Origin of the sequence: Bacillus sp. LJBV19, assembly GCF_017797845.1 — a bacterium.
GTDB lineage: Bacteria > Bacillota > Bacilli > Bacillales > Bacillaceae > Bacillus > Bacillus velezensis.
The window spans coordinates 2329382-2790754 of record NZ_CP072563.1 but is presented as its reverse complement, the minus strand read 5'-3'; the positions used below and the strand labels follow the sequence as shown (position 1 = coordinate 2790754).

428 protein-coding genes, 3 tRNA genes, 1 other RNA gene, 7 pseudogenes, 2 riboswitches and 6 other annotated features (2 of these 447 only partly in view) are annotated in these 461373 nt (G+C 47.0%); of the genes and pseudogenes, 358 read left to right on the top strand and 81 right to left on the bottom strand.

What is annotated here, in order from left to right; translation table 11 throughout:
* The 15 genes from J6600_RS13440 to coaE form a co-directional block, all read left to right on the top strand.
* Nucleotides 1-193: the final stretch of a DUF441 domain-containing protein gene (locus J6600_RS13440; RefSeq protein ID WP_025649717.1), read on the top strand. The gene continues 272 nt to the left of window position 1, outside the view; only the last 193 of its 465 coding nucleotides appear in the window; its start codon lies off the left edge, out of view; the stop codon is at nucleotides 191-193.
* Between the two features lie 421 nt (nucleotides 194-614).
* Complete coding sequence (locus J6600_RS13435) at nucleotides 615-1025, top strand: YjdF family protein (protein ID WP_017418345.1); 411 nt, start codon at nucleotides 615-617, stop codon at nucleotides 1023-1025.
* Between the two features lie 83 nt (nucleotides 1026-1108).
* Nucleotides 1109-1345 carry a peptidoglycan-binding domain-containing protein gene (locus J6600_RS19825; protein ID WP_209388357.1) on the top strand — a complete coding sequence of 79 codons (237 nt, stop codon included), beginning with the start codon at nucleotides 1109-1111 and terminating at the stop codon, nucleotides 1343-1345.
* Between the two features lie 156 nt (nucleotides 1346-1501).
* Nucleotides 1502-1939 (top strand): hypothetical protein, encoded by a 438-nt coding sequence (locus J6600_RS13425; RefSeq protein ID WP_014418618.1) that lies wholly within the window; start codon nucleotides 1502-1504, stop codon nucleotides 1937-1939.
* Between the two features lie 292 nt (nucleotides 1940-2231).
* Complete coding sequence (locus tag J6600_RS13420; protein ID WP_014418617.1) at nucleotides 2232-3365, top strand: Rap family tetratricopeptide repeat protein; 1134 nt, start codon at nucleotides 2232-2234, stop codon at nucleotides 3363-3365.
* On the top strand, nucleotides 3355-3507 hold the full coding sequence (locus tag J6600_RS13415) for a hypothetical protein (protein ID WP_017418344.1): 153 nt from the start codon (nucleotides 3355-3357) through the stop codon (nucleotides 3505-3507). The genes J6600_RS13420 and J6600_RS13415 overlap by 11 nt, the downstream gene beginning before the upstream one ends.
* A gap of 717 nt (nucleotides 3508-4224) precedes the next feature.
* Complete coding sequence (gene citZ / locus J6600_RS13410) at nucleotides 4225-5343, top strand: citrate synthase (RefSeq protein WP_003152453.1); 1119 nt, start codon at nucleotides 4225-4227, stop codon at nucleotides 5341-5343.
* A 160-nt stretch (nucleotides 5344-5503) separates the two neighbouring features.
* A complete protein-coding gene (gene icd / locus J6600_RS13405) occupies nucleotides 5504-6775 on the top strand; it encodes an NADP-dependent isocitrate dehydrogenase (RefSeq protein WP_007408075.1) in 1272 nt (423 codons plus the stop codon).
* Nucleotides 6776-6820: 45 nt separating this feature from the next.
* On the top strand, nucleotides 6821-7759 hold the full coding sequence (mdh, locus tag J6600_RS13400; protein ID WP_003152455.1) for a malate dehydrogenase: 939 nt from the start codon (nucleotides 6821-6823) through the stop codon (nucleotides 7757-7759).
* Between the two features lie 215 nt (nucleotides 7760-7974).
* A complete protein-coding gene (locus J6600_RS13395; protein ID WP_014418615.1) occupies nucleotides 7975-8694 on the top strand; it encodes a response regulator transcription factor in 720 nt (239 codons plus the stop codon).
* Nucleotides 8687-10426: a two-component system histidine kinase PnpS gene (gene pnpS, locus J6600_RS13390; RefSeq protein ID WP_022552838.1), complete on the top strand. Its 1740-nt coding sequence runs from the start codon at nucleotides 8687-8689 to the stop codon at nucleotides 10424-10426. The genes J6600_RS13395 and pnpS overlap by 8 nt, the downstream gene beginning before the upstream one ends.
* A 246-nt stretch (nucleotides 10427-10672) precedes the next feature.
* The gene (gene polA / locus J6600_RS13385; RefSeq protein ID WP_209387497.1) at nucleotides 10673-13312 is read left to right on the top strand and encodes a DNA polymerase I; all 2640 of its coding nucleotides are present in this window, start codon (nucleotides 10673-10675) and stop codon (nucleotides 13310-13312) included.
* A gap of 24 nt (nucleotides 13313-13336) precedes the next feature.
* Nucleotides 13337-14167 (top strand): DNA-formamidopyrimidine glycosylase, encoded by an 831-nt coding sequence (gene mutM / locus J6600_RS13380; RefSeq protein ID WP_029973341.1) that lies wholly within the window; start codon nucleotides 13337-13339, stop codon nucleotides 14165-14167.
* Nucleotides 14168-14303: 136 nt separating this feature from the next.
* A complete protein-coding gene (gene ytaF / locus J6600_RS13375) occupies nucleotides 14304-14936 on the top strand; it encodes a sporulation membrane protein YtaF (protein ID WP_003152461.1) in 633 nt (210 codons plus the stop codon).
* Between the two features lie 15 nt (nucleotides 14937-14951).
* Nucleotides 14952-15545: a dephospho-CoA kinase gene (coaE, locus tag J6600_RS13370; RefSeq protein WP_209387496.1), complete on the top strand. Its 594-nt coding sequence runs from the start codon at nucleotides 14952-14954 to the stop codon at nucleotides 15543-15545.
* Between the two features lie 38 nt (nucleotides 15546-15583).
* Here the strand turns inward: coaE and J6600_RS13365 are convergent, their stop codons facing one another.
* Together J6600_RS13365 and J6600_RS13360 are read right to left on the bottom strand one after the other, a co-directional pair.
* Nucleotides 15584-16426: an aldo/keto reductase gene (locus J6600_RS13365; protein WP_209387495.1), complete on the bottom strand. Its 843-nt coding sequence runs from the start codon at nucleotides 16424-16426 to the stop codon at nucleotides 15584-15586.
* A gap of 58 nt (nucleotides 16427-16484) precedes the next feature.
* Entirely contained in the window at nucleotides 16485-17684 is a 1200-nt protein-coding gene (locus J6600_RS13360) for an MFS transporter (RefSeq protein WP_209387494.1), read from the bottom strand.
* A 183-nt stretch (nucleotides 17685-17867) separates the two neighbouring features.
* Between J6600_RS13360 and J6600_RS13355 the strand changes: the two genes are divergently transcribed.
* From J6600_RS13355 to thrS, 9 genes are all read left to right on the top strand, one after another.
* Nucleotides 17868-18254, top strand: coding sequence for a winged helix-turn-helix transcriptional regulator (locus J6600_RS13355; RefSeq protein ID WP_003152469.1), 387 nt, complete (start codon nucleotides 17868-17870; stop codon nucleotides 18252-18254).
* Nucleotides 18255-18461: 207 nt separating this feature from the next.
* A complete protein-coding gene (locus J6600_RS13350) occupies nucleotides 18462-19484 on the top strand; it encodes a glyceraldehyde-3-phosphate dehydrogenase (RefSeq protein WP_209387493.1) in 1023 nt (340 codons plus the stop codon).
* Nucleotides 19485-19722: 238 nt separating this feature from the next.
* Nucleotides 19723-20103 (top strand): adenosylmethionine decarboxylase, encoded by a 381-nt coding sequence (gene speD / locus J6600_RS13345; RefSeq protein WP_003152471.1) that lies wholly within the window; start codon nucleotides 19723-19725, stop codon nucleotides 20101-20103.
* 248 nt (nucleotides 20104-20351) lie between these two features.
* Nucleotides 20352-20810: a transcriptional regulator NrdR gene (gene nrdR / locus J6600_RS13340; protein WP_003152473.1), complete on the top strand. Its 459-nt coding sequence runs from the start codon at nucleotides 20352-20354 to the stop codon at nucleotides 20808-20810.
* A gap of 111 nt (nucleotides 20811-20921) precedes the next feature.
* Complete coding sequence (dnaB, locus tag J6600_RS13335; protein ID WP_014418608.1) at nucleotides 20922-22331, top strand: replicative helicase loading/DNA remodeling protein DnaB; 1410 nt, start codon at nucleotides 20922-20924, stop codon at nucleotides 22329-22331.
* A gap of 24 nt (nucleotides 22332-22355) precedes the next feature.
* Complete coding sequence (gene dnaI / locus J6600_RS13330; protein WP_012118157.1) at nucleotides 22356-23291, top strand: primosomal protein DnaI; 936 nt, start codon at nucleotides 22356-22358, stop codon at nucleotides 23289-23291.
* A 31-nt stretch (nucleotides 23292-23322) separates the two neighbouring features.
* Complete coding sequence (locus J6600_RS13325; protein ID WP_007408086.1) at nucleotides 23323-23964, top strand: TVP38/TMEM64 family protein; 642 nt, start codon at nucleotides 23323-23325, stop codon at nucleotides 23962-23964.
* Between the two features lie 65 nt (nucleotides 23965-24029).
* Entirely contained in the window at nucleotides 24030-24860 is an 831-nt protein-coding gene (gene ytxC / locus J6600_RS13320) for a putative sporulation protein YtxC (RefSeq protein ID WP_017418333.1), read from the top strand.
* A 409-nt stretch (nucleotides 24861-25269) separates the two neighbouring features.
* Entirely contained in the window at nucleotides 25270-27201 is a 1932-nt protein-coding gene (gene thrS, locus J6600_RS13315; protein ID WP_007613029.1) for a threonine--tRNA ligase, read from the top strand.
* A 54-nt stretch (nucleotides 27202-27255) separates the two neighbouring features.
* Here thrS and J6600_RS13310 read toward each other — a convergent pair whose 3' ends face one another.
* On the bottom strand, nucleotides 27256-28050 hold the full coding sequence (locus J6600_RS13310; RefSeq protein ID WP_014418604.1) for an HAD family hydrolase: 795 nt from the start codon (nucleotides 28048-28050) through the stop codon (nucleotides 27256-27258).
* Nucleotides 28051-28236: 186 nt separating this feature from the next.
* Between J6600_RS13310 and J6600_RS13305 the strand changes: the two genes are divergently transcribed.
* From J6600_RS13305 to J6600_RS13270, 8 genes are all read left to right on the top strand, one after another.
* Nucleotides 28237-30018, top strand: a complete 1782-nt coding sequence (locus tag J6600_RS13305; RefSeq protein WP_209387492.1) for a sensor histidine kinase — start codon at nucleotides 28237-28239, stop codon at nucleotides 30016-30018.
* On the top strand, nucleotides 29996-30730 hold the full coding sequence (locus J6600_RS13300) for a LytR/AlgR family response regulator transcription factor (protein WP_014418602.1): 735 nt from the start codon (nucleotides 29996-29998) through the stop codon (nucleotides 30728-30730). The genes J6600_RS13305 and J6600_RS13300 overlap by 23 nt, the downstream gene beginning before the upstream one ends.
* A 129-nt stretch (nucleotides 30731-30859) precedes the next feature.
* Nucleotides 30860-31297: an antiholin-like murein hydrolase modulator LrgA gene (gene lrgA, locus J6600_RS13295; RefSeq protein WP_007613022.1), complete on the top strand. Its 438-nt coding sequence runs from the start codon at nucleotides 30860-30862 to the stop codon at nucleotides 31295-31297.
* A gap of 12 nt (nucleotides 31298-31309) precedes the next feature.
* A complete protein-coding gene (gene lrgB / locus J6600_RS13290; protein WP_007408093.1) occupies nucleotides 31310-31993 on the top strand; it encodes an antiholin-like protein LrgB in 684 nt (227 codons plus the stop codon).
* A 181-nt stretch (nucleotides 31994-32174) separates the two neighbouring features.
* Nucleotides 32175-32305: a sequence feature (ribosomal protein L20 leader region), on the top strand.
* 58 nt (nucleotides 32306-32363) lie between these two features.
* On the top strand, nucleotides 32364-32885 hold the full coding sequence (gene infC / locus J6600_RS13285) for a translation initiation factor IF-3 (protein ID WP_071543361.1): 522 nt from the start codon (nucleotides 32364-32366) through the stop codon (nucleotides 32883-32885).
* Between the two features lie 12 nt (nucleotides 32886-32897).
* A complete protein-coding gene (gene rpmI, locus J6600_RS13280; protein ID WP_003152493.1) occupies nucleotides 32898-33098 on the top strand; it encodes a 50S ribosomal protein L35 in 201 nt (66 codons plus the stop codon).
* A gap of 31 nt (nucleotides 33099-33129) precedes the next feature.
* Nucleotides 33130-33489, top strand: coding sequence for a 50S ribosomal protein L20 (rplT, locus tag J6600_RS13275; protein WP_007613019.1), 360 nt, complete (start codon nucleotides 33130-33132; stop codon nucleotides 33487-33489).
* Between the two features lie 57 nt (nucleotides 33490-33546).
* Nucleotides 33547-33813 carry a DUF1294 domain-containing protein gene (locus J6600_RS13270; RefSeq protein WP_007613018.1) on the top strand — a complete coding sequence of 89 codons (267 nt, stop codon included), beginning with the start codon at nucleotides 33547-33549 and terminating at the stop codon, nucleotides 33811-33813.
* Between the two features lie 13 nt (nucleotides 33814-33826).
* On the opposite strand, the gene J6600_RS13265 is transcribed toward J6600_RS13270, so the two are convergent.
* A complete protein-coding gene (locus tag J6600_RS13265) occupies nucleotides 33827-34219 on the bottom strand; it encodes a hypothetical protein (RefSeq protein ID WP_003152498.1) in 393 nt (130 codons plus the stop codon).
* 183 nt (nucleotides 34220-34402) lie between these two features.
* Here J6600_RS13265 and J6600_RS13260 point away from each other — a divergent pair, with 183 nt between their 5' ends.
* The 12 genes from J6600_RS13260 to cstA all read left to right on the top strand — a co-directional run bounded on the left by J6600_RS13260 (nucleotide 34403) and on the right by cstA (nucleotide 49189).
* Entirely contained in the window at nucleotides 34403-35488 is a 1086-nt protein-coding gene (locus J6600_RS13260) for a M42 family metallopeptidase (protein WP_209387491.1), read from the top strand.
* Nucleotides 35489-35630: 142 nt separating this feature from the next.
* On the top strand, nucleotides 35631-36596 hold the full coding sequence (gene abnA, locus J6600_RS13255; protein ID WP_072177268.1) for an arabinan endo-1,5-alpha-L-arabinosidase AbnA: 966 nt from the start codon (nucleotides 35631-35633) through the stop codon (nucleotides 36594-36596).
* Nucleotides 36597-36779: 183 nt separating this feature from the next.
* Nucleotides 36780-38273, top strand: a complete 1494-nt coding sequence (araA, locus tag J6600_RS13250) for an L-arabinose isomerase (RefSeq protein ID WP_022552845.1) — start codon at nucleotides 36780-36782, stop codon at nucleotides 38271-38273.
* A 1-nt stretch (nucleotide 38274) separates the two neighbouring features.
* Complete coding sequence (gene araB, locus J6600_RS13245) at nucleotides 38275-39960, top strand: ribulokinase (RefSeq protein ID WP_209387490.1); 1686 nt, start codon at nucleotides 38275-38277, stop codon at nucleotides 39958-39960.
* Nucleotides 39953-40642, top strand: coding sequence for an L-ribulose-5-phosphate 4-epimerase (gene araD / locus J6600_RS13240; RefSeq protein ID WP_003152509.1), 690 nt, complete (start codon nucleotides 39953-39955; stop codon nucleotides 40640-40642). Before araB ends, araD begins: the two co-directional genes overlap by 8 nt.
* Nucleotides 40620-41426, top strand: coding sequence for a sugar-phosphatase AraL (locus J6600_RS13235; RefSeq protein ID WP_481748179.1), 807 nt, complete (start codon nucleotides 40620-40622; stop codon nucleotides 41424-41426). The genes araD and J6600_RS13235 overlap by 23 nt, the downstream gene beginning before the upstream one ends.
* Nucleotides 41423-42607 (top strand): sn-glycerol-1-phosphate dehydrogenase, encoded by a 1185-nt coding sequence (locus J6600_RS13230; protein WP_209387488.1) that lies wholly within the window; start codon nucleotides 41423-41425, stop codon nucleotides 42605-42607. The genes J6600_RS13235 and J6600_RS13230 overlap by 4 nt, the downstream gene beginning before the upstream one ends.
* Nucleotides 42608-42638: 31 nt before the next feature.
* Nucleotides 42639-43934 (top strand): arabinooligosaccharides ABC transporter substrate-binding protein AraN, encoded by a 1296-nt coding sequence (gene araN / locus J6600_RS13225; protein WP_014418595.1) that lies wholly within the window; start codon nucleotides 42639-42641, stop codon nucleotides 43932-43934.
* Nucleotides 43935-43975: 41 nt separating this feature from the next.
* Nucleotides 43976-44917 carry an arabinooligosaccharides ABC transporter permease AraP gene (araP, locus tag J6600_RS13220; RefSeq protein WP_007408105.1) on the top strand — a complete coding sequence of 314 codons (942 nt, stop codon included), beginning with the start codon at nucleotides 43976-43978 and terminating at the stop codon, nucleotides 44915-44917.
* 18 nt (nucleotides 44918-44935) lie between these two features.
* Nucleotides 44936-45763, top strand: a complete 828-nt coding sequence (gene araQ, locus J6600_RS13215) for an arabinooligosaccharides ABC transporter permease AraQ (RefSeq protein WP_007612991.1) — start codon at nucleotides 44936-44938, stop codon at nucleotides 45761-45763.
* Nucleotides 45764-45781: 18 nt separating this feature from the next.
* A complete protein-coding gene (gene arfA, locus J6600_RS13210; RefSeq protein ID WP_017418319.1) occupies nucleotides 45782-47281 on the top strand; it encodes an arabinosylfuranosidase ArfA in 1500 nt (499 codons plus the stop codon).
* Between the two features lie 111 nt (nucleotides 47282-47392).
* Entirely contained in the window at nucleotides 47393-49189 is a 1797-nt protein-coding gene (cstA, locus tag J6600_RS13205; protein WP_209387487.1) for a carbon starvation protein CstA, read from the top strand.
* On the opposite strand, the gene J6600_RS13200 is transcribed toward cstA, so the two are convergent.
* The 4 genes from J6600_RS13200 to sspI form a co-directional block, all read right to left on the bottom strand.
* Nucleotides 49175-50509 (bottom strand): (Fe-S)-binding protein, encoded by a 1335-nt coding sequence (locus J6600_RS13200; RefSeq protein ID WP_209387486.1) that lies wholly within the window; start codon nucleotides 50507-50509, stop codon nucleotides 49175-49177. The two genes, cstA and J6600_RS13200, sit on opposite strands and share 15 nt — an antisense overlap.
* Nucleotides 50506-51918 (bottom strand): glycolate oxidase subunit GlcD, encoded by a 1413-nt coding sequence (gene glcD, locus J6600_RS13195; RefSeq protein ID WP_014418590.1) that lies wholly within the window; start codon nucleotides 51916-51918, stop codon nucleotides 50506-50508. Before glcD ends, J6600_RS13200 begins: the two co-directional genes overlap by 4 nt.
* Nucleotides 51919-52017: 99 nt before the next feature.
* A complete protein-coding gene (locus J6600_RS13190) occupies nucleotides 52018-53103 on the bottom strand; it encodes a CdaR family transcriptional regulator (RefSeq protein ID WP_209387485.1) in 1086 nt (361 codons plus the stop codon).
* 61 nt (nucleotides 53104-53164) lie between these two features.
* Nucleotides 53165-53380: a small acid-soluble spore protein SspI gene (gene sspI, locus J6600_RS13185; protein ID WP_003152527.1), complete on the bottom strand. Its 216-nt coding sequence runs from the start codon at nucleotides 53378-53380 to the stop codon at nucleotides 53165-53167.
* A gap of 119 nt (nucleotides 53381-53499) precedes the next feature.
* Here sspI and J6600_RS13180 point away from each other — a divergent pair, with 119 nt between their 5' ends.
* The 3 genes from J6600_RS13180 to pheT all read left to right on the top strand — a co-directional run bounded on the left by J6600_RS13180 (nucleotide 53500) and on the right by pheT (nucleotide 58070).
* Entirely contained in the window at nucleotides 53500-54246 is a 747-nt protein-coding gene (locus tag J6600_RS13180) for a TrmH family RNA methyltransferase (RefSeq protein ID WP_007408111.1), read from the top strand.
* Between the two features lie 361 nt (nucleotides 54247-54607).
* Nucleotides 54608-55642, top strand: a complete 1035-nt coding sequence (gene pheS, locus J6600_RS13175) for a phenylalanine--tRNA ligase subunit alpha (protein ID WP_003152530.1) — start codon at nucleotides 54608-54610, stop codon at nucleotides 55640-55642.
* A 13-nt stretch (nucleotides 55643-55655) separates the two neighbouring features.
* On the top strand, nucleotides 55656-58070 hold the full coding sequence (gene pheT, locus J6600_RS13170) for a phenylalanine--tRNA ligase subunit beta (RefSeq protein WP_103526713.1): 2415 nt from the start codon (nucleotides 55656-55658) through the stop codon (nucleotides 58068-58070).
* A 36-nt stretch (nucleotides 58071-58106) separates the two neighbouring features.
* On the opposite strand, the gene rnhC is transcribed toward pheT, so the two are convergent.
* Nucleotides 58107-59048, bottom strand: a complete 942-nt coding sequence (rnhC, locus tag J6600_RS13165; protein ID WP_007408113.1) for a ribonuclease HIII — start codon at nucleotides 59046-59048, stop codon at nucleotides 58107-58109.
* A 133-nt stretch (nucleotides 59049-59181) separates the two neighbouring features.
* Between rnhC and zapA the strand changes: the two genes are divergently transcribed.
* From zapA to J6600_RS13140, 5 genes are all read left to right on the top strand, one after another.
* Nucleotides 59182-59439, top strand: coding sequence for a cell division protein ZapA (gene zapA, locus J6600_RS13160; RefSeq protein ID WP_007408114.1), 258 nt, complete (start codon nucleotides 59182-59184; stop codon nucleotides 59437-59439).
* 7 nt (nucleotides 59440-59446) lie between these two features.
* Nucleotides 59447-59980, top strand: coding sequence for a CvpA family protein (locus tag J6600_RS13155; RefSeq protein WP_209387484.1), 534 nt, complete (start codon nucleotides 59447-59449; stop codon nucleotides 59978-59980).
* A 105-nt stretch (nucleotides 59981-60085) separates the two neighbouring features.
* Nucleotides 60086-61798 carry a DNA polymerase/3'-5' exonuclease PolX gene (gene polX / locus J6600_RS13150; protein ID WP_209387483.1) on the top strand — a complete coding sequence of 571 codons (1713 nt, stop codon included), beginning with the start codon at nucleotides 60086-60088 and terminating at the stop codon, nucleotides 61796-61798.
* A gap of 20 nt (nucleotides 61799-61818) precedes the next feature.
* A complete protein-coding gene (locus tag J6600_RS13145) occupies nucleotides 61819-64176 on the top strand; it encodes an endonuclease MutS2 (RefSeq protein ID WP_015417955.1) in 2358 nt (785 codons plus the stop codon).
* 16 nt (nucleotides 64177-64192) lie between these two features.
* The gene (locus tag J6600_RS13140; RefSeq protein ID WP_003152541.1) at nucleotides 64193-64597 is read left to right on the top strand and encodes a DUF350 domain-containing protein; all 405 of its coding nucleotides are present in this window, start codon (nucleotides 64193-64195) and stop codon (nucleotides 64595-64597) included.
* Between the two features lie 138 nt (nucleotides 64598-64735).
* Here J6600_RS13140 and J6600_RS13135 read toward each other — a convergent pair whose 3' ends face one another.
* Nucleotides 64736-65410, bottom strand: a complete 675-nt coding sequence (locus J6600_RS13135; protein WP_209387482.1) for a DUF2711 family protein — start codon at nucleotides 65408-65410, stop codon at nucleotides 64736-64738.
* 105 nt (nucleotides 65411-65515) lie between these two features.
* Between J6600_RS13135 and J6600_RS13130 the strand changes: the two genes are divergently transcribed.
* The 9 genes from J6600_RS13130 (at nucleotide 65516) to J6600_RS13090 (ending at nucleotide 76148) form a co-directional block, all read left to right on the top strand.
* Nucleotides 65516-67204: an AMP-binding protein gene (locus tag J6600_RS13130; RefSeq protein ID WP_209387481.1), complete on the top strand. Its 1689-nt coding sequence runs from the start codon at nucleotides 65516-65518 to the stop codon at nucleotides 67202-67204.
* 88 nt (nucleotides 67205-67292) lie between these two features.
* Complete coding sequence (locus tag J6600_RS13125) at nucleotides 67293-67877, top strand: fatty acid metabolism transcriptional regulator FadR (RefSeq protein WP_007408119.1); 585 nt, start codon at nucleotides 67293-67295, stop codon at nucleotides 67875-67877.
* A 13-nt stretch (nucleotides 67878-67890) separates the two neighbouring features.
* Nucleotides 67891-68670, top strand: a complete 780-nt coding sequence (locus tag J6600_RS13120) for an enoyl-CoA hydratase (RefSeq protein WP_015417952.1) — start codon at nucleotides 67891-67893, stop codon at nucleotides 68668-68670.
* A gap of 13 nt (nucleotides 68671-68683) precedes the next feature.
* Entirely contained in the window at nucleotides 68684-69457 is a 774-nt protein-coding gene (locus J6600_RS13115) for an electron transfer flavoprotein subunit beta/FixA family protein (RefSeq protein WP_007408121.1), read from the top strand.
* Nucleotides 69458-69488: 31 nt separating this feature from the next.
* Nucleotides 69489-70466 carry an electron transfer flavoprotein subunit alpha/FixB family protein gene (locus J6600_RS13110; RefSeq protein ID WP_021494410.1) on the top strand — a complete coding sequence of 326 codons (978 nt, stop codon included), beginning with the start codon at nucleotides 69489-69491 and terminating at the stop codon, nucleotides 70464-70466.
* 213 nt (nucleotides 70467-70679) lie between these two features.
* A complete protein-coding gene (locus J6600_RS13105) occupies nucleotides 70680-72170 on the top strand; it encodes an alpha-N-arabinofuranosidase (protein WP_209387480.1) in 1491 nt (496 codons plus the stop codon).
* Nucleotides 72171-72322: 152 nt separating this feature from the next.
* Nucleotides 72323-72637 (top strand): thioredoxin, encoded by a 315-nt coding sequence (trxA, locus tag J6600_RS13100; RefSeq protein ID WP_003152560.1) that lies wholly within the window; start codon nucleotides 72323-72325, stop codon nucleotides 72635-72637.
* Nucleotides 72638-72779: 142 nt separating this feature from the next.
* Entirely contained in the window at nucleotides 72780-74552 is a 1773-nt protein-coding gene (uvrC, locus tag J6600_RS13095; RefSeq protein WP_209387479.1) for an excinuclease ABC subunit UvrC, read from the top strand.
* 61 nt (nucleotides 74553-74613) lie between these two features.
* Nucleotides 74614-74793: riboswitch (Lysine riboswitch) on the top strand.
* Between the two features lie 125 nt (nucleotides 74794-74918).
* Entirely contained in the window at nucleotides 74919-76148 is a 1230-nt protein-coding gene (locus J6600_RS13090) for an aspartate kinase (RefSeq protein ID WP_038459408.1), read from the top strand.
* Between the two features lie 46 nt (nucleotides 76149-76194).
* Here J6600_RS13090 and J6600_RS13085 read toward each other — a convergent pair whose 3' ends face one another.
* Entirely contained in the window at nucleotides 76195-76641 is a 447-nt protein-coding gene (locus J6600_RS13085; RefSeq protein WP_007612940.1) for a YslB family protein, read from the bottom strand.
* A 296-nt stretch (nucleotides 76642-76937) separates the two neighbouring features.
* Between J6600_RS13085 and sdhC the strand changes: the two genes are divergently transcribed.
* The 14 genes from sdhC (at nucleotide 76938) to J6600_RS13015 (ending at nucleotide 86387) form a co-directional block, all read left to right on the top strand.
* Nucleotides 76938-77546: a succinate dehydrogenase cytochrome B558 gene (sdhC, locus tag J6600_RS13080; protein ID WP_003152571.1), complete on the top strand. Its 609-nt coding sequence runs from the start codon at nucleotides 76938-76940 to the stop codon at nucleotides 77544-77546.
* 33 nt (nucleotides 77547-77579) lie between these two features.
* A complete protein-coding gene (gene sdhA, locus J6600_RS13075) occupies nucleotides 77580-79340 on the top strand; it encodes a succinate dehydrogenase flavoprotein subunit (protein WP_003152573.1) in 1761 nt (586 codons plus the stop codon).
* Between the two features lie 2 nt (nucleotides 79341-79342).
* A complete protein-coding gene (gene sdhB, locus J6600_RS13070) occupies nucleotides 79343-80101 on the top strand; it encodes a succinate dehydrogenase iron-sulfur subunit (protein WP_003152575.1) in 759 nt (252 codons plus the stop codon).
* A gap of 58 nt (nucleotides 80102-80159) precedes the next feature.
* Entirely contained in the window at nucleotides 80160-80597 is a 438-nt protein-coding gene (locus tag J6600_RS13065; protein ID WP_012118126.1) for an acyl-CoA thioesterase, read from the top strand.
* A gap of 120 nt (nucleotides 80598-80717) precedes the next feature.
* Nucleotides 80718-80942: a spore germination transcription factor GerE gene (gene gerE, locus J6600_RS13060; RefSeq protein WP_003152579.1), complete on the top strand. Its 225-nt coding sequence runs from the start codon at nucleotides 80718-80720 to the stop codon at nucleotides 80940-80942.
* Nucleotides 80943-81128: 186 nt separating this feature from the next.
* Complete coding sequence (locus tag J6600_RS13055; RefSeq protein ID WP_014418574.1) at nucleotides 81129-81569, top strand: MarR family winged helix-turn-helix transcriptional regulator; 441 nt, start codon at nucleotides 81129-81131, stop codon at nucleotides 81567-81569.
* Nucleotides 81570-81576: 7 nt separating this feature from the next.
* On the top strand, nucleotides 81577-82395 hold the full coding sequence (gene racE, locus J6600_RS13050) for a glutamate racemase (RefSeq protein WP_012118125.1): 819 nt from the start codon (nucleotides 81577-81579) through the stop codon (nucleotides 82393-82395).
* A 105-nt stretch (nucleotides 82396-82500) separates the two neighbouring features.
* Nucleotides 82501-83586: a GerMN domain-containing protein gene (locus J6600_RS13045; RefSeq protein WP_014418573.1), complete on the top strand. Its 1086-nt coding sequence runs from the start codon at nucleotides 82501-82503 to the stop codon at nucleotides 83584-83586.
* 109 nt (nucleotides 83587-83695) lie between these two features.
* Nucleotides 83696-84433: a ribonuclease PH gene (rph, locus tag J6600_RS13040; protein WP_007612934.1), complete on the top strand. Its 738-nt coding sequence runs from the start codon at nucleotides 83696-83698 to the stop codon at nucleotides 84431-84433.
* Between the two features lie 11 nt (nucleotides 84434-84444).
* Entirely contained in the window at nucleotides 84445-85041 is a 597-nt protein-coding gene (locus tag J6600_RS13035; protein WP_087920775.1) for an XTP/dITP diphosphatase, read from the top strand.
* 15 nt (nucleotides 85042-85056) lie between these two features.
* On the top strand, nucleotides 85057-85566 hold the full coding sequence (locus tag J6600_RS13030; protein WP_014418571.1) for a YfcE family phosphodiesterase: 510 nt from the start codon (nucleotides 85057-85059) through the stop codon (nucleotides 85564-85566).
* Between the two features lie 113 nt (nucleotides 85567-85679).
* A tRNA-Arg gene (locus J6600_RS13025) sits at nucleotides 85680-85753 on the top strand.
* 124 nt (nucleotides 85754-85877) lie between these two features.
* A tRNA-Arg gene (locus tag J6600_RS13020) sits at nucleotides 85878-85951 on the top strand.
* A gap of 250 nt (nucleotides 85952-86201) precedes the next feature.
* Nucleotides 86202-86387 (top strand): hypothetical protein, encoded by a 186-nt coding sequence (locus tag J6600_RS13015; RefSeq protein ID WP_007408136.1) that lies wholly within the window; start codon nucleotides 86202-86204, stop codon nucleotides 86385-86387.
* 39 nt (nucleotides 86388-86426) lie between these two features.
* Here J6600_RS13015 and J6600_RS13010 read toward each other — a convergent pair whose 3' ends face one another.
* Complete coding sequence (locus J6600_RS13010; protein ID WP_176464754.1) at nucleotides 86427-86777, bottom strand: DNA helicase; 351 nt, start codon at nucleotides 86775-86777, stop codon at nucleotides 86427-86429.
* Between the two features lie 422 nt (nucleotides 86778-87199).
* Nucleotides 87200-87451 (top strand) — a binding site (T-box leader).
* Between the two features lie 119 nt (nucleotides 87452-87570).
* On the opposite strand from J6600_RS13010, the gene ilvB reads away from it, so the two are divergent.
* From ilvB to yihA, 13 genes are all read left to right on the top strand, one after another.
* The gene (gene ilvB / locus J6600_RS13005; protein ID WP_209387478.1) at nucleotides 87571-89295 is read left to right on the top strand and encodes an acetolactate synthase large subunit; all 1725 of its coding nucleotides are present in this window, start codon (nucleotides 87571-87573) and stop codon (nucleotides 89293-89295) included.
* Nucleotides 89292-89810, top strand: coding sequence for an acetolactate synthase small subunit (gene ilvN / locus J6600_RS13000; RefSeq protein ID WP_003152598.1), 519 nt, complete (start codon nucleotides 89292-89294; stop codon nucleotides 89808-89810). Before ilvB ends, ilvN begins: the two co-directional genes overlap by 4 nt.
* 22 nt (nucleotides 89811-89832) lie before the next feature.
* Complete coding sequence (gene ilvC / locus J6600_RS12995; protein ID WP_003152600.1) at nucleotides 89833-90861, top strand: ketol-acid reductoisomerase; 1029 nt, start codon at nucleotides 89833-89835, stop codon at nucleotides 90859-90861.
* Nucleotides 90848-92404 (top strand): 2-isopropylmalate synthase, encoded by a 1557-nt coding sequence (locus tag J6600_RS12990; RefSeq protein ID WP_021494398.1) that lies wholly within the window; start codon nucleotides 90848-90850, stop codon nucleotides 92402-92404. The genes ilvC and J6600_RS12990 overlap by 14 nt, the downstream gene beginning before the upstream one ends.
* Nucleotides 92405-92424: 20 nt before the next feature.
* Nucleotides 92425-93522, top strand: coding sequence for a 3-isopropylmalate dehydrogenase (gene leuB, locus J6600_RS12985; protein ID WP_209387477.1), 1098 nt, complete (start codon nucleotides 92425-92427; stop codon nucleotides 93520-93522).
* A 49-nt stretch (nucleotides 93523-93571) separates the two neighbouring features.
* Entirely contained in the window at nucleotides 93572-94990 is a 1419-nt protein-coding gene (leuC, locus tag J6600_RS12980; RefSeq protein WP_003152606.1) for a 3-isopropylmalate dehydratase large subunit, read from the top strand.
* Nucleotides 94991-95005: 15 nt separating this feature from the next.
* Nucleotides 95006-95605, top strand: a complete 600-nt coding sequence (gene leuD / locus J6600_RS12975; RefSeq protein WP_007408146.1) for a 3-isopropylmalate dehydratase small subunit — start codon at nucleotides 95006-95008, stop codon at nucleotides 95603-95605.
* A 117-nt stretch (nucleotides 95606-95722) separates the two neighbouring features.
* Nucleotides 95723-96727, top strand: a complete 1005-nt coding sequence (gene ddcA / locus J6600_RS12970) for a DNA damage checkpoint antagonist DdcA (RefSeq protein WP_209387476.1) — start codon at nucleotides 95723-95725, stop codon at nucleotides 96725-96727.
* A gap of 216 nt (nucleotides 96728-96943) precedes the next feature.
* A complete protein-coding gene (tig, locus tag J6600_RS12965; protein WP_003152618.1) occupies nucleotides 96944-98218 on the top strand; it encodes a trigger factor in 1275 nt (424 codons plus the stop codon).
* 271 nt (nucleotides 98219-98489) lie between these two features.
* Nucleotides 98490-99752 (top strand): ATP-dependent protease ATP-binding subunit ClpX, encoded by a 1263-nt coding sequence (clpX, locus tag J6600_RS12960; RefSeq protein WP_007408149.1) that lies wholly within the window; start codon nucleotides 98490-98492, stop codon nucleotides 99750-99752.
* Between the two features lie 150 nt (nucleotides 99753-99902).
* On the top strand, nucleotides 99903-101561 hold the full coding sequence (lonB, locus tag J6600_RS12955; protein WP_014418557.1) for an ATP-dependent protease LonB: 1659 nt from the start codon (nucleotides 99903-99905) through the stop codon (nucleotides 101559-101561).
* A gap of 198 nt (nucleotides 101562-101759) precedes the next feature.
* Nucleotides 101760-104084: an endopeptidase La gene (gene lon / locus J6600_RS12950; protein WP_007612896.1), complete on the top strand. Its 2325-nt coding sequence runs from the start codon at nucleotides 101760-101762 to the stop codon at nucleotides 104082-104084.
* A complete protein-coding gene (gene yihA / locus J6600_RS12945; RefSeq protein ID WP_003152626.1) occupies nucleotides 104081-104668 on the top strand; it encodes a ribosome biogenesis GTP-binding protein YihA/YsxC in 588 nt (195 codons plus the stop codon). The genes lon and yihA overlap by 4 nt, the downstream gene beginning before the upstream one ends.
* 32 nt (nucleotides 104669-104700) lie before the next feature.
* On the opposite strand, the gene J6600_RS12940 is transcribed toward yihA, so the two are convergent.
* On the bottom strand, nucleotides 104701-105192 hold the full coding sequence (locus tag J6600_RS12940; protein WP_015240316.1) for a hypothetical protein: 492 nt from the start codon (nucleotides 105190-105192) through the stop codon (nucleotides 104701-104703).
* A gap of 193 nt (nucleotides 105193-105385) precedes the next feature.
* On the opposite strand from J6600_RS12940, the gene hemA reads away from it, so the two are divergent.
* The 8 genes from hemA to ysxE all read left to right on the top strand — a co-directional run bounded on the left by hemA (nucleotide 105386) and on the right by ysxE (nucleotide 114709).
* The gene (hemA, locus tag J6600_RS12935) at nucleotides 105386-106753 is read left to right on the top strand and encodes a glutamyl-tRNA reductase (RefSeq protein WP_209388356.1); all 1368 of its coding nucleotides are present in this window, start codon (nucleotides 105386-105388) and stop codon (nucleotides 106751-106753) included.
* A 7-nt stretch (nucleotides 106754-106760) separates the two neighbouring features.
* Nucleotides 106761-107591 carry a cytochrome c biogenesis protein gene (locus J6600_RS12930; RefSeq protein WP_007408154.1) on the top strand — a complete coding sequence of 277 codons (831 nt, stop codon included), beginning with the start codon at nucleotides 106761-106763 and terminating at the stop codon, nucleotides 107589-107591.
* 34 nt (nucleotides 107592-107625) lie between these two features.
* Nucleotides 107626-108567 carry a hydroxymethylbilane synthase gene (gene hemC, locus J6600_RS12925; protein ID WP_012118114.1) on the top strand — a complete coding sequence of 314 codons (942 nt, stop codon included), beginning with the start codon at nucleotides 107626-107628 and terminating at the stop codon, nucleotides 108565-108567.
* Nucleotides 108557-109336 (top strand): uroporphyrinogen-III synthase, encoded by a 780-nt coding sequence (locus J6600_RS12920; RefSeq protein WP_014418554.1) that lies wholly within the window; start codon nucleotides 108557-108559, stop codon nucleotides 109334-109336. Before hemC ends, J6600_RS12920 begins: the two co-directional genes overlap by 11 nt.
* Nucleotides 109337-109341: 5 nt before the next feature.
* Nucleotides 109342-110316, top strand: coding sequence for a porphobilinogen synthase (gene hemB / locus J6600_RS12915; protein WP_015240312.1), 975 nt, complete (start codon nucleotides 109342-109344; stop codon nucleotides 110314-110316).
* Nucleotides 110317-110344: 28 nt separating this feature from the next.
* The gene (gene hemL, locus J6600_RS12910; protein ID WP_014418553.1) at nucleotides 110345-111634 is read left to right on the top strand and encodes a glutamate-1-semialdehyde 2,1-aminomutase; all 1290 of its coding nucleotides are present in this window, start codon (nucleotides 110345-110347) and stop codon (nucleotides 111632-111634) included.
* Nucleotides 111635-111766: 132 nt separating this feature from the next.
* Nucleotides 111767-113653 carry a LysM peptidoglycan-binding domain-containing protein gene (locus J6600_RS12905; protein WP_209387475.1) on the top strand — a complete coding sequence of 629 codons (1887 nt, stop codon included), beginning with the start codon at nucleotides 111767-111769 and terminating at the stop codon, nucleotides 113651-113653.
* Between the two features lie 33 nt (nucleotides 113654-113686).
* Entirely contained in the window at nucleotides 113687-114709 is a 1023-nt protein-coding gene (gene ysxE, locus J6600_RS12900) for a spore coat protein YsxE (RefSeq protein WP_029973368.1), read from the top strand.
* Nucleotides 114710-114723: 14 nt separating this feature from the next.
* Here the strand turns inward: ysxE and J6600_RS12895 are convergent, their stop codons facing one another.
* A complete protein-coding gene (locus J6600_RS12895) occupies nucleotides 114724-114915 on the bottom strand; it encodes a hypothetical protein (protein WP_003152639.1) in 192 nt (63 codons plus the stop codon).
* 172 nt (nucleotides 114916-115087) lie between these two features.
* Nucleotides 115088-115309: a binding site (T-box leader), on the top strand.
* Between the two features lie 58 nt (nucleotides 115310-115367).
* On the opposite strand from J6600_RS12895, the gene J6600_RS12890 reads away from it, so the two are divergent.
* The 20 genes from J6600_RS12890 to pheA all read left to right on the top strand — a co-directional run bounded on the left by J6600_RS12890 (nucleotide 115368) and on the right by pheA (nucleotide 133340).
* Nucleotides 115368-118010, top strand: coding sequence for a valine--tRNA ligase (locus tag J6600_RS12890; RefSeq protein ID WP_014418550.1), 2643 nt, complete (start codon nucleotides 115368-115370; stop codon nucleotides 118008-118010).
* Nucleotides 118011-118068: 58 nt separating this feature from the next.
* Complete coding sequence (locus tag J6600_RS12885; protein ID WP_014418549.1) at nucleotides 118069-119361, top strand: bifunctional folylpolyglutamate synthase/dihydrofolate synthase; 1293 nt, start codon at nucleotides 118069-118071, stop codon at nucleotides 119359-119361.
* A 139-nt stretch (nucleotides 119362-119500) separates the two neighbouring features.
* Nucleotides 119501-120253, top strand: coding sequence for a prepilin peptidase (locus J6600_RS12880; RefSeq protein WP_095284152.1), 753 nt, complete (start codon nucleotides 119501-119503; stop codon nucleotides 120251-120253).
* A gap of 126 nt (nucleotides 120254-120379) precedes the next feature.
* The gene (locus tag J6600_RS12875) at nucleotides 120380-121381 is read left to right on the top strand and encodes an SPOR domain-containing protein (RefSeq protein WP_209387474.1); all 1002 of its coding nucleotides are present in this window, start codon (nucleotides 120380-120382) and stop codon (nucleotides 121379-121381) included.
* A 140-nt stretch (nucleotides 121382-121521) separates the two neighbouring features.
* A complete protein-coding gene (locus J6600_RS12870) occupies nucleotides 121522-122091 on the top strand; it encodes a Maf family protein (protein ID WP_012118105.1) in 570 nt (189 codons plus the stop codon).
* A 31-nt stretch (nucleotides 122092-122122) separates the two neighbouring features.
* Nucleotides 122123-122818 carry a RadC family protein gene (gene radC / locus J6600_RS12865; RefSeq protein ID WP_007408165.1) on the top strand — a complete coding sequence of 232 codons (696 nt, stop codon included), beginning with the start codon at nucleotides 122123-122125 and terminating at the stop codon, nucleotides 122816-122818.
* Between the two features lie 91 nt (nucleotides 122819-122909).
* The gene (mreB, locus tag J6600_RS12860) at nucleotides 122910-123923 is read left to right on the top strand and encodes a cell shape-determining protein MreB (RefSeq protein WP_003152647.1); all 1014 of its coding nucleotides are present in this window, start codon (nucleotides 122910-122912) and stop codon (nucleotides 123921-123923) included.
* 30 nt (nucleotides 123924-123953) lie between these two features.
* The gene (gene mreC, locus J6600_RS12855) at nucleotides 123954-124817 is read left to right on the top strand and encodes a rod shape-determining protein MreC (protein WP_007408166.1); all 864 of its coding nucleotides are present in this window, start codon (nucleotides 123954-123956) and stop codon (nucleotides 124815-124817) included.
* Nucleotides 124814-125332, top strand: coding sequence for a rod shape-determining protein MreD (gene mreD, locus J6600_RS12850; protein ID WP_003152650.1), 519 nt, complete (start codon nucleotides 124814-124816; stop codon nucleotides 125330-125332). The genes mreC and mreD overlap by 4 nt, the downstream gene beginning before the upstream one ends.
* 53 nt (nucleotides 125333-125385) lie before the next feature.
* A complete protein-coding gene (gene minC, locus J6600_RS12845; protein WP_003152653.1) occupies nucleotides 125386-126066 on the top strand; it encodes a septum site-determining protein MinC in 681 nt (226 codons plus the stop codon).
* Nucleotides 126067-126068: 2 nt separating this feature from the next.
* Nucleotides 126069-126872, top strand: a complete 804-nt coding sequence (gene minD, locus J6600_RS12840) for a septum site-determining protein MinD (RefSeq protein ID WP_003152655.1) — start codon at nucleotides 126069-126071, stop codon at nucleotides 126870-126872.
* Between the two features lie 128 nt (nucleotides 126873-127000).
* Nucleotides 127001-127804 (top strand): M23 family metallopeptidase, encoded by an 804-nt coding sequence (locus J6600_RS12835; RefSeq protein ID WP_209387473.1) that lies wholly within the window; start codon nucleotides 127001-127003, stop codon nucleotides 127802-127804.
* The gene (locus J6600_RS12830; RefSeq protein ID WP_103526720.1) at nucleotides 127797-128663 is read left to right on the top strand and encodes a M50 family metallopeptidase; all 867 of its coding nucleotides are present in this window, start codon (nucleotides 127797-127799) and stop codon (nucleotides 128661-128663) included. The genes J6600_RS12835 and J6600_RS12830 overlap by 8 nt, the downstream gene beginning before the upstream one ends.
* 58 nt (nucleotides 128664-128721) lie before the next feature.
* Nucleotides 128722-128795 (top strand) — a sequence feature (ribosomal protein L21 leader region).
* A gap of 13 nt (nucleotides 128796-128808) precedes the next feature.
* On the top strand, nucleotides 128809-129117 hold the full coding sequence (rplU, locus tag J6600_RS12825) for a 50S ribosomal protein L21 (RefSeq protein ID WP_003152660.1): 309 nt from the start codon (nucleotides 128809-128811) through the stop codon (nucleotides 129115-129117).
* Nucleotides 129118-129119: 2 nt separating this feature from the next.
* Nucleotides 129120-129461: a ribosomal-processing cysteine protease Prp gene (locus tag J6600_RS12820; RefSeq protein ID WP_012118103.1), complete on the top strand. Its 342-nt coding sequence runs from the start codon at nucleotides 129120-129122 to the stop codon at nucleotides 129459-129461.
* A 12-nt stretch (nucleotides 129462-129473) separates the two neighbouring features.
* Entirely contained in the window at nucleotides 129474-129758 is a 285-nt protein-coding gene (gene rpmA / locus J6600_RS12815; protein ID WP_003152662.1) for a 50S ribosomal protein L27, read from the top strand.
* A gap of 317 nt (nucleotides 129759-130075) precedes the next feature.
* Nucleotides 130076-130654 (top strand): sporulation initiation phosphotransferase B, encoded by a 579-nt coding sequence (locus J6600_RS12810; protein ID WP_014418543.1) that lies wholly within the window; start codon nucleotides 130076-130078, stop codon nucleotides 130652-130654.
* A gap of 31 nt (nucleotides 130655-130685) precedes the next feature.
* The gene (gene obgE, locus J6600_RS12805) at nucleotides 130686-131972 is read left to right on the top strand and encodes a GTPase ObgE (protein ID WP_007408172.1); all 1287 of its coding nucleotides are present in this window, start codon (nucleotides 130686-130688) and stop codon (nucleotides 131970-131972) included.
* Nucleotides 131973-132025: 53 nt separating this feature from the next.
* Complete coding sequence (thrR, locus tag J6600_RS12800; RefSeq protein ID WP_007408173.1) at nucleotides 132026-132469, top strand: transcriptional regulator ThrR; 444 nt, start codon at nucleotides 132026-132028, stop codon at nucleotides 132467-132469.
* Between the two features lie 13 nt (nucleotides 132470-132482).
* Nucleotides 132483-133340: a prephenate dehydratase gene (gene pheA / locus J6600_RS12795; RefSeq protein ID WP_003152668.1), complete on the top strand. Its 858-nt coding sequence runs from the start codon at nucleotides 132483-132485 to the stop codon at nucleotides 133338-133340.
* Between the two features lie 25 nt (nucleotides 133341-133365).
* Here pheA and J6600_RS12790 read toward each other — a convergent pair whose 3' ends face one another.
* Nucleotides 133366-133908, bottom strand: a complete 543-nt coding sequence (locus J6600_RS12790) for a transcription repressor NadR (RefSeq protein WP_014418541.1) — start codon at nucleotides 133906-133908, stop codon at nucleotides 133366-133368.
* Nucleotides 133905-135056 (bottom strand): IscS subfamily cysteine desulfurase, encoded by a 1152-nt coding sequence (locus J6600_RS12785; RefSeq protein ID WP_209387472.1) that lies wholly within the window; start codon nucleotides 135054-135056, stop codon nucleotides 133905-133907. Before J6600_RS12785 ends, J6600_RS12790 begins: the two co-directional genes overlap by 4 nt.
* Nucleotides 135057-135160: 104 nt before the next feature.
* Here J6600_RS12785 and nadB point away from each other — a divergent pair, with 104 nt between their 5' ends.
* The 13 genes from nadB to yajC all read left to right on the top strand — a co-directional run bounded on the left by nadB (nucleotide 135161) and on the right by yajC (nucleotide 146094).
* Nucleotides 135161-136726, top strand: coding sequence for an L-aspartate oxidase (gene nadB / locus J6600_RS12780; RefSeq protein WP_209387471.1), 1566 nt, complete (start codon nucleotides 135161-135163; stop codon nucleotides 136724-136726).
* Nucleotides 136708-137556 (top strand): carboxylating nicotinate-nucleotide diphosphorylase, encoded by an 849-nt coding sequence (nadC, locus tag J6600_RS12775; protein ID WP_071181877.1) that lies wholly within the window; start codon nucleotides 136708-136710, stop codon nucleotides 137554-137556. The genes nadB and nadC overlap by 19 nt, the downstream gene beginning before the upstream one ends.
* Nucleotide 137557: 1 nt before the next feature.
* Nucleotides 137558-138661, top strand: coding sequence for a quinolinate synthase NadA (nadA, locus tag J6600_RS12770; protein WP_209387470.1), 1104 nt, complete (start codon nucleotides 137558-137560; stop codon nucleotides 138659-138661).
* Nucleotides 138662-138787: 126 nt separating this feature from the next.
* The gene (gene safA, locus J6600_RS12765) at nucleotides 138788-139993 is read left to right on the top strand and encodes a SafA/ExsA family spore coat assembly protein (protein WP_209387469.1); all 1206 of its coding nucleotides are present in this window, start codon (nucleotides 138788-138790) and stop codon (nucleotides 139991-139993) included.
* Nucleotides 139994-140140: 147 nt separating this feature from the next.
* Nucleotides 140141-140734, top strand: a complete 594-nt coding sequence (locus J6600_RS12760; protein ID WP_014721606.1) for a YhcN/YlaJ family sporulation lipoprotein — start codon at nucleotides 140141-140143, stop codon at nucleotides 140732-140734.
* A 132-nt stretch (nucleotides 140735-140866) separates the two neighbouring features.
* Nucleotides 140867-140986, top strand: coding sequence for a hypothetical protein (locus tag J6600_RS19820; RefSeq protein ID WP_370531142.1), 120 nt, complete (start codon nucleotides 140867-140869; stop codon nucleotides 140984-140986).
* Nucleotides 140987-141118: 132 nt separating this feature from the next.
* Complete coding sequence (locus tag J6600_RS12755; RefSeq protein WP_012118093.1) at nucleotides 141119-141628, top strand: intercompartmental signaling factor BofC; 510 nt, start codon at nucleotides 141119-141121, stop codon at nucleotides 141626-141628.
* A 134-nt stretch (nucleotides 141629-141762) separates the two neighbouring features.
* Complete coding sequence (gene ruvA, locus J6600_RS12750; protein WP_209387468.1) at nucleotides 141763-142368, top strand: Holliday junction branch migration protein RuvA; 606 nt, start codon at nucleotides 141763-141765, stop codon at nucleotides 142366-142368.
* A 10-nt stretch (nucleotides 142369-142378) separates the two neighbouring features.
* Nucleotides 142379-143383 carry a Holliday junction branch migration DNA helicase RuvB gene (gene ruvB / locus J6600_RS12745; RefSeq protein ID WP_003152685.1) on the top strand — a complete coding sequence of 335 codons (1005 nt, stop codon included), beginning with the start codon at nucleotides 142379-142381 and terminating at the stop codon, nucleotides 143381-143383.
* Nucleotides 143376-143576 (top strand): DUF2905 domain-containing protein, encoded by a 201-nt coding sequence (locus J6600_RS12740; RefSeq protein ID WP_209387467.1) that lies wholly within the window; start codon nucleotides 143376-143378, stop codon nucleotides 143574-143576. Before ruvB ends, J6600_RS12740 begins: the two co-directional genes overlap by 8 nt.
* Before the next feature lie 25 nt (nucleotides 143577-143601).
* Nucleotides 143602-144630 (top strand): tRNA preQ1(34) S-adenosylmethionine ribosyltransferase-isomerase QueA, encoded by a 1029-nt coding sequence (gene queA / locus J6600_RS12735; RefSeq protein WP_003152692.1) that lies wholly within the window; start codon nucleotides 143602-143604, stop codon nucleotides 144628-144630.
* Between the two features lie 27 nt (nucleotides 144631-144657).
* On the top strand, nucleotides 144658-145803 hold the full coding sequence (gene tgt, locus J6600_RS12730) for a tRNA guanosine(34) transglycosylase Tgt (protein ID WP_014305500.1): 1146 nt from the start codon (nucleotides 144658-144660) through the stop codon (nucleotides 145801-145803).
* A gap of 30 nt (nucleotides 145804-145833) precedes the next feature.
* Complete coding sequence (gene yajC, locus J6600_RS12725; RefSeq protein ID WP_007408187.1) at nucleotides 145834-146094, top strand: preprotein translocase subunit YajC; 261 nt, start codon at nucleotides 145834-145836, stop codon at nucleotides 146092-146094.
* 52 nt (nucleotides 146095-146146) lie between these two features.
* Here yajC and J6600_RS12720 read toward each other — a convergent pair whose 3' ends face one another.
* Nucleotides 146147-146533 (bottom strand): TIGR04086 family membrane protein, encoded by a 387-nt coding sequence (locus J6600_RS12720; protein WP_003152697.1) that lies wholly within the window; start codon nucleotides 146531-146533, stop codon nucleotides 146147-146149.
* A gap of 167 nt (nucleotides 146534-146700) precedes the next feature.
* Here J6600_RS12720 and J6600_RS12715 point away from each other — a divergent pair, with 167 nt between their 5' ends.
* A complete protein-coding gene (locus J6600_RS12715; protein ID WP_209387466.1) occupies nucleotides 146701-147357 on the top strand; it encodes a DUF421 domain-containing protein in 657 nt (218 codons plus the stop codon).
* Between the two features lie 7 nt (nucleotides 147358-147364).
* On the opposite strand, the gene spoVB is transcribed toward J6600_RS12715, so the two are convergent.
* A complete protein-coding gene (spoVB, locus tag J6600_RS12710; RefSeq protein WP_007408188.1) occupies nucleotides 147365-148921 on the bottom strand; it encodes a stage V sporulation protein B in 1557 nt (518 codons plus the stop codon).
* 115 nt (nucleotides 148922-149036) lie between these two features.
* On the opposite strand from spoVB, the gene J6600_RS12705 reads away from it, so the two are divergent.
* From J6600_RS12705 to dtd, 8 genes are all read left to right on the top strand, one after another.
* Entirely contained in the window at nucleotides 149037-149333 is a 297-nt protein-coding gene (locus tag J6600_RS12705) for a post-transcriptional regulator (protein ID WP_014418531.1), read from the top strand.
* A 36-nt stretch (nucleotides 149334-149369) separates the two neighbouring features.
* Nucleotides 149370-151589 (top strand): protein translocase subunit SecDF, encoded by a 2220-nt coding sequence (secDF, locus tag J6600_RS12700; protein WP_209387465.1) that lies wholly within the window; start codon nucleotides 149370-149372, stop codon nucleotides 151587-151589.
* Nucleotides 151590-151720: 131 nt separating this feature from the next.
* Nucleotides 151721-152218: a cation:proton antiporter regulatory subunit gene (locus tag J6600_RS12695; RefSeq protein WP_209387464.1), complete on the top strand. Its 498-nt coding sequence runs from the start codon at nucleotides 151721-151723 to the stop codon at nucleotides 152216-152218.
* Nucleotides 152219-152281: 63 nt separating this feature from the next.
* A complete protein-coding gene (locus tag J6600_RS12690; RefSeq protein ID WP_014418528.1) occupies nucleotides 152282-152608 on the top strand; it encodes a LapA family protein in 327 nt (108 codons plus the stop codon).
* Between the two features lie 55 nt (nucleotides 152609-152663).
* A complete protein-coding gene (gene recJ / locus J6600_RS12685; RefSeq protein ID WP_007612834.1) occupies nucleotides 152664-155024 on the top strand; it encodes a single-stranded-DNA-specific exonuclease RecJ in 2361 nt (786 codons plus the stop codon).
* A gap of 5 nt (nucleotides 155025-155029) precedes the next feature.
* Nucleotides 155030-155542, top strand: coding sequence for an adenine phosphoribosyltransferase (locus tag J6600_RS12680; RefSeq protein WP_003152714.1), 513 nt, complete (start codon nucleotides 155030-155032; stop codon nucleotides 155540-155542).
* Between the two features lie 157 nt (nucleotides 155543-155699).
* Nucleotides 155700-157904, top strand: a complete 2205-nt coding sequence (gene relA / locus J6600_RS12675; protein ID WP_003152716.1) for a GTP diphosphokinase — start codon at nucleotides 155700-155702, stop codon at nucleotides 157902-157904.
* Nucleotides 157905-157916: 12 nt separating this feature from the next.
* The gene (gene dtd / locus J6600_RS12670) at nucleotides 157917-158360 is read left to right on the top strand and encodes a D-aminoacyl-tRNA deacylase (protein WP_007408194.1); all 444 of its coding nucleotides are present in this window, start codon (nucleotides 157917-157919) and stop codon (nucleotides 158358-158360) included.
* A gap of 27 nt (nucleotides 158361-158387) precedes the next feature.
* On the opposite strand, the gene J6600_RS12665 is transcribed toward dtd, so the two are convergent.
* Nucleotides 158388-159950: an N-acetylmuramoyl-L-alanine amidase family protein gene (locus J6600_RS12665; protein WP_209387463.1), complete on the bottom strand. Its 1563-nt coding sequence runs from the start codon at nucleotides 159948-159950 to the stop codon at nucleotides 158388-158390.
* A gap of 130 nt (nucleotides 159951-160080) precedes the next feature.
* Here J6600_RS12665 and J6600_RS12660 point away from each other — a divergent pair, with 130 nt between their 5' ends.
* The 5 genes from J6600_RS12660 to J6600_RS12640 all read left to right on the top strand — a co-directional run bounded on the left by J6600_RS12660 (nucleotide 160081) and on the right by J6600_RS12640 (nucleotide 164765).
* A complete protein-coding gene (locus J6600_RS12660; protein ID WP_003152722.1) occupies nucleotides 160081-160251 on the top strand; it encodes a YrzK family protein in 171 nt (56 codons plus the stop codon).
* Nucleotides 160252-160311: 60 nt separating this feature from the next.
* Nucleotides 160312-160544: a binding site (T-box leader), on the top strand.
* A 63-nt stretch (nucleotides 160545-160607) separates the two neighbouring features.
* Nucleotides 160608-161882, top strand: coding sequence for a histidine--tRNA ligase (gene hisS / locus J6600_RS12655; protein WP_088056443.1), 1275 nt, complete (start codon nucleotides 160608-160610; stop codon nucleotides 161880-161882).
* Nucleotides 161883-161896: 14 nt separating this feature from the next.
* A complete protein-coding gene (gene aspS, locus J6600_RS12650; RefSeq protein WP_007408199.1) occupies nucleotides 161897-163675 on the top strand; it encodes an aspartate--tRNA ligase in 1779 nt (592 codons plus the stop codon).
* Nucleotides 163676-163737: 62 nt separating this feature from the next.
* A non-coding RNA gene (gene ssrS, locus J6600_RS12645) (6S RNA) lies at nucleotides 163738-163929 on the top strand.
* Between the two features lie 71 nt (nucleotides 163930-164000).
* Complete coding sequence (locus J6600_RS12640) at nucleotides 164001-164765, top strand: tRNA threonylcarbamoyladenosine dehydratase (protein WP_022552891.1); 765 nt, start codon at nucleotides 164001-164003, stop codon at nucleotides 164763-164765.
* A 113-nt stretch (nucleotides 164766-164878) separates the two neighbouring features.
* Here the strand turns inward: J6600_RS12640 and J6600_RS12635 are convergent, their stop codons facing one another.
* A complete protein-coding gene (locus tag J6600_RS12635) occupies nucleotides 164879-166147 on the bottom strand; it encodes a replication-associated recombination protein A (RefSeq protein WP_094296063.1) in 1269 nt (422 codons plus the stop codon).
* Between the two features lie 194 nt (nucleotides 166148-166341).
* Here J6600_RS12635 and cymR point away from each other — a divergent pair, with 194 nt between their 5' ends.
* The 8 genes from cymR (at nucleotide 166342) to J6600_RS12595 (ending at nucleotide 173107) form a co-directional block, all read left to right on the top strand.
* Entirely contained in the window at nucleotides 166342-166758 is a 417-nt protein-coding gene (gene cymR, locus J6600_RS12630) for a cysteine metabolism transcriptional regulator CymR (protein ID WP_003152730.1), read from the top strand.
* 18 nt (nucleotides 166759-166776) lie between these two features.
* Nucleotides 166777-167916: a cysteine desulfurase family protein gene (locus J6600_RS12625; RefSeq protein WP_061862428.1), complete on the top strand. Its 1140-nt coding sequence runs from the start codon at nucleotides 166777-166779 to the stop codon at nucleotides 167914-167916.
* A 36-nt stretch (nucleotides 167917-167952) separates the two neighbouring features.
* Nucleotides 167953-169068, top strand: coding sequence for a tRNA 2-thiouridine(34) synthase MnmA (mnmA, locus tag J6600_RS12620; protein ID WP_012118077.1), 1116 nt, complete (start codon nucleotides 167953-167955; stop codon nucleotides 169066-169068).
* Nucleotides 169069-169155: 87 nt separating this feature from the next.
* A complete protein-coding gene (locus J6600_RS12615; protein ID WP_088461189.1) occupies nucleotides 169156-169776 on the top strand; it encodes a tetratricopeptide repeat protein in 621 nt (206 codons plus the stop codon).
* An 18-nt stretch (nucleotides 169777-169794) separates the two neighbouring features.
* A complete protein-coding gene (gene recD2, locus J6600_RS12610; protein ID WP_017418224.1) occupies nucleotides 169795-172173 on the top strand; it encodes an SF1B family DNA helicase RecD2 in 2379 nt (792 codons plus the stop codon).
* A gap of 118 nt (nucleotides 172174-172291) precedes the next feature.
* Complete coding sequence (locus tag J6600_RS12605) at nucleotides 172292-172750, top strand: PRC-barrel domain-containing protein (RefSeq protein ID WP_209387462.1); 459 nt, start codon at nucleotides 172292-172294, stop codon at nucleotides 172748-172750.
* Nucleotides 172751-172762: 12 nt separating this feature from the next.
* Complete coding sequence (locus J6600_RS12600) at nucleotides 172763-172954, top strand: hypothetical protein (RefSeq protein WP_003152738.1); 192 nt, start codon at nucleotides 172763-172765, stop codon at nucleotides 172952-172954.
* 21 nt (nucleotides 172955-172975) lie between these two features.
* On the top strand, nucleotides 172976-173107 hold the full coding sequence (locus J6600_RS12595; RefSeq protein WP_003152741.1) for a YrzQ family protein: 132 nt from the start codon (nucleotides 172976-172978) through the stop codon (nucleotides 173105-173107).
* A 35-nt stretch (nucleotides 173108-173142) separates the two neighbouring features.
* Here the strand turns inward: J6600_RS12595 and J6600_RS12590 are convergent, their stop codons facing one another.
* From J6600_RS12590 to J6600_RS12575, 4 genes are read right to left on the bottom strand one after another with little or no spacing between them, the layout of a single operon-like run.
* Nucleotides 173143-173799, bottom strand: a complete 657-nt coding sequence (locus tag J6600_RS12590) for an amino acid ABC transporter permease (RefSeq protein ID WP_015417903.1) — start codon at nucleotides 173797-173799, stop codon at nucleotides 173143-173145.
* An 18-nt stretch (nucleotides 173800-173817) separates the two neighbouring features.
* On the bottom strand, nucleotides 173818-174468 hold the full coding sequence (locus J6600_RS12585) for an amino acid ABC transporter permease (protein ID WP_174738414.1): 651 nt from the start codon (nucleotides 174466-174468) through the stop codon (nucleotides 173818-173820).
* A gap of 56 nt (nucleotides 174469-174524) precedes the next feature.
* On the bottom strand, nucleotides 174525-175352 hold the full coding sequence (locus J6600_RS12580) for a transporter substrate-binding domain-containing protein (RefSeq protein WP_007408208.1): 828 nt from the start codon (nucleotides 175350-175352) through the stop codon (nucleotides 174525-174527).
* Between the two features lie 20 nt (nucleotides 175353-175372).
* Nucleotides 175373-176101, bottom strand: a complete 729-nt coding sequence (locus J6600_RS12575) for an amino acid ABC transporter ATP-binding protein (RefSeq protein ID WP_007408209.1) — start codon at nucleotides 176099-176101, stop codon at nucleotides 175373-175375.
* Between the two features lie 220 nt (nucleotides 176102-176321).
* On the opposite strand from J6600_RS12575, the gene J6600_RS12570 reads away from it, so the two are divergent.
* The 13 genes from J6600_RS12570 to J6600_RS12510 all read left to right on the top strand — a co-directional run bounded on the left by J6600_RS12570 (nucleotide 176322) and on the right by J6600_RS12510 (nucleotide 189606).
* Nucleotides 176322-177383 carry an AI-2E family transporter gene (locus J6600_RS12570; RefSeq protein WP_021494373.1) on the top strand — a complete coding sequence of 354 codons (1062 nt, stop codon included), beginning with the start codon at nucleotides 176322-176324 and terminating at the stop codon, nucleotides 177381-177383.
* Between the two features lie 43 nt (nucleotides 177384-177426).
* Nucleotides 177427-177634, top strand: a binding site (T-box leader).
* Between the two features lie 80 nt (nucleotides 177635-177714).
* Complete coding sequence (gene alaS, locus J6600_RS12565; protein WP_209387461.1) at nucleotides 177715-180351, top strand: alanine--tRNA ligase; 2637 nt, start codon at nucleotides 177715-177717, stop codon at nucleotides 180349-180351.
* 84 nt (nucleotides 180352-180435) lie between these two features.
* Complete coding sequence (locus tag J6600_RS12560; RefSeq protein ID WP_012118070.1) at nucleotides 180436-180702, top strand: IreB family regulatory phosphoprotein; 267 nt, start codon at nucleotides 180436-180438, stop codon at nucleotides 180700-180702.
* A gap of 8 nt (nucleotides 180703-180710) precedes the next feature.
* On the top strand, nucleotides 180711-181127 hold the full coding sequence (gene ruvX / locus J6600_RS12555) for a Holliday junction resolvase RuvX (RefSeq protein WP_003152750.1): 417 nt from the start codon (nucleotides 180711-180713) through the stop codon (nucleotides 181125-181127).
* Between the two features lie 12 nt (nucleotides 181128-181139).
* Nucleotides 181140-181421, top strand: a complete 282-nt coding sequence (locus J6600_RS12550; protein WP_003152751.1) for a DUF1292 domain-containing protein — start codon at nucleotides 181140-181142, stop codon at nucleotides 181419-181421.
* A 110-nt stretch (nucleotides 181422-181531) separates the two neighbouring features.
* The gene (gene mltG / locus J6600_RS12545) at nucleotides 181532-182623 is read left to right on the top strand and encodes an endolytic transglycosylase MltG (RefSeq protein ID WP_160216532.1); all 1092 of its coding nucleotides are present in this window, start codon (nucleotides 181532-181534) and stop codon (nucleotides 182621-182623) included.
* Between the two features lie 151 nt (nucleotides 182624-182774).
* Nucleotides 182775-183428, top strand: a complete 654-nt coding sequence (locus J6600_RS12540; RefSeq protein WP_014418515.1) for an O-methyltransferase — start codon at nucleotides 182775-182777, stop codon at nucleotides 183426-183428.
* Nucleotides 183429-183434: 6 nt separating this feature from the next.
* Nucleotides 183435-184364: a peptidase U32 family protein gene (locus J6600_RS12535; RefSeq protein WP_007408214.1), complete on the top strand. Its 930-nt coding sequence runs from the start codon at nucleotides 183435-183437 to the stop codon at nucleotides 184362-184364.
* A 17-nt stretch (nucleotides 184365-184381) separates the two neighbouring features.
* Nucleotides 184382-185650, top strand: a complete 1269-nt coding sequence (locus J6600_RS12530; RefSeq protein WP_017418217.1) for a peptidase U32 family protein — start codon at nucleotides 184382-184384, stop codon at nucleotides 185648-185650.
* 6 nt (nucleotides 185651-185656) lie between these two features.
* Complete coding sequence (gene udk / locus J6600_RS12525; RefSeq protein ID WP_003152763.1) at nucleotides 185657-186292, top strand: uridine kinase; 636 nt, start codon at nucleotides 185657-185659, stop codon at nucleotides 186290-186292.
* Nucleotides 186293-186545: 253 nt separating this feature from the next.
* Entirely contained in the window at nucleotides 186546-187019 is a 474-nt protein-coding gene (gene greA / locus J6600_RS12520; protein WP_003152766.1) for a transcription elongation factor GreA, read from the top strand.
* A gap of 52 nt (nucleotides 187020-187071) precedes the next feature.
* Nucleotides 187072-188826 (top strand): peptidoglycan D,D-transpeptidase FtsI family protein, encoded by a 1755-nt coding sequence (locus tag J6600_RS12515; protein WP_209387460.1) that lies wholly within the window; start codon nucleotides 187072-187074, stop codon nucleotides 188824-188826.
* Nucleotides 188827-188889: 63 nt separating this feature from the next.
* Nucleotides 188890-189606 carry a YrrS family protein gene (locus J6600_RS12510; protein ID WP_021494371.1) on the top strand — a complete coding sequence of 239 codons (717 nt, stop codon included), beginning with the start codon at nucleotides 188890-188892 and terminating at the stop codon, nucleotides 189604-189606.
* A gap of 39 nt (nucleotides 189607-189645) precedes the next feature.
* Here the strand turns inward: J6600_RS12510 and J6600_RS12505 are convergent, their stop codons facing one another.
* Nucleotides 189646-189849 (bottom strand): YrzA family protein, encoded by a 204-nt coding sequence (locus J6600_RS12505; protein ID WP_003152771.1) that lies wholly within the window; start codon nucleotides 189847-189849, stop codon nucleotides 189646-189648.
* 183 nt (nucleotides 189850-190032) lie between these two features.
* On the opposite strand from J6600_RS12505, the gene J6600_RS12500 reads away from it, so the two are divergent.
* The 5 genes from J6600_RS12500 to J6600_RS12480 all read left to right on the top strand — a co-directional run bounded on the left by J6600_RS12500 (nucleotide 190033) and on the right by J6600_RS12480 (nucleotide 193819).
* Nucleotides 190033-190674 (top strand): class I SAM-dependent methyltransferase, encoded by a 642-nt coding sequence (locus tag J6600_RS12500; RefSeq protein ID WP_032873890.1) that lies wholly within the window; start codon nucleotides 190033-190035, stop codon nucleotides 190672-190674.
* 20 nt (nucleotides 190675-190694) lie between these two features.
* Entirely contained in the window at nucleotides 190695-191390 is a 696-nt protein-coding gene (gene mtnN / locus J6600_RS12495; RefSeq protein WP_003152774.1) for a 5'-methylthioadenosine/S-adenosylhomocysteine nucleosidase, read from the top strand.
* Between the two features lie 47 nt (nucleotides 191391-191437).
* Nucleotides 191438-192361, top strand: coding sequence for an O-acetylserine dependent cystathionine beta-synthase (locus J6600_RS12490; RefSeq protein WP_032873891.1), 924 nt, complete (start codon nucleotides 191438-191440; stop codon nucleotides 192359-192361).
* Between the two features lies 1 nt (nucleotide 192362).
* Nucleotides 192363-193505 (top strand): bifunctional cystathionine gamma-lyase/homocysteine desulfhydrase, encoded by a 1143-nt coding sequence (locus tag J6600_RS12485; protein ID WP_021494369.1) that lies wholly within the window; start codon nucleotides 192363-192365, stop codon nucleotides 193503-193505.
* A gap of 83 nt (nucleotides 193506-193588) precedes the next feature.
* Nucleotides 193589-193819 (top strand): YrhC family protein, encoded by a 231-nt coding sequence (locus tag J6600_RS12480; RefSeq protein WP_012118061.1) that lies wholly within the window; start codon nucleotides 193589-193591, stop codon nucleotides 193817-193819.
* 39 nt (nucleotides 193820-193858) lie between these two features.
* On the opposite strand, the gene J6600_RS12475 is transcribed toward J6600_RS12480, so the two are convergent.
* The gene (locus J6600_RS12475; protein ID WP_007612765.1) at nucleotides 193859-194350 is read right to left on the bottom strand and encodes a helical membrane plugin domain-containing protein; all 492 of its coding nucleotides are present in this window, start codon (nucleotides 194348-194350) and stop codon (nucleotides 193859-193861) included.
* Nucleotides 194351-194367: 17 nt separating this feature from the next.
* Entirely contained in the window at nucleotides 194368-197310 is a 2943-nt protein-coding gene (gene fdhF / locus J6600_RS12470; protein ID WP_209388355.1) for a formate dehydrogenase subunit alpha, read from the bottom strand.
* A 306-nt stretch (nucleotides 197311-197616) separates the two neighbouring features.
* On the opposite strand from fdhF, the gene J6600_RS12465 reads away from it, so the two are divergent.
* The 7 genes from J6600_RS12465 (at nucleotide 197617) to J6600_RS12435 (ending at nucleotide 204588) form a co-directional block, all read left to right on the top strand.
* The gene (locus J6600_RS12465) at nucleotides 197617-197985 is read left to right on the top strand and encodes a Na-translocating system protein MpsC family protein (protein ID WP_007408224.1); all 369 of its coding nucleotides are present in this window, start codon (nucleotides 197617-197619) and stop codon (nucleotides 197983-197985) included.
* Between the two features lie 267 nt (nucleotides 197986-198252).
* Nucleotides 198253-199053, top strand: a complete 801-nt coding sequence (locus J6600_RS12460; RefSeq protein WP_007408225.1) for a formate/nitrite transporter family protein — start codon at nucleotides 198253-198255, stop codon at nucleotides 199051-199053.
* 389 nt (nucleotides 199054-199442) lie between these two features.
* Nucleotides 199443-199583 (top strand): YrzI family small protein, encoded by a 141-nt coding sequence (locus J6600_RS12455; RefSeq protein ID WP_003152787.1) that lies wholly within the window; start codon nucleotides 199443-199445, stop codon nucleotides 199581-199583.
* A 172-nt stretch (nucleotides 199584-199755) separates the two neighbouring features.
* Nucleotides 199756-199911: a hypothetical protein gene (locus J6600_RS12450; RefSeq protein ID WP_007408227.1), complete on the top strand. Its 156-nt coding sequence runs from the start codon at nucleotides 199756-199758 to the stop codon at nucleotides 199909-199911.
* A 172-nt stretch (nucleotides 199912-200083) separates the two neighbouring features.
* Nucleotides 200084-200623, top strand: coding sequence for a class I SAM-dependent methyltransferase (locus J6600_RS12445; protein WP_007408228.1), 540 nt, complete (start codon nucleotides 200084-200086; stop codon nucleotides 200621-200623).
* Nucleotides 200624-200832: 209 nt separating this feature from the next.
* Complete coding sequence (locus J6600_RS12440) at nucleotides 200833-201399, top strand: TetR/AcrR family transcriptional regulator (protein ID WP_072177473.1); 567 nt, start codon at nucleotides 200833-200835, stop codon at nucleotides 201397-201399.
* A 27-nt stretch (nucleotides 201400-201426) separates the two neighbouring features.
* Nucleotides 201427-204588, top strand: coding sequence for a bifunctional cytochrome P450/NADPH--P450 reductase (locus J6600_RS12435; protein ID WP_209387459.1), 3162 nt, complete (start codon nucleotides 201427-201429; stop codon nucleotides 204586-204588).
* A gap of 149 nt (nucleotides 204589-204737) precedes the next feature.
* Here the strand turns inward: J6600_RS12435 and J6600_RS12430 are convergent, their stop codons facing one another.
* Nucleotides 204738-205946 (bottom strand): MFS transporter, encoded by a 1209-nt coding sequence (locus J6600_RS12430; protein WP_104842705.1) that lies wholly within the window; start codon nucleotides 205944-205946, stop codon nucleotides 204738-204740.
* A gap of 124 nt (nucleotides 205947-206070) precedes the next feature.
* Here J6600_RS12430 and J6600_RS12425 point away from each other — a divergent pair, with 124 nt between their 5' ends.
* The 6 genes and pseudogenes from J6600_RS12425 (at nucleotide 206071) to manA (ending at nucleotide 213717) form a co-directional block, all read left to right on the top strand.
* Nucleotides 206071-206955, top strand: a complete 885-nt coding sequence (locus tag J6600_RS12425) for a LysR family transcriptional regulator (protein WP_007408231.1) — start codon at nucleotides 206071-206073, stop codon at nucleotides 206953-206955.
* A 67-nt stretch (nucleotides 206956-207022) separates the two neighbouring features.
* Nucleotides 207023-207505, top strand: a pseudogene (gene ybaK, locus J6600_RS12420) (Cys-tRNA(Pro) deacylase).
* Between the two features lie 46 nt (nucleotides 207506-207551).
* Nucleotides 207552-208469 (top strand): MBL fold metallo-hydrolase, encoded by a 918-nt coding sequence (locus J6600_RS12415; protein ID WP_209387458.1) that lies wholly within the window; start codon nucleotides 207552-207554, stop codon nucleotides 208467-208469.
* 222 nt (nucleotides 208470-208691) lie between these two features.
* Nucleotides 208692-210644 carry a mannose transport/utilization transcriptional regulator ManR gene (gene manR, locus J6600_RS12410; RefSeq protein ID WP_209387457.1) on the top strand — a complete coding sequence of 651 codons (1953 nt, stop codon included), beginning with the start codon at nucleotides 208692-208694 and terminating at the stop codon, nucleotides 210642-210644.
* Nucleotides 210645-210796: 152 nt separating this feature from the next.
* Nucleotides 210797-212755, top strand: coding sequence for a fructose-specific PTS transporter subunit EIIC (locus J6600_RS12405; RefSeq protein WP_061862415.1), 1959 nt, complete (start codon nucleotides 210797-210799; stop codon nucleotides 212753-212755).
* Between the two features lie 14 nt (nucleotides 212756-212769).
* Complete coding sequence (manA, locus tag J6600_RS12400; protein ID WP_209387456.1) at nucleotides 212770-213717, top strand: mannose-6-phosphate isomerase, class I; 948 nt, start codon at nucleotides 212770-212772, stop codon at nucleotides 213715-213717.
* A 94-nt stretch (nucleotides 213718-213811) separates the two neighbouring features.
* Here the strand turns inward: manA and J6600_RS12395 are convergent, their stop codons facing one another.
* Nucleotides 213812-214537 (bottom strand): MurR/RpiR family transcriptional regulator, encoded by a 726-nt coding sequence (locus J6600_RS12395; RefSeq protein WP_007612737.1) that lies wholly within the window; start codon nucleotides 214535-214537, stop codon nucleotides 213812-213814.
* 236 nt (nucleotides 214538-214773) lie between these two features.
* Here J6600_RS12395 and J6600_RS12390 point away from each other — a divergent pair.
* The 8 genes and pseudogenes from J6600_RS12390 (at nucleotide 214774) to J6600_RS12355 (ending at nucleotide 220165) form a co-directional block, all read left to right on the top strand.
* Nucleotides 214774-215563, top strand: a pseudogene (locus J6600_RS12390) (Cof-type HAD-IIB family hydrolase).
* Between the two features lie 32 nt (nucleotides 215564-215595).
* Entirely contained in the window at nucleotides 215596-216399 is an 804-nt protein-coding gene (locus J6600_RS12385; protein WP_014418447.1) for an HAD-IIB family hydrolase, read from the top strand.
* 131 nt (nucleotides 216400-216530) lie between these two features.
* The gene (locus J6600_RS12380) at nucleotides 216531-216863 is read left to right on the top strand and encodes a DUF2651 family protein (protein ID WP_209387455.1); all 333 of its coding nucleotides are present in this window, start codon (nucleotides 216531-216533) and stop codon (nucleotides 216861-216863) included.
* 218 nt (nucleotides 216864-217081) lie between these two features.
* Nucleotides 217082-217582, top strand: a complete 501-nt coding sequence (locus J6600_RS12375) for a DinB family protein (protein ID WP_003152812.1) — start codon at nucleotides 217082-217084, stop codon at nucleotides 217580-217582.
* A 159-nt stretch (nucleotides 217583-217741) separates the two neighbouring features.
* Nucleotides 217742-218263, top strand: coding sequence for a streptothricin N-acetyltransferase SatA (satA, locus tag J6600_RS12370; RefSeq protein WP_209388354.1), 522 nt, complete (start codon nucleotides 217742-217744; stop codon nucleotides 218261-218263).
* A gap of 112 nt (nucleotides 218264-218375) precedes the next feature.
* Nucleotides 218376-218438, top strand: coding sequence for a tetracycline resistance efflux system leader peptide (locus tag J6600_RS19815; RefSeq protein WP_134816631.1), 63 nt, complete (start codon nucleotides 218376-218378; stop codon nucleotides 218436-218438).
* 33 nt (nucleotides 218439-218471) lie between these two features.
* On the top strand, nucleotides 218472-219848 hold the full coding sequence (gene tet / locus J6600_RS12360; protein ID WP_209387454.1) for a Tet(L)/Tet(K)/Tet(45) family tetracycline efflux MFS transporter: 1377 nt from the start codon (nucleotides 218472-218474) through the stop codon (nucleotides 219846-219848).
* A 98-nt stretch (nucleotides 219849-219946) separates the two neighbouring features.
* The gene (locus tag J6600_RS12355) at nucleotides 219947-220165 is read left to right on the top strand and encodes a hypothetical protein (protein WP_209387453.1); all 219 of its coding nucleotides are present in this window, start codon (nucleotides 219947-219949) and stop codon (nucleotides 220163-220165) included.
* Nucleotides 220166-220468: 303 nt separating this feature from the next.
* Here the strand turns inward: J6600_RS12355 and J6600_RS12350 are convergent, their stop codons facing one another.
* Nucleotides 220469-221737, bottom strand: coding sequence for an APC family permease (locus tag J6600_RS12350; protein WP_209387452.1), 1269 nt, complete (start codon nucleotides 221735-221737; stop codon nucleotides 220469-220471).
* A gap of 129 nt (nucleotides 221738-221866) precedes the next feature.
* Between J6600_RS12350 and J6600_RS12345 the strand changes: the two genes are divergently transcribed.
* Complete coding sequence (locus J6600_RS12345; RefSeq protein WP_209388353.1) at nucleotides 221867-222766, top strand: LysR family transcriptional regulator; 900 nt, start codon at nucleotides 221867-221869, stop codon at nucleotides 222764-222766.
* Between the two features lie 98 nt (nucleotides 222767-222864).
* Here the strand turns inward: J6600_RS12345 and J6600_RS12340 are convergent, their stop codons facing one another.
* The 5 genes and pseudogenes from J6600_RS12340 to J6600_RS12320 all read right to left on the bottom strand — a co-directional run.
* Complete coding sequence (locus tag J6600_RS12340; protein ID WP_007612715.1) at nucleotides 222865-223737, bottom strand: AraC family transcriptional regulator; 873 nt, start codon at nucleotides 223735-223737, stop codon at nucleotides 222865-222867.
* 653 nt (nucleotides 223738-224390) lie between these two features.
* Entirely contained in the window at nucleotides 224391-224918 is a 528-nt protein-coding gene (locus tag J6600_RS12335; protein WP_021494341.1) for a PadR family transcriptional regulator, read from the bottom strand.
* On the bottom strand, nucleotides 224915-225757 hold the full coding sequence (locus tag J6600_RS12330; protein ID WP_209387451.1) for a sialate O-acetylesterase: 843 nt from the start codon (nucleotides 225755-225757) through the stop codon (nucleotides 224915-224917). The genes J6600_RS12335 and J6600_RS12330 overlap by 4 nt, the downstream gene beginning before the upstream one ends.
* Nucleotides 225758-226231: 474 nt before the next feature.
* Nucleotides 226232-226612, bottom strand: a pseudogene (locus J6600_RS12325) (sigma-70 family RNA polymerase sigma factor); the annotation flags it as partial.
* A 3-nt stretch (nucleotides 226613-226615) separates the two neighbouring features.
* Nucleotides 226616-226771: pseudogene (locus J6600_RS12320) on the bottom strand (ImmA/IrrE family metallo-endopeptidase); the annotation flags it as partial.
* A gap of 307 nt (nucleotides 226772-227078) precedes the next feature.
* Between J6600_RS12320 and J6600_RS12315 the strand changes: the two are divergent.
* A complete protein-coding gene (locus J6600_RS12315; protein WP_209387450.1) occupies nucleotides 227079-227531 on the top strand; it encodes an AraC family transcriptional regulator in 453 nt (150 codons plus the stop codon).
* A 195-nt stretch (nucleotides 227532-227726) separates the two neighbouring features.
* Here the strand turns inward: J6600_RS12315 and sigK are convergent, their stop codons facing one another.
* Nucleotides 227727-228452, bottom strand: coding sequence for an RNA polymerase sporulation sigma factor SigK (sigK, locus tag J6600_RS12310; RefSeq protein ID WP_014418430.1), 726 nt, complete (start codon nucleotides 228450-228452; stop codon nucleotides 227727-227729).
* A gap of 458 nt (nucleotides 228453-228910) precedes the next feature.
* Between sigK and J6600_RS12305 the strand changes: the two genes are divergently transcribed.
* Complete coding sequence (locus J6600_RS12305) at nucleotides 228911-230167, top strand: MFS transporter (RefSeq protein WP_209387449.1); 1257 nt, start codon at nucleotides 228911-228913, stop codon at nucleotides 230165-230167.
* A gap of 212 nt (nucleotides 230168-230379) precedes the next feature.
* On the opposite strand, the gene J6600_RS12300 is transcribed toward J6600_RS12305, so the two are convergent.
* Entirely contained in the window at nucleotides 230380-231006 is a 627-nt protein-coding gene (locus J6600_RS12300) for a TVP38/TMEM64 family protein (RefSeq protein ID WP_209388351.1), read from the bottom strand.
* A 234-nt stretch (nucleotides 231007-231240) separates the two neighbouring features.
* On the opposite strand from J6600_RS12300, the gene J6600_RS12295 reads away from it, so the two are divergent.
* The 3 genes from J6600_RS12295 (at nucleotide 231241) to J6600_RS19695 (ending at nucleotide 232986) form a co-directional block, all read left to right on the top strand.
* Nucleotides 231241-231975, top strand: a complete 735-nt coding sequence (locus J6600_RS12295; RefSeq protein WP_007612700.1) for a polysaccharide deacetylase family protein — start codon at nucleotides 231241-231243, stop codon at nucleotides 231973-231975.
* 69 nt (nucleotides 231976-232044) lie between these two features.
* The gene (locus J6600_RS12290) at nucleotides 232045-232776 is read left to right on the top strand and encodes an SGNH/GDSL hydrolase family protein (RefSeq protein ID WP_209387448.1); all 732 of its coding nucleotides are present in this window, start codon (nucleotides 232045-232047) and stop codon (nucleotides 232774-232776) included.
* Nucleotides 232777-232851: 75 nt separating this feature from the next.
* On the top strand, nucleotides 232852-232986 hold the full coding sequence (locus J6600_RS19695; protein WP_003152848.1) for a hypothetical protein: 135 nt from the start codon (nucleotides 232852-232854) through the stop codon (nucleotides 232984-232986).
* Between the two features lie 132 nt (nucleotides 232987-233118).
* Here J6600_RS19695 and sda read toward each other — a convergent pair whose 3' ends face one another.
* Nucleotides 233119-233259, bottom strand: coding sequence for a sporulation histidine kinase inhibitor Sda (gene sda, locus J6600_RS12285; protein ID WP_014418425.1), 141 nt, complete (start codon nucleotides 233257-233259; stop codon nucleotides 233119-233121).
* 357 nt (nucleotides 233260-233616) lie between these two features.
* Between sda and J6600_RS12280 the strand changes: the two genes are divergently transcribed.
* Genes J6600_RS12280 through J6600_RS12245 form a run of 8 tightly spaced genes read left to right on the top strand, consistent with a single transcriptional unit; the run spans nucleotide 233617 to nucleotide 238622 of the window.
* A complete protein-coding gene (locus J6600_RS12280) occupies nucleotides 233617-234135 on the top strand; it encodes a YqeG family HAD IIIA-type phosphatase (RefSeq protein ID WP_007408254.1) in 519 nt (172 codons plus the stop codon).
* A 2-nt stretch (nucleotides 234136-234137) separates the two neighbouring features.
* Complete coding sequence (gene yqeH, locus J6600_RS12275) at nucleotides 234138-235238, top strand: ribosome biogenesis GTPase YqeH (protein ID WP_014418423.1); 1101 nt, start codon at nucleotides 234138-234140, stop codon at nucleotides 235236-235238.
* A 19-nt stretch (nucleotides 235239-235257) separates the two neighbouring features.
* Nucleotides 235258-236100: a shikimate dehydrogenase gene (aroE, locus tag J6600_RS12270; protein WP_003152856.1), complete on the top strand. Its 843-nt coding sequence runs from the start codon at nucleotides 235258-235260 to the stop codon at nucleotides 236098-236100.
* Nucleotides 236094-236384 (top strand): ribosome assembly RNA-binding protein YhbY, encoded by a 291-nt coding sequence (gene yhbY / locus J6600_RS12265; protein ID WP_209387447.1) that lies wholly within the window; start codon nucleotides 236094-236096, stop codon nucleotides 236382-236384. The genes aroE and yhbY overlap by 7 nt, the downstream gene beginning before the upstream one ends.
* A 10-nt stretch (nucleotides 236385-236394) precedes the next feature.
* A complete protein-coding gene (locus J6600_RS12260; protein WP_007408258.1) occupies nucleotides 236395-236964 on the top strand; it encodes a nicotinate-nucleotide adenylyltransferase in 570 nt (189 codons plus the stop codon).
* Nucleotides 236954-237514: a bis(5'-nucleosyl)-tetraphosphatase (symmetrical) YqeK gene (gene yqeK, locus J6600_RS12255; protein ID WP_014418422.1), complete on the top strand. Its 561-nt coding sequence runs from the start codon at nucleotides 236954-236956 to the stop codon at nucleotides 237512-237514. The genes J6600_RS12260 and yqeK overlap by 11 nt, the downstream gene beginning before the upstream one ends.
* A gap of 17 nt (nucleotides 237515-237531) precedes the next feature.
* Nucleotides 237532-237888 carry a ribosome silencing factor gene (gene rsfS, locus J6600_RS12250; protein ID WP_007408260.1) on the top strand — a complete coding sequence of 119 codons (357 nt, stop codon included), beginning with the start codon at nucleotides 237532-237534 and terminating at the stop codon, nucleotides 237886-237888.
* Nucleotides 237885-238622, top strand: coding sequence for a class I SAM-dependent DNA methyltransferase (locus J6600_RS12245; protein ID WP_015417856.1), 738 nt, complete (start codon nucleotides 237885-237887; stop codon nucleotides 238620-238622). The genes rsfS and J6600_RS12245 overlap by 4 nt, the downstream gene beginning before the upstream one ends.
* 68 nt (nucleotides 238623-238690) lie before the next feature.
* Here the strand turns inward: J6600_RS12245 and comER are convergent, their stop codons facing one another.
* Nucleotides 238691-239512 carry a late competence protein ComER gene (comER, locus tag J6600_RS12240; RefSeq protein WP_012118027.1) on the bottom strand — a complete coding sequence of 274 codons (822 nt, stop codon included), beginning with the start codon at nucleotides 239510-239512 and terminating at the stop codon, nucleotides 238691-238693.
* Nucleotides 239513-239570: 58 nt separating this feature from the next.
* Between comER and J6600_RS12235 the strand changes: the two genes are divergently transcribed.
* The 3 genes from J6600_RS12235 to J6600_RS12225 all read left to right on the top strand — a co-directional run bounded on the left by J6600_RS12235 (nucleotide 239571) and on the right by J6600_RS12225 (nucleotide 243173).
* Nucleotides 239571-240185 carry a helix-hairpin-helix domain-containing protein gene (locus J6600_RS12235; protein ID WP_121984384.1) on the top strand — a complete coding sequence of 205 codons (615 nt, stop codon included), beginning with the start codon at nucleotides 239571-239573 and terminating at the stop codon, nucleotides 240183-240185.
* A gap of 66 nt (nucleotides 240186-240251) precedes the next feature.
* Entirely contained in the window at nucleotides 240252-240821 is a 570-nt protein-coding gene (locus tag J6600_RS12230) for a ComE operon protein 2 (RefSeq protein WP_003152868.1), read from the top strand.
* The gene (locus J6600_RS12225; protein ID WP_209387446.1) at nucleotides 240822-243173 is read left to right on the top strand and encodes a DNA internalization-related competence protein ComEC/Rec2; all 2352 of its coding nucleotides are present in this window, start codon (nucleotides 240822-240824) and stop codon (nucleotides 243171-243173) included.
* A gap of 18 nt (nucleotides 243174-243191) precedes the next feature.
* Here J6600_RS12225 and J6600_RS12220 read toward each other — a convergent pair whose 3' ends face one another.
* The gene (locus tag J6600_RS12220) at nucleotides 243192-243326 is read right to left on the bottom strand and encodes a YqzM family protein (RefSeq protein WP_003152870.1); all 135 of its coding nucleotides are present in this window, start codon (nucleotides 243324-243326) and stop codon (nucleotides 243192-243194) included.
* Nucleotides 243327-243366: 40 nt separating this feature from the next.
* On the opposite strand from J6600_RS12220, the pseudogene J6600_RS12215 reads away from it, so the two are divergent.
* Together J6600_RS12215 and holA are read left to right on the top strand one after the other, a co-directional pair.
* A pseudogene (locus J6600_RS12215) lies at nucleotides 243367-243518 on the top strand (hypothetical protein).
* A gap of 39 nt (nucleotides 243519-243557) precedes the next feature.
* Nucleotides 243558-244599, top strand: a pseudogene (gene holA / locus J6600_RS12210) (DNA polymerase III subunit delta).
* Nucleotides 244600-244615: 16 nt separating this feature from the next.
* On the opposite strand, the gene rpsT reads toward holA, so the two are convergent.
* Nucleotides 244616-244882, bottom strand: a complete 267-nt coding sequence (gene rpsT / locus J6600_RS12205; protein WP_003152876.1) for a 30S ribosomal protein S20 — start codon at nucleotides 244880-244882, stop codon at nucleotides 244616-244618.
* A gap of 202 nt (nucleotides 244883-245084) precedes the next feature.
* On the opposite strand from rpsT, the gene gpr reads away from it, so the two are divergent.
* The 12 genes from gpr (at nucleotide 245085) to mtaB (ending at nucleotide 259004) form a co-directional block, all read left to right on the top strand.
* Entirely contained in the window at nucleotides 245085-246191 is a 1107-nt protein-coding gene (gene gpr, locus J6600_RS12200) for a GPR endopeptidase (protein ID WP_072176720.1), read from the top strand.
* Between the two features lie 67 nt (nucleotides 246192-246258).
* A complete protein-coding gene (gene spoIIP / locus J6600_RS12195; RefSeq protein WP_007612673.1) occupies nucleotides 246259-247452 on the top strand; it encodes a stage II sporulation protein P in 1194 nt (397 codons plus the stop codon).
* A 16-nt stretch (nucleotides 247453-247468) separates the two neighbouring features.
* Nucleotides 247469-247807, top strand: coding sequence for a YqxA family protein (locus J6600_RS12190; RefSeq protein WP_007408270.1), 339 nt, complete (start codon nucleotides 247469-247471; stop codon nucleotides 247805-247807).
* Nucleotides 247808-247939: 132 nt separating this feature from the next.
* Entirely contained in the window at nucleotides 247940-249775 is a 1836-nt protein-coding gene (gene lepA / locus J6600_RS12185) for a translation elongation factor 4 (protein WP_014418416.1), read from the top strand.
* Nucleotides 249776-249834: 59 nt separating this feature from the next.
* Nucleotides 249835-250974, top strand: a complete 1140-nt coding sequence (gene hemW, locus J6600_RS12180) for a radical SAM family heme chaperone HemW (protein ID WP_022552937.1) — start codon at nucleotides 249835-249837, stop codon at nucleotides 250972-250974.
* An 80-nt stretch (nucleotides 250975-251054) separates the two neighbouring features.
* Nucleotides 251055-252086, top strand: coding sequence for a heat-inducible transcriptional repressor HrcA (gene hrcA / locus J6600_RS12175; RefSeq protein ID WP_003152889.1), 1032 nt, complete (start codon nucleotides 251055-251057; stop codon nucleotides 252084-252086).
* A gap of 59 nt (nucleotides 252087-252145) precedes the next feature.
* On the top strand, nucleotides 252146-252721 hold the full coding sequence (grpE, locus tag J6600_RS12170; protein ID WP_003152892.1) for a nucleotide exchange factor GrpE: 576 nt from the start codon (nucleotides 252146-252148) through the stop codon (nucleotides 252719-252721).
* A gap of 24 nt (nucleotides 252722-252745) precedes the next feature.
* Nucleotides 252746-254584, top strand: coding sequence for a molecular chaperone DnaK (gene dnaK, locus J6600_RS12165; RefSeq protein ID WP_007408273.1), 1839 nt, complete (start codon nucleotides 252746-252748; stop codon nucleotides 254582-254584).
* A 185-nt stretch (nucleotides 254585-254769) separates the two neighbouring features.
* On the top strand, nucleotides 254770-255897 hold the full coding sequence (gene dnaJ, locus J6600_RS12160) for a molecular chaperone DnaJ (protein WP_003152895.1): 1128 nt from the start codon (nucleotides 254770-254772) through the stop codon (nucleotides 255895-255897).
* Nucleotides 255898-255920: 23 nt separating this feature from the next.
* Complete coding sequence (gene prmA, locus J6600_RS12155; protein WP_014418413.1) at nucleotides 255921-256856, top strand: 50S ribosomal protein L11 methyltransferase; 936 nt, start codon at nucleotides 255921-255923, stop codon at nucleotides 256854-256856.
* A gap of 22 nt (nucleotides 256857-256878) precedes the next feature.
* Complete coding sequence (locus J6600_RS12150) at nucleotides 256879-257649, top strand: 16S rRNA (uracil(1498)-N(3))-methyltransferase (RefSeq protein WP_095272432.1); 771 nt, start codon at nucleotides 256879-256881, stop codon at nucleotides 257647-257649.
* Nucleotides 257649-259004, top strand: a complete 1356-nt coding sequence (gene mtaB / locus J6600_RS12145) for a tRNA (N(6)-L-threonylcarbamoyladenosine(37)-C(2))-methylthiotransferase MtaB (protein WP_014305444.1) — start codon at nucleotides 257649-257651, stop codon at nucleotides 259002-259004. Before J6600_RS12150 ends, mtaB begins: the two co-directional genes overlap by 1 nt.
* Before the next feature lie 37 nt (nucleotides 259005-259041).
* Here mtaB and J6600_RS12140 read toward each other — a convergent pair whose 3' ends face one another.
* Complete coding sequence (locus J6600_RS12140) at nucleotides 259042-259968, bottom strand: Na/Pi symporter (RefSeq protein WP_209387445.1); 927 nt, start codon at nucleotides 259966-259968, stop codon at nucleotides 259042-259044.
* Nucleotides 259969-260139: 171 nt separating this feature from the next.
* On the opposite strand from J6600_RS12140, the gene rpsU reads away from it, so the two are divergent.
* The 25 genes and pseudogenes from rpsU (at nucleotide 260140) to J6600_RS12015 (ending at nucleotide 283124) form a co-directional block, all read left to right on the top strand.
* Entirely contained in the window at nucleotides 260140-260313 is a 174-nt protein-coding gene (gene rpsU / locus J6600_RS12135; RefSeq protein ID WP_003152957.1) for a 30S ribosomal protein S21, read from the top strand.
* Between the two features lie 14 nt (nucleotides 260314-260327).
* Nucleotides 260328-260774, top strand: coding sequence for a GatB/YqeY domain-containing protein (locus tag J6600_RS12130; protein WP_209387444.1), 447 nt, complete (start codon nucleotides 260328-260330; stop codon nucleotides 260772-260774).
* A 122-nt stretch (nucleotides 260775-260896) separates the two neighbouring features.
* A complete protein-coding gene (locus tag J6600_RS12125) occupies nucleotides 260897-262213 on the top strand; it encodes an NfeD family protein (protein ID WP_022552942.1) in 1317 nt (438 codons plus the stop codon).
* 24 nt (nucleotides 262214-262237) lie between these two features.
* A complete protein-coding gene (gene floA, locus J6600_RS12120) occupies nucleotides 262238-263230 on the top strand; it encodes a flotillin-like protein FloA (protein WP_014418409.1) in 993 nt (330 codons plus the stop codon).
* A 27-nt stretch (nucleotides 263231-263257) separates the two neighbouring features.
* A complete protein-coding gene (locus tag J6600_RS12115) occupies nucleotides 263258-263692 on the top strand; it encodes a hypothetical protein (RefSeq protein ID WP_014418408.1) in 435 nt (144 codons plus the stop codon).
* A 56-nt stretch (nucleotides 263693-263748) separates the two neighbouring features.
* Complete coding sequence (gene yqfC / locus J6600_RS12110) at nucleotides 263749-264030, top strand: sporulation protein YqfC (protein ID WP_003152966.1); 282 nt, start codon at nucleotides 263749-263751, stop codon at nucleotides 264028-264030.
* Nucleotides 264031-264047: 17 nt separating this feature from the next.
* Nucleotides 264048-265272 (top strand): annotated as a pseudogene (yqfD, locus tag J6600_RS12105) (sporulation protein YqfD).
* The gene (locus J6600_RS12100) at nucleotides 265236-266195 is read left to right on the top strand and encodes a PhoH family protein (protein ID WP_007408283.1); all 960 of its coding nucleotides are present in this window, start codon (nucleotides 265236-265238) and stop codon (nucleotides 266193-266195) included. Before yqfD ends, J6600_RS12100 begins: the two are co-directional and overlap by 37 nt.
* 80 nt (nucleotides 266196-266275) lie before the next feature.
* Complete coding sequence (locus tag J6600_RS12095; RefSeq protein ID WP_014418406.1) at nucleotides 266276-268408, top strand: HD family phosphohydrolase; 2133 nt, start codon at nucleotides 266276-266278, stop codon at nucleotides 268406-268408.
* Complete coding sequence (gene ybeY, locus J6600_RS12090; protein ID WP_209387443.1) at nucleotides 268409-268882, top strand: rRNA maturation RNase YbeY; 474 nt, start codon at nucleotides 268409-268411, stop codon at nucleotides 268880-268882.
* Nucleotides 268863-269237, top strand: coding sequence for a diacylglycerol kinase family protein (locus J6600_RS12085; protein ID WP_209388350.1), 375 nt, complete (start codon nucleotides 268863-268865; stop codon nucleotides 269235-269237). The genes ybeY and J6600_RS12085 overlap by 20 nt, the downstream gene beginning before the upstream one ends.
* A 123-nt stretch (nucleotides 269238-269360) precedes the next feature.
* The gene (locus J6600_RS12080) at nucleotides 269361-269771 is read left to right on the top strand and encodes a cytidine deaminase (protein ID WP_017418172.1); all 411 of its coding nucleotides are present in this window, start codon (nucleotides 269361-269363) and stop codon (nucleotides 269769-269771) included.
* Nucleotides 269752-270657: a GTPase Era gene (gene era / locus J6600_RS12075; RefSeq protein ID WP_007408285.1), complete on the top strand. Its 906-nt coding sequence runs from the start codon at nucleotides 269752-269754 to the stop codon at nucleotides 270655-270657. Before J6600_RS12080 ends, era begins: the two co-directional genes overlap by 20 nt.
* A 155-nt stretch (nucleotides 270658-270812) precedes the next feature.
* Nucleotides 270813-270956: a YqzL family protein gene (locus J6600_RS12070; protein WP_007408286.1), complete on the top strand. Its 144-nt coding sequence runs from the start codon at nucleotides 270813-270815 to the stop codon at nucleotides 270954-270956.
* Nucleotides 270957-270992: 36 nt separating this feature from the next.
* Entirely contained in the window at nucleotides 270993-271760 is a 768-nt protein-coding gene (recO, locus tag J6600_RS12065) for a DNA repair protein RecO (protein WP_007408287.1), read from the top strand.
* 301 nt (nucleotides 271761-272061) lie between these two features.
* Nucleotides 272062-272949: a glycine--tRNA ligase subunit alpha gene (gene glyQ / locus J6600_RS12060; RefSeq protein ID WP_003152984.1), complete on the top strand. Its 888-nt coding sequence runs from the start codon at nucleotides 272062-272064 to the stop codon at nucleotides 272947-272949.
* The gene (gene glyS, locus J6600_RS12055; protein WP_209387442.1) at nucleotides 272942-274981 is read left to right on the top strand and encodes a glycine--tRNA ligase subunit beta; all 2040 of its coding nucleotides are present in this window, start codon (nucleotides 272942-272944) and stop codon (nucleotides 274979-274981) included. Before glyQ ends, glyS begins: the two co-directional genes overlap by 8 nt.
* 100 nt (nucleotides 274982-275081) lie before the next feature.
* Nucleotides 275082-275720 (top strand): transcriptional regulator CcpN, encoded by a 639-nt coding sequence (gene ccpN / locus J6600_RS12050; protein WP_003152989.1) that lies wholly within the window; start codon nucleotides 275082-275084, stop codon nucleotides 275718-275720.
* A gap of 25 nt (nucleotides 275721-275745) precedes the next feature.
* Nucleotides 275746-276558 (top strand): pyruvate, water dikinase regulatory protein, encoded by an 813-nt coding sequence (locus J6600_RS12045; protein WP_017418169.1) that lies wholly within the window; start codon nucleotides 275746-275748, stop codon nucleotides 276556-276558.
* Between the two features lie 255 nt (nucleotides 276559-276813).
* Nucleotides 276814-277320 carry a YaiI/YqxD family protein gene (locus J6600_RS12040; protein ID WP_014418404.1) on the top strand — a complete coding sequence of 169 codons (507 nt, stop codon included), beginning with the start codon at nucleotides 276814-276816 and terminating at the stop codon, nucleotides 277318-277320.
* Between the two features lie 21 nt (nucleotides 277321-277341).
* Nucleotides 277342-279153, top strand: coding sequence for a DNA primase (gene dnaG / locus J6600_RS12035; protein ID WP_007408290.1), 1812 nt, complete (start codon nucleotides 277342-277344; stop codon nucleotides 279151-279153).
* A 192-nt stretch (nucleotides 279154-279345) separates the two neighbouring features.
* Nucleotides 279346-280467, top strand: coding sequence for an RNA polymerase sigma factor RpoD (gene rpoD / locus J6600_RS12030; protein WP_003152998.1), 1122 nt, complete (start codon nucleotides 279346-279348; stop codon nucleotides 280465-280467).
* Between the two features lie 350 nt (nucleotides 280468-280817).
* A complete protein-coding gene (gene cccA / locus J6600_RS12025; RefSeq protein WP_003152999.1) occupies nucleotides 280818-281180 on the top strand; it encodes a cytochrome c550 in 363 nt (120 codons plus the stop codon).
* Between the two features lie 125 nt (nucleotides 281181-281305).
* Nucleotides 281306-282010, top strand: coding sequence for a tRNA (adenine(22)-N(1))-methyltransferase (locus J6600_RS12020; protein ID WP_032860295.1), 705 nt, complete (start codon nucleotides 281306-281308; stop codon nucleotides 282008-282010).
* Nucleotides 282003-283124: a Nif3-like dinuclear metal center hexameric protein gene (locus tag J6600_RS12015; RefSeq protein WP_095272426.1), complete on the top strand. Its 1122-nt coding sequence runs from the start codon at nucleotides 282003-282005 to the stop codon at nucleotides 283122-283124. Before J6600_RS12020 ends, J6600_RS12015 begins: the two co-directional genes overlap by 8 nt.
* A gap of 20 nt (nucleotides 283125-283144) precedes the next feature.
* Here the strand turns inward: J6600_RS12015 and J6600_RS12010 are convergent, their stop codons facing one another.
* Nucleotides 283145-284089: a 4-hydroxy-3-methylbut-2-enyl diphosphate reductase gene (locus J6600_RS12010; protein WP_029973409.1), complete on the bottom strand. Its 945-nt coding sequence runs from the start codon at nucleotides 284087-284089 to the stop codon at nucleotides 283145-283147.
* A 122-nt stretch (nucleotides 284090-284211) separates the two neighbouring features.
* On the bottom strand, nucleotides 284212-284907 hold the full coding sequence (gene vrrA / locus J6600_RS12005; RefSeq protein WP_209387441.1) for a VrrA/YqfQ family protein: 696 nt from the start codon (nucleotides 284905-284907) through the stop codon (nucleotides 284212-284214).
* A 165-nt stretch (nucleotides 284908-285072) separates the two neighbouring features.
* On the opposite strand from vrrA, the gene J6600_RS12000 reads away from it, so the two are divergent.
* Together J6600_RS12000 and J6600_RS11995 are read left to right on the top strand one after the other, a co-directional pair.
* Nucleotides 285073-286389, top strand: a complete 1317-nt coding sequence (locus J6600_RS12000) for a DEAD/DEAH box helicase (protein WP_015417834.1) — start codon at nucleotides 285073-285075, stop codon at nucleotides 286387-286389.
* 10 nt (nucleotides 286390-286399) lie between these two features.
* Nucleotides 286400-287293 carry a deoxyribonuclease IV gene (locus J6600_RS11995; RefSeq protein ID WP_014418398.1) on the top strand — a complete coding sequence of 298 codons (894 nt, stop codon included), beginning with the start codon at nucleotides 286400-286402 and terminating at the stop codon, nucleotides 287291-287293.
* A gap of 32 nt (nucleotides 287294-287325) precedes the next feature.
* On the opposite strand, the gene J6600_RS11990 is transcribed toward J6600_RS11995, so the two are convergent.
* Nucleotides 287326-287580 carry a DUF2624 domain-containing protein gene (locus tag J6600_RS11990; protein WP_014418397.1) on the bottom strand — a complete coding sequence of 85 codons (255 nt, stop codon included), beginning with the start codon at nucleotides 287578-287580 and terminating at the stop codon, nucleotides 287326-287328.
* Nucleotides 287581-287698: 118 nt separating this feature from the next.
* Between J6600_RS11990 and J6600_RS11985 the strand changes: the two genes are divergently transcribed.
* Both J6600_RS11985 and zur read left to right on the top strand, forming a co-directional pair.
* Nucleotides 287699-288580 carry a YitT family protein gene (locus tag J6600_RS11985; RefSeq protein ID WP_007408296.1) on the top strand — a complete coding sequence of 294 codons (882 nt, stop codon included), beginning with the start codon at nucleotides 287699-287701 and terminating at the stop codon, nucleotides 288578-288580.
* A gap of 123 nt (nucleotides 288581-288703) precedes the next feature.
* The gene (gene zur, locus J6600_RS11980) at nucleotides 288704-289114 is read left to right on the top strand and encodes a zinc uptake transcriptional repressor Zur (RefSeq protein ID WP_003153018.1); all 411 of its coding nucleotides are present in this window, start codon (nucleotides 288704-288706) and stop codon (nucleotides 289112-289114) included.
* Nucleotides 289115-289143: 29 nt separating this feature from the next.
* Here zur and J6600_RS11975 read toward each other — a convergent pair whose 3' ends face one another.
* Nucleotides 289144-289725: a nucleotidase gene (locus tag J6600_RS11975; RefSeq protein ID WP_007408297.1), complete on the bottom strand. Its 582-nt coding sequence runs from the start codon at nucleotides 289723-289725 to the stop codon at nucleotides 289144-289146.
* Between the two features lie 133 nt (nucleotides 289726-289858).
* On the opposite strand from J6600_RS11975, the gene J6600_RS11970 reads away from it, so the two are divergent.
* Nucleotides 289859-290236 carry a DUF308 domain-containing protein gene (locus J6600_RS11970; RefSeq protein ID WP_087920773.1) on the top strand — a complete coding sequence of 126 codons (378 nt, stop codon included), beginning with the start codon at nucleotides 289859-289861 and terminating at the stop codon, nucleotides 290234-290236.
* A 34-nt stretch (nucleotides 290237-290270) separates the two neighbouring features.
* Here J6600_RS11970 and ispG read toward each other — a convergent pair whose 3' ends face one another.
* The 3 genes from ispG to J6600_RS11955 form a co-directional block, all read right to left on the bottom strand.
* Nucleotides 290271-291389, bottom strand: coding sequence for a flavodoxin-dependent (E)-4-hydroxy-3-methylbut-2-enyl-diphosphate synthase (ispG, locus tag J6600_RS11965; RefSeq protein WP_170616544.1), 1119 nt, complete (start codon nucleotides 291387-291389; stop codon nucleotides 290271-290273).
* Between the two features lie 132 nt (nucleotides 291390-291521).
* Nucleotides 291522-291824, bottom strand: coding sequence for a LysM peptidoglycan-binding domain-containing protein (locus J6600_RS11960; protein ID WP_003153022.1), 303 nt, complete (start codon nucleotides 291822-291824; stop codon nucleotides 291522-291524).
* A gap of 91 nt (nucleotides 291825-291915) precedes the next feature.
* A complete protein-coding gene (locus tag J6600_RS11955) occupies nucleotides 291916-292680 on the bottom strand; it encodes a DUF1189 domain-containing protein (RefSeq protein WP_014418394.1) in 765 nt (254 codons plus the stop codon).
* 158 nt (nucleotides 292681-292838) lie between these two features.
* On the opposite strand from J6600_RS11955, the gene J6600_RS11950 reads away from it, so the two are divergent.
* The 9 genes from J6600_RS11950 to pstB (J6600_RS11910) all read left to right on the top strand — a co-directional run bounded on the left by J6600_RS11950 (nucleotide 292839) and on the right by pstB (J6600_RS11910) (nucleotide 302287).
* Nucleotides 292839-293321: a DUF456 domain-containing protein gene (locus J6600_RS11950; RefSeq protein WP_014418393.1), complete on the top strand. Its 483-nt coding sequence runs from the start codon at nucleotides 292839-292841 to the stop codon at nucleotides 293319-293321.
* A 165-nt stretch (nucleotides 293322-293486) separates the two neighbouring features.
* Nucleotides 293487-294092 carry a superoxide dismutase SodA gene (sodA, locus tag J6600_RS11945; protein WP_003153025.1) on the top strand — a complete coding sequence of 202 codons (606 nt, stop codon included), beginning with the start codon at nucleotides 293487-293489 and terminating at the stop codon, nucleotides 294090-294092.
* A 117-nt stretch (nucleotides 294093-294209) separates the two neighbouring features.
* Nucleotides 294210-295499 (top strand): MFS transporter, encoded by a 1290-nt coding sequence (locus J6600_RS11940; RefSeq protein WP_012118002.1) that lies wholly within the window; start codon nucleotides 294210-294212, stop codon nucleotides 295497-295499.
* 101 nt (nucleotides 295500-295600) lie between these two features.
* Nucleotides 295601-297748: a penicillin-binding protein 2A gene (gene pbpA, locus J6600_RS11935; RefSeq protein ID WP_095272412.1), complete on the top strand. Its 2148-nt coding sequence runs from the start codon at nucleotides 295601-295603 to the stop codon at nucleotides 297746-297748.
* Between the two features lie 155 nt (nucleotides 297749-297903).
* On the top strand, nucleotides 297904-298806 hold the full coding sequence (locus J6600_RS11930; protein ID WP_007408304.1) for a phosphate ABC transporter substrate-binding protein: 903 nt from the start codon (nucleotides 297904-297906) through the stop codon (nucleotides 298804-298806).
* A 48-nt stretch (nucleotides 298807-298854) separates the two neighbouring features.
* Nucleotides 298855-299784, top strand: a complete 930-nt coding sequence (gene pstC / locus J6600_RS11925) for a phosphate ABC transporter permease subunit PstC (RefSeq protein WP_209387440.1) — start codon at nucleotides 298855-298857, stop codon at nucleotides 299782-299784.
* Complete coding sequence (pstA, locus tag J6600_RS11920; protein WP_209387439.1) at nucleotides 299784-300668, top strand: phosphate ABC transporter permease PstA; 885 nt, start codon at nucleotides 299784-299786, stop codon at nucleotides 300666-300668. The genes pstC and pstA overlap by 1 nt, the downstream gene beginning before the upstream one ends.
* Before the next feature lie 18 nt (nucleotides 300669-300686).
* The gene (gene pstB / locus J6600_RS11915) at nucleotides 300687-301493 is read left to right on the top strand and encodes a phosphate ABC transporter ATP-binding protein PstB (RefSeq protein ID WP_095272408.1); all 807 of its coding nucleotides are present in this window, start codon (nucleotides 300687-300689) and stop codon (nucleotides 301491-301493) included.
* An 11-nt stretch (nucleotides 301494-301504) separates the two neighbouring features.
* Nucleotides 301505-302287 (top strand): phosphate ABC transporter ATP-binding protein PstB, encoded by a 783-nt coding sequence (gene pstB, locus J6600_RS11910; RefSeq protein WP_209387438.1) that lies wholly within the window; start codon nucleotides 301505-301507, stop codon nucleotides 302285-302287.
* 99 nt (nucleotides 302288-302386) lie between these two features.
* Here pstB (J6600_RS11910) and J6600_RS11905 read toward each other — a convergent pair whose 3' ends face one another.
* On the bottom strand, nucleotides 302387-302851 hold the full coding sequence (locus J6600_RS11905; RefSeq protein WP_022552954.1) for an endolytic transglycosylase MltG: 465 nt from the start codon (nucleotides 302849-302851) through the stop codon (nucleotides 302387-302389).
* Entirely contained in the window at nucleotides 302848-303201 is a 354-nt protein-coding gene (locus J6600_RS11900) for a hypothetical protein (protein ID WP_003153047.1), read from the bottom strand. The genes J6600_RS11905 and J6600_RS11900 overlap by 4 nt, the downstream gene beginning before the upstream one ends.
* A 345-nt stretch (nucleotides 303202-303546) precedes the next feature.
* Between J6600_RS11900 and rpmG (J6600_RS11895) the strand changes: the two genes are divergently transcribed.
* The 3 genes from rpmG (J6600_RS11895) (at nucleotide 303547) to J6600_RS11885 (ending at nucleotide 304573) form a co-directional block, all read left to right on the top strand.
* Nucleotides 303547-303696, top strand: a complete 150-nt coding sequence (rpmG, locus tag J6600_RS11895; RefSeq protein ID WP_003153056.1) for a 50S ribosomal protein L33 — start codon at nucleotides 303547-303549, stop codon at nucleotides 303694-303696.
* A gap of 78 nt (nucleotides 303697-303774) precedes the next feature.
* On the top strand, nucleotides 303775-304329 hold the full coding sequence (locus tag J6600_RS11890) for a 5-formyltetrahydrofolate cyclo-ligase (RefSeq protein WP_017418150.1): 555 nt from the start codon (nucleotides 303775-303777) through the stop codon (nucleotides 304327-304329).
* Nucleotides 304330-304399: 70 nt separating this feature from the next.
* Complete coding sequence (locus tag J6600_RS11885; protein ID WP_007408311.1) at nucleotides 304400-304573, top strand: hypothetical protein; 174 nt, start codon at nucleotides 304400-304402, stop codon at nucleotides 304571-304573.
* Between the two features lie 75 nt (nucleotides 304574-304648).
* Here J6600_RS11885 and nhaC read toward each other — a convergent pair whose 3' ends face one another.
* Nucleotides 304649-306013, bottom strand: coding sequence for a Na+/H+ antiporter NhaC (gene nhaC / locus J6600_RS11880; protein ID WP_209387437.1), 1365 nt, complete (start codon nucleotides 306011-306013; stop codon nucleotides 304649-304651).
* A gap of 197 nt (nucleotides 306014-306210) precedes the next feature.
* On the opposite strand from nhaC, the gene J6600_RS11875 reads away from it, so the two are divergent.
* From J6600_RS11875 to J6600_RS11855, 5 genes are all read left to right on the top strand, one after another.
* On the top strand, nucleotides 306211-306420 hold the full coding sequence (locus J6600_RS11875; protein WP_007408313.1) for a YqgQ family protein: 210 nt from the start codon (nucleotides 306211-306213) through the stop codon (nucleotides 306418-306420).
* A 34-nt stretch (nucleotides 306421-306454) separates the two neighbouring features.
* Entirely contained in the window at nucleotides 306455-307417 is a 963-nt protein-coding gene (gene glcK / locus J6600_RS11870) for a glucose kinase GlcK (RefSeq protein ID WP_014418385.1), read from the top strand.
* A gap of 82 nt (nucleotides 307418-307499) precedes the next feature.
* A complete protein-coding gene (locus J6600_RS11865) occupies nucleotides 307500-308627 on the top strand; it encodes a M14 family metallopeptidase (RefSeq protein ID WP_209387436.1) in 1128 nt (375 codons plus the stop codon).
* 72 nt (nucleotides 308628-308699) lie between these two features.
* The gene (locus J6600_RS11860) at nucleotides 308700-309737 is read left to right on the top strand and encodes a YqgU-like beta propeller domain-containing protein (protein WP_209387435.1); all 1038 of its coding nucleotides are present in this window, start codon (nucleotides 308700-308702) and stop codon (nucleotides 309735-309737) included.
* A gap of 5 nt (nucleotides 309738-309742) precedes the next feature.
* Complete coding sequence (locus J6600_RS11855) at nucleotides 309743-310057, top strand: MTH1187 family thiamine-binding protein (RefSeq protein ID WP_003153073.1); 315 nt, start codon at nucleotides 309743-309745, stop codon at nucleotides 310055-310057.
* 32 nt (nucleotides 310058-310089) lie between these two features.
* Here the strand turns inward: J6600_RS11855 and J6600_RS11850 are convergent, their stop codons facing one another.
* Nucleotides 310090-310263: a DUF2759 domain-containing protein gene (locus tag J6600_RS11850; protein ID WP_003153076.1), complete on the bottom strand. Its 174-nt coding sequence runs from the start codon at nucleotides 310261-310263 to the stop codon at nucleotides 310090-310092.
* Between the two features lie 154 nt (nucleotides 310264-310417).
* Here J6600_RS11850 and J6600_RS11845 point away from each other — a divergent pair, with 154 nt between their 5' ends.
* Nucleotides 310418-311056, top strand: a complete 639-nt coding sequence (locus J6600_RS11845; RefSeq protein ID WP_017418145.1) for an MBL fold metallo-hydrolase — start codon at nucleotides 310418-310420, stop codon at nucleotides 311054-311056.
* Between the two features lie 38 nt (nucleotides 311057-311094).
* Here J6600_RS11845 and J6600_RS11840 read toward each other — a convergent pair whose 3' ends face one another.
* Nucleotides 311095-311340, bottom strand: a complete 246-nt coding sequence (locus J6600_RS11840; RefSeq protein WP_003153078.1) for a DUF2626 domain-containing protein — start codon at nucleotides 311338-311340, stop codon at nucleotides 311095-311097.
* Between the two features lie 235 nt (nucleotides 311341-311575).
* Here J6600_RS11840 and J6600_RS11835 point away from each other — a divergent pair, with 235 nt between their 5' ends.
* Nucleotides 311576-311956, top strand: coding sequence for a Spx/MgsR family RNA polymerase-binding regulatory protein (locus J6600_RS11835; protein WP_003153079.1), 381 nt, complete (start codon nucleotides 311576-311578; stop codon nucleotides 311954-311956).
* Between the two features lie 64 nt (nucleotides 311957-312020).
* Here the strand turns inward: J6600_RS11835 and J6600_RS11830 are convergent.
* Nucleotides 312021-312091: transfer RNA gene (locus tag J6600_RS11830), tRNA-Gln, on the bottom strand.
* A 71-nt stretch (nucleotides 312092-312162) separates the two neighbouring features.
* Here J6600_RS11830 and J6600_RS11825 point away from each other — a divergent pair.
* On the top strand, nucleotides 312163-312993 hold the full coding sequence (locus tag J6600_RS11825; protein WP_209387434.1) for an STAS domain-containing protein: 831 nt from the start codon (nucleotides 312163-312165) through the stop codon (nucleotides 312991-312993).
* A gap of 37 nt (nucleotides 312994-313030) precedes the next feature.
* On the opposite strand, the gene J6600_RS11820 is transcribed toward J6600_RS11825, so the two are convergent.
* On the bottom strand, nucleotides 313031-314332 hold the full coding sequence (locus tag J6600_RS11820) for a hemolysin family protein (protein ID WP_209387433.1): 1302 nt from the start codon (nucleotides 314330-314332) through the stop codon (nucleotides 313031-313033).
* A 145-nt stretch (nucleotides 314333-314477) separates the two neighbouring features.
* Between J6600_RS11820 and J6600_RS11815 the strand changes: the two genes are divergently transcribed.
* The 9 genes from J6600_RS11815 to J6600_RS11775 all read left to right on the top strand — a co-directional run bounded on the left by J6600_RS11815 (nucleotide 314478) and on the right by J6600_RS11775 (nucleotide 319776).
* Nucleotides 314478-315428 (top strand): magnesium transporter CorA family protein, encoded by a 951-nt coding sequence (locus tag J6600_RS11815; protein ID WP_014418379.1) that lies wholly within the window; start codon nucleotides 314478-314480, stop codon nucleotides 315426-315428.
* Between the two features lie 192 nt (nucleotides 315429-315620).
* Entirely contained in the window at nucleotides 315621-316691 is a 1071-nt protein-coding gene (comGA, locus tag J6600_RS11810; RefSeq protein WP_209387432.1) for a competence type IV pilus ATPase ComGA, read from the top strand.
* On the top strand, nucleotides 316678-317715 hold the full coding sequence (gene comGB / locus J6600_RS11805; RefSeq protein ID WP_014418377.1) for a competence type IV pilus assembly protein ComGB: 1038 nt from the start codon (nucleotides 316678-316680) through the stop codon (nucleotides 317713-317715). Before comGA ends, comGB begins: the two co-directional genes overlap by 14 nt.
* 4 nt (nucleotides 317716-317719) lie before the next feature.
* Complete coding sequence (comGC, locus tag J6600_RS11800; RefSeq protein ID WP_014418376.1) at nucleotides 317720-318028, top strand: competence type IV pilus major pilin ComGC; 309 nt, start codon at nucleotides 317720-317722, stop codon at nucleotides 318026-318028.
* Nucleotides 318018-318455, top strand: coding sequence for a competence type IV pilus minor pilin ComGD (gene comGD, locus J6600_RS11795; protein WP_209387431.1), 438 nt, complete (start codon nucleotides 318018-318020; stop codon nucleotides 318453-318455). Before comGC ends, comGD begins: the two co-directional genes overlap by 11 nt.
* Nucleotides 318439-318753, top strand: coding sequence for a competence type IV pilus minor pilin ComGE (gene comGE / locus J6600_RS11790; protein ID WP_017418140.1), 315 nt, complete (start codon nucleotides 318439-318441; stop codon nucleotides 318751-318753). Before comGD ends, comGE begins: the two co-directional genes overlap by 17 nt.
* 13 nt (nucleotides 318754-318766) lie before the next feature.
* On the top strand, nucleotides 318767-319162 hold the full coding sequence (gene comGF / locus J6600_RS11785; protein ID WP_021494311.1) for a competence type IV pilus minor pilin ComGF: 396 nt from the start codon (nucleotides 318767-318769) through the stop codon (nucleotides 319160-319162).
* Nucleotides 319163-319540, top strand: a complete 378-nt coding sequence (gene comGG / locus J6600_RS11780) for a competence type IV pilus minor pilin ComGG (RefSeq protein WP_095272391.1) — start codon at nucleotides 319163-319165, stop codon at nucleotides 319538-319540.
* Between the two features lie 56 nt (nucleotides 319541-319596).
* A complete protein-coding gene (locus J6600_RS11775; RefSeq protein WP_003153093.1) occupies nucleotides 319597-319776 on the top strand; it encodes a YqzE family protein in 180 nt (59 codons plus the stop codon).
* Between the two features lie 40 nt (nucleotides 319777-319816).
* On the opposite strand, the gene J6600_RS11770 is transcribed toward J6600_RS11775, so the two are convergent.
* Complete coding sequence (locus J6600_RS11770) at nucleotides 319817-320146, bottom strand: DUF3889 domain-containing protein (protein ID WP_012117979.1); 330 nt, start codon at nucleotides 320144-320146, stop codon at nucleotides 319817-319819.
* Between the two features lie 258 nt (nucleotides 320147-320404).
* Between J6600_RS11770 and tapA the strand changes: the two genes are divergently transcribed.
* The 3 genes from tapA to tasA all read left to right on the top strand — a co-directional run bounded on the left by tapA (nucleotide 320405) and on the right by tasA (nucleotide 322483).
* Nucleotides 320405-321076 (top strand): amyloid fiber anchoring/assembly protein TapA, encoded by a 672-nt coding sequence (gene tapA, locus J6600_RS11765; protein WP_209387430.1) that lies wholly within the window; start codon nucleotides 320405-320407, stop codon nucleotides 321074-321076.
* Nucleotides 321048-321632 carry a signal peptidase I SipW gene (gene sipW / locus J6600_RS11760; protein WP_003153100.1) on the top strand — a complete coding sequence of 195 codons (585 nt, stop codon included), beginning with the start codon at nucleotides 321048-321050 and terminating at the stop codon, nucleotides 321630-321632. Before tapA ends, sipW begins: the two co-directional genes overlap by 29 nt.
* Nucleotides 321633-321697: 65 nt before the next feature.
* Nucleotides 321698-322483: a biofilm matrix protein TasA gene (gene tasA / locus J6600_RS11755; RefSeq protein ID WP_007408329.1), complete on the top strand. Its 786-nt coding sequence runs from the start codon at nucleotides 321698-321700 to the stop codon at nucleotides 322481-322483.
* 47 nt (nucleotides 322484-322530) lie between these two features.
* Here the strand turns inward: tasA and sinR are convergent, their stop codons facing one another.
* The 4 genes from sinR to J6600_RS11735 form a co-directional block, all read right to left on the bottom strand.
* Nucleotides 322531-322866: a transcriptional regulator SinR gene (gene sinR, locus J6600_RS11750; RefSeq protein WP_003153104.1), complete on the bottom strand. Its 336-nt coding sequence runs from the start codon at nucleotides 322864-322866 to the stop codon at nucleotides 322531-322533.
* A gap of 33 nt (nucleotides 322867-322899) precedes the next feature.
* On the bottom strand, nucleotides 322900-323073 hold the full coding sequence (gene sinI, locus J6600_RS11745) for an anti-repressor SinI (RefSeq protein WP_014418369.1): 174 nt from the start codon (nucleotides 323071-323073) through the stop codon (nucleotides 322900-322902).
* Nucleotides 323074-323249: 176 nt separating this feature from the next.
* Nucleotides 323250-324044 carry a YqhG family protein gene (locus tag J6600_RS11740; protein WP_014418368.1) on the bottom strand — a complete coding sequence of 265 codons (795 nt, stop codon included), beginning with the start codon at nucleotides 324042-324044 and terminating at the stop codon, nucleotides 323250-323252.
* 21 nt (nucleotides 324045-324065) lie between these two features.
* The gene (locus J6600_RS11735) at nucleotides 324066-325736 is read right to left on the bottom strand and encodes a DEAD/DEAH box helicase (protein ID WP_209387429.1); all 1671 of its coding nucleotides are present in this window, start codon (nucleotides 325734-325736) and stop codon (nucleotides 324066-324068) included.
* A gap of 144 nt (nucleotides 325737-325880) precedes the next feature.
* A riboswitch (glycine riboswitch) is annotated at nucleotides 325881-325981 on the top strand.
* Between the two features lie 178 nt (nucleotides 325982-326159).
* On the opposite strand from J6600_RS11735, the gene gcvT reads away from it, so the two are divergent.
* Genes gcvT through gcvPB form a run of 3 tightly spaced genes read left to right on the top strand, consistent with a single transcriptional unit; the run spans nucleotide 326160 to nucleotide 330089 of the window.
* Complete coding sequence (gene gcvT / locus J6600_RS11730) at nucleotides 326160-327260, top strand: glycine cleavage system aminomethyltransferase GcvT (protein ID WP_209388349.1); 1101 nt, start codon at nucleotides 326160-326162, stop codon at nucleotides 327258-327260.
* 14 nt (nucleotides 327261-327274) lie between these two features.
* Nucleotides 327275-328621 carry an aminomethyl-transferring glycine dehydrogenase subunit GcvPA gene (gene gcvPA / locus J6600_RS11725; protein ID WP_209387428.1) on the top strand — a complete coding sequence of 449 codons (1347 nt, stop codon included), beginning with the start codon at nucleotides 327275-327277 and terminating at the stop codon, nucleotides 328619-328621.
* Entirely contained in the window at nucleotides 328614-330089 is a 1476-nt protein-coding gene (gene gcvPB, locus J6600_RS11720; protein ID WP_022552970.1) for an aminomethyl-transferring glycine dehydrogenase subunit GcvPB, read from the top strand. Before gcvPA ends, gcvPB begins: the two co-directional genes overlap by 8 nt.
* A gap of 52 nt (nucleotides 330090-330141) precedes the next feature.
* On the opposite strand, the gene J6600_RS11715 is transcribed toward gcvPB, so the two are convergent.
* Nucleotides 330142-330522: a rhodanese-like domain-containing protein gene (locus J6600_RS11715; protein ID WP_007408335.1), complete on the bottom strand. Its 381-nt coding sequence runs from the start codon at nucleotides 330520-330522 to the stop codon at nucleotides 330142-330144.
* 192 nt (nucleotides 330523-330714) lie between these two features.
* On the opposite strand from J6600_RS11715, the gene J6600_RS11710 reads away from it, so the two are divergent.
* The 3 genes from J6600_RS11710 to J6600_RS11700 all read left to right on the top strand — a co-directional run bounded on the left by J6600_RS11710 (nucleotide 330715) and on the right by J6600_RS11700 (nucleotide 333069).
* On the top strand, nucleotides 330715-331551 hold the full coding sequence (locus J6600_RS11710; protein WP_003153114.1) for a lipoate--protein ligase family protein: 837 nt from the start codon (nucleotides 330715-330717) through the stop codon (nucleotides 331549-331551).
* 99 nt (nucleotides 331552-331650) lie between these two features.
* On the top strand, nucleotides 331651-332079 hold the full coding sequence (gene mntR / locus J6600_RS11705) for a transcriptional regulator MntR (protein ID WP_007408338.1): 429 nt from the start codon (nucleotides 331651-331653) through the stop codon (nucleotides 332077-332079).
* A gap of 114 nt (nucleotides 332080-332193) precedes the next feature.
* On the top strand, nucleotides 332194-333069 hold the full coding sequence (locus tag J6600_RS11700) for a patatin-like phospholipase family protein (protein ID WP_003153118.1): 876 nt from the start codon (nucleotides 332194-332196) through the stop codon (nucleotides 333067-333069).
* Here the strand turns inward: J6600_RS11700 and J6600_RS11695 are convergent.
* Nucleotides 333066-333461 (bottom strand): SA1362 family protein, encoded by a 396-nt coding sequence (locus J6600_RS11695; protein ID WP_007408340.1) that lies wholly within the window; start codon nucleotides 333459-333461, stop codon nucleotides 333066-333068. The two genes, J6600_RS11700 and J6600_RS11695, sit on opposite strands and share 4 nt — an antisense overlap.
* Before the next feature lie 34 nt (nucleotides 333462-333495).
* Entirely contained in the window at nucleotides 333496-334452 is a 957-nt protein-coding gene (locus tag J6600_RS11690) for a DUF1385 domain-containing protein (RefSeq protein ID WP_209387427.1), read from the bottom strand.
* 221 nt (nucleotides 334453-334673) lie between these two features.
* Here J6600_RS11690 and J6600_RS11685 point away from each other — a divergent pair, with 221 nt between their 5' ends.
* From J6600_RS11685 to spo0A, 26 genes are all read left to right on the top strand, one after another.
* Entirely contained in the window at nucleotides 334674-335204 is a 531-nt protein-coding gene (locus J6600_RS11685; protein ID WP_014418362.1) for a YqhR family membrane protein, read from the top strand.
* 131 nt (nucleotides 335205-335335) lie between these two features.
* Entirely contained in the window at nucleotides 335336-336397 is a 1062-nt protein-coding gene (locus J6600_RS11680) for a M24 family metallopeptidase (protein WP_209387426.1), read from the top strand.
* 24 nt (nucleotides 336398-336421) lie between these two features.
* On the top strand, nucleotides 336422-336979 hold the full coding sequence (efp, locus tag J6600_RS11675) for an elongation factor P (protein ID WP_003153123.1): 558 nt from the start codon (nucleotides 336422-336424) through the stop codon (nucleotides 336977-336979).
* A gap of 146 nt (nucleotides 336980-337125) precedes the next feature.
* The gene (locus tag J6600_RS11670) at nucleotides 337126-337407 is read left to right on the top strand and encodes a YqhV family protein (protein WP_003153124.1); all 282 of its coding nucleotides are present in this window, start codon (nucleotides 337126-337128) and stop codon (nucleotides 337405-337407) included.
* Nucleotides 337408-337484: 77 nt separating this feature from the next.
* Nucleotides 337485-338408, top strand: a complete 924-nt coding sequence (gene spoIIIAA / locus J6600_RS11665) for a stage III sporulation protein AA (RefSeq protein ID WP_209387425.1) — start codon at nucleotides 337485-337487, stop codon at nucleotides 338406-338408.
* Complete coding sequence (gene spoIIIAB, locus J6600_RS11660) at nucleotides 338402-338917, top strand: stage III sporulation protein SpoIIIAB (protein ID WP_007408343.1); 516 nt, start codon at nucleotides 338402-338404, stop codon at nucleotides 338915-338917. Before spoIIIAA ends, spoIIIAB begins: the two co-directional genes overlap by 7 nt.
* A gap of 22 nt (nucleotides 338918-338939) precedes the next feature.
* The gene (gene spoIIIAC / locus J6600_RS11655) at nucleotides 338940-339146 is read left to right on the top strand and encodes a stage III sporulation protein AC (protein WP_003153142.1); all 207 of its coding nucleotides are present in this window, start codon (nucleotides 338940-338942) and stop codon (nucleotides 339144-339146) included.
* Between the two features lie 12 nt (nucleotides 339147-339158).
* A complete protein-coding gene (gene spoIIIAD, locus J6600_RS11650) occupies nucleotides 339159-339548 on the top strand; it encodes a stage III sporulation protein AD (RefSeq protein ID WP_071392571.1) in 390 nt (129 codons plus the stop codon).
* Between the two features lie 32 nt (nucleotides 339549-339580).
* A complete protein-coding gene (gene spoIIIAE / locus J6600_RS11645) occupies nucleotides 339581-340789 on the top strand; it encodes a stage III sporulation protein AE (protein WP_003153145.1) in 1209 nt (402 codons plus the stop codon).
* A gap of 16 nt (nucleotides 340790-340805) precedes the next feature.
* On the top strand, nucleotides 340806-341426 hold the full coding sequence (gene spoIIIAF, locus J6600_RS11640; RefSeq protein WP_003153146.1) for a stage III sporulation protein AF: 621 nt from the start codon (nucleotides 340806-340808) through the stop codon (nucleotides 341424-341426).
* A complete protein-coding gene (gene spoIIIAG, locus J6600_RS11635) occupies nucleotides 341419-342111 on the top strand; it encodes a stage III sporulation protein AG (protein WP_014418358.1) in 693 nt (230 codons plus the stop codon). The genes spoIIIAF and spoIIIAG overlap by 8 nt, the downstream gene beginning before the upstream one ends.
* Before the next feature lie 3 nt (nucleotides 342112-342114).
* Nucleotides 342115-342765: a SpoIIIAH-like family protein gene (locus tag J6600_RS11630; RefSeq protein WP_007408346.1), complete on the top strand. Its 651-nt coding sequence runs from the start codon at nucleotides 342115-342117 to the stop codon at nucleotides 342763-342765.
* Nucleotides 342766-342918: 153 nt separating this feature from the next.
* On the top strand, nucleotides 342919-343398 hold the full coding sequence (accB, locus tag J6600_RS11625) for an acetyl-CoA carboxylase biotin carboxyl carrier protein (protein ID WP_007612510.1): 480 nt from the start codon (nucleotides 342919-342921) through the stop codon (nucleotides 343396-343398).
* 14 nt (nucleotides 343399-343412) lie between these two features.
* Nucleotides 343413-344765, top strand: coding sequence for an acetyl-CoA carboxylase biotin carboxylase subunit (gene accC, locus J6600_RS11620; RefSeq protein WP_007408348.1), 1353 nt, complete (start codon nucleotides 343413-343415; stop codon nucleotides 344763-344765).
* A 21-nt stretch (nucleotides 344766-344786) separates the two neighbouring features.
* Nucleotides 344787-345194 carry an Asp23/Gls24 family envelope stress response protein gene (locus J6600_RS11615; RefSeq protein WP_003153156.1) on the top strand — a complete coding sequence of 136 codons (408 nt, stop codon included), beginning with the start codon at nucleotides 344787-344789 and terminating at the stop codon, nucleotides 345192-345194.
* A 264-nt stretch (nucleotides 345195-345458) separates the two neighbouring features.
* Entirely contained in the window at nucleotides 345459-345851 is a 393-nt protein-coding gene (gene nusB / locus J6600_RS11610; protein ID WP_007408349.1) for a transcription antitermination factor NusB, read from the top strand.
* A gap of 11 nt (nucleotides 345852-345862) precedes the next feature.
* Nucleotides 345863-346714, top strand: a complete 852-nt coding sequence (folD, locus tag J6600_RS11605) for a bifunctional methylenetetrahydrofolate dehydrogenase/methenyltetrahydrofolate cyclohydrolase FolD (protein WP_007408350.1) — start codon at nucleotides 345863-345865, stop codon at nucleotides 346712-346714.
* A 123-nt stretch (nucleotides 346715-346837) separates the two neighbouring features.
* The gene (xseA, locus tag J6600_RS11600; protein WP_007408351.1) at nucleotides 346838-348181 is read left to right on the top strand and encodes an exodeoxyribonuclease VII large subunit; all 1344 of its coding nucleotides are present in this window, start codon (nucleotides 346838-346840) and stop codon (nucleotides 348179-348181) included.
* Nucleotides 348181-348435: an exodeoxyribonuclease VII small subunit gene (locus tag J6600_RS11595; RefSeq protein ID WP_007408352.1), complete on the top strand. Its 255-nt coding sequence runs from the start codon at nucleotides 348181-348183 to the stop codon at nucleotides 348433-348435. Before xseA ends, J6600_RS11595 begins: the two co-directional genes overlap by 1 nt.
* The gene (locus J6600_RS11590; protein ID WP_007408353.1) at nucleotides 348425-349315 is read left to right on the top strand and encodes a polyprenyl synthetase family protein; all 891 of its coding nucleotides are present in this window, start codon (nucleotides 348425-348427) and stop codon (nucleotides 349313-349315) included. Before J6600_RS11595 ends, J6600_RS11590 begins: the two co-directional genes overlap by 11 nt.
* A gap of 143 nt (nucleotides 349316-349458) precedes the next feature.
* Entirely contained in the window at nucleotides 349459-351360 is a 1902-nt protein-coding gene (gene dxs, locus J6600_RS11585; protein ID WP_022552977.1) for a 1-deoxy-D-xylulose-5-phosphate synthase, read from the top strand.
* Entirely contained in the window at nucleotides 351357-352202 is an 846-nt protein-coding gene (locus J6600_RS11580) for a TlyA family RNA methyltransferase (protein WP_209387424.1), read from the top strand. The genes dxs and J6600_RS11580 overlap by 4 nt, the downstream gene beginning before the upstream one ends.
* A gap of 96 nt (nucleotides 352203-352298) precedes the next feature.
* Nucleotides 352299-352748 (top strand): transcriptional regulator AhrC/ArgR, encoded by a 450-nt coding sequence (gene ahrC / locus J6600_RS11575; protein ID WP_003153173.1) that lies wholly within the window; start codon nucleotides 352299-352301, stop codon nucleotides 352746-352748.
* Between the two features lie 31 nt (nucleotides 352749-352779).
* Nucleotides 352780-354510, top strand: coding sequence for a DNA repair protein RecN (gene recN / locus J6600_RS11570; RefSeq protein ID WP_007408359.1), 1731 nt, complete (start codon nucleotides 352780-352782; stop codon nucleotides 354508-354510).
* Between the two features lie 163 nt (nucleotides 354511-354673).
* Nucleotides 354674-355954 carry a SpoIVB peptidase gene (spoIVB, locus tag J6600_RS11565; protein ID WP_209387423.1) on the top strand — a complete coding sequence of 427 codons (1281 nt, stop codon included), beginning with the start codon at nucleotides 354674-354676 and terminating at the stop codon, nucleotides 355952-355954.
* A gap of 280 nt (nucleotides 355955-356234) precedes the next feature.
* Complete coding sequence (gene spo0A / locus J6600_RS11560; protein ID WP_003153177.1) at nucleotides 356235-357035, top strand: sporulation transcription factor Spo0A; 801 nt, start codon at nucleotides 356235-356237, stop codon at nucleotides 357033-357035.
* Nucleotides 357036-357182: 147 nt separating this feature from the next.
* Here spo0A and alr read toward each other — a convergent pair whose 3' ends face one another.
* From alr to J6600_RS11530, 6 genes are all read right to left on the bottom strand, one after another.
* Entirely contained in the window at nucleotides 357183-358364 is a 1182-nt protein-coding gene (gene alr / locus J6600_RS11555; RefSeq protein WP_017418123.1) for an alanine racemase, read from the bottom strand.
* Between the two features lie 176 nt (nucleotides 358365-358540).
* A complete protein-coding gene (locus J6600_RS11550; RefSeq protein WP_014418351.1) occupies nucleotides 358541-358753 on the bottom strand; it encodes a spore germination protein in 213 nt (70 codons plus the stop codon).
* A 125-nt stretch (nucleotides 358754-358878) separates the two neighbouring features.
* Nucleotides 358879-359091 (bottom strand): spore germination protein, encoded by a 213-nt coding sequence (locus J6600_RS11545; RefSeq protein WP_029973891.1) that lies wholly within the window; start codon nucleotides 359089-359091, stop codon nucleotides 358879-358881.
* 126 nt (nucleotides 359092-359217) lie between these two features.
* Entirely contained in the window at nucleotides 359218-360336 is a 1119-nt protein-coding gene (locus tag J6600_RS11540) for an NADH-dependent flavin oxidoreductase (protein WP_032863662.1), read from the bottom strand.
* A gap of 93 nt (nucleotides 360337-360429) precedes the next feature.
* Nucleotides 360430-360567: a hypothetical protein gene (locus J6600_RS11535; RefSeq protein ID WP_014470646.1), complete on the bottom strand. Its 138-nt coding sequence runs from the start codon at nucleotides 360565-360567 to the stop codon at nucleotides 360430-360432.
* Nucleotides 360568-360863: 296 nt separating this feature from the next.
* A complete protein-coding gene (locus tag J6600_RS11530; protein ID WP_014418348.1) occupies nucleotides 360864-361496 on the bottom strand; it encodes a helix-turn-helix domain-containing protein in 633 nt (210 codons plus the stop codon).
* Between the two features lie 146 nt (nucleotides 361497-361642).
* Between J6600_RS11530 and ytaF (J6600_RS11525) the strand changes: the two genes are divergently transcribed.
* The 10 genes from ytaF (J6600_RS11525) to prpB all read left to right on the top strand — a co-directional run bounded on the left by ytaF (J6600_RS11525) (nucleotide 361643) and on the right by prpB (nucleotide 371218).
* Nucleotides 361643-362266 (top strand): sporulation membrane protein YtaF, encoded by a 624-nt coding sequence (ytaF, locus tag J6600_RS11525; RefSeq protein ID WP_209387422.1) that lies wholly within the window; start codon nucleotides 361643-361645, stop codon nucleotides 362264-362266.
* 309 nt (nucleotides 362267-362575) lie between these two features.
* Nucleotides 362576-362893, top strand: a complete 318-nt coding sequence (locus J6600_RS11520) for a hypothetical protein (protein WP_014721488.1) — start codon at nucleotides 362576-362578, stop codon at nucleotides 362891-362893.
* Nucleotides 362894-362912: 19 nt separating this feature from the next.
* Nucleotides 362913-363539 (top strand): N-acetylmuramoyl-L-alanine amidase family protein, encoded by a 627-nt coding sequence (locus J6600_RS11515; RefSeq protein WP_017418119.1) that lies wholly within the window; start codon nucleotides 362913-362915, stop codon nucleotides 363537-363539.
* 87 nt (nucleotides 363540-363626) lie between these two features.
* Nucleotides 363627-364364: a glycerophosphodiester phosphodiesterase gene (locus J6600_RS11510; RefSeq protein ID WP_015240188.1), complete on the top strand. Its 738-nt coding sequence runs from the start codon at nucleotides 363627-363629 to the stop codon at nucleotides 364362-364364.
* A 140-nt stretch (nucleotides 364365-364504) separates the two neighbouring features.
* On the top strand, nucleotides 364505-365686 hold the full coding sequence (locus J6600_RS11505; RefSeq protein WP_209387421.1) for an acetyl-CoA C-acetyltransferase: 1182 nt from the start codon (nucleotides 364505-364507) through the stop codon (nucleotides 365684-365686).
* 19 nt (nucleotides 365687-365705) lie between these two features.
* Nucleotides 365706-366557 (top strand): 3-hydroxybutyryl-CoA dehydrogenase, encoded by an 852-nt coding sequence (locus J6600_RS11500; RefSeq protein WP_061862380.1) that lies wholly within the window; start codon nucleotides 365706-365708, stop codon nucleotides 366555-366557.
* Nucleotides 366558-366586: 29 nt separating this feature from the next.
* Nucleotides 366587-367720: an acyl-CoA dehydrogenase gene (locus J6600_RS11495; RefSeq protein ID WP_014418343.1), complete on the top strand. Its 1134-nt coding sequence runs from the start codon at nucleotides 366587-366589 to the stop codon at nucleotides 367718-367720.
* Nucleotides 367721-367743: 23 nt separating this feature from the next.
* Nucleotides 367744-368841 carry a citrate synthase gene (gene mmgD / locus J6600_RS11490; protein ID WP_209387420.1) on the top strand — a complete coding sequence of 366 codons (1098 nt, stop codon included), beginning with the start codon at nucleotides 367744-367746 and terminating at the stop codon, nucleotides 368839-368841.
* Between the two features lie 25 nt (nucleotides 368842-368866).
* The gene (locus tag J6600_RS11485; protein WP_162495990.1) at nucleotides 368867-370294 is read left to right on the top strand and encodes a bifunctional 2-methylcitrate dehydratase/aconitate hydratase; all 1428 of its coding nucleotides are present in this window, start codon (nucleotides 368867-368869) and stop codon (nucleotides 370292-370294) included.
* A gap of 18 nt (nucleotides 370295-370312) precedes the next feature.
* Nucleotides 370313-371218, top strand: coding sequence for a methylisocitrate lyase (gene prpB, locus J6600_RS11480; protein ID WP_022552985.1), 906 nt, complete (start codon nucleotides 370313-370315; stop codon nucleotides 371216-371218).
* A 29-nt stretch (nucleotides 371219-371247) separates the two neighbouring features.
* On the opposite strand, the gene J6600_RS11475 is transcribed toward prpB, so the two are convergent.
* On the bottom strand, nucleotides 371248-371490 hold the full coding sequence (locus J6600_RS11475) for a DUF2627 domain-containing protein (protein WP_014418340.1): 243 nt from the start codon (nucleotides 371488-371490) through the stop codon (nucleotides 371248-371250).
* A 153-nt stretch (nucleotides 371491-371643) separates the two neighbouring features.
* On the opposite strand from J6600_RS11475, the gene J6600_RS11470 reads away from it, so the two are divergent.
* The 8 genes from J6600_RS11470 to J6600_RS11435 all read left to right on the top strand — a co-directional run bounded on the left by J6600_RS11470 (nucleotide 371644) and on the right by J6600_RS11435 (nucleotide 381677).
* On the top strand, nucleotides 371644-373713 hold the full coding sequence (locus J6600_RS11470) for a sigma-54 interaction domain-containing protein (RefSeq protein WP_021494294.1): 2070 nt from the start codon (nucleotides 371644-371646) through the stop codon (nucleotides 373711-373713).
* Between the two features lie 122 nt (nucleotides 373714-373835).
* On the top strand, nucleotides 373836-374729 hold the full coding sequence (gene yqiS, locus J6600_RS11465; RefSeq protein WP_014418338.1) for a phosphate butyryltransferase: 894 nt from the start codon (nucleotides 373836-373838) through the stop codon (nucleotides 374727-374729).
* Between the two features lie 13 nt (nucleotides 374730-374742).
* On the top strand, nucleotides 374743-375837 hold the full coding sequence (bcd, locus tag J6600_RS11460) for a branched-chain amino acid dehydrogenase (protein ID WP_007612452.1): 1095 nt from the start codon (nucleotides 374743-374745) through the stop codon (nucleotides 375835-375837).
* Nucleotides 375838-375854: 17 nt separating this feature from the next.
* Nucleotides 375855-376970: a butyrate kinase gene (gene buk / locus J6600_RS11455; protein ID WP_095061001.1), complete on the top strand. Its 1116-nt coding sequence runs from the start codon at nucleotides 375855-375857 to the stop codon at nucleotides 376968-376970.
* Nucleotides 376960-378381, top strand: coding sequence for a dihydrolipoyl dehydrogenase (lpdA, locus tag J6600_RS11450; RefSeq protein WP_014418337.1), 1422 nt, complete (start codon nucleotides 376960-376962; stop codon nucleotides 378379-378381). Before buk ends, lpdA begins: the two co-directional genes overlap by 11 nt.
* Nucleotides 378382-378403: 22 nt before the next feature.
* Nucleotides 378404-379396 carry a thiamine pyrophosphate-dependent dehydrogenase E1 component subunit alpha gene (locus tag J6600_RS11445; RefSeq protein ID WP_209387419.1) on the top strand — a complete coding sequence of 331 codons (993 nt, stop codon included), beginning with the start codon at nucleotides 378404-378406 and terminating at the stop codon, nucleotides 379394-379396.
* A 12-nt stretch (nucleotides 379397-379408) separates the two neighbouring features.
* Nucleotides 379409-380392, top strand: a complete 984-nt coding sequence (gene bfmBAB / locus J6600_RS11440; protein WP_209387418.1) for a 3-methyl-2-oxobutanoate dehydrogenase subunit beta — start codon at nucleotides 379409-379411, stop codon at nucleotides 380390-380392.
* A gap of 22 nt (nucleotides 380393-380414) precedes the next feature.
* The gene (locus J6600_RS11435; RefSeq protein ID WP_209387417.1) at nucleotides 380415-381677 is read left to right on the top strand and encodes a dihydrolipoamide acetyltransferase family protein; all 1263 of its coding nucleotides are present in this window, start codon (nucleotides 380415-380417) and stop codon (nucleotides 381675-381677) included.
* Between the two features lie 43 nt (nucleotides 381678-381720).
* Here J6600_RS11435 and J6600_RS11430 read toward each other — a convergent pair whose 3' ends face one another.
* Complete coding sequence (locus J6600_RS11430; protein ID WP_022552989.1) at nucleotides 381721-382617, bottom strand: YegS/Rv2252/BmrU family lipid kinase; 897 nt, start codon at nucleotides 382615-382617, stop codon at nucleotides 381721-381723.
* 178 nt (nucleotides 382618-382795) lie between these two features.
* Between J6600_RS11430 and brxB the strand changes: the two genes are divergently transcribed.
* From brxB to J6600_RS11400, 6 genes are all read left to right on the top strand, one after another.
* Nucleotides 382796-383233, top strand: a complete 438-nt coding sequence (gene brxB, locus J6600_RS11425; protein ID WP_015417784.1) for a bacilliredoxin BrxB — start codon at nucleotides 382796-382798, stop codon at nucleotides 383231-383233.
* Between the two features lie 244 nt (nucleotides 383234-383477).
* Entirely contained in the window at nucleotides 383478-384245 is a 768-nt protein-coding gene (gene artP, locus J6600_RS11420; protein ID WP_015240174.1) for an arginine ABC transporter substrate-binding protein ArtP, read from the top strand.
* Nucleotides 384246-384306: 61 nt separating this feature from the next.
* Nucleotides 384307-384966 (top strand): arginine ABC transporter permease ArtQ, encoded by a 660-nt coding sequence (gene artQ, locus J6600_RS11415; RefSeq protein ID WP_003153227.1) that lies wholly within the window; start codon nucleotides 384307-384309, stop codon nucleotides 384964-384966.
* On the top strand, nucleotides 384959-385681 hold the full coding sequence (gene artM, locus J6600_RS11410; protein ID WP_003153229.1) for an arginine ABC transporter ATP-binding protein ArtM: 723 nt from the start codon (nucleotides 384959-384961) through the stop codon (nucleotides 385679-385681). The genes artQ and artM overlap by 8 nt, the downstream gene beginning before the upstream one ends.
* A 76-nt stretch (nucleotides 385682-385757) precedes the next feature.
* On the top strand, nucleotides 385758-386711 hold the full coding sequence (locus tag J6600_RS11405) for an aromatic acid exporter family protein (RefSeq protein WP_007408388.1): 954 nt from the start codon (nucleotides 385758-385760) through the stop codon (nucleotides 386709-386711).
* A 69-nt stretch (nucleotides 386712-386780) separates the two neighbouring features.
* The gene (locus J6600_RS11400; RefSeq protein ID WP_014418329.1) at nucleotides 386781-387311 is read left to right on the top strand and encodes a L,D-transpeptidase; all 531 of its coding nucleotides are present in this window, start codon (nucleotides 386781-386783) and stop codon (nucleotides 387309-387311) included.
* Nucleotides 387312-387324: 13 nt separating this feature from the next.
* On the opposite strand, the gene prli42 is transcribed toward J6600_RS11400, so the two are convergent.
* Nucleotides 387325-387420 (bottom strand): stressosome-associated protein Prli42, encoded by a 96-nt coding sequence (gene prli42 / locus J6600_RS11395; RefSeq protein ID WP_007408390.1) that lies wholly within the window; start codon nucleotides 387418-387420, stop codon nucleotides 387325-387327.
* Nucleotides 387421-387513: 93 nt separating this feature from the next.
* Between prli42 and mce the strand changes: the two genes are divergently transcribed.
* The 3 genes from mce to J6600_RS11380 are packed head-to-tail and all read left to right on the top strand — an operon-like array spanning nucleotide 387514 to nucleotide 390584.
* Nucleotides 387514-387942, top strand: a complete 429-nt coding sequence (mce, locus tag J6600_RS11390) for a methylmalonyl-CoA epimerase (protein ID WP_100261891.1) — start codon at nucleotides 387514-387516, stop codon at nucleotides 387940-387942.
* Nucleotides 387929-389452: an acyl-CoA carboxylase subunit beta gene (locus J6600_RS11385; RefSeq protein ID WP_481748174.1), complete on the top strand. Its 1524-nt coding sequence runs from the start codon at nucleotides 387929-387931 to the stop codon at nucleotides 389450-389452. The genes mce and J6600_RS11385 overlap by 14 nt, the downstream gene beginning before the upstream one ends.
* 16 nt (nucleotides 389453-389468) lie before the next feature.
* Entirely contained in the window at nucleotides 389469-390584 is a 1116-nt protein-coding gene (locus J6600_RS11380; protein ID WP_003153237.1) for a tripeptidase T, read from the top strand.
* Between the two features lie 114 nt (nucleotides 390585-390698).
* On the opposite strand, the gene J6600_RS11375 is transcribed toward J6600_RS11380, so the two are convergent.
* Both J6600_RS11375 and J6600_RS11370 read right to left on the bottom strand, forming a co-directional pair.
* Complete coding sequence (locus tag J6600_RS11375; RefSeq protein ID WP_007408393.1) at nucleotides 390699-391535, bottom strand: membrane protein insertase YidC; 837 nt, start codon at nucleotides 391533-391535, stop codon at nucleotides 390699-390701.
* A gap of 32 nt (nucleotides 391536-391567) precedes the next feature.
* Nucleotides 391568-391849, bottom strand: coding sequence for a hypothetical protein (locus tag J6600_RS11370; RefSeq protein WP_014418326.1), 282 nt, complete (start codon nucleotides 391847-391849; stop codon nucleotides 391568-391570).
* Between the two features lie 75 nt (nucleotides 391850-391924).
* On the opposite strand from J6600_RS11370, the gene J6600_RS11365 reads away from it, so the two are divergent.
* Nucleotides 391925-393169, top strand: a complete 1245-nt coding sequence (locus J6600_RS11365) for a DNA polymerase IV (RefSeq protein ID WP_029973901.1) — start codon at nucleotides 391925-391927, stop codon at nucleotides 393167-393169.
* A 108-nt stretch (nucleotides 393170-393277) separates the two neighbouring features.
* Nucleotides 393278-394687 (top strand): NADP-dependent phosphogluconate dehydrogenase, encoded by a 1410-nt coding sequence (gene gndA, locus J6600_RS11360; protein WP_003153241.1) that lies wholly within the window; start codon nucleotides 393278-393280, stop codon nucleotides 394685-394687.
* Between the two features lie 90 nt (nucleotides 394688-394777).
* Here gndA and zwf read toward each other — a convergent pair whose 3' ends face one another.
* Nucleotides 394778-396247, bottom strand: coding sequence for a glucose-6-phosphate dehydrogenase (gene zwf / locus J6600_RS11355; RefSeq protein ID WP_012117935.1), 1470 nt, complete (start codon nucleotides 396245-396247; stop codon nucleotides 394778-394780).
* 208 nt (nucleotides 396248-396455) lie between these two features.
* Between zwf and rnz the strand changes: the two genes are divergently transcribed.
* The gene (gene rnz, locus J6600_RS11350; RefSeq protein WP_209387416.1) at nucleotides 396456-397382 is read left to right on the top strand and encodes a ribonuclease Z; all 927 of its coding nucleotides are present in this window, start codon (nucleotides 396456-396458) and stop codon (nucleotides 397380-397382) included.
* Nucleotides 397383-397460: 78 nt separating this feature from the next.
* Nucleotides 397461-397610, top strand: coding sequence for a 50S ribosomal protein L33 (gene rpmG, locus J6600_RS11345; RefSeq protein ID WP_003153246.1), 150 nt, complete (start codon nucleotides 397461-397463; stop codon nucleotides 397608-397610).
* 49 nt (nucleotides 397611-397659) lie between these two features.
* Here the strand turns inward: rpmG (J6600_RS11345) and J6600_RS11340 are convergent, their stop codons facing one another.
* From J6600_RS11340 to J6600_RS11330, 3 genes are all read right to left on the bottom strand, one after another.
* Nucleotides 397660-398433 (bottom strand): alpha/beta fold hydrolase, encoded by a 774-nt coding sequence (locus J6600_RS11340; protein ID WP_014418323.1) that lies wholly within the window; start codon nucleotides 398431-398433, stop codon nucleotides 397660-397662.
* Between the two features lie 113 nt (nucleotides 398434-398546).
* Nucleotides 398547-399563, bottom strand: a complete 1017-nt coding sequence (namA, locus tag J6600_RS11335; protein ID WP_003153250.1) for an NADPH dehydrogenase NamA — start codon at nucleotides 399561-399563, stop codon at nucleotides 398547-398549.
* Nucleotides 399564-399701: 138 nt separating this feature from the next.
* The gene (locus J6600_RS11330) at nucleotides 399702-400025 is read right to left on the bottom strand and encodes a GlpM family protein (protein ID WP_071181835.1); all 324 of its coding nucleotides are present in this window, start codon (nucleotides 400023-400025) and stop codon (nucleotides 399702-399704) included.
* A 138-nt stretch (nucleotides 400026-400163) separates the two neighbouring features.
* Here J6600_RS11330 and J6600_RS11325 point away from each other — a divergent pair, with 138 nt between their 5' ends.
* Nucleotides 400164-401042, top strand: coding sequence for a LysR family transcriptional regulator (locus J6600_RS11325; RefSeq protein ID WP_012117931.1), 879 nt, complete (start codon nucleotides 400164-400166; stop codon nucleotides 401040-401042).
* Between the two features lie 17 nt (nucleotides 401043-401059).
* On the opposite strand, the gene J6600_RS19600 is transcribed toward J6600_RS11325, so the two are convergent.
* Together J6600_RS19600 and loaP are read right to left on the bottom strand one after the other, a co-directional pair.
* Nucleotides 401060-401251, bottom strand: coding sequence for a cupin domain-containing protein (locus J6600_RS19600; protein ID WP_233499541.1), 192 nt, complete (start codon nucleotides 401249-401251; stop codon nucleotides 401060-401062).
* Nucleotides 401252-401365: 114 nt separating this feature from the next.
* Nucleotides 401366-401896: an antiterminator LoaP gene (loaP, locus tag J6600_RS11315; protein ID WP_022552995.1), complete on the bottom strand. Its 531-nt coding sequence runs from the start codon at nucleotides 401894-401896 to the stop codon at nucleotides 401366-401368.
* Between the two features lie 734 nt (nucleotides 401897-402630).
* Here loaP and fabD point away from each other — a divergent pair.
* The 11 genes in view from fabD to J6600_RS11260 are tightly spaced (at most 51 nt apart) and all read left to right on the top strand, a layout consistent with a single transcriptional unit that may run on beyond the window.
* A complete protein-coding gene (gene fabD, locus J6600_RS11310) occupies nucleotides 402631-404889 on the top strand; it encodes an ACP S-malonyltransferase (RefSeq protein ID WP_209387415.1) in 2259 nt (752 codons plus the stop codon).
* A gap of 40 nt (nucleotides 404890-404929) precedes the next feature.
* On the top strand, nucleotides 404930-405910 hold the full coding sequence (locus J6600_RS11305) for an LnmK family bifunctional acyltransferase/decarboxylase (protein WP_209387414.1): 981 nt from the start codon (nucleotides 404930-404932) through the stop codon (nucleotides 405908-405910).
* Between the two features lie 24 nt (nucleotides 405911-405934).
* A complete protein-coding gene (locus J6600_RS11300; protein WP_003153264.1) occupies nucleotides 405935-406207 on the top strand; it encodes an acyl carrier protein in 273 nt (90 codons plus the stop codon).
* Entirely contained in the window at nucleotides 406204-407568 is a 1365-nt protein-coding gene (locus tag J6600_RS11295; RefSeq protein WP_209387413.1) for a long-chain fatty acid--CoA ligase, read from the top strand. Before J6600_RS11300 ends, J6600_RS11295 begins: the two co-directional genes overlap by 4 nt.
* Nucleotides 407569-407582: 14 nt before the next feature.
* Complete coding sequence (locus J6600_RS11290; protein WP_014418315.1) at nucleotides 407583-408320, top strand: SDR family oxidoreductase; 738 nt, start codon at nucleotides 407583-407585, stop codon at nucleotides 408318-408320.
* Between the two features lie 39 nt (nucleotides 408321-408359).
* Nucleotides 408360-420953, top strand: coding sequence for a type I polyketide synthase (locus tag J6600_RS11285; RefSeq protein WP_209387412.1), 12594 nt, complete (start codon nucleotides 408360-408362; stop codon nucleotides 420951-420953).
* Between the two features lie 18 nt (nucleotides 420954-420971).
* On the top strand, nucleotides 420972-427268 hold the full coding sequence (locus J6600_RS11280; protein WP_209387411.1) for a type I polyketide synthase: 6297 nt from the start codon (nucleotides 420972-420974) through the stop codon (nucleotides 427266-427268).
* 39 nt (nucleotides 427269-427307) lie between these two features.
* Complete coding sequence (locus J6600_RS11275; RefSeq protein WP_209387410.1) at nucleotides 427308-433034, top strand: type I polyketide synthase; 5727 nt, start codon at nucleotides 427308-427310, stop codon at nucleotides 433032-433034.
* A gap of 51 nt (nucleotides 433035-433085) precedes the next feature.
* Nucleotides 433086-448697 (top strand): SDR family NAD(P)-dependent oxidoreductase, encoded by a 15612-nt coding sequence (locus tag J6600_RS11270; RefSeq protein WP_209387409.1) that lies wholly within the window; start codon nucleotides 433086-433088, stop codon nucleotides 448695-448697.
* 4 nt (nucleotides 448698-448701) lie between these two features.
* A complete protein-coding gene (locus J6600_RS11265; protein ID WP_209387408.1) occupies nucleotides 448702-456420 on the top strand; it encodes a type I polyketide synthase in 7719 nt (2572 codons plus the stop codon).
* A 22-nt stretch (nucleotides 456421-456442) separates the two neighbouring features.
* Nucleotides 456443-461373, top strand: the 5' portion of a protein-coding gene (locus tag J6600_RS11260) for a type I polyketide synthase (protein WP_209387407.1). 1225 nt of this gene lie beyond the right edge of the window; only the first 4931 of its 6156 coding nucleotides appear in the window; it begins with the start codon at nucleotides 456443-456445; the stop codon falls past the right edge of the window.

The following is a 461373-nucleotide window of genomic DNA, read 5'->3' as shown; positions in this document are numbered from 1 at the left end:
TGCCGGGATCGCGGTTGCCTTAATCGCCAAAAACGGTCTCACCTTATTGGAAAACGACCCTCATATTACAACGGCGCTGGTCATCGGCACGATACTTGCCGTCGCGCTTTTCGGAGGCGTCGCCGTCGGCCCGTTAATCGGCGCCGGAATCGCCTACTTGGCCATGCAAATCGTTAAAATATTCACTTCGTAAAGTAAAAAAGCGGCGTAAAGCTGCTTTTTTTTGTGGAGAAAATTAGAGTTTGCACTTGCGCATTTTGTAGTTCAGACAAATGCCATTTACATTATTCCGATGAATGAAGTGGCTTACCATGTAACAAAGAACTTCGGGATTGACGGCGCACATGGAGCGAATACAGCGATTGCAGTAATTCCAATTGATGAATGGATTAAAAGCTGATGGAATTTATGCGCTGATACCAAAGCAAAGCTTGAAGTGTTGTTCAAAATAAGCGGAGACCCTTTCCTTCAATTTGAAAGTTTGTTAAATTTATAATGAGAATGAAAAAACACAATTCGGTTGGTAGTCCGGATGCATGATTTAAAATGTCAGTAACCTTCCCCTCCTCGGGATGTCCATCATTCTTCAGTAAATTTAGGAGGAGGGAATCGTTATGAAATTAACGGTTTACTACGATGGTCAGTTTTGGGTAGGAGTCATTGAAGTTGTGAATGATGGGAAATTAAGAGCAATTCGTCATTTGTTTGGACAAGAGCCAAAGGATTCAGAAATAATGCATTTTGTTAATAATCAACTTTTACCGACTCTCTCCCACACTGAACAAGAAGGGGTTTGTGTTAAAGCAAAATCTAAGAAATTAAACCCAAAAAGATTGCAACGACAAGCTTCTAAAGAGATGAAAAATATCGGGATATCAACTAAGGCACAAAAAGCGATAAAACAGGAGCTTGAAGCAAGAAAAGAAAAGAAAAAACAACTGAATAGAAAACAAAGAGAAAAAATAAAGGAACAAAAATATTTAATCAGAAAACAAAAAGCAAAAGAAAAGCATAGGGGCAAATAGTCGGAGAACCCGATAAAGCCCTCCGATTAAAAAGTTGAGCGGCATCAGTTAGTTTCTTCGGACTGATTTAGAGAAAAAGAAGTATAAGTCAGAGCCCTTCTCGAGATGAGGAGGGTTTTTCTGCAATTTATTTAAATTCACTTACATCAGTAAATGAGTCAGTTTCAATTGATGAACGGCTTGATGAAGATATTTACGGCCCGAAATCAGCAAATGCAGTCAAACGATTCCAGTCCATGTACGGCGTGACTGCTGACGGCATTCATGGGCCAAAGACAAAGATGAAAATCAGCGTTAAAGAAATAGGGAAAATTAGATAAAGAACGAAAAAAATTTCTAAATATAGTTGGATTGATATATTATTGAACCCTGCATATGTGATAACAATAGCAGCTTTAAATAGGTGTAACAGGAGGTAGATTACTAAAGAATCTAAGGTTAGTATTTGGGTTTTAATATTTGATTAGGGGGAAAGAATGCTATCACTTAATAGAGCTTTAAAATTACGTGATTTAGAAGTTTTTCGTGTGCTGAAAGATGGTAACATTTTATCTTACGTAATAATTGAAGATACTCGAAAGCCATTTACAGAAGAAGACAAAAAATTAGAACCATTATGTTATATGGACGAAGAAGATATTAATGCGATTTTAAATGTTTTTAAGATTTCAATTGTTAATGATGAAAAATTAAATGAAGATAATTCAATTTTTATAAGATCTTACTTTTCTGAATTTGTTAATCATACAAATTTAACGAATTTTATTATTAAAGAATATGTTCAAAAGGATTTATATAATTACGATGATGAAGATGACATCATTTTCTTTAATAGAATTTTACGTAGTATAGGATCAGATTATGTTATCAAAGAATTTGACGATATAAATTGGATTTATTTATCTCAAGATTGATTTCTTATTTAGATTTTAAAGGAGTACAGAAGATAATTTCTGTACTCCTTTTTAAGGCAAAAAATAGACTTCTAGTTTCTCTTTATAGCATAAATACAATTGACGAAAATCGTAAGTTCAGCACCCGCAAGGGGTGTATACAAGTGCTTTATTATCATGGATGTTCTATTTCCAAAATCGCTATCATTTTTTGTTATTTTCGGTTAATTAGGAAAATTGCGGTATTTTTTCGTTTACAGAAAATAAGAAATTAGTGGAAAATAAATCAAAAGAGGAGGAGGGGAATGAATGCATGGACCAGGTATTACCGTCTTCACATGTAGGCGTTAAAATTAACGAGTGGTACAAGATGATTCGTCAATTTAGTGTGCCAGACGCGGAAATTTTAAAAGCCGAAGTGGAACACGAAATAAAAGAAATGGAAGAAGACGAATATTTACTTATTTATTACTCTCTCATGACTTTTCGTCATCAACTTATGCTAGATTATTTAAACCCAGAAATAAAGTATAGGACTGATAGGCCAACCACCACAGAACTACTTGAGAAGATTGAGAAACCACAAAAAACACTTACCGGCCTCTTAAAATATTACTCACATTTTTTTCGCGGAATGTACGAATTTGATCAGAAGCAGTATGTAGAAGCAATTAATTTTTATCGTAAAGCAGAGATGGAAATTCATCATGTCTCTGATGAAATAGAACAAGCTGAGTTTCATTTTAAGTTGGCAGAGGCTTATTATAATATGAAACAAACGCACGTATCCATGCATCATATTCTAAAAGCGTTAGAAATTTATGATCGAAACCCGCTTTATACCGTCCGAAAAATTCAAAGTTTATTTGTAATTGTGGGTAATTATCTTGATTTTAAACATTACGAAAAAGGATTACAGCATCTTGAGGAAGCCTTGAAGCTTTCGCAAGAATTTGGTCATAAAAGGTTGATTTCCTCTGCTCTTTATAATTTGGGTGAAAGTTATCACTACATGGGACAAGAAGAAAAGGCCGAAGCGTATTTGAGACAAGCAATTGTGATTGGTGAAGAAATGAAATTGAGAACTCTGCCCCATTCATATTATTCACTTTCCATAGTATTATTTAAGCAAAAGAAAACAGCCGCGGCAGGCCAAGCTTTAAAAGAAGGTTTAAAAACAGCAGTAAAATATGACGACAATTTGTTTTGCTTATTAACAGAGTTTTTATATGTTTTATTTGCTGAACCGATTAACAAAGACAGCCTTGTAGAAATTTTAAGTAAGCTTGAAAATATTCATATGTATTCGTATGTCGAAGAGTTGACACTTTTAACAGCAAACTTTTTCAAAGGAATGAAGGACTTTGAAATGGCTACAATTTTTTATGATAAGATGGTGGAGTCTCAACTTCAAATACAGCGGGGGGATTGTTTGTATGAATATTAAAAAAGCAATTTGTTTCTCTGTCTCTGCTTTCGCTATTACGTTCGGTGTAATTGCTTTTGTAGGAAACACGACTCATCTTCATCATAATGCAGCTAAAACTGATAATGAGGTAATACAACTAGCTGCGCGACTGCAAACATGATTTAAAAGATGTGGCCTTTTTAGGGCTGCATCTTTTTTTGTCATGCATTTTCGATTTTTCTCTTTTTAGGCGGGGCTGCGGCTGCTGCATTACAAGCATGGTAACAGGTTATGTTACAAGGGTGATATTCGTTTGAAGTCCGCATAAAAATACAAAAGGATCGTTATATACACAAAAGCGAAATACGAAGTAACAACAAAGATATATATAAGAAAATTTGAGCCAACTAAAACCAAGACATGGATTTCTGAAGCTGATCCGAACATTGATTCAGTCGAGTAAACAAATTAACCCCCTTCTCCGGTAAAGAAGGGGGTTAAACTTGCGGTGAAGTTGTCGCGCCTGTCCTTTTAAAGTCTCCTCCAAAACTCCCCCAATTGAAAACATGAGAATACATGGTTTTACAAAGCGCCTGAAAGCAAACGATTAAATTTATCAACGAAAAGCCTTGATATATAAGGCTTTTAAAACATTTTTAGTTAAAAGTCTACAAATTAATCAGATTATTGTTTATAATAAGAATAGGCTTAAACTTAAATAAGCTTATAAGAATTTGTTATGTTCCTCTATAAGCATACTGGTTATGTAATCGCAATCATTGAAATGTAAGCATTTTCTTAAAGGGGAAAGGGATTGTTTGCATGACTCATTTTAAGTAAGCCGTATGTTTTATATACTCTTTAAAGGGGAATTTTGATTGAAAAGGAGAGGTTGAATATGACAGCAACACGCGGTCTTGAAGGGGTTGTAGCAACAACATCATCTGTAAGCTCTATTATCGACGATACCCTTACATATGTAGGGTACGATATTGACGACTTGACAGAGAATGCAAGTTTTGAAGAAATCATTTATTTGCTGTGGCATCTGCGCCTGCCGAATAAAACGGAACTTGCTGAACTGAAAAAACAGCTTGCGAAAGAAGCTGCCGTTCCACAAGAAATCATTGAGCACTTCAAATCCTATCCCCTCAATAACGTACATCCAATGGCTGCGCTCCGGACGGCGATTTCATTACTCGGTCTGACTGACAGTGAAGCCGATGTCATGAATCCGGAAGCGAACTACAGAAAAGCCATCCGTCTGCAGGCGAAAGTGCCGGGCATTGTCGCCGCTTTCTCAAGAATCCGCAAAGGACTTGATCCTGTTGAACCGAAGGAAGAGTATGGAATCGCGGAGAACTTCCTGTACACCTTAAACGGTGAAGAGCCTTCTCCGATCGAAGTGGAAGCGTTTAACAAAGCGCTCATTCTTCATGCGGATCATGAGCTGAATGCATCAACATTTACGGCGAGAGTATGTGTCGCCACCTTATCTGATATTTACTCAGGCATCACTGCCGCCATCGGCGCTTTAAAAGGACCGCTTCACGGCGGAGCCAATGAAGCCGTCATGAAAATGCTGACAGAAATCGGCGAAGTGGAAAACGCCGAGCCTTATATCCGCAGCAAAATGGAGAAAAAGGAAAAAGTAATGGGCTTCGGACACCGTGTGTATAAGCATGGAGACCCGCGCGCCAAACACTTAAAAGAAATGAGCAAACGCCTGACGAATCTGACGGGTGAAAGCAAATGGTACGAGATGTCAATCCGTGTCGAAGAAATCGTAACGTCGGAGAAAAAACTCCCGCCTAACGTTGATTTCTATTCCGCATCTGTATACCACAGTCTCGGCATTGATCACGATCTGTTCACGCCGATCTTTGCGGTCAGCAGAATGTCAGGATGGATCGCCCATATTCTTGAACAGTACGATAACAACCGCCTCATCCGCCCGCGCGCTGATTACACGGGTCCGGATAAGCAGACTTTTGTTCCGATTGATGAAAGAGCCTGATCAAACGGGAGGCTGGTGATTTTCATGTCGTTAGCCTCTTGTTAATCAAGCCCGGATTGGTTTACAATTTTGATAGAATCTTGAGAAAAGTCATTTTATTTTCTATACAAGAAAAATAAAATGTTTTCTAAATATGAATTACATACTGGGAGGTAATATTGTGTCACAAGGTGAAAAAATTACAGTCTCTAATGGAGTATTAAACGTACCAAATAATCCGATTATCCCGTTTATTGAAGGCGACGGCACAGGCCCTGATATTTGGAACGCCGCTTCTAAAGTATTGGAAGCCGCTGTTGAAAAAGCATATAAAGGCGAGAAAAAAATCACGTGGAAAGAAGTTTATGCCGGTGAAAAGGCTTATAATAAAACAGGTGAGTGGCTTCCTGCCGAAACGCTGGAAGACATCAGAGAGTACTTCATCGCCATCAAAGGTCCTCTGACGACACCGGTCGGCGGCGGTATCCGTTCTCTGAACGTGGCGCTGAGACAGGAGCTTGATTTGTTTACATGCCTGCGCCCTGTCAGATATTTCACGGGAGTGCCTTCTCCGGTCAAACGACCTGAAGATACGGATATGGTCATTTTCCGCGAGAATACGGAAGATATTTACGCCGGAATTGAGTATGCGAAAGGTTCTGAAGAGGTTGAAAAGCTGATCAGCTTCCTGCAAAATGAAATGGGCGTTAACAAAATCCGTTTCCCTGAAACGTCAGGAATCGGCATCAAACCTGTTTCTGAAGAAGGCACAAGCCGCTTAGTCAGAGCTGCCATTGAGTATGCGATCGAAAACGGCCGTAAGTCTGTCACGCTTGTCCACAAAGGAAACATCATGAAGTTCACTGAAGGGGCATTTAAAAACTGGGGCTACGAGCTTGCCGAAAGAGAATACGGAGATAAAGTATTCACTTGGGCTGAATATGACCGCATTGTCGAAAAAGACGGAAAAGAAGCGGCTGATAAAGCGCAGAGCGACGCGGAAGCGGCAGGGAAAATCATCGTCAAAGACAGCATCGCTGATATTTTCCTTCAGCAGATCTTAACCCGTCCGAGCGAATTCGACGTCGTGGCGACAATGAACTTAAACGGAGACTATATCTCTGATGCGCTTGCCGCTCAGGTAGGCGGAATCGGAATTGCGCCGGGAGCGAACATCAACTATGAAACAGGGCATGCGATTTTCGAAGCGACTCACGGAACGGCTCCTAAATATGCCGGCCTTGACAAAGTCAACCCGTCATCCGTCATCCTTTCAGGAGTGCTTCTTCTTGAACACCTGAACTGGAATGAGGCTGCTGACTTGATCATTAAATCTATGGAAAAAACGATTGCTTCAAAAGTAGTAACGTACGATTTTGCTAGATTAATGGACGGTGCAACTGAAGTGAAATGTTCAGAGTTTGGTGAAGAGCTAATCAAAAACATGGACTGAACCTAAAGCAGACTTCTAATGAAGCCAAAAAAGGAGAAGAGAATCATGGGAAAAACACGCAGTAAAGTTTCTGTTATCGGAGCAGGATTTACGGGAGCGACAACAGCCTTTCTTACAGCTCAAAAAGAGCTTGCAGACGTTGTGCTCGTTGATATTCCGCAATTAGAAAACCCGACAAAAGGAAAAGCGCTAGACATGCTCGAAGCAAGTCCGGTTCAAGGATTTGACGCGAAAATCACAGGCACGTCCAACTACGAGGACACAGCCGGTTCTGATATCGTCGTCATCACAGCCGGAATTGCGAGAAAACCGGGCATGAGCCGTGATGATCTCGTATCTACAAACGAAAAAATCATGAGAAGCGTCACACGTGAGATCGTGAAATATTCTCCTGACTGCATTATCGTTGTATTGACAAACCCTGTTGATGCGATGACATATGCGGTGTACAAAGAATCAGGCTTCCCGAAAGAACGCGTCATCGGACAATCCGGAGTGCTTGACACTGCGCGATTCAGAACATTCGTCGCTGAAGAATTAAACCTGTCTGTAAAAGATGTGACCGGTTTTGTTCTTGGCGGACACGGTGACGACATGGTTCCTCTCGTCCGTTATTCCTATGCGGGCGGCATTCCGCTTGAAACGCTTATCCCGAAAGACCGTCTTGATGCGATTGTAGAACGCACAAGAAAAGGCGGCGGGGAAATCGTCAACCTTCTCGGCAACGGAAGCGCCTACTACGCGCCTGCTGCATCACTGACTGAAATGGTAGAAGCCATTTTGAAAGATCAGCGCCGCGTGCTTCCGACTATCGCTTACTTAGAAGGCGAATACGGTCATGAAGGCATTTACTTAGGCGTACCGACGATTATCGGAGGAAACGGCCTAGAGCAAATCATCGAGCTTGAACTGACAGACTATGAAAAAGCGCAGCTGAGTAAATCAGTTGAATCTGTCAAAAACGTGATGAAAGTATTGTCATAAGAAAAAAGGGAAGGCTTCCGAATCAGAAGCCTTCCTCTTTTTACAATTAATGAAAGCGTTTTCTTTTTCCCTGAGCGATCCTTTCTCTGAAAATGATCAAAAAGGCGAATTGTCTGAACGGGCAGTATTGGATAAAATGAAATCATAAAGTGATAAGCAGCACATAAAATAGAGAAAATTGGATGTCGGGGAAAATAGACAGCGGAGGGCGCAGCATGAACAAAAAAATTTTAGTTGTAGATGATGAACAATCTATCGTTACTCTTTTACAGTATAATCTGGAACGGTCCGGCTATGATGTCATTACCGCATCAGACGGCGAAGAGGCTCTGGAGCAGGCAGAGAATGAAAATCCGGATTTAATCGTACTGGATGTCATGCTGCCGAAAGTGGACGGAATCGACGTCTGTAAACAGCTCAGACAGCAGAAAATGATGGTTCCGATCTTGATGCTGACAGCAAAAGATGAGGAGTTTGATAAAGTGCTGGGACTGGAGCTCGGAGCGGATGATTACATGACAAAGCCGTTCAGTCCGCGGGAAGTCACTGCGCGGGTGAAAGCCATTTTAAGAAGGGCTGACATTTCTTCGCTGTCACAAGGCAGAGAAGAGGAAAAGGACGGGCAGATCCTCATCGGCGAGCTGAAAATTCTTCCGGAGCATTACGAAGCGTACTTTAAGTCAGAACAGCTGGAACTGACGCCTAAAGAATTTGAACTGCTTCTGTATTTGGGAAAACATAAGGGAAGAGTGCTGACGAGAGATCTTCTGCTGAGCGCGGTCTGGAACTATGATTTTGCCGGGGATACCCGGATTGTTGACGTTCATATCAGCCATCTGCGCGACAAAATCGAATCAAATACCAAAAAACCCATCTATATTAAAACAATCAGAGGTTTGGGGTATAAACTGGAGGAGCCAAAAATGAATGAATAAAGTCCGTGTGCGTCTGTTCGCTTTACTCGTTGTATGTATCATATTGGTTTTCAGTGTTCTCGGCCTTTTTTTACAGCAGCTTATTTCTTCATCCGCTGAAGAAAGAACGGCGGATCAGCTGAAAAAGGAATCGGTATACATAGCGGGCCTTCTTGACACCGGCCGAATCGGCAATAAAAGCAATGAAACGGTAATCCGTGATGCCGGCCGCACCCTCGGTATAAACGTCGCCGTGCTCAACGAGAAGGGTGACGCCGTATATCATTCCGGCAGTCATGCTGATGATTCAGCCGTAAAGGAGTTCATTTCTCACAATAAAAGTGAGGAAGCCGTACAGTCGAAAAGCAAAGTCATCCGCGGCACTGCCGTAAAAAATGACGCCGGGAAAATTGCGGGGTATGTACTTGTTTCCTCTGAGATCAACGGCGGTTCAAGCGTTACCGGAGAAATGTGGGGCATGCTGGCAGCAAGTCTTTGTACCGCTTTTATCATTATCGTTTTCTTTTATACAAACATGACGTCCCGTTACAAAAAATCCATCGACGCCGCGACAAAGGTGGCGACGGAGCTGTCCAAAGGGAATTATGACGCCCGCTCCTACAGCGGTTACGCAAGGCGGTCGGACCGTCTCGGGCGTGCGATGAACAGCCTGGCGGTCGATTTAATGGAAATGACGAGAACGCAGGATATGCAGCGCGATCGTCTGTTAACCGTCATTGAAAATATCGGATCCGGTTTGATTTTAATAGACGGGCGAGGTTTTATCAATCTCGTGAACCGGTCATACACGAAGCAGTTTCATACAAAGCCTGAACGTCTGCTTCGGCGCCTTTACCATGATGCGTTTGAACATGAGGAGATCATTCGGCTTGTCGAAGACATTTTTATGACGGAGACGAAAAAATGCCAGCTGCTCAGACTTCCCATCAATATTGAGCGGCGCTACTTTGAAGTTGACGGCGTTCCGATCATGGGCCCTGACGATGAATGGAAGGGCATCGTCCTCGTCTTTCACGATATGACGGAAATTAAAAAATTGGAGCAGATGAGAAAGGACTTCGTCGCCAATGTCTCCCATGAACTGAAAACACCGATCACCTCGATTAAAGGATTTACGGAAACACTGTTAGACGGAGCGATGAAAGACGAAAAGGCGCTTTCAGACTTTCTGTCTATCATTCTGAAAGAAAGTGAGCGGCTCCAATCTCTCGTGCAGGATTTACTGGATTTATCCAAGATGGAGCAGCAAAACTTTACGATGCGCGTAGAGTCCTTTGACGCCGCAAAAATTCTGCATGAAATTGAGGCGCTTTTGCGGCATAAGGCTGCGGAAAAAGGCATCAGCTTTCAGCTCGATCTCCCGGAAGAGCCGATTTTTGTGACGGGTGATGCGCACAGGCTGAAGCAGGTATTTTTGAATCTGGCAAACAATGCCCTGACCTACACGCCTGAAAAAGGGACGGTGGGGATTTCGGTACATGTGAAAGAAACCGTTGTCGATATCAAAGTGTCCGATACGGGAATCGGCATTCAGAAGGAAGAGATCCCGCGGATATTTGAGAGATTCTACCGCGTGGATAAAGACAGAAGCCGCAACTCGGGAGGAACCGGGCTCGGCCTCGCCATCGTGAAGCACTTAATAGAAGCCCATGAAGGTAAAATCGAGGTCACAAGCGAGCCGGGACAGGGGACTGTATTTACCGTGACGCTGAAGCGGCAGCCGGAAGCGTGATCAGCTTTACAAAGGATTAACAATTTCTTCATGGCCTGTTAAACCTATCTTGTTAGGATGTAACAGAACCCCTTCATCCAAGGAGCCAATTTTGACGGCGGGAACGTATTTTCTTGTTCCCGTCCTTTTTTGCGTTTTCACGGGGTTCGCTCATTTTCCTTTCAAATTGAACTTTGTTAAAATAAGAGAAGCTGTGAGATTAAAAAATAGAGGAATGACGAGCTTTTGCTCTTAGGAGGATATTGAATGACGGAACGAAAAAAACTAGTGCTTGTCGACGGAAACAGTCTGGCGTACCGGGCGTTTTTTGCATTGCCGCTTTTAAGCAATGAAAAAGGCATCCATACAAATGCCGTATACGGGTTTGCGATGATTTTAATGAAGATGCTGGAAGATGAAAAGCCGACCCACATGCTGGTGGCTTTTGATGCGGGAAAAACCACTTTCCGCCACAGCACGTTTAAAGAATATAAAGGCGGAAGACAAAAAACGCCGCCGGAGCTTTCAGAACAGATGCCGTTCATCCGCGAGCTCCTTGATGCCTATAACATCAGCCGCTACGAGCTTCCTGAATATGAAGCGGACGATATTATCGGCACCCTTGCCGTATCTGCTGAAAAAGACGGCTTCGAAGTAAAGGTAGTTTCGGGGGACAAGGACTTAACCCAGCTTGCAACCGGGAAAACGACCGTTGCCATTACGAGAAAAGGCATTACCGACGTGGAGGATTACACGCCGGAGCACGTGCAAGAAAAGTACGGTCTGACCCCTTTGCAAATCATTGATATGAAGGGATTAATGGGGGATTCATCCGATAATATACCGGGCGTCCCCGGCGTCGGAGAAAAAACCGCGATTAAGCTCTTAAAGCAGTTCCATTCGGTTGAGAAACTGCTTGATTCCATTGATGAAGTCAGCGGAAAAAAATTAAAAGAAAAGCTTGAAGAATATAAGGAACAAGCCTTGATGAGCAAAGAGCTGGCGACGATTATGACAAATGCGCCGATTGAAGTCAAGCCCGAAGATTTAGATTACCAAGGGTTTGACCGTGAACAAGTTGTTGCCATTTTTAAAGACCTCGGTTTTAATACGCTTCTTGAGCGGCTTGGTGAAGAAAGCGGCGAAACGGCGGAAGAAAATTTTGAAGACATCAATGTTGAAACGGCAGAAGAAATCACCGAAGATATGCTCGTTTCGCCGTCCGCTTTGGTCGTCGAACAAATCGGTGATAACTATCACGAAGAACCGATCCTCGGCTTTTCCATCGTGAATGAAACAGGTCTTTATTATATTCCGAAAGAAATCGCCATTCAGTCTCAAGCTTTTAAATCTTGGGCTGAAGATGAATCGATGAAAAAGTGGGTGTTCGACAGCAAACGTTCCGTCGTCGCTTTGCGCTGGCAGGGAATTGAGCTGAAGGGAACGGAATTTGACGCGCTTCTTGCTGCCTACATTATAAACCCGGGCAATTCGTACGACGATGTCGCGAGCGTAGCGAAAGAATACGGGCTGAATATCGTTTCAAAAGATGAAGCGGTATACGGAAAAGGCGCAAAGCGCGCCGTTCCCGCTGAAAAAGAGCTTGCCGATCATCTCGCGCGGAAAGCGTCTGCCGTTAACAGCCTCCGTGACAAACTGCTTGACGCTTTGGAAGAAAATAATCAGCTTGAGCTTTATCAAGATCTTGAACTCCCGCTTGCGCTAATTCTCGGAGAAATGGAATCAATGGGCGTCAAAGTGGATGTTGAAAGACTGAAGCGAATGGGAGAAGAGCTCAAGGCAAAACTGAAAGAATATGAAGAAAAAATCCATGACATCGCCGGTGAGCCGTTTAACATCAATTCACCAAAACAGCTCGGCGTCATTCTGTTTGAAAAACTCGGCCTGCCGCCAGTAAAGAAAACAAAAACAGGCTATTCCACTTCAGCTGATGTGCTTGAGAAGCTCGCAGACAAACATGATATCGTCGCATATATCCTGCAATACAGACAAATCGGCAAACTCCAATCGACTTATATAGAAGGGCTGCTGAAGGTCACGCGCAAGGATTCTCATAAGGTGCATACACGATTCAATCAGGCGTTGACTCAAACCGGACGCCTCAGCTCAACGGATCCGAACCTGCAAAATATTCCGATCCGGCTGGAGGAAGGGCGGAAAATCCGTCAGGCTTTCGTACCGTCCGAACCGGACTGGCTTATTTTCGCCGCCGATTATTCACAAATTGAATTAAGGGTGCTTGCGCATATTTCAAAAGATGAAAATCTGATCGAAGCGTTTACGAATGACATGGACATTCACACAAAAACCGCCATGGACGTGTTTCATGTCAGTGAAGATGAAGTGACACAAGCGATGCGCCGCCAGGCAAAGGCCGTCAATTTCGGCATTGTTTACGGCATCAGTGATTACGGGCTGTCACAAAACCTCGGCATCACCCGGAAAGAAGCGGGCGCTTTTATTGACCGCTATTTGGAGAGCTTCCCGGGCGTCAAGGCATATATGGAAGAGTCGGTGCAGGAAGCGAAGCAAAAAGGATATGTCACGACACTTATGCAGCGCCGCCGCTATATTCCTGAGCTGACCAGCCGCAACTTCAACCTGCGGAGCTTTGCGGAACGGACGGCCATGAATACGCCGATTCAGGGAAGCGCCGCCGATATTATTAAAAAAGCCATGATTGACATGGCAGCTGAGCTGAAAGAAAAAAACCTGAAGGCGCGATTGCTGCTTCAGGTGCACGATGAATTGATTTTTGAAGCGCCTAAGGAAGAAATTGAAATATTAGAGAAGCTGGTTCCTGAAGTGATGGAGCATGCTTTGGCATTAGATGTGCCTCTGAAGGCGGATTATGCTTCAGGGCCGTCTTGGTACGATGCAAAATAAACAGAGAAAAAGGAAGTGATGATTGTGCCGGAATTACCAGAAGTTGAAACGGTCCGGCGCACTCTGACCGGTCTTGTGAAGGGGAAAACGATTGAATCGGCGCATATCAGATGGCCGAATATCATCAAAAAACCCGCCGAGCCGGAGGAATTCGCGCGGCAGATTGCAGGAGAAACGATCCGATCCATCGGAAGAAGAGGAAAGTTTTTGCTTTTCCATCTGGATCATTATGTCATGGTGTCCCACCTTCGGATGGAGGGGAAATACGGTCTTCATCAGGCCGATGAGCCTGACGATAAACATGTGCACGTCGTGTTTCACATGACGGACGGAACACAGCTCCGCTACCGGGATGTCCGGAAATTCGGCACGATGCATTTGTTTGCGCCGGGAGAGGAACAGAATGCATTACCGCTTTCACAGCTCGGGCCCGAACCCGATGATGAAGCATTTACCGCTGCTTATTTAAAAGAGCGGCTTGCAAAAACGAACCGCGCGGTGAAAACAGCCCTGCTCGACCAAAAAGCGGTCGTCGGCCTCGGCAATATTTATGTCGATGAAGCTTTATTCCGGGCGCGTATTCATCCTGAGACAAAAGCGAACAGTCTGTCAGACGGGCAGATAAAAACGCTTCATACAGAAATTAAAGACACCCTTCAGGAAGCGATTGACGCGGGCGGGAGCACCGTCCGGTCTTATATCAATTCTCAAGGGGAGATCGGAATGTTTCAGCTCAAACATTACGTATACGGCAAAAAGGATGAACCGTGCAAAACGTGCGGCACGATGATTTCTAAAATCGTGGTCGGCGGAAGAGGGACGCATTTTTGCGCCCGCTGCCAAAAAAAATCATAAACTGAAGCGATTCAAGCAAGCGGCAGCAGAATGACTTTTTTCTAACACAGTTGATGACCTTTCTCCATATATATATTGTGATTCACCCAATAGGCATATGTCACAATTGCCGATCAAGAGAAAGGGAGAAACGGATATGGAGATTGTTTCTTTGCTGCTTTTGGCTTTTGCTGTCAGCTTGGACAGTTTTTCAGTCGGGTTTACGTATGGTTTGAGAAAAATGAAAATCCCGTTCAAAGCGATTGCCGTGATCGCTTGCTGTTCAGCCTCTGTGATGTTTATATCCATGCTGATCGGCCATTTTCTGACAAAGATTTTTCCCGTATCCGTCACGGAAAAACTGGGCGGGCTGATCTTAATCGGAATCGGGGCATGGGTCATCTGGCAATTTTTCAAACCGGCTAAAGAGCCGGATTACTTATTGCATGAAAAAACGTTACTTAATCTTGAAGTGAAATCGCTCGGCATCGTGATTCACATTTTAAAAAAACCGACGAGCGCCGATATTGATCAATCCGGAACCATTAACGGAGTCGAGGCGCTTCTGCTCGGTATCGCCTTATCCATTGACGCGTTTGGCGCCGGGCTGGGAGCGGCCATTCTCGGCTTTTCTCCGGTTATGATGAGCGTGACTGTCGGGCTGATGAGCTCGCTGTTTGTTTCACTCGGCATAAACGCGGGGCATTTGCTCTCAAGATGGAATTGGATAGATAAAATGACATTTTTGCCGGGAGTCCTGCTGATTATCATCGGGATTTGGAAAATGTAAGAAGGAGTGGGCTTTTTGAGCTTGGTCATCGGTTTAACGGGAGGCATCGCAAGCGGCAAAAGCACGGTAGCGCGTATGCTGATCGACAAAAAAATAACAGTCATTGATGCGGATGTCATCGCAAAACAGGCGGTGGACAAAGGAATGCCGGCTTACGGACAAATTGTGGAGGCATTCGGAAAAGACATCCTGCTGGAAAATGGCGATATTGACAGAAAAAAACTCGGTTCTATCGTTTTTACTGACGAACAGAAGCGTCTGAAGCTGAATCAGATCGTTCATCCGGCGGTGCGTGCGGAAATGCTGAAACAGCGGGATGAAGCCGTTGCACGAAAAGAGCAGTTCGTCGTTTTGGATATACCGCTTTTGTATGAAAGCGGGCTTGATTATCTTGTCGGCAAGGTGCTCGTCGTCACCGTACCGGCAGACATTCAGCTCAAACGGCTGATGGAGCGGAATTCCCTTACAGAAGAAGAAGCGATGAGCCGGATAACGTCGCAAATGCCTTTAGCGGACAAAACAAAAAAAGCTGACGCCGTCATTGATAACAGCGGCAGTCTTGAACATACAAAGCACCAGCTTGAGGAAGTATTGAGCGGCTGGGCATAAACAAACACCGTTCGGAAAGCCGAACGGTGTTTTTCTGATTAAAAATCAAAATTGTCAGGATCAGGACCGACACGGAGATTTTCGTTCAGATCATCAATCCGCTTCATATCGTCAGCTGACAGTTCGAAATCAAAGACATTTGCATTTTCTTCAATACGGTGTTTTTTAGTTGATTTCGGAATGGTGATGACACCGTTTTGCAAATCCCAGCGCAAAATCACTTGAGCGGCTGATTTGCCGTACTTCTCAGCGATCTCTTGTAAGACGGGGTGATCAAGCAGCTGCCCTTGCATCAATGGCGACCACGCTTCAAGCTGAATGCCTTGTTCAGTGCAGAAAGCAAGCAGTTCTTTCTGTGTCAGACGCGGATGGTACTCCACCTGGTTGATCATCGGCTTGATTTCCGTTTCTTTCATGAGATGTTTCAGATGGTGAATTTGGAAATTGCTGACCCCGATCGCCTTAATGCGTCCATCTCGGTAGAGGGTTTCGAGCGCCCGCCATGCATCGATGTACTTTCCCTCGACAGGCCAATGGATCAAATATAAATCCAAATAATCTAAACCGAGTTTTTCTAAGCTTGTGTCAAACGCTTTTAACGTTTCTTCATATCCTAAATCGGCATTCCATACTTTTGACGTGACAAAAATGTCTTCACGTTTTAATCCCGCTTCTTGCAGTCCTTGGCGGATGCCTTCGCCGACACCTTCTTCATTTCCGTAAATCGCGGCGGTATCGACGCTGCGATAGCCGTGCACCAATGCCGCTTTCACCGCATTGACGAGTTCCGCGCCTTCCTCTACTTTGAAAACTCCGATGCCGAACCAAGGCATCTCTACTCCGTTATGCAATGTTGCTTTTGCTTGTAAATGTGTTGTCATATATATATTCCTCCTATTAGTTGTCTGTTGAAACAATCAAAATGCGCTGAAGAAAAACTCACCTCCTTTCAAGGGCAGTGCGATCCCGCTTTTCAAGCTTCCTGCTCCATCCGGTTAATACGACCGCGCTGAGCACCATCAGCGCCCCGATCCAAGCGGTATGAATGATTCCGATTGAGTCTGTAATGATTCCGCCGGCAAACGAGCCGATCGCGATTCCGGCATTGAATGCCGCGATATTTAAGGCTGATGCTGTATCAACGGCGCTTGGCGCAAAACGTTCACTCAGCATCACGACATATACCTGAAGCCCCGGCACATTCATAAACGCCAACAGTCCCATGAAAATAATGGTGATCAGCCCGGCTGTTTTAAACGGCGCGGTAAAAGTCAGAACAAACAGCACAGCAGCCTGGACAATGAACATATAAAACAAGGCTTTCAGCGGATTCCGGTTTGATAAACGGCCGCCAATCATGTTTCCGATGGCAATCGCAATTCCGTAAATGAGCAGGATGGCCGCGACGGTTCCTTTCTGAAAACCGGTTACCTCCTGAAGAAGCGGAGATAAATACGTAAACACGACAAACGTTCCGCCGTAGCCTAACGCGGTAATAATAAATAAAAGCAATAATCGGCCGTTTGTGACGAGTTTGACCTGCTCGGAAAATGCGGTTTTCGTCCCTTTGCGCAAATGTGACGGAACGAGAAGCGCGTTTGTGAGGAATGCAATGATTCCTACCGCCACAATGACGGCAAATGCGATTCTCCATCCGAATTGCTGGCCGAGATAGGTGCCGAACGGAACGCCGGTCACCGTAGCCACCGTCAGCCCCGTAAACATAATGGAAATCGCGCTTGCTCTTTTATGCTCCGGCACGATATTGGCGGCGATTGTTGCCCCGATTGACATGAAAATGCCGTGGGAAAACGCCGAAATGACCCGTGCCGCCAGTAAGACGCCGATTGAGGAAGCACTCGCTGCGAGCGTATTTCCGGCGATGAAAATTAACATCACCCAGAGCAGCAGCGTTTTCCGCGACATGCCGGATGTGAGAGACGTTAAAACCGGCGCGCCGAATGTCACGCCCAGAGCATACATGGAAACGGTAAGTCCCGCCGTTGTGACAGGTATATGCAGATCTTGAGATATAAGCGGCAGCAGCCCGACGCTGATAAATTCGGTTGTGCCGATCGCAAAAGCGCTGACGGCTAATGCCAGCAGCGCTGGTAAATAGCTTTGGCGATGTGAAGACATCTGTTTTCCTCCTTGAACGATAATGTATGGTTGAAATGATGCCGGGTAAACGATATAAGTATAAGAGTACATTCCTTTTCAGCCGGCAAGTGTCATTATGATCGATAGAAGTGTCATTGAAAAGAACGTACTTTTAAGTGCCATAGGCACTTTTTAGTTCCTATAGATGAGGAGGAATTACCGTTGCTGAAGAAAAAATACAATATATCCGTAGAAGCGGCGCTTGAAGTGATCGGCGGAAAATGGAAGTGTGTGATCCTCTGCCACCTCATGCGCGGGAAAAAACGGACAAGCGAATTGAAGCGGCTTATGCCGGACATCACCCAGAAGATGCTGACACAGCAATTGCGGGAGCTGGAAGCTGACGGCGTCATCAACCGGATCGTGTACAATCAGGTGCCGCCGAAAGTGGAATACGAGCTGAGTGAATACGGGCACAGTCTGGAAAGAATTTTAAACGCGCTGTGCGACTGGGGCGCGATGCATATTGCTAAACGGTACGGCGAGGTGTCTTCCGTTTTAGAGGACAGCATTTTAAATGACAAATTTAAAGAACCGGGACAAATATAAGAAAAAAGCAGGCAGCCTGAGACGCTGATCCTGCTTTTTTTATGGAAGAAAGATCATTTTATATGCAAAAAAACCGATTGAACAACATATTGATCGGTATAAGGGTGGATTTTTATCAAGTTGTACTGGCGGATTTCTTTTAATGTGTTATACTATATATAAATAAAGGTAAATTAGAGTGGCATATTAAAAAGGGGTGACCTGAGCATGAAGGTAAAAGTAGCAATCAACGGGTTTGGAAGAATCGGAAGAATGGTGTTCAGAAAAGCAATGGAAGATGATCAAATTCAAATAACAGCCATTAATGCAAGCTATCCCCCGGAAACGCTTGCTCATTTGATAAAGTATGACACAATTCACGGCAAATACGATCAAGAAGTTGAGACCTCCGACGACAGTCTGATCGTCAACGGAAAACATATTATGCTGTTCAATCGCCGGGACCCGAGAGAGCTTCCGTGGAAAGAATGCGGAATAGACATCGTCGTAGAGGCAACGGGGAAATTTAATTCAAAAGAAAAAGCAATGAGCCATATTGAAGCAGGGGCGAAAAAAGTTATTTTAACGGCTCCGGGCAAAAATGAAGACGTTACCATTGTCATGGGAGTAAATGAAGAGCATTTCAATCCCGATGAACATGTCATTATTTCAAATGCATCCTGCACGACAAACTGTCTTGCGCCGGTCGTCAAAGTGCTTGATCAGGAATTCGGGATTGAAAGCGGCCTGATGACGACTGTTCACGCTTACACGAATGATCAAAAAAATATCGACAATCCGCATAAAGATCTGCGGAGGGCGAGAGCGTGCGGAGAATCCATCATTCCGACTTCTACAGGCGCCGCCAAAGCGCTGTCGCTCGTGCTGCCTCATTTGAAAGGAAAACTTCACGGTCTCGCTTTGCGTGTTCCCGTTCCGAATGTGTCATTAGTGGACCTTGTCTGCGATCTGAAAACAGATGTGTCGGCCGAGCAAGTGAACGCCGCTTTCCAAAGAGCCGCAAAAACGTCGATGTACGGAATTCTTGATTATTCGGATGAGCCGCTCGTTTCTTCGGATTATAATACGAATTCACACTCTGCGATCATCGACGGACTGACAACGATAGTGATGGAAGACCGAAAAGTAAAGGTGCTCGCCTGGTATGACAATGAATGGGGATATTCCTGCCGGGTCGTTGATCTTATCCGTCACGTCGCCGCGCGAATGAAACACCCGTCAGCTGTGTAGACTAAAGATCATGGACATTTGTTAGAAAAAAACCCTTAACGGCATATTCGCAAAAAACACACCTTGCAAAATAAACTTAAACACAGTATACTATCTTTCGTGAACTTCTTGCTCGTGACTGCTTCGGAATTACTTAAAGGGTTAGGACCTCTCCGGACTAACTTTCCCCCGTGGTAAATGGCCGGGTCAGTTCTCGGAAATTCACTTTTTTAATTCTTGTTAAGGGGGGTCCATGATTATGGAAACAATGGGGCGTCACGTCATCTCCGAGCTTTGGGGATGCGATTTTGATAAGCTCAATGACATGGATTTTATTGAAAAAACGTTTGTAAATGCTGCTTTGAAATCAGGAGCTGAGGTGCGCGAGGTCGCATTTCACAAATTTGCACCGCAAGGCGTAAGCGGAGTCGTTATTATCTCTGAGTCACATTTAACGATTCACAGTTTTCCTGAACACGGATATGCAAGCATTGATGTTTATACTTGTGGAGACCTGGATCCTAATGTGGCTGCGGATTACATTGCGGACGCATTACATGCAGATACAAGAGAAAACATTGAAATACCGAGAGGAATGGGGCCTGTACAGATTAAACAGGCACAAGCGAAAGTACTGTAATTTTCAAAACGCAAACACAAGGGAGCTAAGCTGAAAAAGCCATTACGCGCTTTGAAGCTGATGCTCCTTTTCTAATGTAAAAAAACAGCATTGCTTTTTCTTTAAGCATTTTTTTTGTAAAATAGAAAAGATAAGGCCGGTCTATCGGCTCTCCCAACAAATAGGCTCATCCTAGAAACGTTGGCGGGCATTTACCGGAAGCTTGCGAACCGCATTACAGCAACGAAACAGATGGGAGCTGATCCAATTTGAAATGTCCTTCATGCCAGCATAACGGTTCCCGCGTACTTGATTCACGGCCTGCGGACGAAGGGAAATCAATCCGCAGAAGGCGGGAATGCGAAGCCTGCCATTACCGCTTCACTACATTTGAGAAGTTTGAAGAGATGCCTCTGATCGTCGTGAAAAAAGAAGGCGTCCGGGAAGAATTCAGCCGTGAAAAAATGCTGCGCGGGTTAATTAAAGCTTGTGAAAAAAGGCCCGTTCCTTTAAAAACATTGGAAGACATGTGCTTTGACATTGAAAAAGAGCTGAGAAACCAAGGTGTATCTGAAGTCAAAAGCGAACTTGTCGGAGAAATGGTAATGGACCGTCTGGCGAAAATCGATGAGGTGTCTTATGTCCGCTTTGCCTCCGTCTACCGGCAGTTTAAGGATATAAACGTGTTTATCGATGAATTGAAAGATTTAATAAAGAAAGAACGCTGAGAGAGCTAAGAGATTGTGTCTGGCTCTTTTCTCATGAGCAAAATTGGCATTTGATAGATCGCAGAAACGGTGTAAAATGAGAGTAGAAACATATCGGAAGGTTTGAGAATCATGGCTGACTATTGGAATGACGTATTGCCTGTAGATCCTTATACGGTCAAAAGCCGTTCGCTTCTTCAGGATGTCGACAGACAGGTTTTGACACATCTGTACCAGCCGCTGATCGGTTCTTTTGCATTCTCCCTTTATATGACCTTATGGGGGGAGCTTGAGCAGAACCGCTTGTGGGGAGCGGAATCCACGCACAGGCAGCTGATGGGCATGATGCAGTCAAATTTAAAAAAGATTCATCATGAACAGGGAAAGCTTGAAGGAATCGGGCTGCTGAAAGTGTATATCCGGGAGTCCGAGCAAAAAGAGCGGATGTTTATTTATGAGCTGCTGCCCCCGCTCAGACCGAATGATTTTTTTGAAGACGGCATGCTGAATGTCTTTCTTTATAACAGAGTCGGTAAAACGAAATACCAGCAGCTGAGACAATTTTACACGCATCCTTCCGTCGGCGCGGACGCAAGGGAAATTACCCGTCCGTTTAATCACGCTTTTGCCTCTTTTCAGCCGAGTGAATGGAAAATGACGCCTGATATGGAAGAGGCGATGAAGCTACCCGAGGACTATGAGACGGCGTCTGTCGGACAAGCGCCTTCCTATACGGTGACGGAGGAAGTGTTTGATTTTGAGCTTTTCATGGCGGGACTGTCAGAAACGATGATACCGCGCAAATCAATCACGCAGGACGTGCGGGAGAGCATTAAAAAGCTTTCATATTTATACGGAATAGATCCTATCTCCATGCAGCACGTCGTCATGACCGCAATTAATGAACAGGATACGATAACGGCCGAAGCGCTGAGGAAAGCGGCCAGCGACTGGTACCAAATTGAAAGAAGCGGGAAGCTTCCGGAACTGATTGATAAAACACAGCCTGTCACCTTGAGAGAAAACCGGACGGAAAAGGACGATTCATTGAACGGCGAACTCATCGCACAGCTTGAGACCATATCACCGAGAAAGCTTCTTCAGGACATTGCGGACGGGACCGAGCCGTCAAAAGCCGACTTGCAGATTATCGCCGATATTATGTTCGAACAAAAGCTTGAGCCCGGCGTCACCAATGTGCTGATTTATTATGTCATGCTGAAAACGGATATGAAGCTGTCCAAAAACTATATCCAAAAAATCGCCGCCCACTGGGCCAGAAAGAAAGTCAAAACGGTACGGGAAGCAATGAAGCTCGCAATAGAAGAGCACAGGCAATACCTTGATTGGGCGGACGGCAAAACAAACGGCGCGGCGCGCGGCAAAAAAACCGTCCGGGAAGAAAAGCGCCCTGATTGGATGAAAGAAGAAGAAACCGGGAAGAAACAAGAACAGCCGGCTCTTTCCGCGCAGGATCTTGAAGAACAGAAGAAAAAAATGATGGAAGAAATGAAAAAACTGAAAAAATACTCTGCCTATTGAGACAGAGAAGCGGGGTGATATTGAATGGAACCGATCAGCCGATCCTTAGAAGGCGTGACGAAAAGACCTGACTTTCAAAAACGCCTGGAACGAATGCAGCAGCAAGTCATGGCCGACGAAGACGTCCAGGCTTTTTTGAAGGAACAGAAAGATGTAATCAATCAAAGCATGATTGACAGAGGGTTAAATAAACTGTACGAATTCGTTCAGCAAAGCAAACAGTGCGCCTTCTGCTCGAAAGACAGCCGGACGAACAGCCTGCTTGAAGGCTATCATCCGAAGCTTGTGATCAACGGGCGTTCCATTGATATTGAATATTACGAATGTCCGGAAAAGAGAAAGCTCGACCGCCAGAAAAGGCAAAAGTCCCTGATGAAGAGCATGTATATCCAGCAGGATCTTCTCGGCGCGACGTTTCAGCAGATCGACATTACCGATCCGAGCAGAGTCGGCATCTTCCAGCATGTGACGGATTTTCTGAAGAGCTATAATGAAACGGGAAAAGGCAAAGGGCTGTATCTGTACGGAAAATTCGGAATCGGAAAGACATTTATTTTAGCCGCCATTGCCAACGAGCTGGCGGAAAAAGAGTATTCATCAATGATCGTATATGTTCCCGAATTTGTCAGAGAGCTGAAAAACTCGCTCCAGGATCAGTCGTTGGAGGCGAAACTGAATATGGTGAAAACGACGCCCGTACTGATGCTTGATGATATCGGAGCGGAGTCAATGACAAGCTGGGTCAGGGATGAGGTCATCGGCACCGTGCTTCAGCACAGAATGAGCCAGCAGCTTCCCACTTTCTTCTCGTCTAATTTTTCACCAGACGAGCTGAAGCATCATTTTACGTATTCACAGCGGGGAGAAAAGGAAGAAGTAAAAGCGGCAAGACTGATGGAGCGGATTTTATATTTGGCTTCGCCCGTCCGTCTTGACGGGGAAAACCGCCGCCGTTCATGATGCCGGCGTCCAATGGGAAGGATTTGAGGGAATGAGGAATAAGAAGGCTGTCACTTGGGCTGCGGCTGCGGCGGGAGCGGGCCTTTTGCTGTGGGCAAACCGCAAATATCTGAATCTGTCGCCTAAGGAGATCCGGCTGTGGGTGTTATCGTTCGGTGTTTTTGCGCCGCTTGTGTTTATCGGAATTTCCATTGTCAGGCCTTTTGTGCTGTTTCCCGTATCAATCGTTTCCGTCGCCGGAGGATTGGCGTTCGGCCCGTTTTTCGGCACCGTGTATACGCTGGCGGGCTCAATGGGCGCTGCCGCCGCGTCTTTTTTTGCGGCGGGGCTGTTTGCCTTTAATGAGAAAAGCCGTCATGGAAAAATGGAAGCCATTCAAAAGCAGATGAAAACCAATGGCTTCTTTTATATTTTTATCCTGCGCATTCTGCCTGTTAACTTTGATGTGATCAGCTATGCCGCGGGCCTATCGAAAGTCAGGCCGATGACGTATTTTTTGGCGACCGCTGCGGGCATTATTCCGGGGACGATCGTCCTGAATGTGCTCGGCGCGAGCTTTATGTCCGGCAATGTGCTGACCGTACTCGGCGTGATCTGTCTTTACATCGTATTTTTATCGCTTCCCGTTATATTTAAAAAGAAGGTGCGCCATTTGTTCGGCGGTGAAAGCTAACCTTTACGTCTATTTTAAAAACATCCCCCATATACTTGTAACAGATGCCGTAAGGGGGGACAAATATGCTTGAAGTGATCTTTGAAGATGACCACGATACCGCCGCTTTTTTACATCTCATTCAGCAATCGGACGACCGGAGACATTTTATTGTCCGTGAAGGCATAAAAAAAGTCGGAATCGCAAGGTCTGAAACGGCTTTTTGCGTTCAGCGCTTTATTGAGCCGATACTTGTCAGGTTTTTTTTGGAATGCAAAGAAGACGAGCATATGCTTTCGCTTATTGAGGACGCATACTGCTTCACCGATCAGGATGAACAGCAGCAAATCCTTCAGCTTGCACACAGCATTATGGAAGGAGAGCTTGAGGATCATCCGTTCGAGCCGAAGAAAGAGCCGCGCACACAGTTTATTTCAGATGCGCTCCGGACGATTTCACTTGATGCGGGTGTTTTTTCCGTGCGTTCGTTTCAGACGTTCCGGCTCGGCAGGTATTATGAGCGGCTCAGAGAATACGCGGAGGCTGCGATAGATGAATATCGGATGGAACAGGAATATCAAAACTTTATCCAGTCTCTGAGAGATTATGTGACATCCAATCCGCCGCGGATGAAGAAAGTCCGCATCGTACATGACCGGGCTTTTACGCTGTGGGAGCTGCGCTATTTGTCAGAACGGGAACAGAAAAAATACATAGACAGACGGTTTGTGCGGGAGCACCCGATGTATATAGATTCCCATCTCCTTGCGCCGCTGATCTCCATTGCGCCTGAGATGGTAGAACTGTATACGGACAAACCGGAGCATATGATGTCCAGAACGATTCAAAACGTGTTTCAGGAGAGGGTGCGCCTTTTTCCGCTGGGCGCGTTTGCAGCCGAGAAGACGGAAGGATAGCCGCACGGACGGCCTTGTGTAAGCGGCAGGGCTGTCTGTGCGAAATCAGACGGAAAACCGAGTTGCATTTTTCTCGCAGACATTTTATAATACATAAAAGATTAATGATTGCTACACGTATTGATAAGGACATGAAGCATTGATACCGGCTTTATAAGAGAGGAGAGCCCAGGCTGAAAGCTTTCCAGCTATGGATCATTGTCTTTACCGCCTTTGAACTTCAGCTGTGAACGCCGGAAGAAGCGCCAGTAATAGCTGACGGGAACTCCCGTTACAGAGTTTAGAGCCGCAGGTGCCGAAACAATCGGCCGTGCGGAAAAAAGGGTGGAACCACGATTCCGTTTATTTAACCTCGTCCCTTTCATAGGGGGCGGGGTTTTTGATTTGCATAAAAAAAGGAGTGACGAAGATGTCAGATATGATCAACATCACATTTCCGGACGGAGCGGTAAAGGAATTTCCGAAAGGAACAACAACAGAAGATATCGCGGCATCCATCAGTCCGGGATTAAAGAAAAAGTCTTTAGCCGGAAAACTGAACGGACAGGAAATTGATTTAAGAACGCCGATTCAAGAGGATGGTGCCGTAGAAATCATTACAGAAGGCACAGAAGAAGGCTTGAACATCATGCGGCACAGCACGGCGCATTTATTGGCCCAGGCGATTAAACGCATTTATAAAGATGTGAAATTCGGTGTCGGCCCCGTCATTGAAAACGGGTTCTATTATGACGTTGAAATGGAGCAGGCGCTGACGCCGGATGACCTTCCGAAGATTGAAAAAGAAATGAAACGCATCGTCGGTGAAAATCTGCCGATTATCCGAAAAGAAGTGAGCCGTGATGAAGCAAAAGCCATGTTTGCGGAAATCGGCGATAATCTGAAGCTTGAACTGCTGGATGCCATCCCGGAAGACGAAACGGTCTCCATTTATGAGCAGGGCGAATTTTTTGACCTGTGCCGCGGCGTGCACGTGCCGTCTACAGGCAAAATTAAAGAATTTAAGCTGCTGAGCCTTGCGGGCGCATACTGGCGCGGCGACAGCAAAAACCAAATGCTTCAGCGCATTTACGGCACGGCCTTCTTTAAAAAGGATGACCTGAAAGAGCATTTGCGGATGCTTGAAGAAGCGAAAGAGCGCGACCACCGAAAACTTGGCAAAGAATTAAAATTGTTCGCCAACTCTCAAAAAGTCGGACAAGGCCTGCCGCTCTGGCTGCCGAAAGGCGCAACCATCCGCCGCGTGATCGAGCGCTACATTGTGGATAAAGAGCTGAGCCTCGGTTATGAGCACGTCTATACGCCTGTTCTCGGAAGCAAAGACCTGTACGAAACATCAGGGCACTGGGAACATTATCAGGAGGGCATGTTCCCGCCGATGGAAATGGACAATGAAACACTCGTGCTCCGTCCGATGAACTGTCCTCACCATATGATGATTTACAAACAGGACATTCACAGCTACCGCGAGCTTCCGATCCGCATCGCAGAGCTCGGAACGATGCATCGATATGAAATGTCCGGGGCGCTTTCAGGTCTTCAGCGCGTACGCGGCATGACGTTAAATGACGCGCACATTTTCGTCCGCCCTGACCAGATTAAAGAAGAATTCATCCGCACGGTCCGTTTGATTCAAGACGTATACGAAGACTTCGGCCTGAGTGATTACACATTCCGCCTGTCTTACCGCGATCCTGAAGACACGGAAAAATATTTTGATGATGATGAGATGTGGAACAAAGCGCAATCCATGCTGAAGGCGGCAATGGACGAAATCGGCCATGACTATTATGAAGCGGAAGGCGAAGCGGCGTTTTACGGCCCTAAGCTTGACGTGCAGGTGAAAACGGCGATCGGCAAAGAAGAGACATTGTCAACTGTACAGCTTGACTTCCTTCTTCCGGAACGCTTTGATCTCACTTACGTCGGAGAAGACGGCAAACAGCACCGTCCTGTCGTTATTCACCGCGGCGTCGTGTCAACGATGGAGCGTTTCGTTGCTTTCTTAATCGAAGAGCACAAAGGCGCCCTTCCGACATGGCTTGCGCCGGTGCAATTCCAAGTCATTCCTGTATCACCGTCCGTGCATCTTGACTATGCGAAAAAAGTGCAGGAGCGCCTGCAGCGTGAAGGTCTGCGTGTCGAGCTTGACAGCCGGGACGAAAAAATCGGCTATAAAATCCGTGAAGCGCAAATGCAAAAAATCCCGTACATGCTTGTGGTCGGTGACCAAGAAGCGGAAAACGGCGCGGTAAACGTCCGGAAATACGGTGAGCAGAAATCAGAAACCGTCTCATTGGACGATTTTGTGAAAAAGGCTGTAGCCGAAGCGAAAAAATAACCGGAAATACAAAAAACCCCGTTCATTCAGAATGGGGTTTTTTTGCGTATAACATTATCTTTCTTTTTGTTTCTCTATAATCGCAAACAGCTCGTGAAGATCGCTGATCACGTAATCAGGGGCAATGTCCGTATCATTTTTCTTTTGCGTCCGGTTTACCCAGACTGTCGTAATGCCTGCCCGTTTCGCTCCCAATATATCAGTATTGAGGTTATCTCCGACCATAATGGCGTCTTCTTTTTTCAGGTTCAGGAGGCCGAGGCAATGTTCGAATATGGAGGCGTCGGGTTTCCCTTTTCCGAAAGCGCCTGAGATGACGATTTCATTAAAATAAGGCGCGAGCTCAGGAACGCCGGCGAGTTTTTCTTTCTGCAGGCTGGGGTCGCCGTTTGTCAGCAGAAGCAATTCATAAACACCTTTCAGCTTATCAAGCACTGCAAACGTTTCATCATACACGTACGGACGCTGTCTGCGTTCCGCCGCGAAAAACTCCGCCAAATATTCGCCGTAAGCCGCATCGTCTATACCGACGCTTTTTAAGCCGTTCGTCCAGGCGTTTCGTCTGTATTCCGGCGCAATCCGATTCAGCTGTTTAAATCCTTCGCTGACCGGCTCGGAAAAATTCGCCCACAATCCTTCAAACGGATTAATGCCGATCATGACCGTATAAGGATAGGTTTCGTATGACATATACAATTCCCGTGCCGCTTTCCGAACCGCCTCTTCAAATGTATGCGGGTCAAGGCCATATTTTTTTTCCGCTTGTAAACATGTTTCCCTGAATGTTGTTCTGACGCTTTTTTCATCCCATAACAGTGTATCGTCCAAATCAAAAAATACGGCTTTCATGATCTTCTCCTCTTTGTTATATTCTGAAACTCTCTGCCGCAAGGCTCCCGTTTATTCTACAATAGATATATAGACTGTGAAAGATTTGTTTTCAGATGATTTGAAAAAAACAGGCAGGTTTGTGTCAGATTCTGTCTCAGGCTCTGAAACGTGATAAAATAAAATTTGAAAGAACAGGTGAAAAGTATGCTGCATTTGATCATCATGATGCTGGAAAGAGTCGGAATTATCGTCATATTGGGATTTGTTCTGGCTCATACCAGATTGTTCAGACAGGCGCTCCAGCAGCCTGAGAGCTATAAAGGCAAAGCGGTGCTGATTTCAATTTTCTCGCTGTTCAGTATCATCAGCAACTATACGGGAATAGAAATTCAGCGGAATACAATCATGAATAATGACTGGGTGTTTCAAATTAATCCGTCCGGTTCAATTGCCAATACAAGAATTATGGGCGTTGAAATCGGCGGACTCTTAGGCGGCCCGTATGTGGGAATCGGCGTCGGCATACTGGCCGGTCTGCATCGTTTATCACTCGGCGGCGCGACCGCAGTCAGCTGTGCCGTCTCATCCGTTTTAGCGGGCATTTTGTCCGGCTGGATCGGACGGTATTTCAGAAAACGCTATGCGATGCCGACACCGCGGGTGGCCGCGCTTGTCGGACTCGGGATGGAATCGCTGCAAATGCTGCTCATCCTCTTGATGGCCAAGCCGTTTTCTGATGCTTGGACGCTTGTGAGCATCATCGGCATCCCGATGATATTGGTAAACGGGTCAGGGACTTTTATTTTTCTTTCGATCATTCAGTCGATTATCCGGAAGGAAGAACGGGCGAGAGCCCTTGAAACCCACAGGGTGCTGATGATTGCCGATCAGACGCTTCCGTTTTTCCGCCAGGGGCTGAATGAAAGCTCATGCAAAAGCGTCGCCGCCATCATTCACAGGCAAACGGGAACGGACGCGGTATCGCTTACGGATAACGAAAAGATTTTGGCGCACGTCGGCGCGGGTGCCGACCATCATATTCCGTCTGAAAGCCTGATCACCGGATTGTCAAAACGCGTCATTAAAACGGGTCATATTATGAAAGCGACATCAAAGGCAGAAATTGAATGCACGCACGATCCCTGTTCGCTGCATGCGGCGATTGTATTGCCGCTGACGTCAAACGGCAAAACGATCGGGACGCTGAAAATGTACTTTAAAAGCCCGTCAGGTTTAAGCCGGGTTGAAGAAGAGCTTGCAGAAGGACTCGCCATGCTGTTTTCCACCCAGCTTGAACTCGGCGAGGCGGAACTGCAGAGCAAATTGCTGAAAGACGCAGAAATAAAGGCGCTTCAAGCACAGGTCAATCCGCATTTTCTGTTTAATGCGATCAATACGATTTCTGCTCTTTGCCGTACGGATGTGGAAAAAACCCGAAAGCTTCTGCTGCAGCTCAGCGTCTATTTCCGTTCCAATCTGCAGGGGGCAAGGCAGCTGCTCATCCCGCTTTCTAAAGAACTGAACCATCTGCAGGCATATTTATCATTGGAGCAGGCCCGTTTTCCCGGGAAATATAAAATCAGCCTTGAGATCGAACGCGGTTTGGAGGACATCGAAATTCCTCCTTTTGTGCTGCAGATCCTCGTCGAAAATGCGCTCCGCCATGCATTTTCAAGAAAGCAGGACAGCTGTGCCGTCAATGTCAGCGTGGTATCCGCCGGTCAGTCGGTTTTAATGCGGGTTGGAGATAACGGGCGGGGAATTGATCCGGAATTGCTGTCCGTGCTCGGAAACCGTCCGCTCCCGTCTAAAGAAGGGACGGGAACCGCGCTTTACAATTTAAATCAGCGGCTGATCGGGCTGTTCGGCCCCAAAGCAGCCCTGCGATTGGAAAGTGAGGCCGGCAAAGGTACGGACGTATCATTTGAGCTGCCTTTGAAACTGATGACTAAAGGAGAAGAACATGCTGAAGGTGTTAATCGTTGATGATGAAATGCTGGCAAGAGATGAATTAGCTTATTTGCTGAAACGGACGAATGAAGTAAGTGACATAAACGAAGCTGAAAATATTGAATCCGCTTTTGACAGTATGATGGATCAAAAACCGGATCTGCTGTTTTTGGACGTTGATTTGTCAGGAGAAAACGGATTTGACATTGCCAAACGGCTGAAAAACATGAAAAATCCGCCGGCCGTCGTTTTTGCAACGGCGTATGACCAATTTGCTTTAAAAGCCTTTGAAGTCGACGCGCTCGATTATTTAACGAAGCCTTTTGATGAAGAAAGAGTGCGCCAGACGATCAGAAAGTTTAAAAGAGTGAAGCAGGACAGGGCAGGAGCCGTCTCAGAGCAGCCGTCCGCAGCCGGAGCGCATAAACTGGCTGTATCAGCCGGTGAATCTATTGTCATTTTAGATACGAAGGACATTATTTTCGCCGGCATGGAGGACGGACACGTTTCTGTCAAAACGTTTGCCGCGTCTTATTCCGTTCATGAAACTTTGGCGGTCATTGAGAAAAAACTGCCCGATACGGGTTTCTTGAGAGTGCACCGTGCGTTCATCGTGAATACGGAGCATATTACGGAAATTCATCCGTGGTTTAATTCGACGTACAATCTTATCTTAAAAGACGGCTCTAAAATTCCCGTCAGCCGTACATACGCCAAGGACTTAAAAAAGCTGCTTCATATTATATGAGGCGGCTTTTGCATTTCAGCAGCCGTTTTTTGCATTTCAGAATGAATATTCAGCCGTTTGTTATGAAAGCGCTTTAAAAGGCGATTTCTCTTTTATAATGGACCTAACAAAGAGAAAGAGGTGAAGAAAATGAGTGCGAAAAAAGTGTACGGATTTCTGACACAAGCATTTATTTTTGCCGTAATTATGCTCATATCTAATGGGATTGCAGCGATTGTCCCCATTCCTATACCCGCTTCCGTAGTAGGTTTGGTGTTATTATTTGTCCTCTTATGCCTGAAAGTGATTAAGCTTGAACAAGTAGAAACGCTGGGAACATCATTAACGTCACTGATCGGATTTTTATTTGTCCCGTCGGGCATCTCCGTGATGAATTCACTTGGCGTCATGCAGCAGTACGGCGTGCAGATCGCACTCGTCATCTTACTCGCCACCATCATTCTGTTAGGGGCCACGGGCCTTTTTTCTCAGCTGATCTTGTCTGTCAGCCAAAAACGTCAGAAGACTGCTCCTGAAAAACAAACGGTGCGCCGTTCCAATCAGGAAAAAGAACTTGTGCAGCATTAGGAGGGAAATCGGATGAGTCCATATTTCGGTATTGTCGTTTCACTTGCGGCCTTTGGCATCGGCACGTATTTATTTAAAAAAACGAGAGGCTTTTTCCTCTTCACCCCGCTGTTTGTCGCGATGGTGCTTGGAATCCTTTTTCTGAAGCTCGGCGGTTTTTCATATGAAGATTATAAAAGCGGGGGAGACATTATTAAATTCTTCCTGGAGCCCGCGACGATCGCTTTTGCCATCCCTTTATACAAACAGCGTGACAAACTGAAAAAATACTGGTGGCAGATCATGTCTTCTATCATTGTCGGCTCTATCTGCTCAGTGACGATTGTCTATTTGATCGCAAAAGGCATTCATCTTGACGCGGCCGTTATGAAAAGCATGCTTCCGCAGGCGGCGACAACGGCAATTGCCCTTCCGCTGTCAAAAGGAATCGGCGGCATCACCGATATCACCGCTTTCGCCGTTATTTTCAACGCCGTTATCGTCTATGCTCTGGGCGCTCTATTCTTAAAACTGTTTAAAGTAAAGCACCCAATCTCTAAAGGACTGGCTCTCGGCACATCAGGACACGCACTCGGTGTTGCGGTCGGTATTGAGATGGGGGAAGTAGAAGCGGCAATGGCGAGTATCGCGGTTGTCGTCGTGGGAGTGGTGACGGTGCTGGTCATTCCGGTATTCGTTCAGCTCATCGGAGGATAAACCCGGGTCATAGACCCGGGTTTTTTATTGTCCGGCAGCATCCGCGTGCGGCAAAGAACGAAATTTCACATTTTTCCTTGCGCTCGCCCCGGCATCGTGTTAAAATGAAAAAGTTGATCCGGAGAAGTCATTCTTGACTAATGATCCGGTATTGTGTAGAATAGTTATTGAATTGAATATAAATCACAAGCAGAGGCACCCGCTTCTCACCTGATTGACACATTCATGTAGTTGGCAGGTTGACCGTACATTTTTATTTATGCAGATGTTCGTAGTGTGGGTGTGTTGTCATGCCCGCACTTTTTGTTTGCCTGCAGAATGCAGTCAAAAAGCGTTGTGAATCAATTCGAAGAAACTATGGAGGTGGCTCATTATTAGCAAAGATCAATTGGTTAATGAGGGTATCCGTGCACGTGAAGTTCGTCTGATCGGACAAAATGGCGATCAGCTCGGCATCAAGTCCCGTCAGGAAGCACTTGAAATCGCCGGCCGCGCAAATCTTGACCTTGTGTTAGTTGCAGCAAATGCAAAACCGCCTGTCTGCCGCATCATGGACTACGGTAAGTTCAGATTCGAGCAGCAGAAAAAGGACAAAGAAGCACGCAAAAATCAAAAAATCATTAACTTAAAAGAAGTTAGATTAAGTCCGACGATCGATGAGCATGACTTTAACACGAAATTGCGCAATGCGATTAAATTCCTTGAAAAAGGCGATAAAGTGAAAGCTTCTATCCGCTTTAAAGGGCGCGCAATCACTCATAAAGAAATCGGCCAGCGCGTATTGGACCGTTTCTCTGAAGCATGTGCGGAAGTTGCGACAGTCGAAACAAAACCAAAAATGGACGGCCGCAGCATGTTCTTAATGCTCGCGCCGAAAAACGAAAAGCAATAAGGAGGAAATCCCATGCCAAAAATGAAAACTCACCGCGGATCTGCTAAACGTTTTAAAAAGACAGGTTCTGGGAAGTTAAAACGTTCTCATGCATATACAAGTCACTTATTCGCCAACAAATCCCAAAAGCAAAAGCGTAAGCTTCGCAAGGGTGCTATTGTAAGTGCAGGAGACTTCAAACGCATCAAACAACAGCTTGCTAACATCAAGTAATCGGACAAGGAACAATTAGGAGGGAAATATAATGCCAAGAGTAAAAGGCGGAACTGTGTCGCGTCAGCGTCGTAAAAAGGTTCTTAAATTAGCAAAAGGTTATTTCGGTTCAAAACATAGATTATACAAAGTAGCAAACCAGCAGGTCATGAAATCAGGAAACTATGCATTCCGTGACCGCCGTCAGAAAAAACGTGATTTCCGTAAGCTTTGGATCACTCGTATCAACGCTGCTGCACGTATGAACGGTCTTTCTTACAGCCGTTTAATGCACGGTCTTAAGCTTTCAGGCATCGAAGTAAACCGCAAAATGCTTGCTGATCTTGCTGTAAACGATCTTACTGCTTTCAATCAGCTTGCTGATGCTGCTAAAGCTCAGTTAGACAAGTAAGTTGAAAAAGCCGCTCTCTTTCCGGGAGCGGTTTTTTTACGTAAAGGGTGACAATCAATGGCTCTCTTCATTTACGCCGTATTGATAAACGGATACGGCTTTTGGATCATGGGCGCTGATAAAAGAAGAGCAAAGGCGCACCGGTGGAGAATATCAGAGAAACGAATATGGCTCACAGCCGCCATGTTCGGCTCACTCGGCGTATGGATCGGCATGCGCACCTTCAGGCATAAGACGAAACACAAATCCTTTTTATACGGGGTGCCGCTGCTTTTTCTCACTGAAGCCGCCCTTGTGCTGATGTATTTGATGTATAAAACATAAAAAGCAGGAGAGCTTATCGCTCGCCTGCTTTTTTCGCTTTTTTGATGGGCTGGTCCCAATCAATCTTACAATTCGGGTACCGCTCCAATACCTTTTTTTCGACTTCTTCAAAATCACCTGCAGAAAAGCGGTTCAGCTTTTCCGGATTTTCGGTCCATACAAATATCGTATGAATAAACAGCGGATGATCTTTGGAAGGGATATGCTTTTCTCCTTCAAAGAGCACTCCTTTATAAGTAAGCTGGAGATTTTTTCGCGTGTTTTTCTGTTCGTCAATAAAATAAAAATTCTCTTTTGATTGCGCCAGTCTGAGCCTTCTTTTCGGGTTTGCGTAAAATTTGACGCACATGTAAATAAAATAAATAAGAAGTGCAAGCAAGACAATCCTCAATACTGTAATGGCCATATGTGTGAAGGCACCTCCTCACCTTTGTCATGATCTGATGTAATACGAAAAACAAAACAAAAGGTTTCATTTTTTTAAAAGAAATAGATAAAAACATTTACCCGTTTTTCAGGCGAATTAATCGTATGCTTCAGCATTGGTTTTGTATAATAAGAAGGGTAGTGAAAAAAAGGAGGTTTATTGATGACAAAATTAGATGAAACGCTCACCATGCTGAAAGCGTTAACGGATGCAAAAGGGATACCGGGAAATGAGAGAGAAGTAAGACAAGTGATGAAATCATACATAGAACCATTTGCCGATGACGTCACAACAGACCGGCTGGGAAGCTTAATCGCCAAAAAAACCGGCAAAGAAAACGGTCCGAAAATCATGATCTCAGGGCATTTAGACGAAGTCGGTTTTATGGTGACGCAAATCACTGATAAAGGCTTTCTCCGCTTTCAAACCGTCGGCGGCTGGTGGTCTCAGGTCATGCTGGCCCAGCGCGTCACCGTCGTGACAAAAAAAGGGGACATCACGGGGATCATCGGTTCGAAACCGCCTCACATTCTGCCTCCTGACGCCAGAAAAAAAGCCGCCGATATTAAAGAGATGTTCGTCGATATCGGGGCGTCCAGCCGTGAAGAAGCAATGGAATGGGGCGTTCTTCCGGGTGACCAGATTGTGCCGTATTTTGAATTTACAGTGATGAACAATGAAAAGCATTTATTGGCGAAAGCATGGGACAACCGTATCGGCTGTGCGATTGCCATCGATGTATTAAAAAATCTGAAAAACAGTGATCACCCCAATGAAGTATACGGGGTCGGAACGGTTCAAGAAGAAGTCGGGCTGCGCGGGGCGAAAACAGCGGCACATACGATCCAGCCTGATATCGCGTTCGGTGTGGATGTCGGAATTGCCGGAGATACACCGGGAATTTCTGAAAAAGAGGCGCAAAGCAAAATCGGCGAAGGGCCGCAAATTATTCTGTATGACGCGTCAATGGTATCTCACAAAGGGCTGCGCGACCTTGTCGTGAACACGGCGGAAGAAGCGGGAATTCCGTATCAATTCGATTCTATTGCCGGAGGGGGCACGGATTCAGGTTCCATTCATTTAACCGCAAACGGAGTGCCGGCGCTGTCCATTACGATCGCGACGCGCTACATTCACACTCATGCCGCTATTTTGCATCGGGATGATTATGAGAATACGGTAAAATTGATTACAGAAGTGATTAAAAAATTAGACCGGGAAACAGTTGACCGTATTACTTACCAATAAAGATACGGAAGAATCTGCTTTTTTAAGCAGATTCTTTTTTTTGTCTGTACAAATATGAGCCCTGCGTCTACAATAAGAGAAGACATAGAAAAATCTGACAACATGTTTTTGAAAGCGCTTTAAAAAAGGGGAGGGTTTACAAATGAAAAACAGATTCAGACGCATGATCCGTTTCTCGTGCGCAGCCGTTACAGCCGGGCTGCTGCTGATGTCTTCATCTCCGGCATCTGCCGCGTTTTGGGGGGCATCAAATGAATTGCTTCACGATCCGACAATGGCGAAGGAAGGAAACACGTGGTACGCTTTCGGAACCGGTTTGGAAGGGGAGAGGGGGCTTCGCGTCTTAAAGGCGGGCAGCGGCGGCGTATGGACCGTTCAGAAATCAATCTTTACTTCCCCGCTGTCATGGTGGGGCAATTATGTGCCGAATTACGGGCTGAATCAATGGGCCCCCGATGTTCAATATTATAACGGAAAGTATTGGCTGTATTATGCCGTTTCTTCATTCGGCAAAAATACCTCCGCGATCGGTCTTGCATCATCTGCAAGCCTCAGTTCGGGAAACTGGAAGGACGAAGGGCTCGTCATCCGTTCAACAAGCGCCAATAACTACAATGCAATTGATCCGGAGCTGACAATTGATAAAGACGGAAACCCTTGGCTTGCCTTCGGTTCTTTTTGGAGCGGCATTAAGCTGACAAAGCTTGATAAAAATACAATGAAACCGACGGGATCACTTTATTCCATCGCTGCCAGACCGAATAACGGCGGAGCTTTGGAAGCGCCGGCCATCACCTACCAGAACGGCTACTATTACTTAATGGTGTCGTTTGATAAATGCTGTTCAGGCGTGAATAGTACGTACAAAATCGCTTATGGAAGATCCAAAAGCATCACCGGCCCATATCTCGATAAAAGCGGGAAAAGCATGTCAGAAGGCGGAGGGACGATTCTTGACTCCGGCAATGACCGCTGGAAAGGCCCGGGCGGTCAAGACATTGTGAACGGGAATATTTTAGTGCGTCATGCGTATGACGCCGAAAACAGCGGAATTCCGAAGATGCTCATCAATGATATCGACTGGAGTTCAGGCTGGCCTTCCTATTAATTGATCAGCCGGGCATGTGTGTCCGGCTTTTTTACTTGCAATAAAAGATTGACAGGTTGATTCCTCCTTAACTATAATAAAGTTGTTCGTACAAATAAAAGGATAAAAGTTTTATAGTTTATATTCATACGTATATTTTTTAAAAATGCAAGCGCTTTATTTTGATGGAAAGGGGAAATGAATGTGCTTCAGAACAAAGAATATGAATTTTGGTTTGTAACGGGAAGCCAGCACTTATACGGAGAGGAAACGCTGCAGCTTGTCGATAAACACGCAAAGGGAATATGTGACGGCCTCAGCGGGGTGTCATCAAGATACAAGATCAGGCATAAACCGGTTGTCACGTCATCTGAAACGATCAGAGAGGTTTTGCGGGAAGCGCAGTATCAAGAAAACTGTGCCGGGGTCGTGACGTGGATGCATACATTTTCCCCTGCGAAAATGTGGATTGAAGGTCTTTCCGCATTTCAAAAGCCGATGCTTCATCTGCATACCCAGTATCATCGCGATATCCCGTGGGAAACGATTGATATGGATTTTATGAACAGCAACCAATCCGCTCACGGAGACCGGGAATACGGATATATCCAGTCAAGAATGGGGCAGACGAGAAAAGTCATCGCAGGCTATTGGGATGATGAGGAAGTCAAACATGACATTTCGCAATGGATGAACACTGCTGCCGCTTGGAATGAAAGCAGGAATATTAAAGTAGCCCGGTTCGGCGACAATATGCGGAATGTGGCGGTTACTGACGGAGACAAAGTCGGCGCCCACATCCAATTCGGCTGGCAGGTTGACGGGTACGGAATCGGCGATCTTACCGAGGTGATGAACAACGTCACCGACGCAGAAATTGAGGCGCTTTATGAGGAATACGACAAATTGTATGTCATCAGCGACGAAACAAAACGGGATGAGGCAAAAGTTGCTTCCATTAAAGAACAGGCGAAAATTGAACTCGGATTAACGGCCTTTCTCGAACGGGGCGGATATACAGCGTTTTCGACCTCCTTTGAAGTTTTGCACGGAATGAAGCAGCTTCCGGGACTTGCCGTTCAGCGTCTCATGGAAAAAGGGTACGGATTTGCCGGCGAAGGCGATTGGAAAACGGCTGCCCTTGTGCGAATGATGAAAATAATGGCGGACGGAGAACAAACCTCCTTCATGGAAGATTATACGTACCATTTTGAACCGGGGCGTGCGATGATTCTCGGATCACATATGCTTGAAGTATGTCCGACGATCGCCCTTGATCAGCCGAAAATCGAAGTTCACCCTCTCTCAATCGGAGGGAAGGAAGATCCGGCCCGGTTGGTCTTTAACGGAATCGGCGGTTCAGCCATCATCGCCAGCATCATTGATATCGGCGGGCGATTCCGTCTCATTCTGAATGAAGCGGAAGGCAGGGAAATTGATCATGATATGCCGAATCTCCCTGTGGCGCGGGTGCTGTGGAAGCCGGAGCCATCGCTGAAAACAGCTGCGGAAGCATGGATTTTGGCGGGAGGCGCCCACCATACCTGTATGTCCTTCCGGCTTACGGCTGAACAGATGCTTGACTGGGCTGAGATGGCAGGCATTGAAAGCATCTTTATTTCCCGCAATACCGAAATACATGAGCTGAAAAAAGAGCTGAAATGGAATGACGTATTATACCGGCTGGGAGGGAATTGATATGGCGTATACGATTGGTGTTGATTTCGGCACATTGTCCGGCCGGGCGGTGCTTGTCAATGTCCGCACGGGCGAAGAAATCGCGTCTGCGGTAAAAGAATACACTCATGCCGTCATCGACCGCACGCTGCCGAAGACGGGTGAAAAACTCCCTCGGGACTGGGCGCTTCAGCATCCTGCCGATTATATCGAAGTTCTGGAAACGGCGATTCCGAACCTGCTTGAGCAGGCGGGCGCTGATCCAAAAGACGTGATCGGCATAGGAATTGATTTTACCGCCTGCACGATTTTGCCGATAGACGGCGCGGGGCAGCCGCTTTGTATGCTGCCGGAATTTGAACGGGAGCCCCACAGTTATGTGAAGCTGTGGAAGCATCATGCGGCTCAAAAACATGCAGACCGTTTGAACACGATTGCCGAAGACACAAAAGAAACATTCCTTAAAAGATACGGCGGTAAAATTTCTTCTGAATGGATGATCCCGAAAATCATGCAAATCGCGGAAGAAGCGCCGCATATATACGAGGCGGCAGATCGGATTGTGGAAGCGGCAGACTGGATCGTCTATCAATTATGCGGTTCATTGAAGCGAAGCAACTGCACGGCCGGCTACAAAGCAATCTGGAATGAGGAGACGGGGTATCCGCCGGATCATTTTTTCGAAAAGCTCAACCCGTTAATGAAAACGATTACAAAGGATAAATTAAGCGGCACCATTTATTCAGTCGGGGAAAAAGCAGGAGGTTTGACCGAAAAAATGGCGGAGCTGACCGGGCTTCTGCCGGGGACGGCCGTTGCCGTCGCCAATGTCGACGCTCACGTGTCAGTGCCCGCGGTCGGTATTACAGAGCCGGGGAAAATGCTGATGATCATGGGAACGTCTACCTGCCATGTGCTGCTCGGCGAGGAAGAACATATCGTTCCCGGTATGTGCGGGGTCGTCAATAACGGCATCTTGCCCGGATATGCGGGATATGAAGCGGGGCAGTCCTGTGTCGGCGACCACTTTGAATGGTTCGTCAAAACGTGTGTTCCGAGAGACTATGAGAAGGAAGCTGAGGATAAACACATAGACATTCACGAGCTGCTCAGCAAAAAAGCAGCTGAACTTGTTCCGGGGGAAAGCGGCCTTCTCGCGCTTGACTGGTGGAACGGAAACCGGTCAACCTTGGTGGACGCCGATTTGACGGGCATGATGCTTGGCATGACGCTGCACACGAAGCCGGAAGAAATCTACAGGGCATTGATTGAAGCGACGGCGTTCGGAACGAGGATGATTATCGAAACGTTCCGGGAAAACGGCGTTCCGGTCGAAGAGCTTTACGCAGCCGGAGGAATCGCCGAAAAAAATCCGTTTGTCATGCAGATTTATGCAGACGTCACAAATATGGATATTAAATTATCCGGGTCTCCGCAGGCGCCTGCACTGGGCTCCGCGATTTTCGGAGCGCTCGCCGCGGGACGGGAAAACGGGGGATTCTCCAATATTGCTGAAGCTTGCGCGCATATGGGGAAATTAAAAGACGGCTTTTATGCCCCGAACCCGGAAAGAGCTGAGATTTATGACAATTTATATGCGGAATATAAAGAGCTCGTACACTACTTCGGCAAAGAAAACAATGTCATGAAACGCCTGAAAGCCATTAAAAACCGTGATTTTGCGAAAGGAGGGAGCCGCCATGCTTGAAGCGTTAAAAGAAGAAGTGCTCGCCGCCAACCTGAAGCTTGAGGAACATAACCTTGTCACGTTTACATGGGGGAATGTCAGCGGCATTGACAGAGAGAGCGGGAGAATCGTCATTAAACCGAGCGGTGTCGATTACAGTGAGCTGACCGCTGACAAACTGGTCGTCCTGAATGAGGACGGAGACATTCTCGAAGGCTCGCTGAAACCGTCTTCTGACACGCCGACCCATCTTTATCTGTATAAAGCGTTTCCGGCTATCGGCGGAATCGTTCATACTCATTCCCGCTGGGCAACGAGCTGGGCACAGTCCGGAAGAGACATACCCGCTCTCGGAACGACTCACGCGGATTACTTTGAAAGCGCTATACCCTGCACGAGGGAAATGTATGAAGAAGAAATTGTGAAAGATTACGAATATCATACAGGCAAAGTCATAGCCGAAACCTTTCAAAACGAACCGTATGAACAAAATCCGGGTGTCCTCGTCCACAGCCACGGCCCGTTCTGCTGGGGAACGGACGCGCTGAATGCCCTGCATAACGCCGTTGTGCTCGAAACGGTAGCGGAAATGGCCTACCATTCGCTTATGCTGAACAAACAGCTCAGTCCGATCGACAGAGTGCTGCATGATAAGCATTTTTACAGAAAACACGGGGCGAATGCTTATTATGGCCAAACTTGACGCAGCCGGGTTTCTGATTGATTTAGATGGAACCGTATTCAGGGGGCGGGAGCTGATTGACGGCGCAAAAGAAGCCGTTCATACCCTTCAGTCACTGGGCAAAGCCGTTGTCTTTTTAAGCAACCGCGGCAATCTATCAAGAGCAATGTGCCGAAAGAAACTGCTGGGTGCCGGTATCCGCACGGATGAACGGAGCATCGTGCTGTCCTCCAGTGTGACGGCATCATTTTTAAAGAAGCATTATCCTTTGTCAAAGGTGTGGGTGTTAGGAGAGAAAGGGCTGACTGATGAACTCGCTTTAGCGGGTGTCGCCATGGCGCAAAACCCGCAGGCGGCAGACTGGCTTGTCATCTCCCTGCATGAAACCGTCACCTATGAGGATCTGAATCTCGCTTTTAAGGCGGCTTCCTCCGGCGCGCGCATCATCGCCACGAACCGGGACCGCTCCTTTCCGAATGAAGGCGGCCATGCCATGGACGTCGCGGGAATGATCGGGGCCATTGAAGCATCCGCCGGAGCAAAAACGGAGCTTGTCATCGGCAAACCGTCTTGGCTGATGGCTGAGGCGGCATGTGAAGCGCTCGGACTTCCCCCTGAGGAATGCGCCATTATCGGAGACAGCCTCGAATCTGATATCGCAATGGGCAGACTGTACGGAATGAAAAGCGTATTGGTTCTGACGGGGTCGGCCAAACTTGGGGAGCCCCGTCTATATGAACCTGACATCGTCCTTGATTCTATTAAAGACCTGACAGAATTAGCGAAGGAGGGAATCCTTTTATGAAACGTTCTCCTGAGGACATTCAATCCGAGTTTGACAAGGAAGGGGCCAGCCGCTCACCGATTCAAATAGAAGATATCGTGATCGGGTCGAATGCAAAAGAAGAGCTTCTCAGATTTCTGCAAAAAAAATGCTGGAATCATCCGGTGATCGTCTGTGACCGGAACACGTACGAGGCGGCGGGACGTCTGCTTGCGGAAGAATTGAGGGCAGGCGGGATCAAAGCGTCAAAAGTCATCATTCCGGAGCATGAAGCCGGGACCGCCGCGGCTGATGAGAGGACATTGGTCTATACGCTGATCAATCTCGCGGAAGAGACGGAAGTCATCATTGCGGCCGGTGCAGGAACGATTCACGACATTACACGGTTTGCCGCCTGCCAGCGCGGATTGCCGTTTATCTCATTCCCCACCGCTCCGTCAGTCGACGGTTTTACATCGGCGGGAGCGCCGCTCATATTAAACGGAATCAAAACGACGATTCAAACGAAAGCGCCGATCGCCTTATTTGCGGATACGAATGTATTAAAAGAAGCGCCCCGTTCAATGACAGCCGCGGGCTTCGGAGACATGCTCGGAAAAATAACATCGCTGGCAGATTGGGAGATTTCCCGCAGGCTAGCGGGTGAGCCGTACTCAGAAGCGGGGGCGAAGCTTGTGAAAGACGCGCTTTGGCAGTGCATTGATCACCGTGCTGACATTGCCATGGGAACGGAGGCCGGCATTCAGATACTGATGGAAGCGCTGATCGTTTCGGGTCTTGTCATGCTTGCGCTTGACCACTCCCGCCCCGCCTCAGGAGGAGAACATCACATCTCGCATTGGATTGAGATGGAAATGCTGAAGGCAAAACAGCCTGCGATTCTCCACGGTGCGAAGGTCGGCTGTGCGTGCGCGGTGCTGAGTGATGTTTACAAAGAACTGGCTTGTCACGAAAAGCTTGCCGAACTGCCGCCGCACTTTCGCGAGGCGATTCAATCTGCATATGAAGGGCTTCCCGACGGCAAAACAATTGCCGGGTGGCTCACATCTGCGGGGGGTCCCGCCTGTTTCGATGAGATCGGTGTAAAACAGGACCTTGTCAGCGATGCGCTTAAGCATGCGCACACACTGAGAGACCGTTATACCGGTTTAACTATCATAAATGAAAATGCAGCGCTCTTTGCACATCATTTGCATCAATAGCCGCACGGCCTAAAGTGGAAGGGGTAATGACATGAAAAAAACGACCGCTGTATGTTTGGTGCTGATGATGCTCTTCTTGTTTACCGCCGGCTGTTCACAAGAACGGACTGCCGGCCGGCCGGGAGAAACGGAGCTGACGTTTTGGACGTTTAACGGTCTGCACGAACAGTTTTATCAGGAAATGGTCAAAGAATGGAATCAGAAATTTCCGGAGCGCAAAATCAAGCTGAATACCGTTGTTTATCCTTATGGACAAATGCATGATAATTTATCGGTTTCGCTGATCGCGGGTGAGGGGCTTCCCGATATAGCCGACGTGGAATTAAGCCGGTTCTCGAACTTTCTGAAGGGGAAGGATATCCCGCTTGCCGATCTGACGCCGCTGATTGAAAAAGACCGCGATAAGTTTGTGGAAGCGCGTCTGGCATTGTACAGCAAAAACGGAAAATTGTACGGTCTTGATACACATGTGGGGACGACCGTCATGTTTTACAACATGGATATTATGAAAAAAGCGGGCGTTGATCCCGCCTCCATTAAGACATGGGAAGATTATCGGCGGGCAGGGAAAAAAGTGCGTGAAGCATCTGGGAAACCGATGGGAACGGTTGAAACAAACGACTCCGCCACATTCCTATCCATGATTTCGCAGCAAGGGTCAGGCTACTACAGCAAAAACGGAAAATTGATTCTGAACAGCAAGACGAATACAGACACACTGAATTACGTAAAGGACATGGTAAATGATAAAACCCTTCTGCCGGCTCCCGGCGGCGGCCATCACAGCGAAGAATACTACGGTTTTATGAATCAGGGCGGGGCAGCCTCAGTGCTGATGCCCATTTGGTACATGGGACGGTTTATCGATTATATGCCTGATTTAAAAGGAAAAATGGCGATTTACCCTATGCCGGCCTGGAAAGAAGGTGGTGACAGATCAGCGGGTTTAGGCGGAACAGCCACCGTCGTGCCGAAGCAGGCTGAACATCTGAAGCTCGCGAAAGAATTTCTCGGTTTTGCGAAAGGTTCAAAGGAAGGGAACATAAAGCTTTGGACGGTGCTCGGCTTTGACCCGCTCCGCTGGGACGTGTGGGATTCAAAAGAATTGAAGGAGAAAAACAAGTACACGGATTTCTTCCGGAACGGTACGTCAATTTTTTCCTCGCTCCTTGAAATAAAAGATGAGATCAATCCGATTTATCTGCATGAAGACTTCTCTAAAGCGGCTGATCTCGTTGTCAGACAGGTGCTGTTCGATGCGCTGAAGACGCAGGAAAAAACACCTAAGGAAGCCTTGGACGAGGCGGCAGAGCAATTAGAGAAATAGGAGAAGCCGCCCTATTTAACAGTGAAAGCGGGGGAGCTTTTATGAGACCTGTAAAGACAGAGACAGCGCAAACCGTTTCTGCAGTCCGGAAGAAGCCGCGCCGGCGCAATGTGCTGTATTCAAAAAAAGCGGCGCCTTATCTTTTTACGGCGCCATTTATCATTTCGTTTCTCGTTTTCTTTTTGTATCCGATCATCAGCGTGTTTATCATGAGCTTTCAGCGGATACTGCCGGGAGAAATTACATTTGTCGGGTTTTCCAATTATACCGCTCTTCTTAATCCAACCTTTTATACGGCATTATTTAACACATTGGAATATACCTTCTGGACGCTGATCGTGCTGATTCCGGTGCCGCTTCTTTTGGCGGTGATTCTGAATTCGAAGCTCGTCAGGTTCAGAAATGTGTTTAAATCGGCTCTGTTTGTACCGGCTTTAACATCGACGATCGTAGCGGGGATTATTTTCCGTCTGATGTTCGGAGAAATGAATACGTCGCTTGCAAACGAGCTGATGATGAAGCTTGGCGCATCACCCCAAAACTGGCTCAACAACAAAGGTACCGGCATGTTTTTAATGGTGCTGCTTGCGTCATGGAGGTGGATGGGCATTAACATTCTTTACTTTCTGGCGGGATTGCAAAACGTGCCGAAAGAATTGTATGAAGCGGCTGAAATTGACGGGGCGAGTACGTGGAAAAAGTTCCGGCATATTACCCTTCCATTTTTAAAGCCGGTGTCCGTTTATGTGTTAACGATCAGTATTATCGGCGGTTTCAGAATGTTTGAGGAAAGCTATGTGCTTTGGCAGAATAATTCCCCGGGCAATATCGGCCTCACACTTGTCGGTTATTTATATCAGCAGGGGCTTGCATACAACGAAATGGGGTACGGGGCCGCAATCGGAATTGTCCTTTTGCTTGTCATCTTACTAGTCAGCCTTGTTTCACTGAAACTTTCCGGTTCGTTTAAAGGGGAGGGATAAGCGTTGCGTAACAATTACATGTTTTCCGTGTACAGAGTCGCGTTTACCTTGTTTTTTATCATGCTGAGCCTGTTGTATATCTTTCCGATGATCTGTCTATTGCTCGGTTCTTTAAAGCCGTCATCTGAGCTGATGCGCATCGGGCTGAATCTGCGTCTTGATCCGGATGTAATGAGCCTTGATAACTACACCTATTTGTTCAACGGGGGGAGCATTTATTTCAAATGGTTTTTTAACAGCCTGCTGCTCGGCGTTCTCACCACGGTTCTCACGCTGTTTTTTTCCTCTTTGATCGGCTATGGACTCGGTGTCTACGAATTTAAAGGCAGAAATATTATTTTCGTTCTTGTGCTGATCATTATGATGGTGCCTCTTGAAGTGATGATGCTTCCGTTGTTCAAATTGACGGTGGGTCTTCATTTGATCGATTCTTATACGGGAGTGATTCTGCCGTTTATTGTGTCGCCTGTCGCCGTGTTCTTTTTCCGGCAATATGCGCTCGGACTTCCGAAGGATCTGCTTGATTCAGCGAGAATGGACGGCTGCACCGAATTCGGCATTTTTTTCAGAATTATGGCACCCCTCATGAAACCGGCATTCGGGGCAATGATCATTCTTCAATCTTTAAACAGCTGGAATAACTTTTTATGGCCGCTGATCGTGCTTCGGTCGAAAGAAATGTTTACGCTTCCAATCGGACTTTCAGGGCTGCTGAGTCCGTACGGCAACAACTATGACATGCTGATTTCCGGGTCCGTTTTTGCGATACTGCCGGTGATCATCATATTCTTGTTTTTCCAAAAATACTTCATTTCCGGCCTCACAGTAGGCGGAGTGAAGGGATAGAGAGAGGGAGGAAATATAATGAAAAAAGCGGGGATTACAGCAGATAAAGAATATATCATTGGTGAAGTGGACAAACGGATGTACGGATCATTTATAGAACATATGGGCCGGGCGGTGTATGAAGGCATTTATGAGCCCGGCCACCCGAAAGCCGACAAGGACGGCTTCAGAACAGACGTGCAGGAGTTAATCAAAGAATTGCAAGTGCCGTTCATCCGCTATCCGGGAGGGAATTTTCTCTCAGGCTACAATTGGGAAGACGGCGTCGGGCCGGTGAAGGACCGCCCGCGGAGGCTTGATTTGGCATGGCAGACGACAGAAACGAACGAAGTGGGGACGAATGAATTTTTAACGTGGGCGAAAAAAGTGAACGCCGAAGTGAATATGGCGGTCAATCTCGGGACGAGAGGGATCGATGCCGCCCGGAACCTCGTCGAATACTGCAACCATCCTGAAGGATCATACTGGAGCGACTTACGAAAATCGCACGGATATGAAAAACCTTACGGCATCAAAACATGGTGCTTAGGAAATGAGATGGACGGCCCTTGGCAGATCGGTCATAAAACGGCGCATGAATACGGACGGCTCGCCGCTGAAACGGCAAAGGTGATGAAATGGACGGACCCGACGATCGAATTGGTGGCTTGCGGAAGCTCAAACAGCGGCATGCCGTCCTTCATTGAGTGGGAGGCCGAGGTGCTTGAGCATACGTACGAGCATGTGGATTACATCTCACTGCATACGTATTACGGCAACCATGAAAATGATCTTGAGAACTATTTGGCGAAGTCGATGGATTTAGACCATTTTATTAAATCCGTCACAGCCGTATGTGATTATATGAAAGCGAAAAAACGCAGCAAAAAAACGATTCACCTTTCTTTAGATGAATGGAATGTGTGGTATCACTCAAATGAAGCGGATAAAAAAGTGGAGCCATGGATTACGGCCCGGCCGATTCTTGAAGACATCTACAATTTTGAAGATGCGCTGTTGATCGGTTCACTGCTGATTACGATGCTGCAGCATGCGGACAGACTGAAGATCGCCTGTCTCGCCCAGCTTGTCAACGTAATTGCGCCTATCATGACTGAAAAGGGCGGAGAAGCATGGAGACAGCCGATCTTTTATCCTTACATGCACGCCTCTGTCTACGGGAGAGGGACTTCAATGAAGCTGCTGATCACCTCCCCGAAATACGACTCAGCGGATTTTACGGATGTACCGTATGTTGATGCCGCGGCCGTTTACCATGAAGAGGATGAAGCACTGACCATTTTTGCCGTCAACAAAAGCAAGGAACTGATGGAAACGGAGATAAGGCTGAGGGGGTTTGAAGATTACCGCATCATTGAGCATATCGTGCTGGAGCATCAGGATATGAAAGCGACCAATCAAAAAAACAGAAAAGAAGTCATTCCGCACTCCAACGGAACGTCTTCGGCAAATGCTGAAGGGATAACGGCTCATTTTACTCCGCTGTCCTGGAATGTCATCCGTTTATCAGGAAAATAATGTTCCGAAAAGCCGGGCTGCGCTGCCGGCTTTTTTTTTACGCAAAAATCATCTCCTGTTATCTGATAATTGTGATAATATTTAGAAAAAGAGAAAAGGGGCTGGGATTAAATGAATGCGATTACAATCGTCATAGCGTCTATATGTATTTTGGCGATCGCCTATCGGCTTTACGGTACCTTTATGATGGTCAAAGTATTAAAAATCAATGATCAGACACCGACTCCGGCCCATGTGCTTGAGGATGGGAAAGATTATGTGCCGACGAATAAGTGGGTGTCATTCGGCCACCACTTCGCGGCAATCGCCGCTGCCGGCCCGCTTGTCGGACCGATTCTGGCAGCTCAGTTCGGCTATCTGCCCGGGCTGTTATGGCTGTTAATCGGGGCGGTGATCGGAGGAGCCGTGCACGATATTGTCGTATTGTTTGCATCAATGCGGAAAAATGGGAAAACGCTTTCTGAAGTTGCCAAAGAAGAGCTCGGCCCGGTGGCGGGTTTTTGCACGGGTCTCTCGATGCTGTTTATCATTACGATCACGATGGCGGGACTGTCCATGGTTGTGCTGCACGCGCTTGAGAAAAACCCGTGGGGAACGTTTGCGGTGGGGATTACGATTCCGATCGCGATGGGGGTCGGCCTCTACTATAAAAAAACAGGCAATCTCAAACTCGCATCAACTGTCGGGTTTCTTTTGTTAATGGCCGGTGTTGTCATCGGGCCGTGGCTGCAGGCAACGGCTCTCGGGGACATGCTGACACTGGATGCGAAAACGCTCGCAGTGGCGCTTCCTGTCTATGCGTTTTTCGCCGCGGCGCTTCCGGTTTGGCTTTTACTGGCTCCGCGTGACTATTTAAGCAGTTTTATGAAAATCGGGGTTTTTGCCGCTTTGATTGCAGGCGTCTTTTTCGTCAATCCCGCCATTAAATTTCCGGCCGTAACGGAGTTTATTCACGGCGGAGGGCCGGTGATCGCGGGTCCTGTCTGGCCGTTTATTTCAATAACGATTGCCTGCGGCGCCATTTCAGGCTTTCATGCATTTGTCGGTTCCGGCACAACGCCGAAAATGCTGGATAAATGGAGTGATATAAAGCCGGTTGCTTTCGGAGCGATGCTTGTGGAATGTCTCGTCGGAATTATGGCGCTCATTGCAGCTGCCGCTCTGGAGCCCGCCGACTATTTTGCCATTAACAGCACGCCTGAAATATTCCGCACCCTCGGGATGAATGTCGTCCATCTGCCTGAATTGAGCAAAGAAATCGGGCTCAGTCTGGAAGGAAGAACGGGCGGAGCCGTTACGCTTGCCGTCGGAATGACGTATATCTTTACGGAGATTCCGTTTTTCAGTCATTTGGCTTCATACTTTTTTCAATTCGTCATTATGTTTGAAGCGGTGTTTATTTTAACGGCGATTGATGCGGGAACCCGTGTCGCCCGGTACTTGATTCAAGAGTTTTTCGGAGAGGTCTATAAGCCGCTGAAAAAAACAGACTGGCTGCCGGGCTCGATTTTCTCAAGCGCGCTCGCCTGCCTGCTGTGGGGCTATCTTCTGTATTCAGGCGACATCAGCTCCATTTGGGCGCTGTTCGGCGTATCCAATCAGCTTATGGCGTCTGTCGGCTTAATTATCGGTGCGACCGTCGTATTAAAAATAGCGGATAAGCGGCGCCATATGCTGACATGCCTGATTCCTCTCGCTTATTTGTACGTGACCGTCAACTATGCGGGTTATTGGATGGTGCGGTATGTGTATTTGAACCCCGAAGCGGCGGGATACAACGTGCTGAATGGCGTTTTATCCATTATCATGCTCATTCTCGGGCTTGTGATTATCATTGCGGCTGTGAAAAAATGGGCAAATGTATGGCGTGATCCGAGTGCCAGACTGGAAGCTTCAATACCCGGATAAATCCGCGGCTTCCAAAAGGTAATCCGCCAAATGAACCGCGCGGACACGGCCTGTTAATCCTTCGCGTAAAATGCCGAGCTGCATTTGCAGAAGGCATCCGGGATTGGCTGTCACGATGACGGCCGCCTCCGTTTTTCCGGCGGCTTTCATCTTGCTGTCTAATATTTTCATAGACATCTCTGACTCTGTTATATTATAAATTCCCGCCGACCCGCAGCAGCTGTCGGCCTTTTCCATTTCTCTGTACTCAGCCCCTTTAATGCTTTTCAAAAGCGTGCGCGGTTCCTCTGACGTATGCATCACATTGCGGAGATGGCAGGAGTCCTGATATGTGACGATATGAGGAGACTGTGCCCGCAGGTTTTTTTGATGGAACTTCAGATCAACCAGTACGGATGAAAAGTCTTTGAGCTTCCGGACGAATTGTTCGGCACGTTCCGCCCATCCAGGTTCATCTTTCAGTAAATGCGGATATTCCTGAAGAAAGGCGCCGCATCCGCCGGCGTTTGTAATGATATAATCAGCGTCAAGCGCTTCAAAAGCCGCGATATTCCGCTTGGCCAGTTCTTTTCCCATCTCTTTTTCTCCGCTGTGCCCGTGAAGCGCGCCGCAGCACGCCTGGCCGTCCGGAACCGCGATTTCACACCCGGCCGCCTGTAAAAGCGCCGTTGTCGCATGATTTGTCGCTAAAAACATCGTATCCATTAAGCAGCCCGAGAAAAAAGCGGCCCGTTTTTGGACGGGACCCGCGGAAGGAAGAAAACGCGGCCTTTCCTTCATGTCTTTCCGTTTCGGGGCGGGCGGGAGCACTTGTTCCATTGTGCGCAGATGTTCAGGCAAAACGCGCAGCATACCGGTTTTTCTGACGGCGGTCTGCAGTCCCGATCTTTGGTATATTCCGAGAAGATTCACGGCTGTCTGCATGCGGTTTTGATGAGGGAAAAGCCCGGTGAAGGCGGCTTTCCGCAAGAGGCGCACGCCCGGCTTATGTTTTTTATTTTGATGAATGATATCCCTCGCTTCTTCAAGCAGCTGTCCGTAATTGACCCCTGCCGGACAAACGGGCTCGCATGCCCGGCACCCGAGACACAGCGAAAGTGAGCGCTCGACATCTTCATCCGGCTCGATCAGTCCGTCAGTGACGGCTTTCATCAGGGCGATCCGGCCGCGCGGCGAATGGGATTCTTGAAATCCTGATTCGATATAGGTCGGACAGGAAGGAAGGCAGAAGCCGCAGCGCATACAGTTCAGCAATTCACCTTCATCCATGCGGTTTTTGAATTCTGTTTGAATTTGTTGCTGCTCTTTAGCCGTGGTCATTTCATCACCACCACGCGTTTCCTTGATGAATTGGCGAATATTTTTCCCGGATTCAGCAGATTTTGGGGATCAAGCGCTTGTTTGATCGCTTTCATGGCGGTGATGCCTTCTGTTTTCAGCTTCATTTCTAAATACGGCGCTTTTACGATGCCGACCCCGTGTTCACCCGTTATCGTCCCGCCCAGTTCAATCGCTTTTTCAAAAATGGCGGCAAAAGCTTTTTCGACACGTTCCATCTCCTCTGTATTTCGGATATCGGTGGTGCACGTCGGATGGAGGTTGCCGTCTCCGGCATGACCGAATGTGCAGATGGACAAGCCGTATGTTTCTGCAATCTCGTTAATGGCTTTGACCATGCTGGCAATTTGTGATCTCGGCACGGTCGCATCTTCCAGAATCGTTGTCGGTTTCAGCCGGGCAAGGGCTGATAATGCCGACCTTCTGGCCTCTGTAAGCGAGAATGCCTCTTCCTCGGTTTCAGCCGTTTGGACGGATACGGCTGCTCCGTTTTTACAGATGGCTTCGATTTTTTCCATATCTCGTCTGACCGTTTCGATGTCACCGTCCTGTTCGATCAGCAGCACCGCTTTTGCGTCGGTCGGAAGACCGATCTTGGCGTAATCTTCAATGACCTGCAGTGTCGGCTGATCCAGAAATTCGAGTGTCGCCGGAATGATTTTTTCAGCGATGATGGCAGAAACCGATTCCGCAGCCGCTTCAATATGTTCATAGAGTGCAAGCAGCGTTTTTTTCGTTTCCGGCTTCGGAACCAGCTTTAAAGTCGCTTCCGTCACAACGCCGAGCGTCCCTTCTGATCCGACGAAAAGCCGGGTCAGATCATAACCGGCGACATCCTTTGTCAGCTTTCCTCCTGTGCGGATGATATCGCCTGAAGCCAAGACGGCTTCAAGGCCGAGGACATAATCCCGGGTGACGCCGTACTTCAAACCGCGCAGCCCGCCGGAATTTTCATTAATATTCCCGCCGATTGTCGATATTTTCATGCTGCTCGGATCAGGCGGATAAAATAAACCTTTTTGTTCAACCGCACGGATCATATCTTGCGTGATTACGCCCGGCTGGACGGTTGCCGTCAAATTTTCTTCATCGATTTCTAGAATGCGGTTCATATGTTTGAATAAAAGCACAAGCCCGCCTTCAGACGGACATGTGCCGCCGCATAAGTTTGTGCCTGAACCCCTCGGCACGATCGGAATGTCATGCCTGCTGCAAATCGTTAGTATACGCGACACGTCATCCGCGCTGCGGGGGGCGATTACCGCATCCGGCATGGCTTGCAGCTGAGGAGCCGCATCATAAGAATACACAAGACGGCCCGCCGCCGAATCATCATAATTCTCCTTCCCGACCGTCCGGATGAACGCTTCTTTTGCCTCTCGTGAAATCATGTTCTCCCAACCTCCCTGATAAGAAAAGCGTTTTCATTTAATTGTAAAGAAAAACGATTCCGCACACTATGGAGAAACATATGAAAAATGATGATATGATTACGTGCTTTTTGTATGTTGATCTAAAAAGCGCAGCGCCAAATAAAAAGCCGTTATGTCTTCGGGGCGGTCAAGTTTCATATTTGTCAGTGATTCCAGTTTGGAAAGACGGTAGCGCAATGTATTGATATGAATATGCATGTCGTCGGCGGTGCGCTTTAACGATAATTGCCGGTCGAAAAAGGCGCGCAGCGTATCCAGAAGTTCTTCCCGGTCCAGTACATGCTCGAAAACCCGCCGTGAAAATTCCGACCTCGTGCCGGGTGCGATATCGGCAAGACACATATCCAGTTTTAAATCTTCTTCAAAGACGGCCTGCTTGTCACCGATACCGGCTGAAAGTGCTTTATCCGCCTGTTCGTATGATTCCGTGAGGCGCTCTCCCGGAACGATCCGTCCGATGCCGGCGGTGACAGGCTGCCCGAAAACGGCGCCGATCTTTTTAATGAGCTGTGTTTTGGAAGCCGAATTTGCTTCATGATTAATGAGAATGCGTTCATTTCCCCAGCGGACAAACAGGTCTTCAGGGCATTCGTACTGCCAGAGCCGCCCGAGCTCCTCCGCTTTATATTGCTCATAACGGCCTTGAATGAGTATGATCCGGCGGTATGCGTGAAGGTCTGCGCCGATGAGCTTTGCTTTTTCTAAAAAGCCCGGAGACCATTCTTTCAGCTGCAGCCAATCAACCATAAAGGATTCAAGCATTCTCGCACGCCACTGCGCTTCTTCCATATGGCGCGTTTCTTTAATAAACAGCTCCGTCATTTTTCTGAGCAATTCTCCGAAAGGAAGGATATCGTCAGGGTCTCCTGTCAGACCGAATACTCCGATCACTTCATGACCTGAAAAAACGGGGAGGTTCAGTCCTGCTTTTACGCCCTCGAGCCGTTTTTCATCTTCTTTCGTAATGATGACATTCCGTTTTTCGCGCGCGCAGATCAGTGCGCCTTCATGAAACCATCCGGCGCGCGCCTCGTTGGTGCCCGCGATGATCATTCCTTTTGTATCGGCAATAATCACTTCGCGGCTGTACATATGTTTGACTTCGGCAATCAATTTCTTTGCCAGTTCCGGCTGTAACTGCATGGCGATCCCCCTCGCCATTATTATACAAAAAAAACCGGGTGTCTCATCACCCGGTTCATGCTTATTGCGCAGGTTTTAATCCGCCTTCAAGTGTTTTGAGCATTTCATTTTTTTCTGAGTCCGACGCATGCTGCCAAAGAACTTCGAATAAGACGCCGAGGCCCGGAAGCATTTTTTCTTCACCGCTTTGGATGGCGTCAACGATAGTATGCTCCAGCTGATCTTGGTTATTGCCGGTTACATTGGCAATAACGGCGTTGCGTAAATTAAGATCCATTACAACCGCTCCTTTTTCTGAATGTGATACGCATATTCTTACCGCGCACGCGGTTTATTATGTGCTGTTCTTAAGATATAATAACAACATGCATGAAAAAAGGAGAGCACAGACATAAAGTGAAACGAATCGACTCTGCAAAAAACCAAAAAGTGAAGGACTGGAAAAAACTTCACACAAAAAAAGAGAGACTTAAAACGAATACATTTCTGATAGAAGGAGAGCATCTGGCAGAAGAAGCGCTCAAATCAAAGGGAACGGTAAAAGAAATTCTCGTAAACGATGAGAGCGCCATCCCGGCCGATCTGGACATGAGCATCCCGTGCTACGTGCTGAGCGAAGACGCGTTTTCAGCCGTGACGGAAACAGAAACGCCGCAGCGGATCGCCGCGGTCTGCCATATGCCGGATAAGCAGCCTGATCAGCTGAAACGGCTGCTTCTGATTGATGCCGTGCAGGACCCGGGGAATTTAGGAACAATGATCAGAACGGCAGATGCGGCGGGGATCGACGCCGTTGTCCTTGGTGAGGGAACAGCAGACCCGTACAATGGAAAAACGCTGCGTTCAGCACAAGGATCTCATTTTCATATTCCCATTTTGAAACGTCCGCTTGATGAGTTTACCGCTGAGCTGAAATCACAAGGCGTCGCGATCTACGGCACGGCGCTTGAAAACGGTGCGGCTTATCAAAGCGTGAAGCCTGAAGAATCGTTCGCGTTAATCGTCGGGAACGAGGGGGCGGGAGTGGACGCCGGCCTTCTGCAAAAAACGGATCTCAACTTGTACGTTCCGCTGTACGGACAGGCGGAATCGCTGAATGTGGCGGTAGCGGCCGCCATCCTCGTTTATCATCTCAGAGGATAGGTTGCGAAAAGCCTTGGATTTCACTATAATAGATAGCAATAATGTAAAAACCGTGACAGAGGACGTCAATTTTTGCACACACTGCCTTCCAGGGAGAAAATGCCGCTGACTGAGAGCATTTTTATCGCAGCACAAAAATTGATTTTCACCTCTCGAGTTGTCACCGGGACCGCGCCAAACGCGCGTAAAGGTGAACCGGAACGATCGTTTCCGTTATGTCAATGAAGCTGTCGGCAGATGAAGTCTGCCTTAAAAAGGGTGGTACCGCGGCCACAACTCGTCCCTTCTCTCAAGGGGCGGGTTTTTTTGTTTTCTGAAAAAGGCATAGAACGGTTTGGTTTACATAAAAGGAGGATGCATGATGGAAGAGAAGCTTAAACAGCTCGAACTGGAAGCTGCAGAAAAAGTAGAAGCGGCGGGTTCATTAAAAGAAGTTAACGACATTCGGGTGCAATATCTCGGAAAAAAAGGGCCGATTACAGAAGTTCTCCGCGGCATGGGCAAACTGTCCGCCGAAGAGCGCCCGAAAATGGGAGCGCTCGCCAATGAAGTGAGAGAGCGCATTGCAGCAGCCATTACGGCGAAAAATGAACAGCTTGAACAAGAAGAGATGAATAAAAAACTCAGCAGCCAGACGATTGACGTCACATTGCCGGGCAGTCAGGTAAACATCGGCGGACGCCATCCGCTGACGGTCGTTATTGAAGAAATTGAAGATTTATTTATCGGCATGGGATATACCGTCGAAGAAGGCCCTGAAGTGGAAACGGATTATTACAACTTTGAGGCGCTGAACCTGCCGAAGGAACATCCGGCCCGCGACATGCAGGACAGCTTTTACATTACAGAAGAAATGCTGATGAGAACGCAGACGTCACCGGTGCAGACGCGCACGATGGAAAAGCATAAAGGAAAAGGCCCCGTCAAAATCATTTGTCCCGGTAAAGTGTATCGCCGCGACAACGATGACGCGACACATTCCCATCAGTTCATGCAGATTGAGGGTCTCGTCGTCGACCGCAAAATCAGCATGAGCGACCTGAAAGGCACGCTTGAATTGGTCGCCAAAAAAATGTTCGGCCAAGACCGTGAAATCAGGCTCCGTCCGAGCTTTTTCCCATTCACAGAGCCTTCTGTCGAGGTGGATGTGACCTGCTTTAAGTGCGGCGGACAAGGCTGCTCCGTCTGCAAAAAAACAGGCTGGATTGAAATTCTCGGCGCCGGCATGGTTCACCCGAACGTGCTGAAGATGGCCGGATTCAATCCTGAGGAATACCAGGGTTTTGCTTTCGGAATGGGTGTGGAACGTATCGCGATGCTGAAATACGGCATTGAAGATATCCGCCATTTCTATACCAATGATGTCAGATTCATTTCGCAGTTTAAACAGGCGTAAGAGGAGGATACACATGTTTGTTTCTTATAAATGGTTAGAAGATTACGTTGACTTGCAGGGAATCGACCCGGCCGTGCTTGCAGAAAAAATTACGAGAGCCGGTATTGAAGTTGAGGGTATCGAGTATAAAGGGGAGGGCGTAAAAGGCGTTGTCATCGGACACGTGCTTGAGCGCGAACAGCACCCGAATGCCGACAAACTCAACAAATGCCTTGTTGATATCGGTGCGGAGGAACCCGTGCAGATTATCTGCGGCGCCCCGAATGTTGATAAAGGACAGAAGGTTGCCGTTGCAACGGTCGGAGCCGTACTTCCCGGCAATTTCAAAATTAAAAAAGCCAAGCTGCGCGGCGAAGCGTCTCACGGCATGATCTGTTCCCTTCAGGAGCTCGGCATTGAAAGCAAGCTCGTGGCGAAAGAATATGCGGAAGGCATTTTCGTTTTTCCGAATGATGCTGAAACGGGAGCTGACGCAATGGCGGCCCTTCAGCTTGATGATGCGATTTTAGAATTGGGCTTAACGCCGAACCGCGCCGACGCGATGAACATGCTTGGCGTGGCTTATGAAGTTGCGGCTATCCTCGGCGCAGAGGTAAAACTTCCGGAGGCTTCATATGAAAAAGCGGCAGAAAAAGCGGCGGATGCTGTTTCCGTTAAGGTTGAAGATACGCAGGCCAATCCGCATTATGCCGCAAAAATCATTAAAAACGTCAAAATCGGCCCGTCACCGCTTTGGATGCAGACGAAGCTGATGAATGCAGGCATCCGCCCGCATAATAACGTCGTGGACATTACAAACTTCGTCCTCCTTGAGTACGGACAGCCGCTTCACGCTTTCGATTACGACCGGTTCGGTTCAAAAGAGGTCGTCGTCAGAAAAGCGGCGGAAAATGAAACCATCGTGACGCTGGATGAACAAGAGCGCAAGCTGTCAAGCAGCCATTTGGTCATCACAAACGGAAAAAAAGCGCAAGCCGTTGCGGGAGTCATGGGCGGAGCTGAGTCTGAAGTCCGTGAAGACACCACTGCGATTTTACTGGAAGCCGCTTATTTCGACGGACAGACCGTCCGCAAAGCGTCGAGAGACCTCGGGCTGAGAAGCGAAGCGAGCGCCAGATATGAAAAAGGCATTGATCCGGCACGCGTTCTGCTGGCGGCTGAACGGGCCTGCAGTCTCATTCAGGCATATGCCGGCGGAGAAGTGCTCTCAGGCACGGTTGAAGAAAACCATCTGACAATCGAAGCAAACAATATTCACGTGTCTGTTGAAAAAGTGAACGCCGTGCTCGGCATGACAATCGCTAAAGAAGAAATCATCAGCATTTACAAGCGCCTCGGGTTTGCAGTCGGTGAAGCTGAAGGCGTTCTCGTCGTAACGGTGCCGTCGCGCCGCGGAGATATTAGAATAGAAGAAGACCTGATTGAAGAAGCGGCGAGATTGTACGGGTATGACAATATTCCGTCCACGCTTCCGGAAACGGCCGGCACGACAGGCGGCTTGACACCGTATCAGGCAAAACGCCGGAAAGTGAGACGTTTCCTTGAAGGAGCGGGTCTTTCACAAGCGACCACTTATTCATTAACGAATGATAAAAAAGCGGCCGCTTTTGCGATCGAAAAATCATTCAACACGATGCTTGCTCTGCCGATGAGCGAAGAAAGGAGCATTCTCAGACACAGCCTTGTGCCGAATCTTCTTGAAGCCGTTTCATACAATCTGGCCAGACAGACTGATTCCGTTGCTTTATATGAAACGGGTTCTGTATTTCTGACGAAAGAAGAAAACACAAAACCGGTTGAAAAAGAACGGGTTGCCGGAGCTGTAACCGGATTGTGGCGCAAAAATTTATGGCAGGGTGAGAAAAAGCCGGTTGATTTCTTCGTCGCCAAAGGAATCGTTGAAGGCCTGCTGCATCAATTGAATGTGTCAGACCGGGTTGAATTTGTCCAGTCAGAACGCAAAAACATGCATCCCGGCCGGACGGCAAACATTCTATTGAACGGTTCGCTTGCCGGATTTATCGGCCAGGTGCATCCGGCAATGGAAAAAGAGCTGGATATCAAAGAAACGTATGTGTTCGAGCTTGATCTGCACGCGCTTCTGACCGAGGAAACAGAACCTGTCGTGTATACGCCGATTCCGAAGTACCCGTCCGTCACGCGCGACATTGCGCTTGTGGCAGATAAAACCGTTACAAGCGGACAGCTCGAAGCCGTGATCAAAGAAGCCGGCGGCGCGCTGCTGAAAGAAGTCACCGTATTTGATGTGTACGAAGGTGAGCATATGGAAGAGGGCAAAAAATCCGTCGCCTTCTCGCTCCAATATGTTAACCCTGAACAAACATTGACAGAAGAAGAAGTGACAAAAGTACATGAAAACGTGCTGAAAGCGCTGGAAGAAACGTATCAGGCCGTATTAAGAGGATAAAGAAAAAGCTTGCAGATCACTCTGCAAGCTTTTTTACTATGACCGCTTCCGTTCAACAAGGCGTTTCGCTTTTTGCGTATTGGCAAAATGAAGTTTAGTGAACGTTCTGAGCGCACCTTCTCCCTTATTGATGATCAGCTTGGCGGCAGCTTCATCGACGTGCGGCCCCGCGCCTTTTGGAATCGTCATCCCAGCCTCACGGGAAAGCTTATCCATTTCAATTAAGAAAGAATATCGCGCAATGATAGAGGCTGCGGCGACGGAAAGGTGTATGCTTTCCGCTTTCGTGCTGAAAAACGTTTTTTCTTTTACGATATCCCGTCCGGAAAGATGCTTAAAATAAATGCCGGGCTCTGCGAATTGGTCAATCAGAATCGCTTCCGGTTTAACGCCGTTCATTTTTCTCAGCAGATTGGAAATCGCCTGATTATGAAGGAGCGCCTTCATTTTTCCTTGGCTCATGCCTTTTTCCTGCATCTGATTGTATTTTTCGTTTTTTAACACAAGCAGGCTGTAAGGAATGGTTTTAATTAACAGTTTGGCGATTTCAATAATCTGCGGATCTTTTAAATCCTTCGAATCCTTCACACCGAGTTCTTTCATTAAAGAGAGCTTTGATTTGTCGGCGTAGGCGCAGGCAACTGTTATCGGCCCGAAGTAATCGCCTGTTCCGACTTCATCAGAGCCGATCACTGACATGGAGGCAATGCCCGCCGGGGGAGCGTAAAGCGGGTCGGCCGCTTTTTTGACGGTTTTCTTTGCTTTCGGCGCCTCAGCCGTTCCCCAGCGGGCCGCTTCTGTGCCGGCGTTTTTTCCTTGAAAGAGAACCTTGCCCGAGCGGTAGGCTGTAATGGTACAGCCCGGAGGCTTAGCCTGGAAGACGGCGCCCTGCGGAACGGCGGGAGTAAGGGAGCCGGCATAGGATTGTTTCATTTGTTCCATAGCGGAAGCGGATACTTTTATAACAGAATGGGACACGATATAATCTCCTTTTTTGGCACTTTTCACTGTATATACCAGTGTATCATAACAGCCCGAGGCTCGTCTTTCCATTCAAACGATAATCGTGGTATGATAGGAACTAGGATTCTCGCGGAATGGAGGAGAAACGTTGTCTGACGGCAAAAAAACCAAAACGACAGTAAACATTTACGGCCAGCACTTCACCATTATCGGGGAAGAAAGCAAAGCGCACATGCGCCATGTGGCCGGAGTGGTTGATGATAAAATGAGAGAAATCAACGAGAAAAATCCATATCTTGATATAAATAAGCTCGCTGTATTGACTGCGGTCAATGTCGTGCATGATTATATGAAACTGCAAGAAAAATATGAAATACTGGAGCGGCAGCTTAAAGAAAAGGAATGAACACCATATGATAGATATCATCATCTTAGTTTTGCTCTTACTGGGCACATTGCTTGGATTAAAAAGAGGATTTATCCTCCAATTTATATATTTAACGAGTTTCATCCTCTCGATTGCGTTTGCGGCGCTTTTTTACAAAAACCTGGCCCCGCATCTGAGCTTTATACCCGCGCCTGATTTTTCCGGCGGGCAGGCGGCTCTGTCTTTTATTAAAGGAAACGTAGAGACGGCTTATTACAACGCGATCGCGTTTGTCATTTTGTTTATCATCGCAAAGATTCTGCTCCGGATTATCGGAGCGGCGCTTAATATCATCGCCAGCATTCCGGTTATTAAACAGATCAACAAACTGCTGGGCGGGGTGCTTGGGTTTCTGGAAGTCTATTTATTTGCGTTTATCCTGTTATACGTCGCATCCGTACTGCCGGTAAGCGCGCTTCAGGATATGCTCGCACAATCGACGCTTGCAAATATCATCACACATCATACGCCGTATCTGTCAGGGCTCCTGCAAGAACTGTGGGCCCAGTACGGGGCATAAAAAACTTCTCTTGACCGGAGAAGTTTTTTTCAAGCTCTGCGTCAGTTGTGCCGGAGGAGAAAAATTTGTATGATGAAAAGCAGGAAACGACTGGGGGTTAACAGTATGCATAAAAAAGATATCATCAGGCTGCTTGAAACGATTGCGGTCTATATGGAACTGAAAGGGGACAACCCGTTTAAAATATCAGCCTTCCGAAAAGCGGCAGCGGCGCTTGAGCAGGATGACCGCAGCCTGTCGGAAATCGACGACATGATGTCTATATCCGGCATCGGAAAAGGCACTTACGGCGTCATTCGTGAATATATGCAGGAAGGTGTGTCCGGCACGCTTCTCCAATTGCAGAAAGAAGTTCCGGAAGGCTTGGTTCCTCTTTTGAAGCTTCCGGGCCTCGGCGGCAAAAAAATTGCCAAGCTGTATCAGGAACTGGGCGTTCATGACGCGGAATCGCTGAAAGAAGCGTGCGAGCAGCAAAAAGTACAGGGGCTCGCCGGTTTCGGCAAAAAAACGGAGGAGAAAATCCTCCAGGCTCTCGGAGAAGCCGGAAAACAGCCGGAACGGTTTCCGATCGGCTATGCGCTCAGCATTGCTTCAGTAATTGAAGAACATTTGGCCCGGCTGACGGATATTCAGAAATATTCCCGGGCCGGCAGTCTCAGAAGAGCGCGGGAAACCGTAAAAGATCTGGATTACATTATCGCTACAGATCATCCGGAGGCTGTCAGAGAACAGCTTCTTTCCCTCCCGAACGTAAAAGACGTGATAGCGAGCGGGGATACAAAAGTATCAGTCATCCTGACCTTTGAATATGAGACGAGTGTGGATTTCCGGCTTGTGACAGAGGAACAGTTTGCCACCACACTGCATCATTTTACCGGTTCTAAAGATCACAACATTAAAATGCGCCAGCTGGCGAAAGAGCGCGGTGAACGGATCAGTGAATACGGAGTAGAAACTATAGAAACGGGAGACGTCAAAACATTCCCGAGCGAAGAAGCGTTTTACGCCCACTTCGGTCTGCCGTTTATTCCTCCTGAGCTCAGAGAAAGCGGGCAGGAGGTCGACACGTACCGGGAAGAAACGGACCTTGTGGAGCATAAAGCGATAAAAGGCGATCTCCACATGCACTCAGCCTGGAGTGACGGCGCTTTTTCCATCAGAGAAATGGCAGAAGCTTGTATGGCAAAAGGCTATCAGTACATGGCGATTACCGACCATTCCCAATATTTAAAGGTAGCCAACGGGTTAACGGCCGAACGGCTCAAAAAACAGGCGGAAGAAATTGACGCGTTAAATGCTGAATTTGAAAATTTTCATATTTTTAAAGGCGTAGAAATGGACATTCTCCCCGACGGTTCGCTTGATTATGATGACAGTGTTCTGTCTGAAATGGATCTTGTCATCGCATCTATTCATTCAAGCTTCAGCCAGCCGGAACATGTCATTATGAAACGGCTTGAACAGGCGCTGACGAATAAGCACGTGGACATTATCGCCCACCCGACGGGCCGCCTGATCGGCAGACGGGCCGGCTATGAAGTCGACATCGACATGCTGATTGAACTCGCCGCCAAAACAAATACGGCGCTTGAACTGAATGCAAACCCCGCGCGCCTCGATTTACGGACTGAGCATCTGATCAAAGCAAATGAAAAAGGTGTGACTTTGGTCATTAATACCGATGCCCATAATATCGAGATGCTCGATGATATGAAAACGGGCGTGACCGCTGCGCGCAAAGGGTGGACGGAGACAAAACATGTGTTAAACGCCCGGCCGCTACACGAGGTCAAAGCATTTCTGACGCGCAATGATTAAGTAAGGAGGATCACAAAACCGTGCAGCAAAAAGTGTTATCATCACTTGAATTTCATAAAGTAAAAGAACAGATTACCGCACATGCCGCCTCATCGCTCGGCCGGGAGAAGCTTCTGCAGCTGAAACCTTTGACGGATCTCTCAGACATCCAAAAACAGCTGGATGAAGTCGAAGAAGCATCCGCGGTCATGCGCTTGAGAGGCCATGCTCCGTTCGGCGGCCTGACCGACATAAGATCCGCTTTACGGCGGGCGGAAATCGGCAGTGTGCTGACGCCGGCGGAATTCACCGAATTGTCCGGGCTGCTGTATGCCGTTAAACAAATGAAGCATTTTATCAGCCAAATGACAGAAGACGGCGTCGGCATTCCGCTGATACAGGCCCATGCAGAAGAGCTGATTACATTAGGCGATTTGGAAAGGGAGATTAATTCCTGCATTGATGACCATGGTGAAGTGCTTGATCATGCGTCTCCCGCTTTAAGGGGAATCCGCACGCAGCTCAGGACGCTTGAATCAAGAGTCAGAGACCGGCTTGAATCGATGCTGCGTTCATCTTCCGCTTCTAAAATGCTGTCTGACACCATCGTTACGATTCGGAATGACCGCTTTGTCATCCCGGTCAAACAGGAATACAGATCAAGCTACGGCGGAATTGTCCACGATACATCTTCATCCGGTGCGACACTGTTTATTGAACCGCAGGCGATCGTAGATATGAACAACTCGCTTCAGCAGGCGAAAGTAAAAGAAAAACAGGAAATCGAACGGATTCTCCGGATGCTGACGGAGCATACGGCTGAACACACACAAGAAATCGCTCAAAATGTGGAAGTGCTGCAGACACTGGATTTCATTTTCGCCAAAGCGAGATACGCAAAAGCGATGAAGGCGACAAAACCACTCATGAACGGAGACGGCTTTATCCGGCTAAAAAAAGCGCGCCATCCGCTGCTGCCCCAAGATCAAGTCGTGGCCAACGATATTGAACTGGGCGGAGATTATTCAACGATCGTTATCACGGGACCGAATACGGGCGGTAAAACCGTTACGTTAAAAACACTCGGGCTGCTGACGATAATGGCGCAGGCCGGATTGCACATACCGGCTGATGAGGGATCGGAAGCAGCCGTATTTGACAATGTGTTTGCCGATATCGGCGATGAACAGTCGATCGAACAAAGTCTGAGTACGTTCTCATCCCACATGGTCAATATCGTCAATATTTTAAAAGACGTGTCTGAAAACAGTCTTGTGCTGTTTGATGAACTCGGTGCCGGAACAGATCCGCAGGAAGGGGCGGCGCTTGCCATGAGCATCCTTGACGAAGTTCACCGGACAAACGCCAGAGTGCTTGCGACAACCCATTATCCGGAACTGAAAGCATACGGATATAACAGACAAGGCGTCATGAATGCCAGCGTTGAATTTGACATTGAAACGCTTTCGCCTACCTATAAGCTTCTGATCGGAGTGCCGGGCCGAAGCAACGCATTTGAAATCTCAAGACGCCTTGGGCTTCCGGAGCATATCATCGGCCAGGCGAAGTCAGAAATGACCGCCGAACATAACGAAGTCGATCTGATGATCGCATCGCTTGAAAAAAGCAAAAAAAGAGCGGATGAAGAGCTTTCTGAAACCGAATCAATCAGAAAAGAAGCAGAAAAACTGCACAAAGAGCTTCAGCAGCAAATCATTGAGCTGAACGCCCAAAAAGATAAAATGATGGAAGAAGCCGAGCAGAAAGCTGCGGAAAAACTGGAAGCCGCCGCAAAAGAAGCCGAACAGATCATCCGCGAACTCCGGTCCATCAAGCAAGAACACAGATCCTTTAAGGAACACGAGCTGATTGACGCCAAAAAACGCCTCGGAGACGCGATGCCGGCTTTTGAAAAATCAAAGCAGCCGGAAAGAAAAACAGAGAAAAAACGCGAGCTGAAGCCGGGCGACGAAGTAAAGGTGCTCACATTCGGACAAAAAGGGGCGCTGCTTGAAAAAACCGGCGAGAAAGAATGGAACGTTCAAATCGGCATCCTCAAAATGAAGGTGAAGGAAAAAGATCTTGAGTTTCTCAAATCGGCTCCTGAACCGAAAAAAGAAAAAGCAATCACCGCCGTAAAAGGGAAGGATTATCACGTATCGCTTGAACTTGACCTCAGGGGAGAGCGTTACGAAAACGCCCTCAGCCGCGTCGAAAAATATTTAGATGACGCGGTGCTTGCCGGCTATCCGAGAGTGTCCATCATTCACGGAAAAGGCACGGGCGCCCTCCGAAAAGGGGTGCAGGATCTTCTGAAAAACCACCGCAGTGTGAAAAGCTCGCGGTTCGGGGAAGCGGGAGAAGGAGGATCAGGCGTAACGATTGTCGAACTAAAATAAAAAGGGAGTAAACGTCATGAATGCTTTTTGGGAAAATGAGCTTGTTGAAATCGCGGCTTATTACAGTGTAGCCGTCTTGTGTCTCGTCATTTTTCTGACCGTGTTTGAATTGGTGACATCCTATAAAAACTGGGTGGAAATCCAAAAAGGCAATCTTGCGGTGGCAATGGCGACCGGAGGGAAAATTCTCGGTATCGCAAATGTCTTTCAGCACAGCATCGCCCAGCATAATTCGCTTTTGCAAATGATCGGCTGGGGCGTATACGGATTTATTATGCTTTTAATCAGCTATTTTATCTTTGAATTTCTGACGCCCCGGTTTAAAATTGATAAAGAAATTGAAAAAGATAACAGAGCTGTCGGCTTTATTTCATTTGTCATCTCAGTCGGCCTGTCATTTGTGGTGGCCGCCGGGATTTAAGGGGACGGGGAAAAATGGAGAAGCTTGCGAAAGTGCTGCTGTCGGCAGCGGGAATTTTTCTGTTCATCGGACTTATTTATCTGGTCATGACATCTTAATACTGAAAAAAGGCTGCCGAACTAGAATCGGCGGCCTTTTTTATTGAGAATACCAGTTTATGCAGGCCGTATCAGAGCAAATGACGGCTTCCCAATTCATGGCGCGGATGACAGACGGCATGTTTTGATCTTCCATGAGAAAGAGTGTCGTAAAAGAATCATATATGCTCATAAAAGCGGCGCGCCGTTTTTCGTCGGCAATGATCATGTCAGCCCGCAGCAATCCGCATACATCCGAAGCCGCCGTTTGATTGAGTGAAAATATGCCTTTCTCTTCGACCGGCTCATAATAAGTGCAGCGCTTTATGCCTTTTGAACGGAACACATCCAAAAGTCCCGGAATTAAAAATGGTGAAGTGACATCATCGCTCGGCAAGTACAGATCGGGATGAAGCCGATTAAACAGCCTGGCGGATTCAGGAAGTGCATATTCCTCCCGCAGTGCCGTGACAGCGCTCATAAGCGCAAGCGCCGTCTCTTTTTCAGAGCGCAATCCGCAAACGGTCATGACGGTCTGCCAGGAAACGGGGCTGCCCATCGCGATGATCTCCTCATCACTCGGATACATATGTTCATAAGGCCGTTTGCGCTTTTGCTCTTCCCACCCATCCGGCATCCGGACAAAGGGATGAAGCAAAAAGGCGGCCGACGTAAACGGCTTCGGCAGCTGGCGCAGGATAGGAACTCCCTCTTCAAAATGCAGCGTTTCCAGCAAACTCAACACCTCCTGAGACTCGAAATTTCACATGAAACGCTTTCCAATTCCAATCACCCTTCTGCTATAATAATAGCGTATAGGAAAACAGAAGGGAGAGGTATTATGCAGTCTGAAAAGCCATGGCTTTCTCAATATCCCGAAGAGATTCCGCATGAGCTTGAATTTACCGATCAAACCCTGCCATCCAATCTGACAAACTCCGCAGCTCAATTCCCGAACCATACCGCCATTTATTTTCTCGGAAAAAAACTCACATTCCAAGACGTTCTCACAGATTCGTTAAAGCTGGCCGCTTTTTTACGTAAAACAGGCCTGAAAAAAGGTGACAGAGCCGCCATTATGCTGCCCAATTGTCCGCAGTCGGTCATCGCTTTTTACGGCGTATTGTTTGCCGGCGGCATTGTCGTTCAGACCAACCCTCTTTACACGGAACACGAGCTTGAGTATCAGCTGAAAGACAGTGCGCCGCGCGTGATCATCACCCTCGATATGCTGTTTCCGAAGGTGATGAAAATGAAAACGTTATCAATCGTCGAACGCATTATTACAACAAGTATGAAGGATTTTTTGCCGTTTCCGAAAAATATGCTGTATACGCTCACACAAAAACAACAGGTGCATATTGATTATGACGGCTGCGAACAAATTCACAAATTAGCGGATATTTTAAAAAACGAAAGAGCGGAGGAAGCGGAGCGATTTGATATTGACCCTGCGCATGACATCGCCGTGCTTCAATACACGGGCGGAACAACCGGCTATCCGAAAGGCGTCATGCTCACACACCGGAACATTCAGGCCAATACAGAAATGTGCGCCGCCTGGATGTACAAAATGAAAAAGGGAGCCGAAAAGGTGCTCGGCATCGTGCCTTTTTTTCATGTGTACGGATTGACCGCCGTGCTCAATTTTTCCATTATGCAGGGATGTGAAATGATCCTTCTTCCCAAATTCAATCCTTTGGATACCCTGAAAACAATCGACAGGCTGAAGCCGACGGTTTTTCCCGGGGCACCGACGATTTACATCGGGCTGTTGCATCACCCGGAGCTGAACAAGTATGATTTGTCCTCCATTGAAAGCTGTCCGAGCGGTTCAGCGGCGCTTCCGGTTGAGGTCAAACAGAAATTTGAAAAAGTGACCGGAGGAAAGCTTGTGGAAGGCTACGGATTATCCGAAGCATCACCGGTTACCCATTCAAACTTCATTTGGGGAAAAAATAAACCAGGCAGCATCGGCTGTCCCTGGCCCAATACCGACGCCGGAATCTATTCAGAAGAAAAAGGCGGGCTTGCGGGGCCGTATGAACACGGCGAGCTGATCGTAAAAGGTCCTCAGGTCATGAAAGGATACTGGAATAAGCAGGAGGAGACGGCGCGTGTCATCAGAGACGGCTGGCTGTTTACCGGAGATATGGGATATATGGATGAGGAAGGATTTTTCTACATCGCCGACAGAAAAAAAGACATCATCATTGCCGGCGGATACAACATTTACCCCCGGGAGGTGGAAGAGGCGCTTTATGAGCATGAAGCCGTTCAGGAAATCGTCGTAGCGGGCGTTCCTGATTCCTACAGGGGGGAAACGGTGAAAGCATTTATCGTTTTGAAAAAAGGCGCCGAGGCAGATGCCGATGAGCTTGATGCGTTTGCAAGAGAGCGGCTTGCGCCGTACAAAGTCCCGAAGCTTTACGAATTCAGAAAAGAGCTTCCGAAAACGGCCGTCGGAAAAATATTAAGAAGGCGTTTAGTCGAAGAGGAAGATGCTTCCCGTGAAAACAAGGTGCCTTAAAAGAAAAACTTGACAAAATCCGGATTCCTTTTTATCATGAAGTTATGAATGAATAGTCATTCATTTATCGAAGGAAGGAACGATGACATTGAACCAAAAACGGCCAAAGTATATGCAGATTATTGATGCAGCAGTAGAAGTTATAGCGGAAAACGGCTATCACCAATCACAGGTGTCCAAAATCGCCAAGCAGGCCGGCGTTGCGGACGGCACCATCTATTTATATTTCAAAAACAAAGAGGATATACTCATTTCTCTTTTTAAAGAAAAGATGGGCCAGTTCATTGAACGCATGGAAGAAGAAGTGAAAGAAAAAACGACGGCAAAAGAAAAACTCGCCCTCGTTATTAAGCAGCATTTCACACTGCTCGGCAATGACCGCCACCTCGCGATTGTGACCCAGCTTGAGCTCAGACAGTCGAATATCAAGTTGCGCCTGAAAATCAATGATATTTTAAAAGGTTATTTAAACATGCTGGACACCATTTTGACCGAAGGAATCAAGTCGGGGGAATGGAAAGACAATCTCGACGTCCGCCTCGCCCGGCAGATGATATTCGGGACGATAGATGAAACAGTGACAACATGGGTGATGAACGATCAGAAATATGATCTTCCGGATTTGTCAGACAAGGTATTGGAGCTGTTGGTGTCAGGGATTCATCAAAACTAAAGGGGGTTGACGGATGAACAGCCTTTCGATGGCGGTAGAACAATCTGTTGCGGTGATCACCATTAATCATCAGCCGGCCAACGCGCTGTCCGGTGCGGTTTTAGATGAGTTGTCCGGTCTGTTCGACCGGTGTGAAACAGATGACAGCGTCAGAAGTATCATTATTCGCGGTGAGGGAAAATTTTTCTCGGCGGGCGCCGATATAAAGGAATTTACGTCGCTTGAAAATCTTGAGCAATCTTCTGCCATGGCGGATAAAGGCCAGCAGCTGATGGAAAGAATTGAAGGGTTTCCGAAGCCCGTTATCGCAGCGATTCACGGCGCTGCGCTCGGAGGCGGTCTTGAGCTAGCCATGGCCTGCCATATCAGAATCGCTACATTGGATGCAAAGCTCGGGCTGCCCGAGCTGAATCTAGGCATTATTCCGGGCTTTGCCGGGACGCAGCGGCTTCCCCGGTACGTCGGTACGGCGAAAGCGCTTGAAATGATCGGCACTTCAGAACCTGTGACCGGAGAAGAAGCGCTCAGCCTCGGCCTTGTCACGATAGGCGCCGAACATGAGGAAGAGCTGCTGAAAAAGGCGAAAACGCTCGCGGGCAAGTTTGCGGAAAAAAGCCCGCAGTCAATGGCTTATCTGCTTGAGCTCCTTTATTCAAACAAGATCTATTCTTATGACGGCGGCTTAAAGCTTGAAGCAAAGCGCTTTGGGGAAGCATTTGCATCAGATGACGCAAAAGAAGGCATTCAGGCATTTCTCGAAAAAAGAAAGCCTCAATTCGGTGGGCGAAGATAAAGGGGATAAGATTATGAATCTATTTGTACTGATGAAACGGACGTTTGACACAGAAGAGAAAATCGTCATTGAAGCAGGAAAGATTCAGGAGGACGGGGCCGAATTTATCATTAATCCGTATGATGAATACGCCATTGAAGAAGCCATTCAGCTGAAAGAAGAGCACGGCGGAACCGTTACCGCTGTAACCGTCGGCGGAGAAGATGCGGAGAAAGAACTGAGAACCGCCCTTGCGATGGGCTGTGACCAGGCGGTGTTAATCAATATTGAAGATGATCTGAGCGATCCTGACCAATACTCCATTTCAACTATCTTATATCATTATTTCAAGGATCGCGAATATGATCTGATTCTCGGAGGAAATGTCGCGATTGACGGCGGTTCCGGCCAAGTGGCTCCAAGGCTTGCCGAACTGCTGAACATTCCTTGCGTCACAACGATTACAAAACTGACAATCAGCGGCGATGAAGCTGTGGCAGAGAAAGACAACGAAGGGGATACCGAAATCATTAAAACCTCACTTCCTTTAGTCATCACGGCACAGCAAGGCTTAAACGAGCCGCGCTATCCGTCGCTTCCGGGCATTATGAAGGCGAAGAAAAAACCGCTGGAAGAACTTGAGCTCGATGACCTCGACATTGATGAAGATGATGCCGCACCGAAGCTCAAAACGATCGAACGTTTTCTGCCGCCGCAAAAAGAAGCGGGCAGACTGATCGAAGGAGAAGCCGCTGAGCAGGCGAAAGAGCTTGTGTCACTGCTGAGAAAAGAAGCCAAAGTCGTATAAACCGATATTAAAGAAACTGGGGGATGTCAGAATGGGAAAAAAAGTGATCGTACTCGGAGAAATTCGTGACGGCGCCTTACGGAACGTCACCTTTGAAGCCATAGCCGCAGGCAAAACCATTTCGGGCGGAGGAGATGTCATCGGCGTGCTGATGGGAAAAGGCGCGGCTGATGCAGCATCAGAACTCATTCAGTACGGCGCCGACAAAGTATTTACGGCCGATGCGCCGGGGCTTTCTCAGTATACGGCGGACGGATATGCCGCGGTTCTCGGGGATTTGATCGAAAATGAAAAGCCTGATGCGGTCATTTTCGGCCACACTTCTATGGGAAAAGATTTGTCACCTAAGCTTGCGGCCCGGTTTGAAACGGGGCTGATTTCAGACAGCACGGATGTAAGCGTTACCGGAGACAACATCGTTTTTACAAGACCGATCTATTCCGGCAAAGCCTTTGAACAGGTGATTTCAACCGATCCTTTCATTTTGGCGACAATTCGGCCGAATAATATTCAGGCATTAGAAAAAGACGCGAACCGGACGGGTGATATTGAAGAGCTTGCGGCGCCTCCGGCAGATTTGCGGACAGTCATTGAAGAAGTAGTCAAAAAAACGGCAGACGGCGTGGATTTATCAGAAGCGAAAATTATCGTAGCAGGCGGCCGCGGTGTAAAAAGCAAAGATGGGTTTGAACCGTTAAAAGAACTTGCCGAGGTGCTCGGAGCAGCGGTGGGCGCTTCACGCGGCGCGTGTGACGCGGACTATTGCGATTATTCTCTTCAAATCGGCCAGACGGGAAAAGTCGTCACGCCGGATTTGTATATCGCCTGCGGCATTTCCGGAGCGATTCAGCACTTGGCGGGCATGTCAAACAGTAAGGTCATTGTTGCCATTAACAAAGACCCGGAAGCGGAAATATTTAAAATAGCGGACTACGGAATTGTCGGCGATTTGTTCGAAGTGGTTCCGCTTCTGACCCAGGAATTTAAAAATGCCAATATTCATTCATAATCAAAACCCTCTGGCTTAATTTGTCAGAGGGTTTTGATTTGTGTTAATTGGTTCGTACAAATTATAGATTAATAAAACAATAGATTGACATGTACGAACCAATGTAATAAGCTTTTGTAAAGCGCTTACAAACTTATCCATTCAGCATACATTCCAGATACATAGATCGGCTGTAGTGCTTTCATTCTTATTAAGGGAAAGGAATGATCAAGTTTGTCTCACAATACGGCAGTCATTCAAACCGATATCACACGGGGAACCATTAATAAAAACATATACGGACATTTCGCGGAACACCTGGGAAGAGGCATATATGAGGGCATCTGGGTCGGAAAAGATTCCGATATTCCGAATACCGGCGGGGTCAGGACGGATGTTGCCGCCGCCCTCAAACAGCTTCAGATTCCCGTCCTCAGATGGCCGGGCGGCTGTTTTGCTGATGAATACCATTGGGCAAACGGCGTAGGGAAACGCAAAACCATGCTGAATACCCATTGGGGCGGGACGATTGATTCCAATGAATTCGGCACGCACGAGTTTATGATGCTTTGTGAACTGCTCGGCTGCGAACCGTACATCGCCGGAAACGTCGGCAGCGGAACGGTTAAAGAAATGGCTGATTGGATTGAATACATGACGTTTGAAGCGGGCACGCCGATGTCCGACTGGAGGAAAGAAAACGGGCGGGAAAAACCGTGGAAGCTGAAATATTTCGGAATAGGAAATGAGAACTGGGGCTGCGGCGGAAACATGCATCCTGACTATTATGCCGACCTTTACAGAAACTTTCAAACCTATGTCCGTAATTACAGCGGCAATGAAATCTATAAAATTGCCGGCGGCGCGAATGTCGACGATTACCGCTGGACTGAAACTTTAATGAAAAAAGCCGCTGATCTCATGGACGGGCTGAGCCTTCATTATTACACAATACCGGGCGACTTCTGGAAGGGGAAAGGATCAGCGACGGAGTTTACGGAAGATGAATGGTTCATCACGATGAAAAAAGCGGCGCATATGGATGAATTGATCACAAGGCACAGTGCCATCATGGATCAGTACGATCCCGAAAAAAGAGTCGGGCTGATCATTGATGAATGGGGCACGTGGCTTGATCCTGAGCCGGGCACGAATCCGGGCTTTCTGTATCAGCAGAATACGATCCGCGACGCCCTTGTCGCCGCCACGCATTTTCATATTTTTCATCAGCACGCAGACCGCGTACAGATGGCCAATATCGCGCAAACCGTCAACGTGCTTCAGGCAATGATCCTGACAAAAGGGAAAGAAATGCTGTTGACGCCGACGTATCATGTGTTTGATATGTTTAAGGTGCATCAGGACGCATCTCTTTTGGCGACAGAAACAAAAGCAGCCGGGTACGAATGGAATGACGGCCGGCTCCCGCAAGTCAGCATTTCAGCGTCCAAACAGCAAAACGGAGACATACATATCAGCATTTGCAATATCGATCATCTGCAAAAAGCTGATGTGAAGATTGAACTGCGGGGCATGAAAAAGACAGGGAAGCCTTCGGGAACGATTCTGCACGCGGAAAAAATGAATGCCCATAATACATTCAGCAGTCCGGAAAACGTCAAACCGAAGCCGTTTTCCGGGTTTGCTCAAAAGAGCGGAAAACTTGAGGCGGAGCTTCCTCCGATGGCGATTGTATTAATCACGCTGCCTGCGGGCCCATCTTAAGTTTTGAACGCCCGCCGCCCGGTTATAATACACTGTATAAAAAAGATTATTTCCGGCGGGTTCGGGAGAAAATAATATAAGCATTAAATTAGCATGAACGAATGGGAGATGCTATACTAAAAATCATCATTTGACAATTGGAGGAATAACAAATGGCTATCGTAAAAGCAACTGATCAATCGTTCTCAGCTGAAACAAGTGAAGGTGTCGTATTGGCTGATTTCTGGGCTCCTTGGTGCGGACCTTGTAAAATGATCGCGCCCGTTCTTGAAGAGCTCGATCAAGAAATGGGAGACAAACTGAAAATCGTCAAAATCGACGTGGATGAAAACCAAGAAACTGCCGGTAAATACGGCGTCATGAGCATCCCGACACTTCTCGTATTAAAAGACGGAGAAGTCGTTGAAACATCTGTCGGTTTCAAACCGAAAGAAGCTCTTGAAGAGCTTGTAAACAAACATCTGTAAGCCGAAAGCTTCCGTTACGGCAGGGCGATTCCTTTGAAAGGGAATCGCCTTTTTTGATCTTCCAAAAGCTGAGAATGGAGAAAAACAAATGTTCGTGATACACTGAATGGACACGAGAAATGAATGTAAGGAAGGGTAACGTATGAATAAACAACTGAAAGAAAAGCTGGCCCTCCTTCCCGATCAGCCGGGCTGTTATTTAATGAAAGACCGTCAAAAAACAGTCATCTACGTGGGGAAAGCGAAAGTCTTGAAAAACAGGGTGCGGTCTTATTTCACCGGTTCTCACGACGCAAAAACCCAACGGCTTGTGACGGAGATTGAGGACTTTGAATATATCGTGACTTCCTCCAATCTTGAAGCGCTTATTTTGGAAATGAATCTAATTAAAAAATACGATCCGAAATACAATGTCATGCTGAAAGATGATAAAACCTATCCCTTTATTAAAATCACCCATGAACGCCATCCGCGGCTGATTGTCACCCGGAATGTCAAAAAAGACAAAGGACGCTATTTCGGCCCGTATCCGAATGTGCAGGCGGCGCGGGAAACGAAAAAACTGCTGGACCGCCTTTACCCGCTCAGGAAATGCTCAAAGCTTCCGGACCGCGTCTGTCTTTATTATCATCTCGGACAATGCCTCGCCCCATGTGTAAAGGATATATCTGGGGAGACAAACCGCGAGATTGTTGAAGACATCACCCGTTTTTTAAAGGGAGGGCATAACGAAATCAAAAAAGAGCTCGAAGCGAAAATGGCAGAAGCGGCGGAAAAGCTTGAATTTGAACGGGCTAAAGAATTCCGCGACCAGCTTGTTCACATCGAATCGACGATGGAGAAGCAAAAAATGACCATGAATGACCTTCTGGACCGCGATGTGTTTGCATATGCCTACGATAAAGGCTGGATGTGCGTCCAAGTCTTTTTCATTCGCCAAGGAAAACTGATCGAACGCGACGTCAGCATGTTTCCGATGTATCAGGAAGCGGATGAAGAATTCCTGACCTTCATCGGCCAGTTCTATTCCAAAAACAATCACTTTCTGCCTAAGGAAATTCTGGTGCCTGACAGCGTTGACAGGGACATGATCAGCGAGCTGTTGGAAACCGCCGTGCATCAGCCGAAAAAAGGCCCGAAAAAAGAGCTGCTTTTGCTTGCGCACAAAAATGCGAAAATTGCTCTGCGGGAAAAATTCTCGTTAATCGAGCGGGATGAGGAACGGTCAATCGGTGCAGCCGAACGGCTCGGTGAAGCGCTGAATATTTATACGCCGCATCGGATTGAAGCGTTTGACAACTCCAATATTCAAGGCACAAACCCCGTATCGGCCATGATTGTCTTTATTGACGGAAAACCGAATAAAAAGGAATACCGCAAATATAAAATTAAAACCGTAACAGGGCCGGATGATTACGGCTCAATGAGGGAAGTCGTCAGAAGAAGATACACGAGGGTGCTCCGCGAAAACCTTCCGCTGCCGGATTTAATCATCATTGACGGCGGAAAAGGGCAGATTAACGCGGCGCGCGATGTGCTCGAGAATGAGCTCGGCCTTGATGTCCCGGTAGCGGGATTGGCGAAAGATGATAAACACCGAACATCCAACCTTTTGATCGGCGACCCGCTTGAACCGGTGTTTCTGGAGCGGAACAGCCAAGAGTTTTACCTGCTTCAGCGTATTCAGGACGAAGTTCACCGTTTTGCGATCAGCTTTCACAGACAGATCCGGGGAAAAAGCGTCTTTCAATCCGTTCTGGATGATATCCCCGGAATCGGCGAAAAACGCAAAAAAATGCTCTTAAAACATTTCGGATCTGTCAAAAAGATGAAGGAAGCAAGCCTTGACGATATCAAAAAAGCCGGTGTGCCGGCCGCGGCGGCCCAGCTGCTGTTTGAAAAATTAAAAAAATAGTATTGTGCTTTTCTGAAAAATCTGCTAGAATGTGAACTAATTTCATAAGATCGTGTTATATGGTGAAGATAGAGGTGCGAACTTCAATAGTAAGCCTTTGGAGAATGATGGATTCTGCGAAAAAGGCTGAAAGGGGAGCGTCGCCGAAGTGTATCACATCCCATCGGTGTGATTTGCTGGCCTTGCATTAAATAAATGTAAGGCTGTCAAGAATTCATTTTCTTGGAGGGCTATCTCGTTGTTCATAATCAATCGTAATGATATGAAAAAGCAATGAGAGCTATTCCTCTCATTGCTTTTTTTATTGTGGACAAAACGCTCTTTTCTCCTCACCCGCACGAACCAAAATATAAAGGGTGGTCTAGTATGGGTCTTATCGTACAAAAATTCGGAGGCACTTCCGTCGGCTCTGCCGAAAAAATTCAAAATGCTGCAAATCGCGCCATTGCTGAAAAGCAAAAAGGCCATGATGTCGTAGTCGTCGTTTCGGCAATGGGAAAATCAACCGACGCGCTCGTTAACCTCGCGGCTGAAATCACATCTGAACCAAGCAGACGCGAGATGGATATGCTTTTGTCTACGGGAGAGCAGGTCACGATTTCGCTTTTGGCCATGGCGCTTCAGGAAAAAGGATATGACGCCGTCTCTTATACGGGCTGGCAGGCGGGTGTCCGCACGGAAGCCGTTCACGGCAATGCGAGAATTACGGATATTGATATCACGGCGATTCGTTCACAGCTTGCAGAAGGCAAAATCACAGTCGTTGCCGGTTTTCAGGGCGTAACGGAAGACGGCGGCATCACGACGCTCGGACGCGGCGGTTCCGATACGACGGCGGTCGCTCTTGCCGCAGCGCTGGAAGCGGATAAATGCGACATTTATACAGATGTTCAGGGCGTATTTACGACAGATCCGCGGTATGTCCGGTCAGCGAGAAAACTGGCGGGAATTTCTTATGATGAAATGCTGGAGCTTGCAAATCTAGGAGCGGGTGTTCTTCACCCGCGGGCGGTTGAGTTCGCGAAAAACTACCAAGTGCCTTTGGAAGTGCGGTCAAGCACGGAACATGAAGCTGGAACATTAATTGAGGAGGAATCATCAATGGAGCAGAATTTAATCGTCAGAGGAATTGCATTTGAAGACCAGATCACAAGGGTGTCCGTTACGGGTCTTGCAAGCGGACTGACAACACTTTCAACAATCTTCACCGCGCTGGCAAAACGAAACATCAACGTTGACATTATTATTCAGACACAGTCGGACGATGGGGAAGCGGATATTTCTTTCTCAGTGAAAACGGAAGATGCCGCGCAAACGGTCGCCGTGCTTGAAGAATATAAAAACGCGCTTGACTATGAAAAAATTGAAACCGAAAGAAAACTGGCGAAAGTCTCTATTGTCGGGTCGGGCATGGTTTCAAATCCCGGCGTCGCCGCGGACATGTTTGCCGTACTGGCGGAAAAAAATGTACAAGTCAAAATGGTGAGCACATCTGAAATAAAAGTATCAGCGGTTGTTAGTGAAAATGATATGGTGAAAGCGGTCGAAGCGCTTCATGATGCGTTTGAGCTTTCTAAACAGCCGTCTGCCGTATAAACGGGCAGGCAAAAAGGCGGGACTTGGAGTCACCGCCTTTTTTCAATTATACAGGGTCCTTCATATCCCATTTTACGGTCAGGACGACTTTATCCGCTCTCTTTTTTACCTGTTCATAAGATTCTGCAATCTGATCGTTCATCAATTGAATCTGTTCGGCTATAAAACCGGCTTCAAGCTGAAAACAAGGCTCTTTCTGATGTTTGAGCCTGCTGGATACGAGCGGTCCTTCCAGTTCAAATTCCAGTTCTTGTTTTTTTGATCCTGCGTTTGTCAAAGTTCCCCAGCCGGCTTTTTCAAAAAAGGCGGGGATTTCTTCCCACGATTGAAGAGGAAATTTGCGGGCGAGGCGTTTTCCCGCCCAATACATCATCGATGAATGTTCCGGGCCGAGGATATCCGGAAGCACGATTTCCCGGATTAATTCGTAGCCGTATGCGCTGACGTCGAGTTCAGTTAAAGGTTCTAAAGCTGCTTCATAATTATTCTTCATATTATGTATTCCCCTCTCTCCTTCGTTTATTATAGCTTAAACAGGGGGGAGGATTACAGGATGATCCTATAAAACAAGCGAAAAAATGTGAGAAAGATATCGCAGGAAAATAAAATTTTCCCTCCAGATAATCAATTCCGAAAATTATAATTTATGTACACGTTTTCTTGACGCCCTTTTGAGGGAGGAGTAAAATGAAATTGTCAATAAATTTTAATAAAGTGCTTACAATTGAAACGAAGTGGGGGCAGAGATTTTAGTACATTTCGCACTTAAATCAAACAGGGGGTAAAGTAATGTCTGGGAACAGAGAGTTTTATTTTCGAAGATTGCATTCCTTGCTCGGTGTTATTCCGGTCGGCATCTTTTTGATCCAGCATTTAGTCGTCAACCAATTTGCCGCAAGGGGAGCGGATGCGTTTAACAAGGCGGCCGGCTTTATGGACAGTCTGCCGTTCAGGTATGCGTTAGAAATTTTTATTATTTTCTTACCTTTAATTTATCATGCGGTTTACGGTGTGTACATAGCATTTACTGCGAAAAACAACGCTGGCCACTACAGTTATTTCAGAAACTGGATGTTTGTGCTTCAGCGTGTCACTGGTATTCTCACCCTTATTTTCGTCAGCTGGCATGTGTGGCAGACGCGGATTGCCGCGCAGATGGGCGCTGAAGTCAACTTCGATATGATGGCGAATATTCTGAGCTCGCCGTTTATGCTCGGCTTTTACATTGTAGGCGTTTTATCGGTCATTTTTCACTTTTCAAACGGCTTATGGTCTTTTGCGGTCACATGGGGGATCACGGTCACGCCGCGTTCTCAAAGAATTTCGACTTACGTGACGCTGATTATATTTTTAGCGCTTTCATATGTAGGTTTAAAAGCGATTTTTGCGTTTGTGTAAGAGAACTAGATTACTAGAGGGAGAGGGGCTATCATGAGTCAATCAAGCATTATCGTAGTCGGCGGGGGTCTTGCCGGCCTCATGGCGACAATTAAAGCAGCGGAATCAGGCACGGCCGTTAAATTGTTTTCCATCGTTCCGGTCAAACGCTCTCACTCGGTCTGCGCGCAGGGCGGGATAAACGGAGCTGTCAACACAAAAGGGGAAGGAGACTCTCCGTTTGAGCATTTTGATGACACGGTATACGGAGGCGACTTTTTGGCAAACCAGCCTCCTGTAAAAGCGATGTGTGAAGCGGCGCCGTCCATTATCCACTTATTGGACCGCATGGGGGTTATGTTTAACAGAACGCCGGAAGGGCTTTTGGACTTCCGCCGTTTCGGGGGTACACAGCATCACAGAACCGCATACGCGGGAGCGACGACGGGTCAGCAGCTTCTTTACGCACTGGACGAGCAGGTGCGCAGATATGAAGTGGCGGGTCTCGTCACAAAATATGAAGGCTGGGAATTCCTCGGCGCCGTTCTTGACGATGAGCGCACGTGCCGCGGTATCGTAGCCCAAAATCTGACCAATATGCAAATCGAGTCATTCCGTTCTGACGCCGTTATTATGGCGACGGGAGGACCCGGAATCGTATTCGGAAAATCAACAAACAGCATGATCAACACGGGATCTGCCGCATCAATCGTTTATCAGCAGGGCGCTTATTATGCAAACGGCGAATTTATCCAAATTCACCCGACAGCAATCCCGGGGGACGATAAACTGCGTCTGATGAGTGAATCGGCGCGCGGCGAGGGCGGAAGAGTCTGGACGTACAAAGACGGAAAACCTTGGTACTTCCTTGAGGAAAAATATCCGGCTTACGGAAACCTCGTACCGCGGGATATTGCGACACGTGAAATCTTTGACGTGTGCGTGAATCAGAAACTCGGCATCAACGGAGAAAACATGGTGTATCTCGATCTGTCGCACAAAGATCCGAAAGAGCTTGACGTTAAGCTTGGCGGCATTATCGAAATCTATGAAAAATTCATGGGCGATGACCCGCGCAAGCTTCCGATGAAAATTTTCCCTGCCGTTCACTATTCAATGGGCGGACTGTGGGTTGATTATGATCAGATGACAAGCATCCGCGGACTGTTCGCAGCGGGTGAATGTGATTATTCAATGCACGGAGGAAACCGTTTAGGGGCGAACTCTCTGCTTTCCGCCATCTACGGAGGAATGGTGGCCGGACCGAATGCGGTGAAATATGTTTCCGGACTTGAAACTTCAGCGGAAGACCTGTCTTCTTCATTATTTGATTCCTATGTGAAAAAAGAAGAAGAAAAATGGGCCGATATCATGAAGATGGACGGCGACGAAAATGCCTACGTGCTTCACCGTGAGCTCGGAGAATGGATGACGGCCAACGTCACGGTGGTCCGCCACAACGACAAGCTTTTGAAAACGGATGACAAAATCCAAGAGCTGATGGAACGCTTTAAGAAAATCAATATCAACGATACGACAAAATGGAGCAACCAAGGCGCGATGTTCACCCGCCAGTTCTCCAATATGCTTCAGCTTGCCAGAGTCATCACGCTCGGCGCATATAACCGAAATGAAAGCCGGGGAGCGCACTATAAACCGGATTTCCCTGAAAGAAATGACGATGAGTGGCTCAAAACGACGATGGCTAAACATGCCGGTCCGTTTGAAGCTCCGGAATTTGAATATCAGGATGTCGATGTATCACTGATTGCGCCCCGTAAACGCGACTACTCGAAGAAGAAGGTGGCGAAATAATCATGAGTGAGAAAAAGATACGGTTTATCATTACACGTCAGGATACGCCCGAAAGCGCGCCATACGATGAAGAATTCGAAATCAATTACCGCCCGAATCTGAACGTGATTTCCGCCCTGATGGAAATCCGCAGAAATCCCGTGAATGCAAAAGGAGAGAAAACCACTCCGGTCGCATGGGACATGAACTGTCTTGAAGAAGTATGCGGCGCCTGCTCCATGGTCATCAACGGGAGACCGCGCCAGTCATGTACGGCGCTGATTGATAAGCTGGAACAGCCGATCCGTCTGAAGCCGATGAAAACATTCCCGGTTGTCCGTGACCTTCAGGTTGACCGCAGCAGAATGTTTGATTCACTGAAAAAAGTGAAAGCATGGGTGCCGATTGACGGGACTTATGATTTGGGGCCGGGGCCGAGAATGCCGGAAAAACGCCGCCAGTGGGCATATGAATTGTCTAAATGCATGACATGCGGCGTCTGCCTCGAAGCCTGCCCGAACGTCAACAGCAAGTCGAAATTCATGGGGCCTGCCCCGATGTCGCAAGTGCGTCTGTTTAACGCCCATCCGACGGGCGCGATGAACAAAGCAGAACGTTTAGAAGCGTTAATGACAGACGGCGGCCTTGGAGATTGCGGGAATTCACAAAACTGTGTGCAATCCTGCCCGAAAGGCATTCCGCTTACGACTTCAATCGCCGCTTTGAACAGAGATACCAATTTACAAGCATTCCGTAATTTCTTCGGAAGCGACAGAGTATAAGAAAGAGAAAAAGAGCCTCTTCCGCACGGGAGAGGTTTTTTATAAGGAGCTGAAGATGATGAAACAACCGCAATATATTGATATCCCGTTTGAAGAATGGAGACAGTCGTTTTCTTTCTTTACTGAAGTATCGGTTCGTTTTTCAGAAACGGATATGTTCGGCCATATGAATAATGTAACCCCTTTCATTTATTTTGAAGAAGCACGGATCGCTTATTTTAAACAGCGAGGCATAACGGCGCAAAACTCGGAAACGATGACGGTCGTCGCAAGCCAGCAGTGCGACTATATGCGTCAGGTGATGCCGTATGAAAATCTGCGGATTTATGTGAAAGCAAGCGCTGCCGGAAATGCGTCCGTCACCCTTCATTACCTTGGAGAAAATGAGTCGGGCCTGCCGTGCTTTACAGGTTCCGTCGTTATGGTTCAAGTGTCGAAGAAAAGCGGCAAAGCGGTCAGCTGGACGGAGCGGGAGAAAGGCATTCTGCTCGCCTGAACGGATAACTATTTCTCTAAGAGACGTCACCTCCGAAGCGCCCTTTACATATGATATCTTGACTATATAAACCCATTCGTTTCAGATTCGCTCTCACCTTAGCAAGGAGGGTTACAATACTTGAAGGAGAAAGATTTTCAATCAAAGCCGCTGCTGACCAAAAGAGAAAGAGAAGTATTCGAATTGCTCGTTCAAGACAAGACAACAAAGGAAATTGCAAGCGAGCTATTTATCAGTGAAAAAACTGTACGGAATCACATTTCAAATGCCATGCAGAAGTTAGGTGTGAAAGGGCGTTCGCAAGCTGTTGTCGAGCTTCTTAGAATGGGTGAGCTAGAGCTCTGATTCTTGCCGGTTTTCCTTCTTTTCGAGAAGGAGCCGGTTATTTGCGTTGGCGCCCGGGCTGATGGGCATGCGGTGAAAATCCCGGTTTTTCCTTTTTCTCCGTCAGTCTTGCATTTTCTTAAAAAAAGAAGGAAAATAGACACGGAGCGCATAGCCCAGAAAGATCCTTGAGTGAGGGATGGACAAATGACATCAAAATCTGTAGAGCATGTTGCGGATATCGAAAAATCACTCCGCCATATCGCTGCGATCATTAAACAAAAAGGAAGAGAAATCCTTAACCAATATGCAATTACACCGCCGCAATTCGTGGGGCTTCAATGGCTTTATGAATTGGGGGATATGACAATAGGCGAATTATCAGCCAAAATGTATTTGGCTTGCAGCACGACGACGGATCTGATAGACCGCATGGAAAAAAATAAGCTTGTCGAGCGGGTCAAAGACCCGGCTGACAGACGGGTCGTCAGAATTCATCTTCTCGCTGAAGGAGAGCGCATTATCCAAGAAGTGATTTTGAAAAGACAGGCTTATTTGCGGGATATGTTTGCGACATTTTCCGAAGAAGAAACAGCCGCTTTCGAAAAATCATTATTGAAACTGCAGCATGAAATGAAAAGAAAATGAGGCGATTTTGTTGGAACAGCCGATAGGAGTCATTGATTCCGGGGTTGGCGGGTTAACCGTTGCTAAGGAAATCATGAGACAGCTACCGAAGGAAAATATCATCTATGTGGGAGATACAAAACGCTGCCCGTACGGCCCGCGTCCTGAAGAAGAAGTTCTTCAATACACGTGGGAAATGACCGATTACCTGCTGGAAAACCACCATATCAAAATGCTCGTGATCGCCTGTAATACGGCCACGGCCATTGCCTTGGAGGATATTCAGCGCAAAACGGATATTCCGGTTGTCGGAGTCATTCAGCCGGGTGCGAGAACGGCGATAAAGGTCACGAAAAACCAGCATATCGGCGTCATCGGCACGGTCAATACCATTAAAAGCAGAGCATATGAGCAGGCGCTGCTCGGATTAAACGCAGAACTTCAAGTTGAGAACACGGCTTGTCCGCTGCTCGTGCCGTTTGTGGAAAGCGGACGGTTTCTTCAGGAATCAGCGGAGGAAGCGGTTGAAGCATCGCTTGAGCCTTTAAAAGGTACATCAATTGACACCTTGATTTTAGGATGTACGCATTATCCGATTTTAAAAGATCCGATTCAGAACTATATGGGGGAGCATGTGAAAATCATTTCCTCCGGAGACGAGACGGCGAGAGAAGTGAGCACCATCTTGTCTTATAAAGGTTTGTTAAACCAATCGAAACATGCACCGGAGCATCAATTTCTTACAACGGGAGAGCGGAACGGCTTCGCAAAAATTGCCGAAGACTGGTTCGGCCACGAAATCGGCCATGTCGAGTGCATCTCCCTTCAAGAGCCGGTCAGAAAATAAATCAAAAAACCCGCTGTTTACGGCGGGTTTTTTTGCGCTTCGCGGTCTATTTCCCGGACAGGGCTCGTATACATCATAGTACAAACAGCCTTAGGAGGGAAAAGTATGCTGAAAAAAGGACCTGCAGTCATTGCTGCAACATGTCTTACTTCGGCTTTTGTGTTATCTGGATGCGGTTTGTTTCAATCCGATAAAACAGCCGGGGAAATTGACCCGCCTCAAGACATTTCATATGTAAAGGATGAAGCGGGAATTCAGGCAAAACCAAAGCAGTCAGAGAAAAACGGCACTTCTAAAGCCGACCAGCCGGCCAATACAGTCATGCGAGAGCTGTATCTGATTGATAAAAACGGCTATGTCGCAGCACAGACACTGCCTCTTCCGAACAGTGAGGGAACCGCAAAGCAGGCCCTTGAGTATTTGGTTCAGGGAGGGCCTGTGTCAGAAATCCTGCCGAACGGCTTCAGAGCGGTGCTCCCTGCGGATACGACGGTAAATGTCGATATTAAAAAAGACGGCACTGCCGTCGCTGATTTTTCGAAGGAATTTAAAAACTATAAAAAAGAAGACGAACAAAAAATCCTGCAATCGATTACATGGACGCTTACCCAATTCAGCTCAATAGATAAAGTCAAAATCAGAATCAACGGGCACGAGCTGAAAGAAATGCCTGTGGGCGGCACGCCGATTACGGGCGACTTAAGCAGAAAAGACGGGATTAATATTGAAACGGCCGGAGTGAATGATCTGACAGACACCCATCCGCTGACTGTATATTATCTGGCGGAAACAGAGACAAGCGAATACTACGTACCTGTCACAAAGCGGATTGACAATTCGGAAACAAATGACATCACCGCTGCCGTTGAACAGCTCGCCGACGGACCGGGCAAAGCAAGCGGGCTTTTGACGGACTTTAATAACGATGTTAAGCTTCTCAGCAAGCCGAAAGTGAAAGACGGCCAGGTTACACTGGACTTTAACAGCTCTATTTACGGAAGCGCCGACGAAAAAACAAAAATGGTATCATCGGGCGTACTGGACAGCATCGTTCTCACGTTAACCGAACAGCCGTCGATCAAAAGTGTTTCTATAAAAGTAAATGGAAAATCAGAACTGGTGAATGAAAAAGGAGAATCCCTTTCAAAACCTGTTTCGAGGCCGTCACAAGTGAATACGGGTAGTTTTTAATTTGCGATTTTTGATATACTAGTAAAAAAGAGGTTAGCGTTCCGGCTGCCTCTTTCTTTATTCACAATCCGGAACAAAAGGTTTATGTACATATAATCGGAGGTAAAATATGAGACACGACGGAAGACAGCACGATGAGCTGCGCCCTATCACATTTGATTTGGATTTTATCACTCACCCGGAAGGCTCTGTTTTAATTACAGCGGGAAATACGAAGGTCATCTGTAATGCATCTGTGGAAGACCGGGTGCCGCCATTTTTACGCGGCGGAGGAAAAGGCTGGATCACAGCGGAATACAGCATGCTTCCCCGCGCGACGAATCAAAGAACGATAAGAGAATCTTCAAAAGGAAAGGTCTCCGGCAGAACGATGGAAATTCAGCGGCTGATCGGGCGCGCGCTCCGGGCCGTCGTTGATTTGGAGAAGCTCGGCGAACGCACGATTTGGATCGACTGTGACGTCATTCAAGCTGACGGCGGAACAAGAACGGCTTCCATTACGGGCGCCTTCTTGGCAATGGCCATTGCGATCGGCAAACTCGTAAAAAGCGGCGTTATCAAAACCTCTCCTGTGACAGATTATCTCGCGGCCATTTCTGTCGGGATGGATAAAGAAGAAGGCCTTCTTTTGGATCTGAATTATGAAGAGGATTCGGCGGCTGAAGTCGACATGAATATTATCATGACGGGAAGCGGACGTTTTGTAGAGCTTCAAGGGACGGGCGAAGAAGCCACATTCTCCCGCGAAGATTTAAACGGACTGTTAAGCCTTGCCGAAAAAGGAATCCAGACGCTTATTCAAAAGCAAAAAGAAGTGCTGGGAGAAACATTGCCTGAACTGAAATAAGAAAGAGAGGCCTGATCACCGTGAAAGAAGCCATTATTGCGACACACAATCAGGGAAAAGTGAAAGAATTCAAGGAAATACTCGAACCGAAAGGCTACAGCGTCTCTTCTTTGGCGGAAATCGGATTTACGGAAGAAATTGAGGAAACCGGACATACCTTTGAAGAAAACGCCATCTTAAAAGCGGAAGCCGTGGCAAAAGCCGTAAACAAAATGGTCATTGCAGACGACTCCGGTTTATCGGTGGACAACCTTGGAGGCAGACCGGGCGTTTATTCAGCCCGTTATGCCGGAGAAGCAAAAGATGATAAGGCGAATATGGACAAGGTGCTGTCAGAATTAAAAGGCATCGAAAAAGAGCAGCGCACGGCCCGTTTCCGCTGCGCCCTTGCCGTCAGCATGCCGGGGCAGGAAACAAAAACGGTCGAAGGTCATGTTGAAGGGTATATTGCGGAAGGACCCGAGGGGGATAACGGGTTCGGCTATGATCCCATTTTTATTGTAAAAGACAAAGATAAAACCATGGCCCAGCTGACAAGCGCTGAGAAAAACAAAATCAGCCACAGGGCTGAGGCGCTCAAGAAACTGTCAAAGCTGCTTGATTCATAAGGGGGAGCGTATGCAATGAAAGTGCTGATAATAAGTGACAGTCACGGCCTTGAAGACGAGCTGGAGACGATTGCAAAGCGGCACGAAGACGAAGCGGATCTGATGATTCATTGCGGTGATTCAGAGCTTGACGCCGCACATCCGGCGCTCACGCCGTATCACACGGTAAAAGGCAATTGCGACTTTGGCGGCGGGTTTCAGGATGAACTCCTTCTGGACGCCGGTTCAAAGAAAATTCTGGCCGTTCACGGGCATCTTCACGGCATTAAACAGTCACTTTTAACTGTTTTTTACCGGGCGGAAGAGCTTGGGGCGGATATCGTCTGCTTCGGCCATTCACATATTGCCGGGAGTGAAGAGCTTCGGGGCAAGCTTTTGATTAATCCGGGCAGCATCCGTCTTCCGAGAGTCCGCAATGTGAAAAGCTATGCCATTCTTACTCTTACAGAAAGAGAAGGCGCCGTGACATTTTACGACGAAACGGGTCGGGAATTGAAGGACTTGGGGACTACAATCAGTTTTTAACAAGTGATGGGGGAGATTTCATTCTTCCCCATCAAAAGTTTTTAAAAAAATATTGACTTATGATTTGAACCTGTATATAATAAATCTTGTCGCTGATACATAAAGCAAAAGCTGTCCCAGTAGCTCAGCTGGATAGAGCAACGGCCTTCTAAGCCGTCGGTCGGGAGTTCGAATCTCTCCTGGGACGTACAAAAAAAGAGCTGGTGACATCAGAGTGAAAACTGATGCCGCTGGCCTTTTTTATCGGATGACTATATTGTCAATTCGCTGATATCATGGTAAAATGATCAGCAGAACAATTTGATTTTCATGTCCCAGTAGCTCAGCCGGATAGAGCAACGGCCTTCTAAGCCGTCGGTCGGGAGTTCGAATCTCTCCTGGGACGTATAAAAAACCTCAAGCCCTGACAATGGGTTTGAGGTTTTTTTGTATTTTATTTTTAATTTTACGAAACAAAAGTTCCGTATTTGATGAGAATTGTAAAGTAATTTTAATATAAATGAAACTTAATGTAATATTTACCGTAATAAATATATGTATAAAGATACTTAAGGCGCCCTTGAGTGATAAATTATCTAATTTCTATCATGCGTTTTGTCAATAATTGATAGAAAGACAGCAGGAGGAATTAGCTTTTGAAGTACGCATTTGCATATAAAAATCACAATATAGAAACGATCTTTTGCGGAAAAGACGAGCTGTTTGAGGAACTGAAGCAATTTTTAATCACTCAATGCGGTTTAATCATTGTTGAGGTTTCAAGGGCTGATTACTATACGGAGCAGGAAATGAATCAATGGAATGACCGTTATACTCTGTGAATAAGAAAAGAAACCGGCCGTGTGAGACCGGTTTTTGTATCATCTGAATCCGCTCGGAGCGCTGAAGCCCCCGGCATGGCCGCTGAAACCGCCCCCGAGCGCGCCGGGATGAGACCCGGCGCCGAGACTTCCGCCGACGTCACTGAAGGATTGGCCGTAGTACCCGGATGTATAAGGGTACGGAACGAATTGCTGCCCGGCGAATGACAGCGTGCTTTGCGGGGTCTGCTGTCCGTATCCGGATGACGGGAATCCCTGCTGAAAAGAAGGGCCGCCTTGATATGGTGCTGTATGCATCGGGGCCGGAGGATAATAAGACTGCGGCGGTAAGACCGGTAAAGGCGGAAATCCAGGAGGCAGGCCCTGCATGCCTGATAACATCTTATTCATGACATCACTCATTTCTTACGAGATAAGAACAGTGTATGCGTATGTCTGTATAAAGAGCCTGTTCAATCGAACGGAATATCTGACAAGCATGCCAGAAGGACAGAGAAAAATTGTGTAATAAAATGTGACATATTCGTATATGAACGGAAAAATTTCATGTAATCTTGAGAGATTAATAAAAAAATGATAAAAACTTTTAATATTTACAGATCCCTTTGTACCAGTAATGAAAGCGTATACAAAATAGATTGATTAATCTAAATTGTCTAATAATTATAAAAATGCTGTTGACACTGTCTGCAAACGGGCGTAATATGAGTTCAAACAAAAATAAATAAATGATTCACGCTAAAAAGAAAAATCATAAAACACTAAAAAAACAAACAAATGAAGGTTCTTTTTTAATAAAAGAGCTGCCATAATAAAAAGCGCAGAAGAGGATAAGTAGCTTTGCTGAAGTTTTTCACAGAGAGCCGGTAACGCTGAGAGCCGGTAAAACAAATCAAAGTGAACTCCCCTCAGAGTGCCGGTCTGAAATGTAAAGAGTAGGACTCGGCCGAGTGAACACAATGTTTACTCGTTATCAAAACGGATAATCATTATCCATGAGACGGTCTGCATATGACCGTAAACAAGGGTGGTACCGCGGAGAGCAAAGCCTTTTCGCCCCTTTTGGCTATCGCATGAAATGCTTGGCTGAATGTGGGTGGGAAGGCTTTTTTATTTGCGTCAGCCGGCGCTGCGTTTTATGAATTGGATTTTAGAAGGGAACATTGAAAAGGAGGAACTGAAAATGGGCACAAATGTACAGGCGGATTCTTTGTCTGCTGAATGTACAAAAACAATGAACGGGGCTCTGATGCTGATTGAATCATTAAAGAAAGAAAATGTCGAGATGATCTTCGGCTATCCGGGGGGAGCCGTCCTTCCGATTTACGATAAACTGTATCAATCAGGGCTGGTTCACATCCTGCCCCGCCACGAGCAAGGCGCGATTCATGCGGCAGAAGGGTATGCGAGAGTCTCCGGAAAGCCGGGGGTTGTGATTGCTACCTCCGGACCCGGAGCGACAAATTTAGTTACCGGTCTTGCAGATGCGATGATTGATTCATTGCCGCTCGTAGTGTTTACCGGTCAGGTGGCCACTTCGGTCATCGGCAGCGACGCTTTCCAGGAAGCCGACATTTTAGGAATTACGATGCCGATTACGAAACACAGCTACCAAGTCCGCCGTCCGGAAGATCTCCCCCGTGTGATTAAAGAGGCTTTCCATATTGCCACGACGGGAAGACCGGGCCCGGTATTAATTGATATACCGAAGGATGTCGCAGCATTTGAAGGAGAGTTCAGATATGATCACGAGATCAGCCTTCCGGGTTATCAGCCGGTAAAAGAGCCTAACTATCTGCAGATCCGAAAGCTCGTGGAAGCTGTCAGCAGTGCGAAAAAGCCGGTTATTTTAGCCGGAGCGGGTGTTTTGCACGGAAAAGCTTCAGAAGATTTAAAAAATTATGCCGAACAGCAGCAAATACCGGTAGCCCACACGCTTCTCGGTCTGGGCGGTTTCCCGGCAGACCATCCTCTTTTTCTGGGAATGGCGGGGATGCACGGCACATACACAGCGAATATGGCGCTTTACCACTGTGACTTGTTGATCAGCATCGGAGCGCGGTTCGATGATCGCGTGACCGGAAATCTGAAGCATTTTGCAAAATCGGCCAAAGTAGCGCATATCGATATTGATCCTGCTGAAATCGGAAAAATTATCGAAACGCAGATTCCGGTGGTCGGCGACAGTAAAATCGTCCTTCAGGAATTATTGAAGCAAAACGGAAAACAGGGACAAACAGAGGAATGGAAACAGCAGCTTTCAGAATGGAAAGAAGAATATCCGCTTTGGTATACAGACAACAGAGAAGAGGGCTTGAAACCCCAAAAGCTGATTGAGTATATTCACCGATTCACAAACGGTGAGGCGATTGTGGCGACGGATGTCGGCCAGCACCAGATGTGGGCGGCTCAGTTTTATCCTTTCCGAAAGGCTGATAAGTGGGTGACCTCGGGGGGGCTCGGCACAATGGGCTTCGGCCTTCCGGCGGCTATCGGAGCGCAGCTGGCCGATCGTAACGCCACGGTCGTTGCCATCCTCGGAGACGGCGGTTTTCAGATGACCCTTCAGGAATTAGATGTCATCCGGCAGCTGAATCTTCCTGTCAAAGTGGTTATCTTGAACAACGAATGTCTGGGCATGGTCAGACAGTGGCAGGAAATCTTCTATGAAGAACGCTATTCTGAATCCAAATTCTCGGCGCAGCCTGACTTTGTCAAATTGTCAGAAGCCTACGGCATTAAAGGCGTCCGGATTTCATCGGAAGAAGAGGCGGAAGAAGAGCTTAAAAAGGCGCTTTCATCAAAAGAACCGGCCGTTATTGACGTCCGGGTCGCCAAAAGCGAGAAAGTATTCCCGATGATTGCGCCGGGTAAAGGACTTCATGAAATGGTGGGGGTGAAACCTTGAAACGCATTATCACATTAACGGTGGTCAACCGCTCGGGAGTATTAAACCGGATCACCGGCCTGTTTACAAAAAGACACTATAATATCGAAAGCATCACTGTAGGCCACACGGAAACAAGCGGTGTTTCAAGGATTACATTTGTCGTCCATGTGGAAGGCGAAAATGACGTAGAGCAGCTGACAAAGCAGCTTAACAAACAAATTGACGTCCTGAAAGTGACGGATATTACAAACCAATCAATTGTACAGCGTGAGCTGGCATTAATCAAAGTTGTTTCCGCACCGTCGGCCAGAACGGAAATCAATGGAATCATTGAGCCGTTCAGAGCTTCCGTCGTTGATGTCTCAAGAGACAGCATCGTCGTTCAGGTTACCGGCGAATCTAATAAAATCGAAGCGCTCATAGAGCTTCTGAAACCTTACGGAATTAAAGAAATCGCGAGAACAGGCACAACGGCTTTTGCGAGGGGAACCCAGCAGAAGGCGTCATCCAATAAAACAATTTCAATTGTATAACACAAAAAAGGGAGAGATTAAAATGGTAAAAGTATATTATAACGGTGATATCAAAGAGAACGTATTGGCGGGTAAAAAAGTAGCGATTATCGGTTACGGTTCACAAGGTCATGCACACGCGCTGAACTTAAAAGAAAGCGGAATTGATGTCATTGTCGGCGTCAGACAAGGCAAATCATTTACACAGGCCCAAGAAGACGGTCATAAAGTCTTTTCGGTAAGAGAAGCGGCTGCCCAGGCTGATATCATTATGGTTCTTCTTCCGGATGAACAGCAGCAAAAAGTATATGAAGCTGAAATCAAAGATGAATTGACGGCGGGCAAGTCATTGGTTTTCGCACACGGATTTAACGTCCATTTCCATCAGATCGTGCCTCCTGCTGATGTGGATGTATTCCTTGTCGCCCCTAAAGGACCTGGACACCTTGTCAGAAGAACATATGAACAAGGCGCGGGCGTACCGGCATTGTTTGCCATCTACCAGGATGTATCAGGCGAAGCGAAAGATACGGCTCTTGCTTATGCAAAAGGAATCGGCGGAGCGCGTGCGGGCGTTCTTGAAACAACATTTAAGGAAGAAACGGAAACGGATTTGTTCGGTGAGCAGGCTGTTCTGTGCGGAGGTTTAACGGCGCTTGTCAAAGCGGGTTTTGAAACGCTGACAGAAGCCGGCTACCAGCCTGAACTCGCATACTTCGAGTGTCTGCACGAACTGAAGTTGATCGTAGACTTGATGTATGAAGAAGGATTGGCGGGCATGAGATACTCTATCTCCGATACGGCTCAATGGGGAGACTTTGTATCAGGACCGCGCGTAGTCGATGCGAAGGTAAAAGAATCTATGAAACAAGTATTAACGGATATTCAAAACGGTACATTCGCAAAAGAATGGATCGTGGAAAACCAAGTGAACCGTCCTCGTTTCAATGCGATCAATGCAAGTGAAAACGAGCATCAGATTGAAAAGGTCGGCAGACAGCTTCGTGAAATGATGCCGTTTGTCAAACAAGGCAAAAAGAAGGAAGCGGTGGTCTCCGTTGCGCAAAATTAATGTTTTCGACACGACCCTTCGTGACGGTGAACAATCCCCCGGGGTCAACCTCAATTCCCGGGAGAAACTGGCGATAGCCAAGCAGCTTGAAAGACTCGGGGTGGACATTATTGAAGCGGGATTTCCCGCTTCATCCCGAGGTGATTTTTTAGCCGTGCAGGAAATCGCAAGAACGATTAAAAATTGTTCGGTAACAGGGCTTGCCCGATCTGTCAAAGGTGACATCGACGCAGCCTGGGAAGCGCTGAAAGACGGGGCCAGCCCGCGGATTCACATCTTTATCGCCACCTCTGACATTCATCTGAAGCATAAGCTGAAAATGACGCGGGAAGAGGTTAAGGAAAAAGCGGTTGAAATGGTGAAGTATGCAAAAGAACGCTTTCCGATCGTTCAATGGTCAGCAGAAGACGCATGCCGCACCGAACTTCCGTTTCTGGCTGAAATCGTAGAAAAAGTGATTGATGCCGGCGCGAGCGTCATCAACCTGCCGGACACTGTAGGTTACCTGACGCCGGCTGAATACGGAAACATCTTTAAATATATGAAGGAACACGTTCCGAATATCGGCCGGGTAAAGCTTTCAGCCCATTGCCACGATGATCTCGGAATGGCGGTTGCCAACTCACTTTCGGCAATTGAGAACGGCGCTGATCAAATTGAATGCGCCATTAACGGCATAGGAGAAAGAGCCGGGAACGCCGCGCTAGAGGAAATCGCCGTTGCGCTTCATGTCAGAAATGACGCGCATCAAGCCGATTCATCCCTCAATCTTCATGAATTGAAGCGGACGAGTGATCTTGTCAGCAAACTGACGGGCATGGCCGTTCCCCGCAATAAAGCAATCGTCGGAGATAACGCTTTCGCACATGAGTCCGGCATTCACCAAGACGGTTTCCTGAAAGAAAAATCAACATATGAAATCATTTCACCGGAACTTGTCGGCGTGACTGCTGATGCGCTCGTACTCGGAAAGCATTCCGGACGCCATGCGTTCAAAGACCGCCTGAATGCGCTTGGATTCCAGTTTGATAGTGAGGAAATCAATAAATTTTTTACGATGTTTAAAGAACTGACCGAAAAGAAAAAAGAAATCACCGATGATGACTTGATTTCTCTTATTTTAGAAGAAAAAGTGACGGACAAAAAAATCGGCTATGAATTTTTGTCTCTGCAAGTGCATTACGGGACGTCTCAGGTGCCGACTGCAACAGTCTCTTTGAAAAATCAGGAAAACGAACAGCTGATTCAAGAGGCGGCAACGGGGGCGGGCAGCGTAGAAGCCGTTTATAATACGCTCGGGCGCTGCATCGATAAAAATATTGAACTGACAGACTACCGCATCCAATCCAACCGGAAAGGCGAAGACGCGCTGGCTCAAGTTTTTGTCAGAGTGACCGTGAACGGAAAAGAAACATCAGGGCGGGGAATCGCGCAGGATGTTCTGGAAGCTTCTGCTAAAGCTTATCTGAACGCCGTGAACCGGCAGTTGGTGCTGGATTGCAATTTAGACGGATTAAAGAGACAGACTGCGGTCGGCTCGTAATAGAAAGGAGAACGTTTGATTTGAAAAAACGCATTGCTTTGCTGCCCGGTGACGGAATCGGACCGGAAGTGGCGGAATCAGCGGCAGATGTATTGAAAAGCGTTGCCGAACAATTCGGACATGAATTTGAATTTGAAAACGGGCTGATCGGGGGAGCAGCTATTGACGCCCATCAAAACCCCCTTCCTGAGGAGACGGTGGCTCTTTGTGAAAGATCCGACGGCATCCTGCTCGGGGCAGTCGGCGGGCCGAAATGGGACCAAAATCCTCCAGAGCTCAGACCGGAAAAAGGCCTGCTCGGCATCAGAAAAAAACTCGGCCTGTTTGCCAATCTGCGTCCCGTGACCGTATTTGAAAGCCTGTCTGAGGCTTCTCCGCTGAAAAAAGAATATATCAGCGGCGTCGACTTTGTAATCGTCAGGGAACTGACGGGCGGCCTCTACTTCGGAGAACCGAGCAGACAGTATGTCAATGAAGCGGGAGAAAAGGAAGCGGTCGATACCCTTTTTTATAAGAAAGAAGAAATCGAACGCGTTGTCAGAGAAGCCTTTAAGATGGCTGCCGGCAGAAAAGGAAAAGTGACGTCCGTTGATAAGGCGAATGTGCTTTCTTCAAGCAGGCTGTGGCGTGAAACAGCGGATGAAATCGCAAAAGAATTTCCTGATGTGACGCTTGAACATATGCTTGTCGATAATGCCGCGATGCAGCTCATCTACGCTCCGAGCCAGTTTGACGTCATCGTAACTGAGAATATGTTCGGCGATATTTTAAGCGATGAAGCCTCCATGCTGACAGGCTCGCTCGGCATGCTGCCGTCAGCCAGTTTATCAAGTTCAGGTCTTCACTTGTTTGAACCCGTGCATGGATCTGCGCCTGACATCGCCGGTAAAGGGATGGCCAATCCGTTTGCGGCGATTTTATCAGCGGCGATGCTTTTGAGAACATCTTTCGGACTTGAAAACGAAGCTCAGGCGGTGGAAAAGGCGGTCGCAAAGGTGCTTGCAGACGGCAGCCGTACACGTGATATCGCCCGGGACGGCCAATATGCCGGAACGCATGACATTACTGAAAAAGTAAAAGCCGCATTAGCTGGCTCGAATACAAAATCTATAGTGTGACGCTTTAAAGAAAGCGGTCTTAGTTCATAGGTAGAGGGAGGAAACAAAGATGATGCCTCGAACAATCATCGAAAAGATTTGGGATCGGCATGTTGTAAAAAGCGGTGAAGGAAAACCCGACCTTCTCTATATTGATCTGCACTTAATTCATGAGGTGACGTCTCCTCAGGCGTTTGAAGGGTTAAGGCAGAAGGGGAGAAAGGTCAGACGGCCGCAGAATACATTCGCGACGATGGACCACAATATTCCGACCGTCAACCGTTTTGACATTAAAGATGAAGTCGCAAAGCGCCAAGTAACCGCGCTTGAACGGAATTGCGAGGAGTTCGGCGTCCGTCTTGCGGATCTTCACAGCGCAGACCAGGGAATCGTTCACGTGGTCGGGCCTGAGCTTGGTCTGACACTTCCGGGAAAAACGATCGTTTGCGGAGACAGCCATACATCGACTCACGGCGCGTTCGGAGCGCTTGCCTTCGGTATCGGCACAAGTGAGGTGGAACATGTTCTTTCCACACAGACATTATGGCAGCAGCGGCCGAAAACGCTTGAAATCCGCGTTGACGGAACGCTCCAAAAAGGAGTGACCGCGAAGGATGTCATCTTGTCGGTCATCGGAAAATACGGGGTGAAATTCGGTACCGGATATGTCATTGAATACACCGGGGAAGTATTCAGAAACATGTCTATGGACGAACGCATGACGGTCTGCAATATGTCAATAGAAGCGGGAGCACGGGCGGGACTGATCGCTCCAGATGACACGACGATTGAATATTGTAAAAACCGTAAATACGCGCCAAAAGGCGAGGAATTTGAAAAAGCCGCCGCAGAATGGAAAGCGTTAAAAACCGATCCGGGCGCCGTATACGATCATTCCATCGTGTTAGACGGCAGCGAGATTTCTCCAATGGTAACATGGGGCGTCAATCCCGGCATGGTTCTTCCGGTCGATGCCCAAATACCGGCGCCGGAAACCATTGATTCTGAAGACGGTAAAAAAGAAGCCATCCGCGCGTACGAATACATGGGAATCGCACCGAATCAAAAAATTGAAGATATTAAAGTCGAGCATGTGTTTATCGGCTCCTGTACAAATTCGCGGATGACCGATCTTCGCCAGGCTGCGGATATGATCAAAGGCCGAAAAGTCGCTGACAGCGTCAGGGCCATTGTGGTGCCGGGTTCTCAAAGCGTGAAACAGCAGGCCGAGGAAGAAGGGCTGCACCGCGTGTTTCTCGAGGCCGGATTTGAATGGAGAGAATCAGGCTGCAGCATGTGCCTCAGTATGAACAATGATGTCGTGCCTGAAGGGGAACGATGCGCTTCCACCTCCAACCGCAACTTCGAAGGCAGACAGGGAAAAGGCGCGAGAACACACCTTGTCAGTCCGGCGATGGCGGCAATGGCAGCCATTCACGGGCATTTCGTCGATGTAAGAAAGTTTTATCAAGAAAAAACAGTTGTGTAAGGAGTGCGCGAAAAGATGGAACCTTTAAAAACGCATACGGGAAAAGCGGCCGTCTTAAACCGGATCAACGTCGATACGGACCAGATTATTCCGAAACAGTTTTTGAAAAGAATTGAAAGAACCGGATACGGCAGATTCGCGTTTTTTGATTGGAGATACCTTGAGAACGGTGAGCCTGATCCTGAATTTGAATTAAACCGCAAAGTCTATGAAGGCGCGTCCATATTAATTGCCGGAGAGAATTTCGGCTGCGGATCATCCCGTGAGCACGCTCCTTGGGCGCTGGATGATTACGGCTTCAAAATCATCATTGCTCCGTCATTTGCCGATATTTTTCATCAAAACTGTTTTAAAAACGGTATGCTTCCCATCCGTATGCCGTATGATCAGTGGAAAAAACTCGCCGGTCAATATGAAAATCAGTCTCTTAACATGACGGTTGATTTGGAAAACCAGCTCATTCACGACAGTGAAGGAAAAGAGATTTCATTTGAAGTCGATCCGCACTGGAAGGAAATGCTGATAAACGGTTATGATGAAATTTCATTAACGCTTCTGCTGGAGGACGACATTCAGCAGTTTGAATCGAAAAGAAGTTCATGGCTTCAAGCCTGAAAAAAGCCGCCCGGCATCTGTCCGGCGGCTTTTTTTACCGTGCGCACCATCCTTTCTTGTGTTTCATGACGCATGTTGATACACTTGAACAAAATAGCGCCTGAAAGGAAATAAAGTATGACGCATGACAAGAAAAAAGCTGATATCATTCCTTTCCCCCGTCTGAAAGAACGCTTGGTTGATAAAGGGATGGCCGCCATGAAGGATAAACAGTATCAGGAGGCTCTCGAACTGTTCTCAGAGGCGGTAAGCCACGGTGATACCGAGTCCGACGTACATTTAGGCATGGCGATTTGTTTTCTGGAACTCGGGGAATTGGAAGAAGCAAAACAAGTTTGCGAGAAAATGCTGAATGAAGGATACGGCCATTATTTTACCGTACTGCAGGTGTACATGACCATTTTAATTCAGCTGAAACAATATGAAGAAGTCAAAAGCACAATTGAAGCTGTGCTGGAAGAAAATCAGCTGCCCGCAGAAAGTGCGGAGCAATTCTACCGGCTGCTCGAATTCAGCCGCAAAATGACCGATCCCGACCAGCAGGATGAAGCGTGGGAGGAGGAATACGAGGACATTCTTGATGCGGAAAAAGTGCTGAACAGCCCCGCTGAACAAATGAATCTGATTCATTCTCTTAAAGACCGCAATATTGCAAAATACACGGGTCTCTTAAAAACGATTCTTCAAGATCCGGCCGCGCATCCGCTTATCAAGACGATGATTTTGACGCTGATGGCGGAGCATGACTACAGCAAGCCGGTCCATATTACAAAATTCGGCGATTCAATGACCGCGGTTCCGAGTGAAACGGTTCAGCCTGATGCGGCTCCGATTTTGCATCGCGTTCTCCGGGTGCTTGATGAAACGCTCGGCAATGAAAACCCTACATTATACGCTGCCGTCGAGGAGCTGTGGAGAAGGCATCTGTACGTCCTGCACCCTTTTATGCCGAAGTTTTTGAACGCAGATTTATGGGCGGCGGCGCTTCATAAGGTCGGTTACGAGATGCACGGCATTGACATTGAGCCGGAGGAACTTCATATGATGTACGAGTTTGACAGCCTCGAACTCGAAGAAGCCTGCACGATGATTAAGGATATTGAAGAAATTTCTTATTTGTAAATCACGCCATATAGTTGAAAGCGGTAGGCGTTATGTTATAATATAGTGGTTGTATTTATGTATAGCGGTTTAACTGAAATGAGAATTACGGTTGGACAGGCTGCCAGTTCATTACATAATGATTCTGATTCAAAGCGGTTTTTTCTTTGACAAAGCCGCGGATTGCTTTAGAATGGAAGACCGACACAACCTGAATAGATTTTTGGAGGGAAACACATGTCTGTAAAATGGGAAAAACAAGAAGGCAACGAAGGCGTATTAACGGTTGAAGTTGATGCGGATACGTTCAAAACAGCTCTTGATGATGCATTTAAAAAAGTAGTAAAACAGGTTTCTATTCCTGGATTCCGCAAAGGGAAAGTTCCCCGCGGTTTATTCGAACAGCGTTTCGGCGTTGAAGCTCTTTACCAGGATGCTTTAGATATTTTACTTCCTGTAGAATACCCTAAAGCGGTTGAAGAAGCCGGCATTGAGCCTGTAGACCGCCCTGAAATCGATGTTGAAAAAATCGAAAAAGGCGAAAGCTTGATTTTCACTGCAAAAGTGACTGTAAAACCGGAAGTGAAACTTGGCGACTACAAAGGCTTAGGAATCGAAAAAGATGACACTGCCGTTACTGACGAAGATGTACAAAACGAACTTAAAGCGCTTCAAGAGCGTCAGGCTGAGCTTGTCGTGAAAGAAGAAGGCGCTGTTGAAAACGGCGATACAGTCGTTCTTGACTTCGAAGGTTTCGTTGACGGCGAAGCGTTTGAAGGCGGAAAAGCTGAGAACTACTCACTTGAAGTAGGATCAGGTTCATTCATCCCGGGCTTCGAAGAGCAGTTAACAGGCCTTGAAGCAGGCGCTGAAAAGGATGTTGAAGTAACATTCCCTGAAGAGTACCACGCTGAAGAGCTTGCCGGAAAACCAGCTGTTTTCAAAGTGAAAATTCATGAAATCAAAGCGAAAGAGCTTCCTGAGCTTAACGACGAATTCGCAAAAGACATTGACGAAGAAGTTGAAACGCTTGCTGAATTAACTGAGAAAACAAAAAAACGCCTTGAAGAAGCAAAAGAAAACGAAGCTGACGCTAAATTGCGTGAAGAGCTTGTTCTGAAAGCATCTGAAAACGCTGAAGCTGATGTTCCTCAAGCGATGATCGACACTGAGCTTGACCGCATGCTGAAAGAATTCGAACAGCGTCTGCAAATGCAAGGCATGAACCTTGAGCTTTACACTCAATTCTCAGGCCAAGACGAAAACGCGTTAAAAGAGCAAATGAAAGAAGATGCCGCAAAACGCGTAAAATCAAACCTGACTCTTGAAGCGATCGCTCAAGCAGAAAACCTTGAAGTAACGGACGAAGAAGTTGAAGCTGAGCTGACTAAAATGGCTGAAGCTTACAACATGCCGGTTGAAAACATCAAGCAGGCAATCGGTTCAACTGACGCGATGAAAGAAGATTTAAAAGTTCGAAAAGCAATTGATTTTCTTGTAGAAAACCGTTAATATGGTTCATAATAATAGACATAATAAAACAGGGCGCGATTAATTCGTGCCTTGTTTTGTACAATTATGATATAACTCTTTTTCTTGGGGCAAGATAGTCATTGCCGGGCTGTTTTTCGTCATACATATAGAATGTGCAAGTGCGAAACACATTGTTACCGTCTTACTGGAAAGTATGGTAAAATGCAATACATACTCGATCGTAGCAAGAACCGTTTTCTTTTGCCCTTCAGGTAAAAGAAAAAGTGAGACAAGATTAAGGGGTGAAAGAATGTTTAAATTCAACGAGGAAAAAGGACAATTGAAATGCTCGTTCTGCGGAAAAACGCAAGATCAGGTTCGTAAGCTGGTTGCAGGACCGGGTGTATATATATGCGACGAATGTATCGAGCTCTGTACAGAAATCGTAGAGGAAGAGCTTGGTACAGAAGAAGAAGTCGAATTTAAAGACGTTCCGAAGCCGCAGGAAATCCGTGAGATTCTGAATGAATATGTCATCGGACAGGATCAGGCGAAGAAATCACTTGCGGTTGCGGTATACAACCATTACAAACGCATCAATTCCAACAGTAAAGTGGATGATGTCGAGCTTTCTAAAAGTAATATTTCTTTAATCGGGCCGACTGGAAGCGGGAAAACACTTCTTGCCCAGACGCTTGCGCGTATTCTGAACGTGCCGTTTGCGATCGCGGACGCTACATCTCTGACTGAAGCCGGATATGTCGGTGAGGACGTAGAAAACATCCTCCTCAAGCTGATTCAGGCAGCAGACTATGATGTGGAAAAAGCAGAAAAAGGCATTATTTATATCGATGAAATTGATAAAGTAGCGCGAAAATCTGAAAATCCGTCCATTACACGCGACGTATCAGGCGAAGGTGTTCAGCAGGCGCTGCTGAAAATTCTTGAAGGAACGGTTGCAAGCGTGCCGCCTCAAGGAGGACGCAAACATCCTCATCAGGAATTCATCCAGATCGATACGACGAACATTCTGTTCATTTGCGGCGGTGCATTTGACGGCATCGAACAAATCATCAAACGCCGTCTCGGACAAAAAGTCATCGGTTTCGGCTCAGATAATAAAGCGGCAGACCTGGAAAAAGAAGAACTGCTTTCTAAAGTTCTTCCGGAAGACTTGCTCCGTTTCGGGCTGATTCCTGAATTCATCGGCCGTCTTCCTGTCATTGCAAGCCTTGAGCAGCTTGACGAAACGGCACTGGTTGAAATTCTGACTAAACCGAAAAACGCACTCGTCAAACAATACAAGAAAATGTTAGAACTTGATGATGTCGAGCTTGAATTTGAAGACGAGGCATTATCTGAAATTGCGAAAAAAGCGATCGAGCGTAAAACAGGCGCACGCGGCCTGCGTTCTATCATTGAAGGCATCATGCTTGACGTTATGTTTGATCTGCCGTCCCGCGATGATATTGAAAAATGTGTCATTACCGGAGCGACAGTCGCAGACGGTGAAGCACCGCGTCTTGTATTAAAAGACGGCACAGTTGTCGGCCAAGATAAAACATCAGCATAACATGACAAAACCTCCTGACCCGAATTGATCAGGAGGTTTTTTTTCTTGTCCTGACCCTTCTGAAAATGTTTATTCCGGGCTTTGCTGGGAGATACTAGCGGACAGAGGAATGAATTGGATACATAAATCGTTTTTTCAGGAGGGACCAGCATGAGTTGGACAGGGATCGCATTATTTGTACAGCTGTTTTTCGGGATAGTCATCGGATTATATTTTTGGAATCTGCTCAAAAACCAGCGTACACAAAAAGTGACGATAGATAAAGAATCAAAAAAAGAAATGGAACAGCTGCGCAAAATGCGCGCCATCAGTTTATCAGAACCTTTATCAGAAAAGGTGCGGCCGAAAAGCTTTCAGGACATTGTCGGCCAGGAAGACGGAATTAAAGCGTTAAAAGCAGCGCTTTGCGGACCGAACCCGCAGCATGTCATTATTTACGGTCCTCCGGGAGTCGGTAAAACGGCTGCGGCGCGGCTGGTATTGGAAGAAGCGAAAAAACATAAACAGTCACCGTTTCAAAAGCAGGCTGTATTTGTTGAACTTGATGCGACGACCGCGCGGTTTGATGAACGGGGGATTGCCGATCCGCTTATCGGTTCAGTGCATGATCCGATTTATCAGGGAGCGGGAGCGATGGGCCAAGCAGGCATTCCGCAGCCGAAACAGGGGGCTGTGACCCATGCTCACGGCGGGGTATTGTTTATTGATGAAATCGGCGAGCTTCATCCGATTCAGATGAATAAAATGCTGAAGGTGCTTGAAGATCGAAAAGTATTTTTAGACAGTGCGTATTACAGTGAAGAAAATACGCAAATACCGAATCACATTCATGATATTTTTCAAAATGGGCTTCCGGCAGATTTCCGTTTGATCGGAGCGACAACGAGAATGCCGAATGAAATTCCGCCGGCCATCCGTTCGCGCTGTCTTGAAGTATTTTTCCGCGAGCTGGAAAAGGATGAACTTAAAATCGTTGCGAAAAAAGCAGCCGACAAAATTCAGAAAGAGATTTCTGACGAAGCTCTCAGTGTGCTGACCGCATATACGAGAAACGGACGTGAAGCCGTCAATATGATCCAGATCGCCGCCGGCATGGCGGTGACTGAGGACAGACAAGAAATTACGACAGAAGATATAGAATGGGTTGTTCATTCCAGTCAGCTTACACCTAAAAATGAGCAGAAAATCGCCGATGAACCGCAAGTCGGCATCGTGAACGGACTTGCCGTCTACGGGCCGAACAGCGGCGCATTGCTGGAAATCGAAGTGAATGTCACACCTGCGCAGGACAAAGGAAGCCTGAATATCACGGGAATTGCAGAGGAAGAAAGCATCGGCAGCCAATCGAAGTCGATCCGCCGCAAAAGCATGGCGAAGGGATCTGTGGAAAATGTTCTGACGGTTCTGCGCACAATGGGCATCAAACCTTCAGACTATGACATTCACGTCAATTTTCCGGGCGGAGGCCCGATTGACGGACCTTCAGCAGGTATCGCGATGGCCGCGGGGATTTTTTCCGCGATTCACCGCATCCCGATCGACCATACGGTGGCGATGACGGGAGAAATCAGCCTGACGGGGCTTGTCAAACCGATCGGCGGCGTCATTCCGAAAATTAAAGCCGCAAAACAGGCCGGAGCAAAAACGGTCATTATCCCATATGAAAATCAGCAGTCCATTCTGAAACGAATAGACGGAATCACCATTAAAGCGGTAAAAACGTTCCAGGAAGTGCTGGACGTCATATTGGTTGACCCTCCTTCAGAACAAAAACCGTTTGATATCCAAATGAATAAAGAATCCGTATAAACCCCATTTTTATAATGGGGTTTTTTTATGGAGGACATCTTTTCCTTTTTCAGAACAGAAAGAAAGGGTATACTACGAAGAGACTGTTTTATATACAGGGCAGGCGGATAAGCCGATTTTGCCCGATCCCGGAATTGTACAACGATGAAAAAGTTGTATTATAATGGTTCATACTAAAGTCACGGAGGTGTCAGTCACATGGCAGAAGATACAAAACGCAGCATCCCGCTCCTCCCTTTAAGAGGCTTATTGGTATACCCGACAATGGTTTTACATTTAGATGTAGGCCGTGACAAGTCGGTTCAGGCTCTTGAACAGGCAATGATGCATGATCATATGATTTTTTTAGCCACTCAGCAGGATATTTCGATAGACGAACCGGGTGAAGAGGATATTTTCGCCGTCGGCACTTATACAAAAATTAAACAGATGCTGAAGCTGCCCAACGGTACGATCAGAGTGCTTGTAGAAGGAATTCAGCGGGCGCAGATCCTTGAATACACCGAGCTCGAAGATTATACTTCGGTCGATATACAGCTGATGCATGAGGATGATTCAAAAGACGTGGAAGACGAAGCGCTTATGCGGACGCTGCTGGACCATTTTGACCAGTACATAAAAATTTCTAAAAAAATCTCCGCAGAAACGTATGCGGCTGTGACTGATATTGAAGAGCCCGGCAGAATGGCGGATATCGTCGCTTCTCATCTCCCGCTGAAATTAAAGGACAAGCAGGACATTTTAGAAACGGCGGATATTAAAGAACGTCTGAATAAGGTCATCCGTTCCATTCATAATGAAAAAGAAGTGCTGGAGATTGAGAAAAAAATCGGTCAGCGCGTCAAACGTTCGATGGAACGCACTCAAAAGGAATACTACTTGCGTGAACAGATGAAAGCCATTCAGAAGGAGCTTGGCGACAAAGAAGGAAAAACCGGCGAAGTTCAGTCGCTCACGGAAAAGATAGAAGAAGCAGGCATGCCTGAGCGTGTCAAAGAAACGGCGCTTAAGGAATTAAGCCGTTACGAAAAAGTGCCGTCAAGCTCAGCGGAAAGCTCTGTTATCCGCAACTATATTGACTGGCTCATCGCCCTTCCGTGGTCGGATGAAACAGAAGATAAACTTGACATTAAAAAAGCCGGGGAAATCTTAGATAAAGAGCACCACGGCTTAGAGAAAGTGAAAGAGCGGATTTTGGAGTATTTGGCCGTGAAACAGCTGACGAAAACGCTGAAAGGGCCGATTCTTTGTCTGGCCGGACCTCCGGGAGTCGGTAAAACATCTCTTGCAAAATCAATCAGTACGAGCATGGGGCGCCGTTTTGTGAGAATTTCACTGGGCGGAGTGCGCGATGAGTCTGAAATCCGCGGGCACCGGCGTACATACGTCGGAGCGATGCCGGGCCGTATTATACAGGGGATGAAAAAAGCCGGTAAACAAAATCCCGTCTTTCTCCTGGATGAGATCGACAAAATGTCGTCTGATTTCAGAGGCGATCCGTCTTCGGCGATGCTTGAGGTGCTGGATCCGGAACAAAACAGCACATTCAGCGACCACTATATTGAAGAGACGTTCGATTTATCGAAAGTGCTGTTTATCGCGACTGCGAATAACCTTGCTTCCATACCGGGCCCTCTCAGAGACAGAATGGAGATTATCAGCCTGTCTGGCTACACTGAAAACGAAAAGCTGGAGATCGTGAAAGACCATCTGCTTCCGAAACAAATCAAAGAGCACGGGCTCACAAAGAGCAACCTGCAGATTCGGGATCAGGCGATTACGGACATCATCCGCTACTACACGAGGGAAGCCGGCGTGAGAACGCTTGAACGCCAGATTGCCGCCATTTGCCGAAAGGCTGCGAAAGCCATTGTGTCTGAGGAGAGAAAACGCATTACCGTTACAGAGAAAAATCTGGCCGACTATCTCGGAAAACGGATATTCAGATACGGACAGGCGGAAACCGAAGATCAAATCGGGGTTGTCACGGGGCTCGCGTATACGACGGTCGGCGGAGATACGCTGTCAATCGAAGTGTCATTGTCACCGGGAAAAGGAAAGCTGATTCTGACCGGGAAGCTTGGAGATGTCATGCGGGAATCAGCGCAGGCCGCTTTCAGTTATGTCCGCTCGAAAGCGGAACAGTTCGGAATCGACCCGAAATTCCATGAGAAGTATGACATTCATATCCATGTCCCTGAAGGAGCGGTGCCGAAAGACGGCCCTTCTGCCGGAATTACGATGGCCACGGCGCTCGTTTCAGCATTAACGGACCGTGCGGTAAAACGCGAAGTCGGTATGACGGGAGAAATCACGCTGCGGGGCCGCGTGCTTCCGATCGGCGGACTGAAAGAAAAGGCGCTCGGCGCGCACAGAGCGGGCCTGACTACTATTATTGCGCCTAAAGATAACGAAAAAGATATAGAGGATATTCCAGAAAGCGTCAGAGAAGGATTGAAGTTTATATTCGTTTCTCACCTGGATGACGTTTTGGAACATGCCTTAGTAGGAGAGAAGAAATGAAAGTCACAAAGTCAGAAATCGTGATCAGCGCGGTCAAACCCGAACAGTACCCTGATGGGGGGCTTCCGGAAATCGCGCTGGCGGGAAGATCAAATGTAGGAAAGTCATCTTTTATCAATTCATTAATCAATCGGAAAAACTTGGCCAGAACGTCATCAAAACCGGGGAAAACACAGACCCTAAACTTTTACATCATCAATGATGAATTGCATTTTGTGGACGTTCCCGGGTACGGATTTGCGAAAGTTTCCAAAAGCGAGCGGGAAGCATGGGGGAGAATGATTGAAACCTATATGACGACCCGCGAAGAGCTGAAAGCCTGCGTGCAGATTGTCGACCTCAGGCACGCGCCGTCTGCTGAAGACGTGAACATGTATGAATTCCTGAAGTATTACGGCATTCCCGTAATCGTTATCGCGACAAAAGCGGATAAAATTCCAAAAGGAAAATGGGACAAGCACTTAAAGGTTGTCAAACAGACGCTTGATATGGATCCTGAAGATGAGCTGATTTTATTTTCCTCTGAAACGAAAAAAGGCAAAGATGAAGCATGGGGAGCCATTAAAAAAATGATCAGCCGGTAATGAAAAACCCAAAACGCAGTGCGTTTTGGGTTTTATCGTATAGTTTTGTTCCGCTTGATAAACAATAATAAAAGGCTGATTCCGATGAAAACATACGGCCAGTATGTTTTGAAGTGTTCCGTCGGAATATGGACGGACTCCAGCCACGCCGTAATTTGTTTAAAGAAGTATAAAAAGAGGGAAAAACCAATCATGGCAACCGCTTCGTATACATATTCTTTTCTGGCTGCCGCAAATAAGGAGAATCCGAAGACGAAGAGAATCATTTCAAAATCTCCCGGCCACCATGAGAGCTCAGGTTTGGCGAAAAAGTGTAAACCTATGCCGAAAAGAAGCATGCCGATCAGGACGTGAGGCCCGGCCGCTTCCTTTTTGCCCTGATACAAGAGCACGGCGCCCAAGAGCATAAGGAGCACCGGCCATTCCCCCTGATTCGCAAACAGGTGAACCTGTCCGCTCTGAAGCCATGCGAATAATGAAGCGGCAAGCAGAAGTCCCGGTAATAAAATTGATGTTTTTTTCATCCTGTCACCTACCCGCAGTAAAGGATTTTTAGTATGATGATTAAGTGGAAACGAGCTTTTTATACTATAGCATAACATTTTTGAAATCTGTTCACATTTTCCCGAAGAAACTATGTTATAATTATTATAAATAATAAATTCTATGTTAGAATGATTATAAATAAATTGCGATGTACGGGGGTGCATGAAAGCGATGCATATTCTTGTTGTGGGAGTAGATTATAAATCCGCCCCTATTGAAATACGCGAAAAAATAAGTTTTCAGCCGGATGAGCTTGCAGAAGCGATGCTCCGTTTAAAAGAAGAAAAAAGTGTTCTTGAAAACATTATCGTGTCAACCTGCAACCGCACCGAAATATATGCGGTGGTCGACCAGCTTCATACCGGCCGTTATTATATAAAGACATTTTTATCCGAATGGTTCTCGCTGCCGAAAGAAGAGCTGTCTCCGTTTCTGAAATTTTATGAGAGCGACGCGGCGATCGAGCATTTATTCCGTGTGGCGTGCGGCTTGGATTCCATGGTCATCGGAGAAACGCAAATACTCGGCCAGGTCCGCTCGAGCTTTAAAACGGCGCAGGCAGAAAAGACGATCGGCACCATTTTCAATGAGCTGTTTAAACAGGCGGTGACCGTCGGCAAACGCACGCATGCCGAAACCGATATCGGCGCCAATGCCGTTTCCGTCAGTTACGCCGCCGTTGAACTCGCGAAAAAAATCTTCGGCTCATTGTCAAATAAGCACATTTTGATTCTCGGTGCGGGAAAAATGGGCGAGCTCGCCGCAGAAAACCTGCACGGTCACGGCATCGGCAAAGTAACGGTCATCAACAGAACGTTTTTGAAGGCAAAAGCGCTTGCTGACCGTTTCTCCGGAGAAGCGCGCAGCTTAAACCAGCTTGAACATGCACTTGCTGAAGCTGATATTTTAATCAGTTCGACAGGCGCAAGTGATTTCGTCGTGTCCAAAGAAATGATGGAGAGAGCGGGCAGACAGCGGAAAGGCCGTCCGTTATTTATGGTGGATATCGCTGTGCCGCGAGACCTCGATCCGGCGCTTAACGATCTTGAAGGTGTTTTTCTGTACGATATTGATGACCTTGAAGGAATCGTTGAAGCTAACTTACAAGAACGCCGTGAAACCGCTGAAAAAGTCGAGCTGTTTATTGAAGCGGCAATTGTTGAGTTTAAGCAGTGGCTTAATACGCTCGGCGTCGTGCCGATCATTTCGGCGCTGCGTGAAAAGGCGCTGTCCATCCAGTCCGATACGATGCAGAGCATTGAGCGCAAGCTGCCTCATCTGACGGTAAGAGAGAAAAAACTTCTCAGCAAACATACGAAAAGCATCATTAACCAAATGCTGCGCGACCCGATTCTGAAAGCGAAAGAGCTTGCGGCTGAAGCGGATTCAGATGAAAAGCTGAAGCTGTTTATGCAGATATTCGATATTGAGGAAGAGGCCGGCCGCCAGCTGGACAAAAGCCTGGATAACCGCCAGACGGTTCATTCGTTTCAAAAGGCAGAAGCAAAAACGGGCTTACGTCCGCTTGTAAGTGAGTGAGGGCTGTATGATTGATACAGCAATGGCAAGACTTAATGAAGCGACAATTGTTATTTATGCAGTAAGCGTCCTTTTTTACTTTATAGATTTTCTTCAACACAACCGGAAGGCTGGGAAAATGGCCTTCTGGTTGCTTTCTATTGTCTGGACTCTGCAAACCGTCTATCTTTCTTATTTCATGTGGCAGACGGGCAGATTTCCGGTCTTGAATATTACAGAGGCCCTTTACTTTTATGCGTGGGTGCTTGTCACGCTCTCACTTGTGGTCACGCAGATTCTGCGCGTTGATTTTATCGTGTTTTTCACGAATGTCATCGGTTTCTCGATGATTGCGATCCATACGTTTTCACCGACGGATCAGCATTCGGCCGCTTTTTCCGGCCAGCTGGTCTCAGAGCTTTTGGTCATTCATATTACAATGGCGATTCTGTCTTACGGCGCTTTTTCCCTTTCTTTTGTCTTTTCGCTTCTTTATCAGTTTCAATATTCTTTATTAAAGAAGAAAAAGTGGGGAAAATGGCTGTTGAGAATTGAAGATTTGTCAAAACTTGATTATATGGCTTACGTTTTAAATGTCATCGGGGTTCCGATGCTGCTGTTGAGCCTGATATTAGGCGTGATCTGGGCGTATGTGTCGCTGGAAACGCTGTACTGGTTTGATTCAAAAGTGCTCGGTTCGTTTATTGTGCTGCTTTTATACAGCTACTATTTATATATCAGAATGATTAAGGAACTGCAGGGAAAAGTGGCGGCGTTATGGAATTCAGCATGTTTTCTCGTGCTGATGATTAATTACTTCCTGCTCGGAAGCCTGTCGCAATTCCATTGGTTCAGTTAACGCACGCGCCCAAACAGATTCGGGAGGAAAGAAAATGAGAACGATTAAGGTAGGTTCCAGACGGAGCAAACTGGCTATGACCCAGACAAAATGGGTGATTAACAAACTGAAGGAATTGAACCCTTCCTATAACTTTGAAATCCGGGAGATTGTCACAAAAGGCGACCGCATCCTTGATGTTACACTGTCAAAAGTGGGCGGCAAAGGTTTGTTTGTCAAAGAGATTGAACAGGCGCTGCTGCATCAGGAGATTGATATGGCGGTTCACAGCATGAAAGACATGCCCGCCGTTTTGCCTGAGGGTCTTGTCATAGGCTGCATACCGAAACGTGAGGACCCGCGTGATGCGCTGATTTCAAAAGGGCATCAAAAGCTGGACGGCATAAAAGAAGGGGGCATCATCGGCACAAGCAGTTTAAGAAGAAGCGCCCAGATTCTTGCTGAACGCCCTGATCTTACAATTAAGTGGATCAGAGGCAATATCGATACGAGACTTCAAAAGCTTGAAACGGAAGATTACGATGCTATTATTTTAGCGGCTGCGGGACTTTCGAGAATGGGCTGGAAAGATGATGTCGTATCTGAATTTCTCGAACCGGACCGCTGTCTGCCTGCGGTCGGCCAAGGCGCTCTTGCCATTGAATGCAGAGAGTCGGATGAGGAGCTCTTGAAGCTGTTTGCGCAATTTACCGATGAGTATACGCAGCGCACGGTGGCAGCCGAACGGGCTTTCTTACACGCGATGGAAGGCGGCTGCCAAGTGCCGATAGCCGGGTATGCGTCCGTCAATGACCGGGATGAGGTTGAATTGGTCGGTCTTGTCGCGTCTCCGGACGGAAAGACGATTTATAAAGAAACAGCGGCAGGACATGATCCGGAAGAAATCGGGAAACGCTGTGCGGCGATGATGTCTGAAAAAGGAGCCAAAGCACTAATCGACAGCGTGAAACAGGAGCTAGATCAGGATGGCAAATGACCTTCCTTTACAAGGAAAGACCGTGCTCGTCACCCGGAACAAAAGACAGGCCGCACCGTTCCGAAAAAAAGTGGAGGCGCTCGGCGGAACGGCTGTTTCGGCTTCGCTGATCGCTTTTCAGGAAGCGCTCCCGGATGAATGTGCGGACAGTCTCCGGGAAGACCTTTCTGAGCCGGGATGGCTTGTGTTTACAAGCGTAAACGGTGTCCGGTTCTTTTTTTCCTATCTTGATCGGCACGGTCTTGCGCTTTCGGGACGGAAAAAAATCGCAGCCGTCGGTGAAAAGACTGCGCGCGCCCTGAAAGAGCGGGGAGCCCGGACGGATGCGATGCCTGACGAGTATGTGGCGGAATGTCTGGCTGATACTTTAAAACGGCACGCATCAGCTGCCGAACCCATTTCAGTGATAAAGGGCAATTTATCACGCGATGTCATAAAAGCGGAGCTTGAGCCGCTTGGCTATCAAATAAGGGAATGGGTGTTATACAATACCATTCAGGATGAAAAAGGCATGGACGAGCTGAGACGGGCTGCATCCCGCTCTCATTTTGATTTTATTACGTTTACCAGCTCATCGGCGGTGCATACGTTTATGCACGCGGTCGGAGACGGAGAAAAAGCGTGGGAAAACAGCGGTGCGAGCTATATCAGCATCGGCCCTTTGACAGAGAAAGCGCTCTTGGAATACGGGATCTCGTCCCATGTGCCTGACATTTATACGATTGAAGGCATGCTGGACGTCATGTGCAGCATGTCGGGAAAGGATTGATAATGATGAATCAAACATTTAACAGACACCGCCGTTTGCGCGCGAACGCTGCGATGAGAGATTTAGTAAAAGAAACACGTCTTCACCCCTCAGATTTTATTTACCCGTTATTTGTCGTTGAAGGGCTCGAAGGAAAAAAAGAAGTTCCTTCCATGCCGGGGGTTTATCATGTATCACTCGATTTGTTAAAGGATGAAATGGCTGAGCTGATATCGCTCGGCATTAAGTCGGTCATCGTTTTCGGCGTGCCGGAAGAAAAAGACGCCTGCGGAACCCAGGCTTTTCATGATCACGGCATTGTGCAGAAAGGGATTGCTGAAATTAAAAAGCATTATCCTGAAATGATCGTAATCGCTGATACGTGTCTCTGTGAATACACGGATCACGGCCATTGCGGCGTCGTGAAAGACGGAGAAATCCTCAATGACGAGTCGCTTGAACTGCTGGCGCAGACAGCCGTCAGCCAGGCCAAAGCAGGCGCTGACATCATCGCTCCTTCAAATATGATGGACGGTTTTGTCACAGTGATCAGAGAAGCGCTCGACAAAGAAGGATTCACGAATATTCCGATCATGTCTTATGCCGTGAAATATTCAAGTGAATTTTACGGTCCGTTCCGCGACGCGGCTGACAGCACGCCGCAGTTCGGAGACCGAAAAACATATCAGATGGATCCGGCCAACCGCTTGGAAGCGCTCCGTGAGGCTGAATCAGACGCGGCAGAAGGCGCTGACTTTTTAATCGTCAAACCGTCTATGTCATACTTAGATATTATGCGTGATGTGAAAAACCGCCATCACCTGCCGCTGGTCGCATATAATGTGAGCGGGGAGTATTCCATGGTGAAAGCGGCAGCCCAAAACGGCTGGATTAAAGAAAAAGAAATGGTGCTGGAAATTTTAACGAGCATGAAACGTGCAGGAGCCGATCTGATTATGACGTATCATGCAAAAGACGCAGCAAAATGGCTTGCTGAGTAACGATTTCATTTGACGGGAGCTGAGGCAGATGAGAAGCTATGAAAAATCAAAAGCCGCTTTTAAAGAAGCGCAGAAACTGATGCCGGGCGGAGTGAACAGCCCGGTGCGCGCGTTTAAATCAGTTGATATGGACCCGATCTTTATGCAGCGCGGAAAAGGATCGAAAATTTTTGATATTGACGGCAATGAATATATCGACTACGTCCTGAGCTGGGGGCCGCTCATTTTGGGCCACACAAATGACCGGGTTGTTGAAAGCCTGAAAAAAGTAGCCGAGAACGGGACAAGTTTCGGGGCATCTACTGAGGTGGAAAACGAACTGGCCAAATTGGTCATTGACCGTGTGCCGTCTGTTGAAATCGTGCGGATGGTCAGCTCCGGCACAGAGGCGACAATGAGCGCCCTGCGTCTGGCAAGAGGATATACCGGCCGCAACAAAATTTTGAAATTCGAAGGCTGTTACCACGGCCATGGCGATTCGCTGCTGATCAAAGCGGGATCCGGAGTGGCGACACTCGGCCTTCCGGACAGCCCGGGCGTGCCGGAAGGAATAGCAATGAATACGATTACCGTTCCATACAACGACTTGGAAAGCGTTGCACTCGCATTCCGGGAGTACGGTGAAGATATTGCCGGGGTCATTGTTGAACCGGTAGCAGGCAATATGGGCGTTGTTCCGCCGCAGGAAGGCTTTTTACAAGGACTTCGCGACATTACGGAACAGTATGGCGCGCTGCTCATTTTTGATGAGGTCATGACCGGTTTTCGCGTGGATTATAACTGTGCGCAAGGGTATTTCGGCGTGACGCCTGACTTAACGTGTCTCGGCAAAGTCATCGGCGGCGGTCTTCCTGTCGGTGCGTATGGCGGAAAAGCTGACATTATGGAACGAATCGCGCCGAGCGGTCCGATCTACCAGGCGGGAACATTGTCAGGAAATCCGCTTGCCATGACAGCGGGACTTGAGACGTTACAGCAGCTCACACCTGAATCTTACCAAGAATTTGTGAAAAAAGGCGATATGCTTGAAGAAGGCATTTCAAAAGCAGCTGCAGCACATGGCATTCCGCACACGTTTAACCGGGCGGGTTCCATGATCGGCTTCTTTTTCACAAATGAGCCTGTCATTAACTATGAAGCAGCCAAATCTTCTGATTTAAAGCTGTTCGCCAAATATTATAAAGGGATGGCCGACGCAGGCGTATTTCTGCCGCCGTCTCAATTTGAAGGATTGTTTCTCTCCACTGCGCATACAATGGAGGATATTGAAAAAACCATTCAAGCCGCTGAGAAAGTGTTCCAGGCGATCAGCCGCTGATACAGAAAAGCCGATGCAAGCAAGACTTGTATCGGCTTTTTTCAATGCCTCCATTATCATATTTTCCCGGATTGCGGCATACACCTTTAGTGACATCTAATTGTATGGATTAGATGAAAGGAGGATATGAACTTGCCGCATAATCACCGATTGCAATTTTCTGTTGAAGAATCAATCTGTTTCCAAAAAGGACAGGAAGTTTCTGAATTACTTTCGATTTCATTAGACCCTGACATCAGGGTGCAGGAAGTAAATGATTATGTCTCAATTAAAGGATCATTAGAACTTACTGGCGAGTACAACATAGATCACAGCAGTCATTTTGAAGAGCTTGATAGGGAGCTGAGGCATGTAGAGGAAGTGAGGGCGAGGGAGGATGGCACGGCCGAGCTCATTCATTGTTTCCCGGTGGACATCACGATTCCGAAAAATAAAGTGAGCCACCTCAATGATGTTTTCGTATTTATTGATGCCTTTGATTATCAGCTGACGGATTCAAGGATCTTAACCATTCAAGCTGATTTGGCAATTGAAGGGCTGCTTGAGGAATCCGAGCCAAAAGAGCCGGAGATCCCTTTGTACGTGGCGCCTGAATTTGCCAGAGAAGAAATGATCAATCTTGCCGGACATTATTCTGAGGACGAAAACGAACCAGAATTAATGATACGCCATGAGCCTGAAATACCTTTGACTGTATCAGAAGAAGCAGCACAAGAAACCGAGAAGAACGAGGAAGAAACTCCGCCTTTACTCAGGCAGGAGGAAGAAGAGCCGGAGACTGCCCCGATTCTGAGGGAGCGGGAAGAAGAAGAGCAGGAAGCAGCCCCGATTTTGAGGGAGCAAGAAGAAGAAGAGCCGGAGACTGCCCCGATTTTGAGGGAGCGGGAAGAAGAAGAACAGGAGACTGCCCCGATTCTGAGGGAGCGGGAAGAAGAAGAGCAGGAAGCAGCCCCGATTTTGAGGGAGCAAGAAGAAGAAGAGCAGGAAGCAGCCCCGATTTTGAGGGAGCAAGAAGAAGAAGAGCAGGAAGCAGCCCCGATTCTGAGGGAGCGGGAAGAAGAAGAGCAGGAAGCAGCCCCGATTCTGAGGGAGCGGGAAGAAGAGCAGGAAGCAGCTGCCCCGATTCTGAGGGAGCGGGAAGAAGAAGAGCAGGAGACTGCCCCGATTCTGAGGGAGCAGGAAGAGGTGCCGAAACCTGCTTCCTTTATTGAGCCTCCTCCTCCCGTTTCCTTCCAACACGAAGAAGAGCCGGAAGAAGCTGAGGAGCCTGCAATCATGTCGGCTGTGAGGAATGAACCTGTATTTGAGGATGATTCAGCAGAAGTGCAGGAAGAGTCAAAAGATGATAACGAGCCGGTTTTCCCTGCGTTCACTCTGACTCCGCATGCGGAAAAACCAAAAATTGCGGAACAGACCTTCCTTCAAAAAGAAGAACAGCCAGAGGCCGAGCCGCTTCTCCGTCAGAGTGATCATGAGGCGGCAGAAGACGATGATGAGCCTGCGGTTTTTCAAGAAGAGCAGGCGCCCGTTTATCGCGAGTTCGTTCCGGAACGGCAGGAAGAGGAGTTTTACAGCGCTCCTAAGCTGCTTGAAGAAGAGGCTCATGATGAAGAAGGGTTTGAAATTGAGGTAAGGAAGATGGCGCAGCCGGAGGAGGAAACCGGGAAGCCTCTCGATTTGTCTTTTCAGTTTTCCAAACTGCCGCCTGAGGAGCCGGCGCAAGCTGAACAGCCTGAGCCGCTTAAGTCTGAAAGAAAGAATGAAGAAGCGGCACCGGGAACCGAGCAGAAGGAAAATGACAACTCTCATTACTTGACAAAATTATTTACAAGGGAAGAAGAAAAGTTTTCAAGAATGAAAATTTGTATCGTACAGCAGCAAGATACTATCGACCGGGTGTGTGAACGATATGACATAACATCCCAGCAGCTCATCAGAACGAATGCTTTATCGTTTGATGACGAGCTTGAAGAAGGTCAGCTTCTGTATATACCTGAATATAATAACAGCCATGCGTAAGCACAAAGAGGCCGTAAAAATGTGGTGAATGGAATGGAAGCAGTCCAATCAGTGCTTCAGGAATACGGGCTGGCGGCAGAGTATATTGAGCCTGTCAGCCCGCATGTTTGGAAGGTCTACTCAAACTACGGCATTTTTGCTTTGAAACAGCTCAAGCCGGCCCGCAGCAGTGAATTTACGGATCTTATGATTGAGATTGAGGAGAAGGGCTACCGATCATTTGTGCCGATCTGCCGCACGTATGCCGGCGATTTTTTTGCCGGAAGACAGACGGAGAATTCTTATTATTTAATGCCTTGGCTTCAGTACGATCAGGAAGAGGAACGGGATCAAAAACATGTTTACCTTTTTAAAGAGGTCGCGAAGCTCCATTCTGCGACTGTGCGGGACATCCAAATCCGGACTGAAGATATCAGCGGCTTTTATGAAGCAACGAAAAGAGATTGGGAAAATGATAAGCTTGTCTATGAACAATTCGCCGACCGGGCGGAAAAAGAGTGGTACCTTTCACCTTTTGAACTGCAGGCTGTTACGTATCTTACAGAAACGGTGTCCGCCGTCAATTTTGCTCTGGAACGTCTGGAAGAATGGTTTGAGGCGGCAAAGGACCATGACAAGACGAGAGCGGTGATCAACCACGGCAGCTTATCGAGCCGCCACTTTCTGTATAATGATGCGGGATCGGGCTTTTTCACGAATTTCGAGAAAGCTGCGCTGGGCCCTCCGCAAAACGACCTGCTCGGCTTTTACTCCAGAATGTTCAGAAGCTATCCGAAAGCATGCCCGGAGTGTCTGGACTGGTTTTATACGTATCACAAATCATTCCCGCTCCGTGAAGCGGAAATCAGCCTGTTTCTCAGCTATATGGCTTATCCGTCCGCCATGTACAAAGTGCTGAAACGGTATCAGACCGGCCAAAGGGGCTCTGAAAAAGAAGAGTGCACGCAATTATTAAGAGCGTTTTGGCAGATGAAAAATGTTGAGCCTTTTCTCATGAAGGTTCATCAGATTGAGCGGGAGAAAAAAATAAAAGCGGAAAACGAGTCCTCTTCATAACGGGACTCGTTTTTTTATATCCATTCCAAATGCAGGGCGCACGCTAAAAACAGCAGGATGGCAAGCAGCAGGACATCAAAAGTCGTCGGAAAGAAAATCGTCCTGATCCCCTGAAAGATCGTAATCGGGATAATGACTTGCACGGATACAAGGCGGACCTGTCTGGCCCACTGGGGGAGCGAATAAGAATTGAATTTTTTTCTCACGGGCAATTCCTCCTCACATTCGCCTTTCTATGTATCGTATGTAAGGGAAAGGGCGGGGTGCATGCCCATTTATGTATGACGGCAGCGGTTTTTGGAAAAGATGATTGACGAATCAAAAACACTTTTACTATAATAAAGAACATAATAAATAAGATCATGAGCTGATATAAATACACCTGCTTTGAACGGGAAGAGTACAAGAAAGACGCATGAAGAGAGAGAAGCTACTGTGCTGAAAGGCTTCTTATGCCGTCTCATTGGAAGGTCGCCCGGGAGCATAATTTCTTGAACATACAGTAGAGAAATTCGGGCCGCACCCGTTATCCGTTTAAGTGCATGAACAAATCTGTTCATGAAAAAAGGTGGTACCGCGAAAGAGCTTTTCGTCCTTTATCAGGATGAAGGCTCTTTTTTAGTTGCTCAGCCATTTCTAAACATGCTGGAGGGTTATCATGGATACAAACGAACAAACAATGCCGACAAAATATGATCCGTCTGCGATTGAAAAAGGCCGCTATGATTTTTGGCTGAAAGGAAAATATTTTGAAGCGGGCGGCGATCAAACGAAACAGCCGTATTCTGTCGTCATTCCGCCGCCGAACGTGACGGGCAGGCTGCACCTCGGACATGCGTGGGATACGACGCTGCAAGATATCGTTACGCGTATGAAACGCATGCAGGGCTATGACGTGCTCTGGCTTCCGGGCATGGATCACGCCGGCATCGCCACTCAGGCAAAAGTCGAAGCGAAACTCCGCGAACAGGGCACAAGCCGTTATGACCTCGGCCGTGAAAAGTTTTTAGAAGAAACGTGGAAGTGGAAAGAAGAGTATGCTGATTTCATCCGCAGCCAATGGGCCAAGATGGGACTCGGACTCGATTATTCACGCGAACGTTTCACTCTTGATGAAGGGCTGAACAAAGCCGTGCGGGAAGTATTCGTCAAGTTGTACGAGAAAGGCTTGATTTACAGAGGCGAATATATCATCAACTGGGACCCTGCCACAAAAACGGCTTTATCCGATATTGAAGTGATTTACAAAGACGTACAGGGCGCGTTTTATCATTTGCGCTACCCGTTAGCAGACGGTTCAGGCTCAATTGAAATCGCGACCACCCGTCCGGAAACGATGCTTGGCGACACGGCTGTCGCGGTTCATCCTGAAGATGAGCGCTACAAGCACTTAATCGGCAAAACGGTGATTCTGCCGATTACAAACCGCGAAATTCCGATCGTCGGCGATGATTATGTTGATATGGAATTCGGATCAGGCGCTGTTAAAATCACGCCTGCCCATGACCCGAATGACTTTGAACTCGGAAACCGCCACAATTTAGAGCGGATTCTCGTCATGAATGAAGACGGAACAATGAATGAAAAAGCGCTGCAATATAACGGTATGGACCGGTTTGAATGCCGTAAAAAACTCGTCAAAGATCTTCAGGAATCCGGCGTTCTCTTTAAAATCGAAGACCATATGCATTCCGTCGGCCACAGTGAAAGAAGCGGCGCCGTTGTTGAGCCGTACCTGTCCACACAATGGTTTGTCAAAATGCAGCCGCTGGCCGATGCTGCGGTTGACCTTCAGTCAAAAGAAGAGAAAGTTCACTTCGTTCCTGACCGGTTCGAGAAAACGTACCTGCACTGGATGGAAAATATCCGTGATTGGTGTATTTCCCGTCAGCTATGGTGGGGCCACCGCATCCCGGCTTGGTATCATAAAGAAACAAAAGAAGTGTACGTCGGCCTTGAGGCGCCTGAGGACAGTGAAAATTGGGAACAGGATTCAGACGTGCTTGATACATGGTTCAGCTCCGCGCTTTGGCCGTTTTCTACAATGGGCTGGCCTGATGAAAACGCTGAAGACTTTAAGCGGTATTACTCAACCGATGTTCTTGTAACGGGATATGACATCATTTTCTTCTGGGTATCCCGGATGATTTTCCAAGGTCTTGAGTTTACCGGCGAGCGTCCGTTCAAAGACGTGCTGATTCACGGCTTAATCCGTGACGAGCAGGGCAGAAAAATGAGTAAATCCCTTGGGAACGGCGTGGACCCGATGGATGTCATCGACAAGTACGGAGCGGATTCCCTGCGCTATTTCCTGGCAACCGGAAGTTCACCGGGACAGGATCTCCGTTTCAGCTATGAAAAAGTGGAATCCACATGGAATTTCGCAAATAAAATTTGGAACGCCTCCCGTTTTGCATTAATGAACATGGACGGCATGACGTATGACGAGCTTGATCTGTCCGGTGAAAAATCAGTTGCTGATAAGTGGATCCTCACAAGACTGAATGAAACGATAGAAGACGTAACACAGCTTGCGGATCGTTATGAATTCGGTGAAGTCGGACGCCACCTGTACAACTTTATCTGGGACGATGTGTGCGACTGGTATATCGAAATGGCGAAGCTTCCGCTGTACGGGGAAGATGAAGCGGCGAAGAAAACAACCCGTTCTGTTCTGGCATACGTGCTTGACCAGACGATGCGTCTTCTTCACCCGTTTATGCCATTCTTAACGGAAGAAATCTGGCAGCACCTTCCTCATGAAGGCGAGTCAATCACGATCAGCTCTTGGCCGGTTCCGGTGCCGGAACATACGGATAAAGAGGCAGCGGCGGATATGAAACTGCTCGTCGAATTAATCCGTTCTGTCCGCAATATCCGGAGCGAAGTCAACACGCCGATGAGCAAGCAGGTTGAGCTTTACATTAAAACATCTACCGAAGACATTGCCGGCCGCCTTGAGAAGAACCGTTCTTACGTTGAACGCTTTACGAATCCGAGCACGCTGAAAATCGGGACGGATATCACTGCGGCAGACAAAGCGATGACAGCGGTCGTCACCGGAGCGGAAGTCATTCTGCCGCTTGAAGGGCTGATTAACATTGATGAGGAGATCGCCCGTCTGCAAAAAGAATTCGACAAGCTGACAAAAGAAGTCGAACGCGTTCAGAAAAAACTCGGCAACGAAGGATTCATTAAAAAAGCTCCTGAACATGTCATTGAAGAAGAACGCGGAAAAGAGAAAGACTACACGGCAAAACGCGAAGCTGTCCGGCAGCGGATTGCAGAGCTGAAAGGCTGATAAAACAGCGGGGCGGTTTCCTAAGAAACCGCCTTGTCGTATAAAAGAGGGGATTTCATTGTTTAATACGTACAAAGAAGCGATCAGCTGGATTCACGGCAGACTCAAGTTCGGCGTTAAGCCGGGCCTTCTCCGTATGGAAAAGCTGATGGAAAAACTGGAACACCCGGAAAAGAACATTCGCGCCATTCATGTGGCGGGCACAAACGGCAAAGGATCGACCGTCGCTTTTATCCGTTCCGTGCTTCAAGAAGCCGGTTATACGGTCGGCACGTTCACATCGCCTTACATTATTACGTTTAATGAGCGTATCAGCGTCAACGGCACGCCGATTTCTGATGAGGAATGGAGAACGCTCGTTAATGACATAAAACCGATAGTCGATGAGCTTGATAAGACCGATGCCGGAACGGTGACAGAATTTGAAATCATTACAGCATGTGCATTTTTATATTTTGCGAAGCGGGCTGATATCGATTTTGTCATTTTTGAAGCGGGGCTCGGCGGCACATTTGATTCAACCAATATTGTGAAACCGCTCCTGTCGGTCATTACAAGTATCGGACATGACCATATGGCCATTTTAGGCAATACCATCGAGGAGATCGCCGGGCAGAAAGCCGGTATCATTAAAAATTCCATTCCGGTCATTACGGGCGTCAATCAGCCGGAAGCACTCGGCGTTATTGAAGCGGAAGCCGAAAAAAAGCAGGCTCCGTATCAGTCACTATATAAAACGTGCAGACTGTTTAATGAAGCGGCGCTTCCGTCCGGTGAAAGCTTTTCGCTGGAAACGGAAACGAAATGCTATGAAAACATTCAAACGTCGCTGATCGGCATTCACCAAAGGCAGAATGCGGCATTGGCGATATTGGCCGCTGAATGGATGAATCGTCTGGGAGCCGCAGTCATTTCTGAAGAAGCAATGCGAAACGGTCTGGAAAAAGCTTCATGGCCGGGCCGGTTTGAACGTCTTCAAAGCCGCCCTTTAGTGTTTGCGGACGGCGCGCATAACGAAGAGGGCGTTGAAACGCTGACAGAAACGATCAGGCAGCGCTTTTCCGATAAAAACGTTCATGTCGTATTCAGCGCATTAAAAGACAAACCGTATCAGGAAATGATTAAAAAGCTTGAAACCGAAGCGGACTCTATTCACTTTGTATCATTTGACTTTCCGCGTGCTTCAAGCGCCGAAGCCCTTTACAATGCAAGCAGTCTTGCGGCTAAGAGCTTCGATGAGAACCCGGACAGTGTGAAAGAATGGATAGAACAAAAAGACGGGGCGGATGATGTCATCATCATTACCGGCTCCTTATATTTTATTTCAGAAATGAGAAAGCGGCTTATCTGACAGCCCCTCGGATGCCCGGCAGACCCTTTTCCGGTTTTGCCGGGTGTTTTTATGCTGAAAATATATTTTCAGCCATTTCAGTCATGGTGTTTTTCTTTGCTATAATCTGAGCCAGATTGATAGTAAAGGTGTGGTCTGAGTGCTTTTGTTTCTGTTTTTTCTCGGCTTGATTTTCGGTTCTTTTTTTTATACAGCAGCGTGCCGTATCCCGCTTCGAATCTCGGTTATTTCGCCGCGTTCAGCCTGTTCGTTTTGCCGCTTGCCGCTCTCCTGGGGGGAACTTGTGCCCGTCGTTTCCTATATTCTGCAAAGAGGCAGATGCAGAAACTGCCGTGCGAAGCTGTCGGTTATGTATCCGGCGGCGGAATGCTGGACGGCGTGTTTATTCACGGCAGCAGGCATTCATTTCGGTTTCTCGAAAGAACTGTTAGTCGCGCTGTTATTTCTGTCTCTGCTCATGATTGTTACCGTGACGGATCTGCAATATATGCTGATTCCTGACAAGGTTCTGCTGTTTTTTCTTCCGCTTTTCATTGCCGGCCGTATGTTTTCTCCGCTGGATTCATGGTATGCAGGGTTTGCCGGAGCCGTTTGCGGATTTTTTCTGCTTGTTTTTATCATGTTTGTCAGTAAAGGAGGCATCGGCGCAGGTGATGTGAAACTGTTTGGGGTGATCGGCCTGACGCTCGGCGTGAAGCTCGTGCTCATTGCATTCTTTCTTTCCGTTATGATCGGAACCGTATACGGTATGTGCGCCGCAGCCCGGGGCAGGCTTGGTAAAAAGCAGCCATTTCCGTTTGCGCCGGCCATCTCAGCCGGGAGCGCTTTGAGTTATTTATACGGTGAAGAGCTGTTTTCGTTTTACATCAAGCTCGCTTCAGGCGGGGCTTGAAAAATTTGGCGAACGTTTTTTGGACAAGACGACAAAAGTCTTGTTCTTTTTTTTTACGCCTATGCTAAAGTGTGAACCATGATCAGTTCAAGGTACGGCCAAGACGAATGCAAGGGGGAAGAGACGTTGAAAAAAAGGAAGAGCAAAAAGCACAGCAAAGCTAAAAACAATGCCCTTAAAGTAACCATTAACGGACAAGAAGAAACGATGTATGGAGAAGAAGATGTGAAAGAAGGCGGGGAGAAAACCGTCACATTTTCAAATTGGGAGGAAACAAAAAAGGCGGAGCAGGAGACCGCCGCATCCCATGAAGATCCGAAAGAAGAAGATTTCAATTGGGATCATGAGAAGAATTCTGAGGTATTTGAAGATGACCCGAAAGTCGTTCCGCCATACCAGAAGAAAAAAACAGGCCCTCATTTTCCGAAAAAAAAGCAGCCGTCTTCTCCAGTTAAAAAAGCGGTCACGACAATTGCCGTTGCGGCTGTTTTAGGCACCGGGCTCGGCCTTGTCGCCTTAAATATGTCGGGAAGTAAAGAAGCCTCCGCTCCTGCATCAGCTGACAAAGGTTCACAAGGGCAGACGGCGAAAGCGGGAGATGTTTCTAAAGACAATTCTGAAACAGCCGGCACAGGAGATGCGGAAACTTCAGAGGGAAACTATAAAACATATGCGGTGCAGGCCGGAAAATTTTCATCAGAAAAAGGAGCGCAAACGCTTGTTGACCAGCTGACTGAAAAAGGATACTCGGCCGTCTCTCTGGCTAAAGAAGACGGATACACATACGTGATCGCCGGGCTTGCAGCGGAAAAAAGCTTATCACAGCAATTGGGTCAGACACTGATAGACCATGATTTTGAGGCTTGGGGCGGAAAAGAGCTCAGCTTTGCGGTCGATTCAGGGCTGGAAGACTCTTTTAAACAGGCATCTGAGCTCTCCGCCAAAGCGATTACCGGCAAAGATCTTTCAAAAACGGAAGTGGCTGAAGCGGCAAAAGCGGCATCCAGCGCAGACGCCGCTGACAAAAAGCAGAAAGAGGCCGTGCTTCAAGCGCTGAAAGAACTGGAAACGTCGGGTTCGGAATCCGGCTGGAAAGCCCAAAAAGAGCTTTTAAGTGTTGTAAAATAGTATCTCATTTCCCGTCATCCGGCGGGATTTTTTATTTTGTCATCAAAAAGTTATTTTTCTGAAATTGTGGTTGCCCGTTTGATTTGGTAGGATAGACAAGTATCTTTTTTTCTTAAGCAAACCCTGAAAGGATGACAATCATGACAAAACGCTTAATACTCGCATCACAATCTCCGCGAAGAAAAGAACTCCTTAATCTTCTTCAGATTCCTTACAGCATTATTGCAAGCCGCACAGAAGAAAAATTAAATCGAAACCTTTCGCCGGAAGAAAACGTCCAATGTTTGGCCGAGCAAAAAGCCGGTGCTGTATTGGCCGAAAATCCCGATGCAGTCGTTATCGGGGCTGACACGATGGTGTGCATAGACGGCGAATGCCTCGGCAAACCGCATGACAGAGAAGAAGCGGCACACATGCTGCGGAGGCTTTCCGGCCGAAGCCATCAAGTCATTACGGCGGTCAGCATTCAGACGCATGACCGGAAAGAAACGTTCTGTGACACGACGGAAGTGACGTTTTGGCCGCTCAGTGAAGACGACATACAGCTCTACATTGAAACAAAAGAACCGATGGATAAAGCAGGTGCATACGGCATCCAAGGAAAAGGCGCGCTTTTAGTGAAAAAAATAGACGGTGATTTTTATTCTGTCGTCGGGCTTCCTGTCGCTAAAACAATGAGAGCCTTGAAAGAATTTAATATAAAAGCTTGATGTTCAAACCGGGAAGGGGAACAAGGAGGGGTTGATCATCCGTGATCTGCCGTTAAAATTAAGAGATTTCCCCGAAAAAGAAAAACCGAGAGAGCGGCTTCTGCACTTCGGAGCCGAACATCTCTCTAACAATGAATTGCTCGCCATCCTGCTGCGGACGGGAACGAAACATGAGTCCGTCATGAACCTCGCTCACCGGCTGCTGCGGACGTTTGACGGGCTGCGACTGTTAAAAGGCGCCTCTGCCCAGGAGCTTTCCAGCATTCCGGGAATCGGCACGGTGAAAGCCGTTCAGATTCTTGCCGCAATTGAGCTGGGGAGCCGCATTCATAAGACATCCGCCGGGGAGCATTGCGTCATCCGCTCTCCGGAAGACGGGGCGAAGTATGTGATGGAGGATATGCGCTTTTTATCCCAGGAGCATTTTGTCTGTTTATATTTAAATACCAAAAATCAAGTCATTCATAAACGCACCGTTTTTATCGGAAGTCTGAATTCATCTATTGTCCACCCGCGGGAGGTGTTTAAAGAAGCTTTCAAACGATCCGCCGCGTCCTTCATTTGCGTTCACAATCATCCTTCAGGAGATCCTACACCGAGCAGGGAAGATATAGAGGTAACCAGGCGGCTTTTTGAGTGCGGAAATTTAATCGGCATCGAGCTGCTGGATCATTTGGTCATTGGTGACAAAAAATTTGTGAGTTTAAAGGAAAAAGGATATTTGTAACACTTTTTTTTTCGTTGATTTAAGATATAATAGATTTTATGAGTTTTTCCCTTTAGGGTATTTTTGCTTTAAGAAAGGAAGATACATACATATGTTCGGAATTGGTACAAGAGACCTTGGTATAGATTTGGGAACCGCGAATACGCTTGTGTTTGTTAAAGGTAAAGGAATCGTAGTGAGAGAGCCGTCTGTCGTTGCTCTGCAAACGGATACGAAGTCCATCGTTGCGGTCGGTAACGATGCGAAAAACATGATCGGAAGAACTCCGGGCAACGTGGTTGCGCTCCGTCCGATGAAAGACGGCGTTATCGCTGACTATGAAACAACTGCGACAATGATGAAATACTACATTAATCAGGCTGTGAAAAATAAAGGATTGTTTGCGAGAAAGCCTTACGTTATGGTATGTGTGCCGTCAGGTATTACGGCCGTTGAAGAACGGGCGGTCATCGACGCGACAAGACAAGCGGGCGCACGTGACGCTTATCCGATTGAAGAACCGTTTGCGGCAGCAATCGGCGCGAATCTTCCGGTATGGGAGCCGACGGGCAGCATGGTCGTTGATATCGGCGGCGGAACAACTGAAGTGGCGATCATTTCTTTAGGCGGCATTGTCACGTCTCAGTCAATCCGCGTAGCCGGTGACGAAATGGATGACTCAATCATCAGCTATATCAGAAAAACATATAATCTGATGATCGGTGACCGTACGGCGGAAGCTATTAAAATGGAAATCGGTTCAGCAGAAACCGGTGAAGAAAATGCGTCAATGGAAATCCGCGGCCGCGATCTTCTGACAGGTCTGCCGAAAACGATCGAAATCACGGGAACGGAAATTGCAAATGCACTGCGTGATACAGTTCTCTCAATCGTTGACGCGGTGAAGAGCACGCTTGAAAAAACACCGCCTGAGCTGGCCGCTGACATTATGGACAGAGGTATTGTATTAACAGGGGGAGGCGCCCTGCTCCGCAATCTCGACAAAGTCATCAGCGACGAAACGAAAATGCCTGTTCTTATCGCTGAAGATCCGCTGGATTGTGTTGCGATCGGCACTGGAAAAGCACTGGAGCATATCCATCTTTTCAAAGGAAAAACAAGATAATCAGGAGTTAAATAGAAGAGGTGTATCACGATGCCGAACAAACGGTTAATGCTATTACTTCTGTGTATTATCATATTGGTGGCTATGATTGGATTCTCGCTGAAGAACGGCCGTAATACCACCTGGCCTGAAAAGCTGATCGGTGATACGACGGGAGTATTTCAAAACATTTTTCACACGCCTGCCGAATATTTTGCAGGGTTCTTCGGGGACATAAAAGACCTGAAAAACACGTACAAGGAAAACGAACGCTTAAGACAAAAGCTGGACGGACAGACACAATATGAAGCGAAGCTCCAAGAACTCAAAGATGAAAACAAGAAGCTGCGTGATGAACTCGGGCATGTCAAATCAATTTCCGACTATGATCCGATTTTAGCGACCGTTATCGCCAGAAACCCTGATCAATGGTACAAGCAGATCATGATCAATAAGGGAACGAAGCAGAAAGTGGCCAAAGACATGGCTGTCACGAACGAAAAGGGTGCGCTGGTCGGGAAGATCAAAAGCAGCGGACTCAACAGTTTCACATCCGCCGTTCAGCTGCTGAGCGATGTTGACCGCAATAACAGAGTGGCCACCAAAATCTCCGGCAAAAAGGGAAGCAAAGGCTACGGTTTAATTGAAGGGTATGATAAAAAGAAACAGACTCTGAAAATGACTATCCTTGAGCCGGATGAAAAACGTGAAGTGAAAAAAGGCGACCTCGTGGAGACATCCGGAACGGGCGGCGTATTTCCTCAAGGGCTGACGGTCGGGGAAGTGACCGATGTAGAATCAGATGCTTACGGCCTGACGAAAATCGCTTACGTGAAACCGGCTGCCGACTTGTACGATCTTGACCATGTCATCGTCGTGAACCGAAGCGTAGCAACAGGGGAGGAAGGATCGTGAAACGTTTCCTTCTCCCTTTGATTATGATTTTGGTCTTTTGTGCGGAAAGCATCTATACCGATCTGGTGCGTTTTCCTTTCGTTTCCGTCGAGCAGCAGGTCGTTCCGCATTTTCTTTTGCTTGCGCTGATTTTTATGTCCGCTTATATCAACCAAAAGCATGCGGTGATCTACGGTTTCATTTTCGGATTTCTTTATGACATCAATTATACGGGTGTTTTAGGCGTTTATATGTTTGGTTTTGCCGGTTTATGCTATCTGGCGGCCAAAGCGTTTAAAGTGCTGCAGACAAACGCCCTGATGGTCATTCTGGTCGCGGTGCTGAGCGTATGTGTGCTTGAATTTTACGTCTACGGCATTCAGACGTTAATCCGCAGCGGCACAATGACGTTTAACGATTTTGTCATTCAGCGGTTCTTGCCGACTGCTTTGCTGAATATTGCGGGGGCCGTTATATTAGTCCTGCCCTTCAGGCTGTTTTATATAAGTCTGAAGAAAGAATTAAGAGATGAGTAAAAAGGATTTTATCTTTTTTTGACGAAAAGAGTATGTTGTTGAGGTGAACATTGATGAAGACCAAAAAGCAGCAATATGTAACAATAAAAGGAACAAAAAACGGCTTAACATTGCATCTGGATGATGCGTGTTCTTTTGATGAGCTTCTCGATGGTCTTCAAAACATGCTGTCGATTGAACAATATACTGATGGCAAAGGCCAAAAAATCAGTGTTCATATTAAACTCGGGCATCGGTATCTGTATCAGGAACAGGCAGAGCAGCTGACTGATCTGATCGCGTCAAAGAAAGATTTAGTCGTGCATTCAATTGACAGTGAAGTCATCGCCAAAGAAGAAGCGCAGCGGATGAAAGAGGAGCAGGAAATTGTTTCTGTTTCCAAAATCGTCCGTTCGGGCCAGGTGCTTCACGTGACGGGAGATTTGCTTTTAATCGGAGATGTGAATCCCGGCGGTACGATCAGAGCCGGAGGAAATATATTTGTTCTCGGTTCATTAAAAGGGATTGCCCACGCGGGTTATAACGGAAATAACCGGGCTGTGATCGCCGCATCCGAAATGATGCCGACACAATTGAGGATCAATCACGTGTTAAATCGCTCCCCAGACCACATTCAAAAAGGGAACGACATGGAATGTGCTTATTTAGATACTGACGGAAATATGGTCATTGAACGCCTTCAGCAATTGGCTCATTTAAGACCTGATCTAACAAGGCTTGAGGGAGGAATGTGAAATTGGGTGAGGCTATCGTAATAACTTCGGGAAAAGGCGGAGTAGGTAAAACAACAACATCTGCAAACCTCGGTACCGCCTTAGCCATTTTAGGGAAGCGCGTCTGTTTGGTAGACACAGATATCGGACTGCGCAACCTTGATGTCGTAATGGGTCTTGAAAACAGAATTATTTACGACTTAGTAGATGTAATTGAAGGCAGATGCAAGACGCATCAAGCGCTTGTCAAAGACAAACGTTTTGATGATCTGCTTCATTTAATGCCGGCTGCCCAGACAAGCGACAAGACGGCTGTTGTCCCTGAGCAGATCAAATCGCTTGTGCAGGAGCTTAAGCAGGAATTTGATTATGTCATTATTGATTGTCCGGCCGGAATTGAACAAGGCTATAAAAATGCCGTCTCCGGAGCTGATAAGGCGATTGTTGTGACGACGCCGGAAATATCAGCGGTGCGGGACGCTGACCGCATTATCGGACTTTTGGAGCAGGAAGATATTGAACCGCCGCGCCTTATCGTGAACCGCATCAGAAATCACCTGGTGAAAAACGGTGACACGATGGATGTGGATGAAGTTGTTCATCATCTGTCTATTGATCTCCTCGGAATCGTTGCTGACGATGATGAAGTGATCAGGGCTTCAAATATCGGCGAACCGATTGCCATGAATTCCAAAAACCGCGCCAGCATTGCGTACCGCAATATCGCCCGGCGCATTTTAGGAGAATCCGTTCCTTTGCAGGTGCTTGAAGAGCAGCAAAAAGGGATGATGGCGAAAATCAAGTCATTTTTCGGCGTGCGTTCATAATATATACCAGAATACAAAGATCTGATGAAGCCCAGCTTATCAGGTCTTTTTTTGTTTTTCTAGAGCGCATATTTGCAATGGACAAGACATAGGATGTACAAACCCAACGATTGCAAAGGATGATGGCGATGAGTCACAGAGCTGATGAAATTAGAAAAAGACTGGCCAAAAGAAGAAAACAGCGGCCTGAATCAAAACGGACTTTCGTTCAAAACGCCCGAACTCAGGATTTTCCCGCGTGGCAGACGGTCAAGGAGCAGGAAAAGCACAAGTTTCTTCCGGACTACGAATATCAAACGGAACACCCGCCCGAATTTAACGGACGGCATCCATTGATCAGCGCTCATTCTATTATTTTAAAATGCCTGCTGGCCGCCTGTCTCGTACTGATCTCCGCTATTGCCTATAAAACTGACAAACAGCCGCTGAGTCAGATCAAACCGGCGATCGCACAAACCTTTCAAAAAGAATTTCAGTTTGCTGCCGTAAGCAATTGGTTCGTATCTTCCTTCGGAAACCCGCTCGCTTTTCTTACGCCGGGAACGAAAAAGAAGGACGGTCAGGTGGCGGTCAGTCAGGATATGGTCGTTCCTGCCGCGGGGAAAATCCAGCAAGACTTTCAAAATAACGGAGAGGGCGTCGTCGTCGAAACCGCCAGCGAAGCCATTGACAGCGTAAAAGAAGGCTACATTATGGAAGTGAGCAAAGATAAAAAAACAGGACTGACGGTGAAGGTGCAGCATGCCGACAATACCAGCAGCATTTACGGCCGGCTAAAAGATGTTAACGTTTCATTGTACGACTTTGTCGATAAAGGGAAAAAGATCGGTTCGATCAAGCTTAACGATAAAAGTAAAGGCCAGTACTATTTCGCGATCCAGGATGGCGATAAATTCATAGATCCGATCCAGGTGATCACTTTTGATGAATAAATGGCTCAGCCTCCTTTTCAAAGTTCATGTCCATCCTTTTCTTTGGATTATCATGGGGCTTGGTCTTATGACGGGGCACATCAAAGCGCTGCTGTGTCTTTTGCTGGTCGTATCCGTTCATGAGCTGGGGCATGCTGCTCTGGCTGTGTTTTTTTCGTGGCGCATAAAACGAATCTTTCTGCTCCCTTTCGGCGGGACGGTTGAGGTGGAGGAGCACGGAAACCGGCCGCTTAAAGAGGAATTCGCGGTCATCCTGGCGGGCCCGCTTCAGCATGTGTGGCTTCAGGCGGCAGCCTGGCTCTTTTTCATGTCAGGTTTTGCAAGTGAGCAGACATTTGAGATGTTTACCTTTTATAATCTCTCCATTCTTTTCATCAATCTTTTGCCGATCTGGCCGCTTGACGGCGGAAAGTTTGTGTTTTTATACTTCTCCAAACAAATGGCTTTTCAAAAAGCGCATCTCCTCAGCCTGCAGACATCGGCCGTTTCCGCGCTTTTGCTCTGCTGCTGGATTGTGCTGGCCGTTCCCCTTCAGGTCAGCGCATGGGTGCTGTTCGTCTTTCTCGCCGCTTCTTTATGGGATGAATACCGGAAGCGGCACTATATTCAGCTGAGGTTTCTTTTGGAGAGATACTACGGCAAAAACCGCGATGTTGCCATGCTGCATCCTTTGACGGTCGCGGCCGATGCCAAAGTAAAGCATGTCATGGCCGAATTCAAACGGGGATGCAAGCACCCCATTATCATTGAAAAAGCCGGCGAAAAGCTCAGCCAGCTCGATGAAAATGAAGTCCTTCATGCGTATTTTGCCGATAAACGGACAGATTCCTCTATGGAAGACCTGCTGCTGCCTTACTAGAAATAGATTGACATATCCTTTTGGTTCTGATATATTTTTTAATGTTATGGATGTAGCACCAATGCTACAACCGCTCGGGACAGGTGATAAGAGCTTTAAAGCCCCCTGTTGCTGGCGAGTCTTAGTCTAATAGGAGGTGCAGAGAATGTACGCAATCATTAAAACAGGCGGAAAACAAATCAAAGTTGAAGAAGGTCAAACTGTTTACATCGAAAAACTTGCTGCTGAAGCAGGTGAAACAGTGACGTTTGAAGACGTATTGTTTGTTGGCGGAGACAGCGTGAAAGTCGGCAACCCAACAGTTGCAGGCGCGACAGTTACAGCTAAAGTTGAAAAACAAGGCCGTGCGAAAAAAATCACTGTTTTCCGTTACAAGCCAAAGAAAAATGTTCATAAAAAACAAGGTCATCGTCAGCCTTATACTAAATTGACAATCGAAAAAATCAACGCGTAAGCATGATTGAGGCAACAATTCGAAGATCCCGGAATGACGGGGGCATTTTGTCCTTTGAAATGACGGGACATGCCGATTTTGCTGAACATGGACGAGATCTCGTATGCGCCGGGGTCACGGCTGTCGTTTTCGGAGCGGTCAATGCGGTTATCGCGCTGGCTCCTCTCGAACCGATTCTTGATATAGGCGAGGACGGGGGTTATTTCTACTTTGAATTCCCTGAAGCCGCTGATCAGGAAGCTTTGCAAAAAGCGCAGCTGCTGATTGAAGGCATGATTGTTTCTCTTGAAACGATCGAGCGGGATTACAGTGAACACTTACGGTTGACTGCAAACCAAATATAGGAGGTGAGTTACATGCTTAGATTAGATCTTCAGTTTTTCGCTTCTAAAAAAGGTGTAGGTTCTACAAAGAACGGACGTGACTCTGAATCTAAACGTTTAGGCGCTAAACGTGCAGACGGTCAATTCGTAACAGGCGGATCTATCCTTTACCGTCAACGCGGAACGAAAATCTACCCAGGTGAAAACGTGGGCCGCGGAGGAGATGACACTCTTTTTGCTAAAATCGACGGAACTGTTAAATTCGAACGTTTCGGCCGTGACCGCAAAAAAGTGAGCGTATATCCTGTAGCTCAATAATGACACAAAAAACTCCGGTCGTTGACTGGAGTTTTTTTTGCAGTAAGCGGAGTAACATCAAGAATGAAAAGCAGAGGATGCGTGAGTGAACCCCGCCTTGAATGAGGACATCAGCTTCCCATACCCACTGGATATGTTCCCCAAGCAGTGATACCAAAAATGTTTCTGCCTGGCATCCGCATTGTATGCGATCCGAAAAAGGAACATGATGAACCAGGAAAAACAAGTGTTTTTTTAACAAAGCCTTCTCTGTTATAATTCATAGTACACACTTATCAAGACTCCTAAAAAGAAATTAAACGATTGGGAGTGCGAAAATGAAGGATGTATCGAAGAAACAAGAAGAACCTGTAAGCGATGCAGCTCTGATCAATGAGCTGATCCAATTAATGGGCCATTTCCGTCATGATTGGATGAATAAGCTGCAGCTGATAAAAGGAAACTTAAGTTTGCAGAAGTATGACAGGGTCGTTGAAATTATTGACGAAATGGTCATAGATGCAAAGCACGAATCAAAGCTCTCAAACCTGAAAACCCCGCACTTGGCGTTTGACTTTCTTACATTTAATTGGAAGTCCCGTTATATGAGGCTCGAATACGAAGTGCTCGGAGAAATTAAAGATTTATCGGCATATGATCAAAAGCTGTCGAACCTGATGAGAAAACTGTTTCATCTGTTCGGTCTGGCGGTAAACAATGAAAGTGAAAATCATCTGACCGTATCGCTGCAGACGGATCACCCTGACAGACAGCTTATTGTATATCTCGATTTTCATGGAACGATTGCAAATGCAGATGTGTTTGATGAATTTCGCAAATCCCGGTATGAGGACTTTGATGTCATGCAATTTGAGCTGACCGGCCATGAATGTGTGGCCGAAATTGGAATGAACTAGCGGTTTTTTACGGTTTAGAACGGAGGATATTATGTTTGTAGATCAGGTGAAAGTATATGTAAAAGGCGGCGACGGCGGTAACGGAATGGTTGCGTTCCGCCGTGAAAAATATGTGCCGAAAGGCGGGCCTGCCGGCGGTGACGGAGGTAATGGAGGCGACGTCGTTTTTGAGGTTGATGAAGGACTGCGCACGCTCATGGACTTCCGGTACCAGCGGCATTTCAAAGCGATACGCGGCGAGCACGGCATGTCTAAAAACCAGCACGGCAGAAATGCGGACGATATGGTTGTTAAAGTTCCGCCCGGCACAGTCGTAACGGATGACGATACAAAACAGGTCATTGCCGATCTGACTGAGCACGGGCAGCGCGCCGTCATCGCAAAAGGCGGACGCGGCGGACGCGGAAATACCCGCTTTGCGACACCGGCCAACCCGGCACCGCAGCTGTCAGAGCACGGAGAGCCCGGAAAAGAGCGCTATATCGTGCTTGAACTGAAAGTGCTTGCAGACGTAGGTCTCGTCGGCTTCCCGAGCGTCGGAAAATCTACGCTTCTGTCTGTCGTTTCATCGGCAAAGCCGAAAATTGCCGATTATCATTTTACAACGCTTGTTCCGAATCTGGGCATGGTGGAAACGGATGACGGAAGAAGCTTCGTCATGGCGGATCTGCCCGGTTTGATTGAAGGAGCGCACGAAGGAGTCGGCTTAGGCCACCAATTTCTCCGCCATATCGAACGGACGCGCGTCATCGTTCACGTCATTGACATGTCAGCGATGGAAGGCCGTGATCCGTATGAGGATTATGTGACCATTAATCAGGAGCTCAGTGAATATAATCTGCGGCTGACGGAGCGTCCGCAAATTATCGTTGCGAATAAAATGGACATGCCCGAAGCGGCTGAAAATCTTAAAGCGTTTAAAGAAAAGCTTCAGGATGATCACCCTGTCTTCCCGATCAGCGCGGTGACGAGAGAAGGGCTCCGCGATCTTCTGTTTGAAGTCGCCAACCAGCTGGAAACAACGCCTGAATTCCCGCTGTATGATGAAGAAGAACTGGCGGAAAACCGCGTAATGTACACGATGGAAGATGAAGAAATTCCATTTAACATTACCCGTGATCCGGACGGTGCGTTTGTGCTTTCAGGTGACAGCCTGGAACGCCTCTTTAAAATGACTGACTTCTCCCGTGACGAATCCGTCAAGCGTTTTGCAAGACAGATGCGCGGTATGGGCGTTGATGAAGCGCTCAGAGAACGCGGTGCTAAAGACGGCGATATCATCCGGCTTCTGGAATTTGAATTTGAATTTATTGATTAAAAAAACGGAGAGCTTGCAATGCAGGCTCTCTGATGTAAAAGGGAGGGGTGCAGGTGAAAGAAGAGACATTTTATTTAGTGCGTGAAGACGTTCTGCCTGATGCGATGCGGAAAACCCTTGAAGTCAAAAAGCTGCTCGACAGAAAAAAGGCTGAATCGGTTGCAGATGCCGTGCAGAAAGTTGATTTAAGCAGAAGCGCTTTTTACAAATACCGAGATGCGGTTTTCCCTTTTTACACGATGGTTAAAGAACAAATAATCACACTTTTCTTTCATTTGGAGGATCGGTCAGGCGCGTTATCCCAGCTTTTGCAGGCGGTGGCTGACTCAGGAAGCAACGTGCTTTCCATTCACCAGACGATTCCGCTTCAGGGCAGGGCGAATGTCACGCTCTCAATCAGTACGTCCGCAATGGAAGAAAACATTCATACGTTAATGAATAAACTGAGAAAATTTGATTTTATAGAAAAAGTTGAGATCTTAGGGTCAGGCGCGTAAGGAGAGAAGAGACATGAAAGTCGGTTATTTAGGGCCAGAAGCCACATTTACACATCTAGCAGTCAGTTCCTGCTTTCAAAACAGCGTGACACAAGCACCTTATCAAACAATACCGGCATGCATGGATGCGGCGGTTGCGGGAGAAGTTGATCTTGCATTTGTTCCTTTGGAAAACGCGCTGGAGGGCTCGGTTAACTTAACGATTGACTACTTGATTCATGAGCAGCCTCTTGCGATCGTGGGGGAAATGACGCTGCCGATTCACCAGCATCTGCTCGTTCACCCTTCGAGAGAAAATGAGTGGAAAAAGCTTGAGAAAATTTATTCTCATTCCCATGCGATTGCGCAATGCCACAAATTTCTTCACCGGCATTTTTCGTCCGTTCCTTATGAGTATGCGAAGTCAACAGGTGCGGCTGCCAAGTATGTCAGTGAGCATTCGGACCTTCCGATCGGCGTGATTGCAAATGAAATGGCCGCCGCTACATACGGATTGAGCATCGTGAAGCGGGATATTCAGGATTATCAGGACAACCACACGAGATTTGTCATTCTTTCGCCTGAAAAAGACGTCTCATTCGAAGTGAATGCGAAACTGTCTTCACGGCCGAAAACGACGATGATGGTAACGCTTCCCCAAGATGACCAATCAGGTGCGCTGCACAGGGTGCTGTCCGCTTTTTCATGGAGAAACCTGAATTTATCAAAGATCGAATCGCGCCCGACAAAAACGGGTCTCGGCAACTATTTCTTTATTATTGATATTGAACAGGCGATGGATCAGGTTCTCATTCCCGGTGCCGTTCAAGAGATGGAAGCCCTCGGCTGCCGGGTCAAGCTTCTGGGAACATATCAATCCTATTCGATATAAAAAAAGCCCTTCAGGGGGCTTTTTTTTAATCTTTTATTAAAATACCCGCGTCGTCCAGCGCTTGGCAGGCTTGGTCAATCCGCTCTTTTGTCGGGGCGCTTAACGTATGGAGGTGCACGCCTCCGGTCAGCTGTGAAAGGTAAGCGGCATTTGTCGAGTTAATGTGATCCATGAATTGTTTGACTTCTTTCCGTGTGCTGACTCTTATGGCGGCGGTTAAATCGCCGTATACGGGGTGTTCAATAATGACGTCCTTTATGGTGACGCCTTCATCGACAATGAGTTCAAGCTCTTCTTCCGTCCGCTCCGGGCCGTGCAGACAGGCGACAATCCGTTCGGCGTTTTTTTCGCCGCCGGCATTCATGCTGATGTATAAGTAGCCTTGGCTCGTCGCGATGATCGGCTCGTTTTTTGCTTTCAAGAGTGATATGTCCTGCACGATCACCTGTCTTGAGACATTTGCTTTTTTGGCCAATTCGCCTCCTGTTAATGGCGAGCCGGCTTCTTTCAGCCAATGAAGCAGCATGTCGCGTCTTTTCTCCCCAGTAAGCTTCGTTCCTTCTGTCAAATTGCTGATTCTCCTTTCTTTTGCTCCCACAGCGCCGTAAATGTATGTATCAGCATATCGAGCTGTTCACATGTTGTTTCGTTTCCGAATGAGATTCGGAAAAACTGCCGCGCTTCCCGTTCGGTTTTTTTCAGCGCCTTCATAGCTGAAGAAGGGCCGTGGCTGCCGGCGGAACATGCGCTCCCGGTTGAGATGCAAATATCGTTACGATTACATTCTAACATAATATATTGTCCTTCAAAGGAGTGAAAAAAACACCCGACAATGTGGGGCAGGCATTCACCGCCGGTTTCTTCCTCTGAAAATGAAATGGGGAGGCCTTGACGCCGAATTTGGTCATACAAATAATTCCTCAGCCTGTCAGCATGCTCACGGTGTTCCTCCATATGTTTCACTGCATACTCCGCAGCAGCGGTAAAAGCGCCGATGGCCGGCACATTCACCGTACCGGGCCTGAACCCGTTTTCATGCACGGTATGCGGATAAACCGGGTTCCAGCTGACACCGGGCCGAATGTAAACAGCCCCGGTGCCTTTCGGGCCGTATACTTTATGACCGGAGACGGAAAGGGCGTCGATTCCCGCCTGATCCGCATCAATCGGCAGTTTGCCGAAACTTTGAACACAATCGCAATGCAGCAAAATGTTTCTCTGGTGAAGAAAAGCGGCCAGACGATTCACAGGCTGGATGAGGCCGGTTTCTGAATTGGCGTGCTGTATGGAAACGAGCCCCGTGTCAGGACGGATATGAGCCGCCAGTATGTCCTCGGTTATAAGTCCGTTCTCGTCGGGATATATGATGGTGACATCAATTCCCCGATCAGCTAAAAACGCCGCAGCATTATGGATCGAATGGTGTTCCATTGCGGTCGTAATAAAATGTTTTTTGTGATCGGGCAGACCGTGCAGCAATGATTGGACGGCCAGGATGTTCGCTTCCGTTCCGCCGCTTGTAAAGTAAATGCCGTCTGCCGCTCCGCCGATCAATTTTCCTGCAGAATGTCTGCAATATTCCAGCATGTCCGCCGCTCTTCCTCCGGCGTCATGAAGGCTGCTTGCATTGCCGTATACCTCTGTGCTGAGATGCTGAAAGACTTTCGCGGCTTCTTTGCTTAAAGGCGCTCCCGCCGCGTAATCAAGATAAATCATACAGCCCGCTCCTATCCGTTTATGTTAAAAAAAGCTTGAGTTTATTTTATCGCTGTGTAAATATAGGTGTCAAGACAGGTGTAAATATAACAGGAGGGTGATGTATGTCTGAAAAAACAATTATCGTCATTGGTTCGGGGACGGCGGCCCTTGCCTGTGCTTCCTCATTTCCTCCGTCATACCAAGTGACCGTCATCACAAAGAGAAACGTAACGAACAGCAATTCGCATTATGCTCAAGGCGGGATTGCTGTTTCATACGCAAAAGATGACTCGATAGAATCCCATGTAAACGATACACTGTATGCGGGATGCGGACACAATGACGTGACAGCCGTGCGGCATTTGCTGAAAAGCGGACAGAGCATGATAAACAGGCTGATAGAAGGCCATTTCCCTTTTGATACGAAGTCGGACGGAACGTTTTGTCTCGGCAGGGAAGGCGCTCATTCCAAAAGGAGGATTCTGCACGCCGGGGGAGATGCGACCGGACGGATGTTGGTTGAGTTTCTGGTTCAGCAGCTGAGGGACGGCATTCGGATCATTGAACACGAGACGGTTGTTGATCTGCTGATTGAACACGGGCGATGCGCAGGCGTTGCCGTAAAGGATGCTTCAGGCGCCGTTTCTTACAGAAGAGCGGATTGTGTAGTGCTTGCATCAGGCGGCTGCGGCAGTCTGTACCAATATCACACAAATGATTCCGCCATAACGGGAGACGGCATCGCTCTTGCCTTCCGCGCTGGAGCTGAGATCACGGATATGGAGTTCACCCAGTTCCACCCGACCCTCCTTGTGAAAAACGGGACTGTTTACGGTCTGATTTCTGAAGCAGTGAGAGGAGAAGGCGGATATTTAGCGGATCGCTTCGGGCGCAGGATCATGGCTGGCAGACACGCGCTAGAAGATTTGGCGCCCCGGGATGTGGTTTCACGGGCGATTTATGAAGAAGTGATGAAAGAAAATCCTGTTTTTATAAATTGCAGCCGAATAGCCGATTTTAAGAAACGTTTTCCGACCATAACAGAAATTTGTCAAACAGCCGGTGTTGATCTTGAAAGCGGAATTCCCGTAGCACCCGGAATGCATTTTTTAATGGGCGGAGTAAAAGCCGATACATGGGGGAAAACGTCCGTGCCTGATTTGTACGCTATAGGCGAGACCGCCTGCACAGGCTTGCACGGGGCGAACCGCCTTGCGAGCAACTCACTGCTGGAAGCGCTGGCAAGCGGGCAACGATGTGCTAAACATATCATTCAAACACCGTTAAACGGAAGATATAAAAAAACCCCGAAGAAATTTGACGTCATCTTAGAAGTGCCGGACACAACGCTTCATGTGCTCCAAGCCAAAATGACAACCGGAGCGGGCATCGTCAGGGAAAAAGAAAACATGCAGGCGCTGGCATCCTGGCTTAACAACGTATCTGTGCGTCATATAAATGTGAAGGAAATCACAATAGAACAAGCCGAGCTATCCTGCCTATGGAAGACTGCGCAACTTGTTGTGACCTCCGCCCTTATTCGGGAAGAAAGCAGGGGAGCTCATTTTCGCGCTGATTTTCCCGGGACGGAGAAAGGGTGGCACGGAAAACAAATCATTCATTCAACATCTGGAACAGTTATCAGAAAAAACGAAAGGATTGGGGAACTATGGACATTCTGCAGCTGAAACAAATGCTGACTCATTTTTTTCAGGAAGATATCGGAACGGGTGATGCGACGTCACAAGCGATTTTTTCTGATCAGCAATGTAAAGCGCGAATCATCGCAAAAACAGATGGCGTGTTTGCCGGAGAAGCCGTTATCCGTGAAGGATGGAAGCTTTTACACGATGATATCCGCATCCGCTCCCTGAAAAAAGACGGAGAACGGATGAAAAAAGGAGACGTGCTCGCTGAAATGGAAGGCCAGGCGGCGGCTCTTCTTACGGGGGAGCGGGTCATTCTGAATCTCTTACAAAGAATGTCAGGCATTGCGACAATGACGGATGAGGCCAAAAGGCGTCTTGATGATCCGTCCATTAAGATTTGTGATACGAGAAAAACGACACCCGGGCTCAGAATGCTGGAAAAATACGCCGTTCGGGTCGGAGGCGGCTTTAATCATCGCTTCGGCTTATATGACGGCATCATGATAAAAGATAATCATATTGCCGCCTGCGGATCGATAAAAGCGGCCGTGGAGCGCGCAAGAAAAACGGCGGGACAGATGCTTGCGGTGGAAGTCGAAATCGAATCGGAACAGCAGCTGCTCGAGGCAATAGAAGCGGGCGCAGATGTTATTATGTTTGACAACTGTCCGCCTGAGTCCGTCCGGCGTTTTGCAGGCATGACACCGGGCCATATCAAAACGGAAGCATCCGGAGGCATAACGCTCGACACATTGCCCGCTTATAAAGGAACGGGCGTCCAATATATTTCACTCGGATTTCTGACTCATTCAGTAAAAAGCGCCGACATCAGTATGGATGTTGAGGCTGCGGAACAGGGGGATTTTTAAGATGTCTATTTTTGACGTGTTAACTGCATCAGCCGAAATGATGCCGAGCTATTATAAAGACATGAGCACCGGAGAAATGGAGAAGCGGGTCGCCGCCATTAAACGGGATTTCGGAAAGCGCCTGTTCATTCCGGGCCATCACTATCAAAAAGACGAAGTGATACAATTCGCCGATACGGCAGGTGACTCCCTGCAGCTTGCTCAAGTGGCAGAAAAAAATAAAGAGGCGGAATATATTGTGTTTTGCGGCGTGCATTTTATGGCGGAAACCGCTGATATGCTGACTGATGATAACCAAACCGTCATTTTGCCCGACATGCGCGCCGGATGCTCGATGGCTGATATGGCAGATATTCAGCAGACGGACAAAGCATGGCAAGAGCTTCAAGAACTGTACGGTAACACCATCATTCCGTTAACATATGTTAACTCGACGGCGGAAATTAAAGCATTCGTCGGACGGCACGGGGGAGCGACCGTCACCTCTTCGAATGCCCGGAGTGTGCTGAAATGGGCTTTTAAACAAAAAGAGAGAATTTTATTTTTGCCGGATCAGCATTTAGGCAGAAATACGGCCTATGACCTCGGCATTCCGCTGACAGAAATGGCTGTATGGGACCCGGTGCAGAACCGATTGCTTACTGACCATCCGGAAAACATTAAGGTTATCCTTTGGAAAGGGCATTGCTCCGTACACGAAAAGTTTACAGCGGAAAATATTTCTCAGCTGCGGCAGCGGGATTCCGGCATCCGCATTATTGTTCATCCGGAATGTTCGCGGGAAGTGGTCTCGCTCAGTGACGACAGCGGGTCTACCAAATACATTATTGATACGATCGAACAGGCTGAACCGGGAAGCAAATGGGCGATCGGAACGGAAATGAATCTTGTTCAGCGCCTCATTCAATCGCATCCGGATAAACAGATTGAATCATTGAATCCCGATATGTGTCCGTGTCTGACAATGAACAGAATCGATCTGCCGCATTTATTGTGGTCGCTTGAGCAGCTTGAAAAAGGCGAGCTGAAGGGTGTCATTAAAGTTCCGGAAGCGGTTCGGACAGAAGCGCTTCGTGCTTTGAACAGAATGCTGAGTCATACGTAATTATAAAAATTTCCCCTCCTTCCCAAATTTTTTATCATCATGCCCAGTCCATCGGCATATAGTGTGAAGAAACGTATTGTAATGACAAATGTACCGTTCACGTTTTGTGCATAGGAGGGGAAAACGTTGAAAATTCATATCGTTCAAAAAGGCGATTCGCTCTGGAAAATAGCTGAAAAATACGGAGTTGATCTTGAAGAGTTAAAAAAACTGAATCATCAGCTTAGCAATCCAGACTTAATTATGCCTGGAATGAAGATAAAGGTGCCTTCAGAAGCCGTTCCGGTCAGAAAAGAACCTAAGGCCGGCTTCGGAACGTCTGCGCATAAGCATGAGCATCCATATGCCAAAGAAAAACCGAAATCAGTTGTGGACATTGAAGACACCATATCGGAAGAACCAAAGCCGTCGATTCCGTATGTGCCGCCAATCCCTGAAAAGCATGAAAATGTGCTGCCGGAAGCTGATATGAACCAATATTACCCGTCCAATCAGCTGTTTCAGCCGTGGTCGCCTCCTAAGCCGGAGGAACCGGTGACACATTTTGTCGAGCCGAAAGAAAAAGAGCATGACAATAACATTCCACAACAGGAGGAAATGATCAACATGGAAAACGCGAATTACCCGAATATGCCAAAGGCGCCTGAAGCCGGAAAGATGGAAGAAGAAAACGCCGCTTATCATCTGCCGAACATGCCAAACATTCCGAATGTCCCGTTTCCGAATATGCCGGCCGTTGAACCGCCTTTTATGCATTACCCGATGCCGTGCATGCCTTGTCCTTGTCCGGTTCCGGTGACACCGATGCTGCCGGGTTCGGGACTATGCCACCCTTGCTTCCCGGTAGGCGGAGGTTTCGGCGGTTTTGGAGGAGGTTTTGGAGGCTTTCCGGTCATGCCGATGCCGTTACCGTACGGATTCCATCATCCGGGATTTGGGCCGCATGCGGGTTACGGTGAATATGAAAATCAGGCCCATGAAAATGCAGAGCATTATGATGGTTCTGCATCTGGTTTCGGCGGTGCTCCTTACGGTCAAATGCCGTATTACGGCGGATATTCGTCACATTACGCACACGCCCCTCATCATGATGGAAAATATAAGGATGATGATTGCGGCTGCCATGATTCACATCACCACCACCATCATCACCACGGTTCACATCATCATGGTTCACATCACCATCACGCAAATATGCCTGTGCAGCCATATCCGAATATGGGTGCAAACGCAGGACATTTTATGCCTTACGGCGGAGCAAATCCCAATGTCGCGCCGAATCAGCCGAGTCCAAATCAAGTATTCGGACGGCCGGAGGAAGAAGAAGATTAATGTTTCGGGACGATGTATGTCGTTCCTTTTTTTATGTCCAACTGAGGAATGGACATAACTGACAAGCTTAAACCCGCCGCCCGCCGCACATCCTAAACATGAGCGGAAAACGCTCAAACAGCGATGAATCCACGGGGGGTTTTTCCATTGGGTAAAAAACTGATGACGATCGCGGGCGTTTTAGCCGTGACGGCAAGCTTAACGGCATGCGGAGCAAATAATGCCATGAATGACGGACGCTACAATCAGTCAACACGTCCGGTCGGATATTATTCGAATGATAATGGTAATGGCAGAGGCCAGTACGGAATGGACCATCAAGGACCAGTTTCTGAAATGATGGAAAACCGAAACGGCCGTCATAATACGACAAATGTGTCCGACCAGTACGCCCCTAATGACGGGGTTCCGTTAACGACGGACGGCACATATAACGGCCGAAATGTCAATACGCCGCCGGCAGCAATGTCTTATAATGGGTATGACAACGCCGAAAACATCAGGTTGGCGGCAAAAGTTGCAAACCGCGTGAAAAAAGTAAAAGGCGTACAGGATAGTCAGGTCATCGTGACTGACACGAGAGTCGTCATTGCCGTCAGAACAAATCATCCTTTTACGAAAAATGATGATAAACATGTCAAACATGCGGCCAAAAAATTCGCGGACGGCCGTACAATTCAAGTGTTTACCGACAACGCTACTTTTACAAAGCTGCAAGACATGAACAGAAACAGCCGTTAAACGGACTGCCGGATGATTTCATCCGGCAGTATTTTTATGGATAAAGCTTCATCATTTCTTTACATATTCTTAAAACGCTCTTTATATTGCGGTGTTAACATAAAAGTAATAAAACGTAACGGAGGGGCCGGGATGAAAAAAACGGAGCATGACAAAAGCCGCGGAACAAAAACTGTGTATCTGACCGTAAGGGGATACCGGCTCAAACTGACGCCCGGACAAATGAAACTGATTTCAGCCGGCCGGGCATAATCATCGGGGCAGCCCTCATTTAGAGAGCTGCTTTTTTTCGGCTGAAACAGACAAATGAAAGAAAACGATTAAGCACCGGCATCTTTGGTCAAACTAGCATCAAGAGTTTGATTGAATAAAGAGGTGTTATTGGTGAAACGAATTTGCGGTGCTCGTCTATTGTTTATGCTTATCTTATCAGCTGCAGTCCTGATTTGCGGAGGAAAAGGCGCATACGGGGCGGAGGTCGAGCATTACGGGCCGCTTCGGGTGCATGTCCAGCTGGAAAAGGTCTATCTTGACGGTGATGTCGGCATTGAACATACGGATGAAACCGTTTTAGCGATGGAGGATTTTTGGGCCGCATATGCCGGCTGGACGCTCGTTGAGCAGAAAAAAGGCTTCGTCCTTTTCCGTAAGCATGTTGATGATATTTCTCCGCTCAGTAAGGTTAACGGTTATATCGGCGTCACGGACGGAGGCGTCATCTCCACTTTTCACGGCCGTCCCGGATCGCTGGCCGAGCCGATTCAGTCTTTCTTCCAGATTGATATAGAAAGGCTGGAAAGCCGATTGCAAAAGCACTTGGAACACGGCATACCGTACAGAACAAAAGCGGAGTTTGAGAGCGTGATCGATCATATTAAGACTTACAGCGGCTGACTTTGACGCAAGACATGTGACACATGTCTTTTTTTTCTGAATGGAAGGTGTCAAAGCGAACATACGTTAACTTTTCTATAAGACTTTGGCTGTTTTTGTGTTACAATGATAAGCAGTCAAAGAGGTGAATAGGTGTGATTGAATTCTTGAAGGGGACGATTGATTACGTATCTCCCCAATACATCGTGATTGAAAACGGCGGAATCGGCTATCAGGTCTTCACTCCGAATCCGTTTATTTATAAGGTAAGCAATCAAGAGACCATTTTTACGTATCATCATATAAAAGAAGACGCCTTTTCTTTGTACGGTTTTTCAACCCGGGAAGAAAAAGCGCTTTTCACAAAGCTGCTGAACGTCACCGGCATCGGGCCTAAAGGGGCGCTCGCCATCCTCGGTTCCGGTGATCCCGGAGCCGTCATCGAAGCGATCGAACAGGAAGACGAAGCCTTTTTGGTGAAATTTCCGGGTGTGGGCAAAAAAACGGCGCGGCAGATTATTCTTGATTTGAAAGGCAAACTGGCCGACGTCGTTCCTGAAATGATTGACAACCTGTTCAATCATGAAGCGCGCATTGAAAAACAAGAGGCTGAAACGGCGCTTGACGAGGCGCTTGAAGCGCTCCGGGTTCTCGGCTACGCCGAAAAAGAAATTAAAAAAGTGCTTCCTCACTTAAAAGAGGAAACGGCGCTTTCAACAGATCAATATGTGAAAAAAGCATTGCAAAAATTATTAAAGTAAGGTGATGTTCATGGATGAACGGCTCGTTTCAAGTGAAGCAGACAGCCATGAATCAATAATCGAGCAAAGCCTCAGGCCGCAGAATCTCGCCCAGTATATCGGCCAAAAGAAGGTGAAAGAAAATCTGCGCGTGTTTATCGATGCGGCGAAAATGAGGCAGGAAACGCTGGACCACGTTCTTTTATACGGGCCTCCGGGTCTCGGGAAAACAACGCTTGCGTCTATCGTGGCCAATGAGATGGGTGTGGAGATGCGGACGACGTCAGGCCCCGCCATCGAAAGACCGGGAGATTTGGCAGCCATTTTGACGGCGCTCGAACCAGGGGATGTGCTGTTTATTGACGAAATTCACAGGCTGAACCGCTCAATTGAGGAAGTGCTGTACCCGGCGATGGAGGATTTCTGCCTTGATATCGTCATCGGAAAAGGCCCGTCCGCCCGCTCCGTCCGTCTCGACCTTCCCCCTTTTACGCTTGTAGGAGCGACGACAAGGGTCGGATTATTGACCGCACCGCTCAGAGACCGGTTCGGGGTGCTGTCGCGCCTTGAATACTATACGCAGGAAGAGCTGACAGATATCGTGTCAAGAACGGCTGACGTTTTTGAAGTGGATATCGAAGAAGCCCCGGCTCTGGAAATCGCCAGACGGTCAAGGGGAACGCCGCGGGTTGCAAACCGGCTTCTCAGAAGGGTGAGGGATTTTGCCCAGGTGCTCGGCGACAGCCGCATCACGGAAGAAATCGCTCACGACGCGCTCGAACGTCTTCAAGTCGATGCGCTCGGCCTTGACCATATCGACCATAAGCTGCTGATGGGCATGATCGAAAAATTCAGCGGCGGTCCCGTCGGCCTTGATACGATTTCCGCGACAATCGGCGAAGAACCGCATACAATAGAGGATGTGTACGAACCGTATCTGCTGCAGATCGGATTTCTCCAGAGGACGCCGAGGGGACGGGTCGTGACTCCGGCTGTGTATGAACATTTTCGATTGGAGGCGCCCGCCCGTGACTGACTTTCCGAAGGTTCTCATGGTTCTCGGTGCCGTTTTGCTTATTGCCGGCGCAGTCTGGCACTTTGTCGGAAGGCTGCCCGGAGATATTTTCGTTAAGAAGGGAAATGTTACATTTTTCTTTCCCGTTGCCACTTGTATTGTGATCAGTGTGATACTATCCATTCTGCTTAATTTTTTCGGCAGAATGAAATAACAATAGACAGAATAAAGGTGAAATGATGAAAGTCGATTTATTTGATTTTGAACTGCCTGAACGCCTCATTGCCCAAGTGCCGCTGAAAGAGCGTGACGCATCGCGGCTGATGGTGCTCGACAAACAGACGGGCGGGCTGACGGACAGTTCATTTAAAGAGATTGTAAGCTTTTTTAATGAAGGGGATTGCCTCGTCTTGAACAATACCCGTGTGCTGCCTGCAAGATTATTCGGCACAAAAGAAGATACGGGGGCGAAAGTGGAGCTTCTGTTATTAAAACAGGAAGAAAATGATACATGGGAAACGCTCGTAAAGCCGGCGAAACGCGTAAAAAAAGGAACGGTCCTGACATTCGGCGACGGCCGGCTGACAGCGGTCTGCACGGAGGAGCTTGATCACGGAGGCAGAAAAATAGAATTCCGGTATGACGGGATTTTTTACGAAGTGCTTGAATCACTCGGTGAAATGCCGCTGCCTCCTTATATTAAAGAGCAGCTTGATGATAAAGAACGGTATCAGACCGTCTTTTCAAAAGAAATCGGATCTGCCGCAGCTCCGACGGCCGGACTTCATTTTACGGAAGAGATTCTGGACGAGCTGAAGCAAAAGGGTGTGCGGATTGAATTTATCACACTTCATGTGGGACTCGGCACATTCCGCCCGGTCAGTGCGGATGATGTGGAAGAGCATAACATGCACGCGGAATTTTATGAAATGACGGAAGAAACCGCCGCCTCTTTAAACGAGGTCAGAAAGGCGGGAGGGCGCATCGTGTCGGTCGGGACGACATCAACGCGCACCCTGGAAACCATTGCCGGCGAGCATGACGGCGTATTTACAGCTTCAAGCGGCTGGACGTCCATCTTCATTTATCCGGGATATGAATTTAAAGCGATTGACGGCATGATCACCAATTTTCATCTGCCGAAATCTTCCCTTATCATGCTCGTTTCTGCGCTTGCCGGCAGAGAGCATGTTCTTTCCGCCTACCGTCATGCGGTAGAAGAGGAATATCGTTTCTTCAGCTTTGGCGACGCCATGCTGATTATCTAATTTGAATGACAGGAGGCCTCATACAAAGTGGCTGAACAACCGATACGTTATGAATTTATAAAGGAATGCAAACAAACGGGAGCGCGCCTGGGCAGAGTCCATACGCCCCACGGCTCCTTTGAGACGCCTGTATTTATGCCGGTCGGCACGCTTGCTACGGTAAAGACGATGTCTCCGGACGAGCTGAAATCTATGGATGCGGGCATTATTTTAAGCAATACGTACCATTTATGGCTCCGTCCGGGACACGACATTGTAAAAGAAGCGGGCGGGCTTCATAAGTTTATGAACTGGGACCGCGCGATTTTAACGGATTCCGGCGGTTTTCAGGTCTTTTCATTGAGCAAGTTTCGTAATATAGAAGAAGAAGGCGTTCATTTCCGCAATCACTTAAACGGAGACAAACTGTTTTTATCTCCGGAAAAAGCGATGGAAATTCAAAACGCCCTCGGCTCTGATATCATGATGGCGTTTGATGAGTGTCCGCCGTATCCGGCAGAGTATGATTACATGAAACGCTCTGTGGAACGCACCAGCCGCTGGGCGGAACGCTGCCTGGAGGCGCACGGGCGCTCAGATGAGCAGGGGCTGTTCGGAATCGTACAGGGCGGAGAATACGAAGATCTGCGGACACAAAGTGCAAAAGACTTGGTTTCGCTTGATTTTCCGGGTTATGCCATAGGCGGATTATCTGTCGGCGAGCCGAAGCACGTCATGAACCGAGTGCTTGAGTTTACAACTCCGCTTTTACCGAAGGACAAGCCGAGATATTTAATGGGTGTGGGTTCACCGGATGCCTTAATTGACGGCGCCATCCGCGGCGTGGATATGTTTGACTGCGTACTGCCGACCCGGATTGCCCGAAACGGCACGGTGTTTACGAATGAAGGGCGTCTGAACATGAAAAACGCCAAATATGAGCGTGATTTCCGTCCGATTGACGAAGAGTGCAGCTGCCATACATGCCAAAATTACTCCCGCGCTTACATCAGACATTTGATCCGCTGTAATGAAACGTTTGGAATTCGATTAACAACTTACCATAACCTTCATTTTCTGTTACACTTAATGGAGCAGGTCAGACAAGCCATCCGGGAGGATCGTCTTGGTGATTTCCGAGAAGAGTTCTTTGAGCGTTACGGCTATAATAAGCCAAATGCGAAAAGCTTCTAAATAAAACCATTCTTGAAAGGAGGGAAACAGATGGGTACTTTAGGCACAATCGTTCCTATTATTTTAATGTTTGCAGTGCTTTATTTCCTGCTCATCCGTCCGCAGCAAAAGCAGCAGAAGGCCGTACGCCAGATGCAGGAAGAGCTGAAAAAAGGGGATACAGTGGTGACAATCGGAGGATTGCACGGCACTGTTGATTCAATTGATGAAAGCAAGGTCGTCATTAAAACAGGTGATAACACCCGTTTAACATTTGACCGCCGTGCAATCAGAGAAGCTTCCGCTGAATAACAGCGAAGCTCATACATACAAAAAAAAGAGCGGAGAATCCGCTCTTTTTTTATTACGCTGATCTGCTTCCTTTCAAATTCACTCCGAAAATGCCGCCCAGCATGCTGACTCCCAAAAAGCCGAGATGAAACAAAAGCTGACCGGATGTAAACGTTTTTCCGAACCCTAAATATTGAAACAGCAAGATGATTAATGAAAAACAGACGGCGGTTAAAGCCCCGATCATCCAGCCTTTTTCCTTCGCTTTGCCGCCCGATATAAAACCGCCCGCAAATAAAGAAAGAAAGGAAAGCGCGGTGATCAGCCAGCTGAAAGATGATTCTTCCATTGAGGTAACCGTCAGTAAAAGCGAAATCGCCAAACTCGTAAGAAGCATCACCGCAAAGATAGCCACTAAGCCATACAAGACGCCTCTTCCCACTTGTTTCGTTTCTTCCATTTTTATCTCCTCTCCGCCCCTGCGGCCTGATATATGACAAGCCGGAGCCCGTCTTTTTCTAAATGTATTCTCTGAATGTTCGAATTAGACGTAAATGCATGATGTTCAGCCCGTTTCTTACATAATTCAGAGCCGATGGCAAATGCTATGACCGTTGGAGGTGCGATATGGAAGATATTATCATTATTACGTTTCGTACGATTGTGCTTTATTTTATCATTCTTGTGATTTTCAGACTGATGGGAAAACGGGAAATCGGAGAACTGAGCATTTTAGACCTTGTCGTCTCCATTATGATTGCCGAGATTGCCGTATTGGCAATTGAAAATGTAAAAGATAAGCTTTTGCATACAATTGTGCCGATTGTCGTTTTAATGATTATTCAAGTAAGCCTTGCTTTTATTTCGCTCAAAAGCCAAAAAATACGGCAGCTGCTTGACGGAAAACCCACCATTATTATAAAACAGGGAAAAATTGATGAACGGGCGATGAGATCGCAGCGCTACAATTTTGACGATCTTCTTATGCAGCTGAGGGAGAATAACATCGATAGAATCTCTGACGTGTCATACGCCATTTTGGAGTCTTCGGGCAAACTGTCGATCGTCAAAAAGAAAACTAATAAGGATAAGCAGATGGAAACATCGCTTATCGTTGACGGGGTCATTCAGAACGAGCATCTGGACAGAATCGGGAAAGATAAACACTGGCTCGAAAAAAGTTTAGCAAAAAGAGGATATCGCGATCTTTCGGTTATATCATTCTGCACGTTTACGGACGGCGCTTTTTTTATTGATCTTAAAGATGAAAAAGGGGAGCCATAAATCGGTTTTACCGCGTCACGAACTTGCCGATGACCGGAATCCGGATCAGCTCTTCCCTTTTAATCAGCCTGAATAACAGAAGAAGCGCAATGTACAAAATCGCGGTCATTGCAATCCAGCCTGTGAGATTAACAGCCTCTGACCCTGAAAAATGAACGGCGTGCTTGATGATGCGGCTGACATAACCGCAAATGAATATAACGGCAAAACAGAGCGCGTATTCTTTTATTTTAATGCTGATCGGAAGCACCTTGCTTACGGTGGCCGCATGCAGCAGGGTGACAAGGACCATCCCCGTTACAATCGCAAGTGCGGCGCCCATGATGCCCAATGAAGGCCTGGTCGCCAAAACAAAAATCAGGCCGGTTTTGACAGCGGCGCCGATAAAACTGTTCATCATGGCGGCCCCGGCTAAATTGAGAGCCTGCAGCACCGCCTGAAGGGGCCCCTGAAAATAGTAAAGCAGAAAAAACGGCGCCATCACTTTAACAAATACCGCTGCATTAGTTGATCCGTACATGACGGACATCAGTTCATCAGCGAAAGAGAATAAAATAACCACCGAAATGCCTCCGCTTAAAAGACACAGCCTCATCGCCTGTTCCAGACGGTATTCGACAACTTGCAGCTTTTTTTGCTCCATTCCTTCACTGATCGCAGGAACAAGCGCCGTTGACAGAGAATAGGTTATAAAGCTGGGCAGCGTCAAAACCGTCATGGCAAATCCGGTCAGCTCCCCGTACTGGCTGGTGGCGGCAGCGGTGGCCACTCCTGCAATCGCAAGGCTTTGCGCGACGACAATAGGTTCAAAAAACCAAGATAAATTTCCGATGAAGCGGCTTCCGGTTGTCGGGAGCGACACGCTCATCAGCTGGCGGAAGGTTTCTTTTCCATTTGCAATCGACTTGAAAAATTGTTTTCTGATTCTGATTGTTTTATTTGCTTTAAAACAAATGAATAAATAAATAAGAGAGGCAAGCTCCCCGATGACAGACGAAATCATAGCTCCGGCTGCGGCATATTCAATCCCATACGGCAGAAACACCGTCGTGCAGACTGCGACAAGTGAAATCCGCACGATCTGCTCAAGCACTTGGGAAAACGCCAGCGGGTTCATATTCTGCCTGCCCTGAAAGTAACCGCGCAGCACGCTGGAGATCGCGATAATCGGCACGACGGGCGTAATCGCCAGAAGCGGGTAAACCGTGCGCTGATCCGTCAGCATCGTTTCGGACATAATCGGCGCAAAGCATAAAAACAGCGGCGTGAAGATGAGACTTAATATCCCGGTGACGGTAAGCGACATCACTAAAATGTGTTTCATTTTCTGCCGGTCCCCCCGCGCGCTTGCTTCAGCGACAAGTTTGCTGATGGCAACGGGGAGGCCGAATTGAGTCAAAGTGGTGGCCAAAAAAAATGTCGGGGCAGCCATCATGTATAAACCGACCCCTTCTTCACCGATAAACCGGGCGATAACCACCCGGTTGACAAAGCCGAGCATTCTCGTAATCATCCCGGCTGCGATGAGAATAAGAGTGCCTCTTAAAAAAGTCTGTTTTGCCATTTTATAAACCCCTGCCTTCTCAAACTACCTGGAATCATATACAATAAAGATATGCGCCGATGTCGTCCGAGCATGACAAGTCTTCGAGAAAAATGGAAAAAGGAGCGAGCGCCCAGTGGAGAAACATCCCGCCGAAATATACAAAGATCATTTGCGGCCTTTTTTGTACAGTAAACTTGAAGAGTTCAAAATCCTCGGATACGATGATGTTGAGCACGAGAGTTTATGGTCATACTTAATACATAAAAAGTGGAAACAGAAAAAGGAACTGCCGCTGCATGAATTGGCCGGTCATATTTTATCAGTTAAAATTGGCGATTTTATGAACTATGCAACCGTTGAAGCTTTTAAGTCGTCTAATTGGCTGGAAAGCGATGAGGGTCAGGAAGCTTTAGATGAACTGCTGAGATAATGATTTGACGGCATAGGTTTAAGGAGGAAATACATAATGAAAAAAGGACGCTTGATTGCGTTTTTCCTGATCGTATTATTGATCGGCACAGGGCTGGGGTATTTTACAAAACCGGCTGCCAATAATATTACGTTAGGATTGGATTTACGCGGCGGGTTTGAAGTTCTGTACGATGTGCAGCCCGTCAAAAAAGGCGATAAAATCACAAAAGACGTGCTCGTCAGCACGGTGCAGGCGCTGAACCGCCGGGCTAACGTTCTCGGCGTAAGCGAGCCGAACATTCAGATTGAAGGAAATAACCGCATCCGCGTTCAGCTGGCGGGCGTCACGAATCAGAACAGGGCGCGCGAAATTCTGTCAACGGAAGCGCAGCTCTCGTTCAGGGATACGAATGATAAAGAGCTGTTAAACGGCTCTGATCTCGTGGAAAACGGCGCGAAGCAAACCTTTGATCCGACGACGAACGAACCGATTGTCAGCGTTAAGCTGAAGGATGCGGATAAGTTCGGAGAAGTGACGAAAAAAGTCAAGAAAATGGCGCCTAATAATCAGCTTGTGATCTGGCTTGATTACCAAAAAGGCGATTCATTTAAAAAAGAAGTCGGCAAAAAACATCCGAAATATGTATCCGCTCCGAATGTGAGCCAGGAACTAAATACAAAGGATGTCACGATTGAAGGCCAGTTCACCGTTCAAAAAGCGAAGGACTTGGCCAATATTTTAAACGCGGGCGCGCTGCCTGTGAAACTGACCGAAAAATACTCTACTTCCGTAGGGGCGCAATTTGGACAGCAGGCTTTGCATGATACGGTAGAGGCCGGCATCATCGGTATTGCAATTGTTTTCTTATTTATGCTGCTTTATTACAGACTGCCTGGACTCATAGCGGTAATTACGCTTTCTGTATACGTGTATATTACGCTTCAAGTGTTTGACTGGATGCAGGCGGTGCTGACGCTTCCGGGTATTGCGGCGCTCATTTTGGGTGTCGGGATGGCGGTTGACGCCAACATCATCACCTATGAACGGATAAAAGAAGAACTGAAACTCGGCAAATCCGTCCGCTCAGCTTTCCGTTCAGGGAACAGACGGTCATTCGCGACGATTTTCGATGCGAACATCACAACGATCATCGCAGCGGTCGTGCTCTTTATTTTCGGGACAAGCTCTGTAAAAGGGTTTGCGACGATGCTGATTCTGTCAATTCTGACAAGCTTTATTACAGCTGTCTTCCTTTCAAGATTCCTGCTCTCTCTTCTCGTGGAAAGCAGATGGCTTGACCGGAAAAAAGGCTGGTTCGGCGTCAAGAAAAAACATATTATGGACATTCAAAAAACGGATGAAAATACTGAACCGCATACGGCATTCCAAAAATGGGATTTCACGAGCAAGCGAAAATATTTCTTTATTTTCTCAAGCGCTGTAACCATTGCGGGAATTATCATCTTACTGGTCTTTAAACTCAACCTGGGAATTGATTTTGCAAGCGGCGCACGGATTGACGTGCAGAGCAATCATTCTTTGACGGCGCAGCAGGTTGAAAAAGATTTTGATTCTCTCGGCATGGAGCCGGAAAACATCGTGCTTTCTGGTAAAGAGAACCATGTTGCCGCGGCCCGGTTTGTCGGAGAGCCGTCTAAAGAAAAAATCGCTGAAATCAAAACGTACTTTAAGGACAAATACGGATCTGAACCGAACGTCAGCACGGTATCGCCGACAGTCGGAAAAGAACTGGCCCGTAATGCTTTATATGCTGTCGCCATTGCATCAATCGGCATCATTATTTACGTGTCAATCCGTTTCGAGTACAGAATGGCAATCGCCGCAATTGTATCCCTGCTGTATGACGCTTTCTTTATCGTCGCGTTTTTCAGCATTACCAGGCTGGAGGTCGATGTCACCTTTATCGCCGCTGTACTCACCATAATCGGTTACTCGATAAATGATACGATCGTTACATTTGACCGGATACGTGAGCAGATGAAAAAACGTAAGCCGAAGTCATTTGCCGATCTGGAACATATCGTGAATCTGAGCTTGCAGCAAACCTTTACACGTTCGATCAATACGGTCTTGACCGTTGTGATTGTTGTCATCGTGCTGCTCATTTTGGGCTCATCGTCAATTACAAACTTCTCCGTCGCTTTATTAGTCGGTTTATTGACGGGCGTTTATTCCTCTCTTTACATCGCCGCGCAGCTGTGGCTTGTATGGAAAGGAAAAGAATTTAAAGGGAAAAAATCAATCGAAGAGTAAAATGGGAACAGGCTGTCTTGCAGAAGGCAGCCTGTTTTTTCAGGCCGCATTGAACTTAAAACCTGCATTTGCTATAATGACATACGCTTACATAATCAATCATCATTGTAAAAACATGTAGGAGGGTTCTTATGAACGTTCGTGAGTCGGAGCTTCCGGGCATCGGCCAGAAAGTAGAAGTCATTACGAAAAATCACGATAAAATCAGTATTATTCTTCATGATGACGGCAGAAAAGAGCTCTATTACTTCGATGAGAATGATCATGACGAATGCTTGGCATCCGTTGAATTTAACGACGAAGAGGCGAGGCAGATTTCCGCTATTTTAGGCGGGATGACGTATAAGCCGAAAGCGCTGGAATCTGTGGAAGTCGCGCTTGATGGCCTCGTCATTGAGTGGTTTAAAGCCGAATCTCATGCACCGGCTGTCAGCCGTACAATCGGAGATTTGGATATCAAGAAACATTACAACGTCCAGATTATTGCGATCGTAAAGAAAAATCGGCAAAAACAGCTGAGCCCCGGCATTGATACCGTAATTGAAGAAGGGGACACCCTCGTCATATCGGGAGAAAGAAGCGGACTGAAAAAGCTGGTCCGCGAGCAGTTAACGGCCCGGATTTCCTGAGACCGGGGTTTACTCCCGGGAAAATGGGGGAAAAGATAAGAGTGAACGATTGGGGGCAGACGCATGAATAAACAATGGACTATTATATTCGCATTACTATTTACTCTGATTGTCGCCATTTTTGCTGTCATTAACGTGCGGGCGGTTGAGGTTGATTATCTGTTCGGAACCGCTGAATGGCCGCTGATTTTAGTCATTTTAGGTTCTGTGTTAATGGGAGCGCTGATCGTGTTTTCGGCCGGCATATTTCAAGTGATGAAGCTGAAGCGCGAAATTAAAATGCTGCGGAAAGAAAACAGATCCGCAGGTGAATTGACGGCTGATTCGGACGGCCAAAAAACAGCCGCGCCGCCGGAAGAAATGCTTGAAGAGAAAAAAGGATCAGAATAACATTTGAAACCCCTCAGTCCGCTCTAGTATAATAGGGTGGTTGAGGGGTGAATTTATGTTAGCGTCAAAAATGCGCTGGGAAATCCAGCAGCCGGATCAGGAAAAAGTCAAATCACTCACAGAACAATTGGACATAACACCTCTTGTGGCATCACTGCTTGTAAAAAGAGGTTTTGATACTGCCGAAAGCGCAAGGCTGTTTTTACATACAAAGGATGCAGACTTTTATGACCCGTATGAATTAAAGGGAATGCGGGAAGCAGTTGATCGGATAAAACTGGCGGTTTCTCAAGGGGAACCGATTATGATTTACGGAGATTACGATGCAGACGGCGTTACAAGCACGTCAGTGATGCTGACGGCACTCAGACAGCTGTCGGCGGACGTTGACTTTTATATTCCCGACCGTTTCACAGAAGGCTACGGCCCGAATGAACAAGCTTTCCGTTCCATAAAAGAGCGGGGATTTTCGCTTATCATCACAGTGGATACGGGAATCGCCGCCGTCCATGAAGCTGAAGTCGCAAAAGAGCTGGGCTTAGACGTCATTATTACCGACCACCATGAGCCGGGACCCGAGCTTCCTGACGTATTTGCGATCATCCATCCGAAGCAGCCGGGATGCGGCTATCCGTTTAAAGAATTGGCCGGCGTCGGTGTGGCGTTTAAGCTTGCCCACGCGCTTACGGGTTCTTTGCCGGAAGCTATGCTGGACTTGGCGGCAATCGGTACGGTTGCAGATCTGGTGCCTCTTCATGATGAAAACAGATTAATTGCGTCACTCGGGATCGAAAGGCTTCGGACGACAAATCGGCCGGGCCTCAAAGCTCTGATTAAGCTTTCCGGCGGAGATATCGGACAAGCTGATGAGGAAACGATCGGATTTCAGGTCGCGCCGAGGCTCAATGCCGTCGGAAGAATAGAACAGGCCGATCCCGCCGTGCATCTGCTGATGACCGAAGATCAGTTTGAAGCGGAGGAACTGGCTTCGGATATTGACCGGCTGAATAAAGAGCGGCAGAAAATGGTGAAAACCATGACCGAAGAGGCTGTTGAAATGGTTCAGCAGCAAGGCGGAAACCCGTCTGCCATTGTAGTGGCAAAAGCCGGCTGGAATCCGGGAGTCGTCGGTATTGTCGCATCGAAGCTGGCTGAACGTTTTTACCGGCCCGCTGTTGTGCTTGGGATAGATGAGGAGCAGGGCATCGCTAAAGGGTCGGCGCGAAGCATCAGAGGCTTCAACCTTTTTACGAGCCTTTCACAGTGCAGAGACATTCTTCCTCATTTCGGCGGGCATCCGATGGCAGCAGGAATGACGTTGAAGGCTGAAGATGTGGCGGAATTAAGGGACAGGCTGAATCAAATGGCTGAAGAAACCCTTACGGAAGAGGATTTTATTCCCGTTCAGGAGGTTGATCTTGTCTGCGGCGTTGAAGACATAACCGTTGAAAGCATTACAGAATTGAATATGCTGTCGCCGTTCGGCATGCTTAACCCTAAACCGCATGTGATGGTGAAAAATGCCGTGCTTGATGATGTGCGCCTGATCGGAGCGAATAAAAATCACGTGAAAATGACGGTGAAAAGTGATTCCGCCGTCCTTGACTGCGTCGGCTTTAACAAAGGGGAGCTTGAAGCCGGAGTTGTCCCCGGATCAACGATTTCCATTGTCGGCGAGATGTCCATTAATGAATGGAACAACAGAAAGAAACCCCAGCTGATGATTAAAGATGCTGCGGTGCCGGAATGGCAGCTTTTTGATATCAGGGGCAAGCGGACGTGGGAAGACACGGTCACCGCGCTGCCGAAGGAAAAACGGGTGCTCATCAGCTTTAACGAAAAAACCGCTCAGAAGCTTCGTGAAAAAGAGCTGTCGGGCGAGCTGGCCGGGATCACTTCGGAATCCGAGGCGGAAGCTCTCCAGCTTGACGGAAAATATGCCGTTTTTCTGGATGTGCCGCCGTCAGCGGATCGCCTGCAGCATTTGCTTGACGGAAAGAAGCCGGAACGGATTTATTTTGTTTTTATCAATCATGAAGAACATTTCCTGTCCTCATTTCCATCGCGGAATGATTTCAAGTGGTTTTACGCATTTCTCTTGAAAAGGGGCGCTTTTGACTTCGGCAAGCATGGTTCAGAGCTTGCGAGACACAGAGGATGGTCAATTGACACAATCAATTTCATGACAAAGGTGTTTTTTGATCTAGGTTTTGTTAAAATAGAAGATGGTGTGCTGTCTGTCGTGAGCGGCGCGAAAAAACGCGACCTGGCAGATTCGCAAACCTATCAGGTAAAACAGCAGCTGATGGAATTAGACCAGAAGCTCAATTATTCCGCAGCCCATGAGCTGAAGGAATGGCTGAATAAGCTGATGAACCAAGGTTCAGAAGCTTATGAAAGTACGAGGAGGACATAGAACAGATGGATCTTAAAAAATACGTAACAATTGTGCCCGATTACCCGAAAGAAGGCGTACAATTTAAAGATATTACGACATTGATGGACAAAGGCGACGTATACCGTTACGCTACTGACCAAATTGTTGAATATGCAAAAGAAAAAGAAATTGATTTAGTTGTCGGGCCTGAAGCGCGCGGCTTTATTATCGGCTGTCCGGTTGCATACGCTCTCGGAGTCGGCTTTGCGCCGGTTCGGAAAGAAGGAAAACTTCCGCGTGAGGTCATTAAAGTCGATTACGGTTTGGAGTACGGAAAAGACGTACTGACGATTCATAAAGATGCGATTCTGCCGGGACAGCGCGTGCTGATTACTGATGACTTGCTTGCAACAGGCGGCACGATCGAAGCAACGATTAAGCTAGTCGAAGAACTGGGCGGCGTCGTAGCCGGTATTGCGTTCTTAATCGAGCTTTCTTACCTTGACGGCAGAGACAAGCTTGACGATTACGATATTTTAACATTAATGAAATATTAACCGCATATGGAAAAAAGCACTCGTGTCAGGGTGCTTTTTTCCTATTATTTCATCATCATGACAGATTCTTTAGGTGTTTTGAACTTCTGCCCTTTACATCTCTCGTTTTTTTCTTGATAATAAACTAATACAGTTTACATTTAAAAAAGGTGATTCCATGGCGAACGAACAAGTATTGACTGCCGAGCAAGTAATAGATAAAGCGCGCACTTATCTGCCGGAGGAGCAGATTGCGTTTGTTGAGAAAGCTTACCTGTATGCGCAAAACGCGCATCGCGAACAGTACCGCAAATCAGGTGAGCCGTACATCATTCATCCGATTCAGGTGGCGGGGATTCTCGTCGATTTGGAAATGGACCCTTCCACAATTGCGGGCGGATTTCTGCATGACGTGGTAGAGGACACGGATGTCACCCTCGACGACCTGAAGGAAGCATTTTCTGAAGAAGTGGCGATGCTTGTCGACGGCGTGACGAAGCTCGGTAAAATTAAGTATAAATCTCAAGAGGAGCAGCAGGCGGAAAACCATCGAAAAATGTTTGTCGCTATGGCTCAGGATATCAGAGTCATATTGATCAAGCTGGCGGATCGCCTTCACAATATGCGGACGTTAAAGCATCTTCCGCAGGAAAAGCAGCGGAGAATTTCAAATGAGACGCTGGAAATTTTCGCTCCGCTGGCCCATCGGCTCGGGATTTCTAAAATCAAATGGGAGCTTGAAGACACCGCTCTCCGTTATTTGAATCCTCAGCAATATTACAGAATCGTCAACCTCATGAAGAAAAAGCGCGCGGAACGCGAACTTTATGTCGAAGAGGTTGTCAATGAAGTGAAAAAACGGGTCGAAGAAGTAAATATCAAAGCGGACTTTTCAGGACGCCCGAAGCACATCTACAGCATTTACCGCAAGATGGCGCTGCAAAATAAACAGTTCAATGAAATATATGATCTGCTCGCCGTCCGTATTCTTGTCGGAAGCATTAAAGACTGCTACGCCGTACTCGGCATTATTCATACGTGCTGGAAGCCGATGCCGGGCAGATTCAAAGATTATATTGCGATGCCTAAGCCGAATATGTATCAGTCGCTGCATACGACCGTAATCGGGCCTAAAGGCGATCCGCTGGAAGTGCAGATCAGAACGTTTGAGATGCATGAGATCGCTGAATACGGGGTGGCCGCACACTGGGCATATAAAGAAGGCAAGGCTGCAAACGAAGAAGCGACATTTGAGAAAAAACTGTCCTGGTTCCGTGAAATTCTGGAATTTCAAAACGAGTCTACCGATGCGGAAGAATTTATGGAATCGCTGAAAATCGATCTGTTTTCTGACATGGTATACGTATTTACGCCAAAAGGCGATGTCATTGAACTGCCGTCAGGCTCTGTGCCGATTGATTTTTCCTACAGGATACACTCGGAGATCGGCAACAAAACAATCGGGGCGAAAGTGAACGGAAAAATGGTGACGCTTGACCATAAGCTCCGGACGGGCGACATCGTCGAGATTCTGACGTCCAAGCATTCATACGGCCCGAGCCAAGACTGGGTAAAACTGGCGCAGACGTCCCAGGCGAAACACAAAATCCGCCAATTCTTTAAGAAACAGCGCCGTGAAGAAAACGTCGAAAAAGGCCGTGAGCTTGTCGAGAAAGAAATTAAAAATCTTGATTTTGAAGTGAAAGATGTTTTAACACTCGAAAATCTTCAAAAAGTTGCCGACAAGTTCAATTTCTCAAATGAAGAGGATATGTACGCGGCGGTCGGGTATAACGGCATTACCGCTCTTCAGGTGGCCAACAGGCTCACCGAAAAAGAACGGAAGCTGCGTGACCAGGAAGAGCAGGAAAAAATCGTTCAGGAAGTCACTTCCGAGCCGAAACATTATCCGCAAGGGAGAAAACGGGAAGCGGGTGTGCGCGTAAAAGGCATTGACAACCTTCTCGTCCGCTTGTCGAAATGCTGCAACCCGGTGCCGGGCGACCATATCGTCGGTTTTATTACAAAAGGGCGCGGTGTATCCGTTCACCGGGATGACTGTCCGAACGTCAAAACGAATGAAGCGCAGGAACGTCTGATCCCCGTTGAATGGGAGCATGAATCACAGGTTCAAAGACGCAAAGAATATAACGTTGAGATTGAGATTTTGGGGTATGACCGTCTCGGGCTTTTAAATGAGGTGCTCCAAGCCGTAAATGAGACGAAAACCAACATCTCCTCTGTCTCCGGCAAATCCGACCGCAATAAAGTCGCTACGATTCATATGGCGATTTTTATCCAAAACATCAATCATCTGCACAAAGTGGTCGAGCGGATTAAGCAGATCAGAGACATCTATTCAGTCCGGCGGGTAATGAACTAAAAGGAGCTTGCTATGAAATTAGTTGTTCAGCGTGTAACAGAAGCAAGTGTGACGGTTGACGGCGCTGTCGCCGGCCGGATCGGACCCGGCATTATGGCGCTTGTCGGCATCACTCATGAAGATACAGAAGAAGATGCCGCTTACTTGGCGGATAAAATCGTGAATCTTCGGATTTTTGATGATGAAAGCGGCAAGATGAATTTATCGCTTTTGGATACGGGCGGGGAGATTTTATCCGTTTCCCAGTTTACGCTTTACGGCGAAACGAAGAAAGGGAGACGCCCGAATTTTATGAATGCGGCTAAACCGGATCAGGCTGTGCTCCTTTATGAAAAGTGGAACGAACTCCTTCGGGAAAAAGGAGTCAAAGTGGAAACCGGAATATTCGGAGCCATGATGGATGTTCAGCTGACGAATTCCGGGCCGATTACATTGATTATGGATTCTAAACAATAAAAAAAAGCTGCCGTTCGGCAGCTTTTTTTATGATTGAAAATAATGTTCCAATCCGCTTTCAATTCCGTCTGTCACTTTTTCCTGATAAGAGCCGCTATGTATGATTGTTTCTTCTTGCGGTTGACTGAGATAGCCGAGCTCATACAGCATGGCAGGCCGTTTATTTTCCCTCAGGACGTAATAATCGCCAAACAGAACGCCGCGATCCGGGATAGGGGAACGCTTCACTACTTCAGAATGGACGTCTGAGGCAAGCTGGCGATCCTTAGACGGACTGTAATAATAAGCCGTGCTTCCCCGTGTTGACGTATCGGCATAGCTGTCATAGTGAATGCTGATAAAGGCATCCGCATTCCGGTAATGAGAGGTTGAAACCCTGGCCTGCAGGCTGATAAAAGTATCATCCTGTCTGGTGATATACACGTTTGCACCGGATGCCCGCAATTTTTGGGCCAGCAGCTTAGCGGTTTTAATCGTTACGTTTTTTTCAAACTTTCCGGAGTAGCCGATCGTTCCGCTGTCTTTTCCTCCGTGTCCGGGATCAACGACGATCGTTTTGTTTTTAAGTGAGCCGCTGCCGCCTGACGTGTCGGGAGAAGGTGCTTCGCCTGTTTCCTCACCGCTTTTTGACGTTTGTACGACCCAGTTTGCCACATATGCGGTTTGTCCGTTTTCAAGCCGGACTTCATACCATTTGCCGCTTGAGCCGACAATCGGGTAGGCTGCGCCTTTATCTGCTCTTTTTACGATAGAAGCGGAAGTCGAGGCCGAGCTCCTTAAGTTGGTGCCGCCGTAAACAATATACGCTTTTTTCGAGGAGCCTGAGCCCGCAGAACCGTCTCCCGAGCCGGATGCGCTGTCCGATGAGTCAGAATCCTTTATGATGTAGTGGCTTGCTGCCCAGCCTTTTTGCCCGTTTGCTTCAATTTTCAGCCAGCCGTGGTCTTCACTTAAGATGGAAACCTTTGTTCCGCGTGATAATTTAGTCATAATCGCTGAATCATGTGATGCTGCACTTCTGACATTCAATGAAGAAACGCCGACCGTTCCGTTTTTTGACCCGCTTCGGGCGGAAGTTGCTTTCGTATCCGATTCGCCGCTGTCCGCGGTGACGTATTCGGAAGAAACCCATCCGGTTGTGCCTTGATAAGAAATGTTCACCCATCCGCTGTTCTTGTCCAGCACGGATGCATGTGCGTCTTGCGGAAGTTTGCCGATGACTTCATATGATGTCCCCGGGCCTTTTCTGATGCGGAGGTCAGGATCGGTGGAAGTGACCGTTCCGCTTGTTGCGGATGAATTGTCTGCTCCCCCGGCTGTTTTTGATATCAGCCAGGAAACGACCCATCCGGTTTTACCGGGGCTCAGCTGAAGCTGCACCCAGTCTCCCTCTTCTTTAGCGATCGGGTATCTTTCCCCTTTTTTTACTTCAGCCTTAATTCCATAGCTCAGGCCGGGACCGCCTCTGACATTGATCTTGTCTGTCGCGATGACCGCTTCTCCCTCTGCGGCGATTGCGGTGTGGAATGACGGAAGAAGCGCTGTGATGATGACGCCGCATAAAATAAGAGCAAGAGTTCTCTTCTTCATGGCTGTCCTCCTTTCTGAACTAACTAAAATACATTCTTGTATAATATCGTATTTTCCTTGCTGAATGTTAAATAAAAATAAAATGGTTTGTTTATACTAGTCATAAATACAGCGAAAAGGTGTGCAAATCATGAAATATCAACCAAAAATGGGACGCGCGCTGCACGATGCGGAAGGAAATCTGCACTTCAGTGATCAGAGCGATAGAGAAAAGGCGGGTTTTCTTGAAGAGACGGCGACGGAGTTCGGTCTCTTATCGAAAGAAGCGGTCGCAAGGAAAAACAGACGGAATAAAACTTGACAGGGGAGTGCAATCCCATTATTATAATAGAAATTGATGTACATAAGTCATGATAACGATTTTGAACCGATAATGGAGAAGAGTAGGTCAGAATGCATGGAGAAGAGAGGAACCGTCCCGGGCTGAAAGCGGATCCGCACTGCATCTTTCTCGAAACAACACTCCGGAGGTTCCCTGCTGAACGCTTTTTCAAGTCATTAGGCAGCGGACGTGAACCTGCGTTAAAGGTCAGAGCGGGGATGCTTCGGCATTCCAACTAGGGTGGCACCACGGGTATAACTCTCGTCCCTACTATACATGTATAGTAGGAGCGGGAGTTTTTTTATTTGAAGAAAGACATTAAGGAGGCCTGTAACATGGCATATCACATTCCAAGAGGCACACAGGACATACTGCCGGGTGAATCAGACAGATGGCAGTTCGTCGAACAAATTATGAGGGAGACGTGCCGCACTTATCAATATAAAGAAATCCGCACGCCGATTTTCGAGCATACGGAACTGTTCGCAAGAGGCGTCGGTGAGTCTACAGATATCGTGCAGAAAGAAATGTACACGTTTGAAGACCGTAAAGGGAGAAGCCTGACGCTTCGGCCGGAAGGAACAGCCGCCGCAGTCCGCGCGTTCAATGAAAATAAATTATTTGCGAACCCGGTGCAGCCGACGAAGCTTTATTATGTCGGACCGATGTTCCGTTACGAACGTCCGCAGACGGGGCGTTTCCGCCAATTCTATCAATTCGGAATTGAAGCGATCGGCTCCAAAGATCCGGCCGTGGATGCAGAAGTCATTGCACTTGCGATGAGTATTTACCGTAAAGCCGGTTTGAAACATGTCAAGCTTGTGCTGAACAGCCTTGGTGACCAGGAGAGCCGCAAATCCTACCGGGAAGCGCTCGTCAAACATTTTGAACCGCGCATCGGAGAATTTTGCTCAGACTGCCAGTCGCGTCTGCACACAAACCCGCTCAGAATTCTTGACTGCAAGAAAGACAGAGAGCATGACCTGATGAAAACGGCTCCGTCCATTCTTGATTACTTAAATGAAGAATCAGCCGCTTATTTTGAGAAAGTAAAACAATACTTAAACGATCTCGGCATCCCGTTCGAAATAGATCCGAACCTTGTCAGAGGGCTTGATTATTATAACCATACCGCTTTTGAAATTATGAGCAATGCCGAAGGATTCGGAGCGATTACAACCCTTGCCGGCGGGGGCCGCTATGACGGGCTTGTTGAACAGATCGGCGGACCTGAAGCGCCGGGTATCGGATTTGCGATGAGCATCGAACGTCTGCTGGCAGCCATTGACGCTGAGAAAACAGAGCTTCCCGTCAATCAGGGGATTGACTGCTACATCGTGACGCTCGGAGAAAAAGCGAAGGATTATTCCGTTTCCCTCGTGTACAAACTGAGAGAAGCGGGCATCTCAAGTGAAATCGATTATGAAAATAAAAAGATGAAGGGCCAATTCAAAACGGCTGACCGTCTCGGCGCACGTTTTATTGCGATTTTAGGGGAAGATGAGCTTGCCCAGAATAAAATCAATGTAAAAGATGCGGAAACAGGAGAGCAGCGTGAAGTGGTGTTAGACGAGCTGATACAAGTGTTAAAGGCAGATCAAAAGCAGTGAAGGAGAGGAACGCTATGTTTGGAAGAACATATTATTGTGGCGAGATAACTGAAAAAGCGATTGGCGAAACCGTCAAACTGAAAGGGTGGGTGCAGAAGCGGCGCGATCTCGGCGGCTTGATTTTCATTGATTTGCGTGACCGCTCGGGTATTGTGCAAGTCGTGTTCAACCCTGACGTATCGAAGGAAGCCCTTGCCGCAGCGGAAGCAATCAGAAACGAATATGTGCTTGATATCGAAGGCACGGTTTCTGCCCGTGAAGAAGGCACGGTGAATCCCAACCTGAAAACCGGTAAAATTGAAATCAAAGCTGAAGCGGTGACGGTGCTCAGCACGGCGAAAACGCCTCCGTTTCCGATCAGTGACCAGGCGGCTGACGTTTCTGAAGACGTCCGGTTAAAACACCGTTATTTGGATTTGCGCCGCCCGGCGATGTTTCAAACATTGCAAATGCGCCATCAAGTCACAAAATCCATCCGCCATTTCTTGGATGAAAACGGATTTCTTGATATTGAAACACCGATTTTAACAAAAAGCTCTCCCGAAGGCGCCCGTGATTACTTAGTGCCGAGCCGGGTGCATGAAGGAGAATTTTACGCCCTTCCGCAATCGCCGCAGATTTTTAAACAGCTTCTGATGGTGTCGGGCTTTGAACGGTATTATCAAGTGGCCCGCTGCTTCCGCGATGAAGACTTGCGTGCCGACCGCCAGCCGGAATTTACGCAGATTGATATCGAAATGTCCTTTATGAGTCAAGAGGACATCATGGCTCTGGCGGAAGAGATGATGGCGAAAGTCATGCTCGAAACAAAAGGTGTTGAAGTACCGCTTCCGCTTCCGAGAATGACATATGAAGAAGCGATGAACAGCTACGGTTCTGACAAGCCCGACACCCGCTTCGGCATGCTGCTGACGGACGTGTCAGACATAGTGAAAGATACTGAATTTAAGGTGTTCTCATCAGCCGTGGCAAACGGCGGTGTTGTAAAAGCGATCAATGTCAAAGGCGCTGCCGGCGACTATTCCAGAAAAGATATCGATGCGCTCGGCGTATTTGCCGGAAATTACGGCGCGAAAGGTCTCGCTTGGGTGAAAGTTGAAGCTGACGGCGTAAAAGGCCCGATTGCGAAATTCTTTGATGAAGAGAAGCAGGCAAAACTGGCTGAAGCGCTTGATGCTTCTGAAGGCGATCTGCTCCTGTTCGGCGCTGATAAGTTTGAGGTTGTGGCTCAATCCCTCGGCGCGCTTCGCTTAAAGCTCGGCAAAGAACGCGGCCTGATTGACGAAAGCCTCTTCAACTTCCTGTGGGTTGTGGACTGGCCGTTACTGGAGCATGACGAGGAAGAAGGCCGTTTCTATGCGGCTCACCACCCGTTTACAATGCCTGTCCGTGAAGATCTTGACCTGATTGAAACGGCGCCTGAAGATATGAAAGCGCAGGCTTACGACCTTGTCTTAAACGGCTATGAACTCGGCGGAGGCTCAATCCGTATTTTTGAAAAAGACGTTCAGGAAAAAATGTTCGGGCTTCTCGGCTTTACAAAAGAAGAAGCGGAGGAGGAGTTCGGATACCTGCTTGAAGCCTTTGAATACGGCGCCCCTCCGCACGGCGGAATCGCGCTCGGCTTAGACCGGTTGGTTATGCTTCTTGCAGGCCGCACAAACTTAAGAGATACGATCGCTTTCCCGAAAACGGCAAGCGCAAGCTGCCTTCTTACGGAAGCGCCCGGCGAAGTGAGCGACGCCCAGCTTGAAGAACTTCACCTTTCTGTCAAAAGAAAAGTGAAACAGTAAAGATCAGCAGTTTGTTTCTTGAAAATCAAAATCTGCTGTGATATGATTTTGACAAGTTAAATAAAGTCCTGATGTGTTAGTTGTACACCTAGTTTTGACCGAACATTTTTTTGATTTGGGAGCCCGCATTTTTAAATGGCGTACATGCCTCTTTTCATTCGTTAAGAGGACTTACAAGATTTAAAAAAGGGCACCCACCTGCTGAGAGCGGGTTCAAAACGAAGGAAAGCTGCAACGGCACAATTGGGACTTTATTTTTTGTGCGCTAAAACCAGCGGCTTTTTGACAAGCCGAGTTTATAAAACCAGAATGTGGAGTGAGGTTCTTGTTACATCAGTTTTCCAGAAATGAGCTAGCGATTGGAAAAGAAGGGCTGGACACGTTAAAAAACAGCACGGTGGCCGTTCTCGGCGTCGGCGGAGTCGGTTCATTCGCAGCCGAAGCATTGGCGAGGTCCGGAGTGGGGCGGATCGTTCTCGTCGATAAAGATGATGTTGACATTACAAACGTAAACCGCCAGCTGCATGCGCTCTTGTCGACGGTGGGACAGCCGAAAACAGACTTGATGAAAGAGCGGATCGCGGATATTAATCCGGATTGTGACGTCGTCGCCTTAAAAATGTTTTATACAGAAGAGACATATGAGCAGTTCTTTGAGTATCCGCTTGATTACGTCATTGACGCGTCGGATACGATTCATTATAAAATTCATCTGATGAAAGAATGTCTGAAACGGAATGTTCCGCTGATTTCAAGCATGGGAGCAGCGAATAAAACAGACCCGACACGCTTTCAGATTGCTGATATTTCAAAAACCCATACCGATCCGATTGCCAAAGTCGTCCGCACAAGGCTTCGCAAAGAGGGCATTAAAAAAGGCGTACAGGTCATTTTTTCTGATGAAAGCCCGATCGTCATCCGTGAAGACGTCAGAAAAGAAGTCGGGAATGATGAAGCGAAAATCCGCAAAGCGCAAATGCCGCCGTCTTCCAACGCCTGGGTTCCGTCAGTGGCCGGTCTGATTATGGGCGGACATGTTGTCATGGAGCTCTTAAAGGACATCGACATTAAACGGGTTAAAGATAAATAAAAAGAAAAACAGCCTTCTTCAGGAAAGGCTGTTTTTTATTTGAATCCGCCGTTTACACGAAAGATTTTGGCCGGTATCAAAAAAGACAAGAACACATAGGTGTCCTTGTCCGGTTATTTTTTCTGCTTCATCAGTTTTTCATACACTTGCTTTATGGCGGCTTCAAATTTCCCCGTTTGTTTCGGTTTATAGTATTGCTTGTTTTTTAACGGATCAGGCAAATATTGCTGTTCGACCCATCCGTTCTCGAAATCGTGAGGATATTGATAGCCGATCCCGCGTCCGAGCTCTTGGGCCCCTTTATAGTGGGCGTCTTTTAAATGTTTCGGCACATCGCCGATTTTACCCGTCCTGATGTCTTTGAGCGCCTCATCAACGGCTGAGATGGCGGAGTTTGATTTTGGCGAGAGGCATAATTCGATTACCGCATTGGCCAGCGGAATTCTCGCTTCCGGAAAGCCGATCCGTTCTGCGGTCTGAATCGCGCTCAGCACCCGGGGGCCTGCCTGCGGGCTTGCGAGGCCGATATCTTCATAGGCGATCACGAGAAGCCTTCTTGATATGCTTTCAAGGTCTCCGGCTTCGATCAGACGGGCCAGATAATGAAGGGCGGCGTTTGCGTCCGAGCCTCGGATCGATTTTTGGAAGGCGGATAAGACGTCATAATGCGCATCGCCGTTTTTATCATGAGTATAGCTTTTTTTCTGCAGACATTCTTCCGCCGTTTCCCGTGTAATCCGGATCGTGCCGTCGCTTGATTCCCTTGTGGAGAGCACGGCAAGCTCCAGTGCGTTCAAAGCGGAGCGGACGTCTCCTCCGCACCCTTGTGCGAAATGATCCATCGCGTCGTCGTCCACCGAAACGCTGTAGGAACCGAGTCCACGGTGTTCATCTATGAGCGCTCTTTTCAATGCCTGCTTGATCAGATCGGGTGTTAACGGTTCGAGCTCAAATATCTGGGTCCGGCTTCTGATGGCCGGGTTAATGGCATGATAAGGGTTGGCGGTCGTCGCGCCGATTAAAATAATCATGCCGTTTTCTAAATAGGGCAGCAGAAAATCCTGCTTTCCCTTATCAAGCCTGTGCACTTCGTCAAGGATTAAAATGACCTGGCCTGACATTTTCGCTTCCTGTACGACAATCTCCATGTCTTTTTTATTATGAATGACGGCATTCAATTTCCTGAATGCGATGCTTGTCGATCCTGCGATCGCTGTGGCGATGGATGTTTTTCCGATGCCCGGCGGTCCGTACAGGATCATGGATGATAAGTGCTTTGCACGCACCATTCTGCCGATGATTTTATCTTCTTTGACCAAATGTTCCTGGCCGATAATGTCTTCGATATTGGCAGGCCGCATCCGATACGCCAATGGTTTCATGAACATCTCTCCTTACATATACAGGGTAACGGAAAACGGACGATTAGAAAAGCGAATTGCGGCGGGCCCTGTGTTTCAATGAAAATTAGGATAAGTTATGTTATAATAACAGTTGGTCTATAAGATACTAAACAGATTATTCATATCCATTTACTTGTATAAATTAACAATTAGAATTGACTGGGGTGTTCATATTGAAAATATCGACAAAGGGAAGATACGGGCTCACCATTATGATTGAATTGGCGAAAAAGCACGGAGACGGTCCGACGTCGCTCAAAAGCATCGCCCAAACAAACAGCCTTTCTGAGCATTACTTGGAACAGCTTGTATCACCGCTCAGAAACGCGGGACTCGTAAAAAGCATCAGAGGCGCTTACGGGGGTTACGTGCTCGGGGGCCAGCCTGAAGAGATAACGGCCGGAGACATTATCAGAGTGCTGGAAGGGCCGATCAGCCCGGTAGAAGTGCTTGAGGATGAAGAGCCTGCCAAGCGGGAGTTATGGATCCGCATCCGCGACGCTGTAAAAGACGTGCTGGACAGCACGACGTTAGAAGACCTTGCGAGCTACACGGACGGCGAGCAGGAAGCTTATATGTTCTATATTTAAACCAGAGGTGTACAGACAATGGAACGGATTTATTTAGATCATGCCGCGACTTCCCCGATGGATGAGCGTGTGCTCGAAGAAATGAAGCCCCATTTCTTCGGCAGTTTCGGCAACCCGTCAAGCATTCATTCATTCGGGAGAGAATCCCGGAAATGGGTCGATGAAGCGAGAGCGGACATCGCGCGCGAAATCAGTGCGAAAGAACAGGAAATTATTTTCACAAGCGGCGGCACGGAGGCTGATAATTTAGCGATTTTCGGAACGGCTGCCGCCCGGAAGAATGAAGGAAAGCATATCATTACGACCGCTGTTGAGCATCATGCTGTATTGCACGCCTGCGAAAAGCTGGAAGAAGACGGCTTTGAGGTGACATACCTCATCCCCGGCCCTTCAGGACGGATCAGTGCAAATCAGGTGAAAGAAGCGCTCCGTGATGATACAATCCTTGTTACCGTCATGTATGGCAATAACGAAGTCGGAACCATTCAGCCGATTGACGAAATCGGAGAGCTGTTAAGCGGGCATCAGGCCTATTTTCACACAGATGCCGTCCAGGCATTCGGTTATATGCCGATTGACGTGAAAAAAAGCAGAATTGACATGCTGTCTGTTTCCGGCCACAAGCTTAACGGGCCTAAAGGGACAGGCTTTTTATATGTAAATCAAGAGGTGAAGCTGTCACCGATTCTTCTCGGGGGAGAGCAGGAACGAAAGCGCCGCGCGGGGACGGAAAATGTACCGGGCATCGCCGGCTTAAAAGAAGCGGTCGTCCTTTCAAACCGTGAGAGGGAAGAGAAAACAGCGAAGTATAAGGAGTTTAAGAACATTATCATGAGCACGCTGGAAAAATCCGGCGTTACAGCGGAGGTGAACGGAGATGCCGAGAAATGCCTGCCTCATATTTTAAACCTTTACTTTCCCGGTGTGCCGGTGGAAGCGCTGCTGGTCAATCTTGACATGGAAGGCATTGCCGTCTCCAGCGGATCTGCTTGTACGGCGGGATCCGTTCTTCCGTCCCATGTGCTTACGGCCATGTTCGGAAATGAGAGCGGCAGGCTGACTTCGTCAATCCGCCTCAGCTTCGGCCTCGGCAATACGGCGGAACAAATCGAAACAGCCGCCGAAAAGCTTGCCGCCGTCGTTAAACGGCTTGCTTAAAACGGCGGACTTACGTTTTTAATGGAGTGAATGCAAATGGAAAAACGGCCGGAGGATACAAGAGTCGTAGTCGGCATGTCCGGCGGCGTGGACTCTTCCGTGGCGGCCCTTCTGCTGAAGGAGCAGGGCTACGATGTAATCGGAATCTTTATGAAAAACTGGGATGATACGGACGAAAACGGTTTTTGCACGGCGACGGAAGATTATGAAGACGTCATCCGGGTCTGCAACCAGATCGGAATTCCGTATTATGCCGTCAATTTTGAGAAGCAATATTGGGAAAAGGTATTTCAATATTTCCTTGATGAATATAAAGCCGGAAGAACCCCCAATCCGGATGTCATGTGCAATAAAGAAATTAAGTTTAAGGCTTTCTTGGATCATGCTCTGTCACTCGGCGCGGATTATCTTGCGACGGGCCATTACGCCCGTGTAGACAGAAGCGCAGGTACAGTGCGCATGCTCCGCGGTCTGGATGAAAACAAGGACCAGACTTATTTTCTGAATCAGCTCAATCAGGAACAGCTCAGCAAAGTCATGTTCCCGATCGGTGATCTGCAAAAAAGCCGCGTGCGGGAAATCGCCAAAGAAGCGGAACTTGCGACAGCTGCGAAAAAAGACAGCACGGGAATCTGCTTTATCGGCGAACGCAACTTCAAAACGTTTCTCAGCCAATATCTCCCCGCTCAGCCGGGCGATATGATGACAATGGACGGAGAAGTAAAAGGGCGTCATGACGGTCTGATGTATTATACAATCGGACAGCGCCACGGTCTTGGAATCGGCGGAAGCGGCGAGCCGTGGTTCGCCGTCGGTAAAGATCTTGAAAAAAACATTCTGTATGTTGATCAAGGATTCCATAATCCGCTTCTGTATTCCGATAAGATCACGGCGACAAATGTCAGCTGGACGCGTCCCGGTCTGATGGACGGCGGCGAAATGACATGCACGGCGAAATTCCGCTACCGTCAGGAAGATCACAAAGTAACGGTGAAAATGACGGGTGATGATGAAGCGGAAGTCATTTTTGACGGGCAGGTACGCGCCGTCACACCGGGACAAGCCGTCGTTTTTTATGACGGAGAAGAGTGCCTCGGCGGCGGAACGATAGATGACGTTTATAAAGACGGAACAAAACTGTGGTACGTATAACACATGTAAAAAACCTCAACTCGCATGTTGGGGTTTTTTAGCGAAAGGAAGTTAAAAATGGATTATAATAAAATCGGGATTGACGCCATGCAGGAGGGCGATTTTGAAAAAGCGGCAGAGGCTTTTACGAAAGCGATTGAGGAAAACGGCCAAGATCCGGTGCCGTATATCAACTTCGCAAATCTGCTTTCTTCTGTGAACGAACTCGAACGGGCGCTTGCATTCTATAACAGAGCGCTTGAATTGGACAATTCGGCGGCAGCCGCTTATTACGGTGCGGGAAACGTATATGTGATGAAAGAATCGTTTTCCGAAGCGAAGGATATGTTTGAAAAAGCGCTTCGCTCCGGAATGGAAAACGGAGATTTGTTTTATATGCTGGGGACCGTTCTCGTTAAATTAGAGCGGCCGAAGCTTGCGCTGCCATATTTGCAGCGTGCCGTTGAATTAAACGAAAATGATACGGAAGCACGCTTCCAGTTCGGAATGTGTCTCGCAAATGAAGAAATGCTGGATGAAGCTCTGGCGCAGTTTGAGACGGTGATCGAGCAAGACCCAAGCCACGCGGACGCATTTTATAATGCCGGGGTCGCTTACGCGTACAAAGAAAATCGTGAAAAGGCGCTTGAGATGCTGGAAGGCGCAATCGGCATACAGCCTGATCATATGCTTGCGCTTCATGCGAAACAGCTTATCACCCAGTCATAACAAAAGGAGGGAAGGCTCGTGGATCAGCTGAACATCGAAGAACAGCCGTATGTAAAAGGCGTCATTCATACGGTCATTTATCACAATGACACCAACCTGTATACAGTGCTGAAAGTCAAGGTTGCAGAAACGTCTGAGGCGATCGAAGACAAGGTCGTATCCGTAACGGGCTACTTCCCTCTGCTGCAAGAAGATGAGACCTACACATTTTACGGAAAAACCGCCACGCATCCTAAGTTCGGCCTGCAATTTCAGGCTGAACACTTTAAAAAAGAAATTCCGACCACAAAAGAAGGGATCATTCACTATTTATCAAGTGATCTGTTTGAAGGAATCGGAAAAAAAACGGCGGAAGAAATCGTCAAAAAGCTCGGTGACGGCGCGCTCAATAAAATTCTGACGGATGCGTCGGTGCTTTACGATGTGCCGAAAATGTCGAAAAAGAAAGCGGATAAGCTTGCCGGAGAGCTGCAGCGGCATCAGGGGCTTGAGCAGATTATGATCTCTCTGAACCAATACGGTTTCGGGCCCCAGCTATCAATGAAAATATATCAGGCCTACGAAACGGAAACCCTGGAGAAAATTCAGGAAAATCCTTATCAGCTTGTAAAAGACGTTGAAGGCATCGGCTTTGTGAAAGCTGACGAGTTGGGCGGAAAAATGGGTCTGTCAGGAAACCACCCGGAGCGGATCAAAGCGGCAATCTTATATACGATTGAATCGACCTGTCTTTCAGAAGGCCATACGTACATAGAGACAAAGCAGCTGATTATCAATACGCAAACGCTCCTGAATCAGTCAGCTGAAGGCGGCCGCGTCACGGAGATGGATGCGGCTGACGGCATCATCGCCCTCGGGGAGAGTAAGGATATCGTCATAGAAGGAGAGCGCTGCTATTTTCCGTCCTTGTTTTACGCCGAACAAAATGTCGCAAAACGCGTGCTCGACATTGCGGCTCAGACGGAGTATGCCGATCAATTTCCTGAATCGGAATTTCTGCTTGCACTCGGTGAACTGGAAGAACGGATGAATGTTCAATACGCACCAAGCCAAAAGGATGCCATTCAAAAAGCGCTGTCTTCACCGATGCTTTTATTGACCGGAGGACCCGGGACGGGGAAAACGACCGTTATTAAAGGAATCGTGGAATTATACAGTGAACTGCACGGAGTATCGCTTGACCCCGGTGATTATAAAAAAGACGAGACGTTCCCGGTGCTGCTTGCCGCGCCGACGGGAAGAGCCGCAAAACGGATGAGCGAATCTACGGGGCTGCCGGCTGTTACGATTCACAGGCTGCTCGGCTGGAATGGCGCTGAAGGCTTTACCTACAATGAAGATCAGCCGATTGAAGGGAAACTGATCATTATAGACGAAGCGAGCATGCTCGATATCTGGCTCGCCAGCCATTTGTTTAAGGCGCTTCCTAAGCACATTCAGCTCATTGTCGTCGGTGATGAAGACCAGCTTCCTTCAGTAGGACCGGGGCAGGTGCTCAGAGACCTTTTGGCTTCTGAGGTGCTGCCGACCGTGCGTCTGACAGATATTTACCGTCAGGCTGAAGGATCATCCATTGTGGAACTTGCGCATGATATGAAAAAAGGACTGCTTCCAAAAGGGCTGACCGCGCCGACAAAGGACCGCTCATTTATCCGCTGTAATTCTTCACAGATTAAAGAAGTCGTGGATCAGGTCGTCTCGAACGCGTTAAAAAAGGGGTATACCTCCAGGGATATTCAAGTGCTCGCCCCGATGTACAGGGGAAAAGCGGGAATTAACGAGCTGAATATGCTTCTTCAAGACATCATGAATCCGCCGAAAGAAAAAAGGCGGGAGCTGAAATTCGGTGATGTCGTCTACAGGACGGGCGATAAAATATTACAGCTTGTCAACCAGCCGGAAAACAATGTGTTTAACGGCGATATCGGCGAAATCGTGTCCATTTTTTATGCCAAAGAAAATACGGAAAAAGAAGACATGGTCGTCGTCTCGTTTGACGGCAACGAAATCACCTTTACGAAAAAGGATTTCAGCCAGTTTACCCACGCTTACTGCTGTTCCATTCATAAGTCGCAGGGAAGCGAATTCCCGATTGTCGTCCTGCCTGTCGTCAAAGGCTACTATCGAATGCTCAGGAGAAATCTGCTTTATACCGCCATAACAAGAGCGAAAAAATTTCTGATTCTTTGCGGAGAAGAAGAAGCGCTTGAATGGGGCGTCAAAAACAATGATGCCACCGTCAGACAGACGTCGCTTAAAAACAGGCTCACAGAGCAGACTGAAGAGATGGATGCAGAACTGGCCGCCCTGCAAAAAGAGCTGCCGTTCAGTGTATATGATGCGAACATCGGAATGGAAGGCATCACGCCGTTTGACTTTATGGAAGAAAAAGCGTAAATAAAACCCGGCACATGTTTATGCGCCGGGTTTTCGCCTGTGGAAGTCATTTCAAAGTATGCTGCCCGGCTTCTTGGCAAAACCTATACGTGTTCAACAAAAGGTGGTTGATCACACTTTGAGAACATGCCATGCAGTTGAAGGACGAACAGTATATGACGAAAACACCGGGCGCAGTCTCGGGATGATATCGGATGTATGTTTCTCTCTGGACGGCCGGTTTCTCGGTTTCGTGCTGGAGCAGAAACGCCTGTTTCACAACCGCCATCTTTTTTTAGAGGCAAGTGATATAAAAGAGATGGAACAAGAAGCCGTAGCTGCCGGTCATGCTCATTTGCAGCCTTTGCCGAAGAGCTGTTTCACCTTTGAACAGATTAAAATGCAGCCGGTGAAATCGCCCGATGGTGAAATGTTCGGTTTGCTGGAAGATGTATACTTTTGTTTGGACAGGGGCATAATCGTAGCATATGAACTCTCGGACGGCTTCTTTTCAGATCTGGCTGGCAGACGCCAAGTGCGCCGCGCCGCCGATACGCTTATTGAAGCGGGGAAAGAAGGCATCGTCCTGAACGGATAAGAGGTGTAGTCTGTGCTTGTATGTCCGAACTGCAAAAGTAAAGATATCGGCAAAATCGGCGTAAACCAATACTATTGCTGGGGCTGCTTCATTGAGCTGACAGTGGCCAAAGGCAAAATTGCGACACATCAAGTAGAGGAAGACGGCACGTTAAGCAGTCTTGATGATTTGTTTTCTGAAGACGAACGCAGTATCAATTTTTAAAGTTGAAAGGAGATACGCGCGATGGGCAGAACAATGACCTCTCTGTTGGCTTTAGGAGCTGGAGCCGTTATGTATCGTATGGCTTCTCAGTCCGATATGCTGAATAAAAAAGGTATGAAACGGATGAGAAGACGAGTCATGAAAATGTTTTAAGCAGAAAAAAGGATACTTCTCCGGAAGTATCCTTTTTACGTTTGTCTCGCTTCCAGCCGTCTGGCTGCGAGAGACAGGCTGTAATTGACCGCGAAATACATCAGGGCCGCCAGCAGAAAGATCGGGAAAAAATACCCTCCGTCAGCGCTTTGTCCGTTTAAAATCTGCGCGTTATGAATCAGTTCGGGCAGAGCGATGACGACCGCAAGTGACGTATCCTTTAATAAAGAAATAAACTGGCTCACAATCGGAGGAACCATACGCCTGAGCGCCTGCGGCATGACGACGAGAAAAAGAGTCTGCGTGTACGTCAGTCCTGAAGAACGCGCCGCTTCAATCTGTCCTTTGTCAACGGATTGCAAACCGCTTCTGATGATTTCTGACAGCATGGCCGATTCAAAAATCGTCAGCGCCGTGATGGCGGCCGCGGTAATTTCCAGTTTGATCCCGATTTCCGGAAGGGCAAAAAACGTAAAGAAAATGATTAATAACAGCGGCAGGTTGCGGATGGTTTCCACAATGGCCGCTATAATGCCCGAGACGATAGGAATTTTCGCATAGCGCAAAGTGCCGGCGGCAAGCCCGAAAATAAAACTCAGGACAATGGAGATCAGCGCAACATAAAGTGTGACCAAAAAGCCGTCCCATAAAAACAGCAGATGGTCAGGTGTATAGGCGCCGCTAAAATCCATGTTTTTCACTCTCCTTCTCTAATAACTCTTTCCGAGACGTCTTTCCAAATAGTGAACCCCGATGCTGAGCGGGATCGTTACTATCAAATAAAAAAGCGCGACGAAAATATAGACATCAAACACGACAAGAGTGCTTGAGGAAACGAGATCCGCCTGATACATCAAATCGAGTCCCGCCACCACTCCGAGTATTGATGAGTTTTTGACAAGGTTGAGAAATTGGTTTCCGAGCGGGGGAATCACGATTTTTACGGCCTGAGGAAGAATGACGTATCTCATCGCCTGACTGTAGGTGAAGCCTGACGATCTGGCCGCTTCCATCTGCCCTTTGGAGACAGTCTGAATTCCGGCTCTGATGGCTTCTGCGATAAAGGCCGACGTGTAAATCGTAAGCGCAATCGTTCCCGCCTGAAAGCCGTCCAGTCTCAGCCCGGCGTTCGGAAGTCCGAAATAAAAAACGAATGTGATGAGGAGAAGCGGGATGTTCCGGATAAATTCCACATACGCAGTGCCGATCCATTGAAGGGGTTTGAAAGCCGTGATTCTCATGACTGCGATCAGAACGCCCAGCGCAAAACTGCCTGCCAGCGCGACGAAGCTCGCAAGCAATGTGTGCAGGAAACCGTCCATATACATATCGAAGTTTTCCGTTAAAATTGAAAAGTTCATCTATGTCACTCCTTATAAAACGGGGATGAGCATGGTTGCTCATCCCGCGGTCCTTTCTATTTTGCCGGTTCTTCTTTAATCCATTTTTTATAGATTTTTTCGTACCTGCCGTCGGCTTTCATTTTTTTCAAAGAGGCGTTGATTTCCTTAATGAGTCCGGACTGGCCTTTTTTGACGGCGATTCCGTAAGGTTCATCGGTGAAGGTTTCGCCTGTCAGCTGATATTGTTTATTTTCATCCGCCATGCCGTATAAAATCGCATTATCGGTTGTGAGCGCATCTCCCTGTCCCGCTTTAAGCGCAGTGAACGCTTCGGCGTAATTTTCAAATTCCAGCACTGAGGCGTCAGGCGCTTTTTCTCTGATGTTTTGTGAGGAAGTAGAGCCTTTTACCGCCAATACTTTTGAGCCTTTTCCCAGGTCTTCGGTGCTTTTGATGCTGCTTCCTTTTTTGACGAGCAGGGATTGCCCGGCTTCAAAATAAACATCTGAGAAATCAACTTCTTTTTTTCGCTCATCCGTTATCGTCATCGTGGCGGTGATGGCGTCGATATCGCCGTTTTGCAGCATCGGAATTCTCGTTTTTGACGTTACTTCTTTAAATTCCGCTTTCTTCTCATCCCCCAGAATATCTTTTGCGAGCTGTTTTGAGATATCAATATCGAAGCCTTCAATATCACCGGAGCTTGGGTTTTTCAGCCCGAATAACCTCGTGTCGGTTTTGACGCCGAAGATGATTTTGTCTCTGTCTTTAATAGAGGCTAACGTGTCTTTTCCCGTTCCCTTTGAATCCCCGGACGTTTCTTTCCCTCCGCAGGCTGCCAGCATAAAGACGGCCAGCAGTGATATCAATCCGAATGACAACCATTTTGTTACGCGTGACATAAGCGCTCCTCCGTTTCTTTTCAGTGATTTAAAATACGGCTTAAGAATAAACGCGCCCTCTCTTCACGGGGGCTTTCGTAAAATTCAGCCGGTGCAGCTTCTTCTAAGATGGCTCCGCCGTCGATAAACACGATGCGGTCCGCCACTTCTTTTGCGAATCCCATTTCATGTGTGACGACTGCCATGGTCATGCCTTCCTTTGCGAGTGTTTTCATGACATCCAGCACTTCCCCGATCATTTCCGGATCAAGCGCGGATGTGGGTTCATCAAACAGCATAATTTCGGGCTTCATCGCAAGCCCCCTGGCGATGGCGACACGCTGCTGCTGGCCGCCGGAAAGCTGTGAAGGATAAGCGTCCGCTTTTTCCGGTATACCGACTTTTTTCAAATAGTATAAGGCCGTTTCTTTTGCTTCTTCTTTTGATTGCTTAAGCACTTTGATCGGTGCGAGCATAATGTTTTGCAGAACGGTTTTGTGCGGGTACAGATGAAAATGCTGAAACACCATGCCGATATTGCGGCGGACCTTATTTATATCCGTTTTCTTGTCATGGATGGAGACGCCGTTTACCGTTAAGGCGCCTCCATCAACTGTTTCCAGCTGATTAATGCAGCGGAGAAGCGTGCTTTTTCCCGATCCTGAAGGTCCGATGATAACGACGACTTCCCCTTTTTTAATGTGCAGATTAATGTTTTTCAGCACGTGGAAATGTCCGTAGTGCTTATTTACATCCTGAAATGAAATCATGGCCATCCTCCTTAAAAAAACAAGAGTCATATTGACTGGACAGTTTTTGAAATCCTTTAACACATTACGATGGTTATACAGATTTTTATGAATATTATTTAGATTATTTCGTAATTTCTGATAATTATTTCCGTCAAGAGGTCTGCGTCATAAGGCGGAGTTTATGAAACGGGAATAATTCCGGCTTTCTGTCAAAAGATAAAGCAAGAGGTGAAACGTCATGCTTCAAAAACCGCTGCAGCTCTTAATGTGGACGGCTGTATGTCTGCTCGTTTTGTTAACAGTGTATGTCTTTTGCATGCTCGATATGTTATGGTCTCCCATTTGGCTTGTTATAAAATCTCTCTTTATTCCTATATTCATCGCAGTATTTATTGCTTATCTTTTACTTCCGATTACTGAATGGCTTCATAGAAAAGGGATGCCTAGAACTTTAAGCCTGCTTCTGATTTATTGCCTGTTTTTCGGCGGAATCGGCTGGGGGGTTTATAAAGGGGTTCCTGTTTTAATTGAACAGCTGCAGGATCTGTCTGAGAGCATTCCCGGTCTTGCCAAAAACTACAACAGCATGCTGACGCATCTGCATAATCACACGGATCATTGGCCTGACGGCATGCACCATCGGATGGACAAAATGATTCAGCAGACAGAAACGTTTCTTGCCGGCACGATTGAAAGCACGATCAGAAGCATCCGTTTCGTGCTTGATTATATCCTGATCGCGGCGACGATTCCTTTTCTCGTGTTCTATATGGTGAAGGATATAGACGTCATGAAAAAGACAGTCTGGTATTTGACGCCGAAGTCCTGGAGAAAAAGGGGGAGTGAATTTCTGCGGGATGTGGACGACTCTCTCGGTGATTACATCCGCGGTCAGCTTCTCGTTTGTTTTTTGCTCGGATTAATAGCCGGCGTTTCATTTTGGCTGTTCGGGCTTCCTTACCCGCTGATTTTGGGCCTTGCCATCGGGATTACGAATGTCATCCCGTATTTCGGTCCGTTTATCGGCGCTGTACCGGCGCTGCTCCTTTCGCTGGCGATTTCTGCTAAAGCTGTGATCATCGTAATCGTCACGATTTTTATTCTGCAATTTATAGAAGGAAACATTTTGAGCCCGCTTATTGTCGGGCGCAGTCTCAGAATGCACCCCGTCGTGATCATGCTGGCGCTCCTTGCCGGAGGAGAGCTCGCGGGCATCCCCGGCATGATTCTCGCTGTTCCGGCGGCAGCCGTTTTAAAAGTGACGGCCATTCACTTTTTGCGGATCAGGACGGAACATTGACATTCGGGTTCTGCTTGTCTATAATTTCGAGTAGAATACATACGAATCTCGAGTGACGGATATGAGTACGCCGAAGCCCTGTTTAAGAGAGAAGCTCCGATACGCTGAAAGGAGCTTCAGCAGAAGATCGGCCGAAGCTAATCCTGAGTGCAGTTAAAGGCTGCCGCAGTCCTGCGTTACGGGATGAAAGGTGACAGGCCTTTTTCGGCCTGTAATCAGGGTGGTACCGCGAGACAGCTCTCGTCCCTGTGTGAACGCATGGTTTGCATAGGGAGAGAGCTTTTTTGCTGTCGCAAAAGAGAATTTCGGGTAGTGATAAGGAGGAATATAGATGAAACACTTAACTTCTGCTGAAGTGCGTCAAATGTTTTTAGATTTCTTTAAAGAAAAAGGCCATGCCGTTGAACCGAGCGCCTCATTGGTTCCGCATGAAGATCCGTCTTTATTATGGATCAACAGCGGCGTTGCGACGCTGAAAAAATACTTTGACGGCCGCGTTGTGCCGGAGAATCCGAGAATTGTAAACGCGCAAAAATCAATCCGCACAAATGATATTGAAAATGTGGGGAAAACGGCGCGCCACCACACGTTCTTTGAGATGCTCGGAAACTTTTCCATCGGTGATTATTTTAAAGAAGAAGCCATCACGTGGGCATGGGAGTTTTTAACGAGCGAAAAGTGGATCGGCTTTGATCCGGAGCTGCTGTCTGTAACGGTTCACCCTGAGGATGAAGAAGCTTATACGCTATGGGCGGAAAAAATCGGCGTTCCGGAAGAAAGAATCATTCGTCTGGAAGGGAACTTCTGGGATATCGGCGAAGGCCCGAGCGGACCGAATACGGAAATTTTCTATGACCGCGGCGAGAAATACGGCAATGACCCGTCAGATTCTGAATTGTATCCGGGGGGCGAAAATGACCGCTATCTTGAAGTGTGGAACCTGGTATTCTCAGAGTTCAACCACAACCCGGACGGCACGTACACACCGCTTCCGAAGAAAAACATTGATACGGGCATGGGGCTTGAACGGATGGTCTCCGTGATTCAGGACGTCCCGACAAACTTTGACACTGATTTGTTTATGCCGATTATTGAAGCGACAGAGCGCATTTCCGGAGATGTTTACGGAAAGGACGCAGCGAAGGATACGGCTTTTAAAGTGATTGCCGATCATATCAGAACGGTCGCATTTGCGGTAAGCGACGGAGCTCTGCCCTCAAATGAAGGGCGCGGGTATGTACTGAGACGCCTCTTGCGCCGGGCAGTGCGATACGCGAAAACCATCGGTATCAGCCGTCCGTTTATGTATGAGCTGGTACCGACTGTTGCAGGAATTATGGACGCTTTCTATCCGGAGGTGAAAGAAAAGCAAGAGTTTATCGCCAAAGTCATCAAAACGGAGGAAGAGCGCTTTCACGAAACATTAAACGAAGGCCTGGCCATTTTATCCGACGTGATAAAGAAAGAGAAGGAAAAAGGCAGCGGCATCATCTCCGGAAAAGACGTATTCAAACTGTACGATACGTACGGATTCCCGGTTGAATTAACGGAGGAATACGCGGAAGATGAGCAAATGACGGTTGACCATAAAGGCTTTGAAGCCGAAATGGAAAAACAGCGTGAACGGGCGAGAAATGCGCGCCAAGATGTAGGAAGCATGCAGGTGCAGGGCGGCGCATTGCGCGACATTACCGCAGAAAGCACATTTGTCGGCTACAGTGCCGTAAAAGCTGAAGCGAAGGTGATCGAGCTTCTTCATGACGGGCAATTAATCAGCGAGGCGCATGAAGGGGATACCGTTCAAATCCTACTTGACAAAACGCCTTTCTATGCTGAAAGCGGCGGACAGATCGGTGACAGAGGAGTGCTGAGAAGCGAGCAGGCTGTCGTAACCATTAAAGACGTGAAAAAAGCTCCGAACGGTCAGCATGTACACGAAGGCACGGTGGATAGCGGCACGATTCAAAAAGGCGCAAGCGTGACGGCTGAAGTGGAAGATCAAATGAGAAGCGGCGTGGTGAAAAACCATACGGCTACCCACCTTCTGCACCAGGCGCTGAAAGACGTTCTCGGCACACATGTCAACCAAGCGGGTTCACTCGTTACCGAAAATCGCCTGCGTTTTGACTTCTCTCATTTCGGTCAAGTGACGAAAGAAGAACTTGAACGCATTGAAGAAATCGTCAACGGAAAAATCTGGGAGAGCATTCCGGTAGCGATTGATTTGAAACCGATCAATGAAGCAAAAGAAATGGGCGCGATGGCCCTGTTCGGCGAGAAATACGGCGATATCGTCCGCGTCGTACAAGTCGGAGATTACAGCCTTGAGCTTTGCGGCGGATGCCATGTCACGAATACGGCAGAAATCGGCCTGTTTAAAATCGTATCCGAATCAGGGATCGGCGCAGGGACGCGAAGAATTGAAGCCGTAACAGGAAAAGGCGCTTATCAGGAAATGAACAGCCAGCTCAGCCTTCTGCAGCACGCTGCGGACGAGCTGAAATCAAACGTAAGAGACGTACCGAAGCGAATTCAGTCTCTTCAAGCGGAGCTGAAGGAAGCGCAAAGAGAAAATGAATCATTGCTCAGCAAACTCGGCAATGTGGAAGCCGGAGCCATTCTGTCTAAAGTAAAAGACATCGGCGGCGTAAAAGTGCTGGCTGAAAAAGTAAATGCGAAAGACATGAACCACCTTCGCACTATGGTGGATGATCTGAAAGCGAAGCTCGGTTCTGCGGTCATCATTCTCGGCGCCGTGCAAAACGAGAAAGTCAACCTTTCAGCAGGCGTGACGAAAGACCTGATCGAAAAAGGCCTTCACGCCGGCAAAATGGTCAAACAAGCGGCTGAAGTCTGCGGAGGCGGAGGCGGAGGCCGTCCGGACATGGCGCAGGCCGGCGGAAAGCAGCCTGAAAAATTGGAAGAGGCGCTCGCATCTGCGGAAGATTGGATAAAATCCGTTTTATAATCCTTTCAACTAGTGTAGAATGATGATAAGATGAGGACCTCAGGCTGAACTTTGCCTGCGAATTTGGGAAAGAGGTGCAAAACGGTGAGCTCGTTTGATAAAACGATGAAATTTAATTTCTCCGATGATTCTGCTGAAACAAACGTCGAAGAAGTGCTGAATACGGTATATGATGCGCTTCAGGAAAAGGGGTACAATCCTATCAACCAGATTGTCGGATACTTGCTGTCTGGAGATCCTGCATACATTCCTAGGCATCGCGACGCCCGGAACTTAATTCGCAAACTGGAACGTGACGAATTAATTGAGGAATTGGTAAAATCCTATCTAGAACAGCATAAAGAGGCGTAAATACATTCATGAGAATATTGGGACTTGATCTTGGAACGAAAACACTCGGCGTAGCTTTAAGCGATGAAATGGGCTGGACCGCTCAGGGCATTGAGACGATAAAAATAAACGAGGCTGAAGGAGATTACGGTCTGGACCGTTTATCCGAGCTGATGAAAGACTATAATGTAGAGAAGATCGTGCTCGGTTTTCCGAAAAACATGAACGGGACAATCGGTCCGAGAGGCGAAGCCAGCCAAACATTTGCGAAACTGCTTGAAACAGCGTACAATGTCCCTGTTGTGCTGTGGGACGAGCGTCTGACGACGATGGCGGCTGAAAAAATGCTGATCGCGGCTGACGTCAGCAGGCAAAAACGAAAAAAAGTCATTGATAAAATGGCGGCTGTCATGATCCTTCAAGGATATCTGGACAGTTTAAACTAAGAGGTGAAAGAAATGGAACACGGCGAAAAACACATTACAATTGTCGATGATCAAGGAAACGAACAGCTTTGCGAAGTGCTGTTCACATTTGAAAACGACACATTCAACAAATCTTACGTACTTTATTATCCGATTGATGCTCAAGACGATGATGAAATCGAAATTCACGCTTCAAGCTTCGAACCGAACGAAAACGGTGAAGACGGCGAACTGATGCCGATTGAAACCGATGAAGAGTGGGAAATGATCGAAGAAACGCTGAACACGTTTTTAGCGGAAGAAGACGAAGAATAAAATGAACGGAAAAAGCCGGAGCGCATATGCGCTTCGGCTTTTTTTTGTAATAAATTGCCGAATGCACATGAATCATGTAGTATAAGAGCTGTTGGGAGGAAAATACTTGTATGAATATCAATCAGACTAAAAATTCATTTCCGCGTAAAAACAAAAAAACGACGATAATACTGTCCTCCGTGATCGCTCTGCTTATCATCATTGGCGGTGCTTTTTTCTATGGAAAATCTCTGCTGTCCCCGGTTGACAAAGGCAGCAAAACGGCAGTCAATATTAATATTCCGAGCGGTTCTTCCGTTTCGGCAATCGCTGAAATTCTTGAGGATCAGCATGTCATCAAAAGCAAAAAAGCATTTCAGCTGTATGTGAAGTATAAAGGTGCTTCCGGGTTTCAGGCGGGATTTTACCACCTGAATAAAGGAATGGATGCGGATGCGATTATCAAAAAACTGACCGCGGGATCAACGGGATATGCCTTTCAGATCTCCGTTCCTGAAGGAAAACAGCTTACGCAGATTGCGGATGCGATCGCAAAAGAAACATCATATTCAAAAGAAGAGATCATAGCGAAACTGGATGACAAAACATTCATCGGCAAACTGAAAAAACAGTTTCCTGATACGATAACGGACGCGCTTTCAAACAAGAAGCTCAAGCATCCGCTCGAAGGCTATCTGTATCCGGCCACATATCCGTTTAATGATCCGGATGCATCGCTTGACACGATTTTGACGGCAATGGTTCAGGAAACAAACACCCGTATCGAAACGTATAAATCTGAACTGAAAAAAAAGAAACTTTCCGTCCATAACGCGCTGACAATGGCATCGCTTATTGAAGAAGAAGCCACCGCCAAAGCCGACCGTCACAAAATCGCCAGTGTTTTTTACAACAGGCTCGAAGAAAAAATGCCGCTGCAGACTGACCCGACGGTATTATATGCGGCCGGTAAGCATAAAAGCCGGGTCTACTACAAAGACCTGAAAATTGATTCTCCGTTTAATACGTATAAACATAAGGGGCTGCCGCCGGGACCGATTGCAAATGCCGGCGATTCATCATGGGAAGCGGCTCTCCGCCCTGACAAAACGGATTATCTCTATTTCCTTGCAAAATCAAACGGCGAGGTTGTTTTCACCAAAACATTAAAAGACCATAATAAAGCGAAGGAAAAGTATATTTCCAAAAAAGACAGCGAATAAAAGGAGGGCAAAAGCTCTCCTTTTATTCCATTCTGAAAGGTTTTATGATAAAATATATCGGGTTGTTTACTTATGGATAAAGAAGTGTCTTAAGAGAGTGTCCCCGCGGATTCGTCAGGGGCACTCCTTTTTAGAACGGAGGCTGTTTGCCGTGAATGATCGGTATGAACAAATAAACGAGTATATAAACGCGATGCTGAAGCCTCGGCCTGATAAAGTGAAAAAGCTTGAAGCCTATGCAAAAGAGCACCATGTTCCGATTATGGAAGAAGCGGGCATTGAAGTGCTGCTTCAAATGCTGTCGATTCAACAGGCGAAAAACATTTTGGAAATCGGCGCGGCAATCGGATATTCCGCCATACGGATGGCGCTTGAGCTTCCGGATGCGAATATTTACACGATTGAACGGGACGACAAACGCTATGAAGAAGCTGTGAACAATATAAAAGACTTTGAAATGGAAAATCGGATTCACGTAATGCACGGGGATGCGCTGGAACTTTCTGAGTCTGTCCGTGTCACGGCTCCTTATGATGCCATTTTTATCGACGCGGCCAAAGGCCAGTACACGAACTTTTTTGAGCTCTATGAACCGATGCTTGCGCCGGATGGAGTCATTTTTACGGACAATGTTCTGTTTAAAGGACTGGTGGCGCAAAATCACTCGGACATTGAGCCGAAAAGAAGACGGAAGCTTGTTGAAAAAATTGATCAATATAACCAATGGCTGATGAACCGGCCTGACTATCAAACGGTCATACTGCCGGTCGGAGACGGCATCGCCATCAGTAAAAAGAAGAGGTGAAGGATCATGAAAAAACCTGAACTTTTGGTGACTCCGACTTCTGTACAGGATATTCTTCCGCTCATTCAAGCGGGCGCAACGGCCCTGTTAGTCGGAGAACAGAGATACGGCCTGAGACTGGCCGGTGAATTTTCAAGAGAAGATATAAAAGAAGCCGTAAAGACAGCTCATCAGGAAGGCGCGAAAGTGTACGCCGCCGTGAATGCTATTTTTCACAACGAAAAAGTGGACGAGCTGAACGGCTATCTTGCCTTTTTGCAGGAGGCCGGCGTTGATGCGGCTGTTTTCGGTGATCCGGCCGTTTTAATGGCGGCGCGTGAAGCGGCTCCCGAGCTTAAACTGCACTGGAGCACGGAAACAACGGGAACCAACTACTATTCCTGCAATTACTGGGGACGCAAAGGCGCACGGCGGGCAGTGCTGGCTAAGGAATTAAATATGGACAGCATCATTGACATAAAAGAAAACGCCGAAGTCGAAATTGAAATTCAAATCCACGGAATGACGTGCATGTTCCAATCGAAGCGTTCTTTAGTGGGCCATTACTTCGAATACCAGGGAAAAGTCATGGACATCGAACAGAAGAAAAAAGAAGCGGGGATGTTTCTGCATGACAAGGAACGGGGCAATAAATACCCGATTTTTGAAGATGAAAACGGCACGCACATCATGAGCCCGAACGATGTGTGCATGATTGATGAATTAGAGGACCTGATGGACGCCGGCATCGATTCTTTCAAAATCGACGGAGTTTTGAAGTCTCCTGAATACTTAACTGAAGTGACCCGCATGTACAGAGAAGCAATCGATTTGTGCTTCGAAAGCCGAGAGACATACGAAGAGAAAAAAGAGAGCTGGATAGAGCGGATTGAAAGCATTCAGCCTGTGAACAGAAGCATCGACACAGGATTCTTCTTTAAAGAAACGGTCTATTAAAAAGGAGGGTGCAACGGATGACAGCCGTAAATCAAACCATTTCCAAAGTCGTAAACGGAAAACGCGTCATTACGAAAAAACCTGAACTCCTTGCTCCGGCAGGAAACCTTGAAAAATTAAAAATTGCCGTTCATTACGGAGCGGACGCGGTTTTTATCGGAGGACAGGAATACGGACTCCGCTCAAATGCGGATAACTTCTCAATAGAAGAAATCGCAGAGGGCGTAGAATTTGCCAAAAAATACGGGGCAAAAATATATGTGACAACAAACATTTTCGCCCATAATGAAAATATGGACGGTCTGGAAGAATACTTAAAAGCGTTGGGAGACGCAAAAGTTGCCGGAATTATCGTCGCTGATCCGCTGATTATTGAAACATGCCGGAGAGTGGCCCCGGACGTAGAAATTCACCTCAGCACACAGCAGTCCCTTTCCAACTGGAAAGCGGTGCAGTTCTGGAAAGAAGAAGGGCTTGACCGCGTGGTGCTTGCCCGTGAAACGAGCGGACTGGAAATTAAAGAAATGAAGGAAAAGGTGGATATTGAAATTGAAACCTTTATCCACGGCGCCATGTGTATCGCTTATTCAGGCCGATGCGTGCTGAGCAATCACATGACGGCCCGGGATTCCAACCGCGGCGGCTGCTGTCAGTCCTGCCGCTGGGATTATGACCTGTATCAGACAGACGGTGCAAACGCGGTCGCGCTCTATGATGAAGAAGACGCTCCGTTTGCGATGAGCCCGAAAGATTTAAAATTGATTGAATCCATTCCGCAAATGATCGAGATGGGCATCGACAGCCTGAAAATTGAAGGCCGGATGAAATCAATTCATTACGTTGCGACGGTTGTCAGCGTGTATCGCAAAGTCATCGACGCATACTGCGCTGATCCTGAAAACTTTGTCATTCAAAAAGAATGGCTGGATGAGCTGGACAAATGTGCAAACCGGGATACCGCGCCTGCTTTCTTTGAAGGCACGCCCGGGTATGAAGAGCAGATGTTCGGTGAACACGGAAAGAAAACAACATTTGATTTTGCCGGTCTCGTGCTCGCGTATAACGAGGACACTCAAATGGTGACGCTCCAGCAGCGCAATTTCTTTAAACAAGGTGACGAAGTGGAATTTTTCGGTCCTGAAATCGACAATTTCACATTCACAATCGGCACTATTTGGGACGAAGACGGAAACGAGCTTGATGCTGCCCGCCATCCCCTGCAAATCGTTACATTTAAAGTAGACAAAAAGATTTATCCGAGCAACATGATGAGAAAGGGGAAGTAATCACCAATGGGTAAGAGTCCTGTAGTTATAGGCATCGCAGGAGGTTCCGGATCAGGAAAAACAAGCGTCACCCGTTCCATCTATGAACAGTTTAAAGGACACTCGATTTTAATGATCCAGCAAGACCTTTATTATAAAGACCAAAGCCATCTTCCGTTTGAAGAAAGGCTGAACACAAACTATGACCACCCGCTCGCATTTGATAATGACTATTTAATCGAGCATATTCAAGAGCTTTTGAATTACCGGCCGATAGAAAAGCCGATTTATGATTATAAACTGCATACGCGTTCTGAGGAAACCATTCCGGTTGAGCCGAAGGATGTCATTATTCTGGAAGGCATTCTTGTTCTCGAAGATAAAAGACTTCGCGACCTCATGGATATGAAACTTTATGTCGACACGGACGCGGATCTCCGTATCATCAGACGGATTATGAGAGATATTAACGAAAGAGGCCGTTCAATCGATTCTGTCATTGAGCAGTATGTGTCCGTCGTCAGACCGATGCACAATCAGTTTGTTGAACCGACGAAACGCTACGCGGACATCATTATTCCGGAAGGCGGGCAAAACCACGTCGCGATTGATCTGATGGTCACGAAGATTCAAACGATCCTTGAACAAAATGCAATTTTGTAATACCATAGCATAGACATAAATAACTCAGACCATATTATGTATAGGCTGGAAGGGAATGAGACAGTTCCCTTCTTTCCCTGTTTATAAACCGAAACATTTGCAGAAAACACACATTCAGTTTAAGATAAACAGTACCTATATGGGAGAGAAGAACGAGGACTGCCCTGTGTTCTCATTCTTGATTTTTTCGTTTATGCTCTCATACATAATCACACGTTATTGTTGAGGGACAACCACCAAGGAGTGAAGGAACATGGCACAAGAAAAAGTTTTTCCGATGACTCACGAAGGAAAACAAAAACTTGAACAAGAATTAGAGCAATTGAAAACGGTTAAACGTAAAGAAGTAGTAGAACGCATTAAAATCGCAAGAAGCTTCGGAGATCTGTCAGAGAACTCTGAGTATGATTCTGCAAAAGAAGAACAGGCATTTGTGGAAGGGCGCATCACGACGCTTGAAAACATGATCCGCAATGCGAAAATCATCGAGGACGACGGCGGTTCAAATGTAGTCGGTTTGGGAAAAACCGTATCATTCATCGAATTGCCGGACGGTGAAGAAGAATCTTACACGATTGTCGGAAGCGCTGAAGCTGACCCGTTTGAAGGGAAAATTTCAAACGACTCGCCAATCGCCAAAAGCCTGCTCGGCAGAAAAGTGGACGAAGAAGTGACAGTTCAGACGCCGGGCGGAGAAATGCTCGTGAAAATTGTGAAAATTTCATAAGATCCGTTTAACAATGAAACACCTCGTCCAAAATGTGGATGAGGTGTTTTTTATGATCGTATCAAAAAGGCTGAAAACGGCCGTGATTTGTTTTCTGCTCGTGTTTTTCTTTCTCCTTGCCAGGCTGGCTGAAATTCAGCTGTTTTTTACAGAATCTTTTTCAAAATCCAATATTAATCTGATTCAGGAAAGCGTCAAGCAGCGGACGGAAGAAGTCCTTATTTCAGACGGACGCGGCTCTTTTCTTGATCGGAACGGCAAAGAACTGACCGGAAAAAAGCAGCCTGCCGTCATACTGTTTCCTTTTCTCGTGACGCAGGATTGGCCGGTTGACCGGGTATCAGACATTCTCGGAATGAAACAGGGGGAGCTCAGGCAGCTGCTCACGGAAGCAAAAAAACCGGTGATCCTGAACAGCAGAAAAATAAAACATTTGACGAAACAATCCGTGTCAAATATCAATTCTTTGAAATATCCCGGCATTTACGGCGTATATATGAAAGACAGCAAAGAAACAAACATAGCCGCTCATCTGTTGGGCGCGACAAACCAGGACCCTGAGCTTTTGAAAAAGAAATACCCCGGCAGGAAGGAACTGCCGATCACGGCAAAAATCGGGACAAGCGGGATGGAGCGGACGTTTGATGAGTTTTTACTGGCGGATCAGGACACAAAACTTTTATATCATGTCGACGGAAGGGGAAACCCTTTATTCGGAATGGACGTCAAATATACGGCTGAAGCAAACGCGTTTTATCCGCTGCAAGTCAAAACCTCCATCGACCGCAATATTCAAAAAGCAATGGAAGATGTATTGAAAGACCGCGGGTTAAAAAAGGGGGGAGCCGTCCTTTTAGACATTGAAAAAAGCAGTGTGCTCGGAATGGTATCAAAGCCTGACGCCGACATGTCAAAGCAGCAGACACTGCAAAATTACATGCTGACGCCGATTTATCCGGGATCAGTATTTAAAACGGTGATCGCCGCAGCCGCAATAGAACAAAACGAAGTGAAGCCGGGCACATCCTTTAACTGCAATCTCAACCTGTACGGAGAGCCGGGGGATGACAAAGGCACGCTCAGTTTTGGAGAAAGCTTTGCCCAAAGCTGCAATTATACGTTTACAAGCCTTGCGGAAAAATTGATCAAAAAAGATGATTCCGTTATTGAAAACATGGCGGAAAAACTCGGTCTCACCCAGCGGGCGGGCTGGGAAGGCAAGCTGTACCGGGAAGACGGATTCAGGCAGCTGTATAATGAAAAAAGCGGGGTCATTTGGGGAGATGACAAAGACAAAACCGTAAAAAAAGCCGTCGCACAGACAGCGATCGGGCAAAAAAACGTGAAAGTCACGCCTCTTGAAGTCGCCAATATGATGGCGGCGATCGCGCGCGGCGGTGAAAAAAAACAAGTCAAAATCGCGGACAAAATTGAATACAAAAACAAAACGACGATGGCGTCATTCAAAGATCAGCAGTTAAAAGGGGAAAACATCGACAAATATACGGCGCAGCAGCTTCAAAAAATTCTCAGAGAAGTCGTCGCCTCACCGAAAGGAACCGGCCGAAGGTTTCAGGATCTGCCGTATGAGATAGCAGGCAAATCGGGAACGGCCCAGACGGGAATGTTCACAAAAGAAAAACAGACGCTTTACCACAAATGGTTTGCGGGATACTTTCCCGCGGACAAGCCGAAATACGCTCTCGTGGTGCTGCACATGGACACGCCGGGGGATAAGGCTCTGACAAATACAGTGTTTTATGATATTGTTAAAAAGGTACATGAAAATGAAATAAATCAGACATAGAACAACCGCTCAGCCCATGTTAAAATATATGCTGAGCAAGAGGGATAAAGGAGTGCAGAATGATTGAGCAATAAACAATCTCGTTTTGAAAACCGTGATAAGCGCAGAAAAGCAAATATGGTGCTTAACATTTTAATTGCTATCGTATCTATTCTTATTGTTGTCGTTGCCGTCAGCCTCTTCATCAACAGTCCGTCGGGCGACGTGAGCGAAAAAGCGGACACGAGCCAGAAGCAGGAAACACCTGCATCAGGCAAGACGAAGCAGACATCGGATGAAGACATAAAAGACAGCAAAAAAGATACGGCATCAGACGATGACAAAAAAGATAAACAGGATAAGGACACATCTGATTCATCTTCAGACTCTGACAGCAAAAAAGACGATGATTCATCGAAAAGTGATGACAGCAGCAAAAAAGACTCTGATTCAAGCGATCCTTTTAAAGGCGCAAAAATAACAGAGGGCGGCTCATCAAGCGATGTCGAGAAAACAATTGTTAACCCAAAATGGAAAGCGGTCGGCACAAAGCAGACGGGAGAACATGCGGCGACGTATGACTCAAGCTCTGAAGACTGGTCCGAAATGCTTGACGCCATCTCTTACGCAACCGGCGTGTCAAAAGATCACATGACAGTGCTGTGGCTCGGAAACAATGGAAGCCCGCAAGATGCGAAGGGTAAAGTTTTAGACAAAACGAACGGCAAAAAGTATCAGGTCACCATCACTTGGAAAGACAAAAAAGGCTGGAAGCCGACAAAAGTAGAAACCTTAAAATAACCGCAAAAAAGCAGCTGAGTAATCAGCTGCTTTTTTCTGTCATACGTCAGCTGAAAAATGCACCGACGCACTGTAAAGGATTCTGCCGTCAACGGCCGTCACCTGATGGGATACGGAACGGACGCGAAGCATAATCGCCTGGTTGTTTTCAATCTGAACGTTTATTTTCTTTTCAAGCTCCTGCAAAGATGCCGCTTCGAAAAATTCTACTTTATCTTTGATTAAATCCAATTGAAAATTCATCAGTACAGATCCTCCTGATTTTTCTTCTGAGTCAATGAAAGTATAAGCCTTTCTGCCGTAATTGCGCAATAATCCCAAAGTATTTTAGTACCCTTCCATTCTTTTTTGTGGTAGGATAGGAACTGTTCCATGATTAATCCATACTATACTCATAGGAATTATAAATTATGGAGAGTGAAAAATATGGGCCGTGAATTTATTCCTTTATTTGAAGATTGGGCAGCGACTTATGACGCCACAGTGCACGGGGCTGACAAACAATATGCTGCTGTTTTTAAAGGATATGACAACATTCTTGACAGCATCGTCGCACTTTCAGGTTCAAACGTTTTAGAGTTCGGACCGGGAACGGGGAATTTAACGGCGAAATTAGCCGCCGCGAACAAAAAGGTGTTTGGTGTAGAACCGTCTCCGTCAATGAGAAAACTGGCGGCTGACAAGCTTTCTGACAAAGCCGTGTTCAGTGACGGAGATTTTCTGGAGTTTCCCGCTCCGCCTTTTCAAATAGATACCATCGTCAGCTCGTACGCCTTTCATCATTTAACCGATGAAGAAAAGCGAACGGCTGTAAAGCAGTATGGCGCAATCCTTCAGAAGCATGATAAAATAGTGTTTGCCGATACTGTCTTTAAAGATCATGAAGCTTATGATGAAGCCATTCAAAAAGCAAGCCGAAACGGCTATCATCAATTAGCGGACGATTTAAAGACGGAACATTATCCGACACTCGCGACAATGAAAAACATCTTTTCAGAAGAGGGATTTGCCGCGCGGTTTACGCAGCAAAATGACTTTGTCTGGATAATGGAGGCGATTAAACGGTAAATCGAAGGGATTGTGTATAAATGAAACTGGCAGTCATCGGAGCAATGGAAGAGGAAGTTACGATTTTAAGAAGCAAACTGAAAGACGCAAAACAAGAGATGATCGCTCACTGTGAGTTTACAACTGGCAGCTATGAAGGCGTCGAAGTCATCTTGCTGAAATCGGGTATCGGGAAAGTCAACGCCGCGATCAGCACGACGCTTCTGCTTGACCGTTTCAAACCTGATTATGTGATTAACACAGGCTCAGCGGGCGGTTTTCATCATACATTGAATGTAGGCGACGTCGTCATCTCAACAGATGTCCGCCATCATGACGTGGATGTGACGGCGTTTGACTATGAATACGGACAGGTGCCGGGTCTTCCGGCAGCATACAAAGCTGATGAAAAGCTGATCAGTATTACTGAGGAAGCGGTTTCTGAACTGAACGGCATTCAAGTCGCCAAAGGCACAATCGCTACGGGAGATTCTTTTATGAATGATCCGAAGCGGGTTGAAGACGTACGCGCCAAATTTGCGGATTTGTACGCGGTTGAGATGGAAGCTGCGGCTGTCGCACAGGTGTGCCACCAGTTCAAAACGCCTTTTGTTGTCATCAGAGCTTTATCTGATATTGCCGGAAAAGAATCTGACGTTTCATTTGATAAATTTTTAGAACAGGCTGCCGTTCATTCAACTGAGCTTGTCCTGAATGTCATCAAACGAATTCACTAAGCGGGGGATTCTCGTTCTCCTCCGCTTTTCCAGGAGGAGGACATATATTGAACGTGATAACAGATATTACAGAACTGATCGGAAATACACCGCTGCTCCGTCTCAAGCATTTTGATATACCGGAGGGAACAGCGGTTTATGCTAAGCTTGAGATGATGAATCCGGGCGGAAGCATTAAAGACAGGCTGGGCGGGATGCTCATTGAAGATGCGCTTCGCACTGGAAAGGTGAAACCGGGCGGCGTTATCATTGAGGCGACTGCCGGAAACACCGGGATCGGACTCGCTCTGTGCGCCAGAAAGCATCAGCTTCGCGCCGTTTTTTGCGTCCCGGAGCATTTCAGCAGAGAAAAGCAGCAAATTATGAAAGCTCTCGGAGCGGACATCGTGCATACGCCGAGAGAAGAAGGCATGCAGGGAGCCATTCGAAAAGCGGTTGAACTGGAGAGAGAGATTAATAATTCTTATGCCGTTCTGCAATTTAAAAACCGAGTAAATCCATTGACTTACTATAAAACGATCGGGCCCGAAATATGGAACGCGCTCGGCGGGGATATCCACGCTTTTGTCGCAGGAGCGGGTTCCGGCGGCACCTTTGCCGGTACGGCAGCTTATTTAAAGGAGAAAAATCCTGCCGTCAAAACGGTGATCGTTGAACCGGAAGGCTCGATCCTGAACGGAGGAGAGCCGCATGCCCATAAAACGGAAGGCATCGGCATGGAGTTTATCCCGGATTATATGGACGAGAACCATTTTGACGCCATTTACACGGTGGAGGACGATACGGCGTTTTCGCTTGTCAGAGAAGCGGCCGAGAAAGAAGGCCTCTTAATCGGAAGCTCTTCAGGGGCGGCTCTTTATGCAGCGCTTGAAGAAGCGAAAAAAGCGCCCGCCGGATCAAATATCGTCACTATTTTCCCTGATGGCAGCGATCGATATATAAGCAAAAACATTTTTCAAGGAGGTCAGTAAGATGAAGAAAAAAACGCTGATGGTGCACGGAGGAATTACGGGAGATGAAAAAACAGGAGCGGTTTCCGTACCGATTTATCAAGTAAGCACGTACCGGCAGCCGAAAGCGGGCGAGCACACGGGTTATGAATATTCAAGAACGGCCAATCCGACGCGGACGGCGCTTGAAAGCTTAATTGCGGAGCTTGAAGGCGGCGCGGCGGGATATGCGTTCGGCTCAGGCATGGCTGCGATTACTGCCGTCATGATGCTGTTTGACAGCGGCGATCATGTTATTTTGACGGATGATGTATACGGCGGCACTTACCGGGTGATGACAGGTGTGCTGAACCGCTTCGGCATTGAAGCGGACTTTGTTGATACGAGCAATGAAGAAAAAGTCAAAAAGGCCATTCGCCCGAATACGAAAGCCATTTATATCGAAACACCGACAAATCCGCTATTGAAAGTGACTGACCTCAAACTGATGTCTGACATCGCAAAAGAAGCGGGCGTATTGCTTATCGTCGATAATACGTTTTACACGCCGTATTTCCAGCAGCCGCTCAGCTTCGGCGCGGACCTCGTGCTGCACAGCGCGACAAAATATCTCGGCGGCCACAGTGATGTCGTCGGCGGCTTAGTCGTCACGGCTGATAAAGAACTGGGCGAAAAGCTTCATTACGTGCAAAACTCAACAGGCGGCGTTTTAGGACCGCAGGATTCATGGCTTTTGATGAGAGGGATTAAAACGCTGGGACTCAGAATGGATGCCATCAATCACAGCGCCGGAAAAATCGCCGGGCTGCTTGAAGCGCATGATGCCGTTCAAACGCTCTACTATCCGGGATCAGCGAAACATCCGGGCCATGAGCTGACAAAAGCGCAAAGCTCCGGTTTCGGCGGAATGATTTCCTTTGATGTCGGCAGCAGCGAACGCGTCGACGCGTTTTTAGAAAAATTGAACCTGTTTACGATCGCGGAAAGTTTAGGAGCGGTTGAAAGCTTAATTTCCGTGCCGTCCAGAATGACGCACGCTTCGATCCCGCGCGACCGCCGGCTTGCGCTTGGCATTACCGACGGGCTCGTGCGGATCTCAGTCGGTATTGAGGATACTGAGGATTTAACGGCGGATGTGAAACAGGCGCTTGATTCACTTTTATAAAGAATGGATAGATTTACATTCTCTGTCGGCTGTCAGCTTGTATTATAATGTTGGTAGACTATAAAACTGGCAGGTGACCTTATATGGAGAAGAAAAGACTGAAATCATTAATAGAAGATTTTAAGCATTACGCATTTATTCTGCTTGCAGTCAGCACCTTCATTTATATCGGCGCGGTTCTTCCCGGACAAGGGCTGACTGCGGGCCAGAAAATGCTGATGTTTGTAACGGATTGTGTATTTTTAGCGGGCGCTTATTTCTGCGTTGACCGTTCACTTATTTATAAAAAGAGGCTGGAAGAGGCCGATGAATAAAAAAAAGCCATTGTCTATTGACAATGGCTTTTTCGTTTCTTATTCAGACGGAGTTTCGCGTAATTCTTTTCCCATTCCTTTTAAAAACTGCAGCCCGAAGCCGAGCGCGCGGTTAATATCAGGATCACCGACGGCTTTCATCAGTTCAAACATACTGACTTTCCTGTCCTCTTTTAAAAATCTTTGCGCCTGATCCGTACCGGCCATGGCGCTTTCTAAAAGTCTGCCCATAAATTCGGGATCAGCTTTTGACAGCGCGCCTCCCGCGGCCATCATCGTATTCAGGAGATTGGTGACAGGTTCCCGGGAAATCTGTCCGAGTGCGATTTTGGCAATCTCCTCTTTTGCCTGGAGCATATAGCCGGCGGCATCAAAAATGCCCAAGCTATTCAGCTCTGCCATGATGGACATCGTTTTCGCGACGGCTTCTTCATTTTCTGCGAGAAGCGTCTTCAGCTCTTCCAGTTTTTCAGCTTTCAGCTGTTCCTCTGTTTTCGTTTCTTTTTGAATTTCAGTAATTGGGCTTGCCATAATGTTTCCTCCTTTCCTTAATCAGTTAAGTGCACATAGCCCGGACGGTTCCATTTTCGCTGAGCTTCCACACCGTTTTGCGGATGACGTTTTTTGTTCCGCGGATTCGTTTTCGGAAGCGGCGGAGTATCACAGGAACCGAGCACTTCCATGCGGACTTTTGTCTGCTTATAGGCAGGTGTATGTGTCCGTGAATCATACGCAGGCCCGGTCAGGAAATTAATCGCAGAATCTTTATCTGTAGAGTTCATCGGCAGATAAAGCTCATTTGCGCGGACGCGGTCTGTCACAAGCGCGTTCAATTTAACCGCCCCAAAAGGAGAGACGAGCCGGATCATTGTTCCGTCGCAAATTCCGCGTTCAGCCGCGAGCTCCGGCGATACTTCAACAAATACATCCGGAACTTTAGACTGAATGCCTTTTGACTTGTTTGTCATGTTTCCTTCGTGGAAATGTTCAAGCATCCGTCCGTTGTTAATATGCAGGTCATATTCTTCAGGGAATACAGCAGGCTCCACCCAATCGCTCAGCGCAAAGCGGGCTTTTTTGTCCGGGAAGTTAAAGCCGTCTTCATAAAGAAGCGGAGTGCTTTCTCCCGTAAAGCTTCCCCACAGGAAGCTGTTCCAGCCGCTAAGAACGTCGTAGCTTGCTTTTCCGAACAGCGGAGAAAGGCTCGCCATTTCTGAGAAAATGTCGCTAGGATGCGTGTAATTCCAATCAGCGCCTAAACGATTGGCGACTTCCTGAATAATCCACCAGTCGGGTTTTGCATCGCCGAGTGTCGGAAGCGCCTGATACAATCTTTGCACACGACGCTCTGTGTTTGTAAATGTTCCGTCTTTTTCAAGAGATGGAACCGCAGGCAGGATGACATCCGCGTATTGCGCCGTTCTTGAAAGGAAAATATCCTGTACAACAAAGAAATCAAGGCTGGATAAAATGTCATGAACATGGTTGGCGTTTGAATCGACGAGCGCCATATCTTCACCGACGAGATACATGGCTTTCATGTTTCCTTCTTCAATCGCATGGAGCATTTCGATATTATCAAGACCCGGCTTGCCGTCAATTTCAACACCGTAAGCTTTTTCGAATTTAGCGCGTGCCGCATCATCTGTAATATGCTGATATCCCGGAAGCCAGCCTGGAAGAGTTCCCATATCGCAAGCGCCTTGAACGTTGTTATGTCCCCGCAGCGGATAGGCTCCGGCACCCGGACGGCGGTAGTTTCCTGTGGCAAGCAGCAGGTTGGAAATCGCCGCTGATGTATCAGAGCCGCCTGTATTCTGGGTTACGCCCATGCCCCAAAGAACACAAGTGCCGTCTGCATCACGAATCATTTCGGCAATGCGGATGATCGTATCCTGAGAAAGTCCGGTGATGCGCTCCGCATATTCCAATGTGTATTTTTCCAGCGTTTCTTTATAATCATCAAAGTAGTTGACATTTTCATCAATAAACGCTTGATCGTGCCAGCCTTGGTCAATCATATATTTCGTTACTGCCATGAGCCAGACCTGGTCAGTCCCTTGTTTCGGGCTGATAAAGAGGTCGGACCGTTCAGCCATTTCATTTCTGCGCAGATCGGCAACAATCAGTTTTTGGCCGTGCAGCTTATGGGCGCGTTTCACGCGAGTGGCCAGAACCGGATGTCCTTCCGCCGGATTGGCGCCGACGATGAGCACGAGGCCCGCTTTTGCGATATCTTTAATTGTGCCGGCGTCTCCGCCCATACCGACGGTGCGGAATAAGCCGTCCGTTGCCGGTGACTGGCAGTAGCGTGAGCAGTTATCCACGTTGTTGGTTTCAAATACTTGGCGTGCCAATTTTTGAATGACGTAGTTGTCTTCATTCGTAATTTTAGAAGAAGAAATAAAACCGACAGAACCATTTCCGTGTTCGGCCTTGATCGAACCGAGTCTTGAAGCGACAAGATCAAGAGCTTCTTCCCATGACGATTCAACAAATGCGCCGTTTTTCCGGATGAGCGGTTTTGTAATCCGTTCTTCCGAATTCACGAAGTCCCAGCCGAATTTCCCTTTCACACAAGTGGAAATCGCGTTAACCGGAGCATCGGAAACAGGCTGAATTTTAAGGATGTCACGGCCTTTTGTCCATACTTCAAAAGAGCATCCGACGCCGCAGAACGTGCAGACTGTTTTTGTTTTTTTCGTCCGTTTATCGCGCATAGCCGCTTCCACTTCAGACACGGAGAAGATGCTTGTATAGTCGGGTTCAACATTTTTTACTAAATCAATCATCGGTTCCATAACATCTTCTTTTATACCTGTCATAAATCCGGCTTGGCCGAGCATTGATTTTTCCATCAGTGCGTTACAAGGACAGACAGTGACACACTGGCCGCAGCTGACGCAGGAAGATTCATTAATGGCGACGCCTTCATCCCAAATGACCCGCGGGCGGTCGCGCTCCCAATCAATTGAAAGAGTCTCATTCACCTGAAGGTTTTGACACACTTCCACACATTGGCCGCAGGCGATGCATTGGTTCGGATCATAGCGGTAAAACGGGTGAGACATATCAACCGCGCACTTTGAATCATCTTTCGGCGTATATGGATATTTCTGATGCTCAATTCCCATCATTTCCGCTGTATTATGCAGTGTGCAGTTGCCGTTGTTGTTATCGCATACCGTACAGTAAAGCAGGTGATTCTCGAGCAGGCGGTCCATGGCCTCTGTCTGAGCCTCTTTTACCCTTCCCGACGTAAGCGAGATGGACATCCCGTTTTCTGCAGCCGTGGAACAAGAGCGCTGCAATTTCCCGTTTACTTCAACAATACAGGTGTCACATGTTTGAATCGGATCCACTTCCGGTACATGGCATATTTGCGGAATCTCAATTCCGTTTTGGTTTAAAATATCTAAAATCTTAGACCCCTCTGGTGCTTCATACTCCGTGCCGTCAATTTTGACACGGATAGACTGAACGTCTGTCACTTCCAATTCCCCTCCATCTTTTAAACTCGAAAAAAAGCCATGCACATAGATACCGGCCTCCTGTCCGGAGAACGGTATAAATACGCATGGCGGAATAGTTCACTAGCAAGTCTTACTAACAGACCAATCCTATTTGTATAAAACGATAGACTCGTAACACGTTTCCTATTACAAATCCATCTTCACTGCTTTTATTATAAGGTGATATTTATTATAATACAATACGAAAGGAAAACTTTAACCAGGTGAAATGTCACAAAGGGGAACCGGGAATGTCTTTCATAGGCTAAAATCGGAGGGGACAATATGTCTAAAAAAATTCATGAATTTAACGATATTATCCGGAAATTGCGCAAAGAATTATTTGGAAAGGGGCCTGAACGAATTCACACCGTTTTTGTGGATAACATGGCGGTATCTACACTTTACGGCAATCTAAGCGCAAGTGAGCAGTTTATCGCACGCACGCCTGAAGGAAGAGAAATGGTTCATGCGGCGCGAACCAGCTTAATTCAGGAACTGTATTCAAAACAAACGCCTGACGGAATGGAAGAGCTCATCGGAGCAAAGCTGGTGCATCTGTTTTCAGATATAAAAATAGAGGAAAATATTGCTGTATCGGTGTTTGTCTTTGACCGCTCAATTGAAGAGCATAAAGAAGAAATCAAAAGCTGACAATATTCAATTGACACGAAATTGTCACATTTGATATGATATGAACTGCCGGCAGTGGCCTAAGGACGATTTTTTATGGAATGTGTGCATGATCTGTACATATTCTATACCGCATATTTTCATTCTGCTTGATATTGTTGTATGGGTATGCATACAAGTTAGGCAGCATTCAAACCCTCGTTTTTTCAGACGGGTTAGTTGAATGCTGCCTTTTTTGTTAGGCGTCTTTGGAAACTGCGGGCTGAATTGTTAAATGGAGGGGTTATTATGGCTTTTCGTAAACCGGACGAAATAGCGGAGCTTGCGGTCGAATCAGGGGTAAAAAAGGTGCATTCACCGCTTTCAGCACTGATTGTATTAGGATTTTTGGGAGGAGCGTTTATCGCACTCGGTTATTTGCTTGATATCCGTGTCATCGGCGACCTTCCGAAAGAATGGGGAAGCCTGTCGAGTTTAATCGGGGCGTCCGTGTTTCCCATCGGATTGGTGCTCGTCGTTCTTGCCGGCGCGGAGCTGATTACGGGAAATATGATGTCGGTATCCATGGCGCTGTTTTCCAGAAGAATATCCGCCGGTGCATTAGTGAAAAATTGGGTGATCGTGACGTTGATGAATCTTGTCGGCGCACTGTTTGTCGCTTACTTTTTCGGACATGTTGTCGGATTAACCGAAACAGGACCTTACTTGGAAAAAACGATTGCGGTCGCGCAAGGCAAATTGGATATGCCGTTTGGAAAAGTCATTGTTTCGGCGATCGGCTGTAACTGGCTTGTCTGTTTGGCCGTCTGGCTTTCTTTCGGCGCAGAAGACGGAGCCGGAAAAATCGCGGGTATATGGTTTCCGATTATGGCGTTTGTCGCAATTGGTTTTCAGCACGTTGTAGCCAATATGTTTATCATCCCGGCTGCGATTTTTGCAGGTTCTTTTTCGTGGGGTGATCTGATTGGCAATCTCATTCCGGCCTTTATCGGGAATGTCATCGGCGGGGCAGTGTTTGTCGGCCTTATTTATTTTATTGCATATTCAAAAAAAGATCAGAAAAAGCAAGGGATGAAAAGAGTTTCCTGAGGTAAGAAAGATGCCGGAAAACACGGACAATTGAAGCGGAATGCCAGCACATTTTCCGTCCAAATCTTGAAAAAAATGTTTACAAAATGGAAGTTGATGGATATACTTACAAAGTAAGAAAAAAGCAAAGGGAGGTTGAATCACATGACGACGTTAAACGGCAATCAAAATCTACAATTGAACCGATTCAGCCTGTGGAAGAGTTCGTGTCCTTCCTTAACCTCTGCCCGTCAAGCACGTTAATTTCGGAGTATCAGGACATTCGCAGCTCCCCGCAGGGAAAGAAGCACCGTCTTCTTTTGTCTGCGGATTCAGTCTGCCCGCAGCGCATATGAACTTTGCTGCGGGTTATTTTCGCTTGTGCGGATATTGAAAGGGGGTGAGCGATAATGACCATTAATCTTTTCTTTTTAACACTGACCATTTCAAAGCGTTTTAAAAGTGCGGAAGAGTATGAACGAGAACAGCAGGTCGAAGAGTTTTATAATGAAGCGAAAGAACGCCAGCTGAAACATTTTTATATGAACTAACGGACACGAAGGGCCAAAACGGAGGAGAAGGAGGAGATCATCATGTTCAGAATTGAACTGCTGAATCATTACACAATGGAGAAGGACCAGGTTTAGCGAGGATGCTGCTGTCACGTCGCAGACGGCCTGCATACCATGGTAAAGAAAGAAAAATTGGTAAGCGGGTGATAGCATGCAAGGCGGTCAGAACAGAATTCCATCCATCGGGCACGGGTATGCGTCGATGCCCCATTCATTTAAACACGGCTACGGCAACCCGTACCGCCGGCAGAGAATGGCGGCGCTTTCCCGGCAGACAAGATATATAGCACCGTATTATTGGTACTAGAGCAGGCGGAAAACCTACGTTTTCCGTCTTTTTTTTATGAAAACAAATATAAATTTCAAATAAATCGAAACGTTCATGAAGAGAAGTGCGTCTAGTTAGTACCTCATACTAATACGAGGTAATATTATTTCTGAATAATAAATCACAGGAATGGAAAAGCGGGTGTTATACAATGTTGCAACATACATCTTCAGCATTAAAACGAATGCGCGCGAAATACTTTGCTGCATCAGAACCGGCAGAGTCAGTCATTCAGCAAATTTTGATGGACATACAGGAATACGACCGCATTTTGGAAATCGGGACCGGAAACGGCTCAATGTTTAAACAAATCATCGGACAGCTTGAAAAGGGCAGTCTTAAAAGCATAGAAACATCGAAACGTAAAATACGGAAAACACAGCGCGCAAACCGTTCGGTTATAAAAGCCGGGCTCGGAAACATTCAGCAGGGGAGGCCGGAAAGCATACCGTTCCGCGACCGCAGTTTTCATAAAGTCTTCTCGTTACATACTGCTGAAACAGTCAGCGATTACCGGACAGCATGTAAAGAAGTGTACCGCGTTCTTCAAATTGACGGGTGTTTTTATATGGTTTTGAAACCTTCGCGGATGAGTGAAAAGGATGTGATTGAGGTGCTCTATGATCAGCATTTCAGAGACATTTCAGTTGTCAGCAGAGATTCATTCCATTTTATTACTGCCATTAAATAGAATATTTCTTGGGAAATAAAAAGAGCTGCTTAAGTCACTGCAGCTCTTTTTGTGAAATTGGGCATATTTCCTTATTTTTGGTTATTTCACATATATTTTATATTAAAAAAAGTTTTTTTCTTATACAATGGTAATCAGATGACCGTACATTTTAAATATTTTGAACAAACGGAATGAATATTCATTCCGCACTTAGAAAGGAGGATGAAATGACAGCTTCAAACAAAGTTGAACTCATTATGAAAGCGTCGCTTACTTTGTTTACAGATAGAGGATTTGACGCCACGACGATTCCGATGATTGCTGCTCAGGCCGATGTCGGAACCGGCACAATTTACCGTTACTTTGACAGTAAAGAGACACTTGTGAACGTACTGTATCAGGAAAGTGCGCAGCGTTTTATGAAAAAAGTCAAAACGGACTTTCAGGAGATATCTGTAAGAGAAGGGTTTCATCACCTGTTTTATTGTCTGATTGATTTTACGAAGGAAAGTGAGTATGCATTGTTTTTTCTTGAAACGAATAAGGACGCCTACTTTCTGAATGAAACGAGCCGTAAGCTTCTTGATGAAATAACACAGATGCTTGACGTCTTTTTTCAGCGCGGCAAGTCTGAAGGCGTGCTCCGCAATCTGCCGTCCAATGTGCTGATGGCGCTGCTGCTCGGGGCATATCTCAAACTCTATCAGCTTGTCCGGACGGGAAGCGTCGAAATAACAAAACCGTTTCTGAAAGAATTGGAACAATGTTCTTGGGATGCCATCAGAACTCATTAATTATTCGCCGAAGGAAGGAAGATCGATATGAAACAGCTAAGCGCTATACCGCAGCCGAAAACATACGGGCCTCTGAAAAATCTCCCTCACTTGGAAAAAGAAAAACTGTCACAATCTCTTTGGAAAATTGCCGAAGAATACGGCCCGATCTTTCGTTTTGAATTTCCGAGCTCTGTCGGGGTCTTCGTATCAGGCCGCGAGCTCGCGGCAGAAGTCTGTGATGAAAAGCGATTTGACAAAAATCTCAGCAAAGCCCTGCTGAAAGTCCGTGAGTTTGGCGGTGACGGACTATTTACGAGCTGGACTCACGAAAAGAACTGGCAGAAAGCGCATCGGATTTTATTGCCGAGCTTCAGCCAGAAGGCGATGAAAGGCTATCATTCAATGATGCTGGATATTGCCATGCAGCTCGTGCAGAAGTGGAGCAGATTAAATCCGAATGAAGAAATTGACGTTGCCGAAGATATGACGCGCCTGACGCTGGATACAATCGGCCTGTGCGGATTTCATTACCGCTTTAACAGCTTTTACCGCGACACACAGCATCCTTTTATCACAAGTATGCTTCGTGCGCTGCAGGAGGCAATGCGCCAATCGCAGAGACACAGCCTGCAGGACAAGCTGATGATCAAAACGAGACATCAGTTCCAGCAGGATATTGAAGAGATGAATTCGCTTGTAGACCGGATCATCGCTGAGCGGAGGGAAAATCCGGATGAGAATCTGTCTGACCTTTTAGCATTGATGCTTGAAGCGAAAGACCCTGTAACGGGGGAAAGGCTGGATGATGAAAATATCCGTTATCAAATCATTACCTTTTTGATCGCTGGGCATGAAACCACAAGCGGGCTGCTTTCTTTTGCGATATACTGCCTGCTGAAAAATAAAGATAAATTGAAAAAAGCCGTTCAGGAAGCCGAGCGGGTGCTGACGGGAGAGACACCTGAATATAAGCAGATTCAGCAGCTGACATATATCCGCATGGTGCTAAACGAGACTTTGCGGCTGTATCCGACTGCCCCGGCATTTTCTCTGTACGCGAAGGAAGATACGGTTCTCGGCGGGAAATATCCGATTGCGAAGGGACAGCCGGTGACGATTCTGACTCCGCAGCTGCACCGGGATAAAAGCGCGTGGGGAGAAGATGCCGAGTCATTCCGTCCGGAAAGGTTCAGTGATCCCGCGGCCATTCCGGCTGATGCGTATAAGCCGTTCGGAAACGGACAGCGCGCATGCATCGGGATGCAGTTTGCCCTGCAGGAAGCGACAATGGTGCTCGGCCTTGTCCTGAAACACTTTGAACTGATTGATCATACTGATTATGAGCTTACGATTAAAGAAGCTCTAACCATTAAACCCGGTGATTTTAAAATCCGTGTGAAAAACAAGGACGTGTCCAATCATCAGCCCGTACAAAACCATAAAGCTGAAGGAAGCGGTCACAAAGAAGAAACGAAAGAAATCCCGTCCCACGGAACACCGCTTCTCATTCTTTACGGATCAAATTTAGGAACTGCGGAAGGAATCGCGGAAGAGCTGGCTGATATCGGAAGAAGCAAAGGATTTTCAACTGAAACCGGACCGCTCGATGATTATGCCGGGAAACTGCCTGTAAAAGGCGCGGTCGTTATTGTTACGGCTTCTTATAACGGGGCGCCGCCTGATAATGCGGCGGGTTTTGTGAAATGGATGGAAACCCTTGAAGATCAGGAATTAAAGGGTGTTTCTTACGCCGTCTTCGGCTGCGGAGACCGCAACTGGGCCGCCACTTACCAGAGGATCCCCCGCCTGATAGACAAAGTGCTTGAAGAAAAAGGGGCAAAACGGCTGACCTCTATCGGGGAGGGCGACAATGCCGATGATTTTGAGTACAGTCAGGAAGCCTGGGAAGACTCATTCTGGAAGGACATCATGAAGGCTTTTCATATAGAGGCCGCTCCAAAACAGACAAACAAATCACAGTTATCAATCGAATACGTGAGTGAAGCAGCCGAGACGCCGATTGCCAAAACGTACAAAGCATTTGAGGCGGAGGTCATCACGAACAAAGAGCTTCATACCGAAAGCAGCAAGCGCTCAGTCCGGCATATTGAGCTGCGTCTCCCCGAAACAGAAACGTATCAGGAAGGAGATCATCTCGGGGTGCTTCCGCAAAACAGCGGGGAACTGATCAGCCGTGTCATTCGCCGATTCGGTCTTGATCCGAACCAGCACTTTAAGATCAAGGGCCGGCAGCTGCCTCATCTGCCGATGGACCGGCCGGTTAATGCGCCGGAGCTTTTGGCGTCCTATGTAGAGCTGCAGGAGCCGGCAACGAGAGCCCAGCTTCGCGAACTTGCCGCACATACCGTGTGCCCGCCGCACCAAAAAGAATTGGAGCATCTTTATTCTGATGATGAGGCATATAAAGAAAACGTGCTGAAAAAACGAATGACCATGCTGGATCTGCTGGAAGATTATCCTGCATGTGAACTGCCATTTGAGCGCTTTTTAGAACTTCTGCCGTCCTTAAAGGCGCGCTATTATTCAATCTCAAGCTCACCGAAGGCAGCCAGCGGGGAGCTCAGTATCACGGTCGGCGTTGTGACGGCTCCGGCATGGAGCGGCCGTGGGGAATACCGGGGCGTGGCTTCGAACTATTTAGCCGGATTACAGAATGGCGATCCTGCCGTCTGTTTCATCCGCTCGCCGCAGTCGGGTTTCGCATTGCCTGAAAATCCGAAAACGCCTCTCATTATGGTCGGAGCAGGCACAGGAATTGCGCCGTTCAGGGGATTTATCCAGGCGCGGGCTGCCGAAAAAATGTCCGGTAACAGCCTGGGCGAGGCTCATTTATACTTCGGCTGCCGGCATCCTGAAGAAGACGATCTGTACAAAGATGAATTCGACCATGCGGAGAAAAACGGCCTTGTCACCGTGCATCGGGCGTATTCCAGATTAGATCAGGACTGTAAAGTTTACGTACAGGATGTCCTGCTTCGCGAGGCTGAACAAATTATTGCTCTCCTTGACCAAGGCGGCCATCTCTATATATGCGGCGACGGAAGCAAAATGGCTCCGGTCGTAGAAAATGTACTGCTTCAGGCGTATGAAAAGGTGCATAACACTGATTCAAAAGTTTCCTTGAATTGGCTTGAACAGCTGCAGGCGGAAGGAAGATATGCGAAAGATGTTTGGGCAGGTATGTAACAGAAGAGTGAGACAACTGAAGAATGTTTTTTAATTGAAGAAAGCCGGCACGATATTTGAAATCTACTGAATCAAAAGGAATAGTTATAGGGAGTATCGTGCCGGCCTTAACTTTAGTATCGGACAAAAGACACAAATCTTTAATGTTTTTATTGATTTACATGCAGGCGGCTATGTCCCTTTTTTCTGAATTCCGCCAGAAATAAAACCGGATAAGACACTAATAGCAAAACCGAAATAAATGAAATGATACCGATCCAATGAAAATGCGTCCAAAAGAAACCGCCGCAAGACCCTGCCACGCTTGAACCGATATAGTATGCAAGCAGATATAATGAAGAGGCTTGCGCGCGCTGATCACCGGCTGCGCGGCCGACCCAGGCGCTTGCGATCGAATGCGCGCCGAAAAAGCCGAAGGTAAAGACGGCAATCCCCGCGATTTTAAGCGCAAGCTGGGGCAAAAGTGTCACCGCTGCGCCGGCAAGCATAACAAAAATCGCAATCTTAATCATTTTTGCGCTTCCGAAAAGATCTGCTTTTTTCCCCATATAGACAGAGCTGAACGTTCCCGCGAGATAGACAATAAAAATAAAACCGATCACAGTCTGCGACAAATGATAAGGAGCCGCCATTAAATGAAAGCCGATATAATTATATAATGTCACAAAACTCCCCATTAATATAAATCCCAGAGATATTAACAAAAGCAGCCGTTTGCGGTGCAGGACCGCTCCGTATTCCTTACATGCCGCTTTTACGCCCGCATGCCGCTGAGATGAATGGCGCGGAGCCGGAAGAAAACGCCAAAACAAATAGCTTAATACAATAGAAAGAATGCCGATGATGGCAAGCGCCGGCCGCCAGCCGAATACATCGGTCAGAAGCCCCGTTAACAGCCTGCCGCTCATTCCCCCGATGCTTGTGCCGCTGATATACAAGCCCATCATTTTCCCGAGGCCCTTCGGATCAAACTCCTCGCCTACATATGTCATAGCGACAGCCGGAACGCCTGCCAGGAAAATACCGAGCAGCGCCCTCATCGCCAAAAGCGCCGGAAAAGCCGGACTGAACGCTGTTAATAGACCTAAAACAGATGTAGCTGTTAACGACAGCACCATTAATTTTTTTCTGCCGAATCCGTCAGACAACGAAGCGGCAGCCAATAATGAAAATGCCAAAACGGCTGTTGAGATGGATAAAGTTAAGCTGGCAGCCGCAGCGGAAATATGAAACTCTTCCGAAAACAAAGGCATAAGCGGCTGTGTTGTGTAAAGCGTGGCGAAGGTCACAAAGCCGCTGATAAACAGAGCCAAGCTGGCCTTTCTGTAAGCCTTTGTATGAGGCTGAATAAACGTCATGAATGTCCCTCTTTTCTCACTGTTGGTTATATATGTATCGTACGCTTTTCATTTCAATGTGTCTAATTTATAATAACTATAGAATTAATGCGTGTAGGTTATGAAGAAAGGGGAGAAGGAGAAAATGGAGCTTCATCAAATTGACAACTTCATTGCGGCGGCAACTCATCAGCATTTCACAAATGCGGCAAAAGAAAGAATGATTTCTCAGCCTGCATTAAGCCGATCGATTATCAGGCTCGAAGAAGAATTAGGCGCGCCGTTATTTTACAGAGAGACAAAAGCCGTCCGGCTGACAAGGCACGGAGAGCAGTTCTTAATAAAAGCAAAACAAGCGAGACGAGCTTTAAATGAAGGCGTTGAACAAGTGAAAAAGAATATGAGCCTGGAACACGGCGAAATATCTGTATCTTTTCTTCATACACTCGGGCTGCGTTTAATGCCTCAGCTGATTGCCGAATTTAAAAAGCTATACCCAAACGTGACCTTCCGGCTTTATCAAGGCGCAAATGAAACGCTTCGCAAAATGGTGGAAACGGGAGATGCGGATATCTGTCTCAGCTCCCCGCCGCTTCCCAGCGAGCTTTTACAATGGACAGTGCTGGAGAAAGAGCCTCTTTATGCGGTGCTTCCTGAGAACCACCCGCTTGCAGGAAATAAAAGCATTCAAATGAAAGAGATGCAGGACGAGGATTTTGTGGGTTTTAAACCGGGATACGGACTGAGGTATATGTTTGATCTGATGTGCCGGGATTTGAATATACACCCGCATCTCGCATTTGAAGGAGAGGAAGTGTCAACCATATTAGGGCTGACCGCCGCGGGTCTGGGGGCTGCGGTGCTGCCGAAAACCGCGGAGCATTCATACTTTCCGGTCGTTTTTCTTCCGGTTGCAGATTACCAATGCGAACGCACCATAGCGTTAGCCCAGCTGAAAAACCATGCTCTCTCTCCCGCTGCTGAGCGTTTTAAACAGTTTGCACTTGAGTATTACAAAGCACGCAACTGAGCGGTCATTTTATTAAAATCGAAGTTGAAAATAAAGCAGACAGAAATACAGAAAACGGAGGAAAACCATGGCGAAAAAAACAGTGAAAACAAATGCTGTCCGTATCATTGAGCAGCAAAACATTCCCTATGAGCTATTAGGTTACAAAACAGAAGGGGGACAGCCCGCAGACGGTCTTTCCGTTTCACAAAAAATAGGATACGCTGCCGAATATGTTTATAAAACCTTAGTAGCATCTGCAGGAACAGATCGTTATTACGTCTTTGTCATTCCCGTTGCAAAAGAACTGAATCTGAAAAAGGCTGCGAAGGCGGCAGGTGAGAAGAAAATAGAAATGATTGCCATGTAGGACCTTTTGGGAGTAACCGGCTATATGCGCGGCGGCTGCTCTCCGATCGGCATGAAAAAAAGGTTTCCGACTTTTATTGATAGATCCGCTGAAACACTGGAGTTTATGATTGTCAGTGCGGGGAAAATCGGAATGCAGCTGAAAGCAACGCCTCAAGATTTAGCCGAAGCAAGCGGGGCGGTATTTACAGACATTGTATAAATGTCCGATGAATCTAATGGAATACACGTGTCAAGGGAGAATGATAATGAAAAAAAGATATAGAAACTTGAATGGCGTGAAGAATGAACATGGATTCAGGGACATGTTGAAATGGATGAAAGAACGAAGAGAGAAAAGTAAAGACTTAAGCGAGAACATTCCGAAAGCGGTCACTAGGGATGTCCGTGATGTTGCCGTCAATCGGACGGAAACCGCCATAACATGGATCGGCCATTCTTCATTTCTGATCCAAATACAGGGGCTTAACATAATGACCGACCCTGTATGGGCGCGGCGGATGGGTTTTCAAAAACGGCTGACAGAGCCGGGATATGAATTGAGCGAACTGCCTGACATTGATGCCGTGCTCATTTCACACGGGCATTATGACCATCTTGATTTTCCGAGTATAAAAAAACTGAGAGGAAACCCGGATTTTTACGTGCCTGCGGGACTGAAAAAGCTGTTCAACAAAAAAGGCCGCAAAAAGGTCCATGAAATGAATTGGTGGGATCGTTTTGAGTTGCGGGGGGTGAATATATCATTTGTTCCGGCCCAGCACTGGACACGGAGAACGCTTTGGGATACCGATACCTCTCATTGGGGAGGCTGGGTCATAGAAAGCGAAAACGGCGAGTCCATCTATTTTGCAGGAGATACAGGCTATTTTGAAGGCTTTAAAGAAATCGGAGAGAGGTTTCGTATTAAGGCGGCTCTGATGCCGATCGGAGCATACGAACCGGAATGGTTTATGCAAGTGTCACATATCAATCCGGAAGACGCCGTGAAAGCGTTCTTGGAGCTGAAGGCTGACAGCTTCATTCCCATGCATTACGGGGCATTCCGGCTTGCTGATGATACAGGCCCGGAAGCATTAAGCAGACTGCACGGCGAGTGGAACCGGCTTGCATTACCTCCTGAAAACCTGAAAGCATTAGCGCTTGGCGAAACATTTTGGCTGTAACAGCAGGTTTTCGCTGCCGACACCAATCGTTTAAAAACGGTTGGTGTTTTATTGTCATGTGAATAGCTCTGTATAAAACATGATTTTTCCGGAACCTGCGGTAAAAAACAAAACTTTTTACTCTTTTGTTTCACTATAAAATGAAAACGGTTTCGTGTGTGCAGTATATTTAACCTATCACAATTGCTTCAGCAGAAATGGACAGGAAGGATAGAAAAACAGATGAAATACATGAATTCAAGGCAGAAAAAGATTTTGTATCTGTTGTTATCTGAACCTGATGACTACTTAGTTGTGCAAGATTTCGCAGACAGGGTCCGCTGTTCTGAAAAAACGATCAGGAATGATTTGAAAACGATTGAAGATTTCCTGAATGAACATGCTCAAGCGCAGCTGATCCGCAAACCGGGATTAGGCGTCTATTTACATATATCTGAACAGGAAAGGTCACGGTTAAGCCGGCAAATTTATAATGAGCACTTTACGTGCAGGCACAAGACCGATGAAGAAAGAATACTTCACATCGCTTATGATTTATTAATGAATTCAAAGCCCGTTTCCGCAAAAGAAATTGCCGCACAGCATTTTGTAAACAGAGCTTCCATTAAAAAGGATGTAAGTGCGGTTGAAGAGTGGCTGAAGCGATTTGATCTCACGCTGGTATCTAAACAGCGGCTCGGTTTAAAGATTGAAGGGGACGAAAAAAACAAAAGAAAAGCATTGGCGCGAATTTCAGATTTGATTGATAATGCGGAATTTACAAGCCAATTTATAAAAAGTAAGTTTTTAAGTCATGAAGCGGACTTTGTGAGAAAAGAAATCAAGTTATTACAAAAAAACCATTCTATCTATTTTACGGATGAAACATTTGAAAGTTTGCTGCTGCATACATTGCTGACGATCCGCCGTATCAAAATGAAACAGCCGGTCGCCATTTCTGCAAGACAGCTGGAAGCAGTAAAAAAGAAGAAAGAATATGAATGGACACTGGCTTGTTTAAAACGGCTTGAGCCGGTATTTGCCATCCGGTTTCCTGAGGAAGAAGCCGTCTATTTAACTTTACATATAATAGGCGGGAAAGTCCGCTATCCATCGCAGCAAGAAAAGAAGCTTGATCTTGAAGATTCTGAGCTTTCCAAAGTCGTCAGGCATTTGATCAATCGTGTTTCAGAACTGCAAATGCTGGATTTTCATAAAGACCAGGAACTGATCAACGGATTGAACATTCATCTCGATCCGGTGTTGAAGCGGCTGAGCTATGATCTCTCTGTTTCAAACCCCATGCTTCGCGACATCAAAAAAATGTACCCTTATTTGTTTCATCTTATCATTGACGTTTTAGAAGACATCAATCAAACATTTGATCTCTGTATTCCTGAAGAAGAGGCGGCCTATTTGACGCTGCATTTTCAGGCAGCGATCGAACGGCTGCGCCGAAGCAGTCATAACCCTAAAAGGACGATCATCGTCTGCCATATGGGCATTGGCATGTCGCAATTGCTGCGGACTAAAATTGAACGCAAATTTCATCACATTACGGTAAAAGACTGTATCGCAAAAGCGGAGCTGACAGAGTATATCAAAAAGAATAAAGATATAGATTTCGTCATTTCTACGATAGGTCTTGGAAATGTAACGATCCCTCATATTGTCGTATCACCGCTTTTGGAGCCTGCTGATGAAAAGAAGCTCAGCGCATTTATGCAACAGCTTGATACATCGCACCGCCGGGAGCAAAAAACGTTTAAAATGCTGAACGATACGACTCCGTTTCTCGTTTTTTTACAGCAAGAGACAGAGCACCGTTATCAGGTCATTGAAAAGCTGGCGCAGGCTTTGTATGAAAAAGGCTATGTAGAAAAAGAGTATGGCATTCATGCAGTAATGAGAGAAAAAATGTCGGCGACAAATATCGGGGCGGGTATTGCTATCCCTCACGCGAACTCTAAATATATCAAACAATCAGCCATTGCAATCGCCACCTTAAAAGAGCCGATTGAGTGGGGGACGGAAAAGGTGTCGCTCGTTTTTATGCTTGCCGTCAAACACAAAGATCAAAACAAGGTAAAGCAATTATTCAGTGAGCTTTCCTATCTTAGCGAGCAGCCGGCATTTATTCAAAAACTGACGGAAGAAAAAAATGTGATGACGTTTTTATCGTATTTAAACTATTAAAAGCAGGGAATGGCTCCCTGCTTTTTTTCTGTTTATAGGGAAAAATGCCGTTATTTCCGGAACTTATGGTAAAAAAACGCGCTTATCACAGGCTGATTTCAGTATAAAGTTGAGACAAGATCTTGAAATTCAGACTGCAAAGGAGGATTTATATGAAACTGTTAGCGATTACATCATGTCCGAACGGCATTGCCCATACGTATATGGCTGCTGAAAATTTACAAAAAGCAGCCGGCAGATTAGGCGTTGAGATCAAAGTGGAAACCCAGGGCGGAATCGGGGTGGAAAATAGGCTGACCGAAGAGGAAATCCGGGAAGCGGACGCAATCATTATCGCGGCGGACCGTTCGGTGAACAAAGACCGATTCGCGGGAAAAAAGCTGCTGGCCGTCGGGGTTCAGGAAGGCATCCGCAAACCGGAAGAATTAATTCAAAAAGCGCTTAGCGGTGAAGTGCCGGTCTATCAATCTGCTTCAAAAGCTGAATCCGCAAGTCAGCAGGGCAAAAAACAAAACCCGATTTACCGTCATTTAATGAACGGCGTTTCTTTTATGGTTCCTTTCATTGTCGTCGGCGGATTATTGATAGCGGTTGCATTGACGCTTGGAGGAGAAAAAACACCAAAGGGCTTAGTCATTCCGGACGAGTCTTTTTGGAAAACGATTGAACAGATCGGCAGTGCTTCTTTTTCATTCATGATCCCGATTTTAGCCGGGTACATCGCGTTCAGCATCGCTGATAAGCCGGGTCTTGTCCCCGGAATGATCGGCGGATATATTGCGGCATCCGGCAGCTTTTACGACAGTGCAAGCGGCGCAGGATTTCTTGGAGGAATCATTGCGGGATTTTTGGCGGGATATGCGGCGCTTGCAATCAAAAAATGTAAAGTTCCTAAAGCAATACAGCCGATTATGCCGATCATTATTATTCCGGTGTTTGCCTCACTGATCGTCGGTTTGGCGTTTGTATTTCTGATCGGCGCCCCCGTCGCTCATATTTTCGCATCATTAACGGTTTGGCTTGCGGGAATGAAAGGTTCGAGCTCAATTCTTCTGGCATTGATTTTAGGAGCGATGATTTCCTTTGATATGGGAGGACCCGTAAACAAGGTGGCCTTTCTTTTCGGATCGGCAATGATCGGAGAGGGAAATTATGAAATTATGGGCCCGATTGCCGTTTCCATTTGTATACCGCCGATAGGGCTTGGGATTGCGACGTTTTTAGGAAAAAGAAAATTCGCCGCCGCAGAAAGAGAAATGGGAAAAGCATCATTTACGATGGGCCTTTTCGGTATCACGGAAGGAGCCATTCCATTTGCGGCCCAAGACCCCCTTCGTGTGATCCCGAGTATTATGGCGGGTTCTATGACCGGCTCGGTGATAGCGATGATCGGCCATGTGGGGGACAGAGTGGCACACGGCGGCCCCATCGTTGCTGTACTTGGAGCAGTAGATCATGTATTGATGTTTTTTATCGCTGTAACAGCAGGCTCTCTTGTCACCGCTCTGTTGGTTAATGTACTGAAGAAAGATATGGCGAAATCCCCCGCGTCCGGCGAGGTGCTGCCGTCTGCCGCACCAAATGAAGCTGCAGCGGCAAAAGAAACAAAGGAACCATCTCAGGCTGACAGCCGAAAAGCCGGGATGACCGAAATCAAAAAACTGACTGACATTATCAGTACGGACTTGATTGAACCGCATTTATCCGGCGAAACGAGGGATGACATTATCGATGAAATGATCGAGAAAATGTCCCGTCAAGGTATGCTGCTGTCTGACAGCGGTTTTAAGCAGGCCCTTTTGAGCCGGGAACAGCAGGGAACCACGGCGATAGGTATGAATATCGCCATTCCGCACGGAAAGTCTGAAGCCGTCAAAACGCCGGGTGTCGCATTCGGAATAAGACGTTCGGGTGTTGACTGGAACAGCCTTGATGGTTCTGATGCAAAACTGATTTTTATGATTGCCGTACCGAAGGAAAGCGGCGGAAATCAGCATCTGAAAATATTGCAGATGTTATCCCGAAAACTGATGGATGACAGCTATCGGGAAAGGCTGCTCTCCGTTCAGACAAAAGAAGAGGCGTATGAGCTTCTGGAAGAAATCGAATAAAGCGGGGGATGATCATGTCTACTGAACCGATATTTTTCAATCCGGTTTTCAAAGAAAGAATTTGGGGAGGCGCCGCCCTGCGTAATTTTCACTATAATATTCCGTCCGAGCGGACAGGGGAGTGCTGGGCCTTCGCCGCTCATCAAAATGGACAGAGCACAGTTCGAAACGGCATGTATAAAGGATGTACGCTCGGTGAATTGTGGGAGCATCACAGAGATTTATTCGGAAACCTTGAAGGAGACCGTTTTCCTCTTCTTACAAAAATTTTGGATGCGGACCAAGACCTGTCCGTTCAGGTGCATCCGAATGATGACTTTGCCAAAATGCATGAAAACGGGGAACTTGGAAAAACCGAATGCTGGTATATCATTGATTGTGCAAAAGATGCGGAGATCATTTTCGGCCACAACGCAACTACAAAAGAAGAACTGATATCCATGATTGAGCGCGGAGAATGGGACGGGCTCCTGAACAGAGTTAAGGTAAAGCCGGGAGATTTCTTCTTTGTTCCAAGCGGCACTGTTCACGCGATTGGAAAGAGCACACTAATTTTAGAGACGCAGCAAAATTCAGATACGACTTACAGATTGTATGATTACGGAAGAAAAGATGCGGACGGCAGGATGCGCGAGCTCCATTTGGAAAAAAGTATAGAAGTGATAGACGTTCCATCTGTCCGTGAACGGCCGACCGTTCACTTTAAACAAACAGATGATCTGCTGGCAGCTGTTTTAATAGAATGTCCCTATTTTTCAGTCGAAAAGTGGGTTGTAAAAGGTGAAGCAAATCTATTCCAGCATCAGCCCTTCCTTCTTGTCAGCGTGATCGAAGGAGACGGAATAATGATTGCAGGCGGGCATGAATATCCCTTTAGAAAAGGAGATCATATTCTCCTGCCTTCCGGTTTGGGAGAATATAAACTGGCCGGCCATGCAAATTGTATTGTGTCTCATCTGTGATCCTCAAAACCCTTCTCTAGCATCAGAGAAGGGTTTCTCATCACTTTTGCAAAAATACCGAAATTTCCAGCGTATCAGTGGTTCGTTCCTGAATTTATTCTCTCAATTTGTATATCTCCCGAGCCATTGATTCAAGTATGTACATAGCGGGGATTTGGGTGGTGACATTCGCATTTTCAACCCATTCTTCCGTCACGTAATATGAAATATTCACATCGGACATTTTGGCAATGGTTGAATGTTTATGATTTGTAATACTGATGACCCGGCTGCCTTCTTGTTTCAGCTGATTCAGATGAGTCACCGTAGAATCTCCTTCACCTGAAACCGATAATGCGATTGTGATGCTGTTATGGCGGAAATGGGAATGGGCCGGAAAGTAAGGATCTTTAATATACATTGAAAGTTTCCCTAAGCACGAAAAATATCTGGCTCCGTATTCGGCGAGAATTCCCGAACTTCCCACTCCGATAAAAATAACGCTTTCTGCATCGGCCGCAAGCGCTGCTGCTTCCTTCAGCTTTTCTTCCATGCCTCCGCTTACTGTTCTTTCAAAAAATTCGGCAACGGAATGATGGGGACTCTTTAAAATCGTTTTTTTATTTGCCTCCGTATACATTTTCAGCTTCACCTTAAACTCCGAAAACCCTTCACAGTTTATTTTTTTGCAGAAACGTAAAATAGAAGCCGTCGATACATGGGTTTCATTTGCCAATTCACGGATTCGCATATAGACGACTTTCTCGCTGTTTTGGGAGATGTAGTTGTATAAAGAAGTTTCAAGCTCGTTAAATGAAGCAATCATTTCGTGTGTGAACATGCAGGGGGATTCTCCTTTTTATGAGAATGGTGAATGTACATCTAATCGTAACATATCATTTTTAAAAGAAACATAGTGTTATATTGATGTGACAAATCACTTTTTGTGTCATTCAAAACAAGACGTCATCCAATGATTTACGGCACGGAACACCTGCGGATATAATTCGTTCATACGCTTTATGCATGATCTCTTCAAGGGTCTCTGACAAAAGCGGCCGAAAAAAGGAGGACAATATGAGTATCAAACTGATAGCGGTTGATATGGACGGAACGTTTTTGAATGATGAAATGGCATATAACAAAGAGCGTTTTATGAATCAGTATCGTGAATTAAAAGCGCGGGGAATTAAATTTGCCGCAGCAAGCGGAAACCAATATGCGCAGCTTACATCCTTCTTTCCGGAAATCAAAAGTGAAATCGCTTTCGTTGCCGAGAATGGCGCTTTCGTCGTGAATGCCGGAGAAGAATTATTCGCGGGTAACATGTCTGAAGACACTGTAAAAGCAGTGATCCGTGCTTTAGAGCAGTATGAGGTGAAAAACGTCATTGTCTGCGGAAAAAAAAGCGCGTATATTCATGAAAATGCCAGTGAAGATGAATATCTGCATGCCAGTAAGTATTATTATGTGTTAAAAAGGGTGCCGCATTTTGAAATTTTCCATCAGCTTTCCCGCCGAACATTGTTCCGCACTTCTGAGCCATTTGAAAAACGCCATCGGGTCTTTCGTCACGCCTGTATCAAGCGGGCACGGTGACATAGATCTGATCATACCGGGGCTTCATAAAGCAAGCGGGATGAAGCTTCTCCAGAAACAATGGGGGATGGGTGATGAAGAGTGTGCGGCCTTCGGAGACAGCGGCAATGATCTGGAGATGGTGTCCGCCGTGAAATACGGGATCGCCATGGATAATGCGCAGGAAAGCATTAAACAGGCTGCCGCGCATATCACGCAATCAAACAATGAAGAAGGGGTCTTAAATGCGATTGATTCCATCCTCAAATGTGAAAAACCCTTTGTCTGAAAAAGACGTTTTAACTGCGGAGGTGCTGAACGATGATTAAATTAGTGATTACGGATTTAGACGGCACATTTTTAAATAATCAAGGCGATTTTGACAGAACGTTATTTGAAAAGACAAAACGAGTAATGGAGGAACAGCATGTCGCTTTCGCCCTCTGCACCGGGAAGCAGTGTGAAAGGGTGGAAGCCTTATTCGGAGAAGATGCGAAAGATTTTTGGATTTTAGGAGACAGTGCCACACGTATAAAAAAGAACGGCACATTCGTATATGAATCTTTGATCAGCAATGAAGCGGGACTGTCAATTATAGGCGCTTTAGAAAAAATCAGCTGCGGGCATAGCATTATCGCATGCACAAAAAATGGCGCGATCGTAAAAGAAAATCTGTCTGAAAGTGAGATGAAATATGTAAATGCCTCTTATGCACATGTAACGAAAATAACTGATTTTACTGAGATAAAGGACGATTTTATCAAGATTACGGTTCATGATCCCGACGCCAACTGTCCGGAAACGAGAGAAAAGCTGCATGAATTTTTTCACCAATTATATATCGTAGCATCAGAGGATACCTGGATGGACATATCAAATATCGGAATACATAAAGGAACAACAGTACAAGAACTGCAGCGATTATTAGGGGTTTCGGCTGATGAAACAATGGCGTTCGGAGACGGCCGCAATGACAAAGAATTGATGGAAGCGGCATCCTACAGCTTTGCGGTTAAGAATGCCATTGACGAAATAAAAGATGCGGCGCACTTTGTCATCAAATCAAATGAGGAAAGCAGCGTCATGCACACGATTATGAGAATATTAGCGCTGCAAAAACAATGAGAAAGCAGATGGGCTAAAGCCAATGCGGCAGGACTTACTAGGGAAAGAAAAAGCGGGCTATCCTCAGACTTTAATTCACTCCTGATTTCCCCGAAATATGTTAAAAGTGAATAAAACGGTGTAATATCAAGATGAAAAAAATCACTTCATATCAGACAAAAAGCAGGAACTGCCTCGTTTTGAAATTGGGAGGTGTTTGTATTTGCCCGCTGTTGAGTCCCGCGTATATCATTCTCATTTTTCTTCCGGCAGCTTCTTTTCTGTTAGGGATTTTAGGATATTTCATCTTTAAAAAAGTATGGATGATGGTTGTTATTGTCTTCATTTTGTCCTTGATATTCATGTTTATTGTAATAGGTGCCGAACCGACATTTTTCATTTGGGTGGCTATGATGACGAGGAGCTGTTTTGTCTCCGGTTCAATCACTAAGACGATATGGACTTTCGCAAAGCGAAAATATTAGACAGAAGAATCCTGTTTGAACAGCTATCCTTTTTTTTGTCGATTGAAGAAAAAGAAGTATAGAGTTATCCGTTATGTTCTTATATTTTGTCTGTTGTTGTCAGATCGGGCTTTCTGTTAAAAATGTCTGTCTATCGTTTTGTTCTTTTTTAACTAAGCGGAGCACTATAATTGAACTGTAGATACATAGAAAAACAAAAAAGGATAAGGAGGATTTTTATGTTTCAAACCTTAGACCATTTTTTGAAATCTTGGGAATTCGAAGCCGATGCGACACAAAAACTGCTGAATCATCTGACTGATGAATCACTTAAACAAGAAATCACTTCACAACATTGGACTTTAGGCCGTATTGCATGGCATACTGTCGCTGCCATTCACATCATTACCTCAAACACAGATTTAACGTTTCACGCTCCGGCTGAAGATTATCCTGTTCCTGCATCGGCGCGGTTTATTGCTGAGAGTTACCATCAAGCCAGTAATGCATTTGTACAGGCGTTAAAAACGCAATGGACTGACGATACACTTCAAGAATGTGTCAACTTTATTGGTCAGCAATTGCCAAATGGTTCACTTTTGATGTTTTTAATTCAACATCAAAACCATCATCGAGGACAAATGACTGTCCTTATGAGACAAGCAGGTTTACCTGTTCCGGGTATTTACGGACCGGCAAAAGAGGAATGGACAACATTCGGTTTGGAGGCTCCGAAATAGGATATTGTTAAGGGCTCGAATGAATAGATGATACCAATCGATGTTGGTATCTTTTTTGTTTTAGTCTTAGAGTTATTGAACCGGTATCCTTGACATGCAGACGAATCAACAGTTCAAAAGACATAAAGTAAGGTCAATAAATGCAGAAAGGTGATTATGATGATAACGAAAATGACGCGATTCAATATGAAAGACTTCAATAAACCAAACGAACCTTTCGTTGTTTCAGGGAGAATCATCCCTTCATTTGAGGACAATGTTTGGACATATACAGAGGAGAAATTTGCTGAACCTTATGTCAAAAAATATGACGATGAAGACATTGATGTCAGTTATATTGAAGCAGAGGATAAAGCTGTCTTTTTTTATTACGCAGAGAACGACTGTGTCGGCCGGAGTAAGCTTCGTTCTAATTGGAATGGATACGCACTGATTGAAGACATTGCCGTTGCAAAAGATTATAGAAAAAATGGTGTCGGGACGGCTTTATTACATAAAGCGGTTGAGTGGACAAAGGAGAATCATTTATGCGGTCTTATGCTTGAAACACAAGATATTAATGTTTCAGCTTGTCATTTTTATGCCAAAAATAACTTTGTCATCGGGGCGGTCGATACAATGCTTTATTCCAATTTTTCAACAGCAAATGAAATTGCGGTTTTTTGGTACTGTAAATTTTAAATATAACAGTATTTGATGTTTCGTCATTTAGCGGGTGTGGTCGCAAAGTATTCAAAACATCGGCTTGAAGATTTATAATAAGGTATATCAATCAATGCAGGGGGAGTTATGTATGAAGTGCAAAAAAATGAACAGGGTACAATTAAAAGAGGGAAGCGTATCAATGGCCCTATAAACTGCGTCTGCCCTCATTAATGGAGGGAAATTTGTGAATACGCCTTATTCACAGTCAGCTTTACGGCACAATCAAGTGTTCATTTGGCTTTGTGTTTTGTCATTTTTCAGCGTATTAAATGAAATGGTTTTGAACGTCTCATTACCTGATATCGCCAACGATTTTCATAAACTGCCGGCGAGTGCAAACTGGGTGAACACGGCCTTTATGTTAACCTTTTCCATCGGAACTGCTCTGTATGGGAAGTTATCAGATCAGCTGGGCATCAAAAAGCTGCTTCTATTTGGAATTATGGTAAATGGCTTCGGATCGATCATTGGATTTGTCGGACACTCTTTCTTTCCTGTACTCATTCTGGCCCGATTTATTCAAGGGGCTGGTGCAGCCGCATTCCCGGCTCTTGTGATGGTTGCAGTAGTACGCTATATGCCGAAAGAAAACAGGGGTAAAGCATTTGGTCTGATCGGGTCGCTGGTGGCAATGGGGGAAGGTGCCGGACCAGCTATTGGCGGAATAATCGCTCATTATATTCACTGGTCATATTTGCTGCTTATTCCAACAGCAACAGTTATCACCGTTCCATTCCTGATGAAACTGCTGGAAAAGGAAGAAAGAATCAGCGGGCGCTTTGATATGGCGGGGATTATATTAATGTCTGCAGGCATCGTATTTTTTCTGCTGTTTACAACGTCATATAGACTATCTTTTCTGATCATCAGTATTCTGGCTTTCCTGATATTTGTGAAACATATTAGGAAAACTCAAGAACCTTTTGTTGACCCTGCACTGGGGAAAAATGTCTTGTTTATGATGGGCGCCCTTTGCGGAGGCCTGATATTCGGCACTGCGGCAGGATTTGTGTCTATGGTTCCTTATATGATGAAAGATGTTCACCATTTAAGTACTGCGGCAATTGGAAGCGGGGTTATGTTCCCCGGGACGATGAGCGTCATCATCTTCGGTTACATTGGAGGATGGCTTGTTGATCGGAAAGGTTCTTTATATGTGCTGACCATTGGGATTGCATTGATGTCTTCCAGCTTTTTAATCGCTGCCTTTTTTATAGATGCGACACCATGGCTCATGACCGTTATAATCGTTTTTGTTTTTGGGGGGCTCTCCTTCACAAAAACGGTTATATCTACAATGGTGTCTGGCAGTTTGAAACAAAAGGAAGCCGGCGCCGGAATGAGTCTGCTTAATTTTACGAGCTTTTTATCAGAGGGAACGGGTATTTCGATTGCAGGCGGTTTATTATCGGTCCGCTTGCTGGATCAAAGGCTGCTGCCTGTTAACGCTGATCATTCCGCTTATTTGTACAGTAATATGCTCATTCTTTTTGCAGGAATCGTTGTTATGAGCTGGCTGGTAACCATGAATGTCTATAAACGTTCGCAAAGAAATGACTAAAAAGGGAAAAGGATCAAACTTGATAAAAGTTTTGATCCTTTTTTTGAGGAGCTTCCTTATTCCAAAACCTTTTGTCGATCAATGAAAGGGGAGTTAAAGTGAATTACATTTATAAGAAAAAGGAAAAGAAAAATGGAAATTGTATCATTTCAATCAGAGATAAATGGGAGAATACACTTATTGAGTTTGAACAAAAAAATAATCAAATTGAGATTATGATCAATTATCGTAACGAGAAAACAACCAAGTTTTCACTGCCAATCGAGACTTTTGAGAAAGTGTATGAGGATATTAAAATAGGCCGGAGAGAAAGTTAATCATTCTGTTTGAAAATGACCATGATGAAGGATTAGATTGTTAATAAATAATATGGAGTCATTAAAGGATGAAGCTTTGGTGACTCTGATGGATATGGCGCCGGCGGACATTGCCTGCACCGATTATTAAGGGATTAGCGGAATGAAAAGAAGCCGGAATTTCAGACCGGCTTTAAAATGTGTAAAAGAGCGGAAGGTGTCCGTAAGTAATCATTGTAAAAGAAATAACTATGTCCTATACGAACTGTAAATCTCCCGTTCTTGTTTATATATCCAAGTATGGGTGAGAAATTTCATGACTTCTTAAAACCGCAATTTGTCTTGAGAATTAGTAGCGGATTTCTTTAATTGACGCATCCAAATAAAGTGTCGGATCAAATAAAAAGCAGTTATAAGGGCAATCATTAATAAAATCCATATTGATGAGAAAGAAAGGATAATCAAAAAGCTGATAATAAGCATTAATGATAAACTCTTTGAAAACTTACCAGGTAGCAGTTTATATGCAGACAAAATACCGCAAATCGCATTACTAATAAAGAAAGCATTTGCTATGCCGACAATTTGTTCAACATTAATGAAGTTTATAAATAAAAGAATAAAAACGATTGTATGAATTAATGTTAATAAGCCTATGGCTCCAATTGGTATGTTTGTTTTGGAGCGGAAAGAAATCAAGGTTGTTTTTTTATTCTCTGAGGCTATTAGACGTGATACTCCGCCGGTAACCAATAAATATGTGCTCATACATAATATTGTTGTGATGAAAGCCATTGTCGGTGAAGCAAATGTTCCAAGCAATGGAGTTAAAATAATCGTTAATGTGTGTGTGTGATGTAAATCAATCCATTGATAAGAAGCAGCTACAACGATACAAACCGTTGTGATGACCACTGAGCTTATTACTATTGCTTGGGGAATCGTTCTTTTTCTGTTTTTGACATCCAAACTATAATTCCCTATAATTTCCCAACCTACTAGAGCCCAAAAAAGTAATAGAATACTATAACCAAAATCATCAAGATGAAATGGTGTTTTAATAAAAGCTTTATCCCTCATAAAGGGAATTGAACTAATTCCGCCACTTAACAATATTGCTGTGGCAACTGTGGAGAACATAAATGACACTTTTCCTACAGAAGAGATATTCAATAATAGAACGAATAAACAAATCATCATCAGAATGATTCCATATGTCTCTAGCGGCCAACCATTACTTTTGAACAAAGCCTTTAGGTATTGACTGGCTGTCATGAGAACGGCAACTGGCCCCACACTGCCCGCAATAATAAAAAATACAGAAGTTAATTGTTTTATATGTTGTCCAAATGCAAGTTCGACTGTATGCGCAACACCAGATTCATTCGGAAATAAAACACTCAATTTTCCAAACAATGAAGCAAATAGAAAACTAATGATCATCATTATAAACCATGCTAGTATGGCATAATCTCCAGTCTTACCATAAATGATTGGTGGAAGCAATATAATTCCCGATCCTAAAATAGGACCAACAATTAATCCGCTTAAAAGTACGGGGCCGAGTTTTCTTTCTCTCACTTTCCATTCCATTCCATTCCATCCTTTCCTAAACGTGTTTTATGATCATATTCTAATTGTAATTTGTTTCCTTTCATCGGTAAAATAGATATATATGAACTGTTCCATCGGAATTAGTGATGTTCAAAGGGGGGAGACATGATGGAAATACGGCACTTAAAAACATTTATAACAATTGTGGAAAAGGGAGGATTTACAAAGGCAGCTGAATATTTGGGTTATGCCCAATCGACTATAACTTCACATATTAAAGATATTGAGCAAGAAATAGGAAAACCGTTATTTAATCGTTTTGGGAAGAAAATGCTGTTAACTGAAGCGGGGGAACTTTTGTTTCCTTATGCAAACGAAATGATCAGGATATCTGAAAAAGTAAAACAAATACAATCAAACGATGAACCGATGGGGACTCTCGTTATTGGTGCTCCGGAATCTTTAACGGTTTACCGTTTACCTCCAATTATTCACGAATTCAAAAAGCTCTTTCCTAAAGTGAAAATAATATTAAGATCATCGACATGCTGGGAATTAAAAAATGATCTCCGAAATGGGAAGGTGGATTTAGCGTTTCTTTTGGAGCACGAACAAGAGGAAACTGATTTATATATAGAAAAATTGATAACTGAACCAATGATATTGATATTCCCTGAACATCATCAATTGAAAAATATTCCATTTGATGAATTTTATTTTTCACCTGATGAAGTGATTTTATATACAGAACATGGGTGCAGCTACCGTACTTACTTTGAAGAGTATATGAAACACCAAGGACCGGTTTCGGAGAATACCTTTGAATTCTGGAGTGTTGAGGCAATTAAGCAGTGTGTGATGTGCGGATTAGGAATTTCGTTATTACCGTTGATCACTGTACAAAAAGAGTTGAAAGAAAACAAATTAAGTGGATTGATTTTGAATGAAACACGTATTTTAACGCAGATGGCTTATCATAAAAAAAGATGGCATTCCTTAGCGATGGCTGAATTTATAAATATCGTAAAAAAACATGCGGAATTATGGAAAAGAACTCAGACTTTATAGTCGATGCTCATTAAAGTTTTCGAGTCGGTGCAAAAAGAGGAGGGAATGAGACCCCTCCCTTAAAACCTTCAATTCCTCTAATTTCATTATAAGATATATTACTTTTTTGAAATGGGGATCCAAATTTCACTTTTAAAAGATGGCGATGTTACATCTTTATGCTCGTTCCACAGGATTTCTGGGCCTTCAATTTGTTCATAATGTGACGATGGAAACCATTCGGAATAAATCCGCCCCCATACTTCCTGCAGTGCATCCGGAAATGATCCGGCTGCTTCGAATACAGCCCACGTTGAGGCAGGGACTTCAAGCTGTGATAGGTGATTTGGGCAATGTTTCGTTGTGGCTGCGCCAATATAGTGATCAAGCTCTCCGTTTTCCTCTGTCCGGCCTTCAGAAAAGTTCGTGGATGCACTAATGAGTCCTACAGGCGCTACATTAGAAAGCTCTTTTAGTTGATTGATTGCTGCTTCATCTAAACTTTCCCACATCGATGCAATGTCAGGATTCACGCCTTTGAACAAAATAGGGACTCTTTTTTTAATGCCGACGATGCGAAATGCCTCTTTTTCTTCAATGCGATAGTTCATTTCATTTCCTCCTTTGATTGATAACTGGAAGGTCATTCGCGGATAAGCTTTAAGTGAATGGCCATTATGTTTAGCTTCTGATGGTCTTATGCCATGCAGATTTTGAAATGCTCGTGCGAAAGAATCTGGTGAGTGATAACCGTATTTTATCGCAAGATCAATCACCTTTACGCTGCTGTCTTTAAGTTCAAAAGCTGCAAGAGTAAGACGTCGTCGACGAATATATTCCGATAATGAAATACCTGTAAGGAAGGAAAACATCCTTTTAAAATGATATTCAGAGCAGAAAGCAAGCCTTGCTGCTTCTTTGAAATCAATATCGTTCGTGAGGTTTTCTTCGATATACGTTAATGCGCTGTTCATCCTTTTAAGCGAATCCATTTATTTGACCTCCTTTAACAAAAGAATAACAGGAGCGAAATGTATCTACCCGACATTTCGTGCACAGTTTTGCAGGATAACTTATATGTAATAAATTAAGTGATTCACCTGTATTTGTACAGATAAAGAAAACACCTAATAACTGCTTGGGTTGCATAAGATGAAAGAAGTTATCATTGTTTTATATTGAAAAGAAAATAGAAAAAGACGGAGTTTTATTGTTGGAGGGGTTTAATATCAATCAATTGAAAGTTACTTACGCAGAGGTTAAAAAATTTTAGTTATGTCGAGAACAATGTTCACCTCCACTGCTTGTTCAATTAGAGGAAGTGATTCTTCCTTAAGGGAGATCACTTTTACTTATTCGAAGAAAGCGGCAGTTTAGCGGACGAAGGAGAAAAATCAGTTGCCTTACTTGAATACTAAATAGGTGTAAAAAAGCGGTTATTCATACGGATTGAAAAAGAAGAACACGCAGCAGATTCACTTGCTCTTGTTGGGGGCAAGTGTTGACAACCCTATACTGGTTTAATTAAAGAAGGAGTATAAAACCTGTATCAATGGTGTTACTAGATATCCGTGACACAGGTTTTATATGTAGGTAACTAATATTCTGATATATGTAACATTGCATTTTTTTATTATGCAATAGTTCACTCTATTTCTGCTTTCAATTTTTCGAACCACTCTAAATTAACCAAGTGATGTGAACGGGAATTTTCATTCATACGGCGAAAGTAATTGATTGTGCCGGGAATTTCTTGAGTGATGGACAGGTATTCATCAAGGAGCTCGATTCGAGTTTTAGTCTGATCGATTTGTGATTGGATCAGATCCAGTAATTTATTTTTGTCGAATTCATCGGCAAAGAGTAACGCCCCATAAAATGGCAGGTTCACATATTCCGATTTGGTGCCGTATTTGATCATTAATTTTTCGAATTCTGCCCTTCCCGAATCTGTGACTTTAAAGTTACGGATTTCACGCCCGCTGGTTGAGGGTTTCTGCTGAATCTGTTCAATCAAACACTTTTCTTCAAGTTGCTGCAGATTGTAATAAAATGAACCTTTCGTGAAGTTAACAATGTATTTGTAATGACGTTTTTCCATTAAGGCCAGAAGTTCATAGCCGTGAGCTCCGGGGTTTTGGATGAGCAAGCCAAGGATAAGTAAGGGAATCATGGTTTCATCACCTTCGCCATCCGCGCCTCAAATTCCGCGTACGTGATTTTACCCGAAGCCAAATCCATACTATGAAGGTAAATCTGTTCTGTTTTAGAATAGTCACCATTCACTTTCAGTGATTGCTCCTCTCCCGAAATGGGTTTAAGGATATGGTGCTTTTTCGAAAAAGCCTCGAAATAGCGGTAACCGAATTTGCGTTGTGAAGCTGCGTCTAAATGAATGCCATCAGGATTCGCAGTCAAACCTGCCGCAGTAACAAAATAACAATTCTGTTGTTCATTAGCAAAACACAGCAATTGTTCATTAACCTGTCGAAATTCAGTCGCGTGCTGTCCAAAACCGGTCTTCCCAAGAAAGTCACCAAGCCCTCCAATAATCAACGGTACCTCATCAAGTTTCAACTCGTTTCTTAGCGTCTCGATGATAAGAGTTAATTTCTCGTAATAAGTTTCATGCAGCGAACGATAACTGTCACTCTCACCTTGGTGCCAAAGGATTCCACAAATTTGACTGGACTGGAGGGCGAAGCGGGCTTCGGACAAAGCATGCTGAAAAAGGATGCCTTCCGGATGCCAGTCATTCAATGAACTGCCGCCTTCCGCACAGGGGATCAAGCCAATTTCTTCATCGGGATGAGCTTTCGACCATGCATCTGCAAAAGATGCCGCCAGGCCAACGCCGGAAACCGGACGGTCGTAATTAATCGGCTCTGTCATCATCTGCCACTGTCCATTGCGCAGCATTTTTATTTTTTCATTATAGATAGGGTCTACTTCATTCAAAAATCCTCGGCCCGCCATATTCGACTGCCCCAACATTAAAAAAGACTTTATCATCTAATTTTTCACTTCTTTACATCAATATTTTAGTCTAATTAGACTATAGTTAATTCAGGTTGTCTTGTAAAGTTTCAACTAGGTTTTATTTTTATTATTAGTATGTATGAAGAACAAACTAACATTGAACATTTGGTGGATGTATTTGAGAAATAGCAAGTTCTTTTGCTTTAGGTCTTGATAAACAATGAAAAAACAACAAAAACCCTGTTATGTAAGGATTCCTACGAGGTTCAAAATCATTTTTCATAGGAAATACATTCAATGATGGGGGTGTAGCCCAAATGAAATGGATTGTTAAAAAGGGAGGGCTGTGTTGAAGGGGTTAAATATCAATAAAAAATTATTAAAAAGGTTAACGATTGTACCAATTCGATTCATTTGTTATGTTTTATTTTTAAATCCTGAAGTTATACTTGAAGAGCAATGTCCTAAAATGCAGAAAAAGCCGGGATGTCAGATCCGGCTTTTCGCTCACTTTCCCTTCGACTTCTTCCGCTTCTCCTTCTCCGCCCGGTAAAACTCATGAAACATTTTCATCAATGCGCGTTTTTCAATCCGCGACACATAACTCCTTGAAATGCCGAGCTCCTTTGCGATCTCGCGCTGCGTTTTTTCTTTTTTTAAATCAAGCCCGAAGCGGCCGACGATGACTTCTTTTTCGCGGTCGTCTAAAATGTCGATATATTTTTTGACCTTTTCAAGTTCCATGTTGAGCTGAATAGTGTCGATCACATCTTCGCTTTCCGACTTGAGGACATCGATCAGGCTTATTTCATTCCCTTCTTTATCCTGGCCGATCGGATCATGAAGGGAGACGTCTTTTTTCGTTTTTTTCAATGCGCGCAGATGCATAGGATTTCCCTTAACTGTTTGATTAAATAAATGTTGAGTCAATTTTTCTGTAATAAATGCTTAAACGTTTCTTAGCGAATGAAGGGGATACCTTAAATAACCAAGCTGCATTTTCAATTGCATATGTTGTATGTACGAAAGATTAATATTACGCAACAGAAAATGCATCAAAATAAAATTGACTTCACTAAGGAAAAAGGAAGGTTTATGAACAGATTATATTTAGTACTTGTGAGGGGGTATGAGGAGAATGCAGATGGTTATATATCTTTAAGGTAAAAAGGCAAATATACACGAAGTCATTTCTAAGCATTCATACATTTATTAAGGTTTGTTGATTATCTATGCAAAATTATTACTTTAAAATTTATCGAAAAATTTTAAAAATTTAACTGTGTATATTTTTAAAGCATGTTACATTCGAAATGTAGCAAACAATACTAATTATGAAAGGACGAAGAACAAAATGAAATTTAGAGTCGAATCACTTCCAAACTATCGTATTGCTTATATGCGACGAGTTGGTCAATATGGTCCTGCCAATATTGAAATAATGGAGAAATTAAAAAAATGGGCTAAGGAGAAGAAATTTCTTGAATCTGCAATCCTATTTGCAATTCCACAAGATAATCCAGAAACTACACCCCCTAATAACTGTAGATTTGATGCTTGTATTGTTATTCCAAATGATTATCAAGTGGATGATTCAGTTTTCGAAGGTGAACTACCTGGTGGAAAGTACATTATTTACGAAGTTAAACATACAGTAGAGGATATTCAAAAAGCATATTCTGATATTTTTCCATACCTACGAATCAATGGGTATGAAATGGATAACAAACCTATTATGGAAAAGTACATTGGTGATATGATTAGCAACCCTTATTGCGAAATATGTGTACCCGTAAAATCGTTTTAGTTTGATTAGCTTTTTTACTTGTTTACTTTTTAATCATAACCCCTTGAATTGGGAATATATGTGGCGTCATCGACTGAAATGCGGTAACGAGTTAGAAAAATGATTTTCATAACTGTCACATCTCTTTTTCAAATATTCTTCCTCTATTGAAAAAGAAAATAAGAAAAAGCCGGGATGTCAGATCCGGCTTTTCGCTCATTTCCCCTTCGACTTCTTCCGCTTCTCCTTCTCCGCCCGGTAAAACTCATGGAACATTTTCATCAATGCGCGTTTTTCAATCCGCGACACATAACTCCTTGAAATGCCGAGCTCCTTTGCGATCTCGCGCTGCGTTTTTTCTTTTTTTAGATCAAGCCCGAAGCGGCCGACGATGACTTCTTTTTCGCGGTCGTCTAAAATGTCGATATATTTTTTGACCTTTTCAAGTTCCATGTTGAGCTGAATAGTGTCGATCACATCTTCGCTTTCCGACTTGAGGACATCGATCAGGCTTATTTCATTCCCTTCTTTATCCTGGCCGATCGGATCATGAAGGGAGACGTCTTTTTTCGTTTTTTTCAATGCGCGCAGGTGCATTAAAATCTCATTTTCAATACATCGTGCGGCATATGTGGCAAGCTTCGTGCCTTTTCCGGCTGAATAGCTTTCAATTCCTTTGATCAGCCCGATTGTACCGATGGAGATCAGATCTTCTGCGTCCTCTCCCGTGTTTTCGAATTTTTTCACAATATGGGCGACTAAACGGAGATTATGTTCGATCAGCATGTTGCGGGCGTGTTCATCTCCTTCAGCCATAAGGTCTAAGTATTTTTTCTCCTCATTATTTGAGAGCGGTTGTGGAAAGGCATTATTTTTCACGTATGATACTAAAAACACAAGTTCTTTCACAATAAACCCGAGCGCTGCAAAAACACCTGTCACCGTCCTCACCTCCACAAAGTTATGTAGGCAATCGCCTATATGTAACTGTATGTGTCGGTAGGGCTGTTTGTGTCTGTACAGGGAAATTAATCAAAATCGGGTTTTATTTCTTACAGCCTCTTGATTTTTGCTGATTGAACCTGTATATTGTTAAAAAAAGTAAGGGCAAAAAGAACATAACTGAAAAGCGCTGAAGAGACGAGTAGACAGATATCATTCATGACAGAGAGCTCCGGGAGCTGTGAAGGAGTATGAATGGATGTGTTGAAACAAACCTCTTAGCTTCGCATCGGAATCATGCAACACGAGGATGATGCGGCGGATACTCCTGTTACCGAGTAAGCTTTGTACCCGGCATGGCCGGCACCAAACCGAATTGAGGTGGCATAGCGGGCTGTTTCCCGTCCTCAAGACTTTATTGTCTTGAGGGCGTTTTTTATTTCTAAGGGAGGGATAAGATGAAAAACCTGAAGTCTTGGCGGTACCCGATGCTTCTGTTAACCGGAATCGGGATAGCAAATATTGGTGAATGGATCTATTTTTTGTCTCTTAATCTTATTGTCTTAAAAGAAACGGGGTCTGCTTTTGCGGTTTCCATCCTTTATTTAATCAGGCCTGCGGCTGTTTTGATGACAAATGGGTGGGCGGGCAGCATCATCGACCGGTGCAACAAACGGAATATGATGATGTCGCTTGATTTCATCCGGGCTGCATTTATTGCCGTTCTGCCGCTGATGTTTACTGCACGGTCTTTATTTTCCGTTTATTGTATTGTATTTTTGATTCAAATGGCCAATGCGATGTTTCGTCCGTGTTCCATGGCGTATGTGACGATGCTTATCCCGGCTGAAAGGAGAAAACGATTCAATTCACTAAGGGCTTTGTCGGAATCAGGGGCTTTTCTCCTCGGGCCGGCTGCGGCCGGGCTGCTTTTTATCGCCGGCACGCCGATTTTTGCGATTTGGGTGAATGCGGCGGCTTTAGTGCTGTCCGGGTTCATCACGATGATGCTGCCGAACCTTGAAAACGAGCCTCACGTACATTCTCCCGCACAGAAGCTTTCTTTGGCAGTGTACAAAGAAGATTGGAAGCTCGTCTATCGCTTCAGCCGAACGGCGCGAAACGTCATGATCATTTATTTTTTATTCAGTCTGGTCATGAACGTTATGCTATCCGCGCTTGATTCGCTTGAAGCCGCTTTTGCAAAAGAGGTTCTTCAGCTGACTGATGCCGATTACGGTTTTCTCGTCAGTGTCTCAGGGGCAGGCATTATTGCGGGGGCGCTTGTCAATGTGTTCTTTAATAAAAAAATGCCGGCTTCTTTATTGATGGGAATGGGCTCTTTATTCACAGCGGCCGGATATATGATTTATGCTTTTTCTGACGTTTTTTGGACGGCTGCTTTCGGATTTTTCCTTCTCGCTTTTTTTCTGGCGTTTGCCAATACAGGCTTTCTGACGTTTTATCAAAAGAATGTTCCGGTGGACATCATGGGGAGAGTGGGGAGCTTTTATTCATTAGTCGAAGCTGTCTTCATTATAGTAGTAACGGCGGTTTTCGGAGCGGCTTCTGTCAGTTCGTCCGTCCGCGGCATCGTCATCGCAGGCGCTGCTGTTATGCTGGCGTTGGCAGCCGTTTTATGCTCGTTCTTATTTGCGTCCGCAAAAAGGAGGACTCCTGATGTATTTCAAGCGGATCAATGTAAACAAACATAAAGAGACGGCCGTTTCATTTCGTGAGGATTCGTTTTTCGTCAGCTTTTCAGAGCGAAGGGTGTTTCGGAATATCACCTGAGAGTTTCGGGGGCAATGAAGCGGCTCTGTCATTTTACAGAAAGAAAAACATGGAAGTGATCGGTTCAGAATGTAACGGAAAAGTTCTCAGAATGAGAGGAGCCGTACCGCCGGAGTAGGGGGCGGTACGCGCTTCATTTTTTCGTTGTTTTTAAAAGGCCGGGAAACTTCTTATAAATGACCGCCATTAAGACGAGCATATACATTCCGTAAATCCCGAAAGACAGCAGTTTGTTGCTTGTAAATGAAGCGCCTGCGACCGTCACGATCAAAATGTTCGGAATTTTGCCGAGCACCGACGCCGAAAAAAAGATCGGCCATCGGATATTACTCAGCCCGCAGACGGTATTCATGGCAAGCGACGGTATAATCGGAATCAGCCGTCCGAAAAGCACCGCCGTAAACGCGTGCTGATGAAATGAATCTTCATATTGGGCCGCGGCCGGGTAAGCCAGCAGCTTTTTTCTGGCCCAGTCTCTGAATCCGTACCGGACGAGAAAAAACAATGCCATTGTTCCGAGCATCGCGCCTGACAATGTAATCCACACCCCGTTTACAATCCCGAAAACCGCTCCGTTTAAGGCCGCGATAATGGCGAATGGAACAATCGGAAAAAATACGTCAGCTGCGACCAGCAGGATACTCATAAGCACGGCGTACATGCCCCCCGCGCGAATCATGCTGAGCCAGACGTCTTTTTGCATAAAGCCGATCATTACGACAGCAATGATGACGGCAAGACTGAATCCCTTTTTTATCATCTGCACGTTCACCTCTTTTCAATTAGTATACAGCACAAATCTATCTCCTTCTATTAAAATAAGCTGTCCGATAAGCATATTTGTTTATCAGCATTTGCCGTTTGATGAGAAACGGCTGCACTCGGATTTGGACAAAAACAAGCGGGAAGCGGGTGATGTGCATCATTTGATGCAGAGAATGATTTTTTATAAAAGGGGACACGTTAACAGTAGTGTTTACTGGAGGTGTAAACGTTGAGATGCTTTCATCTGATCATCATGATATGCGTCCTCACGAGTCTCACTGCCGTGTCCGCCGATGCGAAATCTTTAAAAAGAAGTGACATGGAGAAGACGGGAAACGTGTACTGGGATATAAGGTCTGAAAAAAAGAAACTATCTTTAACCTTCGATGACGGCCCCCATCCTGTCTATACGGAAGCTGTGTTAGACGTGCTGAAACAGCACAATGTGAAAGCAACCTTTTTTTGTGTCGGGAGCCGTATAGACAAATACCCCATAACGGCAAAACGCATCGTTGAAGAAGGGCATGAAATCGGCAACCATACGATGAACCATGTTTATTTTCACCGTCTGAAACGCAAAGACATTTTACAAGAGCTTCACAGCTCAGCGCATCATATCACATCGCTGCAGCCGGAAGGGGACAAGTTATTCCGCCCGCCGGGAGGGTCGCTGAATCATACGGCTTTCAAAAGCATCTTAAAAGAGGGCTATCATATCATCATGTGGTCATGGAACCAAGATCCGAGGGACTGGAAAAGGCCCGGGAAAGGAAAAATCGTCAGGCACGTTGTTTCACATGCCAGAGATGGAGATATCGTTCTTCTGCATGACGGCGGAGGAAACCGGCGCCAGACGGTTGAGGCTTTGAAAGAAATCATTCCCAAGCTGAAAAAGCAGGGCTACACGTTTGTTAAGGTTTCGGATTTGATCGGACAGGATTCGGGCCCTTTTCATATCCAGTAAAGAGAGCGCCGCGTTGAAAGCCGCCAAAGAGATGTGTACCATAGGAGGTAAGGTTTGGGGGGAGAGAAAATGAAGTTTGCTGTTCTTTTTATTACGATAATCTGTCTGTTATCAGGGTGCGCCGCGGGCAAAGAGAAAAGTGTTGTCACGTTCGGCGACAGCAATACGCGCGGTTCCAACTGGGATTATCGTGATTATCCGAAGGCGCAGCAGTGGGTAAACATGTTAAAAACAGCGGAACGCGGCCGTCTTACGGTTATAAATGCGGGAATAGGCGGCCAGACGACTGAGGATGCGCGCCTGCGCTTTCAAAGCGACGTGCTGAACCGTAAGCCCCAATATTTATTTATCATGTTCGGAACAAATGATGCGGGCATTTTGACGGGCGATCAGCCGCGGGTATCAAAGAAACGGTTTAAAGAAAACCTGACTTATTTCATAAACGAAAGCAGAAATCACGGCATAAAGCCGATTTTAATGACGTGCATCCCGGTTATAGAAGGAAACGGAACGCATCATCTCTATTACTATTCGAGATATAAAGCCTCAGCCTTTAAAGAAAAAGGCGGCGCGAGAAAATGGCATAATTCCTATAACGGCGTTACGAGGCAGGTTGCAGCTGAGTTGAAAGTGCCGCTGGTGGATAACTGGAAACACTTTATACGCGCGGACGGCGGCAAAGATACAGACCGGGCGCTGATCCAATCCGGACTGATAGATCCCTCCGGAAATCATATGACGCCAAAAGGCGCCAGAATCTTAATTGAAGGCATAAAAAATGGGCGGGTTTTGGAACGCTGACGCCGTCAGCTGCCTAAACCGTTTTGCTTCTGCTTCATAGGCTGTAGAAAAAACATCTTTTTGGAGGCGATTGCTATGAACCGCGGTTTCCCTCCGCAATATCCTGTATGCCCGCCTCCTCGGGTGAATGCGGGGTACTGGTACGCATTTTTTGTTGTGCTGCTCGTCGTCATTCTCGTCCTGGGCGGTCTGTATTGGTTCAATATATAGCAGCCGTCCTCTTAAACACCTCTATTTTAGGGGTGTTTTTTGTTGAAAGTGGTAGTAATGCGCATAACCGAAGTGATATAATATCAGTCATCTGAGTAAAAAAAGGAAATTCGCCCGGAAATTTTTTTTTGTTTAAGAGGAAACGGAAATAATGTGTCCGAGCGATCTTCTTTTGATTTCGTTTTCAATTAACTCGATAAATTCACGGCTCAAATTCATTTCAGTGGCTTTGAAATAAGATTCTATTAGTAATTCATCAGAAAGCTTTCTCATGCCGGGGACCCAATTAATGGGAGTGGCACCTCCTTACAATTGTAATCAATCATCAGACGCAAGCATATGATGGAAGGTTGCGTTTCAATCATGGTGAGGTTATCTTTAATCTACCATTAAATACAAATAAGAACAATCGTTCTGTTATCCACACTCGTAAGTGGATAACTTGTTAGTATCTTGTTTATAATCTGGATAAATCCGGATGTAATAAGAGTGGATAATGTGTGTAATTTTATCCACAACTGGTGAAGAAACCCAATTTTTGTCGAAATTTTTTTACTGAGTCCGACTTTGTTTTTAAATCTGACAGGTTTCGACATATAGATGATAGAAAGAAAAGGAAGGGTGCGGGTTTTGTTAAAAAAGTTTTTTTTACCTGACGAATTTGTGAAAAATATATTTCATATCACACCGGAAAAGCTCAAAGAACGCAATGTGAAAGGGATTATTACAGACCTTGACAACACGCTTGTGGAGTGGGACAGACCGAGTGCGACACCTCGATTAATCGAGTGGTTTGAAGAAATGAAGGAGCACGGCATTAAAGTCACGATCGTCTCCAATAATAATGAACGAAGAGTGAAATTATTCTCGGAGCCGCTTGGCATACCGTTTATTTATAAGGCAAGAAAACCGATGGGGCGCGCCTTTAAAAGAGCCGTCAGCAGCATGGATCTGAAAAAAGAAGACTGTGTGGTCATCGGCGATCAGCTGCTTACTGATGTTCTCGGCGGAAACAGAAACGGGTATCATACGATCCTCGTCGTGCCTGTCGCTTCCTCTGACGGAGTCATGACGCGCTTTAACCGCCGGATTGAACGGAGAATATTGAGTTCTTTGAAACGTAAAGGCCATATTCAGTGGGAGGATTAGAAATGGAAAAGGTTGTTTGCATCGGCTGCGGAGTAGCGATCCAGACCGAGGATAAACAAGGTCTCGGATACGCGCCAAAGGCATCGCTCACGAAAGAGAATGTCATCTGCCAGCGCTGTTTCAGACTGAAAAATTACAATGAAATTCAAGATGTTTCATTAACGGATGATGACTTTTTAAATATCTTGCACACAATCGGCGATACTGACTCTCTTATTGTCAAAGTCGTTGATATTTTTGATTTTAACGGAAGCTGGATAAACGGGCTGAACCGCTTTGTCGGCGGTAATCCGATTATTCTTGTCGGTAATAAGGCCGATATCCTGCCGAAATCCGTAAAACGGGAACGCCTCGTTCAATGGATGAAACGCGAAGCGAAAGAATACGGCTTAAAACCCCTTGATGTCTTTTTAATCAGCGCTTCCCGCGGACAAGGGATGAAGGAAGTCATTGACGCCATTGAACATTATCGCGAAGGCCGCGATGTGTATGTGGTGGGCTGTACCAATGTCGGCAAATCCACATTTATCAACCGGATTATTAAAGAGGTCTCAGGGGAAGAGAATATTATTACCACCTCTCAATTTCCGGGCACGACGCTTGATGCGATTGAAATCCCGCTTGATGACGGATCTGCGCTTTATGATACGCCGGGAATCATTAACCATCACCAGATGGCGCATTACGTGGACAAGCGTGACTTAAAGGTGCTGACACCGAAAAAAGAACTGAAGCCGCGCACTTTTCAGCTGAATGAAAAACAAACGCTTTATTTCGGCGGGCTTGCCCGGTTTGACTATGTATCAGGCGATAAAACGGCGTTTGTCTGCTATATGCCGAATGAATTGATGATTCACAGAACAAAGCTTGAAAATGCTGATGCCTTATACGAAAAGCATGCGGGAGAACTGCTTACCCCGCCCGGAAAAGATCATTTGGATGAATTTCCGGAGCTTACGCCCCACACGTTTACGATTAAAGAAGGAAAGACGGATATCGTTTTTTCCGGTCTCGGCTGGGTCACGGTGCAGCAAGCAGATAAAAAAATAACGGCATACGCTCCGAAAGGCGTACACGTATTTGTCCGCCGTTCATTAATATAGAGAGAAGGGGAGAGGGAGCATGAAACAATTGTACGGAGTAATCGGAAATCCGATCGGGCATTCAATGTCACCCGATATTCATAACGCGGCTTTGCAAGATAAGAACATCAACGGGCAGTATTTTGCGTTTCAGGTGGAACCTCATCATCTCAAGGACGCCGTTAACGGAATCAAGGCGCTTGGCATCTGCGGAGTGAACGTCACAGTCCCGCATAAAGTCGCGATCATGGAGCATCTGGATGAAATACATGAAAGCGCGAAAGTACTTGGGGCCGTAAATACCGTCAAAAGAGAGGGAGACAGGCTCATCGGGTATAATACTGACGGAGATGGGTTTTATAAATCCTTAGTCAAAGTATTGGACAAACCGATATCAGAGCTCTCCATCCTCATGATTGGGGCGGGAGGAGCGGCAAGAGCGATTTTTACAACGATCGTCCGCAGAGAGCCGAAACAATTTGACGTTTGCAACCGCACGCCGGAAAAAGCAGAAAGTCTGATTGCGGCTGCTCCCTCTTTTCAGCAGAAACGCGCCCTTACTTTAAAAGAAGCTGAAAATCAGCTTGAACAATATGACGTCATTATTCATACAACATCTGTCGGCATGTATCCGAAAACGGATGCCGTGCCGCTCTCATTGGAACGGGCCAAAACGGGCGCCATCGTTTGTGATATCGTATACAACCCGATTCAAACGGCGTTCTTAAAAGAAGCTGAAAAAAGAGGTTTAACAACCCTTGACGGTGTCGGCATGTTTGTGGAACAGGCCGCACTGTCTTTCAAGCTGTGGACGGAACAAGAGCCTGACAGCGGCTTAATGAGAGCGATTGTTGAAGGAAAACTAGGAGGAACACAATGTTAACAGGAAAACAAAAACGGTTTTTGCGTTCAAAAGCGCATCACTTAACGCCTATTTTTCAAGTGGGAAAAGGCGGAGTCAACGAAAACATGGTGAAACAGATTGCCGAGGCTTTAGAAGCAAGAGAGCTGATTAAAGTCAGCGTGCTTCAAAACTGCGAAGACGATAAAAATGATGTCGCAGAAGCCCTTGTGAAAGGCAGCCGCTCACAATTGGTGCAGATGATCGGAAATACGATCGTATTGTATAAGGAATCAAAGGAAAATAAACAAATCGAGCTTCCGTAAGGTGGTTAACATGAAGAAAATCGGAATATTCGGGGGCACATTTGACCCTCCGCACAACGGACATCTTCTGATGGCTAATGAAGTCCTTCATCAGGCGGAGCTCGATGAGATTTGGTTTATGCCAAATAAAATCCCTCCGCATAAGCAGAATGAAGACTTTACAGACAGCCGGCACCGGGTGGAGATGCTGAAGCTTGCCATCAGCTCCAATTCCGGCTTTAAGCTTGAGCTTGCGGAAATGGACCGGAAAGGCCCTTCTTATACCTATGATACCGTCCGTTTGCTGAAGGAGCGGCACCCGAACGACAAGCTTTTCTTTATTATCGGGGCGGATATGATTGAATATCTGCCGAAATGGTACAAACTGGACGAACTGCTCACGCTCATTCAATTTATCGGAGTGCGGCGCCCGGGGTATCATATTGAGACCCCGTACCCGCTGCTTTTTGCCGACGTTCCGGAATTTGACGTTTCGTCAACGATGCTGAGAGAACGTCTCAAAGCAAAAAAGCCGACGCAATACTTAATGCCGGATAAAGTGAGGCAGTATATAGAGGAGAATGATTTATATGAATCGTGAGGAAGCACTTGCCTGCGTCAAAGAGCAGCTGACCGAGCATCGCTACATCCACACAATCGGCGTGACAGATACGGCGGTTATTCTCGCAGGACGGTTCGGAGCAGACCCGAAAAAAGCGGAAATGGCGGCTATTTTTCATGATTATGCGAAATTCCGGCCGAAAGAAGAAATGAAGCAGATCATCGTGCGGGAAAAAATGCCGGCTGAGCTCTTGGATTACAATGCCGAGCTGTGGCATGCCCCTGTGGGAGCGTATCTGGCTGAGAAAGAAGCGGGGATCACTGATCCTGAGATCTTGGATGCAATCCGCTATCACACGTCAGGGCGTCCCGGAATGACCCTTTTAGACAAAGTCATTTACGTTGCGGATTACATTGAACCCGGCCGCCATTTTCCCGGAGTGGAAGAGGTGCGCCGTCTGGCGGAAACGGATCTGAACGAAGCGCTCATACAAGCAATGAAAAATACAATGATATTTCTGATGAAAAAAAACCAGCCGGTCTTTCCGGAGACGTTTGCAACCTATAACTGGCTGGTGTCTCAAAATTGACAGGAGGAATTTGAAGAATGAATCAAGCTTCCGTATTAAAAATCGCGGCAAAAGCATGCGACGATAAACGTGCAGAAGATATTTTAGCGCTGGACATGGAAGGAATCTCACTTATAGCGGATTACTTTTTAATCTGCCACGGGAATTCTGATAAGCAGGTTCAGGCAATTGCGCGTGAAATTAAAGATCAGGCAGAAGAAAACGGCATTGATGTCAAAAAGATGGAAGGGTTTGATGAGGCCCGCTGGATTTTAGTTGATCTCGGCGACGTCATTGTCCACGTTTTCCATAAAGATGAAAGAAGCTACTACAATCTTGAAAAGCTATGGGGCGACGCGCCGCTCGCAGAGCTTGAGCTCGGCTTGAACTCATGATTTACCAAGGCTTCGCCGGCGTATATGACGAGTTAATGTCACATGCGCCGTATGATGAATGGGCGGGCTGGATCGAAGCGTCTCTTCCGGAAAAGGGAAGGGTGCTTGATCTTGCCTGCGGAACCGGAGAAATATCCATCAGGCTTGCTGAAAAAGGCTGCGAAGTCACGGGGATTGATTTGAGTGAAGATATGCTGAGCTGTGCCCAGCAGAAAAAAACGGGAAAGCCGATTCTTTTTCTCCAGCAGGATATGAGAGAGCTTTCCGGTTTTGAAGAACAGTTTGATGCTGTAGTCATCTGCTGTGATTCCCTAAATTACTTAAAAACGAAAAATGATGTCTTAAGCACCTTCAAAAGTGTTTTTCAAGTTTTGAAGGAGGGCGGCCTGCTTCTGTTTGACGTCCATTCCCCATTTAAAATGACGGAGCTTTTTCCGGACAGCACCCATGCGGATCAGGATGAGCAGATCAGCTATATCTGGCAAAGCTTTGCCGGCGATGAAGAGCTTTCTGTCATCCATGATATGTCCTTTTTCGTATGGAACGGACAATCTTATGACCGCTATGACGAGACGCATGAGCAAAAAACATTTTACATTGAAGAATATGAACAAATGCTTGCAGAGACCGGATTTGAACTGAAGAAGGTGACGGCTGATTTTACAGACCGGCCTCCTTCAACAGAGTCTGAACGTCTTTTCTTTACGGCAGGCAAACCAAAAACCATCGTTTAAACGGAACGATGGTTTTTAAAATGCATTTTTTGCGATTGGCGCGCTAAAGCACTTTATGGCATACTCAGTTACACGTGAAATTGCTTCTTCACTAACGATATATCTTCATCGTATTTGTCATGTGTACGCTGAAAGACACGGTTGAACATATCCTGAACACCGCTTTCGAGAGCCTTCAGTCCTTCTCCGGTGACGCCGCCTTTTACGCATACTTTTTCCTGCAAGGCGGGAAGTGTGTAATGCCCTGTTTCCAGAAGCTTTCCGAGACCGACAAGCATTTCCGTCGACATAATTACTGCTTCTTCTTTGGTGATGTCCGTTTCTTCCACTGCCGCGTCAATAAAGCGCTGAACGAGATAACTCATAAAAGCGGGCCCGCAGCTGACAATGTCTGACGCCGCTCTTGTAATGCCGCTGCTGATTTCTACAGGTTTTGAGATATGAGTGAACAGCGTTTGAATATCCGCTTTTGCAGACTCGCTGCAGCTTTTGCCGAACGTAACAAGCGAGACGCCGGCCAAGGCGCGGTTCGTAATGCTCGGAATGACGCGGGCCGTCTGACACGGAACCGTATGTTCAATCTGATCCGTCTGAACGGGACTGGTAATGGAGATTAAAATGTGATCTTTCCGTAAATGCGGTGTGAGTTTCTTCAGCAAAGGATATATATCCAGCGGTTTTACACAAATGAATATTATTTCATTTTCCTGTACGAGCTTTTCCTGATCCTCGGTGACATGGATGCCGCTGAAACGTTCTTTTAGTTTTAATGCTTTTTCGATTGTTCTGTTTGTGATGGTGATATGTGAGGGATCGGCAGCGTTTGATTCGATAAACGATTCAATCAGGATCGTTCCCATGTTTCCGGTGCCGATAAAGCCTATTTTCAATGAATTCCCCTCCTTTTTCCCTTAATCCTCTAAACCTTATGCGGGGAGGCAATGCAATATGACGAAAGCGATGATGACGGAGCCGCTGCGGCGGAACCTGAAAATTCTGGGCGCTTGTCTTGCTGCAGGAGCGGTTTTTATCTGTATTTGGCTGTTTCGTTCTGAAAAGGAAGAGCCGGTCAAACAGCAGTCCGTGCTCGGCCAAACAGCCTCAGCATCCGTCGCGGACAAAAAAGACACCGCAGACGATAAGATTATGATTGATGTGAAAGGCGCGGTCCGAAATCCCGGCGTGTATGAAATGAAAGCGGGAGACAGAGTGACTCAAGCCATTGAAAAAGCCGGCGGCCTGAAGAAAAAGGCGGATGAATTGAATGTTAATTTAGCAGAGCAGCTGCAGGACGGAACGATTGTTTATATTCCGAGTGAAGGCGAAGAGGAGAATCGCCCGAAAACAACAGCGGGTGAAAAGGAGAATGCAGCTGTCAATATCAATACGGCATCTCTGGACGAACTTCAGGCGGTTTCCGGGGTGGGGCAGAAAAAAGCGGAAGCCATTATCGCCTACCGAGAAGAAAACGGACGGTTTCAGACTGCTGAAGATTTGATGAATGTATCAGGCTTTGGAGAAAAGTCATTTGAGCGGATAAAAACTTCCATTACGGTAAAGTGAATTGACGGTTTTGCTTAAATCTATGTAAACTTAGAAAAGCAACAAGACTTTTTGGAGGGAACACTTGTGGAACGAATCTCATGGAATCAATATTTTATGGCGCAAAGCCATTTGCTGGCGCTGAGAAGCACATGTCCGAGACTGTCAGTCGGGGCAACCGTAGTCAGAGACAAGCGGATGATCGCCGGCGGATACAACGGCTCAATTGCCGGAGGCGTCCATTGCGCTGATGAAGGATGCCTTTTAATAGATAATCATTGCCAGCGGACCATACATGCAGAGATGAATGCGATTCTGCAATGTTCTAAGTTCGGTGTTCCGACGGAGGGCGCCGAAATTTATGTGACGCATTATCCTTGTATTCAATGCTGTAAATCAATTATCCAGGCAGGCATCAAAACGGTTTATTATGCCGAAGATTACAAAACACAGCCTTATGCAAAAGAGCTGTTCAGCCAAGCCGGAGTCAAGGTGGAGCAGGTTGAACTTGATGAGATGATCATCGATCTGAAAAACCGCGAAAAATTGTCTTTTGTAGCAGGTCTGATTCAGCAATTATCTGATGCGGGGGTTAAGGCAGATGAACTGAAAAAAATTCATGAACAGGCCAATGAGCTGTTTACCAGTTACGTATAAATGAAATATAAATACCTTCTTCTGCCTCTGGCGGCGGTTTCTGCAACTGCGGGAATTGCCGCCGCTCATGTCTTCTGGGTTCTGCTCCTTTTTCTTCTGTATCTTCTCTTTATTATTGTAAAAACAAAGCACCATGCTCCGGTTATCGTCTGCCTCGTTTCTTTTTGTCTTTATTTCTTTCTTTATACGGTTTGTGACGCTGCGAATGTAACGCGGTATCAGGCCGGCAGTTATACTGAACAGGCCGTCATCACTAATATTCCGAAGGTTGACGGAGCGAAAATGTCAGCCGTTATCCGTACACATGACAAGGAAAAATGGGCGGCTTCGTACAAAATCCGGTCTCTTGAGGAAAAGAGACTCATTGAACAGCTTGAACCGGGGATGCGCTGCACGTTTACAGGCTCTCTGGAGCAGCCTGCACATGCGACGGTTCCCGGGGGTTTTGATTATAAGGAATATCTTTACTCTCAGCAGATTCACTGGTTATTTTCCGTGACTTCCATTCAGCAGTGTGAAAAATCCAAACAGCCGCTGTTTAAACTGCTGAACATCAGAAAAAATTTGATTTCGATCATTCGGAATCACGTGCCTGAATCTTCCGCCGGAATTGTTGAAGCGCTGACCTTAGGTGAAAGATTTTCTATAGAGGACGATATACTGAGTGTATATCAAAATTTGGGAGTCGTTCATTTAATGGCGATTTCCGGAATGCATGTCGGTCTTATTACGGCGGGATTATTTTATGCTCTGATCAGAATCGGGCTGACAAGAGAAAAAGCGGGAATTTTGCTGCTGTTGTTTTTGCCGGTGTATACGCTGCTGAGCGGTGCCGCCCCATCCGTATTGCGCGCATCCCTCATGCTGGGATTTTATATCGCCGGAACTCTTGTTAAACGCGGCATTCATTCCTCCGCTGCATTGTCCCTGTCTTATCTGCTGCTCCTGCTGTTTAATCCTTACTTCCTTTGGCAGGCGGGCTTCCAGCTTTCCTTTGCGGTAAGCGCCTCTTTAATTCTGTCATCCCCCATTTTAAAGAAAGCAGGGAAAAGCAGACTTGCCGGGCTTGCGATGGCTTCATTCATTGCGGAGCTCAGCTCACTTCCGTTTCTTCTCTATCATTTTCAGCAGATTTCACTTGTCAGTTTTCCGATGAATATGGTGATGGTGCCATTTTATACGTTATTTGTCATTCCGGTTTCTGTCATCGGTTTCCTTCTTCTTTTACTTTCAGGGCAGATGGGAGAATGTTTGTTTGATATGTTCGACCTTGTGATGAAGCCTGTACATGATTTCATTACATATGCGGCATCCGTTGATTTATTTACTATGATTGTGTCAAAGCCTGACTTTCTTTCCCTTCTTCTGCTTGCGGTTTCCGTTTTTACTCTTTTTGCGGCTTTGGAAAAGGGAGGTTTTTTAAAACTCAGGAAATCGGTTCTTTTTTTCTGCGCGGTTTTGGCTTATTTAATATGCCGTCCGTATTTCAGTCCATGGGGAGAAGCGGATATGCTTGATATCGGGCAGGGAGACTCACTGTTTATAAGCGCGCCGCACCGCAAAGGGACCGTAATGGTTGATACAGGGGGAGTGATTGCTTATCCCGGAGAATCATGGAAAGAAAAACGCCACCCGTATTCTATCGGTGAGAAGGTTTTGATTCCGTTTTTAAACGGAAAAGGGGTGAAAAAGCTGGATGCGCTGATTTTAACCCATGCGGATCAAGATCACATCGGAGAAGCCGGAGTGTTAATCAAAAATCATAGAGTCAAACGGTTAATTGTCCCCGTGGGATTCGTAAAAGAACCGAAAGATCAGAACATATTAAATATGGCGAAAGAAAACAACATTCCCGTTGCCGAAGCAAAGCGGGGCGACACCATTACAGCCGGTGATCTTCAGTTTCAGGTGCTGTCTCCGGAGTCGTCTGACGGAAGGAGTAAAAATGATTCGTCACTGGTGCTTTGGACGGTTTTAAGCGGAGTGAGCTGGCTTTTGACGGGAGATTTAGAATCGGACGGCGAAACGGAAGTGCTGAAAACGTATCCGAATCTGAAGGCTGATATATTGAAGGCGGGTCATCACGGCAGCAAAAGCTCAACGAGTGAAGCCTTTTTGAAACAGCTTCAGCCGGAAGCGGCGCTGATTTCAGCAGGAAAAGAGAATCGATACCATCATCCGCATGAAGAAGTGCTGGATCGTTTGAAGGCGTACTCTGTCAATGTGCTTCGCACCGATATCAGCGGAACGATTCAATACAGATTTAAAAAAGGCGCCGGAACGTTTTCCGTCTTCCCTCCATATGATATAGAAGAAACCAGGGCGCAAGAAGTAAAAAAGACTGCCGATTGACAGCAGCCCGGAATGCGGCTAAGAGCCGATAAGATGGATGGCTGTTGCCATCACGAACAAAAAGGCGAAAAATCCGAAGGACACGACAAAACCGACAGCTGAGTCAACAGCATCATTTCGTTTGCTTTGAACGTTTTTTTCAAAATCATTCAATTTCATCCCTCCTGACTTCCCTAAGTATACTGGAATTGTTTTGAAAAATCTAGAAGTGATGGTAACGTTTTCTGTTCTTGTGATTATCGCCTTTTTACAAGCAGACCCGGGAGCTTGTGAATCAGGCGTTTATTATAAATGAGGAAGCTGTCCTTAAAGCTTCCTCTTTACTATTTGCCGAACTCAATTTAGGATAGAAGGGGATCAAGAAAGAGAGGAAGTCATACGATCATGGTATTTGATGTTTGGAAAGCCCTGAAAAAAGGGGATGTCCGCTCCGTTTATTGTTTATACGGAAAAGAAACGTATCTGCTCCAAGAAACTGTCAGCCGGATCAGACAAGCTGTCGTTGATGAGGAGACAAAAGATTTTAACCTGTCTGTTTTTGATCTTGAAGAAGATCCGCTTGACCAGGCCGTAACCGATGCGGAAACGTTTCCGTTTATGGGAGAGAAGCGGCTGGTCATCGTAAAAAATCCGTCTTTTTTAACAGGGGAAAAAAAGAAAGAAAAAATAGAGCATAATACAGCCGCTCTGGAGACTTATCTGAAGGAGCCTGCGCCTTACACGGTCTTTGTGATTGTGGCTCCGTATGAGAAACTGGACGAACGGAAAAAGCTGACGAAAGCGCTGAAGCAAAAAGCCCTTATGATTGAAGCTAAGGAGCTGAATGCAAAGGAGACGACTGATTTTACGATTAATCTGGCGAAATCCGAAAATAAAATGATCGATACAGAAGCTGCCGAGCATTTGGTTCTGCTTGCAAACGGCCATCTGTCTTCCATATATCAGGAAATACAAAAACTCTCCGCCTACACCGGTGACAGACATGAGATCACACTTGAAGATGTCCGGGAGCTCGTCGCAAGAAGTTTGGAGCAGAATATTTTTGAGCTGATCAACAAAATCGTGAACCGAAAACGGACGGAAAGTCTTCAAATATTTTATGATCTTTTAAAACAAAACGAAGAACCGATCAAAATTATGGCGCTGATCGCCAACCAATTCCGTCTGATTATGCAGACGAAGTATTTTGCAGGACAAGGATACGGCCAAAAGCAAATCGCTTCCAACTTAAAGGTGCACCCCTTCCGGGTAAAGCTGGCGATGGATCAGGCGAGGCTTTTTTCTGAAGAAGAGCTGCGGCGTATTATAGAAAGACTCGCAGTGATGGATTATGAAATGAAAACGGGGAAAAAGGACAAGCAGCTCTTGCTGGAGCTCTTTCTCCTTGAGCTTCTCCGGACTGAATGAAAAAAACGATCCCCGTTAAAGGGATCGTTTTTGTATTATGCAGAAAGTCCGTTCACTTGTTTCGCAAGTCTAGATTTGTATCGAGCTGCGGCATTTTTGTGTACAAGACCTGTTTTCACTGCTTTATCAATGCGTTTCGCTGCTTCAGAAAGAGCAGTTTTCGCTTTATCCGCTTCGTTGTTAGCAACAGAAGCTTCAACTTGTTTGATTGCAGTACGCATAGCAGATTTGATTGTCGCGTTATGAGCGCGGCGTTCGTTGTTTGTTTTTGTACGTTTAATCGCTGATTTAATGTTTGGCATGTGTTTCACCTCCTAAGATACAACCTGTAGCACAGTGTCTTAAGGTTAAATCTTCTTCACAATAGAACAAATTGTATTCTATCAAACAGAACTTTAGATTGCAATATAAATGTAAAGTATTTTTCGTTGATGGGTAAATTCGCATGATTCGTTTTGTAAATGGCCACACTATGTACCACGATGATTGAAGGAGGTCTTCCCTGTGAAAAACAACGAACTGGATGTCAATCAATTTCTGATACGGACGGATTTAGCGATAGAAACGAAACAGGCGGTAAAAGACGGACAAGCCGGTCAGAAAAAAGAAATAAACGGGTTTATTGAAAAAGAACGCGACAAGGGCGGCATTAAAGTCAGAACCGTCGATATTACCAAAGAAGGCGCCGAGCTATCGGGGAAAAAGCAGGGACGCTATGTCACAATTGAGGCTCAAGGGGTTCGGGAACACGACTCTGAGATGCAGGAAAAAGTAACGGAAGTGTTTGCCGAGGAATTTTCCGCCTATCTGTCGGCATTAAAGATTCCAAAGGATGCAAGCTGTTTGATCGTCGGTCTGGGCAACTGGAATGTGACGCCGGATGCGCTCGGCCCTCTCGTGACCGAAAACCTTCTCGTGACAAGGCATTTGTTCAGGCTTCAGCCGGAAAATGTGCAGGAAGGGTACAGGCCGGTCAGCGCGCTTGCTCCCGGTGTGATGGGATTAACGGGAATTGAAACGAGCGATATTATTCAAGGTGTGATCAAAGAATCAAAGCCGGATTTTGTGATCGCGGTAGACGCTCTTGCGGCAAGAGCCGTTGAAAGGGTGAACACGACCATCCAATTTTCTGATACGGGCATTCACCCGGGATCAGGCGTCGGCAATAAGAGAAAAGAATTAAGCAAGGAGACGCTCGGCATCCCCGTCATCGCAATCGGGGTACCGACTGTCGTTGATGCGGTTACGATCGCAAGCGATACGGTGGATTATATTTTAAAACATTTCGGCAGAGAGATGAAAGATGACAGCCCGTCAAGATCTCTGGTGCCCGCCGGAATGAACTTCGGCAAAAAGAAGGTGCTGACAGACGAAGACCTTCCCGGAGAAAAAGAACGCCAATCCTTTCTCGGTATTGTCGGCACGCTGGACGAAAACGAAAAACGCCAGCTGATTCACGAAGTGCTTTCTCCGCTCGGCCATAATCTGATGGTCACGCCGAAGGAGATTGACACCTTTATTGATGATATGGCGAATGTGCTTGCAAACGGGTTAAACACCGCCCTTCATGAAAAAGTGTCACAAGATAACAAAGGTTCTTATAATCATTAAAATGGTTCTACCTCCTCTAGCTTGTTCATAGAGTAATTACTAGACAAGCGCTGGAGGGATTCAAATCATGAGAAAAAAACGCAGAAACCGTCAAATTGTCGTTGCAGTAAACGGTGGAAATGCGCTCAAGGGCATGTTTTTGTTTATGACAAGCCTTATCGTTATTTTCGTATTATCGGGTGTGCTCACATCGCTTCGCCCTGAACTGAGGCTTTCTTCGGATTCTCTTCACGGAATTGCCGGAGAACTTCCGGGTGACGCGTTTGCACACCTCCTCGGCATGGAAAATCATTATTTCGCCTCAGAGCTTCCTGAAAAAGACTCTTTTCAGCTGTCCCGGCTTTCCTTAAAACTGGCGACAAGCATTAATATGGAAGACCCGCGGAGTTTCTTGGGACGTGAGCTGCCGGGATTTGCCCAATACGATACGGAGATCCTTCTGGCGGGGCAGGGGACGGATTATACGAATATGCCGGCTGAATCTCCGCCGCCGTCAAAGGTGATGGAAAAAGAAAAAGAAGTGAATCTGGCAGAAATCGAAAACAAAACGAAAAAAGAGGAAACGGCGCCGCCGAAACATTCAACAGGCAGCAAAAAAGTCGTCTTTATTTACCACACTCATAATACCGAATCCTATCTTCCTCTGTTAAAGGGGGAAACAAATCCGGATAACGCCCGCCATTCGAAGGCCAATGTCACGCTTGTCGGAGATATGTTCGGAAAAGCGCTTGAAGCGCAAGGTGTAGGAGCGACCGTAGATAAAACCGACATTCAGGCCCGCCTGAACAAAGACGGCTTAAATTATGCGCGAAGCTACGACGAATCAAGGCCGGTCGTAAAAAGCGCGCTCGCCAAAAATAAAAACCTGCAATATACCATAGACATTCACCGGGATTCCCGCCGCAAGAAAAATACGACAGCCGATATTAAAGGAAAAAGCTATGCCAGAGTCGCCATCGTCGTCGGCAAAAAAAGCGCTAATTTTGAAGAAAACTATAAACTCGCAAGTGAACTTCATAAGCTGATGGAGAAAAAATACCCCGGCTTAAGCGTCGGTGTTTTATCAAAAGGCTCTCCGGGAGATAATGGAGTATACAACCAAGATTTAAACGACCGGTCGCTTCTGCTGGAATTCGGGGGCGTGGATAACAATCTTGAAGAACTGAGGCGCGCATCAGATGCCGTGGCCGATGTGTTCAGCGAACTGTACTGGGATGCAGAAAAGGTCAGCTCGCAATCAGGAGAGAAGAAAAAACAATAGAAATCAGGTGATTCAAATGATCCGTTTTACCGGCAAATGCCTGCTGATCGCCATTGTCATGTTTTTCGGCGTTTTGTTCGGTATGCAGCAGGCAAACAGCGGAATGCTTGATATGAAAGGATACAAAGATCCCTCCTTAAAAGGAGCATTCACGCTCGGCGGCGGAGAAGGACAGGAAAAAGAAGCTTCCATTTTGGGACAAACCGTTACGGCGAAAGATCTGGAAGAAAAACAAAAACAGCTGGAACAGGCGGAAACCTTCAACCTGTTTTCAAAAGCCGGAGAAACCCTTTCAAATACCGTGACGGACTCGGCGCAGGCGATGTATGAGTGGGTTTCGAAACTGAACCGTTAGCATTGATGAAGAGAAAAGCGGATGATTCCTTAAAGGAAGCTTTTCTCTTTCTTGTTTTAATTGAATGTTTACAATCCTATTGATATAATCTAAGCTAGTGTATTTTGCGTTTAATAGTAGGAGTGATAGATTGTGACAGATAAAGAAAAGCGTTTAGAGAGGCAGTCAAGAATCCGGAATTTCTCCATCATCGCCCACATAGACCACGGCAAATCGACCTTGGCGGATCGGATTTTAGAAAAAACATCGGCGATCACCCAGCGGGAAATGAAAGAACAATTGCTTGATTCAATGGACCTTGAACGCGAACGGGGAATTACCATCAAATTAAATTCCGTTCAGCTGAAATACAAAGCAAAAGACGGAGAAGAATATATATTCCATCTCATCGACACGCCCGGACACGTCGACTTTACATATGAAGTATCGCGAAGCCTGGCTGCCTGCGAAGGCGCGATTCTCGTTGTTGATGCGGCTCAGGGAATAGAAGCGCAGACATTGGCGAACGTCTATCTGGCGCTTGATAATGATCTTGAGATTCTTCCTGTCATTAATAAAATCGATCTTCCGAGCGCAGAGCCAGAACGTGTGCGTCAAGAGGTTGAGGACGTTATCGGCCTTGACGCTTCAGACGCTGTCCTCGCTTCAGCGAAAGCGGGCATCGGCATCGAAGACATTTTAGAGCAGATCGTAGAAAAAGTGCCGGCTCCTGCGGGAGATCCGGAAGCTCCGCTGAAAGCGCTCATCTTTGACTCGCTTTATGACGCGTACCGAGGAGTCGTCGCGTATATCAGAGTCGTAGAAGGAACGGTCAAACCGGGCCAGAAAATTAAAATGATGGCAACCGGAAAAGAGTTTGAAGTGACAGAAGTCGGTGTGTTCACGCCGAAAGCAACTCCGACAGATGAACTGACCGTCGGCGATGTCGGCTTTTTAACTGCTGCGATCAAAAATGTCGGTGACACACGCGTCGGTGACACGATAACAAGCGCGGCCAATCAGGCTGCCGAAGCATTGCCTGGATATCGCAAGCTGAACCCGATGGTGTATTGCGGTTTGTATCCGATCGATACGGCCAAATACAACGATTTAAGGGAAGCTCTTGAGAAGCTTGAACTGAATGACTCATCGCTTCAATATGAAGCAGAGACATCCCAAGCGCTCGGATTCGGTTTCCGCTGCGGATTTTTAGGTATGCTTCACATGGAAATCATTCAGGAGCGGATTGAGCGTGAGTTTAAAATCGACCTGATCACAACGGCACCGAGTGTTATCTATGATGTGTATATGACAGACGGCGAAAAGGTTGTTGTCGACAACCCGTCCAACATGCCTGACCCGCAAAAGATCGAAAGAATCGAGGAGCCGTATGTAAAAGCGACAATGATGGTGCCGAACGATTATGTCGGTGCGGTGATGGAGCTTTGCCAAGGAAAACGCGGCAATTTTATCGACATGCAATATTTAGACGCAAATCGTGTCAGCATTGTCTATGACATGCCATTAGCGGAAATCGTCTATGAGTTTTTTGATCAGCTGAAATCAAGCACAAAAGGCTACGCGTCCTTTGATTACGAACTGATCGGCTACAAACCGTCTAAACTTGTCAAGATGGACATTATGCTGAACGGAGAAAAAATCGACGCCCTTTCATTTATCGTGCATCGCGATTACGCGTACGAACGCGGAAAAGTAATTGTGGAAAAACTGAAAGAGCTTATTCCGCGCCAGCACTTTGAAGTACCGATTCAAGCAGCGATCGGACAGAAAATCGTGGCCCGCTCGACCATTAAGGCCATGCGGAAAAACGTCCTTGCAAAATGTTACGGAGGAGACATCTCGCGGAAACGGAAGCTTCTTGAAAAACAAAAAGAAGGAAAACGCCGGATGAAGCAGGTCGGCTCAGTAGAAGTGCCGCAGGAAGCGTTTATGGCCGTTCTTAAAATGGATGACAGCCCGAAAAAATAACGGAAGCCGCCGCAGTCCCGCACTGCGGCTTCTTTCTGTAAAGAAGAAGGTGTTTCAAAATGAAATCAGCTTATATTCATATCCCGTTTTGTGAGCATATCTGCCACTATTGCGATTTCAATAAATATTTTATTCAGAGCCAGCCTGTCGATGAGTACTTAAACTCACTCGAAAAGGAAATGATAAATACAATAGAACGGACGGGACGCCCTGATCTCCGTACGATTTTTATCGGGGGAGGCACGCCGACATCGCTCTCACCCGTCCAGCTGGAAAAATTGATGGATTCCATTCACCGCGTGCTGAAGCCTTCTGACGGACTCATAGAATTTGCCGCGGAAGCGAATCCGGATGATTTGTCCCCGGAAAAATTAAAAATCATGAAAAATGCCGGTGTCAACCGGCTGAGCTTCGGTGTTCAAACCTTTGAAGATGAGCTTTTACAAAAAATCGGCAGAGTGCATAAACAAAAGGACGTATTCACTTCCTTTGAACGTGCGAGGGCTCTCGGCTTCGACAACATCAGTCTCGATTTGATGTTCGGCCTGCCGGGTCAGACGCTGGCCGATCTTGACAATTCCGTCAAAACGGCTTTGTCTCTTGATGCGGAGCACTATTCCGTTTACTCGCTGATCGTAGAGCCGAAAACGGTGTTTTATAATTTAATGCAAAAAGGCCGCCTGCATCTCCCGGCGCAAGAACAAGAGGCCGAGATGTATGAAACGGTCATGAGGCAGATGAGGGAAGCGGGCATCCGTCAATACGAGATCAGTAACTTTGCAAAGCCTGGATACGAGTCGCAGCATAATCTGACGTATTGGAGCAATGAAGAGTATTTCGGTTTTGGCGCTGGCGCTCACGGATATATCAGCGGCACGCGCACCGTCAACGCCGGGCCTGTGAAACATTACATGCAGCTCATCGAAGAAAAGGGGCTGCCTTACCGTGACACGCACGAGGTAACACGGGAGGAGCAGATTGAAGAAGAAATGTTCCTCGGTCTCAGAAAAATGTCCGGCGTACAAAAGCAAGCTTTTCTCGATAAATTCGGACGCTCGGTCGACGAACTGTTTCCCGAGGTTCTCAAAGATTTAACCGAAAAAGGCCTGATCTGTGACACGGAAGAATCGGTTGCATTAACGCATGAAGGCAAATTATTAGGAAATGAGGTTTTTGGCGCTTTTTTGGGTGAGTTATAATTGACATTTTTCTTTTGGTTTGTTACTTTTGATATAGAATTAGCACTCGCTGACCTTGAGTGCTAACAGGGGTGATGATGATGTTAACAAATCGTCAGCTGTTGATCCTGCAAGTGATTATTAATGATTTTATACAATCAGCGCAGCCTGTAGGATCAAGAACTCTTTCAAAAAAAGACGAGATTACATTCAGCTCTGCAACGATCAGAAACGAGATGGCTGACTTGGAGGAATTGGGCTTTATTGAAAAAACCCATTCATCCTCAGGACGGATTCCGTCGGAAAAAGGGTACAGGTATTATGTCGATCATTTGCTGTCACCTGTCAAGCTGACAAAAACCGATCTGGATTTAATTCACTCGATATTTAAAGAAAAAATCTTCGAGCTGGAAAAAACAGTCCAAAAATCAGCGCAAATCCTGTCCGACCTGACAAACTACACATCGATTGTCCTCGGGCCGACGCTGAGCGAGAACTATCTTAAACAGATTCAAATCGTTCCGATCCAGCCGGATAAGGCGGTCGCCATCCTCGTCACGAACACGGGGCATGTCGAAAACCGCACCATCAATTTCCCGGCTAAAGTGGATTTGGCCGATATTGAAAAACTGGTCAATATACTAAACGATCGATTAGCGGGCGTGCCGATGGACGAACTGAATGAGCGCATTTTCAAAGAGGTTGTCACATATTTAAGGCAGCATATCGCCAACTATGACAGCATACTTGAATCGCTCCGCTCCACATTCCATCCGGCGGCCCACGTTGAGAAATTATTTTTCGGCGGAAAGATCAACATGCTGAATCAGCCGGAGTTCCATGATATTGAAAGGGTCCGCTCGCTCTTATCTTTAATTGAAAAAGAGCAGGATGTTCTGAAGCTGTTTCAGTCATCAAAAGCCGGGATTTCAATCAAAATCGGGAAAGAAAACGACTACGAAGAAATGGAAAACTGCAGCTTAATCACGGCCACCTATACAGTTGATACGAAGCAGATCGGATCAATCGCGATTATCGGGCCGACGCGCATGAATTATTCAAGAGTCGTCAGCCTGCTGCAGCACGTGACTTCGGACTTGTCAAAAGCATTCACAAGTTTGTATGATGAATAAGGGAATTTTGGCAATCATTTTCAGTCATCTTTTTACAGCATTTGAGGGAGGTGAACACAATGTCAGAAGAAAAACAAACCGCAGAACAGGTTGAAGCAGCAGAACAAGAAGAAGTGACAGAACAGGCAGAACAAGCCGCTTCACAAGAGCAGCATGAAGAAACGGCAGGTCAGGAAGAAGCCCTTCAGCACCAAATTGATGAATTGCAGGGTTTGCTTGATGAAAAAGAAAACAAACTTTTGCGTGTTCAAGCAGACTTTGAAAACTATAAACGACGCAGCCGCCTTGAAATGGAAGCTGCTCAGAAATACCGTTCTCAAAACGTCGTAACGGAAATCCTTCCGGCTCTCGATAACTTTGAACGGGCGCTACAGGTAGAAGCTGAAAGCGAGCAGACAAAAAGCTTGCTGCAAGGTATGGAAATGGTCCGCCGCCAGCTGATGGACGCACTTGAAAAAGAAGGCGTTGAAGCCATCGAAGCTGTCGGTCAGGAATTTGATCCGAACCTTCACCAAGCCGTCATGCAGGTGGAAGATGAAAACTTCGGCAGCAATATTGTTATCGAAGAACTGCAAAAAGGCTACAAACTGAAGGATCGCGTCATCCGTCCTTCAATGGTAAAAGTGAATCAATAACTACATAGCAGGAGGTAATTCAAAGTGAGTAAAGTAATCGGAATTGACTTGGGTACGACAAACTCATGTGTGGCAGTGCTTGAAGGCGGAGAGCCTACAGTTATCGCCAACGCTGAAGGAAACCGTACGACTCCGTCAGTCGTTGCATTTAAAAACGGCGAGCGCCAAGTAGGGGAAGTGGCAAAACGCCAATCTATCACAAACCCTAACACAATCATGTCTGTTAAACGCCATATGGGTACTGACTATAAAGTGGAAATCGAAGGAAAAGACTACACGCCTCAAGAAGTGTCAGCTATTATCCTTCAGCATCTGAAAGCATATGCTGAAAGCTACCTCGGCGAAACAGTTTCAAAAGCCGTTATCACGGTTCCTGCATACTTCAACGATGCGGAGCGCCAAGCGACAAAAGATGCCGGTAAAATCGCCGGTCTTGAAGTAGAGCGTATTATCAACGAGCCGACTGCAGCAGCGCTTGCATACGGACTTGATAAAACGGACGAAGACCAAACAATTCTTGTTTACGACCTTGGCGGCGGTACGTTTGACGTATCTGTTCTTGAACTTGGCGACGGCGTGTTTGAAGTCCGTTCAACTGCCGGTGACAACCGTCTTGGCGGGGACGACTTTGACCAAGTCATCATCGATCATCTCGTAGCAGAATTCAAAAAAGAAAACGGCATTGATCTTTCAAAAGACAAAATGGCGCTTCAGCGTTTGAAAGATGCGGCTGAGAAAGCGAAAAAAGATCTTTCCGGCGTATCATCTACACAAATTTCTTTACCATTTATCACGGCGGGAGAAGCAGGTCCGCTTCACCTTGAGCTGACACTGACCCGCGCTAAATTCGAAGAGCTTTCCGCTCACCTTGTTGAGCGCACAATGGCTCCTGTCCGTCAGGCTCTTCAAGATGCGGATCTTTCTGCAAGCGAAATCGACAAAGTTATCCTTGTCGGCGGATCAACACGTATTCCTGCCGTACAGGAAGCAATCAAAAAAGAAACGGGTAAAGAAGCGCATAAAGGCGTAAACCCTGATGAAGTTGTAGCGCTGGGTGCAGCGATTCAAGGCGGCGTCATCACGGGAGACGTAAAAGACGTTGTTCTTCTTGACGTTACACCGCTTTCTCTCGGTATTGAAACAATGGGCGGCGTGTTCACGAAACTGATCGACCGCAACACGACAATTCCGACGAGCAAGTCTCAAGTATTCTCAACCGCTGCTGACAACCAAACGGCTGTTGACATTCACGTGCTTCAAGGTGAGCGCCCGATGTCTGCCGACAACAAAACGCTCGGCCGCTTCCAGCTTACTGATATCCCGCCGGCACCGCGCGGCGTACCGCAAATCGAAGTTTCTTTCGATATTGACAAAAACGGTATCGTAAACGTAAGAGCGAAAGACTTAGGCACAGGTAAAGAACAAAACATTACTATCAAATCTTCTTCAGGTCTTTCTGATGATGAGATCGAACGCATGGTAAAAGAAGCGGAAGAAAACGCTGACGCTGATGCGAAGAGAAAAGAAGAAATCGAAGTCCGCAACGAAGCTGACCAGCTTGTGTTCCAAACGGAAAAAACATTAAAAGATCTGGAAGGCAAAGTGGACGAAGAGCAAGTGAAAAAAGCAAACGACGCGAAAGACGCGCTGAAAGCCGCTATCGAGAAAAACGAAATTGAAGACATCAAAGCGAAAAAAGATGAGCTTCAAACAATCGTTCAAGAGCTTTCTATGAAGCTTTATGAAGAAGCTGCAAAAGCGCAGCAGGCTGAAGGCGGAGCAAACGCTGAAGGCAAAAAAGCGGACGACAACGTTGTCGATGCGGAATACGAAGAAGTAAAAGACGACGAAACGAAAAAATAAGTTCTTTCCCGCATGGCTATAGGCGGAAGAACACACAGCATATTCTGATTCAACAGACAGAAAGTCAAAGTCAGGCATCTCTTGGCTTTGACTTTTTTTCTTGCCCGGGATAAAAGGAATTGAAAAAACATAATTCAAAATGATACAATCTAATTTATGTGAGAAATTCGGGAGAGTGAAGCGAGATGAGTAAGCGTGATTACTATGAAGTGCTTGGGGTAAGTAAGAGCGCTTCAAAGGATGAAATCAAAAAAGCCTATCGGAAGCTTTCAAAAAAATATCATCCTGATATCAATAAAGAATCCGGAGCAGATGAAAAATTCAAAGAGGTAAAAGAAGCGTACGAAGCGCTCTCAGACGACCAAAAACGCGCTCAATATGACCAATTCGGCCATACAGACCCTAACCAGGGATTCGGCGGCGGTTTCGGAGGCGGCGGAGACTTCGGCGGCTTCGGTTTCGATGACATCTTCTCAAGCATCTTCGGAGGCGGCACGAGACGCCGTGACCCGAATGCGCCGCGGCAAGGCGCGGATCTGCAGTATACAATGACCCTGTCATTTGAAGACGCGGCTTTCGGAAAAGAAACGATCATTGAAATTCCGCGCGAAGAGAATTGCGAAACATGTAAAGGGTCTGGCGCGAAGCCGGGAACAAAGCCGGATACGTGCTCGCACTGCGGAGGTTCAGGCCAGCTGAACGTCGAACAGAACACGCCGTTTGGCAAAGTGGTTAACCGAAGAGTCTGCCACCACTGTGAAGGAACAGGAAAAATCATCAAAAACAAGTGTTCTGACTGCGGCGGCACGGGCAAAGTGAAAAAACGGAAAAAAATCAATGTCACGATTCCTGCCGGTGTGGATGACGGACAGCAGCTGCGCGTTCCGGGCCAAGGTGAACCTGGCGTAAACGGAGGGCCTGCGGGAGATCTGTTTGTCGTATTCCATGTGCGCGCCCACGAGTTCTTTGAGCGCGACGGAGACGATATTTATTGCGAAATGCCGTTAACGTTTGCCCAAGCGGCACTCGGAGACGAAGTGGAAGTGCCGACGCTTCACGGAAAAGTGAAATTGAAAATACCTGCCGGCACACAAACCGGCACGAAATTCAGATTAAGAGGCAAAGGCGTTCAGAACGTCCGGGGCTACGGACAAGGCGACCAGCACATTGTCGTCCGCGTCGTCACACCGACGAATCTGACAGATAAACAAAAAGACATCATCCGCGAGTTCGCTGAAGTCAGCGGAAACCTGCCGGATGAACAAGAAATGAGTTTCTTTGACAAAGTAAAACGCGCATTTAAAGGCGAGTAATGATTGGATAGGAGTTGGTAGTTTTGAAATGGTCCGAAATCAGCATTCACACAACACATGAAGCGGTCGAACCCATCTCAAATATTTTGCATGAAGCTGGTGCGAGCGGGGTTGTCATCGAAGATCCGCTTGATTTAATGAAAGAGCGTGAGAATGTTTACGGGGAAATCTACCAGCTCGACCCCAATGATTACCCCGATGAGGGTGTCATTGTCAAAGCGTATCTGCCGATCAACAGTTTCCTCGGCGAAACGGTGGACGGCATTAAAGAGACGATTAACAATCTGCTTTTGTACGACATTGATTTGGGCAGAAACAAAATCACCATTTCTGAAGTTAATGAAGAAGAATGGGCGACAGCTTGGAAAAAGTATTATCATCCTGTGAAAATTTCTGAAAAGTTCACGATCGTTCCCACATGGGAAACGTATACACCTGTTCATACAGATGAACTGATTATCGAAATGGACCCGGGTATGGCATTCGGTACGGGAACGCATCCGACAACGGTTTTATGCATTCAGGCGCTTGAGCGTATCGTTCAAAAAGGCGACCGTATCATTGATGTCGGCACCGGTTCAGGAATTTTAAGCATCGCGGCCGCCATGCTTGAGGCCGAATCGGTTCATGCGTATGACCTTGATCCGGTCGCTGTTGAAAGCGCGCGTCTGAATGTGAAATTGAACAAAGTGAGCGATACGGCCGAAGTGAAGCAGAACAATTTGTTAGACGGCATCACGGGCGAACATGATGTCATTGTCGCAAATATTTTGGCTGAAGTGATTCTCCGCTTTACATCACAGGCGTACGACCTGCTCAAAGACGGAGGCCATTTTATTACTTCAGGCATTATCGGCCAGAAAAAACAGGAAGTAAAAGAAGCGTTGGAAAAAGCCGGCTTTACCATCATAGAAATTCTGTCTATGGAAGATTGGGTCAGCATCATCGCGAAAAAATAACAGTTAGTAGGTGTCACAGCGTATGCAACGATATTTTATCGAGCTCACGAAGCAGGAGATGGACGAAACTCCTGATTTTCAAATCACGGGGGAAGACGTCCACCATATAGCGAACGTCATGAGAATGAGTGCGGGAGACCGGATTATCTGCTGTTCGAAAGACGGCCATGAAGCGTTATGCCTGCTTAAAGAGGTTTCTAAAGATCATATATCATGCAGCATTGCTGAGTGGACGGGTGAAAACCGTGAACTGCCTTTGAAGATCAGGATCGCAAGCGGCCTCCCGAAAGGCGATAAGCTTGAATGGATTATCCAAAAAGGGACCGAGCTGGGGGCAAGTATGTTCATCCCTTTTCAAGGCGCCAGATCCGTTGTTAAGCTAGACGACAAAAAGGCAAAGAAAAAACGGGAGAGATGGGCGAAAATCGCGAAGGAAGCGGCGGAGCAATCGTACCGCAATGAAATTCCCGAAGTGAAAACCGTTCATACGTTCCGGCAGTTGCTTGAAATGGCGGAGAATGTCGATAAATGTGTCGTTGCATACGAGGAGTCATCAAAGCAGGGAGAAACGGGCGCTTTCGCCGCGGAGCTCAAAAGCCTTCCGCGAGGTTCGTCTCTTTTAATCGTATTCGGCCCTGAAGGCGGTCTGACTGAGTCTGAAGTTCATCAGCTTTCAGAAAAAGGCGCCGTCTTATGCGGCCTCGGACCGAGAATTTTACGGACTGAAACTGCGCCTCTTTACGCGTTAAGCGCAGTTTCCTATCATACAGAGTTATTAAGAGGTGATCAGTAATGGCAACTGTTGCTTTTCATACCCTTGGCTGCAAGGTCAACCATTATGAAACAGAAGCAATCTGGCAGCTGTTTAAAGATGCGGGTTATGAACGAAAAGAATTCGAACAGACAGCAGATGTATATGTCATTAATACATGTACGGTAACAAACACGGGAGATAAAAAAAGCCGTCAAGTCATCAGACGGGCGATCCGCCAAAATCCTGACGGCGTCATCTGCGTAACAGGGTGCTATGCGCAAACCTCTCCGGCAGAAATTATGGCCATCCCGGGTGTTGACATCGTCGTCGGCACGCAGGATCGTGAAAAAATGCTCGGTTACATTGAGCAGTACAGGGAAGAGCGCCAGCCGATCAACGGCGTCGGCAATATTATGAAAGCACGCGTGTTTGAAGAGCTGGATGTTCCCGCTTTTACTGACCGCACAAGAGCGTCGTTAAAAATCCAAGAGGGCTGCAACAACTTCTGTACGTTCTGCATTATCCCTTGGGCGCGCGGCCTGCTTCGTTCCCGCGATCCGGAAGAAGTCATTAAACAGGCGCAGCAGCTGGTGGATGCCGGCTATAAAGAAATCGTCCTGACGGGGATTCATACGGGCGGCTACGGCGAAGATATGAAAGATTATAATTTCGCCAAGCTTCTCCGCGAGCTTGATACACGTGTAGAAGGACTGAAGCGGATCAGAATTTCATCTATTGAAGCAAGCCAAATCACTGATGAAGTGATTGAAGTGCTGGATGCGTCTGATAAAATCGTCCGCCACCTTCATATTCCGATTCAGTCAGGATCAAACACCGTTCTGAAACGGATGAGACGCAAATATACGATGGAATTTTTCGCGGACCGTTTAAATAAGCTGAAAGAAGCGCTGCCGGGCCTGGCCGTCACATCTGATGTTATCGTCGGTTTCCCGGGAGAAACGGAAGAAGAATTTATGGAAACATACCGGTTCATTAAAGAACATAAGTTTTCAGAGCTTCACGTATTCCCTTACAGCAAACGCACCGGAACACCTGCGGCCAGAATGGAAGACCAGGTTGACGAGAACGTGAAAAACGAACGGGTGCATAAGCTGATCGCGCTGTCTGACCAGCTTGCAAAAGAATACGCCTCCGATTATGAAGGAGAGGTTCTGGAAATCATTCCGGAAGAGGCGTTTAAAGAGTCTGATGAAGACGGCATGTTCGTCGGCTATACGGACAATTACATGAAAGTCGTCTTCAAAGGCACGGAAGATGTAATCGGCAAACTTGTCAAAGTCAAAATTCAAAAAGCGGGCTATCCGTATAACGAAGGACAATTCGTCCGCGTCGTTGAGGATGAAATGACCCGGAACATGCGCATGTCTTCATAACAGATAAAAAAACCGGTGCCTTCCCGCATCGGTTTTTTTACGGTTTCGGAGGAATCAGCCTGTCAATCAGCCGGTAAAACAAATGTGTGAACGGCAGAAACAATAAGGCGGTGACTACGTTAAATAACAGGCTGAAATGCGCAATCATCTGCGCGGGATCGTCAGACAGGCGCTCCGTAAAACCTGCTGATGCGGACAGGAAGGGAAATACGAGCAGCACGCCGAGAATATTAAACACAACGTGAGCACCGGCGGTCTGTCTGGCGGCATAACCGCCTGAAACAGCAGCCATGACGGCCGTGACGCATGTCCCGATATTAGATCCCAGAACGACGCTGACCGCTTGTTCAATGCCGATCACCCCTTCGTTCATAAAACTCATCAAAATGCCGATGCAGACGGAGCTTGAATGAATGATTGCCGTCAATATCATACCGATAAAAAGAGCGGACCAGCTCGAATCATTCACATGTCGCAAAACCTCCGCCCCCGCCTTCATTTCTGTCAGCGGAACGGCGAGCCGGCTGAAGCATGTGATGCAAAAAAAGATGATGCCGAGACCGAGGAAGCTTATTCCGATCTGCCTGAACGGATATTTCCGGATGAGGATAAACAGAAGGCCTCCGATAAAAAGCACCCAAATGAGCACATCCATCTTTATGGCTAAAAACTCCGTCGTAAACGTGGAGCCGACATTCGTGCCGAGAATCATCGGAATGGTCCGTTTAAAAGATAAAGCGCCTGCGCTGACAAAGCCGATGACAATGACCATGAAGGCTGAGCTGCTCTGAAGAAAACCAGTGAATACGATACTTATGAGAAAAGCTTTCAAAGGGTGGTCGGTAAATAAGAGCAGGCTCTTCTCAATTTTTGAATACGTTAATGCGATCAGCCCCTGCCTGAGCAGGCTCATTCCGAGTAAAAAAATCAGGATAAGTGCGGTAAAGAGAATCAGTATCATCAAATGAAACACCCCTTTCCATCATTATATAGACAAGCAGCCTTATTCATGACGGAAAAGTGAGCTCGCTTAGTTGACCTGACTGATGGCTTATATTATAATGTCAAAGTACATGTTTATATATGTATCTTTTTAAAGGTAGTCGATTGGTGTATTCGGAGGGAGGGAAAGAGAATGTCAAAAACGGTCGTTAGAAAAAACGAATCGCTTGAAGATGCTCTTCGTCGCTTCAAACGCAGTGTATCAAAGACAGGTACTTTGCAAGAAGCAAGAAAGCGCGAATTTTATGAAAAACCTAGCGTAAAGCGCAAGAAAAAGTCAGAAGCTGCTAGAAAACGCAAATTCTAAAAGAGGGTGGATTTATGAGTCTTCTTGAGCGACTTAACCAAGATATGAAGCTGTATATGAAAAACCGTGAGAAAGACAAACTGACTGTCGTTCGAATGGTGAAAGCTTCACTTCAAAACGAAGCAATTAAGCTTAAGAAAGACAGTTTGACCGAGGATGAGGAACTTACTGTCCTATCTCGTGAACTTAAGCAACGTAAAGACTCCCTCCATGAATTTTCAAACGCTAATCGTTTAGATTTAGTAGATAAAGTTCAAAAAGAGCTGGACATTTTAGAAGTTTATTTACCGAAGCAGCTTTCTGAAGAAGAGCTGCAGACAATCGTAAATGAAACCATCGCTGAAGTCGGTGCGAGCTCCAAAGCGGACATGGGCAAAGTGATGAGTGCTATTATGCCTAAAGTAAAAGGTAAAGCTGACGGCAGCGTAATTAACAGACTTGTCAGCAGTCAATTATCTTAATTGACAAGAAAAAAGACATCTTTCCTAGAGAGATGTCTTTTTTTATACATAAAAAAATGAAACTAAAGTACATTTGTTACGTATATAAAGAAGAACGAAACGGGAAGGAGGGTATATTTGCCTTGTTCCGAAAAAAAACCGGAATTGCTGTTGCTCTATTGGGCTTATTTGTATTATCTTTATTAGGGGTTCAATTGAACGCGAAAGCTGATCACCCATCGGTTTATGTCATCCCAGTTGAGAAAAATGTCGAACAGGGGCTCGCCTCGTTTTTATCGCGTTCTTTCAAAGAAGCGAAGGAGTCCGGCGCGTCACACATTATTCTTGACATCAATACACCGGGAGGCGCCGTTCAATCAGCCTTGGATATTGCGGATATCATCGGCCGCGCGGATGTGCCTGTTACCGCTTACGTTAATAAACGGGCGCTTTCTGCCGGAGCGTATATAGCGCTTCAGGCAGATGAAATCTATATGGCTCCGGGCGGAAAAATGGGTGCCGCAGCCATCATCGACGGAAAAGGAAACGCGGCAGACAAAAAGGCTCAATCACTGTGGCATGCAGAAATGGAGGACGCAGCGGTTAAAAACAACCGAAATCCGAAATATGCGCTGGCCATGGCAGATCCCGCCATCAACGCAAAGGAAGCGGGCGCCCCAAAGGGAAAACTGCTGACACTGACAGCTGAAAAAGCCAAGGAAGTCGGATATTCGGAGGGCACGGTTTCAGACCTTGATGCTTTATATACAAAGCTCGGTTTTGACAAAGCGGATGTTCACCATGCAAAAGAAGGTTTCGTCGGCAAACTGGGCAGATGGCTGACAAATCCGTTTGTTGTCCCCGTCTTATTAACGCTTGCTTTGCTTGGTTTGACCATTGAATTGTTCTCGCCGGGCCTCGGGATACCGGGTGCTGTCGGACTGACGGCCATGCTGCTGTTTTTTACCGGGCATATCGCTGCCGGATTTGCCGGCTATGACAGCGTATTCTTATTTTGCGCGGGCTTGGTTTTTATCCTTTTAGAGATATTTCTGCCCGGAGGCATAATCGGTCTTATCGGTATTGCAGGCGTCATCGCGAGCCTCTTTCTCGCTGCGGGCAGCTTTACTGTAATGGCGGTTTCTCTCTTGATCGCCTTTGCTGTATCTATTACAGCCTTTATCATATTAACAAGGGTGTTGGGGAAACGAATGAAATTCTTTAAAAAATTAATATTAACTGATTCAACAAGCACGGAGAGCGGTTATGTTTCAAATCAGAACCGGACGGAGCTGTTGGGAAAAGTCGGCGTTACCGCTACAGCCCTCAGACCGTCAGGCACCGTCATTATTGATGATGAACGTCTGGATGTCGTCTCGGAAGGATCATTCACTGAAAAAGACAGACAGGTGAAAGTAGTGAAAGCGGAAGGCTCACGCATTGTCGTGAGAGAAATATAGATGATAACCTTGAGGAGGAATTAGATGGAACTGTCAAGTTTGGCGATTTTAGCATTAGTTGCTGCTGCCATTATTGTGTTAGCCATATTCTTCACCTTTGTACCGGTGATGCTATGGATTTCGGCGCTTGCGGCAGGAGTCAGAATCAGCATTTTCACTTTGGTCGGGATGAGGCTGCGGCGCGTCATACCAAGCCGCGTTGTCAATCCGTTAATTAAAGCGCACAAAGCCGGCCTATCCGCAACAACAAATCAGCTCGAAAGCCATTATCTGGCCGGAGGTAATGTCGACAGGGTGGTCAATGCCCTGATTGCGGCACAGCGCGCCAATATTGAACTGACATTTGAACGCTGCGCAGCCATTGACCTGGCCGGGCGTGACGTATTGGAAGCCGTACAGATGAGCGTCAATCCGAAGGTCATTGAAACACCGTTTATCGCGGGTGTCGCCATGGACGGAATTGAAGTAAAAGCAAAAGCCAGAATCACGGTAAGAGCCAATATTGAGCGCCTTGTCGGAGGAGCGGGAGAAGAGACGGTTGTCGCCCGTGTCGGAGAAGGGATTGTCTCGACAATCGGTTCTTCACACAATCATAAAAAAGTGCTTGAAAATCCTGATATGATTTCGCAGACCGTACTTGGCAAAGGGCTGGATTCAGGCACCGCGTTTGAAATTCTTTCGATTGACATCGCCGACGTTGATATCGGCAAAAACATCGGAGCGATTCTTCAGACGGATCAGGCAGAAGCAGACAAAAACATTGCGCAGGCCAAAGCCGAAGAGCGCCGCGCCATGGCGGTCGCCCAAGAGCAGGAAATGCGCGCTCGCGTAGAAGAAATGCGTGCAAAAGTCGTGGAAGCAGAAGCCGAAGTGCCGCTTGCGATGGCAGAAGCGTTGCGTGAAGGAAACATCGGCGTCATGGACTATATGAACATAAAAAATATCGACGCGGATACGGACATGAGGGATTCTATCGGCAAGCTGACGAATGACCAGCAAGATGAAGACCAACAATAACCTCTCTATTAAGGAGGGAGCCGCTATATGCACGAGATTCTGACAAATCCGCTCGTCATTGCCGCCGTCATCGGCATTATATCGGCAATATTCGGCAAGAAAAACAAAGATGAAAAACGTCCGCCGGGTACACGTCCCGGAAATCAGGCAAAAAAGCAGGATCAAAAACAGCCGCAGAAAGAGCATAAGCCGGAAGCGGAAGAATTGCCTGCCGTTTCAAAAGAGAACCCTTTTGAGCAAAAAAGAAGGGAAGCTGAAAAGCGCCTAGCGGAGACGGAGCAGATGTTTAACGGGCTTGAACATAAGCTGACATCCGCACGCGCACGAAACGCGTCTCTGAAGAAATCAGCCCTCAAAATAAATAAAGAAACTGCGGTCCAAGGCATTATATTCAGTGAGGTTTTGGGTCCGCCCCGTGCAAAAAAACCGCACCGGACCATGCGGAACATCGGTAAAAAATAAAGTGTTAGAACCCCTTTTCAAATCATACATATGAGATGAAAGGGGGTTCTTTTTTTATGGGGCAAAGAAAGAATCGTGTAAAGGCATGGCTGACAAGAGCATTGGAAATTCCCCCGGACGTTATGATGGATCTGCCTCGTATTACGATGGTCGGCAGACTTCATATCTACATAGAGAATCACAGAGGCCTCCTGCTGTTCAGCGAAGAAGAAGTCAGGCTGATGCTCAAGCAGGGGCAATGTATCATATCAGGAAAAAACTTGGTCATTAAGGCAATCCTTCCTGAGGAAATTCTTTTGGAAGGCACGATAGATCACGTACGATATGTCGATTCATAAAGCCGGGGGGAAATAATGTGAAAAACAAATGGCTGTCATTTTTTTCGGGTAAAGTCCAAGTAGAAGTCAAAGGAAAAGGGATTGAACGGCTGCTGAATGAATGCACGAGAAACGGAATCGCCATCTTTGCGGTGAAAAAAAAGCAAGACTGTGTCCTGCTGATGATTCAGCTTCAGGATGTACATGCTTTCAGAAGAGTCATCAGAAAACATGAATGCAAAGCAAGCTTTACAAAAAGAAAGGGTCTTCCCTTTCTGCTTCTCAAATCAAAATTAAACCTGGGCTTCACTGCGGGATTTGTGATATTTTTTGTTATATTGTTTCTTTTGTCCAACATGATTTGGGAAATTGATATTAAAGGGGCCAAGCCCGAAACCGAGCATCAGATGGTAAAGCACCTTGAAGAAATCGGTGTGAAAAAAGGCCGTTTGCAATTTTTAATGATGACGCCGGAGAAAATTCAAAAATCATTAACAAACGGTATCGATAATATTACGTGGGTCGGTGTGGAATTGAACGGGACAGCCCTTCATATGAAAGTGGTCGAAAAAAACGAACCGACAAAAGAAAAGTACGTGAGCCCCCGCCATATCGTTGCCAAAAAGAAGGCGGTCATCAAAAGGATGTTCGTGCAAAAGGGGCAGCCGATGGCTTTTGTGAACGATCATGTTGACAAAGGACAGCTCCTCGTCTCAGGACTGATCGGAAATGAAGACCGGAAAGTCGCCTCAAAAGCGGAAATTTACGGAGAAACATGGTACAAGTCAGAAGTAACCGTGCCTCTTGAAACATCATTTACGCTATATACGGGTAAAGTAAGGACGAAGCACAAGCTGTCTTTCGGATCATGGGGCGTGCCTTTTTGGGGCTTTGAATTTAATGAGAAGCCGCTGAAACATCCGAAAACAGAGGAAGAAAAGCATCCGTTTCAATTTCTGGGGATGAAGCTTCCGGTTTCTTACGTTCAAGAACAGACAAGAGAAAGTGAAACATCCGTGCGGACTTATACGAAAGGCGAAGCGGTTCAGGCCGGTATCAAAATGGGAAGACAAGATGTAGAAAAGCGATTAAACGGCAGCGGAGAGGTGGAAAGTGAAAAAGTTTTGCACCAATCCGTTGAGAATGGTAAAGTAAAGTTGATTATTCTCTACCAAGTTATAGAAGATATCGTTCAAACCACACCTATTGTTCAGGGAGACTAAAGAATGGCAGAACATTTACTTGCGATTAATCACAAACTGAAAAGCCCGGACGAAGCACTTTCTTTGTTCGGCAGCCAAGATGCTTTTTTACATTTAATGGAGAAGGATCTGGGCATTAGCCTCATCACACGCGGTGAAACCATTTACGTTTCCGGGAATGATGAAACATTTGAGATCGCTGACAGATTATTGGGCTCGCTCCTTACTTTAATTCGCAAGGGGATCGAGATTTCGGAACGTGATGTGCTGTATGCCGTGAAAATGGCAAAAAAAGATGAACTGGACTATTTTGAAAGCATGTATGAAGAGGAAATAACGAAAACGGCAAAAGGCAAACCGATCCGTGTCAAAACCATCGGCCAAAGAGAATATGTGGCGGCGATGAAGAAAAACGACATGGTGTTCGGCATCGGGCCGGCGGGAACCGGCAAAACTTATTTGGCGGTCGTAAAAGCGGTGCATGCTTTAAAAAACGGCCACATTAAAAAAATCATTTTAACAAGACCCGCTGTGGAAGCCGGCGAGAGCCTCGGCTTTCTGCCCGGAGATTTAAAGGAAAAAGTAGATCCTTATCTGCGCCCGCTGTATGACGCGCTCCATGATGTGCTCGGAAGCGACCATACGGAGCGTCTTATGGAAAGAGGGGTTATCGAAATCGCCCCGCTTGCCTATATGAGAGGGCGGACGCTTGACGACGCGTATGTGATTCTTGATGAAGCCCAGAATACCACTCCCGCTCAAATGAAAATGTTTTTGACGAGATTGGGTTTTGGCTCTAAAATGATCATTACGGGCGACGTAAGCCAAATTGACCTGCCGAAAGGCGTCACATCGGGACTTGCAGTAGCGAAGGACATGCTGAAGGACGTAAACGGCATCTCCGTGATTGAACTTGACCAGACAGATGTGGTCAGGCATCCGCTTGTTGCAAAAATTATTGAAGCTTATGATAAGCAAAAGTAATGCAAAAATGACCCGATCTCCCGTTATCGGGTCATTTTTATATGATGTGTTCCTGATGTTTCAGGGAGGAGGTTCTTGTTTTGAAAAAGAAGGGAAAGGGCAAAAGCGCCCGGGAACGGTTCCGCAGTTTCAGACATGCCCGCTCAGCCCATGTGCTGCTGTACCTGCTGCTTTCAGCGATCATGTTTGGTTTGCTCTTTATTCATGTAAAACCTGAATCACTTAATTTGGATTTGTTTGCAGTCAGTGATAAGACGATTTACGCGCCCGCCACAGTGGAAGATCAGCAGGCGACGGAATCGAAAAAACAGGCGGCCGAAGATGCGGTGGAAGATCAATACACTCTGAAAAAAGGCTATACCGACAACCGGCTTGACCTGATCACTTCCATTTTTGACAGCATCGGCGAAGTGAAAAAAGATGCGGAAAAAGACAAAAAGTCACCTTCGGAAAAATCACTGGTAAAATCGGTGAAAAACAAGCTGACACAGGATGTCAATGAATCCGTCTCGGAAGATGCCATTAAATCGCTTCTCCATGCAAACAATGAAGATTTCTCATTTGTGAGGGATTCCGTCATTACCGCGGTGAATACGGTGATGAGCAGTGAAATTCCTTCTGAAAAGCTTGCCGAAGCGAAGGATAAGGTCGCAAAAGAGCTGAAAAGCGCTTCTGTGCCGTCAAAATATTTAGCGGCTGCGACTGAAATCGGAAAATACGCGGTCATCCCGAATTACGTGTTTGATCCGAAAGCGACGGATGAAAAACGCCAGGAAGCGTCAGACAGCGTCCAGCCGGTACAGATCAAACAAGGACAGGTTCTCGTGGAAGAGAATGATCTGATCGACCGGGAAGTATACAGGAAGCTCGAACTGACGGGGCTTTTGAATAATTCCAACCTGTTAAAACCGATCAGCGGTCTCCTTCTGATGATCGGGCTGTTTATTGCCACGCTTGTCTACTATTTTGAGAAACAGCAGCAGGAGCTTAAGCTGAAAAATAAATCTCTTTTGCTGTTTTCTATCATTACAACGCTTATTCTCGTCATTATGGAAGTCGTCAGTCTCTTTCAGAAGATTGAATACACCAATATCGGCTATCTTGTGCCGATCGCCGCCGGCGCGATTTTAATCAGGCTGCTGCTCAATGAAAGGCTCGCCATTTTAGGAAGCATCATTCTGGCGATCTGCGGCAGTATGATGTTTAATCAGGGTGTGACGGGAACATTTAATTACGTCATCGGCATTTACTATTTAATCAGCAGCATTTCAGGCATTCTGTTTTTGGGAAAACATAATGCGAGATCAAAAATATTGCAGGCGGGACTGTTCGTCTCATTTATTAATATGATTATCGTGCTGTCGCTTTTATTAATACAAAATACGGCGCTGTCACCGGTTGAAATCGGAACGCTGATGCTGATGGGGGCCGTCTCGGGACTTGCTTCATCCGTTCTGATTATCGGTCTGATGCCGTTTTTTGAGACGGGATTCGGCATTCTTTCAACGATGAGACTGATTGAACTGTCTAATCCGAATCATCCCCTGCTTCGAAAGATTTTAACGGAAACACCCGGTACATATCATCACAGCGTCATGGTGGCAAATCTGTCGGAAGCGGCTTGTGAAGCCGTAGGGGCAAACGGTCTTTTAGCACGGGTCGGAGCGTATTATCATGATCTCGGCAAAACGAAACGTCCGCAATATTTTATTGAAAATCAGATGAATATGGATAATCCGCATGACAAGCTGTCTCCGCAGCTCAGCAAAAATATCATTATCGCACATACGACAGACGGTGCGAATATGCTCAGAAGCTATAAGTTTCCGAAAGAGCTTGTGGATATCGCGGAGCAGCATCACGGAACGTCCCTTTTGAAATTCTTTTATTATAAAGCGAAAGAAAAGGGCGACCAGATTACTGAGAAAGAGTTCCGCTACCCGGGGCCGAAGCCGCAATCGAAAGAAGCGGCTATTATCTCAGTGGCCGACAGCGTTGAAGCCGCCGTCCGTTCCATGCATAATCCCAATCCCGAGCGGATCGAAAAACTGGTGCGGGGAATTATATCCGATAAGCTTCAGGACGGACAATTCTCAGAATGTGATCTCACGTTCCGAGAACTGGATACGATCGCAAAAACACTATGTGCGACTTTAAAAGGAATTTTCCACTCCCGGATTGAATATCCGGAGGCTACGAAGAAGGTGAAATAAATGGGTTTACTCATAGATATTGTTGATGAAACGGACAGCGTCTCAGCTGATGCGCTCCAAGAAGTGGAGAAGCTGCTCCAATTCGCGGCGGAAAAAGAAGGCGTTCAGGATCAGGCTGAGGTATCGGTCACGATTGTGACAAATGAAGAAATCAGAGAAATCAACAGAGACTACCGGGGAAAAGACACTCCGACTGACGTCATTTCGTTTGCGCTTGAAGAAGAAGGCGAGGACGAGGTTGAAATCGTAGGCGCCGACATGCCGCCTGTTTTAGGAGATATTATCATCAGCGCAGACAGAACGAAAGAGCAGGCGGAAGAGTACGGCCATTCGTTTATGAGAGAGCTCGGTTTTCTGGCCGTGCACGGCTTTTTGCATTTGCTTGGCTATGATCACATGACAAAAGAAGAAGAGGAAGAAATGTTTTCAAAGCAAAAGGATTTGCTGGATGAGTATGGACTCACGAGATCATAAAAACGAGTGGAGCAGGTTCCTGAAGAGCTTTGTCCATGCATGGAGGGGAATCTGGAAAACGGCGCGGTCAGAGCGGAATTTTCAATTTCATATTACCGCGGCCTGCGCCGTTATCGTTTGCGGTTTTCTCACCGGGCTGAGCACAGCCGAATGGGCCGTTGTTTTGGTGCTGATCGGAGGGATGCTTTCTTTGGAGCTTTTAAATACGGCGATAGAGCATGTTGTGGATTTAGTTACCGATCAGTATCACCCGCTCGCAAAAGCGGCAAAGGACGCGGCCGCCGGAGCCGTTTGCGTCTTTGCCGTGATATCGTGTATCATTGGTTTACTCATCTTCTTGCCGAAGATATGTTAGCAGAAGATTCTTACAATTATTTTACATTGCCAAAAATGGGCGTGAAAAACCAATCATAATTATGTAAAATAAAAGTGACAGCGGTATCATACAGGATAAAGGTAAGAGAGGAATTAAGTACACATGAACAGACAAGAATTGATTGCAGAAGCATTAAAAGCGCGGGACACAGCGTATGTGCCGTATTCAAATTTCAGAGTGGGAGCCGCTCTTCTTACCAAAGACGGAAAAGTGTACAGAGGCTGCAACATTGAAAATGCGGCATACAGCATGTGCAACTGTGCTGAACGCACGGCGATATTCAAAGCTGTTTCCGAGGGGGATACGGAATTTACGATGCTCGCCGTGGCTGCGGATACTCCGGGACCGGTTTCGCCGTGCGGAGCCTGCAGACAAGTAATTTCCGAGCTGTGCTCAAAGGATATGCTTGTTATTCTGACCAACTTACAAGGACAAATAAAAGAAATGACTGCGGAAGAATTATTGCCGGGCGCATTTTCATCGGAGGATTTACATGACGAACGAAAGCTTTAAATCAGGATTTGTATCTATCATCGGAAGGCCGAATGTAGGAAAGTCTACCTTTTTAAACAGGGTCATCGGTCAAAAGATCGCCATCATGAGCGACAAACCCCAGACGACAAGAAATAAAGTCCAAGGGGTGCTGACAACCGGCACGTCGCAGACTATTTTTATTGATACACCGGGCATTCACAAACCAAAGCACAAGCTTGGCGACTTTATGATGAAAGTGGCGCAGAATACGCTGAAAGAAGTTGACTTGGTGTTATTTATGATTAACGCCGAAGAAGGGTACGGAAAGGGCGACGAGTTTATCATTGAAAAGCTCGGACAGACGTCCACGCCGGTCTTTCTGATCGTAAACAAAATTGATAAGATCCACCCCGACCAGCTGCTTCTTTTAATTGATGAGTACCGTACGCGCTATCCGTTTAAGGAAATCGTGCCGATCTCAGCTTTGGAAGGGAACAACGTCGAAACCCTTCTCGCGCAGATTGAAGCGTATTTACCGGAAGGGCCTCAGTTCTATCCGAGCGATCAGGTGACTGACCATCCCGAGCGGTTCATTATTTCTGAACTGATCAGGGAAAAGGTGCTCCATCTGACAAGGGAAGAAGTGCCGCACAGCATCGCTGTCGCTATCGAGTCCATTAAAGGGCAGGAAAACGGCTCCGTCCATGTCGCCGCCACGATTGTGGTCGAGCGGGATTCTCAAAAAGGCATCGTCATCGGCAAAAAAGGAGCGCTTCTGAAAGAAGTCGGCAAAAGAGCGCGGGCTGATATTGAAGCTCTTTTGGGTTCGCGCGTTTACCTGGAGTTATGGGTGAAAGTGCAGAAGGACTGGCGGAATAAAATGTCTCAGCTGCGTGATTTCGGCTTCAAAGAGGATGAATATTAATTCATCTAAGGCGCATGCCTGAGGTGTGAGATTACCTCACAGAAGCAGGGATTCGTTAGCAAAATTTGTTTAACATGAAAAGGAGGACATCAGGTCAAGATAAGGGTAAGAATTTGGATTGCAAAGCTAGTTTAATGATGAAAGGTGGGTTTTTTGTGTTGAATTTTACCTGGAACGTATTTTCTCAAACAGGAAGTGTTGATACGTACCTTCTTTTTAAAGAACTGGAAAAAGAGAACCTGGAAAGACCCGAAGAACCGGAAGATGAGCTAGCCCGAATTGATTTTCCAATTTTGTAAACCTCTTGGCCCCTCCCGTTGTTGGAAGGTGCGGAAATGCTGACTAAATGTGAAGGAATCGTGCTCCGTACGAATGACTACGGGGAGACGAATAAAATCGTGACATTGCTGACGAGGGAACACGGCAAAATCGGCGTCATGGCAAGGGGCGCCAGGAAGTCAGCCAGCCGGCTGTCAGCAGTCAGCCAGCCGTTTTTGTACGGGTCATTTTTAATGCAAAGAACATCCGGACTCGGCACGCTCCAGCAGGGTGAAATGATTCTCAGCATGAGAACGATCAGAGAAGATTTATTTTTGACGGCGTATGCCGCTTTTATCGCTGAACTCACTGACAAAGGAACGGAAGAGAAGAAACCGAATCCCTATTTATTCGAATTGATTCTCGAATCCTTTAAGAGGCTGAATGACGGGACTGACCCGGACGTGATCACCTTCATCGTGCAGATGAAAATGCTCGGCGTCATGGGGCTGTATCCGGAGCTGAATCATTGTGTCCACTGCAAAAGCGGGGAAGGGACGTTTCATTTTTCGATAAGAGATAACGGGTTTATCTGCCACCGCTGCTTTGAAAAGGATCCGTACAGAGTTCCGATTTCGCCGCAAACGGCAAGGCTGCTAAGGCTTTTTTATTACTTTGATATCGGAAGGCTCGGCAGCGTCTCGTTAAAACAGGAAACCAAAAACGAAATTAAACGGGTCATTGATCTGTATTACGAGGAATATTCAGGACTTTATTTAAAGTCAAAACGGTTTTTAGATCAGATGGAAAGCATGAAGAACCTTTTGGATGAAAACAAAAGTTGACATTCTGCCCATCTTTTTATATGATCATTTATTATAAAATATGTTGCAGTGACAGAAAGAAGTACTTGCGTCCAACTCATACAAGCGACCTTAGGGCAGTGTAAGCTAAGGATGAGCGCGCAACGAAAGGCATTCTCGAGCAACCCTTTAAAAAGAGGCTGAGTGATTCACATCCTCAGCAACTAGGGTGGAACCGCGGGAGAACTCTCGTCCCTATGTTTGCGGCCGGCAAGCATAGAGACGGGAGTTTTTTGGTTGCCGCCGCACTTGTAAAAGAATGGAGAAAGTGGAGGTGCTTGAAATGAACATTCAAGATATGATTTTAACCTTGCAGAAGCACTGGTCGAATGAAGGCTGTGTGCTCATGCAGTCGTATGATGTGGAGAAAGGCGCAGGCACAATGAGCCCGTATACATTTTTACGAAGCATCGGGCCGGAACCGTGGAGAGTGGCTTACGTTGAGCCGTCCAGACGGCCTGCGGACGGACGGTACGGTGAAAACCCGAACAGGCTCTATCAGCATCACCAATTCCAAGTCATTATCAAGCCGTCGCCTGATAACATTCAAGAGCTTTACCTTGATTCATTGCGTGCGCTCGGCATTGACCCGCTTGAACATGATATCCGTTTCGTAGAAGACAACTGGGAAAACCCGTCTTTAGGCTGTGCAGGTCTCGGCTGGGAAGTATGGCTTGACGGGATGGAAATTACTCAGTTTACATACTTCCAGCAGGTGGGCGGAATTGAATGTAAACCGGTATCCGTTGAGATCACATATGGTATTGAACGTCTCGCGTCATATATTCAGGATAAAGAAAACGTCTTTGATCTTGAATGGACGTCAGGATTTACTGTGAAAGATTTATTTATGATGGCTGAATATGAGCATTCCGTTTATACTTTTGAAACATCTGACGTGGATATGCTTTTCCATTTGTTCAGCACCTATGAAAAAGAAGCGATCAGACAAATGGATAACGGGCTCGTGCATCCGGCCTATGATTATGTGCTGAAATGCTCTCACACATTTAATCTGCTCGATGCAAAAGGCGCGATCTCGGTGACGGAGCGGACGGGTTATATCGGCCGTGTCCGCAACTTAGCGAGAAAAGTGGCAAAAACGTATTATGAAGAACGGGAAAAATTAGGGTTCCCAATGCTTAAAGAGGAGGGCTCTTCCCATGAGTAAACAAGACTTGCTTTTAGAGATCGGACTCGAGGAAATGCCGGCGCGGTTTTTACATGACAGCATGGTGCAGCTCGGTGAAAAGCTGACCGGCTGGCTGGCTGAAAAAAATATCGCCCATGGCGAAGTGAAACTTTTTAATACGCCGAGACGTCTGGCAGTATATATAAAAGACGTAGCAGAAAAACAGGCTGATATTCAGGAAGAAGCAAAAGGCCCGGCGAAAAAAATCGCTCAGGATGCTGACGGAAACTGGACAAAAGCCGCTATCGGATTTTCAAAAGGCCAAGGCGCCGGAGTGGATGACCTGTATATAAAAGATGTAAACGGCACGGAATATGTCTTCGTTCAAAAATTCCAGGCGGGACAAGAGACGAAGACACTTTTACCGCAGCTGGAAAATTTGATTGCCGGAATGCATTTTCCGAAAAACATGCGCTGGGGCACGCAGGATCTGCGCTATATCCGTCCGATCAAATGGATTGCCGCCCTCTTTGGAAAAGACGTCATTCCGTTTGAAATCACAAATGTCGAGACGGGCCGGAACACGCAGGGACACCGCTTTCTCGGCCAAGAAGTATCTGTTGATGCGCCGTCATCATACGAAAAGCTGCTGAAAGAACAAAGCGTCATTGCTGACCCGAAAGAACGCAAACAAATGATCCAAAGCCAGCTGGATGCGCTTGCGGCTGAGAAGAAATGGAACATTCCGATCGATGAGGACCTGCTGAACGAAGTCAACCATCTGGTGGAATACCCGACGGCGCTTTACGGATCTTTTGAATCCGAGTTTCTTTCTATCCCTGAAGAAGTGCTTGTGACAACAATGAAAGAGCATCAGCGCTACTTCCCGGTAAAAGATGAAAACGGGAATCTGCTGCCTCATTTTATTACGGTAAGAAACGGGAACAGCCATGCAATTGAAAATGTTGCCCGCGGAAACGAGAAAGTGCTGAGAGCAAGGCTTTCAGATGCTGCGTTCTTCTACAAAGAAGACCAAAAGCTGAACATTGATGAAAACGTGAAGAAACTGGAAAATATCGTTTTCCATGAAGAGCTCGGCTCCCTTGGAGATAAAGTAAGAAGAGTGGCCGCCATTGCGGGCAAACTTGCCGTCCGCCTGAAAGCGGATGAACAGACGCAAAAACTTGTGAAGCGCGCCGCAGAGATTTCTAAATTTGACCTGGTTACACATATGATCTATGAGTTCCCTGAGCTTCAAGGCGTAATGGGAGAAAAATATGCGCGCATGCTCGGTGAAGATGATGCCGTCGCTGCCGCTGTCAATGAGCACTATATGCCGAGAGCGGCCGGGGGAGAAGTGCCTTCAACCTTTACCGGCGCGGTCGTGGCGTTAGCTGATAAACTGGACACGATTGCTTCCTTCTTCAGCATTGACGTAATTCCGACAGGTTCTCAGGATCCGTACGGATTGCGCCGTCAGGCAAGCGGCATCGTTTCCATTCTGATCGGCCGCAATTGGGGCATTTCGTTTAAAGAGCTGCTGTCATTGACAGAAACGGAAAAAGAAAATGAGCTCCTCGATTTCTTTACACAGCGTCTGAAATACGTCTTAAACGCTGAAGACATCCGTCATGACGTTATTGAAGCCGTTCTGGACAGCACAGAGCTTGAGCCGTATGCAGCCGTTCATAAGGCAAGAGTGCTTGAGAAGCACCTCGGCACACCCGGCTTTAAAGAAACGGCTGAATCACTCGGCCGGGTTATCTCTATCAGCAAAAAAGGCGAGAGCCGGGATATCAAGCCGGATCTGTTTGAAAATGAACAGGAGAAAAAGCTGTTTGACGCTTATCAAAAAACAAAAGACAGTGTCGCGGAAAGCTTTGCCTCCAAAAACTATGAACAGGCGCTTGATGTGCTCAGCGGATTAAAGGAGCCGATTGAAGACTACTTTAATCACACGATGGTAAATGCGGACGATGAAGCATTAAAAACCAACCGTTTAGCGCAAATGACCGCTCTTGCAGAAGTGATCAAGTCTTTTGCTAATATGAATCATCTTATTGTAAAATAAAGAAAAAGACGGTTGCTGTGTGATCGGCAATCGTCTTTTCCCCTTTTACATAAACATCACAGAATGAAAACATAGATAAAGAAACCCTTCCATAAAGGTGGTGAGTACGATCGAATTAAATAAACGGCAAGAACAAATTTTACAGATTGTAAAGGAAAACGGCCCGATTACCGGCGAGCATATCGCAGAACAGCTCAATTTAACGAGGGCCACGCTGCGGCCGGACTTGGCAATACTCACCATGTCAGGCTTCTTAGAGGCCCGTCCGCGGGTCGGTTATTTTTATACGGGGAAAACGGGAAATCAGCTGCTTGCGGATAAACTGAAAAAGCTGCAAGTGAAAGATTTTCAATCGATTCCTGTTGTCATCAATGAAAATGTCTCGGTATACGATGCCATCTGCACCATGTTTTTAGAAGATGTCGGCACGTTATTTGTCGTAGATCGTGATGCTGTCTTAGTCGGTGTGCTGTCACGCAAAGATTTGCTGCGGGCGAGCATCGGCCAGCAGGAACTTGCCTCAATACCGGTTCATATTATCATGACAAGAATGCCGAATATCGCCGTCTGCCGGCGTGACGATTATGTGATGGACATCGCCAAGTATTTAATTGAAAAACAGATCGATGCCCTGCCCGTTATTAAAGATACGGATAAAGGCTTTGAGGTCATCGGCCGGTTTACCAAAACGAATATGACTAAGATACTTGTCAGTTTATCAGAAAATGAAATCATATAAGCTTGAAAACTAACGGGGGGATAACATGGACAATCGCATCATTTATGTAGTATCAGACTCAGTCGGAGAAACCGCCGAACTCGTTGTAAAAGCCTCGCTCAGCCAGTTTAACGGCTCAGCCGATGATACGCATATCAGAAGAATACCTTATGTGGAAGATATCGGCACCATTAATGAAGTCGTGTCTCTCGCCAAAGCGGACGGCGGCATTATTTGTTTTACGCTCGTTGTTCCTGAAATACGCAAATACCTGGTTGAACAAGCGGAAAAAGCGAATGTGCTGTATTACGATATTATCGGTCCGCTCATCGATAAAATGGAATCGGCTTACGGTCTGACCGCCAAATATGAACCGGGCCGCGTCCGCCAGCTTGATGAAGATTATTTCAAAAAGGTCGAGGCGATCGAGTTTGCCGTCAAATATGACGATGGCAGAGATCCAAGAGGCATTTTAAAAGCCGATATCATCCTGCTCGGAGTATCCAGAACGTCTAAAACCCCATTATCACAATATCTTGCCCATAAGCGTCTGAAAGTGGCCAATGTGCCGATCGTTCCTGAGGTCGATCCGCCGGAAGAACTGTTCAGCGTTGATCCGAAAAAATGCATCGGCTTAAAAATCAGCCCTGATAAACTGAACCATATACGAAAAGAACGGTTAAAATCTCTCGGCTTAAATGACAAAGCCATTTATGCCAATATCAACAGAATTAAAGAAGAGCTGGAGTATTTTGAGAAAATCGTGGACCGGATCGGCTGCCAAGTCGTTGATGTTTCGAATAAAGCGGTCGAGGAAACAGCGAACATCATTCATCATCTCAAAACAAAGGGCCGATAACTCAGGACGCTTTATCCTGGGTTTTTGGGTATGCAAATAGGGAATAAACAAAAAGGATGGCATCTTCGCGAAGTTTGTATTATAATAAAAAATTGTGATAAAATGTTTATTTTTAGGTTTAAGCTTCGTGTGATACGAATAAACTATTATGGGTAAGATGTCAAGAATAACTCCCGGAAATTTTTCGACAAAGCTCAAAATAGATCCGCAGTCATGGAGCATATGCGATTTCGCTTGTTTTTATGCAGGAGATTGATGGAGGGATGGAGAATTAGTCTTCTAAATGAAAAAGAAAAGACGATTTTTGTCGATGCAGACGCATGCCCCGTAAAAGAGGAAATAATGCTCATTGCATCGCAATTCAGCGTTCGGGTTATTTTCGTCGCATCATTTGAACACTACCAGCTTTCCAGAAGCAAAGACGAGAACTGGGTATACGTTGATCCTCATAAAGAAGCGGCGGATTTATATATCGCAAACCATGTGAGATCGGGAGACGTCGTAGTCACGCAGGATATCGGTTTAGCCTCTCTTTTGCTGAACAGAAATATTGCCGTCTTATCGGAAAGGGGCCGTTCTTATACTGAAGACACGATTGACTTCGCTCTGATGAGCCGTCATATGTCAGGCAAAATGAGAAGAAGCGGCATTCATTCCAAAGGACCTAAAAAATTAAATAAAGAAGATCGGAATCGATTTGTTACCCTGCTTAAAAAAATCCTGTCGAATGATGAAGGGATTTCAAATCAAAACATCGAATAATGTACGACGGAGTGTTATAAGATGGGAAACCGCATACCAGATGAAGTAGTTAATCAGGTGCAGCAGTCAGCAGACATTGTTGAAGTCATAGGTGATTATGTCCAATTGAAAAAGCAAGGCCGCAACTACTTTGGGCTCTGTCCGTTTCACGGGGAAAACACGCCCTCGTTTTCCGTCTCCAGCGATAAGCAGATCTTTCATTGCTTCGGATGCGGTGCGGGCGGGAACGTTTTCTCTTTCTTACGGCAGATGGAAGGCTATTCATTTACGGAAGCTGTTTCTCACCTTGCGGATAAATATCAGATTGATTTCCCTGATGATATAACGATTCACTCTGCATCCAGGCCGGAATCTTCCGGAGAGCAGAAGATGGCGGAAGCCCACGAGCTTCTGAAGAAATTTTACCATCATTTGCTAATAAATACAAAGGAAGGCCAGGAAGCGTTAGATTACCTTTTATCAAGGGGTTTTACGAAAGAGCTCATAGATGAGTTTGAAATCGGCTACGCGCTGGATTCCTGGGATTTCATGACGAAATTCTTGAAAAAGCGCGGTTTTGAGGAAGAACTGATGGAAAAAGCGGGTCTGCTGATCAGAAGGGAAGACGGCAGCGGGTATTTTGACCGTTTCAGAAACAGAATTATGTTTCCCATTCATGATCACCACGGAGCCGTGGCGGCTTTTTCAGGAAGGGCGCTCGGAAGCCAGCAGCCGAAATATATGAACAGCCCGGAAACGCCGCTGTTTCATAAATCTAAGCTGCTGTATAACTTTCATAAGGCGCGCCTGCCGATCAGGAAAGAGGAGAGAGCCGTTCTGTTTGAAGGCTTCGCTGACGTCATATCCGCCGTCAGCTCAGGCGTAAAAGAAAGTATCGCCACAATGGGGACGTCGCTCACCGAAGAACATGTGAAAATCCTCAGGAGAAATGTTCAGGAGGTCATTCTCTGCTACGATTCGGATAAAGCCGGGTACGAAGCTACGCTGAAAGCGGCCGGCCTGCTCCAGAAAGCCGATTGTAAGGTAAGAGTAAGCATGCTGCCTGACGGGCTTGATCCTGATGATTATATCAGAACCCGGGGCGGAGAAAAATTCCGGACCGATATCATTGATGCAAGCGTTACGGTCATGGCTTTTAAAATGCAATATTTCCGCAAAGGGAAAAACTTATCTGACGAAGGAGACCGGCTCGCTTACATGAAAGAAGTGCTGAAAGAAATCAGCGCTCTTTCCGGGTCGCTTGAGCAGGAAATGTATGTGAAGCAGCTCGCCTCGGAATTTTCTCTTTCGGTAGAATCTTTGACGGAACAGCTTTCCATCTACGCCAGACAAAACGCCCCCGGCGACAAAAACGCTGAACCGCAGACAAGACGGGCCCGGGTGACGACAAAAGCGAAACGGCGCCGTCTCCGTCCCGCCTATGAGAACGCGGAAAGACTTCTGCTCGCTCATATGCTGAGAGACCGAAACGTCATAAAGAAAGTGATTGAGCGTGTCGGCTTTGAATTTAACATTGACGGACATCGTGCGCTGGCAGCATACCTGTACGCTGTTTATGAAGAGGGTGCTGACATGACGCCGCAGCATCTTATGGCGAGAATGCAGGATGAGGAAATCAGCCAGCTGCTTTCAGATATAGGGATGCTCCAAGTAAACGAGGAGCTCTCAGAGGCCGAGTTATCCGATTACGTAAAAAAAGTGTTGGATCACCGAAAATGGTCAATGATAAAGGAAAAAGAAGCAGAAAGAGCGGATGCGGAGAGGCAGAAAGACTTCGTGAAAGCTGCGTCTCTGGCTCAAGAAATTGTTGCATTGAACCGATCATTAAAGTAACACCAAAAAGAGGCTTGCGTTCTGATTGGCAATGATTCCTTGCGGAGGAGCAAATAGATCGCTTAACCTCATCATGAATTGTCATTTATTATCCGCAGCCCTGCATGCTGAAAAAGAGAGAAGGCTTCCGGGTCGGATAAGAAACATACCGCTTTTAGAATTCGTTGCAAGCTTTGGAAGGAGGGATCCATAATGGCTGATAAACAAACCCACGAAACAGAAACAGAACTTACATTAGACCAGGTAAAAGAACAGCTTACTGAAACTGGAAAAAAACGTGGCGTTTTAACATATGAAGAAATTGCTGAACGCATGTCCAGCTTTGAAATTGAATCAGACCAAATGGATGAGTATTATGAATTTTTAGGAGAACAAGGTGTTGAATTAATTAGTGAAAATGAAGAAACGGAAGATCCTAATATTCAACAGCTTGCCAAAGCCGAAGAAGAATTTGACCTTAATGACCTCAGCGTACCGCCTGGCGTAAAGATCAATGATCCAGTCCGCATGTACCTTAAGGAAATCGGACGGGTAAATCTTCTTTCTGCTAAAGAAGAAATCACCTACGCTCAAAAAATTGAAGAGGGTGACGAGGAATCTAAACGCAGACTGGCTGAAGCAAACCTTCGTTTAGTTGTCAGCATTGCTAAACGGTATGTCGGCCGCGGCATGCTTTTCTTAGACTTGATCCAAGAAGGAAACATGGGTCTCATGAAAGCCGTCGAGAAGTTTGACTACCGTAAAGGATATAAATTCAGTACGTATGCGACTTGGTGGATCAGACAGGCGATTACACGCGCCATCGCTGACCAGGCGAGAACAATCCGTATCCCGGTTCACATGGTGGAAACCATCAACAAATTAATCCGGGTGCAGCGTCAGCTTCTTCAGGATCTTGGCAGAGAGCCGACACCAGAAGAGATTGCTGAAGACATGGATCTTACGCCTGAAAAAGTCCGTGAAATATTAAAAATTGCTCAAGAGCCTGTTTCTTTAGAAACGCCGATCGGTGAAGAAGACGACTCACATCTCGGTGACTTCATCGAAGACCAGGAAGCGACATCTCCGTCGGATCATGCGGCATATGAGCTTTTAAAAGAACAGCTGGAAGATGTGCTGGATACGTTGACAGATCGTGAAGAAAACGTGCTGCGTCTCCGTTTCGGTCTGGATGACGGACGCACAAGAACTTTGGAAGAAGTCGGCAAAGTGTTTGGAGTAACGAGAGAGCGTATTCGCCAAATTGAAGCAAAAGCGCTTCGCAAATTGAGACATCCGAGCAGAAGCAAACGTCTGAAGGATTTTCTCGAATAGAATGGAACGGGTCTTTTTGATCCGTTCTTTTTTATGTATAAGATATATGGATAATATACCTTTATTTTACTGGATAAGCATATGTTTTGCAAATGAGTTCGGAAAAAATGCGGCATGTCCTGAAAGGGGGAAAATGAGATAAGTTTATTTATATTCTTTATTGTAAGCGTATACAATTCATTATACAATAGAATAAAGATAATTTTGTGATAAACAAAACAGTTATTTTTGCTTTTTGTATAAATTGTGAAATCAATGAAATTGCTGAGCAAGACCATTTACTTTTTGTAAAAATAAGTTAGAATTAGAAGTGTTTACATAGGGGGAGAATGAAAAAGGGGGATGGAGATATGAAGTGGAATCCGCTGATTCCTTTTTTGCTCATTGCAGTGCTGGGAATAGGGCTGACTTTCTTTTTAGCTGTAAAAGGCAACGGAGATGCGCATCAGATCGCAAGCGGCGGTGAAAGCAAAAATGCCGAGAAGGAAACTGCAAACGCTTCACCTGAAGAGATTTATAAAGCGAACTGCATCACCTGTCACGGGGAAAACTATGAAGGTGTGTCAGGGCCGAACTTAAAAGGCGTCGGCAAAAGAAAAGATGTCGCTGAGATTAAAACAAAAATTGAAAAAGGCGGCAACGGGATGCCCGCGGGCCTTGTGCCGGCCGAAAAGCTGGATGACATGGCAAAATGGGTTTCTGACATTAAATAAAGCTTTACCGGTCCCTATATAAAAGACATATGAAAAACTCTATCCGCCGCTTGGATTCCGGGCGGTTTTTTTATATGATAGTAAAGGAAAAAGAACCTGAGAAAAGTTGTGATATTGTGAATGAAATGAAGTTATCTAAAAGATTGCAGTCTGTGGCGGAATATATCCCTCCGGGTGCCCTGGTTGCTGATATCGGGTCGGACCACGCGTATCTTCCTTGCTATGCCGTTTTGAATCATTTGGCAAGCCGGGCAATCGCCGGTGAAATTACAGACGGGCCGTTTCTATCCGCCAAACAGCAGGTGGAAAAACTGGACTTAAGCACTCTTATCTCCGTAAGGAAAGGTGACGGGCTGAGCGTCCTTGAAAAAGGAGAAGCCGGCGCCATTACAATCGCTGGCATGGGCGGAGCGCTGATCGCTCATATTTTGGAATCGGGGAAAACGAAATTGACGGGGCGTGAACGGCTGATTCTGCAGCCGAATATTCATGCCGTTCATATAAGAGAGTGGCTGTATCAGGAAGGCTATGAACTGCTTGATGAAGTGATTCTCGAAGAAGACGGAAAGTGTTATGAAATCCTCGTTGCGGAAACTGGCGACCGTGATGCGCCGTATCGGGACGTGCCGATGGCTGCCGGAATGCTTGCGGGTCCGTTTTTATTAAAAGAGAGAAATGAAGTGTTTCTTCGGAAATGGAGCCAGGAACTTAAGCATACTGAACAAATTTATGAACAGATCAGCCGCAGCGCAAAGCATGAAAATCATGAAAAATTAGCTGAATTGAAAGAGCGGATTTCTCTGCTGAAGGAGGTAATCGGACATGCCTAAACATGTGAACGGACAGGAAATCATCCAGCTGTTTGAACAATTTTCACCGAAGACTTTTGCGGTGGAAGGAGATAAAATCGGTCTGCAGATCGGTACATTGAATAAGCCGGTGAAAAATGTCATGGTGACACTGGATGTTCTGGAACAAACGGTAGATGAAGCCATTGAGAAAAAAGTTGACTTAATTATCGCCCACCACCCGCCGATTTTTCGGCCGCTTAAACAGATCACCACTGATCAGCCTGGCGGAAGACTGATTGAGAAATGTATAAAGCATGATATTGCCGTATATGCGGCTCATACGAATCTTGATGTGGCGGAGGGCGGTGTGAACGATCTGCTTGCCGAAGCTCTCGGCCTGACAGACACAGAGGTGCTCGTCCCGACATATTCGGACCCGCTGAAAAAGCTTGCCGTATATGTTCCGAAAGACTATGAAGAAGCTGTAAGAACCGCACTCGGCAACGCCGGAGCGGGACATATCGGCAATTACAGCCATTGCGCGTTCTCCTCTGAGGGAATCGGCAGCTTTAAGCCGTTGGACGGGGCAGAACCGTTTATCGGACAGACGGGAGAACTGGAGCTCGTCCATGAAGTGAGACTTGAGACCGTTTTTCCGGCAAGTATGGAGAAAACCGTCGTAAAAGCGCTGAAAAAAAGCCATCCGTATGAAGAAGTGGCATATGATATTTATCCGGTGGAGCAGTCTCCGCTTGAAAAAGGGCTCGGCCGCATCGGAAAACTTCAGCAAGACATGACGCTTGAAGAGTTTGCTCTGTTTGTGAAAGAAAAGTTTGACGTTAACGGAGTACGGATGGTGGGAGAGCGAAACAGCAAGGTGAAAAAAGTCGCGGTTCTTGGCGGTGACGGAAATAAATATATTTATCAGGCAAAGCGGAAAGGTGCAGATGTTTACGTGACGGGCGATCTTTATTTCCATGTAGCGCATGATGCGATGATGATGGGATTAAACGTCGTGGACCCGGGGCATTATGCTGAAAAGATCATGAGAAAAGGCACGGCTGAGAAGCTTACGGCAATGGCCGGAGAGAAAAACTATGACGTGCGCATTTTCGCTTCCGAAACAGATACAAACCCATTTACCTTCTTATAAAAAAACTGAGGCCCCGGGCCTCAGTTTTTTATTTTTACTTTCGGAAGGATTTTTTTAAGCGGCACACTGTGTTCAAGCTGCCATGTCGATTCATCGTTGTGGTCAAACTGCTCTAAAAAGCGGATGACTTCTTTTGTAATCGGTGTCGGTGTTGATGCGCCTGCGGTAATGGCGACAGTATTGACGTCTTTCAGCCATTCGAGCTTCAGTTCACTGATGTCTCCGATTCGGTAGGCTTTTGTCCCGGCGATTTCTTCTGACACTTGCGCCAGTCTGTTGGAGTTATTGCTTTTCGGATCGCCGACAACAATGGTTAAGTCCGCTTTTTTTGCCTGCTCTGATACAGCTTCTTGACGAACCTGTGTGGCCAGGCAGATTTCCTGATGGTATTCCACGTACGGGTACTTTTCTTTGACTGATTCCATAATATCGTGGACGTCCCACTGGGACATTGTTGTTTGGTTTGTAACGATTAATTTCTCAGCCTGAATATCGAGATTTCTCACGTCTTCCTCTGTTTCAACGAGATGAACGATTTCAGGAGCGACGCCGACGGCTCCTTCAGGCTCGGGGTGGCCTTTTTTGCCGATGTATATGACGTGATAGCCTTCAGCTTTTACTTTCCGGATTAAGTCATGTGTTTTCGTGACGTCCGGGCATGTGGCGTCAATCGTAACGAGCCCTTTTTCCTCAGCGACTTTTCTTACTTCCGGAGATACCCCGTGAGCCGTGAAAATAACGGTTCCTTTTTCCACCTGCTTTAAAATCTCCAGACGGTTTGTGCCGTCAAGCGTGTAAATGCCGTCTTCCTCAAACGCATCTGTGACATGCTTATTATGAACAATCATTCCGAGTATATATATAGGTCTTGGCAGTGTTTTATCGAGTGACGCGTTTTTAGCTATGACCATGGCATCAACAACGCCGTAACAGTAGCCGCGCGGCGATATTTTGATAACGTTCAATGTAGATGTCCTCCTATCAAAAGTGAGTGTAGAGGCAATATAAAAAGCCGTAGTTAAACGGCTCAAATCTTGCATTCTTCTGATCTCATTATAGCTAATCTTTCGTGAGATATCAAAGAATGTTAAATATATAATTTCGGCTTTGATCTGCCCGATGTTCTTTTTGGACGCGGCTGTTCCGCTGAGTCTGCCTGTGCGGCGTCTTTTTCTTTTGAAGCGGATGCTTTTTCAGACGTCTTCTTTGATGTTTTGGATGAGGCGTCTGATTTGTTTTCATCTTCTGTTTCATCTGTTTTTTCAGTTTCATCCTTTTTGTCCTGTTCGTCTGTTTCTTTCGTCTCGTCAGATTCATTCTCGTCATCACTGCTGCTTAATTGGCTGTAAAGCTTCATCATGGCGGGCAGACTCCGTACTAAAGGACCGTACTGCTGGATCATCGGCGTAACCTGCTGCGCCACGCCGAGCACCTTCTGAACGTTGCCGAGCATGCTCGACAGGGATGCCGGACTTGCCAGGTTCTGTATTCCCTGCAGTCCTGCACCTGCTCCTCCGCTGGCCGCCGCCGGTGCCGACGCGGCAGCGCTTCCTCCTCCTGAACCGGGTAAAAAACGGGAAAGCATCCCTTTTAAGCCCCCTCCGCCGCCCGTGCCTGCGTTTCTCAGGCCCGCTCCGGCAATCTGCTGCTGAGGGAAAAGCTGCCGGCCCTGCTGCATCAGCTGCCGGCCCGGCAATGACGGTCTTCCTCCCATCATCATACGCGGATTCATAAACGGCCGGCCCTGCTGCGCCATATTTCTCATCGGCTGCTGTGGAAACATACTTGTACCTCCTTTCTGTCTCTCTGCTATTACAATATGCATCGGAGGGGGCATTTGCTTTTCTGTCTCGAAAACAGGATTCCCCCAAGACATGGTGTTTTTAAGTAAAATCGGTTATAATGTGATGATGGACACAGAATGTGCCGCTTTAAGGAGCTGGGAAAAATGAAAGAAACTAAATTTGATGGATACAACTTAAAACCGTTTATTATAGATGCAGTTCACCGCCTTGGTTTTTATGAACCGACAGATATTCAAAAGCGTCTGATACCTGCCGTACTGAAAAACGAAAGCGTGATCGGGCAGTCCCAGACGGGGACGGGGAAAACCCACGCCTATTTATTGCCAATTTTGAATCGGATTGATCCGGGTTCTGATACGGTACAGGCTGTTATCACGGCGCCGACGAGAGAGCTTGCCAATCAGATTCATCAGGAAGCGCTCAAAATCACACAGGGTGCGGAAGATGAGCCGATCCGGACAAAATGCTTCATCGGCGGGACGGACAAGCAAAAATCAATTGATAAGCTGAAAACACAGCCTCATCTCGTCGTCGGAACGCCGGGCCGGATCGCGGATCTGATTAAGGCGCAGGCATTGAACGTCTATAAAGCGCAGTCTCTCGTCATTGACGAAGCTGATCTGATGCTTGACATGGGCTTTTTAGAAGACGTTGATTACATCGGATCGCGTATGCCGGAAGAACTTCAGATGCTAGTGTTCTCAGCTACGATTCCGGAAAAGCTGAAGCCGTTTTTGAAAAAGTATATGGAAAATCCGAAGTACGCGCATGTTGAGCCGAAAAGAATCACAGCCGAAAAGATTGAACATGTTTTGGTTCCTTCTAAACAGCGTGATAAAGACAAACTGCTTTTTGATATGATGTCTCATCTGAACCCTTATCTGGGCATTGTGTTTGCAAATACGAAAAACACGGCTGACCATATTGCGAAATACCTGACTGAAAAGGGTATGAGGATCGGTCTTCTGCACGGGGGATTAACGCCGCGTGAGCGTAAGAAGGTAATGAAGCAGATTAATGATCTGGAATTCACTTATGTCATTGCGACAGACCTTGCGGCAAGAGGAATTGACATTAAAGGCGTAAGCCACGTCATTAACTATGAGCTTCCGGACGATCTGGATTTTTATGTTCACCGCGTCGGTAGAACTGCACGCGCCGGTTCATCAGGCCAAGCACTGACCATTTATGAACTTTCTGACGAAGATGCGCTCGTAAGACTCGAAAAGATGGGTATTGTGTTTGACTATGCGGAGCTTGTAAACGGCGAATGGAAGAAAGGCGATGACCGCCACCGCCGCAAAAAACGCAAAAAATCGGAGAATGAGGCCGACCAAATGGCGAAGCGCCTCGTGAAAAAACCGAAAAAAGTGAAGCCGGGCTATAAAAAGAAAATGGGCTACGAAATGGAAAAGATAAAAAGAAAGCAGAGAAGAAACAAATCTAACAAAGGAAAGTAGGGGAATCGGGTTGCTGAAAATAGGTTCACACGTCTCAATGAGCGGAAAACATATGCTCCTTGCCGCAAGCAAGGAAGCTGTTTCGTACGGGGCGAATACATTTATGATCTATACGGGCGCTCCCCAAAACACGCGCCGCAAAAAAATTGAAGACTTGAATATCGAAGCGGGCCGCGCCCATATGAAGGAAAACGGCATCGACGAGATTGTCGTGCATGCGCCGTACATCATTAACATCGGAAATACGACAAATCCGGCAACGTTTGAGCTGGGCGTTGATTTTCTGCGTTCTGAAATTGAAAGAACGGCAGCGATCGGCGCGAAACAGATCGTGCTTCATCCAGGAGCGCATGTCGGAGCCGGGGCTGAGACGGGCATCAAAAAAATCATTGAAGGTTTAAACGAAGTGATTGTTCCCGGTCAAAACGTGCAGATTGCGCTGGAAACAATGGCGGGCAAAGGATCAGAATGCGGGAGAAGCTTTGAAGAGCTGGCCGAGATCATTGCGGGAGTCACGCATAATGAACATCTATCCGTCTGCTTTGACACTTGCCACACCCATGACGCCGGGTATGATGTCGCTAATGATTTTGACGGTGTTCTTAACGAGTTTGATAAAATCGTCGGCATCGATCGGATAAAAGTCCTTCATGTTAACGACAGTAAAAATATCAAAGGCGCCCGGAAAGACCGCCATGAAAATATCGGGTTCGGAGAGATCGGTTTTGACGCTCTGCAGTACATCGTTCATCACGAGCAGCTTGCCGATATTCCGAAAATCCTCGAAACACCGTATGTAGGCGAAGACAAGAAAAATAAGAAGCCGCCGTACCGTTTTGAAATCGAAATGCTGAAAGAAAAGCAGTTTGATAAGGAGCTTCTTGAAAAAATATCAGCTCAATAAGAAAGAAAGGAGGGGCGGGTGTCCCTCCTTTCTTACCCTGAGAATTGATTGAAAAGTTCGTCAACTTTCCGCGCCGTTTCTTTTGAGGTTATCGTTTCCACTTTTTTCAGCAGGCGCAGCCGCTCCTGATCATCAAAAATATTGATGTTTTTTCCGTGCATCAGAGCCGCTACCTCAGCCGCTTGACTCCTCGTAATGCTGATTCCGTATTGCTTGGAATACTTCAGCAGATCGTCCGCAGTGACTTGATTGAGCCGCTGCAAAATAATTCTTTGTATTAAAATCATCGATACTTTCACCTCTTTAGACATAATGTATTGAGCAGATCATTAAAATGTTACAGCTTTTAATGGTAAAATAAAGTTGCTTACTGTTTAAAATAGTTATTATAGGAAAGGAGATTTTATGACCCCAAATAAACAGCATAAAAGAGAATCATTTTTACACTTTATCTTCAGGGTCATTATGATTCTGATCGGGGCGGGTTCAGCCGCCGTAAGTATTGAATTGTTTCTGGTCCCTAATAATTTTATCGACGGAGGCATTATCGGTGTTTCATTAATTTTAGACCACCTCTTTATGTCCAATCCCCTCCTCAATTTTGCCTTATTCGTTGTGTTACTCAACATTCCATTTATGATTTTCGGATATAAATATATCGGAAAAACATTTCTCATCTCTACTGTTATCGGAATCGTCGGTTTAGCGCTGATTGAATCCTCATTGCACCATGTGGAGGCCATTACGACCCAGCCTATTTTGGCGACGGTATTCGGGGGGCTTTTGCTCGGTTTCGGGGTAGGCCTTGTCATCCGAAACGGAGGCTCGATGGACGGTACTGAAATCCTCGGTATCCTTCTCACGAAAAAGCTGCCCTTTTCAGTCGGGGAATTCGTTATGCTCATCAATGTGTTTATTTTCATTTGGGCCGGTTTTGTGTTCGGTCCGGAGCAGGCAATGTATTCTTTCATGACCTATTATATTGCCATGAAAACGATTGACGCCGTCATCCAGGGGCTTGATGAAACAAAAGCGGTCATTATTGTTGCAGAGCAATATGCTGAGATCTCAGATGCTATATTGCACCGGCTTGGACGGGGAACCACCAAGCTTCAGGGAAAAGGCGGATATACGGATGAAACCAAAGAAGTCATTTACGCGGTCGTGACAAGGCTTGAAGTGACTAAATTGAAATCCATTGTGTTTGAAATTGATAAAAACGCCTTTATTACGATCATGAATACCCATGAAACGAGGGGCGGTAAGTTCAAAACCGCGATTCACTAGGCTTTCATTTACTTTTCATCATTTTATAGGTATAATTTGATACATCATAAGAAAATGGCCTGCTGTTCAGACAGCTGCCATTTTCTTTTTGGAGCGATACCGTGTTGTAAAGGGGAGGTCCTCATGAACGTACAAGAAGCGTTGAACCTGCTGAAAGAAAAAGGGTATAAATATACGAGTAAGCGAGAAGACATGCTGCAGCTTTTTGCTGATTCTGATAAATATCTGACCGCCAAAAACGTGCTTGCCGCATTAAATGACGACTATCCGGGTCTGAGCTTTGATACCATATACAGAAATCTTTCGTTATATGAAGAACTCGGCATTTTGGAAACGACGGAGCTTTCCGGAGAAAAACTGTTCCGTTTTACATGCTCTTATACCCATCATCATCACCATTTTATCTGTTTAACCTGCGGGAAAACGAAGGAAATTGAGTCCTGTCCGATGGATAAGCTGCACGATGATTTGGAAGGGTATGAAATCAGCGGCCATAAGTTTGAAATTTACGGCACCTGTCCGGCGTGCCGATAAAAAACCTCCTGCTTATACAGGAGGTTTTTTCAGCTTTTCACATGCTGAAAGCTATGTTTGTTTTTATTAATCCAGGCGACGGCTTCAAGCCAATTCTGCACCCTGATAATATTGGAATCGATGGGGAGCTGATTATATGGGGAGTTAAAAAGGATAACCGGAATGCCTGCTTCTTTTGCGATCATTGTCGCATTGCCGTGGTGATCTTCGAAAAATAAATCAATGCCGTGTTTTTTGACGGCTTCCACTTTGTGATGGCCTCCGACAAGCTCAATGTGATCGTAATGAATGTCCCGGTTTGCAAACCAGTCCAGCGTAACATCTTCTAAGTGGCCGCGTCTTGCCGTAATGTAGATCAGACGGTGCTCTTCTTTCAGTCCGTCCAGTGCCTGCTTGGCAAATTCCGCGAGCTTCGCTTCTTTATATATGGCTGCTTCATGAACGTTCATCCATTCCCAAAATTCCTCGTCTGTAATGTTCAAAAGCTTCGTCAGATCATAATCAGTCATATCATCCAAGGTAATGGAAAGATGAAATGAGCGGTTTAAATAAGGGACAAATGTATCCTGTGCCGTAACTGTGCCGTCAATATCTATACCTAACCGTAACATGTCCACACTCCTATAAATTCATCCCTTCAAGTGTAACATAAACAATTAACAATACCAGAAAAGTTTAGCAAACATGAATCCGTAAAAAACGCGGAAACTAAAAAAGCTCCTTTCATAAAAGAAAAAGGGGGAATTGAAGGTGGCATACGATTACGAAAATCGAAAAGGCAACGACTACTATGTGGATCATGGATCGGAAGGAACCGATATCACACGTGATGTTTATTCAGAAGAAACAGCGGCTGAAATTTCAGAGCCATATCGTGCTTCTGACCGGGCAGCAGACCGTGATGATAACCGGGACGGAGTAAGTGAAGGCCGGGGGATAGGGTATGCAGCATTGGCTATTTCTATCATTTCCCTGTTTGTGCTCCCTGTTTTATTAGGGGCATGCGGCATTATCGTCGGCTATATCGCCAGAAGAAGAGGAGCAGGCGCTTTAGGCGGATGGGCGATGGGAATCGGTATTGTTTCCCTTGTGCTTGGCATCTTCATTACACCGTTTTTTTAACACAACGCAAAAAAAAAGCTTGGCGGAATATCCGTCAAGCTTTTTGTGTTTCTTGTTCTGCTTTTGCTTTTTCCGCTTCAAGCTTTGCGTAGTGTTCTTCTGCCAGCTTGTCGATTTCTTTTTTCAGCTCATCGACCATGGTTTCTTCAGGGACTTTGCGGACGATTTGGCCTTTGCGGAAAAGAAGTCCTTCGCCGCGCGCACCGGCAATCCCGATATCGGCTTCTCTTGCTTCACCCGGTCCGTTAACGGCGCATCCGAGAACGGCTACTTTAATCGGCGCTTTGACTTTAGAAATATATTCTTCCACTTCATTGGCGATGCTGATAAGATCAATTTCGATCCGTCCGCATGTCGGGCATGAAATAAGCGTAGCCGCGTTTGAAGCAAGACCGAATGATTTCAGCAGTTCTCTGGCTACTTTTACTTCTTCAACCGGGTCGGCGCTCAGAGAGATCCGGAGCGTGTTTCCGATTCCTTTGCTTAAAATCGCTCCGAGTCCGGCCGCGCTTTTTACCGTTCCGGCAAACAGCGTGCCCGATTCTGTAATTCCGAGGTGGAGCGGATAATCAAATGCTTTTGACGCTTTTTCGTATGCTTCTATGGCTAGATTGACGTCAGACGCTTTCATGCTGACGATGATGTCATGAAAGTCAAGGTCTTCCAGGATTTTGATATGATGAAGCGCACTCTCAACCATTCCGTCAGCAGTCGGATAGCCGTATTTTTCTAAAATGCGTTTTTCCAAAGATCCCGCGTTTACGCCGATCCGGATCGGAATTCCTTTTTCTTTCGCCGCTTTTACGACGGCTTCCACTTTTTCGCGCCGGCCGATGTTACCCGGATTGATTCTGATTTTGTCGGCGCCGCCCTCAATTGCTTTTAATGCAAGCTTGTAGTCAAAATGAATATCGACAACGAGAGGGATGGAAATTTGTTTTTTGATGTCGGCAATCGCGTTAGCGGCGCGTTCGTCCGGACATGCCACCCGGACAATTTGGCAGCCGGCTTCGGCTAAACGGTTGATTTCCGCAACTGTTGCTTCTACGTCGTGTGTTTTGGTCGTCGTCATACTCTGAATGACGACTTCGTTATTTCCGCCTATTGTTAAAGGTCCCACTTTGACGGGACGCGTTTTTGTACGATGTGTGATTTCACTCACTTGTCAATCGCTCCTTAATTGTAGTTACCGCTTTTGCAGGCTGAGCCTTTTACATGTCAGGCAACTTCTATTTACATGTTATATTGTAACAGTGTATTTGCCGAACTGACAAGAAATTAACGTTTAATTGCGGTAGACGGGGAATTTATAAGCGGTGCCTGCCTGAATGGCGTTTGCTTTTACATTCGGATTCAGCGCTTCAAAATCTTGTGCAATATCATCTGGCGCTTTATGTGCGCCGACTATCGACATCACCGTATCGCCTTTTTTGACCGTAACCGTTCTGTATGAAGCTTCCTGTTGGGCTGGCTGTGCCGCCGCTGCGTATGCTGGAAGGTCTTGAGAAGGGATCGTGCCGATTTTAAGATCGTAAAAGATAATGAATATCACAAATAAACTGCCGAATACAAAAGTAAGCCGCTTCATTCCAACCGCCTCCCGCATACATTTTTACTTCATTGTATGCTTGTCCCATTTTGTTCATGACAAAAAAGAAGACCGCCGGGGGCAGTCTTTGTTACACAGCTGTTTTTCTTGGCGGTATCTCTTTTAAGACGAGGAAAAGGATGATAAAGTTTACAAACCAATTCACTAAAAATTCACTCGGCACCGTAATAACAAGCGCGCGCATGATCGTAAAGAATATGGTCGAAAGTGTAATGGAATAAGCCGAAAGCTTCCAGAGCTGCTGGTAATTCAATGTCTTTCTTTGCGCATTTTTCAATATCAGGCCGATGACGGCGAGAAATGATACTTCAATGAATTTTCCGGCCGCTGTCATGATGAACAGGAGAACGGACAGGACGGTGACGATCATCGTTTTATTTTGGTTTAATGCTGATATGATTTCTTTTTTTGTGATATCAGCAGGCATCAGCGAATAATTCATTTCTGTCGCCTGTCCGTCTACAGCAAGCACCATTTTATTTTTCAAAATGCCGATCGCGTTTTGTTTCGCCGCTATTTGTTTAGCGCCGTAAGCATCCGTCGGATCAAACACGATGACGAACCCGTTCGCTTCCGTTTCCTTAGAGGCGGACGCTTTCGTCTGCAATTCTCCGTTTGAAATGCTGAAATCAGGGAAATCTTTCTTTAACACGGTTTTGAAACCGTTCATTGAGTTTACAGTGCCGGAGCAAAGGTAATAAGCACTTGGCAGCGTAAAAAGGACAGACAGCAAAAATACATAAAGGATCGCTTTTCCTATCCCCTGAAACCGTGTTTTTGCAATATCTGCCGGAGAGTATGTACTTTTCAATAAAGCCGTAAATATGTTCAACATCTTCACTTCCTAGCCTAAACTGGTATATGTTGCTTATTGTATCGTTCACAGGGGATGAACACAAGTGAGAGTATTTAAAGCGGTGATAAGGAATCATACATAATAAGATAAAGCGGGAAGCGGTGATCGCCCGCAAAACAAAGGAGGGTGTTTTTGTCATGAGTGTTTTGTATTGGCTGATGATCATTGCGGTCTTCGTCATTGCTTTTATCGGGCTTGTATATCCGGTGATTCCAAGCGTTATTTTTATTGTGGCCGGTTTTCTTCTCTACGGATTTTTGTTTTCCTTCAGTCCTTATTCTTACCTGTTTTGGCTCATTGAGGCGGTATTTGCGGCCGTTTTATTCGCAGCTGATTATGTGTCAAATTTACTTGGCGTTAAAAGGTACGGAGGAAGCAGGGCGGCAATCTGGGGAAGCACGATCGGATTATTGATCGGGCCCTTCGTTATTCCCGTGGCAGGCATTATATTAGGCCCATTTATCGGTGCTGTCTGCGCTGAGGTGTTTGTTCATCAAAAGGATATCAAGTCCGCGGCAAAAGTGGGGCTCGGCTCGTTAATCGGCTTTTTAACAAGCGTGGCGGCAAAAGGCGTCATTCAGCTCTTTATGATCGGGTATTTCTTATGGACGGTGCTTTAGAAAGGTTTAATTTCGGCCGTGAACGGATAAAGTGTAATATGTCTGCTGGAATCGCCGGATTGTGAGCTTTTTCATTGATTACCACGCTTTCTTTTGTTACATTGAGATTAGAAAAGTTCGCGTTAAGCGGCATTTCAGTACATATATTTAAAGGAGGAAAAAATTATGGCTTACAAACTTCCAGAATTGCCTTACGCTTATGATGCTTTAGAACCTCATATCGATAAGGAAACGATGACGATTCACCATACGAAGCACCATAACACATACGTGACAAACCTCAACAAAGCGATCGAAGGATCAGCGCTTGCAGAGAAATCTGTAGATGAGCTTGTTGCTGATTTGAACGCAGTGCCGGAGGACATCCGCACGGCAGTCCGCAACAATGGCGGCGGACATGCAAACCACTCTTTATTCTGGACTCTTTTATCTCCGAACGGCGGAGGCGAACCGACTGGTGAGCTTGCTGAAGAGATCAAAAGCACGTTCGGAAGCTTCGATCAATTTAAAGAAAAATTCGCCGCAGCAGCTGCAGGCCGTTTCGGTTCAGGCTGGGCTTGGCTCGTTGTAAACAACGGCAAACTTGAAATTACAAGCACGCCAAACCAAGATTCACCGCTTTCAGAGGGTAAAACACCTGTTCTCGGTCTTGATGTTTGGGAGCACGCGTACTACCTGAACTACCAAAACCGCCGTCCTGATTACATTTCAGCTTTCTGGAATGTTGTGAACTGGGATGAAGTTGCCCGTCTTTACAGCGAAGCAAAATAAATAGTTCGATCAAACAAGGTCTCCCGCGGGAGACCTTGTTTTTTTATTGACTTTGATTCCTTTTACATATCTCAGTTTGAGTGAGACAAACTAATGTGTAGTAAAGGGGAGTCAATGATGAGCAAAATAAAAAAAATTATCGGCGACATCGAAATAAATAAAGGGCTGCTGCTGTTATTGACGATTGGCGGCCTTTACTCATTGGGCATCGCGCTGTCAAATACATTTGTCAACGTGTATTTGTGGAAGCAGTCGGGAAAATTTATTGATTTGGCCATATACAATTTGTCGGTCGTGACGATGCAGCCGGTTACCTTTCTGCTGGCGGGCCGGCTGGCTAAAAAAATTGACAGAGTGTTTATTCTAAGGTTCGGCGTTATCTTTTTGGCCGCTTTTTATTTAAGTGTGCTGCTTGCCGGAGAAACTGCGGCTTCCCGTCTCGTTTTGATAGGGGCCGTGCTCGGAGTTGGATACGGCTTTTACTGGCTGGCTTTTAATGTGCTGACTTTCGAAATCACGGAACCGGAAACGAGAGATTTTTTTAACGGGTTTTTAGGCATTTTGTCTTCATCGGCGGGCATGATCGGTCCGATTGTGGCCGGATATGTCATTTCAAGACTTGAAAACAATACGGGTTATACAATCATTTTCAGCCTGTCGCTCGGTTTATTTGCCCTTGCCGTGGTCATGAGCTTTTTTCTGAAGCGGAGGGAGTCGAAAGGCCGGTTTATGCTGAAAAAAGTTTTTGATGAGCGCCACACGAATCTGAATTGGCGCCGGATTACCAACGCGCACTTTTTTCAAGGCTTGAGAGAAGGGATTTTTGTTTTTTTAATCAGCGTATTTGTATTCATTGCGACAAACAGTGAGCTGGCGCTCGGAACATTCGGCCTCGTCAATTCCGCGGTTTCTTTTTTTGCCTATTATTTTGCATCAAGGCTCATCAAAAAAAGAGCGCGGAAAAAGGCGATTCTTATCGGCGGATTGATCTTGTACGGCGCTCTGTTTCTCATTATTTTTAAAATGAGCTTCACGACGCTCCTTTTGTACGGAGTGTTTATTGCGATCGGCTATCCAGTTCTGCTCGTGCCGTATGTCTCGCTTACATATGATGTGATAGGCCGGGCGCGGCTTGCCAGAAAAGCCAGAATTGAATACATTGTGCTCAGGGAGTTATTTTTAAATGCGGGCCGGATCGTTTCCATCCTTTGTTTCCTTGTAATCGTTACATTATTCAAGGAAAAAGTGGGGATACCGGCGGCGCTCGTGCTGCTCGGAGCCGGGCATCCGCTGATTTATTACTTTATAAAAGACATCAAACTGGATACGGAAACTTCTGATGAAACAGTAGAAGAAGACCGACAAAAACAGGCGGCGGAACCGAATTTTATAAAAGGAGAAAGATAAAAGGGTTATCTGTAGAAAAATATCGAAAAAACCTTTAGAATGAAAAATGGCACCTGAACAGAAGGTGTCATTTCTTTCTGTAAATAAGAAAAGGTGATGTCATGAGGAGAAATAAAAAGAAAATAGCTGTAAACAAAGAAAAGAAAAAATCACTGCCGATCCGGCTTAATTTTTTGTTTTTGGTTGCGTTTCTTATTTTCACTTGGATTATCGTCGAGCTTGGCATCAAGCAGATCGTTCAGGGTGATGATTATAAAAACGCCGCTAATAAGCAAGAGGAGTCTGATGTCAGCACGGCGGTTCCGAGAGGGAAAATATACGACCGGAACCTAAATCCCATCGTAACGAATAAAGCATTAAATGCGATTACATATACACGTTCAGCCTCAACCACCCAGGCGCAGCGTTTAAAAATCGCAAAAAAACTGGCGGGTATGATTAAGGTAAGCACCAAAAAGGTGACTGAGCGGGATAAAAAAGACTATTGGATGTTAACGAGGCCTGATGAAGCGAAAAAACTGATTACGGCTGAAGAAAACCAAAAAGCTGAAGACAAAAAACTGTCTGACGATGATTTATATCAGCTTCAGCTGAAACGCATCACAGACAAACAGCTGAATGAGCTCACTTCAAAAGACATGCAGATCCTTGCGATCAAAAGACAGATGGATTCAGGATACTCCCTGACGCCTCAATACATCAAAAATGAAGGCGTGTCGGCAAAAGAAATGGCCGTCGTCAGCGAACATTTAGATGAACTGCCGGGGGTTGACGTGACGTCTGACTGGGAACGGTCTTATCCTTATAAAAGCCTGATCCGGACATTGCTCGGCAGTGTATCCAGTTCGAACGAAGGTCTTCCGTCCAACCTGCTGGATCACTATCTGTCACTCGGCTACAGCCGGAATGACAGGGTCGGAAAAAGCTATTTAGAATATCAATATGAAAGCCTGCTGCAGGGTCAAAAAGAGAAAGTGCAGAACTTAACCGACTCATCCGGAAATGTCACGGGCAGCAAAGTGATTTCAAAAGGACAGGCCGGCAAAGACCTTGTTTTATCCATTGATATGGACCTGCAGAAATCCGTTGAAAAAATCATTGAGAAAAATTTAAGATCGGCAAAAGCGAGACCGAGCACGAAGCTTCTTGATCGGGCCTTCGTCGTCATGATGAACCCGAAAAACGGAGAAGTGCTGACGATGGCCGGCAAACAGATTACGAATGATCATGGAAAGTACAAAATTAATGATTATGCCCTCGGCGCAATGACTTCCTCCTACGCAATGGGATCGGCGGTCAAAGGAGCGACGGTGTTGACCGGACTGCAGACGGGCGCGATTAATTTGAACACCGTTTTTCAGGATGAACCTATGTATTTCAAGGGAAGTAAAAACCCGAAAAAATCATGGACGAATTTAGGTCCCGTAGATATCCAAAAAGCGCTTCAGGAATCATCAAACGTGTTCATGTTCAAAACGGCGATTGCCGTCGGTAAAGGGGAGTACAAAAAAGGCCAGTCCCTGCCGCTTGATATGAAGGCATTCGATACTTTCAGATACTACTTCAATCAGTTCGGACTCGGAGTTAAGACGGGGATTGATCTTCCGAATGAAGCGACCGGGTACCAAGGGTCACAGCGAATTTCCGGTCTTCTGTTAGACTTTGCCATCGGACAGTATGATACGTTTACACCGCTGCAAATGGCGCAGTATGTATCTACAATCGCCAATGGAGGCTATCGTTTGAAACCTCAGCTTGTAAAAGAGGTCAGGCAGCCTGATTCGAAAAAAGGAATCGGAGCCGTTGTAGAGTCTGTTCAGCCCCAAGTACTGAACAAGATTGATATGAATAATGCAGACATTAAAGAAGTGCAGGCAGGTTTCAGACGCGTCATGACAAAAGGGACAGCCGCAACTGATTTTGCGACTGCGACATACAGTCCTGCCGGTAAAACGGGTACCGCGCAATCTTTCTATGACGGTCCTGACAAATCAGAGACGGGTGAAGCAACATATAACACGACTCTTGTCGCGTATGCACCTGCTGATAATCCGGAAGTGGCTATTTCTGTAGTCGTTCCTTGGGCCTATATTAATTACAGCGATCGATATTCGATTACGGATGATATAGGAAGAGCAGCTCTGGACAAATACTTTGAGCTGAAAAAGAAACAAGAAGATAATAATACGAAGCAGAAAAACGAAGATAAAATTCAGGAAGACGCTGAAAACGGCAATACAAACAACTAACAGAAAAACGCTCACAACTTGTGAGCGTTTTTTTTATACAAAAAAACATCCGGATTTACAAAACCTTAACACTTGATTTATACGCATTTTACAAGAACCCTTTACTCTATACGTGTAGGACAAATTACACATTAAATGCAGGGGGAATTCAGGAAATGAAAAAAAACAAATGGATGCTTATGCTTCTGATGGCTGCTGTTATGATTGTTGCTGCAGCATGCGGAAATGCAAAGGAAAGCGGCAAGACAGACAGTCAATCTGCAAGTGAGGATAAAAAAGCATCAGGTTCTTTAACCATTTCTGGTTCATCAGCCATGCAGCCGTTAGTACTGGCAGCGGCGGAAAAGTTTATGGAAAAACATCCGGATGCTGATGTGCAGGTGCAAGCGGGGGGTTCAGGAACAGGTCTTTCGCAAGTGTCTGAAGGGGCAGTGCAAATCGGCAACTCAGATGTCTTTGCTGAAGAAAAAGAAGGCATTGATGCGAAAGCCCTAAAAGACCACCGAGTAGCGGTAGTGGCGATGGCGGCTGCGGTCAACCCCGGTGCGGGCGTAAAGGATATAACCAAAAAACAGCTGACAGACGTCTTTACAGGAAAAATTAAAAACTGGAAAGAGCTTGGCGGTAAAGATCAAAAAATTACACTCGTGAACCGTCCTGATTCATCAGGAACACGCGCTACGTTCGTCAAATACGCGCTTGACGGAGCAGATCCTGCTGAGGGCATTACAGAGGATTCCTCCAATACAGTTAAAAAAATCATTGCTGAAACGCCGGGAGCAATCGGTTATCTGGCATTCTCTTATATAAACGATGACAAAGTAACGCCTTTATCGATCGGAGGCATCAAACCGGAAGAGAAAAACGTCGTCACAGGCGAGTATCCGATTTGGGCTTACGAGCACTCTTATACGAAAGGAGAAGCGTCAGGCCTTACAAAAACGTTTCTTGACTATATGAACAGCGATGAAGTACAGAAAAGTATCGTAAAAGATCAAGGCTACATTCCGATCTCTGATATGAAAGTCACACGTGACGCAAACGGCAAGCAAAGCTGAGGGGAGGGCGGGCTCCCCGCCTCTTCTTCTTTATAGGAGTGTAAACAAATGATAAATCACAGAGAAAAAGAGTCTGTAAGCGAACGCTTAATAAGCTCAAAACAAAACAGGCAATTGGATGAAGTCCGCGGAAGGGTGATTGTGTCTGTGTGTGCCGCGATTATCATTACGGCATCAGCGGCGATCACAATTTTTCTCGGCATAAAGGGGCTGCAATCTTTTTTTGTAAATGGTGTAAGCCCGATTGAGTTCTTAACAAGTCTGAATTGGAATCCAACCCAGGCAAAACCTGAGTTCGGCGCGCTGCCTTTTATTTTCGGATCATTTGCGGTCACCGTTCTGTCCGCTCTGATCGCAGCGCCCCTCGGTATTGCGGGTGCCGTGTTTATGACGGAAATTGCGCCGACTTGGGGAAAAAAGGTGCTGCAGCCGGTAATTGAGCTGCTTGTCGGCATTCCGTCCGTCGTTTATGGATTCATAGGTCTTACAGTATTGGTTCCGTTTATCGGCTCTTTTAAATCAAGCGGAACGGGTCACAGCCTTCTGGCGGGGACGATCGTACTCTCGGTAATGATTCTGCCGACTGTTACATCGATTTCCGCTGATGCGCTTGCGTCACTTCCGAAACACCTTCGCGACGGTTCATATGCGCTTGGTGCGACGAGGTGGCAGACAATCAGAAAGGTGCTTATCCCGGCGGCGTTTCCGACATTGCTGACCGCTGTCGTGCTCGGGATGGCAAGAGCGTTCGGAGAAGCACTCGCCGTACAGATGGTTATCGGAAATACAAAGCTTCTGCCGGAAAGCCTGCTTGATACGGCGGGAACATTAACGACGATTATTACGTTAAACATGGGCCATACCACATACGGCAGTATTGAAAATAATACGTTATGGTCTATGGGGCTTGTTCTTCTCATCATGTCGTTTCTGTTTATATTGCTCATACGCTACTTGTCATCTAGGAGGAAAGTGTAATGAACCGGAAAATAACGGATAAATTGGCCACCGGTGTATTCGGGTTATGCGCCGCTGTAATCGCGGCGATTTTGGCAGGATTGTTTTTGTACATTCTTATTCACGGCGTCTCTGAAATCTCCTTGCATTTTCTTACGTCAAAATCGAGCGCCATTGCGTCAGGCGGCGGAATACGGGATCAGCTTTTTAACTCCTTTTACATTCTGTTTATCACCATGCTGATCACGATACCGCTTGGTGTGGGGGGCGGCGTCTTTATGGCAGAATATGCGCCCCAAAATAAAATCACTGATTTTATCAGAACGTGTATTGAGGTGCTGTCTTCGCTTCCGTCCATTGTCATCGGGATGTTCGGCATGCTGATGTTTGTCAACCTGACCGGATGGGGCTACACGATTATCGGAGGCGCGCTCGCATTAACCGTCTTTAACCTTCCCGTTATGGTCCGGGTGACAGAAGGCGCGCTCACTGCAGTTCCTAAGGAGCTGAAAGAAGCTTCTCTCGCTTTAGGCGTATCGAGATGGCATACCGTCAAAACGGTGCTGATTCCGAGTGCGATTCCTTCGATTTTAACCGGAGCCATTCTCGCATCAGGAAGAGTATTCGGAGAAGCGGCCGCATTGTTATTTACAGCGGGACTGACAACGCCGCGGCTGAACTTTACGGATTTGAACCCGTTTTCTGAATCATCTCCTTTCAACATTTTCAGGCCGGCTGAGACGCTGGCGGTTCATATATGGAGTGTCAATACGCAGGGAATCATCTCTGACGCCGAAGCGATTGCAAACGGCGGCTCGGCGGTGCTGGTGATTTCGGTGCTCTTGTTTAACCTTTGTGCAAGATGGCTCGGATCTGTCATTTATAAAAAGCTTACGGCAAATTAATCGGAAAGAGGCGAAAACATGATTGATCACATCATCAGGGAACATGCGGAACAGACAAAGTGTTCGCCGGAGTCTTCAATTTTGGAAGTGAAGCATTTATCAATTTATTACGGTGACAAACAAGCGGTTAAAGATGTAAACATGGATATTGAAAAACATGCGGTGACGGCTCTGATCGGTCCGTCCGGCTGCGGGAAATCAACATTTTTGAGACAGATTAACAGAATGAACGATGCCATTCCTTCGGCAAGAAGCGAGGGAGAGATCCTTTATGAAGGGCTGAATATTTTGGGAGAAGCGATTAATGTCGTGTCTCTCAGACGGGAGATCGGTATGGTGTTTCAAAAACCGAATCCGTTCCCGAAATCCATTTACAATAACATCACACATGCGCTGAAGTATGCGGGGGAACGCAGGAAAGCCGTTTTGGATGATGCGGTCGAGGAAAGCTTAACGAAGGCTGCGCTTTGGGATGAAGTCAAAGACCGGCTTCATTCATCGGCTCTTTCGTTATCAGGCGGCCAGCAGCAGCGCCTTTGCATCGCCCGTACGCTTGCGATGAAACCTGCCGTGCTTCTTTTAGATGAACCGGCTTCAGCTCTGGACCCTATTTCAAACGCCAGAATCGAGACGCTTTTGACAGAACTGAAAAAAGATTATTCGATTATTATCGTTACGCATAACATGCAGCAGGCGCTGAGGGTGTCTGACCGAACGGCTTTCTTTTTAAACGGGGAAGTGGTGGAATACGGGCAGACAGAACAAATTTTTACGAGTCCTAAAGCGCAAAAGACAGATGACTACATTAACGGAAAGTTCGGATAGGGGGAAGGACTGTGAGCCTTGTGAAGGAAGCGGTGCACACACAGAATTTATTTGATATTTACGGCATGAACGTATGGTACGGAGCCCATCAGGCTTTAAAAGACATTACGATCGGTTTTGAGGAGCGGAAGGTAACTGCGATCATCGGTCCGTCCGGCTGCGGGAAATCCACTTTTATTAAAACATTAAACTTAATGCTGCAAATGGCTCCGAATGTCAAAGTGACAGGTGACATGATCTATAACGGGCGCAATCTGCTGAAAGAAAAGACGGATGCGGCAGAATTAAGAAAACAAATCGGTATGGTGTTTCAAAAAGGAAATCCGTTTCCGCAGTCAATATTTGAGAATGTCGTGTACGGTCCGAGAATTCACGGCGAAAAAAATAAAAAGAAACTGCTTGAAATCGCCGAGGAATCTTTAAAGGCAGCTGCGCTCTGGGATGAAGTGAAAGATCGCCTTCACCACCAGGCGCTTTCACTGTCAGGCGGTCAGCAGCAGCGGCTGTGCATCGCAAGGGCGCTCGCCACCAAACCGGACGTCCTTCTGATGGATGAACCGACGTCCGCTCTCGACCCCGTATCCACACGGAAAATAGAAGAGCTGATTTTGACATTGAAAGAAAAGTATACAATCGTCATTGTGACGCACAACATGCAGCAGGCTGCGAGGGTCTCTGATCAAACCGCGTTTTTCTATATGGGCGAACTGGTAGAGTGGGGGGATACGGACAAAATATTTTCTCAGCCGGATCATCAAAAAACACATGATTATATCACCGGAAAATTCGGATGAAAAAAACGGGCCCGGCCATTGACCGGGTCCGTTTTATATTGCTTATTAAAAAAGCCTGCCGGCCGTATCCATCTGAATGGACGATGCCTGCAAGCTTTTTTAGCGGGTTAATGTTTTGACGATTTTTTTAAAGCTCATATCTGAGTCGACTTTGAAATGGCCGGCGCGGATTTCTTTATGGTAGCCTGCGTCAATGACGTAATCATTAAAGTCCTTCGCTGAAGGAATAATCCCTTCTTTTTCAAGAATGGATGACACATCAGCAGTGCTCATTCCGTTTTTAATCGTCAGTTTGTATGTTACTTTTTTCTTTTTGTCGTCTGTGTTTTGGTCGTTGTTTAACGATTTTTCTTTAGAATCAAGAAGTTTTTGATAGTCATCCCGGTTGACGGAGACTTTTTGCTGATCGTCGAGGTAGCTGTTTACTTCTTTTTCTGTCAATGCTGTTTTTTCGGTTTTAACGGCGGCTGCCTGGTCATGGTCAGTCAAATAGAAGACAGCGGCGAGAACGGCCGTCGCTAAAATCATGCCTGCTGCAAAAGCCTGAATGCCCCGTTTTGTCATACGAGCACCTTCTCATTATCTTTAATAATGGTATTGACGTCCTCGACAGACACGTGCTCCGCTTTTGCGATGGCTTCCGCAGACATTCCGTTGTTATATTTTGAAATGATTTGTTTGGCGATTTTTTGGTTAATGCCGCTGCTTTTGGCTTTGCGGATCACGAGGTTGGTTTCCAGCAATTCTTCTTCAAGCACCGTCATTTTCTTTTTCAACTTGTAAATTTCCTGCATGGCGGAAAGCTGAAGCGTTTCAAGCTCCTGTTCCACGTCTTTCATCGGATCTCTTTGAGAATATGAGAATGCAATAAGCGCTATACTGACGATAAACAACGCAATAATAGCAATTTCCACGTTTCATCACCTTCTATTATTAATTTGCCCTTCTTTTTTATACCATAAAACGCCGCCATTCTAAAGGAAATAGAGAAAAAAACGGAATTTTGTCGGGAAATCTTTTTTATTCGGGGAGCAAACGGTTATTTCTCTATAGATTTCGTATCAGAAAGTCCTTTTTTGTCCTGTTTCGTCATATTTTCCCTTCATCTGACGCAGGCTCATTCAGAGGATCAGAAGCGTAAACTGATGTTTTCTGCACTTAAACAACATTTATGTAAATCACTCTAGCATTCCGTCCATTATAGTGGTATTATATATAAGTCTGAATAAGTAAATGATATTTAGTTTGGAGGGAAAATAATGCGCGTTAATATTACTTTGGCTTGCACTGAATGTGGTGAGCGTAACTATATTTCTAAAAAGAACAAACGCAACAATCCGGACCGCGTTGAATTTAAAAAATATTGCCCACGTGATAAAAAATCTACGTTACACCGTGAAACAAAATAAGCTGTTTAAAACAGCGGAAAAAGCTGGAGCTTTCAATAAAGTTCTGGCTTTTTTGTCTTTCAGGGAGGTTTGACAAACGTGAAAGCACAAATCAGAACCGATATAAAAGCAAAGCTTTCTGACATGACAGAAAGTGAATGGGAGAAAAAATGCCGCAGCATGCGTGAAACGCTGTTTTCTTTAAAAGAATGGAAACAGGCCCGCGTGATCGCCGTTACCATCTCGACACGCCTGGAAATTCCGACACGGCCGATTATTGAACAGGCCTGGAAAGAGAAAAAACAAGTCTGTATCCCAAAATGCTTTCCGCAGACGGGAGCGATGGAGTTCCGTACATTTTCTGCGTATGATCAGCTGGAAACCGTATATGCGGGCCTCAGTGAACCGATCGAGAGCCTGACGGAAAAAGCCGCCCAAAAAGACATTGACCTTGTGATTGTGCCCGGCGTGGCTTTTGACCGGGAAGGCTTCAGAATCGGATACGGCGGAGGATATTATGATCGGTACCTCTCCGGTTATAAAGGCCGTACCGTGTCGCTTCTCTTTGACTGCCAGCTGACAGACCGCATTCCCCGCATGCCCCACGATATTCCGGTCGATATGATCGTGACTGAATCTGAAACCATCGCTTAATCGCATAAAAAACTTCTTGCACCGGAATAATTCTCGCTGTTTGACAAACGATAGGGGCAGGAGGGATAAGATGAAAAAATTGTTGATCTACTCATTATGCGCCGTATCTGTTTTAGCCGTTTACCAAAACCGCTACCGTCTGATGAACAGCGTGCTCAGCCAGCCGGGGATCAGACGGTCATTCATTCATTTCTTTTTAAAAATACCGTTTATCAGAAACAAATTCATTCAGCAGGCATTTTAAACAAATCCCGTTTTTCAGCGGGATTTTTTGCATAAGAAAACCTGCCGGTAAAAAACGGCAGGTTTTCTCGTATTGTCAGCTTTTTTTCAGGAAACCGAGCAGAATTGAGATCATAGGAGAAATGTACAGGAAAAAGGTAAACGGCAGGTAGTCGATGACGGAAACCCCTAATGCGCTTGCCATAAAAGCGCCGCTTACTCCCCAGGGAATCAGCGGGTTGATCAATGTTCCGCCGTCCTCAAGCGACCGCGCAAGGTGAATCCGCTTAATTCTGAGCTTGTCATATAAAGGTTTATAAGATTGACCCGGAATTAAGATCGACAAATACTGCTCACCTGTCGCAAGGTTTACGCCTATACTTGAGAAGACGGTCGCCATGACAAGACGTCCTTTCGTATGCACGCCTTTTATCAATCCTTGAAGCAGCGCCGCGATCAGGCCCGTTTTTTCCATCAGGCCGCCGAGCGCAAAGGCGATCATGATCAGAGAGACTGATCCCATCATCGATTGGAGCCCGCCCCTGTTGATAATGCTGGCCACAGCCTGGTCGCCGGTTTTAAACGCCGTCCCGCTTTGCAGGGCGGATATAAATCCTTGAATGCTGCTGTCAGGAATAAAAACAGCAGTCAGAAGCCCTGCGGAAATAATACCGGCGGTAAGCACCGGAATCACGGAAACCCGTCTCACAGCTAAAATGATCACCAACAGAGGTGAAAGAAGCGACCAAGGCGTAACGTGCACGGCCTCTTTCATTCCGGAAATGACCGCCTCAATATTTTGCGTTGAAGCGGCATTTATTGAAACCGATGAACCGAGAATATAAAAAAGAACAATCGTGATCAGCAGTGCCGGAACGGTAGTGCCCATCATATGGCGAATATGCTTAAAAATCGGAATTTCGCCGATTCCGGCGGCAAAATTCGTCGTGTCGGACATCGGTGACATTTTATCACCGAAACAAGCCCCGCAAATGACTGCTCCCGCCGTCCATTCGAGCGGAACTCCCGCCGCGCTTGCTACCCCTAACAGCGCGACGCCGATTGTACTGACAGTTGTCAGACTTGAGCCGACAAGCGTGCTGATAATCATGCAGGAAAATAATGCGGTCAAAAGCAGCTGACTCGGCTGTATAATTGACAAAGCGTAAACGGTGACGGTGGGAATGGCGCCGCTGTACATCCAGGCGCCGATCAGCACACCGATCAAAGCCAGCACGATAATCGGCTGCACACCGTTTTTCAATCCGCTGACAATTCCTTTTTCAAGACTGTCCCACGAGAAACCGAGCCACAAACCTGCCAGAGACAGAATAATGACGCAAAAGAACAGCGGCATATGCGGCTCTGTATGAAAGAAAAACAGGCAGGAAATAATGACTGCTAACATCAAGACAAATAAACTGATGGCTGAGATGAACGTCAGCCTTTTTTCTTGTTTCAAAACAACACCCCATCAAACTTTAATCCTTTTGTGCTTTTGGGCACGAAAGTATTGTAACAGAAAAACGCATAAATGAGTGTTTTTTTACAATTTTGAATATACAATTTATGAAAATAATACATGGATATTTTCTCCAATCGTTTTTTGCTTGACGCCCGGATCAGTGATGAAATACGCTTATACTAAGAAGAATAGAAATGGTGAAGAAGATGAATTCATTTTATGACGTGCAGCAGCTGTTTAAGTCATTCGGACATATCGTTTATTTCGGTGACAGACAAGCCGAAATTGACTTTATGAAAGATGAATTAAAGGAAATGTACTTGTCAAACGTGATTGAAAGAGAATTATGGCAAAAAGCCGCCGGAGTTCTTCAGAGAGAATCGGAGCGGATCAAAGGCAGATAACAAAGCAGGATTTTAATAAGAAAAGGAGATTATTATGGAAGATACATGGTTTGCGGGGATTGATCTTGGCGGAACAACCATCAAGCTGGCCTTTATCAACATGTACGGTGAAATTCAGCATAAATGGGAAGTTCCGACCGATAAATCAGGAAACACAATTACGGTCACGATCGCCAAAGCGCTTGACCAGAAGCTGGAAGAACTGAACAAGCCGAAACGGATCGTAAAATGGATCGGAATGGGAGCGCCCGGACCCGTGGAAATGGCGACGGGAATGGTCTATGAGACGACAAATATGGGGTGGAAAAACTATCCGCTGAAAGACCATCTCGAGGCGGAAACGGGTATTCCGGCCGTCATTGAAAACGATGCCAATATCGCGGCGCTCGGAGAAATGTGGAAGGGTGCAGGTGACGGGGCCAAAGATGTCATTTTAGTGACGCTCGGAACCGGAGTCGGCGGAGGCATCATCGTCAACGGAGAAATCGTTCACGGTAAAAACGGGGCCGGCGGAGAAATCGGTCATATTTGCAGTATTCCGGAAGGAGGAGCTCCGTGCAACTGCGGAAAATCCGGCTGCATCGAAACGATTGCGTCCGCAACAGGCATCGTCCGCATCGCGAAAGAAAAGCTTGCGGCGGTTTCCGACTCTTCGCTCTTACAAGTGGATGATCTGACGGCACGTGACGTGTTCGAAGCGGCTAAACAGCAGGATAAGACAGCGCTTGAAGTCGTCGATTATGTCGCAAAACATTTAGGCCTCGTGCTCGGAAATCTGGCAAGCGCCATGAACCCGACGAAAATCGTGCTCGGCGGAGGGGTCTCTAAAGCGGGTGAAATCCTGCGGTCAAAAGTGGAAGAGACCTTCAAAATCACCGCGTTCCCGCGTTCTGCGGAAGCGGCCGATATTTCGATCGCGGCACTTGGAAATGACGCCGGAGTCATCGGCGGGGCGTGGATTGCCAAAAATGAATGGCTCAAACATCAAAACTGCTGAAGAAAGTCTGCCTGCCCATATCGCGGGCGGCTTTCTTTTTTTATCTCCCCTGTCATATAGTTTTTAAAAAAGGGGGATGAACATGGCGGGAATTCGTGTCAAACCTGAATTGAAACAGCATATGAAAGATATCGCAAAGGTGCTTTCAATTGATGAAAAACTGTTGAAAGCCGCTGATAAAACGGCGGAAAGCGATGAATTATTTTGTCCCGGCTTTGCCGTGTGCGGGCAGTCAGAGAGTCCGCCGCTTGAGACGCTGAGCGGGCTTTCGCGATACATCCGGCACTGTGAAAGGATTCTTTCCGATGATCAATGGGTGAAGGAAGAAAAGGTGTACGGCTCCCAATCGGTTTATGAAGAAATTGAGAAAATAACGGATGTCTTTCCGTTTGTCACGTGCCGTAAAATCGGCAGTTCCGTATTGGGAAAGCCGCTATATGAGCTGAAAATAGGTGCGGATACGGCTGAAAGAAAAGTCCATGTAAACGCCTCATTTCATGCCAATGAATGGATCACCACCTCGGTCGCGCTTAAATGGTGTAAAGAATATTGCGCGGCATTATGCGAAAATAAAACCGTTTTCGGGCACTCTGCGCTTGATATATTCAGCCTGACATCATTGTCATTCGTTCCGCTCGTAAACCCCGACGGTGTTGATCTCGTACTTTACGGATGTGAAGATTTATCAGAAAAAAATGAATTTCTTCATCAATTAAATGAGCACCGCCCGGATTTCCGCGAATGGAAGGCGAATATAAACGGTGTGGATTTAAATAAACATTTCCCATCCAATTGGGATATTGAACAGAGCCGCAAACCGAAAGCCCCTTCATACCGTGATTTTCCGGGGACGGCGCCGCTCACTGAACCGGAGGCGCAGGCGATGCACCGGCTGATAACGGAGCAGCCGCCTGACAGGCTGATCGCGCTTCATACGCAGGGAGAAGAGATTTATTGGGGATACGAAGGATGTGAACCGGAGCAATCATCCCGGATGATTCGGGAGTTTGAAGCGATAAGCGGAAACCGCTATCAAGGCGTTAAAACCATTGACAGCCATGCCGGTTTTAGGGATTGGTTTATACAGCAGTATGGAAAAGAGGGCTATACCATTGAGCTCGGGAAGGGAAAAAACCCTTTGCCTTTTCATCAGTTTGCTGATATTTATCAAGCGACGGAAGGTATTTTGTGGAGGTCGCTTGTTTTTTGAGACATCTGTGAAATTTCTCATTTGTTTACATAAACAAATATGGGACAATAGAAAAGAATGGAGGGAAGGCTGGTGAGATACTTGGTTTGTGTTCTGCTGTCCGCATTCGTTCTGTGTTTAGCGGCCTGTGAACCATCTCATCAGCAGCAAGACACAGGCGTTTCGGCAAAATCGGCAGAACAGAAAATCGTTCCGCTCAGTAAAAAGGAAGCGGAGAAAACGGAAGGATGGCTGGATAACAGAACGATTCTGTATACAGCACATCATCAGCTGATGAAATATGATCTTTTCAGCGGAAAATCCGAACGGCTCTATGAAACAAAGGGCCATATTGTCAATGTAAAGATCAGCCGGAAAAAACAGCTGATTCTCGTACAGCTGACAAGCAGCGGTCAGACTGAGCTTGTGCTTATGAACAAGCAGGGGAAAAGACTTTATCACAAAGCCTTTAACTCTTATGAGCTGGAGACGGCTTGGAATCCGTATGACCCGTATCAAATGATGATTACCGTTTTTACTGAAACATGGGACTTCACATCCTATACGGCCGATATGAAAAACGGCATTTTAAAAAAGAGTCCCGTTCAGGCCCCTTTTGTCCATTGGACCTCCACTGATGAATTCCAATATATTAAGCAAGGAAAAACGGAGGAAGAGGGTCCTTTATATTCTTATGACTTGCAGACAAAAAAAGAAAAAAGAGTGCTTCATCACGTCATCTGGGCCGATTCCCGCCCGGGCATGACGATTGCCGTCAGACAAACGGATCAATCGGACGGAGACGGCGAGTTCCTTTTCCAAAAGCCGGCATCCGTGACACACCGATTTCCTCTCCAAGAAAAGTATAAGAGCTTTGCGCCAATGGAATATGATTACGATCAGACACACAAGCGGTTTTACATATTTAAGCCTGAAGGCCGCTCTTACAATCTGATCAGCTTTGACTTAGGAGACGAACGGGAGCGGACGGTGCTCAAAAACACGGAAATGGAGCCGATTCAGATCTCTCCGAACGGGGAATACGCTTTATACGGCTTTACGTATGACCGTCTGATTTCACTGAAAACAGGCATGACAGAACCAATCATAACAAATGAAAAAGGAGTTTGAACCAAATGGCAATTGCAGATGTGACAATCATTCCGATCGGAACAAAAACACCGAGCGTCAGTGAGTATGTAGCGGATGTGCAAAACATTTTGGAGGGTTACAAAGCTGCCGGCAAAATCAAATTTCAGCTCACGCCGATGAACACGTTGATTGAAGGTGAGCTGAGCGACTTATTCGCAGTCATTCAGGACATTCACGAAGCCCCGTTTCAAAAAGGGCTGCACAGAGTGGCGACAAATATCCGCATTGATGACAGACGTGATAAAGAAACGACGCTGGAGAGCAAAATCAAAAGTGTCAGCAAACATTTGCAGCAATAAAAAATAAGCCTGTATCCATTGGATACAGGCTTTTAATGTGCAGTCGGATAGCCGCTGGTTACAACGGTCATAACGGTAAACCAGCCAAACACGCCCAGCGTGGCGGCGGCTAACAAAAATCCCAGGATATTTCTCTGTCTGACAGCCCGCAGGACTCCTAATACAGCTAATAATGCGACAAGGCCGAAGATTACAACAAGTAACATGATGCTCCTCCTTTGTCATTGGAACCTGAAAATCTTTCCATTTTATTTTAACCGTTTTCATTTTGTTTGTCGATAGCGTTTTCCCGGCCGCATTCATTGAATCTTCCGCAGAAAACCTTCATAATAAGGGCATATACATAAAGAGGTGATGAAAGTGAAATGGAGACGAATGCCGGCCGGTCCGATTCAGGCAAACGCGTATTTTCTCGTCAGTGAGGATCAGTCCTGTCTTATTTTTGATCCGGGCGGGGAAGCGGACAAAATCAACAATTACATAAAAGAAAACAATCTGAAGCCGCTGGCCATCTTACTGACGCACGCTCATTTTGACCATATCGGCGCGCTTGACGAAGTAAGAGACAGATGGGACGTTCCCGTATATCTTCACAAAAATGAAGAAAAGTGGCTGGAGGACTCTTCCTTAAACGGATCAGGCATATTGCGGGGCATCGCCGTAACGGCACGGCCCGCCGAACGGCTGATCGAAGGCGACGGCATTTTGGACATCGGGCCTTTCCATTTGGAGACATTGTTTACGCCGGGACATTCACCGGGAAGCGTTTCTTATTATGTGAAGGACGCGGATCTGGTGATTTCAGGTGATGTGCTCTTTCAGGGAGGCATCGGCCGCACTGATTTACACGGCGGAAGTCAGAACGTATTGCTTGATTCCATTCATCAAAAACTGCTCACGCTTCCCGGACATACACTTGTATTAAGCGGACACGGGCCGGAAACGGATATCCAGACAGAGCAGGAGCGAAACCCGTTTATTAATGGTTTTTCACTGTAAATGAAAAAAGACAGACCTAATCGGTCTGTCTTTTTCTGTCAGTGGGTTCCGCCGCCCGGTGTCATAATAAAAATTGAGTAATATGTAAATCCGGCGAAAAATACGGTTAAGTAAGCTCCGAAAATATAAATATACATCCGCTCAGTCAGATTCAAATAAGAAAGAAATACGAAAAAGATCGTCTGTCCAAAAAACAAAAGAGAAGCGTCTTTCATGCCCCCTAAAAAAAACATGACTGCAAATATCCCCGTCCAAAATCCTAACACCCGGAACATGCGATTCATTCCTTATCCCCTCCCGAGAGTCTATCTGAAGTTTATTATAATAGATCGGCACTCGAAATGTAAACATTTTCATGATTATATTTATTGTGGAATTTATGTCTTTCCCTGTGTTTTATATCTTATGCCGCTCTCTGAAAAAGATCCGAAAATTTTTTTGAAATATGTTTAATGAAAAAAAGTTCAGGGTACTTATGTTAACAAAGAGACGGATTATCCGAGGGAGGAATTTTTAAAAATGAAAGAACTTATTTTTTATTCATACCCGAGCTGCACATCATGCCGAAAAACGAAACATTGGTTAAAAGCCCACAATGTTGACTTTCAAGAGCGCCATCTATTCAGGGAGACACCAACAATTGATGAATTGAAGCAGATCTTATCATTAACGACCGAAGGAATTGATGAAATATTGGCGACGAGAAGCCAAACATTTAAAAACCTCAACCTGAACATTGAAGAAATGACTGTAAATGAAGTGCTGAAGCTTTTGACTGAGAAGCCGAAACTGCTGCGGCGTCCGATTCTGATCGATCGCAATAAGCTTGTTATCGGATACAATCCGGGAGAACTGATGAAGCTGACGAAGAAAAAAACGGTACATCAATCTGTATCATAAGAGAAAAACGAAGATCCGCTGATCAAAATTTATCAGCTAATCTTCGTTTTTTGCGGTTGCGGGACTGGGCTAGCTGGATTCGAACCAACGATCACGGAGTCAAAGTCCATTGCCTTACCGCTTGGCTATAGCCCATCGGATGTAATTACAGTATGTGCGTCCGGCGCCGATTTATACATACAAAGGAATTTGAATGGAGGAGACCCGTGAAACATTTGAATGAAACATTATCTCGAACCTTAATTGAAGAATCAGGTGAAATCACACGCCAGTGGCTGCTCATACCAAAATCGGGGCGGCCTTCAGATGATCAGAAAGCGGAAATGCAGCACCGTCTGTTAATTGAAATCGTTGCCGGCATTTTATCGGAAAAAGACGGCGGGGAAGAGGAGCTGACAAAATGGGCGCTTCAGTTCGCAAGGGACCGGGCCGTCCATGAAGTACCGGTCTATGAAAGCGTCACGAGCTTTAAAGAATTCCGGAGATTGGTCTGGAGCCGCATACAGACATGCTGTGAAACAATGTCTGAGAAGCCTGGGGCGAATGCGGTATTCCATTGGGGAGAGAAGCTGAACAAAGCAATTGACCATATGATTGAAGTATTTACAGAGGAATATTATAAAGTGACGGTTACACAATTAAACGCCCAAAAAGAAATGATTAACGAACTAAGCGCGCCGATTATGCCGATTGCCGACGGTATTGGAATTTTGCCGCTCGTCGGCGAAATTGACACCTACCGGGCAAAAATGATTTTGGAATCGGTGCTTGATCAATGTTCCTCGCTCCGGCTTTCTTATTTATTTTTAGATATATCAGGTGTGCCGATTGTGGATACGATGGTCGCTTATCAGATTTTTAAAGTGATTGACAGCACAAAACTTCTTGGCATAGAAACGACAATCTCAGGCATCAGGCCGGAAATCGCGCAGACCGTCGTGAAGCTCGGCATTGATTTTTCTCAGGTGAAAACGGAGCAGAGTCTGGCGAAAGCGCTGGCAAAAAACGGATTTATCGTAAAAGAATCATTAAGATGATAAAAAGCTGAATGGCCGGGAGGGATTTCTCCCTCAGCTATTCAGCTTTGTCAGCTTCAATCGTAATGATATGATGGCTGTCGATTTCTTTTACCGTAAATGTGTAGCTTTCAAAATCTATGGTGCTCCCGGGCTTCGCGTCAATATGCTGAGTAAGAAACCAGCCCCCGAGTGTATCGACTTGATCAGCCGTAATCTCTGTTCCGAGTACATCATTGACGTCACTGATCAGCAATTTGGCGTTCAGGAGATAGCGGTTCTTCCCAAGCTTTTGAACGGAAGGTGTTTCGTCCGTATCAAATTCGTCGCGGATTTCGCCGACGATCTCTTCAATGATATCTTCCGCCGTTACTAATCCCGCAGTTCCGCCGTACTCATCAATGAGAATGGCCATATGGGCGTGTTCCCGCTGCATTTTAACGAATAATTGATAAATCGGAATCGTCTCAATCACGTGGATCGCCGGCTGGATGTAAGGGCTGAGTTCGTGTTTTGTAAACGCCGCTCCTTCTGACAGGAATCTGAATAAAACTTCTTTTATATTGATGATGCCGACTACATGATCTTTATCTCCTTTTACTACGGGATACCGGGTATATTTATTTGTTTTGATAATGTCCCGGAGCATATGTCCCGATCCGCTGTCTAACGGCAGGCTCACCATTTCATTCCGGGGCACCATAATTTCTTTGGCAGTGCGCTTATCAAATGTAAAAATGTTATTTACGTAATGCAGCTCGCTTTTTTTGATCATGCCGCTTCGATAGCTTTCGGCAAGGAGCACCCGCAATTCCTCTTCCGTATAAGCCATTTCATGTTCGGAAGCAGGCTTCAAGCCGAACATGGCTGTAATCAGGCGGGCGGAATGATTGAGCAGCCAGATGAACGGAAACATTAACTTATAAAACAAAATCATCGGTCTGGCAGACAAAAGTGTAATCCGCTCGGCTTTTTGGATAGCAAAACTTTTCGGGGCGAGTTCGCCGATGACGACATTCACATATGTAACCAGCAGAAAGGCGATGATCAATGACAGGACTTGGGCAACCGCTTCGTGAACTCCGGTTTTTAAAAATAACGGCTGAAGCATTGCTTTGACTGTCGGTTCACCCAGCCAGCCGATTCCCAAAGCGGTGACGGTGATACCCAATTGGCACGCCGATAAATATTCATCAAGGTGTGTAATGACATGCTTGGCTGCTTTTGCTCCTTTTACATTTTCCTCAATGAGCTGATTAATGCGGGAGCGCCTTGCTTTAACGATTGAAAACTCTATGGCGACAAAACACGCCGTTAATAAAATAAATAGTACGATGGCAGATAGTTTGATGATATACAATGTAACGCCTTCCGCGAAGGAAGGCTTGCACCTCCCTTTTTTCGGAATAATACCACTGTAGAAGGCTGCTCAAACATCGAACCTGGTTTAGCCTGCTTCATTTACGGTAATAAAACAAGAAAGCGATACTGGAGGATGACAAGAGATGAAGGTACATTCGGGTGCGGACTGGCTGTGGTACCAGCTCGGTCCGCATGAAAAAACGGAAGCGAAAAAAATGATCCATCACAATCACTGGCCGCAATGCGAAAAGTGGTTTGAACATGAAAATCATATAAACTTTCTGCGCTCAGATACAAATGATCAGAATAATGAAGCGGTTTTCGGTTCTTTAATCTATCATCAAGGATTAGATGATGAAAAAAACCATACCGTATTTCACTTTTATATTACGAGAGACTTCTTTTTTACAATTAATTTTGATTTTTCGCTGCTGCGCGGTGTAAAAGAAAAGCATGCCACACAGCAGATTCAAACCTGTGAAAATCCGATTGAAGGCTTTTTTGTTCTGCTGGGAGAGCTGATGAATTCCTATCTGATCGGACTGGATGAATTTGAAGTGAAGCAGCGGACGCTGAAATGGCAGATTCATGATGACAACAGCAAAGGAATCTTGGAAAATGTGCATAAACTGCGCCATGAGCTGTTCATTTGGAAAGGTCTTACACTGGGGGCTAAAAAAGTAGAAATGGCTTTAAAAGAAGCTTTTCTTCCGAAAAATGACAGGCAGAAAGATTACCTCAGAGCTCATCAAAAGATGGAAAGAGGAATTACATATATCAATGAGTTTGATCAGGAATTGAGCAATCTGCTGCACGCCGAGGAAGTCATTACCTCCCAAAGAGGAAATGAAATTGTGAAAGCCTTGACGATCTTTACAACACTCTTTACACCGATGACGGCGCTTGGAGCTCTCTGGGGGATGAACTTTGATAACATGCCGGAGCTTCATTGGAAATATGCGTATATCTGTTCCATCGTGCTCATTATTGTATCAACCCTGCTGATTTATATTTATCTGCGGCACAAAGGCTGGACAGGGGACATTTTGAGGGAGCATCAAAAAAAATATTTGCGGAAAGAAAAGAAACGCTAAGAAGAGCAGGCATTCGCCTGCTTTTTTTGATGGCTGAAAATGGCCGAATGGTTCCGGATTTCATTCGGTAAATCAATGTCAGGGGACTTGTTTTTTATTTTTTTACGTTTTACACAGTGTAAAACGCATAATCTCTCTTTTGCCGGCTTTTGTGTATCTGATTTACAATACGTGCGGAAGGAGGGAAGTCTTGTGAAAAATATTGAAACATACAGCAGGAACATCATAAACGAGGCCTATACGGCAAGGGCTTCAGATATACACATTGTGCCGAGAGAAAGGGATGCTTTCATTCATTTTCGCATCGGCCATGCTCTTGTGAAAAAAAGAGTCTTAAAAAAAGAGGAATGTGTAAGGCTTATTTCTCATTTCAAGTTTTTATCGGCCATGGATATAGGAGAAAGACGAAAGCCGCAAAACGGGTCATTGTCTCTGCCGCTTCCGACAGAAACCGTTCATTTGAGAATGTCAACCTTGCCGACAATGAATGATGAAAGTCTTGTCATCAGGCTTTTGCCTAAGCAGCAGATTCCCCCTCTGGATAAACTGTCCTTATTTCGGGGGGCAGGCGCCGCATTATTGTCCTTTCTGAAGCATTCGCACGGCCTGCTTCTGTTTACCGGCCCGACCGGATCTGGAAAAACGACCACTCTTTACTCGCTTGTCAACTATGCAAAACGGCATTTCAACCGGCGGATTGTCACGCTTGAAGACCCCGTAGAAACAAGAGATGAGGATGTGCTGCAAGTTCAGGTGAATGAAAAAGCCGGAGTCACATATTCCGCCGGTTTAAAAGCGATTTTAAGACATGATCCCGATATGATCATCTTAGGGGAAATCAGGGATGCCGAGACGGCTGAAATCGCAGTCCGCGCGGCCATGACGGGGCACCTCGTTCTTTCAAGCCTGCATACAAGAGATGCTAAGGGCGCCATATACAGGCTGCTGGAGTTCGGCGTGAACATGACAGAAATTGAACAAACCGTCATTGCCATTGCCGCTCAGCGTCTGGTTGATTTAACATGTCCGTTCTGCAAAGAGGAAAACTGTTCCGTGTACTGCCAGATGTACAGGCAGACACGCCGTGCGGGCATTTATGAACTGCTCTACGGGAAAAACCTCACCCAATGCTTTCAGGAAGCAAAGGGAGAGCACGCCAATTTTCAATATCAGACGCTCCGCAGGCTGATCAGAAAAGGAATCGCGCTCGGCTATGTCACGACCGACAATTACGATCGGTGGGTGTATCATGAAGCGGATTAAACGAACCTGGCCGTTGAAGGATCAAGCGGCTTTTTTGAAAAGGCTCGGTGAAATGACGGAAAAAGGATACAGTCTGATTGAAGGGCTCAGACTGCTGAAACTCCAGCTGCATAAACGTCAGCTTGCAGAGCTGACGGACGGAATCCGACGGCTGAGGGAAGGTGATGCGTTTTACCAAGTGCTTGAGGCACTGTCTTTTCACAAAGAAGCCGTCTCTATCTGCTATTTCGCGGAGAAACACGGGGAATTGCCGGGGGCGATGAAACAAAGCGGCGAATTATTACAGAGAAAGCTCATGCAGACGAATCAAATCAAAAAAATGCTCCGGTATCCGATGTTTTTAATTTCTTCCGTCTGTGTCATGTTTTATATCCTGCAAAGTTTAATCATTCCGCAGTTTTCTGGGATTTATCAATCAATGAATATGAATACATCCGGTGCGACTGCTTTCATCTTTGCATTTTTTCGGCATTTTCATGAAGCCTGCGCACTGGCGCTGTCCGCCGCTTTCTGCTTGTTTTTGTACGTTTGGTTCTTATGTAAGAAAAAATCCCCGCAAGATAAAATGCTGATTGTTGTGAAAATCCCCCTATTAGGAAAAGCGGCCGTTCTTTTTAACAGCTACTTTTTCTCTTTACAGCTCAGCAGTCTTCTGAAATCCGGCCTTTCTATCTATGACAGCTTAACAGCTTTTAAAGAACAATCTTTTCTGCCTTTTTATCGTGAAGAAGCAGAGATGCTCATTACACGTCTGAAAGCCGGAGAAACCATAGAATCCGCTCTTTCCGGGCATCCGTGCTATGAAAAAGACCTTGCGGCTGCAGTCAGCCACGGACAGGCAAACGGCCGGCTTCACCGCGAACTTTATACGTACAGCCAGTTTATGATGGAGCGTCTTGAACAAAACGCGGCGAAGTATACCGGCATTCTCCAGCCTGTCATTTACGGTGTTGTGGCCGGTATGATTTTAATTGTCTACATGTCAATGCTGATGCCGATGTACCAGATGATGAACCAAATGTAAGGGAGTGCTTCGTCTGAAAAATCAAGATGGATTTACTTTAATTGAAATGCTTATTGTTTTATTTATCGTTTCCATTCTGCTTTTAATCACCATTCCTAACGTTACAAAACATAATCAAAGCATTCAGCGTAAAGGCTGTGAAGGACTGCAGAATATGGTGAAAGCCCAAGTGACGGCGTACGAAATCGACCATGAAGGTAAAATGCCGGATATGAACGATTTACAATCAGAGGGGTATATCAAAAAGAATACAGCCTGCCCGAATGGTAAACAGATCTTAATTAGTGGCGGAGAAGTTACAGTTGAACAATAACAGGCGGACAGAAAATGGGTTTACCCTACTTGAAAGCCTGATTGTGTTAAGCCTGGCGTCCGTCCTGCTGACGGTTTTGTTCACGACGGTTCCGCCGGTCTGCACCCACCTTGCCGTGCGGCAAAAAACAGAACAGCTCCAAAAAGATATTCAGCTTGCTCAGGAAACGGCTATCGCAGAACATAAAAGAACAAAAATCACTTTTCTTCCAAAAGAGGATAAATACAAACTGCAGTCAGGCGGAAGGATTGTCGAGCGTTCTTTTGATTCGCTTCACATTACGCTTGTGACTTTACCGGAGAGCCTTGAATTTAACGAAAAAGGCCATCCGAATTCGGGAGGAAAGATTCAATTGAAGAGCGCCGGGTTCACCTATGAGATCACAGTTTACTTAGGGAGCGGAAATGTCCATGCTAAACGGAAATAAGGGGTTCTCTACTATTGAAACGCTATCAGCAATGGCCATTTGGCTGTTCCTTATGACGTCTATCATTCCGGTCTGGACGGGCATGCTGACAGATGGCCTGAAAATAGAAGATCGCCAGGAAGCGTACCAGCTTCTTCAGAAACATATCAGCACTTATATGATGACCGGAAAAAAGCCGCCGTCTCCCGGTGTGAAGTGGAAGGAGGATGGTGAGTATTACAAAGTGTGTGCGGCTGACCCCGGCGAAAAAGAAATGTGCCTCAGCATTCTCAAAACAGACTGGCTTTACGCTTCTTAATGTTTTGTTCTCCTTGGCAGTCTGTCTTTTCCTATCAGGCACCCTGGGCCCGATTTTACATCTGTTCTTATCAAACCGGACCGATAACGGCGGATTAGACAGCCGGGAGCATCAAATTGCCGTTCAGCAGATCATGAACGAATGTAAACAGGCTGAGACTGTGAAGCCGGCGGACGGCGGACGGGCGTTAGCATGCCGGAAAACAGGAGGCGAAGAAGTGCGTTTTGAAATTTATCATAAGATGATAAGGAAAAGAGTAAACGGAAAAGGCCACGTGCCGATCCTGCAAAACGCGGCATCATTAACGGCTGATGTGAAAAACGGCCTGCTCTTATTAGAGATCTCAAGCGTTACAGGTAAAAAGTATCAGGCGGTCATTCCGGTTTACAGCTCTTTTAAAGGTGATTAAATGTACAAATCTGACGGTTTTATATATCCCGCGGTTCTGTTTGTTTCTGCCGCAGTTTTACTTGTCATCAGCTATACTTCATCTGATTTCATCACCCGAAAAACATTTGCAAAAGAGGCCGGGGAGTACTGGATCGGAGAGAACCTGCTCCAAAACGGCGCGCTGCTGTCAAGCCGCCATATGACACAGGGACAAAAGGGCCAAACTGGTACACAGCGTTTTCCGTACGGCACCGTTTCTTTTCACATCACCGGGAGTGATCGAAGGGAAACGGTTCAGGTTACAATTCAGGCGGAAACCATGACAGGCACGAGACGGGAGGCTACCCTTTTGTTCGATCAGAAGAAGAAACAGCTGATTCAATGGACGGAAGTATAAAAAAGAGGCGGCGGGACAACACTTCATAATAAAGACAGCACTATGAGGTGAGAGCCGTGAAAACAAATGATTATGTAAAATATATGACTGAGCAATTCGTTAAATATTTCGATACGCCGAAACAGGAACGGAGAGAGCGAAAAGAAGTGCGGAAAGAAAAGAAAGTGCCGGCTTCTCAGCACTGGTTCGGAATATTGCCGTACAGTTTTAAGCTGTGGATGCAGCGGAAAAAATAAAGTTGAATCATACGAAAGGTCCTCCTGATACAGGAGGGCCTTATTGGTATTCCTCAATGACGGCAATTTTATTTACTTTTTGGCTGTAGGGATTAAAAGAAATCGTAACAAACACACCAAATTCTTTTGCGCCATCCCTTAATGTCAAGTGGTATTGCTTGACTGCTTCGTCCGTTCTTTTCCGATCCCACACCTTTTGAATAAATAACGTTTGGGCGAGCGGATATCTTTTTTTAGCTTCTTTTTCTGCTAACTTTTCCCATTTTGATTTATGGTGAACAGCATAATAAGGCACCGTTTCCGCCTGAGCTGTTCCTGAAACCCCGAAAACAAGAAGAGAAAGGCAAATCAGACTTTGTTTGATCATCATTCTTCGTCCTTTCGCTGTATATACTTTCCATTTTGTGCTAGGCACCTCGTTATTTTCTCACGTTTTATTAGAAAAAATTCCAAAAAGGTGTGTAATTTGAAGCAAAACGATGTTTTTGAAAGATACCATTCTTAAAAACGAACAATTTGACCGAATTTGACATTTTTCAAGACGATAATCCTTGATTATACTTTGTTCATACAGTTCTTTAAAGAGAACGGTTGTCATATTTATTAACAGTTTTACAGGGGGTAAGGCATGTTCCGATTGTTGCGAATGGAAAAAAAGGGCAAGGTGAGATGGCGGATGATGCTATTTTTACGGCTTTCGTTCATTTTTTGCCTGTCCGTGATGATATGTGCTCAGTTCACAGGTGATACAAGTTCCTCCTTCAATGATGTGAAAAGCTTCAGTCTCCCGGTTCAAACGTGCGGAGATTTTCAATATACGGATGACGATTGCCGTTATGACGAACGCTGGGATCAAAGTGATTTACATATAACAAATCAAACTGATACGTCAGGCACCGTGTGTGCGCCGCTTCAGCTCTATGCCGAGCTGGAGAATAAGGGAAAAGAGCGGACTGTTTCTGACTGGAAATGGGAGCTCCATAAAATCACTTCTCAGCAGCAGCCTTTACGAAACGGCAATGTTGTGGATAAAGGGCTTATTACTGATAAAAAAAGCAAAACGATTTATAAAATTGAGTCAAAACGGTCTTTGCAGCCGGGCATATACGCATTCAAGGTTTACAAGCCTGAAGGGTACCCGGCCGACGAAGAAAAATTTGAGTGGTCAAAACCGATGAAACTCGTCAAATGCCGGGAACAGGCGACCGTTTCCGATCTAAAGAAAACGGAGAAAGAGCCGACTGAGCCGGTAAAAGAAAGCGGGGAAGAACATGAAAAAAACGCTGAAACTGATCAGTAATATTTTGTATGCCGTCATCTTCAGCTTGATTATTGTGCTGACGTTAACGGTGATTTCGACCCGGGCTTCCGGGGGTGAGCCGGCCATTTTCGGCTATACGCTGAAATCCGTGCTGTCGGGTTCAATGGACCCGGAATTTAAGACGGGTTCGCTCATAGCGGTAAAGAAAATTTCTGACGTGAATGACTTAAAAAAAGGGGATGTGATCACCTTTACGCAAGATGACGGAACAGCCGTCACACACAGAATAATCGGGATCACAAAAAAGGACGGGAACCTGCTGTTTGAGACAAAAGGGGACCATAATGCCGCCCCGGATGCCGCCCCCGTTCAAGCTGAAAAAGTGGCGGCCCAGTATACGGGATATCAGCTTCCGTATGCCGGATATGTCATACATTTGGCCAGCCAGCCGATCGGAACGGCGATTCTGTTAATCGTTCCCGGCGTCATGCTTTTGATTTACTCAATAACAGTCATTGTCAGCGCCCTCCGCGATATTGAGCGGAAAACGAAAGCGCTGGAAGAACATGCGAAAAAGAGAACCATCTCCACATGAATACGGTTGCAACCTGGCGACAGGATTTGATAACAAAAAATAAAAAGTAAGGGGAGAGTACAAACATGGGTATGAAAAAGAAATTAAGCTTGGGCGTTGCCTCAGCCGCACTCGGTTTAGCATTAGTAGGAGGAGGCACATGGGCCGCATTTAATGATGTGAAGTCGACAGACGCTACATTTGCGTCAGGAACACTTGATTTATCGGCTAAAGAACAATCAGCCAATGTCAATTTGTCAAACTTAAAACCAGGCGATAAATTGACGAAAGATTTCGAATTCAGAAACAACGGTTCACTTGCCATTAAAGAAGTGCTGATGGCTTTGAATTTTACTGACTTTAAAGGAGCAAAGAAAGGAAATGAATCTGCGGAGGATTTCCTCAGCCAGTTTGAAATTACGGTTCTGACAGTCGGTAAAGAAGGGGGCAACGGCTATCCTAAAAATATCATTTTGAAGGCGGCCAGCCTGAAAGACTTATACTTAATGTCAACAAAACAGGATAAAGCAGCTGCCGAAGCGATCAGCAAGCACATTGATCCGAAATTCCTGAGTGAGAGCGGAAAAGTCAATGTAGCAACCATTAACGGCAAAACAGCTCCTGAGTACGACGGAGTTCCGAAAACGCCTGCTGATTATGACCAGGTGAGAATGGAAATCCAATTTAAAAATGACACCGCAAAAACTGCGGACGGATTAAGTGTGCAAAACAAGTTCCAAGGCAATGCGATTTCTCTTCAATTCTCTTTTGAAGCAACGCAATGGAACGGCTTGACCATTACGAAAGATCATACGGATAAAGACGGTTACGTCAAGGAAAATGAAAAGGCTCACAGTGAGGATAAAAACTAATCCGAAAGTCGGACAGTTAAAAGAGGAGTTGTGCACATATGGCGGCACTACTCCTCTTTTTGCGCTTTTCTCCATTTTTGATAATCTAAAAATTCACGAAATTGTTTTTTTGATACCCCGGATGTCATTGCATCGCGAACTAATTTCTCCCATTCACTATCTAATTGACCATCGTATTCGGTTTCATGTTTTTCATCAAGTAAAGTATGAACCGAGACGTCCAGAACAGCGGAGACTTTTTCGAGAAATTGAATGGAGGGGTTCGTCTGTAAATTTCGTTCTATTGAGCTTAAATAAGACTTCGCTACCCCAGCTTTTTCAGCTAGTTCTGATAGTGAGTAGCCTTTTTCTTTTCGGTATTGTTTAATACGCTGGCCAATCAATGTCATCACCTTCCTTGTGATATTATAGCACATTCAGAAAGGATTTACGGTATGACTTCTGGCTGCCTGGATATGTTGAGAAGACTTTTTATTCGAAAGCAGGTATTTGCGTATTTCTTCTAGGCTGATATTTGCTTTTTGGGCTTCTAATATCAGCTCAACCCATTCCTTATCTAATTGTGAAAATTCTGTTTTTGCATTTTTCATGCATTTTCTCCTCCTAAAATACTTGTTTATGTATTTCAGCCAATCCGGCCATGACCTTATCTTTACATGTCTGGAAGTGATTCATCGCATGCGAAACGCCAGAAATTTTTTCTATATACTTTTATTATAATATAGAATTTCCAGAAAAAACGGGAAAGGTGTCGAATGGATAACGCTTATCCAGAAAAATTACTTTGCAGGAAAAATAAACCGCCGTTTTCAATCTGAATGTGAATTTTCGGCTGATATAAGGCTTTCAGCGCTTGTTTTTCCAAATGGTATTCCTCAGGTTTTTCCTCTGTCTGCTCATAAAACTGATCGAGCAGCCTGAGGTCCTTTTTCCATCTGGCGATCGCGCTGTCAGCCCAGTCTGACGGCTCTTTGGCGGCAGCGTCTTTTAAGTAATGCTCCATCCTTTTAATCCCGCTTTCCGGCTTAATCATCGGCGATATGGTAAAGCAATAGTCTGATATTTGCGAGGTCAGCGGAAGCGGTGCAAGCTTCTGCTGAAACCCTTCTATAATTGTTCCAGAAACAAGATGCAGGCCTAAAGACAAAAGTCTGTCTTTTTTCATGTCGGATTGGTATGAAATCACTACATTTAATCCCAGCCAGGGCTGAAGCGGCACTCTGGCTCCGGCTGATACAATTTTCTCATATATTCTTGTAAATCTCCCATTTTGTTTAACTGCTTGAAAGATTTGAAAGAGGCGCGGGGCTCCAAAGTAAATAAATTCGCCGTCCATATCCTCCGGAGCCGTTTCTTTATCAGTGATGAACGTAATCTTCATCGGGTTCGGTTCGCCGCCCGTTTTTTCACGCCAATGCCAATAAAACGGGCGGTTCATAATTTGTTTGTCCATCTCGACCGTCAACTGAACCGTCATAAAACCCGGCCCGTGTTCTGTAATCGGACAGTGGTTCGCTTCAAAAAAGCGCAGTAAAAATTCGTGAACCTCCTGCTGTCTCATGTCGCGCTTCCTCCTTTTAGATTAAGATCCTTTTTTTCTGGCGGGCTTTTCCGTACCGTACGACAGAAAAGAGGTGAGATTGTCCATTTTGATTCTCATTTCTTCCTCTGTCAGCGAATGGCATAAAATATCATGCAAATGGTCTTCAAAATTGCTCACTTTGATTTTTGTTAAAATGTCATCTAATTCTCCGACGACATTTTCAAATAAATGAATTTTGTCATACAGAAGTTTTAAGATATGCTCTTCCACCGTATGTTTTGTCGCCATATTGTAGATATGGACATCTCTTTCCTGACCGAGTCTGTGAATCCTTCCGATTCTTTGTTCAAGCCGCATCGGGTTCCACGGGAGGTCATAATTGATAATATGGTTGCAAAATTGCAGGTTGATCCCTTCGCCTCCGGCTTCTGTAGCGATCAGCACCTGCACTTTGCCGCGGAAGAGATCCTTCATCCAGTCTTTTTTTCCGCGTTTAAATCCGCCTCTGAACGGAACGGAGCTTATGCCGTTCTGCTGAAGGAACCATTGCAGGTAAATCTGTGTCGCCCTGTATTCAGTAAAAATAATGACTTTATCATTAATCTTTTGGATCAAGTCAACAACTTGAATTGCTTTTGAGTTTTGCGTGACTTGATTGATGCGGTCCATTAAATTAGCGATCGTCTGATCATCGAATGCGGGCGCATGTTTGTCTTTTTGGTCAAGCATTTTTTTGAGCGTCATATACACGGCTTCCCTGCTTGAACAGCACTCTCTTTGCAGCGTCATAATGGAAAATGCGCTGGCGGGCTTTTCTGTGCCGTTTTTCAGTGCGGCAATGTCATCGTAAAGCGCCTGTTCCGTCGGTGAAAAGGTGATCGGCACTGTTTCCACGTGGCGCTTCGTCCATGTAAGGCCGGTGTCGCTCCGCGTGTTGCGGATCATCACTTTATTGACGAGCTCTTTCAAATGCTCATGAGCGTCAATCCCGTCCTTCTGATTGAAGGTTTCTTGAAATCCGCTTTCGTTTCCTAAATGGCCGGGCTTTAACAGTGACACTAAATTGAAGATTTCTTCGATCCGGTTTTGAATCGGCGTCGCCGTCAGAAGCAGGCAGTATTTCTTCACAAGACTTCTCGCAAATTCATAATTTTTCGTTTTGCTGTTTTTGAGCTTGTGCGCCTCGTCAATAATGACGAGATCATACGGAATAGAAAGCACAATGTCTTTGTGAGGCGAGCGTTTGGCCGTATCAATAGAAGAAACGACGATATCGCACTGTTCCCACACATAGCTTTTCTTCTGTTCAACAGCGGGTAGCAAAAACTTCTCCTGAAGCTCTTTCACCCACTGGGAAACGAGTGATGCCGGCACAAGAATCAGGATTTTTTTGGCCAGCCCGCGAATCATGTATTCTTTTAAAATCAGGCCCGCTTCCACCGTTTTTCCGAGCCCCACTTCATCAGCCAAAATCGCCTTGCCGTTCATTTTTTCAACGACTTTCTGCGCGACTTCAAGCTGATGGGGAAGCGGAGTGAAATCGGGCAGGTATAAAGGAGCCCTCAATCCTTCAAATTCAGGAATGGCAAGGGTCTGCTGGACTTCAGCCGACAGTTTGTACATCTCCCAATTTGACCAGGGACCGTCCGTTTTCAGCCGCTCAGAAAACTCTCCCGGCCAGTTTGCATCAAATATGATCTCTGCTGTCATATGTAACAAAACCGCCTTTCTTTTAAAAAACTGATTTATCATAATTTTTGTTGCCGGACGTAAGTGAGGGTGGTAGGATATAAGTAATGATTTCACTAAAAGATATTGCTTTAGTATGTCCATAAAATTGGTAAATATGAGCGAATGACAGCAAGGGGAGAGACTCGGACGAAAGATGGGCGTCCGGGCGCCGAAGGAGCAAACTGCGGAGTGAATCTCTCAGGCAAAAGAACTCTTGCTCGACGCAACTCTGGAGAGTGTCTGCACTTAGAAGAAGCAGGCCACCAAAGGGGACGTCTTTATGATATGTTCATAAAGTAAACTTTCAGGTGCCGGGACAGAGAAACCTTCATTTTCATGAGGTGTTTCTCTGTCCTTTTTTATATGTTTTTACAATGCGCCAATGACTGAAGGGGGAAGATGATGCTGAAACGAACACCGCTTTATGACGTGTATAAAGAATACGGCGGAAAAACAATTGATTTTGGAGGATGGGAGCTGCCGGTTCAATTTTCTTCTATTAAAGAGGAGCATGAAGCCGTCCGCACAAAAGCGGGCCTGTTTGATGTGTCTCATATGGGGGAAGTTGAAGTATCCGGTAAAGACGCCCTGTCTTTTCTGCAAAAAATGATGACAAATGACGTTGCCGATTTAAAGCCGGGAAACGCGCTCTATACTGCCATGTGTTATCCTGACGGCGGTACGGTGGATGACTTGCTGATCTATCAGAAAAGCGGGAGCTGCTATCTGCTCGTGATTAACGCGTCTAATATTGAAAAAGACATCGCTTGGCTGACGGAACATGCGGAAGGCGATGTCACGCTGACGAATCAGTCTGACGGGATTTCACTGCTTGCCGTTCAGGGGCCGAATGCTCAGTCGGTTCTTGCGAAGCTGACTGAATGTGATTTGTCCTCCTTAAAGCCGTTTACGTTTATTGATGGGGCGGACGTTGCCGGACGACAAGTCCTGCTTTCAAGAACAGGCTATACCGGTGAAGACGGGTTTGAGTTATATTGCCGCAATGAAGATGCAGTTCATCTATTTAAGGAGATACTTGCAGCGGGAGAGCATGAAGGTCTCGTTCCGTGCGGCCTCGGCGCCCGTGATACGCTGAGATTTGAAGCAAAGCTTGCTTTATACGGTCAGGAATTGACGAAAGATATTACACCGATTGAAGCCGGAATCGGATTTGCCGTGAAACACAAGAAAGATTCCGATTTTTTCGGGAAGTCTGTATTGCGTGAACAGAAAGAAAAAGGAGCCCCGCGAAAGCTGGTCGGACTTGAGATGATTGAAAAAGGGATTCCGAGACACGGGTACGCCGTGAAAAAAGACGGTGTTCCGATCGGTGAAGTCACGACAGGCACGCAATCTCCGACTTTAAAGAAAAATATCGGCCTTGCCTTAATCAAAACGGAATTCAGTGAAGTCGGAACGGAAGTAGAAGTGGAAATCCGTAAAAAAACGGTAAAAGCGAAGATTGTCCGCACACCGTTTTATAAACGTCCAAAACAGAGCTGAAAAAGGAGAGTCATATGAAGCATCGATATTTGCCCGCGACAGAACAGGATAAAAAAGAAATGCTGAAAGCCATCGGCGCAGAAACAATTGATGAACTGTTTGCCGATATTCCGGAAAATGTACGGTTTCAAAAAGACTACCGCATTAAACAAGCAAAGTCAGAAACTGAGCTGACGAGAGAGCTGACAAAGCTTGCGGCGAAAAATAAAGACGCTGTTACATATGCATCTTTTCTGGGTGCAGGAGTGTACGATCACTACCAGCCGGTTATCGTCGATCATGTGATATCCCGATCAGAGTTTTACACGGCGTATACGCCTTATCAGCCTGAAATCTCACAAGGAGAGCTGCAGGCGATTTTTGAATTTCAAACGATGATCTGTGAATTAACGGGAATGGATATAGCAAACTCCTCTATGTACGACGGGGGAACGGCGCTGGCGGAAGCGGCGATGCTTGCGTCGGGCCATACGAAAAAGAAAAAAATCGTCATTTCCGCAGCCGTTCATCCGGAATCACGGGATGTTTTGAAAACATACGCAAAGGGCCAATATATTGAGGTTGTAGAGATGCCCGCGAAAAACGGCGTCACAGATCTTGAAGCATTGGAACATGCCGTTTGTGATGAAACGGCCGCCGTGATCGTCCAGTATCCGAACTTCTTCGGACAAATCGAGCCGTTAAAGGACATTGAGCCGCTCGCACATAAAGGAAACAGCCAGCTGATTGTTTCTTCAAACCCGCTCGCGCTCGGTATTTTGACACCGCCCGGGGCATACGGAGCTGATATCGTCGTCGGGGACGCGCAGCCTTTCGGCATACCTGCGGCGTTCGGCGGCCCGCACTGCGGCTATTTTGCAGTAACGAAAAAACTGATGAGAAAGGTGCCGGGCCGGCTTGTCGGCCAAACGGAAGATGAAAACGGGCGAAGAGGCTTTGTTCTCACTCTTCAGGCGCGCGAGCAGCATATCAGAAGAGACAAAGCCACGTCTAACATTTGCTCAAATCAGGCGCTGAATGCTTTAGCGGCTTCAGTCGCGATGACGGCGCTCGGAAAAAACGGCGTCAAAGACATGGCCCGCCAAAATATATTGAAAGCTGATTACGCGAGACGCCAAGCGGAAAAAGCCGGCTTGCACGTAGCATTTGACGGCCCGATATTTAATGAATTTGCCGTCAGGCTGAATCTTCCCGTCAAGGAAGCAAACCGGCGGCTCCTGCAAGACGGCATAATCGGCGGATATGACTTAGGCCTTGCGTATCCGGAACTGAATCAGCATATGCTCATTGCCGTCACAGAGCTGAGAACAAAAGAAGAGATCGATTCGCTTATTGCGGGATTGGGGGATCAACATGAATAATCAAGATCAGGCGCTTATTTTTGAAATGTCCCGCGAAGGGCGTATCGGTTACAGCCTTCCGGAGCTTGATGTGCCGGAAACAGAGCTTGAAAGTCTTCTTCCCGGTGACTATATCCGCGATGAAGACGCAAAGCTGCCGGAAGTATCAGAGCTCGATATTATGCGGCATTATACCGCTCTTTCTAAGAGGAACCACGGAGTTGATTCAGGCTTTTATCCGCTCGGCTCCTGTACGATGAAATACAATCCGAAATTAAATGAAAAAATTGCCCGGATCGCAGGTTTTTCCGCTATTCATCCGCTTCAGGACGAGGACACGGTTCAGGGGGCGCTTGAGCTTTTATACGATTTAAGCGGACACTTGGAGGAGATTACGGGCATGGACGAGGTGACGCTGCAGCCTGCGGCGGGCGCTCACGGCGAATGGACCGGTCTGATGATGATCCGCGCCTATCACGAAGCGCGGGGAGACTTCGGACGGACGAAGGTGATTGTCCCTGATTCAGCCCACGGCACGAATCCGGCATCCGCCACGGTCGCCGGTTTTGAAACGATTACCGTCAAGTCAAATGAGCACGGGCTGGTTGACATTGAAGATTTGAAAAGAGCGGTAAATGAAGAAACAGCGGCGCTGATGCTGACGAATCCGAACACCCTCGGGTTATTTGAGGAAAACATTACGGAAATGGCTGAAATCGTCCATCAGGCCGGCGGAAAGCTTTATTATGACGGAGCGAATTTAAATGCCGTTTTAAGTAAAGCAAGACCGGGAGATATGGGATTTGACGTCGTTCACCTTAATCTGCATAAAACATTTACCGGGCCGCACGGCGGGGGAGGACCTGGCTCAGGGCCGGTCGGCGTGAAAAAAGAATTCATTCCGTATCTGCCGAAACCCGTTCTCACGAAAAAAGAGGGGCGTTTGACTTTTGACTATGACCGGCCGCAGTCGATCGGGCGCGTAAAACCTTATTACGGTAACTTCGGCATTAATGTCAGAGCCTACACGTATATTCGTTCCATGGGGCCTGACGGCTTAAAAGCTGTGACCGAAAACGCGGTTTTAAATGCAAATTATATGATGAGAAGACTCGCGCCTTATTATGATCTCCCGTATGACCGTCATTGCAAGCATGAATTTGTGTTATCGGGTAGAAGGCAGAAAAAGCTTGGCGTACGAACGCTTGATATTGCCAAACGGCTTTTGGATTTCGGCTATCATCCGCCGACTGTGTATTTTCCTCTCAATGTTGAAGAAAGCATCATGATCGAACCGACGGAAACGGAATCAAAGGAAACGCTTGATGCGTTTATAGATGCCATGATTCAAATTGCGCGGGAAGCGGAGGAATCGCCTGAAATCGTTCAGGAGGCGCCGCATACAACAGTTGTCAAAAGAATGGATGAAACCAAGGCGGCAAGAAAGCCGGTTTTAAAGTACGAACATACACCTGACGTCAGCCGCTGACACGGTGTAAAAAAAGAGCTTCCGTATAAAACGGACAGCTCTTTTTTTATGATTAGTTTTTTGCTTTAATTTTTCCGCCCCATTTTTTAAATCCGCCTTTCAGGTTGTAAATATCTTTACAGCCGTGTTTGCGGAGCGTCTGTGCCGCGCGTCCGCTGCGGACATTGTTTTGGCAGTACAGATAAACGGGTTTATCAGGACGGATTTCACTTTTGCGCTGTTTCAGCTGTGACAGCGGAATGTTGCGCGCGCCGAGAATATGGCCGCCTTCAAATTCATTCGGCTCACGGACGTCAATCAGCTGCGCTTTTCTGTAGCCCGCGCGGAATTCCTCTTCCGTAAGTGTTTTCATTAAACGCTGCTGGTAAAAATACGACACGATCATATAAACGATAAACGCCGCAACAATAATTAAAGCAATCATATTAGACAATGCGATTCTACTCCTTTAGCTTATAAAATAAAACCCTGCTTCCTGAAAACAAGGCTTACCGGACGTTTTGGGACAAATACTATTATAGTAAAGCATGAAGCGATTGTCATCCTTAATGAAACGAAATATTTTTCATTTTCAAGGCAGTTTGTTAAACTGATTTTATTAAAACGATAAAGAAGGGTTCAGTGTATGGAAAAAGAAACATGGCGGTTTATTGACTCAGGGAATGAAAGCCCGGCATTTAACATGGCGCTGGATGAAGCGCTTTTATATTGGCACAGCCAAAAAAAAATTCCTCCGGTGATCCGTTTTTACGGCTGGAATCCGGCAACTTTGTCTGTCGGGTATTTTCAAAATATTAAGAAGGAAATTAACTTTGACGCAGTACATAAACACGGCCTCGGGTTTGTCAGAAGACCGACAGGCGGACGGGGTGTTCTGCATGATAAAGAATTGACATACAGCGTAATCGTTTCAGAGGATCACCCGGAAATGCCGGCCACGGTGACAGAGGCGTACCGGGTGATTTCAGAAGGTATTCTGCAGGGATTCAGAAACCTTGGACTTGATGCCTGCTTTGCGATTCCGCGAACGGAGAAAGAAAAAGAAAGCTTGAAAAATCCGCGCTCGTCCGTCTGCTTTGATGCGCCTTCGTGGTATGAACTGGTCGTCGAAGGACGGAAAGTTGCCGGAAGCGCACAGACACGCCAAAAAGGCGTCATTCTTCAGCACGGTTCCATCCTGCTTGACATTGATGAGGATAAGCTGTTTGATCTGTTTTTATATCCGAGCGACAGAGTCCGTGAGCGCATGCAGCGGAATTTCAAAAACAAAGCGGTAGCCATCAACGCCTTAGCGCCGAAACGGGTAACGATGGATGAGGCCAGAATCGCTTTTAAAGCCGGTTTTGAGGAAGGGCTGAACATTCATCTTGAGCCTTACACACTCACGTCTGAAGAGCTTGCATTTGTCAATGAGCTGGCTGAGACGAAATACGCGTCTGATGAATGGAATTATAAGCGCTGATAAGGCTTGACAGACCGGAAGCATCCTTGTTTTTTCATGACCGTTAGTGTAAACTTGTAATGGTTTATAAAGTTAAGGTGCTTTTTGGGAGGGTTACTTATGACAACACCAAGTATGGAAGATTATATTGAACAGATTTATATGCTGATAGAAGAAAAAGGATATGCACGGGTTTCTGATATCGCGGAAGCTTTGGCAGTCCACCCCTCCTCTGTAACGAAAATGGTTCAAAAACTAGATAAAGACGAGTATTTGATTTATGAAAAATATCGCGGGCTCGTATTGACGTCAAAAGGCAAAAAGATCGGCAAACGGCTCGTATACAGACACGAATTGCTTGAGCAGTTTTTAAGAATCATTGGTGTTGATGAAGAGAAGATTTACAATGATGTTGAAGGAATCGAACATCATCTGAGCTGGAACAGCATTGACCGCATCGGCGACCTCGTTCAGTATTTCGAAGATGACGAAAGCCGGAAAAAAGAATTGAAATCCGTACAGAAAAAAACCGAAAATCCCGGTGAATAAAGGGCAGCCCGAAATGGGGCGCCCTTTTTTTAATGTCTTCATTCTTTGGTCTATTTCGCCCAGCCGTTTCTTAAAATAATAATACACCTTGAGATGGAAGGGAGAGGGCGCGCTATGCAGATTGACGGCGTATTTTCGGGCGGGGGGATAAAAGGGGTGGCGCTTGCCGGCGCTTATGAAGCGCTGGAAGAAAAGGGCTTTCGCTTTGAAAGGCTCGCCGGAACAAGCGCCGGCGCAATTATTGCCGCATTTATCGCTGCGGGCTATACGAGCAGAGAGGTTCATTCCATCATAGATGAGGTGGACGGAAGGCAATTGCTTGATCAGAGATACTCATTCCTCCCGCTGAAAATCCTGCAGTGGGTGTCGATATATTGGCGCCTCGGACTATACAGAGGCGATATGCTGGAAAAATGGATTGCGGATAAATTAAAAGCGAAGGGCATCATCGCGTTCGGCGATTTGAAAAAAGGCTCGCTCCGTCTCATCGCTTCAGATCTGACGAACGGAACGATGATCGTGCTTCCTGACGATCTTCCCCGATACGGATTAAATCCGGAGATGTTCCCGGTTGCCAGAGCCGTCAGAATGAGCTGCAGCATTCCTTATTTTTTTGAACCGATAAAACTGAAGACCGAAAAAGGCACCTCGACGGTCGTTGACGGCGGCGTGTTAAGCAATTTCCCGATTTGGCTGTATTCAAAAGAACGCAAACGGCCGGTCATCGGAATTTCACTTTCGCCCAACGAAAAAGAGCGCCCGAAAAAATCAATCCGCAACGCTTTTGAGCTGTTCGGGGCTTTGTTTGAAACGATGAAAGACGCTCATGATGCCAGGCATATCGCGACAAAGTACGAACAGAATATTATTTTTATTCCGGTGGAACATGTGATGGCGACGGAGTTTCATCTCACACCGCAAAAAAAACTAGCTCTCATTGAGCTAGGAAAAAGCAGAACAGAGCAATTTTTGAAGCAATGGAGCTATTAAAAAAGCGCTCTGTTTTTCTTTTTATTCTTTTTGCCTTCTATGACGGTAAGCTGAGTCTGGCTTTTTTTCTTAAGAATCATCGGCTTCGGTCTGCTGCTGCTCGGCACGCTCCGCAAATGGCTGACCCGGCCTCTGTGTCCGGCACGGTGCTTCGCTTTTTGCTCCTTCATTCGGAGCCGCGATTGTCTGGCCGCTTTTCTGAAAGCGGTTCCGTCACGGCCGGTGCGGCGGTTCAGGACCGTCCTCACGATAAAATAAATAATGATGCCTGCGATAATAACGGTGATCGCTCTTGAAATCATCTGTCCGGGGTTGGTTACCGCCGCATAAATGAAACCGAATGCGCCAAGCGCTATCAATACAGCAAAAAAAGGTTGTACACGATGATTCATAACTGCCCACCTCCAAAATAATAACGGTAACGGTTCAGATTACGTTGTGAGACGGCTTTTCGCTCTGTTCTGAAATGTCTTCCAGTCTGAGAAGCTCGTTAAAGCTTTCTATGGCAACCTCGACCTGGTCATCCGCCGGTTCCTTTGTCGTTAAAAGCTGCAGCCACAGGCCGGGATAACCGAGCACTTTCAAAACGGGGATATTCCGCACTCTGTTCGTCAGCTGGAGCACTTCAAAGGAGATGCCGAGAACGACCGGTATAAGCGCAATCCTGTCTAAAATCCGCACCCAAAGCGGATCTGTCGGAACGAGTAAATAGACGAACATGCCGACAATGATCGTAAATAAAATAAAGCTTGAACCGCAACGGTAATGAAGCCGTGACTGTTTCTGAACATTTTCTATTGTAATTGGCAAATTCTGTTCATAACAGTTTATGACCTTATGTTCGGCTCCATGATATTGAAACACTCTTTTAATTAACGGCGTCATTGATAAAAAATAAATGTAGCCGAGAAGCAGAATAAGCTTAAACAGACTTTCGATTCCGATCTGCGCGGCGTCTGAGGAAAATACGGGCCTTACAAGCTCCGCTAAGAAGACCGGGACGAGCGTGAAAACGAATTTACTGAACAAAAACGACAGAACGCCGATCACCGCCAGGCTGAAAAACATCGATAAGCCCGAACCCTTCTTATTTTCCTGCTCCAGCTTGGCGTCATCTTGAGGATCAAGCCCGTAACGTTCGCTGGAAAAGTTTAAATGCTTTGTGCCGTTGGCGCTCGCCTCAATGATGGCGACGATTCCCCGCAAAAAAGGAATCTTTTTTAAAGCCGAAAGCTTGGCGTTCGGCACTCTCGGAAGCTTGAAAAAATCAATGCTTCCGTCATTCCTGCGGATGGCGGTAACATAATTCTTTCTGCCGCCGAACATGACCCCTTCAACGACAGCCTGCCCGCCGTATGCAGGGGGCATTTTTTGTTTGGACATTGTTTATCAACCTGCCTGTTTTCTTAGGATTTACTAACCATTTCCTTTCACTCTATTGTACAGGAAACCGCGGTAAACCTCTAGTTAGACAGTTGGGAAATCAATGCTTTTTCTACATGCAGTATACCCCGTTTCTTTAGATTTTACTCATTGAATGAAAATATGGCGCAGCTTTTTATGACTTTTCAATTTTGGGGCAGTCTATGACTGGAGGTGCCATGATGACAAGCGAAAAACATTCAGAACAGGAAGAAAAAAAGAAGCGGGATGATGATCAGCAGCCTGTTTCATTTACCGGCAGAATTTGCGGTATCGGATTTGCCGGCGGTGTATTTTGGAGTTTGATCGGCTATCTCGGGTATGTCTTTCATTTTTCAGAGATCAGCCCCAACATGATTCTTCAGCCGTTTATGATCGGAGAATGGAAAAAACAATGGCTCGGCACGATGGTCAGCATCGTTGTCATCGGATTCATTTCAATTGCCGGGGCGTTTATTTATTTCGTCTGCCTGAAGCGTTTTAAAACGATGTGGCCGGGAATGGTGTACGGCGTCATTTTATGGTGTGCGGTTTTTTTCTTATTCAATCCGATTTTCGAAGATGTGAAATCCATCACTGAATTGAAATCAGATACAATCGTGACGACGCTTTGCCTTTACATTCTGTACGGTTTGTTTGTCGGCTACTCAATTTCCTTCAACTACAATGAACTTACGTCAGACAAGCTTGCAAGGGCGCTCGGCAACAAGTGAATAAGTGTATAATCCCTGTCCGGTATGGTAAAATGTTCACGAGAAGTGAACATTTTTTATGCTGAAAACCGGGCGGGGATGCTCCCGCGTTGTCAGGCGGCAGTCAAGAATCGGCGAGGAGGAGAAAGGGAATGAAACTTGAGAAATTGCGAAATCTTTTCGGTCAGCTGGATATAGACGGAATGTTGGTGACAAGCTCCGCCAATCTGCAGTATATGACGGGATTTACGGGTTCGTCAGGCCTTGCGGTCATATCGAAAGAACGTGCGGCATTTATCACGGATTTCCGTTACACCGAGCAGGCGAAGACGCAAGTGAAGGGTTTTGACATTATCGAGCACGGCGGAAGCTTAATCCAAACGGCTGCGGATACGATTCTTGAGTACGGCATTAAAAAACTCGGCTTCGAGCAAAACAGCATGACGTACGGAACATATGCATCCTACCAAGCGGTGCTGCAGGAAGCGGAGATGGTTCCCGTCGCGGATTCCGTTGAAAAGTTGCGCTTGATTAAGTCAAGTGAAGAGATTAAGATATTAGAGGAAGCTGCGAAGATTGCGGATGATGCGTTTGAACATATTCTGACGTTTATCAAACCGGGCATCTCAGAGATTTCAGTTGCAAACGAGCTTGAATTTTATATGAGACGTCAAGGAGCAGACGGCTCTTCCTTTGATATGATCGTCGCCTCGGGAGTCAGATCCAGCCTTCCCCACGGAGTGGCAAGCGGCAAATTGATTGAAAAGGGAGACTTGGTCACGCTCGATTTCGGCGCTTATTATAAAGGCTATTGTTCTGATATCACACGCACCGTCGCGGTCGGAGAGCCAAGTGATAAACTGAAAGAGATTTATCAGGTCGTATACGATGCCCAAGCGCTTGGCGTTCTGCATATTAAACCCGGCATGACGGGAAAAGAAGCGGACGCCCTGACGAGGGATCACATCACCGCAAAAGGCTACGGACAGTATTTCGGCCATTCGACAGGACACGGGTTCGGAATGGAAGTCCATGAATCACCGGGGCTGTCTTTCAGGTCATCGGCCGTTCTTAAGCCGGGCATGGCGGTAACGGTCGAGCCGGGCATATACATACCGGATGTTGGGGGCGCAAGAATCGAAGATGATATCATCATCACTGAGGACGGCAACCGGACAATTACGCATTCCCCTAAAGAATTAATTATTTTGTGATCGGAATATAGGAGGACATCAAACATGATTTCAGTTAACGATTTTCGTACAGGACTAACGATTGAAGTAGACGGCGGCATTTGGCGCGTCGTTGACTTCCAGCACGTAAAGCCGGGAAAAGGAGCGGCATTTGTCCGTTCAAAATTGCGTAACCTGCGCACGGGCGCTATTCAGGAGAAAACATTCCGTGCAGGTGAAAAAGTCGCGAAAGCGCAAATCGAAACAAAAACGATGCAGTATCTTTATGCCAACGGCGATCAGCACGTGTTCATGGATACAAGCTCATATGAACAGCTTGAATTGAACGAAAACCAAATCGAAGAAGAATTGAAATACCTTCTGGAAAATATGTCTGTGCACATCATGATGTATCAGTCTGAAACGCTCGGTATTGAACTGCCGAACACAGTTGAACTGAAAGTTGTTGAAACAGAGCCGGGAATTAAAGGCGACACGGCGTCAGGCGGCACAAAACCTGCCAAAACGGAAACAGGTCTTGTCGTAAACGTACCGTTCTTCGTGAACGAAGGCGATACGCTTGTTGTAAATACATCAGACGGTTCTTACGTGTCAAGAGCGTAGTTAAAGAAATTCGGAGTCTGCTCCTTTTACGGGGCAGGCTTTTTTTGCGTTCTGCATCAAATCTTTCTTCTATATCAAAATAGTGAGACTACTTCCGTCAGCTAGAGCATATAGTGTAACAAAATGCTTGAAGTTGGGGGATTGCAATGAAATTTTTGTTTGGTTCAATCAATTCTACTGTTTTAACGATGGCCGGTTTACGAGTTTTGTCCTCGCTCATTGAATTATCGGCCGCTATTATCATGCTTTTGACAAACGACATCAGAAAAGCGGTTGTGGTGAATAGTATTTTGGCAATCGTCGGCCCGCTGATCTTTATCATCACAATGACGATCGGCATTTATCAGATTGCCGGACAGCTCTCATATGCAAAGTTAATATTGATTTTTGCGGGAGTGGTGCTGATTTTGGCCGGTGTGCATAAATAGAGGGCCGGGGTGTCATAAAGTCTGTCCCGGATCATACATTTTAAAGAAGCCAATCGGTAAAAAAGGAGGAGACTCTATTGAATGAGATTACAGAGGTTCTCCCTGAATTATTGAGAGATGCCATCTCCGCCGTGCCCGAAGAAGCGAGGCGGGATACAGAAGAAATCAGAATCCGCGTCGACAGGCCGGTTGAACTGATCCAAAAAGGACAACCTTTGTATTTGTCATATGTCTGTACGGCCGGCGACGCACAGCTGATCCTCAGCCGGCTCAGCAATTACAGTATGTACACGCTGGAAGAAGAGCTGAAAAAAGGATACATCACAATCAGAGGAGGCCACCGTGTGGGACTGGCCGGAAGAGTCATCGTCGAAAACGGAGCCGTCAAAGGACTCCGGGATATTACTTCTTTTAATATCCGAATCGCCCGGGAGAAGCTTGGGATCGCAGAACCGCTCATTCCTTTCTTATGGAAAGAAAACTGGCTGAACACGCTGATCATCGGTCCCCCGCAAACGGGGAAAACGACCTTGCTTCGTGATTTGGCCCGGCTTTCCAGCACCGGATCAAAACGCATTCCGGCAAAAAAGACTGGTATCGTAGATGAACGGTCGGAAATTGCCGGCTGCCTGCGGGGCATTCCCCAGCACAGTTTCGGCTGCAGAGTCGATGTCCTTGATGCCTGTCCGAAGGCGGAAGGGCTGATGATGATGATCCGCTCTATGAGTCCTGATGTCATAATTGTGGATGAAATCGGGAGAATGGAAGACTCACAAGCGCTGCTGGAGGCGCTCCATGCGGGCGTATCCGTTATCGTATCTGCGCACGGGTGGGACATGAAAGACTTGGTAAAGAGGCCGTCGCTGAAAATGCTTTGGGAGGAAAACGTGTTTGACCGGTATGTTGAACTGTCAAGGCGCCGCGGTCCGGGAACGATCAGCAGGATGTACGGAAAGGACGGGGAACCTGTTCCGCATGCTGAAAGCGTGATGACATGCTGAAGCTTTTGGGTGCCGTGTTCATTCTGACAGCGACGACTTGGACCGGATTTGAGATCGCCAAAATGTATATTGAAAGGCCGAGGCAGATCCGTCAGCTGCGCGCGGCGCTCCAATCGCTAGAAGCGGAAATCATGTTCGGGCATACACCGCTGCATACCGCCTCGGGACAAATTGCCGCACAGCTTTCCAAACCTGTATCGTTATTGTTTCAAGCTTTCAGCAGAAGGCTTGAGCAGGGAAGCGATTCCGCCAAAACGGCTTGGGAACAGAGCTTGAAACATAACTGGTCTTCCATGGCGATGAAAAAAAGCGAATATGATGTGCTGAAGCAATTCGGAGAGACGCTCGGGCTCCATGACCGTGTTTCTCAGCAGAAACATATCAAGCTTGCGCTTACACATTTGGAAGCGGCGGAAGCGGATGCCGGACGGGCGCAGGCGAAAAATGAAAAAATGGTGAAAAGCTTAGGATTTTTAGCCGGACTGTTACTCATTCTTCTATTGATGTAAACATGAGGGGAGCAAACATAAAATGGGAGTCGACGTAAATGTCATTTTTCAAATCGCCGGAGTCGGTATCGTGGTTGCGTTTCTGCACACCATACTTGACCAAATGGGAAAAAAAGAATACGCCCAGTGGGTGACGCTGCTTGGCTTTATCTATATTTTATTTATGGTGGCGACGATTGTCGATGACCTGTTCAAAAAGATCAAAGCTGTGTTTCTATTCCAAGGATAGGGGGGCTTACAGATTGAGATTGTTCAAATTGTAGGTTTAGGCCTGATCGCCACATTTCTCTCCCTGATCGTAAAAGAACAGAAACCGACTTTCGCGTTTATGATTGTCGTCTTCAGCGGCTGCGTGATCTTTCTTTATCTCATCGACCAGATTTACGACATTATCAGAATGATAGAAAAAATAGCCGTCAATGCAAATGTCAATATGGTCTATGTGGAAACCATTTTAAAAATTATCGGCATCGCCTACATCGCTGAATTCGGAGCGCAGCTTACAAAGGATGCGGGCCAGGGAGCGATTGCTTCGAAAATAGAGCTGGCCGGAAAAATTTTGATACTGGTAATGGCCGTGCCGATACTCACCGTCATTATTGAAACGATTCTCGGACTTATTCCTTCTTGATCATAAATAAAATGGAAAGGGGGGCACAAAAAATGAAGCGCTTTCGGTGGGCGGGAGCTTTTTTGTTCATCCTCTTATTTTTTCAGACTGAATGTGTACAAGCTGCCGGAACAGACGGTGCGTCGCAGGAAACCGCAGTTCACCAAGAATCCGCTGATGAAGTGGCGAAAAAGCAGGCCGAAGCGCTGAAAACAGAAGGCATCGGAAAGTTTTGGGACGACATCATGACAGAATACGGCGGTCTTCTGCCTGAAAGCCAAAAGGGAAGCATCATCGACTTTATTAACGGAGAAAAAACGTTCTCACCGGAGGCATGGCTGAAGGCTTTATTTTCATACTTGTTTCATGAAGTGCTCGCAAACGGAAAGCTTCTGGGAACTTTGATTCTTCTCACCATTTTTTGTGTCATTCTGCAGCTCCTGCAAAATGCGTTCCAGCAGAGCACCGTCAGCAAAGTGGCTTATGCGATCGTCTACATGGTGCTGATTATTCTCGCTTTAAACAGCTTTCATGTTGCTGTCAATTATGCCAGTGAAGCGATCCAGACGATGACAAGCTTCATTCTCGCGCTTATCCCGCTTTTACTCGCGCTTTTGGCGTCTTCCGGGGGAGCCGTCTCCGCAGCTTTTTTTCACCCCGTTATTTTATTTCTGATGAATACGAGCGGCCTTCTCATTCAAAACATCGTCATGCCGCTTATCTTCCTGTCAGCGATTTTAAGCATCGTCAGCACGATGACGGATCAATATAAAGTCACGCAGCTTGCCAATCTGCTCAGAAATATCGCGATCGGCGCGCTTGCCGTATTCCTCACCGTGTTTCTCGGCGTCATCTCCGTACAGGGGGCTTCGGCTGCCGTGACGGACGGGATTACGCTCAGGACTGCAAAATTTATAACAGGCAATTTTATTCCCGTACTCGGCCGGATGTTTACGGATGCGACGGATACGGTCATCAGCGCCTCGCTCCTATTAAAAAACACCGTGGGAATCCTCGGAGTCGGAATTTTGATCTGCATCTCCGCGTTTCCGGCGATCAAAGTGCTCTCGCTCGCTTTTATTTATAAGCTCGCGGCCGCTATTCTGCAGCCGCTCGGAGGCGGGCCCGTCATTACGTGCCTCGGCGTCATCAGCAGAAGCGTACTGTATATTTTCGCGGCGCTCGCCATCGTCTCTCTCATGTTTTTCCTCAGCATCACAGTCATTATTACAGCAGGCAACCTCACCATGATGATGAAATAAAGGAGGCCCATTGGATATGAGCTTTTTAACAGAATGGCTGACAAGCATTATTTTATTTATCTTATTCGCCATCGTCATCGACATGCTGCTGCCCAGCTCCAGTATGCAAAAATACGCAAAGATGGTTGTCAGCCTGCTGTTAATCATTGTCATGCTCAACCCGATATTCAAACTTTTCAAAACAGACCCGGAAATCATCTTCGATTATTTGACAAAACAAGAGCAATCTCAATCCGCTGATATAAAAAATCAAATCAAATCAGAAAAAAAAGAAATACAAGCATCAAACCGCGCATATGTTTTAGAAGAAATGGCTGTCCAACTAAAAAAGAAAGCGGAGGAGATGTTCAGTCATGACGAATACAAAATAGACGACATCCGCCTTACAGCGGAAGAACAGGTTCGTTCAGAAGAAGATGTAAAAACGATCAGCGTGTATATGGCCCCATCTTCTGAAAAAACCGTGCAAACCGTCGCACCGATCGACATCCGCACAGACCGCAAATACGAACCGGAAGGCGCAGCCGACAAAAAAGAGGCTGCAGACATCAAAGAAAAACTTGCGGATATATGGGAAATCGGCAGTGAGAAAATTACGGTTTATATGGAAGGCGGGGAGAAAAACGGCCATGAATAAAAACGGACTATGGACCATACTCAAAAAACAGCTGATGATCGGACAGGCGAAAGACGGAGAAAAACCAAAACTGACAAAATATCATTACTTTCTGTTCGTGTTTGTGCTCGGGGTATCTTTTATGCTGGTCAGCCAGCTGTTCTCTTCACCGGAGAAAACCGGGAAGGACCAAACGGCGCAGACCGTCATGTCCGGCCGAACGGAAGACAAAAGCGGGCAAAAAAGCGCACCCGTTTTTAAGGCATCGAAAGACGGCAGCGCAAAAACCACAATCGATGATTACGAAAGAGACTATGAAAACCAGCTGAAAGAAATCCTTGAAACGATTATCGGCGTGGAGGATGTCTCAATTGTCGTAAATGTAGACGCAACATCTTTGAAAGTGTTTGAGAAAAATAAAACGAAAAAAGACACCACCACTGAAGAAACTGATAAAGAAGGCGGCAAAAGAAGCGTAACCGATCAAACCTCTGAAGAACAAATTGTCATGATTCGAAACGGGGACCAGGAAACCCCGGTCGTCGTCCAGACGAAAAAGCCCGATATCCGCGGTGTACTCGTTGTCGCTCAGGGAGTGGACAACGTTCAAATAAAAAAAACCATCATTGATGCCGTCACAAGGGTGCTTGATGTTCCGAGCTACCGTGTAGCGGTTGCCCCTAAAAAAATCAAGGAGGATTCATAAATCATGCTGAAAAAACAAACGGTTTGGCTTTTAACAATGCTCAGTCTCGTCGTGGTATTAAGTGTTTATTATATTATGTCGCCGGAAAGCAAAAATGCCGTGCAGATGAAAAGCGAAAAAAGCAGCGGAGAAGTCGCCACTGAAAAAACGCCGGCTCCTGAAACGAAAGATAAGAGCGGAAGCGGCACGGAAAAAGAAGACGGCACAAAAGGAACGAAAGATTCTAAAGGCACAAAAGAGGATAAAGAAACATCAGCCGAAGCATCGGACAAAGACGGATCGGTCGCCACAGAAACAGCTGATGAAAACTTATTTACCGCATACCGTATGGAACTTGAAGACGCGAGAAGCAAAGAAAGGGAACAGTTAAACAGCATTGTTTCAAGCGATGATGCGACCGCAAAGGAAAAAAGCGAAGCCTACGATAAAATGACGGCGCTGAGCAATGCTGAAGGGACGGAAAAACAGCTGGAAACGCTGATTAAAACACAAGGCTACAAAGATGCGCTCGTGGATGCTGAAGGAGACAAAATCAACATTACCGTCATGTCTGACAAACATTCAAACGCAAAAGCTTCCGCTATCATTGACCTGGTGGAAAAAGAAATCAAGACGATGAAAGACGTCGCCGTCACGTTTGAACCGACAAAGTAAGAGACCTGAACCGCCCGCACCCGCTGCGGGCTTTTCTGATGTCATTTTAGATCAGTGTTGAATTTACACAAGCGCTCCTGTAAGATAAACATAGTATGTACTTTTAGTAGCAACCCATAAATTTCTATTTTTTATACATAGGAGTGGAAACTGATGTTAAAAATCAACGAAATTCATGAACTGATAAAAAGAATCGATGAATCTTCCATCGACGAATTTGTTTACGAAATTGAAGGCGTAAGCCTCAAACTGAAAAAAAATGAAGCGCCGGCAGTGAATGTAACGGGACAAGCCCAAGCCGTTCCCGCCGCTTACGCACCTGCTCCGCAGGCTGCAAAACCGGAAGCGCGTGAAGCCGCTCCTGCTCAGGAAGCGCCGAAACAAGACGAAAACCTGCACAAAATTACGTCTCCGATGGTCGGAACGTTTTATGCTTCTTCATCGCCGGAAGCCGGCCCTTACGTAAACCAAGGTTCAAAAGTGAGCGAAAATACAGTTGTTTGTATCGTAGAAGCAATGAAACTCTTTAACGAGATTGAAGCCGAAGTAAAAGGAGAAATCGTTGAAGTGTTAGTTGAAAACGGCCAGCTGGTCGAATACGGACAACCTCTATTTCTTGTAAAAGCTGAGTAAGGAGACCTGCTATTATGATTAAAAAGCTATTGATCGCCAACCGAGGAGAAATCGCCGTCAGAATCATCCGGGCCTGCAAAGAGCTGGGCATTGAAACTGTAGCCGTTTATTCTGAGGCAGATAAAGACGCCCTGCATGTCCAAATGGCCGATGAGGCTTTTTGTATCGGGCCGAAAACATCAAAAGAAAGCTATTTAAATGTAACGAACATCGTCAGCGTCGCAAAACTGACCGGCACGGATGCGATTCATCCGGGATACGGGTTTTTAGCTGAAAACGCCGACTTTGCCGAGCTGTGCGAGGAATTAAACGTAACGTTTGTCGGCCCTACGGCTGACGCCATTTCAAAAATGGGAACAAAAGATATCGCGCGCGACACGATGCAGCTGGCGGGCGTGCCGATTGTGCCCGGTTCAAAAGGAATCATAAAAAATACGGAAGAAGCGGTTTCGCTTGCAGGTGAAATTGGGTATCCTGTCATTATAAAAGCCACTGCGGGCGGAGGCGGAAAAGGCATCCGGGTCGCACGCACAGAAGAAGAACTGATCAAAGGCATTGAGATTACCCAGCAGGAAGCCGCTACGGCATTCGGAAATCCGGGTGTGTACATCGAGAAGTACATCGAAGATTTCCGCCATGTTGAAATTCAGGTGCTTGCGGATAATTACGGAAACACGATCCATCTCGGAGAGCGTGACTGTTCTATCCAAAGACGTCTGCAAAAACTTCTTGAAGAGTCACCGTCACCTGCGCTTGATTCTGAAATCAGGGAGCAGATGGGCGAAGCAGCGGTAAAAGCAGCGAAGGCCGTCGGTTACACGGGAGCCGGCACAGTAGAATTCATCTATGACTACAGAGAACAGCGCTACTACTTCATGGAAATGAACACGCGTATTCAAGTAGAGCACCCTGTCACAGAAATGGTGACGGGAACGGATCTGATCAAAGAACAGATCAAAGTGGCATCCGGACAGGAGCTCTCGCTCAGACAGGAAGACGTTGAATTTAACGGCTGGGCGATTGAATGCCGCATCAACGCTGAAAATCCTGCGAAAAACTTCATGCCTTCACCCGGTAAAATTAACATGTACCTGCCGCCGGGCGGACTTGGCGTACGCGTGGATTCAGCCGCATATCCCGGCTATTCGATCCCGCCGTACTATGACAGTATGATTGCTAAAGTCATCACATACGGAACAACGCGTGATGAGGCAGTCGCACGGATGAAACGCGCGCTGAGCGAATTCGTGATTGAAGGTATTGAAACGACGATTCCGTTCCATTTGAAACTGCTTGAACACGAAACATTTGTCAGCGGAGAGTTTAATACAAAGTTTTTAGAAACATATGATGTAATGGGCTCATAATTTTTGCGGGAGGTGAATTGAATGGAAGACAACAGTGTGCTTAAAATGGATCATGATGAGGCTCATTTAGGCAAGGTTGAAATTGCTCCTGAGGTCATTGAAGTCATTGCCGGCATCGCCGCTTCCGAAGTTGAAGGAGTTGCTGAAATGCGCGGCAATTTCGCCACGGGCGTCGTAGAACGCTTCGGCAAAATCAATCACGGCAAAGGCGTAAAGGTCGATTTAGCCGATGACGGGATTACCATCGACGTCTATTGCGTCGTTCAATTCGGGATCTCGATCCCGAAAGTGGCGGCAAGCGTTCAGGAGAATATCCGCCAAACCTTATTAAACATGACGTCTCTGACCATTAATGAAATCAATATTCATATCGTCGGCATTCAATTTGACACGAAAGCCCAAGAAGTCGAAATCGACGAAGAAATGTAATGAGCGTATAAAAACCAAGGGGATGGGCAGCCCTTTGGTTTTTTATACGTTTCCCGTCATTTCAGGCATGAAGAAAGCCGGCTTACAAACGGCAGCCGAGTTTCTTCATGCTGTGAAATCCGAATGAAATTAATACGGTTTGTGAAAATATTCGGCATTAGGGTGAAAAAACCTAAATTTCGACATGCGATTGAGAAAAAAATATGTTATGATCTCTTTAAGCTTAACGACAAGCGGATAAAGCGGATCTGAAGGAGAAAGAAAATGAAAAGAAGAACAGCTAGAGAAAAAGCTTTGCAGGCACTTTTTCAGATTGATGTCAGCGATATTGCACCGAACGATGCCATTGAGCACGCGCTTGATGGTGAAAAAACAGATGCCTTCTTTGAACAGCTGGTGTACGGAGTGATCGAACATCAGGTTCAGCTTGATGAAATGATTTCCGGCCATCTCGTCAATTGGAAGCTTGACCGGATTGCAAACGTAGACCGCGCGATCCTGCGTCTGGCGGTGTATGAAATGGTTTATTCTGACGACATTCCTGCTAACGTGTCATTAAACGAAGCAATCGAGCTGGCAAAACGGTTCGGCGACGATAAAGCTGCAAAATTCGTAAACGGGGTTCTTTCTAACATTAAAACTGATATCGAATCATAGGAGGAAAGAAAATGACTGCAACAATCATCGACGGAAAAGAAACGGCTAAAGAAAAACGCGAACAATTGGCAAAAGAAGTAGAAGAGCTGAAAGCACAAGGCGTAGTGCCTGGCTTGGCGGTCATTTTAATCGGAGACGATCCCGCTTCTGTTTCATATGTGACAGGCAAGAAAAAAGCCGCTGAAACAATGGGAATGAAATTTAAGCTTGACCGCTTTGACTCAAGCTTAACCGAGGCGGAGCTTTTAACAGTGATTGATCAGTATAATCAAAATCCGGAATTCCACGGCATTCTCGTCCAGCTGCCGCTCCCGGATCATATTTCTGAAAAAGCCGTAATCGAGCGGATCTCCCCTGATAAGGATGTTGACGGTTTCCACCCTCTCAACGTCGGGAAAATGCTGCTTGGCGAAGATACATTTCTTCCATGCACGCCGCACGGAATTGTCGAGTTACTGAAAAAGACGAACGTAGATCTTTCCGGCAAAGAAGTTGTTGTAGTCGGACGAAGCAATATTGTCGGTAAACCGGTCGGCCAGCTGCTGCTGAACGAAAACGCGACCGTCACATATTGCCATTCCCGCACGAAAAATATGTCTGAGCATACGAAAAAAGCAGATATTCTTGTGGTAGCGGTCGGTAAAGCGAACTTCATCAAAGCCGATCAAATCAAAGAGGGCGCCATTGTCATTGATGTCGGCGTCAACCGTCTCGAAAGCGGAAAACTCTGCGGAGACGTTCAGTTTGATGAAGCGAAAGAAAAAGCATCTTTCATTACGCCGGTGCCGGGCGGAGTAGGTCCGATGACCATCACAATGCTTGCGCATAATACTGTTAAATCTGCCAGACGTACGTTATCATAGATAACCGGAGACAGTCACAAAAAGTGTGACAATGAGCACGATACCCGCTTCTTAAGGCTCCTTTCAGCCAGAGCGGGTTTTCTTAGTTTAGGGCAAAAAGCCTTTATGAAAGGAGTGCAGGATGTGAGTGAAGCGGCATATGTCACGGTTTCCGCGCTGACCAAATACATTAAACGAAAATTCGATGTGGACCCTCATCTTGAAGACATTTGGATTAAGGGTGAGCTCTCCAATGTTAAAATCCATACGAGAGGCCACATTTATTTTACATTAAAAGATGAGCATGCCCGCATGCAGGCCGTCATGTTTCAGAGGCAAAGTTCGAGGCTTGCGTTTAAGCCCGAAGACGGAATGAAGGTCATCGTAAGAGGCGGCATCTCCGTCTATGAACCGAGCGGAAGCTATCAGCTGTACGCGAAAGAAATGCAGCCGGACGGTGTGGGGGCGCTCTACTTAGCATATGAAGAATTAAAGAAAAAACTTGCCGGCGAAGGGTTGTTTGATGACCGGCATAAGCAGGCCATCCCCGCTTTTCCGGCTACGATCGGGGTCGTCACGTCACCGACGGGAGCAGCCGTCAGAGACGTCATTACCACACTCAAAAGAAGATACCCCCTTGTGAAAGTCATTGTGCTTCCCGCGCTCGTTCAAGGTGAAAATGCCAGCAGATCGATTGTGAAGCGCATTGAAGAAGCCAATGCACAAAAAATGTGTGACGTCCTGATCGTCGGAAGGGGAGGGGGCTCGATCGAAGAATTGTGGGCATTTAACGAAGAAATCGTGGCCCGGGCGATTTTTGCTTCCGCCATTCCGATTATATCAGCCGTCGGACATGAAACCGATTTTACAATCAGTGATTTCGTCGCGGATATCCGGGCGGCAACGCCGACAGGAGCGGCAGAAATCGCCGTTCCCCACACGACGGACTTAATGGAACGGACAAAAACGGCGGAAGTCCGCCTGACAAGAGCGATGCAGCAGCATATCAGCAAGAAAAAAGAACGGGTTCAATCGCTCCAGTCATCCTACGCGTTCCGTTTTCCGAAACGATTGTACACCCAAAAAGAACAGCAGTTTGACCTTTTGTATCAGCAGTTCCAATCACAGCTCACAGGGCTTACGGACAGGAAACAAAGGCAGCTGGAACGGAATACGTACAGATTAACGGCGCTCCACCCTGAAACCCAGCTGAAACAGGCGAAAAAACGGTACGAGGAGCGCTCAAATCAGCTCGCCCGAAGCATGAATGTCCAGCTGAAGCAGCTTCATTCGCAGTTTCAGACGGTTCTTGGTAAACTGAATGCATTAAGTCCCCTTCAGGTGATGGAGAGAGGATACAGTCTGGCCTATAAAGACAAAGAGCTGATCAAAAGCGTTGATCAAGTGGAACAAAATGATACGCTTGAAGTAAAGATGACAGACGGCGTTCTGACGTGTGAAGTATTGCAAAAGAGAGGCGAACGATAATGACAGAAACCAAAAAAAGTGAAGAGCTGACATTTGAAGAGGCGATGAAAGGCCTTGAAGGCATTGTGGCAAAGCTTGAAGAAGGAGACGTGCCGCTGGAGCAGGCGATTAATTATTTTCAGGAAGGGATGGCCCTTTCAAAAATGTGCCATGAAAAGCTTCAGCATGTCGAAAAGCAAATGGACTTTATTTTAAAAGATAACGGCGAACTTGCACCTTTCAGCGTTCAGGAGGAAGACGAAGGTGACAAATAAACTGGACGCATTTTTAGCATCGCGCAAACAACTGATTGAACAGCAGCTTTCTTTGTATACAGAACGGCTTGCGATGCCGGAAACCCTCAAAAAATCTATGCTGTATTCTTTGGAAGCGGGCGGAAAGAGGCTGCGCCCCCTCGTCGTCTTAGCCGTTCTGAATGCTTACGGAAAAGATGAAAAAGACGGGATTCCGGTCGGGTGCGCTGTCGAAATGATTCATACGTATTCTTTAATCCATGATGATCTTCCTTGCATGGACGATGATGATCTGCGCCGGGGAAAGCCCACAAACCATAAAGTCTTCGGAGAAGCGGCGGCCGTATTGGCCGGAGACGGGCTTCTGACAGAAAGCTTTAAATTGATCACATCTCACGTGTCTGAGGCGGTTTCAGCAGAAAAACGCCTCCGTCTCGTCGATGAGCTGATTAGTGCGGCAGGAACGGAAGGAATGGTCGGCGGGCAGGCTGCCGACATGGAAGCGGAACAAAAGCGGATAACGCTTGAGGAGCTGGAATCCATCCACGAGCGGAAAACGGCCAAGCTCCTCGGTTTTTCCGTGACGGCGGGCGCCATTTTGGCAGATGCACCGGAGGATGAAGTCGAAAAGCTCCGTTTGTTCAGCAGCCATATCGGCATCGGATTTCAAATCAGAGACGACATCCTTGATATTGAAGGGCATGAGGAGAGGATCGGCAAACCGGTCGGCTCAGACACGTCGAACGAAAAATCAACGTATCCGTCGCTTTTAACGCTTGAAGGCGCGAAAGAAAAGCTTGCGTATCATATCAGCGAGGCGAAACAGATTATCAGCGGCCTTTCTCTTCAGAAAGAATTGCTGCATGACCTCTGTGATTTAATCGCGGCGAGAGATCATTAAAAACGGTCCTGATTTGAAGGGGCTGCCGCTCCTATGGTAAAATGTAAGCAGTTTCGATGAAAATACAAAGGGAGTCTTTTTCTTTTTTCAAAAAGACACTGTTTAATTTGCAGAAATTCATGCTGAAAGTGAGTTGATCCGCTTTGGATCTTTTATCAATACAGGACCCGTCATTTCTTAAAAAGATGTCAATTGAAGAGCTGGAAGAGCTGAGTGAGGAGATCCGCAATTTCCTCATCACATCGCTGTCTGCCTCTGGCGGCCATATCGGGCCGAACCTCGGGGTTGTCGAGCTGACAATTGCGCTTCACAAAGAATTTGACAGTCCGAAAGATAAATTTTTATGGGATGTCGGACATCAGTCCTATGTTCATAAACTGTTAACCGGACGCGGCAAGGAGTTTGAAACCTTGCGCCAATATAAAGGGCTTTGCGGTTTCCCGAAACGCAGCGAAAGCGAACATGACGTATGGGAAACAGGCCACAGCTCAACCTCGCTCTCAGGCGCGATGGGAATGGCTGCCGCCCGTGATATTAAAGGATCGAAGGAATATATCATCCCGATTATCGGAGACGGCGCTTTAACCGGAGGAATGGCGCTTGAAGCGCTGAACCATATCGGTGATGAGAAAAAAGACATGATCGTCATCCTGAATGATAATGAGATGAGTATTGCGCCGAATGTCGGGGCGATTCATTCTATGCTGGGACGGCTTCGGACTGCCGGCAAATATCAATGGGTAAAAGACGAGCTTGAATATTTATTTAAGCGCATCCCGGCCGTCGGCGGAAAATTGGCCGCCACAGCGGAACGGATAAAAGACAGTTTGAAATATATGCTTGTGTCAGGCATGTTTTTTGAAGAGCTGGGCTTTACGTATTTAGGCCCGGTTGACGGTCATTCCTACCACGAACTGTTTGAAAACCTGCAATACGCCAAAAAAACGAAAGGCCCTGTCCTGTTACATGTCATTACGAAAAAGGGCAAAGGCTATAAACCGGCTGAGACCGACACAATCGGCACATGGCACGGAACGGGTCCGTATAAAATCAATACGGGTGATTTCGTCAAGCCGAAAGCCGCGGCGCCTTCATGGAGCGGACTTGTCAGCGGCACCGTGCAGGAGCTGGCGCGCGAGGATGACAGAATTGTCGCGATTACACCGGCCATGCCGGTCGGCTCTAAACTGGAAGGGTTTGCGAAAGAATTCCCTGAACGCATGTTTGATGTCGGAATCGCAGAACAGCATGCGGCGACGATGGCGGCTGGAATGGCGCTCCAAGGCATGAAGCCGTTTCTTGCGATTTATTCGACCTTTTTGCAGCGGGCGTACGATCAGGTCGTCCATGACATCTGCCGTCAAAACGCGAATGTATTTATCGGCATTGACCGCGCCGGTTTGGTCGGCGCTGACGGGGAGACGCATCAAGGCGTCTTTGACATCGCCTTTTTGCGGCATATACCAAATCTCGTTTTAATGATGCCGAAGGATGAAAATGAAGGCCGCCATATGGTCAATACAGCCCTTAATTATGAGGAAGGTCCGATCGCGATGCGCTTCCCGCGCGGAAACGGACTCGGCGTAAAGATGGATAAAGAGCTGAAAACCATTCCGATCGGAACATGGGAAGTGCTCCGTCCCGGAAAAGACGCGGTCATTTTAACATTCGGTACGACCATTGAAATGGCGCTGGAAGCGGCTGAAGAACTGCAAAAAGAAGGCCTGTCCGTGCGTGTCGTGAATGCGCGGTTCATAAAACCGATTGATAAACAAATGATGAAGGCCATTCTTAATGAAGGTCTGCCGATTTTAACGATAGAAGAAGCCGTGCTTGAAGGCGGATTCGGCAGCACGATTCTCGAATTCGCTCATGACCTCGGCATGTATCATACACCGATTGACAGAATGGGCATCCCAGACCGGTTTATTGAACACGGCAGCGTAACCGCCCTGCTTGAAGAAATCGGTCTCACGAAGGCTGAGGTTATGAACCGGATCAAACTGCTGATGCCGCCGAAGACACATAAAGGAATTGGATCATGACAGCAAAAAAAGAACGATTAGATGTACTTCTTGTAGAAAAAGGCCTTGCGGAAACGCGGGAAAAAGCGAAACGCGCCATTATGGCGGGCATCGTATACTCAAATGAAAACCGATTGGACAAACCGGGTGAAAAAATCGCCCGGGATCTTCCGTTAACGGTAAAAGGAAACCCTCTTAAATACGTCAGCAGAGGCGGATTAAAGCTTGAAAAAGCCCTGGAAGTGTTTCCCGTCTCGGTAAAAGGCAAAACGATGATTGACATCGGCTCGTCTACAGGGGGATTCACGGATTGCGCCCTTCAAAACGGAGCCGAGCGGTCTTACGCAGTGGATGTCGGCTATAATCAGCTTGCTTGGAAGCTCAGACAGGACGAGAGGGTCGTCGTCATGGAACGGACGAATTTCCGCTATTCCGAGCCTTCCGATTTCACAGAGGGTTTGCCGGAATTTGCGACAATCGATGTTTCTTTCATCTCACTCCGCCTCATTCTGCCGGTTTTAAAAACGCTGCTTGTACCGGGGAGCGATTGTATCGCACTGGTAAAGCCGCAATTTGAAGCCGGACGGGAATCCGTCGGAAAAAAAGGCATTGTCAGAGATCCAGGCGTTCATACTGACGTTCTCCGCCGCATGAATCAATTTGCCGCTTCTGAAGGATATACAGTGAAAGGACTATCCTTCTCACCGATTACAGGGGGAGACGGCAATATTGAGTTTTTGCTTCATTTGGAATGGGGCGGAGAAGACGGAAACGGCGCTGAACTGCCGGGAGAAGACATTCTCCGTACCGTCCGCGAAGCACATGAAACATTAAAAGCCAAAAAGACAGATGTACCGGAATAATAGGGGGCTATTATTCCTTTTTTCTGCCATCATGTACTTTTTATCAAGAAGCGGTTAACATAATGACAAGAACAGCTTGAAAACAGAGGTGCTTACATGACAAAAGGCCAAAGGCATATAAAAATCAGAGAGCTTATTACAAGCCATGAGATTGAAACACAGGATGACTTAGTTGACATGCTGAGAGAAGAAGGGTATAAGGTAACCCAGGCGACTGTTTCCAGAGACATTAAAGAGCTGCATCTCGTAAAGGTGCCGACGAACAACGGCTCCTACAAATACAGCCTGCCGGCGGATCAGCGGTTCAATCCGCTGTCAAAACTGAAGCGTTCATTAATGGATGCGTTCGTAAAAATTGACTCAGCAAGCCATATGATCGTATTAAAAACGATGCCGGGGAATGCTCAGGCAATCGGCGCTCTGATGGATAATCTCGAATGGGAAGAAATCATGGGCACGATCTGCGGAGATGACACAATTTTAATCATCTGCAGGACGCCTGAAGATACGGAAGGCGTACAAAGCCGTCTTTTGGAGCTGCTGTAGCGTAATTATCAGATAAAAGGTGGAATGCTGTTTGTTAGCTGAACTATCAATAAAAAACTTTGCCATTATAGAGGAACTGACGATTTCGTTTGAGCGGGGGCTCACCGTCCTGACGGGAGAAACAGGGGCCGGCAAGTCAATTATTATAGACGCCGTTTCCCTATTAGTCGGCGGCCGCGGCTCGTCTGAATTTGTCCGTTACGGTGAAACAAAGGCCGAGCTTGAAGGACTGTTTCTTTTGGACAGCGGTCATCCCGTTTTTGAAGTATGCCGTGAGCAGGGAATAGACGCATCTGACGACATGATTGTCATGAGAAGGGACATTAATGCCGGAGGAAAAAGCGTCTGCCGTGTCAACGGAAAATTAGTGACGATTGCGGCTTTAAGGGAGATCGGCAGACTTTTATTAGATATTCACGGACAGCATGATAACCAGCTGTTAATGGAGGACGATAAACACTTAGAGCTGTTGGACAGGTTTGCGGGCGCTGAGGCCGAATCCGCGCTTCAGGCTTACCATGAAGGCTATGAGCGTTATATGAAGCTGCTCAAAAAAGTGAAGAAGCTGTCAGAAAGCGAGCAGGAAATGGCGCATCGGTTAGACCTGATTCAATTTCAGCTTGAAGAAATCGAGTCGGCGAAGCTTGAATTGAATGAAGACGAGCTTCTTCAGGAAGAGCGGAAGCAGATATCCAACTTTGAAAAAATTTATGAATCATTGCAAAACGCCTATAATGCGCTCCGCAGCGAGCAGGGGGGGCTTGACTGGGTCGGAATGGCCTCTGCCCAGCTTGAAGATATTTCGGATATCAATGAACCGCTGCAAAAGCTGTCAGAAAGTGTGTCAAGTTCCTATTATCTGCTGGAGGATGCCACCTTTCAGATGCGCAATCTGTTAGATGATCTGGAATATGACCCGGAACGGCTGAATTTTATTGAAACCCGTTTAAATGAGATCAAACAGCTGAAGCGCAAATACGGAGCGACGGTAGAAGACATTTTGGAATACGGCTCCAAAATAGAAGAGGAAATCGATCAAATCGAGAACCGCGACAGCCACCTTGAAGCGCTGAAGAAGGAACTGGAGTCGGTCGGCAAAGATGTGGCCGTAGAAGCCGCCAATTTATCAAAAATCAGAAAAGCTTGGGCTAAGAAACTGGCGGAAGCGATTCATCAGGAATTAAAAAGTCTGTATATGGGCAAATCAACGTTTGATACGGAATTTCTCGTGAAAACCGATCCGTCAGCAAGTGAAGCACCGGTTGTCAACGGGCAGCCCGTGCAGCTTACCCAAAAGGGGATTGACCTTGTGAAGTTTTTAATTTCAACAAACACCGGTGAGCCTTTAAAACCGCTGTCAAAGGTCGCGTCCGGAGGCGAGCTTTCACGGGTGATGCTGGCGATGAAGAGTATTTTTTCTTCCCAGCAGGATGTCACCTCCATCATCTTTGACGAAGTGGACACCGGTGTAAGCGGGCGGGTTGCCCAAGCCATCGCGGAAAAAATCCATAAAGTATCGACCGGTTCACAGGTGCTCTGCATTACACACCTGCCGCAGGTTGCCGCCATGGCGGATACGCACCTTCTGATCGCAAAAGAATTCAAAGACGGCCGGACGACAACGCATGTCACGCCGCTTTCCAAACAGGACAAGGTAGCGGAAATCGGCCGCATGATTGCGGGCGTTGAAGTGACCGATCTGACAAAACGGCATGCACAAGAGCTTTTAAAACAGGCCGGACAGGTAAAAACGACAGGATAAGCTGCTGATACAGGCAGCTTATTTTTTTGTTCCATTTCTCTAACAGTGTATCCAATGTTTTTCTTCGTATGCCGGTTATAAATCAAGCGCAGGAAGGCAAAAGTATAGATGTAGCAGAAAAAGAAAGTGGTGTGGGATAGGAGCGAGGAGAGTGAAGGAATGAATGCACGATAACATGAGGAAAGCAATAGGTGTAATTCTCCTTGTTTCTTTACTAAGTGTAGGCTTTTTTAAGCCGTTTAAAGAATATTTACTGATACCGTCAGAAATGAGCGTCTTTGAAAACCAGACACAAGCCGTTCCGGTCAATGCATCAATAAGCGCTGAAAAGGGCGAATTATCAGAAGCCTTTACGCTGAAAGAAGAGCACGGCCATGCAAACATAACAGGGCAAACACAAGGCCGGTCAGAAGTAGTATATGATCTTGCCGGATTTCCCATTAAAAAAACGAAAGTGCGTGTCCTTCCAGAATTGAAGGTCATTCCGGGCGGACAGTCCATCGGTGTAAAACTGCATTCAGTCGGTGTTTTGGTGGTCGGTTTTCACCAGGTGATGACAAAGGATGGGAAAAAGTCTCCGGGAGAACAAGCGGGAATTGAATCTGGCGACATCATTATTAAAATGAACGGACATAAAATTGAAAAAATGAGCGACATCGCCCCGTTTATTCAAAAAGCGGGCAAAACCGGTGAATCTTTGGATTTATTGGTGAAACGCGATAAGCAAAAAATCAAAACAAAGCTGATTCCGACAAAGGACGAAGCCGAGGGGAAATATCGAATCGGCCTTTATATCCGCGATTCGGCAGCCGGCATCGGCACCATGACATTTTTTGAACCGAAAACAAAAAAATACGGCGCATTGGGCCACGTCATCTCTGATATGGATACAAAAAAACCGATTGTTGTAGAAGACGGAGAAATCGTCCGTTCAACTGTAACATCGATTGAAAAAGGAAAAGGCGGCAATCCCGGCGAAAAACTGGCAAGGTTTTCGTCAGAACGGAAAACGATCGGCGATATTAACCGCAACAGCCCGTTCGGCATTTTCGGGACATTGCATCAGCCGATTAAAAACAACATTTCCGACAAAGCGCTTCCGATTGCTTTGTCAAATGAAGTAAAAAAAGGACCTGCGCAAATGCTGACGGTTATTGAAAACGATAAAGTAGAGAAATTTGATATTGAAATCGTCAGCACCACGCCGCAAAAATTCCCGGCGACAAAGGGAATGGTGTTGAAAGTGACAGATCCGAAACTGCTGAAAAGAACCGGCGGAATCGTTCAGGGGATGAGCGGAAGCCCGATCATCCAGAACGGAAAGGTCGTCGGAGCCGTAACCCACGTATTTGTCAATGATCCGACAAGCGGCTACGGCGTTCATATCGAATGGATGCTGTCTGAAGCGGGTGTTAATGTTTACGGGAAAGACAAAGCAAGCTGACTGCCGGATGATCCGGCAGTTTTTTTATGTGATGCGTTCTTCACTTCTTTCCTGGATTCATGTAAAATAAGACATGAAGATTTTTCGACAAATTCACGTTTCCTGATTTGTCAAACTTAATTTTTAGTCGAAAAACCTAGAAAATGCTAGAAAAACAAAGATATACCACTATTATTGGTAAATATGGATTTTTTAAAAGGGGAAGTAGTGGTTTTGTCGAATGTAACATGTAGCAGTCAAATGGGTTGCGTCCTGTTAATACATTGGGGGAGGAAGAAACGTGGAGAAAATTAAAGTTTGTGTTGCTGATGATAATCGAGAGCTTGTAAGCCTGTTGAGTGAATATATAGAGGGACAGGATGATATGGAAGTGATCGGCGTTGCTTATAACGGACAAGAATGTCTTTCTTTGTTTAAAGATAAGAATCCCGATGTGCTCGTTTTAGACATTATCATGCCGCATCTGGACGGACTTGCGGTTTTGGAGCGTCTGCGGGAATCAGAGCTCGAGAAGCAGCCGAACGTCATCATGCTGACGGCATTCGGTCAGGAAGACGTTACGAAAAAAGCCGTCGATTTAGGCGCGTCCTATTTCATCCTGAAGCCGTTTGATATGGAAAACCTTGTCGGCCATATCCGCCAGGTAAGCGGAAATGTCAGCAGTGTCACACACCGTGCGCCGTCCGCGCAAAGCAGCATTATCCGCAGCCAGCCGGAGCCGAAGCGGAAAAATCTCGATGCCAGCATTACAAGCATTATCCATGAGATCGGTGTGCCTGCCCATATCAAAGGCTATCTTTATTTGCGGGAAGCCATTTCCATGGTGTATAACGATATTGAACTCCTCGGCAGCATCACAAAAGTCCTTTATCCCGACATCGCCAAAAAATTCAACACGACCGCAAGCCGTGTAGAACGGGCCATCCGCCACGCCATTGAAGTCGCATGGAGCAGGGGAAATATTGATTCCATTTCTTCACTGTTCGGATATACGGTAAGCATGACAAAAGCAAAACCAACCAATTCAGAATTCATCGCGATGGTTGCTGACAAGCTGAGATTGGAGCATAAAGCTTCGTAACAAAGCTTTTGGCTAAATGTCTTTTTCGCGCCTTCTTTTCCGTGCATGAACGCGGAAGAGAAGGCGTTTTGAAATTTTGCTGACGAAAACAATGGGAATCACCCACGCCGGTACTTGTTTTATACATAAATGCGGGGTTTATGCCGTCTACACGTATAATACCGGAGCTGATATTTTAATGATTTTGCCGTCTCTGAAATAAAAGCGGGGGACGCGGCGGCTTAACACAGATAAGACTTCGTAGCTGATCGTACCGAGCATTTCGGCAATTTCATCAACGGAAATCTCGGCTCCTTGTTGTTTACCGTAGATGACGACTTCTTCTCCTTGTTTGCCCTCATTCTCACCTAAACTGACCATGATCATATCCATTGTCACTCTCCCCGCCACCGGCACTCGTCTGCCGCGGTGAAGAATAAACCCGCGGTTGGACAGGGCGCGGGAGTAACCGTCAGCATAGCCGATCGGAATCGTCGCGATGATTTCACCCGGTTCGGCGATATATGTGGCGCCATAACTGACGGTCCGGGGATCTGTCACCATAGCTTTCACATAAGCGATACGCGCCTTTAAACTTAGTGCGGGTGTGAGATCCACGAGGTTCAGTTCCTTTATCGAGGCGGACGGATATAAACCATATAACCCAATGCCTAAACGGATCATGTCGGCGCTGAATTCCGGGAAGGCGATAGCGGCGGCTGTATTGCACATATGCACGGTAGGCAGCGTAATGTCTTGATTTTTTAAAAAGCTGAGAAAGCTGATAAACTTTTCGTGCTGCAGCATCGTCAGCTCAGTGTCCGGTTCATCCGCTGTTGAAAAATGTGTAAAGATGCCATCCCATGATAGGTATGTACTCGACTTGAGCGCTTTCACCACTGCTAAAAGTTCTTCTTCCGTACGCACACCCAGCCGGCCCATTCCGGTATCCACATTGATATGAATGGACAGCCGTTTCGAATCTGCTTCTTTTTCCAATATCCGATTCGCTTTTTTGATCCAGCTGACCTGAAACGCTGATAATGTTATGTTCCAAACGGCAGATTTTTTCACACAGCTGAGAGCTGTGAAGCCGAGCACAAGAATAGGTGCCGTAATTCCCGCTCTCCGTAACACAATTCCCTCTTCGACGCTGGCGACAGCGAGCTCGCTCGCCCCGCTTTCCAGTGCCTGCCGCGCTACTTCCACAGACCCGTGGCCATAAGCGTTCGCTTTTACGACGGCCATAATTTTAGACGTATTCGGAATATGGCGGCGGATCGCCCGTACATTCTTTTTTATCGCATCAAGGTCAACTTCAATCCAAACTTCCCGGCAAAGTTTTTTCATCACGATTCCTTCTTTCCTTAATGAGTTTCAGTACTCATGCTTTCAATCTGCATTCTATTCATCTTGAACTGAAATCATTCAAAACAAGGGAAGGTGATCGCTGATGTTTAAAAATCAAGGTTTCAGGAAATCAGTGCGCCTGCTTTATTTATGCTGAAAGGGCTGCATGGCAGCCCTTAAATTGACTTTACAATATTCTGATCTGAAAATTGATGTTCAAACATTTTGGTGTGGCTCACAGCATTGTTTTGAATGACAATGCCGATATTTCCCCCTCCGGCACCGAAAACGGTTTTTGATGCAGTCAGCGGACTGATGGATATGGCGCCGCCAACATTGACAACTCCGTTTCCTGATACGTTGTTTATCGTAATCGGGCAACCGCTCATTCTATTTTTTCTCCTTTCTCTCGCAGTCTACTAACTATATGTACGCTGTGATATGGAAGAAGATTAAACAAAACGGCAAAAAGAATCCGGCTGCTGCCAGCCGGAAAGGGAGGGAAATGGGGATGTCATAGTGTTTTCGTTACATTTTGATCAGAGTATTGAGAGCTTGAAGATTGAGATGTACTGGATTGATTCATTTGCAGGACCAACCCTGTATTTCCCCCTCCTGAGCCGTAGACGGTTTTTGATACGGTTAAAGGACTTATCGAAAACGCACCGCCGACATTGACAACCCCGTTTCCGGAAAGACTGTTAATCGTAATAGGAAAACCAGCCATCATATACGGTCTCCTTTCTATTATTCTATTTACTATATGTACGCTGTGTGTTAGAAATAGGAGTAAACAAAGCGGTAAAAACTTGTGAATCAAAAAAACTGCCGAACATCCGGCAGTTTTTTTAGTCTACTTTTCAAACGGCACCCAGCCGCCTGTATTCTGAATCATTTCCCATAACGGTTCAGGAAGTCGGTATTTCTCAATTTCAGATGCTTGAATGGCTTTTTCGATTTCCTGTTCGCGGCCTTCTTTGACCAGCACCGCCCATTCGGGGTTAATCAAAATGACACGTCCCAGAGCCACCAGCGGAATTCCGCTTTCTAATACGGCAAGCGCTTCGTCCGCGGTATAGATGGAACCGACGGCCATCAGCGGCACTTTATGGCCGACGCGTTCGTTTAATAAATCCATCCGGGTCCGTGAAGTATCCGCCCCGCGGCGGGCTTTGGAATTGACATCCATCAGTGAAATATGCAGATAATCCAAGTTCTCTTCCGCAAGCGCGTCGGCGAGCATGAATGTTTCTTTCATTGTAAGCCCCGGTGTTTCCGGCTCTTCCGGTGACAGGCGGTAGCCGAGAACGAATGGATTTTCAGCGTGTGTATCAATTGCCTGTTTGACAGCGTCAACGACTGCAAGCGGGAACGCAAGGCGCTTTTCATCGCTTCCGCCCCAGCGGTCTGTGCGCCGGTTGGTTTTCGGTGAATAAAATTGGTGAATCAGGTACCCGTTTGCCCCGTGAATTTCAACACCGTCAAAGCCGGCTTCAATCGCTCTGCGTGTCGCTTCGCCGAATGCTTTCACGATGTGCTCAATTTCTTGTTCGGTGAGAGCCCGGGACGTTTGTCTCCCGTCTTCTTCTGAGCCGCTCGGACTGACGACGTCGTTGTTTGGCACGAGTTCAGGAGGGCATTCCAATCCACCGTGGTGAATCTGCACAACGGCTTTCGCTCCTTGAGACTGGATCGCCTGAGCGAGTTTTTTCAAGCCGGGAATGTGAGAATCATCATAGATGCCGGGCTGGCCTGGAAACGCTTTGCCGTCCGGCGTTACGTTTGCACATGCCGTAATGACCATGCCCATTTCTTTTGAACGGGGAGTAATGTAGCTTAATTCACGGTCGGAAATCGTTCCGTCATCATTTGATGAATAGTGTGTCATGGGTGCGACTGAAATACGGTTTGGTATGGTGACGCCGCTTTCGAACGTAAAAGGTTCAAACAGCGGTTTATAAGTTTGCTTCATCATTTCGCCTTCTTCCTTAGGAGTTTAACTCGTCCGTATTCTAGCTTATGTTTTAATTGTGTGCAATTATTTTGCTTGTTCTTCTTCCTGAGGTTATGACCGGCTGAACCATTTAAACGAATGAAACGGTTTTCTCCGTTCCTTTTCAGGATCTTTATATCCTCCTGAAATTTGATGGCCGATCGAGCTGAATATGACAGCGGCGGCGAAGAGGAGAATGATTTTTTTCATATGCATATCTTCTTTCTTATCTTTTACAAGGTTATTTATAAGCATACGCTTGTGCGAAAAAACCGTCAATTTGTTTTTATTTATTCTTTTTTCCACTTTCCTGCGGCGAATATCGTTCCGATCTGAATCACAACACTTAACAGAGCGCACACTGCCACAACTGTGTTGCTGTCCATAGAAGACACCCTCCTTTTTGTTAGGTTGATGTATCATATGACAGCTGTCTCTGTTTTGACAAAACCGTAATGCGGTGTTTCATATTTTTCAACACAAAAAGGGCGCTTTTTTAAGCGCCTTTACTTTTTTTTCAGCCGGTTCAAAGCGATTTGAACAGCGATGGCGTCATCCAGGTAGCCGATCGGAAACATGTAATCCGGAATGACGTCGGTCGCTAAAATATAATACAGCAGCGCGCTCCCGAGAATCGCGCGGTCTTCAGCCGGTGTTGATTCATCCATATACTGGTGATGCATGTTTTTCAAATGATCAATAAAAGGGCCGACGCTTTCTTCATTGTCCATTTTCTTTTGAAACTCATCGCAAATCAGGCGATGGCCCTGCTGGGTTTTGGCATATTGTTCATATCTGGTCAGTTCGCGTTCAATTTGCTCCCGAGAAAAAGGCTGATCAAACATCTCGGCCATATTCAGCATATCCTGAATCGCGTGCATCGGGTCTTGCGGCGCAGCTTCTTTTTCATGGCCGATGTCTATGCCTGACGCCTCAAGCAATTCCTCCAGCGGGGTGCGGAGATGTTTTGAAAATTCCTGAAGATGCTTTAAATTGGCCTTCTGCTTGCCGTTTATAATCCGGGAGATGGTGGCCGTATCAATGTTTGTTAAGGCGCCGAGTTTTCTCATGGAGAGCGAGTGCTTATCAAGCAGTGATTTTAAAAGGGGCCCCAGTGTCTTATTTTTATTTTCTGTCAAGGGTGTCACCTCGTTTCCGCCGGAATGATGATCATTAATCAATAATTTTTGCAGAAAAGGTACCTTTTCTGTGCGGCTGAATAGGATAGTGTAGATTCAACGGCACAACATGTTGAAAAGAAATCAAAGAATGGAGAGAAACGAACATGGCTTGGTTATTGATTTTAGGTTTGGCAGTGTCCTCGAGCATTGATAATTTAGGAGTGGGGATGTCATACGGCATCAGAAAAATCAAAATATCGCATGCGTCGAATATGATGATCGCTTTTATCTGTTTTGTATTCAGTTATCTCGGAATTTATTTCGGCAAATGGATTTCAGCCGTTTTACCGGGCTTTCTTCCTGTATTGCTGGCGGCGTTTATTTTATCTGTCATCGGTATCCGCATCATTCTGCTGGCTGTGCCGAGAAAAACAGCGCGTGTTGGCGCGTCAGGAAAAAAAGGCCGTTTTGCCGGTCTGCTGCAAAATCCGGAGGCAGCGGATGCCGACGGTTCGGGAGAAATCGGTATATTGGAATCCATGGTTCTCGGGGTGGCCGTATCCGCAAATGCGCTGACCAACGGATTAAGCGCGGGGTTGATCGGGCTTTCTCCCGCTGCCATTTCCATCACTGCGGCGGTCGGAAGCTTTTTGACCATATGGGTCGGCTGCTCGCTTGGAAAAAAAGCCGCATCATTGCGCATCGGTTCTTTTCACGTCGGACAGTTCAGCACGGTGCTGAGCGGAGTGATTATTCTCATCATTGCCGCCAATACGCTGCTCTTTTAAGTTGTCCCGTTCATTTTATGAAAAGCTCAAAATAAATATGAATGTTTCTATTCGGGAGAGCGCATGACGCGGCTCTCTTTTTTTTGCCGATCTGATATTTTTTCAAAATGAACAGAAAGTCGTCCGTTTCCGTTAAATTCTGCATATTCGGCCTTCAGACAGAACCTTTTTCATAGACTGATCAGCTTGTTTTCTTTCTAAGTTCAGGTAAACAGCAGGTCAGATAGCCTTCATTCCAAATATGGAAAAGCGCTGGAGGAATGAAGGCTCCCTTTACAAATCGGCCATTCTGTTCAAAGATAAAGCCGAATGAGAAAACGTGAGGTGATCTGTGTGAAGTCTGTCATACTTCTGATCTTCACCGCATGGCTGTTATCAGGCTGCGAGTATACCGCGGAGGCTGATGCGGCGCCGTCATTTACACAGGAAGGAACATTTATAAAAGCGGCCGGAAACGATACAATCGCGGTCGAAATTGACGGAGAAAGGCAAGAGGTGAAGGTGCCTTTCGCCAAGCGGTTTGAATGTCAGTCTCTGCCTGAACATACGGCGGTGCAAATCACCTATAAAAAAGAGAGCAACGGACAATTACGGCTTGAGGAACTGAAAAAAGAAACAGATATGTGAAAACGGGGAGGAAAAAAACGTGGGTTTACTGACAAAAAGCGCTGCTGCCTTCGGTGCCGCTCTGCTTCTGCTTGCGCCGTCTGCTTATGCAGCTGAACCTTTGCAAGGGAAAACCATTTATATCGATGCCGGACATGGCGGAGAAGACAGCGGGGCCGGCGGAAATGGACTGCTTGAGAAAAACATCAATTTAGCGGTGTCAAACAAGGTGATCGCCAAATTGGAGACAGAAGGCGCAAAACCTGTAGCTTCAAGGACTGACGATACTTTTTTACGTTTGGACGAGCGGGTGGCGAAAGCAAGCGCCAGCCAATCCGATTTATTCGTCAGCCTCCATACGAATTCAGCCGTATCAACGGCATCGGGCACGGAAACGTATTTTAATTCGACATATGAAGGCGCAGACAGCGAAAGGCTTGCTTCCGACATCCAGCAGCAGCTTGTCACGTCTTTAGGGATGAAGGACAGAGGCGTAAAAGAAGCTCCTTTTTATGTCATTACATATTCAAAGATGCCGAGTGTGCTGGCTGAATTAGGTTTTATCACAAATCCTCAAGATGCGGACAAGCTAAAAAGCGATAACGGACAAGAGCACGCCGCGGACGCCGTTGTAAACGGAATCGAAACCTATTACAGCGGCCGGTAATTATAAAATATGTGTAAATAGCGCCCTCCTTATGTGCATAACGATTATAATAGAGAAAACCGATGACAAACACCTGAGGTGACACATATGACGAATATTTTTGCCCACCGGGGGGCGTCGGGCGACTGCCCGGAAAATACGATGCCCGCGTTCAAAAAAGCGATTGAGGACGGGGCTGACGGAATTGAACTTGATGTACAGATGACAAAAGACGGCCGGATCGTGGTCATTCACGATGAAACCCTCGACCGCACGACGTCTTTGAAAGGATTTGTGAAAGATACGGCGTATGACAAAATCAGAACCGCCGATGCCGCCGGAAAATGGAAAGATGCTTTTAAAGGTGTCAGAATTCCGCTTTTGTCAGATGTGCTGCGTTTTGCGGAACGTGCTGATTTTCTGATAAACATTGAGCTGAAAAACAGTGTATTCCGTTACGAAGGAATGGAAGAAGAAGTGATTAAAAAAGTCAGATATTACGGACTGGAAAAGCGCGTTATTTTTTCTTCATTTAATCATGAGAGTCTCGCGGTTTGCCACGCCCTGGCGCCTGAAATTGAACGGGCGGTGCTGACAATGGATGTGCTGTACCGGCCTGAACGGTATCTTGCAGCCATTCCCGCTTCGGGTTATCATCCGAAGCTCGGTACGCCGGCGGTGAGCGCTGAAGTGATCAAACATCTTGCAAAACACCAAGCGGCGCTCCGTCCGTTCACCGTCAATCGTCCTGAGGATATGAAGCAGCTGATGAAAGCGGGAGCAGACGCAATTTTTACCGATTATCCAAAGCTGGCTGTTTCTATAAAAGAAGAATGCCGCAGCTGAGAAGACTGTTCAGACAGTCTTCTTTTTTTATGGGCAGGAAAAAGGCGGTGCGATCATAACTCGGTCAGCCGGTTCATATATTGTAACAGGGCGTTTTGTGTAAGCGTTATCTTTTATCTTATTGAAAGTGAGGCAAAATTGTGGGAAAAACGGTTATCGTCAGTGCGGCAAGAACGCCGTTCGGAAAATTCGGCGGCGCATTAAAAGAGGTAAAGGCAGCCGAGCTTGGCGGCATTGCCATAAAAGAAGCAATCAAGCGCGCCGCTATCAGTGAAAGCGAAGCGGAAGGAGCGGTGATGGGAATGGTCGTCCAGGCGGGTGCCGGGCAGATTCCGGCACGGCAGGCTGCAAGATATGCCGGGCTTCCATGGTCCGTTCCGGCTGAAACCATTAATAAGGTCTGTGCATCAGGGCTCAGGGCCGTTACCATCTGTGATCAAATGATCCGGGCGAAAGATGCGGACGTGCTGATTGCAGGCGGAATGGAAAGCATGAGCAACATTCCGTACGCCATTCCGGCCGGCCGCTGGGGTGTGAGGATGGGGGACGGGGTGTTTCAGGATTTAATGGTTCATGACGGGCTGACCTGTGCGTTCGACCAGGTGCATATGGCTGTCCACGGAAGCACTGCGGCCAAAAAGTACGGCATTTCCCGGGATGAACAGGATCATTACGCTCTTTTGAGCCAGAAACGCGCGGCTGAGGCGGCAGAGGCGGGCAAATTGCGTGAAGAAATTGTCCCTGTCACCTGGACCGGCAAAAAAGGCAAACAGCATACTGTTGAAGCGGATGAGGGGCTGCGCCCTGATACAAGCCTTGAGCAGCTCGCAGCGCTCAAGCCAATTTTTACAGCCGACGGAACGGTTACAGCCGGAAACGCTCCAGGTGTAAATGACGGGGCCGGAGCATTTGTGCTGATGTCAGAGGAAAAAGCCGCAAAGCAGCATGTCAGGCCGCTCGCAGCGATACTTGGCTTTGCGTCAGTCGGACTGGAAGCGTCCGAGCTGGCAAGCGCGCCGGGAGAGGCCATCAGCCGGCTCTTGAAAAAAACCGGACTGTCCGTTGACGATATTGATTTGTTTGAAGTAAATGAAGCATTTGCGTCCGTCGTGCTCGTGAGTGAAAAAATAGCCGGGTTCAGCCGGGAAAAAGTGAATGTAAACGGAGGGGCGATTGCGTTCGGCCACCCGATCGGCGCAAGCGGAGCGAGAATCATCATGAGTTTAATATACGAATTAAAGCGTCGCGGAGGAGGTTTAGGCATAGCGGCTATATGCAGCGGAGCGGCTCAAGGAGATGCCGTCCTGCTGGAGGTGTACTGATCAAAGGAGGGAGCGCCGGATGAAGATGAAAACAATCATGGTCGCAGGTGCCGGTCAGATGGGAGCAGGCATCGCTCAGACGGCTGCAGAAGCCGGGTTTGCCGTCAAGTTATACGATTGGGAGCCGGAAACGGTAACAAAAGGTCTTCACCGCATAAAGGCAAACCTGGAGAAAGAGCAGGCAAAAGGACGGAAGTCACGGCAGGAGACAGATGCCGTTTTCAGCCGTATTTCCCCGGCAGAACTCAGAGAAGCGGGAGATGCTGATTTTGTAATTGAAGCCATTGCCGAAAACAAAAAAGCAAAAGCGGAATTGTTTGACACACTAGATAAAATCTGTCCCCCTCATGCCGTATTGGCAAGCAATACGTCTTCTCTTCCCATTACGGAGCTTGCCGCGGCCACAAAAAGGCCTGAAAAAGTAATCGGCATGCATTTTATGAATCCGGTTCCTGTCATGGAGCTTGTCGAAGTCATCAGAGGACTCGCCACATCGGAAGAAACGGCGGACACAGTAAAGAAGCTTGCCGTCCGGATGAATAAAACCCCTGTCGAAGTCAATGACTTCCCGGGCTTTATATCTAATCGCATATTAATGCCGATGATTAACGAAGCCGTTTATTGCCTTTACGAAGGAGCAGCTTCAAAGGAAGCGATTGATGAGGTGATGAAGCTCGGCATGCGGCATCCGATGGGTCCTTTAACATTAGCTGACTTCATCGGTCTGGATACGTGCCTTTCCATTATGGAGGTTCTCTATGCGGGGCTTGGAGATCCGAAATACCGCCCATGCCCTCTGCTCAGAAAATATGTCAGCGCCGGCTGGCTCGGCAAAAAAAGCGGGCGCGGTTTTTATGAGTACGGCAGATGACGTAAAGATCATGAGGGGAGACGGCAGCCATGCATTTTACAGAAGAGCACATCATGATGAGAAAAATGGTGCGTGATTTTGCCCGAAAGGAAATCGCGCCGGTGGTTGAGCTCATGGAATCAACAGATGAATTTCCGGAGCGGCTGATTAAAAAAATGGGCGAAGCGGGATTGATGGGCATTCCCGTCCCGGAAGCTTACGGCGGGGCGGGTGCTGATACAACATCTTACATTTTAGCGATTCATGAAATATCAAAAGTCAGCGCGGCCGTCGGCGTCATTTTGTCCGTCCACACATCGGTAGGGACAATCCCGATTTTGCATTTCGGAACAGAAGCCCAAAAACAAACGTATATTCCGAAGCTGGCAGCAGGCGAATATATTGGGGCATTTGCGCTTACTGAGCCTCAATCCGGATCTGATGCGGGAAGCCTGAAAACAACGGCCGTGCGAAAAGGCGGTTCATATATTCTGAACGGTTCAAAAATCTTTATTACAAACGGCGGAGCGGCAGATCTGTATCTGACATTCGCCATAACCGATCCGGGTAAGGGGAGAAAGGGGATTTCCGCGTTTATCGTTGAAAAAAACACACCCGGTTTTTCTGTCGGAAAAAAAGAAAAAAAGCTCGGATTGTTAGGTTCCAATACTGTCGAATTGCAGTTTGACCAAGCGGAAATTCCGATTGAAAACCGGCTCGGCGAAGAGGGCGAAGGCTTTTCAATCGCCATGAAAAACCTTGACGTCGGACGGATCGGCATAGCGGCTCAGGCGCTCGGGATTATCGAAGCGGCGCTCGGCTGCTCGGTGGAGTACGCCAAAACCCGCAGCCAGTTCGGCAGACCCATCGCTTCGAATCAGGCCGTTTCATTTAAATTATCTGACATGGCGACGAATGCGGAAGCTGCCAAATTATTGGTCTATCATGCTGCTGATCTGTATCAGCGAGGGCTTCCGTGCGGAAAAGAAGCATCTATGGCGAAGCAATTCGCGTCCGATGCGGCGATGAAAGCGGCGGTGGAGGCTGTGCAGATTCACGGCGGCTACGGCTATATGAAAGAATATCCCGCGGAGCGTTTATTTCGGGATGCGAAAGTCACGCAAATCTATGAAGGAACCAATGAGATTCAAAGGCTGATTATTTCTAAGTATCTTCTTCAATAAAAAGTGCGCAAAGGAGCGAAACCATGGAATCTTATTCTCCCGGTTTAGATGGCGTCATTGCGGTGGAAACGGGGATTTCTTTCCTGGATACAAAGCAGGGCAGTATTTTAATCAAAGGCCACGATCTGATTGAGCTTTCTAAAACGGCCGGCTATATGGACATTGTTCATCTCTTATTGGAAGACAGACTTCCTGATGCGAAAGAGAAGGCGGCGCTTGAAGAAGACGTTCGGCGCGGCGGACATCTTCCCGAGGAAATCTTGCACATATGCCGTCTGCTGCCCGAACATACTCACCCGATGGACGGACTGAGGACGGGTTTGTCCGCCCTTGGAGGCTTTGACAAGGACATCGATGACCGTTCATCTTCCGTAAATCAGCACCGCGTACGCGGACTGATAGGCAAAATGCCGAATCTGACGGTCAACAGCTATCGAGTCATCAACGGGCTGGAGCCTTTTGCGCCGGTCGGAACCTTATCATACAGCGCAAACTTTTTATATATGATTACCGGAAAAACGCCGTCATCTTTGGAAGAAGAAATCTTCGACCGGTCGCTTCTTTTATACAGTGAGCATGAATTGCCGAACTCAACGTTTACGGCCCGTGTCATTGCTTCGACGCAATCGGATATTTACGGCGCGCTGACCGGAGCCGTCGCCTCGCTTAAAGGAAATCTTCACGGCGGCGCGAACGAAGCGGTTATGTACATGCTTGAAGAAGCGAAGGATACAGACGGGTTTACACAATTGTTAACTCAAAAACTCGCAAACAAAGAAAAAATCATGGGCTTCGGCCACCGTGTCTACATGAAAAAAATGGACCCGAGGGCGCTCATGATGAAAGAAGCGTTAAAAAAGCTGTCTGATCTTTCAGGTGATTTCCGTCTTTATAATATGTGTGAAGCTGGCGAAACCGTCATGAGGGAGAAAAAAGGCCTTTATCCGAATTTAGATTACTACGCAGCGCCGGTCTATTACATGCTCGGCATCCCGATCCCGCTGTACACGCCTATATTCTTCAGTGCACGGACGGTCGGACTGTGCGCCCACGTTATTGAACAGCACAGCCGAAACCGGCTTTTCCGCCCGCGTGTCCGCTACACCGGAGCGCGCCTGTAAACAGATGAGAAAGGAAGATGAAAACATGACAGAACCCCGCCGAATGGACGCTGTAATCGAAGAGATTTCTGACTACGTGCTCCATCAGGAGATTGACAGTTCAGAAGCATTCACTACGGCAGGACATGTGCTTCTTGATACGATAGGCTGCGGAATTTTGGCGCTCAGCTATCCCGAATGTACAAAGCTGCTCGGCCCGATTGTCCCGGGAACCTCCGTGCCCAACGGCAGCAGAGTCCCGGGCACGCCTTTTGTTTTAGACCCGGTCACGGCTGCTTTTAATATCGGCTGTATCAACAGGTGGCTCGATTATAATGATACGTGGCTTGCTGCGGAATGGGGTCATCCGTCTGACAATCTCGGAGGCATATTGGCTTGTGCGGATTATATATCCAGAGTGCGGATTTCAGAAGGGAAAGAACCGCTTACCGTGCGCGATGTGCTTTGCGCAATGATCAAAGCGCACGAAATTCAAGGGATTCTCGCTTTGGAAAACAGCTTAAACAGAGTGGGGCTTGACCATGTGCTGTTTGTGAAAGTGGCGACTGCGGCTGTTTGCGCGCAAATGCTGGGCGGCTCAAGAGAGGAAATCAATAACGCCGTATCTCACGCTTGGATTGATAATTCAAGCCTCAGAACGTATCGTCATGCGCCGAACACCGGATCACGCAAATCATGGGCGGCCGGCGACGCGACGAGCAGAGGCGTATATTTGGCCCTTATGGCGCAAAAAGGTGAAATGGGGTACCCGACGGCTCTGACCGCATCTGGGTGGGGATTTCAAGACGTACTGTTTAACCGGCAGGAAATGAAGCTTGCCCGCCCGCTTGGGTCCTATGTGATGGAGAATGTTTTATTTAAAGTATCCTACCCGGCTGAATTTCACGCCCAGACAGCGGCGGAATGCGCGGTCCGGCTTCATCCGGAGGTGAAAGACCGCATTGAAGACATTGATAGGATCACGATTATGACCCATGAGTCGGCAATCCGGATTATCGATAAAAAAGGGCCGCTTCACAATCCGGCTGACCGGGATCACTGCCTCCAGTATATTACGGCAATCGGGCTGCTTTTCGGAGATATCACGGCGGATCATTATGAAGAGGAAACGGCGTCTGACCCGCGAATTGATACATTGCGGAGCAAAATGGAGGTGACGGAACACAAAGCGTACTCAAAAGATTACTTAGACCCGAATAAGCGATCCATATCAAATGCCGTACAGGTGCATTTTACAGACGGCACGGCTACGGGACGGATTGAATGTGAATACCCGCTCGGGCACCGGTTCCGCAGAAAAGAAGCCGTTCCGAAGATTCTTGCCAAGTTTTCAGCAAACATCAGCACTCATTTTTCATTGAAGCAGCAGCGGAAAATCGAAGAGGCCTGCGAACATAGCGGCCGAATGCAGAAGCTCAGTGTTAGTGAATTTATGGACTTATTTCTCGTATAAAATAGGAGGGTGACAAACATGACGTGGATCGTCAGCGAGCAGTCGTCTCAAGAGGAGCTTGCAGAGCGGTTCCGTACGCTGATGGCAGCGCCGGATCTATTGCAGATCCCCGGCGCTCACGATGCCATGGCCGCTCTTATCGCCAAGAAAACGGGGTTTTCGGCTCTTTATTTATCAGGCGCGGCTTACACGGCGAGCAGAGGGCTGCCCGATTTAGGGATCATCACGTCGGCGGAAATGGCTGAACGGGTTAAAGATCTGGTCCGCTCGTCTGATCTGCCCGTCCTTGTCGATATTGACACGGGTTTCGGAGGAGTGCTGAATGCCGCCCGGACGGCGAAAGAAATGTATGAAGCGCGCGCGGCCGCCGTCCAGATGGAGGATCAGCGCCTGCCGAAAAAATGCGGACATCTGAATGGGAAGCAGCTCGTGCCGATTGAAGAAATGGCGCAAAAAATCCAAGCGGTCAAGCGGGCCGCGCCGACCCTTCTTGTTGTTGCGAGAACAGACGCCAGACAGCAGGAAGGGCTGGAGGGGGCATTAACAAGGGCGTCCGCTTATATAAAAGCGGGTGCTGACGCTGTTTTTCCGGAAGCGCTCCAATCCGAAAGTGAATTCAGAGCGTTTTCCAAACAAATCAGTGTGCCGATTCTCGCAAACATGACTGAATTCGGAAAAACGCCGTATTACAGTGCTGATGAATTTTCCGATATGGGCTGTCAGATGGTCATTTACCCGGTCACGTCACTCAGAACGGCGGCCAAGGCTTTTGAGCGTATTTTCCGCCTTCTGAAAGAAGAAGGCTCGCAAAAAGAGGGGCTTTCAGATATGCAGACGAGAAAAGAATTATATGAAACGATCGCTTACGATGACTATGAAGAACTGGATCAATCCATTGCCAAAACGATACTGCCGGACGACTGAAAAAGCCCTTTTTTTTGCAAGGGCTTTTTTTACAGCTTTTTTTTCCTGAACCGCGGGCTGACTTGATTGCGTTTCCGATCTCTGTACAAAATAAACCCGGCCAGAACATAAAGGCCGAACAAAAAAAACGCCAATCCGGCCGCCCCCTGAAGAAAAAGGGACGGAAACGGGGAAAACACATGTCCGAATAATGCATCTCTCATCAGCTTAATGCCGAGCGCCGCGACAGCGCCGGGGAGGACCAGAATCAAAAGCGCAACAAGCCGGCTCATATTCAGAAAACCCCTTTACGATATGATTTCCTTTATTGTCCAATCGAAAAAATATTTTGTCAAGAGATCAAAACGTGGTAACATAGGGGTTGTGCAAATTATTGCAACGGGAAATACAGGTGTGCAAATTTTTTCATATAAAGGGGTATCGGGATGCAGAAGGTGCTGATTATAGGTGCTGGTAAAGGAGGCACGGCGCTCCTACAGATTTTGATGAAAACAAAGCTGATCCGGATTATTGCGGTGGTTGATCAAGATCCGGAGGCGCAAGGGCTGCAAGAAGCCCGGAAATATGGAATTGCAACCTCATCAGATTGGAAACCTTACATAACCGAAGATATAGATATTATCATCCATACAACAGGCGATAAAGCGGTCATGGATGAGCTGCTCCATGAGAAAAAAGAACAAACCATCGTCATGCCGGGAAAATTGGCGTACATGGTGTTTCAGCTGATGGAGGAAAAACAGCAGCTTATCCAAATGCTCAAGTCGCAGACGTATAAGCATGACCGGATTTTTAATTCAACGCACGACGGCATGATTTTTATAGACGTCAACGAAACGATCATTTTATTTAATCAGATGGCAGAAAAAATGGTCGGCCAAAAACGGGAGGATGTCATCGGCCGCCAAATTAAAGACGTAGTGCCGAACACAAAGCTGCCGCGGATTCTGGAAACGAGAGAGCCGGAATATAACCAGAAGCAGCTTCTCGGAAAGCACTTGCAGATTGTCACGACAAGACTGCCGATCATTGATGAAGGCGGAAAACTTCTCGGCGCGTTATGCGTGTTTAAAGACATCACCGACGCAGTTGAACTGGCGGAAGAGGTTACGAACTTAAAACAAATCCGCACCATGCTTGAAGCGATTATTCAATCCTCAGACGAGGCCATTTCCGTCGTTGATGAAAACGGCATCGGAATGTTAATCAACAAAGCGTATACAAAAATGACCGGGCTGTCAGAAAGCGAAGTCATCGGAAAACCCGCTTCCACCGATATCTCAGAAGGGGAAAGCATGCACCTGAAAGTATTGGGGACAAGGCGGCCCGTGCGGGGTGTGAGGATGAAGGTCGGCCCCAATAAAAAGGATGTTATCGTAAATGTTGCCCCCGTTATTGTGGACGGTATTTTAAAAGGCAGCGTCGGCGTCATTCACGATGTGTCAGAAATTAAAACGCTGACTGCTGAGCTGAATCGGGCGCGCCAGATCATCCGCACGCTTGAAGCGAAATACACGTTTGACGACATTATCGGCACGAGTGAACAAATGCTGGTCGCCCTTGAACAGGCGAAGCTCGGGGCGAAAACGCCGGCGACGATTCTGCTGCGGGGAGAATCCGGCACAGGAAAAGAACTTTTCGCCCACGCCATCCATAATGAAAGCGACCGAAAATACAATAAATTCATCCGGGTCAATTGTGCGGCCCTGTCTGAATCCCTGCTAGAATCCGAGCTTTTCGGCTATGAGGAAGGCGCGTTTACGGGCGCGAGGCGCGGGGGCAAAAAAGGACTTTTTGAGGAAGCGAATAACGGCAGCATTTTCTTAGATGAAATCGGAGAGCTGACCCAAAGCACCCAGGCAAAGCTGCTCAGAGTTCTGCAGGAAAAAGAAATTATCAGAGTCGGCGGCGCTAAAGCGATTTCTGTCAATGTCAGAATTATCGCAGCGACAAACGTCAACATCGAAAAGGCCATGGCCGAAGGCGCGTTCCGTGAAGACCTGTATTACCGGATTAACCGCTATCCGATCTCAATCCCGCCGCTTCGGCAGCGCAAAGAAGATATTGAAGCGCTGAGCATTCGGCTCATTGAAAAAATCAATCAGGATTACGGCCGCAATGTAAAGGGGCTCGCGCCGAACGCGCTGCGAGCTTTATCAGCCTACAGCTGGCCGGGAAACGTCCGGGAGCTTGAAAATGTTCTCGGACGGGCAATGATATTTTTAGAGCCGCACATGGAACGGATCGAACAGCAGCATCTGCCTGTTTTTGAATCAGAGCTGAATGAAAAAAACGGCACCCAAAGTGATTTTCCGGATGTGGAAGGGGAAAAGCTGTCTCAGGCTGTTGAAAAATTTGAAGCGCACGTCATTCAAAAAACGCTTGAAAAGCATAAATTCAACCGAACCAAAACGGCAAAAGCGCTTGGTGTCAGCATTCGGAATCTGTACTACAAAATGGACAAGTACGGCCTTGCAAATGACGGCATGCAATAAATTGCAGAGAAAGCGCAAACAGCTGCATGTTTTCTTGAAAAAAGCCGGAATAAACCCTCCCGCATATTTGGCACGGAACTTGCATTGTTAAAAGCGGATTCGCACAAGGAAGGTGGTACAAAATGAAGCTGAGAGACCTAGTTGAAAAAGCCGCGGCAAAAAACGCAAAAACCATTGCAGTGGCCCACGCAGCAGATAAAGAAGTGATCCAGGCCGTCAAAATGGCGGCAGAACACTTGTCGGCACGATTTTTACTGACGGGTGACAGCGGAAAGCTGAAAGAGCTTCTGGCAAATGAGCCGAAGTTCAATGCTGAAATCATCCACGCCGATTCACCCGAAGAATCTGCGGCAAAAGCAGTGCGCGCAGTGCGTGAACAAGAGGCGGACATTTTAATGAAAGGGAATCTCCCGAGCTCAACTCTTCTGAAATCGGTTTTAAACCGCCATGAAGGGCTTCGTTCAAAAAGGGTGTTATCACATGTAGCCGTTTTTGAGGTGCCGGACTATGACCGGCTGATGTATGTGACTGATTCAGCGCTGAACATTGCCCCGTCTCTTGAAGAGCTCGGGCATATTCTGCAAAATGCGGTTCATGTCGCACATTCAGTAGGGAACCCTATGCCGAAAGCCGCAGTCCTTGCCGCTATTGAAACGGTTAATCCGAAAATGGAGGCGACCCTGAACGCGGCTGCGATCGTCCAGATGTGCAACAGAGGACAGATTACCGGCTGCATTGCGGACGGACCGCTTGCTTTGGATAATGCCGTATCCCAAGCGGCTGCGCTGCAAAAAGGGATTTCCGGAAGCGTAGCGGGCCAGGCGGATATTCTCTTGGTTCCTTCAATCGAGGCCGGAAATATGCTTTATAAGTCAATGATTTATTTTGCGAAAGCAAATGTTGCTGCCGTCATCGCCGGTGCAAAAGCGCCGATCGCATTAACGAGCAGAGCGGATACCGCAGAAAATAAACTGTATTCAATTGCGCTTGCGATTTGCGCATCACAAGAACAGTAGGAGGAACGAACCTATGGAAATTTTTAAATATATGGAGACTTATGATTACGAACAATTGGTATTCTGCCAAGATGAACAATCCGGATTAAAAGCGATCATCGCGATTCATGATACGACGCTCGGCCCTGCACTTGGCGGAACAAGAATGTGGACATATGACAGTGAAGAAGCGGCGATTGAAGATGCATTAAGACTCGCAAAAGGCATGACTTATAAAAATGCGGCTGCCGGTTTAAACTTAGGCGGCGGGAAAACCGTTATTATCGGAGACCCGCGCAAAGATAAAAATGAAGAAATGTTCCGCGCGTTCGGGCGCTACATCCAAGGCTTAAACGGAAGGTATATTACGGCGGAAGACGTCGGCACAACCGTTGAAGATATGGACATCATTCATGATGAAACAGACTATGTAACCGGAATTTCTCCGGCATTCGGTTCATCAGGAAATCCGTCCCCGGTTACGGCATACGGCGTCTACAAAGGGATGAAAGCCGCAGCGAAAGCGGCGTTTGGCACTGATTCACTGGAAGGTAAAACAATTGCCGTGCAAGGCGTGGGAAATGTGGCTTACAATCTATGCCGCCACCTTCACGAAGAAGGCGCTTCTTTAATCGTAACGGATATCAATAAAGAATCTGTTAAACGTGCCGTTGAGGACTTCGGCGCCCGCGCAGTTGATCCCGACGACATTTACTCACAGGCGTGCGATATTTATGCCCCATGTGCTCTCGGCGCCGTCATTAACGATGACACGATTAAACAGCTGAAGGCGAAAGTCATTGCGGGAGCGGCCAATAACCAGCTGAAAGAAACACGTCACGGCGATACCATTCATGAAATGGGAATCGTGTACGCTCCGGATTATGTCATCAATGCAGGCGGCGTCATCAATGTAGCCGATGAGCTTTACGGCTACAATGCTGAGCGGGCTTTGAAAAAGGTTGAGGGCATCTATGCAAACATTGAGCGGGTGCTCGATATTTCCGCGCGTGACGGCATTCCGACATACTTAGCGGCTGACCGTTTGGCTGAGGAACGAATTGAGCGCATGCGCCGTTCAAGAAGCCAGTTTCTGCAAAACGGCCAAAGTATATTAAGCAGACGATAGGAATTTGATCTGGAGGTATGAAAATGTTCGAAAAGGAAAAACGCATTCTCATTCTGAATCCAGGCTCAACATCAACGAAAATCGGTGTCTTTCACAATGAACGCTGTATCTTTGAAAAGACGCTGCGGCATCCCGAAGAAGAGCTGAAAACATTTAACAGCATTATCGACCAATACGAATTTCGAAAAATAAGCGTTCTTGAGTCTTTGCACGAACAGGGCATCAACATTTCAAAGTTCGATGCCGTTTGTGCCAGAGGCGGCCTGCTCAGACCGATTGAGGGCGGCACATATGAAGTGAATGACGCCATGATCACTGATTTGAAAAACGGCTACAACGGCCAGCATGCTTCTAATCTGGGCGGAATTATTGCCAGGGAAATAGCTGACGGATTAAATATCCCCGCGTATATCGTCGATCCGGTCGTGGTGGATGAGATGACTCCGCTCGCTAAAGTATCAGGAATGCCTGAAATCAAGCGGAAAAGCATTTTCCATGCTTTGAACCAAAAAGCTGTTGCCCGTCAGGCGGCGGCGTCCCTCGGCAAACGGTATGAACAGATGAAGATGATCGTCACTCATATGGGCGGCGGCACCACAGTCGGTGTCCATGATTGCGGACGGGTGACGGATGTCAACAACGGGCTTCACGGAGAAGGACCCTTCAGCCCGGAGCGCGCGGGAACCGTTCCGGCGGGTGATTTGGTGGAGATGTGTTTTTCCGGCAAGTATTCAAAAGCCGATATGATGAAAAAACTTGTCGGCACGGGCGGACTCTCCGGCTACCTGGGGACAACGGACGCGGTCAAAGTGGAAAAACGCATTCAGGCCGGAGATGAAAACGCGCGTCTCATTTATGACGCCATGGCTTATCAAGTAGCAAAAGAAATCGGGGCGGCAAGCGCCGTTTTAAAAGGAAAAGTAGACATTATCGTCCTGACGGGCGGATTGGCGTACGGGAAAAGTTTCGTATCCGCTATCAGATCGTACATAGATTGGATTTCGGATGTACTGGTGTACCCGGGAGAAAATGAACTGCAATCTCTCGCGCAAGGCGCGCTTCGGGTTTTAGCCGGTGAGGAGCAGTCAAAGCAATATCAGATCGGCGAAGGAGTGAAAACAAATGGCGACTGAGTATGATGTGGTCATTCTGGGCGGCGGCACGGGCGGTTATGTAGCCGCCATCAGAGCGGCCCAGCTCGGCTTAAAAACGGCCGTTGTAGAAAAAGAAAAGCTCGGCGGAACATGCCTGCATAAAGGATGTATCCCGAGTAAAGCGCTGTTAAGAAGCGCGGAAGTGTACCGAACCGCAAAGGAAGCGGCAGCATTCGGCATTGAAACGGAAGGTGTCTCCCTCCGCTTTGACAGCGTGCAAAAACGAAAGCAGGGAATCGTTGACCGGCTGGCCGGCGGAGTCGCCCACTTGATGAAAAAGGGGAAGATTGATGTATTCAACGGGTACGGACGTATGCTCGGCCCTTCCATCTTCTCACCTCTTCCCGGTACGGTTTCCGTCGAATACGCAAATGGTGAAGAAAACGACATGCTGATACCGAAACAATTGATTATCGCAACCGGTTCAAGGCCGAAAATGCTGCCGGGTTTAGAAGCAGACGGTACATATATTCTGACGTCAGATGAAGCGTTAGAGCTTGAGCGTCTGCCCCAATCCATGATGATCGTCGGCGGCGGTGTCATCGGAATTGAATGGGCATCCATGCTGAACGATTTCGGCGTCAATATCACTGTGATTGAATATGCGGACCGCATTTTGCCGACGGAAGACCGTGATATTTCAAGCGAGATGGAAAAACTGTTAACGAAAAAAGGAATTAAGATCGTGACGGGTGCGAAAGTGCTTCCGGATACATTGGAAAAAGCGGACGGCGTTTCAATTGCCGCTGAAAAGAATGGAAAAAAAGAAACGTATCACGCGGAACAAATGCTTGTTTCCATCGGCCGCCAGCCGAACATTGAAGGGATCGGCCTTGAAAACACGGACATTGAAGCGGAAAACGGTTCTATCATCGTGAACGAAGCCGGGCAGACGAAGGAATCGCACATTTATGCGATCGGTGATGTTGTCGGCGGGCTGCAGCTTGCGCATGTGGCCTCCCGTGAAGGCATCATTGCCGTTGAGCATATGGCGGGTCTTAATCCGGCTCCGCTTGATGCCGCTCTTGTGCCGAAATGCATTTATTCAAATCCGGAAGCGGCGAGCGTCGGTCTGACAGAAGAGGAAGCTCTTCGAAAAGGGCATGAACTGAAAATCGGGAAGTTTCCGTTCATGGCGATCGGAAAGGCTCTTGTATACGGAGAAAGCGACGGCTTTGTCAAAATCGTCGCCGATCGGAATACAGATGATATTCTCGGTGTTCATATGATCGGCCCGCACGTCACCGATATGATCTCTGAAGCGGGGCTTGCCAAGGTGCTCGATGCGACGCCTTGGGAAATCGGCCAGTCCATACATCCGCATCCGTCGCTGTCAGAAGCGATTGGAGAAGCTGCGTTAGCCGCAGACGGAAACGCGATTCATTTTTAAAAGGAAAGAAGGAGGGGTTTGAATGACTACAAACCGCCATCAAGCATTAGGGCTCTCTGACGAAGAAGCCGTTGAAATGTATAGAACCATGCTGTTAGCCAGAAAAATCGACGAAAGAATGTGGCTCTTAAACCGCTCGGGCAAAATTCCGTTCGTTGTTTCATGTCAAGGACAGGAAGCGGCACAAGTAGGCGCGGCCTATGCCTTAAACCGTGATACCGACTATGTGCTTCCTTACTACAGAGATATAGGGGTTGTGCTTGCATTCGGTATGACTGCAAAGGATTTGATGATGTCGGGTTTTGCGAAAGCAGCTGACCCGAACTCAGGCGGAAGGCAGATGCCGGGCCACTTCGGGCAAAAGGAAAATAGAATCGTAACGGGCTCATCCCCTGTTACGACGCAGGTTCCTCATGCGGTCGGAATCGCGCTTGCGGGACGCATGGATAAAAAGGATATCGTCTCTTTTGTTACCTTTGGAGAAGGATCTTCCAACCAGGGAGATTTTCACGAAGGGGCAAACTTTGCCGCCGTGCATAAACTGCCGGTCATTTTCATGTGTGAAAACAATAAGTATGCCATTTCTGTCCCGTATGACAAACAGGTGGCGTGCGAAAATATTTCCGACCGGGCGGCAGGCTACGGCATGCCGGGAGTCACTGTTGACGGAAACGACCTGCTGGAAGTTTACCGGGCCGTAAAAGAAGCGCGCGAACGGGCATCTAAAGGCGAAGGCCCTACATTAATAGAAACGGTTTCCTACCGTTTGACGCCGCATTCCAGTGATGACGACGACAGCAGCTACAGAGAACGCGAAGAAGTAGAAGAAGCGAAGAAACAAGATCCGCTTCTTTTATACAAAGCATACTTGCAAGAAGCCGGGCTTCTAGGTGAAGAAGAAGAAAAGACCATGCTGGATGACATCATGGCTATCGTAAACGAAGCGACAGACGAAGCGGAGAAAGCGCCATACGCATCTCCTGAATCAACGCTTGATCACGTTTATGCGAAGTAGGGAGGAATACTTATGTCTGTAATGTCTTATATTGACAGTATTAATGCAGCAATGAAAGAAGAAATGGAAAGAGATCCGCGCGTGTTTGTTCTCGGGGAAGACGTCGGGAGAAAAGGCGGCGTGTTTAAAGCAACGGCGGGTCTCTATGAACAGTTCGGAGAAGAGCGCGTGATGGATACGCCGCTTGCTGAATCAGCGATTGCCGGTGTCGGGATCGGCGCCGCGATGTACGGCATGCGTCCGATTGCCGAGATGCAGTTTGCCGATTTCATTCTGCCTGCGGTCAACCAAATCATTTCAGAAGCGGCAAAAATACGCTACCGTTCAAACAATGATTGGAGCTGTCCGATGGTCATCAGAGCGCCTTACGGCGGCGGCGTGCACGGCGCGTTGTATCATTCCCAATCTGTGGAGGCCATTTTTGCCAACCAGCCGGGCCTTAAAATTGTCATGCCTTCAACTCCTTATGACGCAAAAGGGCTGTTGAAAGCTGCAGTCCGTGACGAAGATCCGGTGCTGTTTTTCGAACATAAGAGGGCGTACCGCCTGATTAAAGGCGAAGTCCCTGCGGATGATTACGTCCTTCCGATCGGAAAGGCGGATGTAAAACGCGAAGGCAGCGACATTACTGTTATTACGTACGGATTATGCGTCCATTTTGCTCTGCAGGCTGCCGAGCGTCTTGAAAAAGACGGAATTTCCGCGCACATATTAGACTTGCGTACGGTTTATCCGTTAGATAAAGAAGCCATCATTGAAGCCGCGTCTAAAACGGGAAAAGTATTGCTGATTACAGAAGATACGAAAGAAGGCGGCATTATGAGCGAGGTCGCCGCCATTATTTCTGAAAACTGCTTATTTGATTTAGACGCGCCGATCAAGCGGCTTGCAGGTCCTGACGTTCCGGCAATGCCTTATGCGCCGACAATGGAAAAATACTTCATGATGAACCCTGACAAAGTAGAAGCCGCGATGAGAGAATTTGCGGAGTTTTAAAAGACGTAAGGAGGTTTTTGACATGGCGATTGAAAAAATGGCTATGCCTCAGCTCGGAGAGAGCGTGACGGAAGGTACGATCAGCAAGTGGCTGGTGTCCCCCGGTGATCAAGTGAATAAATATGACCCCATCGCCGAGGTCATGACAGATAAAGTGAATGCGGAGGTGCCGTCTTCTTTTACCGGTACGATTACAGAACTTGTAGGAGAAGAAGGCCAGACTCTTGCAGTCGGCGAGATCATCTGCAAAATTGAAACAGAAGAAACGGAAACCGAAGAGGCGCCGAAGCGGGAAGAAGAGCAGAATACCCCTTCAGACACCGATGCAAACCGCCAAGGTAAAGATCAGTCAAATAAAGCGCGTTATTCGCCGGCCGTGCTCAGATTAGCGGGAGAACACGGCATTCAGCTTGAAGAAGTTGAAGGAACGGGTGCAGGCGGAAGAATTACGCGAAAAGACATTCAAAAGATCATTGATTCGGGAATGAAGCAGAAATCGGAAGCACCGGCGCCGGCTGCTGTTCAAACAACGCAACAAGCGCCGAAACAACAGCAAAAACAAGCACCGGCACCAGCTCTGTCAGCCGGTGATATTGAAATTCCGGTTACAGGAGTCAGAAAAGCCATCGCCGCCAATATGCATAAAAGCAAAACAGAAATTCCGCATGCCTGGACGATGATGGAAGTCGACGTCACGAACATGACGGCGTACAGAAACAGCATTAAAGACTCATTTAAACAAAAAGAAGGCTTTAATTTAACATTTTTCGCTTTCTTTGTAAAAGCGGCGGCGCAGGCTCTCAAAGAGTTCCCGCAGATGAACAGCATGTGGGCGGGAGACAAAATCGTCCAAAAGAAAGACATCAACATCTCCATTGCCGTTGCCACGGAAGATTCGCTGTTTGTTCCGGTTATTAAGCATGCTGATGAAAAAACGATTAAAGGCATAGCCAGAGAAATAACGGACCTTGCGAAAAAAGTGAGAAACGGAAAACTTACCGCGGAAGATATGCAGGGCGGCACATTTACCGTCAATAACACGGGATCTTTCGGCTCAGTTCAATCTATGGGCATTATCAACCATCCGCAGGCGGCGATTCTTCAGGTAGAATCTATCGTCAAACGCCCGGTTGTCATGAATAACGGGATGATCGCCGTTCGTGATATGGTTAATCTTTGCCTGTCTTTAGATCACAGAGTGCTCGACGGGCTCGTGTGCGGCCGATTCCTAGGACGCGTCAAAGAGATCTTAGAAAACATTGATGAACATACGTCAGTCTATTAAAAAAACTCCTTTTGCCAGGTCGGCAAAAGGAGCTTTTTTATTTTCATTGTGAATCCTCGGGAACAAGCATAGTGAGATGATGTTTTTTCACTTCGATCGTACAAGGTGTTGTTCCGTATACCTCGCCATCTGTATCCGCGTCCATTTCACGCCCGGTTTCGATTTCAATCCTGGAGGCCTGAATATAGGACAGCTCCCCTTTGAAATCATCAAATGAACCCTGCTCCATCGTCATCAGCTCCCGCAACGCGGCAAGGCTTGTGTTACGGCAGATTAACACATCGGCTAAGCCGTCCCGGAGGCTGGCATCAGGCAGGGGAACTCTGTTTGTCCCGATATAATGCCCGTTCATGACAAGCACCATTACGGCTTCGTCTTCTTTCACCTCGCCGTCAATCGTCAATTTGACAGGAAACGGGTTCGCGCTTGTCATCGTCCGCAAGGCGCTCGTGAAGTAGCTGATTTTACCAAGCCATGCTTTTTCAGTTTCATTGATATGGCTTGATGCTTCGGTGATCAGTCCGATGCCCCAGAAGTTCAGAAAATAGCCGTCATCCGTTTTACAGACGTCAATCATCTGTTTATGTCCGGCCGCGAGCGCTTCAGCGGCCTTTTGAAGGTTTTGCGGGATGCCGAGCGCCCGGGAGAAATCGTTGCACGTTCCTCCCGGCAAAATGCCGACAGCGGGTCTGTGATCAAGCTTGCTGATGCTGTTGATGCATTGATGCACAGTGCCGTCCCCGCCTAAAATATATAAATGGTCAACTGAACTGTCGAGATTTTCACAATACTGACGGGCATCATCCTGATGTTTGGTCGGTTTAATCAAAAGTTCGTCAGCTGACTGGGCCAAAATGGGGACGACCGTGCCGAGCGTTTTATCAATCTGTTTTTGACCGGCGTTTCCGTTATAAATTAATACTGCTTTCCGTTGGCTCATACGACTGCTCCTTTATTTCAGACAATCTCCTTAACAAGTTTCCCGTTTTTAAAGGGTCATAAACTTACATCGGGAACATAAAAGGGACAAAAAACAATTGGTTATGAGCGGTGTCATTTGCCGATAGGGAGGTTCCTTGCTATCATAAGAAGAGATGATCAAAAAGGAGAGGTCCCAGTTGAATATGGATTTTAATTTATTTATGAATGATGTCGTGCGTCAAGCCCGCCAGGAAATCACGGCCGCGGGGTATACAGAGCTGAAAACCGCTGAGGAAGTGGACGATGCGCTTTCGAAAAAAGGAACCACACTCGTCATGGTCAACTCTGTGTGCGGATGCGCAGGCGGTATTGCACGGCCTGCCGCGTACCATTCCGTACATTACGATAAACGCCCGGATCAGCTTGTGACGGTATTTGCCGGACAGGATAAAGAAGCGACAGCCAAAGCGAGAGAATACTTTGAAGGCTATCCGCCGTCCTCTCCGTCATTTGCCATTTTAAAAGACGGGAAAATCATGAAAATGGTGGAACGCCATGAAATTGAAGGCCATGAGCCGATGGCCGTCGTCACAAAACTGCAGGAAGCATTTGAAGAATATTGTGAAGAAGTATAAGTGAAAGAAAAACCCCGGAGCCGAGCGCTTGCGGGGTTTTTTTTATGGAATCTGTATAAATATAAATATTTATACATCGGCGTTCAGCTGTCACTAATCTGAAAAACAATGACTATAATAAACACAGAAAGGAAAATATATTTTTCAAAAATAGTATTGCATCACACTTAAAAAGTGTTTAAAATACAAGTTAACGAATAAATATTCAATTTTAAGAGATCAGTAGATATGGGGGAAATGAATCATGAAGAAATGGCTGTTGGTATTAGCTGCCGCATGTATCACCTTTGCGCTGTCCGCCTGCGGATCAGGCAATTCAGGATCAGAGGGCGGAAAGAACAAGCTGATTATGGGTACATCGGCTGACTATAAACCATTTGAATATAAAGACGGCGATCAGATCACCGGGTTTGACGTTGATCTGGCGAAAGCTCTGGGCAAAAAGACCGGCTATGACGTTGAGGTGCAGGACATGGACTTCAACAGCCTGATTACAGCCTTGAAGTCCAAGCAGGTAGATATGATTTTATCTGGAATGACACCTACGCCGGAACGGAAAAAGCAAGTTGATTTTTCTGATATTTATTATACTGCTAACAATATGATTGTTACGAAAAAGGGAAGCAGCATTAAATCCCTGAATGATCTGAAAGGCAAAACCGTCGGTGTTCAGCTCGGCTCCATTCAAGAGGAAAAAGGCAAGAAGCTCGCTTCGAAATACGGTTTTCAGCTCGAAGACCGCAACCGGATCTCAGACTTAACGGAAGAGATCAAATCCGGGCGTTTTGATGCCGCGATTATCGAAGACATCGTAGCACAAGGCTATTTCAGTTCAAATCAAGATCTGCAGGGCTTTGCGTCAGCAGATGCGAAATCAGACGAATCGGGTTCCGCGATTGCGTTCCGCAAAGACAGTGATCTGACAGCGAAGTTTAACAAAGCGCTGAAAGAAATGGAGAAAAACGGAGAAATCGAAAAACTGAAGAAAAAATGGTTCACCAACGAGAAATAAAAGAAAGCTCAACTTTTCGTTGAGCTTTTTATCTTGAATAAAGACAAAGGAGATCACACGTATGAATTTGGATTTCTCAGCGACAATCCCCCAAATTCCTTTTATATTGGAAGGCCTTGCGGTCACATTGAAAATTGTGCTCGTTTCAGCGGTCATCGGTCTTGTATTAGGAATCGTGCTCAGCTTATTTAAAATCAGCACGATCAGTCCGCTGAAATGGATTGCGGATTTTTATACTTCGATATTCCGCGGCACGCCGCTCGTGCTGCAGCTGATGATCATCTATTTCGGTATGCCGCAGCTCCTCGGCTTTCAGATCGATCAATTTTGGGCGGCGGTCACCGCATTATCGCTCAATTCAGCCGCTTACGTCTCTGAAATTATCAGAGCGGGAATCAATGCAATTGACAAAGGACAAAAAGAGGCTGCCGTCGCTCTCGGCGTGCCATACGGAAAAATGATGAAAGATCTGCTGCTGCCGCAGGCGTTTAAAAACATTTCTCCGGCTATTATTAACGAATTAATCACTTTAACAAAAGAATCGGCGATCGTCACAGTTATCGGTCTCGGCGACATTATGAGACGGGCCTACCAGTCCGGCGCCGCAACATACAACTATTTAGAACCTCTTATTGTGGCGGGCTTAATCTATTACGTGCTCGTTTTGATCTTAGCATTCATCGGAAAAGGCGTAGAAAGGAAGCTGAAAGCCAATGATTAAGGTCGACAACCTGTCAAAATCATTCGGGAAACATGAAGTACTGAAAAACATTTCAACACAGATCGAAGAAGGGGAAGTCGTCGCTGTCATCGGCCCTTCCGGTTCCGGCAAATCAACGTTTCTGCGCTGCTTAAATCTGCTGGAAACCCCGAGCGGCGGAACGATTGCCATTAAAGAAAACGAAATCACCGCAGCTAAAACGAATAAACTGAAAGTGCGGGAAAATATCGGCATGGTATTTCAGCATTTTCATTTGTTTCCTCATAAAACGGTGCTTGAAAATATCACATACGCGCCGGTCAGCGTAAAGAAAGAGTCTAAAAAGGAGGCGGAGGAAAAGGCGTGCGCTCTCCTTGAAAAAGTCGGACTGCTTGACAAACGGAACGACTATCCGAACCGTTTGTCAGGCGGACAGAAGCAGCGGGTCGCTATCGCGCGGGCGCTTGCCATGAATCCTGACATCATGCTGTTTGATGAACCGACCTCGGCTCTTGACCCGGAAATGGTCAAAGAAGTTCTTGAGGTGATGAAAGAGCTTGCGCAGACGGGCATGACAATGGTGATCGTAACGCACGAAATGGGATTTGCCAAAGAAGTCGCAGACCGCGTATTATTTATGGATGAAGGGACGATCGTGGAAGACGGGCAGCCGGAAGAATTTTTTCTTTCTCCGAAGTCAAAAAGAGCACAGGACTTTTTAGAAAAAATATTATAAAATATAACTGGAAGAAAAGAAGAAGAATGCTCTTCTTCTTTTTTTTGAGAAAGAAACAAACAGAATGGAGCAAGCAATGTTTAAAATCGGTTACCGCACACTAAAGACCGCACTTGGAACGGCGCTGGCCATTTATTTAGCCCAGCTGTTGCATCTGCAAAACTTCGCATCCGCAGGAATCATCACCATATTGTGCATCCAGATTACGCAAAAGCGGTCGCTTCAGGCCTCGTGGGCCCGATTTGCCGCCTGTTTATTGGCGATCGTCTTCTCATATGTCTTTTTCGGGCTGATCGGCTATTACCCGTTTGCGATCGGAATATTGCTGGTGCTGTTCATTCCGACTACAGTCGTTTTAAAAATAAACGAAGGGATCGTCACCAGCTCAGTAATCATTCTTCATTTATATATGTCCGGCGGCATTACGATGGCGTTTATCTGGAATGAGTTCCAGCTGATCACCGTAGGTATCGGCGTCGCGCTGTTAATGAATCTGTATATGCCGAGCCTTGACAGAAAACTCGCGGCGTACCGGAAAAAAATCGAGGACAACTTTTCCGTCATCTTCGCCGAAATCGAACGGTATTTGTTAACTGGTGAGCAAGATTGGTCGGGGAAGGAAATACCGGAGACGCATCAGATGATTCAAGAGGCGAAAAACCTCGCCTATCGGGACGTGCAGAATCATATTTTGCGCCATGAAAATCTTTACTATCATTATTTTAAGATGAGACAGAAACAATTTGAAATCATTGAACGGCTGCTGCCGAAGATTACCTCTATTTCAATAACGGTGGAGCAGGGCAAAATAATCGCCCATTTCATCCATGAATTAAGGGAAGCCATTCACCCCGGCAATACCGCTCATAAATTTTTAAAAAGACTTGCAGAAATGAGAACGGAATTTGAAGAAATGCCGCTCCCGGCAACGCGCGAGGAGTTTGAAGCGCGGGCGGCTTTGTTCCACCTCCTCGGTGAGATGGAACAATATCTCGTGATTAAAAGTTATTTCAAAGGCATCAAGCTGTAAAAAACATATGGATCAATCGCATGAGTCTTCCTTTCATTGGTCATTCTAATGAAAAAAGGAGGGGAGCCCATGCGATTTTTTTTATTGTCAGCCGCCCTGCTGCTGTCTCCGCTTTGGCCGCTTGGCGCAAACCCTTTGCCGGGTGACCCTTATATTATCGTCAATAAAGCCACAAATGCGCTTGCTGTTGTGAAGGATAACCGAATAGAAGGCATTTATCAGGTGGCGACGGGAAAAACGGATGATTTGACGCCTGAAGGAGAATTTACGGTAACGGTCAAAGCCGTCAATCCGTATTACCGGAAGAAAAATGTAAAGGGAGGCGCGCCGGAAAACCCGCTCGGCGTCCGCTGGATCGGTTTTGACGCGAAAGGCACCGACGGCAGGATATACGGCATTCACGGAACAAACAGAGAAGAGCTGATCGGGGGGTTTGTATCAAACGGCTGCATCCGTATGAAAAACCGGGATGTCATCCGTATTTTCCGGATTATCCCTCCCGGAACGAAAGTATTGATTACAAAAGAAAACCGCTCATTCGAGGACATTGCAATAGAGCGGAAAGCCCTCATAAAAAAGCAGGAAACCCCCTTGCAATGAGGCGCCTGCTTTTTTACCGCAAATACATCATAATGCCTGAGAGGAGGGTTGAAAGTATAAATACGCCCAAAATGACGATGACGGCGCTTTTCATAAATTTTTGAGACATTGTTTCACTCCTTAAGATTACTGTCTATCATTTTAACGTGTTTTGCTTGTATGAACAAGCCATATCCTATGGCGGAAAGCAGGTGGCCGCGCTATGAAAAAACTTGATCATGTCGGCATTGCCGTCAGCTCTATTGATGCCGCGAGAGGATTTTACGAACGGATGCTCGGGTTTACGTATATGGGAGACGAGCTGGTAAGCGGCCAAAATGTGAGAGTTGCTTTTTTAGAAGCGGGAGGCACAAAGCTTGAGCTGATTGAGCCGCTGTCGGACGCGTCTCCCGTCAGCTTTTTTTTACAGAAAAGAGGCGAAGGACTGCATCATTTGGCATTCCGCTGCGCCGATATGAAGGAAACGATCAAGGAGCTTGAATCATGCCGCATGACTTTGATCCATCATGAACCGCAAAACGGCGCGGGCGGGAAGAAGATCGCATTTCTCTCTCCAAAAGAGGCGAACGGGGTCCTGATTGAGCTTTGTGAAACAATTGAAAAAGGAGAAACTCAAGATGAGCATGAGTGATCATATCAGACACTTAAACGAAAGACGTTCCTTTTTAACAAACGGCGGCGGAGCGGAAAAAAATGAAAAACAGCACAAAAAAGGCAAGCTGACGGCAAGAGAAAGAATTGACTATTTATTGGACGAAGACAGTTTTTCAGAGCTGCAGCCGTTTGCCAAAAGCCGCATGCCCGGGTGCCGGAATGCTCCGGGAGACGGAGTCGTTACCGGATACGGCACAATTGACGGACGGCCCGTGTATTTGTTTGCCCATGACTTTACCGTACTCGGCGGGACGCTCGGCGAGACACATGCGGAAAAAATCGCGGCGGTAATGGATCTGGCGGCGAAAAATAAAACCCCGATCATCGGGCTGAACGACTCAGGTGGTGCGAGAATTCAAGAGGGTGTGGTATCATTAAATGGATACGGTCATATCTTTAGGCGCAACGTCCTTTACTCGGGAGTGATTCCGCAAATTTCTGTCATCCTTGGGCCGTGTGCCGGCGGTGCTGTTTATTCACCCGCATTGACGGATTTTGTGATTATGGCGGAACATACGTCGCACATGTTTATTACAGGCCCAAAAGTCATTGAACAGGTTACGGGTGAACAGATTGACGCGGAAAGTTTAGGCGGTGCGGGAATACATAATGTGATAAGCGGAAATGCCCACTATTCCGCACGAACGGAAAAAGAGGCTCTTTCCGCTGTGAAAACCCTGCTTTCTTATCTCCCGCACGGCGGACAGACGGCATTGCCCGTTAAAAAGGAAGACGCCAGACCGTTATTAAATACCCTCGTTCCCGCGGACAGTTCGAAACCTTACGATGTGTTACAGGTAATAAAAGAGCTGGCGGATGACGGAACGTTTTTTGACATTCAGCCGTATTTTGCCAAAAACATTGTTGTCGGTTTTCTGAAACTCGGACGGCGTACAGTCGGTGTTGTCGCAAACCAGCCGAAACACTTGGCGGGGAGCCTCACGATTGATGCCGCTGACAAAGCGTCGAGATTCATCCGTTTTTGCGACGCGTTTCATATTCCGTTATTGACAATCGCTGATGTTCCGGGATTTCTCCCGGGCCTTCAGCAGGAACATGCGGGAATCGTCCGTCACGGAGCAAAATTGCTGTATGCTTTTGCCGAAGCGACGGTGCCGAAAGTGACGCTCATCATCAGAAAAGCTTACGGAGGCGCCTATGTCGCCATGAATTCGAAAGGGCTCGGGGCAGATCTTGTATTCGCCTGGCCCAATGCGGAAATCGCCGTGATGGGAGCGGAAGGCGCGGCGTCGATTTTATACAGCAGAGACATACAGGCTTCTGACGACCCGGAGAAAACGAAGCGCGAAAAAAAAGCCATATACGAAAAGGAAAACGCCGGTCCGTATAAAGCGGCGGCCTGCGGAATGGTGGATGATATCATCCGGCCGGAAGACTCGAGGAAAAAATTGATTCAGGCATTTGACATGCTTGCGCATAAGGAAGAGGAAAGACCGAAAAAAAAGCACGGTAATATACCGCTTTAAACGGAGGGAACTGAAAATGGTAAACGAAAAACGTCTGCTTGAAGAATTTCTTGAACTCGTTCAAATTGATTCAGAGACAAAACATGAAGCGGAAATCAGCAAGGTGCTCAAACAAAAATTCACTGATTTAGGATTGAGCGTAAAAGAAGATGATACAAAAGAAGTGACGGGGCATGGAGCCGGCAACTTAATCTGTACGTTAAAGGGCACAAAAGATGCGGATACGATTTATTTCACATCGCACATGGACACGGTTGTCCCGGGCAAAGGCGTTAAGCCGATTGTGGAAGACGGCTATGTAAAATCCGACGGCACGACGATTCTAGGCGCTGATGATAAGACGGGACTTGCCGCAATGTTTGAAGCCATTAAAGTGCTGAAAGAACAAAACATCGAGCACGGCACCATTGAATTCATTATCACGGCCGGAGAAGAATCGGGATTAGTCGGGGCAAAAGCAATGGATCGTTCAGACATTACCGCGAAATACGGTTTTGCGCTTGATTCAGACGGAAAAGTCGGCAACATTATTGTAGCCGCGCCGACACAAGCGAAAGTGAGAGCAACCATTTTCGGGAAAACGGCTCATGCGGGAGTAGAACCGGAAAAAGGCATCTCCGCGATTACAATCGCGTCAAAAGCGATCTCTAAAATGCCGCTCGGCCGTATTGATAAAGAAACAACGGCTAATATCGGACGTTTCGAAGGCGGCACGCAAACCAATATCGTCTGCGACCAGGTTGATATTCTGGCTGAAGCGCGTTCATTAGTGCCTGAAAAAATGGAAGCGCAAGTGCAGAAAATGAAAGAAGCTTTCGAATCTGCTGCAGCTGAGATGGGAGGCCGCGCGGAAGTGGACATCGCGGTCATGTATCCGGGTTTCAAATATCAGGACGGCGATCAGGTTGTGGAAGTCGCGAAAAAAGCGGCGGCAAAAATCGGCCGGCCGAGCGAACTTCAGACAAGCGGCGGCGGAAGTGACGCAAACGTCATTGCCGGCCACGGCATTCCGACAGTCAACCTGTCAGTAGGCTATGAACAAATCCATACGAAAAATGAAAAAATGCCGATTGAAGAGCTCGTCAAAACGGCGGAAATGGTCGTTGCCATTATCGAAACAGCGGCCAACTAAAAACGAAGCACCCAGTTGATTGGGTGCTTTTTTCATTCTTCATAATAATTGGCTTAAAGCTTTGCAGATACAAGAAAAAAACCCTGCCGGATAGGTTCCGGCAGGGTTTCAGTATTATGATTTGGCGGGCTCCGCCTGAGCCGCAGCTTGTTTCTTTTTATGATGCGTCTGCTGTAAAAGTACATTCTGCACTGTCAAAAACAGTCCGCTTGTAAACCAGTAAAGCGGCAGCGCAGCCGGTACGTTAAGTGAAAAAACGGTCATCATGACAGGGAAAATAAAGACCATGATTTTTGCTGACTGCATCGCGGCCGGATTTTGAGCAGCCGGTGAATATTTCTCGTTTAATTTTTGGGAAATATAAGCCTGTAAGAAATACATGGCCCCCGCGCACAGTGATACAAGAATATCTGAATGCCCTAAGCTGAACCACAGAAATGAGTGTGAAGCGATTTCCGGCGTTGAGCGGATGGCGTAATAAAAACCGATCAAAATCGGGAATTGCACCAGCATCGGAAGACATCCCATTGCCATCGGATTCAGATTGTGCTCACGGTAAAGCTTCATCATTTCCATTTGCAGTTCTTTTTGTTTTTCCGCATCTTTCGTTTGTTTCATTTTAGCCTGAATGCTGTCGACCTGCGGTTTGATCACAGCCATTTTTTCCTGGAACACCCGCTGTTTCTTAAATTGGTTCACAAACAAAGGCAATACAACGATCCGGACGATAATCGTCACCAGAATAATCGACAGTCCGTACTCACCGTGGAACAGGCCCGCCACACCTTTTAAAAGTGCCGAAAACGGCTCGATCAGGTAATCGTGGAAAAAACCGATATTCCCGAGGCCTCCCGTCTGAGTCTGAGATGTCGCCGCAAAAGCCGAGCGGCCTGTGCACAGTACGATAAAAAATAATCCGAATGCGATCCATTTTTGATATGTTTTAGACAATTATGTCTCCTCCTTTTTATCTTCACTTGCCGTTATAAAAGGAGGGAGCTGACATCTTCATCATCATTCGCCGGTGAATTCATGCGGATGACTTTACGTATCCAAGTTGTAATGCGATGATATATAATAATAAGAAAGTCTGTTCGGTTCAGCTGAACGACTGCTTGATGTTCATCTATTCGTTTCGTTCTCCAATGCTCGCCTGCGCGGCGCTCACGCAAAAGAAAAGCGATGCCGATCGCGGTCAGAGCGGGAAGAATAATTGTGAAAAAATCGACTAAAAATAAAAAGTCATTCATTGACTCAAGAATCATTTTATCACATCCATTCAGCTCTTATTTTACTACATATATTTAAGGTTGTCTATGAAAGGAAAGGAGGCGCCGGGAGTGGCCGGAAAAGGGAGAATTATATTTCATATCGATATGAATAGTTTTTATGCCTCCGTAGAAATGGCGTATGATCCGTCTTTAAGAGGAAAACCTATCGCCGTTGCCGGAAACGTGAAGGAACGGAAAGGAATCATCGTCACCTGCAGCTACGAAGCGAGAGCGCGGGGCGTAAAGACCACCATGCCGGTGTGGCGGGCAAAACGCCTCTGTCCGGAACTCATCGTCGTGCCTCCGAATTTTGACCGCTACCGGAGTTCGTCAAAAGAAATGTTCAGCATTCTGAGGGAGTATACGGATTTAGTCGAGCCTGTTTCTATTGATGAAGGATACATGGATATTACGGACACACCGCACAGACACAGGGCGTATGAGACAGCCGAAGACATTCAGGCGAGACTGCAAAAAGAGCTTTTGCTTCCGTCAAGCATCGGCATCGCCCCGAATAAATTTCTCGCCAAAATGGCGTCTGACATGAAAAAACCGCTCGGCATCACCATTTTAAGAAAAAGAGAGCTGCCGGACGTCTTATGGCCTCTTCCGATTGAAGAGATGCACGGTATAGGAACGAAAACTGCGGAAAAAATAAAAACGCTCGGCATCAAAACGATCGGTGATTTGGCAAAAGGAGATGAACATGCGCTGAAAACGCTTCTCGGCATAAACGGCCCGAGGCTGAAGGATAAAGCGAACGGCATCCATCCTGCAGAAGTCAATCCCGAGCGGATATATGAATTTAAAAGTGTCGGCAACTCATCCACCCTGTCGCATGATTCGGCTGACTGGGATGAATTAACGGGCGTGTTTGACCGGCTCGCGCTGTCTGTGAGCGAACGGCTCCAGCGTAAGGAGGTCATGGCCTGCCGGCTGTTCATCATGATTCGGTATGCGGATTGGAAAACGGTCACAAGAAGCATGACCCTCAGCAATCCGGCTGATCAGAAAAAAGACATCATGGAAGCGGCGATGGAACTGTTTGACAAGCACTGGAACCAAAATCCGGTAAGGCTTCTCGGCATCACCGGGACGGAACTGGTTGAAAAACAGCAGGCGTATAAACAGCTTGATCTGTTTTCATTCAAGGAGGACGCAAAGGATGAGCCGATTTTTCAGATGATGAACGAGCTGAATGAAAAGTACGGCCAAAACCTGATCAGAAAAGGCGCCGTTATAAAAAAAGAAGAAAGCAAAACAAGGGGAACGAGCTTTAACAGAGACTTTTTTCAGGATGAAAAGAAAAGGTGAATAACTTGAAAAAAGGGGTTATGTATGATAATTTCTTTAGTATAAATATCATTTTATTTTAATTTAAATTTTAAAATGGTTAAACGTTTGAAGAAGGGACGTTAGAATATGTCAAAACAACAAATCGGAGTTATCGGTCTTGCGGTAATGGGTAAAAATCTGGCTCTTAACATCGAAAGCCGGGGATTTTCTGTGTCTGTATACAACAGATCAAGCAGCAAAACGGAAGAGTTTTTAGAAGAGGCAAAAGGCAAAAATGTTGTCGGTACATACAGCATTGAGGAGTTTGTCCAGTCTCTTGAAACACCCCGTAAAATTTTATTAATGGTTAAAGCGGGAACTGCAACGGATGCGACGATTCAATCTCTTCTTCCTCATCTGGAAAAAGACGATATTTTGATTGACGGCGGAAATACATACTATAAAGATACACAGCGCCGGAACAAAGAGCTTGCCGAAAGCGGCATTCACTTTATCGGAACGGGTGTATCAGGCGGTGAAGAGGGAGCGCTGAAAGGGCCTTCTATTATGCCGGGCGGCCAAAAGGAAGCGCACGAACTCGTGAAACCGATTCTAGAAGCCATTTCTGCTAAAGTGGACGGAGAAGCTTGTACGACATACATCGGCCCGGACGGAGCGGGGCACTATGTAAAAATGGTGCACAACGGTATCGAATACGGTGACATGCAGCTGATCTCTGAGTCATATTTCATTCTGAAACAGGTGCTCGGATTGTCTGCCGAAGAGCTTCACGAAGTATTCGCTGAGTGGAACAAAGGAGAGCTTGACAGCTATCTGATCGAAATCACGGCTGACATTTTCACTAAAAAAGATGAAGAAACGGGCAAACCGCTTGTTGACGTTATCCTTGATAAAGCAGGCCAAAAAGGAACGGGTAAATGGACAAGCCAAAGTGCTCTTGACTTAGGCGTTCCGCTTCCGATTATCACTGAATCTGTTTTTGCGCGTTTCATTTCCGCAATGAAAGAAGAGCGTGTGAAAGCAAGCGGCCTTCTGTCCGGACCAGACGTTAAGCCGGTCACTGAAAATAAAGAAGAGCTGATTGAAGCGGTCAGAAAAGCGCTCTTCATGAGTAAAATCTGTTCTTACGCACAAGGCTTCGCCCAAATGAAAGCCGCGTCTGAAGAGTATAACTGGGATCTGAAATACGGTGAAATCGCGATGATTTTCCGCGGCGGCTGTATCATCCGCGCGGCGTTCCTGCAAAAGATCAAAGACGCGTATGACCGTGAACCGGAGCTTGACAACCTGCTGTTAGACAGCTACTTCAAAAACATTGCAGAAAGCTACCAAGGCGCCCTTCGCCAAGTGATTTCACTTGCCGTAGCCCAAGGCGTGCCGGTACCTTCGTTCTCAAGCGCACTTGCGTATTACGACAGCTACCGTACGGCAGTGCTTCCTGCAAACTTGATTCAAGCGCAGCGTGATTACTTCGGCGCGCATACGTATGAACGCACAGATAAAGAAGGCATTTTCCATACTGAATGGATGAAGTAATGAAGAAGCCCCCGCAGTTATTGCGGGGGCTTTTCTGATATTAAAAACCGCGGGCCGTCCATGAACGGCGCCGCGGTTTTTGATGTTTTCTTATATATTCCACCAGTGGAGACCGTCTTTTTCAAGAAGATCGTCCGAAGCTTTCGGTCCCATTGACCCGGCTTCATAATTCGGAGAAAGGGTTTTGTCGGCTGCCCACGTTTCGGAAATCGCATCGACGAAATTCCAGGAAAGCGCCACTTCGTCCCAATGGGCAAAGTTTGTCGCATCACCGAGCAGACAGTCATGGATTAATTTTTCATAGGCTTCCGGTGTGTTCATTTCATCACTGCAGTTGCTGCAGTAATCCAGCTTAATCGGCTGAGCATGAGCGGCTCCGCCTAATTTTTTAGCGTTCAGATATAGTGTGATGCCTTCATCCGGCTGAATATGGATGACAAGCAGGTTCGGATTTACATTCGTTTCATTGCCGTAATAAAGGTTCATCGGAATGTCTTTAAATTGAACGACGATTTTCGTTGATTTTTCTTTCATCCGTTTCCCTGTGCGGATATAAAACGGAACGCCGGCCCAGCGGAAGTTATCGATTAACAGCTTTCCGGACACGAATGTTTCCGTATTGGAATCCGGTGCTACATTTTGTTCATCTGTATAGCTCGGTACAGCGTTTCCGTCAATCGTTCCCGCTTGGTATTGTCCGCGGACGAAGAAGTCACTCACTTCGTTTGGAGCGACAGGGCGGAGAGCTCTCAGCACCTTCACTTTTTCGCTGCGGATTTCTTCCGTGTTCAGTTTAATCGGCGGTTCCATCGCCAAGAGAGCGACCATTTGTAAAATATGGTTTTGAACCATATCACGGAGTGCGCCTGATTTCTCGTAATATCTCGCACGATCCTCAACGCCGAGATCCTCACTTGACGTAATCTGGATGTTTGAGATGTAGCGGTTATTCCACAGCGGCTCAAACAGCGCATTCGCAAATCGGATGACTTCGATATTTTGAACCATTTGTTTGCCTAAGTAATGGTCGATCCGGTAAATTTGATCTTCCGTGAAAGCTTCGCGTATTTCTTTGTTAAGCTCTTTCGCACTCGGCAGGTCATGGCCGAACGGTTTTTCAATGACGAGACGGGACCAGCCATTTGTCGCTGTGACACCTTCGTTTTTAAGTGATTTTGCGATAGTGCCGAAAAACTCAGGAGCCATCGCCAAGTAAAACATTCTGTTGTTCGGGATTTCATATGTATGTTCAAGCTGATCAAGCAGGACATTCAGCTCCTGATAGGAACCCGGATTCGTTACATCAAACGGATGGTAATAAAAATGAGATGTGAAATCGTCTATGTCTTTTTGCCCGGCAGAAGAAACAGACGTTTTAACGGTTTCCCGGAGGTCCTCGTTTGACCAAGGTCTTCTTCCAACACCTACAACTGCAAACTCTTCACCAATTTGACCATTTTTATATAAACGGTGAATGGATGGGTAAAGTTTTCGTTTTGCCAAATCCCCTGTGGCACCAAATATTACAATTACTGCTTTTGGTTTGTCGTTTGTTTTCACTTAGAGTACCTCACTTTATCTGAAGCATGGTTTAAAACCCCGCATATTTCCTTCATTTTAAATCTAAAATTCGTTGAAAGCAAACATTTCAGCCTGTTTTTTGCGGTTTGCGGAAAAAAATTAATCAGGCCGGAGAAGGCCCGGGTGAATTCACATTTTCAGCCTGATCCTGTATCCTTAGTAGTACAAAGATCTAGGAGGAAGCATTGTGGAATTATTATTTTTAGGGACGGGGGCCGGCATGCCGGCAAAGACGAGAAACGTAACGTCCGTCGCGCTGAAGCTTCTTGAAGAAAGGCGTTCCGTATGGCTGTTTGATTGCGGAGAAGCCACTCAGCATCAGATATTACATACAACAATCAAACCGAGGAAAATTGAGAAGATTTTCATCACCCACCTTCACGGCGACCATGTTTACGGTCTTCCGGGTCTGTTGGGGAGCCGTTCATTTCAGGGCGGTGAAGAAGAGCTGACGATTTACGGGCCAAAAGGCATTAAAGCCTTTATCGAAACAAGCCTGCACGTGACGGCGACTCATCTGACGTATCCTCTTACCGTACACGAAATCGAAGAGGGGACGGTTTTTGAAGATGGGCAATTCATTGTTACCGCAGCATCCGTCATTCACGGCGTGGAAGCGTTCGGCTACCGGGTTCAGGAAAAGGATATTCCCGGCGCATTGCAGGCCGGCAGATTGAAAGAAATGAATATCCCGCCCGGACCCGTCTATCAGAAAATCAAAAAAGGCGAAACGGTCACACTTGACGATGGCAGAATCATTAACGGGCGGGATTTTTTGGAACCGCCGAAAAAAGGGAGAATCGTCGCTTTTTCCGGGGATACGAGGGCATCAGAGCGGGTAACGGAGCTGGCGCGCAATGCGGATGTGCTTGTTCATGAAGCGACGTTTGCCAAGGAAGATGCAAAGCTCGCACATAATTATTATCACGCAACGACAGAACAGGCTGCGCAAACGGCAAAAAAAGCAGGCGCCAAACAGCTGATTTTAACTCATATCAGCGCAAGGTATCAGGGTGAATCGCCGATAGAGCGTCTCGAACATGAGGCGAAAGCGGTATTTGAAAACAGTAAGATCGCATTTGACTTCATGGAGGTCACTGTGGAGCGGTCTTAAAAAATGGACGCTTGACATTTTTTTCTGATGAGATATAATAAAACGAAATAATTACGATTTGTATAAGGGGTGAAAATGATGCGTGTGAATGTTACATTGGCCTGTACAGAGACAGGGGACAGAAATTATATTACGACGAAGAACAAACGGACGAATCCGGACCGGTTAGAAATGAAAAAGTATTCACCCCGGTTGAAAAAGTATACGTTGCATCGTGAGACAAAATAGATCACGATAACAAAAGCCATTGTGCCGCTGCACAATGGCTTTTGTTTAATCAGTTTACCGCCTGATAGGCAGGAGCATTCATTTGCTGGCGCACCGCGCACCAAACATCATAAATGGCAAGGTGGACGATGTGCGGTTCATCGTGGTGAATGGCATGAGAACTGTTTTTGGCCTGAATCCATCCGCTTTGATAAGAGACATCAAGCATGCTTCTGTGCAGTTTCACCCATTGTTCATGAGCGTGCTTTAAGTGCTCATCCCGCTCTCCCGATGATAAAATCAACAGCGGCATATCGCCGAAATGAATCTGCTGATGCTTGATCTGACGAAGGCTCGTCAAAAATTCCGCGTGTGATCCTTCCAATATGAACTGTTTCAAATAGGCGGCTTTCATTTCTTCGGGAAGAAGCGGAAGCACTTTCGTCTCCTGATCCTCAGAAACCGGATCAAGCATCACCATCCCGAGAATATCCCGGCGGTTCCGGCTCGCCCAAAGTCTGCTGATAATCGCGCCGTATGAATGCGAGACGACAAGATAAGGAGGCTTGACGCCGGCCTTCAGAAGAAGAGCGTTTAATTCCTGTACCATGTGGTCCGCCGTTCTCTTGTTTCGGCTTTGTCCGCTTTTGCCGATTCCGGCTCTGTCATATGTGAAAACCCCAAATTCTTCATCTATGTCAGCGAGTAATGATGTCCATGTTTCAGAAGAAGTGCCGTAGCCGGCTTCAAAGACGATCGTCACTTCGCCGGCGCCTTTACGGTGTTTCGTATAAAACGGACACCCGTCAATCAGATATGTCCTTTCCATCCATGCTGCTTTCATTGGAGTCATCCCCTCTAATTGGTTCTATAGGGAAGACGGAGAAGCTTCGGCAATCGTTTCTCAAAAAATAAAAAAAGAGACAGCCGGATCGAAAAACTCCGGCTGTCACTTCATCACCATGCTCTGTCGTATTGAACCGGTGACGGTATTTCAGTATTCAGCTGCTTCGCTGCACTCCTTGCAAAGTGCGGATCGCGCAGAAGTTCTCTCGCGACAAAAATAAGGTCAGCGCGGTTGTTTTGCAGAATTTCTTCGGCCATTGTTCCCGTCGTTATCAAACCGACGGCGCCTGTTGCGATTTCGGCCTGTTCACGGATTTTCTCCGCAAAGCTCACTTGGTAGCCTGGGAAGACGTTAATATCAGCTTGAACGAGTGCGCCTGAGCTGCAATCAATGAGGTCGACTCCCTGTTCTTTCATCCACTTCGCAAAACCGATATGATCCGCAATGTCCAGCCCTTTGTCTGTATAATCCGATGCAGAAATACGGACAAATAACGGGCCGTCCCAGACTTCCTTGACGGCTTCAATGGTCTCGCCTAAGAAGCGGTAGCGATTTTCATGTGAGCCTCCGTATTCGTCTGTACGGTGATTGGACAGAGGGGACAAAAATTCGTGCATTAAGTAGCCGTGTGCCGCATGAAGTTCAATAATGTCAAAGCCGGCTTCTTTCGCGCGCGCCGCTGCCTGTTTGAATTCCTGAATGGTTTCTTTAATTTGTTCTGTCGTCATTTCAGCCGGTGTTTTGGACTGCTCATCGAACGGAATGGCTGACGGAGCGTAAATGTCTCCCTCAAGCTCAGCTTTACGTCCGGCGTGCGCAAGCTGAATGCCGATTTTAGATCCTTGCGCTTTCACTTGTTCCGTCAGTTTGGCAAAACCTTCGATATGATCATCGCTCCAAATGCCTAAATCCTGATCGGAAATGCGCCCCTGCGGATTAACGGCTGTCGCTTCCACGATAATCAGGCCGACCTGGCCGATTGCACGCGATATATAGTGCGCCATATGAAAAGGCTGCAGTTTTCCGTCCTTCTCATGTGAGGAATACATGCACATCGGTGCCATAACAATACGGTTTTTGATCGTTACATCTTTAACGGTCCATGGTGTGAATAATTTTCTGGCCATTTATTTCGCCTCCCGGAATGTTTTAGACATTGATTATAACAATTCATGATCATTCAGTCATATAAACTGCTCACGACTGAGTGCATTGTTATTATTGTTCTGGAAGGGCATTTTTTTATACACATCGGTGCCGTATCTTCATAACAGGCATTTACAGCCGATCATATAGCAAATATAGATGAGAAACGCACCGATGACTGCGTGGCCTCCTTTGAACCAGTTTGTCAGGATGAAAATACTGCTGATGAAGATCACCGCGCCGAAGGCACCGAATATTCCGTTTTTTTGAGCGGCTCTGAAATCGTCGGGGCTCATATTTTTCAGCTGCAAGTGAATATTCAGTAACGTCATGATCGGAAGCAATGTAATAACGCCTGATAAAAATAAGTATTTCGATTTGCTTAAATACGCGGCGGCCACCATAATGGTGCCGCCGATAAAAAATTGAATGAGAAAACTCATGCTGAAACGCTCACCTTCTGTTTGTTATCAAGTATAATGATGGAGACATTGCCATTTTATTTTTGATTGATGTATAAGTAAACTAAATATAACTAATGCATTGGATAATAAAGAATGATATCTGGGAGATGAAGCCGGTTGGATTTAAAGAAGCATTTAGCCTTTATTAAAACGGTTGAAAGCGGCAGCCTGACCCAAGCCGCTGCCATATTGAATTACACACAGCCGAACATCAGCCAAATGATCAGTAAATTAGAGGAAGAGTACGGTTTTCCGCTTTTGATCAGACAGCGGCATGGAGTGAGGCCGACCGCAAATGGCTTGAAAGTGTTACATATTATGAAGGAAATTCAAAAAAACTATGAAAAACTGTCTGAAACCGTTGATAATATTAATGGGTTAGAAAGAGGGGAAGTCCGGCTCGGCACTGTTACGAGCGTGGCGGTAAAATGGCTGCCGAAAATTTTGAGGGAATTTAATGAGCTGTATCCTTCCATTAAGGTGCATTTGTTTGAAGGAAATTCTACTGAACTGGAAGAATGGCTGAAAGATGACCGGATTGATGCGGCGATCGGGACATCCCACAGCGAGAAGTGGCATTTTTACCCGTTGGCAGAGGACCCGATTGTAGCGGTGATGAGCCCGCAGCATGAATTGGCGCAATGTGAAACGGTTCCGTTACATGTCATGGAGTCCGTCAAATGTATCGTGCCTTATCCGGAGACACATTTTGATGTGCTGAAAGTGCTGAAGGAAGAAAAGATCACGCCGCGGGTCGCCTATCAAATCAGAGGGGATGAAGCTATTATTGCAATGGTGCGGAACAATCTGGGGATCAGCATCTTGCCGCAGCTTTTGGTGAATGATTGTGATGTGCTCATCAAACGGTTCGACCGGTATGTCTCCAGGCAGCTCGGCATTTTGACAGCTCATGCAAAGGAGACGCAGACACCTTCTGTCCAGAAACTGATTCAATGCATACAAGAATGGGTTGCGGTCCATCAGGCTTCTGTCTGAAGAAGCCTGATATGCGTTTAAGCCGGTTCAGCATAATAGACCAGCATAAAATATGTCACCGGTTCCCGAGGAATTAAAATAACTGCGGCGTCGCCCGAAGTCAGCACATGCTTTTCGTCATAAAGCTCAACCGTCAATTCACCGCTTTTGATTAAAAAGTATTCTTCCCCTAAATGTGATTTTGCCTCATGGGCGCAGCCCGGCTTCAGGTCAACTATGCCTTGAAAACAAAAAGTCTGACCGTGACGGTGGTGAGCGGGATTTCGTCTGTTTATATAAAAAGGGCATCAACGGCACATGCTGTTGATGCTTTTTTTGACATGCTAGGGTTTGGAGAGCACTTCAATTCCGACGTTGACCATTTTGTCCAGTCCCATAAAAGACAGGCAGATTTTGGCGCGTCTTTTTCTTTTATCGATCTTTTTAATAATGCCTTCCATTCCTTTAAGAGGCCCTGAGGCAACGGTTACTTTTGAATTTTCAATATAGACTTTTGAATAATCTACAGTGTCTCCTTCTCCGATCAGCCTGATAATAGGGAGGATTTCTTCATCCGTAATTGTCGTGAAATAGGTTTTACGCTCTTTGGAATAATATGCGCCGTTATTCACGATTCTGCATGAAATGGGGAGTTCTTTGATTTTATGAAATGTCCGCTCTGTCATCTTCGTTTTAAACAGCACATATCCCGGAAACATCTTTTTGAGTGCCTCGTATTTGATTCCGGCTTTTCGTTCTGTGACTTTTTTCTTGGGTATGATTGAGTAGAGAGCCTGCTCATCAAACTGCAGACGCAGAAATTTTTGAACTGTTTCTTCTTTTCCGGACTCTACAAAAAGTGCGTACCATTTCATGACTGGATCCTCCTTAGAATAATAAGAAATTATTATACAAAGAAAGTATTTAATGGATAGTATTTAAAATGATTAAAAATTTTTCTAATTCGTCTTTTTTTTACATAATATATGAAAATGAAAAATAAGTATAGACCCAATTGACAGAGAAGCGATGAATTTTCTTTGACATGAAAAGGGTTCAGGGAATTATCTGACATTTATCCCGAAACAATTATGCCGACTGTCCACCGAATATAAAACTGTGGAATAAATGTCAGAAAATAACGAAATAAAGCCTTGACATTATTATCTATAAATTGATATTATTCTCTTTAAATAGCAACTATTTGTTAAATTTATTAAATTGATGTAAAGCACCTATTAAATTTCAATCGCTGTTTCGGCACGTTGAAGAGGAAATAGGGATTATAAAAATGATTGTAGTGTATATATCTACATATACATGATAAGGGAGAAGTGTGCCGTCATCGCTGTTTTCGGGCATATTGGCACTGCAGCTTGTCATGAGAAACATTCAGTAAACAAGCAATATGTTTTAATATAAATTATGTTAGAAAAGGAAAACACAATGCGTTTGCGATTTTTAAACCTGTGCTGAATCGCAAACGCGTTTGTGTTTTTATTTTTATGCCGGTGTTTACACCAGTCAATATATGAAAATAAGAGACGTTTTTGTATGGAGAACCACATGTGATGTACAAAATTGGCGATGCGGAAAGGATGAGGATAAGATGCTTACGTTTGTGTTCCCGGGGCAGGGTTCTCAATTTAAAGGAATGGGAGCCGGACTGTTTGATGAATTTCAAGATCTGACACGTCAGGCTGATGACATATTAGGCTACTCTATAGAAGAATTGTGTCTGGAGGATCCGAATCACCAACTGGGGAAAACGCAATTTACCCAGCCGGCGTTATATACGGTGAGTGCACTCAGTTATTTAAAGAAAATGAAAGAGTCCGGCAGAGAGCCTGATTACGCCGCAGGGCACAGTTTAGGAGAATATAATGCGTTATTTGCGGCCGGCTGCTTTGATTTTGAGACCGGTTTGCAGCTTGTAAAAAAAAGAGGGGAGCTCATGAGCAAGGCAGCTCCCGGAGGCATGGCGGCGGTTTTGGGGTTTACGGCTGAACAAGTAAAAGAGGTTCTATCCGATTATCATCTGACCGGCATTGATATCGCTAACCACAATTCACCTTCGCAAATTGTGATCGCCGGAACGAAACAAGACATTGAAAAAGCGGGCCCCGTCTTTGAAAAAGCCGGCGTGAGAATGTACCTTCCTTTAAATGTGAGCGGCGCCTTCCATTCCCGCTATATGAAAGATGCTGAAAAAGAGTTCAAGGATTATTTAGAAGAAACGGCGTTTTTGCCTCTTCGTTTTCCGGTGATCTCAAATCTTCATGCCGCACCTTATAAGAATGATGAAATCAAAACAAATCTGACTTTGCAAATGACCAATCAGGTAAAGTGGACGGACACGATACGCCGTCTGATGGGACTTGAAAATAATGAAATTGCAGAAGTCGGGCCCGGGGAAGTGCTGACAAAACTGACGCGTCAGATTAAAAAAGATGCCGTCCCATTACCTATGCCGAAAGAAGAGTCTGATACTGCTGATGTTAAAGCATCGGCAGCTGATTCGCAAAAAACGGCGGGAATGAGATTAGGGAACGAAGATTTTAAAAAAGATTATAACATCCAATATGCTTACATGACGGGCTCCATGTACAGGGGAATTGCTTCGGAACAGATGGTCATTAAAGCGGCAAAAGCGGGAATGCTGGGCTTTTTCGGAACGGGCGGATTGAGTATCGAACGGATCGGACAGGCCATCGGAACCATCCGGTCTGCACTGCGGCAAGGGGAAACATTCGGAATGAATCTTCTTCATCATATGATGTCACCTGACAAGGAAGTCAGAATGATAGATTTATATTTGAAAAACGGCATTCATCTTATTGAAGCATCGGCATTTATGGGCATAACCCCCGCTCTCGTTATATACAGGGCAAAGGGATTAAGCAGGAATCATGACGGGTCGGTGTCAGTTCAAAACAGAATCATCGCGAAAGTATCCCGGCCTGAAGTCGCTGAGGCCTTTCTAAGTCCGGCTCCGGCTCATGTGCTGGAAAGACTTGTGTCTGACAATCGGCTGACAGCCGGGGAAGCGGCGCTTGCAAAAGAAATTCCGATGGCTGATGACATTTGCGTTGAAGCGGATTCAGGAGGGCATACCGACCAAGGGATTCCGTATACATTAATGCCTGCCATGATCAGACTCAGAGACCGCATGATGGAGAAGCACGGTTATGCGAAAAAAGTAAGAATCGGCGCAGCGGGCGGCATCGGCACTCCGGAAGCGGCTGCTGCGGCGTTTCTGCTCGGCGCCGAATTTATCGGAACCGGTTCTATTAATCAATGCACGGTCGAAGCCGGGACAAGTGATTCAGTGAAAGATCTGCTTCAGGAAGCGAACGTGCAGGATACGTCATACGCTCCCGCGGGAGATATGTTTGAAGCGGGAGCAAGGGTGCAGGTGCTGAAAAAAGGCCTGTTTTTCCCGGCAAGAGCCAATAAACTTTTTGACTTGTACAGACAATACAATTCTTTAGATGAAATAGATGAAAAAACGAAAACATTAATTGAAGAAAAGTATTTCCAGCGCAGTTTTGAAGAGGTGTATGAGCAATTGAAACGTGATAAATCTCCTGAGCAGATCGCCAAAGCCGAACAGAATCCGAAACACAAAATGGCGATGGTATTTAAATGGTATTTTTCTCATACGACAAGGCTCGCTCTGGAAGGAAAAAGCGAAAGTAAAATAGATTACCAAATTCATTGCGGCCCTGCGCTCGGCGCGTTTAATCAATGGGTGAAAGGAACCCCGCTTGAAAATTGGAGAAACAGGCATGTCGATCTGATCGGCAAACAGCTTATGGAAGAAACAGCCGGCCTTCTTGCGCAAAGGCTGGTATCGATTACAGGCTGAGTATGACCAGCCATTACATTTTTTCTGCGGAGGACAGACCATGCTGATTGAAAATCATGAATTAACGATGAGCCATGTCGGGTTAGGGAATTTGAATGAGTACGCGCTGCTGCTGTTATTCGGCAACGCACACAGTCACCATTTAACGGACGGAACGGGATTCCGGCCTGATCAGATGGCCGATCACCAAGGGCTGATTTTGTATCCGGCTTATTTTATGACACATCTCAAAGTTCCTTCAGATAAGCCTCTTGATCAGTACCGATTATGGGACGAGGTTTCCGTCGGAGTCGATATCTCCCGGTTTGGAGAAACCATATTAGAATCTGATTATTTGTTCGGGCCGAAAGGAGCGGTCAGCTCTGATAAAAGCGAGTGGGACCGGGGACGGTTTCCTTCTATGAAAGCCAATAGTTTAATTGTCGTCGACGTCACACAAACAGAAGGTTCGACCCGCAAAGTCTCAGCGCCTAAGGCTGAATGCATTGCGGAACTTTCTAAGCTAGCCAAGCCGCCTTACGCGCTGATGCGGTCAAAGAAAATCAGAACGGACGCCTTCGGTATGAAGCCGGGCAATCTCAAAACAGCAGACCCCGTTTCATATCGGGTTCCTGTTGATCAGGATGCTGCGCCGGGGCATGCCATGGTGTTTGCGAAATTCAGCAAGATAATGGATGCGGCGGAATTTGAATGGATGACGCGCCGGTCGAAGCCGGGTTTTCCGGTTTCAATCGCGCGGCATTTATTTTTGCTTGAAAGAGAGACGTATTATTACGGAAATTGTTTTGCAGATGAAGAGCTTGATATTTATATGACGGGACACATTGAAGAATGCGATCCCGACTTTCACGGTGAGTCCCTCGGTATGATCTCAGTGGCGAAAATCAGCTATCAGATTGAAGTCTATATGAAAAGAAATCATACATTGCTGGCCATTTCCAAGGTGGATAAGCTGCTGGCGGTGCCGACCGCTTCACAAGATCATATTCCGGATTATAAACGGGTCATCAGAAGTTTATAAAATGAAGAATGGAGCTGAAAGCAAATGGAACAAACCAAGGAAATGAAGCAGATCATCGCACAAATCATTCAGGATATTCAAGAACAGCAGTCATATCGGGCCGTCGAAGCGGGAGATGATGTGAGGGTCATAGAGGATCTGGGCTTCTCATCACTGGATATCGCTCAATTAGTCGCACAGATGGAGATGGAAACCGGAGTAGATCCTTTTTCCCAAGGAGAAACAATTTCCAGCATTACAACCGTCGGCAGCATTTGTGATATTTATCAAAAATATATGGACAGTGCTCAATCATGAAAACAGAAAGCGGGGGAGATATCAGCTGGGTGACTGATAAGCTTAGGGAAACGCAAGACAGTGAGTTTCTCATTTTTAAAGGGCAGACTTTTACGTATGATGATTTGCTGACACGAATCAGCTTTTTTCAGAAAGAACTTGAACAAAACGGAATACGTCAAGGAGAATGTGTGGCGCTTATCGGGGATTATTCCCCGAACGCCATTTTTTTGCTGATGGCGCTTTTGTTAAACCGAAATATCGTTGTCCCTCTCAGTAATGAGTCAAGGGAAAAGCATCTCGATATGTTTGAAGACGCGAAAGTGAATCAAATCATTGAAATAAATGAAAATGACAGCTGGACGCTTCGTGAAGGTTCTGAAAGCGCCGCTCACCCTCTGCTTGATGATCTGCGCGAGAGAGGGGAGTCAGGCATTATTATTTTCACATCGGGAACCTCCGGCAAAAGCAAAGCATCCGTGTTAAGCGCCGGCCGGCTGCTTGAAAAATATAAAACGGCGAAGAGAAAACCGCTGCGTACGCTCATTTTTCTGAAATTAGATCATATCGGCGGCATTAATACGCTGTTTGCGATTCTGTTTAACGGGGGGACGATCGTCACATCAGACAGCAGAACGCCGGAGTCCGTTTATCAGGCGGTCGACAAACATGCTGTCCAAGTGCTCCCCGCCACCCCGACCTTTTTAAACATGCTGCTGATGTCCAAGGCGGATGCCGGCTATAACCTCTCTTCACTCCGGCTGATCACTTACGGCACAGAGCCGATGCCCCAATCGACGCTGCGCGGCATCCACCGGCTGTTTCCGGATGTACGGCTGAAACAAACATACGGATTAACTGAACTGGGTATATTCTCAACGAAATCAAAAGACAGCCAATCCACTTGGATGAAAGTGGGCGGTGCCGGAACAGAGACCAAAATTACCGGAGGCACGCTTTGGGTCCGTTCTGAGTCGGCGATGCTCGGCTATTTAAACGCACCGTCACCTTTCGATGAAGACGGCTGGTACGACACCGGTGACCAGGTGGAAACAGACGGCGAATATATAAGAATTCTCGGAAGAAAGAGTGAAATCATTAATGTGGGCGGAGAGAAAGTGTTTCCGGCAGAGGTGGAAAGCGTCTTTCTGGAGATACCGAATGTCCGGGATGTTCTCATAACGGGCAGAAAAAATCCGATTACGGGCGAGATTGTCGCGGCAGAGGCCGTGCTTGAAAAAGAGGAAGATATCAAATCTTTCAGAAAGCGGGCCGTAGCTCATTGCAGACAGAAGCTGCAGCCATATCAGATACCGCAGATCATCTCTGTTACAGATCGGAAACTGTCTAATGATCGATTTAAAAAAATAAGAAACGTGTAAAACAGGAGGCAAATATGAATAACGGAAAAGTAGCGGTCGTCAGCGGAGGAAGCCGGGGGCTGGGAAAAGCGATTGTACAGACGCTTTTGGATGAGGATTACAAAGTAGCCGCTTTCAGCCGCAGTGAATCTGATTTTATTAACACATTGAGAGAGAGTGAAAAGTACCGCGGCCGCTTTTATTGGGAAGCGGCGGATGCGGCGGATGCTGCCGCCATGAAACAGTTTGTTCTTCAAGTATACCGCAAGTTTTCCAGAATAGACGGCTTGGTCAATAACGCCGGTTTGAACCTTGATCAGCTTCTGCCCCTGACCAATGATGAAGACATTGACCGCATCCTCAATCTGAATATCGGTTCAGTCATCAAGCTGACCCGAAACGTTTCCCGGGTCATGCTGAAACAAAATTCCGGATCAATCGTTAACATAAGCTCCATTATCGGCTCAAGAGGATTTAAAGGCACTTCAGTCTACAGCGCATCCAAAGCGGCTCTTGACGGCTTGACGCGAAGCCTGGCCAGGGAGCTCGGGTCTAAAGGAATCCGTGTCAATTCACTTGCGCCCGGTTTTGTGGACACCGATATGACGAAAAATATGCCGGAAAAACAAAAATCGCAGATTATCAGAAGGACGCCGATGGGACGTTTAGGCGAAACAGACGATATGACCGGACTCGTTCGTTTCCTGCTTTCTCCTGAATCGTCCTTTATGACCGGACAGACAATTGCGATAGACGGCGGATTAACTTGTTAAAGCACAGAAAAATTCTTTTGTACAAGGGATGGTATCCTCATGAAATGTATTAACGAATTTTTAAGAACGGTAATAGCGCAAAAGCTGGGTGCCGAGGTGACCGAAGCAGAAGATAAAACCGCTTTTTTTACTCTTGGCGTGACGTCTCTCATCAGTGAAGAAATCATGACCATATTGCATAAAGAATTTACCGGCCTTTCTGAAACGCTGCTGTTTGAATATCCGAACATTGAGAAATTGAGTGAGTTTTTAAGTGCGCAGAAACGAAATCCCGAAAGCGTTCTTGAATTCAAAGAAACGGAGCCTGATACGGGAAGCCGGCAGGAAGAAGAATTGCTTCCTGTACAGGCGGCTGAAAAGGTGCCTGAACCGGGAACGGACGGGAGCTCTGATATTGCGATTATCGGAATGAGCGGGATGTTTCCGAAAGCGGAAAACCAGCATGATTTTTGGACCAATTTAATAGAAAATAAAGATTGTGTCTCCGAAATCCCAGAGGATAGATGGGACAGCTCTTATTACTCGGAAGAGAAAACGGCAGAATACGCGTCATACAGTAAATGGGGAGGTTTTATTGATCATCCGGATCAATTTGACCCGCTGTTTTTTTCTGTTTCCCCGTGGGAAGCTGATTTAATGGACCCTCAGCAAAAATTGTATGTCACGTGCTGCTGGGAAGCGATGGAGGATGCCGGTTACGGGAACCCGGCGGCGAGGCCGACGGATCAAATCGGTGTATTCGCCGGAGTGACCTGGAATGAATATTCATTAATTGCACACGAAGAAGGTTTCCTCAAAGATCAGTACAAAGGCCCCGGCTCCTTATATTGGGGCATTCCGAACCGGGTTTCTTATTTCCTTGATCTCCATGGCCCGAGCATCGCTGTTGATACGGCGTGTTCTTCATCGCTTGTCGCCGTCCATCAGGCTTGTCAGGCCATTATGTCGGGCGACTGTGAAATGGCGCTGGCCGGAGGCGTCAACCTCAGCTTACATCCGCAAAAATACATGTTTTTAAGCAAATCGCATTTTCTGTCTTCTGAAGGAAAATGCCGCAGTTTCGGTGAAGGCGGAGACGGTTACGTGCCCGGCGAAGGCGCGGGAGCCGTTTTGTTAAAACCACTGAAAAAAGCGATTGCGGACAAAGACCACATCTACGGTGTCATTAAGGGGTCCGCCACTAATCACGGCGGCAAAACGACCGGGTATACGGTGCCGAATCCGGAAGCGCACCGGGACCTGATTTTATCCGCTCTAAACAGAGCCGCGGTAAGTCCGGCGGATATCAGCTATATTGAAGCTCACGGAACCGGCACGGCGCTCGGCGATCCGATTGAGATACGCGGCCTGTCTATGGCATTTGATAAACAGACCGATGAGAAAAACTACTGCGGAATCGGCTCGGTGAAATCCAATATCGGACATTTGGAAGCGGCTGCAGGGATCGCCGGTTTAATCAAGGTGCTTTTAAGCATGAAACATGAAACGCTTCCCGCCAGTCTGCACTCCGAGGAACTGAACCGCAAGATTTCTTTTTCTGATTCGCCATTTTATGTCGTCCGAAACAACCGGCCGTGGCCGGCTGAAGGAGATAAACCGAGAATCGCCGCAATCAGTTCATTCGGCGCAGGAGGCTCTAATGCCCATCTGATCGTAGGTGCTTATCAGCCAAAACGGCAAGCGGACAAGAATACTGAGCAAAAACCGCATGCCGTCGTATTAAGCGCACATTCCGAACAGCAGCTGAAAGAATATGCCGGGAAATTAAGCTCTTTTCTTACCCGATTGGAAAACCCGTCTTCTGCCGGCGGATACACTCTGGAAAATATCGCTGCCACCCTATTGTCAGGCAGAGAGCCTTTCTCCTTCCGGCTTGCTGTCATTGCGTCATCCCTTTCTGAGCTGAAACAGCGATTGGACGGATTTGTAAGCGGTCATAGCGACGGCAGGCATATGTACTTCGGAAAAGCGTCACCCGGGCGGCCGGACGTTTCAGGCCAATCCGTTTCAGATCCTGAGAAATTTGCCGCGCTGTGGGTGAAAGGCCTTCAAGGTTGCAAAAAGCCGGAAACGCCGTATCAGAAAGTTCCGCTTCCTACGTACCCGTTTTTAAAGGAAACGTCCTGGCTGACCGATCAAAAAAAGCGGTATACAAAAAAGCCCCAAAATACCAAAAGGCGTGAAGCGCTGCATCCTCTGCTTGATGAGAATGTTTCATCCGCCCGGAAAGGGACGTTTCAAAAGATATTTTCCAAGGATGAATATTTCTTTAAAGATCATTTAGTGAACGAAAAATATGTGCTTCCCGGAGTCTGTCATCTGGAAATGGCGGCATACGGCGCGGAATTGTGGGGAGAACGCCCGGTCGTCTCTCTTCAAAGTGTGTGGTACATGGAGCCGATTGTGACAGGGACAGACCCAACATCCGTCATGATAGAGTTTGAAGCGGAAAAAGAGCGTATAAGCTATGTCATTAAAGAAAAAGGAGCGGATGGCACCCTCTTTTCGCAAGGAGAAGTGATTTGTAAAGAAAAAGGAGCGTCTTTTGAGGCCCCGGCTTTTCAGCTCCCGGCGCCATTTGCGCAGAGAACGGAGCCGAAAGACATCTATCACTCGTTCTCTGAGGCGGGAATCGTGCAAAAGGACAGTTTTCAGGTCATCCGCGAATTCTCTTATACAGAAAGGAAAGCACTGGCCAAATTAACGCTCCCGTCACACTTGGAAGCCGATTTTAAACAGTACATCCTACATCCGTCTTTAATGGATGGCGCTGTTCAAACCGCAATGGCGCATGTGCTGCAATTTCAAAAAGAGCCTGCGCTTATCGTACCGTTTTCCTTCGGAGAAATACAGCTGCTTGAACCGTTAGCGAAAACCGTATTTGTGCATGCGGAGGTAAAAGCGGCCTCCGTTCACCAATTTGATCTGCATATTTGTGATGACCGCGGCGTGCTGCTGGCGGCAGTGAAAGATTTTATCATAAAAGAGGTGCAGGAAAGCGCCGGGTTTAACCAAAAAGCCGGCGTCACGCCGAAGAAAAGCCGTGAAACGGAATTGCTTATGACACCGGTTTGGAACACCGTCACCATTCCGGAAACCGACATGTCTTTCATGCGTGAAGAAAAAATAATCGTCATCGGGGCCGGGCCGGATGTTCAGCAGGCTTTGAAAGAGATGTATTCCGATGTCCGTTTTCCGGACATCACTTCTTTGGACAGCGCGGAACAAATGGCTGAAACATTGAAAGCGCAAGGTTCTTTTCAACACATGATATGGGCGGCGCCGGATCATCCCATTCCATCCGTTTATGAGGCGGATACGGCCGAGGGACAGGAGCACGGGGTCATGCAGCTTTTCCGGCTGATAAAAGCGCTTCTGTTTCTGAATTTTGACACGGAACAACTATCATTGACAATCTGCACGTTTCAAGCACAGCCGATTCATGAACATGATGAGGTCAATCCGAGTCATGCAAGCATACACGGATTAGCGGGATCGCTCGCAAAAGAATACACCAATTGGAGCATCCGGCTTCTTGATTTGGAATCTCAAAGGGGAGACCGGCATCTTCCCCATGTCTTCTCTTTACCGGCGGACCCCGAGGGAAATCCGTGGGTCTTTCGTGCAGGTCAGTGGCACCGACAGCAATTGGCCGTCTGCCGGCCTCATGCAGATGAGCCTTCATTATACCGGCACGGCGGGGTTTATGTGATTATCGGCGGAGCAGGCGGAATAGGAGAAGTATGGACTGAATATATGATTCAGACCTATCAGGCGAAAATTGTCTGGATCGGGAGACGGAAAAAAGATACACAGATTGAAAGAAAGCTGAAAAGACTTGCAGCTTTAGGTCCCGCACCGCAATATTTCAGCGCGGATGCCGCGAGTTATGACTCTCTCAAACGGGCGTATGACACCATTGTGAAGGAAAATGGAAAGGTCCGCGGAATCATTCATTCCGCCATCGTGTTATCAGACCGAAGTTTTGCCAATATGGAAGAGGATCAGTTCCGCGCTTCACTTTCTGCAAAAACTGATGTCAGCTTGCAGATTGCCCGGGTAGCTGAAGGGGAACCCCTGGATTTCTTGCTGTTTTTCTCTTCGATGATGTCGTTTCAAAAAGCGCCGGGACAGAGCAATTATGCCGCCGGGTGCACGTTTAAAGACGCTTTTGCTAAGCGGATCTCACAGAAAGCGCCGTATGCTGTAAAAGTTGTCAATTGGGGTTTTTGGGGAAGTGTCGGCGTCGTGGCTTCAGAACAATACCGGAAACGGATGGAGCGGGACGGAATCGCTTCTATTGAGGCGCCCGAAGCGATGAAAACGCTGGAAACCCTGCTTTCCGGACCTCATGACCAGTTGGCGCTGATTAAAACGACAGATCCGCTTTTTATGAAGGACGATCTGAAAGAACAAGTAACGGTTTATCCGGAAAAGATTCCTTCCGCACTCGGACAATTAGCGGTTAACATCACGCAGAATGACGAAGCTGAGCGGTTAAAAGCATCAAGTGTCATGAGCTGCATGAGAGATATGGAATCCCTTATTGAAAAAATGCTTGTATCAACCCTTTATGAGATGGGAGCCGGGCTTGATCAGGCTTTGCCGTTATTTCAATCGGCTGCCGGCATAACGGAACAATACAGCAGATGGCTGAAAGAGAGCTTTGTCCTCCTGACTGAATTAGCGCTTGCTCCGGAAAAAACGGATCTAGGGCAGGTGTGGGAGGAATGGGAGCGGAAAAAAGAGACTTGGCTGCGCCAGAAAGACATGAGGGCGCATGTCAGATTGGCAGAAGAGACATTGCGTGTGCTTCCAGACATTTTAACCGGTAAGCTTCCGGCAACGGAAGTGATGTTCCCTGACTCCTCCTTCCGTCTTGTGGAAGGCATTTACCGCAATAATATCATTTCTGATTTTTTCAATGACAAGCTTGCTGACACATTGATTGCAGTTCTGCGGGAACGTCTGGCAAAAGACCCGCAGGCGAAAATCCGCATCTTAGAAATCGGAGCCGGAACGGGCGGGACGAGCGCCGCGGTCATGAGAAAATTGAAACCGTATGAAGCGCATATTGCCGAATATTGTTTCACGGATATTTCTAAAGCATTTCTTTTACATGCGGAAGACATATTCGGTCCGGAATATCCTTATGTCACTTATAAAATATTCAACGCTGAGCAGCCGGTATCAACAGAAGCGCCGGACATCGGCACGTATGACGCAGTGATCGCGACCAATGTGCTTCATGCGACAAAAAATATCCGTTCTGCGCTGCGCCATGCGAAAGCAATGCTGCAAAAAAACGGCCAGCTGTTTATAAATGAGATCAACAGCCGCACCATATTCAACCATGTGACGTTCGGCCTTCTTGAAGGCTGGTGGCTGTATGAGGATCATGATTTACGGATTCCGGGCTGTCCGGGGGTTGAGCCGGCCGGCTGGGCGGAAGCGCTTTCGCTTGAAGGATTCGTCCATCCTCTGTTTCCGGCTGAAGCCGCACACGACTTAGGCCAGCAGATTATAGCGGCTGAAAGTGACGGAACGGTCAGGCTTGCCCTCCCGCAGGCGTCAGAAGAAAAGCCGGAGTGCCGTCCGTATGACGCAGATGGTCTTTCGGATGATACCTTGCATTTCAGCCTGAGAGAAAAAAGCGTTGAACTGATGAAGAAGGTAATCGGTGAAGCGCTTAAAGTGCCGGCGCATCGTCTTTTATCCCATGAACCTTTAACCGCATACGGATTGGATTCCATACTGGTCGTCAGACTGACCAACGCGTTAAAAGACGTCTTCGGTTCTGTCAGCAGCACTTTGTTTTTTGAATATCAAACCATTGATGAGCTTGCTGATTACTTTCTGTCTTCCCGTAAAGAAGCGCTCGAGCGGCAATTCGGGAATGGACGGACTCATCCCGAAAACGCCGGACGGGTGCAGGCTCCCGCAGAAAGCGCCGCGCCGATTCCAAACGTAAGAGAACGGGGCATCACATATCTGACGGAATTAATAGGAAAAACGCTGAAGATTCCGAGCGGGAGAATGGATCCGTCGGTTTCCTTAACCGCATACGGTTTGGATTCTATTCTGGTCGTCCGGCTCACAAATGCCTTTCGTAACGTGTTTGACCAAATGACCAGCACCCTCTTTTTTGAATATCAGACGATAGAAGAAATCGCGGATTACCTGCTTCTTTCTCAGCGGGGAGCATTTATGAAAGCGATGGGTGTGCGTGAGGAGCAGCTGTCTGATCACACAGATAACCTGAATGAAAAACAAAACAAGATTCCTCAAATCGAGGAAGGCAGCAGGACGAACGGAGATCCCTATGTCCAGGATATCGCTGTCATCGGTCTGTCAGGCCGGTATCCGGGCGCCGATCACGTTGATGAGCTGTGGGAAAATGTAAAAGCCGGCAGGCATTCTATTACTGAAGTGCCGAAAGATCGCTGGGACTGGAAAACGTTTTATAACGAGGAACGCGGAAAATGGGGGTCCATTTATTCAAAATGGGGCGGTTTTCTCGATGACATTGATACATTTGATCCGCTGTTTTTCCGTATATCTCCCGCGGAAGCTGAAAGGATGGATCCGCAGGAAAGATTGTTTCTGCAGACTGCTTATTCAAGCATTGAAGATGCGGGGTACACCCCGGCCGCGCTTTGTGACAGCCGCAAAATCGGAGTCTTTGTCGGTGTGATGAACAGCAATTACCCGACAGTTCCCAGCGACTGGTCTATCGCAAACAGAGTATCATTTTTGTTCAATTTCCAAGGGCCGAGTATGGCTGTGGATACAGCATGCTCTTCTTCTTTAACAGCTGTCCATCTCGCCGCAGAAAGCCTGCGGAGCGGAATGAGTGAAACAGCGATTGCCGGCGGAGTCAATCTTATCGTTGATCCGGCCCACTATGAGCGGCTGTCCGCTTTTTCAATGCTGTCTCCCGGTGATAAATGCAAATCTTTCGGAGACAGTGCGGACGGTTTTGTTGACGGTGAAGGAGTAGGGGCGATTGTGTTAAAGCCGCTTGCTCAAGCGGAGAAAGACGGCGATCATATTTACGGCGTTATCAAAGGAAGCATGCTGAACGCAGCAGGCAGGACAAACGCTTATATGGTGCCGAATCCGAAAGCGCAGTTTGATCTGATCGCAGAGACGTTGAAACGGACAGACATTCACCCGAGAACGGTCAGTTACTTGGAAGCGCACGGAACGGGCACTGCGCTCGGTGATCCGATTGAAATCGACGGGTTAACGAAAGCTTTTCGCCTGACAACAGAAGACCGGCAGTTTTGTTCCATCGGTTCCATTAAATCAAATATCGGACATTTAGAAAGCGCTGCGGGGATTGCGGGGATCACCAAACTGCTTTTGCAATTGAAACATAAGAGGATTGCCCCTTCATTGCATGCGGCGGAATTGAATCCGAATATTGAGTTTGAGCACACTCCGTTTTTCGTACAGCAAAAAGAAACGGAATGGAAACGACCTGTCTTGAATATCACGGGTGAAATGAAGGAATATCCGAGAATTGCCGGCATTTCCTCGTTTGGAGCAGGAGGTTCAAACGCGCATGTCATCATTCAGGAATATGTGCCGTCTGACAGCCTGAAGCCAATGGAAACCGCAGCTGTTTCTCCGCAAAAACCGGCTGTTATTATTTTATCAGCGCGAAATGAGCACCAATTGACAGAGCGCGCCCGCCAGCTTCTGGATGATGTCATAAGAAAAAAACGTTATGACGGGGATTTAGCCAAGATCGCCTACACGCTTCAGACGGGAAGAGAACCGATGGCTGAGCGGCTTGCATTTACGGCCGAGTCGATAGAAGAACTGAAAATGAAGCTTATGAGTTTCTCAAACGATCATAATATCGACCATGCTCATATCTGGCGGGGCAGGACAGCCAAACATCATTCATTGGCGGCTTCGCTCACTTCTGATGAAGATATGGCGCTTACCATAAATGCCTGGCTGAAAAAAGGGAAATACGGAAAGCTGCTTGACCTTTGGGTTAAAGGACTTGACGTCGATTGGTCAGCTCTTTATCAGCGCAACCCGGGCCGCATCAGTCTCCCGGCCTACCCTTTTGCCAAAGACCGATATTGGGTCACAAAAGCTGATGTGTCACTTGACAAAACAGGCTCAGCGGAAAGTGAGAAAGCAGCCAGACTCCACCCGCTGCTCCACGCGAATACATCGACCTTTACCGCCCAGCGCTTTACTTCTGTTTTTTCAGGGCATGAACCGTTTTTTGCCGATCATATCGTCAATGGAAAACCGGTGCTTCCGGGCGCAGCTGCTTTAGAAATGGCCCGGGCCGCCGTTACACTTGCCGCTGAAGACTTGCCCGGCGGGAAAACGGGTGTCCGGCTCAAACAGATTGTTTGGCTCCGGCCGGTGACGGCGCTTTCTGAAGGAGTGACGCTTCATGTAAAACTTCAGCCGGAAGAAAACGGAGACATCGCTTTTGAAGCGTATGCCGAAGGAGAAGAGCCGCTTGTCTTTTTCCAGGGAAAGGCCGTGCTCGAAGAGACGGAACGTGCTCCTGTTCTCGATGTGGAAGCGGTTCAGGCGCGCTGCGGCGGCCGGCGTATGTCAAAGGCTGAGTGCTATGAAGCATTCGACAGCCTCGGCATCACCTACGGACCGTCTCATCAGGCGCTTGACGCCGTCTATGCCGGAAGCGGAGAAGTGCTCGCAAAGCTCACTCTTCCGCCGTGCGCCCGCGAAGAAAAGGAGCCGTTCATCCTGCATCCGAGCATGCTGGACGCCGCCCTTCAGGCTTCTATCGGTCTCGTGCTCTCAGACGGTTCTGCATCCGGACGGCCGTTCCTGCCGTTTGCCCTCCAGGATATGCAGGTGTTTTCTGCGTGCCGTGAGACGATGTGGGCGGTGCTTTCCTCAGCGGAAGGCGCCTATCATATTGAGCTGTGTGACGAAAACGGCGCGGTATGTGTCCGATTGACGGGACTCACCGCCCGTTTTCTGGAAGAGGAAACGGAGGAAAAACCGCTCTTGCTTCAGCCAAAGTGGCAGGAATCACCGCCGGGTGAAGGCGGCGGACAAGAAGAGTCTTTCAGATACGTGACGCTGTATGGCGGAATGAATGCTGAGGACATAAGCGGCGCCGTATGTGCGGCTGACAGCGAAGGTCCGATTGAAGACCGTTATAACGCCTGCGCGGCGGAGCTGTCAGCGATCGTCACGCGTCTTATCAAAGAAAAGCAGAAGAAAAAAACGCTGATCCAGCTTCTTGTCCCCGACAGGGGGGAAGACAATGTATTGGCGGGGCTGGCCGCTTTTCTGAAAACGGCTCACCTTGAACATCCGAAGCTGTACGGCCAAGTCATCCAAGCCGATCCGGACGAGTCAGCATCATCGCTTCTTGCCAAGCTGAAAGAAAATCGGGCGCATCCTGAACAAGCGGAAATCCGTTATGAAGCCGGCAAACGTCTCGTCAGAAACTGGCGTCATCTGCCGGCGCCTCAAAGCGGCGCCGTTCCGTGGAAAGACGAAGGGGTCTACCTCCTCACGGGGGGAGCGGGCGGCATCGGACTGATTTTCGCTGAAGAAATAGCCTCCCGCGTCAAAAACGCCGTCCTCATATTAACGGGGAGGGCGGAAGCGCTTGATGAAGACCGCTCCGCCCGCTTACGGCGCTTGGAAGCGTCGGGTGCCCGCGTATTTTACAAACCGGTTGACGTGACAGACAAGGCGGCGGTCATCGCCCTCGTCCGCGGCATACAGGAGGAGCACGGAACACTTGACGGGATCATTCACGGGGCCGGCGTGATCGCCGACAACTACATTCTGAACCAGACAGAAAACGAACGGAAGACCGTCATGGCGCCGAAAGTGAAAGGGCTTATCAATCTTGATGAAGCAGCGAAAGATGTGCGGCTGGACTTTTTCATTCTGTTTTCTTCCTTGGCGGGAGGCATGGGAAATCCGGGGCAGGCCGGTTATGCGGCAGCCAACGCATTTATGGATGTTTATGCAGCCCGCCGAAACCGTCTCGTGCGGGACAACAAGCGGAGCGGGCAGACCCTGTCCGTCAACTGGCCGCTTTGGGAAGAGGGCGGTATGCGTGTGGACAAAGAGACCGAACGGCTGATGTACGAACAGACCGGAATGAAAGCCATGCGATCGGCGTCAGGCATCCAAGCGCTTTACGCCGCTTTTGCCTCCGGAGAACACCAGGTCATGGTGGCAGAAGGCGACGAAAAACGGATTCGAAAAAACCTGATGCCTGAAGCGCCGGAATCGTCCCGTAGCATTCATGTGTCAAGGAAGACGCACGTCCATCTGCCAAATAAAGTACAAGCAGAACTCAAACATATGATATCAGGCATTCTGAAGGTGAAAGAAGACGAGATAGATGCTGAATCAGAGATGAGAGATTATGGATTTGATTCGGTTTCATTCACGCAGTTTGCAAATGAACTAAATAAAATGTATGGGCTTGAACTGACACCGGCCGTGTTTTTTGAATACCCGACAGTCTTTAGTTTTGCCCAATACTTGCTGACGGAACATCCGGATACATTCGGCTCACAGGCAGAAACAGAAACGGAGAAACCGGTTGTGCGTAAAAAAATGAAGACGGAGCCATTCTCGATTCCGTCCCGCCTTCCTAAAACAAAAACCGCAGCTGCACCTGAGCCCGTGGCGATAATCGGAATCAGCTGTGCATTTCCAATGGCTGAAAATCCGGAAATGTTTTGGGAGAATTTAGCCGGAGAAAAGGACTGCATTTCTGAAATACCGCCGGAACGCTGGGACTGGAGACAGTATTACGGAGATCCGCAGAAAGATAAAAATGCGAGCAATGTAAAGTGGGGCGGCTTCATTGATGAAACCGCTCAATTTGATCCTTTATTTTTCGGTATTTCTCCGCATGAAGCCGAGATGATGGATCCTCAGCAAAGACTTTTAATGATGCATGTATGGAAAGCGATTGAAGATGCCGGCTGCTCTGCCAAAAGCCTCTCAGGTACAAATACAGGCATTTTTGCAGGCACGACAAACAGCGGTTACGCCCAGGAAGCTTCAAAGTTCCATATAGAGATTGAGGGTTCTTCAGCCGCCGGAACGGTTCCGTCAATCGGTCCGAACCGCATGAGCTATTTTCTGAATATACATGGGCCGAGCGAACCGATTGAAACCGCCTGTTCAAGCTCATTGGTCGCTGTTCACCGTGCGGTCAGGGCAATTCAGGCCGGAGACTGCGGCATCGCGATTGCAGGAGGCGTCAATGCTATTGTGTCGCCGGATATGCATATCAGCTTTAATAAAGCGGGAATGCTCAGTGAAGACGGGCGCTGCAAAACATTTTCCGATCAAGCGGACGGGTATGTCAGAGCTGAAGGTGCCGGCATGATTGTTTTGAAAACATTATCCGATGCGGAACGTGACGGCGACCGTATTTATGCTGTTATTCGCGGAACGGCGGAAAATCATGGCGGACGGGCGGCTTCTCTTACATCGCCGAATCCGAAAGCACAGGCAGAAGTCATGATAAAAGCGTATCAGCAAGCGAACATCGACCCCCGTACAGTGAGTTATATTGAAGCTCACGGCACGGGAACGGCGCTCGGAGATCCGATAGAAATCAACGGACTCAAAGCGGCTTTTGCAGCGCTTTATCAGAAAGCCGGAGTAACGGCACCCGATCAGCCTCATTGCGGCCTCGGTTCCGTCAAAACGAATATCGGCCACACAGAGCTTGCCGCCGGCATGGCCGGGCTTTTAAAAATTATTTTGCAGATGCAGCACAAAACGCTCGTTAAAAGTCTGCATTGTGAAACCGTTAATCCGTATATCAGCCTCGACGGCAGCCCGTTTTATTTCGTCCGCGACACTCAGCCGTGGAAAGCGGCGACTGATGATAGCGGAAATGAACTGCCGCGGAGAGCGGGTGTCAGCTCGTTCGGATTTGGCGGTGTCAATGCTCATGTCGTGCTCGAAGAATATGTTTCTCCTGTTGAAGAGAAACAATGGACGTCCGGTGAACTTCAGCCGTCCTTATTCATTCTCTCGGCAAAGACGGCGGAACAGCTGAAGGAACGTGCGGAACAGCTGCGCAGATATTTGGAAAAGTCACATTCAGCTGACGGAGCTCTTGCGGGTATCGCTTATACGCTTCAGCTTGGCCGGGATGAAATGGAAGAGCGCCTTGCCGTCATTGCTGAAACAAAAGAAGAGCTTACGAACGCGCTGAATGATTTCCTCAGCGGCAAGGAGACGGGGCAGAATTTCTTTACAGGCCGGAACAAAGCGATGAAACAGCTGTTTACAGAGATGACGGACAACGCAGAAATGAGCGGGACCGTAGATCAATGGATGGAAGCAGGAAAGTATGCAATGCTTGCAAAATTATGGGTGCAAGGTTTACATGTCGACTGGAATAAATTATATCCGGACGAAAGGCCAAAAAAAGTCAGCCTGCCCGTCTATCCTTTTGCGAAAACACATTGCTGGATACCGCACAGAGCGCAGCATATAAGGCACCGGGAGACTTATGAGACTGATACGTCCCCGCTTGAGACTTATGAGCGCCTGCTTGATGAATTGGAGAAAAACGAAATAAGCATAGAAGCCGCTGTAAAAAGAACGATCGGTTTTTACAGGGATTAGCGTAATGGAGGAAACCATATGAAAGAGTTTCTGCACCGGGTTTTTTCTGACGTCAAAAATAAAAAAATGACAAAACAGGATGCGATCGGCATTTTGCGCGATTATGATATGCGGATGGGACTTCGCCAAGCGGCATCCCTTCATCCGCTTGCTCAGCAGCATATTTCCGATGAAACGGGACAGGGATTCTCGGCAGCTTTCAGCGGCCGGGAATTTTTTCTCGCTGATGTTTCTTTACAGCGTAAAAAGCTTATGCCCGGAGAACTTCTTTTGGAAATGGCGAGAGCTGCGGCTGTTTTGACAGTAAAGGAGACTGAGGCTGTCCGGCTGACACATATCGTGTGGTCAAAGCCCATTCTGACTGAGGCTGAGCCGTTCCATATTGAAATCAGGCTGATACCCGAAAAGGGTGAAGCCAAAAGGTTTGAGATTTATAATCCATTTTCTTCCGATTACAGTTATCATGATGTGTACAGCCAAGGGACGATTCAGCCAGTTGATGCTGCGCCCGGCATGCTGGATATCAGCCGCTTGAAGGAAAACAGCGGCTTCCTGATGGATCAGCAGCAAATTGTAGCCATCACTCAGAACGATACCGTTCAATACAGTGAGCACATGAAAGGAATTGAGCGTATTTACGCCTCAGCAGGACGGATGCTGGCAGATATATCAATCCCATTGACAAACCAAAAAGAATCCGCCCGATTCGGCCTCCCTCCCTGTGTGATGCAAAGTGTGACAAAGGCATGCGCGCTGCTTGGCGGCAAAGAATATAAAACGCTCGCCCCGGTTTCATTGGACGAGCTTTTGTTTTATGAATCTTGTCCTGACAAGGTATGGGCCGAGATACAAGAGAAGGCGGGGAGTTTTTATATTGATTTATGTGACGATGAAGGAAAAATATGGGCTTCCCTGTCGGGGTTGAAGCTGCAGCCTGTCGTCAAGACGGGCGCTCCCGGAAAAATCAGTGCCGAACACCGCAGTGAACGTTTGTATGAACAAACGCTTCTTCAGCTCAAAACGCTTTTTGCCCTGACTACAAAAATTGCTGTTTCCAACATAGATACTGAAGAGCCGCTGGAAACCTACGGAATCGACTCAGTCACTGTGACGAAATTGAACCGCGAATTGTCTCTGCTTTTCGGTGACCTTTCCAAAACGGTTTTTTACGAATATAAGACACTGGGATCTCTGGCAGATCACTTTGTTACTGATTATCCGAAAGAATGCCGAAAATGGACAAATGATGATGAGCACCGTTCAGGCGTATCAGAACAGGTTTTGGCAAATGAAGATTTTCCGGTGCTTCCGTCGTTTATCAAGCGAAAGAAACGGTCTTCTTTTTCCAATGAGAACCAGACAAAAGAAGGGATTGCGATTATCGGAGTCAGCGGACGTTATCCGCAAGCTGAAACACTTGAAGCGTACTGGGATAACTTAGCAGCCGGAAAAGACTGTGTGACGGAAATTCCCGAAGAGCGCTGGGAAAAGGACAAGTACTACAACCCTGATCCCGAAGCGGCCGTGAAAGAAGGGAAAAGTTACAGTAAGCGGGGCGGGTTTCTGAAAGATGCCGCTTTCTTTGATCCGCTGTTTTTTCAAATTTCACCCCGTGATGCTTTGAATATGGACCCGCAGGAGCGTCTCTTTATTGAAATGTGCTGGCAGGTGATGGAGGATGCCGGTTATACGAAGGAACAGCTTGAGAATCTATATAACGGCCGGGTCGGCGTTTTTGCGGGCATTACGAAAAACGGGTACGGAATGTACTGGAAAAACGGCGGCGCCCTGCAGCCGAAAACGTCGTTCAGTTCAGCGGCCAACAGAGTTTCCTATTTTCTTAATCTGAAAGGGCCGAGCATGCCGGTCGACACGATGTGCTCGTCTTCGCTGACTGCAATTCATGAAGCGTGTGAAAACATCCTTCGCGGCGAATGCGACATGGCGATTGCCGGCGGTGTGAATGTGTATACGCATCCTTCGGCTTATGCGGAGCTCAGCGCCTATCGAATGCTTTCAAAAGACGGAACGTGTAAAAGTTTCGGTGAAGGCGGGGACGGATTTGTTCCCGGGGAAGGCGTCGGGGCCGTGCTGTTAAAGCCGCTGTCAAAAGCGATAGCTGATAAGGACCGTATTTACGGGGTGATTCGCGGCACTCATATCAATCACGGCGGCAGAACAAACGGGTATACAGTGCCGAGTCCGAGCGCCCAGGCTGACGTGATTTCCGGCGCGCTTGAAAAATCAGGAATACATCCGCGGATGATCAGCTGTATCGAAGCCCACGGCACGGGCACTGAACTCGGAGATCCGATCGAAATTGACGGTTTGACCCGCGCATTTCAAACGAAAACGTCAGATAAAGGCTTTTGCGCCATCAGCTCAGTTAAATCCAATATCGGGCATTTGGAAGCGGCGGCAGGCATTGCCGGTGTAACGAAACTGCTGCTCCAGTTTCAAAAACGCAAGCTGGCCCCCTCTTTACATTGCCGGAAATTGAATCCGAATATTGCATTTGACCGGACGCCGTTTGTGGTGCAGCGTGAATTGGCAGACTGGAAACGGCCGGTCATTGAGGAAAACGGAGCGCAAAAGGAGATTCCGAGAATCGCGGGAATCTCTTCTTTTGGCGCGGGCGGGGCAAATGCCCACATATTGATAGAAGAATATATTGAACCTGATAGGGAGATTTCTGAGCCATTCACAGATGAAGATCCCGCTGTCATTTTATTATCCGCCAAACAGGAGGCCAGTCTGAAGCAGCGGGCGCAGCAGCTTCTTCAAGCGATCAGAAAAAATGACGTCACAGACCGCAGCCTCCGGGATGCGGCTTACACCCTTCAAACCGGAAGAGAAGCGATGGAAGAACGTGCGGCATTTATTGTGACGTCGACAGAGCAGTTAGCGGAAAAACTGCAGCGTTTTATTGACGGCGGGACAGACGGCTGCTTCAGGGGGAAAAGCAAACAGTATAAAGACATTCTAGCCGTTTTTAAGGATGAAGATATGCAGGAAGCCGTCCGTAAATGGATGAAAAGAAAAAAATTCGCGAAGCTTCTGGAACTTTGGGTAAAAGGGCTGAAGATTGATTGGTCAGAGCTTTATAACGGCAGCCTGCCGCATCGCATCAGCCTTCCCGGTTATCCATTTATAAAGGATCGGTATTGGCCGGACGATGCAGCGCCGGACAATGGTCGCGGTGCTGAAACACATTCTGAAACATTGCGTGAAATCCGCTTTTTACAGAAAAGCTGGGCAGAAAGCAGCAGTGTTCCGGCTAAGGAAGTGCGGGGCGTCATCGGAATAGCCGCCGATCACCAGACAGGAAATTTGGCCGTTGAGCTGTCCCGTTATTTCCCCGAGTCTGAAATCATTGACGCTGCATCACCGGAAATATCCGGGGACGCGGCCCGGTTTGGCGGTCTGATTGATGTGACCGAATGCGGGACGGAAATCAAGCATGATGACGGCTGGATTCATCGTCTGCAGTCTCTCATTGACAACAGAAACCGCGGCCGAAAGCTTCAGATGCTTTGTGTGACAAAGGGGCTTGAACCTTTTGCAAATGAAACGATAAATCTCTCAGGTGCAAAAAAGGCCGGATTGTACCGGATGCTCCAAAGTGAGTATAAGGATATCCGTTCGCGGCATATGGATGCAGAACGGACTGTCGAAGATCCTGAGCTGGCAAACCAGATCGCAGAGGAGTTTTTTCGCGATTCTGAAGACATCGAAGTGTGTTACCGAAACGGTGTGCGCTATCACGCGCGGTTAAAGGAAACAAACAGCTTAGCAGAAAAAGAATTTTCATTTCCGAAAGACCATGTGCTCTGGATCACCGGAGGGACCCGGGGACTCGGATATTTATTCGCCCGGCATTTTGCCGAACGTTACGGAGTCACGAAACTCGTGCTTACCGGAAAAGAAACAATGCCTCCGAAAGCGGAGTGGGATGATCATGTCAAACGGAATTCCCCGTTTTCCGATAAAGTGAGAAGAATCAGAGAGCTCGAACAAAAAGGTGTCCGAACGGAAGTGCTGTCTGTATCTTCCGGCCCTGAATATGAGCAGGCCGTCAGCCGGGTGAAAGAGAAGATGGGGCCGATAGGAGGCGTGATACACGCAGCGGGAGCCGTAGATCTCGATCATCCGGCCTTTATCCGCAAAACAAGAGAACAGATGATGACCGTGCTTGAGCCTAAAACAGACGGACTGGACCTTTTGTATCAAGCGCTGCACAAGGAGTCTCTCCGGTTTTTTGCGCTGTTTTCTTCAGTGTCCGGCGTGGTGCCGGAATTAGGATCGGGACAAAGCGATTATGCCATGGCTAACGCCTATATGGATTATTTTGCGGCCGCAAAAGGTTTTCCGGTGCTGAGCATCCAATGGCCGAGCTGGAAAGAAACGGGTATGGGCGAATCAAAAAGCCGGGCCTATCAGAAAAGCGGTTTAAAGAGCATCACTGACAGAGAAGGGCTGAGCCTGTTTGATGCCATTATGGCAGGCGATTGCGGGTCTGTTATTATGCCGGCCGTCATTCACCCGGAAAAATGGGAGCCTGGCCGTCTGCTGCTTTCATCCGGCCTTACCGAAACAAAGCAGCAGGAACAGGCCGATACAGAAAGCGTTGAGGAGTGGCTGACGGGCATTTGCTGCCGGGAATTAAGACTGGAGCCGTCAAGATTTGAATCTGATACGCCGTTTCAAGATTACGGAGCCGATTCCATCATGCTTGCCCAAGTGTCCAGAGCGATCGGAAAGAGGATCAAAGCTGACCTTGACCCGGCGGTGCTGTATGAATACCCTACGGTTGCTGCGCTGGCCGGATGGCTTGAAACAGCATATCCGGAAATCAAAGCTGCCGTTTCAAAACCGGTTCAGCCTGTAATCCCGGACGTTCCCAAACAAACGGCAGCCGCTGTCATTCAGCCTTCTGGCGGTGCAGCGGCGCAAGATATCGCTGTAGTGGGAATGTCCTGCCGTTTTCCGGGAGCTGAATCAATTGAAGCTTATTGGAAGCTGCTGTCTGAAGGAACGTCAGCCATTCAAAGGGTGCCGAAAGAGCGCTGGAAAACGGAGAAGGCGGATTATGCGGGCCTTTTAAAAAATGTAACGCATTTTGACCCGGAGTTTTTCCTTATTCCCGAAGAAGACATCAAGGCAATGGATATCCAGTCCTTTCTTATATTAGAAGAGGCGCTTCATCTGTTCAGAGACAGCGGTTACTCGTTACAAGAAATGAAAGGCAGGTCAGCCGGTGTCTATTTAGGAGGACGCGGCGGCAGTATGCCTGACGAAAACCGTCTGAAGCATGCAAAAAATCCGATAGTCGCCGCCGGCCCGAATTACTTAGCGGCCAATCTTTCTCAATTCTTTGATTTGAAGGGGCCGAGTCTCGTTTTGGATACGGCATGTTCTTCAGCGCTTGTCGGTATGAATATGGCGATACAGGCGCTTTCTTGCGGTGAAATCGACTCAGCGGTGGTCGGGGGAGTCAGTCTGCTGGAATCAGGTCAAACCCACCGGATGTTCGAACTCCGCAATCTGTTAAGTGAAGAGCCTGCGTTTCATATTTTTGACCGCCGCACCGGAGGCATCGTATTGGGAGAAGGCGTCGGAATGGTGTATTTAAAAACAGCGGCCCAGGCTGTAAAAGACGGGGACCGGATTCATGCGGTCATTAAAGGCATTTCCGTAAACAATGACGGCAGAACCGCGGGGCCTGCCACACCGAATATACAGGCGCAGAAAGAAGTGATGGCCAAGGCGCTTGCCAAAAGCGGCAGAAAAGCGGAGGATATCAGCTACATTGAAGCAAACGGTTCAGGCTCTGAAGTAACGGATCTTTTGGAGCTGAGGGCGATTGAAGCTGTATACCGTATGCAAAACAGCGCGCCTTGCGAATTGGGTTCGATGAAGCCGAATATCGGACACCCGTTATGTGCTGAAGGGATTGCCGGTTTCATTAAAACAGTGCTTATGCTCTCGCGCCGAAAACGTGTGCCTTTCCTTTCCGGCAAAGAGCCGATGACGCATTACGATTTGTCCGCCTCGCCGTTTTATTTTTCGCACGCGCTGCGTGAATGGACGGATTCACCGCGGATTGCCGCCGTCAGCAGCTTCGCTGACGGAGGGACAAATGCCCATGTCATAGTGGAAGCCTGGGAGCAAGAGGCGTATACCCCGGTCAGAAAGCCTTTGCCGAGACAGGAATTAAAACGCCGGCCCATTCGTCCGGACAAAGCCGAAAGCCTGCATGAAAACGCACATAAGTCCCGTCCGAATACGTTTTGGAAACAAATGAAGACTTACTGATTGCGCTGAAAATTGAACGTCGATATGGAGGAAGTTCATATGCAAGAGCAGCTTCTTATTAACAATCAGCATCCCGTTCTGAAACATCATAAAGCCTATGGAAAGGAACTGCTGCCGGGTCTGGCTTATATTGACCTGATCTATCAGACTTTCAGAGAAAACGGTTTTTTTCATGCCGGCCTTGAACTCAGGCACTTATCGATTTTTCACCCTTTAGCTCCTGAACAGGGAGAATCAATCCTGCTTTCCGTTGATTGTACAGAGAACGGCGAAGGGCAGTGGAAGGTGGAGGTGAAAGGGCAAAAACAAGGTGACGAAGCAGCAGAGACAAAGGTATATGCCGCGGCGCAAATGCATTCCGTCAAGCCCGACGGCTTCCAAGAGAGCGTCCGGATGGATGCCGTAAAACAAACGGCGGCAGAAATACCGCTTGAGGACATTTACGCGGAATGCAGGGATCAAGAACTGGTTCATTCAGGAATGATGAAAGGCTGCGGAAGCGTCTACCAAACTGAAAAAGAGATTTATATTGATCTGTCGGTGCAAAAGGATCAGCTGGAACATGCAGAAGAGGCGATGTTTCATCCCGCATTGATAGATGCGAGCAGCATCGGCTCCAATGTATACCTCGCTCCTTTGACGAGGAAGGAGGGGCAATTATTTCTGCCGCTGTTTTATGAATCGTTTTATTGCGCCGAATTGCTGCAGACAACATGTATCACCAAGATAAAAAAAGAATCCGTCACCCGTAAGAAAGATCTCGTTTACGTGACAATGGAGTTTTTCAATGAGGAAGGCAGAAAAGTCGGCGAACTGAAAAACTTCGCCAATAAACTGGTGAGGGACCCGGAACTGATCAATCAGAAACGGCAAAAGAAAGAACCTGACGGGCGGAATGCCGTCCCGGCTCCGCAAGCGGAACCGGCGCCTTCTGAGCCCCGCCGTGCGGAGGCTTCCGCCGGCCTTACTGAACAGTGCATCCTTTATTTAAAAGAATTGCTTGCCGCCCGATTGAACAAACCTGTGAAAGAGATTGACCCGGATATCGGCTACTATGAAATGGGGCTGGATTCTCCGGGGCTGTTGGACATGGTGAAGGAAATTGAACAAAAAATCGGAACGCAGCTACTGCCGACGCTGTTATTTGAATACACGACAATCGCGGAATTGGCGGGATATTTGTGCGAACATTACGGAGCCGGTTTCGGCCATGCTCAAAGCGGACATTCAAGTGCTGAGCCTTTGCCCCGGGAAAAAAAGAGGACGACCCAAATCCGCGTGAAAAAGTCGGCATCAGCCGGAACGCAGAATGGAGATATTGCGATCGTCGGGATGGCGGGACGGTACCCCGGCGCCAAAAATCTTCGTGAATTTTGGACAAATTTAAAAAATGGAGAAAACAGCGTAACGGAAGTGCCTCGTTCCCGCTGGGATACGAGGACATATGAGCATTTGCGATCGCCGTCCGGCAAGCCGATTTCCAAATGGGGCGGTTTTATAGACGATCCGGATTGTTTTGATGCGAAATTTTTCCGGATTTCTCCGCGGGAGGCAGAAGCTAAAGATCCGCAAGAACGATTGTTTTTGGAAACATGCTGGGAAACGATTGAGGATGCGGGCTACACCCCGGAAACAATCGTTCAGCCGAAAGGGCCGAATAAGAGAATGAACGTCGGTGTGTTTGCCGGGGTGATGCATATGGATTATTCTCTCGCCGGCGCTGAAGCTGCGGCGAAAGGGCTGGTCTTTCCTTATCCCTTGAACTATGCGCCGATCGCAAACCGGGTTTCATATTTTTGCAATTTTCACGGGCCGAGCATGGCGGTTGACACGGTGTGTTCGTCATCTTTGACGGCCGTCCATATGGCGGCGGAAAGTCTGAGACGCGGTGAATGTGAAGCAGCTCTTGCCGGAGGCGTCAATTTATCATTGCACCCGACAAAATATATCACATACGGCTTAATGGATATGCATTCGAGTGACGGGCTGTGCCGCACGTTCGGCGAAGGCGGCACAGGCTATGTCTCAGCTGACGGCATCGGGGCCGTGCTGCTGAAGCCGCTCCACAAAGCCGAAGAAGATAAGGATCATATTTATGCGGTGATAAAAGGCAGCGCCGTCAATCACGTGGGAACCGTCAGCGGGATTACCGTGCCGAGCCCCGTGGCGCAGGGGGATATGATAGCTGAATGCCTTGAAAAGACTGGGATCGATCCCCGGACGATTTCTTATGTGGAAGCGCACGGAACCGGAACTTCTTTAGGAGATCCGATTGAAATACAAGGTCTTGTTAAAGCTTACCGCACGTTTACGGAGGATCGGCAATTTTGTGCGATCGGTTCCGTTAAATCGAATATCGGACATGCGGAATCAGCCGCCGGGATCAGCGGGCTTCATAAAACGGTTTTGCAGCTGTTTCACAAAACGCTTGTCCCTTCTTTGCACTCAGAGACGATTAATCCGTATCTCCGTTTAGAGGACTCGCCATTTTACGTGCAGCAAAAAACCGAGTCATGGAAAAAGCCGGTGTATACAGAGAACGGCCGTGAACATTCCTGTCCGAGACGCGCAGGCATCAGTTCATTCGGGGCGACGGGTTCAAACGTTCATCTCATTTTAGAAGAGTACAGGCCCAAAAACCCCGGCATTACGGAGAATCAAGAGAGACCGTATATCGTGCCTCTATCAGCGAAAAATCCGGAGCGGCTGAAAGAATACGCTGCCCGGCTGCTGATGTTTCTCAAAGATAAAGCGCTTGAAGGAAGCGGGCCGCTTCATGACAAAAGAGTTACAATGCAAAATCAGCTGGAGAATGCGTTGCGCAGTGTTCTGGCGGATGTTCTGCATGTAGAGGCCGGCTCGGTAGATGATGAACAGGATTGGAAGGAATTCGGCTTGGATGTCATGCAGCTGACACAGTTTTCTGAGCTGATGACGGATCAATACGGGCTGGCAATAGACATGACTGATCTCATACAGCATACTTCCGTCCGGACTTTAGCAGAATGTCTTACAAACGATGAGAAACATAAGGATATTCTTTCCGGTCTTTTCGGCCAGTCCGGTTTAGATAAGCAGCCTGATGAATCTTTTTCCCTGCGGTCACTGGCGTATACGCTGCAAACGGGACGGCTGGCAATGGAAGAACGGCTTGTTTTTTTAGTGAACGATCAAGCGGACCTGATCAGGAAATTAACTGAATTTACAGAACGAAAACGGCAGATTGACGAATGCTTTCAAGGGCGGTCTGATAGCGGAACGGAAATCAGGGGTTTCCTGAATGATGATCAGGATACGGAGGAGCTGATCCGAAAATGGATGGACAGCGGCACTTACAAAAAACTTGCGGAGCTGTGGTCAAAAGGGTTTGAGATAGACTGGACGCGGCTGTATCAGGAGGAGAAACCGCGCAGGATGAGTCTGCCGACGTATCCGTTTGCAAAGGAACGATATTGGATACCGGAGCCCGATCATCCCGTCACTTCCGTAAATACAGAAAGCAGGCTTCACCCGCTGCTTCACCGCAATACATCAGATTTGTTAGAACAAAAATTCAGTACGATACTGAACGGAGATGAATTCTTCTTAGCTGATCATATCGTCCGAAACAAGCGTGTTCTCCCCGGGGCGGCTTATCTTGAAATGGCGAGAGCCGCGGCTGAACTGGCTGCCGCGCCGTTAGCCGCTGAATACACGGCTAAAACCGGCATTTCGCTGCGGTATATCAGCTGGATACGCCAGGCCGTTCACAAAAAAGAGCCGCTGCGTATGACGACAGGGCTTTCCTTGGAGGATAACGGCAATGTTTCATTTCAAGTGTACAGCAATGAAAATGATTCAGACATTTATTGTGAAGGCAGTGCTGTGATTGAGCCGCTGTCTGAGGCGCCGGTTTTGCATATTGAACAGCTGAAAGCGCGCTGCCGCAAAAAAGTGCTGTCAAAAGAAGACTGCTATGCGGCGTTTGCAAAGGCGGAAATTGTATACGGACCTTCACATCAAGGAATTGATCACATTTATTGCGGGGAAAAAGAAGCCTTGGCTAAATTGGTGCTCCCTGCTTCCGTTTCTGATGAAGCCGAACAGTTTGTGCTCCATCCGAGTCTGATTGATTCCGCTTTTCAGGCGGCCATCGGCGTTATGAACGAAGATCAAGCGGGTTATCCGGAGCAGCCGTTAATGCCTTTTGAATTACATGAACTGACCGTTTTTCATCCGTGCAGTCCAAACATGTGGGCGGCCGTGTTTGTGACGCATGAAACACCGGCCGTGCGAAGAATGGACATTGATATATGTGATGAACGCGGCAATGTGTGTGTAAGGATAAAAGGATTTTCTGCCCGGATGGCCGAAAGTGCGCCGGCCGTAACCGATAATAAGCAATACGATCTGCCGGGTAACCTTACCGGAGCCGTCAAACTGATGCAGGTATGGGACGCGGAACCGATAGACAACCAAACCGGCTTCCCCATTTCTGAAGCAAAAGCTGTCATCATAGGCGGTACAGATGGGCAGGCGGACGCGGTTTTACGATTGTTTCCTAAAGCTGTGCGATTTGATATCGGCCAAAGTGCTTCCGTTGAAGTGATATCTGATCGGCTCCGCCGTCTCGGTGAGATTCAGCATATGATCTGGTTTGCCCCTCAGCCGGCTGATTCTGACAGCCATGATCAAAAAAGCGGGGTGCTGCAAATTTTCAGAGCGGCCAAAGCTCTTATCGGTCTCGGATATGGAAAAGAGCAGCTCGGGATGACGGTGATTACGCACCAAGCACAGCCTATCACCCAATATGATGAGGTGCGTCCCGCTCATTCCAGTGTGCACGGTTTCGTCGGGTCTCTCGCTAAAGAGCATCCGAGCTGGCACATCCGTCTGGCCGATCTTGAAGACGGGGGGGATTTCCCCGCAGAAGACATATTCAGCCTGCCCCGCGACCGTACGGGTAAAGCATGGGTGCGCAGACATCAGGAATGGTACAGGCCTCAATTGCTTCCGGTCCAAAGCGGGCCGTCTGAAAGTGTTCCTTACCGCTATGGAGGCGTATATGTCATCATCGGCGGTGCGGGAGGCATCGGCGAGGTTTGGACAGATTATATAGTGACGACGTATAAAGCCCGAGTCGTCTGGATCGGGAGGCGGCCGCTGGACAGCCGGATACGCCAAAAAATAGACCGGTACCGGCCATCAGGCCCGGCTCCCGAATATATAGCCGCAGATGCTTCTGATCTTCCATCGCTTCAGCGCGCCTATGAACAGATTAAAAACACATACGGCACCATCAGCGGCGTCGTTCACTCAGCGATGGTATTTGCGAATGAAAGCGTAAAAGATATGGAAGAATCACAGTTTCACGCCGGTCTTGCGGCGAAAGTGGATATTTCCGTCAACATTGCCGAAGTATTTGCGAAAGAGTCTTTGGACTTTATTCTCTTTTTCTCTTCGGTTATTTCATATATTAAGAATCCGAAACAAAGTCATTATGCGGCGGGGTGCTCATTTAAAGACGCATTTGCCCATGAGCTTTCCGGACGGCTGTCATGCCGGGTCAAAGTGATGAACTGGGGTTATTGGGAGCGGGCTGACAATCACATTTCTGAAGAGTTTGACAGACTGAGTGCAATCGGTCTCGGGCTGATCAGCCGGGCGGAAGGGATGCAGGCGCTGGAAACTCTGCTGACGCAGCCGATCTCCCGCATGGGGCTGATGAAGCTGACCAAGCCGATTCCGATCGAGGGAATGAACCCTCATGAATTTGTGACTATCTGATTGCCTGTCAAAATGACGGAGCAAATTTAATTTTCTTAGGAGGATAAGGTTTTGGGTAAGGGAGACAAACAAAAAGACCGTACACAGTTATCCTTAAGAACAGAAATAAGCAATCAAATGAAAGAATTGAATCGGCTTTTGCTGCAAGTGCTGCGGGTGACGCTGCGTTCAATGAGTCTGACCGGCGAAGCGCCGGCGGCTTCCTGTCTGCCTTTATATGAGCGCTGGCTGGAAGAAAGCAACCGTCTTTTAGACAGCGATTTTAAAAGCGGTGAAACGTCCGCGGTTTGGGAAGAGTGGCATAAGAAGAAAAACGAATGGCTGAAAGATCCGGATATGAAAGCGCAGGCTCTGCTGGCGGATACCGTCATTCAAGCTTTGCCTGACATTTTAACAGGCAAAATAAAAGCCACGGACGTGATGTTTCCCGATTCTTCAATGGAGCTTGTTGAAGGAATCTATAAGCATAACATTCTCGCTGATTATTACAACGATGTGCTGGCAAATGAAGCGTGTATTTACGTGGAAAATGTAATTAAAAACAATCCTGAGGCAAACATCCGTCTGCTGGAGATCGGAGCGGGCACCGGCGGAACGAGCAGCACACTGTTTAAAAAGCTCCGCCCCTATCAAAACCATATTCAGGAATACTGTTATACCGACTTGTCAAAAGCTTTTTTAATGCATGCCGAAAAGGAATACGGCGCGGACAATCCGTATTTGACGTATCAGCTGTTTAATGTGGAGCAGCCTGCGGCGGGCCAGGGATTACATCTGAGAACCTACGATATCGCTATTGCCGCAAACGTGCTGCATGCCACCAAAAATATCCGGAAAACATTACGGACGGCAAAAGCCGTATTGAAAAAGGACGGTTTGCTGCTCGTTAATGAACTGGGCGGGCATACGCCGTTTACACATGTTACATTCGGCTTATTAGAGGGCTGGTGGCTGTACGAAGACGAGGCGCTGCGGATTCCGGGGTGCCCCGGTCTTTATCCGGAAACATGGAAATCCGTTTTAATGGCTGAAGGCTTTCATTCCGTTCAATTTCCGGCTGAAAACGAACGTCTGCACACCCAGCAGATTATCACGGCGAAAAGCAACGGAGTCATCAGGCAGAGCAGGGAAGCTTACACCGCGCAAAAGCGCCAATCAAACGTACCGCAAACATCCTCTGATCGTCAGCTCCCCATCAAACAAGCGGGAGAGGGGCTTTCGGAAAAGACAGCGGCTTTTCTGATAAAGGCTGCGGCAAACGTATTAAAAATGCCGGCAGAAGAGATAAATCCGCTGGCTCCTCTGGATGAATACGGCATTGACTCTATTCTGATCGTTCAGCTGACGAATGGGCTGCGGGATCTCGTCCCTGATATCAGCAGCACGCTGTTTTTTGAATACCGGACGATAGAAGAGCTTGCCGCATTCTTGGCTGAAACGAAGGAGCGCGAACTGCATGCGCAATTTTCTGAAGAAGTCCCTCATACTGAAGCGGTATCATCCGGCTCTTTGCTTGAAAAAAGCACAGAGTATCTGAAACAGATCGTCAGCGCCATCTTAAAGATGCCGATTGAGGACGTTCAAGCCCATACGCCCCTTGAAGAATACGGAATCGATTCCATCTTAATCGTACAGCTGACCAACCGCGTGCGGGAAGACGTCCCTGATATCAGCAGCACTTTGTTCTTCGAGTATCCGACAATCGGCGGATTAGCGGAATATCTCGTCAGCTCAAGACAGGATGATATGGCTGGGATTTTCAAGACAAATAAAGAAGCCGAAAAGGCGCCGCACACATTACAGAAAAAGCAAAGCCGCAAAAAAAGCGCCGGATTGGCGAAGCGCCAAGCGGCATCTTTTTCTGAAAAAGCGCCGCCCGCTTCCGAACCGCCGTCAAAACACCTTGAAGTGGCCATTGTCGGTCTTGCCGGACGGTATCCCGGAGCTGAAAATGTTAATGAGTTCTGGGAACGGTTAAAGACCGGTGAACACGGAATCACCGAAATTCCGAAAGACCGCTGGGATTGGCAGGACTACTATGATGAGACAAAAGGTAAGGAAGGCCGGATGTATACAAAGTGGGGCGGCTTTTTAACAGATATTGATAAATTTGATCCGCTGTTTTTTAAAATCTCCCCGAAAGAAGCGGAGCGCATGGACCCGCAGGAGAGACTGTTTCTGGAAACCGCTTATGCAGCCCTTGAGGATGCCGGATATACCCCTGATTCACTATGCGCCGGTAAAAAGGTTGGTGTCTTTGCGGGTGTTATGAACGGCAACTATCCGACAGGGGCCCACTACCACTTTATCCCGAACCGCGTATCCTATGTGTTTGATTTTCACGGTCCGAGCATCGCGGTCGATACCGCCTGCTCCTCATCCTTAACCGCCATTCATCTCGCCGCAGAAAGCATCAGAACAGGTGCATCTGAATGCGCGATTGCCGGCGGCGTAAACCTGATTACAGATCCGGTTCATTATATCGGACTTTCTTCTATGAGAATGCTGTCACCGTCAAACGCGTGCAAAGCGTTCGGTGATAAGGCTGACGGGTTTGTTGACGGAGAGGGCGTCGGCTGTATCGTGTTAAAGCCGTTGAAGAAGGCTGTTGAAGATCATGATCATATATACGGTGTCATTAAAGGAAGCGCTCTGAACGCCGGCGGCAAAACGAACGGGTTCACCGTTCCGAATCCGAATGCACAAGGAGAAGTGATCGCAGAGGCGATGGAGCGGGCAGGGATTGATCCGAGAGCGATCAGCTATCTGGAAGCCCACGGCACCGGCACTTCCTTGGGAGATCCGATTGAAATCGCAGGGTTAACCAAGGCTTTCCGACGCTATACGGATGCAAAGCAATTTTGTTCCATCGGTTCTGTTAAATCCAATATCGGACACCTGGAAAGTGCGGCGGGCATTGCTGCTGTCACCAAAATTCTTCTTCAGATGAAACACGGATATCTGGTGCCGTCGCTGCATTCAAAGCAGCTGAACCCGGAAATTGATTTTGAAACTTCTCCTTTTATCGTGCAGCAGGAAACGGCGGAATGGAGACGGCCGGCCATAGAATCTGAAGGAGTAACACGGGAATATCCGAGAATCGCGGGTACATCTTCTTTCGGAGCGGGCGGAGCAAATGCCCACCTGCTGATAGAAGAGTATGAACCGGCTGAAATGACTTCGGCGGACTCCGGCCGTCCGGCGCTTTTTGTTTTATCGGCAAAAGATAAAGACCGCTTGCGCGAGCGGGCTCTGTTGCTGTCGGATGCCGCCGGAAACGGAACAATTACAGATGCGAACCTGCTTGACGCGGCATTTACCCTTCAAGTCGGCAGGGTCCCGATGGAAGAACGGCTGGCGATGACAGCGGGCTCTGTTTCTGAATTGGAACAGAAGCTGACTGCTTTTCTGAATAATGCTGGTTCCGTAAGCGGGGTGTTTACAGGCCGGGGTGATAGTGCTGTCACAAAGACGGCAGGCACAGTCAGTGATTGGACGGAAAAACGTCAATTTGACAGTCTTTTGAATGCCTGGGTTCACGGGACGCCCGTCGATTGGGCATCTTTATATAAAGGCGCGCTGCCGCATCGTATCAGTCTGCCGTCTTATCCATTTGCAAAAGAAAGCTACTGGATGAAGCGGGCAGAACAAAAAACAGGAACAACTGAATATGTGCATCCTTTCCTGCATGAAAATACCTCAACCTTGGCGGAGCAAAGCTATCATACATCTTTTACAGGCCGGGAACACGTTTTCCACGATGTGAGAGGGGAGCGGGTTCTGTCGGCAGCCGTTTATTTAGAAATGGCGCTTGCAGCTTATCATCATGCGGCAGACAGCTCTGAAGAAAAAGAGATATGGATCCGAACAGCGGCATGGACTGACCCGATTACCAGCGGACATCACGGTGCGGGCGTCAATCTCTCCCTTCTGTCCGAAGACGAGGAAGGCATCCGTTATGAAATATACAGTGACGAAGAGAAGCTGCATCATTATGGAATCATCGGGCAAGGGAACATACAGCCATCCCGCGTGCTTGATATTGCCTCCTTACAAAAAGACTGCCGCCCGCTGTCATTCGATTATGAAACACCAGGCACATCAGGTGTAACGATCAGTAAGGAGTTCCGCACCGTTGAAAAGCTTTATGCGGGAGAAAATGCGGTTTGGGCGAAGCTTGCTCTCACAGATGAAAGCGGCCGTAATCCGGGATATCATCTGCCGCCGGAATTTCTGGACGCAGCTTTTCATGTCCTGGCAAAAACGGAGCCGTCATTCCATATCGTGCCTGAAGCGGTTGAAGAGCTGCGCGTCATGCGTCCGTGCTCATCCGGCATGTGGATGTATATTAATAAAAAGAATCAAACCGGCTGTAACATTCAATTTTGTGACGAAACCGGCACTGTCTGCGCAGAAATCAAAGGGGTGAGCATGAGACAGCCGTCTCAGCAGGATCACGGGCAAGAGGAACAATCCGAGATGATGATATTTGAAGAAATATGGACGCAGCAGCCTCTAAAGAAATCCATTCATGAAGAGCTGAAAACGGTCATCTGTTTTCTTACGGGAGAAGCTGCCAGAAAGCATGCTTATCAGTCTTTACAATCCCTTTATCCGGGAGCCGGCGTGTTTTTTATTTCACAGGGTGAGGAAACTCAAAAGCTTTCAAACACGCATTATCAAATTAAAATCACTGACGGACAAGCATATCAAGAAACGTTTCGGCATATTGAAACGGCTGCAGGCAAAGCGGATGCCATTTTGTATGGATGGCCGCTTGAAGATGAAAAGACCGTGAAAGACTATTCCATTCTGTATCATGTGATCCGCGCAGCTGCTTCTTTGCGTTTTAAACCGAGGCGAATCCTTCTTTCCGCTCAGTGCGGGATTGATACCGATATCAGTTACGCCGAGTCATGGATCGGGCTGGAACGGTCGCTGAAACTGATCTTGCCGGAGACGGATACGGCCGCGGTTTATTTTGAACAAAAAGGACCGTTAGAAAAACTGATCCATAACGTATGTGAAGAACTTCACAGCGAGTCGTTCCGCAGTGTCATGTACAGTGGGGAAATCCGTCACGTCATGGAAATGAAGCAGACGGATATTGCCCCTGTAGAGAAGCGTGTGATAAAAAGCGGGAAAACGTACTTGATTACCGGCGGATGCGGGGGATTAGGCTTGTTATTTGCCGGATATTTTGCTGAAAAAGGACCGATTACGCTCATTTTGACGGGGAGGTCAGCGGCAGGCGGCCCGGTGCTGAACAAGATAAAGAGATTGGAAGAATCGGGCGCCAAGGTGTTTTACGTGCAGGCGGATGCCGCAGATCAAGCTCAGATGGAGAAAGGTTTGCAAGAAGCGAAAGAGAAAGGATGCGGGCCGATTCACGGTGTCATTCACGCTGCAGGTCTTCAAGGCACTGAAAGCATTCTGGAGAAAGATCTGCAAACCTTTCAGCAAGTCTTATCGCCAAAAGCGGACGGCACCGCGGTGTTAGATCAGGTTCTGTCACGGGAGCCGCTTGACTTCTTTTGTTGTTTCTCTTCTTCTTCAGCGATTTTAGGAGACTTCGGTTCTTGTGACTACGCAATGGGGAACCGCTTCCAAATGGCTTTTGTCCGTCACCGGGATAAACTTGTGAGCCTCGGACTCAGAAGCGGCAAGTCACTTGCAATCAATTGGCCGCTTTGGAAAGAAGGGGGGATGCATGTCGGCACGGCGGAAAGCACCGATATGTATTTAAAATCAAGCGGACAGCGTTATTTATACACAGAGGAAGGACTCGAAGCTTTTGAAACATTGTTGGTCCAGCCGTCCAGCCAGTATCTCGTCCTGGCCGGTTTTCCGTCGAGGGCCAAACGCTTCCTGCAGATAGATCAAGGCGAACGGCCGATTTCGGGTTCTGTAAACAGGAACGTCCCGTTTTCAGGAAGGCGGAGTGAAATGAAAGGCTTCACGCTGGAAGAATGCGTAAGCTGGGATGTGAAAGAACTGGCGGCGGGGCTTTTGAAAATAGACAAGAACAGACTGACGGACGCTGACAATCTGGCTGATTTCGGCTTTGATTCTATCAGTTTGGCGGAATTCGCCTCTTCTTTGTCCGCTCACTACGGAATTGAAGTGACACCGGCCCTGTTTTTCGGACATTCCACACTGGAGAAGGTCGTCCGCTATTTTCTGACGGAACACAAGTCCGTCATGGAGCATGTCTATGAAGAAAAGAAACCTGAATCCGCAGATCAATCTGTCTTTGAAAAGGCAGGAACGGAAAAGCGAAAGAAGCAGTGGGGAAGAAATAAGCTGAATGCCGGAACCGAGGGCAGTCAGGCAGCTGATTCCATTGCCATTATCGGCATGAGCGGCCGATTTCCTCAGGCGCGCACGGCGGACGAGCTGTGGGACATTCTGTTTCAGGAAAAGGACGTTGTCGCACCGGTCGCAAAAAAAGGCTTCACAAGTTCAAAATGGAAACTCGGCGCTGTACCGGGGGCGGACGAATTCGACCCTTTATTTTTTGAAATATCGCCGAGGGAAGCTGAAACGATGGATCCGAAACAGCGGCTGCTTCTTCAGGAAGCGTGGAGGGCCCTTGAGGACGCCGGCTACGGCGCCAGTCATATCAGGCAGCAGACGATCGGTATGTTTGTGGGGGCGGAAGAAGGAGATTATCACCTTTTAACACGGGACAAAGGCAATGTCACGTCTCATCATAACGGTATTTTGGCGGCGCGGCTGGCTTATCACTTGAATTTATCCGGTCCTGTGATGGCGATAAATACAGCATGTTCTTCAGGGCTCGTTTCTGTCCATCAGGCGGTATTAAGCCTGCAGAATAAAGAGTGCACAACAGCTGTTGCGGCCGGGGTGAATATCATGAATACCCCGGACTTTTTTGAAACGATAGATAAAGCCGGAATGCTGTCGGAAAACGGGAAATGCTTCGCGTTTGATAAAAGGGCTGACGGCATGGTACCGGGGGAAGCGGCCGCGGCGGTTGTTCTTAAGCCGCTGAGAGAGGCGGAAAAAGATGGTGATCCGATTTACGGGGTGATTCGGGCGAGCGGCATCAATTATGATGGGAAAACAAACGGAATTACCGCTCCGAGCGGCGTCGCGCAGACCCGGCTGCTTACTTCCGTTTATGACCGGGGCCGTATCAATCCTGAAGATATCGAATATATCGTCACACACGGCACGGGTACAAAACTCGGTGATCCGGTGGAAATTAACGCGCTTTATGACGCATTTTCTGCCTATACAAACCGAGAATCATTTTGCGCGCTCACATCAATTAAAACCAATATCGGCCACACGTTTGCCGCGTCAGGCATTGTCAGTTTGATCAGTCTTTTACAGGCGTTCTCCCGTGAAATGATTCCCGCCAGTCTGCATTGCAGCGGGGAAAACCGCTATATCAACTGGGAGAAGAGTCCTTTTTATGTGAATAAAACGGGTAAACCGTGGCCTTCTCTGCCGGGTAAAAACCGAATGGGGGCAGTCAGCGCATTCGGGATGAGCGGAACAAACGCCCATGTCGTTATGGAAAGCTATAAGCGCAGCGCTTCACCTCATCGTGATGCCCCTGCATATTTACTTACTTTGTCTGCAAAAACAGAGGAGGCCCTTCAGGAAAAAATCGAAGATATGATCACTTGGGCGGAAAATGGCGGACTGAAAGAAAATGATCTGGCCCAGCTCAGCTATACGTTGTTAAAAGGACGGCATCACTTTAACCATCGCGCCGCCATCGTAGTGCAAGATGCTGATGACGCAGTGTATGTATGGAAGCAGGCAAAGCTTAATGAACATCATCCTTATGTGTTTTCGGGAAAAGTACCGCAGCACTTTGCAGGCCGTCAGCATATTCAGGAGCACATAATAGAAGTGCTCGGCAAGTGCAGCGCCTCATATTCTGACCATAGAAAATATCAGGAGCTGTTATGCGTGCTGGCAGATTTTTATTGTCAAGGTTATGAAATCGAAGGGGACTTGCTTTATGGCGGACCTTTGCCGCGAATCGGCAATCTGCCGGGTTACCCGTTTGCCAGGCAGACGTATTGGGCGTCCGATCGTGTTCAGAGAGAGCTTGAAAGCCGGAATTCAGCTGAACGCGAAAAGCTCCACCCGCTGCTCCACGCGAATACATCGACCTTTATCGCCCAGCGCTTTACTTCTGTTTTTTCAGGGCATGAACCGTTTTTTGCCGATCATATCGTCAATGGAAAACCGGTGCTTCCGGGCGCAGCTGCTTTAGAAATGGCCCGGGCCGCCGTTACACTTGCCGCTGAAGACTTGCCCGGCGGGAAAACGGGTGTCCGGCTCAAACAGATTGTTTGGCTCCGGCCGGTGACGGCGCTTTCTGAAGGAGTGACGCTTCATGTAAAGCTTCAGCCGGAAGAAAACGGAGACATCGCTTTTGAAGCGTATGCCGAAGGGGAAGAGCCGCTTGTCTTTTTCCAGGGAAAGGTCGTGCTCGAAGAGACGGAGCGTGCTCCTGTACTCGATGTGGAAGCGGTTCAGGCGCGCTGCGGCGGCCGGCGTATGTCAAAGGCTGAGTGCTATGAAGCATTCGACAGCCTCGGCATCACCTACGGACCGTCTCATCAGGCGCTTGACGCCGTCTATGCCGGAAGCGGAGAAGTGCTCGCAAAGCTCACTCTTCCGCCGTCCGCCCGCGAAGAAAAGGAGCCGTTCATCCTGCATCCGAGCATGCTGGACGCCGCCCTTCAGGCTTCTATCGGTCTCGTGCTCTCAGACGGTTCCGCGTCCGGACGGCCGTTTCTGCCGTTTGCCCTCCAGGATATGCAGGTGTTTTCTGCGTGCCGTGAGACGATGTGGGCGGTGCTTTCCTCAGCGGCCGGCGCCTATCATATTGAGCTGTGTGATGAAAACGGCGCGGTATGTGTCCGATTGACGGGGCTCACCGCCCGTTTTCTGGAAGAGGACACGGAGGAAAAACCGCTCTTGCTTCAGCCAAAGTGGCAGGAATCACCGCCGAGTGAAGGCGGCGGACAAGAAGAGTCTTTCAGATACGTGACGCTGTATGGCGGAATGAACGCTGAGGACATAAGCGGCGCCGAATGTGCGGCTGACGGCGAAGGTCCGATTGAAGACCGTTATGACGCCTGCGCGGCGGAGCTGTCAGCGATCGTCACGCGTCTTATCAAAGAAAAACAGAAGGAAAAAACGCTGATCCAGCTTCTTGTCCCCGACAGGGGGGAAGACAATGTATTGGCAGGGCTGGCCGCTTTCCTGAAAACGGCTCACCTTGAACATCCGAAGCTGTACGGCCAAGTCATCCAAGCCGATCCGGACGAGTCAGCATCATCGCTTTTTGCCAAGCTGAAAGAAAACCGGGCGCACCCTGAACAAGCGGAAATCCGTTATGAAGACGGCAAACGTCTCGTCAGAAACTGGCGTCATCTGCCGGCCCCTCAAAGCGGCGCCGTTCCGTGGAAAGACGAAGGGGTTTACCTCCTCACCGGGGGAGCGGGCGGCATCGGACTGATTTTCGCTGAAGAAATAGCCTCCCGCGTCAAAAACGCCGTCCTCGTATTAACGGGGAGGGCGGAAGCGCTTGATGAAGACCGCTCCGCCCGCTTACGGCGCTTGGAAGCGTCGGGTGCCCGTGTATTTTATCAACCGGTTGACGTGACAGACAGGGCGGCGGTCATCGCCCTCGTCCGCGGCATACAGGAGGAGCACGGAACACTCGACGGGATCATTCACGGCGCCGGCGTGACCGCCGACAATTACATTCTGAACCAGACAGAAAACGAACGGAAGACCGTCATGGCGCCGAAAGTGAAAGGGCTTATCAATCTTGATGAAGCAGCGAAAGATGTGCGGCTGGACTTTTTCATCCTGTTTTCTTCCTTGGCGGGAGGCATGGGAAATCCGGGGCAGGCCGGTTATGCGGCAGCCAACGCATTTATGGATGTTTATGCAGCCCGCCGGAACCGTCTCGTGCGGGACAACGAGCGGAGCGGGCAGACCCTGTCCGTCAACTGGCCGCTTTGGGAAGAGGGCGGTATGCGTGTGGACAAAGAGACTGAACGGCTGATGTACGAACAGACCGGAATGAAAGCCATGCGATCGGCCTCAGGCATCCAAGCGCTGTACGCCGCTTTTGCCTCCGGAGAACACCAGGTCATGGTGGCAGAAGGCGACGAAAAACGGATTCGCAGCCATATTTTCGATCTGGGCGAAGAACAAAGCGCCGCCGGAAAAGCTCCGGCAGTGGCAGATGCAAGAGATCTGAAAGATCAGGTGCAAGAGAAACTAAAGCGGCATGTATCAGATCTTTTAAAGGTAAGCATGAAAGATATTGAGGCTGACAGCGAACTGACGGAATACGGATTTGATTCGATCATTTTCACTGAATTTACAAATCTATTAAATCGGTCTTATCAGCTTGAGCTCAGCCCGACTATCTTCTTTGAATTTCCGACATTGCGCAAACTGAGCGGCTATTTGATATCTGAATGGAAAGAAGCATTCAGCGGCTTAGAAAGAGAGAGTTTAAAAACCGCTCCAAAAGCCGGAATAAGAAAAGCTGAAGCTCCGGCGGCCGTTCATGTCAAGCGGGAAACGCCCGTATCCGTAAAAGGAAAATCAGAAGAAAAAACCGAACCGATAGCCATTATCGGAATCAGCGGTATTTTTCCGCAGGCGAAAGACATAGATGAATTCTGGACTCGTTTACAAAAAGGGGAGCATTGCATTACAGAAATTCCACGAGATCGCTGGGATTGGCGCGAATATTACGGCGATCCGGTAGCGGATGCAAATAAAACGTCAATAAAATGGGGCGGTTTTATAGATGGAATCGCCGGGTTTGACCCGCTGTTTTTCGGGATATCTCCGAAAGAAGCTGAAATGATGGATCCTCAGCAGCGTCTATTAATGATGTATGTGTGGAAAGCCATTGAAGACGCGGGGTACTCAGCAAAACGGATTGCCGGAACAAAAACCGGCATTTTCACCGGCACATTGGGAAGCGGATATCAAACCTTAATCAATAAGGCGGGTCTTCCTGTCGAGGGGTATACGATGACCGGAATCGTGCCGTCCGTCGGGCCGAACCGGATGAGTTATTTTCTTGATATCCACGGGCCGAGCGAGCCGGTAGAAACCGCTTGTTCAAGCTCTTTAGTCGCCATTCACCGCGCGGTAAAAGCCATTGAAACGGGAGATTGTGATATGGCGGTCGCAGGGGGCGTCAACACGATCGTCACGCCTGAAGGGCATATCGGCTTTCAAAAAGCAGGCATGCTCAGTGAAGACGGGCGCTGCAAAACATTTTCTGATCAGGCTGACGGTTATGTCAGAGGAGAAGGTGCCGGCATGATTGTCTTGAAAAAGCTTTCAGAGGCAGAGCATGACAGGGATCACATCTACGGCCTCATCCGCGGAACAGCGGAAAATCACGGCGGACGCTCAGCGTCGCTTACCGCGCCGAATCCGCAGGCTCAGACGGATGTGCTGAAAAGCGCTTATCAAAAAGCCGGTATTCACCCGTCAACGATCACTTATATAGAAGCGCACGGAACAGGGACGGCACTCGGCGATCCGATTGAAATCAATGCATTGAAAAAAGCTTTCCAAACAGACGGGGCTCCGGGCGGATATTGCGGGATAGGCTCAGTGAAGACAAATATCGGACATTTGGAGCTCGCAGCAGGTATTGCGGGCGTTATCAAAGTATTGATGCAGCTGAAACATCGGACGCTCGCCAAAAGTCTGCATTGCGAGAACATCAATCCCCATATCAAATTGAAGGACAGCCCGTTTTACATTGTGACAGAAACAAAGGAGTGGGAAGCGCTGCGTGATGAAAACGGCCGGGTCCTGCCCCGCCGGGCGGGTGTAAGCTCATTCGGTTTCGGAGGCGTCAATGCGCATATCGTTATTGAAGAATACATGGGCAGAAGTGAGACGGAACAGCAGGAAACCCGTGAGAAAGCGTCATCTCTTTTTGTTTTGTCGGCTAAAAATGAAGAGCGGCTGAAAGAAAGAGCGCGTCTCCTTCGCGATTTTATCCAAAACGGATCATTCCGCCATATCGATCTTGCAGATGCCGCATACACAATGCAGACCGGACGGGATGCGATGGAAGCGAGGCTGGGAATCATTGCAGGCTCCGCAGAGGAACTGACTGAAAAACTGAACGCGTTTCTGTTGGGAAAAAACAGCGAAGATATCATCAGCGGCCGTAAAAAACGCGAGAATAACACGATTTCCATGTTCTCAGACGATGAAGACGCCGCTGACCTCGTCAGCGCCTGGCTTGAGAAAAAGAAATACAAGAAAGTGCTGCGGCTCTGGGCAAACGGATTTGACACAGATTGGGAGCAGCTGTATACGGACAGTAAGCCGCGCCGCATCAGCCTGCCCTCCTATCCGTTCAGAGCAGACCGCTATTGGGTGCCGAAACGGGAGCAGCTGCCGCTTTCGAATCAAAAAACAGTATTATTGCAGAAAACATGGGAGCCTTGCGAGGCAGTGTCTTCATCCGAGCCATTCAGCAAAATAGCGCTCATCGTTTCCGAGGATACAAAAGACCTTGCCGCCGAGGTGAAAAAACAGCTGAATGATGCTGACATTGTGCAGGAAAATCAGCTCATCTCTTTCTTACAGGATGCGAATGCGGCCGTCTATTCCGGGTTTATTGACTTCACCGGCTGCGGCTCTCGACAAAAGCGGCAGGACATCAGCTGGGTGGCATCGCTGCAGCAGCTGATTGAATACGGCCGCGGACAAGAAAACATGAAAATGCTTTATCTTACAAAAGGGCTTGAATCCTTCAAAAATAAGGCTGCCGTTATGCATGGTATTGAAAAAGCGGGGCTTTATCGCATGCTGCGGCATGAATACAGCCATATTCTCACCTGTCACGCCGATATTGATCCTGAAGAGCCGCTGGAGCAGACAGCCGCTTTTATTAGACAAGAAATTGAATCAGACTTAACGGAGTCTGCTGTTTGCTGCAGGGACGGCATGCGCTTCAGCTATGTTCTTCGGCAGACTGATCAGATTGAACCTGAAGCCGTGCAAACAGACCGGACTGTGTTTCCAAAAGACGCCGTCCTGATGATAACCGGAGGAACGCGCGGTCTCGGCGCTTTATGCGCCAAGCATTTCGTTTCAGCGTATGGTGTGAAGAAACTGCTTTTGACAGGCAGAAAGGAGCTGCCGCCGAAAACCGAGTGGGATCTTGAGCAAACAGACCCTGTCGTTTCGGAAAAAATACAGCTTATCCGGCAGCTGGAATCACAAGGCGTAAAAGTGTGCGTCTCAGCAGTTGATCTGACGGATAAGCAGGCCGTCGGACGGCTTATAAAAGAGGTAACCTCAACGCTCGGACCTGTCGGAGGCATTTTGCATTGCGCGGGAATTGCGGACCGTGAAAACCCTGCTTTTCTTCGCAAATCCAAAGACAGTATTGCGCGGGTGCTCGCCCCGAAAGCAGACGGCCTTCACAGTCTGTATGAGAGTGTAAAGGATGGTGCGCCGGCATTTTTCGTCCTGTTTTCATCTGTCTCGGCAGCCGTCCCGATTCTTGCGGCGGGTCAGAGCGATTATGCGATGGCTAATTCTTACATGGACTATTTTGCAGAAAACAATGAGAGCGGCATCATCAGCATACAATGGCCGGCATGGGATGAGACGGGCATGAGCAGGGATATAAAAAGCGGGATGTATCAGCAAACGGGATTGCTGCGGCACTCTGACGCAGAAGGTCTCAAGATGCTTGATTACATTTTAAGAGAAAAACCCGGAGCTGTCGTGCTGCCGGCACAAGTGAAACATGATTGGGACATCAAAGCGCTGGAAAACGCTAAGCCAGCCGCTCATAAAGGAATGAAAGCAGCTTCCAAACCCCCTGAAACCAAAAAACGGGGACATAACCGGACTGATATTCAATCTTGGCTGAGGTCGCTTTTGGCAAAAGAGCTGAGTATCGATGAAACGCATATGGATATCGATGTGCCTTTTCAGGAATACGGAATGGATTCTATCTTTCTGGCGCAAGTGCTGACAAAGATCGATCAAAAACTGCCATCCGTTTCAATTGATCCGACTGTCCTTCTGGAGCATCCTACCATTGAACAGCTCGCGGATTATTTAGCCGCACATTGTCCGGAAGCTTTTTCGGCAGATGCAGCGGTTCCCGCGGAGAAGTTCCCTTTGCAGAAGACGCCGAAACGGAGCAAAAAAACGGCAGATAAGCCCGGGAAACGGGGAAAGGTTGCGATCATCGGCATGGCCTGCCATTTTCCAAAAGCGGGGGATATAAAAGAATTTTGGAAGAATCTCCGCAGCGGAACGGATGCCGTCACTGAAGTTCCGCCGGACAGATGGAACACCGGGGAACACTATCAGCCGGGTGAATATCAAGAAGGAAAAAGCATCAGTAAATGGGGCGGTTTTATTCACGATATTGATCAATTTGACCCGGAGTATTTTAATATTTCAGAAACGCTGGCACCGATGATAGACCCGCTGCAAAGGCAGTGGCTCGAAGTGAGCGCGGAAGCTTTGGCCGATGCCGGTTATCAAAAAGAGGATCTCTGGGGCCGCCGTATCGGCGTTTTTGCCGGTGCAAGGGCAGGTGCGTTTCATCAGAAATTTCAATATTTGCAAAAAGACGCGATTATTGGCGCGGGGCAAAACTTTATTACCGCACACATGGCGCACATTTATAACTTTACAGGACCCAACCTGGTCGTGGATACGGCCTGTTCCAGTTCGCTTACGGCAATTCATTTGGCCGTACAGGCTATTCAAAATGGAGAAGCGGAAGCGGCCTTTGCGGGCGGGGTTGACATTTTGCTTGATGAAAAACCTTTTCTCACAATGAGCGCGGCGAGAATCTTATCGCCAAATGGCCGTTCAAAATCTTTCGATGCCGATGCGGACGGAACAGGAATCGGAGAGGGCTGCGGTGTGCTGATGCTCAAGCCGCTCGAAAAAGCGATAGAAGACAAAGATAAAATATACGGCGTTATTGACGGCTCTGCGATAAATAATGACGGCAGCACAATGGGTGTGACGACGCCGAATCCCCGGGCGCAGCAGGACTTGATTGAGCAGGCGGTTCAATCAGCGGAAATCGAGCCGGACACCATGACATACGTAGAGATGCACGGAACCGGTACATTGATCGGCGACCCGATTGAATTAAAAGGATTAACCAATGTCTTGTCTGCTTATTCCGATGAAAAACAATTTTGCGGTGTAGGAAGCGTCAAAAGCAATATCGGCCACTTGCTGAGTGCGGCGGGCGCGGCGGGAATCATCAAAGTATTGCTGGCGATTGCCAATGAAGAACTGCCGCCGACTTTGCATTGCCATAAACCGAACCCCCGCTTTCAATTTAATGATTCGCCGCTTTATCCTGTGCTTGAGCTGAAGCGGTGGGACGGAAAAAAAGAGATACTCAGGGCCGGGGTCAGCGCGTTCGGTTTGGGCGGGAATAATGCCCATATCATTGTCAGCAACGAAGGAATACCGAAAGAGCGAAAAGCGACCATGGAACCGAAAGGCGGCCAGACAGTATACCGAAAACAGCGGTATTGGCCTGAAAAAGCACAGTTGTCCGAAGCGGAAGAAAATAAGGCGGGCACAGAAGCAATGTTTGAAATAAGCGAGGTGTGATAGATTGGCAGTTGCCACCGATCAAGTCAAAACGTTCCTGCAGAAAATCAGCCATACGAATTATATCGTCCGGGATCATCGCGTTCATCAAATCCGCGTCCTCCCGGGCGTGACTTTAATAGATATGCTGTATCGGCTCGCCGCCGGGTATCTCGGTGAACGGCCTATAGAATTAAGACAGATTATTTTTAAGCAGCCTGTTGTAACATCTGAAGAGTTTGATAAACACCTGTATGTGACCTTTACGCCGGCGCATGACAGCTGGAAAGTTGAGATCACAAGCGAAAAAGCAAAAAACGGCACACCGCTTGGCGGAAACCGGGATGAGAATATGGAATGCCAGATTTATTTGCAAAAAGACACGCCCCGGGCAAAAGAACTGAATGTTGAAGCGTTCATGAAAAACGCAAGCCGAAAATGGGACATGCATGACATTTACGGAATTGCAAGAAGAAGCCATATTGAGCATGGCGAGTTTATGAAAAATGAAGGGGCCGTTTATCAGCTTCAGGATAAAGAAGAATTAATGGAGCTCACTCTGAGTGATTTGGCTGAAGGATTCCGGGAGAAATTTAAGGCACATCCGGCTTTTTTAGATGCGTCCACCCTTGCCGGCTCTTCCTTTGCATTGTCGGCCCAAAAGCAAAATGACACACCTTATATTCCTTTTATGATCAATCGTTTTTGCATGTATCAGCCGTTTCCGAAAACGATTTACACTTATTCTGTGAAAAACAGCCGCACTGAAAGCGGCGTATCAGACAGCGAACCTGATGTTTATTCGGCCGACTTCACGATTTATGACAGGGCAGGGAACGTATTGGCCGAATGTGAGAAACTGACAGTGAAAAGGGTCAGACAAGCGAATATGATTACCCATCTGATAGACAAAGAGAAGCCGCCTGAGCAGAACAGAAGCGGCCGTGGAGAGCCCGAAAGTCCTGTGGCCGCAGAAGACGTGTCTGAACAGCAAACGCCGGAACAAAACATGGTGACTTACATAAAGTCGGAAATCGCCAGGCTGATCAATCGTCCGGCACAGGATATTGATGTGCGGAAAGGCTTTTATGATATGGGGCTTGACTCGGCGCATTTGCTGAAGCTTGTAAAGATACTAGAGCAGACTTTTCAGCAGCAGTTTTATCCGACACTGCTTTTTGAATATTCATCTGTCCGCCGCCTTGCGGATTACCTTATCAATGAAGCGGGCTGTGTGCTGAAAGATTCGGCCGAAGAACGGCATACATCAGACGCTGACATTGCTGATGAGGTTCTGTTTTTTGAACCCGCCTGGAAAGATCAGCCGCTGGAAACGGCGGTGCAGAACGGGCAAAAACACACCCGTCATCTCATTATCGCTGCCGATGCAGGACCCCGTCTCACCGGTGAACTCGGCACATATTGCCCGGAAGCGGAAGTGATAGAACTGAAAAGGGAGCATGAGGCTGCAGATGAGCAGTTTGGAGCAGATGCCGAGCGTATATTTCGTATGCTCAAACGGGAACTGACAGACCATCCGAAAGAACATACATTGATTCAGCTTGTATGCGCCGTTGAGAATGGAGCGGCATTGTCTTCCGCTCTCGGGGCTATGCTGAAAACGGCACATCTGGAAAATCCGGTTCTTCGCACTCAGGTGATCACCTTCTGTGACAAGAATGAGAGATTGCCAAGTGAGACGGCCGCAATCATTAGAACAGAAGCAGACTGCTCTTATGCAGGCTGCACAGACATTCGGTATAAAGACAATATGCGGCAGATCAGATTGTTCGAACGTATTGAGAAACTGGACGGGCAGACACAGTCTCCTTGGAAACAAAACGGCGTATATGTCATTACAGGAGGCCTCGGCGGTCTTGGATTTCTGCTTGCCCGTCATCTTGCAGAAAAAGAAAAGGTGAAGCTCGCACTCATCGGCCGTTCGCCGGAACAGTCTGAGAAGATCAGCAGACTGAAAGCATTGGGCGCAGAAGTTCTTTACGTTCAAGCGGACATCGGCAATAAAGCCGAAACAGAGCAGGCATTTGCTCAGATTACAGAGACTTTCGGCCGGCTGACGGGTATTTTTCATTGCGCCGGTGTTTTAAAAGATCAATTTATCATCCAAAAAGACAGTTCTGACTTGAAGCAGGTGTTCCTGCCGAAAATCAGCGGCCTGATTCATGCGGACGAAGCTTCACGGCATGAACCGCTTGAATTTTTCGCCGTATTTTCCTCATTCTCAGCGTTGGCCGGAAATGCGGGCCAGACAGATTATGCCGCGGCGAACGCTTTTATGGATGAATATATGAAATATCGCGATTGCAAAGCGGAAAAAGGCGAACGGACCGGGGCTTCTATGACGATCAACTGGCCGCTTTGGGAAGATGGCGGCATGCAGGTTGACAGCTTGATGAAAGAGATCATGAATGATGCAACAGGCACCAGCCCGCTACCGGCCGGGGAAGGGATGGCTGCACTTGAATATATGCTGCGACTCGGCAAGCTGCAATCTGTTATTTTATACGGGAAAGAGCCGGCTGTAACTGAAAGCATGGGCCGATTGGGTCCAAAGGGAGACAAGAACGGATCTTCATTATCCAACGCAGCTGTCAAGAGAAGAAGCCGAAAACAAGAGAGACATACAGAAGAGCACGATATTGCCGTAATCGGATTGGCGGGAAGATACCCGCAGGCGGGAAGCATTGATGAATTTTACCAAAATCTGCGCTCAGGTAAAGACTGCATTACAACAATGCCGAAAGACAGATGGAAAGGTTATTCTTTCTCATATGAAGCAGATCAGTTCTACCGTTACGGAGGATTTTTAGATCGCATAGACAGCTTTGACCCGCTGTTTTTCAATCTGACTCCGCGCCAGGCTGAAATGATGGACCCGCAGGCGCGGCTGTTTTTAGAGACGGCTTGGGAAGCTTGTGAAGATGCCGGTTTTTATCAGGACAGAACGGCGCGCGGGCCATCTTCACAAAAGAGAAAACGCGTCGGGGTATTCGCAGGTGTGTTTTGGAGCCATTATGAGCTGTTCGGCGCTGAAATTACACAGCGGGGCACACCGCTGTCTATGGGCGTGACGCCTGCCTCTGTTCCGAATATCGTGTCTCACTGCCTGAACTTTACAGGGCCGTCAATGGCTGTTGATACGATGTGCTCTTCTTCGCTCACATCCATACATTTGGCATGTGAAAGCATTAAAAGGGGGGAGTGCGAATTCGCCATTGCCGGCGGTGTGAATGCGGTCACACACCCGCATAAATATGCGTTTTTGGCGAATGCCGGATTTCTGTCTTCAGAAGGCGTCTGCAAAAGCTTCGCCGACGGCGGTGACGGTTATGTGCCGGGAGAAGGCGTCGGCGCGGTGTTACTGACAACCGTTCAAGAAGCGGAAAAGATGGGCTGTCCGATATATGGCGTCATAAAAGGCTCCGCTTTAAACCATGTCGGAAAAACATCCGGTTTGACAGTGCCTGATCCGGCATCACAGGCGGAAGTCATTACAGATTCTTTTCAGAGTGCCGGCATTGATCCGGAGACACTGAGCTATATTGAAGCCCACGGAACAGGCACGTCTCTGGGTGATCCGATTGAAATTGAAGGGCTGAGCCGCGCATTCCGCAAATGGACAAACAAGAAGCGGTTTTGCGCCATCGGCTCTGCCAAATCAAATATCGGCCATTTAGAAGGAGCCGCCGGGGTCGCCGGATTAACAAAGGTGCTTTTGCAGCTGAAGCATGGAGAAATCTTTCCGTCATTGCACGCGGACACGCTGAATCCCCATATTCCGTTTCCGGACACGCCGTTTTATGTGGCGGACCGGCTAGAAGAATGGGAACGGCCGTCACATTCTGACCAGCCGAGAAGAGCGGGTTTAAGTTCTTTTGGCGCCAGCGGGAGCAATGCCCATTTTGTCATAGAAGAATATCTGCCGCCGCAGGCTGAAAAGAAATCGATAAATATACGGGAAGACGAGCCGGTTCTGTTTCTGCTTTCGGCAAAAAATGAAGAACGCCTATTAGAATATGTCAAACGGTATGACCGCTTTTTACGGGAAAAAGAAGTCAACCTTAAAGACCTGGCCTACACGATTCAAGCTGGCAGAGAAGCGATGCCTGAACGGCTGGCATTTATCGTTACATCCGTTTGCGGTCTGCAAGCGAAACTGAAGGATGTGCTTGAACGGAAAACAGAAATTGAAGGATGTTTCCGCGGACGTGCTCAAGATGATATTTCATCAAGTGGAATGGCCGAGCTGCTGAAAAACAAGCAATATTCCAGATTGCTCACTGAGTGGGCAAAAGGAGCCGCCGTTGATTGGAGCCTGTTATACGAAGGAGAGAAGCCGAAACGGGTCAGCCTTCCTGTATATCCGTTCGCGAAGGAGCGGTATTGGGTGCCTGTGCCTGCGGATATCCGGAAACAGACAGACGAACCGGCGGAAAACCAAAAGATCATTCTTCAAAAAGACTGGAAGCAGCAAGATCCGGCGGAATCTGAAGCACTATCAGGAACAGTAATGATACTTGCAACGGATAAGACGCGCCGATTGGCCGATGCTCTTTTTAAAGGAAACGGCCATATTGAAACGGTCTGCTTCATCCATCAGGCAAAAGACGGCGCCGATTATTACGCCGCCGCATCGGGGCGAAACCTTTACGGCAGAGTGCGGGAGTCTCTTCAAAACAAACAGATACTCGGGGTCGTCGACATAACCGCATATGATGCGGAATATGAACGGAAGGAAGAGATAGAACACGGAAAGCTTGCCTTTTTACAGCAGGCTCTTGAATCATTCCGTCATAGCGGCGCTGTGTTCAGCCAAGTGACACACCGCCTCCAGCCTTTCAAGGAAAGTAAACCTCTGATGCAAGGGGCGAAAACGGCGGGGCTGTACCGAATGCTGGGCGCTGAGTATGCCAACATTCATTCTTTTACGATAGATAGCGATTGTGAGATTGAGCATACAGAAGAATTAAGCAGACAGATTGAGACTGAATTTTTACAGCCGCGGGCCAAAAGCGGCAGTGAATGCTGCTACAGGCTGAATCGCCGTTATGTGCCGTTTCTGAAGCAGGGTATGAATGTTTCGGCGGCGCCTGAGCTTTCCTATTCGTCTGATGATGTGCTGTTAATAACGGGCGGATCGCGCGGGATCGGCGCAATTGCGGCGGAGCATGCCGTTTCACGCGGATGCAGGAAACTGGTCATCATGGGGCGGGAGCCGCTTCCCGATTCCTCAGAGTGGGCAGACATGAAAAAGGACGGCATTCTCCCGGAAAAAGCCGAGCGGATGCAGAGGTTAGCCGAGCGGGGCGCGGAGATCCGTTATTACAGCGTTTCTCTTACGGATCAAAAGGGGCTCCGGAACATGACGGACAGCATCCGCGGCACGATGGGACCGATTACCGGCGTTTTTCATTGCGCGGGTGCAATGGGAGAACACCCCGCTTTTTATAACAAAACCGAAACTGAAATCGAATGCGTTTGCACGCCGAAAGTAACAGGGCTTCGCGGTCTCTATGAAGCCGTTCAGAATGAGCCGCTGTCGTTTTTTATTTTGTTCTCATCCGTTTCGGGTCTGATCCCTTCGCTTGCTGCGGGGCAAAGTGACTACGCGATGGCTAATTCATTTATGGACTCTTTTGCAAATCATCAGGCAGGTAAAGGAAACGTGTTTGTTAAAGCCGTTCAATGGCCCGTCTGGAAAGAAACCGGCATGGCTGAAGGCCTGCCGGAAACACCTGCTTATCAAAAATCAGGACTTTCCAGGCTGTCTGCCGAAGACGGACTGAAGTTTTTAGATTACATCATATTAAACGGACAAAGCTGCGGAATTCCTTGTGTTCCAGAAGACAGTGAGGCTGATTTTGGTGATCTTCTAAGGGTGAAGAAATCTGAAGCTCCCGTGAAAAAAAGCACTGCCGGTGACCAAAAGGTGAAGGATACGATTCGTCAATGGGTGCGCACCGTCTTCAGTGAAGAACTGAAAATGACGGATGAGCAGATAAAAGATGATATGCCGTTTGATGAATACGGGATTGACTCAATACTCTTTGCGGAATTGGTTCAATCACTGCAAAAACGGATCAGCATAAAGTTAACACCGTCCTTAATGCTTCAATATCAAACGATTACAGAAATGGTTGACTATTTCGCAGCGCATCATGAAGCCGATTTTGTGACAAAAGAAAATGGTTTCGTTCACGACAGGGACGTCCAGCCTGATTTAACTGCCGCCGCTGAAGAGAGAACATCCATGAAGCCGAAAGCGGATACCGAAGACGACATTGCCGTCGTCGGCATGTCCTGCCGTTTTCCGGGGGCGGGCGGAACGGATGCTTTTTGGGAGCTGCTGATGAAAGGAAACACCGCCATCCGGCCTGTCCCCGCAACGCGCTGGCATGCAACAGCAAATGCAAAGGATTATGCGGGGTGGATTGATGATATCGACATGTTTGATGCGGGCTTTTTCGGCATCTCTGAAAAAGACGCGGCAATTATGGACCCGCAGGCGCGGATCATATTAGAAGAAGCGGTTCATTCCGTTTATGATGCCGGGTACGGCCAAAAGGATTTATCGGGCCGGAAAGTCGGCGTGTACATCGGCGGCAGGGCGCAGCCTTCAGCCGGTATGGAACATATCCTGCAGGCGCCTAACCCGATTTTGGGGGCGGGACAAAACTATTTGGCGGCCAACATTTCACGATTTTTGAATGTCACAGGACCGAGCCTTGTCGTGGATACAGCATGTTCCTCAGGGCTGATCGGGCTGTCCTTTGCAAAAGACGCCCTTTTGGCCGGAAGGATTGACGCGGCCTTAGTCGGTTCGGTGAGTCTGCTCTTATCTCCGTCCGCGCACCGGTTATTCGGAGCGCGCCATATTTTAAATGAGAACGGCGTGTTTCATATATTCGACCGTGAATCAGCGGGAGAAGTGCTCGGAGAAGGAGCGGGGGCGGTTTTTATCAAACGATTGAGCGATGCGGTGCGGGACGGAGACCGTATTTACGGCGTCATAAAAGCCGTCTCGGTAAACAATGACGGCCGGACGCTCGGTCCCGGTTCACCGAATATAAGAGCGCAGAGAGACGCCATTCAAACTGCGCTTGACATGGCGGAAAAGTCGCCCGAAGACATTGGATATATAGAAGTGAACGGAGGCGGTTCCCCAATCGTTGATTCGGTGGAAATCAAGGCGCTCTCAGATGTCTATCAGCTGAACCGGAAAACGCTTCTGCCCTGCCGGATCGGATCGGTGAAACCGAATGTAGGGCATTTGCTTCTGTCTTCAGGTCTTGCGGGCTTCATCCGATGTGTGCTGAGCGTCTATCATAAGCTGATTCCGCCTTTCTTATCAGCGCGTGAGCCATTTGAACATTATGACTTTGAAGCGTCGCGTATTCATTTTAATCGTGAACCCGTTGATTGGCATTCAGAGAAGAAACCCCGCGTCGCAGCTCAGAGTTCATTTCCTGACGGCGGGACAAATGCTCATATCCTCGTTGAAGAATACAGAGGTGAAAGGCAGCGGGAACATCACCGGGCGCCTCAGCCGCCGGAATTCAGAAAAAAACACTACCCGCTTTTGGGCGGCTGGAACAGCACGGAGAGTGAAACGGAAAAAATAAATAATGAAAAAACAGACATTGCGGATCTTTTAAAGAAATATGAGAAAAAAGCAGAGACAAGCACTGCACCTGCAGACTCGTTTTGGCAGGTGACAACGTGACGTTTTTAAAAGGGGACTAACCATGAAAAAAACAGTGAATCTGCGCCTGACGGCAGAACATCCCATTATGAAAAACCATCTTGTTCACGGAGAATCTGTCATGCCCGGTCTGGCCTATATTGATATGCTGTATCAGCTGGCAAAGCAAAGCCTTGATCTTTCATTCCGTTCCATCTGTCTGAAACGGGTGACCATTTATCATCCTTTATCAGTGAAACGGTCAGAGCGGCTTGATGTGAGTGTCATATTCAGTAAAGAAAAGGAGTTCTGGACAGCCTCGATTTGCGGGGCGGATTCCGGGACGGTTTTCTTATCAGCGGAGGTGCATGAAGGAGTCTTCTCATCAGATAAGCGCCTTGACGCAGGGGAGAAAAAACAACAAGCCGCACTTCCATCAGTCTCTTTGCATACGGTTTACGAAGCCGCGAGAAGCTGCGGACTGTCGCATGACGGGCTGATGAAGCCGGAGGGAGAGATCTATGCAAATGAAGAGGAATGTTTCCTTGATATTCGGCAGTCTGATTCATGCCAGGAAAATCTCCCTGGCGCTCTCTTTCATCCCGCGCTGATGGACGGTGCCGCCATGGCCTCCGGCGTATTGCAGACAGCTGCAGGCGCCGGTTTGTTTTTACCGATTTATTATGATTCGTTTATTGCCGCTGAGACCGTTACGGAGCGCTGTTACGCGGTGATTTCGAAAAAGTCCGGCACGCCTTCTGAAATGGTGAAAATGGATATTGACTTTTACAACCCCAGCGGTGCGCATATTGCTTCACTGCTCGGCCTGACAGCCAAAAAGGTGCGGACAGACCGGCAGCTGATACCAGGCGTTCAGCAGATGGAGGAAACCTTAAACCGCATTTTCTCAACATACGTAGGCCGTCCTGTCACAAGAAATGATGCGCACACCGTATTTTTTGAATTAGGCCTTGAATCGTCACAGCTTCTGGCCATTATTAAAGACATCGAAGAGGCGTTTGATCTGCGGCTGAATCCGACTCTTTTATTTGAATGCAGCAGCATATCCGAACTGCTTGAAGACATAAAAACAAAAGGAACAGATGAATCATCCGGCCTTGTCGCGGATGCAGCACCGGTCTCTGAAACGCAATCAGGCAGTCAGACATTTACTTTCTATGAACATGAAGCATTCCTTCAGGATCATCTGGTTTTCGGCAAACCGGCACTGATGGGTGTAGTGTATCCGTGTCTGGTGCTTGAAGTATCCGGAGCGTCTCATTCCGGCACGTATCCCGCCGGGCTGAAAGATATCCGTTTTACGGGCGGGCCCGTCACGCTGGAGCCGGGAGAGGCCGCACATGTTGACATTTCATTTGCGGCAGAAAAGAGTGCCGAACGCTTTACCGCAAGCTGCACTGTCTCCGGTAAAGAGAGCCGGAAGATATGTGCCGAAGGAGAAATAAGCAGAGGTATAGAGGCACCCGTAAAAAAATCATATGACGTTGAACAAATGAAGGCGCATGCACAAAAGGTGGCGCCGGATGTTATTTCCCGTCTGTACGATTCGGTTGCCGACTTCACGATAGGCCCGATGCTGAAAACGGTAACGGCGGGATACAAAATGAGTGAGAGCTCCTTTTTATTGCAGCTGGACTTATCAGGGAAAAAAGAGAAAGGCGATCTGCATCACTTTGCATTTGACCCGCTTATATTGAATTCTTGTTATATGTCGCTCGGTGAAGAAGAATTGCAGCTGAAAAAGCGGATTCACGTCCCGCTCATGATTGAGAGGCTGACGCTTTACGGACCTGTCATGTCTGATACCGTCTATGTGGTGAATACAATCAAACATAAAAAAGACGGGTTTCTCTCATTTGATGCCGCAGTCCTCAGCCATACCGGAGAACAGCTGGCGGAATTGAAAAACGCGTCTGTGAAAGAAGTGCTTCAGCCAAATCGGCTTGAAAATGCGTCTTTTGCCCCGTCCGGGAATCAAAGCCGTCAGAAAACGAAAGGAAACCCGCTGGATATTGCCATTGTCGGGATTTCCGGCAAGTATCCGCAGGCCGATGATATCAATGCGTTTTGGGAAAATCTCAAACAAGGAAAGGATTGTATTACCGAAATTCCGAAAGAACGCTGGAAATGGGAACATTACTTTTCCGAGGACCGGACGGCGCCGGGAGCGATCTACAGCAAATGGGGCGGATTCATTGACGGGATCGCCGATTTTGATCCTGAGTTCTTTAAGATTTCCCCCCGTGAAGCGGAACACCTTGATCCTCAGGAACGGCTGTTTTTGATGCATGCGTGGATGGCCATGGAGGATGCGGGATATACGAGGACATCACCTGAACTGGGCCGTCAGGTAGGTGTGTATGCCGGAGTCATGTATCAGGAATATCCGTTATTCGCGGCTGAAGCGGGAGTGAAAGGACGGCATATCGGGCTCCCCGGCGGGATTTCATCCATTGCTAACCGTGTCTCCTATTTTTGCGATTTTCAAGGGCCGAGCATTTCGGTCGATACGATGTGTTCGGGTTCGCTGACTTCATTGTACATGGCGTGCCGGGATCTGCGGGATCATCGGGTTCGCGCGGCGCTTGCCGGCGGAGTGAATCTCACCGTTCATCCTAACAAGTACTTCATGCTGAGCCAGGGGCAGTTCATCTCATCTAAAGGACACTGCGGGAGTTTCGGCGCCGGGGGTGACGGCTATATTCCGGCAGAAGGTGTCGGGGTGCTGCTTCTTAAACGTTTAGAAGACGCCGTACAAGACGGAGATCGGATTTACGGCGTTATTAAAGGAGCTGCCATTAATCACGGCGGGAGAGCGAGCGGTTACACCGTACCGAACCCCAAGGCGCAAAGCGAAGTCATTTCTCAAGCTTTACAGGAGGCGGGGGTATCCCCGGGCCAGATCAGCTATGTGGAAGCGCACGGGACAGGGACAAAATTAGGCGATCCGATTGAAATCCGGGCTTTAACCGATGCATTCGGTGATGTTCCTGAAACATGTCTCATCGGGTCTGTCAAATCAAATATCGGACATGGGGAATCGGCAGCAGGCATCGCCGCTGTCACAAAAGTGCTGCTGCAGATGAAGCACAAACAAATCGCCCCATCTTTGCATGCGGATGTTTTAAATCCGAATATCCAATTTGACGAAGGTCCGTTTTCCGTCTGCCGGGAATTAACAGATTGGAAACGGATTGCAGCAGACGGAGCAGAACAGCCGCTCAGGGCGGGGATCAGCAGCTTTGGTGCGGGCGGTTCTAACGCGCATATCATTATTGAAGAATATGAGGCTCCTGTAAAACAAGCAATCAGCAGCCAAGAGCCGGCTGTCATTCTGCTGTCTGCGAAAAATGGGGAGCGTCTGACAGAATATGCGGAGCGCCTTCTTGCTTTTCTTCAAAAGAAGCATACGGATAAGCCGGACTTATTTGATGTCGCATACACTTTACAAGCGGGGCGGGAAGCGATGGATGAGCGGCTGGCTTTCATTGCGGACTCCCTTAAGGAGCTGGAGGACAAGCTCAGATCGTACTTGGAAAATGAAAACGCACCGCATCTTTACAGGGGGCGGGCGAAGCGAAATCATGAGACAGTGGCTGTGTTTGAATCTGATGAAGATTTGCAGGAAGCCATGGGCAAATGGCTGAAAAAGAGAAAGTACGGTCATTTGCTGAACATGTGGGTGCAGGGAGTCGATGTGGACTGGAACTTGTTATATTCGGGACAAAAACCCCGGAGAATCAGCCTTCCCGCCTATCCGTTTGCAAAGGTCAGATGCTGGATTCAAGATGAAGCCGAGGCGGTTTCAAAAAGGGATGACGGCAAAACGGTGATCCATCCGCTGCTTCATGAAAACACATCTGATCTGTGGGAGCTGAAATTCACCTCTGTTTTTACCGGACGGGAATTCTTTTTCACTGACCACACAGTCAATGGGGATAAGGTGCTCCCGGGAGCCGCCGTGATCGAAATGGCCAGGGCGGCCGTTGAGCGTGCCGCATACGCTGTGCCGGACGGACGTAAAGGACTGTATTTGAAAGATCTCATATGGATGAGGCCTGTCGTTCATAAGGGGACGGATGTAGAAGTCCATATCAGCCTTATCCTTAAGGAAAATGAAGACATTGAATTTACGATTTACAGCCTATCGGAAGAACCCGGGGGAGAACGGATTATATACAGTAAAGGCACCGCGGTATCAGGAGAGATAGCAGCGGTTCCGTCAGTTCACTTAGAGGGCTGGCTGTCCGGGTGCAGCCAATCGGTTATGACGTCTGATGAGGTTTATCAGGCTTTCCGGCATGCGGGTATGATATACGGGCCGAGCCATCAAGGAATTGATCAGCTGATGATCGGAGAGAGGGGTGCTGCAGCCCGGCTGTCGCTGCCGGAATCGGCAGACAGTTCCGCCGATCAGTTTGTCATCCACCCGAGTCTTCTAGATGCCGCGTTTCAGGCGTCACTGGGTGCCGGTTCAGATACTGCCGGAGACACTCCGATGCTGCCGTTTTCCCTGAGGCAGGCAGAAATATTTCAGCCGACTCAGAAAACGTTGTGGGCGCTTGTCCGCAAACAGAGTGATCGGTCAGATAACGGAGCGCTGACGCTGGATATTGATTTATGTGATGCAAACGGCGCTGTTTGTATGAGATTGACAGGCTTCTCCTGCCGGGCTGTCCGGCAGACAAACCAAACCGAAAGCAAGCGGCAGGAAGTTCAGACGGCGATGCTTGCCCCTGTTTGGGACAAAACTTTCTTTTCTCTGGAAGAAAATCGAGCGGTTGATCAGGAACAATTGCTGATCATCGGAAAGCCGGGACATACCATAAAGGCTGCGGCAAAAATGTGGCCCCGCGCCCATCTGGCGGAGACGCCGGATCATTCAAGCGAGCAAACATTACGTGAATTGACAGCCGGGTATCAAGATATCCGCCATTTCTTATGGATTGCGCCGGATCGTTTCGCACCCGCATC

Excerpts from the sequence above, each read along its gene's own strand:
- J6600_RS13030 (WP_014418571.1), top strand. The coding sequence starts at position 85,057 with ATGAAAGTGCTGATAATAAGTGACAGTCACGGCCTTGAAGACGAGCTG.
- buk (WP_095061001.1), top strand. The coding sequence starts at position 375,855 with ATGAAAATGTTCGAAAAGGAAAAACGCATTCTCATTCTGAATCCAGGC.
- J6600_RS12505 (WP_003152771.1), bottom strand. The coding sequence starts at position 189,849 with ATGAATTTTCAATTGGATTTAATCAAAGATAAAGTAGAATTTTTCGAA.
- J6600_RS12920 (WP_014418554.1), top strand. The coding sequence starts at position 108,557 with ATGGCAAATGACCTTCCTTTACAAGGAAAGACCGTGCTCGTCACCCGG.
- sipW (WP_003153100.1), top strand. The coding sequence starts at position 321,048 with ATGAAAAAAACGCTGAAACTGATCAGTAATATTTTGTATGCCGTCATC.
- manR (WP_209387457.1), top strand. The coding sequence starts at position 208,692 with ATGAAATACATGAATTCAAGGCAGAAAAAGATTTTGTATCTGTTGTTA.
- J6600_RS13065 (WP_012118126.1), top strand. The coding sequence starts at position 80,160 with ATGAAACAACCGCAATATATTGATATCCCGTTTGAAGAATGGAGACAG.
- spoIIP (WP_007612673.1), top strand. The coding sequence starts at position 246,259 with ATGAGAAAAAAACGCAGAAACCGTCAAATTGTCGTTGCAGTAAACGGT.
- J6600_RS11700 (WP_003153118.1), top strand. The coding sequence starts at position 332,194 with ATGCAGATTGACGGCGTATTTTCGGGCGGGGGGATAAAAGGGGTGGCG.
- J6600_RS13235 (WP_481748179.1), top strand. The coding sequence starts at position 40,620 with ATGCTTATTATGGCCAAACTTGACGCAGCCGGGTTTCTGATTGATTTA.
- glyS (WP_209387442.1), top strand. The coding sequence starts at position 272,942 with ATGAGTAAACAAGACTTGCTTTTAGAGATCGGACTCGAGGAAATGCCG.
- yqeK (WP_014418422.1), top strand. The coding sequence starts at position 236,954 with ATGAATCGTGAGGAAGCACTTGCCTGCGTCAAAGAGCAGCTGACCGAG.
- J6600_RS12115 (WP_014418408.1), top strand. The coding sequence starts at position 263,258 with ATGCACGAGATTCTGACAAATCCGCTCGTCATTGCCGCCGTCATCGGC.
- prpB (WP_022552985.1), top strand. The coding sequence starts at position 370,313 with ATGACGTGGATCGTCAGCGAGCAGTCGTCTCAAGAGGAGCTTGCAGAG.
- J6600_RS11275 (WP_209387410.1), top strand. The coding sequence starts at position 427,308 with ATGCAAGAGCAGCTTCTTATTAACAATCAGCATCCCGTTCTGAAACAT.
- aspS (WP_007408199.1), top strand. The coding sequence starts at position 161,897 with ATGTTTGGAAGAACATATTATTGTGGCGAGATAACTGAAAAAGCGATT.
- J6600_RS12015 (WP_095272426.1), top strand. The coding sequence starts at position 282,003 with ATGCCTAAACATGTGAACGGACAGGAAATCATCCAGCTGTTTGAACAA.
- J6600_RS11500 (WP_061862380.1), top strand. The coding sequence starts at position 365,706 with ATGAAGATGAAAACAATCATGGTCGCAGGTGCCGGTCAGATGGGAGCA.
- J6600_RS11495 (WP_014418343.1), top strand. The coding sequence starts at position 366,587 with ATGCATTTTACAGAAGAGCACATCATGATGAGAAAAATGGTGCGTGAT.
- J6600_RS12870 (WP_012118105.1), top strand. The coding sequence starts at position 121,522 with ATGACAAAACGCTTAATACTCGCATCACAATCTCCGCGAAGAAAAGAA.
- J6600_RS12515 (WP_209387460.1), top strand. The coding sequence starts at position 187,072 with ATGATCGTATCAAAAAGGCTGAAAACGGCCGTGATTTGTTTTCTGCTC.
- J6600_RS13350 (WP_209387493.1), top strand. The coding sequence starts at position 18,462 with ATGAAGGTAAAAGTAGCAATCAACGGGTTTGGAAGAATCGGAAGAATG.
- J6600_RS11985 (WP_007408296.1), top strand. The coding sequence starts at position 287,699 with ATGACCCCAAATAAACAGCATAAAAGAGAATCATTTTTACACTTTATC.
- J6600_RS11885 (WP_007408311.1), top strand. The coding sequence starts at position 304,400 with ATGAAAAAATTGTTGATCTACTCATTATGCGCCGTATCTGTTTTAGCC.
- ilvB (WP_209387478.1), top strand. The coding sequence starts at position 87,571 with ATGGGCACAAATGTACAGGCGGATTCTTTGTCTGCTGAATGTACAAAA.
- J6600_RS13010 (WP_176464754.1), bottom strand. The coding sequence starts at position 86,777 with ATGAATAAGATGTTATCAGGCATGCAGGGCCTGCCTCCTGGATTTCCG.
- J6600_RS11955 (WP_014418394.1), bottom strand. The coding sequence starts at position 292,680 with ATGTTGAACATATTTACGGCTTTATTGAAAAGTACATACTCTCCGGCA.
- efp (WP_003153123.1), top strand. The coding sequence starts at position 336,422 with ATGATTTCAGTTAACGATTTTCGTACAGGACTAACGATTGAAGTAGAC.
- J6600_RS12530 (WP_017418217.1), top strand. The coding sequence starts at position 184,382 with ATGACAGCCGTAAATCAAACCATTTCCAAAGTCGTAAACGGAAAACGC.
- J6600_RS11485 (WP_162495990.1), top strand. The coding sequence starts at position 368,867 with ATGACAGAACCCCGCCGAATGGACGCTGTAATCGAAGAGATTTCTGAC.
- J6600_RS12720 (WP_003152697.1), bottom strand. The coding sequence starts at position 146,533 with ATGGAAGAAACGAAACAAGTGGGAAGAGGCGTCTTGTATGGCTTAGTG.
- J6600_RS12690 (WP_014418528.1), top strand. The coding sequence starts at position 152,282 with ATGAATAAACAATGGACTATTATATTCGCATTACTATTTACTCTGATT.
- J6600_RS12045 (WP_017418169.1), top strand. The coding sequence starts at position 275,746 with ATGGACAATCGCATCATTTATGTAGTATCAGACTCAGTCGGAGAAACC.
- pstA (WP_209387439.1), top strand. The coding sequence starts at position 299,784 with ATGAACCGGAAAATAACGGATAAATTGGCCACCGGTGTATTCGGGTTA.
- J6600_RS13140 (WP_003152541.1), top strand. The coding sequence starts at position 64,193 with ATGAATGCTTTTTGGGAAAATGAGCTTGTTGAAATCGCGGCTTATTAC.
- mdh (WP_003152455.1), top strand. The coding sequence starts at position 6,821 with ATGGGAAAAACACGCAGTAAAGTTTCTGTTATCGGAGCAGGATTTACG.
- leuC (WP_003152606.1), top strand. The coding sequence starts at position 93,572 with ATGATGCCTCGAACAATCATCGAAAAGATTTGGGATCGGCATGTTGTA.
- J6600_RS12835 (WP_209387473.1), top strand. The coding sequence starts at position 127,001 with ATGAGTCACAGAGCTGATGAAATTAGAAAAAGACTGGCCAAAAGAAGA.
- J6600_RS13300 (WP_014418602.1), top strand. The coding sequence starts at position 29,996 with ATGCTGAAGGTGTTAATCGTTGATGATGAAATGCTGGCAAGAGATGAA.
- lrgA (WP_007613022.1), top strand. The coding sequence starts at position 30,860 with ATGAGTGCGAAAAAAGTGTACGGATTTCTGACACAAGCATTTATTTTT.
- cstA (WP_209387487.1), top strand. The coding sequence starts at position 47,393 with ATGAATGCGATTACAATCGTCATAGCGTCTATATGTATTTTGGCGATC.
- artP (WP_015240174.1), top strand. The coding sequence starts at position 383,478 with ATGAAGAAATGGCTGTTGGTATTAGCTGCCGCATGTATCACCTTTGCG.
- J6600_RS13085 (WP_007612940.1), bottom strand. The coding sequence starts at position 76,641 with ATGAAGAATAATTATGAAGCAGCTTTAGAACCTTTAACTGAACTCGAC.
- artM (WP_003153229.1), top strand. The coding sequence starts at position 384,959 with ATGATTAAGGTCGACAACCTGTCAAAATCATTCGGGAAACATGAAGTA.
- J6600_RS12340 (WP_007612715.1), bottom strand. The coding sequence starts at position 223,737 with ATGGATTCGCTTAAAAGGATGAACAGCGCATTAACGTATATCGAAGAA.
- ytaF (WP_209387422.1), top strand. The coding sequence starts at position 361,643 with ATGGCTTGGTTATTGATTTTAGGTTTGGCAGTGTCCTCGAGCATTGAT.
- J6600_RS13325 (WP_007408086.1), top strand. The coding sequence starts at position 23,323 with ATGAGGAATAAGAAGGCTGTCACTTGGGCTGCGGCTGCGGCGGGAGCG.
- J6600_RS12385 (WP_014418447.1), top strand. The coding sequence starts at position 215,596 with ATGATTAAATTAGTGATTACGGATTTAGACGGCACATTTTTAAATAAT.
- J6600_RS11475 (WP_014418340.1), bottom strand. The coding sequence starts at position 371,490 with ATGAGCCGGCTTGTTGCGCTTTTGATTCTGGTCCTCCCCGGCGCTGTC.
- nadA (WP_209387470.1), top strand. The coding sequence starts at position 137,558 with ATGTCTATTTTTGACGTGTTAACTGCATCAGCCGAAATGATGCCGAGC.
- vrrA (WP_209387441.1), bottom strand. The coding sequence starts at position 284,907 with ATGTTTCCACAGCAGCCGATGAGAAATATGGCGCAGCAGGGCCGGCCG.
- ruvX (WP_003152750.1), top strand. The coding sequence starts at position 180,711 with ATGAGAATATTGGGACTTGATCTTGGAACGAAAACACTCGGCGTAGCT.
- J6600_RS11950 (WP_014418393.1), top strand. The coding sequence starts at position 292,839 with ATGAGTGTTTTGTATTGGCTGATGATCATTGCGGTCTTCGTCATTGCT.
- J6600_RS13190 (WP_209387485.1), bottom strand. The coding sequence starts at position 53,103 with ATGCAGTTACAGCCGGAACTGGCAAAGAAATTGATTGCCGAAGTCAAA.
- accC (WP_007408348.1), top strand. The coding sequence starts at position 343,413 with ATGATTAAAAAGCTATTGATCGCCAACCGAGGAGAAATCGCCGTCAGA.
- J6600_RS11285 (WP_209387412.1), top strand. The coding sequence starts at position 408,360 with ATGAAATGTATTAACGAATTTTTAAGAACGGTAATAGCGCAAAAGCTG.
- lpdA (WP_014418337.1), top strand. The coding sequence starts at position 376,960 with ATGGCGACTGAGTATGATGTGGTCATTCTGGGCGGCGGCACGGGCGGT.
- rsfS (WP_007408260.1), top strand. The coding sequence starts at position 237,532 with ATGAATCAAGCTTCCGTATTAAAAATCGCGGCAAAAGCATGCGACGAT.
- J6600_RS12290 (WP_209387448.1), top strand. The coding sequence starts at position 232,045 with ATGAAGTTTGCTGTTCTTTTTATTACGATAATCTGTCTGTTATCAGGG.
- aroE (WP_003152856.1), top strand. The coding sequence starts at position 235,258 with ATGAAACAATTGTACGGAGTAATCGGAAATCCGATCGGGCATTCAATG.
- J6600_RS11975 (WP_007408297.1), bottom strand. The coding sequence starts at position 289,725 with ATGTTACGGTTAGGTATAGATATTGACGGCACAGTTACGGCACAGGAT.
- bfmBAB (WP_209387418.1), top strand. The coding sequence starts at position 379,409 with ATGTCTGTAATGTCTTATATTGACAGTATTAATGCAGCAATGAAAGAA.
- mtaB (WP_014305444.1), top strand. The coding sequence starts at position 257,649 with ATGGCAACTGTTGCTTTTCATACCCTTGGCTGCAAGGTCAACCATTAT.
- J6600_RS11840 (WP_003153078.1), bottom strand. The coding sequence starts at position 311,340 with ATGAATCGCATGTTCCGGGTGTTAGGATTTTGGACGGGGATATTTGCA.
- sspI (WP_003152527.1), bottom strand. The coding sequence starts at position 53,380 with ATGGATCTTAATTTACGCAACGCCGTTATTGCCAATGTAACCGGCAAT.
- J6600_RS11680 (WP_209387426.1), top strand. The coding sequence starts at position 335,336 with ATGAAACTTGAGAAATTGCGAAATCTTTTCGGTCAGCTGGATATAGAC.
- J6600_RS12235 (WP_121984384.1), top strand. The coding sequence starts at position 239,571 with ATGACGAAAGCGATGATGACGGAGCCGCTGCGGCGGAACCTGAAAATT.
- J6600_RS11540 (WP_032863662.1), bottom strand. The coding sequence starts at position 360,336 with ATGAAGCAAACTTATAAACCGCTGTTTGAACCTTTTACGTTCGAAAGC.
- J6600_RS13115 (WP_007408121.1), top strand. The coding sequence starts at position 68,684 with ATGAATCTATTTGTACTGATGAAACGGACGTTTGACACAGAAGAGAAA.
- J6600_RS12485 (WP_021494369.1), top strand. The coding sequence starts at position 192,363 with ATGAAGAAAAAAACGCTGATGGTGCACGGAGGAATTACGGGAGATGAA.
- tig (WP_003152618.1), top strand. The coding sequence starts at position 96,944 with ATGTCTGTAAAATGGGAAAAACAAGAAGGCAACGAAGGCGTATTAACG.
- J6600_RS12465 (WP_007408224.1), top strand. The coding sequence starts at position 197,617 with ATGTCTAAAAAAATTCATGAATTTAACGATATTATCCGGAAATTGCGC.
- J6600_RS12395 (WP_007612737.1), bottom strand. The coding sequence starts at position 214,537 with ATGTTCACACACGAAATGATTGCTTCATTTAACGAGCTTGAAACTTCT.
- J6600_RS13130 (WP_209387481.1), top strand. The coding sequence starts at position 65,516 with ATGCAGTCTGAAAAGCCATGGCTTTCTCAATATCCCGAAGAGATTCCG.
- J6600_RS11340 (WP_014418323.1), bottom strand. The coding sequence starts at position 398,433 with ATGAAAGCAGCATGGATGGAAAGGACATATCTGATTGACGGGTGTCCG.
- greA (WP_003152766.1), top strand. The coding sequence starts at position 186,546 with ATGGCACAAGAAAAAGTTTTTCCGATGACTCACGAAGGAAAACAAAAA.
- J6600_RS13110 (WP_021494410.1), top strand. The coding sequence starts at position 69,489 with ATGGGAAAAAAAGTGATCGTACTCGGAGAAATTCGTGACGGCGCCTTA.
- J6600_RS12305 (WP_209387449.1), top strand. The coding sequence starts at position 228,911 with ATGAAAAACCTGAAGTCTTGGCGGTACCCGATGCTTCTGTTAACCGGA.
- J6600_RS11670 (WP_003153124.1), top strand. The coding sequence starts at position 337,126 with ATGAAATTTTTGTTTGGTTCAATCAATTCTACTGTTTTAACGATGGCC.
- J6600_RS13055 (WP_014418574.1), top strand. The coding sequence starts at position 81,129 with ATGACATCAAAATCTGTAGAGCATGTTGCGGATATCGAAAAATCACTC.
- J6600_RS11710 (WP_003153114.1), top strand. The coding sequence starts at position 330,715 with ATGGAAAAAGAAACATGGCGGTTTATTGACTCAGGGAATGAAAGCCCG.
- relA (WP_003152716.1), top strand. The coding sequence starts at position 155,700 with ATGGCGAACGAACAAGTATTGACTGCCGAGCAAGTAATAGATAAAGCG.
- trxA (WP_003152560.1), top strand. The coding sequence starts at position 72,323 with ATGGCTATCGTAAAAGCAACTGATCAATCGTTCTCAGCTGAAACAAGT.
- yqiS (WP_014418338.1), top strand. The coding sequence starts at position 373,836 with ATGAAGCTGAGAGACCTAGTTGAAAAAGCCGCGGCAAAAAACGCAAAA.
- recO (WP_007408287.1), top strand. The coding sequence starts at position 270,993 with ATGCTGACTAAATGTGAAGGAATCGTGCTCCGTACGAATGACTACGGG.
- ytaF (WP_003152461.1), top strand. The coding sequence starts at position 14,304 with ATGGAGATTGTTTCTTTGCTGCTTTTGGCTTTTGCTGTCAGCTTGGAC.
- J6600_RS11430 (WP_022552989.1), bottom strand. The coding sequence starts at position 382,617 with ATGAGCCAACGGAAAGCAGTATTAATTTATAACGGAAACGCCGGTCAA.
- tasA (WP_007408329.1), top strand. The coding sequence starts at position 321,698 with ATGGGTATGAAAAAGAAATTAAGCTTGGGCGTTGCCTCAGCCGCACTC.
- J6600_RS11520 (WP_014721488.1), top strand. The coding sequence starts at position 362,576 with ATGAGAAAACGTGAGGTGATCTGTGTGAAGTCTGTCATACTTCTGATC.
- manA (WP_209387456.1), top strand. The coding sequence starts at position 212,770 with ATGTCTACTGAACCGATATTTTTCAATCCGGTTTTCAAAGAAAGAATT.
- sinI (WP_014418369.1), bottom strand. The coding sequence starts at position 323,073 with ATGAAAAATGCAAAAACAGAATTTTCACAATTAGATAAGGAATGGGTT.
- J6600_RS13420 (WP_014418617.1), top strand. The coding sequence starts at position 2,232 with ATGGACCAGGTATTACCGTCTTCACATGTAGGCGTTAAAATTAACGAG.
- J6600_RS11380 (WP_003153237.1), top strand. The coding sequence starts at position 389,469 with ATGGTAAACGAAAAACGTCTGCTTGAAGAATTTCTTGAACTCGTTCAA.
- J6600_RS12130 (WP_209387444.1), top strand. The coding sequence starts at position 260,328 with ATGAGTCTTCTTGAGCGACTTAACCAAGATATGAAGCTGTATATGAAA.
- J6600_RS12890 (WP_014418550.1), top strand. The coding sequence starts at position 115,368 with ATGGATACAAACGAACAAACAATGCCGACAAAATATGATCCGTCTGCG.
- J6600_RS12665 (WP_209387463.1), bottom strand. The coding sequence starts at position 159,950 with ATGAAGAAGAGAACTCTTGCTCTTATTTTATGCGGCGTCATCATCACA.
- rpmG (WP_003153246.1), top strand. The coding sequence starts at position 397,461 with ATGCGTGTGAATGTTACATTGGCCTGTACAGAGACAGGGGACAGAAAT.
- J6600_RS12435 (WP_209387459.1), top strand. The coding sequence starts at position 201,427 with ATGAAACAGCTAAGCGCTATACCGCAGCCGAAAACATACGGGCCTCTG.
- J6600_RS11595 (WP_007408352.1), top strand. The coding sequence starts at position 348,181 with ATGACAGAAACCAAAAAAAGTGAAGAGCTGACATTTGAAGAGGCGATG.
- glcK (WP_014418385.1), top strand. The coding sequence starts at position 306,455 with ATGGAAGATACATGGTTTGCGGGGATTGATCTTGGCGGAACAACCATC.
- J6600_RS13415 (WP_017418344.1), top strand. The coding sequence starts at position 3,355 with ATGAATATTAAAAAAGCAATTTGTTTCTCTGTCTCTGCTTTCGCTATT.
- J6600_RS12535 (WP_007408214.1), top strand. The coding sequence starts at position 183,435 with ATGAAAAAACCTGAACTTTTGGTGACTCCGACTTCTGTACAGGATATT.
- pheS (WP_003152530.1), top strand. The coding sequence starts at position 54,608 with ATGGAAGAGAAGCTTAAACAGCTCGAACTGGAAGCTGCAGAAAAAGTA.
- spoIVB (WP_209387423.1), top strand. The coding sequence starts at position 354,674 with ATGCACGATAACATGAGGAAAGCAATAGGTGTAATTCTCCTTGTTTCT.
- dtd (WP_007408194.1), top strand. The coding sequence starts at position 157,917 with ATGAAATTAGTTGTTCAGCGTGTAACAGAAGCAAGTGTGACGGTTGAC.
- secDF (WP_209387465.1), top strand. The coding sequence starts at position 149,370 with ATGAAAAAAGGACGCTTGATTGCGTTTTTCCTGATCGTATTATTGATC.
- J6600_RS11690 (WP_209387427.1), bottom strand. The coding sequence starts at position 334,452 with ATGTCCAAACAAAAAATGCCCCCTGCATACGGCGGGCAGGCTGTCGTT.
- J6600_RS12100 (WP_007408283.1), top strand. The coding sequence starts at position 265,236 with ATGGCAGAACATTTACTTGCGATTAATCACAAACTGAAAAGCCCGGAC.
- J6600_RS12415 (WP_209387458.1), top strand. The coding sequence starts at position 207,552 with ATGAAAAAAAGATATAGAAACTTGAATGGCGTGAAGAATGAACATGGA.
- J6600_RS12660 (WP_003152722.1), top strand. The coding sequence starts at position 160,081 with ATGAAATATCAACCAAAAATGGGACGCGCGCTGCACGATGCGGAAGGA.
- J6600_RS13270 (WP_007613018.1), top strand. The coding sequence starts at position 33,547 with ATGGCTCTCTTCATTTACGCCGTATTGATAAACGGATACGGCTTTTGG.
- J6600_RS12190 (WP_007408270.1), top strand. The coding sequence starts at position 247,469 with ATGATCCGTTTTACCGGCAAATGCCTGCTGATCGCCATTGTCATGTTT.
- J6600_RS12615 (WP_088461189.1), top strand. The coding sequence starts at position 169,156 with ATGCAGGAGGGCGATTTTGAAAAAGCGGCAGAGGCTTTTACGAAAGCG.
- ddcA (WP_209387476.1), top strand. The coding sequence starts at position 95,723 with ATGACGCATGACAAGAAAAAAGCTGATATCATTCCTTTCCCCCGTCTG.
- lon (WP_007612896.1), top strand. The coding sequence starts at position 101,760 with ATGGCAGAAGATACAAAACGCAGCATCCCGCTCCTCCCTTTAAGAGGC.
- rpsU (WP_003152957.1), top strand. The coding sequence starts at position 260,140 with ATGTCAAAAACGGTCGTTAGAAAAAACGAATCGCTTGAAGATGCTCTT.
- J6600_RS11630 (WP_007408346.1), top strand. The coding sequence starts at position 342,115 with ATGCTGAAAAAACAAACGGTTTGGCTTTTAACAATGCTCAGTCTCGTC.
- mmgD (WP_209387420.1), top strand. The coding sequence starts at position 367,744 with ATGGAATCTTATTCTCCCGGTTTAGATGGCGTCATTGCGGTGGAAACG.
- arfA (WP_017418319.1), top strand. The coding sequence starts at position 45,782 with ATGAAAAAAGCGGGGATTACAGCAGATAAAGAATATATCATTGGTGAA.
- J6600_RS12595 (WP_003152741.1), top strand. The coding sequence starts at position 172,976 with ATGGGCAGAACAATGACCTCTCTGTTGGCTTTAGGAGCTGGAGCCGTT.
- J6600_RS12375 (WP_003152812.1), top strand. The coding sequence starts at position 217,082 with ATGTTTCAAACCTTAGACCATTTTTTGAAATCTTGGGAATTCGAAGCC.
- ilvC (WP_003152600.1), top strand. The coding sequence starts at position 89,833 with ATGGTAAAAGTATATTATAACGGTGATATCAAAGAGAACGTATTGGCG.
- J6600_RS13230 (WP_209387488.1), top strand. The coding sequence starts at position 41,423 with ATGAAACGTTCTCCTGAGGACATTCAATCCGAGTTTGACAAGGAAGGG.
- J6600_RS13155 (WP_209387484.1), top strand. The coding sequence starts at position 59,447 with ATGATAGATATCATCATCTTAGTTTTGCTCTTACTGGGCACATTGCTT.
- abnA (WP_072177268.1), top strand. The coding sequence starts at position 35,631 with ATGAAAAACAGATTCAGACGCATGATCCGTTTCTCGTGCGCAGCCGTT.
- rpmI (WP_003152493.1), top strand. The coding sequence starts at position 32,898 with ATGCCAAAAATGAAAACTCACCGCGGATCTGCTAAACGTTTTAAAAAG.
- J6600_RS12625 (WP_061862428.1), top strand. The coding sequence starts at position 166,777 with ATGGAACGGATTTATTTAGATCATGCCGCGACTTCCCCGATGGATGAG.
- gcvPB (WP_022552970.1), top strand. The coding sequence starts at position 328,614 with ATGAATAATCAAGATCAGGCGCTTATTTTTGAAATGTCCCGCGAAGGG.
- clpX (WP_007408149.1), top strand. The coding sequence starts at position 98,490 with ATGTTTAAATTCAACGAGGAAAAAGGACAATTGAAATGCTCGTTCTGC.
- J6600_RS11445 (WP_209387419.1), top strand. The coding sequence starts at position 378,404 with ATGACTACAAACCGCCATCAAGCATTAGGGCTCTCTGACGAAGAAGCC.
- hrcA (WP_003152889.1), top strand. The coding sequence starts at position 251,055 with ATGTTAACAAATCGTCAGCTGTTGATCCTGCAAGTGATTATTAATGAT.
- ahrC (WP_003153173.1), top strand. The coding sequence starts at position 352,299 with ATGACAAAAGGCCAAAGGCATATAAAAATCAGAGAGCTTATTACAAGC.
- J6600_RS11940 (WP_012118002.1), top strand. The coding sequence starts at position 294,210 with ATGAGCAAAATAAAAAAAATTATCGGCGACATCGAAATAAATAAAGGG.
- J6600_RS13310 (WP_014418604.1), bottom strand. The coding sequence starts at position 28,050 with ATGAAAGCCGTATTTTTTGATTTGGACGATACACTGTTATGGGATGAA.
- J6600_RS12345 (WP_209388353.1), top strand. The coding sequence starts at position 221,867 with ATGGAAATACGGCACTTAAAAACATTTATAACAATTGTGGAAAAGGGA.
- J6600_RS12430 (WP_104842705.1), bottom strand. The coding sequence starts at position 205,946 with ATGACGTTTATTCAGCCTCATACAAAGGCTTACAGAAAGGCCAGCTTG.
- rpmA (WP_003152662.1), top strand. The coding sequence starts at position 129,474 with ATGCTTAGATTAGATCTTCAGTTTTTCGCTTCTAAAAAAGGTGTAGGT.
- alr (WP_017418123.1), bottom strand. The coding sequence starts at position 358,364 with ATGAAAAAACTTTGCCGGGAAGTTTGGATTGAAGTTGACCTTGATGCG.
- mtnN (WP_003152774.1), top strand. The coding sequence starts at position 190,695 with ATGAAACTGGCAGTCATCGGAGCAATGGAAGAGGAAGTTACGATTTTA.
- glcD (WP_014418590.1), bottom strand. The coding sequence starts at position 51,918 with ATGATTTCACGAGAGGCAAAAGAAGCGTTCATCCGGACGGTCGGGAAG.
- J6600_RS19820 (WP_370531142.1), top strand. The coding sequence starts at position 140,867 with ATGAAAAAAACGGAGCATGACAAAAGCCGCGGAACAAAAACTGTGTAT.
- J6600_RS12020 (WP_032860295.1), top strand. The coding sequence starts at position 281,306 with ATGAAGTTATCTAAAAGATTGCAGTCTGTGGCGGAATATATCCCTCCG.
- J6600_RS13260 (WP_209387491.1), top strand. The coding sequence starts at position 34,403 with ATGACAAAATTAGATGAAACGCTCACCATGCTGAAAGCGTTAACGGAT.
- hemC (WP_012118114.1), top strand. The coding sequence starts at position 107,626 with ATGAGAACGATTAAGGTAGGTTCCAGACGGAGCAAACTGGCTATGACC.
- J6600_RS12460 (WP_007408225.1), top strand. The coding sequence starts at position 198,253 with ATGGCTTTTCGTAAACCGGACGAAATAGCGGAGCTTGCGGTCGAATCA.
- mltG (WP_160216532.1), top strand. The coding sequence starts at position 181,532 with ATGAATATCAATCAGACTAAAAATTCATTTCCGCGTAAAAACAAAAAA.
- gndA (WP_003153241.1), top strand. The coding sequence starts at position 393,278 with ATGTCAAAACAACAAATCGGAGTTATCGGTCTTGCGGTAATGGGTAAA.
- spoIIIAG (WP_014418358.1), top strand. The coding sequence starts at position 341,419 with ATGAATAAAAACGGACTATGGACCATACTCAAAAAACAGCTGATGATC.
- hemL (WP_014418553.1), top strand. The coding sequence starts at position 110,345 with ATGAGAAGCTATGAAAAATCAAAAGCCGCTTTTAAAGAAGCGCAGAAA.
- J6600_RS11615 (WP_003153156.1), top strand. The coding sequence starts at position 344,787 with ATGGAAGACAACAGTGTGCTTAAAATGGATCATGATGAGGCTCATTTA.
- J6600_RS12635 (WP_094296063.1), bottom strand. The coding sequence starts at position 166,147 with ATGAAACCATTGGCGTATCGGATGCGGCCTGCCAATATCGAAGACATT.
- cccA (WP_003152999.1), top strand. The coding sequence starts at position 280,818 with ATGAAGTGGAATCCGCTGATTCCTTTTTTGCTCATTGCAGTGCTGGGA.
- J6600_RS12500 (WP_032873890.1), top strand. The coding sequence starts at position 190,033 with ATGGGCCGTGAATTTATTCCTTTATTTGAAGATTGGGCAGCGACTTAT.
- J6600_RS13395 (WP_014418615.1), top strand. The coding sequence starts at position 7,975 with ATGAACAAAAAAATTTTAGTTGTAGATGATGAACAATCTATCGTTACT.
- sodA (WP_003153025.1), top strand. The coding sequence starts at position 293,487 with ATGGCTTACAAACTTCCAGAATTGCCTTACGCTTATGATGCTTTAGAA.
- spoIIIAB (WP_007408343.1), top strand. The coding sequence starts at position 338,402 with ATGCTGAAGCTTTTGGGTGCCGTGTTCATTCTGACAGCGACGACTTGG.
- J6600_RS12810 (WP_014418543.1), top strand. The coding sequence starts at position 130,076 with ATGAAGGATGTATCGAAGAAACAAGAAGAACCTGTAAGCGATGCAGCT.
- dnaJ (WP_003152895.1), top strand. The coding sequence starts at position 254,770 with ATGAGTAAGCGTGATTACTATGAAGTGCTTGGGGTAAGTAAGAGCGCT.
- citZ (WP_003152453.1), top strand. The coding sequence starts at position 4,225 with ATGACAGCAACACGCGGTCTTGAAGGGGTTGTAGCAACAACATCATCT.
- J6600_RS12300 (WP_209388351.1), bottom strand. The coding sequence starts at position 231,006 with ATGATAAAAAAGGGATTCAGTCTTGCCGTCATCATTGCTGTCGTAATG.
- gcvPA (WP_209387428.1), top strand. The coding sequence starts at position 327,275 with ATGAAGCATCGATATTTGCCCGCGACAGAACAGGATAAAAAAGAAATG.
- yqfC (WP_003152966.1), top strand. The coding sequence starts at position 263,749 with ATGGGGCAAAGAAAGAATCGTGTAAAGGCATGGCTGACAAGAGCATTG.
- J6600_RS12380 (WP_209387455.1), top strand. The coding sequence starts at position 216,531 with ATGAAAAAAATCACTTCATATCAGACAAAAAGCAGGAACTGCCTCGTT.
- J6600_RS12080 (WP_017418172.1), top strand. The coding sequence starts at position 269,361 with ATGAACAGACAAGAATTGATTGCAGAAGCATTAAAAGCGCGGGACACA.
- uvrC (WP_209387479.1), top strand. The coding sequence starts at position 72,780 with ATGAATAAACAACTGAAAGAAAAGCTGGCCCTCCTTCCCGATCAGCCG.
- alaS (WP_209387461.1), top strand. The coding sequence starts at position 177,715 with ATGAAACACTTAACTTCTGCTGAAGTGCGTCAAATGTTTTTAGATTTC.
- J6600_RS11875 (WP_007408313.1), top strand. The coding sequence starts at position 306,211 with ATGGTGAAGAAGATGAATTCATTTTATGACGTGCAGCAGCTGTTTAAG.
- yihA (WP_003152626.1), top strand. The coding sequence starts at position 104,081 with ATGAAAGTCACAAAGTCAGAAATCGTGATCAGCGCGGTCAAACCCGAA.
- pbpA (WP_095272412.1), top strand. The coding sequence starts at position 295,601 with ATGAGGAGAAATAAAAAGAAAATAGCTGTAAACAAAGAAAAGAAAAAA.
- udk (WP_003152763.1), top strand. The coding sequence starts at position 185,657 with ATGGGTAAGAGTCCTGTAGTTATAGGCATCGCAGGAGGTTCCGGATCA.
- J6600_RS12580 (WP_007408208.1), bottom strand. The coding sequence starts at position 175,352 with ATGTCACGCGTAACAAAATGGTTGTCATTCGGATTGATATCACTGCTG.
- pstC (WP_209387440.1), top strand. The coding sequence starts at position 298,855 with ATGATAAATCACAGAGAAAAAGAGTCTGTAAGCGAACGCTTAATAAGC.
- ytxC (WP_017418333.1), top strand. The coding sequence starts at position 24,030 with ATGCTTGAAGTGATCTTTGAAGATGACCACGATACCGCCGCTTTTTTA.
- J6600_RS12445 (WP_007408228.1), top strand. The coding sequence starts at position 200,084 with ATGTTGCAACATACATCTTCAGCATTAAAACGAATGCGCGCGAAATAC.
- J6600_RS11510 (WP_015240188.1), top strand. The coding sequence starts at position 363,627 with ATGACGAATATTTTTGCCCACCGGGGGGCGTCGGGCGACTGCCCGGAA.
- J6600_RS12350 (WP_209387452.1), bottom strand. The coding sequence starts at position 221,737 with ATGGAATGGAAAGTGAGAGAAAGAAAACTCGGCCCCGTACTTTTAAGC.
- pstB (WP_095272408.1), top strand. The coding sequence starts at position 300,687 with ATGATTGATCACATCATCAGGGAACATGCGGAACAGACAAAGTGTTCG.
- J6600_RS12570 (WP_021494373.1), top strand. The coding sequence starts at position 176,322 with ATGCTTCAAAAACCGCTGCAGCTCTTAATGTGGACGGCTGTATGTCTG.
- sda (WP_014418425.1), bottom strand. The coding sequence starts at position 233,259 with ATGAGAAAGCTTTCTGATGAATTACTAATAGAATCTTATTTCAAAGCC.
- hisS (WP_088056443.1), top strand. The coding sequence starts at position 160,608 with ATGGCATATCACATTCCAAGAGGCACACAGGACATACTGCCGGGTGAA.
- J6600_RS12440 (WP_072177473.1), top strand. The coding sequence starts at position 200,833 with ATGACAGCTTCAAACAAAGTTGAACTCATTATGAAAGCGTCGCTTACT.
- J6600_RS12930 (WP_007408154.1), top strand. The coding sequence starts at position 106,761 with ATGATTGATACAGCAATGGCAAGACTTAATGAAGCGACAATTGTTATT.
- J6600_RS12785 (WP_209387472.1), bottom strand. The coding sequence starts at position 135,056 with ATGATTTATCTTGATTACGCGGCGGGAGCGCCTTTAAGCAAAGAAGCC.
- J6600_RS13305 (WP_209387492.1), top strand. The coding sequence starts at position 28,237 with ATGCTGCATTTGATCATCATGATGCTGGAAAGAGTCGGAATTATCGTC.
- artQ (WP_003153227.1), top strand. The coding sequence starts at position 384,307 with ATGAATTTGGATTTCTCAGCGACAATCCCCCAAATTCCTTTTATATTG.
- J6600_RS11385 (WP_481748174.1), top strand. The coding sequence starts at position 387,929 with ATGAGCATGAGTGATCATATCAGACACTTAAACGAAAGACGTTCCTTT.
- J6600_RS11930 (WP_007408304.1), top strand. The coding sequence starts at position 297,904 with ATGAAAAAAAACAAATGGATGCTTATGCTTCTGATGGCTGCTGTTATG.
- J6600_RS12480 (WP_012118061.1), top strand. The coding sequence starts at position 193,589 with ATGGAGAAGAAAAGACTGAAATCATTAATAGAAGATTTTAAGCATTAC.
- pnpS (WP_022552838.1), top strand. The coding sequence starts at position 8,687 with ATGAATAAAGTCCGTGTGCGTCTGTTCGCTTTACTCGTTGTATGTATC.
- thrS (WP_007613029.1), top strand. The coding sequence starts at position 25,270 with ATGTCAGATATGATCAACATCACATTTCCGGACGGAGCGGTAAAGGAA.
- J6600_RS12585 (WP_174738414.1), bottom strand. The coding sequence starts at position 174,468 with ATGAACTTTTCAATTTTAACGGAAAACTTCGATATGTATATGGACGGT.
- recJ (WP_007612834.1), top strand. The coding sequence starts at position 152,664 with ATGTTAGCGTCAAAAATGCGCTGGGAAATCCAGCAGCCGGATCAGGAA.
- J6600_RS11580 (WP_209387424.1), top strand. The coding sequence starts at position 351,357 with ATGACAGCAAAAAAAGAACGATTAGATGTACTTCTTGTAGAAAAAGGC.
- J6600_RS11855 (WP_003153073.1), top strand. The coding sequence starts at position 309,743 with ATGGCAATTGCAGATGTGACAATCATTCCGATCGGAACAAAAACACCG.
- ysxE (WP_029973368.1), top strand. The coding sequence starts at position 113,687 with ATGGAAGCAGTCCAATCAGTGCTTCAGGAATACGGGCTGGCGGCAGAG.
- J6600_RS12940 (WP_015240316.1), bottom strand. The coding sequence starts at position 105,192 with ATGAAAAAAACATCAATTTTATTACCGGGACTTCTGCTTGCCGCTTCA.
- J6600_RS13360 (WP_209387494.1), bottom strand. The coding sequence starts at position 17,684 with ATGTCTTCACATCGCCAAAGCTATTTACCAGCGCTGCTGGCATTAGCC.
- araD (WP_003152509.1), top strand. The coding sequence starts at position 39,953 with ATGCTTGAAGCGTTAAAAGAAGAAGTGCTCGCCGCCAACCTGAAGCTT.
- rplT (WP_007613019.1), top strand. The coding sequence starts at position 33,130 with ATGCCAAGAGTAAAAGGCGGAACTGTGTCGCGTCAGCGTCGTAAAAAG.
- J6600_RS12425 (WP_007408231.1), top strand. The coding sequence starts at position 206,071 with ATGGAGCTTCATCAAATTGACAACTTCATTGCGGCGGCAACTCATCAG.
- J6600_RS11405 (WP_007408388.1), top strand. The coding sequence starts at position 385,758 with ATGTTTAAAATCGGTTACCGCACACTAAAGACCGCACTTGGAACGGCG.
- accB (WP_007612510.1), top strand. The coding sequence starts at position 342,919 with ATGTTAAAAATCAACGAAATTCATGAACTGATAAAAAGAATCGATGAA.
- sdhB (WP_003152575.1), top strand. The coding sequence starts at position 79,343 with ATGAGTGAGAAAAAGATACGGTTTATCATTACACGTCAGGATACGCCC.
- J6600_RS12040 (WP_014418404.1), top strand. The coding sequence starts at position 276,814 with ATGGAGGGATGGAGAATTAGTCTTCTAAATGAAAAAGAAAAGACGATT.
- J6600_RS12715 (WP_209387466.1), top strand. The coding sequence starts at position 146,701 with ATGGAAGATATTATCATTATTACGTTTCGTACGATTGTGCTTTATTTT.
- rpmG (WP_003153056.1), top strand. The coding sequence starts at position 303,547 with ATGCGCGTTAATATTACTTTGGCTTGCACTGAATGTGGTGAGCGTAAC.
- J6600_RS12405 (WP_061862415.1), top strand. The coding sequence starts at position 210,797 with ATGAAACTGTTAGCGATTACATCATGTCCGAACGGCATTGCCCATACG.
- J6600_RS13090 (WP_038459408.1), top strand. The coding sequence starts at position 74,919 with ATGGGTCTTATCGTACAAAAATTCGGAGGCACTTCCGTCGGCTCTGCC.
- spoIIIAE (WP_003153145.1), top strand. The coding sequence starts at position 339,581 with ATGAAGCGCTTTCGGTGGGCGGGAGCTTTTTTGTTCATCCTCTTATTT.
- J6600_RS11470 (WP_021494294.1), top strand. The coding sequence starts at position 371,644 with ATGCAGAAGGTGCTGATTATAGGTGCTGGTAAAGGAGGCACGGCGCTC.
- ybeY (WP_209387443.1), top strand. The coding sequence starts at position 268,409 with ATGGGTTTACTCATAGATATTGTTGATGAAACGGACAGCGTCTCAGCT.
- comGE (WP_017418140.1), top strand. The coding sequence starts at position 318,439 with ATGCTAAACGGAAATAAGGGGTTCTCTACTATTGAAACGCTATCAGCA.
- rph (WP_007612934.1), top strand. The coding sequence starts at position 83,696 with ATGAGACACGACGGAAGACAGCACGATGAGCTGCGCCCTATCACATTT.
- J6600_RS11370 (WP_014418326.1), bottom strand. The coding sequence starts at position 391,849 with ATGATTCTTGAGTCAATGAATGACTTTTTATTTTTAGTCGATTTTTTC.
- J6600_RS11400 (WP_014418329.1), top strand. The coding sequence starts at position 386,781 with ATGCGATTTTTTTTATTGTCAGCCGCCCTGCTGCTGTCTCCGCTTTGG.
- fabD (WP_209387415.1), top strand. The coding sequence starts at position 402,631 with ATGCTTACGTTTGTGTTCCCGGGGCAGGGTTCTCAATTTAAAGGAATG.
- J6600_RS12085 (WP_209388350.1), top strand. The coding sequence starts at position 268,863 with ATGGACTCACGAGATCATAAAAACGAGTGGAGCAGGTTCCTGAAGAGC.
- J6600_RS11290 (WP_014418315.1), top strand. The coding sequence starts at position 407,583 with ATGAATAACGGAAAAGTAGCGGTCGTCAGCGGAGGAAGCCGGGGGCTG.
- bcd (WP_007612452.1), top strand. The coding sequence starts at position 374,743 with ATGGAAATTTTTAAATATATGGAGACTTATGATTACGAACAATTGGTA.
- J6600_RS13200 (WP_209387486.1), bottom strand. The coding sequence starts at position 50,509 with ATGACCACGGCTAAAGAGCAGCAACAAATTCAAACAGAATTCAAAAAC.
- J6600_RS13425 (WP_014418618.1), top strand. The coding sequence starts at position 1,502 with ATGCTATCACTTAATAGAGCTTTAAAATTACGTGATTTAGAAGTTTTT.
- J6600_RS11865 (WP_209387436.1), top strand. The coding sequence starts at position 307,500 with ATGGCGGGAATTCGTGTCAAACCTGAATTGAAACAGCATATGAAAGAT.
- mce (WP_100261891.1), top strand. The coding sequence starts at position 387,514 with ATGAAAAAACTTGATCATGTCGGCATTGCCGTCAGCTCTATTGATGCC.
- minC (WP_003152653.1), top strand. The coding sequence starts at position 125,386 with ATGAAGACCAAAAAGCAGCAATATGTAACAATAAAAGGAACAAAAAAC.
- J6600_RS12260 (WP_007408258.1), top strand. The coding sequence starts at position 236,395 with ATGAAGAAAATCGGAATATTCGGGGGCACATTTGACCCTCCGCACAAC.
- yhbY (WP_209387447.1), top strand. The coding sequence starts at position 236,094 with ATGTTAACAGGAAAACAAAAACGGTTTTTGCGTTCAAAAGCGCATCAC.
- nadB (WP_209387471.1), top strand. The coding sequence starts at position 135,161 with ATGTCTGAAAAAACAATTATCGTCATTGGTTCGGGGACGGCGGCCCTT.
- J6600_RS11735 (WP_209387429.1), bottom strand. The coding sequence starts at position 325,736 with ATGACAGCAGAGATCATATTTGATGCAAACTGGCCGGGAGAGTTTTCT.
- leuD (WP_007408146.1), top strand. The coding sequence starts at position 95,006 with ATGGAACCTTTAAAAACGCATACGGGAAAAGCGGCCGTCTTAAACCGG.
- hemW (WP_022552937.1), top strand. The coding sequence starts at position 249,835 with ATGAAATCAGCTTATATTCATATCCCGTTTTGTGAGCATATCTGCCAC.
- spoIIIAC (WP_003153142.1), top strand. The coding sequence starts at position 338,940 with ATGGGAGTCGACGTAAATGTCATTTTTCAAATCGCCGGAGTCGGTATC.
- J6600_RS12550 (WP_003152751.1), top strand. The coding sequence starts at position 181,140 with ATGGAACACGGCGAAAAACACATTACAATTGTCGATGATCAAGGAAAC.
- J6600_RS12475 (WP_007612765.1), bottom strand. The coding sequence starts at position 194,350 with ATGGCAAGCCCAATTACTGAAATTCAAAAAGAAACGAAAACAGAGGAA.
- zur (WP_003153018.1), top strand. The coding sequence starts at position 288,704 with ATGAACGTACAAGAAGCGTTGAACCTGCTGAAAGAAAAAGGGTATAAA.
- rpoD (WP_003152998.1), top strand. The coding sequence starts at position 279,346 with ATGGCTGATAAACAAACCCACGAAACAGAAACAGAACTTACATTAGAC.
- sdhA (WP_003152573.1), top strand. The coding sequence starts at position 77,580 with ATGAGTCAATCAAGCATTATCGTAGTCGGCGGGGGTCTTGCCGGCCTC.
- gcvT (WP_209388349.1), top strand. The coding sequence starts at position 326,160 with ATGCTGAAACGAACACCGCTTTATGACGTGTATAAAGAATACGGCGGA.
- yqeH (WP_014418423.1), top strand. The coding sequence starts at position 234,138 with ATGGAAAAGGTTGTTTGCATCGGCTGCGGAGTAGCGATCCAGACCGAG.
- J6600_RS11550 (WP_014418351.1), bottom strand. The coding sequence starts at position 358,753 with ATGAGCGGTTGCCCGATTACGATAAACAACGTATCAGGAAACGGAGTT.
- J6600_RS11330 (WP_071181835.1), bottom strand. The coding sequence starts at position 400,025 with ATGAGTTTTCTCATTCAATTTTTTATCGGCGGCACCATTATGGTGGCC.
- J6600_RS11770 (WP_012117979.1), bottom strand. The coding sequence starts at position 320,146 with ATGATGATCAAACAAAGTCTGATTTGCCTTTCTCTTCTTGTTTTCGGG.
- J6600_RS12590 (WP_015417903.1), bottom strand. The coding sequence starts at position 173,799 with ATGGATTTTAGCGGCGCCTATACACCTGACCATCTGCTGTTTTTATGG.
- mreB (WP_003152647.1), top strand. The coding sequence starts at position 122,910 with ATGTTCGGAATTGGTACAAGAGACCTTGGTATAGATTTGGGAACCGCG.
- speD (WP_003152471.1), top strand. The coding sequence starts at position 19,723 with ATGGAAACAATGGGGCGTCACGTCATCTCCGAGCTTTGGGGATGCGAT.
- J6600_RS11685 (WP_014418362.1), top strand. The coding sequence starts at position 334,674 with ATGACAAGCGAAAAACATTCAGAACAGGAAGAAAAAAAGAAGCGGGAT.
- J6600_RS11960 (WP_003153022.1), bottom strand. The coding sequence starts at position 291,824 with ATGAAGCGGCTTACTTTTGTATTCGGCAGTTTATTTGTGATATTCATT.
- J6600_RS13120 (WP_015417952.1), top strand. The coding sequence starts at position 67,891 with ATGAACAGCCTTTCGATGGCGGTAGAACAATCTGTTGCGGTGATCACC.
- mreC (WP_007408166.1), top strand. The coding sequence starts at position 123,954 with ATGCCGAACAAACGGTTAATGCTATTACTTCTGTGTATTATCATATTG.
- dnaB (WP_014418608.1), top strand. The coding sequence starts at position 20,922 with ATGGCTGACTATTGGAATGACGTATTGCCTGTAGATCCTTATACGGTC.
- J6600_RS11990 (WP_014418397.1), bottom strand. The coding sequence starts at position 287,580 with ATGATTTTAATACAAAGAATTATTTTGCAGCGGCTCAATCAAGTCACT.
- loaP (WP_022552995.1), bottom strand. The coding sequence starts at position 401,896 with ATGAAATGGTACGCACTTTTTGTAGAGTCCGGAAAAGAAGAAACAGTT.
- J6600_RS13435 (WP_017418345.1), top strand. The coding sequence starts at position 615 with ATGAAATTAACGGTTTACTACGATGGTCAGTTTTGGGTAGGAGTCATT.
- dnaI (WP_012118157.1), top strand. The coding sequence starts at position 22,356 with ATGGAACCGATCAGCCGATCCTTAGAAGGCGTGACGAAAAGACCTGAC.
- lrgB (WP_007408093.1), top strand. The coding sequence starts at position 31,310 with ATGAGTCCATATTTCGGTATTGTCGTTTCACTTGCGGCCTTTGGCATC.
- J6600_RS11815 (WP_014418379.1), top strand. The coding sequence starts at position 314,478 with ATGAAGGTACATTCGGGTGCGGACTGGCTGTGGTACCAGCTCGGTCCG.
- grpE (WP_003152892.1), top strand. The coding sequence starts at position 252,146 with ATGTCAGAAGAAAAACAAACCGCAGAACAGGTTGAAGCAGCAGAACAA.
- J6600_RS11740 (WP_014418368.1), bottom strand. The coding sequence starts at position 324,044 with ATGAGACAGCAGGAGGTTCACGAATTTTTACTGCGCTTTTTTGAAGCG.
- J6600_RS11695 (WP_007408340.1), bottom strand. The coding sequence starts at position 333,461 with ATGAATCATCGTGTACAACCTTTTTTTGCTGTATTGATAGCGCTTGGC.
- polX (WP_209387483.1), top strand. The coding sequence starts at position 60,086 with ATGCATAAAAAAGATATCATCAGGCTGCTTGAAACGATTGCGGTCTAT.
- J6600_RS11535 (WP_014470646.1), bottom strand. The coding sequence starts at position 360,567 with ATGAAAAAAATCATTCTCCTCTTCGCCGCCGCTGTCATATTCAGCTCG.
- spoVB (WP_007408188.1), bottom strand. The coding sequence starts at position 148,921 with ATGGCAAAACAGACTTTTTTAAGAGGCACTCTTATTCTCATCGCAGCC.
- J6600_RS11280 (WP_209387411.1), top strand. The coding sequence starts at position 420,972 with ATGAAAGAGTTTCTGCACCGGGTTTTTTCTGACGTCAAAAATAAAAAA.
- araN (WP_014418595.1), top strand. The coding sequence starts at position 42,639 with ATGAAAAAAACGACCGCTGTATGTTTGGTGCTGATGATGCTCTTCTTG.
- J6600_RS12455 (WP_003152787.1), top strand. The coding sequence starts at position 199,443 with ATGACCATTAATCTTTTCTTTTTAACACTGACCATTTCAAAGCGTTTT.
- J6600_RS12335 (WP_021494341.1), bottom strand. The coding sequence starts at position 224,918 with ATGATTCCCTTACTTATCCTTGGCTTGCTCATCCAAAACCCCGGAGCT.
- J6600_RS12315 (WP_209387450.1), top strand. The coding sequence starts at position 227,079 with ATGAAATTTAGAGTCGAATCACTTCCAAACTATCGTATTGCTTATATG.
- J6600_RS19695 (WP_003152848.1), top strand. The coding sequence starts at position 232,852 with ATGAACCGCGGTTTCCCTCCGCAATATCCTGTATGCCCGCCTCCTCGG.
- ruvB (WP_003152685.1), top strand. The coding sequence starts at position 142,379 with ATGGATGAACGGCTCGTTTCAAGTGAAGCAGACAGCCATGAATCAATA.
- J6600_RS12000 (WP_015417834.1), top strand. The coding sequence starts at position 285,073 with ATGAAAGAAACTAAATTTGATGGATACAACTTAAAACCGTTTATTATA.
- J6600_RS12245 (WP_015417856.1), top strand. The coding sequence starts at position 237,885 with ATGATTTACCAAGGCTTCGCCGGCGTATATGACGAGTTAATGTCACAT.
- sdhC (WP_003152571.1), top strand. The coding sequence starts at position 76,938 with ATGTCTGGGAACAGAGAGTTTTATTTTCGAAGATTGCATTCCTTGCTC.
- yajC (WP_007408187.1), top strand. The coding sequence starts at position 145,834 with ATGGGTACTTTAGGCACAATCGTTCCTATTATTTTAATGTTTGCAGTG.
- J6600_RS11295 (WP_209387413.1), top strand. The coding sequence starts at position 406,204 with ATGAAAACAGAAAGCGGGGGAGATATCAGCTGGGTGACTGATAAGCTT.
- pheA (WP_003152668.1), top strand. The coding sequence starts at position 132,483 with ATGAAAGTCGGTTATTTAGGGCCAGAAGCCACATTTACACATCTAGCA.
- glyQ (WP_003152984.1), top strand. The coding sequence starts at position 272,062 with ATGAACATTCAAGATATGATTTTAACCTTGCAGAAGCACTGGTCGAAT.
- folD (WP_007408350.1), top strand. The coding sequence starts at position 345,863 with ATGACTGCAACAATCATCGACGGAAAAGAAACGGCTAAAGAAAAACGC.
- polA (WP_209387497.1), top strand. The coding sequence starts at position 10,673 with ATGACGGAACGAAAAAAACTAGTGCTTGTCGACGGAAACAGTCTGGCG.
- J6600_RS12680 (WP_003152714.1), top strand. The coding sequence starts at position 155,030 with ATGGATCTTAAAAAATACGTAACAATTGTGCCCGATTACCCGAAAGAA.
- J6600_RS12150 (WP_095272432.1), top strand. The coding sequence starts at position 256,879 with ATGCAACGATATTTTATCGAGCTCACGAAGCAGGAGATGGACGAAACT.
- comGB (WP_014418377.1), top strand. The coding sequence starts at position 316,678 with ATGAAGCGGATTAAACGAACCTGGCCGTTGAAGGATCAAGCGGCTTTT.
- era (WP_007408285.1), top strand. The coding sequence starts at position 269,752 with ATGACGAACGAAAGCTTTAAATCAGGATTTGTATCTATCATCGGAAGG.
- J6600_RS11835 (WP_003153079.1), top strand. The coding sequence starts at position 311,576 with ATGAAAGAACTTATTTTTTATTCATACCCGAGCTGCACATCATGCCGA.
- J6600_RS11905 (WP_022552954.1), bottom strand. The coding sequence starts at position 302,851 with ATGACAAAACGGGGCATTCAGGCTTTTGCAGCAGGCATGATTTTAGCG.
- nadC (WP_071181877.1), top strand. The coding sequence starts at position 136,708 with ATGGACATTCTGCAGCTGAAACAAATGCTGACTCATTTTTTTCAGGAA.
- J6600_RS13265 (WP_003152498.1), bottom strand. The coding sequence starts at position 34,219 with ATGGCCATTACAGTATTGAGGATTGTCTTGCTTGCACTTCTTATTTAT.
- J6600_RS11305 (WP_209387414.1), top strand. The coding sequence starts at position 404,930 with ATGCTGATTGAAAATCATGAATTAACGATGAGCCATGTCGGGTTAGGG.
- hemA (WP_209388356.1), top strand. The coding sequence starts at position 105,386 with ATGCATATTCTTGTTGTGGGAGTAGATTATAAATCCGCCCCTATTGAA.
- araB (WP_209387490.1), top strand. The coding sequence starts at position 38,275 with ATGGCGTATACGATTGGTGTTGATTTCGGCACATTGTCCGGCCGGGCG.
- dnaG (WP_007408290.1), top strand. The coding sequence starts at position 277,342 with ATGGGAAACCGCATACCAGATGAAGTAGTTAATCAGGTGCAGCAGTCA.
- araP (WP_007408105.1), top strand. The coding sequence starts at position 43,976 with ATGAGACCTGTAAAGACAGAGACAGCGCAAACCGTTTCTGCAGTCCGG.
- pheT (WP_103526713.1), top strand. The coding sequence starts at position 55,656 with ATGTTTGTTTCTTATAAATGGTTAGAAGATTACGTTGACTTGCAGGGA.
- obgE (WP_007408172.1), top strand. The coding sequence starts at position 130,686 with ATGTTTGTAGATCAGGTGAAAGTATATGTAAAAGGCGGCGACGGCGGT.
- J6600_RS11300 (WP_003153264.1), top strand. The coding sequence starts at position 405,935 with ATGGAACAAACCAAGGAAATGAAGCAGATCATCGCACAAATCATTCAG.
- rpsT (WP_003152876.1), bottom strand. The coding sequence starts at position 244,882 with ATGCCAAACATTAAATCAGCGATTAAACGTACAAAAACAAACAACGAA.
- queA (WP_003152692.1), top strand. The coding sequence starts at position 143,602 with ATGAAAGTCGATTTATTTGATTTTGAACTGCCTGAACGCCTCATTGCC.
- araQ (WP_007612991.1), top strand. The coding sequence starts at position 44,936 with ATGTTTTCCGTGTACAGAGTCGCGTTTACCTTGTTTTTTATCATGCTG.
- J6600_RS12450 (WP_007408227.1), top strand. The coding sequence starts at position 199,756 with ATGCAAGGCGGTCAGAACAGAATTCCATCCATCGGGCACGGGTATGCG.
- namA (WP_003153250.1), bottom strand. The coding sequence starts at position 399,563 with ATGGCCAGAAAATTATTCACACCATGGACCGTTAAAGATGTAACGATC.
- mntR (WP_007408338.1), top strand. The coding sequence starts at position 331,651 with ATGACAACACCAAGTATGGAAGATTATATTGAACAGATTTATATGCTG.
- lonB (WP_014418557.1), top strand. The coding sequence starts at position 99,903 with ATGAGTTGGACAGGGATCGCATTATTTGTACAGCTGTTTTTCGGGATA.
- J6600_RS12575 (WP_007408209.1), bottom strand. The coding sequence starts at position 176,101 with ATGATTTCATTTCAGGATGTAAATAAGCACTACGGACATTTCCACGTG.
- J6600_RS12330 (WP_209387451.1), bottom strand. The coding sequence starts at position 225,757 with ATGATAAAGTCTTTTTTAATGTTGGGGCAGTCGAATATGGCGGGCCGA.
- hemB (WP_015240312.1), top strand. The coding sequence starts at position 109,342 with ATGAATCAAACATTTAACAGACACCGCCGTTTGCGCGCGAACGCTGCG.
- J6600_RS12820 (WP_012118103.1), top strand. The coding sequence starts at position 129,120 with ATGATTGAGGCAACAATTCGAAGATCCCGGAATGACGGGGGCATTTTG.
- J6600_RS11435 (WP_209387417.1), top strand. The coding sequence starts at position 380,415 with ATGGCGATTGAAAAAATGGCTATGCCTCAGCTCGGAGAGAGCGTGACG.
- prli42 (WP_007408390.1), bottom strand. The coding sequence starts at position 387,420 with ATGTCTCAAAAATTTATGAAAAGCGCCGTCATCGTCATTTTGGGCGTA.
- tapA (WP_209387430.1), top strand. The coding sequence starts at position 320,405 with ATGTTCCGATTGTTGCGAATGGAAAAAAAGGGCAAGGTGAGATGGCGG.
- J6600_RS11545 (WP_029973891.1), bottom strand. The coding sequence starts at position 359,091 with ATGGCTGGTTTTCCTATTACGATTAACAGTCTTTCCGGAAACGGGGTT.
- spoIIIAF (WP_003153146.1), top strand. The coding sequence starts at position 340,806 with ATGAGCTTTTTAACAGAATGGCTGACAAGCATTATTTTATTTATCTTA.
- J6600_RS13365 (WP_209387495.1), bottom strand. The coding sequence starts at position 16,426 with ATGACAACACATTTACAAGCAAAAGCAACATTGCATAACGGAGTAGAG.
- J6600_RS12830 (WP_103526720.1), top strand. The coding sequence starts at position 127,797 with ATGAATAAATGGCTCAGCCTCCTTTTCAAAGTTCATGTCCATCCTTTT.
- J6600_RS12695 (WP_209387464.1), top strand. The coding sequence starts at position 151,721 with ATGAACGTTCGTGAGTCGGAGCTTCCGGGCATCGGCCAGAAAGTAGAA.
- rplU (WP_003152660.1), top strand. The coding sequence starts at position 128,809 with ATGTACGCAATCATTAAAACAGGCGGAAAACAAATCAAAGTTGAAGAA.
- satA (WP_209388354.1), top strand. The coding sequence starts at position 217,742 with ATGATAACGAAAATGACGCGATTCAATATGAAAGACTTCAATAAACCA.
- J6600_RS12225 (WP_209387446.1), top strand. The coding sequence starts at position 240,822 with ATGAAATATAAATACCTTCTTCTGCCTCTGGCGGCGGTTTCTGCAACT.
- floA (WP_014418409.1), top strand. The coding sequence starts at position 262,238 with ATGGAACTGTCAAGTTTGGCGATTTTAGCATTAGTTGCTGCTGCCATT.
- nusB (WP_007408349.1), top strand. The coding sequence starts at position 345,459 with ATGAAAAGAAGAACAGCTAGAGAAAAAGCTTTGCAGGCACTTTTTCAG.
- J6600_RS11850 (WP_003153076.1), bottom strand. The coding sequence starts at position 310,263 with ATGTTACTTGTTGTAATCTTCGGCCTTGTCGCATTATTAGCTGTATTA.
- J6600_RS13045 (WP_014418573.1), top strand. The coding sequence starts at position 82,501 with ATGCTGAAAAAAGGACCTGCAGTCATTGCTGCAACATGTCTTACTTCG.
- comGG (WP_095272391.1), top strand. The coding sequence starts at position 319,163 with ATGTACAAATCTGACGGTTTTATATATCCCGCGGTTCTGTTTGTTTCT.
- mnmA (WP_012118077.1), top strand. The coding sequence starts at position 167,953 with ATGGAAAAACGGCCGGAGGATACAAGAGTCGTAGTCGGCATGTCCGGC.